Raw genomic sequence first — 458125 nt, forward strand, 5'->3', positions numbered from 1 at the left:
GAGTGCCGGCGACGGCGGGGACGCCGGCGGCGGCGGAACCGGCAGCGGGGACCGCAATGAGGCCCTCCGTCTCAAGGGCCCCGCCCAGGAGACCTGGAAGTTCACCGCCGAGATCGACGCGACCGACCAGCTGGAGGTCGCCGCGCCCGACGGGATCCACCCGCAGCTCGCCACTCTGGAGATGCTGGTGCAGCCCACGACGGCGCAGTTGCGGGCCGCGAGCAAGCTGACGCAGAAGGGGAGCATCGAGATCAGCCCGATCGAGATGCCACTGACGCTGTTCACCTGGGGGAGCAAGCGGGTCATGCCCGTCCGGCTCACCGAACTCTCCGTCAACGAGTCCGCCTTCGACGTCAACCTCAATCCGATCCGGGCCTCGCTGAGCATCGGGATGAAGATCCTGACCGTGAGCGACCTGCCCGCCGGGCATCGCGGTGCCGACCTGTACATGGCGCACCTGGCGCAGAAGGAGCGGCTCGCGGCCGCGGCGCGCGGCGGCAGCCTGGGCGCCCTCGGGCTCGGCGGCACCGACCTCGTGATCGGAAGGGGCTGAGGAGGACACCATGGCCGAGACCGAGCCTTACGAGAGCGCCCTGGACTCCCTACCGGGGGCGCATCCGTACCCGCGCACCAGCCGGTACCACGACGCCGAGATCGGCGTGCACCGGATGGCCGACGGCACCGAAGTCCGTTACACCAAGCGGCGGTTGCTGCCTCCGCTCGACGAGGAGACCGAGCCGCACACGGTCGGTGCCGGCGAGCGTCCCGATCTGCTCGGGCAGCGTTTCCTCGGCGACCCGGGGCAGTGGTGGCGGATAGCCGACGCCAATCCCGTGCTCGATCCCCGGGAGCTGACGGACGAGGCGGGGCGCGTCATCGGCATTCCGCCGGCCGGCGGTTTCCCGCGCGGAGAGCGGCGTGTCTGAACAGCCCGTGGGGCAGGGCCCCGTCCACATCCAGCTCCTCATGGGGCCCACCCTGGCCCGCCCGGTCCCGGCCGAGGTCGCCGAGGCGCTGCTGTCCGCCCAGATCACCGCGACCGCGGGGGAGCGCAGCGGCTTCCAGTTCGCCTTCGACCTCACCAAGCACGGGCTGATCAACCAGCGCCTGCTGCCCGAGGGGTTCTTCGATCCCAAGACGCGCGTCATCCTCACCGTCAGCGTCCGTGGCACGCCCGAGGTGCTGTTCGACGGGCTGATCGTCCGGCAGGAGGTCGGTGCCAGCAACATCCCCGGCCACTCCACCCTCACCGTCACCGGCGAGGACCTGACGCTGCTCATGGACCTGGAGGAGCGCACCGCCCGCTATCCCAACCTGCCCCCGTCCGAGCGCGTCCTCACCATCCTCCGCCGCTACTCGGACTACGGCATCCGGCCGGACGTCTACACGGAGAAGGTGTCCCAGCCCCCGCACCAGGACCTCCGCGTGCACTACCAGACGGGCACCGACCTGCAGTACGTCACCGAGCTGGCGCGTGCCAACGGCTACACCTTCTACCTGGAGCCCGGCCCCAACCCCGGCCAGTCGTCCGCCCGTTGGGGCCCCGAGGTCCGGCTCGGCCTGCGGCAGCACGCCCTCAACGTCAACATGGACGCCAACACCACCGTGGACCAGCTGACGTTCGCGTACGACGGCACGGCACGCGAGGAACCGCAGGCGCGCTGGCAGGACCCCGGGACCCGCCAGGCCACCCTGCTGCCCCAGCCGCCGATCAGCCCCCTGCGTCCGCCGCTCGGCCGGCGCCCCACCCCCGCCCTCAAACGCAGGACGCTCTCCGGTACCGCCAAGCAGCAGCGCGAGCAGGCCGAGGCCGAACTCCTCGCCCGGGCCGCGGTCTCCGCAGACGTCGTCTCGGGCTCCGGATCGCTCGACGTCAACCGGCACGGCTACCTCCTCCAGCCGCGCCGGCTCGTCGGAGTCCGCGGCGCCGGACGGGCCTACGACGGCGACTACTTCGTCAAGTCCGTCACCCACAACCTGCGCCCGGGCTCGTTCCAGCAGAACTTCACCCTCTCCCGGGAGGGGCTCGAAGCGCGCAGCGACCGCGTCCGGCCCTGACCCGAACCACAGAAGAACCAGGAGCAGTTCAGCATGGCGGCACCCAGCAATCGCTACCTCGGCAAGTTCCGCGGCCGGGTCGTGGACAACAACGATCCGCTGCACATCGGCCGGATCACGGCCGAGGTCCCGGACGTCCTCGGCGACGAGCCGTCCACCTGGGCACTGCCCTGCCTGCCGTTCACCGGACCACAGGCGGGCCAGTTCGTGGTGCCGCCGCCCGGCGCGGGTGTGTGGGTGGAGTTCGAGCAGGGGGATCCCAGCTTCCCCGTGTGGACCGGGTGCTGGTACGGCGACGCCGGCGAACTGCCGCCGGACGCGCGCCGCGAACTGCAGGCGAACGCGGCGAACAAGCCGGTCGTCGTGCAGACCCCGCAGGCCCACAAGATCGTCATGAACGACACCGCCGGCGCCGAGCAGGGGATCCTCCTCCAGGCCCAGGGCGGCGCCTACATCCGCATCACCAAGGAAGCCGTGGTCATCGCCACCGGCGCGGGCGCCGAGGTCGTCCTGCGCGGCCGCGAAGTGACCATCAACGAGGGCCAGTTGACCGTCCTCTCCAAGCGATAGACAACGGGGGAAAGAAGTTGTCCGGAAGTCTGCTGGACGCGGGTGCCGTGATCGGCTGCCCGCACGGCGGCCGTGCCGCGCCCGCCACCACACCCTCCGGCGGCGCACGGATCGCGGGCGCCGCCGTCGCCACGGCCGCCCACGCGTACGTCGTCACCGGCTGCCCGCACACGCCCGACGGGGTGCCCTCGCCGTGCGTCTCGGTCCGCTGGACCGCCGACACCTCCGGCGTCACCGTCGACGGCGCGCCCGTGCTGCTCGACACCTCCGCCGCCCAGTGCTTCAGCGCGGCCCTCGTCCCGCAGGGACCGCCCGTCGTCCAGGCCGCGCAGCGAAAGGTCACCGTCCGATGAGGCCGACGAGCCCACGCACCCGTACCGACATGGCGTTCCCCTTCCACGCCGACCGCCGGGGACGCACCGCGCACGCCCGCCCCGCCGAGCACGTCCACGACCTGATCGAGCAGCTGCTGTTCACCAGCCCCGGCGAGCGTGTGATGCGGCCCGACTTCGGCTGCGGACTGCTCGACCTGGTCTTCGCCCCGAGCAGCCCCGAACTGGTCAGCACCCTCGAACTCTCCGTCCAGGCCGCGCTGCAGCGCTGGCTCGGCGACCTGGTCGAGGTCGTGGCCCTCGACATCGAGAGCGGCGACGACGTCGTACGCGTGCATCTGTCGTACCTCGTGCGCGCCACCGGGGCGGTCCGCGAGGACGTCTTCGAGGGGAGGGCGGCATGAGTTCGGGAACCGCCCGGCGGGCCAAGGTGCGGGCCGCCCAGCTCAACGGGGTCGACGCCGTCGAGGTCGGCGACGACGGGCTGCTGCTCACCGTCACCTTCCTCGGCAAGGCCCCGCACGGCCTCGGCCCCGAGAACGTCCGCATCGACGGCGGCCGGCGCATCACCGGCGTCACCGCCGTCGACGTCAGCGTCGAGCGCGAGGAGGACCCGGAGCTGGACGACCGGCTCTACGTCACCCTCGACCGGACCGGCGACACCTCCCGCTACCGGCTGTCGCTGGTGGAGGCCGACCCCTACGGGCGGCCCGGCACCGAGCCGTACCGCGGCTTCGACCAGCGCTACCACAGCGCGACCTTCGCCTTCCGGCCCGACTGCCCCACCCCCTTCGACTGCACGGACGGGACCGAGGAGCCCCCGGCCTTCCCGACCGCCCCGGTCATCGACTACACGGCCCGCGACTACGACACCATCCGCAAGCTGCTGCTCGACCGGCTCGCGCTGACCACCCCCGACTGGGTGGAGCGCAACCCCGCCGACCTGGGCACGACCCTCGTGGAACTGCTCGCGTACACCGGCGACCAGATCAGCTACCAGCAGGACGCGGTCGCCACCGAGGCCTACCTGGACACCGCGCGCCGCCGGGTCTCGGTGCGCCGGCACGTCCGGCTCATCGACTACGCGATGCACGACGGCTGCAACGCCCGCGCGTACGTGACCGTCGAGGCCGCCGCCGACCACACCCTGGCCCCGGGCACGTTCCGTTTCGCCTCCGTCGACGTGCGCACGCTCGACCCGCACGACCGCCCCGAGCCCGGCACCGTCATCGACGAGAACGACCTCGGCGACCTGGACGAGCGCGGCTCGGTGGAGGTCTTCGAACCGGTCGTCGCCGCCGACCCGCTGCGGCTGCGGGTCGCGCACAACGCGATCCGGCTGTGGACCTGGGGCGGCGAGGTGTGCGCCCTGCCCAAGGGGGCCACCGCGGCCACCCTGCGCGACGAGTGGGCGGACCCCGAGACCTGCCGGGAACGCCGGCTGGACCTGAAACCGGGCGACGTCCTGGTCCTGGAGGAGGTCAAGGGCCCGCGCACCGGCACCCCCGGCGACGCCGACCCCGCCCACCGTCAGGCCGTACGCCTGACCTCCGTCACTCCGGGCCTGGACCGCATCGAGGACCAGCCCGTCCTGGAGGTCACCTGGGCCGCCGAGGACGCCCTGCGCTTCCCGCTGTGCCTCGCCACCCGCGGCGGGCGCGACTGCCTGCCCGTCGAGGACGTCACCCTCGCCCGCGGCAACGCCGTCCTCGTCGACCACGGCCGCTCCGGCTTGACCGAAACGGTCACCGTGCCGCCGGTACCAGCCGTCGTGGCGCCCTGCGACCCTCCCCCAGCCTCCGGCCGGGGGTACCCCCATCTCGCTTCGCTCGCGTTCGGCTGCTGCGACCGTACGGAGGGCAACGCGCCCGCCCGGCTCATCGGCTCCCTCACGGACAAGGCGGAAAGCGGCCGGGAACTCACCCCGGACGACGTCCGCGAGCTGTTCGAGGTCGTGGGGGAGCGGGCCACCGTACGCGCCGGACTCGGGCTGGAGCGCGCCGGGCAGCGGCACGTGGGGGTACGCCCGGCCGGAGGCTGGGAGAGCGTCGTGCCCGGCACGGCGTACGCGCAGGCCGCCGCGCTGCGGACGCTGCTCGCGCAGTCCGTCTACCCGGGCATCCGCCCGCGCTTTCGCCCCGTCCTCGGCCGGGTGCCGGTCACCCAGGCCGTGCCGTTCCCCGACCCGGGCACCGTCGCCGCCGGGCAGGCCGAGCGGATCGCCGCCATCCCCGGCCGGGTCCGGCAGCGGCTCGTCGAACTGTGGCGCAGTGCGCGCGACCGCGACGGACTCGGCGAGGAGGAGATCACCGAACTCGTTCTGATCTACGGCCTGAGGGTGCTGGAGCGGCTGGAACTGCGCCGCCACCCGGTCCGCGCACTGCGCGAACTCCTGCACCGCAGTGACGAGTTGCTCGACGCCAAGCTGCGCCGCGTCGAGATCCTGGCCGCGCGGGCCCGCGCCGGCACGGTCCTCGACGGACACATCGCCTGGGAGATCGCACACGGTTGGGGCCCGGCGTACGCGGCCGGACTCCACCCCGAGGAGCCGGTCCTGCGCGGCTCGGCCACCGCCGCGCTCGCCCAGGACCCGCGCCGCGCGCTGCCTGCCGTACGACTCCACGACGGCACCGACCCGGTCTGGGAACCGCGCCGCGACCTGCTCGACAGCGCCGCCCGCGACCGGCACTTCGTCGGCGAGCCGGAGGACGACGGGCGCCTCGCCCTGCGCTTCGGCGACGGACGGCACGGTGCCGAGCCGACGCCCGGAGCACGCCTGGCCGTGCGCTACCGGCTGGGCGGCGGCCTCGCGGGCAACGTCGGCGCGGAGGCCATCAACCACCTCGTCGTCGAGGCGGACGGCGCGACACCGGCCGCCGGCGTCCGCAACCCGCTGCCCGCCACCGGCGGTACCGAGCCCGAACCACTCGAGCAGGTACGCCAGTTGGCGCCGCTCGACCTGCGCCGCACCCGGCTGCGCGCGGTCACCGCCGAGGACTACGCGGCCCTCGCCGCCGCCCTGCCGGGAGTGCAGCGGGCCGCCGCCGAGATCCGCTGGACCGGCAGCGTCCAGGAGGCGCACGTCGCGATCGACGCGTACGGCAGCGGCACCCCGTCCGACGGGCTGCTCACCTCGACGGCGCAGGCTCTGGAGACGTACCGGCGGATCGGGCACGACCTGGTGGTCGGCCCCGCCCGGCCGGTGCCGCTGGACATCGCGCTCACCGTGTGCGCCCTGCCCGGCCACCAGCACGGGCAGATCCTGGCCGAGCTGTACCGCGTGCTGGGCAACGGCCGGCTGCCCGGCGGACGGCTCGGCTTCTTCCACCCCGACGCGCTGACCTTCGGTGAGCCGGTCCGGCTCAGCCGTCTGGTCGCCGCCGCTGCGGCCGTCCCCGGGGTGGAGAGCGTCGAGGTCACCCGGCTGCGGCGGCTGTTCGAACCTGACCGAGGAGAGAGGGAGGACGGCGTGCTGCGGCTCGGCCCGCTGGAGATCGCCACCTGCGACAACGACCCGGACCGGCCCGAACAGGGCCGGCTGGCGATATCCCTGGGAGGCTCCCGATGAGCCAGGCCTGCTCCTGCGGCGGCGCGTGCGGCGGCCACGACGAGCGCCTCGCCCCCGCCCCGCCGCACAACCCGCCCGGCCGCACCGCGCTCGACTACCGGGTCGGCGAGTACGGCTCCTTCCTCGCCGCCCTTCTCGACCGGCTGGCCTCCCCTGCCTACCCGGCCCTGGCCGGGCTGACCGTCCGTACCCCGGACGATCCGGCCGTCGGCCTGCTCGACGCCACTGCCGTCCTCGGCGACCTGCTCACCTTCCACTCCGAGCGGATCGCCGACGAGGCCTACATCCGCACCGCCAACGAGCACCGCTCCCTGGTGCTGCTCGGGCGGCTCGTCGGGCACCGGCCGCGCCCCGGAGTGGCGGCCTCCGCGCACCTGGCGTACACCCTCGAACGCGACCCGCGTGCCGAGGCTCTTCCCGTGCTCGTCCCGCGCGGGGCGCGCAGCCACAGCGTGCCCGCCTCCGCCGACGAGCAGTCGCTGACCTTCGAGACCGCGCGGGACCTGACCGCCCGCTGGGACTGGAACGAGCTGAAAGTACGGCGCCGCCGCCCCTCCCTCGTCACACCCGAGGACCTCGACCGCCGCTCCGAACTGTTCGTGGAGGGCACCGCGAACTCCCTCCAGACCGGCGACCAGCTGCTCTTCGTCTTCGGTGAACAGGCCGGCGGGGAGCGGAAGTTGCTGCCCGTCGCAGGCGTCCGGATCGACCGCGACGACGAGATCACCGCGATCTCGCTGCCCGAATCGGCCCCGCCCACGCTCAAGGAGCTGGTGGACGAGGTCCGGCGCTGGACCGCCGAGCCGGCCGCCCCGGGCGAACCGGGCGACGAGCCGCCGACGCCCGAGGTCCCCAACCCGCGCCCGGTCAGCCGCCTGATCGAGGACTTCGACGAGCAGATCCTCGCCCCGCTGCGCACGGACCTGGACGGCGTCAAGACCCCGGAGCGCCTCGCCGCCCGCCTCGGCGAGCCCATCGCCCGACTGCGCGAGGCCGAGGTGCTGGCCGAGCCGTACGAGGACGTGGCGGCGTGGTTCGAGCAGCTGGAGGCGGTGCTGGCGGAACTGGCCGAGCGTGCCCTGGAGTTGGCGCCCGCGCAGCCGGCCCGGCTCGTGCAGCCGGCCCAGCTCGCGCAGCCGACGGAGACCGCCGCCGAGAAGGCCACGCTCCCGGACCCCCGCGAGGCCGCACTCCAGGCCCTGAGTGCGGTCCTGCCCGCCCTGCGCACGGCCGCCCCCGTCCCCGGGCACAGGGCCCGCGGCCGCCGCCCCGGCTCCGACACCGCCCGTCTCCTCTCCGCACTCAACCCCGGCCTCGGCAGCCTCTACCCGGCCTGGCGCACGGCTGCCGCCCCCGGCGCCGTGCAGCTCCTGCGCGACCTGCTCGCGATGCGCGTCACGGCGGCTCCCTTCGGTGCCACCGCCCCGCTCAAGCCCGTCCAGGACGAGCGCGGCCGGGTCATCCGCACCGCCGACTGGCCGCTGACCGGCGCGGTGCTGGCGAGCATGCGCGTGGTGTACGACCCCGCGGGCAAGGTCCCGGTCAGGGCGGAGTTCCAGTACGTAGAGGGCAGCAGCAGCGACCAGCGCGCGGAGAACCTGCCCGCCGCCCAGCCGGTCACGTTCGTCCTCGGCCCGGGCCAGGTCGACCTGTCGACCCGCGCCCCCCAGGACCGCGAGCTGAGCTGGCTCAGCCGCCGACCGGCCACCGCCGAGGAACCCGGCGTCACCGCCAGCCTCCACTCCGGCCTGCCCGAACGCAGCCTGTTCGTGTCCCGTCCGGACGACGACGGCCAGGTGCACGTCGGCATCCACAACGGCACGGCCCAGGAGATCTCCCTGCGGCCGGGCGAGACCAAGCAGATCACCCACGGCGAGTACGAGGTGAGCCTCAGGTACACGGTGGGCAGCACCGAGCCCAACGTCGAGATCGTCATCGCGGGCAAGCCGGAACCCCTCAACCGCAGGGTCCTGCAGCTGGACAGCGTGTACGACGGCATCACCGTCGGCAGCTGGGTGGCGATCCAGCGGCCCACGAAGGGCACGGCGGTACCCGGCGACGCCAGGTTCGCCTTCGTCACCACCCAGGTCGTGGCGGCGCGTACGGCGGCGTACTCCAACTACGGCATCACCGGCCGCGGTACCGAACTCACCCTCGCGGAACCCTGGTTGGACGAGTCCGACGTCCTGCTCTCCCACATCCGCGACACCACCGTGCACGCGGCGGGCGAGCCGCTGCGCCCGGCCGACGAGCCGCTCGGCGAGGACGTGCACGGCAACGAGATCGAACTCGACGAGCTGTACGACGGGTTGCGTCCCGGCCGTACGCTCATCGTGAGCGGCGAGCGCACCGACGTCCCGGGCACGACCGGCGTCACCGCCACCGAGGTGGTCACGATCGCCGCCGCCGACCCGGCCGTCGACCCGCAGCTCCCCGGCGACCACGTCCACACCCGGCTCACGCTCACCACCGACCTGGTCCACCGCTACCACCGGGCGAGCGTCCGCGTCCTCGGCAACGTCGTCGAGGCCACCCACGGCGAGAGCCGCGAGGAGGCCATCGGCAGCGGGGACTCCGACCGCGTCAACCAGACCTTTGCCCTCTGGCAGTCCCCGCTGACCTGGCTCGCCGCCGACAACCCCCTCGGCGCCACGCCCGTCCTGGACATCCGCGTGGACGGCGTGCTCTGGCACGAGGTCGACAGCCTCGCCGGGCGCGGCCCGACCGAGCGGGTGTACATCACCGGCATCGCCTCCGACGGCCGTACGACCGTGACCTTCGGCGACGGCGTCCACGGCGCCCGCCTGCCCGGCGGTCACGAGAACGTCCGCGCCCGCTACCGCTTCGGCACCGGCAAGGCCGCCAACGTGCCGGCCGACCGGATCACCCAGCCGCTCACCCGCCCCCTCGGCGTCACCGCGGTCACCAACCCGCGCCCGGCGACCGGCGGCGCGGACGCGGACGGGCCCGGACTCACCCGCCGTACGATCCCGCTCGCGGTCTCCGCCCTGGACCGGCTGGTCTCCGAGGCCGACTACGAGGACTTCGCCCGCTCCCGCGCCGGAATCGGCCGGGCGGCGGCCCGTGAACTCTTCGACGGACGGCGGCGCGTGCTGCACGTGACGGTCGCCGGAACCGACGACGTCCCGCTCACCGAGGACAACCTGCGGCCCCTGCGCGGGGCGCTGACCGAGTACGGCGACCCCAACCTGCCGGTCCGGGTGGACGTGCGCGAGCTCGTCCTGCTGCTGATCGCCGCCAAGGTGAAGCTCGCCCCGGACCACGCCTGGGAGTACGTCGAGCCCCGGCTGCGCCAGGCGCTACTGCTCCGACTCGGCTACGAGGGGCGGGAGTTGGGCCGCCCGGCCCGCCTCTCCGAGGTCCTCGCCACCGCGCACGCCGTGCCCGGCGTCGACTACGTGGACGTGGACGTCTTCACCGGCGTACCCGCCTCCGCCACCCCGGACCGGCTCACCGCGCTGCTCGCGAGCCCCGGCACACCGAGGGCGTCCGTCCCCGCGCACCCGGCGTCGTACGAGGAACGGACCCACACGGTCCGCGACCCGCACGGCGAGACCCTGTCGTCCGTCTGCGCCCGCCACGGCATCTCGCTCGCCGAACTCCTGCGCCTCAACCCCGACATCACCGACACCCGGCGCCTGGACGTGGGCCGGACGGTGTTCGTCTTCCGTGGCATCCGGCCGGCCCAGCTCACCATGCTGTCGGCGCGGGCCACGGACACCCTGATTCTGACGGAGGTCAAGTGATGTCCGCGAAGCCGACGGATGTCGAGTCGGAGGCGCCGGCCCCGGTGCTGCCCCGGGAACCCGACGGGCTCGCCGAGCTGCTGCCCCGCTGGCACCGGCTGCGCGACGCCGAGGAGGGCGAGCCGCTGCGGGCCCTGCTCGCGGTGATCGCCGAGCAGCTCGACCGGGTCCGCGACGGTGTCCAACAGGGCTACGAGGACCTGTTCGTGGAGACCGCGGCGCCCTGGGTGCTGCCGTACCTCGGCGACCTGGTCGGCTACCGCACCCTGCCGGGCTACGAGCGGGTCCTCACCACCGGCCTGCACGCCGGCGGCCGGGACGCGCTCGCCGAGGCCGTCGCCCCGCGCCGCGACGTGGCCGCCACGGTCGCCAACCGGCGCCGCAAGGGCACCCTCCACCTCCTGGAGGAGCTGTCCGAGCAGGTCGCCGACTGGCCCGCCCGTGCCGTCGAGCTGTCCCGGCTGGTGGCCCACACCCAGCCGGTCAAGCTGTACGGCACCGGCCGCCGCGGGGACCGTGGACGCCTGCTCGACCTGCGGGACGGCAGCGCGCTCGCCCTGGCCGGCGGTCCCTTCGAGCAGACGGCCCGGACGGCCGACGTACGGCGCGCCGGCTCTCCCAAGAGGCAGGGTGGTCGGACTCCCGCTGGAGTCGGGCTCTTCGTCTGGCGGCTGAAGCCGTACTCCCTGACCTCGTCCCCGGCGTACTGCATCGACCGCGCCCGCAACCTCTACACGTTCTCCATCCTGGGCAACGACACCCCCCTGGTCACCAAGCCGGTCCCGGAGCCCTCGCCCGCGCACATCGCCGCCGTCGACAACGTCCCGGCGTTCATCACCCGCCGCCTGCTGCACGACCGGCTCGCCGACTACTACGGCCCCGGCAGGAGCCTCGTCATCCGGCGCGACGGCGAGGACCGGCCCGTACCACCCGCCGACATCGTCGTAGCCGACCTGTCCGACTGGCGCTACCGGCCGGGGCGCGGACAGGTCGCCGTCGACCCGGAGCTGGGCCGCATCGCCTTCGGCTCGCGCTCAGCGCCCCGGCAGGGCGTGTGGGTCGACTACCACTACGCGTTCGGCGCCGACATGGGCGGCGGCGAGTACGAGCGCCCCGACCGCGAGCCCCTCCCCCGAGCTCTCGACTCCGCTCGGGCAGGGGGAACGCCCATCGACGCCGACTTCTACCAGGTCGGCCCCGGCCAGCCGTACCAGCGGATCATGGACGCCTACCGGGCCTGGCAGGACGAGGGCAGCCCGGAGCGCACCGGCATCATCGAGATCACCCACAGCGGCGCCTACCAGGAGCAGCTGGACTTCGACCTCGACCCCGGCGACCGCCTCGAACTGCGGGCCGCCGAGGGCACCCGGCCGGTGATCCGGCTGCTGGACTGGTACAGCAACCGCCCCGACGCCCTCAACATCCGTGCGCTGCAGGACGACTGCGCGCCGCACGAGCGGCCGCGGGTCGTCCTCGACGGACTCCTCGTCGCCGGCCGCGGCATCAACGTCACCGGCCCGATGGGCGCCGTCGTCGTCCGGCACTCGACCCTCGTACCCGGCTGGTCGCTGGAGCCCGAGTGCGAGCCGCACTCGCCCGACGAGCCCAGCATCGTCCTGGAAGGCACCACCACCTGCCTCCAGATCGAGCACAGCATCCTCGGCACCATCGAGGTCATCGGCGACGAGGTCTCGGCGGACCCCCTCGACATCCATCTGCGCGACAGCATCCTGGACGCCACCGGCCCCGACCGCGAGGCCCTCTCCGCCCCGGACTGCCGTCACGCCCACGCCGTCCTGCACCTGCACCGCACGACCGTCATCGGCGAGGTGCACACGCACGCGGTGGAGATCGCCGAGAACTCGGTCTTCATGGGCAGGCTCCACGTGGCCCGGCGCGGCATCGGCTGCCTGCGGTACTGCTATGTCCCGCCCGGCTCGCGCACCCCGCGCCGCCACCGCTGCCAGCCCGACCTCGTCGGCCCCGAACAGGCGGGGCGCGTACGGCCGCTGTTCGCCTCCGAGCGCTACGGGACGCCCTGGTACGGCCAGTTGGCGGACCGGTGCGCCGAGGAGATCCGGCGCGGCGCCGACGACGGTGCCGAACTCGGCGCCTTCCACGACCTGTACCGACCCCAGCGGGAGGACGGCCTCAGGGCGCGGCTCGCGGAGTACACGCCCGCGGGCGCGGACGCCGGGATCTTCTTCGTGACGTGAGCAGTGCCGCCGTACGACCCACCCGCAGATTTCCGAACCAGGGGGACCCCCTTCATGCACGCTGATCTCTCCCGCTCCACCTTCCGCCCGGAGCGGCACTACTCGGCGGTCGTCGCCCAGCAGGGCCGCGTCCAGCTGGACGCGGACCTCAACGAGCAGGCCGCCATCCAGCTCCACCAGGCCCGCACGCTCGCCGCCGACCTGATCGGACGGCACGGGGGACCCGGCGGCACCGGCCGTGTCACCGGCTTCCGCATCGAGTACGTGGGCGGCAAGCTCGACATCGACACCCTGTACATCCACGGCGGCCGCTACTACGTCGACGGCATCCTGTGCGACGCCGACCGCCCGGCGCCCGGCATCCCCGTACCGGACGAGGACGACAAGGAGCAGCCGGCTCCGGCGACCGACGCCTACTGGGACTACTGGAACCAGCCCGACGGCTTCCGCGACCCGGAGAACCACGCCGACCGGCTGCCCTCGCCCGCCCAGTCGCCCTTCGTCGTCTACCTGAAGGTGTGGGAGCGGGCGGTCTCCGCGGCCGAGGACCCGGCGCTGCGCGAGGTCGCCCTCGGCGCCGCGCTGCCCGACACGGCGGTCCGCGCGAAGGTGGTCTGGCAGGTGCTGCCGCTGTCGATGTCCGCACTGGACATTGAGGGGAGCGAACCGTCCGCGCAGGCCGTGCGTGAGGCGTTCGAGAAGTGGGCGAAGGCCCAGGCGGAGCCCTCCGCCCATCTCGCCGCCCGCAGCGAGCGGCCCGAGCACGCCGACGAGGACCCCTGCCTGGTCCGGCCCGACGCCCGCTACCGCGGCCCGGAGAACCAGCTGTACCGGGTGGAGATCCACGCGGGCGGCGAGGCGAAGGACGCCACCTTCAAGTGGTCTCGGGAGAACGGCTCCGTGGTCTTCCCGGTCGACGAACTGGACGGCACCTGGGTGCAGTTGGCGACCCTCGGCCTCGACGGCAAACTCGACCTGGACGTCGGTGACCACGTCGAGTTCACCGACACGGCCTACGCCTCCCGCCTCGAACCCCTGCCCCTGCTGCGGGTCGAGGAACTGGACCTGCCCGGCCGTCGCGTCCGGCTCTCCGCCGAACCGGACCCGCGCGTCGGACGCCTGCCGCACCTGCACCCGTTCCTGCGCCGCTGGGACCACCAGGAGGGTCCGAAGCAGAAGGGCCGTACGACGGCGCTGAAGGGCGGTGCCGTCCCTGTCGCCGAGGGGGAGTGGCTGCCCCTGGAGGACGGCGTCGAGGTGTACTTCGCCAAGGGCGGCGGCTACCGCACCGGCGACCACTGGCTGATCCCCGCCCGCACCGCCACCGGCAGCGTCGAGTGGCCGGCCGACACGGCGCGCCGCCCCCTGCTCCAGGCCCCGGCCGGGATCGCCCGGCACTTCGCGCCGCTGGCCCTGGTGCAGGGCGAGGGCAGCACCGTCGATCTGCGGTTCGCCTTCGGCCCGCTCGGCACGGACATCCCCGCGGCCGACCGGGCGGCCCTGGACGCCGAGGCCCTGGCCGCGCGCGAGGAGCAGGCCGCCGAGGCCGACCCCTCCGGCGGCCGCTCGCAGACCACAGCGGCGGCCGAGGCCGCCGTGGAAGGAGACAACTGATGGCTGAGCCGATGACCGGGTCGAAGCTGCTGGAGGTGCTGCGCGCCGAGGGCCTGACCGTCCACGAGGTGCGCGACTGGCGCCACCACAACCGCAACACCAAGGGCCCCTGGGGCCCGGTGAACGGCGTGATGATCCACCACACCGTCACCTCGGGCACCGAGAACTCCGTGAACATCTGTTACAACGGCTACTCCGGCCTGCCCGGCCCGCTGTGCCACGGCGTGATCGACAAGCAGGGCCATGTCCACCTCGTCGGCAACGGCCGCGCCAACCACGCGGGCCTCGGCGACAGCGACGTGCTGCGCGCGGTGATCAACGAGACCAGGCTGCCGCACGACAACCAGGCCGACGTCGACGGCAACCGGCACTTCTACGGCTTCGAGTGCATCAACCTCGGTGACGGCAAGGACCCCTGGCCGCAGGCGCAGAAGGAGGCCATCGAGAAGGTCGCCGCCGCGATCTGCCGGCACCACGGCTGGTCCGAGCGCTCCGTCATCGGGCACAAGGAGTGGCAGCCGGGCAAGCAGGACCCGCGCGGCTTCACCATGGACGGGATGCGCAAGCGGATAGCCGACCGGCTGGCCGGAAAGGGCGGCGGCACGGACCCGGACCCCAAGCCCGCGCCCAAGCCGAAGTACGCACCGTTCCCGGGCAGCGGCTTCTTCCACATCGGGCAGAAGTCGCCCGTCGTCACGGCCATGGGCCGTCGGCTGGTCGCCGAGGGCTGCGGGCACTACGAGGAGGGGCCGAGCCCCGAGTGGACCGAGGCCGACCGCAGGTCCTACGCCGCCTGGCAGCACAAGCTCGGCTTCAAGGGCAGGGACGCGGACGGCATCCCCGGCAAGGCCAGCTGGGACCGGCTGAAGGTGCCGTCGGACGGCTGAGTCGGCGGAAGGGCGTCAGCGCCGCTCGGCGCCCTTCTCCTGCTTCTCCTTGTGCAGCTTCTTGATCCGCACCGTTTCCTTGCGGACCTCGGCCTGGGTGGCGCGCTCCTTCTCCAGCCACTCGGGCCGCTCTTCCTTGAGCGCCTCGATCTGCTCGGTGGTCAGCGCCTCGGTGATCCCGCCGCGGGCGAGCCCCGCGATGGACACGCCGAGCTTCGCGGCCACCACCGGGCGCGGGTGCGGACCGTTCTCCCGCAGCACGCGCAGCCACTCCGGCGGACTGGCCTGCAGCTCGTTCAGTTCGGCGCGCGTGACCACACCCTCCTGGAACTCGGCGGGGGTGGCGGGGAGGTACACACCCAGCTTCTTCGCCGCGGTCGCGGGCTTCATCGTCTGGGTGCTCTGCTGCGAACTCATGAGGTCAAGGGTATCGGCCGTGTGCCGGACGGCCGACCACGGCCGGTAACCTGGCCTGGTGACAGGCTCGGAGGAAACACCGTCGTTCCGGCTCGCGTACGTCCCCGGGGCGACGCCCGCCAAGTGGGTGCGGATCTGGAACGAGCGCCTGCCCGACATTCCGCTCGCCCTCGTCCCGGTGCCCAGCACCGAGGCGGGGGACGTGCTGCGGGCGGGCGACGCGGACGCGGGCCTCGTACGGCTGCCGGTCGACCGTACGTTCTTCAGCGCGATCCCCCTCTACACCGAGACCACGGTGGTCGTCGTCCCCAAGGACCACCTGATCACGGCGGCGGAAGAGGTGACCCTGGCCGATCTCGCCGACGAGGTGCTCTTCCACCCCCTGGACGACGTCTTCGACTGGGACAGCCCGCCCGGCGAACCCGCCTTCGAGCGCCCCGCGACGACGGAGGACGCCATCGAGCTGGTGGCGGCCGGGGTGGGCCTCCTGATCGTCCCCCAGTCCCTCGCCCGCCTCCACCACCGCAGGGACCTCACCTACCGCCCGGTCGTCGACGCACCCCAGTCGAGCGTCGCCCTGTCCTGGCCGGAGGAGGCCACCACCGACCTGGTGGAGGACTTCATCGGCATCGTCCGCGGCCGCACGGTCAACAGCACGCGCGGCCGTACGACGGCGAAGGCCGAGGCCGAGGCGGAGCAGAAGCGGAAGCGCCCGGAGCAGGGTGGCGCCCGGCAGAAGCCGGCGGCCGCGAAGTCGACGGGTGGCAAGCCCGCGAGCCGTTCCGCACGGGGCCGCACGGGCTCCGGGGGCGCCAAGCCGGCCAAGCGGGGCAAGCCGCGCCGGAGGTCGTGACCCTCAGGACTCGCGGCGGAGGTCGTGACCCTCAGGACTCGCGGCGGAGGTCGTGACCCTCAGGACTCGCGGCGGAGGTCGTGACCCTCAGGATCCGCGCCGGAGGTCGTGAACCTCAGGATCCGCGCCGGAGGTCGTGAACCTCAGGACCCGACCCGGAGGTCGTGAACCTCAGGACCCGACCCGGAGGTCGTGACCCTTCAGGATCCGCTCCGGACCGGCTCCTCCGCCCCGCCCTCCTCGGAGCCCCGCCGGACCGTCCCGCCGACGGTGTCCGACTCGGGATGCACATGCCGCTCCCGCAGGTCCGCCACCGCCAGTAGCAGCGAGATCATGATGATCCCCACGGCGGTGAGCAGCCCCAGCTGAATCGCCGTGACGGAGCGCCCGTGGTTGGCCAGGTGTGCGAAGTACACCGCGCCGACCACGGCGATCCCGGCGGCCGAGCCGACGCGCTGGCCCGTCTGCAGCACCCCGCCGGCCGCACCGGCACGGTGTACCGGGACGCGGGTCAGGGTGAGGGTGGTGTTCGGGGAGACCGCCAGGCCGGAGCCGATCCCGCCGATGAGCAGCGGCAGCGCCGAGGCCCATCCCACGGCCTGCCCGGGCACCAGCTGCACCGCCACGACCACCCCGAGCAGCCCCGCGGCCACCCCGCTCAGACCGATGACCACGAGCTTGCGGCCGTGGCGCACCACCAGACGGCCGCCGATGGCGGCGCCGACCGCGGAGGCGGCCGCGAAGGGCAGGACCGTGAGCCCCGCCGTCAGCGCGCTGTATCCGACCGTGTTCTGCAGGAACAGCGTGTAGACGAAGAAGACCGTGGTGAAGCCCGCGAAGTAGGTCAGGCTGATCAGCGCGCCGAGCGTGAAGGAGCGCAGTGAGAACAGGTTCAGGTCGACCAGGGGAGCCCGCCCGCGCCGTCCCTCGCGCCGCTCCCACGCCCAGAACGCTGCCAGCAGCAGCGCGGCCACCGGCATCAGCGCCCACTTCAGCCGCCCGGTCCACTGCTGCTCCTGCACCAGGGGCAGCATGAGCGCAAGCACGGCCGAGCCGAGGAGCAGCACCCCGAACAGGTCGAACTCCTCCCGCTTGTCCGACATGGAGGGGAACCGGGGCAGCAGCCGCAGTCCCGCGACGAACGCGGCGACCCCGATGGGCAGGTTGACGAAGAACACCCAGCGCCAGCCGTCGTCGGTGCCGACGGCGTTGATCAGCAGACCGCCCGCGAGCGGGCCCACCGCCGTCGAGACCCCGATGACACTGCCGAGCAGACCGAAGGCCTTGGCCCGCTCGGCGCCCTGGAACATCTGCTGGATCAGCCCCGAGGTCTGCGGTGCGACCATGCCCGCCGCCGTGCCCTGGATCAGCCGGAAAAGCACCAGCCAGGAGGCACTGGGCGCGAGCCCGCACGCCGCCGAGGCCAGCGTGAACACGGCGAGCCCGAACAGGAAGGCCTGGCGCCGCCCGCGCATGTCGCCCAGCCGGCCCGTCGGGACCAGTGCGAGCCCGAAGGTCAGGGCGTACCCGGACACCACCCAGGACTGGGCGGCCTCGGATGCGCCGAGCCCGTGCTCCATCGAGGGCAGCGCCACGTTCACGATCGAGGTGTCGAGCAGCGAGATGAAGCCCGCTGTCAGACAGACCCCGAGCGCCTTCCACCGCCGGTCGTCGGGGGCGGGCCGGGCCTGGACTGTGGTCATGGGGTCACGCTAAGCAGCCACCCCGCCCAACGCACGGAAGGAGCACTTCCGCGCGCGTCGGAGACGTCACACCGGCACGCCGGCACGGGTGTCGGAGTCGTCAGGGCCTGTACGACGCCTTCCGCGCCGTACGCACGACAGCCTCCCCCTCCTCCTGCCCGAGCGACCCAGCCGCCACCCATTCCGCCACGACGTCCTGGACACGCGCGACCAGCGCGCCCTTGTTCCGGAACGGCGCCCCCGCCCAGATCTCGTCCAGCAAGGTGGTCCCGTCGGACCGGGCGGGGTTCGCCACGCCGGCGTCGAGGCCGCCGAAGATTGCCCGGGGTTCGGACCGCCGGAAGTACGCGTGGGTCGGGTCCTCGGTCCCCTCGAGGAACGGGGCGAACTCGATACCGTCCTGGGTGTAGTGCAGCGGGGAACCGGAGACGGGGGTCAGGGAGGGCAGCAGGTCGCCGGAGAGCGCCGCGTTCCGGTACAGGCCCAGCTTCAGGTACTCCGTGGCGGGGTTGCGGGCCACCAGGTTGACCGGGCCGTAGAACAGGGCCTGCAGGGACGGGTCGTCGAGGGCCTTCTCCACCCGGAGCCGGAACGGCATGCGCACCCGCACCGTGTCGCCGGGTCGCCAGGTCCGCGCGACGGTGAAGTAGCTGCCCGGCGTCGGAGTGCCCTCCACCGGACGCCCGTTGACCGTCACCCGGAACCTGGCGGTCGCCCAGCCGGGCACCCGCAGCCGCAGCGCGAACGAGGCACGGCCGCTGCCGCCGACGGTGAGGGTGCTGCCCTGCTCCCGCGGGTAGGCGGTGGTCTGGGTGACCGTGACACCCTTCTCGGTCCAGGTCAGGGTGGACGGGCTGTACAGGTTGACGTACAGGGCGCTGCCGTCGGCCGCCGCGAAGTACACCGAGTCCTGGTACTTGGTGGCGCTCTCCATGCCGGTGCCCTCGCAGCAGGTCGTGCCCTGCTTCGGTGTGTAGTCCCGGACATGCCCCGGCGTCAGCCCGATGAAGTACGTGACGAGCGGCTTCTCCGCGTCGGCCCTGTCCTGCTTGCTGCCGAGCACCTGGTTGTACAACGCCCGCTCGTAGTAGTCCATGTAGGCCGGATCCTGCTCGTGGAAGAACAGCGACCGGCTCAGCTTCAGCAGGTTGTACGCGCAGCACGTCTCCGCCGTCGTCGCACCGATCGTCCCCGCGACGACGTCCCGCGCCTTCCAGAACTCCCCGGTGCTGGTGCCGCCGATGCCGTACATGCGATGGGGTACGACCATGCGCCAGAAGTTCTTCGCGGCGGTGAGGTACCGCTGCTCGCCCGTCGCGTCGTACAGCCGGACCAGACCCGTGAAGATCGGTATGTGCTGGTTGGCGTGGAGCCCGTCGAGCACGTCGGTGTCCGCCGCGCACGCGTCGATCAGCCGGTCCAGGTCGAACAGGCGGGCCAGCACGAGGTGTTCGGCCTTGCCGGTGCGCTCGTGCAGGTCACAGATCGCCTCGACGATCCCGCCGTACTCGCCGCTGGAGAAGATCCCCCACATGCGCTGCAGGGTGGCCGCGGGCAGCCGGGACAGCCGGGAGTGCATCCAGTCGCCCATGCCCGAGGCGAGGTCCAGCGCCCGCTCGTCGCCGGTGGCCAGGTGGGCGTCCAGCAGACCGCGGAGGATCTTGTGCGCGGTGTAGTACGGCGCCCACACCTTCGTGTAGTCGCTGCCGGTCATCGACTCCAGCAGGACGAACTGCGTCTCCGGGTAGGCCGCGAGGAAGCCGGGATGGCTGGGGCCGCCCCAGGTGCGGCGCAGGGTGGCGTCCAGGCCGCGTCCGGAGGAGTCCGCGAAGCGCGCACCGGAGGTCTCGTCGAAGCGGTACGACACCAGGTCGCCGGGCCCGGCGGAGGTCTCGGCCGCGCGGGCGCCCTGGAGTTCGCCGATCTCGGTGGCGCTGAGCGCGCGCGACCAGATCGCGAACTCCTCGACGGCACCCGCGAACACGGGGTCGGCGGAGTAGTGCGAGCGGCCCAGCCAGTGGTCGGCGAGGTCGCCCAGGGCCGCGGGGGTGAGTGTCATGGCGGTGTTCCGGGCGACGGCCGTCCCGTTGACGTAGAGCGTGCCGGTGCCGGAGCCGAGGGTCACGGCCAGGTGGCTCCACTCGTTCAGCGGCAGCGGAGCGGTCCCGTCCAGGCCCTGCTCGCCGCCCGGGCCCGAGGTGGTGACGGCGAACCGGGGCACACCGGAGGCGTTGCGGACGGCGAGATACAGGTACCGGGTGGTGTTGTCGCCGAAGTCGAGGACGCGGGCCCAGTTCGCGTCGTGGGTGGGCTTCACCCAGGCGGACAGGGTGACCGCGGTGCCGTTCCCGAGCACCCCGGAGGGCAGGTCGACGTACCGGTAGGAGCCGCGCACCTGCTCGACGGCCGAGCCGAAGCGGCCCTGACCGGTCAGTACGGCGGGATCGTGGCGCAGTGCGTCCCGCACCTCGGTGAGTGCGCCGATCATGGTGCGGATCTTCTGTGCGAAAACCTCCTCGCCCGTGCTCGCGTACGCCTGCGCCAGCATGGTGAGGAAGTGCCCGGTGTAGTGCCCGCGCAGATTGCCGTTGGCCTCGCCGTCCAGCCCCTCCCAGCCGCCGGGCGCGGTCGCGCCGCCCGTGGGCAGGCCCGCGTTGGCACGGAAGACCTGGAGCAGCCGGTTCACGTCGTACCCGCGGGCGTGGCTGAGCATCAGGGCGCGTTTGTCGGCGAACAGACCGCGGCCGAGCGTCACGTCACCCAGCCCGAACGGCCTTACCGTCCAGGCGGGTTGGACACTGGCAGCCGCCGAACCGGCGGGGGCCACGGTCAGACCGGCCGCCGCGGCGGTGAGTGCGGTCGCCCGGAGGAGAGTGCGTCGCGAGAGGGGCGGGGTCATGTGCTCCTCGTTTCCCGTTGTCCGTGATATCGAACGACGTTCGATAAGTCGCCCAGAAGATAGGGAAGGGGTGGAGGAGCGTCAACGGTACTGACGAGTAAGGGAGTTGCTCAGTCGGAGCCGGCCGAGTCCGACAGCCAGGTGTATGCCGACTGTGCCGTGAACTCCGTCTGGCCGCCCCGCAGCAGCAGCGCGGCCGTGGCGAACTCGGGTGCGTCGGCCTGGGCGGCCACGTACGGGACGGCGATGCAGCGCATCCCGGCCGCGTGCGCGGCGGCCGCACCCGGTGCGGCGTCCTCCAGGACCACGCAGTCGGCCGGGTCCGCCCCGAGCCGCCGGGCCGCCTCCAGGAAGACGTCGGGGGCGGGCTTGCCGTGGGCCACCTCGTCGGCCGAGACGGCGATGCGCAGGAAGGTGTCCAGGCCGGTCCCCGCGAGGATCGCCTCGATGGCCTCGGGCGAGGAACCGGAGGCCACCGCCATCGGAACGGCCTCGGCCGCCAGCAGCTCCACGAACTTCCGCATCTCGGGGTAGGCGAGCGTGCCGACCCGGGCCAGCTCCAGATAGCGCCGGTTCGTCGCCCGGAACAGCTCGTCCACCGTGGCGCGCAGGCCGTAGCGCTCCCGCAGGGTCGAGACCGTCTCCAGGGTGCTGATCCCGACATAGCTCTCGTGCTCCGCCCAGGTGAAGCCCGGGAAGCCGTGCTCGGCCAGGGTCTGCCGGCTCGCCTCGTAGTAGTTCGGCTCGCTGTCCACCAGCGTTCCGTCGAGATCGAAGATGACCGAAAGCGTGCCGAGCTTGCTCATACGGTCCAGCATGCCAAGCGTCAGGCGCGGGCCGCTCGCCCGACCGACTCCACCAGGGGCAGCAGGCGGTACGGCACCCGCTCGCGCAGGGCCACTTCGGTGCGGGTGCGCACCACGCCCGGCAGGCTGATCAGCTTCTGGATCACGTCCTCCAGATGGGCGTTGTCCCGCCCCACCACCCGGGCCAGCAGATCCCCGCCGCCCGTGATCGAGAACGCCTCGACGATCTCCGGTACGGCGGCCAGCGCGTCCCCGACGTCGTCCAGATGCCCCTGGGTGACCTCGATGTGCACGAACGCAAGCACCGGGTGGCCGAGGGCGGCGGGGGAGAGCGAGGGGCCCGTACCGGTGATCACGCCGTCCCGTTCCATACGGTCCAGGCGGGCCTGGAGCGTGCCACGGGCGACGCCGAGGACGCGGGCGTACTCGCGCACGCTGGTACGCGGCTGCTCCAGCAGCAGCCGCAGGATGCGGGTGTCGAGTGCGTCCACGGTCATGATCTACGACTGTACCAATGGCTCAGCGGGCTGCAGCCCCGGTGTGCCGCCCGACCTGGTCCGTTGGTATTCAGCCGGACGATTATGCGCGGATGGCGCTGGGCCAATGGCTCAGTGATTCAGTCGACACTTGAGCCATCGACCTCTGTGATGCTCTCATGGAGACGTCGATGGCGCTGCGGATCCCCGCGGCGCCTTTTGTATGCCGGTGCTCCCGGCGTTCCCGTTGTTCCAGGTGTTCCCCAGGGGAGGGCGTCAGTGCTGAAGAGGGTGTTCGTGGCTCCGGACCCGGGGCGGACGCGGTTGCGTTTCGCCGCGCGGGCCGTCCTCGGCATCGGGCTGGCCGTCGTCGTGTGCGGGCTGGCCGGGCACTCGCTCGTCGGCGCGGTCACCGGCGGTCTCGCCGCGCTGCTCGCCCTGTTCACCGTCACCGACGCCACCGTGCGCGGGCAGGCCGTCACCACCGCGCTGCTGCCCGTCGTCGGCGTGCCCGTGCTGGCCGCGGCGGCGGAGTTGCACGACCACCCGGTGGCGCGGGACCTGGCCTTCCTCGCCGTCGTCGGCGTCGGCGTGTACGCCCGCCGCTGGGGCCCGCGTGGGCACAGCCTCGGCGTCTTCGCCTTCATGACCTTCTTCGTGGCCCAGTTCCTGCACGCCACGTCAGGACAGCTGCCCGAGCTGTACGCGGCCGTCCTGCTGTCCGTGCTCAGCGCTGCCGCGGTGCGCTTCGGTCTGTGGTGCTACGAGCGCCGGCTGCCCCCGGCGGTCGTGCCCGCGCCGCCCGCCGGGTCCGGGCTGGCCCGGGTCACCACCCGGCAGGCGGTCCAGGCGGTCGCCGGAGCCGGGTTCGCGCTGGTCGTGGGGCAGCTGGTGTCCGGGCAGCGCTGGTACTGGGCCGTGGGTGCCACCTGGTGGGTCTTCGTCAACACCGCCTCGCGCGGCGAGACCCTGGTACGCGGGTTCCGGCGGGTCCTCGGCACGGTGATCGGCATCGGCCTGGGCTTCCTCGTCGCCGTACCCGTGGACGGCGCGCCGGTCCCGACGGCCGTCCTCGTCGCGGTCGCCGTCTTCGGCATCTTCTACACCGCCGCCGTCTCGTACACCTGGATGATGCTCTGGGTGACCCTGCTCGCCGAACTGCTCTACGGCCTGCTCGGCGTCCTCGGCCCCGGCCTGCTCGCGCTGCGTCTCGCCGAGACCGGCGTCGGCGCCCTCGGTGCGGTGCTGGCCGTGCTGTTCGTGCTGCCCGTCACCACCCACGCCACCACCGACGCATGGATCCAGCGAGCCCTGCGCTGCGTCCACGCCTGCACCGCGGAGGCCGCCGCGCGCCTCGCGGGCTCGGACACGGCCGACCCGGCGCCGCGCGTGGCCGAGCTGGAGCAGCTGCTCGGCCGGGTCCGGCTCTCGGTCGCGCCGCTGGTGCACCCGCTGAACCCGATGCTCGGCCGCAAGCGGCGCGCCCGCCGGGTCCTCGCCCTCCTCGACGACTGCGCCCGGGAGATCCGCGGCCTGGTCGCCGTCGCCGCCGACCCCGAGGCCTCCCACGACGCCCGCCTGGCCACCGCCTGCTGGCGCGTGGAGTCCGCGGTCGAGGCACTCACCACCGGCGGCTCCGACCGCGTCCACCGCCCCGCCGACGCCCCGGCCGAGCCGGCCCTGGCCCACCTGCACGGCCTGGAGCGCGCCCTGGCCGACCTGGCCGAGCCCCTGCGGGCTCCGTCCGGATCACCGCTGGTGGGGGCCTGAGGGGCGGAGTGGCCGTAGTGCCTCTGGGGCGGCCTTGCGGCTGGTCCGAGGTCGCGGTCGGGGTATTCACGCCCAGTGTCTCCGAGGGCTTCCACGGGCTCCCGAGGTACCGGTCGAGCCTGCTCCGGCACACACCGGCCCGCCGAGGTCCCTGTCGTGCAGGCACTGGCCCGCCTGAAGGGCCTGGAGCGGTCCCTGTGGGTTCCGTCGGGATTGCCGCTGGTGGGGAGCCTGAGGGATGAGGTCGGCGGCGCGTCTCCGGGGCGGCCTTGCGGCTGGTCCGAGGTCGCGGACGGGGTATTCACCGTCGGTGGCTCCGTAGGGCGTCCATCGGGTCGCTGAGGCTCCGGTCGAGCCCGCTCTGGCATGCACCCGTCCGTCGGGGCTCCTGTCGAGTCGGCCCTGGCCCACCTGTAGGGCCTGGAGCGGTCCCTGCGGGCTCCGTCGGGATTGCCGCTGGTGGGAGCCCGAGCGGCGTCGGCGAACACTCCCTCGTCACCCGTTTGGTCTAGACCTGAAGTGATCGACTGCTACCGTCGGCACTGGCTCGGACCGAGAGGGGACAGCGGTGGCAGAGGGCGGCAGGCGGTACAGGGCGTTCATCGGGTCGTTCACGGCGGCGGGCGGGCCCGGGCTGGTCACCGCGGACGTGCGCCCGGGCAGCGGGGCGCTGACCGTCACCGGCCGTCTCGGTGCCCTGCCCGACCCCTCCTACCTGGCCCTGTCGCCGGACGGGACCATGCTCTACGCGGTCAGTGAGACCGCCGACGGCGCCGTCGCCGCGTTCCGCGTCGGCCGTGACAAACCGGAGCCCGCGGGGCCGCCCGTGCCGGTGGACGGCAGCGGACCCACGCACCTCAGCCTGTACGCCGGGCACGTCCTGACCGCCAACTACGGCTCCGGCAGCGTCACGGCCGTACCGGTGCGCTCGGACGGCAGCCTGGTCCCCGCGCCCTCGGGGGTGCTCCAGCACACCGGCTCCGGTCCGCACGACCGGCGCCAGCGCGGCCCGCACGCCCACCAGGTGCAGCCGGACCCGAGCGGCCGGTGGGCGGTCAGCGTCGACCTCGGCACGGACTCGGTCCGGGTGTGCACCCTGGACGACGGCATCCCGACCCTGCACCGCGAGATCGCGCTGCGCCCCGGATCGGGCCCCCGCCACCTGGCCTTCCATCCGGACGGCGAGCACGCCTACGTGGTCAACGAACTCACCCCCACCGTCACGGTCTGCCTCTGGGACGCCGACGCGGGCTCCCTGAAGCCGCTGACCGAGGTCCCGGTCCTGCCGGGCGCTCCGGCCGGCGACGCCTACGCCTCGGGCGTCGTGGTCTCGCCCGACGGCCGTTTCGTGTGGACCGCGACCCGCGGCGAGGACGTCCTGTCCGTGCTCGCCGTCCAGGGGGACGCACTCCGCCTGATCGGCACGGTGCCCTGCGGCGGACACTGGCCTCGCGCGCTGGCCGAGCACGACGGCTTCCTCTACGCGGCCAACGAACGATCCGGAGACGTGACCTGGTTCGCTGTCGACGAGCGGACCGGGCTGCCCCGCTACGACGGCTCCGTCGAGGTCGCCGCGGCCTCCTGCATCGTCTTCGGCTGAGCGGCCGGGCGGGAGCTGAGCGGCCGAGCGACAACACACAGGGCCCGCTCCAGTGGTCTGGAGCGGGCCCTGCGTCGTTCGGGTGCCGTGTCCGGCGTCAGCGGGCCGGCGTGCCCTGCGGCTGCGGCGGGGCGATGCCCAGCGCGGTCGTGTATTTGGCGAGGGCGAGCTTGCCGATCGCGGGGTAGGCGCCGAGCGCCTCCGCCGTGGCGCAGCCCGCCTCCTCGGCGGCAGCCGCCAGCAGCGCCGGGTCGATCTCCGGGCCGATCAGGTACGGCGCCAGGGCCAGCTGCTGCGAGCCCGAGGAACGCAGCTGCTCGGCGACGGAGGTGATCGAACCCTCCTGGTCCAGGGCCGCGGCCATCACCGGCACGGCCAGGCGCGCGGCGAGCAGCATGCCGGTGATCCCGGCCGCCTGCACGGCCTCGTCGCCGCCCACGGAGGCCAGGATGATGCCGTCGGCGGCGGTGGCCACGGTGAACAGGCGGGCACGGTCGGCCCGGGCCAGACCGGCCTCGGACAGGCGCACGTGCAGCGCCTCGGCGAGCAGCGGGTGCGGGCCGAGGACATCGGTCAGGTCGGCGGCGACCCGGCTGTCCATCACGGACTGGCGGACCTGGCGCAGCAGCGCGCTGTCCGGACCGGCCAGCAGCGGGACGACGACCGCGACCGGGCCGTCGGGCTCCTTGACCTCGAGGCCGGCGGCGACGGCCTGCTCGTAGCGGGCGGCGCGCTCCTCGGCGGCGTGCGCGAGCACGGCCCGCAGGCTCGGGAATTCGGTGTCGTCCCCGTCCAGGTATCCGATCCGGGCGTCCAGGCCGGGCAGCTCGGAGCGGGCGATGCTCACGACCTCCTCGGCGAGGCTGCGCGCGGCGGCGCTGGGCGCGCCGGGTACCGCGAGGACGAGCGCGGGCGCGCCCTCGGGAGCCACCAGCGGTTCCGGTCGGCGGTGCCGTCCGGGCTGGCGGGGTCGCGGCATTCGTACTGGCAGGCCGGACGCGGGCCCAGTGGGGGAGCTCATGGCGCCGCATGTTACTGGCTTCTTGGGCTCCCTTGTTCGGGGAGGGTGCAGGTGAGCGGTATCCGTCCGGTTTTGTCTGATGAGTTACGTACCCTTGGCACGTGTTCCGGGCACTTGCCGGACAGATGTACCGTGAAGGGGTTCAATCCCCTTTTGTGGGGACCACGTAGAGCATGGGCGGTTCACCCGGCAGTGTGAGCCGCCCGGCCGCCAGCTCGTTCGCGATCCGTACACAGCCGTGCAGCGGGTCGCCCTCGGCCGGCACCTGCCGGGCGTGCGGCAGCCTCGCGGCCAACTCCTCCCGCAGGGGTACGAGGAGCGGGTCGCCCATCTTGAGCAGGCCGCCGGTGAACGCCACTTCGGGTGCGCCGGAGGCCGGGCACACCGCGGCGGCGGACTCGGCGATGTTCCGGGCCGCCGCACGCAGGATGCCGACGGCCACCGGGTCGCGCGGGGCGCAGGCGGCCACCTGGGGCGCGAAGGAGGCCAGCAGCGCGGGCCGGTCGGTACGGGGGTAGAGCAGGCCGGGCAGTCCCCGCACCGGGCCGAACTGTTCCTCGGCGCACGCCAGCAGCGGCGCGGAGCCGCCGTCCCGGCCGTCGTGGGCGCGCAGCGCCGCCTCCAGCCCGGCCCGCCCGATCCACGCCCCGCCGCCGCAGTCGCCCAGCAGGTGGCCCCAGCCGTCCGCCCGCCGCCAGCCGGTCAGATCGGTGCCGACCGCGATCAGACCGGTGCCCGCGGCTACCACGGCACCCGGCCGCGGTCCGAGGGCGCCCGCGTAGGCCGTCACGGCATCGGCGGCCAGGGCCACGTTCCGAACGCCCAGTTCCCGGGCGAGCGCGCCCGGCAGTTCGGCGCGCAGGGCGTCGCCCAGGGACGAGAACCCGGCGGCGCCGACGACGGCCGTGTCCAGTTCGCCCACCCCGGCCTCCGCCGCCAACGCGCGGGCGAGGGGGGCGAGTTGCGCCATCAGGTGGGCGGGGTCGATCCCCCGCGCACCGGTACGGACCGGCTCTCCCGAGGCTCGCTGGGCCGAGGGTGCCTGCCCCGGAACGCCGACGGCGACCCGGAGACCGGAGCCCCCGGAGTCCACCGCCAGGTAACCGGGGGCGGTCACGGCAGACGCCAGTCCACCGGCTGTCCGCCCTGCTGGATCAGCAGGTCGTTGGCCCGGCTGAACGGACGCGACCCGAAGAAGCCGCGGTCGGCCGACATGGGCGAGGGATGCGCGGACTCCACGGCCGGCAGACTGCCCAGCAGCGGGCGCAGGTTCCGGGCGTCACGTCCCCACAGCACGGAAACCAGCGGCTTGCCGCGCGCGGCCAGGGCTCGGATCGCCTGCTCGGTGACCTCCTCCCAGCCCTTGCCGCGGTGGGCGGCCGGGCTGCGCGGTGCCGTGGTGAGTGCCCTGTTGAGCAGCAGCACGCCCTGCTGAGTCCACGGGGTGAGGTCGCCGTTGGACGGTTGGGGCAGCCCCAGGTCGGCGTTCAGCTCGCGGAAGATGTTGATCAGGCTCGGCGGCAGCGGACGTACCTCGGGCGCGACCGAGAACGACAGGCCGACCGCGTGCCCCGGGGTCGGGTACGGGTCCTGACCGACGATCAGGACGCGTACGTCGTCGAAGGGCTGCTGGAAGGCGCGCAGGACGTTCGGTCCGGCCGGGAGGTAGGTGCGTCCCGCGGCGATCTCCGCGCGCAGGAAGTCGCCCATCGCGGCGATCCGTCCGGCGGCGGGTTCCAGGGCCTTCGCCCAGCCCGGTTCGACGATTTCATGCAAGGGTCGTGGTGCCACGGGCGTCACCCTACTGCCGTACACCGGTCGGCGATCAAGCTGCGACCGGAGGCCGACCGAGGATGATCGGACCGTCGGCTCGAATGACCGTGTCCGCCCTCACCTCCCTTCCTGTGGGCCCCGGGGGCGGGCCTGCCGCGTCAGCCGATCACCGCGGCCCGCACGCACAGCACGTCCGGCAGATGGGAGGCGAGCTGCTGCCAGCTGTCGCCGTCGTCGGCCGAGGCGTACACCTCGCCGTTGCGGTTGCCGAAGTAGACCCCGGCCGGATCCGCGTCGTCCGTCCGCAGCGCGTCACGCAGCACGGTGCCGTAGTGGTCCTCCGCCGGCAGCCCGTGCGACAGCGGCTCCCAGCTCTTGCCCGCGTCGGCCGTGCGGAAGACCCGGCAGCGGTGGTCGGCGGGCACCCGGTCGGCGTCGGCGTTGATCGGGAAGACGTAGGCGGTGTCGCCGCGGTGCGGGTGGGTGGCCACCGCGAACCCGAACGTCGACGGCAGGCCCGCGCCGATGTCGGTCCACTGCGCGCCCGCGTCGTCGCTGCGGTACACGCCCCAGTGGTTCTGCAGGTACAGCCGGTCCGGGTCGCGCGCGTCCTTGGCGACCTTGTGCACGCACTGGCCGAACTCCGGGTTCGGATCCGGCAGGAACACCGCGGAGACACCGGAGTTGGCGGGCGCCCAGCTCGCCCCGCCGTCCGTGGTGCGGAAGACCCCGGCGGTGGAGACGGCGACGGTCACCGCCCGCGGGTCGCGCGCATCGGTGAGCACGGTGTGCAGGCCCTCACCGCCGCCGCCCGGCACCCACCGGGAGCGGGTCGGGTGCTCCCACAGGGGACGCACCAGTTCGAAGCTCTCCCCGCGGTCCTCGGAGCGGTACAGCGCGGCCGGTTCCGTGCCCGCGTACACCACGTCCGGCTCGGCGGCGGCCGGGTGCAGCTGCCACACCCGCTCCAGCGAAGCACCGGTGTCCTTGGGAAACTTGACGGCCGGCCGGGCCGGTTCGGTCCAGGTGCGGCCCAGGTCGTCGGAGTGGAACACCGATGGTCCCCAGTGCGCGCTGTCGCCGCCCGCGAGCAGCCGCGGGGTGCCGCCGCGGGTGTCGATGGCGACCGAGTAGACGGCCTGGGCGTTGAAGTAGGGGCTGTCGTCGAACTCCCAGGCGCCGCCGCGCCGCCGCCCGATGAAGAGGCCTTTGCGGGTGCCCACGGCGAGCAGGACCTCGGTCATGCCGATCACCTCCGGGACGTCCTTGTCCAGGTAGTCGTCAGATATCGGCCAGTCTGCACCCCGCCACCGACAGTCGACCCCGGGAGCGGCGTACGCGCAGGTCATGGCGGTGCTGTCGGCCTGTCGCAGAGATCGGCAAGGTGCGTTGGCGCATGCGCCTGCGCGAAGGGGGCGTCTCGTGCGACCGTCGGGGTGACGGCTCGTCGTGAGCAACGGGGCGGCCCTGCCCGTATGGGAGGTCGGTCCGGCCTGTCGGTGCGCTCGTGAGGAGGATGCCTTTGAAGGCGTTGCGTGGTCCCAAGGTGTGGCTGTGGCGCTGGCGGCGCAATCCGCTCCGGCGCCGGGCCGACGTGGTGGAGGCCTGGGTGGTGCTCGCCGCCTGGCTGCTGACCGTCCTGGCCGGGGTGCTGGCCGGACTCGTGGCGGCCCGTTCGGTGGAGCACGGACTGGCCAGGGAGCGCGCCGCCTGGCATCCCACCGTGGCCCACGTCGTCGCCCAGGCACCCGGCAGGGCCACCGCCGCAGGCACCGGCGGAGAGCGGGTCTGGGCCGAGGTCCGCTGGACCGTCCCCGACGGCTCGGCCCACACCGGCCAGGCCCGGGTCGCGCCGGGCAGCAAGGCCGGGGCCCCGGTCACCGTGTGGACCGACCCGCAGGGTCACCTGGTCACCCGCCCCACCACCGCCTCCGAGGCCGCCTTCCGGGCCACCTTGATAGGCGGCCTGGTCGGCGTGAGCACCGCCGCCGTCCCCTTCGTCGGCGGCCGCGTCCTGCGCGGTCGCCTGGCGCGCCGCCGCATGGACCGCTGGGACGCGGAGTGGGCTCGACTGGGGCCGCAGTGGGGTCGGATGAAATGGTGACGGTCCCCCTGCGTCGGTGACGGGCTCCGCGTCCATGCCGGGCCGTGCGCTCCGGCGCCCGGCTACAGCCCCGCCAGCACCTCCCCGCAGGTCCTGAGCAACGCCTCGTCCTTGGCGATGTCCTGGCTGCCGTACCCGCCCTCGCCGGCCGTGTGGCGCCGGGGGTCGGTCAGTTCGGCGGTCACCAGGTCGCGCAGCGGTGCGGCCGCCGGGCCCATGGCGGCGAGACACTGGGCGATCGGGCCGCGCGTGTAGGGGTTCTGCGACCATGCGGCCCGGAACACCGGCAGCACGGGTTCCGGGTCCCGGCCGATGTGCCACAGCGCGCACGCGGCCGCCGTCCGCTGCCACACCTGCCCCGAACGGGCCGTCCGGCGCAGTTCCGGCAGGGCCGCTCGGGCGGCCGGACCCAGCCTGCCCAGCCGCCGGGCGGCCAGCCGACGGCTCCCCGGCTCGCCCTGCGTCAACTCCCGCAGAAGGACGGGCAGTACGGCGGAGAGCGGTTCCCCCGCCGACCACAGGGCGCCCGCAGCGACGGCCGCGTGCCGGGTGTGCAGCAGGTCCCGGAGGACGGGTGCCGCCGCTGCGGCGGCCCCGAGGGCGTCCAGCGTCTCGATGGCCGGTCCGACGAGTCTCTCCCGTGCCCCGAGGTCGTCCGGTGCCCCGGACAGGAGCCGCAGCACCTCGGGCACCGCATGCCGGTCGCCCACGGCTCTGAGCGCGGCCAGGAGAGGAGTGGCCATCGTGTCGGCGGCGGGGGACTCCAGGGGGACACGAGCCAGATGGTGCCGCAGCGCGGGGGCGAGGAGAGCCGCGGCCGGACCCAGGTGCGCGATCTCGTGCCCCAGGCCGCCGGGCACGACCGGGCCGGCCAGCACCTGGGCCAGAACCGGGACCGCCCGTGGATCGCCGGTCCGGGCCAGGGCCTTGAGCGGGCCACCGAGGGCGGGCGAGCCGCGCTCCCAGCGGTGCGTCCACAGGTCGGGCCGGGCGGCCACCAGGGCGTGCAGGTCGTCCGCGGCGGGCGCGGCCAGGCCGTACAGCTCCACCAGGACCGAGACCGCCGCGTCCCGCAACCGGTCCTGCTCCGTGTCCAGTTGGGCACCGATCAGCGCCACGGGCCCGGCACAGTCGGCCCGCCAGCCGCGGAACAGCGCCGCCGACATGCACACGGCATTGCACCGGTCCATCGGGTCCGGGCTGGTCAACTGCCCGGTGAGCAGGGCGATCCGGTCAGCGGTCCGGTCGCCGAGCGCGGTGTGCAGGGTGCGCAGAAGTTGGGCGCCCTCCTCGTCCGAGGGCCGCAGCCGCCGTATCCGGCCCACGAGGGTGTCGTTCCCGGACGGCTCCGGTACCCGGGCGCGGCGCGCGGACCTGTCCCGCAGCAGCTCGACGGCCGTCGGCACCAGGTCGGCCGGGAGCAGCTTCGGGGCCCCCAGGGCGAGCTGGCCGAGCGCGGCCAGCCGCAGCCCGGGCTCGTAGGGCGGGGCGCTCTGCGTGGCCAACAGGTCCACCGCGGCGGTGGAGTGCGCCGGATGCCGCCGTACGAACAGGCCCAGCGCCTCGGTGAGCGCGAGCAGGACCCTGCCGTCCCGCTCGACCGGGATCCGCTGCCGCAACAGGTCCAGGACGCGCTCCGGGCCGTCCAGGAACCGTACGACGGCTCCGGCCGCCGCCCGGCGCACTCCCGGGTCCGGGTCCCCGAGGAGGGACACGAACACCTCGGAGCCCGCGCGCACGGCCGCACACGCGTGTGCGTCCCCGCTCTCCGCCCCTATGCTGACCAGCAGTTCGACGATGCAGCCCCGGTCCGGCACCGCCTCACGGGCCGCGAGCGAGCACAGGAAGGGAACGCAGGCCAGCGTCGAGTCGTACACGTTCCCCTGGTGATGCACCGTGCCGTACATGCCGTCGAGAGCGGTCTGTCGCTCGGCGGCGTCCGCGGAGGCCAGTCCCCGTAACCATCCGGGCACGTCCTCCGCGCTGCCGTACGCGTGGTGCAGCGAGGCCCAGCCGACCTCGTCGATCCCCGTGAACACGTTGTCCTCCCCAGGCCGGTACCACCTGATCGCGAGTCTGCACCACGGCACTGACAACGAAGCGAAGTCATGCGCTGACTGTGTGCGATCCGTCGGCTGTCACCGGCCACGGGGCGGGGTCCGCCCCGGTCGCCCGGGGCCCGGATCAGTCGCGGCCGGGAAGGGCCCGCTCCAGGATCGTGTCCAGGTCGGTCGCGGCGGGCAGCGTGCCGAACGCGTGCCCCCAGTCGCCGCCCAGCCGGCTCGCGCAGAAGGCGTCCGCGACCGCGTGCGGGGCATGCCGGACCAGCAGCGATGCCTGAAGGGCCAGGGCCATCCGCTCGACCAGCCGACGCGCGCCCACCTGGTCGGTTTCGGCCAACTGCTCCTTGAGCCCGACCACGGCCGCGTCCAGCCGGGCGTCCGCCCCGCGCGCGAGGGCGAGCTCGGCGAACAGGGCCTCGGCCGTGTCCTGTTCCCGACCCAGGGCGCGCAGCACGTCGAGCGCGTTGACGTTCCCCGAGCCCTCCCAGATCGACAGCAGGGGAGCCTCCCGGTAGTGGCGGGGCATGCCCGACTCCTCGACGTACCCGTTGCCGCCCAGGCACTCCAGAGCCTCAGCGGTGAACGCCGGGCCCCGCTTGGTGACCCAGTACTTGCCGACGGCGGTGGCGATCCGGCGGAACGCGCGCTCGCCGGCGTCCCCGCGCACCGCCCGGTCCGCCGCACCGGCGAGCCGCAGGGTGAGCGTCGTCGCCGCCTCCGACTCCAGCGCCAGGTCGGCCAGGACGTTGCGCATCAGCGGCTGGTCGAACAGCCGGGCGCCGAACGCGCTGCGGTGGCGCGCGTGGTGGCCCGCCTCGACGAGCGTCTTGCGCATCAGGGTCGCCGAGGACATCACGCAGTCCAGGCGGGTGCAGTTGACCATCTCGATGATGGTCTTCACACCACGGCCCTCGGGTCCGACCAGCCAGGCCACCGTGCGGTCGAACTCCGGCTCGGAGGAGGCGTTGGACCGGTTGCCGAGCTTGTCCTTCAGCCGCTGGATGCGGAAGGTGTTGCGGCTGCCGTCCGGCAGGATCCGGGGCACCAGGAAGCAGGACAGGCCGCCCGGCGCCTGCGCCAGCACCAGGAACACGTCGCACATCGGCGCCGATGTGAACCACTTGTGGCCCCGCAGCGTGTAGACACCCGGCTCACCGGTGGGCGTGGCCGTGGTGGTGTTCGTGCGGACGTCCGAGCCGCCCTGCTTCTCGGTCATGCCCATCCCGGCGAGCAGCCCGGGCTTCTCGGTGGGGACGCGCAGCTCCGGGTCGTACGCGCGGCTGGTCAGCAGCGGTTCGTAGACCTTGGCCAGCTCCGGCTGGGCGCGCAGCGCGGGGACGGCGGCGTACGTCATCGACGTCGGACAGCCGTGCCCGGCCTCCGTGTGCCCCCACACCAGTCCGCCCGCCGTGCGGGCCACATGGGCACCGGGTCGGTCGTCCGCCCACGGCGCGCCGGCCAGGCCCTCGGCGACCGCGGTCCGCATCAGGTGATGCCAGCTGGGGTGGAACTCGACCTCGTCGATCCGGTGGCCGTAGCGGTCGTGGGTGCGCAGTTCCGGCTCGTGCCGGTTCGCCTGCTCGCCCCACTCCTGGGCCTCCGCGCCGCCGGCCTGCTGGCCCAGCCGCCGGACGCCGTCCTCGGCCCACTCGGCACCCTCCCGGCGCAGACCCTCCAGCAGGGCCCGGTCGTCGGAGGCGTCGTAGGGGGCCAGGGGCGGGGCCTGGTTGGTGACGTCGTGGGTGGCGTACTGCTGCGGCGGCGACTGCGCGGGTGTCGAGTCCATACCGCCATGTTGCACTCTTCGTGCGACTGTAGCAATGATGCAACAAGGAGGCGCACGTACAGTACGTGCCCATGCGCATGAACGTGTCGGCGGAGGCGGGGGAGGCCGCCGGTCTGCGGCCGCTGTCCGCCAGGTCGGTGGTGCTGAGCCTGCTGCTGGGCGCGCATCCGCCCGAGCTGCCGGTGAAGGACCTGGTCCGGCTGGTGGAGCCCTTCGGTGTCGGCGGCTCGACGCTGCGGGCCGCGCTGAGCCGGATGGTGGCCGCCGGGGACCTGCGCCGCACGGACGCGGTGTACGGGCTGAGCGACCGGCTGCTGGCCCGCCAGCGCCGCCAGGACGAGGCGCTGCATCCCCGCACGCGCGCGTGGGACGGCGACTGGGAGATGGTGGTGATCACGGCCACCGGCCGCGGCCCCGCCGAACGGGCCGACCTGCGCACCCGGCTGGCCGCCCTGCGCCTGGCCGAACTCCGCGAGGGCGTGTGGCTGCGTCCGGCCAACCTCGCCCGGCCCCTGCCCGACGACCTCGCGAGGGTGTCCGACTCCTACACCGCCCACCCCGACGGCTCCCCGCACGACCTGGTCGCCCGTCTGTGGCCGCTCGACGCCTGGGCCGCCACGGCGCGCACCCTGCTCGCCCACGCAGCCGGCGCCCACCACCCGGCCGATCGCCTCACCGCCTTCGCCGCGGCCGTACGCCACCTGCTCACCGACCCCGTCCTCCCGTCCGCACTCCTGCCGCCGGACTGGCCGGGGGAGGCCCTGCGCACGTCCTACGCGGGTTACGAGGGGGAACTGGCCGCGTCGGTGGGGCTGCGCGGGGACAGCTGAGGACCTTCCCCGTCCCTCGGGGACGTGCTTGTCCTGCAAGCGCTGTCCCGGCGGGCGACACCTCCCTCGCGCGATCAACTCCAGCCCGACGTAATCGGACCGGCATGCCCCAGCTGACCGAGCCCGCGAACCTGCCGCCCGCGCCCTTCACCGGCGACAGGGCGGTGCTGGCCGACACCACCCTGCGGCAGGCCGTCCGCGTCACCACCGGCGGCCACCGCATCCGGCTGCGGTTCTCCCACGTCCACGGCGACACTCCGCTGCCGCTGACCGCAGTGACCGTGGCGCTGCCGAGCGACGGGCAGGCCGGGGTCTGCGCGATCGAGCCGGGCAGCCTGCGGCGGGTGGCCTTCGCCGGGCGGGACGCGGCGACCGTACCGGTAGGTGCCCAACTGGTCTCGGACCCGCTCGACTTCGACGTGCGCGCCGGATCCGACCTGACCGTGACGGCATGCGCGGCTCTGGACCCCCCGGGCGCCCTCGACCCGCTGCCCGATCGAAGAACTGGTCCTGATCGACTTCGACCGGGCGGTACGTGACCCGGCACAGCCGAGCCGGCTGCTGCCCGACCTCCAGGTCGGGGACTGGCTGCACCTGAACCCCGGGGGGGAAGGGGGTGCGGCGTGCTGGCCGGGCCGGTCAGGACGGGGTGCGCCGGCTCTCGGGGTCCGCCGCGGCCGCACCGGTCCCGTCCGGTCCGACCGCATCGCCGCGCCGAATGGTCCTGGCCTCGCGCACGACCCGGCGCCAGGAGCGGATGAGATCCGGGATCTGGTCGAGGAGTCCCTTCAGGACGTAGACCAACACCGACGCGACGCTCGCCGTACCCAGGATCGCCAGGACGATCTGTGACTCCATGCTCGGGCCCTCCGGAGAATGGCGGATGGCCGAACCGAGCGCGAGCCGCTTGCAGGATGGCAGGTGTCTCAGGTCGACCACCCCGAATGACGGTGATCAACTGAGGCCCTGCCGACGTGCAGGCCGCGTGTGAAGTTGTCGCGATTGACGGACCGCCGAACACCTCGGCGGCCACGCCCGAAAGGGACGCCGGACCCATTCCCGTCGCGGCCGGCGAAGCCGACCGTGCAGGGCGAGTGTAGCCCTACGCCTTCTGAAGAGATGCCAAGTCGGCGATTTTCAGGCAGCGTTCTCGTCGCCGACTCCGGCACCCGCCGCCACCGCTCCGACCGAACCAGCCTTCACAGGAAGGTGGTTGAACAGCAGGTTCAAGACGATCGCCGTCAGGCAGCCCGCGCTGATACCGCTGTTCATCACCGTCTGGAACCAGTCGGGGAACTTCGCGTACACCGTGGGCACGCCCACCGGCAGCATGCCGACCGCCACCGAAACGGCGACCACCGTCAGGTTGTTGTTGCCCTTGAAGTCGACCCGGGCCAGCGTCCTGAGCCCGCTCGCCGCGACCGTCCCGAACATCACCAGACCGGCCCCGCCGAGCACCGGCGCGGGGATCGCCGCGACCACCGCGCCCAGCTTGGGCAGCAGACCGAGCAGGACGAGGATGCCGCCGGCCGCCGCGACCACCCAGCGGCTGCGCACCCGGGTCATCCCGACCAGGCCCACGTTCTGGGCGTACGCCGTGTACGGGAAGGTGTTGAACACCCCGCCGAGGACGGTCGACAGGCCGTCCGCGCGCAGACCGTCCGCCAGCGAGCGCGAGTCGACCCGGCGGCCGGTCATCTCGCCGACCGCGATCAGGTCACCGGTCGTCTCGGTCATCGTCACCAGGGCCACCACCAGCATGGACACGATCGCGGACGCCTTGAACGTCGGCGTCCCGAAGTGGAACGGCGTGCTGATCCCCACCCAGTCCGCGTCCCCGACCCCGCCGAAGTCGGTGAACCCGAACGGCACGGCGACCGCCAGGCCCACCGCGATGCCGATCAGCACGGCGATCCGGCTGAGGGAGGCCGGTGCGAACCGCTGCACACCGAGTACGACCGCCAGCACGAAGGCCGCCAGTGCCAGGTTCTTCGGCTCCCCGAAGTCCTTCGCGCCGACACCGCCGGCGGCCCAGTTGCCCGCGACCGGCAGCAGAGAGACCCCGATGATCAGGATCACCGTGCCGGTGACCAGCGGCGGGAAGAAGCGCAGCAGCCGGCCGAAGACCGGCGCGAGCAGCACGATCGCGAGCCCCGCGACGATCACCGAGCCGTAGATCGCGGGCAGTCCGCCGCCCGTCGTACCGATGAGCACCATCGGCGACACGGCCGCGAACGTGCAGCCCTGCATGATCGGCAGCCGGACCCCGAACCGCCAGAACCCGACGCACTGGATCAGCGTGGCGACGCCGCACACCAGCAGATCGGCGGTGATCAGATACGCCAGGTCGGCGGGCGACAGCTTCATCGCGCCGCCCACGATCAGCGGCACCGCTACGGCGCCCGCGTACATCGCGAGCACATGCTGCAGTCCGAAGGCCGCGAGCCGGCGTACCGGTGGTATCTCGTCGACGGGGTGCACATCTGCGGTCGTGGCCATGGGGACTCCAGAGCGGCGGGTGGGGAGTGACATCCGAACAGCACGAGACCGTAAGGTCCTTGAACAGTTTGTTGATTTCGATCGCGTTGCCGGTGTGTGTCATGCCCACCCGGGAGCCGCCGACTCCGGCCGGGCCTAGGCCGACCGGGCGGCCCCCAGCAGCGCGTCCCAGTCGGCCAGCTTGACCACACCCCGACCGAGCCGCGCGCCGAGCGCGGCCTCGGCGCGCTCGATCGCCTGCCACCCCGCCCACGACACCGGTTCGACACCCGCCGTCCGCAGCGCTTCGAGCGGGTCCTCCGGCACTTCCCGGCGTACGAGCACGGGCGCGTCCGCGAGCAGGGAGGTCGCGGTCTCCTTGGCGCACGGCCGGTTGGTGCCGATGACACCGGTGGGGCCGCGCTTGATCCAGCCGGCGACGTACTCGCCGGGGGAGACGGCGCCGTCGCGCAGGACGCGGCCCTCCGCGTGCGGCACGGTGCCGCTCGCCGCATCGAACGGCAGTCCCTCCAGCGGCACTCCGCGATAGCCGACCGAGCGCAGCACCAACTGGGCCGCCACGTCCTCGTACTGTCCCGTGCCCGTGATGCCGCCGCGTCCGTCCGGCGCCGTCCGTTCGAAGCGCACGGCGCCCACCCGGCCGCCGTCCGCGAGCAGTTCCACGGGCCGCAGGAAGAACCGCATCCTTATCCGGCGAGCCGCCTGCCGGGCCGGCGCCGCCGCCCAGCCGCGCATCGCCTCCACGTTGCGACGCTGCACCGCGGGCAGTGCGGCGGAGTCGACGTATCCGGCGTCCATCTCCAACTCGGCAGGATCCAGGCTCACTTCGGTGTCCGGCAGCGCGCCCAGCTCGCGCAGCTCCTTGGTGGTGAAGCGGGCCTGTGAGGGGCCGCGCCGGCCGACCATGTGGACCTCGGTGACCCCGCTCGCCGTCAGCGTGTCCAGCGCCGCCTGCGGCATGTCCGTCGGACGCAGTTCACCGGCGCCCCGCACCAGCATCCGCGTCACGTCCACGGCCACGTTGCCCACGCCGATGACCACCGCGGACCGGACCCCGCGCACGAACCCCGCGTCGGTCGCATCCGGGTGCGCGCTGTACCAGGACACGAACTCGGTCGCCGACCAGCTGCCCGGCAACTCCTCGCCGGGGATCCCGAGGTGGCGGTCGGCGGCGGCGCCCACGCAGTACACGACCGCGTGGTACAGCGTCCGCAGCCGTGCCGCGGACAGCCCGCCGGGTCCGGCCACCCGGACCCCGCCGAGGAAGCGCACCCGGTCGTGCTCCAGCACCGTGCGCAGGTTGCCCTGCAGGGACTTGATCTTCTCGTGGTCCGGGGCGACGCCGTAGCGCACCAGCCCGTAGGGGCACGGCAGCCGGTCCAGTACGTCCACGCGCACCTCGGGATCCAGCTGGACCAGGGTCTGGGCGGTGTAGCACCCGCTCGGCCCGGATCCGACGACGGCGACACGCAGCACGGCGGTACTCCCTGCCCGAAGGAGAAAGGTGTGCGGACGGCTCCAGCATGGCACCGCCGGACGCGCAACGGCAGAGGCCGGCAGGGTGACCCGACGCGTGAACCTTCTTATGGATGCGTGATGATGTGATTACTTTCCGTATGTGTCAGCGGCATCCCTTCTTGATCTTTCCGATCGTCCCGCGGAGGACGGCGCGGCGTCCGTGTGGCCCGCGTGGGGGTGCGGGGGCGTGACGCAAGGCGCTGAAAAGGGCAGTTCGCCGACGGCCGGGCCGGGGATCCGCTACTCGGCCCGCTCCTCGGTCGCGAAGAAACGCGACAGGTCCTGCGTCCGACCCGCCCCGGTGTCCGGCTCGCTCCCCGGCGGCACGCCCAGCTCCCAGTCGAGCCCGTACCGCTGGAACAGCTCGGCCCGCAGCGCCGGCACGGGCATCGGCACCCCCGGCACCAGTGCCGCGTACACCGCCCCCATCAGCAGGGCCCGCAGCAGGGGGTAGTCGGCCGTCACGTCCTGGGAGCCGTACCGGGCGACCGTGTCGCCCAGCAGCTCCGACAGGCGTCGCTGCTCCGGGCACTGCACGAAGCCCTCGGCCTGGAGCAGCCCCGCCATGTGCTGCCGCATGAGCACCGGCCGGTCGCGGGCGAGGCCCAGGATCGCGTCGATGGCCCGGGCCAGCCGCTCCCGGCCGTCGTCGGTGCGCGGCTCCCGCTCCAGCGCCTCCTCCAGCGTGCGATGCATCAGCCGGTGCACGGCGGACTGCACCAACTGGCGTTTGCCGGGGAAGTAGTACGACACCAGTCCGCGCGCCGAACCCGCCCGGTCCGCGATGTCGGCCAGCGTGGTGGCCTCGAACCCGTGCTCGTCGACCAGTTCGACGGCGGCCTGGAGCAGCCGCTCCCTGGAACGGCGGCGCAACTCTTCATTGACCGAGGCGCTGCGCGGGGACATCCTGTAACTCCTGCGTTGACTGGCTGCCAGCCAACTATACTCAACGCAGAGGCACCGCCGTGCGCGGCGCCTGCTCAAAGCTGCCGTCCGTCTGGGGCGACGCGGGGGATCGTCTCAGACGGACGGTGCGCGTCCGACCGAGACGCCGAGCGGGTCCGGGTCAGCCCACCAGGTCCAGCACCGCGAGCAGCGCGTCGGGCCGCCGCGTCACCGGCAGATGGTCCACGAAGTGCACACGGCAGCCCAGCGCGGCGGCGCCGCCGTCCGCCACCCTGCTGTCGCCGACCATCAGCACCTGCCGCGGATCGACGTCCAGTGCCGCGCAGGCGGCCGAGAAGAGCCGCGGGTCCGGCTTCTGCACACCGTGCTCGTACGACAGCACGTACGCGTCCACGTACGCGTCCAGACCGTGCTCACGGAAGACCGGGCGCAGGTCCCAGCCGATGTTGCTCACCACGCCGACGCCGATCCCGCGCTCGCGCAGCCCGCGCAGCACCTCGGCGGTGTCCGGGTACGGCGACCAGGCGGCGGGGGACATGTGCCGCTCGTACAGCGCGTCGTGCAGGTCCGGAGCGGGCAGCGGCACGCGCCGTGACAGTCCGGTGTAGGCGGCCCGGTGCAGCTCGGCGCTCTCGTCCCGCACCGCCCACAGACCGGCGAGGTCCGCCGGCACCTCGACGGGGTCCGCTCCGCCCGGCAGCGCACCGGCCGCCTCCAAGGCCTTGGCGGTGTCGGCGAGTTCGGGCTCGGACAGAGTCGGGCCGGTCTCCTCCAGCACGGCCCGCAGCCAGGACTCGGTGGACTCGACGCGGAACAGGGTTCCCGAGAAATCGAAGAGCACGGCAGCCATGCGCCGGACTCTACCCGTGCGATGGCCGCGCGACCCGTGACCGCTCGTACACCACCACGGCCACCGCCACCACCAGCCCCCCGAACAACCAGCCGCCCACGACGTCCGAAGGCCAGTGAACGCCCAGCCACACCCGGGTCAGACCCACGCCGACCACCGAGACGACGGCCACGGACACGGCCGTACGCCACTGGACGCGCCCCGCGCCGTGGCGGTGCAGCAGCCAGAGCAGGAGCCCGCAGACCACGGCGGCCGTCATGGCGTGCCCGGAGGGAAACGCCGCGTAGTGCGCGCTGTCGACGGGATCCGGCCAGATCGGGCGGGGTCGGTCGACGGCGGCCTTCACCGACTGCTGCACGACCGTGGCCAGGGCGACGGTGACCGTCAGCCACAGCGCCGTCCACCAGGCCGCACGGCGCCACACCAGCTGGACGACGGCGGCCGCGCACACCAGGCGCATGGTCAGCGGGCCCCAGACCCAGTCCGTCAGGATGCGGAAGGCACGCGTGAGACCGTGCTCGCGGACCGCCCAGCGGTGCGTGGTGCGGGAGACGTCGCCGTCCAGGCCGAGCAGCGGATGCCACCGGGTCGCGACGAGCGTCAGCAGCAGCGCGCAACAGCCGGCGAGCACGGCGGCCACCACGGCCGCGGTGCGGTGCGCCGGGGGACGGGATGAAGAGCCTGCGGTCTGGTGACGCATGCGGCGATCTTCGTCGACGGGACGGGCCGAGGCCAGCCCCACCGTACAGGCGTCGCATGCTCGACCGAGGGCGACCGACCCGGGCGGTGGGCAGGCCGCCACGGTGCTCGCAGGCGCGGATCGCCCGGCGTCCTGCCCGCTCGGTCCCCGCAGGGCCGGCCCGTGTTCGCAGTCGGGGCAGTGGCCGGAGTCGGCCTGCGCGAGTGGTCGGTCCGCTGCGCGGCACAGCGGGACGCGCCACTGCTCGGGGACGGGTCAGGTCCCGGACCGCGAAGAGGGTCGCACCCCGTTGCTCCGCGCCCGCCCGTCTACCCCAAGGCCCGAAGACCCGGAACCAGCGCCACCAGGACCGGGATCGCCGGCACCAGCGCGGCCACCGCCGTCAGGCGCAGGCGGTGCAGGGCCGGGAGGCGGTCCGGGGGAGTCAGGAGGCGGTGCACGCGCTGCGGGACGTGTGCGTGCGGGGTGGGGGAGGGCCCGAACACGCCTCGGTCCTCGTTGAGTTCGACCAGCGCCAGCGCGGTCGTCAGCCGGCCGAAGCGCCGTGAGGCCGTGTCGTCGGCGGCCAGCTCGATCAGCCGGTGCATCTCGTCGCGGAAGGCGGCGAACACCGGCACCTGCGGGAAGCCGCCCGCCAGCGCGGCCGAGCAGTGCAGCAGCCAGTCGTGCCGGGCCCGGTCGTGGCCCTGCTCATGGGCGAGCAGGGCGTCGAGTTGACGCCCTTTCAGTCTGCGCAGGGCGGCCGTCGTGACCACGAGTCGGGGTGCCGTACCCGGCAGCCACCATGCGTCGGGGCGCTCGCCCTCCAGCACCACCAGGCGGTCACTCGTCGGCTCCTCCCCCGGCAACAGCGGTGCCCGCACGAGGAGTTCGGACCGCCGCAGGTGCCGTCGCGCCCGCGCCCGTGCGACCTCGCGCACCAGCATCGCGAGGCTCCGGAGTCCGCCGCAGGCGAGCGTCACCGCGATGGCCGCCGCCCACGGCCCGGCGGTACCGAGTGCGTACGCGTCCGCCACCGCGCGCGGGGCCGTACCGAAGACATGCCCACGCACCGCCGCCCAGGCCGCCGCCGCACTGAGCGTCATCGACAGCGCACAGCACAGCAGTACGGCTGCCACCACGCACTGCCACACCCAGAGGGCGACCACCGGCTCACGGTCCCGCCAGTCGGCCCGGGCGAGCAGGCGCGGGGCGACGACGGCGGTCACGGCGCCGAGCAGCAGCAGTGCCACGGGGACCATCATGGGCAGCACCCTATGAGCGCGGACCCGCTCACGGGTACGGTCCCTTGTGCCGAAGTGACGCAGGCAACGTTTGCGTTTCCTCCCCGGGGGACCGGCGGTTCACATCGTCAGCAGCATGGTGACCATCCCGATCCCCATCGACAGCCGGCACGCCCGCGCCAGCTCCGGACGGTCGCCCCAGCGCAAGGCCCTCGTCCCGCCCGCCGTCGCGGCGGCGGGCACCAGGCGGGCGCCGGACAGCAGCACATAGCCGGTGAAGTAGACCAGGAGCGCACCCGTCACCAGGGGCACCCCGGCGCCGATGTGCGGGTGGTGGTGGGAGGCGGGTGCGGCGGGGGAGGCCGCCATGACGAGGGACATGTAGACCATCGCCGCCGTCCCCACCAGATGGTGCAGATGGTGCGGGCCGCTGCGCGCGGCCCACAGGGCGCGCAGCGCCGACGCCCCGAACACGGCCGCGTACAGCGGCCACGCCCAGCCCGGCGGGGTGAACACCGCGGCGGGCACGGCCATCGCGGCCATGCCGAACCCCATGAGCGCCTCGCCGCCCGCCGAGCGGCGCTGCTCCTCGACAGCGCTGCGCATCCGCAGCAGGCAGTACGCCCCGGTCGCCGCGCACAGCGCGACCAGCAGCCAGGCGGCCGATACCGGTCCGTGCACGCGCCCACCTCCACGCTCGACGGTCGGTCGAGGAATGCGATGCCCACGGCACGCGGGGCGTATACGAGCGCAAGGGTGTACACGGGGAGCATTCGCCGGAGCACAGCAGGTGAGGACGGTCACCGATGCCGTCAGGCGATATCTTTTACCAGTAAAACACATGCTAAATTGATGGTATGAGCAGTACGACCCGCCACCGTCTTCCCCTCGCCGGCGTGCTCCGCCTGGGGCGTCCTTCCGACATCTGGTTCAAGCCCGCGCTGAGCGCGGTCGCCGCGGTCGCTCCGCCCAATCTGACCCTGCTGGCGCTCGGCCGCCTCGACCTCGCCATGTACACCATGGCGGGCTCCCTGTGCGCGCTCTACGGCCACAACCGACCCTACGCCGCCCGGGCCCGAGCCCTGGCCTGGGTGGTGCTCGGCATGGTCGGCGGCCTCGCCGTCGCCCTGCTCGCCGCGTCTGTCACCACCGATGCCGTCGTGCTCGTCACCGTCGGCGCCCTCATGGCGGCCGCGCAGAAGGCGGTGTGCGACGCCACCCGTATCGGTCCGCCCGGCAACGTGGTCCTCACCTTCATCAGCTCCGCCTCCCTGTTCGCGCCGCAGAGCCTCGGCCAGGTCCCCGGCCATGTCGGGCTGGCGCTCGCCGCCGGTGCCTGGGCCTGGCTGGTCGGCATGGCACCCGGGCTGCTGCGCCCGCACGGCCCCGAGCGCCGCGCCACCGCCCAGGCCCTGGATGCGGCCGCCGCGTACGCCGCCACGCGCGGTACGGCCGAGGGCCACGCCCGGGCCCGCGCCGCGAGCGCCGCCGCCATCCACGCGGCCTGGCAGTCCCTGCTCGCCGCAGGCGCCCGCCCCGACCCCGCCCGGCGCGCCCTCGAACGGCTCCTGATCCGCGCCGAGGTCGCCCTGGCCGCCCCCGCCGACACCGACCCCGAACGGCTGCGCGCCTGGGCCCGAGACCTGCGCGGAACGGGCCCGGTCTCCGGGATCGGGTCCCCCCACGACCCGACCGGTGCACTGCTCGGCGTGGACACCGAGCTCGCCCACCCGCGCAGCCCGTTGCGGCACCGGCTCGCCCCGCTCGTGCCCATCGCCGCCCGCACCGCGCTCGGTTGCGCCCTCGCCGGATACGCCTCCCTCGCCCTCGGCGTCGGGCGCCCCTACTGGGCTCTGGTCACCGCGGCCTCCCTCTACCAGGCCAACGTCACCCTCACCTGGAGCCGGGGCATCCAGCGCGTCGTCGGCAACCTCGTCGGCGTCCTCGTCTTCGCCGCGGTCACTCCGCTCGCCCATCTGCACCCTGCGGCCCTGGTGCTGCTCTGCCTCGCCTTCAACTTCGGCGCCGAGGCGCTGATCAGCCACAACTACTGGCTCGGCAGCGTGTGCGTCACACCGATGGCCCTGCTCATCACCGAGTTCGCCCGCAGCCAGGACCCCGGACGGCTCATGACCGAGCGGATCGCGGACACCCTCGTCGGCGCGCTGGTGGGCTTCGTCGCGGCCGTGGCCGTCACCAACCGGCGCGCCGGCGACCGCATCGAGCACGCGCTGACCACGGTCGAACGTGCCCGTGAGCACGCCACCCGCCTGCTCGCCGAGCCGCACCCGGCACCCCGCGCCGTGAAGACCGCGGGCCGCACCCTCGCCGCCGCGCTGGTCGACCTGCGCGCCACGGCCGACGCCGCCTCCGGCGAGTGGTGGCAGCGCGCCCTGCCCACGGAGCGGGTCGTGCTCGCCGAACAGTCCGGACACCGTACGCTCGCCGCGACGGCACGACACCGGGGGAGCGCACCCCTGGACCACGACACGGGCAGGACAACGGAGGACGTACGGCCATGACGCCGACGAACGGACGACCGCCGGCCGGGGACGCAGCGGGCGGGGGACAGGCGGGGGCCGGGGGCGGCACGGTCGAGGAGAGGCCGACGATCGTGGATTCCCCGGCCGACGGGCAGCCGGGGAACGAGAGCGAGGCCGGACCCGGCCCGGCGCAGCGGGACACCGTCGCCGCGGTCGTCCGGCAGTGGCGGGCCGTGCACCCCGGCCTGGACACCGGGCCCATGGAGGTCATCGGCCGCATCAACCGCTGTGCCGCCCTCCTCCAGCAGGCAGAGGACGCCCCATTGCGCCGGGCCGGACTCAGCCGCCCGGAGTTCGACCTGCTCGGCGCGCTGCGCCGCACCGGTCACGAGCTGACCCCGGGGGAGCTTGCCCGGGAGACCTTCTCCTCCGGTGCCGCCGTTACCAAGCGGCTCAAGCACCTGACCGAACGCGGCCTGGTCGAGCGGCGCGGCGACACCCGCGACCGCCGAGTCGCCCACCTCCGCCTCACCGACACCGGCCGCGACCTGGTCGACGGCATTCTCCCCGAACAACTCTCGTACGAGACCGCCGTACTGTCCGTCCTCACCCCGGAGGGCCAGGGCGAACTGGCCGCACTCCTCGCCGACCTGCTCAGCGGCCTGGAGGGGCGGATGGGGCCGTTGCGGGCGTGAGCGGATGTTCTACGCAGTGCCGGCCTTCGACCCGTACGGCCCCTGGCCGGCACGTCGGCCTCGAGGCCGAGCCGCCGCTCAGCCCTCCTCGCCTGCCTTGTACACGCCGAACGCCGCTCCCTGTGGGTCCCGCAGCACCGCGATGCGGGGGCCGTCGGGGACCGATGTGGGTGGCATGACGACGGCGCCGTTCGCCTGCTCGGCGACCTGGGCCGTCGCGTCCACGTCGTCCACCGCGAAGTACGGCAGCCAGTGCGGCGGTACCTCGGGCGGGAACCGGTCGCCCATGTCGGCCATCCCGCCGAAGTCCTCCCCGTCGATGCCCCACTGCGTGTACCACTCCGAGGCGTTGACGCTCCAGCCGAACACCGTGGTGTAGAAGTCCCGGGCCCGGTCGGTGTCCCGGGTCGCCAGTTCCACCCAGCCGAGCGTGCCTGGCGAGTTGAACAGACCGGCGCCCGGGAAGGCCCGCGCCTGCCAGAGTTGGAACGCCGCGCCCGTCGGGTCGAGGGCCACCGCGAACCGGCCCACGTCGAAGACGTCCATCGGGCCGACGATCACCGTTCCACCGGCCTCCTCCACACGCCGTGCCGCGTCGTCGGCGTCCGTCACCGCGAACGACACGTTCCAGGCGACCGGTTGGGACTCCTGGTACAGCGGGGTGAGCGCGGCGACCGCCGCGTCTCCCAGGTGCGCCACCGTGTACCCGCCCGCCTCCGGCCGCGGATCCGTCTCCGGCCGCCAGCCGAACAGCTCCGTGTAGAACCCCTTGGCCCTCTCCAGGTCACTGGTCCCCAACTCGGTCCAGCAGGGGCCGCCGATCACCGGCTTGTCGAACTTCATGACAGCTCCTTCCGGTCGCCCCGGCCCGCTGTGTGAGAACAGACCGAGGAGGGCTCCCCTTCGCACGCTAGCCGCGGCCTCGGGCACCGGCCATCCGGAGCCGGCTTCCCCTTCCCCGGCGCCGGCAGACGCGGAAATCGGTTGTCCGGTCCCGGCACGAGACGGGAGGCTGCGGGGATGGAGACGGATCACGCAGCGGGAGCCGGTGCTCCCGCACTCGCCGAGGAGATCGCGGAGTACTACGAGCGGGACGGGGAGGACGGCCGGCTGCGCTCGGGCGCCGGACGCCTGGAGTTCTGGCGCACCCAGGACGTCCTGCGCCGCCTCCTGCCGCCCGCTCCGGCCAGGGTCCTGGACGTGGGAGGCGGCAGTGGTGTCCACGCGCAGTGGCTCGCCGCCGACGGCTACGCGGTGGAACTCGTGGACCCGGTGCCCCTGCACGTCGGGCACGCGGCCCGCCTGCCCGGCGTGACCGCGCGCGTCGGCGACGCGCGTGCCCTGGCGGTGCCGGACGCGTCCGTGGACGTGGTGCTGCTCCTCGGCCCCCTCTACCACCTGCCCGAGCGGGAGGACCGGGTCCGGGCGCTCGCCGAGGCCCACCGGGTGGTGCGGCCCGGAGGCCTCGTGGTGGCCGCCACGATCAACCGGTACGCGGCCCTGCACGACAACCTGAGCACGGGGCTGTACTTCGACGCCGAGCACCGGCCGCAGATCGACGCGGCGGTCGGCGACGGCCGGATGCGACCGACCGGCGGGCCGAAGTCCCTGTTCACGACCGCCTACTTCCACGAGCCCACCGCCGTCCCGGCCGAGTTCTCGGACGCCGGCCTGACACCACACGGGTACGGCCTGGAGGGCGCCGCCTGGCTGATGGGCGACGTCTCCGACTGGCTCGACGACCCCGCCCGCCGCGACCTGGTCCTGCGCGCACTGCGGCGGACCGAGGCGGAGCCGTCGCTGCTCGGCATCAGCGGCCACCTGCTCACGGCGGGCAGCAGGGCCCAGGAGAGGCGTCCGGATCAGCTCGCCCGCTGATCCGGACGCCTCCCTGATCCCCGGCCGGTACCGCAAATTGCCGTGGGCGACAGTTGAATTAGGGTGGGTCAGCAGTTCGATCTTTTGATCGGCGGTGCGGTTGGGCGTGTTCTCCGTCCCGACCGGTCAGCGTCTCCACAGGAACGCAGCAGCGCCGGTCACTGCGCTGGACAGGAGCGCTACGACCCGCACGGGAACCCGATCAGAAGTGACGCGGAAGCCGCCGATGCGAAGTTCGAAGTAGGGCCTGATACGCGTCGTCTGTGGCATCTGTGTACCTCCCCGCCTGAGGGGCTGGTGATGCAGAAGCCCTGCATTCTCCGATTCTGCGCCCTGATGGGTCCGTTACCCGGTGTGCGACACAGCCCCGCCGCGGAGGAGATTTCCTGTGACGGAGCTGCACGACGTTGCGTCCTGCTTCGGCAGCTTCACCATGAACGGGGCCTCCCCTGTCCCGGTTGCCGGTGGCCGCTGTCTGACGAGACGCGGATTTCAGTGGAGCTTCTGACGGCAGCGATCACCGTGAAATCGAGCTGTGCGCCTGCGTCTTCGAGGAAATGGCGTCGCTTGCGCTCTTTGTGTGCGGGGCCCTGCAGCGCCGGATCGAGCGGGCACAAGTGTGGAGAGCCAGGACGTCGACCAAGTCGACGCGGCGGAGGCGTGGCCGGGGCCGAGGACCCGCCCGACGGCACCCGCAACTCCTGCAGCGGGAAGAGGGCGTCCACGAAGCCCCGCTCGCCTCTGCGTCCCCCACGCCCCCGGTGAGCGGGGCTTCGTCATGTCCGCAGATCGTCAGATGCCTGGGCGGTAGCGCATGGGGTGATCTTCGGGTACCTCGACGATGACAATTTCGAGTCCGTCCGGGTCGGCGATCCACATCTCGACCAGGCCCCACGGCTCCTTCACCGGCGGCCGTACGATCTCGACACCCTTGCCCACCAGCTCCTCGTGCGCGCCGGTCGCGTCCTCGACCTGCAGCCACAGCCGGACCGCCGGCGGCGGGGCCGGCGAGCGGCCGGAGACCTCCAGGAAGCCGCCGCCGAGGAAGTAGACGGTCCCGCGCTCCGGACCCGTGCCGAACTCCCGGTAGACGGCCAGGCCCAACTGCTCGCCGTAGAAGGCGCGGGAGCGCTCGGGGTCGCTGGGGCGCAGCAGGGTCCGGCTGCTCAGTACGTGCACCATGCATCCGGACTCTAGTGGCAGAGTTACCCTCATCCCTGGCTCAGCCGCGCCCGAGATCGGAGACAGCCCCCATGGACACCATCGCCACCGGACCGACGTTCCGAGACGCCACCGACGCCGATGTCGACGCGCTTGTCGCGCTGATCGAGTCGGCGTACCGGGGCGACTCCAGCCGGGCCGGGTGGACCACCGAGGCGGACATCCTGGAGGGGCAGCGGACCGACCCGGAGGGCGTGCTCGACGTCATCAAGTCGCCGGACAGCCGGCTCATGACCGTCGAGCAGGACGGCCGGATCGTCGCCTGCTGCCAGCTCGAACACCGTGGCCGGCACGCCTACTTCGGCATGTTCGCGGTCAGCCCCACACTCCAGGGCGCGGGACTCGGCAAGGTCGTCATCGCAGAGGCGGAGCGGCTGGCCCGGCGGACCTGGGGCGTGACCGAGATGCACATGACCGTGATCTCGGTCCGTGACGACCTGATCGCCTGGTACGAGCGCCGCGGCTACCGCCGTACGGGAGAGATGACGCCCTTCCCGTACGGCGACGAGCGCTTCGGCATCCCGCAGCGCGACGACCTGCAGTTCGAGTTGCTGGTCAAGCCGCTGGCCTGACGTTCGTCCGGGAGATCGCGCGCCGGGTCAGGCGGTGAAGCGGCCCGTGCGCTTGATCTCCGGGTAGTCGGTCGTCACCCCGTCCAGCTGGAGCGCGCGGGCGAGCCGCAGGTGATCCTGCGTGTTGACCACCCAGCCGATGATCCTCAGGTCGGCCGCGCGCGCGTGTTCGACGACCTCCAGGGTCAGCCGGCGGACGTTGAGACAGACCGTCCCGGCACCCACCTCGGTGGCGCGCTCCACCACGTCGGTGCCGTAGCGACTCGCGATCAGCGCGGTGCGCACGCCCGGCACCAGCCGGGCGATCTCGGCGACCGCCTCGTCGTGGAACGAGGACACCTCCACCCGGGAGACCAGGTCTCGCCGGTGCATGACCTCGGCGAGTGCCCTGGCCGCCGCCACATCCTTGATCTCCGCCTGCAAGGGCGTCTTCACCGCGTCCAGGACCTCCTCGAAGACCGGCACCTGCTCCCCGCGGCCCGCGTCCAGGGCGCGCAGCTCCGCGAGGGTCTTCTCGGCGATCGGGCCGGTGCCGTCGGTCGTGCGGTCCACCTCCGCGTCGTGCATGACGACCAGGGCGCCGTCCTTGCTCAGATGGAGATCGAGTTCGATCAGGTCGAGGCCGGCCTGCTGCGCGGCGACGAAGGAACGGAGGGTGTTCTCGGGCTCGACACCCATGACCCCGCGGTGACCGATGGTAAGGAAGTTCAAGGTTCAACTCGCTTCCGTCGACGGCGGCTCGGCGCCCGCGGACCCGACGGGACGTCGGTGTCCACGCGGCAAGTCCGCAGCCTAATGGCCTGCTCCCGCGATGAACCCGCACCTGCGCGGCGGATCGGGTCGCGGCGCCTGTGACGCCTGGCTCGGATGCGCCTGCATGGTCACCCGGGGGTGGGCGAGTCCCCGACCGCATTGACCGGCTGGATCTGATTGGTCTGCCCCGCAGCCGTCCACCCCCCGTATTCGTGGCGAAAGTGACCGTTGTCACGGTCACAGACAGGAAAAATGTCGGTGACCATGCGGCTTGGCAGAATAATTTCCCGAGCTGCCTCTTGCTGGGAGAAACGGGGTATGCATACGGTGTCCTTACGCGAGGTTCTCCCGTGGAGGATGGGACATGACGGAAATTCTTGTGCAGGCGGGTACCGAGGGACAGGTTCCTTCGCTGACCAGGGTTGTTGAGCACCCGGCCTGGCCCGAGCTCAAGGATGCCGTGGAGCAGATCCGGCCATGGCAGTCGCAGGACGGATCGATCGACTTCGAGGCCGAGGGCGCCCCGCAGCGAGCCGAGGCCGAGGCGGCCGTGGAGCGTGTCGTCGCGGGGATCCAGCAGCTCTCCTCGCTGGTTCCGCACGACGTCGCCTACCACGAGGCCCTCGTCAAGGACCTGCGTCGCTGGGCCGAGGGCGGCTTCCAGGTGCCGGACTTCCTCGACTCCCTGCTGGAGTTCCAGCCCGCGGCAGGCCGCGCGGACGGTCTGCAGCACCTGGTCGTCTTCCCGATGTACACGCAGAACGGCAACCCGGACCGCAACCTCGAGGCGGTCGTGCTGCGCATGGTGTGGCCGGACTGGCTGGCCGAGCTGGAGCGCACCCGGTACGACAACCCGCTCTTCTGCGGCATCAAGTTCGAGGACTTCACGGCCGGCTACGACACCAACTCGGCCGTCCTCTTCCCGGAGACCATCGCCGTGCGCGAGGCGCCGGAACGATTCTCCTGGGGTGGCATCTTCTGCGACCGCGAGGCCGCCCGCTTCCGCCGGGTCACCGACGCGGCCGTCGACATCCTCGGCCTGGAGCTGCCCGAGGACATCGCCGCGATGGTCCACGACCAGAAGCGCTGCGAGGAGGCCTTCGTGCTGTGGGACATGGTCCACGACCGCACCCACAGCCACGGCGACCTGCCGTTCGACCCGTTCATGATCAAGCAGCGCCAGCCGTTCTGGATGTACGGCCTGGAGGAGCTGCGCTGTGACCTCACCGCCTTCAAGGAGGCCGTGAAGCTCCAGGCGGACGGCGTCCCGCAGGCCCGTGACGTGCAGTACGCGGTGCTCTTCGACCGCATGTTCCGCTTCCCGCTCACCGGTGACCGCGTGCGCAACTACGACGGTGTCGGCGGCCAGCTGCTCTTCGCCTACCTGCACAAGCACGACGTCATCCGCTGGACCGACAACAAGCTCACCATCGACTGGGAGCGCGCCCCGCAGGTCACCAACCAGCTGTGCGCCGAGATCGAGAAGCTGTACCGGGACGGCATCGACCGCCCCAAGCTCGTGCACTGGTTCGCGGGCTACGAGCTGGTCTCCACCTACCTCGCCCCGCACCCCGGCTCCAAGTGGGCCAAGGGCCCTGACGCCCTGGACCTGACCCAGCCGCCGCGCAAGCTCGTGGACGACGTGCTTCCGGACGAGTTTCCGCTGAGCATGTTCTTTGAGGCCCTGTCCAAGAAGCTGAAGAATGTGATCGCCTCCACCAAGGGCATCACGGCGGACGGCGCCGAGCGGCTCGCCGCGTGAGCGGCAGCGTCCAGAACACTGTTCAAGAGGGGAAGAACGTGGGGAACAACGGGTCTCTCAGCGGTGCGGTGATCGCGGTGGCCGGAGCGGGCGGACCCGCCGGTCACGCGGCGCTGGTCCGGCTCGCCGAGGCCGGCGCGGTGGTCGTCGGTGCCGACAACAACCCCGAGCGCCTGGCGGAGTCCGTGGACGCGGCCCGCTACGCGCGCGGCGGTGCCACGGTCACCGGCGAGACGGTCGACCTGCTCAACCTGCAGTCGACCCGTGAGTGGGCGGCGCGCATCGAGAAGGACCACGGCCGCATCGACGGCCTGGTCCACCTGGTCGGCGGCTGGCGCGGCAGCGCGACTTTCGCCGAGTCCGACCTGGCCGACTGGGATCTGCTGGAGAAGCTGCTCGTCCGCACCGTCCAGCACACCTCCCTGGCCTTCTTCGACGGCCTGCAGCGCAGCGACCGCGGCCGGTACGTGCTGATCAGTGCCGCCGGCGCGTCGAAGCCCACCGCGGGCAACGCCGCGTACTCCGCGGCCAAGGCCGCCGCCGAGGCCTGGACGCTCGCCATGGCCGACGGCTTCCGCAAGGCCGGGGGTGAGGAGGGTCCGCGCTCGGCGGCTGCCATCCTGGTGGTGAAGGCGCTGGTGCACGACGCGATGCGCGCCGAACGCCCCAACGCGAAGTTCGCGGGCTTCACGGACGTCACGGACCTGGCCGAGGCCATCGAGGGCGTCTGGAGCAAGTCCGCCGCCGAAGTGAACGGAAACCGTCTGTGGCTGACCGAGAAGCCGTGAACCCTCCCAAGACCGACGCGCGTCGCCACCACGACCCGCAGGTCCGCGGTTTCGCCAGTGACAACTACGCCGGGGCGCATCCGGAGGTGATGGCCGCCCTGGCCCTGGCCAACGGCGGCCACCAGGTGGCGTACGGCGAGGACGACTACACCGAGAACCTCCAGCGGATCATCCGCAGCCACTTCGGGGCCGGCGCGGAGGCCTTCCCGGTCTTCAACGGCACCGGCGCGAACGTCGTCGCGCTCCAGGCGGTCACCGACCGCTGGGGCGCGGTGATCTGCGCCGAGAGCGCACACATCAACGTCGACGAGGGCGGCGCCCCCGAGCGCATGGGCGGCCTGAAGCTGCTCACCGTGCCCACGCCCGACGGGAAGCTCACGCCCGAGCTGATCGACCGGCAGGCCTGGGGCTGGGAGGACGAGCACCGCGCGATGCCGCAGGTCGTCTCGATCACCCAGAGCACGGAGCTGGGCACGCTCTACACGCCCGAGGAGATCCGGGCGATCTGCGAGCACGCCCACGCGCACGGCATGAAGGTGCACCTGGACGGCTCGCGGATAGCCAACGCGGCCGCGTCCCTGAACGTGCCCATGCGGACGTTCACCAACGCGGTCGGCGTCGACATCCTCTCGCTCGGCGGGACGAAGAACGGCGCCCTGTTCGGCGAGGCGGTCGTGGTCCTCAATCAGGACGCCGTCGGTCGCATGAAGCACCTGCGCAAGATGTCCATGCAGCTCGCCTCCAAGATGCGCTTCGTGTCGGTGCAGCTGGAGGCGCTGCTCGCCAAGGACCTGTGGCTGCGCAACGCCCGGCACGCCAACGAGATGGCCCAGCGACTGGCCGAGGGCGTGCGCGCGGTGCACGGGGTGGAGATCCTCTACCCGGTGCAGGCGAACGGCGTCTTCGCCAAGCTCCCGCACGACGTGAGCGAGCGGCTGCAGAAGCGGTTCCGGTTCTACTTCTGGGACGAGGCCGCGGGTGTCGTGCGTTGGATGTGCTCCTTCGACACCACGGAGGAGGACGTCGACACGTTCGTGGCGGCGCTCAAGGAGGAGATGGCGCGCTAGCCCCCGAATATGCATAGGTATGCGGTCACTTGAAAAGTCATTGACTGTCGGGTGATCGCATTCCTATGCTCTGCGGCCATGGAGCTGATCCAGAACACCGCCGATTTGTCCTCTTACCTGGCCGCCGACGAGGTCATCGACCATCACCATCCCGTGGTGCGGGAGACGGCCGCCCGGTTGGCCGAGGGGGTCGCGGACTCGTATGCCTATGCGCGCGCCGCCTACGAGTTCGTCCGCGACACCATCCCGCACTCCGCCGACGCCGACGACTCGCGCGTCACCTGGCGTGCCTCGGACGTACTGGAGCAGCGCACGGGCATCTGCTATGCCAAGGCGCACGCCCTGGCGGCCCTGCTGCGGGCCGAGGACATCCCCACCGCCCTGTGCTACCAGCGGCTCATGCACGACGACGGCAGCGGTCACGCCGTGCACGGCCTGGTCGCCGTACGTTTCCGCGGGGCCTGGCACCGGCAGGACCCGCGAGGCAACAAGCCGGGCGTGGACGCCCAGTTCTCCCTGGGCGGCGAGCGGCTGGCCTGGATCCCCGATCCGGCGTCCAATGAGGTGGACTACCCAGCCTTGTATGCTGAACCGCACCCGGCCGTCCTCAGTGCGTTGAAAGCAGCCCCGGACCGGTCGGCCCTGTGGAAGACGCTCCCCAGCACTCTCTGAGGCGAGGCAGATGACGCTCACTCTCACCGTGTCCGACGAGGTCCGCGCGCTCGCGCCCGGCTTCACCCATGTCGTGATCGAGGCGTACGACCTGGTCAACGGGCCCAGCACCGAAGCGAGTTCGGCGCTGCTGGACGAGGCGGCCCGCCGGCTGGCCGCCCGCCTGGACGGACGAGCACCGCACGAGGACCCGCACATGGTCGCCTGGCGGGAGATGTACACCGCCTTCGGCTCCAAGCCGTCGCGCACCCGCAACTCGGCCGAGGCGCTGGCGAAGCGGGCTCTCGCCGAGGGCGGCCTGCCCCGGATCAACCTGCTCGTGGACCTCTACAACGCCATCAGCGTGGCCCACCTGGTCCCCGTCGGCGGGGAGGACATCGACCGCATCCAGGGCGAGATGCGGCTCGTGCGCGCCACCGGCGAGGAGGACTTCGTGACGGTCGCGGGCGGCGAGGAGGTCGTCGAGCACCCCGAGGCGGGCGAGGTCGTGTGGCGTGACGAGGCCGGTGTGACCTGCCGTCGCTGGAACTGGCGCCAGGGCCCGCGCACCCGCCTCACCGAGGAAACGGTCTCCGGCCTCTTCCTGCTGGAGACCCTCGCCCCGATGCCGGTCCCGCAGGCGGAGGCGGCGGGCGCCGAACTCGCCGAGCTACTGGAGAAGTTCAGCCCGGACGCCCGTATCGAGATGCACGCTCCGACGTCGGCCGGCGCTCCGGCCTGACCGGCGCCTCGTCGCACTCGCTGATTCCCCGGGCCGTGAGTGACGGGGGATCAGCCGTCAGTGCGCCTCGGCCGCCCGCAACTGCTCGGCCGTGGGCGCCGTACCACCGAGGTGGGCCGGGAGCCACCAGGAGTCGTCAGCGCCCTTCGGGCGTGCGGGGTAGGCGCGCTGGGCGGCGTCCAGCAGATCCTGGACGCCCTCGCGCAGGCGGCGGGTGATGGCGCCCGCGTACTGGTCGCGCGGGGCCTCGACCGGCTCGCCGACCCGGATGGTGATCGGGGTGTGGCTGCGCTTGAAATTGCGCGGGTGTCCCTTGGTCCACAGCCGCTGCGTGCCCCACACCGCCATCGGGACGAGCGGGACGCCCGCCTCCTGGGCGAGGCGGGCCGCGCCGGACTTGAAGCTCTTCAGGGTGAAGGACTGCGAGATCGTGGCCTCCGGGAACACCCCGATGACCTCGCCGGAGCGCAGCGAGTCCAGCGCGTGCGCGAAGGCCGCCTCGCCCTGCTTGCGGTCCACCGGGATGTGCTTCATCCCCCGCATCAGCGGCCCGGACACCTTGTGCCGGAAGACGGACTCCTTCGCCATGAAGCGCACCAGACGCTTCTGCGGCAGGGCCGCCAGGCCGTTGAAGATGAAGTCCAGGTAGCTGATGTGATTGCTCACCAGGACGGCACCGCCCGAGCGCGGGATGTTCTCCGACCCCTGGCAGTCGATCTTCAGGTCCCAGGCCTTGAACAGCGTCTTGGCGAGACCGACGACGGGACGGTAGACCAGCTCTGCCATGGGCGGGGTGGGCCCTTTCTGCTCTGCTCGGGAAAGGGGGGGCTCCCGGCGGGAAAGTTACGCAGCCGTAGGTTTACGGCGTCTCGCAGATCGTGCCCGAAGAACGGACAGGTAGCCAGTCCTGGTGCCTCGCGGCGGCGAGATCCTCGTCACGTCGGCCTAGTTGTCCCACTTTGGTCCTTAGATCCGCTCTACTCCGCGCGTACCGTGACTCTCTTCAGGAGCAGGAACAACTCGCACCCCAGGCAGTACCCGAACGTGGCGTTGAGGAAGGCGGCGGCGAGCGCGGCCCCGGTCGCCGCGAGACCCAGCCAGGCCGGACCCAGCGTGAATCCGACGAGTCCGAACCCGGCGAACATCAGCCCGATCGCCTGCGCGAATCGCGGCGGTTCCGGCGCCTCGAACTCCGTCGGCGGCCCGAGCCGCGGCCGCACCACTGTCCGGAACAGCCGGCCGTACGGCGATCCACCCACCCCGCCCGCCGTGCCGAGCGCGAACGCCAGGGTCTGCCAGCCCAGCAACCAGGCGCTCTGCGTGATGAGCGCCGCCGCCAGCACGACGGTCGTCACGGCCGCCGCGAAGCGGGGCCCCCTCGCATCGATCTCCATGAATCAAGCATTCCGCAACGGAAACTCCAGCGGGAGGCGGGAATCTTTGCAGTCTCATGAATGCTGGTGCGGATGATGACCGGACTGGTGGTGTGCGTGGCGGTGCTCGCCGTGGCGAGCGCCTACGGAGTGCTGCACAAACGGCGGAGTGGGAGAGTGCGGGTGCGCGGGCGGGACGGCGGCAGGCGACTCGGAGCGGCCGAGCTGGGCGGTGAACTGGGGGAGCGGGCCACGCTCGTGCAGTTCTCCAGCTCCTTCTGTGCACCTTGCCGGGCCACCCGGCGCGTCCTCGGTGAGGTCGCCGCCATGGTCCCCGGCGTCACCCACGTCGAGATCGACGCCGAGGCCCACCTGGACCTCGTACGGGAGCTGGAGATCCTCAAGACGCCCACCGTGCTGGTCCTCGACGCGGACGGCCGGGTGGTGCGACGCGCCACCGGACAGCCCCGCAAGGCCGACGTGATCGCGGCCCTGGGGGAAGCGGTGTGAGGCCCCTCGGGCGCACGGTGAGGCATCTCCCAGATCCCGGAACGAACTTGACTGCGCACGCCACCTATCGTCAGCCTGACCCTATGCCGACCGAACTCCTTCTCTTCGGGCGGGGACACCTTCATGAAGGCGCCCTGGTCCGCACGTCGAGCGCGCGCTGTCCGCGCTGTTGAACAGCACCGGACCCTCCCTCACTCTCGGCTCCGCTCAAGCGGGGGGACCCCCATGTCCCCCCTCGCAGAAGGACAACTCCATGACGGCCTCGCCCGACCTCGGCACCTTCCAGCTCGCCTCGCCCGACCTGCTGCGCTCCACCTTCCGCCGGCACGCCGCCGGTGTCGCGGTGATCACCGCGCGCGGTGCCTCGGGCCCGGTCGGCTTCACCGCCACCTCCCTCACGTCCGTGTCCGCCGACCCCCCGCTCGTCTCCTTCGGTATCGGCACGGGCGCCTCCAGCTGGCCCGCCGTCGCCGAGACCGAGCACGTCGGCATCCACATACTCGGCGAGCACCAGAGCGACCTGGCCGCCACCTTCGCCCGCAGCGGCGCCGACCGCTTCGGCGCGCCCACGGCCTGGCGGGAGGGCCCGAACGGCGTACCCGTCCTGGACGACGTGCTGGCGTGGCTCGTCTGCCGGATCGTCGGCCGCGTACCGGCCGGTGATCACCGCATCGTGCTCGCCGAGGTGGTCCTCGGCGACTCCACGGGGGCGGGGCGTCCCCTCCTCTACCACCAGGGCCGCTTCAACGGCCTGCGGGATTGATCACGCCTCTCCCGCCCTGCGAAGCCGTCGAGTTCCGGTTACGCTGCGTTGCGAAGGTCACAGTTCAAAGCGCTTGCTTAGCGGGCATGAACTGGGTGTACTGGCGAGTAATATTTCGGTCGGAGCGCGCGGACGCCCCGATCGGGATCGGCCGCTTGAGGCGCCTATGCTGCCTGCAAGAGGCAGCCCGGAAATGACGATGCAGTAGGAGAGCCGGCGTGAGCTTGAGGATCGTTGTCACTGTGAAGTACGTGCCCGACGCCACTGGCGACCGGCACTTCGCCGATGACCTGACCGTCGACCGCGACGACGTGGACGGTCTGCTCTCCGAGCTCGACGAGTACGCGGTCGAGCAGGCGCTGCAGATCTCCGAGAACTCGGACGACGACGTCGAGGTCACTGTCCTGACCGTCGGTCCGGAGGACGCCAAGGACGCGCTGCGCAAGGCGCTGTCCATGGGTGCCGACAAGGCCATCCACGTCGAGGACGACGACCTGCACGGCACCGACGCCATCGGCACCTCGCTGGTGCTGGCCAAGGCGATCGAGAAGGCCGGCTACGACCTGGTGATCTCCGGCATGGCCTCCACCGACGGCACCGCCGGCATCGTCCCGGCCCTGGTGGCCGAGCGTCTGGGCGTCCCGCAGGTCACCCTGCTCTCCGAGGTCTCCGTCGAGGACGGCACGGTCAAGGGCCGCCGCGACGGCGACGCCGCGAGCGAGCAGCTGGAGGCCTCCCTGCCGGCCGTCGTCTCCGTCACGGACCAGTCGGGCGAGGCGCGTTACCCGTCCTTCAAGGGCATCATGGCCGCCAAGAAGAAGCCGGTGGAGTCCTGGGACCTGTCCGACCTGGACATCGACGCCGAGGAGGTCGGCCTCGACGGCGCCTGGACCAAGGTCGAGACCGCGGCCGAGCGTCCGGCCCGCACGGCCGGCACGATCGTCAAGGACGAGGGCGAGGGCGGCAAGCAGCTCGCTGAGTTCCTCGCGAGCCAGAAGTTCATCTAAGGCTCGACAGCCTGACCGCCCCTCAGACTTCGTAATCCGCAAGGAGATCCGTTCCCATGGCTGAAGTTCTCGTCTACGTCGACCACGTGGACGGTGCCGTCCGCAAGCCCACCCTGGAGCTGCTGACCCTGGCCCGCCGCATCGGCGAGCCCGTCGCCGTCGCGCTGGGCAACGGCGCCGCCGACACCGCCGCCGCGCTCGCCGAGCACGGCGCGACCCGCGTCCTGACGCACGAGGCGTCCGAGTACGCGGACTACCTGGTCGTCCCGAAGGTGGAGGCCCTGCAGGCCGCCTACGAGGCCGTCTCCCCGGCCGCCGTACTGGTCCCGTCCTCCGCGGAGGGCAAGGAGATCGCCGCCCGTCTGGCGCTGCGCATCGGCTCCGGCATCATCACCGACGCCGTCGACCTGGAGGCCGGCGACGAGGGCCCCGTGGCCACCCAGTCGGTGTTCGCCGCGTCCTTCACCACCAAGTCCCGCGTCATCAAGGGCACCCCGGTCATCACGGTCAAGCCGAACTCGGCCGCCGTCGAGGCCGCCCCGGCCGCCGGTGCCGTCGAGGCCCTGGCCGTGTCCTTCTCCGACAAGGCGACCGGCACCAAGGTCACCGGCCGCACCGCCCGTGAGTCGACGGGTCGTCCGGAGCTGACCGAGGCCGCGATCGTGGTCTCCGGTGGCCGTGGCGTCAACGGTGCCGAGAACTTCTCGATCATCGAGGCGCTCGCCGACCAGCTCGGTGCGGCCGTCGGCGCCTCGCGCGCCGCGGTGGACGCGGGCTGGTACCCGCACACCAACCAGGTCGGCCAGACCGGTAAGTCGGTCTCACCGCAGCTGTACATCGCCAACGGCATCTCCGGCGCGATCCAGCACCGTGCCGGTATGCAGACCTCGAAGACGATCGTGGCGGTCAACAAGGACTCCGAGGCCCCGATCTTCGACCTGGTCGACTACGGCGTCGTCGGCGACCTCTTCGACGTCGTCCCGCAGCTCACCGAGGAGATCAAGACCCGCAAGGGCTGATCGCCGCCGGGCTGTACGAGGCCCCCGTGACCGCGCGCCGGTCACGGGGGCCTCTGTTCATCCCAGGGCGATCCAGGCCTGCACGGGCAGGTGGTCGCTCGGGAACCGGCCGTTCCTGGAGTAGGTGTTGATCGACGCCCGCCGGGTCGTGACTCCCGGCGTGGACAGGATCCAGTCGATGCGCTCGCCGTTCGGGACGAGCGGCTTGTAGCCGTGGAACGTGCCGAACAGTGCGCTCCGCTCGGCGGCGGTCTCCCAGGTGTCGACGAGACCGGCGCCGAGCATCGTCTCGTAGACCGGGTTCCGGCGCGCGGCGACGTTGAAGTCGCCGGTCACCACGACCGGCAGGGCGCGTTGGAGGCCGGCGATCCGCTGGGCCATGAGGGCGGCGCTGTGTTCGCGCGCGGTCTGCCTCGCGTGGTCGAAGTGGGTGTTCATGACGTAGAACTCCCGTCCGCCGTCGTGCAGGTCGTGGAAGCGGACCCACGTGACGATGCGCGGGAACGCGGCTCTCCAGGTGTTGGAGCCGATCACTTCCGGGGTGGCGGAGAGCCAGAAGGTGTAGTGCTCGACCGGGGACAGGCGCCGGGTGTCGTAGAAGATCGCCGCGGACTCGTCGCGGCTGCCGCCCTCGCGGCCGGTGCCGATCCAGTCGTAGTGCGGTCCGAGGTCGGCATCGATGTCGCGCAGCTGCTGGTAGAGGCCTTCCTGGGTGCCGATGACATGGGGCTGCTCGCGGCGCAGCAGTGTGCTCATCACCGGTCTGCGGACGGTCCAGCTGTTGGGCTCGGCGGTGCTCGCGAAACGCAGGTTGAAGGACATGATCCCCAGGGGGCGGGCCCAGGGCTCCTGTGCCGAGGCCGACGGGGCGGGCAGTGCTGTACTGGACAGGGGAGTGGTGACGGCTGCAAGGAGTGTGGCCTTGAGACCCAGACGGCGCGTGACTCGGCTGCGGTTCGGCACGGAGGCTCCTTCGGTGGAACGGCCGGGCGAGTCGTGCGAGGGAAAGTGTGGCACCGCGCCGTGAGAGGCACGTGAACCGGGCGAGGTGTCGGAGTGGCGTCCCATGGACATGGTGTTGACCATCTCGAAGGTCCACGGATAACTTCATTCTACGGATTGTTGATTCCGTAGAGCGGAAACATGGAGGGTGTGGGATGGGTCAGCAGGAGAAGGTGGCGACAAGCCTCGCGGGCGCCGTCAGCGAGGAGATCAGTGCCTCCCTCGCGCCGGTCGACGCGGAACTGGAGCGCCGCTATCCCGGAGACCCCGGCACCCGGCAGCCCGTCCACACCGTGTACGTCCCCGGTGACGCCTTCGCCGCCGACACCATCCGCTCCTGGGGCGACCGGGCCCTCGCCGCCCTCGACGAGCACGCCCCGGACGCGGCCTCGTTCGCGGCCGTCCTCGGCCTGTCCGACGACCTCGCCGAGCCCGTCTACTCCCGCGTCCGCGCCAAGCTGGAGCGCGAGCCGATCGAGGACCTGCGCGTCGACTTCGAGGACGGCTACGGCCCCCGCCCGGACGCCGAGGAGGACGAGACGGCCGCCCGCGCCGCCCGTCTGATCGCCGAGGCCTGCGAGAACGGCACGGCGGCCCCGTACATGGGCATCCGCATGAAGTGCATGGAGGCCGCCGTACGCGACCGCGGCATCCGCACCCTCGACGTCTTCCTCACCGCTCTGATCGAGGCCGGCGGTCTGCCCGAGGGGCTGGTGCTGACCCTGCCGAAGGTGACGTACGCCGAGCAGGTCAGCGCGTTCGTACGCCTCCTGGAGGCCTTCGAGAAGGTGCACGGCCTGGAGTCCGGACGGCTCGGCTTCGAGATCCAGATCGAGACCAGCCAGTCCATCCTGGCCACCGACGGCACCGCGACCGTCGCCCGCATGATCCAGGCCGCCGAGGGCCGCGCCACCGGCCTGCACTACGGCACCTTCGACTACAGCGCCTGCCTCGGCGTCTCCGCCGCCTACCAGGCCAGCGACCACCCGGCCGCCGACCACGCCAAGGCGATCATGCAGGTCGCCGCCGCGGGCACCGGCGTACGCGTCTCGGACGGCTCCACCAACGTCCTGCCGGTCGGCCCGACCGCGAAGGTCCACGACGCCTGGCGCCTGCACTACGGCCTGACGCGGCGGGCGCTGGCCCGCGCCTACTACCAGGGCTGGGACATGCACCCCGGCCACATCCCGACGCGCTACGCCGCCGTCTTCGCCTTCTACCGCGAGGGCTTCGAGCAGGCCGCCGCCCGCCTCGCCCGCTACGCCAACCGCGCCGGCGGCGACGTCATGGACGAGCCCGCCACCGCCAAGGCCCTCGGTGGCTACCTGCTGCGCGGCCTGGACTGCGGCGCCCTCGACATCGCCGAGGTCGCCCGGCTCACCGGTCTGACCCGGGCCGACCTGGAGGGCTTCGCGGCGCCCCGGCGCGGCGACCTGACCGCCTCGGCGAAGTAGCGGCGTCCCAGGCCAGGACGAGCCGCCCCCGACGCCCGCCGAGAAGGGCGCCGGGGGCGGCTGCGCGTCCGGGCGGCAGCCCCCGGCGGCGTGACACCGGTCGGGTCCGCAGGAGGCTGACTGGATGAACCTGCGGGCGACATCGACCCCGCGACCCCGCGCTCGAGAGCACGACGCGAACAGACGCTGATCATGGGGCACATTCCCCCCCACAGAAAGGCTGACGTCCCCCATGCGTCGTTCCCTGCTGGTCGCCTGTACCACGGCCACCGCACTTCTCGCCCCCCTTCCCCTGGCCATGGCCACGCCGCCCGCGGGCGGCGGGTCCGACCATGACGAGCCCTGGGTGGTGCGCACCGCCGTACTGCGCGCCGACGCCAAGGAGTTCGCGCCCCTGTGCCGTACGCAGAAGGAAGGCGTGCCGGAGCACCGTACGTTCCGGCTCTTCCCCGACACCCGAGGCATCACCGCGATGCGCGACTACTACCACAAGGACGCGAACGGCACCGTCTACTGGGACGGGCACGACCCGAAGAAGCCCGAGGACACGGTGTCCCTGTCCATCATCGGAGCCTGCACGCGCGGCGGCGGCCACGTCACCCTCGACGGCGTCATCGAGGTCGGCACCAAGGACTACGTGTTCACCCCCCTGCCCAAGCATCCGGGCAAGTACCGCCTGCAGGAGATCGACACGCTGAAGCTGCCCCCCAGCGGAAAGCCCGGCGACACCGTGACCCTGCCCAAGCGAGCCGGCCGTCCCGGGCACGCGGAGAAGGCGCCCAGGGCCGACAACAACAACCCGGTCGCGATCGACGTCCTCGTCCCCTACACCCCCGCGGCCGTCACCGAGCTCGGCGGGGTGCCGGAGGTCGAGGCCCGGATCCGCTACGGAGTGAGCCAGCTCAACAAGGCTTTCGCCACCAGCCATGTGCCGGCCAGCGTGCACGTCGTCCACTCGTACCAGACGTCGCCGTCCGGCGTTCCCAACGAGGACGCCAGCACCATGCTCGACAAGCTCAACAAAAGAGCCGACCTGACGCTCGGTGCCACGGCCCACGCGTTCCGGGACGACTACGGCGCCGACCTGGTGGCCCTGCTCGCGTCCATCCCCGCCGAGAACAGCTCCGGCTCGGCCGATCTGCCGATTCCCGTCACCTCGGGGACCAGCGAGAGCGCCTACTCCGTCACGAGCGTCCTGTCGGTGAAGGACTGGGACAACCTGGGCCACGAGATCGGCCACAACCTGGGCATGCGGCACGACCGGAAGACCGTGGCCAACAACGGGGAGACGCCGCCAGGACCGAACGACACCAACTTCGGCTGGATCACGTCCGACAACAAGTACCACACGCTCATGGCCTACAACACGCCCTGCCTGCCCAGCTGCAAGGTCATCAACCAGTACTCCAACACCGTCAACCGCACCGCCGAAGGCAAGATCCTCGGCGACGCGAAGAACAACAACGCAGGCATCGCCCAGCTCGCCACTCCGCTCGTGTCCGCCTACCGCGCCTCGAAGGTGACCAACCGGCACACCCTCACGATGTCCGTCTCCCCGGTGGGCGGCGGCAGCATCACGGTCAGCGAGTTCGGCCCCTACGACCCCGGCACACAGGTGACCCTCACCGCCCACCCGGCGGCCGGCAACGTGTTCGCGGGCTGGGAGGTCGACGGCGTGAAGCAGAGCGACACCACGGCCAACTACCAGATCACCATGGACAAGAACCGCAGCGTCGTCGCGATCTTCAACCGGGCCCCGTGAGCCCACGCCCGCCCCGTCACTCCTGACTGGCGGGCATCACCCCGAGCAGCCGCCGGCCGTACCGAACACGGCCGGCGGCCGACGGGCGGGCGCGGGCTACGGCCGGCCGTGCGCGTACGGCTCCAGCCCCGACTCCGTCACCCACGCGTGTTCCGCGAACAGCCGGGTGCCCCGCGCGCACAGCGCGGCGTCGGCGCGGGCCCGCGTGCAGAACTCCTCCGGTGTGAACCCGAACAACTCCCGCAGCAGGGCTGACGCCACGAGGAGTTCGGTGAGCAGCGGGCGCTGCCCGGGATGCCGGCGGGGCACGCCTGTGCCGTCGTGCAGCACGCCGTGCCGGTTGACATAGGCGTACGCGCCGGTCAGCGCCGAGCCGTCCGGCAGCTCGATCCGCACGTCCGGTGCGGGCAGCCAGGCCCGCCAGAAGTTCGGCTCGCTGGCGTCGATCACCGCCAGTTGCCGCGGATCCAGCCAGATGACGAACAACTCCCGTAAGCAGCGGGGCGACCTGACGGGAGAGGCGGAGACATAGCCCAGCAGGCTCACATGGGCGGAAACGCCCACGTCGACGCCGGTCACCCACGCCCGCACCATCGGGATGGCCGCGTCGATCCCGGACTCGTCCATCTTGTGGCGCAGCTGGCCCGGGCAGGCGTTGGAGCCGACGGCGAGGACCGGCGTCCGGTCCTCGTGCACCAACCGGTCCAACGGGAGCATCCGGTCGCCGTGCAGCAGCCCGGAGTCGGCGGGCCAGGCGCCCGGATAGGTCAGCGGATGGTCGCGGGGTGCCTCGGCGAGGCCGAGTTCCGCCAGAGTGCGGCCGACGTCACCGGTCACGGGCGGGTCAGTCCGCGGGCGGCAGCTCGCCCGAGCCGCGGGTGACGAGCCGGGTCGGCAGCTCGATGCGCTCGGGCGCGACGAGGGTGCCGTCCAGCTGGCGGAAGAGGCGCTCGGCGGCGGTCCGGCCGAGGGCGGCCGCGTCCTGGGCGACGACCGTGACGCCCGGCTGGAGCAGATCGGCCAGCTCGATGTCGTCGAAGCCGACGAGGGCGACCGGGCGGGACTGCTCGGCGAGGACCCGGATCACGGTGACCGTCACCCGGTTGTTGCCCGCGAAGATCGCGGTGACGGGGGAGGGGTCCGAGAGCATCTCCTCGGCCGCCCGGCGCACCCGCACCGGGTCCGTCGCCCCGAGCGACATCCACCGCTCCTCGACCGGTATCCCGGCGTCCTCCATGGCGGCCCGGTAGCCGCGCAGGCGCTCGGCCGCGGTGTGGATGCGGGGCATGTCGCCGATGAACCCGATCCGGCGGTGACCGTGCGCGATCAGGTGGGCGACGCCGTCGTGGGCGCCGCCGTAGTTGTCGGACAGCACGACGTCGGCGTCGATCTTCCCGGCGGGGCGGTCCACGAACACGGTGGCCACACCCGCTCTGATCTCCGGCTCCAGGTAGCGGTGGTCGTCCCCGGCCGGGATCACCACCAGACCGTCCACCCGCCGGGCGCACAGCGCCAGCGCCAGCTCCTGCTCCCGGTCCGGGTCCTCGGCGCTGGAGCCGTTGATCAGCAGGGCGCCGTGGGACCGGGCCACCTCCTCGACCGCGCGGCTCAGCGGGCCGTAGAACGGGTCCGCGAGGTCCTCCAGGACCAGGCCGATGCTGGCCGTACGGCCCTTGCGCAGGACGCGTGCGCTGTCGTTGCGGCGGAATCCGAGCGTGTCGATCGCCTCCTGGACGCGGCGCTCGGTGTCCGGGGTGACGCCGGGCTCGCCGTTGACCACGCGGGACACCGTCTTCAGGCCGACCCCGGCGCGCGCGGCCACGTCCTTCATCGTGGGACGGTTGCCGTAACGCGCCCCGGAGTGACGGTCTGCGGGGCGGTCTGCGCGGCGGCTGCTCTCGGGCACGATGCGGCGTCCTGTCCTGTCGTCCGGGTCGTCCACGGGGGGGGGTGCGTAGATCCGTGGCTTGTATGAGGATGTGGCGTCGAGCATAGAGCCTGGACAACGTTGTCAGATGCGCGAGAGACTGTCCACCGCTGTCTCCGGCCTGCGCCCCCACCGCTGGACCGGCCTGCCTCTTTCTGGTTATTCAAGGTTCAACGGGGAGAACTGACACTGATGTACACCGACCTCGTGGCGGCCCTGGACATCGGCGGCACCAAGATTGCCGGCGCTCTGGTGGACGGTCACGGACGGATCCAGGCGCGCGCACAGCGTGCGACGCCCGCGCAGCAGGACGGCGAAACGGTCATGCGGGCCGTCGAGGAGGTGCTCGGCGACCTCGCCGAGTCGCCTTTGTGGGGACGCGCAGGCTCGATAGGCATCGGCAGCGCGGGCCCGGTGGACGCCTCCGCGGGCACCGTCAGCCCCGTGAACGTGCCGGGCTGGCGTGACTTTCCCCTGGTCGAGCGGGTGCGCTCAGTCACCGGTGGGCTGCCGGTCGAGCTCATCGGCGACGGGGTGGCCATCACCGCGGCCGAGCACTGGCAGGGCGCCGCCCGCGGCCACGACAACGCGCTGTGCATGGTCGTCTCCACCGGCGTCGGCGGCGGCCTGGTCCTCGGTGGGCAGCTGCATCCCGGCCCGACCGGCAACGCCGGGCACATCGGGCACATCAGCGTCGACCTCGACGGCGACCCGTGCCCGTGCGGCTCGCGCGGCTGCGTCGAGCGCATCGCCAGCGGCCCCAACATCGCCCGCCGTGCCCTGGAACAGGGCTGGCAGCCCGGCCCGGACGGCGACACCTCCGCGGCGGCGGTCGCCGCCGCCGCCCGGGAGGGCGACCCGGTCGCCGTGGCCTCCTTCGAGCGCGCCGCCCAGGCCCTGGCCGCCGGCATCGCGGCCACCGCGACCCTGGTGGAGATCGACATCGCGGTGATCGGCGGGGGTGTCGGCAAGGCCGGCGACATCCTCTTCACACCCCTGCGCAAGGCCCTCGCCGACTACGCGACCCTCTCCTTCGTCCAGCGGCTGACGGTGACGCCTGCGCAGATGGGTACGGATGCGGGTCTGGTCGGTGCTGCCGCGGCTGCGTTGGCTCTCGGGCCGGATGCGGCTGCGGCGGGAGTGTGAGGGTGGTTCGGCGGCTGGGGGGCGCGGCGGCGTGGGTGGGTACGGGTGCGGGTTTTGTCGGTGCTGCCGCGGCTGCGTTGGCTCTCGGGCCGGATGCGGCTGCGGCGGGAGTGTGAGGGTGGTTCGGCGGCTGGGGGGGCGCGGCGGCGTGGGTGGGTACGGGTGCGGGTTTTGTCGGTGCTGCCGCGGCTGCGTCGGCTCTCGGGCCGGATGCGGCTGCGGCGGGAGTGCGAGGGTGGCTCGGAGGTTGAGGGGCACGGCCGCGTGCATCGGCGCGGGTCGGTGCCGCAGCGGCCGCGTCGGCCCGTAGGCCGGACGCGACCGCGGCAGGCGTCTGCGGGCGGTTCGGCGGCTGAGCTCGGCACGCGGCGCGGAGCCGTGGTCAGCGGCTGGGCCCGGCGTCCGTGTTCGGAGCCACCGTCAGCAGCTGGGCCCGGCGTCCGTGTTCGGAGCCGCGGTCGGCAGCGCAGCCCGGCGCCCGCGATCCGAGCCGAGGTCAGCAGCTCAGCCGGGCGTTCGCCCAGTCCGCGTGGTCCGAGTCGATGCCGTCTCCGCCGTCGGTGACCACGAGGCGGACCACCTGGGCGCCGGTGACGTCGGCGGTGAGCGGCTGGGCGGGCTGTGCGTTGGTCAGTACGCCGGTCGAGGCGGCCTTGGTGCCGTCCGCCCAGATCTCGAAGGCGACGGTGCCCTTCGTGCCCTTCTCGTCGTCCACGCCGACGTCAGCGGTGACCTTCTCGCAGGCCTTGCCGGTGTAGAAGGAGACCTCGCTCTCCGCGTGGACGCCGAGCCCCTTGGCGTACACGACGCCGCCCAAAGTGATGGGGTTCCCGTCGCCCGCGGCGCTCTCCCCGTTGCTGGTGTCACGCTCGACCGGCCCCCAGCCGCTGGTCGCCGACAGCCAGGGCAGATCGCTGAGGTACGACGTCCCGGTGGGCGGCGGCAGTGCGATGGTCACCGTCAGCGGGAGGGTGCTGGTGACGTTCTCTCCGGTGGGCGAGCGGTAATTCGCCTTGAGGGTGAGGCCGTAGGAACCGGCCGGCGTCCCCGCGGGGGCGGCGACCCGCCAGCCCGTGCGCAGCGACTTGCCCGTGGCGAGGGCGGCGGCCGTGGTCGCCGAGGTGGCGCGTACGGTCCAGCCGTCCGGGCCGGTGAGTGACACGGACACCCGGCGCGCTGATGTCCGGCCGAGATCGGTGACGCTGGTGGTCAGAGCGGCCGGGGTGCCCGCCTCCACGAACGGGCTTCCGTCCAGGCCGAGTTCCGCGGCGGGCGGGTTGGCGGCCCAGTCCGGGTCGGCCGCGACCCGCAGCAGGACCGTGCCGTGGGCCGGGACGGTGGCCGCGAGGGTGCCCGCGGTGTTGTAGCCGCGGTGCTGCCACAGGTCGCGCAGGGTGTAGGCGGGGGCGTCGGGCAGACCGACGGCGCTTGCGGTCGTGGCGATCCGCTGGGCGGAGCCGGACTCGTTGAACAGAGCGACCGCCCGGCTGCCGTCCTTCATCTGCTTGGCGATCACCCAGCGTCCGCCCGCGGAGGAGACGACCGTGCCCTGCTTGCCCAGCGGGTCCTGGTCGACGGCGATGACCTCCTTGTTGTCCAGGATGTCGAAGGTCGCCTGGGAGGCCTTGCGCAGGTCGGTGCCGATGAGCAGGGGCGAGGCCATGACGGACCACAGGGAGAAGTGCGAGCGGTACTCGGTGTCCGTCATCCCGCCGTTGCCGACCTCCAGCATGTCGGGGTCGTTCCAGTGGCCGGGCCCGGCGTACGGCGCGAGCGGCAGGTTCTGCTTGAGGATCGACAGCATCGAACCCCAGCTGTCGCTGATGTCACCGGTGGTCCGCCACAGGTGACCGACGTCCGACGCCCACTCCCAGGGCTTGTTCTCGCCCCATTCGCAGATGCTGTAGACGATGGGCCGGCCGGTCGCCTCGAGCGCGTCACGCATGGTCCGGTAGCGCAGCTTGGCGTCGACGCCCAGGTTGTTGCAGTTGTCGTACTTGAGGTAGTCGACGCCCCAGTCGGCGAACTGCTGTGCGTCGCTGTACTCGTGGCCGAGCGCGCCCGGGAAGCCCGCGCTGTTGCAGGTCTTGACGCCGGCGCTGGTGTAGATGCCGAGCTTGAGGCCCTTGCTGTGGACGTAGTCGGCGACGGCCTTGATCCCGTTCGGGAAGCGGGCCGGGTCCGGCACCAGCTTGCCGTCGGCGTCCCGGTTCGGCAGGGCCCAGCAGTCGTCGAGGTTCACGTACTGGTAGCCGGCGTCCTTCAGGCCCTTGGCCACGAAGAGGTCCGCGATCCCCTTGACCATGGCCTCGTTGAAGTCGGCACGGCAGTGCGTGGAGTTCCAGTTGTTGAAGCCCATGGGCGGGGTGAGGGCGAGGCCGTCGGCCGGCGAGGCTGCGGCGACGGGGTGCCGGGCGGGTGCCGCGGCGGCGGGGGCGGCCAGGCCCGCCGTGCACAGCAGCCCTGCGGTGAGGGCTCCGGCCACTCTTCGGCGGGTGGTGCGGGTGGTGCGGGTGTGAGGGCGACGCATCGTTGACGTTCCTCCGGCTCGCGCAAGGTGGGATGACGGCATGTACGTGTCACCGGTGCGCGCTTACGGTAGGACGTGTCGGACTGTGTTGGAAGAGGTGCGTCGGAGTTGTTCGATATTCCGTCAGCCCCCTTGACGGCGGGGCGTTTTGGGAGATGGTGGAGAGGTCGGGCGTTTGGTTCTGTTGGTTCGCCCGGCCTCTCGCGGCCTCATCGGAACTCGTGAACGACCTCGATCCGGCCCACGATGTGGGCGTTGAACTCGTCCAGCTCCTCGGCGGGCACCCACAGCTCCAGGATCGTCTCGCCGCCGGCCTGTCGGACGGGATGGCGACCGAGGTACTCCGCGTCGACCTCGAAGCGTGTGACGAACCCGGCGCCGTCGTGCTTGACGTTCCAGTCCCGGGCGATCCGGATCGCGTAGTCCTCGTTGAGAACCGGGTAGAAGATCGGCTGCTCGGGCAGCCGCGGCGGCCAGGCCCTCCAGTCCAGCTCCCGGACCAGGTCCAGCTCCGCGGGGCCGGTGGGGCGCCAGAGAGTGGTCGTCGGGCGGGTGCTGGTCATGGCCGTCGTTCTCCTTGTCGTGGTCCGCCTGTGTCCGGCGGGCCGGGACCAGGACGATACCGACGCCGTGATCGCCAGGGCCACGGGGTTTCCGTGGCGACCTCCGCTCCCGGACGCTCGGCCCATGGGGTTCGCCGCCATGACCTTGCCGGGAATCGCCGTGATCCGCGTGACTCGCGGACGGTTCCGCAGTTGATCCAGGGTATGAAGAAGCGGAGCATGCTCGCCATCGCCACCCTCGCCACCGGATTCGTCGTGGCTGCCGTCACCCCCTCGCACGCCGCGGACAAGGGGCCGCTCGGTGACCTCAACGTCTCCGGCACCCTCGACCACGTGGACCACGTCGTCAGCCAGGACAGCTTCGCCGTGGACGACCACGCGCAGGGGCAGGAGTAGCCCGGCCCGGTGCCCGGACCCCGTGCCGGTGTCCCCGACGCGAGGGGCACCGGCACGCGCGTGTGCGCACCCTCAACTGGATGTGGTTTCCGTGGCAGGGTGGAGCGGGCAAGCCACAGGGGGCCAACAGAAGAGGGGGAGTCCGTGACCGTCGTCTGGATCAACGGCGCGTTCGGTGCGGGGAAGACCACCACTGCACGGGAACTGATCGAACTGATCCCGAACAGCGCGCTCTTCGACCCCGAGGTCATCGGTGGAGCGCTCGCGCACCTGCTGCCGCCCAAGCGCCTCGCCGAGGTCGGCGACTTCCAGGACCTGCCGATCTGGCGCCGGCTCGTGATCGACACGGCGGCCGCGATGCTCGCCGAGCTGGGCGGGACCCTGGTGGTCCCCATGACCCTGCTGCGCCAGGAGTACCGCGACGAGATCTTCGGTGGCCTCGCCGCCCGCCGGATCCCCGTACGCCATCTGCTCCTCGCCCCGGCGGAAACGATCCTGCGCGAGCGGATAGCCGGGCGGGAGATCCCGCCGGACCTGGCCGACGGCGAGATACGCCAGCGGCAGTGGGCGTACGACCACATCGAGCCCTATCGGACCGCCCTCGCCGCCTGGCTCACCGCCGACGCCCACCTCGTGGACACCAGCACCCTCACTCCGTACGAGACCGCCGTCCGCATCGCCGACGCCGTCGGCAGCGGCACGGTACCCCCCTGTGACATCGTGCAGACGCCCGAACCCACCGCCGAGACCCTCGCCGCCGGAGTGCTCCTCTTCGACGAGCAGGACCGGGTGCTGCTCGTGGACCCCACCTACAAGCCCGGCTGGGAGTTCCCCGGCGGGGTCGTCGAGCGCGGCGAGGCTCCCGCCCGCGCCGGTATGCGCGAGGTCGCCGAGGAGACCGGGATAAGGCTGCGGGAGGTGCCCCGGCTGCTCGTCGTGGACTGGGAGCGGCCCGTGCCCCCCGGCTTCGGCGGGCTGCGCCTGCTCTTCGACGGCGGCCGGCTGGACACCGCCGAGGCGGCCCGGGTGCTGCTGCCGGGGCCGGAGCTGCGCGCCTGGCGCTTCGCGACCGAACAGGAGGCCGCCGACATGCTGCCGCCGGTCCGCTACGAGCGGCTGCGCTGGGCGCTGAGGGCCCGCGAACGCGGCGCCGCGCTCTATCTGGAGGCCGGCGTGCCGGTCGCCGGACAGGCCGCCTGAAGCACTCTGACGGATCCTCGGATCCCCGCCGCGTCCGTGCTGTCGGCGGGGATCTCGTCCTGGCTCTTCTGCGGACGTCCTCGACCGAGTCGGTCGCCGCGATCCGCCCGGCGGGAACCCGGTGGCCTGCCCCTACGCCGAGAGCATCGAGCTGTTGTAGGCGCGGTTCAGCTCGGCGTCCGGGTACGGGGTCAGCCGGCTCTCCCGCACGAGTGGCCGGCTGAAGTCGCCCATGGCGGCGGCGGCGGGCGCGTAGCGGGTCAGCAGCTCGGCGGCGGCCCGGGGAACGCCCTCGGGCCGGGCACCGGCGGCCAGCGCCCGGATGTACTCCTCGCGCTCTTCCCGGCCGTACCCGTACAGCGCGGTGACGAGCCAGATCACCAGGTGATAGGCGATGTAGACACGGTCGTAGTTCCGGTGCCGGGCGAAAAACTCCCGCTCCTCGTCGTCCAGCCGGAAGGTGGAGCCGAGTGAGAGGCCGAAGTCGGTGAGGTACAGCCTGCGGCCGTCGGTCAGGATGTTGCGGAAGTGGGCGTCGAAGTGCAGGAGTCGGTACGACTCCAGCCCATCGGTCAGCTCCGTCAGGCCCTGTGCCACCCGGGTGCACGCCGCGTCGGCGCGGTCCGTGCGCAGTTCGGCGTCCAGCCAGTCGTGCAGGCTGTGCGGGACGTGCTCCAGGAACAGGGTCAGGCTCGCGGAGGCCGACCGCAGAGCTTCGAGGCGTTCGCGCACGCCCGCGCCCCAGTAGGCCACGGCCCGCTCCACGTCGGCGAGTTCGTCGGGGAGGGGCTGGGGCTCGTCGGGCAGCACCCGCCAGTGGTGCAGCAGCGGAAAGCCGGGGAACCCTCCGGCCAGCACGCGCTCTGTGGTCAGCGCGTGCGCGGCCAACTCCCGCCAGGCGGTGTAGCCCGGGCTGCCGATGCCGTAGTGGCAGTACGACGGCAGACCGAACAGGTTCGCCGTCGACCGCTCGTTCCCGGGCAGCCGCTCCAGGTCCGTCAGCGGCACCCGCTTGACGAACACCGGCCGGCCGTCGACAAGGAGGCGTACGGCTCTGCCGCCGATGCCCGTGCCGAGCGTCTCGCCCGCCGCGACCAGCTCGGCCAGCTGCCGGTCGCCCAGCGGGGCGAGGGAACGGACGATGCGGGTGTGGGCGGCGAGGCGTTCGGGGAAGGTCATGCCTCCATGATCAGCCGGTGGCCGGGTGGCTGTCCGCCGCTCTCCGAAGTGCGGCCGAGGCCCTGCCCACGACCGGGTCACCGTGCCCGAAGCAGGCCACTTCCGCGTCGAGGGCCGCCAACCGGTGCAATGAATCGAGGAGTTGGGGGCGGTCGAGGTTGAACACTCCCGGTATCACCGCTCCGTCGACCGGCGAGGCCGCCACCGTGTCACCGGTGAACAGCACGCCCTCGTCGGGCAGGAACAGCGCGATGCTGCCGTCGGTGTGCCCCGGTACGTGGACGACCCGCGCACCGCCGCCGAAGTCGAGCACGTCACCGTCGGACAGAGGAGTGACGCTCCGCGGGCGCACCCGCTCGCCCTGGGGAAGGTGCCTCGACACCTCCGCGTGGATCGGCAGCTCCCAGTCCTCGAACCGCGGAGGCGGCCCGGGGAGTTCGCCCCGTACGAACGGTGCGTCCAGGCCGTGGGCCAGTACCTCGGCGCCGCTGAGCTCGGCGAACTCGCCCGCCCCGCCCGCGTGGTCCTCGTGGAAATGGGTCAGCACGATCCGTCGTACGTCCCCGGGGGCGCGGCCCAGCGCGGTGAGCGCGTCGGCGATCGTGCGGCCCGCGCCGACCGCCCCCGCGTCGATCAGCGTGGACTCCGCTCCGTCGTACCAGAAGTAGGCCTGGCCGACCGGGAAGCGCAGGAGGTGGAGGCGGGGGAGCAGTTCGATGACGTCCATGCGCCGACGCTAGGCAGCGCCCCCGCCGTCGGGCGAGGGCGCTCTGCCGTCGGCAGAGGACTTCAGCCCGCCGCGTAGTTGCGCAGGAACAGCGCCTCGGCGACCGACAGCCGCTCCAGCTCCTCGGGGGACACGCTCTCGTTGACCGCGTGGATCTGTGCCTCCGGCTCGCTCAGGCCGATCAGCAGGATCTCCGACTCCGGGTAGAGGCCGGCGAGGGTGTTGCACAGCGGGATGGTGCCGCCCTGGCCGGCGTACTGCATGGTCTCGCCCGGGTAGGCGATCGCCATCGCGTCGGCCATCGCCCGGTAGGCCGGGCTGGAGGGGTCGGCGCGGAACGGCTGGCCCTGGCCGATCTGCTCGGTGCTCACCCGTGCGCCCCACGGCGTGTGGGCCTCGATGTGGGCCTGGAGCAGCTTGGTGGCCTCGGCCGAGTCGACGCCCGGCGGCACCCGCAGGCTGATCAGGGCGCGGGCACTCGACTGGACCGACGGGGTGGCGCCCACCACGGGCGGACAGTCGATGCCGAGGACGGTGACGGCCGGCCGGGCCCAGATGCGGTCGGCCACCGAGCCGTCACCGATCAGACCGACTCCGTCCAGCACCTTGGCGTCCTTGCGGAACTGCTCCTCGGTGTACTCGAGACCGTCCCACTGCGCCGTGGCGTCCAGGCCCTCGATGGTGGTCGAGCCGTCCTCCGCGCGCAGGGAGTCCAGGACGCGGATCAGCGAGCCCAGCGCGTCCGGGGCGGCGCCGCCGAACTGGCCCGAGTGCAGGTTGCCGGCGAGGGTGTCGATCTGTACCCGGACCAGCGTCATGCCGCGCAGGGTGGTGGTCACCGTCGGCAGGCCCACGCGGAAGTTGCCCGCGTCACCGATGACGATCGTGTCCGCCTCCAGCAGCTCGGGGTGCTGCTCGGCGTACCGCTCCAGGCCGCCCGTGCCCTGCTCCTCGGAGCCCTCGACGATCACCTTCACGTGGACGGGGATGCCGCCGTTCGCCTTCAGGGCGCGCAGCGCGAGCAGGTGCATGATCGCACCGCCCTTGCAGTCGGCGGTCCCGCGGCCGTACCAGCGGCCGTCCCGCTCGGTCAGCTCGAACGGCGGGGTGTCCCAGCCCGCCTCGTCCAGCGGCGGCTGCACGTCGTAGTGCGCATAGAGCAGAACCGTTTTGGCACCCTCGGGGCCCGGCAGGTAGCCGTACACGGACTGCGTGCCGTCGGGGGTGTCGAGGACGGCCACGTCCACGAAGTCCTCGGCGCGCAGCGCGTCGGCGATCCAGTTCGCGGCACCCTCGCTCTCGCTCTTCGGGAACTGCGCGAAGTCCGCCACCGACTTGAAGGCGACCAGTTCGGTCAGCTCCGCCTTCGCCCGGGGCAGCAGCGAAGCGACGGTCTCGGCGACCGGATTCGACGACATGGGCACGCTCCTCGTGGGTGCGACGTTGTACGGCTGGATAGACCGATCCTCCCACAGTGGCCTGCGACGACGGTCGCCGTAGGATGCGGGGGACAGGTGCGGCAGCGGCTTGATCGGAGTAGTAGACCATCGTGAGCGGCGAGAACTCTTCGGCGGACGACGTGCAGCGGGTGTGGGACGTCGTCGTGGTGGGCGCGGGACCCGCGGGGGCCTCGGCCGCCTACGCGGCAGCGGTCGCGGGGCGACGCGTGCTGTTGCTGGAGAAAGCCGAGCTGCCGCGTTACAAGACGTGCGGCGGCGGCATCATCGGCCCCTCGCGCGACGCGCTGCCGCCCGGCTTCGAGCTGCCCTTCCAGGACCGTGTGCACGCGGTGACGTTCTCGAACAATGGGCGCTTCACCCGCACCCGCCGCTCCAAGCAGATGCTGTTCGGGCTGATCAATCGGCCCGAGTTCGACCAGCAGCTGGTCGAGCACGCCCAGAAGGCGGGCGCCGAACTGCGGACGGGTGTCGCGGTGCAGCGCGTCGAGCAGCACGGCTCCGCGGTGCCGGACCGGCGCACGGTCGCCGTGGTGCTCCAGGGCGGGGAGACGGTCCTGGCCCGCGCGGTCGTCGGTGCCGACGGCAGCGCCAGCCGTATAGGGGCGCACGTCGGGGTGAAGCTGGATCAGGTCGACCTCGGCCTGGAGGCGGAGATCCCGGTCCCGGACACCGTCGCCGAGGACTGGAAGGGACGGGTGCTCATCGACTGGGGCCCCATGCCGGGCAGCTACGGCTGGGTCTTCCCGAAGGGCGACACCCTGACGGTCGGTGTGATCTCGGCGCGCGGCGAAGGCGCCGCCACCAAGCGGTACTTGGAGGACTTCATCGCCCGGCTCGGGCTGGCCGGCTTCGAGCCGAGCATCTCCTCCGGGCATCTGACGCGCTGCCGTGCCGACGACTCGCCGCTCTCCCGCGGCCGGGTGCTGGTCTGCGGTGACGCGGCGGGCCTGCTGGAGCCGTGGACCCGTGAGGGCATCTCCTTCGCGCTGCGCTCGGGCCGGCTGGCGGGGGAGTGGGCGGTCCGGATCGCCGAGGCGCACGACGCCGTCGACACCCGTCGCCAGGCCCTGAACTACGCGTTCGCGATCAAGGCGGGGCTCGGTGTGGAGATGAGCGTCGGCAAGCGCATGCTGGCCGCGTTCGAGCGCCGTCCCGGTATCTTCCACGCGGTCCTCACCGGCTTCCGCCCCGCCTGGCGGGCCTTCAAGGACATCACGCAGGGCTCGACGTCCCTGGGTCAGCTGGTCCGGGCGCACCCGCTCGCCCAGCGCGCCCTGACCGCGCTGGACCGGGGGCCGGCGACGGCGGCGGAGGACCCCGTCACTTCGTGACGGTGATCCGGAAGACCGGGTGGTCGGGGGCGATCCCGAGGATCTCGGCGTCGGACGACTTGGCCGTGACGCCCGCGAAGTAGTCCTTGACCTCCCAGCCCCACTTCTCCAGGTAGGTGCGCAGGATCGGGAGCTTCTCCTCGTCGGGAAGCTCCGCCACGGTGAACGCGCGCACCTTCCGGCCCACCCGCAGCTCTCCGCCGTTCGCGGCCCGCACGTTGCGCACCCACTGGGAGTGGCCGCGCGCCGATACCAGGTACTGCTCGCCCTCGTGGGTGTGCGGGTTGACCGGGACGCGCTGCATCGCGCCGCTCTTGCGGCCGCGCACGGACAGCTCGGCGGAGCCCGCGATGCTGAGCCCGTGCCGGGCGAGCCAGGCGACGATCCCGTTCATGCGCACGGCCATCGGGCTGCTCTTCACGTAGAACGGCGAAGACGACGACATGGTGACTGACCCCCACTGTTGGGAGAGCGGTGCTCTCGCTTGACTCCAGTGTGGGGGAGATGGGCGTGCCAGTGCAAGAGCGGTGCTCTCGTTTTTGTCCGGCGCTCTTGTTTGTGTGCACTGCTCTGTCGTCGTGGCACACTGCTGGCATGAGCACCGCACAGGGCGCCCGAGCGCGGGCCAGGATGGAAGTCACCGCCGCCATCAAGGACGAGGCGCGCAGACAGCTCGCGGCGGAGGGTGCGGCCAAGCTCTCGCTGCGGGCCGTGGCTCGTGCACTGGGCATGGTCTCCTCGGCGCTCTACCGCTACTTCCCGAGCCGTGACGAGTTGCTGACCGCGTTGATCATCGACGCCTACGACTCCCTCGGCGAGGCCGCGGAGGCCGCCCACGGAGCGGTCGCCGGCGCGGACCGCGTGCGTCGCTGGACGGCTGTGTGCGAGGCGGTGCGCGCCTGGGCCCTCGCCCATCCGCACGAGTACGCCCTGATCTACGGATCGCCCGTCCCCGGCTACGCCGCCCCCGAGACCACCGTCCCGGCCGCCTCCCGTGTCGGCCTGCTCCTCATCGGTATCGTCCGCGACGCCCACCAGGGTCCCGGCCTCGCCGACCTGCCCCTGTCGGCCGAGGTGCGTCCCGAGGCCGAGCGCATGGCGGCGGACCTGGTACCCGACCTGCCTCCCGAGGCGGCCGTGGCGCTGGTGGCGGCCTGGGCCCAGCTGTTCGGGCTGGTCGGGTTCGAGCTGTTCGGGCAGTTCCACCGGGTGGTCGAGGACCGGGAGACCTTCTTCCGGCACGCGGCCGCCCGGCTTGCTCACGGCGTGGGACTCCGCCCCTGACGGTCGGAGTCCGGGCCCGGCTCCCGGCCTCACCTATGCCCCCGGGATCAGGACGACCTTCCCGGTCACCGTGCCGGACTCCGCCAGCCGCATCGCCTGCGCGGCCTCGGTGAGCGGCAGCCGGGCGGCGATCCGTGCGGAGACCTCGCCGCGCTCCAGGGCGTGGAACACCTGGGTGAGGTCGGCGCGCAGCCGGGTCCGGAAGCGGTCCTTGCTCAGGGCGCGACCCGCCCAGACGTTGAAGAAGTACGCGTGGCGGCCGTTCGGCAGCGCGTTCCACCACGACACCCGGCCGAGGATCTTCAGGACGGGCCACTGCTTGGATCCCGTGTCGTCCCGGGTGGTGGCGCTGCCGTAGGCGACGAGGGTCCCGCCGGGGGCGAGCAGTCGCCAGGAGTCGGTGACGCTGCGCCCGCCGAGGTGGTCGAAGACGGCGTCGACCCCGCCGGGGGCGAGTTCCCGGACCCGGGCCGGGACGTTCTCGGTGCGGTAGTCGACGGGGGTGACGCCCAGCTCGCGCAGGGCCTCGTGATGGCGAGCGGACGCCGTGCCGATCACCTTCAGGCCCGCCGCCCGTGCGAGTTGGACCAGGACCGTGCCGACACCGCCGTTGGCGCCGTGGACCAGGATCGTCCCGCCGCTGCGCACCCGGGCCTTGCGGTGCAGCATCTGCCACGCGGTGATCCCGTTGACCACCAGTGTCTCGGCCTCCGCGGCGCCGATCCCGGCGGGCACCTCCACCGCGTCGCCCGCGTCGAGCACCACGTGGCTGGCCCAGCCGCCCACCTTGACCAGCGCCGCCACCCGCTTGCCGACGAGGCCCGGTGCGACGCCGGTGCCGGCCGTGAGAACCGTGCCGACCAGGTCGTAGCCGGGCACGAACGGGAACGGCGGCTGGTCGTAGTAGCGGCCCCGACGCATCTGCTGCTCCGCGAAGGACACCCCGGTGGCCTCCACCCGCACCACGATCTGCCCGGCGCCCGGCAGCGGGATGTCCCCTCGCCGGAGCTGCAGCTCCTCGGGCTCGACCGTGCCCGGCAGGACGACCTCGACGAGTTCCTTGCTCTCCAAGTTGACGCTTTCCATGACGACCTCCGGGTCGGAGAAGGAGTGCTAGAGCACTTCGCTTGAGTTAGAAGCTATAACTAAAATGACCCTCCATCTCTTAGGTGTCAAGCTCTCGCCGACAATTTCGTTACGACCTCTCTCGACAGTGATAGGTTGAAACTCCGAAGACGAGGAGCGTGAGAGCGATGGCGGCAGGCGCGGCAAGTCCCCGGGAGCGGTACCGCAGCCAGGTGCGGGCGGAGATCAAGGCGCGGGCCTGGGAGCAGATCGCCACGGCGGGGGCGTCGGGGTTGTCCCTCAACGCCATCGCCAAGGAGCTGGGCATGAGCGGGCCGGCGCTCTACCGGTACTTCGGCGGCCGGGACGACCTGATCACCGAGCTGGTCAGGGACGCCTACCGCAGCCTGGCCGACACCTTCCGCGCCGCGGCCGACGCGGGTTCGGGGCTGCCCGGGCTGGCCGGGGCGCTGCGCCGCTGGGCGCTGGAGGACCCCCAGCGTTACTTCCTCGTCTACGGCACGCCGGTCCCCGGCTACCAGGCGCCGGCGGACACCACCGCGATCGCCCAGGAGATCATGGCGGCCCTGCTCGACGCGTGCGCGGCCGAGGAGCCCCAGGCCGCGTCACCCGACGCGCTCGAGACCCATCTCGCCGACCACCGCCAGTGGGCCGGCGACCACACCGCCCCGCCGCACGTCCTGCGCCGCGCCCTGGCCTTCTGGACCCGTATGCACGGGATGCTCTCCCTCGAACTCGCCGGCCACTTCACGGGCATGGGCTTCGATCCCGAGCTGCTGTTCACCGCCGAGGTGGAGGGGCTGACCGGCGGGCGCTGAGCGCACGGGCGGTCGTACTCCCCGGGGAGTACCCGTGAGCACCTCGCCCGGCTGACGTCCGCGCGGCCCGTCGGCGTCTAGCGTGGCGGGCATGGAAGAGCAGCGCGGAGGCGGTCCCTCGCACTGGTGGCGGTACGGGCCACCGTGGGGGAACCGGCCCGGCGAACCGGAGTCGCACGTCGCCCGCCTGCCCTGGCGCTCCACGGTGCTGATCACCGCGTTCGTCCTCGTCGGCTCGACCTTCGCCGCGCACTCGCAGCCCCACCGGGAGCAACTCGACGGGTACGCGCGCGTGCTGCTGCTCCTGGCCTCGCTCCTGCTGCTGTGGCGGCACCGCCACCCGGTGGCCGTCGTCTTCGGTACGGCGACCGCGGCGCTGGTGTATCTGAGCGCGGGCTATCCCTACGGCCCGGTCTTCCTGACCGTCGCGGTCGGTTGCTTCAGTGCCGTCGTCGCCGGGCACCGGCGGGCCGCCTGGGCCGTCGTCGGCCTGCTGTGGGCCGGGCACGCCCTGGTCGCGCTCTGGCTCTACCGGTGGCTTCCGCCCAAGGGCGACACGGCGGCGAGCGTGGGGCAGGAGATCGTCGTCGCCACCTGGGTCCTGGCCGTCGTCGCGCTCTGCGAACTCGCCCGGGTGCGCCGCGAGCAGTGGGCGCGCGAGCGCGCGGACCGCGCCCAGGCCGCCAAGCGGCGCGCCGACGAGGAGCGGCTGCGGATGGCCCGCGAGCTGCACGACGTACTCGCGCACAGCATCTCCGTCATCAACGTCCAGGCGGGCATGGGCCTCGCGCTGCTGGACAGCGACCCCGAACAGGCGCGCGCCGCGCTCACCACCATCAAGGCGGCCAGCAAGGAGGCCCTCGGTGAGGTGCGCCAGGTGCTCGACACGCTGCGCGCACCGGGCGCCGCGCCGCGCACCCCCGCGCCGGGTCTGGACCGGCTGCCGGAACTGGTCGAACAGGCGGCGGCCGCCGGACTGACGGTCGATGTCCGGGGCGAGGCTCCGCACCTGCCGCCCGGCACCGACCTCGCGGCCTTCCGTATCGTGCAGGAGGCCTTGACGAACGTCGTACGGCACTCCGGATCGAGGCATGCGCGCGTGCGGTTCGAGCACGGCGGCGGCGAACTCCGGCTGCGCATCGACGACGACGGGCCCGCGACCGGAGCCGACGCCGGCGGCAGCGGGAACGGGCTGGCCGGCATGCGGGAGCGGGCGGCCGGGCTGGGTGGCACCATCGAGGCGGGCCCGCGCCCCGACGGCGGCTTCCGGGTGCTCGCCGTACTGCCCTTGCACACCAGGGAGGATCAGTGATCCGGGTACTGCTCGCCGACGACCAGTCGCTCGTGCGGGCCGGTTTCAAGGCGTTGCTCGACGCGCAGCCGGACATCGAGGTGGCCGGGGAGGCGGCCGACGGCGAGGAGGCCCTGCGCCGGGTGCGCGAACTGCGGCCCGACGTCGTCCTGATGGACATCCGCATGCCCCGGCTGGACGGCCTGGCCGCGACCCGTCGCATCACCGGGGACGCGGAGCTGAAGGACGTGAAGGTGGTCATGCTCACCACCTTCGAACTCGACGAGTACGTCTTCGAGGCGATCCGTTCGGGCGCCTCCGGGTTCCTGGTGAAGGACACCGAGCCGGACGAACTCGTGCGCGCGGTCAGGGCGGTGGTGGAGGGTGACGCGCTGCTGTCCCCGGGTGTCACGCGCCGGCTCATCGCCGAGTTCGCGGCCCGCTCCAAGGAGCCCGCGGCGGCGGACACGCTCGCCCAGCTCACCGAGCGGGAGCGGGAGGTGATGGCGCTGGTCGGCATCGGCCTGTCCAACGAGGAGATCGCCCGCCGCCTGGTGGTCAGCCCGCTCACGGCCAAGACCCATGTGAGCCGCACGATGGTCAAGCTGGGCGCCCGGGACCGTGCCCAACTCGTCGTCCTCGCCTACGAGTCGGGGCTGGTGCGACCCGGCTGGCTCGGCTGACGCTCCCGCTGGAAGCGGACCAGCACACTCACCACCCGGGCCAAGAAGACCACCGGAGCGACCGCCAGGCCGAGCCGCAGCAAGGCGGCACCGAGCAGACGCGGAAGATCGAAGAGGAGTGCCGGCCCGGCGACGGCCCCGAACACCACGGCCGCCGCGAAGGTGGCACTGACCAGCGCGTATCCGATCTCCACCGTGGCCGCGTCCTGCTCGGCCTTGGTACGCCGTCCCCCGTATGTGTCCATCCGGCCAGTCTCACAGACGTGCGCCCGGCGGGACAAGCAACTCCCGCCGGGCGCACGCTTGGAGGCGTTCCCCCTAGTCACGGACCGCCACGCGCTCCGCTTCCGCCTCCTTCACGGTGGATCCGGCGACCACGATCGACGGCTGGGCGCGATGGCTGCGCAGCCCGGTAAGCGTGATCAGCAGGCCGGCCACGGCGATGCCCGTGACGACCATGAAGCCCGGCCGGTAGCTGTCGAGGACGGCCCGCGGGGTGGCGTCGGCCGGCGCGGCCGCGGTCACCACGGCCGTCACGACGGCCAGGAAGATCGCCCCGCCCACCTGCACCGAGGTGTTGAGCAGCCCGGAGACCATGCCCTGCTCGTGGTCCTCCACTCCGTTGGTGGCCTGGATGTTGAGCGAGGGGAAGACCAGCGCGCAGGCCGCGCCGATCAGCAGCATCGACGGCAGGATGACGGCCGCGTACACCGGGTCCAGGTCGACGCGCAGGAACAGCGCGTACCCGACGACCATCAGCGCGAAGCCGGTCGCGATCAGCCGCGGGGTGCCGAACCGGTCGACGATCGCGCCGACCTTCGTCGAGGACACCGCCACCAGCGCGCCCGCCGGCAGGAAGGCGAGCGCCGTGTGCAGCGCGGACCAGCCGAGCAGGGACTGCATGTACAGGGTCGTCAAGAACTGGAACCCGACGTACGAACCGAAGAAGGCCACCGCGCCGAGCTGGGCGCGGACCTGGCTGCCCGAGCGCAGCACCCCGAGCCGGACGAGCGGGCTCGGCGAGCGCCGCTCGACCAGGACGAACGCGGTCAGCAGGGCGGCGACGGCCAGGAAGGACAGCAGCGTACGGGCGGAGGCCCAGCCCGCCTCGGGCGCCTGGACGACCGTGAAGACCAGCAGCAGCATCGACGCGGTGCCGATGACGGCGCCCGGGATGTCGTAGCCGGCGTGGGTCTTCTCGCGTGCGCTGCGCGGCAGCAGCTTGAGGCCGGCGACGAGCGCGATCAGCGCGATCGGTGCGGGCAGCAGCATGGTGAAGCGCCAGCTGGCCTCGGTGAGCAGGCCGGAGAGGACCAGGCCCATCGAGAAGCCGGTGGCGGCGCAGGTGGTGTAGATGGAGAGCGCGCGGTTGCGCAGCGGGCCCTCGGGGAACGTCGTGGTGATGATCGACAGGCCCGCCGGCGCCGTGAAGGCGGCGCTCAGGCCCTTGATGAAGCGGCTGGCGATCAGCAGCGGGCCCGAGTCCACGAGCCCGCCGAGCAGCGAGGCGAGCGCGAAGATGCCGAGGGCCACCAGGAACACCTGGCGCCGGCCGAGCAGGTCGGCGGTGCGGCCGCCGAGGAGGAGCAGGCCGCCGTATCCCAGGATGTAGCCGCTGACGATCCATTGCAGCGTCGACGTGGACAGATGGAGATCGGAGCCGATGGACGGCAGCGCGACGCCGACCATCGACACGTCGAGCGCGTCCAGGAACATCGCGGCGCACAGCACCAGCAGGGTGCCCCACAGCCGGGGAGTCCAGCTGACCGTCGAGGACGGGGTCGCAGGGGTGGTGAGCGGAGAGGTCATGCCGACGACACTACATGCGCATGCATCGAATGCAAATGCATTTAATTCCGATGCAACAATCTCGTTTCTCTGCTACGGTGCGCCCATGGCGGCGAACAGGGCTGAGCGGACGCTCGTTGAGCAGTGGCGGGACATCCTCGCGCTGCATGCCCGCACCCAGTGCGAGCTGGACCGGACCCTGCACGGGCACGGCCTGTGCGCCAGCGACTTCGAGGTTCTCGACCTGCTCGCCGAGTGTGCGGCGGCGGACGGCAGCTGCGCCTACCGCGTCCAGGAGATCTCGGAGCGGGTTCATCTGAGTCAGAGCGCGCTGTCCCGGCTGATCGGCCGCCTGGAGAAGGACGGCCTCGTCGAGCGGGCCATGTGTCCGGAAGACCGGCGTGGGGTGCGCGTGGTGCTCACGGCCAAGGGGCGCGCGCTGCACGGCGAGGTGCGGCCGATGCAGCGCGCGGTCCTGGCCCGGATGCTGGCCGACGCCGACTGACGGGACCTCAGATCCCGGACTTCTCCCGCCACAGCGCCGCGAGAGCGGGATCACCGGTCACACTCGGTACGGGCATCCGGTTCCACAGGGCCAGGTACAACTGGGCGGCAGGGCCCGTCAGTTCGGCCTCCGCCTCCCCGGATCCGTCGCGCGAGGTCACGGGCGGCTCCGCCGACAGCCGTACGGTCCACACCGCGTCCGCACCCGCGTCCACCGCCCGCACCCGCAGCACGCGCGGCTGCTCCGTGCGGACCCGGCTCCGGGGCCGGGCGTGGAATCCGCGCAGCAGCTCGTCGATGCCGTCGGCCGCGAACTCCGTCGCGATCGGCGACGCCGTGCCGCCCCGCGCGGCCTCGGCGTCGTAACGGTGGACGGCCGTCTCGTGCGCCTGCCGCCGGGTCCAGAACGCCAGCGGCGAGGGGGAGGGGGCCGGGAGGAAGGTCCAGCACTCCAGGTCGGCCGGCGCGGCGGCCAGGGTCTCCACCAGCCGGCGGTGGCTGTCCCGGTACCAGGCCACCAGCTCGGCGCCGTCCAGGTCCGGGCCGTCGGTGAGGGGGCGCGGCGCGGTGTGCGCGGCGGCGACGAACGCCGTGGCCCAGCGGTGCACTGCGCCCGTGTGCCGCAGCAGGTCCTTGACCTGCCACTCCGGGCAGGTCGGCACCTTGGCGTCCGTACCCGCAAGCTCGGCCGCGGCGGCCAGCAGCCGGCCCTCCCGGTCCAGGGTCTCGAGGAATTCGGCAGTCTCCATGGGGCTGAGTGTGCCGGATGGAGCCCGCTCGAAGGTCCTGTGTTTTCGCTCAACGGGTTCCGTCGGCGGCGAACCGGCGCGTGCGCCTCGCTGTGCGTCGTCGTCATCAGCGTTCCACGGGGATCTTCGTCCGGGCCGCAGAACCCTTTAAAACGCTTTAAGTCCTGGTACTGTCGGGCCCGTCTCGCCGACATGTCAAGGATGTCGCAGCAGGAGAATCCGGCAGGAGGGTCAGTGGCCGACGCAGGTTCCCGCCCCCGGCTGGAGGACGTGGCGGCGCGGGTGGGTCTGTCCACCGCCTCGGTGTCCCTGGTGCTGCGCGGTGTGCCCGGTCCGAGCGAGCGCACCCGGCAGCGGGTCCTGAAGGCCGCCGCCGACCTCGGCTACCAGGTCGACCGCACGGCCAGCCTGCTGGCCAGCAGGCGCAGCCGACTGCTCGGCGTCATGGTCGACGTCCACAGCCCCTTCCACGCCGAACTCGTCGAGCACCTGCACACCACGGCGGAGCAGTTCGGCTACGACCTGGTGCTGAGCACCCAGACCCGCACCCGCGACGAGCAGACCGCCGTCGAGACCCTGCTCGCCTTCCGCAGCGAGGCGCTCATCCTGCTCGGCCCGGTCGCCCCCGCCGACACCCTCGCCGCGCTGCACCGCAAGGTGCCCGTGGTCGCCGTGGGCCGCCGTATCCCCGGCGCACAGCTCGACGTGGTACGGACCGCGGACGACGACGGAGTCGGCCAGGTCGTCGACCACATGGTCGCGCTCGGGCACCGCTTTGTCGCTCACGTCGACGGCGGCAAGGGCGTCATCGCCACCGACCGCCGCCGCGGCTACCGGGACGCCATGCGCCGGCACGGCCTCGCCGAGCACATCCGGATCCTGTCCGGCGACAACACCGAGCGGTCCGGGGAGCGCGTGGCCCGGCACCTGCTCGACGAGGGCGAACTCCCCACCGCCGTAGTGGCCTACAACGACCAGTGCGCCATCGGCGTCCTCGCCGCCCTGTCCCGCGCGGGCGTGGCCGTCCCCGGCCGGGTCTCGGTCGCCGGCTACGACGACGACGCGCTCTCCCGCCTGAGCCTCGTCGACCTCACGACGGTCAGCCAGAGCGCGGAGGACCAGGCACGACACGCGGTCCGGGCGGCGGTGGAGCGACTCGACGAGGGGCGCAAGGAGCCGCGCGAGGTGGTGCTGGCGCCGCGGCTTGTGGTCAGAGGGAGTACGGGAGAGGCGGCTTGACGGGGTCGGCTGCCCGGCAAGGGTGTCTGTGCCGGTCGGCCGACCGACGGCGGCACGCGGTCCGGCCGCGAGGTGTCAGCCGCTGAACCAGATCTCCCAGACGTACTGGTCTCCGCGAAGCGTGACAGCCACGGAGGCGATGTCGGCTGCGACAAGGACGACGAGGGCCGTGACCAGTGCCCAGGCTTGGGTCCGGGCAGGCATCCGGGATCCGCCCCCTGCGCGCGCATCGCGCCGGGCAGGGGTCCGGCTCCGTGCCAGTGCTCTTGCGCCGGCTCCCAGCAGGGTTGCGGGAATCGCGGCCAGCAGCCCGCGCAGGGCGATGGCCCGCAGGTCCCCCGCGAGGACCTCGGGGACGAACGGGACGGCACACCGGCGGGCAGCCGAGCCGAAGACGCCGGCGCAGCCGACCACCGCGAAGGCCGGCGCGCGGCCGAGAGCTGCCACCAGCGCGGTCACTGCTGTGCCGGCCAGGACGAGTGCGGGCCGGCGCCTTGGGACAACGGCCGAGATCACCAGGGCCACGACACCCTGGGCGATGCACGCGAGCGCGATGTAGGTGTGCCAGTAGACGGCCGGGAACCCCGTGTCGTACTGCGTTCCGGAATAGTGCAGGACAGCGGGCGGCAGTGCGGTCCGCGCGAGGAACGGCATGGCCGCGCCCGCGCCGATCACCGAGATCCCTCCGGACAGGCCTACGAGCAGAGCCGTTCCGATCTGTGGCCGGACGTCCGCGTCGGTGCCGCTCGCGTTGCCCGGGACCAGGGTCGGGACGAGCGGCACGAGCCAGAGCAGCATCAGGCCCACCAGGGCGGACGGGAGGTGCCCCTGCGCAGTGAGCGGCTGCCATACGAATCCCGTCCAGCGGCTGAGTGCCGTGTACCAGCCGATCGAGGAGCCGATGTCCGGGGCGTCCCCCAGGAGGGGCTGGAATCCGTTGCTTTCGCTGATGCGCCGGACGGAGTACCAGACGGCGAACCATGGGGCGAAGGAGACGACGGACGTGGCCACCACCGCGTGCAAGGCTCTCCGGCCGTGGGCCCGAGGAAGCACGCCGCGCGTCGCGGAGACGAGCCAGACCGTGACGCACACGGCCCCGGCCAGCAGAACCGGTCCCGTCCACAGCAGCCATGCAAAGCCCTGAACCTCGAGCGTGGTGGCAGGTTGAGGGGTTCCATCCGTGATCAGAGGCAGGCTGGCTCCGGCGAGGTACCCTCCGACGAGTGCGGCGGGAAGCGCCGGCCATGCGGCCCCGGGGGACCGAGGTGCCGGGTCGGACGCCGCGACGGTGCGCCACACGGCTGCGGCGAGCACTCCCGTGAGTGCGGCGCCGATGGCGCAGCCGACCGTCAGGTCGCCCGCAAGGGTGTTGAGCTTTCCCCAGAGCAGCTGGAACAGGGTGTCCACCAGGGCATCGGTACTGGCTGTGAAGACGCCTGCCACGACACCGGCACCCAGCATCTCCCACACTGTCGGGCGGGTGAGCAGGGCCGGTTCGCGCAGGACGCGATCCCGCATCTCGGGCGTCGGCCAGTACCCCAGCCGGCGTGCGAGCCGTGCAAGGGCGGCGCGTGCGGAGCTTCGGCCCGCGGTGGGACGGTTCAGCAGCGCCCGGGGGATCGCCGCTGCTGCCTCGTACCCGATCTGCGCCGCAGCCGTGGCGTCGGCGTGCAACTCGCGTGCCCGCAGGACCGAGTTCCGCACGAGCTGGACCAGCACGGTGAGGGCGGCCGCCAGCCCCAGGGCATGAGGCACGTCCACGAGGTACCGCAGGGCGACCGGCGGGATCACGGACGGCTCGCCGGGCAACGCGCTGCGCAGGGTCAGCGCTCCGAAGGGCAGCACCGCGACGGTCAGGAAGGCCCACCCCATTCCGAAAGCCAGATAGGTCTTGTCCACGTCGCGATTGCGCAGGTGCGCCAGCTCGTGCACGGTCACGGCGCGGAACATGTCGCGATCCGTGCGGAACCGGCGCACCAGACCTGCGTCGATGATGACGCGCCGCCGCCAGGGCAGGCCGAAGGCGAGCCCGTTCGACGAACCGGCCCGAGTGTCCAGCAGCCAGACGGGCGCGGGTCGCACGCCGACCGTGCGGCACAGATGGTCGAGGTACTCCGCGATCTCCCGCTGGTCGGGGTCGCCCTTCGACGGAAACCGCGACAGCGTGCGCGAGCGCAGGCTCGGCAGCGCCGGAAATCTCTCGCACCTGCTGCGGGTCACCCACCAGGGGTGCGAGAGGTAACAGGCCAACGCCACGCCGCACAGCAGCAGGAACCCGATGCCGACCCACTGCGCCTGGTCGACGAAGGCGGGCTGCTGACAGATCGACAACAGGCGCCGCGACTCCTGGTAGCCCTGGTCGGTCTGGTCCGGGAGTGCGATCCGGCGATCCTGGAAGCACCGGCTGAACGTGCCGAAGAAGAAGTCCGCGTTCTGCGGGACGAGGAAGTAAGCCTGGAGGAAGACGTACAGTCCGCCTGCAGCCACGGCCGCGATCAGGAGGACGAACCGGCTGGTCGTGCCGCCGGGAACGCCTGACACCCGCCGTCCGTCACGCCGCCCGGTGAATGCTTTCCCGGCTGTGGTCATGGCGCTGCCGCGGTGCTAGCCGGTCGGCCGTGGAGCCCGGCACCGGCCGATGATCGCGTCGGCTATCAGCCGGGAGGTCTCCGGAGCGACCCCACAGTCGTGGAGGGTGCTTTCCACCACGTGCCTGAGCCGTTCGATGTCCTCCTGCCGCAATTCGACGGCCAAGGCGACGGCCCCGGCCCCGGCTTCGGCCCCGGCTTCGGACGGAGTGCCCTCGGCAGCATCATCCGGTGCAGGCTCGCCCCGGGAGCGCTGTCCGACACGGAAGATCCGCCGCAGGGCCGCGGTGGTGCCTTCCCCCGTGGTGTGCTTGAAGAAGATGTCGGCCAGGCACTCGACGGCCTTGGCCGTGGCGGCCAGGACGACGGGCGTCAAGATGAGTTCGACCGCGTCGGATCCGAACCCGAGCGGCGACTTCCGTGACCCCTTCCCGGACACCGCCCGTTGAGGATCGGCGAAGTACGCCTGGCTGAGCGCCGAGAACATCGGCACTTCTTCCCGGGCTATCTCCTCGATCACGTCCCTGGCGATTTCCGTGATCACTACTCGATGGGGAACGTCTGAGAGTGCCTTTTTGCGCGCCACAGTTCCTCCCCCGTCCGTGACCCACGCATGGCGTCACGTCATTATCGAGGCCGGCGCCGCTGACCGAAACAGATCGCTCTACCGCGCAGGGCGCGCACGGTGGTGTTCGGGGGCGCATGGCGCGCACTACTCGACAGCCGGGTCCTCCTGCGCATGCCGCACCGCGCACTTCACCGCCTGTTCCACGTCGTACCGGCTCTCCTCGGTCGCCTCGGCGTGCGCGGTGATCGCCGCCTGTACGGCCTCCGATGCCGTGCGCCAGCGGCGCCACTGCTCGTCGTACTCGTCGCCGGTCAGGCCGGCCAGTTTGGCCCGCTCCTCTTCGGCGGAACGTTCCAGCTTGATCAATTCATCCGGGATGTCTGCCATGACCGGATCCTAAGCGTGCTCTGCTGTGTGTTCTCGCTGGGCGTCCGGGTTTTGTTTGTTCGCGACATAAACGCAGGTTGGGTGGGGTGCCGGTCCGTGGTCGGGAGGAGAGTCCGGCACCCCCCTTCGCGGCACAGCGGTCAGCAGGGGTCAGATCGCCTCGAGTCCCTTGCCCGTCACGGCCGGCCGTGTCCTGTGGCGGAGTTCCTCGTCGGCCTCACCGATCGGGGCGCCGACCAGCACCTGGCGCGGGACCAGGGCGACGAACCGGATCCCGAGGTCGCGGGCGTCGGCGGCGTACTGAAGGTAGTCGGCGAGGAACATCTGCATCCGCTTGGCGCCCGCGCAGCCGCCCGACAGCGGTGAGCCGCCGAGCGCGGCGCCGCTGGACACGATCACCACGGTCGAGCGCGGACACAGCGGCCGGGCCAGGGCGGCGCGGCCGACCTCGCTGCGCGACACGGGCCGCCGACCGCAGCCGCGGGAGCCGGCCCGTCCCCCGCGCGACGTGCCCGAGCCCACGCGCCGCACCCGAGCCGGCCTGGTTCGAGCCCTACCCGGACGCCCTGCCGGAGGGCCTGCCGGACACCGCCCCGGGACCGGAGGCCCGCTACAAGACGAGGGAGGCGCTCGCGCTGTCTTTTGTGGCCGGGCTCCAGCGCCTCCCGCCGCGGCAGCGCGCGGTACTCGTGCTGCGCGACGTGCTCGGCTTCCGTACGGCCGAGGTGGCGGACCTGCTCGAGAGCAACGGAGTCTCGGCGAACAGCGCCCTGCAGCGAGCGCGTACGACCCTGGACGACCAGAGGTCTGTACGTGACCGCGACCGGGCGCCGCTGCCGCGCTCACCGCGGGAGCGACGGCTCGTGGGGCGGTTCGTGGACGCGCTGGAGAACTCCGACATCGACGGGCTCGTCGCACTGATGACCGAGGACGCCTGGCTGACGATGCCGCCCGAGCCCCTCGAGTACCAGGGACACGCGGCGATCGCCGGGTTCTACCCGACGCTCCCGTGGTGGGGCGGCCAGGCGCTCCGCCTCGTATCCCCGCGCGCGAACGGCCGGCCCGCGTTCGGCTCCTACCTCCGCGACCCCCACAGCCCGATCGCGCACGCCTACGGGCTGCTGGTGCCCACCCTGGAGGGCGACCGGATCTCCGCCATTACCGTTTCGGCGTCAACAGCCTCCTCCCGCTGTTCGGACTGCCCCGGACCCTCCACGACCAGGGCATGCCGTTCAGGTCGCTGAACCGCGTGTATGCCTCGGCGGCCGACGTCAGGAGCCGGTGAGGACGACGAGTCGCTGGGTCGCCCGGGTCATCGCCACGTAGCGGTCGACCACTCCTTCGATGCCCTCGCCGAACTTCTCCGGGTCGACGAGGACGACCAGGTCGAACTCGAGCCCCTTCGACAGCTCCGGGGTGAGCGACCGGACGCGGGACGTCTCCCGGAACGCGGGATCGCCAATGACGCAGGCGACCCCGTCGGCGTGCTCGGCGAGCCAGGTGTCGAGGACCGGGTCCAGGTCCGCGACGGATCCATGGAAGACGGGGACGCCGGTGCTGCGCACGGAGGTCGGCACGTTGGCGTCCGGGAGTGCGGCCCGGACGACCGGCTCGGCCTCCGTCATGACCTCCTCCGGCGTGCGGTAGTTGATGCTCAGGGAGGCCACGTCGATCCGGTCGAGCCCGATGCGTGCGAGCCGTTCCCGCCACGACTCCGTGAACCCGTGCCTGGCCTGCGCGCGGTCCCCGACGATGGTGAAGCTCCGGGACGGGCAGCGCAGCAGCAGCATCTGCCACTCGGCGTCGGTCAGTTCCTGGGCCTCGTCCACCACGATGTGCGCGAACGGTCCTGCGAGCAGGTCCGGGTCGAGGGTGGGCAGTTCGGACTCGTCGACCAGATTGCGCTGGAAGTCCTCTCCGCGCAGCTGGGTCATGAGGCCTTCGCCGTCGTCGTCGGCCGCGATCAGGTTGTCGACGACCTGAGCCATGCGCTCGCGCTGAGCGGCGAGAGCGGCCTCCTGCCGACGCTTGCGCCGCGCCGCCTCCGGATCCCCGAGCCGCTGCCGTGCGGCGTCCAGGAGCGGCAGGTCGGACACCGTCCAGGCCTGGGGGGTGTCCTTGCGCTGCAGCTTGCGTACGTCGTCGGGCCCGAGCCAGGGCGCGCACAGGCGCAGGTAGGCGGGGACCGACCACAGGTCGCCGACCAGGTCGGCCGCTTCGAGCAGCGGCCAGGCCCCGTGGAGGGCGGCGACCAGCTCCTTGTCGCGCCGCAGCACCGTGCGGAGCCGGTCGGGCGTGACGTCCTCGCGGTCGAGCTTGTCCAGCAGGATCGAGACGAGCTCGTCGAAGATCTGGTCACGCGCCTCGTTGTGCGCGGTACCCGCTCCACCTGCTTCGAACGCCTCGGCCCAGTCGTCCGCGCTCAGCCGGACGTCGGCCCAGTCGGTCGTGATCGTCATCCCCTCGCTGGGCGGTTCCTCGTAGAACCTGACGGCCGTCTCGACGGCCTTCACCATGTCCGCGGACGACTTCAGCCGCGCCACGTCCGGGTCGGTCTCGACCGCCGCTCCGGCTCCCTCGGTGACCAGGTCCCGCAGGGTGCAGGTCTGCACGCCCTCCTCTCCGAGGCTGGGGAGGACGTCGGCGACGTAGTTCAGGTACGGCTGGTGCGGACCGACGAACAGCACGCCGCCGCGACGGTGACCGAGGCGAGGGTCGGAGTAGAGGAGGTGTGCGGTGCGGTGCAGAGCGACCACGGTCTTCCCCGTACCCGGACCGCCGTCGACGACGAGAGCGCCACGGGAGCCCGCCCGGATGATCGCGTCCTGGTCGGCCTGGATGGTGGCGAGCACGTCCCGCATCCGGGCCGACCGGGTGCTGCCCAGGCTGGCGACGAAGGCGGACTGGTCGTCGAGTGCGGCGTGTCCTTCGAGCCCGTCGGCGGCGAACACCTCGTCCCAGTAGTCGCTGACCCGGCCGCCGGTCCAGCGGTACCTGCGGCGGCTCGCCAGACCCATCGGGTCGGCGTGGGTCGCCGCGAAGAACGGCTCGGCCGCGAGGGAGCGCCAGTCGAGCAGCAGCCGGCGGCCCGCGCTGTCGGTGAGTCCGAGTCGCCCGATGTACACGGGCTCGGGGTCGTCCGCGCTGACGATGTGTCCGAGGCACAGGTCCAGACCGAAGCGGCGCAGGGTGCGCAGGCGCGCGGTCAGCCGGTGGATCTCCAGGTCCCGGTCCAGCGCCTGCCGGCCGCTGCCGCCGGGCGCCTTGCGCAAGTCGGCGAGCTGGTCGGACAGTTCGGCGATCGCCTGCGCGAGACTCTCCGCGATGGCCGCGAAGTGCTGCTCGTCACCGGCGATCAGCTTCGGGTCGGCCTTGGCGGCGAGCCGGTCGGGAAGGGCGAAAGCACCGGTCGTCAAGGGGTTCATGGCACCAGCTCCGACTTCGGCACCAGCTCCGACCTCGGCAAAAGCTCGCATACTTGGTGAGTCTCCCGTTTCCGCAGGTTGTGGCCTCGGTCGGCGATTCTGCGCCACGACGGGGGCCTTGCCGCAAGCCCCCCAGTGCGCTATACGTTGAGAGTGGCAAGGAGTGGGTGTTCCTCCTTGCCTTCCTCGCCTGCTGTGGATGGACAGGCCCGGCCGCGAGACGAAAAGCCCTCACCTTGCCGAAGATGCGAACGCGTCGCCGGCGTTCGACTCTGGAGGGACGGGGCCTGCAGGGGCGCCCGGGTCACCCCCTGGGAGGTGAACGCCACCATGAAGACACCTCCGATCGTCTCGCCGGAAGAGTGGGAGGCTGCGCGACGGCAGCTGCTGGTGGAGGAGAAGCAGCTGACCCGTGCCCGTGACGCACTGGCCGCCAAGCGCCGGCGGATGCCGTGGGTGGCCGTGGAGAAGAAGTACGAGTTCGACGGACCCGACGGCACGGCGGGGCTGCTCGACCTGTTCGCCGGCCGTCGTCAGCTGATCGTCTACCGCGCCTTCTTCGAGCCCGGCGTGTTCGGCTGGCCGGACCATGCCTGCCGCGGCTGCTCCATGGTGGCCGACCACGTGGGCAACCTGGCGCATCTGAACGCCCGCGACACCACGCTCGTCTTCGCCTCGCGCGCGCCGCAGCCGGACATCGAGCGGGTGAAGGCGCGGATGGGCTGGACGATTCCCTGGTACTCGCTGACCGACGACTTCGACGCCGACTTCGGTGTGGACGAGTGGCACGGCACGAACGCGTTCATCCATGCCGGCGACAACGTGTTCCGCACCTATTTCATCAACTCCCGCGGTGACGAGGCGATGGGGAGCACCTGGAGCTATCTCGACATGACCGCGCTCGGACGGCAGGAGACCTGGGAGGACTCGCCCGAGGGCTATCCCCAGACCCCGCCGTACGAATGGTGGAACTGGCACGACAACTACAGCGCCCCCGAGCAGGCGCCCGAGTGGCTGGCCATCACCCGCCGGGGCTCCGAAGAATGAGAACAGGTGCACGGGTTTGTCACACGTGAGGCTGTTTGTCATACCGAATTCGATAGGCGGAGTGTGTCCCTGAAGCACCTCTGGCCAGGGATGATTTCCGGCTGCCGTTCGGTCCGGCGGCGTCAACCAGGCGTCGGGCAGGACCTGTTCGCGACGCGGGCACGTCCGTGGGTGTCCGAAACGGTCATGGAAACAGGTCGGTTAATGCTTGCTCACGAGCTGGTTGCGGGCGGGTGAGCGGGCCATGATGGGCCCATGACGTTGGCCTCGCGCGCGCTCGCGCAACTGGCGACCTGGCCGGACCTGAGACCGGCCGTCCCGAGCTGCGGCCTGGGACAGGCCGTGTGTTCGGCCCAGGGCGAGATCGCCCACTTCCACTCCGACCGTGATGTCGACCTACGGCTGACCGACCGGGCCATCCGGCGGTTCGCCCGGGACCTGAAACACACGGGCGCCATCCGGATCGTGCCGGGCTCGCAGTGGGTGACCCTCAGGCTCGACGCCGCGAGCGACGTCGACCTGCTGCTGACCCTCGTGAGCATGGCGCTCCAGGCTCAGCAGGCCTGGCCCGACCCGGTCGACCGGGCGGTGGTCGGCTGTAACGACCAGCGCGGCGCGGGGTTCGTGAGCGCCGACCGCAGCGGCTTCTGACTCACACCGCGAGGACGCGGATGCCCGCCTCCTCGAAGCGGCGCACCGTGTCCTGCCCCACCGCCGTGTCGGTGACGAGCGTGTCCACCAGCTCCGCCGCGCAGATACGGGCGAACGCCCGCTGGCCGAGCTTGCTGGAGTCCGCGGCCACGATCACCCGCTCGGCGCGCTCGCACAGCAGCCGGTTGATCGCCGCCTCCGCCTCGTCGTGTGCCGCCGCGCCGTGTGTGACGTCGAACGCGACCACGCCGAGGACGGCGACGTCGAGCGTGATCTGGCCGAGCACGCCGTCCGCGAGCGGACCGATGAGCTCGTACGACTGTGGGCGTGCGACCCCACCGGTCACGACGATCTTGAACTGCGGGCGTACCGCGAGCTCGTTGGCGATGTTGAGGGCGTTCGTGACGATGGTCAGCGCCGGTGAGCCGGTGCCGAGGTCGCCGCGCACGGCCAGCGCGCGAGCCACCTCCGTGGTGGTCGTGCCACCGGTCAGCCCGACCGCCTCGCCCGGTGACACGAGATCCGCCACCGCCTTGGCGATCCGCTGCTTCTCGGAGGCGCGACGGGCCGTCTTGTAGCGCAGGGGCAGTTCGTACGACACCCCGTGGACCACCGCCCCGCCCCGGGTGCGCACCAGCATCTGCTGCTCGGCGAGCTGGTCGAAGTCCCGGCGGATCGTCGCCGCCGACACCTCCAGTTCGGCAGCCGCCTCCTCGACCTCCAGCCGGCCGCGCTCGACGAGCAGTTCCAGCAGCGCCTTCCAGCGGGCGTCCCGGGACATCCGCAGCCTCCGTTCTCCGTCTCTCCGGCGACCCTAGCGCACCCCCGCGTGTGCTCGAATGCTTGATTGTGCTCGAAAGCTCGCTATATCTTGCAGGAACAATCAGCAAGGGGAGGGTGTGGCATGAGCCATGTCGAGGACGAGCTGAACAGCCAGCCCGAGTGCTGGATACGGGCGGCCGAGGAGGCGGGGCGGCACGCCGGAGCGCTGCCGGGTGCGGGGGAGCGGGTCGCGATCGTCGGGTGCGGGACGTCGTACTTCATGGCGCAGGCGGTGGCCGCCCTGCGTGAGGCCGCGGGGCAGGGGGAGACGGACGCGTTCGCCGCCTCCGAGTTCCCGCGCGGGCGGTCGTACGACCGGGTCGTCGCCCTGACCCGCTCCGGCACCACCACCGAAGTGCTGGACCTGCTCGGGCAGTTGAGGGGGCGCACGCGGACGACGGCCCTGACCGCCGACCCGGCCACCCCAGTGATGACAGCCGCCGACGACCTCGTCGTGCTGGACTTCGCCGACGAACGCTCTGTCGTCCAGACCCGGTTCGCCACCACCGCCCTCACCCTCCTGCGCGCCCACCTCGGCCTGCACACCGACGCCGTCGTCACCGACGCCCGCGCTGCCCTTGTCTCCCCCTTGCCCGAAAGGCTCGTGGACTGCACCCAGTTCACCTTCCTGGGCCGCGGCTGGACCGTCGGGCTCGCGAACGAGGCCGGCCTGAAGATGCGCGAGGCCTCGCTGTCCTGGACCGAGGCCTACCCGGCGATGGAGTACCGGCACGGCCCGATCAGCGTGACCACCGAGGGCACCGCGACCTGGATGCTCGACGAAGCGCCCGCCGGACTCGCCGAACAGGTGCGCGACACGGGAGCCCTCTGGGTCGAGGGGACGCTCGATCCGCTCGCCGAACTCGTCCGCGTCCAGCGCCTCGCGGTCGCCGTCGCCGCCCACCGTGGCCTCGACCCCGACCAGCCGCGCCACCTGACCCGCTCGGTGATCCTCGCCGACTGACCCGCACCCGGGAAGGGAGCCAAGCCGTGCCCCTCGCGACCACCGGCGAACTGATCAACCGTGCCGCCGAAGCCCGCTCCGCCGTCGCCGCCTTCAACATCATCACCCTGGAACACGTCGAGGCCGTCATCGCGGGCGCCGAGTCCGCCGGCGCACCCGTGGTCCTCCAAGTCAGCGAGAACGCCGTCAAGTTCCGCTACGGACGGCTCCTGCCGCTCGCCCGCGCCGCCGTCGCCGCCGCCGAACGCGCCGACATACCCGTCGCACTGCACCTCGACCATGTGCAGAGCCACGACCTGCTGCGCCAGGCGCCCGACGCCGGGTTCAGTTCGGTGATGTACGACGCCGCCCGCCTGTCCTACGCCGAGAACCTCGCCGCGACCCGGGCCGCCGCCGACTGGGCGCACACCCAAGGGCTGTGGATCGAGGCCGAGTTGGGGCAGATCGGCGGCAAGGACGGCCGGCCCCCGCTGGACGCCCACGCGCCCGGCGCCCGTACCGATCCCGACCAGGCGCGCGACTTCGTCGCCGGCACCGAGGTCGACGCCCTCGCCGTGGCCGTCGGCAGTGTGCACGCCATGACCACCCGCACCGCCGCCCTCGACCACGGTCTCCTCAAACGGCTGTCCGCCGCGCTGACCGTCCCGCTGGTCCTGCACGGGTCCTCCGGCGTGCCGGACGAGGGCCTGGTCGCCGCCGTCGCGGGCGGCATCGCCAAGGTCAACGTCGGCACCGCCCTCAACGCGGCCATGACCGGCGCCATCCGGGCCTTCCTCGCCGCCCACCCGGAAGCCGTCGACTCACGCAAGTACCTCAGCGTGGGCAGGGAGGCGATGGCCCGGGAGGTCGCCCGCATCATCGGCGTCCTCGGCCGAGAATCCGGCGCTAGCCCCGCTTGACGGCCTTCAGCACCACGAACTTCCGGTCGCTCGCCACCAGTTGGCTGTTCCCGAACAGCCGCTTCAGCTTGACGTGGTACCCCAGGTGCCGGTTGCCGATCACCCACAGCTCGCCGCCGGGGCGCAGCGCGCGCTTCGCCCCGGTGAACATCCGCCACGCCGTCGCGTCCGTCGTCGCCTGGTGGGAGTGGAACGGCGGGTTGTTCAGGACGAGGTCCACACTGCCGGGCGCCACTCCGGCCAGCCCGTCCCCGACCCGGAACTCGGCGTGGCCGGGCACCCCGTTGGCCTTGTACGTCGCCTCCGCCGAGGCCACGGCCTGGAACGACTCGTCCACGAACAGCACTTCGGCCTGCGGATCGGCCACCGCCACCGCCGTACCGACCACGCCGTTGCCGCAGCCGAGGTCCACCACGCGCGCGCCGCCCGTCCCGGCCGGCAGGTGCTCCAGGAAGAACCGGGTGCCGATGTCGAGCCGGTCGGCACAGAAGACGCCGGCATGGTTGACGACCGTCCGCCCGGAGACCGCGCCGACACCGTCCGGGAGCGCGTAGCTGTACGGCCACGGGTTCGCGGGCCGCTCCAGGGCCGGGTCCGGGGTGCAGAAGATCAGGCGGGCCTTCTGCTGCGCGAGAGAGGTCCGGGTCGGCCCGAGGATCCGCTCGAACAGCTGCAGCGTGGAGGTGTGGATCTCCTTCACCATCCCGGTGCCGACGACCACCGTCTGCGCGTGCACCGCGGGAGCGAGCCGCAGCAGCTGGTCCTCCAGCAGCGCCAGGCTCTTCGGCACACGCACCAGCAGCACGTCCACCCGCTCCGGCGGCGGGTCCTGGGTGGTGATCAGGCCCACGGCACCGGGCTCGACCCCGGCCCGGGCCAGGTTCGCCCGGGTCGCCTCCTGGCTCAGGAAGGAGTCGGTGATCTGCGTCGGCCGGTGCCGCGCGAGCGCCGTCGCGAGTGCGCCCCAGCGGTCGCCGACCACCACGACCGTGCCCGTGAGCGGCACCCCCTCCTCGGCCAGGTGCCGCAGCAGGTACGCGTCGGAGGCGTCCCAGGCACGCAGCCGGTCGCGGGGATCCTCGGGGAAGCGGGACAGCTCGAACTCGCCCCACGGAGTCGTCATACGGTCGTTCATCGCTCCCCAGGCTAGCCGAGCCGCAGCTCAGGGCTGGTCGGACGGGGCTCGGGCAGGATGGAGCGCATGGACGTGGAACTGTTTCCGCGGGAGCGGGCCGAGGTCGCACCGGGCGCCGTGCACGTCCCGCACTGGCTCGACGCCGAGCGGCAACGCGCGCTCCTGACCGCCTGCCGCGACTGGGCGCGCCCCCCTGCCGGGCTGCGCACGGTCCGTACGCCCGGCGGCGGCACGATGACCGCCCGGCAGGTCTGTCTGGGCTGGCACTGGTACCCGTACGCCTACGCCCGCACGGTCGTCGACGGCGACGGCGCCCCCGTGAAGCCCTTCCCGGCCTGGCTGGACGAGCTGGGCCGCGGCGCGGTGGCCGACGCGCTCGGCCCGCAGGCGGTCCCGGCCGAGCCGTACGACATCGCCCTGATCAACTTCTACGACGGCACCGCCCGCATGGGCATGCACCGCGACGCCGACGAGAGGTCGGACGCGCCGGTGGTGTCGCTGAGCCTCGGCGACACCTGTGTCTTCCGCTTCGGCAACACGCAGACCCGTACGAAGCCGTACACCGATGTGGACCTGCGCAGCGGCGACCTGTTCGTCTTCGGCGGGCCCTCCCGGCTCGCCCACCACGGCGTGCCCCGCGTGCACCCCGGTACTGCGCCGCCGGAACTGGGTCTCGCCGGGCGGCTGAACATCACCCTGCGGGTGAGCGGGCTGTAGATCACGGCGCAGGCCACGACAGCTGCGGATCATGGGAGACTCACCCTCATGAGCGGCAAGGCGGACCCCCGGAAAGCGGGGGAAGGGACCACCTCGAGGGTGCGGCTGGACCGGGGGCGCGGAGCGCTCGGACCCGCGCTGGAGCTCGTGCACACCGGGCGGGCGCCGACCCGGGCCGTGCTCACCGCCGAACTCGGGGTCACCCGGGCGACGGCCGGAGCGGTGGCCGCGGAGCTGGAGGCGCTCGGGCTGATCCGGGTCGACGCCCGGCCGGGCGCGGCAGCCGGTGGCCAGGGGCGTCCCTCGCACCGGCTGGAGGTCGCCGAGGACGGCCCGGTCGCGCTGGCCGCGCAGGTCCACGCCGACGGGTTCCGGGCCGCGCTGGTCGGCATCGGCGGACGGATCGTGGCGACCGCGCCCGGCTGCGAGACCGTCGACGCCGACCCGGCGAAGGTACTGGGCTCCGTGGTGGAGGCCGGTGCGGAACTCCTCCGTACGACGGGCCGCCGCTGCGTCGGCGCCGGACTCGCCGTCCCCTCCGCCGTCGCCGATCCCGACGGCCTGGCCCTCAACCCCCTCCACCTGGCCTGGCCGGTGGGCGCTCCGGTACGCCGGATCTTCGCCGAGTGCGTGCGCGCCGCGGGCATCACCGGCCCCGCCTTCGCGGGCAACGACGTCAACCTCGCCGCGCTCGCCGAACACCGGCACGGCGCGGGCCGGGGCGCGCGGGACCTGCTGTGCGTGGCCACCGGGCACCGGGGCGTCGGCGGGGCCCTGGTCCTCGACGGCCGCCTCCACACGGGCAGTTCGGGCCTGGCCCTGGAGGTCGGTCACCTCACCGTCAACCCGGAGGGCCGCCCCTGCCACTGCGGCGGCCGGGGCTGCCTGGACGTCGAGGCGGATCCGCTGGCCCTCCTCCTCGAGGCGGGCCGCGAGCCGGGCCCCGAGGTCTCGCTGCTCAAGCAGGCCAACGACCTGCTCCGCACCCAGTACGCCGACCCGACCGTCCGCACCGCGGCCGAGGCCCTGATCGACCGCCTCGGCCTGGGCCTCGCCGGTCTGGTCAACATCCTCAACCCCGACCGCATCATCCTCGGCGGCCTGCACCGCACCCTCCTCGACGCCGACCCCGAACGCCTGCGCGCGGTCGTCGCCGACCGCAGCCTGTGGGGCCAGAGCGGCGGCGTCCCCATCCTGCCCTGCACCCTGGACCACAACAGCCTGGTCGGCGCCGCGGAGTTGGCCTGGCAGCCGGTACTGGACGATCCGCTGGGGGCGCTGGTCGGCGGCGGCTAAAGTCTGCCCCCCTTTTGACACCCCTTACCGTCGGAGAGACGCTGGAGGGCGGGGGCTGAAGGGGGACGAGCCACGTAGGAGCCTTCCCATGAACGGTCGACGCGTACGCCTGGCGGTGCTGGTCCCCCTGGTGGTGTCGTCGTTGACAGCGGGGGTGGTGGAGCTTGCCGCCTCGCCGGCCGTGGCGGTGTCGCCCACCTGTGGTGTCTCGCGGGCCGACGGTCGGGCGAACCTGAAGGTCATCGGCGAGGACTTCGAGCCGAACAAGGCCGTCTTCATCGAGTCCGCGCACGGGGCCCAGGGCACCGTGCGGACGGACGCCGGCGGGAACTTCTCCGCGACGGTCACTCATGCCCGTGGCACCATCACTGCCCGGCAGGTCGGCGGCCCCGAGGTCAGGTGCGGCACGGCCGAGCAAGGGGGACGCCAGAGCGCCCAGGAGCAGTACGCGGCCGGCTACAAGGCGGGTTACGCGGCCATGAAGAGCGACTGCGACGTGCAGCAGCTGCAGGGCGTCACGGTCAACGAGAACTTCCGGGCAGGGTTCAGGGACGGCGCGGCCGCGGCGGAGAAGAAGTTCTGCGGGGACTAGGGCCCCTCTCCTCGACCATCGGCCGACCATCCGAGCGGCCCGGCTCCAGGCGAGCGCCGGCCCCTGGCTTCAACCGCGACACTCACAAGCAGCGCAACACGTCGAGCGCTGCCTCGACCGACTCAAACGGTGGGCGGTGGACCCGGGTTGGGGCCGTAGGGCGGTGCGCCCCACTGCGGCGGAGGTGCCCACATGGTGGTGAGTCGTCGACGGTGGCGACTGCGGCGGACGGCGGTGACGATGACGATGGTCACGGATGTGGCGAACGCGGCGAGGAAGCAGACGACTCCCGCGGCGATGCCGCCGATCGTCGAGCCCACCCGGGGCTTGTCTCCCAGCGCGAACTCGGCCGGCAGTTCCGAGGTGCACGTGACCTCGTACTTGCCGCTGCTCGCGGGATTCACCTCGAAGACGCGCTCCCAGGTGCGGGACCCGATGGTGATGTGGAAGGTGCTGTCCGGCTGGGTCATCGACCCGGACTCCATGCCCGGGATCCGGCAGTCGACCTGACCCTTCCCGGACTGGGAGACGTAGATCGCCTCGGTCTTCCCCTGGACGAAGTCGAAGGTCTGGGAGTCGCCGCTGGAGAAGCTCCGGGCGGTGTTGATCGAGTCCACCGTGTTCTTCACCGTCACCACGATGAAGGCGATGCCGACGCCGGCCAGTACCAGCCCGAGCAGTGCAGCCACCAGGTACCAGATGCGCCGCGGGCGCAAGTCCTTTGCCGGGATGTTCGGCGGCGGCTGCGGGCTGCCGTACGGTGCTCCCCAGGGATTCTGTATTGCCACGACAGCGCATCGTACGGGATCTGCTGTGACCCGGGACCGGCGAAACTCACCCGCGCCGATAACATGTTCGAACTTACGGTGATCACCCTTGTCGCCTGCTTAATCAAAACCTAACAAATCGGCCAAGTAAGTGATATCTAGACAAAATTGCGGAATTGAGTCCGCCGCGTGGCGTCGACCACGGGCGCTGCTGTGGGCCGCGGCGGGTGTGGCAGTCCTCGGATTCCTCATCACGCTGGAGATCGCCGCACGTCACTACGGCCTGCCGGGGCCGATCACCAGCCAGGTGCAAGAGGTGGTGTTCCGCCCCAAGTCGGGGCCGCTGTTGTACGCCAGCATGGCGTTGATGATGGTGGTGCTCACCCGGCGGGAGAGGTTCATCGCGGCTGGTGCCGCGATCGGCATCGACGTCGGCTTCTTTCTGGTGCGATGGGCGGTCGGCGACAAGGCGGCCGAAGGCCACCCCTTCGGCAACGGCGCGTTGTGGGTGATTCTGGGCTGCGCGGTCATCGCCGTCACACGCCGCACCGGACGGGAACGTGTCCTGCTGCTGAAGGGCGTCGGGCTGGCCCTGCTGCTGGTGTCCGGCCGCAAGACCGGCGACACCTGGCTGCTCATCACGTCGAAGACCCGTCCGACGGTGCTCGACCAGTACGTGGCAACGGCCGACCACGCGCTGGGCGACCCGTCGTGGCTGGCGGGCCGGATCGTCAGGGCCATCGGCCCGATCGGCGCCCATGTTCTCGACTTCGTCTACATTCAGCTCGCGGTGGCAGCGGTCGTCGTCACGCTGTACCAGCTGCGTCATGTGGCGGTCGAGCGACGCTTCCCGCGCCACCATCTGGTGCGCACCTTTCTGGCGATCGGCCTGGTCGGACCGGCCATCTACATGATCTTCCCGGTGGTCGGACCGGTCTTCGCCTACGGCCCCGGCGCCTTCGGCACGGGCGGCGGGCACTGGGCGGTGGCCGACCTGTGGCCGGACACGCCACCGGTCAACGTGCCGCACCCGATGCCGTACGACCAGCTCACCCCCCGCAACTGCATGCCCAGCCTGCATACGGCGTGGGCCACCGCGATCTTCGTTCATTCCCGCAGGGGCCCGCGCATTCTGCGATTCGCGGGCGCGTTCTGGCTGGTTGCCACGCTCGGCGCGACGCTGGGCTTCGGCTACCACTACGGCGCGGACCTCATCGCAGGGGTGGTGTTCACGCTGACGATCGAGGCAGCTCTGCGCGCGCACGACCGTGGCTGGGACCGGTCGGGAATCCAGCTGGTCGCTCACGGCGCGACCGTCTTCGTCGCGCTCCTGGTGTCCTATCGCTGTCTGCCGATGGAGATGGCCGACCACCCGTGGGTGTTCGGACCGCTTCTCGTTCTGGCGATGATCTCAGTGATCTACGGCTATGTGCGAACCACCAGAGTGTGGGAGCCGAAGGCCGCACCGGCGTCGCGACCGGAACCGCAACCCGAACTGGTCTGAGCCGCACGGCTCAGCGCCGCCGGGCGACGGCCACCCGCCGGGGCCTCGCCACCAGTTCCCCGCCGCAGTTGGGACAGACGTGCCCCATCGCCTCGCCGCACGTCACGCAGAACGTGCACTCGTAGGAGCAGATGCGGGCAGGGCCGTCCGCGGGCAGCTCGGTGGTCTCGCAGCGCTCGCAGCGCTCGCGCATCTCCAGGGTCATGGCGGTCTCATCTCTTCGGGCAGAGGTGGGGCGGTGTGCCGACTCCCATCCTCCGGACTGCCACCGGCACCGGAACCGCCCCGAGGGACAGGGATCGACATGATCGGGCCACGCCCGGTCACTTCCAGTCGACCGCGAACGCCCGCCCCGGGTGCTCCCTGAGGATGCGGTCCACCAGCTCCGCACCCACCGCCGCCGCCAACCGCGGCCGCACCCGGCGCAGCAGGTACGGCATCCCGGGTCCGCCGTCCACCGATCGTGCCCCGGCGACCACCGTGTCACCGCCGAGCAGCAGCCGGTCCCCGTACCCGGCCTCCGCCAGGGCACGGACCGCCTCGGGTGTCCGCCAGTCGGTGGCGTGGTGGGCGCGGGAGGGCCCGTCGAAGGCCAGCCAGCAGCCCGACTCGGCGGCCTGCAGCTGCACCACCGGGTCGGGGAAGCGGTTGAGGTGTCCGAGGATCACCCGGTGACCTGGCACGCCCGACTCGCCGCACAGCAGGTCGAGCACGTCCAGCGCGCCGGTGCCCAGCTCCAGGTGGACGGCTATCGGCGCACCGGTGGCGTGATGGGCCTCGGCCGCCGCGGTCATCGTCCGGCGGGCGTGCGCGTCGAGGCCGTGGAAGCCGCCCGCCACCTTGATGAGCCCGGCCCGGACCCCCGAGCTGCCGATGCCCTCCGTCAGCTCGGCGACGAACAGCCCGGCCAGTCCGTCACGCAGCCCGTCGAGCGACTGCGGGGCGTAGTGCGCCGCCTGGTGCAGTCCCGTCGCGCAGACCAGGTGCACACCCGTGGCCCGGGACAGCCCCGGCAGGTCCGCCGTCCGTCGGCCCATGCCGTACGGCGTCCACTGCACGACCGCGTCTCCGCCCGCCGCGCGGAACGCCGTCAGCTCGGCCCGCGCGGCGGAGCGGTCGTCCAGCTCCTGACCCGGCAACTGCGGGCTGCGCAGGAAGAGATGGTCGTGCGCGTCGCACACGCCCAGTTCCTCGGGGCGGATGTCACCGAGGACCGTACGGACCGCGCTCACCACTGCCGCCCGCGCGGCAGGTCGCCCCGCCCGGGCGCCGACAGGTGCAGCACCTCGAACACGTCGCCCTCGGCCTTGGGCGCCCCATGTTCCCAGAGCGAGAAGTGGACCACCTCCCACGCGCGCGTGTCCACGGCGGCCGCCACCAGCACCGCCCCGTCCGCCGCGGCCAGCCGCCCGGTCTCGCTCGCCGCATCCGCCATGAACGCGGCCAACTCCACACCGTCCGGCACCGGCTGGCGCCGCCGCACGGCGAACCCGGCGGGAGAGCCGGCGGCCGATCCCTCCTCGAAGGCCAGGCCTGTCCACTGCCGTACGTCCGGCCGTCCGAAGTCGTCGACCGGTCCCTGGAACGCGCCGCCCCAGAGGAAGCGGTTCATGCCCTCCATCGTGTTCCAGAGGTAGAACGGCCCGTACTGGTTCACCGGCGAGCCGTGCACTCCGCGCTCGCGCAGCACGTACGTCTTGATGCCGAGGCCGTCCCAGTCGTCCAGACGATGCGCGACACGGGCGACGCGGGAGCGGATGATGCCCATGTCGTAGTCCGCGGGCAGGGTGAACTCGTACTGCATGGCGTGCATGTCGCGGTTCCCTTCTCGGGCGGCGGAGTCGGTCGCCCGTCTCAGGCGGGGTAGTCGTTCACGTGCTCGTGCCACTCGGTCGTCGTGCCGTCCACCGCGGCCTCCACGACCGCGAGGTGGCTCATGAAGGTGCGCGGCGCGGCACCGTGCCAGTGCCACTCGCCCGGCTCGATCCACACCGTGTCGCCCGCCCGGATCGCCTCCACCGCACCGCCCCTGCGCTGCACCAGCCCCTCGCCCTCCAGGACGTGCAGCACCTGGCCGTGGGGATGCCGGTGCCAGGCGGTGTGCGCGCCCGGCGCGAAGTGGACGTTGAACATGCGCAGCCGGGACGGGGCGGCGGGGGCGGCTATCTCGTCCAGCCAGACCGAGCCGGTGAAGTTCTCCGCCGGGCCCTGCAGGCTCTCGGGACGCCGTCTGGTGATGTGCACGGAAATCGGTTCTCCAGTCAGGGAGTTCGGGGTGCGAGCAGGGAGAGCAGGCCACGGACGCCGGCGTCGAACGCGGCGGGGGAGCCGGAGGCACGGGCGAGTACGTAGCCGCCCTGCACGGTCGCGAGGACGGCAGCGCCGATCTCCTCACCGTCCAGGCCGGGCGCGAACTGCCCCTGCCGCTTGCCCTCTTCGACGATCCCGGCGATCCGCCCGCGGATCCACGCGATCGTCTCGTCCACGGGCGCACGCAGCTCGTCGCTCGCGATCACGTCCGGATCCATGGTCAGCCGGCCGATCGGACAGCCGCGCAGCACGTCACGCTCGCGCAGCAGATACGCCTCGATGCGCTCGTACGGTGTACCCGGCCCGTCGAGCACGCCCTCGGCGGTCGCCCGCAGCTCCTCGGCGGTGCGTCGGATCGCCGTCAGCGCCAGGTCCGGCTTGCCCTTGAAGTGGTGGTACATGCTGCCCTGGCCGGCTCCGGCGCGCTCAAGGATCGCCTTGGGGCTCGTGCCCACGTAGCCGCGCTCCCACAGCAGCTCGCGGGTGGACTCGATCAGTCGTTCCGAGGTGCTCATGAGAGCACTGTACATACTAGTAGTTACAATTCGCGAGTCCTCAAGGAGCAGCCGCGTCCCACCGGCGTACTCCCGCGGAGGTACGCGCACTGCCGCCGGCCGCACGACGACCCGGACCCCCTGCCGGAGGGAGTCTCGTGGCATCACCCCGAGACCCTGCCGACAAGGGAGTCGAACCGACATGCAGACCCTGGCGAACTGGGACGGCGGACCCGGCCCGTGGATCCTGTTCTTCCCGCTGATCTGGGCGGTCGTCGTGACCGGCGCCGTCACCTTCCTGCGCCGCACCGTCCGGCGCGGCCGCGGCGGCCCCTGGCGGCCCATGGACGGCGCACGCCCGGCGGGCGACTCGCCGCTCGCGGTCCTCGGCCGCCGCTTCGCCTCCGGCGAGATCGACGAGGACGAGTACTGGCGCCGGCTCTCCGTCCTGGAGGAGCAGTTCGGCCGCATCGACAAGGGCGGTGCGGTATGACCACGACCGCCCTGCGCGCGGCGGCCCGCGTGGCGGGCGCGGTGAAGGTGTACGGCGATGGAGACACCGCCGTACGAGCCCTGGACGGCGTGGACGTCGACTTCCCCGCCGGCCGCTTCACCGCGATCATGGGCCCTTCGGGCTCCGGCAAGTCCACGCTGATGCACTGCGCGGCCGGCCTCGACACGCTCACCTCGGGCACCGCCCACATCGGCGACTCCGAGCTGGGCGCGCTGGACGACCGCCGCCTGACCCTGCTGCGCCGCGACCGGGTCGGCTTCGTCTTCCAGGCGTTCAACCTGGTGCCGACGCTGACCGTCGCGGAGAACATCACCCTGCCCCTTGACCTCGCCGGGAAGCGGGGCGACCGGGAGTGGATCGACGCGCTCGTGGACGTCGTCGGGCTGCGCGAGCGGCTGCACCACCGGCCCTCCGAGCTGTCCGGCGGACAGCAGCAACGCGTCGCCGTGGCACGGGCGTTCGCGGGCCGCCCGGACGTCGTCTTCGCCGACGAGCCGACCGGCAACCTCGACTCCCGCTCCGGCGGCGAGGTCCTCGCCCTCCTGGGCCGCGCCGTACGGCAGATGGACCGCACGGTCGTCATGGTCACCCACGACCCGGTCGCCGCCGCCCACGCCGACGAGGTCCTCTTCCTCGCCGACGGGCGGCTGGTCGACCGGATGGCGTCCCCGACCGCCGACAAGGTCCTGGACCGCATGAAGGCCTTCGAGGTGCGCTCATGAACCCCTCGCTCCGGCTCGGTCTCACCGCGCTGCGCGGGCACCGGCGGCGCTTCGCCGGCACGTTCCTCGCGGTGTTCCTCGGTGTCGCCTTCCTGGCCGGCACCCTGGTCATGGGCGACACGCTGCGCGCCGGCTTCGGCTCCATGTTCGGCGAGGCCACCAGCGGCACGGACGCCGTCGTACGCGGCGCCGATGCCATCACCACACCCGGCGAGGCCCAGGGCGTACGACGGCCGGTCGACATCTCGCTGGTCAGGACCATCGAACGGGTCCCCGGCGTGGCGGCCGCCGCACCGAACATCCAGGGCGCCGGTCAACTCGTCGGCGCCGACGGCGAACCCGTCGGCGGCCAGGGCCCGCCGACCCTCGCCGGCAACTGGATCACCGACCCGGAACTCAACCCGTACCAGCTCGCCGAGGGCCGTCTCCCCGCGCGCTCCGGCGAAGTCGTGATCAACCGGGGAGCCGCGAAGAAGGGCGGCCTGAAGATCGGTGACACCACCACCCTGCGCACCCCGGACCCGGTCAGGGTGACCGTCGTCGGTCTCGCGACCTTCGGCGGCCAGGACGGCATGGCCCAGGTGACCTTCGCCGGCATGACCCGGGCCGATGCCGAGAAGTACCTCACCGCGCGGCCCGGCCGGGCGGCGAGCATCCAGGTGCGGGCCGGCCCCGGAGTGAGCCAGCGGGAACTGGTGCGGCGGCTGACTCCCGTACTGCCCGAGGGAGTCGAGGCCATCACCGGCCAGGACTCGGCGCAGGAGAACAACGACATGATCTCCAGCCAGTTCCTGACGGTCTTCACGACGTTCCTGCTCGTCTTCTCCGGCGTCGCCCTGCTCGTCGCCACCTTCTCCATCCACAACACCTTCGCGATCGTGGTCGCCCAGCGCACCCGTGAGAACGCCCTGTTGCGCGCCCTCGGCGCCTCCCGCCGCCAGGTGTCCGCCGCGGCGCTCGCTGAGGCCTGCGTCGTCGCCGTCACGGCCTCCGCCGCCGGGCTCGCGGGCGGGATCGGCATCGCCGCCGGGCTCCAGGCGCTGTTCCCGGCGATCGGATTCCCCTTCCCCGAGGGCGACCTGGTGATCAAGACGCTGTCGATGGTCCTGCCGCTCGCCGTCGGCATCGTGGTCTGCCTGGGCTCCGCGCTGCTGCCCGCCCTGCGCGCCGGCCGCACCGCCCCGCTGGCCGCGCTGCGCGAGACCGCCGTCGACTCCTCCGGCGCGTCCCGCCTCCGCGCGGTCGCCGGAGCGGTCCTCGGTGCCGCGGCTGTCGCGGCGGCCCTCACCGGTGTCCTCGGCCCACCGTCCGTGTGGCCGGCCGGACTCGGCGCGCTGCTGGCCCTGGTCTCCTTCGTGGTGCTGGGTCCCGTCGCCGCCACCACGGCCGTACGACTCCTCGGCGCACCCCTGGACCGGGTCCGCGGTGTCACCGGAGCCCTCGCCCGGCGCAACGCCCTGCGCGCCCCGAAGCGGACCGCCGCCACCGCGAGCGCCCTGATGATCGGGGTGGCCGTCGTGTCCCTGTTCACCGTGTTCGGCGCCTCGCTGAAGGCCACCATGGACCAGACGGTGTCCCGGTCCTTCGCGGGTGACGTCGCCGTCAGCACGCCCTCGTTCGGTGCGGGCGGCAGCGGGCTCAGCCCCCGGCTCGCCCCGTCCCTGCAGCGGCTGCCCGAGGTGGACACCGCCGTGGGACTGGGCCGCGGGGTCGCCGAAGTGGACGGCAAGGGACGGGCGTTGACCGTGACCGACCCGGTCGCGCTCGCCCGGACCTTCGACCTCGGCACGGTCACCGGATCCCTGCGCGACCTCGGCACCGACGGCATCGCGCTGACCCGTGCGGAGGCCGACCGCCGAGGCCTGCACACCGGTGACACGGCCCGGCTCACCTTCACCGACGCACGGACGCAGAACTTCACCGTCCGTGCCGTCTACGGCCGGTCCGAACTCGCCGGCGACTACGTCATCACCCGCGCCGCCTGGGCACCGCACCGCACCCAGGACGCCGACACGCTGATCGCCGTCACCTTCCGGCACGGTGTGAGCGCCGACGCGGGCAAGGCGGCCGTGCGGAAGGTGGCCGTCCGGTACGGCAACCCCGAGGTGCAGACCCGGGAGGAGTACGCGCAGTCCTCCGCCCGCGGTATCGACATGATGCTCACGCTCGTCTACGCACTGCTCGCCCTCGCGGTGGTCATCGCACTGCTGGGCATCGCCAACACATTGACCCTCGCCCTGCACGAACGCACCCGGGAACTGGGCCTGCTGCGGGCCGTCGGGCAGACCCGGGCCCAGCTGCGGGCCATGGTCCGCTGGGAGTCGGTCCTGGTCGCCGCCTTCGGTACGGCAGGCGGACTCGCCCTCGGCAGCTTCCTGGGCTGGGTCCTGGTCAAGGCCTCGGACGGCGCGAGCGACACCGCGTTCGCCTTCGCCCTCCCACCCGTCCGGCTCGCCGTGGTCGTCCTGGTCGGCCTGGCGGCAGGCGTCCTTGCGGGCCTGCGCCCGGCCCGTCGAGCCGCCCGCCTGGACGTACTGCGCGCGATCGCCACCGAGTGAGACGCCGTGCGACGCCTGCCTGCGGAAGTGCGGCGGAGGCCACCGCGGCGGGTGACCGACTCGCCGCCCGGTCAGCCGGGGACGGCCGCCCGGGCGGGAGCGGGTGCCGCGGCCGAGGCGTGGGCCACCACGGGGGTCGGAGCAGCGGCGACCGGTGCCGGTGCCGGCTGCACCTCGGTGAGCCGCGGTACCGGCTGTGGCTCGGCCACGGGGCGGGGCGAGCGGGCCGGCTGCCGCTGGGCCGTGGACGGCGCGGGCAGCGTGAACCACACGACCTTGCCGTTGTCGCCGTCCGGGCGTGCCCCCCAGCTCTCGCTCACCGCGGCCACCATCGCCAGGCCCCGCCCACAGGTGGCCAGGGGCGTGACGTCCGTCGCGTCGGCCACCACCGGGAGGCGCGGATCGTGATCGCGCACCGAGACCGTGAGCCGGTCGACCAGAAGTTCCAGTTCGACGGTGCACGACTTGTCGGGCCGGGCATGCCGGTGGACGTTGCTGAGCAACTCGGTCACACCGAGCGCGGCCCGGTCTATCAACGGGTCCAAATGCCAGTAGCGCAACTGTGCAGATACGATTCTGCGGACCTGGCCGATCCGCGACGGCAGGGCTTGGAGCTCCACCGTGCAGTGCCTGCTTGGATGACTGATCACGGCTGCGACTCCCCGATGTGAGGTCCGGAGGAACCGGAGGAACACGGAGAACAACGGATCCAGCAGGGTGCTTGCGTCCAAACGTCCGCCTGCTGTCGTGGCCGGCGGGCTGGTTCGCAGCGTTATCGCCGGTAAACCCAGAGTGACGTGAGACCAGCGTGACGCAGCGCGTGCGCTCCCGCAACTCGCAGCGACCGGACGCAGGTCAGGCGCAGGTCGGACCGGGCTCAGGTGCCGCGTCCGGCCGCCCGGCGCACCGCCTCGATGAACCGCCGCGCCGCGGGTGGCCCCGGTTCGCCCGGTGCTGGGTCCTGTTCGCCCAGCGTCAGCAGGTACCGGTTGCCGTTGAGGTCCGCCAGCGCCCGGTCCTCGGGTGCGAACCACGGCTTGGAGGCGCGCACCGCCTGCACGGGTGCGCTGTCGATCTCGCTGCCGTAGCTGTTGAGCAACTCCACCCTGCCGTCGCTGATCCGGACCTTTCCGGCCCGGGTGAGCGAACGCATCCGCTTGCCTATCCGCACGCCCGTGGCCGTGAACTCCGGCTCCGCCATCCTTCGCCGCCCCCTTGTGCGTCGCTCGCCGGAACCCGGCCCGCGTGGGTCCGGATCCGGCCCGTGTCCGGTCGTACCGCCCCGGGGCCGTACCGGCCCTGTCGATCCGGTGTGCGCCCCTGTTCGGGACGATCGTCCCGTCCGGTGCAGTCTGCCCCGATGCGGCCCGGAGCACCAGTACGCAGGTGGCGCGTGCGACAGGCGTCGGAGCACTCGCGCCAATGCGCCCCCCGAGTGCCGCGCACGGGTGTGCCCCAGCCTGTCTTTGGGTGGCTCAAAGATGCGTTTATGCAGGTGAGGAGTGGTGTGGAAGGTGCTTATGATCGAGGTGTCGGCCGCGCGAAGCGCTGTCGGTGCCCAGCCTAAGGAGCCCCGCCGTGAGCACCACCCCACAGACCCGGACCGGCGCCACCCTCGACGTCGACCGCAGCGACGCCGCCTACCGCGACTGGCTCAAAGAAGCCGTCCGCAAGGTCCAGGCCGACAACCAGCGCTCGGCCGACACGCACCTCCTCAAGTTCCCGCTCCCCGAGCGGTGGGGCATCGACCTGTACCTCAAGGACGAGTCGACCCACCCCACCGGCAGTCTCAAGCACCGGCTGGCCCGCTCCCTGTTCCTCTACGGTCTGTGCAATGGCTGGATCCGCCCGGGCCGCCCGGTGATCGAGGCGTCCAGCGGCTCGACGGCCGTCTCCGAGGCCTACTTCGCCAAGCTGATCGGCGTGCCCTTCATCGCGGTCATGCCGCGCACGACGAGCGCCGAGAAGTGCCGTCTGATCGAGTTCCACGGCGGACAGTGCCACTTCGTGGACGACTCCCGGAAGATGTACGAGGAGTCCGCCCGCCTCGCGGTGGAGACCGGCGGCCACTACATGGACCAGTTCACCTACGCCGAGCGGGCCACCGACTGGCGCGGCAACAACAACATCGCCGAATCCATCTTCCGTCAGCTGGAGTTGGAGCGGTTCCCGGAGCCGGCCTGGATCGTGGCCACGGCCGGCACCGGCGGCACCTCGGCGACCCTCGCGCGCTACGTCCACTACATGCAGTTCGACACCCGTATCTGCGTGGCCGACCCGGACAACTCCTGTTTCTTCGAGGGCTGGACCACCGGTGATCCGGATGTCACGTGCGACTGCGGCTCCCGGATCGAGGGCATCGGCCGGCCGCGCATGGAGCCGAGCTTCGTGCCCGGTGCCATCGACCGGATGATGAAGGTCCCGGACGCGGCCAGCGTGGCGGCCGTGCGCGCCCTGGAGCGGGCCATCGGCCGCAAGGCGGGCGGTTCGACGGGCACGGGCCTGTGGAGCGCGCTGAAGATCGTCTCCGAGATGGTGGCCGAGGGCCGCACGGGCAGTGTGGTCACCCTCCTGTGCGACCCGGGGGACCGCTACCTCGACAAGTACTACTCGGACACCTGGCTCGAGGAGCAGGGCCTGGACATCGCCCCGTACACGGAGGCGATCGAGTCCCTGCTGGCGACGGGCGTGTGGCCGGACTGAGCCGGTCCTTCGCGTCCTACCACTCCGCAGTCCCGAGGGCCTTGCGCAGCACCGCGACGGCCTGGGCCACGGCCGCACGGGCGGCCTGCGTGCCGCTGAGCGGGTTCAGCATCATGAAGTCGTGCGTGATCCCGGCGTAGCGGACCGTCGTGACCGGCACGCCCGCGGCCCGGAGCCGGGCCGCGTAGGCCTCGCCCTCGTCGCGCAGTACGTCGGCCTCGTCGACGACCACGTACGCGGGCGGCAGCCCGGCCAGTTGCTCCGGGCTCGCCCGCAGCGGTGAGACCGTGATCGCCGAGCGCTGGGAGGCCTCCGGCACATAGGCGTCCCAGAACCACTCCATCGCCTTGGCGGTGAGGAAGTAGCCCTGGGCGAACTGCCGGTAGGAGGGCGTGTCCATCCCGGCGTCCGTGACGGGGTAGTAGAGCGACTGGTGGACGAAGCGGAAATCGCCGCGCTCCTTGGCCAGCAGAGTCAGGGCCGCGGTCATGTTCCCGCCCACCGAGTCGCCCGCCACCGCCAGCCGGGAGGCGTCGAGCCCGCGTGGGGCGCCGTGATGGACGATCCACTGGGCGGTCGCGTAACCCTGCTCCAGGGCCACCGGGTACTGCGCCTCGGGCGAGCGCGTGTACTCGACGAAGACGACGGCGGCCCGGGCTCCGACCGCGAGTTCGCGCACCAGCCGGTCGTGGGTGCCCGCGTTGCCGAGGATCCAGCCGCCCCCGTGCATGTACAGCACCACAGGCAGCGGCTCTGCCACGCCCGGCGGCCGTACGACGCGGGCCCGCACGCCGTCGACGTCGAAGGGCACGGTGACCCACTCCTCGTCGACGGGGAGCTTCTCGATCGGTTGCGCCTGGATGTCGTCGAGCACCTTGCGGGCCTTCTCCACGCCGATCTCGTACAGGAACGGCGGCTGAGAGGTGGCGTCGGCCAGTTCCTGGGAGGCGGGCTCCAGAACGACGTCGCCGATGGCGGGCTGGGCAGTCATGACGGAATCCCTCACGCTTGTCCGGATTGCACGGCCCTCTCCAGCATGGGTGCCGCGCGCACTGGTCGCATCCGTGGACTGCCGGGCCGGGGCGCGGCGAACCGCTCGCTCTCCGTGCCGATCGCGGGAAGTGGGGGAGGTCAGGGGGTGCGGGTCACCCGCCCAGTCGCCGGTCCAGTGCCGTGACGGCGTCCCGGAACGCGCGGCCCACCCCCGGGCGGGCGAGGCGGCACCCCAGGCGGAACGCGGCCGTACCGTCCAGGGCGAAGGTCATCCGGACCCGGGTCCCGGTGCCGGCCGGGGTGAGCCGCCACTCCTCGATCCAGGCGCGGGCTCCCGGGGTGTTGGTCACGTCGACGCGGTAGGCGTACACCTCGGGCGCCTTCGCCACCAGCACCGACTCCCCGAAACGGATGCCGCCCCGGAGCCGCACCTCGCGCCCGCCCTCGGTCGGCCGGGCCGAGGACACCGCCGAGAACCACTCCGGCCAGCCGGGCACGTCCTCGGCGAGCGCGCGGAAGACCGCGTCGGGAGCGGCCACGACGTCCCGGGTGAACACGAGCCGCACGGGGGCGGTCTCGACGAAGTCGAACTCCACCGGGCGCAGACGGTGAGCCATGGTGACGTACCCCCTCGTGAAGTCCCTCGGGAAAGCGGGGCGTTGCACCGGGCAGCCTAGCTGACGCCCTGTCAGATGTCCTCGTCCTCTTCCGGTTCGCCCGCCACCACCAGCCGCCTCAGGTGCTCGGAGATCTCCGCCCGCGCGTCGGTGGGCAGGCCCGCGTCCGTGACCAGCGTGTCCACCTGCTCCAGCGCGGCGAACGAACTGAGGCCCACCGTGCCCCACTTGGTGTGGTCGGCCACCACGACGACCCGGCGTGCCGACTGCACCAGCCGTCGGTTGGTCTCGGCCTCCGCGAGGTTCGGCGTCGACAGACCCGCCTCGACCGATATCCCGTGCACCCCGAGGAAGAGCAGGTCGAAGTGGAGGGCGGCGATCGCCTGGTCGGCCACCGGGCCCACCAGCGAGTCGGACGGAGTGCGCACCCCGCCGGTCAGCACCACCGTCGCCGCGCCCTGCCGCTGTCCCGAGGTGCGCTGCGCCGCGTGGAAGACGTCCGCGACCCGCACCGAGTTCGTCACCACGGTCAGATCGGGCACCTCCAGCAGGTGCTGGGCGAGCGCGTAGGTCGTCGTGCCGCCGGACAGGGCGATCGCCGTACCCGGGGTGACCAGCCGGGCGGCGGCCCGCGCGATGTCCTCCTTGGCCGACAGCTCCAGACCCGACTTGGCCTCGAAGCCCGGCTCATGGGTGCTCGCCTCGACCACCGGGACCGCGCCGCCGTGCACCTTCTCCAGCACGCCCTGGCGGGCCAGCGCGTCGAGATCGCGGCGCACGGTCATGTCCGACACACCGAGCTTGCGGGTCAGTTCATTGACCCGCACACCGCCCCGGCGCCGGACCTCGTCCACGATCAGGGCGCGGCGCTGCTCCGCGAGGAGGTTCTGATTCTCACTCACGTACGCTCCGGTCCTTTCGCCGCAATCCGTCCGACACGCCCGCCGCACCTGCTCCGAGCTGGACGTTCCATCCGTCTTCGGTGCGCGGCGATCCCATCTTTTCACGGGAGGGTACCGGTTGCGCCACTACCCGTTACGGCGCGCTCATGTCATTCGGGCACAACCGGGCCTCACGACTCCCACCTGTAGTCACACGGATCGGGGAGATTCCGTGACGAGAGGTGTACGACGCCCCCGAAACGGAGATCCTGATGCGCGCACGGACACATGCCATGAGGCGCGTCACGGGGGAAGTGCGAGAACAGTGGAACGTGCGGGAGAACGCGTTGCTGCGCGGGAGACGGACCAGCCCACCGCGCAGGTCACGGAGGCGGAGCCCGAGCTGGAACTCCTGGTGCACGGAGTCGGCGGCACCACCCCGGAGAAGATGCTCGGCGACCCGCGCACCGTCCGGATCACCGGCGACGACACCGCCGCGGTCTTCCGGCGCGCCGATCACACCGCGGACGCCCCGGCCGGGCAAGGGCCGGAGAGCGAGCCGGTGCAGGAGGCGTACGTCTGGTGCAACCTCACCTCCGGCGACGGCAGCCGCGCCTTATGGCTCCTGTTACTGCCGTTCATGGTGGTCAACCTCGCCCACTGGATGCGCCCCGCCGCCACCGGCCGCGGACGCACCGTGCGGCTCCACGGCCTCCTCGTGCGACTGGCCGCCCTCACCCTCACGATGCTGCTGGTGGCCGCGGCCTGCGAGGTCGCCCTCGACCTGGTGGCCTGGCAATGCGCGGGCGTCGCCGCCTGCGCCCAGCGCCACTCCTGGCTCGGCTTCCTCTCACCCGCTGCCTCCGGTGACGGCTGGTGGAGCCTGCCCGGCCGCCGGCTGGCCCTGGCCGCGTCGGTCCCGGCCGCGCTCACCGCCCTGCTCTGGTACCTCTCGCACCGCACCTGGAGCGCCTACGAGTCCCACCGGCCGATGTCCCGCGACCTCGAGCCGGAGACCGACGACAGCGCCCTGGCCCGGCCCGGCTTCTGGTACGGCCGACGGCTGGTCGCCCGGCTGCGCGCGGCCCACACCGCGGCGGGCCTGCTCACCGTCGCCGCAGCCGTACTCACACCCGCGGCCCGCTTCGACCACCGCTCCGGCGGCCCCGTGGCCCTGGACGGCCTCGGCTGGATCCTCGCCGCGGCCCTGCTCGGCTGGGCGGCCGCCGTGGTGGGTGTGGTCTGCCGCCGGGGCCGCAGTGAGAACCGCCTCGACCAGCAGCTCGACCGCCACCTCGTACGCCGCCTGCCGCTCGGCGCCCTCGGCCTGCTGTTGCTCACCGTGCTGTACGCCGGCTGGTCCCGCCCCGGCTGGCGGTCCGCCGGGCGGCTGCCCGGGGACCCGGCCTTCGGCGCCCTGATGCTGGCCCAGGGCCTGCTCGTCGTCGTCCTCGCCGTCGTCGCCCACGACCTGTACCGCCGGCACCCGGACCCACGCGCCGGGATGCGCGGCCTCGGCGGCCCCGCGGTCGCGCTGCTCGCCTGCGCGCTGGGCGGCGTGATGTCCGGCGGCGTCGCGCAGCGGGTCGCCGACTGGCTGGACGGCACCCGGGCCCTGCTCGACGGGCCACCGGTGCTGCTGACCTGGCAGGCGTCCGCGATCCCGCCGATCCTCGCGGTGCTGCTCGCCGTCGGTGCCCACCTGGCCCTGCGCACCGCACGGCTCGCCCGCATCGAACGCGACCGTGTACGCGACGAGCACCCCGGCGAGCCCGAGGACCCGTCACGCACCCGCGCCATCGCCCAGGCCCGCGCCATGGCCGCCCTGACCGACCGGGCACCGCTGGTCGTCGCCGTACTCGCCGCCACCACCTTGCTGATCGGCGCCGTCGCGCTGGCCGGCGCCCTGGCCACCGGAGAGCCACCCGAGGGCGCCGCCCGGCGGTCCTGGGACGTCGTCCAGGCCGTGGCCGAGACCTCGCAGACGCTCGGCTCCTGGCTGGTCGGGGTGGGCTTCGTCCTGTTCGTCACCTGGGCCCGGCGCGCCTACCGGGACGCCTCCGCCCGCCGCACCATCGGCATCCTGTGGGACGTCGGCACCTTCTGGCCGCGCGCCGCCCATCCCTTCGCCCCGCCCTGCTACGCCGAGCGCGCGGTGCCGGACCTGACCTGGCGGATGGCGACCTGGACCCGGCACACCGGCGGCCGCCTGGTCCTCTCCGGCCACTCCCAGGGCAGCGTCCTGGCCGCAGCCGCGGCCTGGCAGCTGACCCCGTCCGAACGCAAGCGGGTCGCCCTGCTCACCTACGGCTCCCCGCTGGAGCGCCTGTACGGCCGCTGGTTCCCGGCTCACTTCGGCCCGCGGGCCCTGGCCGCCCTGCACGGCGATGTCGCCTGCTGGCGCAACCTCCACCGCCGCACCGACCCCATCGGCGGCCCGGTCCGGCTCCCCGGCGACTGCGGCCCGGAGGTCGACCACCAGCCTCTGAAGGACCCGCTCGTCTACGGCCGCACTCCCCGGCAACCGCTGCCGGCCCCGATCCTCGGCCACTCCGACTACCAGGCGGACCCGGCCTTCGCGCGGGAGAGGGCCCGGCTGCTGGCCCGCCTGCACCCCGACCTCCCGGGTCAGCGCCTGGTACCGGGGGCGCCGGAGTGAGCCTTCAGGGCAGCTCCGGCAGGTCCTCCGCGTAGAGCAGGGTCAGATCGTCGGTGCTGGGGTCCTCCAGCTGCGCGACACGGCTCGCGTGCCGTTCCACCATCGCCTCGAAGGTCTGGCGCGCGGTACGGCCGTTGCCGAACGCGGGGCCCTTCGGGATCGCCGTGAAGTACTTCAGGAGGGCCTCCGAAGCGCCCGGCGCCAGCCGGTACTCGTGCTCGTCGGCCTGCTGCTCGACGATCCTGAGCAGTTCGTCGGGGCCGTAGTCGCTGAAGGTGATGGTCCGGGAGAAGCGGGAGGCGACACCGGGGTTGACGGAAAGGAAGCGCTCCATCTCGGCCGTGTAGCCGGCGACGATCACCACCACCGCGTCCCGGTGGTCCTCCATCAGCTTCACCAGCGTGTCGATGGCCTCCTTGCCGAAGTCCCGCCCGGCGTCCTCCGGGGACAGCGCGTAGGCCTCGTCGATGAACAGCACACCGCCGCGCGCCCGCTCGAAGGCCTCCTGGGTGCGGATCGCGGTGGAGCCGATGTGCTCGCCGACCAGGTCGACCCGGGACACCTCGACCAGGTGGCCCTTCTCCAGCACCCCGAGGGAGGCGAGGATCTCGCCGTACAGCCGGGCGACCGTCGTCTTGCCGGTGCCGGGGGAGCCGGTGAAGACGAGGTGCCGCTTGACCGAGGCCGCCTTCAGACCCGCCTGCTGCCGCCGCCGGCCCACCTCGATCATGTCGGTCAGCGCCCGCACCTCGCGCTTGACGCTCTCCAGGCCCACCAGCGCGTCCAGTTCACCGAGCACGGCCTTCGACGTCCGGGCCGGCTGCTCCGGCTCGGACGCGGCGACGAGCGGCTCCTGCTCCGTGGTGCGCTGCCCGGGGATCGCGCCGAGCAGCCCGGGCGAGGGCGAGGAGGTCTGTACGGCCGTCTCGCGGGCCGCCGACGGCCTGAGGCTGCCGCTCTCGTCGCTGGTGCAGTCCTCCACGACGGGGCCCGTCCCGGCCGCGTCCGGCCCCGCGTCGGCGAACTCGTAACCGCCGCGCGCACACCGCTCCGTGCGGCACTTGCGCAGCGTCGTACGGCAGCCGTCGATCACATGGAAGCCGTAGCCGCCGCTGCCGCTGACCCGGCAGTTCAGGAAGCTGCCCCGGCCGCCGGCGGACACGTAGAAACCCGCCTCGGCGGGCGAGTCGACCGTGCACCGCTCGATGGTCGGGTCGGCGCCCTTGGTCACGATCACGCCGGTCTGCGTGCCGTCCAGGGTGCAGTTGTTGAGCGTTCCGCCGCTGCCGTGGTCGCGGAACCAGGCGCCGGTGGCCGCCTCCCGGATCCGGCAGTCGTCGAGCTGCGCGGTCGCGCCGTCGCTCACCGACACGGCCGTGTTGCGCACCTGGGACAGGTCGCTGTCCACGACGTCCGCGCGCGAGCCGCGGTCCAGCACGAACAGCGCGTCCGGCACGTCGTGCACCCGGCAGGACTCGAGCACCGCGGTGGCGCCGTCGCTCACCCACACCGCCGGGTAGTCGCCGGTGCTGTCGAAGATCTCGCACTGGTTGGCGTCCACCCGGGTGCCCGGGTCCCACACCGACAGGCCGTTGCGCCCGAACTGACGCACTGTTGTCCGGGTCAGCGTGAGCACCGAACGGGAGCGCAGATCGACCGCGTTCTCCGGGATGTCGTGGATCCGGCAGTCCGCGAGCGTGAGCACCGCGTCCGTGTCGAGCGTGACACCGTCGGCCGTGGTGCGGTGCACGTCGCAGTCGGTCAGGTGCGCCGTGGCCCGCTGGGTGACCTGCACCCCGGAGCCCCGGACCTCGTACACCTCGCAACCGACGGCCTCCAGAGCGGAGTTCTCCCCGGTCGCGGTCAGGCCGGTGCCGGAGGCGTGGTGCACCCGGCACCGCTCCAGGCGGGGATGGGCACCGCCGCGGACCGCCACGCCCGCCTGCCCGGCCGAGACGACCTCGCACTCCTCGAACACCCCGCCACCGCCGTCGAGGACGGCGATGCCGATGCCGGCCGGGTTGTCGACGGTGCAGCGCCGCACGGTCGGCCGTGCCCCGCCCCGCACCTCGATGCCCGTGGCGGACCGCGTGACGATCCGCAGGTCCATCAGCTCGGGCGTGCCTTCCTCCACCAACAGGGCGGGCGCTGCCGCGTCCTGACCCTCCACGTGCAGGTCCTGCACCACCGCGGAGGCCCGCACGGTCAGCGGCACCCCGTCCACGGGCGCGATCCGCACCGAGCCCGGCGAGCCCTCCGGCCCGCGCAGGGTCACCGACCGCTGGACGACGAGGTTCTCCCGGTAGGTGCCGGGCGCGATGGTGAGGACGTCACCGTCGGCGGCGGCCTCCAGGGCGGCGGCGAGCGAAGCGTACTCACCCGTGCGGCGCCGCCACCGCGATGTACCGGTGTGCGTCACCTGGACCGTGCCCTGTGCCATGGCGTTGCTGTGCCCCCACCTCGTAGTACGCGGGTTTGATGCCGAAAGCGAGTCGGCCGGTCCACCGTAGCGTGCGCGCGGGTGGTGGGTTGACCAGAGCCGGAAAGGCCGTCAGCTGCCGGTGCCCGCCTTGCCCCAGTCCGGACCCGCCCGGTCCCAGGCCTGGTCCCAACGCGCGTAACGGCGGCGGACCATGCGCCAGACGATCAGCCGCCGGCCGCTCTCGACCAGGCCCACGGTCAGCAGGGCCGCGCCGAATCCGGCGAGCACCGCGTGCGTCGTCGCCGTGGGGGAGTCCAGCGGGCGGGTCGTTATTCGGCCGTGCGGATCCGTCCAGAGCCTGAAGTGGTCGCCCCCGTGCGGGGACTTGAGGTTCGCCAGCGCAGCTCCGTGCTGCCGGGTGCCGTCCGGTGCCGTCCAGTCGGCGAGGACCCGGCTGCGGGCGTCGTGTGCCGTGCCGGTGTCGGGGTCGGTCTCCATCGGGGCGCTGCCCAGCCCGCGGACCACGGTGGCCGTGACGAGGTGGCGGGAGTGCTGCTGCTCCCGCACGGACCGCTGCAGGGATTCCTGCGCGGCCATGCCGACCAGGAAGCCGATCACGGGTGCGGCCACGGAGACCAGCACCAGCGCCACGAGGGCCACCCAGGCCTCGGCCACGTCGGTCGCACGGCGCAGCGGATTGCGCCGCCAGCGCCACAGGCCGCGGATTGCTCGCACGTCCCCCCACCCCCTCCGCTCCGTGACAACCCCCGACGGATCCGCTCACCCCCGGCCCGGGCCGAGAGAGAGCGAGATCACTCCAGGCCCGGAGCCTGTCACGCAATTCTCACGTCGTCTCAACGACCGGGCCCCGCCCTTGGGTTCCCCGCCCGCCGAGCCGTTTCGCTACGTGAGTACCCGCACCGGGTCCCCGATCCGGATGATGCCGGGCGTGAGAGCCACCAGGTTCTGGCCGAAGAGCAGCCGCGTGCCGAACCTGCGGTGCCGCGCGAGCGTGCGCAGGGGCTCACGGCCGCGTACGGCGGTGTCCTGGTCGGTCGTGGTCACGACGCAGCGCCCGGAGGCCTTGGCGACCCGGAAGGCCACCTCACCGATGGCGATCCGCGCCCAGTCGTCCTCGGCCCAGGGCTCGGTGCCCGCGACGACCACGTTGGGCCGGAACCGGTTCATGGGCAGCGGACCCTCGGCGGCGCCATCGCCCTGGGCTATGAGGGAGTTCAGGGCGTCGAGGGAGGCGACGGTGGTCACCAGCAGGGGGTAGCCGTCGGCGAAGCTCACCGTCTCGCCCGGCAGTGCGTACTCCGGGTCGACCGGACGCCGGGTGGCGGGATCGTCCATGTGGGCCAGACGGACATCGGTACCGAGATAGGCGGAACACCAGTCGTGAGCCGCGTCGGAGGCGAGGACCGCCTCCACCTTCGTGCCGAAGACGTGCGTCGGCACCGTCGCCCCCGGCTCCGGGACGAGGACCGTGAGCGGCTCCTGACCGGGCGCGGACAGGCGAACGCCGCCGCCGGGCATCGGCTCGGCGGCGGCCAGTGCGAGGCGCGGCTCCTCGCGCTGTGTGACGACCTTTCCCCCGTCGTCGATCAGAGCCCAGCGCCGGTCTCCGGCCAGCCCCCAGGGCTCCACCACGGCTTCCCGGGGCGCGACACCCCGGAACGCCTTGACCGGATGGACGTGGATCGACTGCAGTTCGGCGTTCCCCATGACGCCATCGTGCCAGGTGGCACCGACAGCCGGGGTGTGCCGGTCAGTAGCCGCGGTACTGCTGGTTGTTGTACGGGTCCTGGTAGGGAGTCGGCGCGGGCCGCGGCGCGGCGGGGCGCATGGCCTCGTAACCCGTGCCGCCCGCCATCGGACGCGGCGGCTGCGGGGCCTGCGGGCCGGGGTAGCCGCGGGGCGCGCTCGCCTGCTGCGGGATGTACGCCGTGGGCGCGTGCTGCAGCGGGGCGGGCTGGACCTGCGGATAGCCGTAGGCGGGGACCTGTGGGGACGGGGCCGCCGGGAGGGCAGGCAGCGCCGACGGGAGCGCGGGCAGGTTGCTGCCCGTGTCGTACGCGGCGGGGACCCGGATCGGGGCGATCTGCGGGGTGCCCCGCTCGGCCACGAGCGAGTCGTAGATCGGGGTGTCCGGGAAGGAGGCGGAGTAGTAGCCGCCGCCATAGGTGGAGCGGGGGGAGGTCATGGCACATAAGTTAAGCCCACGATGTGCTGGTTGGGGAGACCGATAAGAGGGTTGTTTTCCGTGTCGGCAGTGACTCGGGATCCCCAATCCGAGCGAACTTGGCAAAAATGGACGCCGTTCAACGTTTGGATCGTGTAAATGCCGAGCTCCTGTCGGGTTACCGGCGGTTGACCGGCGATCTTCCTGTGCTGGTCGTGGGATTTCCCTGTCCCCGGGAATAGGTTGGGTGGGTAGGGGTGATCGCGGGAGCCCGGGCACGTCCGGGACGCAGACACGTGATGGGGGCGGACATGTCAATGCCGAAAGGATCGAATGCGCCGGTGCCGACCGCGGTCCTGCGCGTCGAATTGGGCTGGCGCTCCGGACCCGGCGTGCCCGACGCGGACGCCTCGGCGCTGTTGCTCGCGGCCGGAAAGGTCCGCTCCGACGGGGACTTCGTCTTCTACAACCAGCCCGCGCACCCCTCCGGTGCGGTCCGTCACGAGGGCAAGCGGACGGCGGGCGGGCGCGTCACCGACACCCTCTTCGTGGACCTCGCGCGCGTGGAGAGCGGGATCGAGCGGGTCGTCCTCGCGGCCTCCGCGGACGGCGGGACGTTCGGGCAGGTCCCGGACCTCTACATCGAAGTGACCGACACCGCCGGCGGTGCGGTCGCCCGCTTCGACAGCCCCGGCGCGACCGTGGAGACGGCCTTCGTGCTCGGCGAGTTCTATCGCCGTCAGGGCGGCTGGAAGTTCCGTGCCGTCGGCCAGGGGTACAGCAGCGGACTCGAAGGCCTGGCAACCGACTTCGGCATCACCGTCGACGAGCCGCAGCACACCGCGCCGCCGCACACGGCAGCCGCACCGCCTCCCGCACGCCCCGCCGCGCAGCCGGTCCCGCCTGCGGTGCCCCTGCCACCGCCGACCGGCGCTCCCGTGCCCCTGCCACCGCCGACCGGCGCTCCCGTGCCCCTGCCACCGCCGACCGGCGCTCCCGTGCCCCTGCCACCGCCGACCAGTGCTCCCGTGCCCCTGCCACCGCCGACCAGTGCTCCCGTGCCCCTGCCACCGCTCCCGGCGACCCCTGCGGCCGCGCCGGTCCGCCTCTCCAAGGTCACCCTCACCAAGGCGGCCCCCTCCGTCTCCCTGGCCAAGCAGGGCGGCACCTCCGGTGCCATGCGGGTCAACCTCAACTGGCAGGTGCGCAAGCAGTTCCCTGGCTGGGGCGGCCGATGGGGCGGTGGCCAGGGGGACCTCGACCTCGACCTGTGCGCCCTGTACGAACTCGCCGACGGCCGCAAGGGCGTCGTGCAGGCTCTCGGCAACGCCTTCGGGTCCCTGAACCGGCCGCCGTACATCCATCTCGACGGCGACGACCGTACGGGCGCCGTGGCGAGCGGTGAGAACCTCACCGTCAACCTCGACCACAAACAGGACTTCCGGCGCATCCTGGTCTTCGTCACCATCTACGAAGGTGCGACCTCCTTCGCCGACCTGCACGCCACGGTCACCCTCCAGCCCCAGCACGGCGCCCCGATCGACTTCTCGCTGGACGAGTGCACGGTCCCCTCGACGGTGTGCGCACTCGCCCTGATCACCAACACCGGCGGCGACCTCGTCGTCCAGCGCGAGGCGCGCTACCTGGTGCCGGAGCGCGGAGTGAGCCCGCAGCGGACCATGGACCGTGCCTACGGGTGGGGTATGAACTGGACACCGGGGCGCAAGTAGCCCTATTTCAGCCCTCGTCGGGCACTGCGTCCGGACGCGCGTATGTGCGGCCCTTCCAGGCCGCCCCGCGCCCCCGGTAGTGCTGTACGGCGGAGTCGACCGTCATGAGGAGGTAGAGGAACGCGGTGAAGGGCAGCAGCGGTGCCGGCCACAGCGGCTGCCGGTAGTAACGGAGCATCGGCACGTACGTCCCCGTCATCACCGCCCACGCGGCCGCGCCCACGGCCGCCGTCGCCGCACTGCCCGTGACCGCGCCGGCCACCACGGCCGCGGGCGGCACCAGGTACACCAGGGCGAGCCCGGCGACCGTGCCGAGCAGCAGCAGCGGGTTGTGCCGCAGCTGGGCGTACGCGCTGCGCGAGACCATCCGCCACAGGCCGTGCAGCCGCGGATAGGGACGGACGCTGTCCACCCGGTCGGCCAGCCCGAGCCAGATGTGGCCGCCGGTGCCCTTCACCGCGCGCGCGAGGGCGACGTCATCGATGACGGCGTGCCGGATGGCGTCCGGGATCCGTGCCTTCTCGGCCGTGTCCGCGCGCAGCAGGACACAGCCGCCGGCGGCCGCCGCCGTCCGCGCCCCCTGCAGGCCGATCCACCGGAAGGGATACAGCTGCGCGAAGAAGTAGACGAAGGCCGGGACCACGAGGCGTTCCCACAGGCTCTCCACCCGCAGCCGCGCCATCTGCGACACCACGTCGAACCCCCCGGTGCGGGCCGCCGCCACCAGCTCCCGCAGGCTGTCCGGCGCGTGTGCGATGTCCGCGTCCGTCAGGAGCAGATATTCGGGGTCACGCGCGCGTGCGAGGCCGATGCCGTGCCGCACCGCCCACAGCTTGCCCGTCCAGCCCGCGGGCGGCTCACCGGGGGAGTCCACCGTGAGCGGCAGCCCGCCGTGCCGCCGCGACAGCTCGCGGGCCAGCTCCCCGGTGCCGTCCGTGCTCCCGTCGTCCACGAGGAAGACCTCCGCCCGCCCCGGATAGTCCTGCGCGAGCAGGGAAGGCAGGCTCGCGGGCAGCACGTCGGCCTCGTCACGGGCCGGTACGACCACACAGACCGACGGCCACACGTCAGGTTCCCGGCGCGGGGGCAGCCGGACGTCCGTGCGCCAGAAGAAGCCCTGGCAGAGCAGCAGCCAGCACCAGGCGGCGAGGGATACGACGGTGGTCCACACGATCGTGCTCACGGGCGCAGTCTGCCCCACCGGGCCGGCTCGCAAGGTCGCATCGTCTATCGTGGCCGGGTGAAGATCGCGCTCATGGACTCCGGAATCGGCCTGCTGGCGGCCACCGCTGCGGTACGGCGCCTGCGCCCCGACGCGGATCTCGTCCTCTCCCTCGACCCCGACGGCATGCCCTGGGGGCCGCGCACGACCGAGGACCTCACCCAGCGTGCCCTGGCCGTCGCCGAGGCCGCCGCGGCCCGCCGGCCCGACGTCCTGATCATCGGCTGCAACACCGCCACCGTGCACGCCCTGCCCGCCCTGCGCGCGCGCCTGGAGCCCGGCGTCCCGGTGATCGGCACGGTCCCGGCGATCAAGCCGGCCGCCGCCGGCGGCGGCCCCGTCGCCATCTGGGCCACGCCCGCCACCACCGGCAGCCCCTACCAGCGCGGTCTCATCGAGGACTTCGCCGACGGCGTCCGGGTCACCGAGGTGCCCTGTTGGGGCCTCGCGGAGGCCGTGGAGCACGCGGACGAGGCGGCCATCGAGGTGGCGATCGCCACCGCGGCCGCGCTGACCCCGCAGGACGTGACGACCGTCGTCCTGGGCTGCACCCACTACGAGCTGGTGGCGGAACGTATCCGCGCCGCCGTCCAGCGCCCCGGTGCCGCTCCGCTCGTGCTGCACGGCTCCGCCGGTGCCGTGGCCGCCCAGGCCCTGCGGCGCCTCGGCGAACAGCCCGCCCCCGAGGCCCCGGCCGAGGGCACGTTGACGGTGCTGCTGAGCGGCCGCGAGGGCGGGCTGCCCGCGGCCGCGCTGCACTACGCCGAAGGACGGCTGCTGCCCGCCGCCGGACCGCTCGCCGACCGGCGGTGACCTGGGGCGGCCGCCCCCACCGGGCGCGCCGCCCGGAACAGTCACCCTCCGCACGCCGGTACCCGCGGAGCGAAACCTGAGTAACCTCGTAAACATGAGGGAGAACCGCGACGCCGAGGACACCTCGCACCCCGACGTGTGGACCGGGCGTGCCACCAACCGGGTGCAGTGGCTGCTGGCACTGGGCGGCGCGGCCTGCATGGCGCTCGGCATCGAGCTGGCCGTGGACTCGGCCTGGACCTCCGGCGTCGCCCCGCTGGTGATGTCCGTCGTGGGCTGCATCGCCGCGGGTCTGCTGGTCCTCTTTGGCACGCTCGCCTTCGTGCACGTCGACCTCAAGCTCGACAAGGAGTGCGTCGAGGTGCGCTGCGGTCACATCGGCGTGCCGCGCCGCCGCATCCCGCTCTCCCAGGTCGCCGGCGCCGACTTCACCGCCCATGTCACCCCGCGCCACTGGGGCGGCTGGGGCTACCGCTGGCGCCCCGAGAAGGGCACCGCGGTCGTCGTCCGCCGGGGCGAGGGCATCGTGCTGCGCCTGTGGGACGGCCACACCTTCACGATCACCGTGGACAACGCGGAGGCAGCGGTCCGGGCCATCAGGGACCGGCTGCGGACGATGACGCCTGGGGGCGCGAGCTGAGAGCGGCGGTCCGCCGGGTTCTTTCGGGCACGGGGGCCGCTTCGAGTCGGAGGCTGCCTGGCCGACGTCGGACGCTTGCTCGCGCGCGCCGGACGCCAGACTCCCGACCTGTGCCTGAGCGCGCGGAGGCGGCGGTCCGCCCGGCTCGTTCGGGAACAGAGATCGCTTCGAGTGCGCCGGACGCCGCGCTCCCGCTCTACGCCTGAGCGCGCGGAGGCGGCGGGCCGCCCGGCTCGTTCGGAAACCCAGCTCGCTTCGAGTCGGATGCTGCCTCGCAGACATCGGACGCTGCGCCCGTGTTCGCCGAACGCTGTGCTCCGGCTCGGCGCCTGAGCGCGCGGAGGCGGGGGTGTGGGCCGTCAAGGACCGGCTGGGCTGAGAGCGGTGGTCCGCCGGGTTCTTTCGGACACGGGGGCCGCTTCGAGTCGGAGGCTGCCCTCGCGCGCACCAGCCGCTGCCCTCGCCGGACGCCGCGCCCCCGCGCTGGGCCTAAGTGCCTCGCTACAGCTCCGTGCTGTCGCCCGCCCACGGCCGTGCCGTGGCCCACCCCGCCAGCAGGCCCGCGCCCGCGGTCACCGTGGTGAAGCTCAGCGCGTTGCCGACGGAGGCGATCGCGGCCAGGGCGGTGAGAGCCGCGCCCGCGGTGAGGGCGATCGGTGTGGAGCGGGGGGTGCGCCACAGGGCGTAGAGGGCCCAGCCGAATCCGGCGGCCAGCAGGAGCACCCCGACGAGGCCCTGTTCGGCCGCCTGCTGGAGCAGGGCCGAGTGCGGTCTGTCGTCGGGCAGGACGGACTGTGGCGCGGTGCCGCTCAGCTCGCCGAAGCGGCCGGGGCCGATGCCCAGCCCTGTGTCCCGGCGGGCCAGTCGCAGCGCGTCCTGCCACAGCTGGACCCGGTGCGGGGCGAACCGGCTCTCCAGCGCCTCGGGCAGGGCACCGGCGGCGACCGCCCAGATCGTCCCCGCCACCAGGGCCGCCGCGAGCGCAAGCCCCGCGATTCCGACGCCCCGGCGGGGCATCGAGCCCGCGGCGATCGAGCACAGCAGAACCGCGGCACTGGCCGCGCAGCCGATGGCCGAGCCCATGGCGGCCCCGGTCAACGCGATCCCGGCGGCGAGCAGCCGCAGCCCGAGCCGCAACCCTGGCCCGCGCGCGGCCCAGGCGGCACAGCACGCCGCACCCGTGGCCAGCGCCAGCACGGCGGCCGCGGCCCCGGCGTGCCCGAGCGGGGCGGCGTACCGGGGGCCGGGGGAGAGGTCGGGCAGGACCACGGCCAGCGCGAGTCCCGCCGCCGCACCTGCGCAGGGCGCGGCCACCGGAAGCAGCGCCCCGGAGATCCGGCCCGCGGCATAACCGGCGATCACGGCGAGCACCGCGAGCAGCACCCCTTCGGGCCGCCCGTCGTGGGCCGCCGCCGTGATCAGCGACCAGGCGGCGCACGCTCCCAGCAGGATCATGCCCGCCCCGTCAGAAACGTTTCGTCTGTCTCTGTAAGCGTCCGCACCGGTCGCGGACCTCGTCCCCGTCGACCCCACCCGTAGCCCCTCGCACCCCGGTCCCCCGACCTGTGGCAGGCCCCGGCCGCACGCACCGGGACCGGCCGCACCGCTGAGGCTCGGGCACACCGTAACGGCTGATGACCGATTTGGGCACGAGCAGCGCAGGAACGTCGTGATTCCGGCGCGGTGCAGGTGGGGGCACCGCTCGCACCAGCCCGTGCTGTCGGCGGCAACGTCAACCGCCGTACACTCCCCGGGTGACCGTCACCGCAACTTCCGTGGACCAGTCCGGCCTCCAGCCGTCCCCCGCGCCGAGCGCGCGCGGCCGCCGACTGCTGCGCCTGGTCCCGGCCGTCGCCTCCGCGCTCTGCGGAGTGCTGCTCTACGTCAGCTTCCCGCCGCGCCCGCTGTGGTGGCTGGCCCTGCCCGCCTTCGCCGGCTTCGCCTGGGTACTGCGCGGCCGCACCTGGAAGGCGGCGCTCGGCCTCGGCTACCTCTTCGGACTCGGCTTCCTCCTGCCGCTGCTCGTGTGGACCGGCGTGGAGGTCGGCCCCGGCCCCTGGCTCGCGCTGGTCGCCATCGAGGCGGTCTTCGTCGCCCTCGTCGGCGTCGGTGTCGCCGCGGTGGCCAAGCTGCCTGCCTGGCCGGTGTGGGCGGCCGCCGTGTGGATCGCGGGCGAGGCGGTACGCGCGCGCGTGCCCTTCCGCGGTTTCCCCTGGGGCAAGATCGCCTTCGGCCAGGCCGACGGCGTCTTCCTGCCGCTCGCCGCGGTGGGCGGCACCCCGGTGCTCGGGTTCGCGGTGGTCCTGTGCGGCTTCGGTCTGTACGAGGCGGGGCGCCTGATCGCCGAGCGGCGCCGCACCCGGACCCTCCGGCGCGGGGCCGCGGCCGTCGCGCTGCTGAGCGTCGCCGTACCGGTGGCGGGAGCGGTCGCCGCGCGGCCGCTGGTGAGCGACAAGGCCGAGGACGGCACCGCGACCGTCGCGGTCATCCAGGGCAATGTGCCCCGCGCCGGGCTGGAGTTCAGCGCCCAGCGGCGGGCCGTCCTCGACTACCACGCGCGCGAGACCCTCAGGCTCGCCGCCGACATCAAGGCGGGCAAGGTCGCCAAGCCCGACTACGTGCTGTGGCCGGAGAACTCCTCCGACATCGACCCCTTCACCAACTCCGACGCGGCCGCCGTCATCGACAGTGCCGCCAGGGCCGTCGGGGTGCCCATCTCGGTCGGCGGAGTCGTCGAGAAGGACGGCAGGCTGCTCAACGAGCAGATTCTGTGGGACCCGGCCAAGGGGCCGACCCAGACCTACGACAAGCGACAGGTGCAGCCGTTCGGCGAGTACCTTCCGCTGCGCGGGCTCGTCGGCGCGATCAACAAGAACTGGACCAGCATGGTCCGCCAGGACTTCAGCCGGGGCAGCAAGCCGGGCGTGTTCGACATCGACGGCGCCAAGGTCGGCCTCGCCACCTGCTACGAGGCCGCCTTCGACTGGGCCGTGCGGGACACCGTCACGCACGGCGCGGAGATGATCTCCGTGCCCAGCAACAACGCCACCTTCGACCGCAGCGAGATGACCTACCAGCAGCTCGCCATGTCCCGCATCCGCGCCGTCGAGCACAGCAGGACCGTGACCGTGCCGGTGACCAGCGGCGTCAGCGCGATCATCATGCCGGACGGGAAGATCACCCAGAAGACCGGCATGTTCGTGCCCGCCTACCTCGTCCAGAAGGTCCCGCTGCGCACCTCCGAGACGCCCGCGACCAGGCTGGGCATCCTGCCGGAGATCGCCCTGGTACTGGTCGCCGCGGGCGGTCTCGGCTGGGCGATCGGGTCCGGGATACGTGCCCGGCGCTCGGGTGACGCCTAGCCGTACGCCCGCCGTACGCCCGGGGAACCCTCCGGGTCGAGGGAACCGGCCCGTTAGGGTCGGTTCCATGGCTATTCCCGACTTCATCCGCACGATCAGGGCCTCCGCCGGCCACCAACTGCTGTGGCTCCCCGGAGTCAGCGCCGTCGTCTTCGACGACCAGGGCAGGATCCTGCTGGGGCAGCGCGCGGACAACCACAAGTGGGCGTTGCTCTCCGGCATCCCGGAGCCCGGTGAGCAGCCGGCCGCCGCCGCCGTGCGCGAGGTGTACGAGGAGTCGGCCGTACGGTGCGTAGCGGAACGGATCGTCATGGTGAAGTCCGGCGAGCGGATCACCTACAACAACGGCGACATCTGCCAGTTCATGGACATCACCTTCCGCTGCCGGGCCGTCGGCGGCGAGGCGAGGGTCAACGACGACGAGTCGGTGGACGTCGGTTGGTTCGAGGTGGATGCGCTGCCGCCGATGGACGAACACCAGCTGGTCCGGATCAAGCAGGCGCTGTCGGATGAACCCACATGGTTCGACCCTACGAGTTTCGAATGAAGTATGGGGTGTGACCACATGTGGCCGGGCTGGGGTGCTGCTTAGGGTCGGCACATGACCCAGCCCAGCGCCCTGCCCGGCCCCCACGCCCCCTCGCTCGACCTCGGCGGCCGTACCGCCCTCGTCACCGGCGCCGCCGGCGGCATCGGCGGCGCCTGCGCACTGCGGCTGGCGGCCGCCGGGGCCAAGGTGAGAGCCGTCGACCGGGACGCCGCCGGCCTGGAGGCACTCGCCGACCGGGCCCGGGACCTGACGGGCACCGTCGAACCACACGTCCTGGACCTCACCGACCTGGACGCCGCCGAAAACGCCGCCGCCGGCACCGACGTCCTGGTCAACAACGCCGGGCTGCAGCTGGTGCGCCCCATCGAACAGTTCCCGCCCGACGTCTTCCACACGGTGCTGACCGTGATGCTGGAGGCGCCGTTCCGGCTCATCCGCGGCGCCCTCCCGCACATGTACGCGCAGGGCTGGGGCCGGATCGTCAACGTGTCCTCCGTCCACGGACTGCGCGCCTCGGCCTTCAAGGCCGCCTATGTGGCCGCCAAACACGGACTCGAAGGCCTCTCCAAGACGGCCGCTCTGGAGGGCGCCCCCCACGGTGTGACCTCGAACTGTGTGAACCCGGCCTATGTGCGCACCCCACTGGTCGAGAAGCAGATCGCCGACCAGGCCCAGGCGCACGGCATCCCCGAAGAACGCGTCCTGTCCGACATCCTGCTCAAGGACAGCGCCGTCCAGCGGCTCATCGAACCGGAGGAGGTCGCCGAGGCCGTGACCTACCTGTGCAGCCCGCACGCGTCCTTCGTCACCGGCACGTCGCTGGTGCTGGACGGCGGATGGACGGCCCACTGAGCGGGTCGACGGCGCCCGGCCGGAGAGTTTTCCACAGGCCCGACGGGCCGGGCGCCCGATACGGAATCCTGTGACCATGTCTCGCGATCACGTCCAGCCGGCCGAGCGCCCCACCACCGAGGGCGCCACCGGGGTGTCCGACGGCAGCGCGGAGGCCCCGTACCTCGAGCTGCTGGCCCGCGACGCCCCGGTGGAGGCGTACGAGCAGCCGGTGCTGCTCGCCCGCGCCGAGGGACAGCCGGCGGACCGAATCGCCGCCCTGGAGCGTGCCAAGTTCTCCGCCCTGCGCGTGCGCTCGGAACTGGAAGGGCGACGGCGGCGCGAGGCGGAACTGTCGGCGCTCTTCGAGACCGCCCACGACCTGGCAGGCCTCAGGGACCTGGACGCCGTCCTCCAGGCGATCGTGCAGCGTGCCCGCTCCCTGCTCGGCACGGACATCGCCTACCTCAGCCTGAACGACCCGGCACGCGGCGACACCTACATGCGCGTGACGGAGGGCTCGGTCTCCGCCCGCTTCCAGCAGCTGCGCCTCGGCATGGGCGAGGGGCTCGGCGGACTCGTGGCCCAGACCGCGCGGCCGTACGTCACCGACGACTACTTCCAGGACGCCCGCTTCCAGCACACCCTCACCATTGACGCCGGCGTCCGCGACGAGGGCCTGGTCGCCATCCTCGGCGTGCCGCTGATGCTCGGCCCGCACGTCATCGGTGTCCTCTTCGCCGCGGACCGGCGGGCCCGCGTCTTCGAACGCGAGCAGATCGCCCTGCTCGGCTCCTTCGCCGCGCTCGCCGCGGCGGCCATCGACACCGCCAACCTGCTCACCGAGACCCGCGCGGCCCTGGCCGGACTGGAGCAGGCCAACGAGATCATCCGGGACCGCAGCGCCGTCATCGAGCGCGCCTCCGACGTGCACGACCGGCTCGCCGAGCTCGTGCTGCGCGGCGGCGGAGTCCATGACGTGGCCGCGGCCGTCTCCCAAGTCCTCGACGGAACCGTCGAGTTCACCGAGGCCGGTACGGCACCGGCCGAACCCCTGGAGGCGTCCCGCGCCGAGGGACACGCCGTACGGCACGGCGGCGACTGGATCGCCGCGGTGACCGCGGGCGGCGAACTCCTCGGCGCGCTGGTGCTGCGCGGCCACCCCGGCCTGGACCCGGTCGACCAGCGCACCCTGGAACGCGCGGCGATGGTCACCTCGCTGCTCCTGCTGGCCCGCCGCTCCGCCGCCGAGGCCGAACAGCGCGTGCGGGGCGAACTGCTGGACGACCTCCTGGACGCCCGCGACCGGGATCCACGCCTGCTGCGCGAGCGCGCCGCCCGGCTGCACGCCGACCTCGACGCCACCCACGTGGTCCTCGCGACCCGTCTCGAAGGCCCGGCGGCCGACGCCGACGAGGAAGCCGCCGCCCGCCGCCGCCTGTGGTCCGCCGCCTCCCACCTCGCCGCCACCCGGCAGGGCCTGGCCGCGGCCCGCGACGGCGGCACGGTCCTGTTGCTCCCGCTCGCCGCCGGCGACACCGCCACGGACGTGGCCCGCCGTACCGCCCGCCACCTCGGCACGGCCGTCCACCAGCCCGTCACGGTCGGCGCCTCCGCCCCCGTCACCGACCTCGTAGCCCACCCCGACACCGTGGCCGCCGCCTACGCCGAGGGCCGCCGCTGCCTGGACGCGCTGCACCTCCTCGGCCGTGACGGAGACGGCGCGGCGGCCGAGGACTTCGGCTTCCTCGGCCTGCTCCTCGCGGGCGAACGGGACATCGGCGGCTTTGTCGACCGCACCATCGGCCCGGTCGTGGCCTACGACGCGCGCCGTGGTACGGAGCTGCTGCGCACCCTGGACGCGTACTTCGCCTGCGGACTGAGCCCGGCCCGCACCAAGGACGCACTCCACGTGCACGTGAACACGGTCGCCCAGCGGCTGGAGCGGGTGGGCCGCCTGCTGGGCGAGGACTGGCAGAGCCCGGCCCGCGCCCTGGAGATCCAACTGGCCCTGCGCCTGCACCGGTTGGCGGCACCGGTACGGCACTGACCGGCCCCCGCACGGGGGACCGGCCAGCGGTTCGTGCCGTCGCGCCGGTCAGACCGTCCGAGCGTCGGCCGCCGCACTCACGGCGGCCTGATCGGCGTCTCCGGCCTCCAGTCGGGCGAGATCCCGGTGCCGGGTCTCCCCGGCCACGCCCACCGCGATCAGCGTCAGCACGGCGGCCGCGATCACGTACAGCGCGATCGGGGTGGAGCTGCCGTAGTCGGAGAGCAGCGCGGTGGCGATGAGCGGCGCGGGCGCACCGGCCGCCACCGAGGCGAACTGGGCGCCGATGGAGGCACCGGAGTACCGCATCCGCGTGGCGAACATCTCGGCGAAGAACGCGGCTTGCGGTGCGTACATGGCTCCGTGCAGCACCAGTCCGACGGTCACGGCGAGCACCAGGTACCCGAAGGAGCCGGTGTCGACGAGCGAGAAGAACGGGAACATCCACAGACCCACGCCGGCCGCGCCCAGCAGGTACACGGGCCGCCGCCCGACCCGGTCGGACAGCGCGCCCCAGGCCGGGATCACGGCGAAGTGCACGGCGGAGCCGATGAGGACGGCGTTGAGCGCGGTCTGCTTCGAGACGCCGGCGGACGTGGTGGCGTACACGAGGATGAAGGCGGTGATGACGTAGTAGCTGATGTTCTCCGCCATGCGGGCGCCCATGGCGACCAGCACGTCCCGCCAGTGGTGCCTCAGCACGGAGACGATCGGCAGCGTCTCGGCCTCGCCGGTCCGGCGCGACTCGGCCCGCTCCAACGCCTCCTTGAAGACGGGCGATTCATCGACGGAGAGACGAATCCACAAACCGACGATCACCAGCACACCGGAGAGCAGGAACGGGATCCGCCAGCCCCAGGTGCCGAAGGCGTCGTCCGAGAGCACGGCGGTGAGCAGCGACAGCACACCGGTCGCCAGCAACTGTCCTGCGGGCGCCCCCGTCTGCGGCCACGCGGCCCAGAACCCGCGCCGTCGTGCGTCCCCGTGCTCGGACACCAGCAGCACGGCGCCACCCCACTCACCACCGAGCGCGAACCCCTGTACGAGGCGCAGCGCGGTCAGCAGCACGGGCGCGGCGGAACCGACGGTCGCGTGCGTCGGCAGCAGCCCGATGGCGAAGGTCGCCCCGCCCATCAGCAGCAGGCTCAGCACGAGTAGCTTCTTGCGCCCCAGCCGGTCACCGTAGTGCCCGAACACGAGCGCCCCCAACGGGCGGGCCGCGAACCCGACGGCATACGTCAGAAACGACAGCAGCGTCCCGACGAGCGGATCGGAGCCCGGAAAGAACAGCTTGTTGAACACCAGCGCGGCGGCGGAGCCGTACAGGAAGAAGTCGTACCACTCGATGGTGGTGCCGATGAGGCTGGCGGCGACGATACGGGGGAGGCTGGCGGGGGGTGGGGGAGCGGATGCTGCTGCGGAGGCCATGTGCGCCACTTCCTCGTGTGCGGTGGGGACGGGTACGTGTCGGCACACCGTAGGAAGAGGCAGGTCAGGGGCACATGTGGTGGGGCAACATAGTTCAGGAGTTGGTTATGCGTGTGGCCACCATGCCGGCTGGTGGAAGGGCGGTTCAGGGGCACGAGGGGCACGAGGGGCACGGCCGTGGTCGGCGGTGGTGACGACCAGGGCGGCGGGATGCTTGGCGGCATGGGCGCGGGCGACCTTCACTGCGCGGTCGAAGAGAATGCCCCGGCGTCTGATGACATGGCACACCGTGAAGGTCGGGACGTGGGGGACGGCGGCAGCCAAGGGGAAGAAGCGGGTGTGAGGACGGTCCGGGTCTGTCTCTGTGCGCTGCCGGTGAAGGCGGGGTGGGGGAGTTGTCGTATCTGGTCCACGCGCGTAGCGGATCCTGTCGAGGCTGAGGTTGCCTCGTGTGTGTATCTCCAACCCCCCACGCCCTATGGAGACTTCATGCACCCCGCCGATTTCGGCCTGACTGTCACTGCCCCGACCCTGAGCGGAACAGGTGCCGCTGCAGGCCCTGACTGAGCCTCCCGCGCCGCCCTCTGGCGTCCGGTGCCGATGGTTTGTCGGAGTCCTCGAACAGCGCGAAGTCGGAGAACACGTCGGCCGATCGGAAGCCCGGCGCCCCCGTCTTCTGGTGCGCGTACGCCATGCGTGACGCGCTCGTCAAGCGTGTCCGGAGGCTGACGGCCGCGGACCAGGAAGAGCCGGCCCGCGCGGATGCAGCGTCCGCGAGGGCCGCAGTCGGCATGCCCGTGAGCCCCCTCGGACCTCGTTCGGGGATTGGCGCTTTGTCATCGGCGTCATCTTGATGGTGATGGCATGTTCATGTCATTCATGGCACCCTCTCTCCAACCGCCGCACGAGCACGTCAACATCCACAACCGTCCCGGTCGGCCCCACACCGGCCGGACGTTCCCCCCACAAAAGGAGCTTGTGTGACCTCCCGCGACACACACCACCGGCGCACCGCTTTGGCCGCGGCCACAGCCGTCGCCGCCACCACGGCACTTCTGAGCACCGCGCTCGCCACCACTGCCACCGCCCAGCCCACCGCCGGTCCCGCCCGTCTTGCCGCAGCTCCGGTCACGCTGTCGGCGGCCGCCCGTACGGGTCTGATCCAGCAGGCGCAGGCCGACGCGGCCCGGACCGCGCAGCACATAGGTCTCGGTGCCAAGGAGAAGCTGGTCGTCAAGGACGTCGTGAAGGATGTGGACGGCACCGTCCACACCCGCTACGAGCGCACGTATGCGGGCCTGCCGGTGCTCGGCGGCGACCTGGTCGTCCACACCACCAAGTCCGGCAGCACCGAGGGCATCTCCACTGCCACCAAGGCGAAGCTGAAGCTTGCCTCGCTCACGCCGCAGATCGCCGCCGCCAAGGCCGAGAAGCAGGCCCTGGGCCTGGCCAAGGCAGCGGGGTCGGCGAAGACTGCCGCGGACCAGGCTCCGCGCAAGGTCATATGGGCGGTGAGCGGCAAGCCCGTCCTCGCCTACGAGACGGTCGTCGGCGGCCTGCAGGACGACGGCACCCCGAACCAGTTGCACGTCATCACCGACGCCGTCACCGGCAAGAAGCTCTTCCAGTACCAGGGCATCGAGACCGGCGTCGGCAACACCCACTACAGCGGCAAGGTGGACCTGTCGACGACGCAGTCAGGCTCGTCCTACACCCTCGCCGACGCCTCGCGCGGTGGTCACAAGACCTACAACCTCGACCACGGAAGTTCTGGCACCGGCACGCTGTTTTCCCAGTCCAGCGACACCTGGGGCGACGGAACGGTGTCGAACGCGGCGACCGCCGCCGCGGACGCCGCCTATGGGGCGCAGGAGACGTGGGACTTCTACAAGAAGGCCTTCGGTCGCAGCGGCATCAAGAACGACGGTGTGGGCGCGTACTCCCGCGTGCACTACGGCAACTCGTACGTGAACGCGTTCTGGGACGACAGCTGCTTCTGCATGACCTACGGCGACGGTGAGGGCAACAACGACCCGCTGACCGCGCTCGACGTGGCCGGGCACGAGATGAGCCACGGTGTCACGTCCAACACCGCCGGGCTGGAGTACACCGGTGAGTCCGGCGGCCTGAACGAGGCGACCAGCGACATCATGGGGACCGGCGTGGAGTTCTACGCCGACAACTCGTCCGACCCGGGTGACTACCTCATCGGCGAGAAGATCAACATCAATGGCGACGGCAAGCCGCTGCGCTACATGGACAAGCCCAGCAAGGACGGCGGATCCGCCGACTACTGGTCCTCCAGCGTGGGCGGCCTGGACGTGCACTACTCGTCCGGCGTCGCCAACCACTTCTTCTACCTGCTGTCCGAAGGCAGCGGCGCGAAGACGATCAACGGCGTGAGCTACGACTCGCCCACCCAGAACGGCTCCACGGTCACCGGCATCGGCCGGGACAAGGCGCTGCAGATCTGGTACAAGGCGCTGACCGCGTACTTCACCTCGACGACCGACTACAAGGGCGCCCGCGCCGGCACCCTCAAGGCGGCATCCGACCTCTACGGTGCCTCGAGCACCGAGTACAAGACGGTCGAGGCAGCCTGGTCCGCAGTCAACGTGAGCTGATCCCCACAGGCCAGGGGCGGCAGCCGGGACCCCCGGGTGCCGCCCCTGGCCCTCGACGTCACTGCCGGTACCGCACCCAGTGGCCTGCTGGGGGTGTGTGCTCTCAGGCGTGGTCAGCCGCCTCGGGCTGGATCAGGGGTGCGGGGCCACGCCCTCGTCGACGGGCAGCGCGACGGGCTCCTCCACCGGCTGTGCGACTGCCTTGGCGGAGGCCGCGTCGGCACCGTGTGCTCCACGCGTCCCACGCGCGGCCGACGCCGGACTCACGCGGCGCAGAGCCAGATTTAGCACCGGTATCAGCACACAGGTGACCGCGGCGGACTGCCACAGAAGCGCGTCGAGCCGGCCCGCCGCCAGGTACGCGCCCGCGGCCACTGCCGCCACCGCACACACGCCGCGGTCCACGATGCTCTCCACCGACAGCAGCGTGGCACGCGGGGCCCCCTCCGGGATGGCGTCGTTGATGAGCTTGCGCTGCACCGGATAGCCGAACCCGGTGATCGCAGCGAACGCACACAGCAGCCCGACCACGGCCCAGGGGCCGCCGAGAGTGGTGCCGGCGAGTGCGGCGGCGAGCGCGACGCTCAGCAGGGACACCCAGGCCGCGGGCGACAGCCGCCGGCTCAGCCACTGGGGCCGGGCGGAGGTCACCGCCTCGGCGACCGTCATCGCCGCGAGGACACTGCCGTGGCTGCTCTCTGCGATGCCGTGCTCGAGCAACACCGGCTGGAACAGATTGACCTGGCAGATCCGCGACAGCGTGAAGACCGCCACGCCCTGCACCATGAGCAGGGCCAGCCACGGTGACGACCGAAGGGTGCGCAGGGCGGCGCCCGTGTCCCGCAGCAGAGCTCCCCTCCGCCGCCCACGAGTGCTCGCCCCCGCCCCCGTGTCGCCGGCGGCGATCCGGGGCAGGGCGAGGGCGCAGCCGAGAGATCCCGCCGCGCTCGCCGCGCTGAGCACGTACGGCGACTGGTGGGCCACAGACATCAGCGGTCCGACGAGCGGCCAGCAGACGACCTTGGCGGCGAGCCCGAGGGCACGCGCGGCTCCCTCCGCCCTGAGGTAGTGGGCGTCCGCTCCCTCGGCGCGCAAACCGTCGTACAGGCAGGCGCTCGCCGCGCCCGAGGTCAGGGAGCGCCCGGCGGCGATCGCGAGGAAGTGCACGAGGAAGCCCGTGTACGAGGGCGCCAGCACCGGCACCATGTTCGCCGCCGTCATGACCACTGCGCCCGCGCGCAGGCAGTTGCGGGCACCGACGCGGTCGGCGACGACCCCCGTGGGTATCTCGAACAGGCAGAAGGCGACGTAGTAGATGCTCTGGATGCCGAAGATCTGGCCGTCCGACAGGCCCGCGGCACGCTGGTAGGCGTAGAACACGGGCATCCACCACAACAGGTTGAACAGCAGCTGGAACCCGTTGTTGAGGCGGACGATGCGGCGGGCGGCCGGGGTCATGGCCGGATCCGCCGAGCGGCGCCACACAGAAGTCATGGAGCGCCTCACCGGGCGTACGGGCGGACCTGGACCAGATGGAACGCCCCCTCGGTAGTCATGAGCCACTCGATGTCCAGAGCGTCGTCGGGGTCGCCCGCGCTGAAGTGGGACTGCAGCAGACGCCCCACCAAGGCCAGTTCGCCCAGTGACGTGCGGGTGTCCGACGGGAGGTCCTCGCCCGACGAGCCGACGTCCACGGTGCGCCCGCCGCCCTCGACCGTGTTGTACAAGTACTGGTGGGGCAGGACCTTGCCGTCGACCACCCGCTCCGGCGAACCGGCCGTGCAGTTGACGTACACGTTGCGGAAGTCCTCACGCCGGGTCGGATTGCAGGTCACCAGCACACCCCCGAGATCGGCGGGCACGTACCGCTGGATGATCACTCCCATGTAGGTGTCGTCCAGCACGATGCCGGCCTCGTGCCGCAGACGTACGCTCCGTGGCGACAGCAACGACGTCCACACCTGCCGCACCGCGTCCAGCAACTGCTCCTCACCGCGCACGGTGGTCACCGAGTCGTAGATCCCGGCCGCCGAGAAACCGGGCAGGTCCTCGGCGTTGGAGGACGAGCGCACCACGAGACGACGTCCGTCGGCCAGCAGACCCGGCACCGCGCCGGTGACGGCCCGTGCCACCCCGTCGGGGATCGGCGTGCTGTGCATCAGGCGCTGCAGGTCCAGACAGAGGGAGTCGATCACGTCGAGCGCTTCGAGTTCGAGCGCCATCTTCAGCTTGCCGATGCCCTGCTGCAGAGCGGCCGACGAGGTGAGGAAGAGATGGTGCAGGCGGAACGGGAGCGCCACCCCCTCGGGTGCCCGGATGGTGGCCGCCACGCGTTCGGCCGCCGCGGCCTGCAGCCGTTCCACGGGCGCTTCCGGCTCGCCGAGCCGTAGGGCCAGGTGGGGGAGCAGATCGGGCCGCGGCGGGCGCGGGCGTGCGTAGAACGCGGTCAGGTCCGCCGTGCGGCTGTCCAGGACATGGTGCAGTTCGCCGAGGTTGGCGGCCTTGGTGCCGTAGCTGTCGCGGTCGGCGCGCCGCAGCCGGTGCAGAGCCATGATCGGCGCCTCGTCCAGCAGGGGTGCGTCGATGCGGATGCGCTGCTGGTGCCAGACCGGCCTCTCGAGGACCGGGGCGTCGGACAGTCGCTCCAGGGTGATGGCGTCCTCGGACACCCGGTAGCGGACCCATGCGCCGTCCAGTCCGTCTCGCCGCACCAGAGCGTCCAGGTCGCGGACGATGGCGTTCGGGATGCCCCAGCCCGACGCCAGGACGTTGGTGTGCGAAAGCGGCGTCGTGGGCTCCGTGTTGACGAACCCCGCCACCCGGGGCACGTCATCGGGCAGGCAGGCCATCGCGACGATGTCCGCCCAGCCGAGCTGTGGGGCGGCGCTGCGGTACTCCGCCAGATGGCGGAACCAGCGCAGTCGGCCTTCGGCCACGCCCGGGTTGAGGCAGGTCCGGGTCCGGTTGCCGAACAGCTCCTGGCTGAGGATGCGCGGTACGCGTGCCTCACTGACCGAGGCGAGTTCGTGCTCCTGCCCGTGGTTCGCCGGTTTCAGCAGCAGGGGAAGCCGTCCGTCCACCCTTGCGCGAACGTAGTGGTAGAACTCCTCCAGCAGTGCGGCGTGCATGGTGTCCGCCTCGGTCGTCTCCAGGACCAGGAAGGGCCGCTCGGAGCCCTCGGCGTCCTCGTCGCTGTGCAGGGACAGCACCCCGAGCAGGAAGCGGCGGTCAGGCGCCATGTACACGGATGCGTTGAACGCGTCCAGAGCTGTGTCGAGTTCGTCCATCCTCATGCCGAGGATCCGCGTGGCGATGTAGTCGACGTGGAAGGGATGCACCCGGGTGTCGAGCAGGTGCCAGGTGTCCTCGGACCTGTCCACCACGACCTTCAGGTACGGGTGTCCGGCGAGCACGCCGGACAGCGCGCGGAACAACGGCAGCGAGAGGTTGGCGCCGACGACGGTACGATCGCCCGCCGTGTCGGGGATGTTGGCCTTGTGCGGTGCGCGGGTCATGGCCGGGCCCCCTCGGTGGCGTCCGTGGGCAGGATGTGCGGCAGCGCGTCGACCAGGGCGGTGAAGTCACTGACGACGGACTGCGGCCGGTCCGCCGACAACAGGCACAGGCCCGCCATGGTGTTGGCCCCGGCGGCAGGCTCGTAGACCGGCACGGGGGCCCCGTCCGGCAGAGAGCTCTCGCGGACGACGGACAGCGTGCTGCCGGCGCTGACCGGCGCCGAACGGACGACCGCCGAGGCGTCCCATCGATGGCGGCGGGGCCAAGGGGTGCCGTCGCCTTGCACGGCGAGGACCACCAGCGATCCGGCCGCGCCCGTGGCATCCTCGGGTGTCAACGCCCGTGCGGGCCAGGCGGGTGAGCCGCCGAGCAGCTGGTCGGTGAACCTACCGACCAGATCCAGGCCGAAGACCTCCTCGATCTGCGGCACCGTCATCGCCCCGCCGAACCGCGCGGCCGTCTCGATGACCCACATACGGCCTTCCCTGCCCAGCTTGATCTCCGTGTGGGTGCCGCAGTTCTCCAGCCCCAGGGCATCCACGGCGTGCCGGGCGAGGTCCACGATGGTGTGCTGGGCCTCGCTTCCGACGGCGGCCGGGGTGATACCGGCGCGCTCGGTGAAGGGCGCCACCGTCGGCATCCGCCCGCTCAGGCAGACGGGACGGAATTCTCCTTCGACGACCACGCCCTCGACGCTGACGTAGTCACCCCAGCCGGGGCCGTCGAACCACTCCTCCGCACATCCCCTGACGATCTCCTCGACGATGAAGTCCTCCGAGGCGCCGGGAACGTGCAGTTCGGCGAATCCGAGCAGTGCGGACTCGGCCATCACCGCGCGCGACCGCTGCCAGGCGGCCAGCGCGTCCGCGGGCCGCTCGATGATCTGGTGCGCGGTCGAGCCGGCGCTCCAGGCCGCCTTTAAAAGAAGTGGACATGACAATTCGATGGTCGCGCGCTCCAGTTCGGCCGCGCTGGTGACGGCGCGGAACCGCGGCTGCGGTATGTCGCCGCGCTCCCACGCGGCGCGCATCAGGCGTTTGTCGCGCGCGAGGGCGGCGGCGGGACCGGCACCCCTCAGCCCGAGCCGCCGGGACGCCTCGGCGACCGCGACCACCGCGTACTCCGAGAAGGTGAGAACGGCGTCCGCCCCCACCTCGCGGGCTCGGGCGGTGATGAACTCGACCAGGTCGCCACCGCGGGCGTCGAGGGGTGTGACGACCGACGCGCACAGCCTCGCAGCGTCGGAGGCCACGGGGGCGGGCAGTTCGCTGAGTGCCAGTAGGTGCACCGCGGACCTCGCGGCCACCCGCGTCAGGGCATGGCCCACCGGAGGGCCGCCTTTGGCATGCACGTACAGCACCTTGTTCACGGAACTCCAACTCCTTCGATGTCGTCGGGCGGCCACCGTGCCGCCCACGCCGTCTCCTTCAAGCGAACCAGCACCTGCCCGCGTCCGAGGTGCCGAGATTCCCTGAGCACTCAGGCAAATGCCTTACTGCTGCCGCCGATCCGCGCCAGGTGAAGGTGTGGTCATGCGCTAGCGGCGCCGACGCACAGCACGGAGCGTCTGCCCCGCTCGCATGCCCCATCCCCTACGGGATACGCATGAGGTGTCACCCAAAGTGATGTGGTGCAGGGTTGAAGGAGTTGGACGTGGACGAAGCTGATTTCAAGGCGTTGCTCGCGCCTCTTGCGGTGTCCTGGTGGGAAGCCGACAGCGGCCTGGGCGTGGTCGACAGCGGGGGCGCCGCGTTCGACGACCGGCGCGCCACCCGCCGGTTCCTCGAGGCCCTCCACGCGGACGGCGGCGGCCCGTCCGGCGCGTCCGGCTGCGGCCCGTACCGTGCGTGTTTCGAGGGCAGAACCTTCCACGTCCACTGGCCGGAACTCGGCGGCGGGCCGGGACGGCACGGCAGCAGGGGAGTGGCGATCGAGGTGGTCGACAGGCCGGACGACGACCCGTACGCCACGTTCGCCGACCTCGCCCCGGCCGCGGCATTCGTGCGCGACGCCACGGGCCGTTACCTGTGGGCCAACCACGCCTATGCCCACCTGTACGGCACCACGCGCGACGCCGTGATCGGCCGTCACCTCGCCGACGTCGACGAAGCCGGTGACATCACCCGGTTCCTCGCCCTCGACCAGGAGGTCCTGACGCGCGGCCGGCCGGTACGGCACACCCTCACCTACCGGCGCGTCGACGGTTGCTCGGGCCGTGCGGCGGGCTACCGCTTCCCCGTCCGCTGGGGCGCGGTCCGCTGTGTCGCGGGCATCTACGTCGACGTCACCGACTACGCCCAGGTGCTGGACCAACGACACCAGGCCGAGGCCGACTTACAGGCCCTGCGCGACCACAGCGGACTGCTCTGCGTCCGCCTGACCCCGGACGGCCGGGTCAGCGAGGCCGGCACCGTTGTCGCCGATGTCCTGCGCATCCGGCTCTCCGACCTGATAGGCCTGCCGGCCGACACCCTGCTCGCCAGGACACCCGAACGGAGCGCCCTGCACCGGATCTGGGACGACCTGATCAGTGGCCGGCGCCGAAGCGCCCGCACCTGTGCCGTACTCGTCGACCGGGACGGCCGGCGGCGCCGGGCCCGAATCCATCTGAGCACCGTGTGCGGTACGACCCCCGGTGTGTCCGGCGTATGGGCCGTCGGCACTCACCTCGGCCTGCCCCATGAGGCCCGACCGGACCTGACGGCCGCCCAGGTCCGCATACTCGCCCTGCTGGCGGCCGGGCACAGCAACGCGGACATCGCAAGGACGCTGCGCCTGTCCCGGCAGACGCTGGACTACCACCTGAGCCGCCTGCGCGCGCTGCTCGACGCCGACACCCGCCCGGCGCTGGTCGCCCGAGCCTACGTGCTCGGTATCCTCTCATCACAGACCTGGCCGCCCCGGTCCTCGACGGCGGCGCACCCCGCAAGCCCGGTCTGAACGCTCCGCTCCCGTCCAGGCACTGCCCGAAGAAGGGGCTCGCACCGCTGACGCCAGTCGCTTCCCCTGATGATCACGTGCCGTGACCATCCTTGCTGCCTGTCCGCGGGGCCCTGATCGGTCGGACCGGGCTCGTCCACGTTAGCTCTGATCGAATGAGTTGTCGTTCGGCGTAGGAGTATGCGTTCGGCCCCCATGCCAAGGTTCCGAGCCCTCGTGCTGATTTGCCGCTGACTACGCTGCGTTCAACTCCGGCATCCCGGGCGGGCTCGTCCAGCACGGCAACCGCAGACTTCGCCACCGCGGCACCATCAACAGCGCCTAGGGCTCCTCAGGTCACGTCGTCCTACCCGTCGACGCGGTCGTGGTCAGCGTCCGGCTGCGTGGGCAGGGCCGGGCCGGCGGGCACCGATTCCACTTCGCCGATGTCCTGCGGCGTGAGGTCGAGATCGGAGGTCTCGTCGTCGCCGGGTCCTTCTGCCTCTCTTCGGGCCTTGCGCCCGTCATGGAGATGCGAAAAGACGACGGCGGCGAGATAGAGAGCCCAGATCGGCGCGGCCAGCGCCAGCATGGTCAGCGGGTCCGTGCTCGGCGTCGCCACAGCCGAAAAGACCGTGATCCCCACGATCATGCGGCGCCACCAGCCGAGCATCCGTCGGCCGGACAGCACTCCGGTGAGGTTCAGCATCACCAGCAGCAGCGGCATCTCGAAGGAGAGGCCGAAGACGACCACCATGCGCGTGACGAGGCCGAGCAGATCGTCCAGCGGCAGCAGGTTGTCCACCCCGTGCGGGGTGAAGTCGATCAACACCTTCGCGGTCGTGGGCAGCACCTTGTAGGCGAAGAAGGCGCCGCCGAAGAACAGCGGGACGCCCGCGCCGACGAACGCGTAGGCGTATTTCCGTTCGTGCTTGTGCAGGCCGGGGGCAACGAACGCCCACAGCTGGTACAGCCATACCGGCGAGGCCAGCACGACGCCGGCCATCAGGGACACCTTCAGCGCCAGGGTGAAGGGCGCGAGCAGACCGTTGATCGTGATTCGCGCGCAGGTGGTGTCCGAGGTCTTCCTGGCCAGATCGGCGAAGGACGTCGGGCAGCCGACCGAGTCCAGCACCGGCCTGGTGAAGAAGTTGATGACGCCCTTGTAGTGGAAAGCTGCGGCGATCGTGACGACCAGGATGGCAAGGACGGCCTTGGCGAGCCGGTTGCGGAGCTCACGAAGGTGCTCCGCTAGCGGCATCCGCCCCTCGGGATCCTTCTCCTTGTTGCGGGCCGACTGGGACACGCCATGTCCTCATCTCGTGCGGCAGACCGGGGGCTACCGGCCTTGCGTCGGTACTTGAGCGTCTCCGTCACCCGGTGGGGCGCGAGCTCGTCACGGCGCCGGTCGCGACCGGTGGCGCGTCCAGGAGGCAGTTGTACGCCGGCCGATACCGCAGACGACGACGCGGGCGGCCCGACAGGGCAAGAGGTGAGCCGGCCCGGGGGAGGGGGAGGTTTCGGACAGCGTCTCCTGCCGGGATGAGCCAGGGGCGCGCAGGACCGGGCTCAGTCTCCATGGCCGGTGGTGCTGTCCGTGGGCGCGGTGCGGGCGGTGGCGGTGTCTCCGGGAGCACCCGAGATCGTCCGCGGTGCCGGTGCAGACTCGGGCTCGGGGCGTGGCTCGTTCGAGGAGCCGTCGTCCTTCATGGCCTCGGTCTCGCTCTTGAGGATCCGCATGGACTTGCCCAGCGCCCGGGCCGTGTCGGGCAGTTTCTTCGAGCCGAAGATCAAAACCACCACCGCGACCAGGATCAGCAGGTGCCAGGGCTCCAGCGCATTGCGGAACATCGTCACACCACCCCTTCGAACGCGTCGGCCCTCATACCTGCCTCGGCGACCCGTGCGGCTTGTTCCTGCGCGGCAGCGGTGAGAGTGGGAGCGCCCGCGGCGCATCGTGTCTGGCCGCCCCGAGCATGCCCCCATCGCTCTCCGGGCGCGCGCAGAACCTCGGCCGCTGCCCGGAGAAGCGCCCCGCCCGCGAGTGGGCCTTGCGAAAGGTTGACGCGGCGGGAGGCGCACACCTTCGGCCGTGGACGACGGCCCGCTGCCCTCGGCGGGCGCGTCCAGCACGGTTGCCCGGCCGCCGTTACGGCGAAGAGTTCCCCTTTCGCGTCCCCGCCGCACTCGGCCGGGACACCACGTTGCTGGACGCGGTCGATGTCCACGACCCGGCAAGGGTCTGCATCGACGGATGGCCGGCACTCGTCGTCACAGAACGGGATCCGCGGGAGGTGGCCGAGCAGGCCGGCGTCCGTACCCGCGCCCGCGCCCGCTGTCTCGTGCGCGTGCGCGGGCGCCGGGGAGGAGGTGTCCCGGTGCGCTTGGCACGGCGGTTCCACCGGTGTCCGCCGCCGGCGCCATCGGGAGATTCCCACGGCGTCGTCCAGCCAGGCCGCGCAAGTGAATTCGTCGCCCGTCGCCGCCGTAACGGCGGGGAGCCCGACCGGCAACAGTCCTACGGCGAGGCGCAGTTCGCCGCCTGTGACCTGCACGGCCACCTGCGCCGGCTGCCCGGCCCGGGGAATGCGCGGGGGAGTTTGAGCCGGATGGACGCCCAGCCGCTGCCTCTGGGAGCAATCACGTTCGGGCATCTGGAAAAGCCCATGGGTCTTCGCGTTCGGCCACGGTGCATTCATCGGATTCATCGGATTCATCGGCCTTCCCTGGCGTGACCGTTCCTGTCGCCGGCCGGCGCGATGTTCACGCACGGCTGTCGGGCGTGGGAGGCGAGGCGAGTGGAGTCGGCCGGCTGCTGCGGGGGCGTGCCGGGTGTCGATGTCCTTGCGGGTCATGTGTCCTTCTCCTGTCGGGTCGGGGTCGATTCAGATTCCGGGGCGCCCGGCGGCCGTCCAGGCGGCGTACTCCTGGCGGACGTACAGGCGGCGGCTGGGGGCGAGCATGATCGCTTCGGGGTGGTGCGGGCCGGCCACCAGGTCGGGATGGCGGCGGTCGTGCAGGACGAGTTGTTCGGCGGTTTCTGCGGCGGCTGCGATCGGGCCGGGGCCGGGGTCGTTCAGGGCCATCCGGTCCATCAGTGCGGCCCTGCGTAGCAGCCAGGCGCGTTCGGCGGCCGTCCCGTCGACCGGAGGGCCGTTGACGGGCCTGGCCCGGCGGCCGTCGCGTTCGGCCCCCATAGCGAGCACATGGTGCATCTCGCGGCGCAGGTCTGGCGCATTCGCATACGCCTCATGCGGGGGCGGGGTGCCGATGCCCTGGCCACTGTTCGTGGTGACGTTCACGCTCCCACCTCCGCCCGTACGCAGGGGGCCTGCGCCGCAGCGTTGACACAGCACCGTGTCGTCGCCGTGGTCGCCGTGGTCGCCGTGATCAAGGGCCGAGGAGGGTGCCGGGGACCGCAGGGGCACCCGGGCCGGGCCCGGGCAGCCGTCGACGGGGCACGGCTTGTGGATCGCGGAGGCCCCCTCGGCGGGGGTCGTCGGGTGACCCGGCGCCCTGGCCGCCCCAGCAGCCCGTCGCTGTGCTGCAGTGCCGGATCGGACAGGGGATCGCAGCTCGTGCGGAACGTCCGACCCGGTCATGGCGAGCACCTCAGGCAGGCGCGGACTTCGCGGCCGCCGCGTGTCTGGTGGACCTCGGTCGACTGGGCGAGGTACTGGACGATGCCGGTGCCGCGGCCGTGTTCGTCGGGGGCGATGTCGGGGCGATGGCGTTCCACGGTCGTGCCGGAGTCAGCGACCACGATGTGCAGAGTGCCGTCGTCGAGGACGAGCAGCAGGGTCATGCGCTCGCGGCCGTACTGGGCGGCGTTGGCGACGAGTTCGTCGACGATGAGAACGGCGGAGTCCCGCTCGCTGACAGGCACACTCCAGGTCTCCAGCAGATCGGCCGCGAAGTGACGAGCGGCGGAGACGTGTGCCTCCTGCGCGGGCAGGGTGAGCAGTGCCTGCTGGCGGCTGGGCCGGCCGAGCAGTGAACTCGGGCTGGGGGAATCGGTCACGAACATGGTCTTCTGGCTCTTCCGTGGATGTGCGGAGACCGGAACGGGGGAGACCGTCGACAACTTCGGGGCGGTCGGTAGGCGGGACCCTGCGTGGGCGCGCTCATTTGGTTCCACGTGCGACACATGCCGAACGGTTCGAGTAATTCACCCTTTTTGTTCGACTTCTTGGGAATCATGCAGATGTCTGCGGCCTGGCCGGGCTCACTCTCCCCTACGAGAGCTCGATGCCGTACTCGGCCGGACTCGGCACCGGCAGCTCGGTCCCCTCTCGTGGTCTTCCGGACGGCCCTGCGGGGACGTCACGTCGTAGAGCCGGACGAACGTCCCTGCCCGCATCGCGGCTCGGTCGGGGCCCTCGGCGTGCAGACATCCTGGATCCTCTTCTCCGGGCTGCACGGACATCGGAGGAAGAGGACAGTTGAGGTCGCCGGTCCTTGGTGAACCGCACACCACGGCTCGCGCCTGGGACGGGGAACACCTCGGCCGGGCCGTTGTAAAGACCAGGGCGGCGCCACCGGTCACCCGGACAGGGAGTGCGCGCCCCGTCGGCGCACTCACGCCCCAAGTCGGCCGAGGGCTGAGCCGGTTCGCCGGATCCTGGGGTGTGGGCGACCAGGGCCCAGAAACCGTCGACGCGCCGCGAGAAGAACCAGGGCGCCGGGGCTTCTGCCTCCTCCCGGCCGAGGTCGAGGTGCACGCAGCCGGTCCTCGCGCAGCCGTCCTCACCCATGTACGCGGCCGGCACCCGAGAGGGCCCGTCGCGGGGTGGCCGTCCTGATACTGCCGGAAGCCGCGTGACGGGAGCGGGGCAGAGCCCTATTGACCGAGCCGCAGAACTGCCGCGATGCCGACACGGTCCCCCGGTGACAGGTTGTGCGGGCGAGGCAGTCGCAGCGCCTGACGGGCCCCGGGGATGTGTGACGCCACAGCAACCAGAGCGACCGGATGCCCGCTTGTGCCCGCCCCTCGACCCGCCGATCGTGCACCCGGACGGCCTTCACCCTGACCAGCCCGGCCGCCGAGGTGACCCTTCCCGGCCGGTGGGCAGCCGCTTCGCCCCCCAGCCGCCTCCGCGCGCGTGGCGCCGATCGGCCCCTCGGCCATAGAGGTGGCGGTGTCGGCCTACGAGGTCGCCGCCGCACTCATCCGCCGGGTGCCCTTGTCGGGCGATCTCACCCATCCCGGAGCCGTGCGGCGCGGTGACATCGGTCGACGACGGTGATCACGAGCGCGCCTGTGCAACCGATGTCACGAGCCCAAGCCTTCTTGTGCCGCGGTGGGCTCACACCCGGCATCTGTGGTCGCGTCACGCCCGGATCGTGACCAGCTTCTGACCGTCGCCTGAGAGGATCTCAAAGTGCTCGATGGCTCCCGGGAACATGGCAACCGCCCCTGGGATCGTGGTGCCGGAAGGGTACGGACCTGCCCGCCAGGTAGCGCCGTCCGCCCTGGCTCCGCCGGGCCCGACCGCCTGGAGCCGACAGGTGATTCCGGCGGGTGCCCCCTTGGCGGAGACCTGCAGGACACTGCCCCAGGCGGAGGGCCATACCTTCACCGAGGCGGTGACGCCGGTGGTGGGATCGCTCCCGGAGAAGCTGCGCGAGGCAGTCGGAGCGGTCGGCCCGGGCGGCGTCGCCTCAGTGCCCACGGATCCAACAGCCGCCAACCATGTGCCGCCGACCGCTGCCGCGATGAACATCAGCGAGGCGGCAGCGCCGGCCAGTTGCAGACGCCAGGTCCTGCGGCGCCGGGTCGCGGCCTGCTGGAGCAGCCTCTCCAGCACACCCCCCTCCGGCGCCCGCGACACCGCGGGTGCGGCGGGCCGTTCGGGCAGGGACCCTTGCGCGCTTTCGGCCGCCCGTGCCACCAGCCGGTCGGCCAGGTCCCCGTCGGCCGTCGGCACCGTCTGGCCCGAGGCTTCGGCTTCGGCTTCGGTCACCGTCGCCAGCAGCGCGGGCAATCCCGCCAGCTGGGTGCGTTCGGCCCGGCATTCGGCGCATTCCGCGAGGTGGACGCGTACCCGTTCCATTTCCGCCGAGGGCAGCGTGCCCAGGACGTATCCTCCCAACGCCAGCCGGAGGGTGTCGTGCTCCGCACTCATGGCCGCCACCTCCTGCCCGCCACGGTCATGGCTCGATCCCTCGTTCCTGCAGCGCCAGCCGCAGGGCGTGCAGGGCGTAGTACGTCCGTGACTTCACGGTGCCCAGCGGGATGCCCAGCACCTGCGCCGCCTCCACCATGGTCCGGCCCCGGTAGTAGGTCTCCAGTAGAACGGCGCGGTGGTCCGGGGACAGCGACCGGACGGCGTCGGCGACCGCCCAGCTCTGCAGTGCCTGCTCGATCTCGTCCTCGCCCGGTACCTGTGCGGCGACTCGCTCCAGCGCCTCGCCGCCGGTCTCGGCCGGCCTGGCCTGCCGGGCCCGGTGGGCGTCGATGACCAGGTGCCGGGCGACCGTACACAGCCATGCCCGGGCCGGGCCGCGTGCGGGGTCGAACGCGGCGGGATGCTGCCACGCTCGCAGCAGCGTCTCCTGCACCACATCCTCCGCCCATTGCCAATCTCCTGAGGTGAGTCGCAGCACGTAGTGGAACAGAGCTCCTGCGTGCTCGGCGTACAGAGTGCGCAGCAGTTCCTCGTCTGCGGTCGAAAGGGACCCTTTACCAGAGACACGGGGCGCGGAGCGATCCGGATCGGTCCTTGGACCACGTTTTCGGGAACTCCAGGACATGAGCCGATCATCGCATATGTACCGTTTTGTCCTGTGACGCATGACGCAATGCAGGTGACACTCCGTGGCCGCCGCGGGTGATGCGTCCCTGCCGCGCCTTGCGGCACCTCCAGGGGTGAGCGCGCACGGCTCCCGGGGGAGGTCGGCCCATCTGTAGCGATACCAAGATTTCTCACAAAAGGCGCATATCTGCCGAACCGTGGGACCCCCGCCGCCCGTGAAGCCGGACAAGAGCCGACTCACGCGCAACCCTCATTGATTCCCCATGCGACAAAGGATGGATCAGAGGTGACCGAAGAACACCACGCGACGTACGTGCTCCTGGCGCCGGCCACGCTCACACCCCGCCCCGTGCCTCGAAGTCGGTGCCACCGCGCAGTCCATGCCAGTGCCCAGCGCACACCACGGCGACGGCTCTGCGCGCACAGCGATCGAGGGTTGCGCTACCACCGGGGCGGAACTCCACTCGACCCGGCGTGCACCGTCCGCATGGACACCGCCGGCCTTCCCCGAGCCGCTCGCGGCACCCCGCACAGGGATCTGCTGCACGCCGCCTGCACCTTGCCGGCGCGCAAGGGCGGATGCGCAGCGCGCGGCACGTCGAGGCGAGCGACCGGCACGGGGCAGCCCCCTGCTCGATCGCCGGGTCCGTGAGGGTCACGCGCCCATGAACACACCATCCACACACACTCCTGCGGTTGCGTGCGCCCAGCCGGCGCAGTCCCCGTCTCCGCCTGATCAGTGAGGAACGGACAGCATGAACCTGAACTTTCGTACACCAGGCCGTCGATCACGCACGGCGGCCGGGCTGGCCGTCGCCACTGCCGGCGCGCTGGGGCTCCTCAGTGCATGCGGCCAGTCGTTGCATTCCTCGTCCACCGGAGCCGGCGCCATCACACCCGGTCCGGGTCAGCACCAGACGGCAGGCATGCCCGGAGCCACGGGGCCGGGGAACACGGCGGGCTCCGCTCCCGGCTCCTCGCCGATGCCCGGCATGAGCATGCCCATGAGTCCCTCGAGTACGGGCGCACCGTCCGCACCGGTGACCGGGAACGCCGTGGCGATCACGAACTTCGCGTTCTCCCCGGCCACGCTGAAGGTCAAAGCGGGCACGACGGTGACCTGGACCAATCAGGACACCGACGCCCACACCGTCACCAGCGCCGGGTCGGGCGGCCGGTTGCATTCGGCCGCCCTGGCCACCCACGCCACCTACAGCTACACGTTCACCAAGCCCGGCACCTACGCCTACCTCTGCACCATCCATCCGTTCATGACCGCCACCGTGGAGGTGACCTGATGACCGATTACTACGACAGTCGCGACGGAGCATCGACCGGAGACGCGGTTCAGCCCAATACCCAATTCGGCATGAGTCGGCGTCAACTCATACGGCACGCTGGGTGGTTCGGTGGCGCGGTGGTGCTGACCGTGGCCAGTGGAGAAGTGATCAGCCACATCGCGGGTTCCCGGGACACCAACGCCGGAGCCACCGGGGCCGCCGGGGCCGTTGCGGCTGGAAGCGGCGCGCTGCGGTTCGTGCAGGTCTCCGACAGCCATATCGGATTCCAGGGCCCGGCGAACACGGACGTGGCCGGCTCATTCACCAAAGCGGTCAACCAGGTCAACTCGCTCGGATTCAGACCAGACTTCGTCATGCACAGCGGCGACCTGACCCACCTGTCCACGGCCGGGCAGTTCGACCAGGTCAAGCAGATGATGGCTGGAATGGAGACAGACCGCATCTTCACCGTGCCGGGCGAGCACGACTCCATCGGCGATGCAGGCCGCGCCTACCGGCAGACCTTCGGCATGGGCACGCTCGGCGATGGCTGGTACAGCTTCGACACCCACGGCGTGCACTTCATCGCCCTGGTCAACACCCTGAGCCTGGAGAAGCTCGGCCACCTCGGCAACGAACAGATCGACTTCGTTCGCAAGGACATCGCCGGACTGTCGTCGGACACGCCCGTCGTGGTCTTCAGCCACATCCCGCTGTTCGCCATGTATCCGCAGTGGGGCTGGAGCACCGACGACGCCCTCAAGGTCATCGCCCTCCTGCGCCGCTTCTCCTCCGTCACCTGTCTCAACGGGCACGTCCACCAGCTGTTCACCAAGACAGAGGGCAACATCACCTTCCACTCCGCCACCACCACCGCCTACCCCCTGCCCAAACCGGGCCGCGCTCCCGCCCCCGCCCCGCTGGTCGTCCCTGCCCGGCAGCTCAGAGACGCACTCGGCATCCGCAGCGTCGGCTACCGCCAAGGCGACCGCGAACTGGCCATCAAGGACCAGAGGCTGGCATGAACAGCCAAAGATTCCTCGTCCCCGCCCTGCGGGCGGCGACCGCCGCAACCCTCGCCGCCAGCGGATACATCCATGCCCAGCTCTACACCGACGGGTACCGCTTCATCCACATCATCGGCCCCCTGTTCCTGCTCCAGGCCAGCGCATCCTTCGCCCTCGCCGCCCTGCTGCTGATCGGGACACCACCCCTGCTGCTGAGGATCGCCGAGGCAGGCGTCGCGCTCGGCGCCCTCGGTGGCTTCACCGCTTCGCGCACCGTAGGCGTGTTCGGATTCACCGAGCACGGTCTGCAGCCGGCACCACAAGCCGTCCTCAGCCTCCTCGCCGAAACCGGCACGCTGCTGCTCCTCGCCATCTGGCAGGTGACGGTGACCAGACAGGCCCGCGCTGCCCGACTGCCCGTGAGGACCCCCGACTGGGCCACCACCCGTACACCACTCAACTGAACCACCACCACGAAGCCAGGCGACACCTGCGTCCTGGCTCAGGGTGCGGCGGCTGCATCCCGCCGACCGACACCGCCATCCGCGGCCGTGCAGCGGCTGCAGCACAGCGCGCGCGGACACCGACATCGTCGCGAGGCGGGCCAGTCGCAACGCTCGCGACATCGGCTTTGCCACCGAACGCGCCATCGACCTCGCGGAAGCCGTCTGTGCCGCTGCCTGCCCTTCATTCCGCAACCAAGGAGTATTTCCCATGTACTTGGAACCGCGCCCAGGAATCGCCTGGCCCAGCCCGCACCTCCGGGAACTGAAGGATGCCGTACGTGCCCTCCTCGGCCTGGACGAGGACACCGCCGTCAAAATCCGCCAACTCACCTGCGGCAAAGTCGGATACCCAACGCTGGAAACCGTCGTCGAGGTGCTGCCCATGGACGGCGAGGCTCACCGCTGGATACTCCAGCGCCCCGCCGACCAGATCACCGAGAACGACCTACGGGCCACCCTGCTGCACCACCGACCGAGCTGGCCGGAACCTGACCCGACCGCCCCTGAATCCCGAGAACCTCTGTCTCGCCGCGCGCCGTGCGTGCAGACCTACGCGTGCACTGACGGCGCATGGACATTCGTCGAGCCGCCGGCCGACTGGGCAGGGGCTGCGATCCACCAGGGCTCAGGAGCAGAGATTCACGTGTCGGACGGCCAGGACGTGCCCGGCCGCATCGATGAGGCGGCTGCGGGCGAGGTGTCCGCCGGCCACGGCATTGGTGATCGCCGAGGCGATCGAGGACGATTGGGAGCCGACGTTGCCCCCCAGGTCGAACATGACCATGTCGGCACCGGAGCGCAGGGCCTGGACGGCGGCGGCGGGGACGCTGAAGCCGGCGGCGGAGATCGCCTTGGCGCTGAGGGAGTCGGTGATCACCAGCCCCTTGAAGCCCAGCCGGCCGCGCAGCACAGTGTTGATGTCGGTCGGTGACAGGCTCGCCGGATTGGTGCCCAGGCCCGGCACGATGTTGTTGGAGACCATGATGGCCGGGGCGCCGGCCTTGATGGCCGCTGTGAACGGCGGGATGGCCACCTTTTGCAGGGTGGACCAGGGCAGGGTGTGTGCGGGGCCGAAGTCGGAGTTGTAGCTGGAGCCGCCAATGCCCGGGAAGTGCTTGACGACGGGTATCACGTTTCCGGCGCGCAGCCCGTTCATGTACGCGACGCCGTCTTTGGAGACCACCGAGGTGTCACCGCTGAAGGAGCGCCATCCGTCGGGGTTGGTCTTGCTCGGTGCCACGTTCCTGCCGTCGACGTCGACCACCGGCGCGAGGTCCATGTTCACCTGGGCGGCCGCCATATTGGTGGCGACCTTCGTGACGTTCTGTTGGATCTGGGCCGGGGTCCAGTGCGCGCCCATGTACGCCGGCCAGGGCAGGGACCCGACGAGGTTTGCCATGCGCTGGATGCCGCCGCCCTCCTCGTCGGTCATCACCAGCAGGCCCAGGTGGCCGGGTACATGGGACTTCAGGGCGGTCAGCCGGGAGCCGAGGTCGGACGGAGCCTTGCTGCCGAACAGCAGCACGCCGCCCGCACCGGCGCTCACCTCGGACGTGACGTCGGACACCGAGGTCTCCGACACCGGGACAGCGATGGTCAGCATGGCCAGCCGGCGGTTCGACCACCCGGCCAGCTTCGTGCTGTTGGTGCACGCGGTGGCGGTGGCGGTGGCTGCGGCGGTGCGGTCCGGAGCGAGGGACGAACGGGAGGGGGAAGGCGCAGCGGGCGGGGCGAGGGACACGCCGAGGTCACTGGAGTGCGGGGACGCCTCACAGCCCGCCAGGAGCATCGCTGCCACGGCGGCAGCGCCGCTCAGTCTGCGTGCGCGTGTGGCCCGGCCGGGGAGACGCGGTGGTGCTGCCGTGCTTCTGCGGTCACGACACGACGGGACATTCATCGCCCGGTCTCCTTCCGGAAGACGCGACGGTACCCGTCGCGCTGCTGGCCGTATGAGCTTGACGTGGGCTTTTACAAAGGGTGAGACGCGCTCCAGCCCGCATTTGTTCGCGGGTCCGCGGTCGGCCGTACTGCCAGGATCTCGCGTCTCGGGGTCGGCCGAAAGTCCAGCCGTCCCGAGTGGCGGCCGCTCAAGACCTACCTGCTCCCAAGTCCCCTCACAGAGGTGCGGGGGGCTTCTGCTCGCCTGTGGGGCGGCCGACTTTGCAGCCCACGTGACGATCAGTCTCTGACCTGGCCTTTTTGTGAACCACTCTGGTGCCAGCCTCGGCTCTCGTGATTCGGGGCGGCCCGGGGGCATGCACGCTCAGGGGTCGCCACGGGTGGCATCGAGGGGCCGGGCGTCGCTCGAACAGTCCAGCCGAGGCGCCTGCCGCTTCCTCGGCGCTTCCCTGGCAGCTCCCCGCCCTGCCGCGGCGCGGCTCGACCGCTTGCCGCCGGGCGGCGAACCGGGGCGCCGTCGAGAGCTGACGACTGCCAGGGGTCGTCGAACGCCCGCCGGAACAAGGGCGGTTACTGGGCTTGCAGCGGTCAGCCACGGTCAACGAGCCTGTCGCACGATCTGGTTTGCAGTCGCCCTACCAGGCACCGAAGCCCCAGGTCACGGCACAGCGTTCCAGCCGCTGTCCTAAAGCGGTGACTGGCTGGCCGCTCGCCCTGCGCCAGTGCAGGCCACCAGTGCGCCACCGTCCTCGGTGAGGAAGAGCATGAAGTCCCATGCCCCATCGGCAGCAGTGACCTGCCCAGGCGCACCGGCTGGTCATGCCGGTGGAGGTGCTGCCTTACGAGTGAATCCAACCGTGCGTCGAATGGCGGCCAACGTGACAGCGGGAAGGTCATTCTGAACACCGGACAAGTCACGGGCAGGGAGCGCCCCTATGCCGAAGTTCCTCATCCAAGCCACCTACACGCCTGAGGGGACGAAGGGCTTGCTCAAGGAAGGCGCAAGTGGCCGCCGCGCCGCCGTCGACCACGTCGTCGCCGGGCTCGGCGGGAGAGTCGAGGCCATGTACTTCTCCTTCGGTGAGGACGACCTTGTGTGCATTATCGACTTCCCCGACCCAGTCTCCATGGCCGCCGTCAGCCTCAGCGTCAAGGCCAGCGGCGCGCTCCGCACCCGGGCCACGCCCCTCCTCACCCTCGACGAGATCGACGAGGCTGCCCGCCGACAGGTCAACTTCCGACCTCCCGGCGCGTAAGCCAAGATGGCTTGGCGGGGGGGGCGTGCCAGACGCGTGTTGCCGCCACGGCCGTCGGTGCCTCGGCGGCGAGGACATGACCGATCGCCAAAACCTGCTGGGCCAGATCATCGACCGCCTGGGGACGATCGGCTTGACGCTTGTATGCGCAGGTCCGGTCAACAGCTGATCACATTGGCCGTCAGGGGACCGATGGGCCGCGTTAGTCTCCGATCATGGCTTTGCGACCTGATGAGTTCTACGACCACGCACGTGCGGCCGCGGACGGTGAGCTTCGGCTTCCGTTGGCACGGATGACCAGCTGGGACATAAGCCCGTTCGAGCCTGGTGGACTTCGCGTCGCGCCGCTGCGCCCGCCCGTTCTGCCCGAGCCGGAACGGCACGGCGAGGACCCGGCGAACTGCGACGTGTGCCGCGCCCGAGACGAAGGCATCTGGTTCAACGAACACTGGCGACTGGCCCGGATCACGGGCGTCGGTGTGCCGTTGGTGCTGATGCTGTACCCCCGCAACCACTTCGACATGGCGGACCTGCCCGACGAGATGGCCGCCGAACTCGGAGTGCTGACCACTCACATCGTCCGCCATGTGCAGGCGCTACCGCATATCTCCCGAGCCCACGTCTACCGGATCGGGGACGGAGCCGCACACGTGCACATCTGGTTCTTCGCCCGACCCGAGGGGCAGGCCCAGCTGTATGGGTCGTGGTTGCCCGTCTGGGACGACCTGCTGCCGGAGTACCCGGCGGACGTAGCCGATGCGGACGCGGCGGCGGTCGCTGACGCACTGGTCACCTCGTACGGAGGCCGACGCTCGGCCACCGACGAACAGATGCACGTCTGAGCCTCCTGCACGATCTCGAAGGCCACGGCCTTGCCGCCGGCTCCGCACGGCACCACCGCCTGACCGCACTGCCATGTCGTGTCCGTCGGTGGTACCACCCTTTCCGCGGGCATGGTCAACGGGGACCTGCCGGCCTGCGGCCGAAGATCGGCACCGAGCGGGTGGGTCCCTCCTCGATCGGGCAGCGTCGTGGGACCTGCGGACGGCCCTCATCAGCCGGTCTACCGACTAGCCCTTTCGCTGACCATCGGGCCTGACGAAGCCCACGGCTCTGACCAGTTCAGATGCCGTGGGCTTCTGTCGTTGTCGGTCGGCGTCGGGCCTCGGAAACAGCGCGCTGAGCGTCCCGCAGACAATTGCTCCGAACAGCAACCATCCCCACGGCGCACCGGCCCGCCGATGCGAAACCACCGCGTACGCGAAGAAGCCAAGGCCACCGCTCACCAGGAAGATCGCAAAGCCGCGAAGCCCGAACCACCACCTGGGGCGATCTGTCTCTGGAGTCACAGCGGGCATGGTCCACGCTCGTCGGAAGGCCACGAGGCATATCAGGAGCGATAGCCGAGCGCGGACACGAGCGGACCGTCGCAGCAGGTGAGAGGCGTTCCGGTCCGAGGTCGGACGCCCACCCGGGTGAGAGGTCGGTCATCCGTGTCTTCTGGGCCGACGTCGCGGAAGACACTTCTGTAGTCACCGCTTCGAACAAGGTCGTCGACGACCTCGACCATCCCGGGAATGCCGCGGTCGCGGACGATGAGACCATCCCAGACGTAGAAGTATCTGCCGCCAAGGCATTCACCGGTCTGTCGCCAACGGCCCATGGTGCGATGGACATTGTCCAGGGTGTAGATCGTCCCCGACCAGCGTTCCCCGTTGTCGAAGACCACCCACATGTCGACGTCGTCGATCTCGTCGAGGGGTACTCCAGCATCGGGAACGAAACAGATCTCATAGCCGTCACGCTGAACGCGGTAGAACGCCCCGTCCCACACCAGGTTGGCTCCCAACGACTCAGCCGCCCAAAGCGGATGTCAGCCCTCCTGGCCCGGCTCGAACGGGCTGGCCCCCTCCACAACGGGCCGGCGCTGCGGGTCTACAGCTGCCGGCCGACGCAGGCGGGGAGATCGTAGAGCAGCGTCAAGTCCTACCGCATCGCGGTTTCCCGTTCAGCCAGCCGGAGCCCGGGCCGTCTCCGGGCCGTGCGAGGGCGCCCGACGCCAACCACCGGCGACAGAAGCCCACGGCCAGCCCCGTGCCGGAGACGTGCCAGATCGTGCGGGGAATCGCGGGAGACACCGGGACTGGCCGTGGGTGCGACCAGGGCTTCACCACGGCCTCGCCGCAGGTCGGCGAGTCAACTGCCGTCAGAGAACCCGAGCTTCCCAAGCTGAGTGCCCCGCGACGTCACCAGGTGGCGCGAGGTCGCGCGTAGCCGACCTCCCTGCACTCGCCCCCTTGCGAGGAATTGGCCCGGGTTCCACACTGAGGGCCGGCAGGACGCGGGGGAGGCGACCTTGCACCTGAGGAGTAGAACCAAGAACTGGATCATCATTGGGTCTACGACCCTCGCAACGCTTCTGCTAATCGCAGTGCCGATCATGATAAAAGAATCGGCACCAAAAGGGACGACATGGCAGGATTTGAGCGATGCAAGCCAGATATACACTTCCGCCTTCGCCGCCTTGGCTCTGGTTGGCGTTGCCACATCGCTAATCCATCAAGCAAGGCAAAGCAAGGTGGCGGCTCACGAGTTGGCCAGAGCCAATCAGCGTGAGCTATTCACGCTCACTCTCGAAGATCCGACTCTCGCGGCTTGTTACGGACCAGAGTCGGTGCAGCTAACCGAGCTGCGGTTTAAACAGATCGGTTTCACGAATCTCATTCTCGCAGGAATGTACTCGGCTTACGTGCTCGACGTCTACTCCGACTCGGATCTGGCCCTTGAGCTTGACCATCATTTCTTCGGCGAAATCGCACGACATCATTGGGAGCTTCGCGGGCCCCACTGGATAGCAGAAGCCGAGCATTCCCAGGACAGGGCACACCGGAAGTTCGTCCGGATAGTGCATAACGCTTATGAGAAAGCAGTGCAGTCAGGGCCGCCAGCCTCGCCTTCTCAGTACTTCCAGCAGTGACGAACACATATCGGCCGCCTCGTACCCTCCAGACGAGGGGCTTACCTCCATGGCTGGACGGACATCACGGACTCTTGGCGGACCGGATCACTGGCTACTCGAACAGCGGACGCCTTCGCTTGGATGGCAGGCCCCGAGCGGAGCTGGCTGTCAAGACCAGAGCGGGGAACCGTTGCCCCGCTGAGTGCGCAACTGCGTGACAACGCCGACGCACACCCGCGGACAAGCGCCGACGCCTTCGGACCATCCGCCCAGGTGAGAGGCGCCTCGTCCCAAGGCGGAGGCCGAGCCCAACTTGCTTCGGGACGGAGAGGTCGTGCCACCAACCCCTTGGTAGGCGACCTCAACCGGGACGGGCGATGTCAGAGCCCCCTGAGAGAGTCTCCGTCATGGAGACACCCAGTGTCCCGGACCGCGGGGATGAGGAGCACGCCGTCATTGCCCACTTCCGGCTTGCTGCTGACGGTTTCGGCGACCCCGAGCAGCGAGTGCAGGTCTACAACGCTGAGGAGGTGATGGCAGCAGCGATCGATGAGGCCGGCGTCGGGGAGTTCGACGGCAACGAGTTCGGTGCAGGCGAGGCCGTGCTCTACGCCTACGGACCGGATGCAGATGCTCTCTTCAAGATCATGGCGCCGACGCTGCGTGGTCTGCCGTTCCGGCCGGCGCACGTCGTCGTCAGGCGCGGCGACAGTGAATCCCGCATGGACCTGTAGATCTGCGAGCCAGCTGCGAAGACGGCCATGTCGCCTGAGCGGCCGCCCTATCTCCGCATCGCCGACGAACTACGGCGGCGCATCGCGGAGCATGTGCGCGAGCACCCGGAGCCGAGGCAGGCGACTGTTGAGGAGGCGTCACTCCTGGGTATCCAGAAGGCCGCGCTCATCACGCACATCCGGCGGACGTACTACAGCGACCAGGGGTGGCCCGTCGAGACGGCGGACAACGACGGGTGCATGGACCGGCCGGGGGCGGGGAAGCAGGAGTAACGCCTGATCTGACGCGGGCAGAAGCTGACGCCCACCCAGGGGATGACCCCATGCGAATTCGGCGCTTTGCTACATTCGCCATCTTGCTCGCGCTCATTGGGTGCAGTGGGGCGGATGACAACCCACACACTGCTTACCGCACCGGTTTCAAGGCTGGGCTGGACTACTCGGAGCAATGGCCCGACCCTGCGTCTGTCCCCTCGCGTCAAGACATGCAGGAGTACTGCGAGAGCGTCAAGCCAAATGCAGACGATCCTGACGCTCATGGCCACGTGGACCTATGGATGCGCGGTTGTCTCGACGGATGGTCGCGCAGCGGCGCTGACCCTGAGTACTGGGGCTGACTGCCGTGGGCTGAGGTTCGTGCCACAACCGTGCCAGATGCAGCGGTCAGCCAGGGGCAACGAGGGCGCCCTGCGGTCGACAAGGCAACACCTGCAAGGACGCTGCGGACGAGGGCATGACGCGCGCCGCCCGTCTGTCCGATGTGTACGTGCGGCGTTCCGGCATCACTTCTCGGCCCGCTGGGTGATGGCCGCCTCGGTACGGTCACCCAGGAACTCGTACCAACGGCGTTCGAGGCAGACGTAGCGCACGTCCGCTTCGACGAGGCTGAGGAAACCCGAAACGGTCTCGGTGAGACGTTGCTGCAACCCCGGGTCGGCCAGCGTTCCGTCCTCGGTGAAGGCCTGGTAGCTGTTGGCCACGCTGAACATGTCCGGGTAGACACGGGTGCCCAGGTGCTCCAGGGGAATCCTCAGAGCCCACAACCCGCGGTTGCCGCCGACCAGTGACGGCGAGGCTGAGACGAGCAGCGCGTGCTTGGTCTTGAACGGCTGCGGCCGGACACGCGAGACCCAGTCGATCGCGTTCTTGAGCACTCCCGGCACGGAGGCGTTGTACTCCGGCGAGGAGATGACGAAGGCGTCGCTCTGCTCAAGCCGGTCGCGTAGGGCGAGCGCGCCGCGCGGCAGCCCTTCGCCGGCCTCCGCGTCGCCGTCGTACAAGGGCATGTCGAAGTCGCGCATGCTGGCGAGGTCGACGGCGGCACCGGTGTCGGAGATGAGCCGGGCCACGAGGGAGGCGAGGCGGGCGTTGGCCGAATCGGCCCGCAGCGCCGCGCCGAAGACCAGGAATCGCAGCGGGCCGGGAAGCGTGTCCGTGGGCATGGGTCCGTCCTTCCGTCGCGGGCGAGCGCCTTGGGGAGGGCGCCCCACCGACCAGTGTGGTTCCCCCACGGACGCCACGCGACAGGGCCGAGCACCGACAGGCCCGAGCCGGTCAGGACGATGGGTGGGCCCCGTGCCACCACCGTCCTGACTGGACCATCCTCAGGGGCCGTCCTGGCGCTCACCCGCCCGTGAACGCAGGTGAACGGCCCTGTACGCCGTTAGCAGGTTCGGGGCGGCCCGAACGGCCGGCCGAGTCTTACGGAGGCGCGTCAGAATTTCCAGGCCATGGGAGCCTGTGACGAGCGGTGCGCCCAGTTCGTACGCGCCCCTCTGCCCGGCGAACACCCAGTGACCTGACATCACCAGCTGGCATCGAGGTCCCTGGACGACGATGGCTCGCGATCATGAGCAACATCACGGTCACCGTCGGAGCTGCTTCCACCCGCGCCTACATCGAGGAACTGCTGTTGAGCGGGAGCTCGCCGGTCTTGGACGCGAAGGAGGCGGCGGGCATCTCGCGGGGGATCACCACCCACCAGCTCCGGCACGATGCAGGCGGAGCTCACATTGCCTCTTGAGTCCGACGCACTCGTCGAGGCGGCCTGACGCGGCGTGCGCGGACGTGGGGTGGCCTCAGTCAAGCGAATGACCGAGGCCACCCAACCTGGCCAAGCCGTAGAGGCCGCGAGCCTGCCGACCGGTGTGCTCGACAGCGTCACCGCCGACCGCGAGCCGGCGATCGGCGGTCGGCTTGGGCTCGTGCGCGATCCGGCCGTTGCCGTGGGCGTAGTTCGCGATCCCGAGGATCATGCCGGGCCCCACGGCATCCGCGCGGGCACTCCGGAGGTGCCCGGGAATCCAACGTCTCAGGAGCCCGGCTCCGCAGCGACCAGGTGACCTGCTGACTGACGGTGAGTCAGGTAAGGCCTGCGGCAACGCTCTGAGGGTCCCTGCTTCGGCGGTGTGTGCCGTGTCACGCAATCCAAGGCCGCCTAAGTTGTCTGCATCACAGCGGAAATGTCCATTTAGCGTCCATGCTCAAAACAGATACGGGCCCCCGAAGTGGGGCCTATCGGCAACCTCTTGGGCGCGAAGTTCCAAAGTGACCCATGCCACAGAACTCGTGACATTCCCGCTTGTTCCCCCGGAAAGGTGCCCCACTATGGCCGCTTACCTCTGTCCTCCTGCCGTGATACACGGCGAGCACGCCGTGGAGACCAGTCAGATCGTTGCGGAGGTGCGCGACCGGCATCCGCACGCGGCGTGGGCGCCACGGATCGACGGCATCGCGGCCAGCACGGGCATCGAGACCCGCGGGTGGATGCTGCCGCTGGAGACCGCCGTCGCGCCCGGTAACGGTGGTGCCCTGCAAGCTGTCGGCACCGGGTCGGCCCAAGAGGCTTTGGCGCGCGACGGGTTCACCCAGCAGGACGTGGACCGCGTGATCGCCGCACTTGAGGCGATACCCGCGCCGCAGACCGTCCAGGAGCGCACCGCGCCGGCCTGGGAGGCCGTGCAGTCCTACGGGGAGCGTGCGGCCCGTGGGGCCCTGCAGATCGCCGGGCTGGACGCCGCGGACATCGACTGCCTGATCACCAGTCACTCCACCACCCCGGCGCTGCCGGGTCTGGACATCGCCCTGGCCAACAAGCTTTCGCTCCGCAACGACGTGATGCTGCTGCCGGCCACGCAATGGGCCTGTGTCGCGGGGACCCGCTCCCTGGCACTGGCGGCGGACCTCGTCGCCGCGGACCCCGACCGGGTGGTCCTGGTCGTGATCGCGGAGGCGCTGAGCACGACCTACCAGCCCGCGGACGACACCCTCGAGTCCCTGATCGTGCGGTTGCTGTTCGCGGACACCGCGGTCGCCGCGGTGGTCACGGGCCGCCAGAGGCGCGAGTCGGTGCTGCGGCTGGACGCCGCCTGGCACCACACCCTGCCCGGCACCCAGGACCTGCACCGCCTGGAGACGCGGTCGGACGGCACCCACTTCGTGATGGACCGGCGCGGGCCGCGCGCCGTACAGGAGACGGTCACCGCGATGTGGGAGTGGCTGCACCTCCGCTACCAGGACCACCCCGACTCCTGGCACCCCGACGTGCTGCTCGCGCACCCCGGTGGGACCCGGGTGCTGGAGTACATGGAGCAGACGATGCCCGACGCGTGGCCGTCGGGGCTGCTGGACTACAGCCGGGACAGCTACACCACCGGCAACCGCGGAGGCGCCGCCGTGTTCGACATCATGCGGCGGGCGCACGACGCCGGGCAGAAGTCAGGCAGTCGTGCCGTCCTGTACGCGGCGGCACCGGGCCTCTCCGCCACCGCCCTGGAAGGGGAGTGGCTGTAGCGCGTGCCCGCGCCACGCGGACCGGTGAACGGGCCGTCCGCATCACCGGTCGTGCCACCGCTACCGCTGCGGGCACCGTCCGTACCGTCGGTGGCGTCGGCTGACGGGTACGACCCCCCGTACTCTCGCCGCCCGTAGGCCGGCCGCGCCGCCGCCCCGCAGCCGCGTCACCTCGCGACTTCCGCCCAGACCACCTTGCCGGTGTCCGTCCACCGCACCCCCCACCGGGTGGTGAGCCTGTGCACGATGTGCAGGCCACGACCGCCGTCGTCGAGGAGGCCGCCCCGGCTCAGACGTGGCCTGCCGTTGCCGGTGTCGCCCACCTCGCACAGCAGGCCGTGACCGGCCCTGATCAGCCGTACCGTGATGGGTCCGGTGGCGAAGCGCACCGCGTTCGTGACCAGCTCGCTGACCAGCAGCAGGGCGTTGTCCCGGACCTCGTCCTTGGTGCGCCACTGCCGCAGCAGGGACGAGACCTGCGCGCGGGCACGGGCGGGGGCGTCGTCGCGGGCGGGCAGCCGCCAGGTCGCGGTGTCTCCCTTGCGGTAGCCGATCATCCGCGCGAGCAGCAGGGTCACGTCGTCGCGCTGGCGCACGGGTGCCAGCGCGGAGACAACGTGCCGTGCGGCCTGCTGCAGGGCGTCCCAGGGGTGCACCGTGGACACGGCGTCCGCCAGCCTGCCGATGCCTTCGTCGATCGACACGGCCGGATCCTCCACCAGGCCGTCGGTGTAGAGGGCGAGCAGGGAGCCCGGGGGAGCGCCGAACGTCTGCACGTCGAACGGCTCCCGCAGCGCGAACTCGGTGCCCAGGCCGGGGTGAGGGTGGACCGCCAGCGGACCTGCGTGCCCGTCCGGGGAGACCAGGACCGGGGGGAGGTGACCGGCGCTGGACAGCGCCACACGGTGGCTGACCGGGTCGTAGAGGGCGATGCAGCAGGTCGACCCGAGGGCGCTGTAGCCGGCCGCGAGCCCGGACTCCGCGTCGTCCAGCAGCGTCACGGTCTCGTCCAGGTGCTCCAGTACCTCGTCGGGCGCGAGCCCCGCGGACAGCAGCGCGCGGGCTTCCGTGCTCAGCTGACCCATGGTTGCCGCGGCCCCCAGGCCGTGGCCGACGACGTCACCGACCACCAGCGCGGTACGCCCGTCCGGCAGGGGGAAGCTGTTCACCCAGTCGCCGCCGACGCCCGCGCTGTCGGGCGTGGCGGGCTGGTAGACGCTGGCGATCTCGATGGTGTCGCCGCCGGTTCGGGGCAGCAGCCGACGCTGCAAGGCCAGCACCTGCGTGTGCTCGCGCTGGTGCTGACGGGCCAGGTCGACGTGATGGGCGGTCCTCGCGACCAGTTCTTGCAGGTCGAGCAGCTCGCTGTCGCGGAATGGGCAGTCCGCCCGCCGCCAGACCTCCACGAGGCCCAGCACGATGGGCGGGGCGCCGTCCAGGACCAGCGGTATGCATGCCACACCCGCAGACCGGTCGCCGGGCACCAGGGCACGCATCACTCGCGGACTGCCGAGTACCCGCTCGACCGCCTCCCGGTCGGGTATGACGATGGCCTGCGGGGCGTCGTCCCGCCGTACGGCCTGCGCCAGCAGGCGACTCGCGTCGCTGGGAAGATCGTCGCCGGGAGTCACGTAGCCATCGGGCCACGCCCGGTCCGGCACCAGGGCCGCCCGCCGTAGCCGGATGCGCCCCTGAGGCTGCCCGATGACTCCCTCGCCCGTCCACACGGCAAAGTCGAGGTCGACGGCGGCCACGTCTCCCCAAGCCAGCAGGGACTGCGCCAGCGACTGCGCCGTCTCGCCGATGTCCAGCGAGGTGCCGATCGCGGTCTCGGCGGCGTACAGGTGCAGCCTCCTGGCCATGGCGATCACGGAGACCGTCAGGCTCTCCTGAGACACCGCGGCGGGCAGGATGCTCATCGAGACCACCAGCTCCGACCCGTCGCCGCGCCGCAGGCGCTGGATCCGGGCGACGTGCGCCTCACCGGTCTCCAGGACCTGCCGCAACCGCCGTGTGACCGTCGGTACGTCCCCTGGGGGCAGGAGATCGGCGAAGGGGCTCCCGGTCGCGGCGTCCAGACCCGCGAATACGGGGGCGTCCAGGTTGCAGCGGGTGATTCTCAGATCCCTGTCCAGGTTGACCGCGCCGAGAATCTGATCCTGATGGCCGGTTGCCGGGGTGTCGGGTACGCGTCGGCGGGTGCGGTCGCCCTGCGTGTCGGCAGGACCGGCGGCCGCTGCCGCTCCGCCGCGCGGGATGTAGCGCCCCAGGGCGCTGCTGACCAGGTCGAACGGCGAAGAGGGCGAGGGGGAGGGGGAGGGTGTGGAGTCCATGCGGCTCTCTCAGCAATCCCCGGCGCAGTGCCGAGGCCGTACTCGGACCCGTGCGACGGGGCCCCGAGATCCCTGACCGCACACCTCATTGAATAACACCGGTGGTCGCTTCGCCCACACCAGCGGATCGCGCGGTGAACGCGGACAGTGAGGGAATGTCGCGGCCGGTGGGGCCGCGCTCACCCAGCGGGGGGCCGTCGCTCGCCACGATGCGACGACCGCCGGAGCGTCACTGCCGGGCGCCGGCGCCGTCGGTTCTGGTGAGTTCCGGGCACGTGCCGCTCGAGGGCCCTGGCTGTCACGAACGCACACAGGTCGCGCGACCTGCACCAAGAGAGGTCGACGGACGCACCTGATGGCCAGGAGATCGTTCACCGTGGTCGACATCATCAAGATCTACGTCCACTGGTACGCGGGCGGCTCCTGGAGCGAGCGGGTCACGTCGCTCAGGGTGGACCGCAAGAGCTGGTTGCCGCAGTTCGCCGCCCCGGCGGCTGCGGCAGATCACCTGGGACCGGTCCGACGAACACCGCGGCCGGTGGCCGGCGCCGGGCGCCTCAGTCCCGCGCAGGTGTTCGGACACAGAGCCGTCAGGTGTCCCACCGCCTCGTGTGCTCCCTGTGCGCCTCGGTCAGGCCGTCCCGGAAGAACCGTTCGTAGTAGCCGAGTTCGGGATGGTGTGTCTGGAGCCAGATGCCGGGCACCTGAATGGCGTCGACGTGTGCGGGGAACCGGCCGTGCGTGGAGTGGATGTACTCGCACACGTCGCGGGCACACTCGACGACCCGCTGGTCGTACTCGCGGGCCTCGGTGAGGTAGCGCTTCCCGTAGTCGTTGCGGTAGATGCCCGTGAAGAGGTCCTTGTCGTGGTAGATGCCTTTCGGACCGAACTTCGCCTGGACGACCGCGTCCACGGCCTCCGACATCGACGGGTAATACGGGGGACAGGCCGCTGTGATCAGTGGTTCGCCGTCGACGCCGAGCCCGACCGGATGGGACCGCGCGGTCGCGAACCGGGGCAGAGGCAGCTGCCAGCGCGGGAGGTCCAGCGGGCGCCAGCGAGGGGTGACGAAGTCGAAGCCGAGCATCCGTCCGTACCGGGCCGAGAACTTCGGGTCCCCCAGCATGATCTGGGGGTTGATCGAGGCATGGATCCACGCGCCGAGCCCCATGGCGTCCGCGGTCAGCATGAGGTTCTGCAGCAGCAGCTCGGCCTCGATCTGGGTCCGCAGCGGGCCCAGCACACCCAGCGGAAGCTTGAGGTCCTTGTTCAGGAAGCCGTTCCGCACCCACTTGCGCACCCCGGCGGGTCGGTAGAAGTTGCGGTCGTCGACGAGCGTGGGCCGGGCCCCGTCCGGCTGGGTGAGCAGGTACATCAGGCCGTTGATGTACTGGTGCGAGAGGTCGACGACCGGCAGGAAGACGGTGCTGCCCGGCAGGTTGGACAGCACGCGGTTGGAGTCGAGGTAGGCCGGGAAGTCGCGCATGCCCTCGGCGACGTCCAGGCGGTGGTCCAGGACCCGCACCTTGGACTGCCGAGCCCGCTCGACCAGCGCGCCGGGCTCGAAGGAGGCGTCCGGGGACGGCGGCAGCTTGCGCAGATAGTAGGTGCCACTGTCGTTGATCATGAAGAAGTGGGTGCCCTGCGCGTTGTCGGGGCTGCCTGCCGTCCGGCCGAGCATGTTGAGGTTCGGCTTGGCCATGATGGGCTTGCCGTCGCGCGGATCCTCGAACGGCCGGTCCGGCATGGTGAGCCCGGTGCAGCCGGTGAGGGCGATCAGCACCGCCTCCTCCAGCTCGCCGAGCGGTAGCGGGGCGTCGGACGAGCTATAGCTCATCGAGCCGGCGGGGACGGCCGCACCCCGGCCGACCCGGTGGGTGCGCCGCCGCCAGATGGTCTCCAGGAGCGGCCGCGCCAGCAGCGCTTCGAGCCCCCGATGCCGGGTGGACACCGTCATGGTCCTCTCCTTGCCTCAGGAACACCCGCTGACTCAAGACTCCGTGGTGCGGGGACCGTTCGGCGGTGCCAACACCGGCCGCCACGGTACGAACGCGCTCCCGTCGCGGGGCAGGAAGCTCGCCAGCTCCGGGCAGTGCCGCAGGATGACCTCGGTCATGCCACTGCGCTCGATCCAGTCCATGCCGAGCGGTGTGTAGAGCTCGGGGCGGTAGTCCACGGTGAGGAAGCGGTCGCTCTGCAGCCTCCGCGACGCCATCAGGATGAAGACGCGGAAGGCCGTGTCGCTGAATCCGAATCCGGTCGGCGGGTTCTCGGCGAACAGCCCGACCATGGTGTCGATCTCGTCGACCGACCGGTAGAGCTCCTTCAGCCGCGCCAGCGTCCCGGGTTCGGCCGTCAGGTCCTCGAAGCGGCGGATACGCTCCTTGTGCAGGCCGGCCCGGAAGTCGTTGTAACGGGGCACACCACGGCGGCGGGTACGTACCAGGTCGACCACGGACAGGTCGATGATCTCGCCGTCCCGCTCGAAGTGCTGCAGCGCGCGCGGGAAGTTGTGCAGGGTGATCGCGCCCGGATGGGCGATGCCGAACGAGTACAGCGAGTCGGGCAGCCCGGTCTTGCGGATAAGAGGCTCGGCCGCGGCGCCCTGCACGTCATCGAAGCCGAGGATGTCCAGCCGCCGTCCGAGGCGGTGGTCGCAGATCTCGAAGTCGTCCGGGATCAGCGGATGCATCCGGTAGACGGTGACGAAGTCCTCGGTGAGGGAGTAGGGCGCGCTGTGGTGGTCGGGCACGGTCTGGGGGATGCCGGTCAGCGAGTGCGCCTCGAACAGCCACAGCCCCAGCCGTTCCAGCCACTTCGCGGGCGGCCCCTGCCAGTTGGTCTTCAGCGCGATGTCGATCGCCTCGGTGGCGAGGATCGCCGGTGTCCACTCCACCGTGTGGATCTTGGCGATGAGCGCGGACACGACGAGCCGCGCCGTCTGGTAGACGCGCTCCTCCTCCATACGCGGGTACTCGCGCCGCAGCGCCGCGCACACCGCGTTGTGCTCCCTGGCGAAGAGGGTGTGCATCAGGCTGAGGCCCAGCCACCAGTTCTCGCGGACCCCGGTGAGCGGGACGCCGTTCGGGCCGAGCGGCAGATGACCGTCCTCCAGGCGCAGGCCGGCGCCGCCGTCGGCGTCGCGCAGGGAACGGGCGGCCTTCTCGTCGCCGCCGTACAGCTCCGAGCCGTCCCACCAGTGGGAGGCCGAGTCGGCGAAGTGGACCGGCGCGCCGTCGCCGGTCATCGCCACGTTCTCGGCGAAGCGCATCATGTGCTCCGTGGGACCGCCCGGGGTGTTGTGCCACTCGACGTCCGGCGGGAGCGGTACCTCCACGCTGGAGGTACCCGTCGGGTAGCGACTGTGGTTGACCCAGTCGTGCACCTGGAACTGGATCCACGCGGCGGCGAGCAGGTTCAGGGACCGGGCCGGCAGAAACGTGTCGCGGTGCAGCAGCAGCCTGCTGACCTCGTACGGGCTGGGCTCGTCGAACAGGTCCGGGCGCAGCACGGGCGGCATGTTGCGGCCGAAGGCCGCGCCCACGGCCCCCATCGCCGGTGCGGACAGGTCGTTGAACGTGCCGTCGTAACTGCGGGCGACCCGCAGCGACTCGTCGATCGGCGGCGGCACCGGGACGGGCCGCGGTGGCGCCTCGTGGTGATCTGTGTCGATGAGGTTCTTCGTGCGCAACGTCTTGCGCAGGAAGACGAGGTTGAGCAGGCCGGCCGGCAACGGCAGCCGGTACCAGGGCACCCACCGGTTGAGGACGCGGAAGGCGGCGTCCACCGGAGCGCTCAGCACCCTGTTGCGCCGGGGCTCGTCCGTGGTGAAGCGGTAGCCCAGCCGCTGCGCGCTGCTCGCCTGGTAGGCGGCCTTGCGGGCACGGTTGAGATTGCCCAGCGGACGGAACTCCTCGGTGGTGTGCCAGGGGTTGAAGGCCAGCTCCTCGATCCGGCGCGCCGCCGCACGCGCCTCGGCGGTGGCCACGTCCTGGCGGGGGATGGTCAGGGTGGCCACGGGCAGCGCGGGTGCGACGTCCTCCCGCCATTCCACCGAGCCGTCCTCGACGGGGGTGATCGCCTCGTTGACATACCGCTGCACGAGCAGCTCGAAGGCGACGTCGCCGCGGGCCAGGCGCTGCGCGAGCTCGCGGCTCAGGTGGTCCGGGTCGGCGCGGGGCGGTGCGGGCGCGTCGGGTGCGCCCCGTACGGGGCGCAACTGGTAGCGCACCGGCCCGGCCTCGCCCCACAGGACGGCGCCGCGGCTCCAGTACGTCTCCAGGGCCAGGCTGCGCACATCGTCGCGCGCACCGGCCCGCACGTTGCGGCGCATCCGGGCGGCGGTGGACCAGCCGACGGCGAAGGGCAACTTGACGAACAGCGCGAACCCCTTCTGGAGGCGGGTGCGGGCGCCTGCCATCGTCCTGGCGAACGCCACGAATTCCCGGGCGTTGCGCGCGTGGGACACCGGAAAGTTCGTCATGAGAAGGTCGTGCGTGCCGTCGGAGGCCTCGACGCGGAGCGCTGCGCCGCGCATGTCGGGCAGGGTGTCGGCCTGCGGGGCGCCGCTGGCGTTCGACAGCCGGACCGTGACCGGGTACTCGGCACCGGGTCGGACGAAGCCGGCCCGCAGCTCGGGCGGCACCTGGTCGTGGATTCTCAGACGGGCGTTCTCCACGCCGAGCACCGGCTTCGCATGGAAGGTCCTGGCGAAGGCCGCTGCCCCGCCGGACTTCCTGATCCTGGCCTGGACACGCATCAGTTCCTTGGCCAGTTGCTCGAAGACCAGCCGCTCGGCCTCCGCGCTGCCGCCCTCGTACCGCTCGTACTGCTCTGTCCTGCTCATGGTTGCGCCATGCCTTTCCTGCGCCGGTTCGGGCTACCGTCCGCGTGTCATGCCGCGGACGCTGTGACGTGTCGGAGACCGCCGTCGCGCGCGTTGCTGATGATGCGTCGGGTATCGCGTCGGCCGGGTTCGACGGCCGCGTCGATGAAGTCGGCCGCCCCGCAGGTGCGCCGGCGAGGCGAACAGCACGGCGTCCGTGGCGCCCGCGCCGGCGAAGACCGTGGGACGCTGCCTGCCGGTCTCCGACATACGGGATCCTCCATCCTCCGGCGGGGGTGGAGCGGCACGGAGCCTCCGATCGAGGAGGGGCAGCCGGCGGGTCTCCTCACCGCCGGACCACTCGACCATGTTCGCGCAACCCGTCGCCGCTCGCATGTCGCGACGGCCGCCGCACCCGCGGCCTGTGGCAGGAAGTGCCAGGCAGCCGGCGGCTGTGGCCACGAGACCGGCTGCCTTCGCGGCAACCCTGTTCTGCGCTGACGGAAGAGGGATGTCCGCCAGTAGGGCCGCGGGTGACGGCGCACAGCGGTGACTCGCCGACGAGCGGGTACGACCACAAGTGATCATCTGCGCAGCGGTACCGACTGTGTGCGGATTCCGCCGGCCCAGGACGGTGCCGGAATCCCACAGTGCCACGACCGGCCTCGTGAGGTGCTCGAGGCAGCGGTGAACGTCGCCTTCGAGGGGCGACCCGGGCCTGTGCACTCCACGTGCCGCAAAACCTGACCCATCGCCAGGTGACCGTGGACAACTACCGCGGCCTCAAGCTCGACGTGGCGCCGGTGCGGCCCGACCCGGAGCGGGTCGAGGAGAGCACCGCGGTGCTGGCGGCCGCACTGCGGGACGGACGACGGATCGTCCTGCTCGCCGGCTTCGGAGCGATCCGCAGTCATGCCGAGGCCGCGGTGCAGGATTTCGTCTGGCCCATGTCATCGACGCTTGAGGTCCATGTCATCGGCGGGTTGACCTGGGACAAGGCCGCCCGATGGGTCCGGGCGTGACTGTCCGGGGTTCGGTGGCCACTTTCAGCTGTTTTCGGCCGGGGCTTCATCTGCATACTGCGATAAAATGCGACAAGAGTGTCTATGTCAGCCGGTCCCTCGTGGCCCGTGGGTCCGTACTCCCGGAGGTCGGTTCTCATGGACCTCAACACCATCACCGAAGTGGTCCGGCGACCGTCCGAGCGGCCGGGCACGGACTGGCACGAGGGCGACGCCTGGCTCGCAGGCGGAACTTGGCTCTATTCCACGGAGCAACCGGACCTGCGACGGCTGATCGACCTGACGGCGCTGCGTTGGGAGCCTCTCGTTCCGACGGACGAGGGCCTGGAGATCAGCGCCACATGCACCATTCGCGACCTGTACGCCTTCGCGTGGCCGGTGGGCTGGACCGCCGGAATTCTCTTCCGGCAGAGCTGTGAGGCATTCCTCTCCTCGTTCAAGGTCTGGAACGCGGCGACCGTCGGTGGAAACATCTGCATGTCCTTGCCCGCCGGCCCGATGATCACGTTGACGGTCGCACTGGAGGCGCAGTACGAACTGTGGGCGCCCGACGGCTCCACGCGCTTCGTCGACGCCCTCGATTTCGTCACGGGCGACCATCGCAACGTCCTCGCCCCCGGAGAGATCCTTCGGCGCATCACCATTCCGGAGCACGCGCTGCGCAGACGCACCGCGCACCGTCGTTTCACGCTGACCCGGCTCGGCCGTTCGACGGTGTTCCTCGTCGGCACGCAACGGCTGGGAGCGAGTGATCTCTTGCTCACCGTCACCGCCGGCACCACGCGGCCGGTCCGCATCGCCTTCGACTCGCTGCCCGATGCCCGCACCCTGCGGCAGAGCATCGACGCCCTGCCGGCCGACGTCTGGCTCGCCGACCCCAACGGGACCCCTGGCCACCGTCGGCATCTGACACGGCACTTCGCCGAAGAGATCCGCCGCGAACTCACGGCTGGGGACCTGGCATGAGCTACCTCGTGAACGGCAAGGAATTCGACCGGGAACCGGCCCCCGGTCAGTGCCTGCGCACCTTCCTGCGCGAACTCGGCCACTTCGGCGTCAAGAAGGGGTGCGACGCGGGCGACTGCGGTGCCTGCACGGTGTGGCTGGACGGCGCACCGGTACACAGCTGCATCACCCCCGCGTTCCGCGCGGACGGCCGGGAGGTGACCACGATCGAGGGCCTTGGACGGCCCGGCGCCCCGCATCCCCTGCAACGGCAGTTCGAGGATGCCCCGGGGTTCCAGTGCGGTTTCTGCACCGCAGGGATGATCATGACGTCGGCGACCTTCACCGAGGACCAGATGGCGGATCTGCCACGGGCGTTGAAGGGCAACCTCTGCCGCTGCACCGGATACCGGGCGATCGAGGACGCCGTGAAGGGCGTCAGCGCGGTGGAGACGGCGGCGCCGGGCAAGGCCGTCGGGACGAGCGTCGGTGCGCCGGCGGGCCACGACGTGGTGACGGGCCACGCCGAGTTCACCATGGACACGCGGATCGACGGCATGCTGCACCTCAAGGTGCTGCACTCACCCCACGCGCACGCCCGGATCCGCTCGATCGACAAGAGCGGCGCCCTCGCGGTGCCCGGCGTGCACCGGGTCTACACCTGGGAGGACGTACCCCGAAGACGCTTCACCACGGCGATCCACACCGACCACCTGGTCGACCCGGACGACACCTACATCCTCGACGACACGGTCCGCTTCGCCGGCCAGCGCGTCGCCGCGGTCCTGGCGGACACGGTCGGGGCGGCCGAGGAGGGCTGCCGGCGTCTCACGGTCGAGTACGAGGTGCTGCCTGCGGTGTTCGACCCCGAGGCGGCGATGGCCGACGGCGCACCCCAGCTGCACGGCTCCCACGATCCGTTCGTCCGCGACCCGGTCCACAACATCCTGATCGAACTCCACTCGCACATGGGCGACGTCGACGCGGGATTCGCCGCGGCCGACGTGATCCACGAAGGCACCTACTTCTCACCGCGGGTGCAGCACGCGCATCTGGAGACCCACGGCTCGATCGCCTGGATGCAGGACGGCCGGCTGAACGTCCGTACCAGTTCGCAGTCACCGTCGATCGCCAAGGTCAAACTGGAGTACCTGTTCGCGCTGCGCCCGGACCAGCTGAGAGTGTTCTGCAAGCGCGTCGGCGGCGGATTCGGCGGCAAGCAGGAGGTGATCACGGAGGACCTGGTCGCGCTCGCCACCCTGGACACCGGGCGGCCCACCTGTCTCGAGTTCACCCGTGAGGAGGAGTTCACCACGGCCTCGCCACGGCATCCGATGACCCTGACGGTCAAGCTCGGCGCGAAGGCCGACGGAACGCTCACCGCCTTCCAGGTGCGCAACGTGTCGAACACCGGCGCCTACGGCAACCACGGCGGCGAAACGCTCTACGCGGGCGGAGCCGCCGTCATGATCTACCGCTGTCCCAACAAGAAGTACGACGCGTACTCCGTCTACACGAACACCGTGCCGAGCGGGGCGTTGCGAGGCTACGGGATGACACAGCCGGCGTTCGCCGTGGAGTCGGCGATGGACGAACTGGCCCGCGCCCTTCACATCGACCCGCTGGAACTGCGCCGGCGCAACATCGTGCGCCCGGGTGAGCCCCTGGTCGCCCTGCACGACGGCCCCGACGACGTGATCTTCGCTGAGGACGGACTGGCCAAGTGCATCGACCTGGTGGGCGACGCCCTGGCCCGTACGGCCGACCGGCCGCCTCCCGGCCCCGGGTGGCTCGTCGGAGCGGGCGTGGCGAGTTCCCTGCACGAGACCGCGCCCCCGACGGAACACCTCTCCGAGGCCTGGGTCACCCTGGGCGACGACCTCGTCTACGAACTGGCCGTCGGGACGGTCGAGTTCGGGGAGGGAACCTCCACGGCCCATGTCCAGATCGCAGCCAACCAGCTGGGCACGACGCCGTCGCGGATCCGTCTGGTGCAGTCCGACACCGACCGCACGGGATTCGATACCGGTGCCTTCGCGAGCGCGGGCCTCTTCGTGGCGGGCAACGCGGTCCTGCGGGCGGCCAATGCCGTACGCGACCGCATCCTGGAATTCGCCGCGGCGCACACGGCCGTCCATGTCGTGATGTGCACCATGGACGACGACGGAGTCGTCTGCGGGGACCGGCGGGTGTCGCTGGCCGAACTCGTCGCGCTGGCCCGGACGCGTGGAATCCGCTTCACCGCCGCGCGCAAGGCGTACGGCTCGCCCCGGAGCGTCACCTCCAACACGCAGGGGTTCCGGGTCGCCGTGCACCGCGTGACGGGTGAGATACGGATCCTGTACAGCGTGCAGGCGGCGGACGCCGGGGTGATCGTCAACCCGGCGCAGGTCCGGGGACAGGTGGAGGGCGGGGTCGCCCAGGGACTCGGCTTCGCGCTGACCGAGAACCATCACGTGGACGACAGCGGCGTCATGGTCAACCCGAACCTCCGGAACTACCGCATCCCCACCTACGCCGACATCCCCCGTACCGAGGTCCTCCTGGTCGGCTCGGCGGATTCGGTGGGGCCCATGCGGGCGAAGGGGATGGCGGAGTGTTGTATCAACCCGGTCGCCCCCGCGCTCGCGAACGCGGTGCATGACGCCACGGGCGTCCGCTACCGTGCGCTGCCGCTGACTCCGGAACGCATTTACGGCCGACTCCCTGTGGAGCAGTCGGTGTCGGCAGGTTGAGCCACCATGAACCCCGAAAGGAACGTAGCCGCCGCGGCGACGGCGATCATCGGCCAGAAGGTCCTGCCCGGGAGGGAAGGGGAGTACCAGTCGTGGCAGGAGGATCTCAACGTCGCGGCCGCCTACTACCCCGGTTTCCTCGGTGCCGAGATCTCCCCGCCGACATCGCTGCAGCCCGACTGGGTCGTCGTGTACCGGTTCGACTCGGTCGCGCATCTGCAGGCGTGGATCAACAGCGGGACCAGGCAGACGTTTCTCGACGTCGGCGCCAAGTACTTCGACGGTCCGGCGACCCAGCAGGTGGTCAGCAGCGGCACCCAGTCACTGGATCCGCTGGTCACCGTGGTGGTCACCCACCGCGTCCACCCGAACCAGGTCGACGACTTCCTCGACTGGCAGCACCACATGGTCGAGGAGGAGAGCAAGTTCGAGGGGTTTCGCGGGACCGAGCTCTTCCGCCCCATCGAGGGGCTCCAGGAGGAATGGACCACGCTGTACCGCTACGACAGCGCCGAGCACCTCGACGCCTGGCTGACATCGCCCCAACGGCAGCGGATCCTGGCCGAGGGCCGGAGGTTCAGCGACTTCGAACTGCGTACGATCGACAACTCGTTCGGCAGCTGGTTCGCCTTCCAGGGCAACGGCAGGGAGGCACCGCGGCCGCCCTCCGAGACCAGGACCTCCCTCGCCATCTGGGTCGGCCTGTACCCGACCGTCGTGCTGCTGACGCTCGCTCTGTCCCCGCTGCACATGCGGCTCTGGATCGGCCTGCTCGTGGGCAACCTGCTGTCGAGTTTCCTCATGAGCTTCCTGACCATGCCCTACTACGTGAACCCGCTGCTCGGGCGATGGCTGCGACCACCGCCGGACGAACCGAGGACAAGGAGCAACCTCCGAGGCCTCGGTGTCGTAGCGACGGTGATGGCCTTCTGGGCTGTCGTCTTCTACCTCGTCACGGTCCGGTTCTGGACACTGCCGTGACCGGCGACGGAGCGGCTTGCGTACACCATTCCCGGCAAGCCGGTAGGCCGGCGACTCACCGGGCTGCCACGCTTCGTGACCGTCCGGGGCGGACCCAGATCGTCGGCAAGATCCGGATGGCCCACGGTCCCTGTGGTCAACCACTGGTGGCAGCTGTTCTGGGGCCAACTACTCCAGGCAAGCCGGGTGTTCGGGGAGTTCCGAACCCATCGAGACGGGGGCCGGACGTGGCGGGACCCGGGAGTCGTATCCAGCTCCCGGGCCCCTGGGGATGCCACCCAATTGCGCACGCCGGCGGCGTTTAAGAGGACGGATCAGTCATCATGCCGTCGTGTTCTTCCTTTGAACTACCGCAGCACGAGAGAGCTGCAGGCGAGAGTCGAACTCGCATCCGGCGGCGTTCGTCCGGCCTCGGTCGATCCGGCGATCGGCGGCGATGCTGAGACTGGAGCGAGAGTCTGAGATTGACCGCGGCTGCCTCTGCCATGTTGGGCTACCCCGGCCCGTTGCGGGCGCTGTGCCGGGGGAAGGACTCGAACCTTCACTGTCACCGCTTCTTCAGGCTGAACTTCAGTGTCAGCTTGCGCTCATCGCGCGAACCGGTCCTCAATCCGGCCCGCGCCTGTTGCGCACCCCTGCGCTCGCACGCGGGGGCGATCATGGATGCTACCCGTGGTCGGCGTCAGCCGAGCAGGTAGCCGAACACCGCCTCGCCGATCCGCTGGTCGGTCACCTCGGCGCCGTTGGCCTCTTCACGAGCGAACTTCACCGCCTGCTGGAGCTTCTCGACCCGCTCCACCAGCTCGTTCACCCGCCGTGCCGGGAGCGCTCCGGAGAACTTCACGGTCGTCCAGTACCCGATGGGCACGTCCTCGTAGTACACCTCGACCTGCGCCGGGTGCTTGTCGGTCGCCTCCGCCTTGACGTGGTTGCGCGGGACCTTCTTGGTCCGGATCGTGCGAACCGGGTCCGTCTTCCACCAGTCCGTGGAAGGATCGGGCGACCAGGACTCGGCGGCGTCGAGGGTGGGAAGCTTCCTGACGAACGTGTGCAGGTCGGTGAGCTGCTTCTCCAGGAAGAGGAGGTAGCTGACCGGGACGTCGGTGACGATCGTCCGGCCGTCGACCGTGACGTCCGCGCGGGCCGTGCAGTTCGCCCAGTCCTTGGTGGCGGTGACGTCGAAGAGCCGGGTGAGCGACGCGGACATCTCCCGCAGCACGTCCTCGGCCTGCACCTGCACTCGCGTGGACTCGGGCGGCAGTTGCTCGCCCTCCTCGTCCTTCGGCTGGTACGTACGCGAGATACCTGCCAGCAGTGCCGGCTTTTGCACCTTGTGGTGCGCCGCGGTGATGTCCTGGAGCGACTTGCTCTTGACACCCTTCTCGACAGCGATGATCTGGTTCAGCTTCGCCACTTCGGGTCCCCCTTCGAACAGGCAGGAACGTACCTCACCGGCTCGAACCCCGCACTTCCTTTATCGCCACGCCAAGATGCCCACCCTGGCCGGTGAGGGCGACGTCCCACCGAACCGCCGCCTCGTCGGCGCATACCGACCGGTCGCGCCGCACGCTCCACTGAGTACATCTGCTTCGGCCGGCTTCGACGGCGCCTGGGCGCCCTCCTCAAGGACGTCACGTATCCGCGGGACGACGTCGTCGAGCTGCGCGCCCGCCTGAACCGCGCCGAAGCCGACACGCGTGTCCTGGAGGAGAAGGCGGAGGAACAGTACCGAGCCCTCGCCGAACCGCACCGCACCGTGGACGCGCTCCTGGGATGCCCAACTCTGGTTCGGTGACGGCTATTTTGTGCACCCGGACTTGTCGACGCCTTGACGATCCGTTCCATGGACGTTCAACCAGCTGTCTGTACCTGCGTTGTGAACTGTCCCTAAGGTCCCTGAAGGTTTCGAAAGAAGGGACTCATGGACACACTCCTCGCAGTCCGGGCCCGCGGGATCACCAAGAGTTTCGGCGACGTCGTCGCGCTCGACGGCGTCGATCTGGATGTGGCGCAGGGGCAGATCCACGGCTTGGTCGGACCGAACGGCGCCGGCAAGACGACATTGCTCGGTCTCCTGCTGGGCCTGGCCGTCGCCGACGGCGGCCGCCTCGAGATACTGGGTACGCCGGTCCAGCGGGCGCTCACCGCTCCCGACGGTGTCGCCGGCTTCGTGGACGGGCCCGGCCTCTACCCTTCGCTCACCGCCAGGCAGAACCTCACCGCGCTGGCCGCTCTCCGCGGCCGCGACGCGAGGACGGCGGGGGTCGACGACGTGCTCGACCAGGTCGGGCTCACCGATGTGGCAGATGACCAGACCCGCGGGTTCTCCCTCGGCATGCGTCAGCGACTGGGGCTGGCCGCAGCCCTGCTCACCAAGCCCCGGCTGCTCGTGCTGGACGAACCGTCCAACGGCCTCGACCCGGCAGGCAAGAAACACGTGCACGGTGTCCTCACCCGGCTCGCGGCCGACGGAACCGGTGTCGTGCTCTCCAGCCACCGCATGGACGACCTCCAGGCACTGTGCTCCGAAGTCACCATCATCGCCACCGGACGGGTCGTCTTCTCCGGCCCGCCCGGCAAGCTGGCCGCCGAGAACCGTGAACTCGACTACCGGCTGCTCACCTCCGACCCGCAGGCCGCCCGGCGGCTGGCCGGCGACGCGGCCGGGATCCGGATCGTCGACGACGCCGGGGCACGACACGACACAGCGGCGCTCGTCGTGCGCGCGCTGGTGCCCGCCCTGGACGAACTCGTGGTGCAACTCGTGCGCGCGGACATCGCGTTGCGCGAGCTCGCACCCGTGGTGTCGCCGCTCGAAACCGCGTTTCTCGCCCTCACCGAGCCAGAGGGGACCCGCCGATGACCGCGACCGTCGCCGCCGACAACGTTGCCCCTGCCCGCCCCGTCTCGGTTTCGCGCGGCTACCGCTTCGAGCTGGTCAAGCTGGTCTCACAATGGCGGATCCGCTTGCTGGTCCTCGCCTGCTGGATCGCGCCGGCGCTCTTCGTCGCCGCTGTGAGCCGGCAGAGCACGCTGCCTGCCGACACGCTCTTCGGCCGCTGGATGCACGCCACGGGATGGGCCGGACCGCTGGTGATGCTCGGTTTCGCGGGCAGTTGGGCACTCCCTTTGCTGACCTCGGTGGTCGCCGGCGACGTGTTCGCCTCCGAGGACCGGCTCGGTACCTGGCGCCACCTGCTCGTGGTGGTCCGGTCGCCCAGGCGGATCTTCGCGGCGAAGGCACTGGCCAGCCTCACCGTCCTGCTGCTGCTCGTGGCCGGGCTGGCCTGTTCCGGTGCGGCCGGTGGTCTCCTGGCAGTGGGCAACCAGCCGCTGGTCGGCCTCGACGGCCACCTGCTGACGCCTGCGGACGCGGCAGGCAAGGTCCTGCTCGCCTGGATCTGCGTACTCGCCCCGACGCTGGCGCTCGCCGGGATCGGACTGCTCGGGTCCGTCGCGCTGGGACGTTCCCCGATGGGGCTGCTGCTGCCCGCGGGCGTCGCGCTGGCGATGCAACTCGCGCAGATGATGCCGCTTCCCGCCGTCGTACGACTGGCCCTGCCCAGCTACGCCTTCATCGCCTGGAACGGTCTGTTCACCAGCCCGGGTCAGCTCGGCCCGCTCCTGATCGGCATCGTGGTCAGCCTGGTGTGGGCGGTGATCGCGACGGTGCTGGCCTATCTGCTGTTCGTGCGGCGCGACTTCACCAACGCCGCCTACGACGGCTCGGGGCGCCGCGCGGTCACCGCCGGAGTCCTGCCACTGGCCGGGGTGGTCGCGGTGACCGTCGCGGTCCTGGCCGCGACGACCGGGGCCACGGGCTCCGGCGTCGAACAGGACAAGGTGCAGCGCTCGCTGGCCACGGCGTTCGCCCACCTCTATCGCATGCAGACGAAGCAGCTCAACCGCCCCGACGTCACCGAGGCGCAGTTGAAGGCCACGGCGACGTGCAACAAGGGCAGCATCAGGGTCGCTGCCGAGGGACCGGGCAACGACTGGCGCTGCGTCGTCTCGTGGCATCTCCCCGGCGTCGAGGCCGCAGGCACGGCCATCTACCAACTCGACGTCACCCCAGACGGGCGGTTCATGGCCGATGGCGATGGACCGAAGGAAGTGAACGGCTACTTCCTGGTGCGGACCCCGACCGGCGACGCACCGAACCCACTTTGGCAGTTCGACGGCAACGTCGAACTTCTCCGCGTCCCGAAGGAATGACTCCATGCAGGTAACTCGCCACCGCCGGACTGCCGAGACGGGTCTTCTCGGCAGACGACTCGGTCGCCGGAGCACCCTCACGGCAGCCGCCACCGCGGTCGTCCTCGCCGCTACCGCCGGCATCGGTTACGCCCAGACGCACCAGTTCGGCACCGACCAGGTCGGCCAGGCCACCGACCGGGGCCAGGTCATCTCCAGCGACCAGTACATCGCCCCCTACGGTGACCGCCTCGTCATCAACAACGGCAAGATCATGTCGTCCTCCGTCAGCCCGGACGGCACCCACCTCGCGGCCTCGGTCACCGACGGCGGGAGTGCGCTGGCCATCGTCGACGTGCAGAACTGGAAGGTGCAGCAGGTCGTCGGCACCGCCGCGTCGTCGGTCCCGCGCCTCAGCAGCAACAGTGTGGGACAGGAAGGCCCCACGTACTCGCCCGACGGCAAGCAGTTGTGGCTGGGCCAGACCGACGGCTACACCCGGTTCACGGTGAACCCGGACGGCTCCGTCACCAACCCGACGTCGATCAAGATCCCGGTGGACGGGTCCAAGCACGCGCTGGTCGGCGAGGCGGTCTTCTCGTCCGACGGCTCCACCGTGTACTCGGCGGTCAACGGCCAGAACCGGGTGGTCGCCATCGACGCTGCGACCGGTGCGGTCAAGCAGAGCTGGGCCGTGGGCAACGCCCCGCGCGGCATGGTCCAGGTCGGCGAGAAACTCTACGTCAGCAACGAGGGCGGCCGTCCGGCCCAGCCGGGCGACACCACCATGAACTCGTACGGCACTCGGGTTCCGGCCAACCCGAGGACCGGTGCCACCACCACCGGCACGGTCAGTGTCATCGACCTGGCGAACCCGGAGGCCGCCCCGTCGAGCATCGACGTCGGTCTGCACCCGACGGCCCTGTACGCCAAGGGCAAGGCGCTGTTCGTCACCAACACCGCCACCAACAACGTGTCGGTCATCGACACCGGCAAGGACAGGGTCGTGCAGACCATCGACACCCGGCCGTGGCCGGAGGCGTCGGTGGGCTACGAGCCCAACGCGGTGACGCTCACCGACGACGGTCGTCTGCTGGTGACGCTCGGCCGGGCCAACGCGGTCGCCGTCTACCGGTACGAGGGCGCGCAGGAGCCGGTCGGCTACGTCGGCCTGCTTCCGACGGACTACTTCCCCGGGGAGATCACCACCGTCGGCAAGCAGGTGCTGGTCTCCAACACCCGTGGTATCGACGCCCGCCGGCCCACCAACAGCGCCGGGCACGGTACCCACGACACCACGTCGAGCGTGCAGCGCTTCACGCTGCCGGACGACAGCGTCATCAGGTCCCGGACGGCCAAGGTCTTCAAGCAGAACGGCTGGGCCCCCGGCTCGGTCAAGCTGGCCAAGGGCAAGAGCCACGGCACGCCGGTCCCGGTCCCGCAGCGGATCGGCGACCCCTCGACGATCAAGCACGTCTTCCTGATCGTCAAGGAGAACCGGACCTACGACCAGGTCTTCGGTGACGTCCCGAAGGGCGACGGCGATCCCTCGGTGACACAGTTCGGCGAGAACGTGACGCCGAACCAGCACGCGCTGGCCGAGCAGTTCGGCCTGTACGACAACACCTACGACATCGGCACGAACTCGGCCGAGGGTCACAACTGGCTGATGCAGGCCGACGACCCGGAGTACACCGAGTCCTCGGCCGGTGAGTACGCGCGCAGCTACGACACCGAGGACGACGCCCTCGGCCACCAGAAGTCCGGCTTCCTGTGGACCGGTGCGCAGGCGGCGGACAAGACCGTGCGGGACTTCGGCGAGTTCCAGTCGATCGAGGGCAAGCCGTCCGACGCCTCCTGGCAGAACCTGTACTGCGACGCCAAGAACATGGACGCGACCGGGCAGAACACCGCCTACCCGATACAGACGGGCTCGGCGATCCCGTCGCTCAACGACGTGTCGGTGCAGGGCTTCCCGATGTTCGACACGAGTGTCCCGGACATCTACAAGTACGAGATCTGGAAGCAGGACTTCGAGAAGAACGGTCCGGCGGACCTGAACATGTTCTGGCTCTCCAACGACCACACCGGTGGTCCGGCGAGCCCGGCGGCCCAGGTCGCGGACAACGACCTCGCGGTCGGCAGGATGGTCGACGAGATCTCGCACAGCAAGTACTGGAAGGACTCGGCGATCTTCGTCGTCGAGGACGACTCCCAGGCCGGACTCGACCACGTCGACGGCCACCGTGCCCCGATCCAGATCATCAGCCCCTGGGCCCAGCACGGCACCGTCGACAGCCGCTACTACTCGCAGATCACGATGATCCGCACCATCGAGCAGATCCTCGGGATCCACCCGATGAACCAGAAGGACAGCGCGGCCAGCCCGATGGCCGGGGCGTTCACCAGGAAGCCGGACTTCACGCCGTTCACGGCGCTGCCCAACCGCACCTCGCTGACCGACGGTCTGAAGACCCCGCCTTCCTGCGGTGTGGACACCCCCGCGCCGCAGGACCCCAAGGCGGCGGCCGTGCCGCCGTCGAAGGTACCGGCGGACAAGCGGCAGCTCGCGGCGAAGTGGGAGGACTGGAAGTCCAAGCAGCGGCTGACCGGGCCCCACGCCGTGCCCGACTACGCGAACCCCGCGCAGATGAACCACCTCACGTGGTACCAGACGCACAACTGGGCCAAGCCGTACCCCGGCGAGAGCAAGATCTACGCCCCGAACGACGTGCCGGGCGCCTACATCCCGTCGTCGGAGTCCGACGGCTGACGCGGTCTGCTCGCCTGAGGGCCCCTGGCGCGGCCTCACCGCCGCGCCAGGGGCCCCCTGTGCGCCATGGCCGCGTCCTTCGTCCCGCGCCCACCCCGGTTCGTCCCGTGCCCACCCCGGCACGCCGCTCGGCCCTCGACCGAGCGGGTGCCTTCCGGCGTGCCGGAAGGTGGTTTGACGCGAGCGGTAGCCGATGCCTCCTAGCCTCGGCGACATGCTGGGGCTTCCTGCTCGTGTCCGTGCCTGCCTGTTCGACCTCGACGGTGTCCTCACCCGGACCGCGAAGGTGCACGCGGCCGCCTGGAAGGAGATGTTCGACGACTATCTCCGCGAGCGCGCGACACGTGAGGGGACCGAGTTCGTGCCCTTCGACGCGGTGGACGACTACGACGAGTACGTGGACGGGCGGCCCCGTGCGGACGGCGTGCGCACGTTCCTCGCCGCACGCGGGGTGCACCTGCCAGAGGGAACGCCGCAGGACACGCCGCAGGCGGAGACGGTGAACGGACTGGGCAACCGCAAGAACGACCTGGTGCTGCGCCGGATCCGCGAGGACGGGGTGGAACCCTACGAGGGCTCGGTCCGCTTCGTTCACGCGGCGCGGGAGGCCGGCCTGCGCTGCGCGGTGGTGTCGTCCAGTGCGAACTGCCGGGACGTCCTGGCAGCGGCCGGGATCGAGGACCTGTTCGAGGAACGCATCGACGGAGTGGTGGCGCACGAGCGCCGTCTGCGGGGCAAGCCCGCCCCGGACACCTACCTGGAGGCGGCCCGCGTGCTCGGAACGGATGCGGACGCGGCCGCGGTGTTCGAAGACGCCCTGGCCGGGGTCGAGGCCGGGCGAGCGGGACGGTTCGGCGTGGTCGTGGGCGTCGACAGGGTGGGCCAGGCGGATCAGCTGCGGGCGCACGGGGCGGACATCGTCGTCCGCGACCTTGCCGAACTTCTGCAGTCGCGGTGATCACCCATCCCAGCTACACGGTCGAGCCGTGGTGCCTGCGCGAGACCGAGCTGAACCTGGACGTGCTCGCCCAGAGCGAGTCGGTGTTCGCGCTGTCCAACGGGCACATCGGTTGGCGCGGCAACCTCGACGAGGGAGAGCCCCACGGGCTGCCCGGCGCCTACCTCAACGGCGTTCACGAGCGGCATCCGCTGCCCTACGCGGAAGCGGGCTACGGATATCCCGAGTCCGGCCAGACGATGATCAATGTCACCGACGGCAAGGTCATCCGGCTGCTGGTCGACGACCACCCGTGCGATCTGCGCTACGGTCGGCTGGTGGCGCACGAGCGGGTTCTGGACTTCCGGTCCGGATTGCTCAGCCGCACGGCCCGGTGGACATCGCCCGGCGGCCGCACGGTCCGGATCACGTCACAGCGGCTCGTGTCCTTCACCCAACGCGCGGTGGCCGCCATCGTGTACGTGGTCGAGGCGATCGACGGCCCGACGACGGTGGCGGTGCAGTCCGAGCTGGTCGCCAACGAACAACTGCCCCGCCTGAAGGGCGACCCGCGCGTGGCCGCGGCGATCGAGTCCCCCCTGCAGGCCGAGGAGCACTTCGCGCAGGACACCCGCCTGCGGCTCGTGCACTGCACCAGCCGCAGCGCACTGCGGGTGGCAGCAGCGGCCGACCATCTCATCGAGGGGCCCGAGAGCACTCGTTGGACGGCGCAGAGCGAGCCCGATGTCAGCCGTCTGACGGTGACCGCGGACCTGGTGCCCGGGCAGCCGCTGCGGCTGGTCAAGTTCGTGGCCTACGGCTGGTCGGGGGAGCGTTCGCTGCCGGCCGTGCACGATCAGGTGGACGGAGCCGTGGCGGCCGCGGTCAGCACGGGGTGGGACGGGCTGGTCGCCGCGCAACGGGCGTACCTGGACCGCTTCTGGGCCGGCGCGGACGTCGAGGTCGAGGGCGACGCGCAGATCCAGCAGGCGGTGCGGTTCGCTCTCTTCCACGTGCTCCAGGCGGCGGCCCGCGGTGAGAACCGGGCCATTCCCGCGAAAGGCCTGACCGGAACCGGGTACGACGGGCACTCCTTCTGGGACACCGAGTCCTACGTGCTGCCGGTCCTGACGTTCACCGCGCCGGAGACCGTCGCGTCGGCACTGAGATGGCGGCACCAGATGCTGCCTGCGGCCCGGGAACGCGCGAGCCAGCTGGGCTTGTCGGGAGCGACGTTTCCCTGGCGGACGATCGACGGTGGCGAAAGCTCCGCCTACTGGCCGGCCGGTACGGCTGCCTTCCACATCAACGCCGACATCGCCATGGCCGCCGGCCGGTACGTCATGGTGACGGGGGACGAGGACTTCGAGCGCGGTGTGGGGCTCGACCTCCTCGTGGACACCGCTCGGCTGTGGCGTTCCCTCGGACACCACGACCCGGCAGGCGTGTTCCACATCGACGGGGTCACCGGACCCGACGAGTACAGTGCCATCGCCCGCGACAACCTGTACACCAACCTGCTGGCCCGGCAGAACCTGCTGGCCGCCGCAGAGGTGGCCACGCGTCATCCCGACCGGGCCGCGGAACTCGGTGTCGACGACGAGGAGACCGCCGTGTGGCGGGACGCCGCGGCGCGCATGGCGATGCCGTACAACGAGTCCCTCGGCGTGCACGAACAGTCCGCCGGGTTCACGAGTTTCCAGCGCTGGGACTTCGAGGCGACCCCGCCCGAGAACTACCCGCTGCTGCTGCACTACCCCTACTTCGACCTGTATCGCAAGCAGGTCGTGAAGCAGGCCGATGTGGTGCTGGCGATGCTGGAGTGCCCACACCTCTTCTCCGACGAGCAGAAGGCGCGCAACTTCGCCTACTACGACGCGCTCACCGTCCGCGACTCCTCCCTGTCGGCGTGCTGCCAGGCGGTGCTCGCCGCCGAGACCGGGCACCTGCGGCTGGCCTACGCCTACCTCGGCGAGGCCGCGCTGATGGACCTGGACGACCTGGAGCACAACACCCGTGACGGGCTGCACATCGCCTCCCTCGCCGGGACGTGGATCGCCCTGGTCGCGGGTTTCGGCGGCTTGCGCCGGTACATCGGCGAGGACGGAAAGCCGGACCTGCTGGCGTTCGCACCGCGCTTGCCGGAAGCGCTGTCCAGGGTGGCGTTCACGGTGCTGGTACGTGGACGCAGGCTGAAGGTGGACATCGGCCCGGCCCATGCACGTTACCGGTTGGTCGAAGGTGAACCGCTGGTTCTGCTGCATCACGGGGAACGGCTGACCGTGACCGCCGACGCCCCGGTGGACCGGCCGGTGCCCTCGGTGCCTGTGCGCCCCGAGCCGCAGCAGCCGCCGGGCCGCCGTCCGGTGGGCCTGCTCGCAGGGGAGGAGCACCAAGCGGACACACGGGACTAGGTTCTGTCTCCTTACGGTCCGGACGGCGAACACTCCTCCTTCCCGGCGGCCGGGAAACGGTGCCGGGCTCTCGGCTGAACCGGTTCGCTGTTACGGCTGCCCGGCCGCCGCAGAGCCGTGCTCTACGTCCGCCCCGCACCCTGGTGCATCCGCAGTCCCGCCAGCGCGGTCAGCACGGTGTCGTTGGCATTCCGGTCGCCGACGGTGAGCCGGAGTCCCTCGCCGGGGTAGTGGCGCGCCTGGACACCGGCGTCGGTGAGTGCTGCGGCGCCCTCATCGATCGGATCGGGCGCGGCGAGCCAGACGGAATTGGCATGGCCGGGGCGTACACGCCAGCCGAGGGTCACGAGTTCATGGCGGAGCCGTTCGCGTTCGGCGACGACGGTGTCCACGCGAAGGCGCAGCTCGCTCTCGGCCCGGAGTGAGGCCTTCACCGCCGCTGTCGCCACCGCGTTGATCCCGAAGGGCAGTTGTTGCCGACGGATCCGCTCCACCAGGTCGGGGGCGCCGAGTCCGTAGCCGACCCGCAGTGCGGCGAGGCCGTACGCCTTGGAAAAGGTGCGCAGGACCAGCAGGTTGGGGTGTGCGTCCAGGAGCGCGGACGTGTCCGGCAGGTCGGTGTCGCGGGCGAACTCCACGTACGCCTCGTCGAGGAGCACGGTGACGTGTCGGGGGACCTGGCTCAGGAACGCCGACAGCGCGTCGGCGGTGACCAGGCTTCCGGTGGGGTTGTGCGGATTGCACAGCACCACGACGCGGGTGCGGTGGTCGAGCGCCACGAGCAGGGCGTCCAGATCCTGGTGTCCGTCCGGCGACAGGGGGACGGGGACAGGCTGAGCGCCGACCATGGCGGCCAGGAGGGGGTAGGCGTCGAACGTGCGCCAGGCGTAGGCCACTGTGTCGCCGGGCCGGACCACTGCCCGGAGCAACTGCAGGGCCACGCCGACCGATCCGCTGCCGACCGCGACGCGGTCGGAGGCCACCCGGCACCACGCGGCGATCCGGTCGGTGAGGTCGTCGGGGTGGAACTGCGGGTAGCGGTGGGCCTGGGCGACGGCCCGTTGCATGGCCGCGCGTACCGAGGGCAGTGGGGGGTACGGGCTCTCGTTCAGGGCAAGTCGGTGCAGTACGGGGACGTCCATGGCTCAGTCCCGTCCGCCGTGCCAGCGAACCGCGACCGCACCGGCGAAGTCGCCGGCGTGGGCGAATCCCCCGAGCACCATCAGGTCGCCGTCCGCCACCTGCCGGGAGCCGAGCGCGCGGTCCAAGGTGACCGGGATCGCCGCCCCGAACAGATTGCCGCATTCGTCGAAGGTGTTCAGGTGCCGTTCGGCCGGCAGTTGCAGCGCCTCGCGCCAGTTCCGCAGGAAAGTGCGGTTGGGCTGGTTGGTGATGAGGACGTCGATGTCGGTGCTCGCCACGCCGAGCCGCCGGCACAGGTCCATGACCACCTCGGGGACGAGGCGGTTGCCGCGTGCGAGGACCTTGGCGACGCTTGCGTCGGTGAACCCGATCCGCAGCTGGGACTCTCCCGGCTCCCAGTACTTGCGTCCGTCCGCGACCGCCACGGTCATCTCGCCGGCGTACTCGCCGATGTGCCGGGTCTCCACGTCGAGGACCGGCGACTTCGCCGACTTCGTCACGAACGCGACACCGCACCCGTCGCCCGGGATCGCCGCCTGGGCGAGCCTGCGCACCTCGGACTGCGTGAACCATTGTCCGGCGGCGCTTTGCGCGTTGCAGATCAGCGCGGTCTTCGCGTCGGTGGTGGTGAGGATCTGCCGGGCCAGCTTCAGCATGTATACGAAGGAGGCGCAGCCCGCGTTGGCCACGTCGACGAGCCACTCCGGTTTCAGGCCCAACCGGCGTGCCACCTCGGTGCCGGCGCCGACGAACGGCAGGTCCGGCAGCTGGCTGTGCACCAACAGCACGTCGACGCCTCGGATCGCGGTCCTGCCGTGCCGTTCGACCAGGGGTTGAACGGCACGCTCGATCATGTCTGCGTTGGTCTCGTCCGAGGCCACGTGGTGCCGTAACGGCGGGACCTTGAACATGGGATGGTTGCGGAGTTTGTCCTCGGCCCCGGGGTAGTCGGTGTAGAACTCCGCGGGGACCGGCTCGCCGGGCAGGTAGCTCGCGACATCGGTGAGGCTGACGGCAGTCACCGCGCCACCGCCCTCGCCGGCGCCGAACTGACCGGCAGGCCGTTGCGGTGGCGGTGTTCCAGGATGGCCTTGAGGTTGTTCATCTCCACCGTGTGCCCCGCGTAGAACAGGTCCCAGTAGTCGCCCACCCAGGGCCGGTCCGGTCGGGGAGCCGAGTCGGGGTGCGGGTTGGCGTCGTAGTAGGGGTGCCGGCAGTTGGTCCAGGTGATCACCGATCCCGGCTTGTCGAGCACCAGGCGGGCCGGTACGACGCGCATCAGGTAGATCATCCACAGCTTCTCGCCCTGGTCCCAGGAGCAGTGGTAGTCCACGGTCATGGCCTCGGGGTTCGCGAGCACCTTGCAGTAGATCCTGGTGTCGTCCTCCAGCCGGTCGTGACCGACCCACAGTCCCGGTGTGCCGGTGGGCGCGAAGTCCCGCAGGCTGCAGGTCCACTCCTCCAGATGGTGCCCCCGGCTCAGATAGTCGTAGGCCTGCTCCGGGGGGCAGTCGACGTACTCGTGGATGGTGCAGTACTGCCCGTAGACCTGATGGTGGGGGTAGACCGCGTGGGTGAGCTCCATGCAGTGGGCGGTCAGTTCCTCCTTGCCGGCGTTCTCGATCCGGATCAGACCGGGGATGTCAGCCAACGTGGACGACTCCTCGCTCATCTGAACCCTCCTTGCTCTCGGTGGCTTCGGTGAAGGACTGGAAGGGAAGAAACGGGGGGATCTCCCGCGGATCACAGGCCACTGCCACGAACGCCGGGCCGCGGCCCGCATTGCTGCGCAGCAGTGCCGTGCGCAGTTGCGCCGCATCGACGGCTCCCGTGGCCTCCAGGGACGGAAAGGCGGCGGCCACTCCGGCGGCCAGGTCGGTCCGGGCGAACAGGTCGTCGCTGCGTATGCCGCCCTGGAGGAGCTCCTCGCGCAGCGCGCACATGGCGTGGGCGTTGTTGTTGAAGATCACGAACGTCACGGGTGCGTCGTACTCCACGGCGGTGTGCACTTCCATCCCGTGCATGAAGAAGGACCCGTCGCCGGCGAGGACGTAGGTGCGTCGGCCGGTGGCGAGCGCGGCGCCGATGCCGGCACCGAAGGTGTAGCCCATGCCGCCCATGCCGACCGCCACCACGAAGCGGCCGTGGCGCGGTGCGGGGAGGAGATGGACCGCGCTGGCCCCCGCGTTGCCGGCGTCCACGAAGACGTGCGCGTCCTGGGGGAGTGCCGCTTCCACGGCGGCGACCGCCTGGGGATGGGGGACGGTTCGCTCCCGGGCCCGAATGTGCGGGCCCGGCATGAGCGTGGGAAGGGGGCCGGCGTGCGGCGGGCAGGGACGTGGGTGCGACGGCAGTCGGGCGGTCACCGCGCGCAGCGCGTCCCGCAGGTTTCCACCCAGTGTGGTGCCCGCCACGAACGGCGGTTCGGGGCCGAGGCAGACGACGTCGGTGTCGGCCAGGGCCCGGTCGAGTCCGCCACGTGCCAGGAGCGGCAGTCGGGTACCGACCAGCAGGCACACGTCGGCCCGCCGCAGACAGTCCTCGACGTTGGCGTGGCCCATCACCCCGGCCACGCCGGCGAACCGGGGATCACGGTTGTCGAAGACGTCCTTGGCGTCCGGGGTGACCGCCACCCATGCCCCGAGGCGCTGGGCCAGTTCGGCCAGATCCCCACGCGCGTCGTCGGCGGCAACATCCTCACCGGCGATGACGAGGACGCGACCAGCCCCGCGAAGGGCGTCCGACACGGCGCTGACGGCTGCTGTGTCGAGCCGTGCCGCGGACGCCGTCGCACGGCCGGCCGGTGACACGGCCACGCCGCGGGCGGGCACCTGGATCCACGCCTGCTGCACGTCCTTGGGCAGTAGCAGCACGGCCGGCCCGCGCGGATCCGCCTGTGCCGCCGCGACTGCCCGGGGCAGCAACTCCGTGAGCGAGTCCGCATCGTCGACCCGCGCGCAGAACCGGGAGACGGGCGCGAAGACCTCCCGTGCGTCGAAGGAGCCCGCCTTGCCGCTGGAGTCCTGGAACGCCCCGTGCCCTTCCTGGCCGGTCGGCGGCTGGCCCACCAGGGCCAGCACGGGCACCCGGGAAGCGTACGCCTCTGCCAGACCCGGCACGAGATTCATCGCCCCGCCGCCCGAGGTGGCCGCGACAACGCCGAGGCGCCTGGTGGTACGTGCGTAGCCGTCGGCCATGGTGACGGCAGAGAACTCGTGTTTGGCGACGATGCCGCGGACAGCGCCGCCGCGGTGCACCGCGTCATACAGGTCCTCGATGTTCGCGCCGCCGACGCCGAACATGTGGGTGACGCCGGCCCTCGCCAGTTCCCGGGCCACGTAGTCGACCAGGCGTACCGTTTCTGCCTCGCCCGATTCCGAGGCCGTGGTCGTCATGCGGGGCTCCCCTCCCTCTCGTGGTGCCGGTCGATGAGGCCGGATGGCGAGATGACCTGAAAGCGGTGCCGGTATTCCTTGGGGGTGAGTCCCAGCGTTCGTCCGAAGGAGCGGAAGAACGTCTCGGTGGCGGCGAATCCGCAGCGGCCGGCTATCTGGCTGATCGTCAGGTCTGTGGTTTCCAGCAGTTCGCGTGCCCGGGCGATACGAGTCCGCTCGACGTACTGGCCGGGTGTCGTGCCCACCTCGCGCCGGAAGACCCGGGCGAAGTTGCGCTGACTCATGTTGGCCTGCCGCGCGATCTCGGCCACGGGCAGCGGGTTGTCCAGGTTGTCCAGGATCCACTCCTGCGCTGCCCGGATCGGCGGATGGTCGGCCAACTGGGCGTCGAGGACGGCGCTGTACTGGGACTGTCCTCCGTGCCGCTTGAGGAACAGCACGAGAAACCGGGCCGTCTCCAGCGCGAGCGCCGATCCGTGATCGGCCTCCACCAGAGCCAGCGCCATGTCGATGCCTGTCGACACGCCCGCGGAGGTCACGAAGGGGCCGTCCCAGACGAAGATCGGCTCGGCGTCCACCGTCACATCCGGATAGCGGCACGCCATCGCCTCGCTGTACGCCCAGTGCGTGGTGGCGCGTCTGCCGTCGAGGAGACCGGCCTCGGCGAGCAGGAAGGATCCGCCGCATACGGAAGCGACTCTGCGCGACCGGGCTGCTGCCCGGCCGATCCAGGACACGAGCACCTGGTCCCGGAGCGCGTTGTCGAGACTCCATCCGCCCGGCACGAGGAGCGTGTCGATCGGGCCCTGCCCCGCCTCCAGTGGCGATGCCTCGACCACCACTCCCGAACTCATGCGCACCAGTGGTGCGTCGGCGGAGACGAACTCGGTCCGGTAGGGGGTGCCCGAGGGGCCCAGGAGCCGGTTCGCGGTATCGAACACTTCAATCGGTCCGGTGATGTCCAGGGCCATCGCACCCGCGTACACCACCACAACAACACGTCGCTCCAACACGGTCACAGCCTGTATCGGATGTCGCACTGGCTGCAATGACAGATTACTGACGTATCCGGCCAACGAGCGGCGTCGGACGGGTGGGAGGGGCGCTGGTCAGGCAGTTCGTGCGCCGAGCAGGAAGCAATGGGTGAGGCAGCTCACAGGGGGCTCGTGCTGCTGCTTTTCGCTGGGAGGTTCACCGACCAGTGCCGTGAAGCGACTGGCGAAGGCGGCGCGGGACATGCCGGCCTGGGCGGCCAGGTCGGCGGCCGTCCAGCGACGGCCGCGATCCGCGTGCAACAGGCGCAGTGCGCGAGTTCGTAGGCTCCCCGGAGCATGATCGTGGCGCCGGGCGGACTTGTCGGCGGCTCTTCCGCGGGCCGCCGCCGGGTCGCTCAACGGTGGCCGACCCCGCGTCAGGGCCCTGCAGACCGGAGCGTCCGGTGGGAAACCGTCTCTGCGCCGCGAGGTCGAGTACCGCGGTGACGAACCGTGGGGCGCCACCCGCCGGATCGAGAACGGTGTGCTGATGCTCGGCGGCTGCGGTTACCTCCCGCAGGATCTTCGTCAGTGACGGACCAGGCAGAACGGATGACCTGCGGGGTCGGCGTATATCCGCCAACTCCGTCCATCCGCACCGTCATCCAGCACCGTCGCGCCGTGGGCCAGCACCTGTTCCTGAGCACTGTCCAGGTCGGCGACACCGAAATCCAGGTGGAACTGCTGTGGCCGGCTCGGGTCCGGCCACAGCGGCGGCTGGTACTCCGCCACCCTCTGGAAGGCCAGGACGAGGCCGGACGCCGTGTGCAACGTGGCCCAGTCCTCGCTGAGCGCCCATCGCCGGTCCGGTTCGTTGACGGTGCCACCAAGGAGCGACTGGTAGAACTCGGCGAGTTCGCCGGGGTCGGAGCAGTCCAGCACCACGCACTGCAGATCAGCGATCACGGGGCTAGATCCTAGGCGGCTGTACGCGCGCTCGGCCACTCATGACCGGGATCGCCGAGTCAGGCCCTGGTACCCGAAAAGAAGTTCATGCTCTTTGCCCGTCCGGGTCGGAGGCGCGCGGGAGCAGGCAGTCGAAAACCACCTCTGCCAGCCGACCGGGTCGGTGCTTCGCATCCCGCCGGCGCTCCGCTGTGAGTGCGGCCACGACGATGGCTTGCACGTCGGCTGCATCCACGTCGTTGCGCACTTCCCCCGCTTCCTGCGCGCGGGCGAGGAGTGCACCGAACAGCTCGCGCAACCGTGCCGCCTTTTCCTCGGTTTCGGCGCTCATGGGGCCGCCCGCCGCCATGACGGCTTCGGTCAGGTCCTGTTTCGCATCGGCTTTCGTGGCCATCCGGGAGAGGAAGGCGAACAACGCGGGCCCGGCCTCCGGGTCCTCCAGGGCGGTGCGCACATCGCGGGTCAGCTGCTCCAGGTGCTCCCGGACGACAGCGTCGAACAGCGCCTCCTTGGTGGGGAAGTGCCGGTGGACCGTGCCCGGCCCGACGCCGGCTCTGCGGGCGATCTCGTCCAGCGGGGCCGAGATGCCTTCAGCGGCGAATGCCTCACGGGCCGTCTGCAGGATGCGCTCCCTGTTGCGGCGTGCGTCGGCTCGCAGAGGGCGCTGTCGCTCGGTGGTCAAGTGGCCTCCCAGGAACGGGACTTGGGATATTGATAAGCGGGGCGAGGGCCCCGTATATTCCATCATGCAACCGGGGCGATGGCCCCGGTTATGTCGAGAGGAGTGTCCCATGAGCACTGCCGCACCGCGCGACGTCCTCCAGCATCTCCTTCGCCTGACCGCCGATGGCCCCAACGAGGCGATGGCCGACCTGTTCAGCACAGACGCCGTCTTCGAGATGCCCTACCTGCCTCCGGGCGCGCCCGCGCAGGCGCCCGGACGGGATGCCTTCCGGGCCCATCTGCGGGAAGGGGCACGGCTGCAGAGGTTCACCGCCGTGGACCACGTCCACGTGCATCAGACGACCGATCCCGAACTCCTCGTCGCCGACTACCGTCTCCACGGCCACGTTCTGGCCACCGGGAAGCACTTCACCTTCGACATGGTCATGTTCGCCCGCATCAGGGACGGACTGATCATCTGGTCACGCATCTACTCCAACCCGCTCGACGGGCTGATCGCCTTCGACGCGGCCGAGGGACTCCTCGCCGCGATCACGGCCGCTGAGAACTCCTGACAGAGTGGCATCGTCCCGGGCGACGTCGCGTGGCGTCGAGGTCCGCCCGAGGGCTGGGAATCGGGCGGGTTCTCGGTCACAGTGGACGTACTCGGCCGAGGGGAAGTCGTGGCGGGGAAGGAAGACCGATGACGGAACCCGGTCTGTTCGAGCTGGAAGCCGTCGTGGTGGGGCAGCCGAAGCGTTCACGATGGCGCAGTTACGTGGGTCCCGCCCTGGCCGTGTCCACCGTGAAGGGGACCCCGCTCGCCTGGGTCACGTACACCGACGACACGTACTGCGTCCTCACGACCACGTCCGGCGAGTTCATCGTCCGTATCGAGCAGTTCGGGCCGGTGGAGTTCCGCTTCACCGACGCTGCGGACCGGGAGGTCGGCACCGCCGGTGCCCGTGGGCTCGTCAAGACCCGGCAGATGAGCCTCCGGACGGAGCAGGGACGCCAATTCCTCCTCGCGCGGCCGGGTCTCCTGTACGCCGAATGGCATCTGACGGAGACCGATACGGAAGGGGGCCCGGCGCCGGAGATGCTCGGCCGGGTCACGGTGAGCACCATCGACTCGTGGAGCGGGTTGCAGCAGTACGTTGTCGAAATGGATCCTCGCCTGGACGCCTCCGAACGGCGGGCCGTCGTCGCCTCGGTCGTCTGTCTGCACCGGCTCCGCCGGCCTCCGGGTGGCAGCGCCGCGCCGGCGTGAGAGGGGCCGCACTGTGGTTCTTCAGCCGTCACCGGCAGATGATGCCTCAGGCCTGATCCTGGCCGCCCGGACTCGAGTCGGTTCGACGTTCCCCACCGACACCGGATGCACGACAGTTTCCTGGACAGGCGCCGCGGCAATGGCCGTTACGGCAGTGTGGCGAGGGGCACGGACTCATCGGCGACGTCATCGTCATCGTCCGTCCGCTCTCGCGCACACGGCCCTCTCGCCGCCTCTGATTGTCGGCTCCGGCAGATCATGGACGAGGCGGAGGGAGGGCGAGAGGCCCGGTCAGCCGAGCTTGAGCAGGCCCGCATCGACGACGGCGCGACCGTAGGGGCTCGCGAGTTCGGCCAGACGCTCACAGCCGGCCTCGCCCAGGGCGGCGTAGGCGGGAAGGGCCAGGTCGTCGGTGCGGTCCTCGATGTGCCGGCGCAGGAGTACGCCTTCCGAGCTCAGGGAGTCTCCGTCGAGAAGGCCTCGCTCGCGCAGGTGCTCCCGGGTACCGGCCCACTCCTCCTCGGGCCATGCGCGGCTCTTCTTGAGGAGGTCGACGGGAATCTCACCGGTGGCTGCGTGCAGGATCAGGGCCTCCAAGCCTCCGACTCCCTCTCCGAGCAGGCACGCGACATGGCCGTCTCCACGGAACTCCCGCAGCAGCGTCTGGGCGTGCCACAGCTGCAGTACCGGCTCCTCGGGCCAGGGCAGTGCGGCATGCGCGGCGAACAGCGGGCGGCCCTGCACGTGTTCGCAGGCCGCCTCGGCGGCCCGGCGGGTCAGCGCCAGGACCTCGTCCAGGTGGGGCAGTTCGTGGATTCCCGCCCGCCGCAGGGCTTCGTCCGCCGCGGCGTACCGCGCGTCCAACACCTGCTGCGGTGTCGTCGTGTCCCAGGCTCCGTCGATCGCCTGCCGCACGAAAGCGGGGTTGAAGTTGTAGAAGGTCGCGATGACCAGGTCGGCGGATGCTCGGCCGAAGGCGGCGCTGCGGGAGGCGAAGTACCCGGCGCGTCGGCTCAGTCCCAGGTCCGCGTACCGTCGCCCGGCCTCGGGGACGAAGTAGATCATGCCGTGTACGGGCTCGAGGCGGCGCCAGGCCGCACGTGCCGTCTTCATGCGGTCACCTCTCCGGGGAGTCGACGAGCGGGGTGTTCGCTGCAGTTCCGTACTCGCCGTGCGCTCGCAGGTGTTCGAGCAGCAGCCGGACGAGCGGTTCGGGTGCCTCCTCGGGGACCCAGTGGCTGACACCCCGGAGGATCTCGAACCGGTACGGCCCGTTGACCCACCGCCCGGTCTCCTGTGCGGCCGCCGGGCCGAACGCGCTGTCCTCCGTGCTCCAGACGTACAGGGTGGGTACGTCGACGGCGCCGATCCTGCCTTCGGGGCGGCCGGCCCGGTACCAGTTCAGCGCCGCGGTGAGAGCGCCCGGCCGGGAAAGGTGCCGTACGTAGGCCTCGGCGCTGTCCTGCGGGACCTTTCCGGTGTAGAGGTCGCGAAGCGCTTGGGCGTCGTGGGCGAGCATGCGCTCCTCGGTCGCGGGCGTCTCGCGCCAGTCGATCATGTAGCGCGAGCGTTCACGCTGATCCCGGTCGGTGCGCAGGGCGGTGGCGAGCGCGGTGGGGTGCGGGGTGGAGACCACGGTCAGGGTGCGTACGCGGCCGGGGTGGGAGTGAGCGGTCCACCAGGCCACCGCACCTCCCCAGTCATGGCCGACCAGGTCGAACGCCGGCCAGCCCAGTTCCTCGGTGATCGCGACCACGTCGTCGACGAGGAGGCCGATGCGATAGTCCTCGGGCCGCCGGGGGCGGACGCCGGGGGAGTACCCCCGCTGGTCGGGCGCCACCACCCGGTAGCCGTGCGCGGCCAGCGCCGCGATCTGCCGTTGCCACACCAGCCCCGTCTGCGGGAAGCCGTGCAGCAGCAACACCGGGCGGCCCTCGGGTGGACCCGCCACGATGGCGTCGAACACGCCCGCGTGGGTGGAGATGCTCAGCTCAGTCACGATCCGCCTCTTCGTACCGACTGGTCGGTAGCCTCCAGGTGGAGTGACGGTCTGTCAAGACCGCGAGCACGTGACGCGTCGGGCCTCTCAGCCGGACGGTGCCGACAGATGGATCAGGATGCCGCACACCTCGTCCACGATCTCCCGGGCCTCCGCCTCGTCCCCGCAGTCACCCAGCTCGCGCGCCGCCCCTCCGATGACGGTGGTCAGCACGCTCACCCGGACTCGGCCGGCGCGGCGCCGCTCGTCCACCTCCAGCAGCCGGGCGTTGCGGCGTACCCATGCTCGGTCCCACTGGCGGCGCAGCGCGTCGAAGCCCGCGGGGCCGTCGTCCTCCACGAGGAGTCTGCCGAGCCTCCGATTGTCCCAGGCACCCTCCAGGTACGCCCTGGCTCCCGCCACGAAGAGAGCGATGGGGTCGTCCACACCACGGCTTCGCTCGGAGGCCAGCGTGGCCGCGGTCCGGCGCTCCTGTTCCTCCCGGAACTCCTCCCAAAGGGTGAGGTAAATGCCTCGCTTTCCGCCGTAGTGCTGGAAGAGGGCGCCCACCGGGATGCCGGAGCGCGCCGCGATCTCGGTGAGGCCGGCGTCGGTGTAACCGCGCTCGGTGAACACCGCCAGCGCGGCGTCCAGCAGCGCACGCCGGACCGTTCGGCTCTGCCCGGCGAGCCCTTCCGGCAGGCACATCCCCCCTTGCCCGCCCGGCAGCTGACATGCCGCCTCGCTCCCGGCGGACTCCACGATGCCGCTCACCGGCAATCCTCACCTTCCCTGGCGCCGTCGCGGATGGCGAGGGCGACCAGCAGTTCCAGCAGGTCGGCGATCCGGCGCGGATTGCGGCCGGTGCGTTCCTCGATCCGGCGCAGCCGGTAGTGCGCCGTGTTGTGGTGCACCCGCAGCCGGTCGGCTGCCAGCCGCAGATTGAGGTCTGCCTCCGCGAAGGCCCGTATGGTGGCGGCCAGCGTGTCGCCACGCCTGCGGTCCTCCTCCAGCAGCACTCGCACCCGGGGATCGACCAGTTGGCGGGCGAGGTCGTCGGCGCGCAGCGCCAGGTAGTCGAACGGGGACAGCCGGGGCAGCGCCGCCACCCCGCCCTCGCTCGGCACCAGGTCGAGAGCGGCCCGCGCCTCCTCGTACGCGCGCGGCAGTTCGGACGCGCCCCGGGCGACCGTGCTGATGCCCATGCAGAGCATGGTGCCCTTCCGCGCGAGCCGCTCCTGCAAGGCCTCGAAGTGGGCGCATATGTCCTCTGCGTCCATGCCTGCCCGGAGCACGGGCACGGCCACCACCTCGCCGTGGCGCACGACGACCAGGGTCCTGCCGGCCCAGGGCCCGGCGACGCTGATCGACACGCTGGTGGCATACCCGTTCTCGGCCGAGGTGTGGTCCCCCGAGCGCGTGTCACCGACGCAGACGGCCACGACCGCCATCATCGGTGAGCGCGGTCCGATGCCGTACGCCTGTGCCGCGGCGAACAGCGGACCGCGCGTCGGTGCCATGCCTGCCAGGAGCTGGTCCAGGAGATCCCGGCGTTCCCGGTCCGCGTCCGCCACCACGTGCTGCTGGTACTCGACGTATGCCTGCGCGGCATGGGTGCTGGCGTAGTCGACGTACCTCATCAGCGGGGTGACGAGGGACAGCGCGGCCTGCTGGGCCTCGGGGGACGTGCCCGCGCACTCCAGCAGAGAGTCCCACAGCACCTGCCGGCCGACCCGGAAGGCACTGATCCAGTCCTCCAGGGCGAATCCCGCGCGCGCTCTGCGCATCGCTGCCGCACGGCTGAAGACCAGGTCCTCGGGGGCGATGTCCCGGTCGCCGGCCACCGCCGCCAACTGCATCCGGTAGTGCTCGAGCACCTGATCCCGTACGTCGTCGAAGAACCGTTCGTCCTGCAGCGCGTACGACGGGATCTCCGCGCGCATCACCTCGACGGCGGTCTCCGCCACCTCCTCGACCCGTTCGTGGACGGCGTGCAGGATCCGCCACCGCTCCCGGCGGAGGGGTTCGGAGAGTTGGGGAGTGCCCAGGGCGGGACCGCGAGGCATGGCGCCGATCGTCGCCGTCCGCCTAGTACTCCGTCAACAGGCTCGGCGTGAGACATCTTCCGGCACCTGTGCGCGGCGCACAGTTCGGTGACCTGCAAGTTGGGTGCTCGCACCCAATGTGCGCCTGGAACGCCCCCACCTACTGTGACGCTCGCCCACCCCCCCCAGCACGTCGGAAGGGGCGTCACTCATGCTCGCGGTCGACGGTATCACCGTGCACTTCGGCGGGATCACGGCACTGGACGGTGTCGCGTTCACCGTCGAGCCGGGCACCGCCGTGGGGCTCATCGGGCCGAACGGAGCCGGCAAGACCACCTTGTTCAACTGCCTCACCAGGCGCTGCACTCCCGACGGAGGAGACGTGCGGTTCGAGGACGAGGACCTGCTGGCCCTCCCTCCGCACGCCGTGGCACGGCGCGGCATCGCCCGGACCTTCCAGAACCTGGGTCTGTTCCCGCGGCTCACGGTCCGGGAGAACGTCATGGTCGGCGCCCACAGCCGGGGGCGCACCGGACACCTCGCCGCGGCGCTCCGGCTGCCCCGCGTCCGGCGGGAGGAGAGGGAACTACGTGACCGGGCGGACGACTTGCTACGGCGGCTCGGCCTGGCGGACGTCGCCGACCACCCCGCCTCCGGCCTGCCGTTCGGCACGCTCAAACGCGTCGAACTCGCCCGGGCCCTCGCGGTGCGGCCCAGGCTGCTGTTGCTCGACGAGCCCGTCAACGGGCTCAGCCACGGCGAGGTCGGTCAATTCGCGGATCTGGTCCGGTCGGTGCGCCAGGAGTTCGACCTCACACTCGTGGTGGTCGAACACCACATGGGGTTCGTGATGGGCTTGTGCGACAAGGTGGTCTGCCTCGACTTCGGCCGCAAGATCGCCGAGGGAACGCCGGAAGAGATCCAGCGCGACCCGGAGGTCGTCGAGGCGTACCTGGGGGTGGCCGTATGAGCGAGCCCACCACCGACCGCACCGAGGCCGCGGCGAGCGCGGAGCCGGACTTCCTGAAGGTCTCCGGCCTGCACGCCGGATACGGCCAGGCCCGCGTGCTCCAGGGCCTCGACTTCTCCGTCGCCCGCGGTGAGGTGTGCGCGATCCTCGGACCCAACGGCGCGGGCAAGACCACGACACTGCGGGCGCTGAGCGGCATGGTCCGCGGCCGCGGCTCGGTCACCCTGAACGGCGCCGAGCTGCTGGGCCGCTCGCCCGAGCAGGCCGCCAGGCTCGGCGTCGCGCATGTCCCCGAGGGCCGCGGCACCTTCAACGACCTGAGCGTCGAGGAGAACCTGCGCATCGGCGCCCACTTGCGCACCGGTCCCCGATGGCGCGGCCGCGCCGAGCGTGCGGCCGTGGCGGTCGACCTGGACCGGATCTACGGCCACTTCCCCAGACTGCGCCAGCGGTCGCGGCAGGCCGCCGGCAGCCTCAGCGGCGGGGAGCAGCAGATGCTCGCCATCGGCAGGGCGCTGATGCTGCGGCCCTCGCTGCTGCTCCTGGACGAGCCGTCCCTGGGTCTCGCGCCGCTGGTCACGCGCGAGCTGTTCGAGATCGTCCGTGCCGTCAACGAGGAGGAACGCACCACCGTGGTCGTCGTCGAGCAGAACGCCCAGCTGGCGCTGGACATCGCGCACCGGGCGCACGTACTGGAGGCCGGCCGCCTGGTGCTGTCCGGACCGGCCGCACAGATCCGTGAGGACGGGCAGGTCGCCGAGGTGTATCTCGGTGTCTCCGTCCGCTCCCGGAAGGCCGGGTGAGCGCCGTGACCGATCTTCTCCAGCAAGTGGTGGAAGGACTGGGCTCCGGTGCGGTGTACGCCAGCCTGGCGCTGGCCCTGGTGCTGATCCACCGTTTCACGGGGATCGTCAATTTCGCGCAGGGCGAGCTGGCCATGCTCTCCACGTACGTCGCCTGGCAGCTGGTGGCGTCCGGGATGCCGTTCTGGCTGGCGCTGCCGGTCACCCTCGCGGTGTCCTTCGCCGGCGGCATGCTGGTCGAGCGGATCGTCATCCGCCCCGTGCAGGGCGCGCCCGAGCTGACGGTGGTCATCGTCACGGTCGGCCTGTTCATCTTCGTCAACGCGCTGGCCGGCCTGATCTGGTCCTTCACCGTGAAGGACTTTGCGCAGCCGTTCCCCGACGGCGGGCTCGACCTGGCCGGGGTGCGTGTGGACTGGTCGACGCTCGGGATTCTCGGCGTGGTGGCCGTCGTGATGGGCCTGCTCTATCTGCTGTTCCAGCACACCTCCATCGGCCTGGTGATGCGGGCGGTCGCCTGCAACCCCTCCTCCGCCCGGCTGTCGGGCATCCGGGTGGGACGCGTGCTGATGCTCGGCTGGGGGCTGTCCGCGACGGTCGGCGCGGTGTCGGGCGTGCTCGTCGCCCCGGTGTTGTTCCTGGAGCCCAACATGATGGGCGGGGTGCTGATCTACGCGTTCGCCGCGGCCACCCTCGGTGGCTTCGACAGCCCGGTCGGTGCGGTCGTCGGCGGCCTGTTCGTGGGCGTCGCCGAGACACTGACCGGGGCGTACGTGGGAGTGATCGGTGCCGATCTGAAGGTGGGCGTCCCCCTCGTGATCATTCTGGCGGTACTGCTGGTGCGGCCCCAGGGCCTGTTCGGACGGGCGGCGGTGGAGCGCGCATGAACACGATCACAGCGGTACTCGGCACCGACCGGGCCCGGTGGCTGCGGGCCACGACCACCGTGCTGCTCGCGGCGGCAGTGGCCGTCGGCGCACCTTTCTACTTCGCGCCCTTCCAGGTCTTCCAGCTGACCATGGTGCTCCTGTACGCCGTGGCGCTGGCAGGGCTGAACCTGCTGGTCGGCTTCGGCGGGCAGATATCGCTCGGACACGGCGCGTTCTTCGCGGCGGGGGCCTACACGGCGGCGGTCATGCTCGACCGGTACGACACCGGCCACCTGGCCACGCTGCCGGTCGCGGCCGCCGGATGCTTCCTGCTGGGCCTCGGGTTCGGAGTGCCGGCCCTGCGGCTGCGCGGGCTGTACCTGGCCCTGGTCACCCTTTCGTTCGCGGTGTTCCTGCCGCCCTTGCTCAAGCGGCTCGAACCGGTGACGGGCGGCTCCATGGGCCTGACCGTGGACAAGCTGCAGCCGCCCGCGTGGAGCGGGTTGGCCGAGGACCAGTGGATGTACTTCGTCGTCCTCGCCGTCACCGCGGTGGCCCTGCTGCTCGCCCGCAACCTGCTGCGGTCCCGGGCCGGCCGGGCCCTGCTCGCCGTGCGGGACAACGAGAGTGCCGCCGAGGTCATGGGCGTGCGGCTGGCGCTGCACAAGACCCTTGCCTTCGCGTGGAGCGCGATGTTCGCGGGTGTCGCCGGGTGTCTGTACACCTGGGTGATCGGCTTCGTCTCGCCCGACTCCTTCAGCTTCGTTCTGTCCATCACCCTGCTGGCCGGCCTGGTGGTCGGGGGGCTCGCCTCGCTGTACGGCCCCCTGCTGGGTGCGGCGTTCGTGATGTACGTGCCGAGCGTGTCCCAGGACGTCAGCGAGGCGGCACCGGGAGTCGTGTTCGGCCTGCTGATCATCACGGTGATGTTCGTGGCCCCGACGGGGCTGGCCGGTCTGCCGGGCCGTGTCCTGGGCGCTGTCGCCCGTCGACTGCCCCGCACCGCTGCCGCCCTCGACCGGACGCCCGAGGCGGTCTCCGGGCCTGAGGCGGATTCCGCACCCGAAGCGAAACCGAAGTCCCCGGCAGGATCCCGACCCGCCACGACCCTCACCCCTGCGGACTCCGCAGTTGTCGACGCCGAACCAGTGGGCGGACCGCCCCGCACGGAAAAGGAATGAGTCACATGCGCAAGACGACCGCACTGCGGGCGGCCGCGGCCGCGACCGCCGCCCTGCTCACCGCAACCGCCTGCAGCAGTCAGCGAGGGCAGGACGACCAGGACACCGTCGCCGGTGGCGCGTGCAAGGGCCAGCAGACCACCGGCATCACCGACAGGACCATCAAGCTGGGCGGGATCTATCCGCTGTCGGGACCTGCCTCCGCGTACGGAACGATCAGCAAGGGCGTGGCCGCCTACTTCAAGTACGTCAACGACAAAGGCGGCATAGACGGCCGCAAGGTGCAGTTCATCGTCCGCGACGACGGCTACCAGCCGCCCAAGGCGGTCGAAGAGGCCCGCAGACTCGTCGAGCAGGAGAAGGTCTTCGCCGTGTTCCAGACCCTGGGCACTCCGTCCACGGCGGCCGTGTGGGACTACCTCAACAAGCAGAAGGTGCCGCAGCCGTTCGTCGCCACGGGTGCCTCCGTCTGGGGCACGGACGCCAAGCATCCCTGGACCATCGGGTGGCAGCCCAACTACGTGGCCGAGGCCCGGGTGTACGCCAAGTACCTCAAGGACAAGAAGCCGAAGGCCAAGGTGGCTGTCCTCTACCAGAACGACGACTTCGGCAAGGACCTGCTCGGCGGGTTCAGGAAGGCCGTCGCCGGCAGTGGCATCAAGGTGGTCGCCGAGGAGAGCTACGAGGTCACCGACCCGTCCGTGTCGGCACAGATGGCGAGCCTGTCCCGCTCCAAGGCGGACGTGCTGCTGGACGTCACCACCCCCAAGTTCGGCAGCCAGGCCCTCGCCGCCGACGCCAAGAACACCAAGTGGAACCCGCTGCACATCGTGAACAACGTGGCCTCGTCCGCCGCCGTGCTCCAGCCCGTCGGGTTCAAGAACGTGCAGGGCGTGGTCTCGGCGACGTACTTCAAGGACCCCGCCGACCCGCAGTGGGCGAACGATCCCGAGATGAAGACCTACATGAACGCCCTGCACAAGTACGCCCCCGACGCCGACCCGGCCAACCAGTTCAACGCCTACGGCTGGGCCGTCGCCTCCAGCCTGTACAAGGCCCTGGACGCGATGAAGTGCCCGACCAGGGAAGGGCTGCGGGACGCCGTGCGCAACCTGAAGGACGTGAAGGTGGGACTGCTGCTGCCCGGTGTCACCCTGTCCACGGGCCACGATGATGCCTTCCCGCTCGAGACGATGCAGCTGATGCGGTTCAAGGGCGAGCGGTGGCAGCTGTTCGGCGAGCCGGTGGACACCCGCAAGGAGTTCGGCCCGCTGACGAAGTGAGCCGGCGGGGGCGGTCCCGAGGGTCGATGCCCTGACCCTCGGGACCGCCCCCGCCCCACGGAGCGGACAGCGGCCTGCGTGCTCAGACGGCGCTCAACCCTCCGTCGACCACCAGGCTCTGCCCGGTGATGTAGGAGGCGCGGTCGGAGAGCAAGAAGGTCACGGCTTCGGCAACCTCCCAGGCGCTGCCCTGGCGTCCGAGCGGTATGCGGGTGAACGAAGCGGAACGCGACCCCCGCCCGGCCGAGGCCTCGCGGCCCATCGGGGTGTCGATCAGACCCGGAACGACCAGGTTGGCGCGGATCCCGCGTGGTGCACCCTCCTTGGCGACATGGCGGGTGAGACCGAACAGGCCCGCCTTGGAACTGTCGTAGGCAGGCGAGTTGGTGGCCGCGCGCAGCCCGGCCACGGAACCGACGAAGACGATCGAGCCACCGTCGGCGATCACGGGCAGTCCGTTCTTGGCGGCGAGGAAGGGGGCGCTCAGGTTGAGCGCTAGCACACGTTCCCACTGCTGCGGTGAGGTGTCCGTCAGGCCCGCGCCGAGGCCGATGCCGACGTTGACCACGAGTGCGTCGAGCGTGCCGAGTGCGCGGCGGGCTTCGGCGACCATGGACGAGGACTGGCCGGGATCCGTGGCGTCACCGACCACGGGCAGGCCGGGGGCGCCCTCCTCACCGACCAGGGCGGCGGTGGCCGCTGCGGCGGAGGGGGAGACGTCGGCGCAGGCCACGGCGGCTCCCTCACGGGCGGCCAGCACCGCGACCGCCCGCCCGTTGCCCACCGGGGCCTTCGGATCGTCGCTGGGGCGGGTGCCCGCGCCGATGACCAGTACGTTCCGGCCGCTCAGGAGGCCGACCGGACGGGTCGTGGGGTACCGGGACTCAGGCATCGCCGTGCGCCCCTTCCGCCGTGTCCGCGCCGGCCCCCGTGGGCGCGGGCAGGGCTTCCGTTTCCCAGCCTGGCTCGAGCCGGGTACCGGCGGAATTCAGGAAGAACGCGACCATGTGGTACTGACCGACGAGCATGGTGATTTCGATCAGCTGTGCCTCGTCGTGATCGGCTGCGAGTGCGGACCAGGTGGCCGCGGACAGGCATGCGTCCCGACGCAGTTCGTCGGCGGCACGCAGCAGACAGGCGTCGGCCGCCGACCAGCCCTGCGCGTCCGGGCCCGCGCCGACCCGCCGGATCTCTTCGTCGGAGATCCCGGCGGCCCTGGCCAGCGGTACATGCCGTCCCCATTCGTACCCGGCCCGGGTGTTGCACGCGGTGCGCAGGATCAGCAGTTCCCGGGTCCGGTCCGGAAGACGGCCGTCGCGCAGCAGATGGCTGCCGAACGGGAGGAAGTGCCGGAAGAGGCCGGGGTGGCGCACCAAGGTGGTGAAGACGTTGGCGAGGTGGCCGTCGACGTCCCTGGGTACGGGGGCGAGCAGCTCCCGGGTGGACGGGTCCCAATCGTCCTCGGGCAGCGGTGCGAGGCGCGGGCCGGTGTCCGGGGCGGCGTGGTGGGGGCGGTGGTGGTGCTCGTCGGTCATGGTGGTCTCCGCACTCTTCGTCAGGTGGGGCGGTAGCACGAGGGCGGCTCTGAGCACGGTCGATCGGCGCCTCGTCGCGTGTGCCTCGATGCGGGCGCCCTTTGCCGCTTGCCGCCTTGCCACTGTGCTTTCGGGGACGGCGGGTTGTCGACGGCTCGCCGGCCAAGGCCGGAGGGCGGCATATTGTTCAGTTGCACAACGGCCGGTGCCGAAGGGCGGAGGTGAGGCCCATGGGCGGACAGGCGGGCGCGGCGGCATCCCTCGAACAGGTCATCGCCGCGATGGCCGCGCAGCAGAGGCACCTGGGCGGGCGGTTGCACGAGGATCTGGCGGACCACATCCCGTCCTACCGCGCGGTCCCGCGGGAACTCCTGGACCTGGTCTGGAATCGGCACTTCCAGCGGGCCCTCGCGGTGGTGAGAGAGGGGACGGTGCCCGCGCCGGAGGATTTCGACGAAGCCGAGGTGGCCCGGGACCGGGCCGCCCGAGGCGTGCCGCTCAGTGACGGGCTCCGCGCCTTCCGCCGGGGGCTGAGCGCGATACGGGATCTGTTCCTCGCCGAGGCGACCGAACGCGGGCTGGAGCCCGGCCTCATCGTCGACCGCACCAAGTGCCTGTGGGAGCTCGCGGACGTCGCGAGCCTGCAGATCGCCGCCGTCCACCGGCAGGCGGAGGTCGCCTCCGCCCTGTCCGACGCCCGCCGCCGCGCCGACTTCCTGCGTGGGCTGCTCTACGGGACGCTGAGCGCGGCGGAGATCCACAGCGGTGCGGCGATCTACGGACTGGACCTGTCGCGGCCGCACCGGGCCATCAGAGCTGTACCGAACGGCAACGTCGGTCCGGACACGCTGGAGCGCTCCCTGGAGTCCCACGGCCGCAGCAACGGCCGAGGCGCGCTGCTCACCGTGCTGGACGAGGTTGTCGCCGGAGTCGCCGAGTCAAAGCCGGAGACCGGTGACCTGGAGGTGACGGCCGGGCTGGGCCCACCGACGGACCTGGCCGCTGTGCACCACTCCTTCCGCGCCGCCGGCAGGCTGCTGCAAGCCGCCCGAGCGTACGGTCTCCGCGGCGTGTACGACCTGAACGACCTGTCCTGGCGGGTGGCGGTCGTCGCCGAACCGGAACTCGCCGAGTTGCTGCTCGACCGTTATCTGCGCCCACTGGAGGCCGAGGGGGAGTTCGGTGCGCTCATCGAGGAGTCGGTGCGGGGGTACCTGGAGAGCGGACGGCACATCCGCGAAGTCGCTCGCAGCGCACACGTCCATGTCAACACCGTCCGCTACCGGTTGCGCCGTTTCGAGGAGCTCACCGGCACCAGCCTGGACGCTCCGGACACCGTGGTCGAACTCAGCTGGGCCTTGGCGGCACGCGAGTTGGGGACACCGCCGCGAGGCCCGGCGGGACCTGCTCATGGCACGGCGGGCGAGGCCGCGGCTCCCATCGGGCTTCCATAGGCTCGCACGGCATCAGCAGGTCAGCGTGCTCGGAGAAGCTCCGAGCGGTGTCCAGCGGTGCAGCAGCGGATGAGGTTCTCGTGGCAGGATCGCGCCACGGCGCGACGGGACCTGGGACCCTGGCGGGCTGCAGCGCCGGCACCGAGGCCGTTCGTGCAGCCCGCCCCCGCCGAGGTGGTCATTCGGCTGCGGCGAGCAGCCGGGCCTCGCTCTCCTCGTACAGCCGCTGGTTCTCGCCGCTGACGGCGGGGCGGCGCCGGTGGTCCCATCGGCTGCCCAGCCATCCCGCCAGGTAGCCGAACGGGATGGAGACCAGTCCCGTGGACTGCATGGGGAACAGGTCGAAGTCGGCGTTCGGGAAGACGGCTGACGGCGTGCCCGAAACGGCCTTGGAGAGTGCCATGAGCAGCAGCGCGCAGGCCGCGCCGCCGTAGAGGGTGGCGAGCAGGCCGGTGCGCGTGAACCCTCGCCAGAACAGGGAGTACGTGAGCGCGGGTGCCACCGCCGATGCACCTATGCAGATGGCCAGGGTGGTCAGCACGCCGACGTCCCAGTTCTGGACCAGGGTGGAGAGCCCGATGGCAACGGTCCCCACGGCCACGCTCGTCCAAGCCGCCACCGTCATCTCCGTACGCGGCTCGGCCTCTCCCCGGCGCGCCGCATGGGCGAACAGATCGTGGGCGAGCGACGAGGCCGCGGCCAGGGTCATCCCCGCGACCGACGACAGCAGGGTGATGAACACCATGCCCGCCACGGCCGAGTAGAGAATCGTCGAGCCTGCGGAGTCGGAGGCTCCGCCGAGCACCTGCGACAGCATGAGCACCGACGTCCTGCCGTGCGGGTCGGCCGCGGTGATGTACCGCGATCCCACCAGCGCTGCCGCGCCCGTACCCATGATGATCACGAGCAGGCAGAACGTGGTGACCGTGCCGACCGCCCACGACATGGAGCGCCGCACGGCCGGCACGTCCTGCGCGGAGTACAGGCGCATCGTGATGTGGGGCAGGCAGGCCACGCCGAGGACCACGGTGATCTGGAGACCGACGAAGTCCAGCCGGTCCAAGCCCGAGGTGCCCAACTGAAGGCCCTGCTGGAGGAAGGCCGGGCCCGCGCCGCTGCCGTGCTGGGCCGCCCTGAGGACGTCTCCGGGGCTCCAGTCGAAGCGGTGCAGCACCAGAACGGCGACGACGGCGCTGGTGCCGAGCAGGAGCACGATCTTGATCATCTGAATGAGCGCGGTGCCTCGCATACCGCCGAGCGCCGCGTAAAGGATCATCAGGCTGCCGACGATGACGATGCACACCGTCCTGGCGCCCGCCACGTGCGGGATGTTCAGGATGAAGGTGAGCAGCGACCCGGCGCCGGAGAGCTGGACGACCAGGAAGGGCAGGGTCGCCGAAAGCGTCACCACGCAGGCGGCGATACGCACGGCCCGCCCGGGCATGTTGCGGGCCAGGACGTCGCCCATGGTGAACCTGCCGGCGTTGCGCAGGGGTTCGGCCAGCAGGAACATCAGCAGCACCAGGGACAGGGCCGTGCTGACCGCGAGGACGTAACCGTCGTATCCGGCGAGCGCGATGATGCCCGTGGTGCTCAGCACCGTGGCCGCGGAGATGTAGTCGCCCGCGATCGCCAGGCCGTTCTTGAACGGGGTGAGCGAGCGGTAGCCGGTGTAGAAGTTCGTCAGGTCGTCGCGGTCCGGTCCCGCCATCACGCACATCAGCAGCGTGACGGTGACCAGCGTGGTGAACAGAATCAGGACCGTGGCCTGCGTCCCGGAGCTGAAGTCGGTCATCTCGCCATCCCCGTGTTCCGGCCGGCGGGGACCGCCCGCTCTCTGACGGCGCGGGCCAGCGGATCCACCGAGCGTCGTGCGCTGCGTCCGTACCAGGAGACCGCCGCGAAGGTGACGACGAGCTGGAGGACGCCCAGGGCCATTCCCAGGCTCAGCTCTCCGGCGATCTTGGCCCCCATCAGGCCGGGCGCATAACAGGACAGCACGACGTACACCACGAAGGAGCCGAGCGCCGTGAGCGTGGAGATCCGGCGGAGCAGGCGGTAGGCCGAGCGCAGAGCGGCGAGGTCGGCGCTGCGCCGATGAGTCTCGTGCGCGTGCGGTTCGCCCCAAGGGGCTTGTCCGTACGGTGCGTCCCAAGGGGTTTGCCCGTACGGGTCGTACGAGCCGTATGACCCGTACGACTCGTACCGAGGGGCGTTGGGTGCATACCCCTGGGGGTCGATGCGGGGCGGCCACCCCGTTTCTGATGGCGGGTACCGGTTCTCGTCGGCGAATGTCATCGCATGGCCTTCCGCTGCGGCTCGGATCCGTGGGGGTGAACGGGGGGATGGCTGTGGCGGCGCACGATACCGACTGGTTGGGATGCCCATAAGGTCACCGGGGGTCACGTTTCGGGGTCGGGTGGACGACAGTCCGTTCGGCTCGCCTTCCCGCCTCGCAACCCAGCACGTGGCGAACATCACACGCTCCGACATACCTACCGGTCGGTACCCTGCGGCGAAGCCGTGAACGACAGGAGGCGCGATGTCTGCGACCAACCGCCAGATCCGTCTGGCAGCCCGCCCCGTGGGCGAGGTCAAACCCGATGACTGGGAGCACTGTTCAGGACTCGTCGACGAGCCCGGGCCGGGCCGCTTCGCGGGGCGGACACGCGTCATCTCCCTGGACCCGGCGATGCGGGGCTGGCTGGACGACCGTCCCTCCTACCTGCCGCCGGTGGGCATCGGCGAGGTGATGCGCGCCGGATCGGTCATCGAGGTCACCGCGTCCAACCACCCCGACTTCCAGCCGGGCGACCACGTGGTCGGCACGTTCGGCGTCCAGGAGTACGTGGTCTCCGACGGCAGGGGCGCCATGAAGATCGACACCTCCCTCGCCCCGCCCTCGACGTATCTCGGCGCGCTGGGCATGCCCGGCATGACCGCCTACTTCGGTCTGCTGGACGTCGGGGCGCTGAAGGACGGCGAGACCGTCGTGGTGTCGGGCGCGGCCGGCGCGGTCGGCACCATCGCCGGTCAGATCGCGAAGGCCAAGGGCTGCCGGGTCGTGGGCATCGCCGGCGGGCCGGAGAAGTGCGCCATGCTCACCGACGAACTGGGATTCGACGCGGCGATCGACTACCGCGCCGAGGACGTCAGGAAGGCGCTGCGCCGGGAGGCCCCCGACGGCATCGACGTCTACTTCGACAATGTCGGAGGGGACATCCTCGACGCCGCCCTGACGCGACTGGCGATGCACGCACGTGTCGTGGTCTGCGGTGCGATCAGCCAGTACAACAACGCCACGCCGGTCAAGGGCCCCTCCAACTACCTCTCGCTGCTGGTGCGCCGCGCCCGCATGGAGGGCTTCGTCGTCTTCGACTACGCCAAGCGCTATGCGCAGGCCGCGCAGGACATCTCCGCCTGGATCGGAGCCGGCCGCATCAAGGTTAAGGAACACGTGGTGAGGGGGAGCGTGGACGACTTCCCCGAGACGTTGGGGATGCTCTTCCGCGGGGAGAACGTCGGCAAGCTCGTCCTGGAGCTGTCATGACCGCCGTCGAGAGCGACGCCGCCGCACGGCCGGGACCGACGGACGGCGCCGCGCTTCAGGGCAAGGTGGCCATCGTCACCGGCGGTGCCAGCGGACTGGGCCGGGCCACGGCGCTGACGCTGGCGAAGGCGGGCGCGCGCGTGGTCGTCGCGGACCTCGACGCACAGGGCGGTCGCGAGGTGGCCGAGATGGCCGGCGGTCATTTTCGCGCCTGTGACGTCTCCGACCCCGACGCCAACCGGGCGCTGGTGGAGTTCACCCAGGAGCAGTGCGGCGGTGTCGACATCGCGTTGCTCAACGCCGGGGTGGCGACCGGGTGCGGCGTCGGCGAGGACTTCGACCTGGCACGCTACCGTCGCGCGATGGGAGCCAATCTCGACGGCGTGGTCTTCGGCACCCATGCGGTGCTGCCGGCGCTGCGGGCTCGCGGTGGAGGGGCGATCGTGGCGACGGCGTCCCTGGCGGGCCTGGCGGCCGTACCGCTCGATCCCCTGTACGCGGCCAACAAGCATGCGGTCGTAGGACTCGCCCGCTCGCTGGGGCCGGCTCTTGCGCCGGAGAACGTGCGCTTCAACGCCGTCTGCCCCGGCTTCGCCGAGTCGCGGATCATCGATCCGCTGCGCGACATGCTCTCCGAGCAGGGACTGCCGGTGATCCCGGCTCAGGTCGTGGCGGACACCGTGCTGCGGATCGTCACGGGAGACGGCACCGGGGAATGCTGGTTCATCCAGCCCGGCCGCGACCCGGAGCCGTTCCGCTTCCGTAAGGTCCCCGGTCCGGGCAAGCCTGCCGGCGCCTGAGAAGGGGAGGGCACTCGGCGGCTCGCCACCTCCGGTGAGCCGCCGGGTCAGGCAGCGGCGTCCTGCGCGGTGAAGGCGCGCTCCAGCAGCGCGTACAGGGTGTCCTGCTCGTGCTCGCTGAGTCTGTTCAGGCCGGCCAGCGTGTTGTTCATCTTCCCGCGGATCACGTCGATGACCTGCTCGCCCTCAGCGGTGAGGAGGACGTTCTTGACGCGCCGATCGGAGGGGCTGGGCTCGCGGCGTACCAAGCCGCGCTTCTCGAGCCGGTCGATGATCCCGGTCATGTTGGAGGCGTCGCAGGTCAGCGTGGTGGCCAGCACGCTCATGGAGGCGGGCCCCCGGCGCAGCACATTGAGCGTCTTGCCCTGGCTGGCCGTGAGGTTCTCGCTCGCGGCGGCGACCGTGAAGTCGCCGTAGTAGGCAGCCAGCGACACGGAGAGCAGCTCCATGAGCTGGGCGGGGTTGACGCGGGGGAGTGCCGTCATGCGGGCACCTTACCCCCGGAAACTTGACGATCTCAAATATTGACGGCTACGGTCTCGCCCATTACTTGAAGTTCTCAAGCTTCGATGTTCTGAAGTAGTTCGTCGAAGTCTCAATCAGGGAAGAGATTCCGTGTCTCACGAACAGCACACGGCGGCCGGACGCCGCTCGGCGGACACCGCGGTCGTCCTGGTGCTCGGGCTTTCCGCGATGGTCGTCTCGATGATGCAGACCCTGGTCGTCCCGATCCTGGGCATCATTCAGAGCGACCTGCACGCCACCACGGCGAACGTCAGCTGGGTGACCACCGCCACGCTCCTGTCGGCCGCAGTCTTCACCCCGCTGCTCGGCCGCTTCGGCGACCAGCACGGCAAGAAGCCCACCCTCGTCGGCGTTCTGCTGGTGATGATCGCGGGCTCGGTGCTCGCCGCCACCACCACCTCGCTGACGTGGCTGATCGTCGGCCGGGTGATGCAGGGAGCGGCGACCGCGATCTTCCCGCTCGCGCTCTCCATCCTGCGCGAGGAGATCAAGCCGGAGAAGCTGCACGGTGCCATGGCCCTGGTCAGTGGCACGCTCGCGTTCGGCAGCGGGCTCGCGCTGGTCGGTGCGGGGCTCCTCACCCGCGGCTCCGACCCCGACTACCACCGGGTCTTCTGGCTCGCGGTGGTGCTCGCGACGGTGGCGCTGGCGGGAGTGCTGTTCACGGTGCCCGCTTCCCGGACGACGACGGGAGGCCGGACGGACTGGCTGGGCGCGCTCACCCTTGCGATGCTGCTGGTGCTGCTGCTTCTGCCCATCTCGCAGGGGCACGAGTGGGGATGGACGTCCGGCCGCACGCTCGGCTCCTTCGCCGGGGCGATCGTCATGGCGGTGGTGTGGGTCGTCACCGAGAGCCGGGTCGGGGAACCGATGGTGGACATGAAGATGTTCGTCCACCGGCCCGTTCTCTTCACCAACCTGGCCGGATTGTTGCTGGGGTTCGCGATGTTCGCCCAGTTCATCGGTGTCTCCTACCTCGTCCAGGTGCCGGAGAAGATCGCGGGCTACGGCTTCGGCGCTTCCGTGCTCGAAGCGTCCGTGGTGTATCTGCTTCCGACCACACTCATTTCGCTCGCGGGCGCCCAGTTCGGCGGCGTACTGGTGCGCCGGCTCGGTGCGCGCGTCACCCTGGCCGCCGGGGCCTGCTTCGGTGTGCTCGGCTTCACGTGGCTGAGCGTCGCGCACGATGCGACCGCCTCGGTGATCGGCGCGGGCATGGTCATCGGCCTGGCGATCAGCTTCGGGTACGCCGCCATGCCGGCGCTCATCGTTGCCAGCGTCCCCGCCCACCAGTCCGGCATCGCCAACGGCATCAACTCCATCTCCCGCTCGGTCGGCAGTGCCGTCGCCAGCGCGGTGATCACCTCACTACTGGCGTCGAAGACCATCCCGCTGCCGGAGGGAGCGCCCGCTCTGCCCCAGGAGAGCCAGTTCACGACGAGCTTCGTGATCGCCGGCGTGGCCTTCGGCCTGGTTGTCGCCGTGTCCCTCCTCGGAATCAAGTCGGCACATGCGCCCCGTACGCCCGTGTCGAAGAAGGTCGCGGACTCCGGAACGGCGGGGGTCGCAGAAGCGGAAGTCGGCGCCGAGCTCGTGTGACCGTGCTTCTCGCGCCGCCGCCGGCCCTGCGTACGGGCTGACGGCACAGCACCTGGGTCCGACGACGGGTTCAGCCACGACAAGGCCGTCATCGGTCACCCGTCCGGTCGAACCCGCGGTTTCTCCGAAAGGCAAGTCACGATGAAGACGTCTGACCACACCCGGCCCGCGTCCGGTTTCCCCTCGGTCGACCACCGCACGGCGGTCGCGGCGGAGACCGCCCGGTTCGTCGCCGCGGTCAAGGGAGCCGACCTGGCCACACCCGTGCCGAGCTGTCCCGGCTGGACGCTGGCCGACCTGGTCAAGCACACCGGCAGTGTCCAGCGCTGGTTCTCGGTCCTCTTGCGGGCGCGTGTCCAGGAACCACCGCGCACACGTGAAGTGGACCTTCGGCTCCCGGACCAGGAGGACGGGTACCCCGACTGGCTGACCGAGAGTGCGACCGTGGCCGCTGACGCCTTCGCGGCCACCGAACCGAACCTGCCGATGTGGGCCTGGGGCGCCGACCAGTACGCCCGGTTCTGGGCACGCCGGATGCTCTTCGAGACCCTGCTGCATCGGGCCGACGCCGAGCTCGCACTCGGACTGCGGCCCGTGATCGACCGCCCGGTCGCGGTCGACGGGATCGATGAGTTCCTCGTCAATCTGCCCTTCGCCGGCTTCTTCGCCCCCAAGGTGGCCAACCTGCGCGGCCCCGACAGGACCATCCGCTTCCGCGCGACCGACGGGGACGATGTCTGGGTCGTCCGGCTGCGGCCCGACGGCTTCGGTCTCGACACCTCCCACCCGGCCGCGGCCGCCGCTGACGCGACCGTCCAGGGGACCGCGGCCGACCTGCTCCTGCTCGTCTACGGCCGACTGCCCTACGAGGCGGAGGTCTTTGCCCACGAGGGCGACGAGCAGCTGCTGGCCCACTGGTTCGCCGACTCCGCCTTCTGAGAAAGCGCATCTGCCGATCTTCCGGTGCTGGTTCCTTCTCGCCGATCCGACACTTGGTTTACTCTTCAAGCATATGGGTGTCGTGAGGAGGTCCGGTCATGACGGAACTCGGTCTGGCGGACACGGTCGGCATGCTGCGGCAGGCCGGCGTGCGGACACGACACACCAGCTCAGGGCTCGGATGGGACCAGCTGTATCTCTCCGCGCAGGAGGAGCAGCCCTACCGCGCGGCGTTCGATCCGGCCCCCACCCACCTGCTGATCCTGCACCTCAATGGTCCCGTCACCGTACGACGGGGGCAGGGCGCGGACGGGCGGGCACGGACGATCCCGGCTGGTGGGTTCTTTCTGCAGCCGGCCGGCCGAGCTCTCGCCGTAGAGCTCGGCGGGCGGCTGGAGACGATCCACGCCTACCTCACGGACGACGCCCTGCGCGACGCGAACGGCGGGCGGCCCGTGGAGCTGTCCGAGGAGTTCGGGGCCAGTGATCCACTCGCCGAACAGCTCATGCTCGCGCTGGAGGGCGCGGTCCGCTCCTGGGAGCCGTCGGCCCGCACGTACACCGATCACCTGACCGGTATGCTCGCCGCCCAGCTCGCACGCCGCCACGGTGTCCGCGCGACCGCACCCCCGCCCGACCGGTCCGGGCTGTCCGACCGGCAGCTCGCCGCCGTCCGCGAACTCATGGAGCAGCGCCTCGCCGAACCGCTGCCGATCGCGGACCTCGCCGCCTCGGCCTCGCTGAGCCCGAGCCAGTTCACGCGGAGGTTCCGGGCGAGTACCGACCACTCGCCTCACCAGTTCCTGCTCAAGCTGCGGCTGGAGGCCGCGTGCCGGATGCTGCGCACCGGCTCAGCCCCGATCGCGGAGGTGGCTGCCGCCTGCGGCTTCTCCCACCAGGAGCATCTCACCCGGGTGATGCGTGCCCGGCTGGGCACCACCCCGGCCGCGCTGCGCCGCTCCGGCTGAAGAGGCCTCGGACAGCTTTTTGCATCCTCCTCTCAGCGCTCCAGCACCAGGGCCAGACCCTGGCCCACTCCGATGCACAGCGCCGCCAGTCCCGTGCCGGTGCCCGCGGCGGCCAGCTGGTGCGCGACCGCTCCGGTGATGCGGGCGCCCGACGCGCCCAGCGGGTGGCCGATGGCGATGGCGCCGCCGCGCGGGTTGACCACCTCGGGGTCGAGCTCCGGCAGCGCGGCCAGGCAGGCCAGCGCCTGTGCCGCGTAGGCCTCGTTCAGCTCGATCGTGTGCAGATCGCCGGGGGCGACCGCGGCCTTGGCCAGCACCTTGCGGATGGCGTCCACCGGGCCGAGTCCGAAGTACTGCGGCTCGATGCCCGTCACCGCCGCCGCCCGGACCCGGGCCAGGGGCTCGCGCCCGATCGCGGCGAGTCCGTCCTCGTCGGCGAGCAGCAGCGCGGCCGCCCCGTCGTTGAGCGGTGAGGCATTGCCGGCCGTGATCGTGCCGTCCGCGGTGAAGGCCGGCCTCAGCCGGGCGAGGGCCTCCAAGGAGGTGTCGTCCCGGATGCCTTCGTCACGGCTCAGGTCCACGCCCTCGACGGGGACGACCTCGCCCGCGTACCGGCCCTCGCGCCAGGCGCGAGCGGCGTTGCGGTGGCTGGCCAGGGCGAACGCGTCCTGGGCCGCCCGGGTGACGGCGTACTTGGCGCCGACGAGTTCCGCGCTCTCGCCGAGCGGGATCGACCACTCCGCGGGCATCCGCGGGTTCACCATCCGCCAGCCGAGCGTCGTCGAGTACAGCTGCTGATCCTTCGCCGGGAAGGCCCGCTCCGGCTTCGGCAGCACCCAGGGCGCGCGGCTCATGGACTCGACACCGCCCGTCACCGCGATGGAGGCGTCGCCGAGCGCGATGGCGCGGGCCGCCTGGATCACGGCCTCCATACCGGATCCGCACAGTCGGTTGACCGTGGCGCCGGGCACAGAGACCGGGAGTCCGGCAAGCAGGACGGCCATGCGGGCCACGTCGCGGTTCTCCTCGCCCGCGCCGTTGGCGTTGCCGAGCAGCACATCGTCGATGCGTCCGGGGTCCAGGCCGGGGCTGCGGTCGACCAGGGCGCGCAGCACACCGGCGGCCAGGTCGTCCGGGCGTACACCCGCCAAAGCACCGCCGTAACGGCCGACGGGGGTACGGACGGCGTCGACGACGTACACGTCACGCGGTTGCTCGATCATCGGTTGCTCCCAGCAGGTTTCTCACGAGGGATCGTCAGAGGCGTGTGGGCAGCGACCTGATCGGCCGTCACACCCGGTGCGGTCTCGACGAGTTGGAGCCCGTGAGGGGTCACGTCGAGGACGCACAGGTCGGTGATGACCCGGTCCACGCAGCCGCGGCCCGTCAGCGGCAGCGTGCACTCCCGGACGATCTTCGAGTCGCCGTCCTTCGTCAGGTGCTCCATGAGTACGACGACCCGGCCGGCGCCGTGGACGAGGTCCATGGCACCGCCCATCCCCTTGACCATCTTTCCGGGGACGGCCCAGTTGGCGAGGTCGCCGCGGACCGAGACCTGGAGCGCGCCCAGAACGGCGGTGTCGATGTGGCCGCCGCGGATCATGCCGAAGGACAGCGAGGAGTCGAAGAAGGACGCTCCAGGCCGTAGGGTCACGGTTTCCTTGCCCGCGTTGATGAGATCCGCGTCGACCTCGTCGGGCGACGGGTACGGCCCCACACCGAGCAGCCCGTTCTCCGAGTGCAGGACGACGTCGACGCCCGGTGGCAGGAAATCGGCCACGCGGGTGGGCAGCCCGATGCCCAGGTTGACGTAGTCGCCGTCCCTCAGTTCGCTCGCGGCGCGCGCCGCCATCTCGTCCCTGCTCCAGCTCATCGCTCGCGCACCGTCCTTTTCTCGATTCCCTTGTCGGCCGCCTGCTCGGGGGTCAGTGCCACGACTCGCTGCACGAACACGCCCGGCAGATGGATCTCGTCGGGGCCGAGGACGCCCGGCTCGACCAGCTCCTCCACCTCGGCGACGGTGATGCGCCCGGCCATGGCCGCCAGCGGATTGAAGTTGCGCGCCGCGCGGCGGAAGACGAGGTTGCCGTGGCGGTCCCCGCGCGCCGCCCTGACCAGCGCGTAGTCCGTGGTGATGGCGTGCTCCAGAATGTGGTCCACGCCGTCGAAGGTCCGCAGCTCCTTGGGCGGCGAGGCCACGGCGACCGAACCGTCGGCGGCATGGCGCCACGGCAGTCCGCCCTCGGCGACCTGTGTGCCGACGCCGGCGGGCGTGTAGAAGGCCGGGATCCCCGAGCCACCCGCCCGCAGCCGCTCGGCGAGCGTGCCCTGCGGCGTCAGCTCGACCTCCAGCTCGCCCGCGAGGTACTGGCGGGCGAACTCCTTGTTCTCGCCGATGTACGAGCCCGTCACCCGGGCGATGCGGCCCGCGGCCAGCAGGATGCCGAGGCCGCGGCCGTCGACGCCGCAATTGTTGGACACGACCCTCAGACCGCTCGCCCCGCTCTCGTACAGGGCACTGATGAGGACCTCGGGGACGCCGCTCAGCCCGAAGCCGCCGACGGCGAACGACCGTCCGTCCGCCACGTCCGCCAGGGCCGCCTCGGCCGTGGCCATCACCTTGTCCATCTCGTTCTCTCCTATCGGGCCAGCACCCGGCGCAGTGCGCCGAGCAGCTCGTCCTGGGCCGACTGTGCGCTTGCGGGGGCGGTGGCGCGGCGCCAGGCGACGTGGCCGTCCGGGCGCACCAGCAGCACGCCGTCCTCGGCGATCTCGCTGACCCGGCTCCACTCGCCGTACGCGTCACGGGAGCCGTCGTCCCCGATGCGCACCACCCGCAGCGGGATGCCGAGGTCCGCCCGGCACGCGGTCGCGGCCGTGTCCCAGACGCCGCCCGACAGGCCGGTCAGCACGGTGAAGGTGCCGTCGCCGACGACGTCCAGCGTGGAAAGACGCTCGCCCTGGGCGTCGACGAGCCATGCGTGCGGCAGTTTCGCGCCGGGCCGTGTGGTCGGCTCGGCCACCAACTCCCGGTCCTGCTCCCAGACTTCGGCAGGGGCGTCGTCGGGAAGCACCGCGCAGGAGACGTAGCGCTGATTCATCTCGACGCCGTGCGCGTTGAACTCGTAGTTCTTGAGTTGGATCGCCTCTTCGAGCAGGCGTCGCTTCTTGGCGCCCTCGGGCGTCGGCGCGCCGATCGCCGTGAGTCCCTCGGCGATGGCCTCACGGTCGCTGCCACCGCCGATGCCGAGCACCTCGAAGATCGGGCCGAACTGGTCGCGGCTGAGGTTGGCCCGTTCGACGATCTGCCGCCCGACGGGGGCCCGTTCGGCGGAGTAGCTGTCGAGCAGCTCGGGGCCGGCCTCGCCACGGATCACCATGGCGAGCTTCCAGGCCAGGTTGTAGGAGTCCTGTACGGAGGTGTTGGAGCCGAGTCCGTTGGACGGCGGATGACGGTGCACCGCGTCGCCCGCGCAGAAGACCCTCCCGGACGAATACGCCGAGGCATGGCTGTGGTTGACGGTCCACAGCGAGGTGGACGTGATCTCCACCGGCAGGCCGGGGTCCCCGACGAGGTCGCGCACGATCTGTCGCGCCGACTCCTCGTCCACCTCCGGCGGCGGCTGCTCGATGTCGTATCCCCACACCAGCAGCCATTCGTTCCACGGACGGACCATGCGGACCAGGCCCATGCCGATGCCGCCGGTCTCCGCCCCGGGCTGCAGCACCCAGTACAGGACGCTCGGCCGGTGGGCGCAGTACCGGGTGAGGTCGGCCTTGAAGACGATGTTCATGCTGCCGGCCTTGGCCATACGGCCGTCGAAGGGGAGGCCGAGCTGCTCGGCGACCGTGCTGCGCCCGCCGTCCGCGCCGATCAGGTAGCGGGCCCGTACGGTGAACTCGTCGCCGCGGACGCGGTCGCGCAGCAGCGCGGTGACGCCGTTCTCGTCCTGGGTGAAGCTGAGGAACTCGGTGTCGAAGCGCACCTTGGCGCCGCGGGCCGCCGCGTTGTTCACCAGGATCGGCTCCAGGTAGGTCTGCGGCAGGTCGATCATCTCGCAGGGGCTCTTCGCCGCGTACTCGCCGGCCGTCGCCGGCCCCGTGCCCCAGCTGCGGATGCGGCCGATCTCCTGCCCGGTCAGCGCGGTGCACAGCACCGTGTCGCCCATGAGGTGGGACGGGCTGCCGACGGCCAGCGCCTCGGATTCCACTCCGAGGTCGCGCAGGACCTCCATGGTGCGCTGGTTGGTGATGTGGGCCCGGGGCGTGTTGGCCAGCCAGCCGTACTTCGTCACCAGCAGGGTGCGGATGCCGTAGGTGGCCAGCAACAGCGCGGCAGAACCCCCGGCGGGGCCGCTGCCGACGACGAGGACGTCGGTGTCGTACGTGTCGTGCGCATCGGTGGTGGTCATGGGTGGGCGCTCCTCGGTCATCCGGCCAGGGGGGCGAGGCGGAAGGTGTATGAGAGCCGGCGCCACTCGCCGTCGACCCGGCGGCCGTCGGGGGTGGGGCCGGTCTGCGGCGCGAAGTCGACGACGAGCTCGTCCTTGACGCCGAAGACCGTGTCGCTGTCCAGGTAGGCCCCGCCCGACACGAACAGCTGGGTGACGAGCCGGCGGTGGCCCGGCGCGTCGAACATGAAGTGGAGGTGCGGCGCCCGGAAGGGATGGCGCCCGACCGCCGCGAGCATCTGCCCCACCGGCCCGTCCTCGGGGATCGGGTACTCCGAGGGCAGGATCGACCAGAACGTGATCCGTCCCTCGGCGTCGGTGCGCAGCCGGCCACGCAGGACCGGCCCCTCCAGGTCCGGCAGCTGGACGTCGTAGAAACCGTCCTCGTTGGACTGCCACACGTCCACGACCGCGTCCTTGACCGGTTCACCTTCGGTGTTCGTGACCCGCACGTCCACCCAGAGCGGGGTGCCGGGCAGCCCTCCGGAGATGTCGCCGCCGTGCGGGGTGTCGGGCGGGCCCGCCAGGTAGAAGGGACCGAGCACGGCGGACGGAGTGGTCAGGGGCGTACGGGAGTTGGTGAGCAGATCCACGGCACTGGAGACACCGAGCGTGTCCGACAGCAGCACGAACTCCTGCCGGGTCAGGCTGCAGCTCTCGCCGGTGCGGGTGAGGAAGTCGACGGCGTACTGCCATTCCGCATCGGTGACGTCGTTGGCCGCGACGAAGGTGTGCAGATGCCGGACCAGGTCGCTCAGCAAGGTGCGCACGCGCGGGTCGGGCGCCTGCGCGAAGCTGGCCACGACCTGTTCCGTGAGACGGGACAGCTCGGCCTCGGTGGTGGGGGGACCTTCGGGGCGGCGCCCGTGCCAGGCGCCGGCCAACAGCTCCGCGATGCCCTCGGTGGTCAGCTCGCGCGGGTTCGGGTACGGCGTCGACGTGGCCAGCTCGGCCGCGCGGGCCAGGCCGGGCTCCGGCATGCCGAGGTCGCGCAGGGAGGTGGGGCCGCCCAGGGAGGCGACCAGGTCGTACACACCGCCGGGGGCGTCGGGCACGCCCAGGGCGTCGGCGATGCGGCGCATCACGCCGGGCACCGCGGGCGCGTTGTAGGCCATGGCGTGTGGCAGTACGACGGTGTGCGTCGCGGCGTGCGGCAGATCGAAGCTGCCGCCCAGGGTGTGGCACAGCTTGTGGTGCAGGCCCATACCCACCGTGGCGAGGCAGGTCCCCGCGAGCCAGGCGGCGCGCAGCAGGTCGGCGCGCGCCTCCAGGTCGGCCGGGTCGGCGGCGAGCCGGGGCAGCGCCCGGGCGATGCGCGAGATCGCGTCGAGGGCCTGTTGGTCGGTGACCGGGTTCGCCTCGCCGGAGTACAGGGCCTCGACGGCGTGGGCGAGCGCGTTGACGCTGCTCGTGACCGTCAGGGACAGCGGCAGGGTGAGGGTGAAGTCGACGTCGTAGACGACGGTCTCGGGCAGGATCTCCGGAGAGGACCTGGTGACCTTGCGTCCGTCCCGGGTCTCGCCGAGGACGGGGGTCACCTCGGAGCCGGCGTACGTGGTCGGCAGGATCACCTGCGGCAGTCCCGTGCGCAGGGCCAGTGCCTTCGACAGACCCGTCGTCGAACCGCCCCCGACGGCGACGATGCCGTCCACGGACGACCTCTCGAGCAGGTCGAGAGCCTGCTCGGTCACCTCCACCGGGGTGTGCATGGCCGCGGCGTCGAACTCCGCCGCCAGGAGGGTGCCGAGCGCCTGGCGAACCCGCGCCGAGGCTGCCGCGAGGGGCCCGCTCGACAGCAGCAGCACCCGGGAGCAGCCGAGCCGCTCGACCTCCTCGGCGAGGCGGCCGACCGTGCCGGCACCGAAGACCACCCGTGAGGGGTGAGATGTGTAGACGAACGTCCGCATGGAACTCTGCCTCCGCGTGTCATCCGGTCGCATCGGTCTCTTGAGTCACCGAGTATGCGAAGGACATCCGCGTGAATTCCTGCACGATCCGCGCGCCCCACTGCACGAAACACGCGTCTGTGTGATGCGGCGGCGGCCGTCACATCGCTCGAGCAACAGGACGAAGACCGCTGCGCGGAGTCGGAATGAGGAGAAGCCGGACCCAGCGGAAATGCGCCGAAAGAGCGTCGATCCTCGGCTGAAGAACGGGCGTTGCGGATGCGCCTGCCACCGTTCACGCGGCCGTCGAGTGCGCCCGGGTGTCCGGCTGTCCGACGCGGGTGACTCAGGGAGGGGTTCTCACGGGAAGCGTGTTGCGCATCCGTGAGTCACCCGTCAGTATGGTTACGTGAACCATGCTTTCCCCTGCGGGACGCTTCCTCTGGACTTCGTCGGCACGCTGCGCGCGCGACGCACCGCCGAGCCGATGGAGAAGCTCGCCTCCCCCGAGCTGCTCGACGACTGGTTCCTGGAGTCGGGGATGCTCGATCTGGCGCCCGGGGCGAGCGAGGCCGACCTCGCCATCGCCCTGGAGTTGCGTGAGGCGATCTACGCGCTGGTCGCGGCCCGGATCGAGCGGCGGCCACTGCCGGCCGAGGCGGTCGCCGAGGTGAACCTGCAGGCGGCCGGTCTGCCCGTGACGGTACGGCTCGGTCCCGACGGTGCGACCCGTACCGGCACGGCTGTCCAGGGACTTGCCGCCCTCGCCCGTGAGGCCGTCGAGATCGTCGGGGGTGACGAGGCGGCGCTGTTGCGCGAGTGCGCCCGTCCCGAGTGCACCCAGGTCTACCTCGATCGCTCACGAGGCCACCGACGGGACTGGTGCGCCATGCGGACGTGCGGCAACAGGGTCAAGGCCGCCGCCTACCGGGCCCGCCAGCACGGAGGGAAGAGCTGACGTCGCGTAGGTGCGATGCGCAGCGTCATCTGGCACTCACTGGGGAGTGAACGGTTGTGACCAGCCGATCAGCCGCCTCGCTCCGAGCGCGGTACGTCGAACAAGCCGTGTCGGATCTGGCGGAGAACCGCCGCCGACAGCGTGAACTGGCACAGAAGATCAAGATGTTGGAGCAGGAGGAAGCCCTCCTGATGGACATCCTGACGCTCGCCGAACGGTATGAAGAGGCGAATCCTGCTCCCCTTCCCGAGCAGGTGCAGCAGCGACCCGTCACCACCCGGGCGAAGGCCGCCGAGAGGGGGAAGTCGCGGCAGCCTCTGCTCGGAGATGCCCTGATCGAACTGCTCGATACCCATGACGAGCCGCGGTCGGCAAAGGATCTGCGTGAAGAGCTGATGGAGCGGCACCCGGACCGCTCGCCCACCCCGCAGGTCGTGCGCAACACCCTCGAATCGCTCGTCGCGAAGGGGCGGATCCGGCGCCACAAGCGGGAGCGCTCGGTGTCGTACGCGCTCGTGGGGCGCGCGACGAGCTGACTTCTGTCGCGGCGGAGTCGAGTTCACTCCCTCACAGGCGGTCCGCGTCGACCACGGCCTGGGCGAACGCCGTGGGCGCCTCCTGCGGCAGGTTGTGGCCGATGCCGGTCAGCGTCCGGTGCTCGTACGTGCCGGTGAACTTGTCGCGGTACAGGGAACCGTCACCGGGCAGCGTGAAGGGGTCCTTCTCGGGGTCGAGGGTGATGGTCGGCACCGCGATGGACGGTGCCGTGGCCAGCTTCTCCTCGTAGCGGTCGTAACGGTGTTCGCCGTCGGCCACGCTGAGCCGCCAGCGGTAGTTGTGGATGACGATCGCCGCGTAGTCCGGGTTGTCGAAGGCGGCCGCGGTGCGCGCGAAGGTGGCGTCGTCGAAGTTCCAGGTCGGGGAGACGAGGTCCCAGACGAGCCGGGTCAGCCGGAGGCGGTGGTCGTGGTCCTCCATGGCCTTCCTGCCGCGCTCGGTGGCGAAGTAGAACTGGTACCACCAGGTGTGCTCAGCGGCCGCCGGGAGCGGTTCGAGCTGGGCCTTGCGGTCGGTGATGAGGTAACCGCTCACCGACACCAGGGCCTTGACGCGCTCGGGCCACAGTGCCGCGAGGATGTCACCGGTCCGCGAGCCCCAGTCGAAGCCGGCGATCACCGCCTTGTGGATCTTGAGAGCGTCCATCAGCGCGATGATGTCCAGGGCGATCGCCGACTGCTGCCCGTTGCGGAAGGTGCGGGAGGACAGGAACCGCGTCGTGCCGTGACCGCGGAGATAGGGGACGATCACGCGGTAGCCCTCGGCCGCCAGCAGGGGAGCGACATCGACGTAGCTGTGGATGTCGTAGGGCCAGCCGTGCAGGCAGATGACGACCGGGCCGTGGGCGGGGCCCAGCTCGGCGTAGCCGACGTTCAGCAGACCGGCCTTGACCTGCTTCAGTGAGGGGAATGCGGTGTGAGTGCCCGGGGTGTCCGGGGTGCCCGCATCGATGCCCGAGGAGGCCGGGGTGGCGCTCGAAACACCCTGCAGACCGGCCGGCGAGACGGCGGTCGCTCCCGTGCCCAGACCCATCGCCTTGGTGAAGGTGCGCCTGTCGATCATGTGAAGCCTCCCGTGTTGTTGGACCAAGTGCCGCACGGATGACGCGAGTTTGCGTGCAGGGTGACACTGACACAGAGTGCGTCACTAGTCAAAGAGGTTACGGATTGAATCAAGTAACCCATTGGAATGGTGACGCGTCTTGCGGTTGCGTTCGTCACCTGTCAAGGTGGTTACTCGATGCAGGGTGTGACCCTGGGCGGCATGAAGAAGTGGAGTTCGGCATGGGCAAGGCAACGGAACCGATGACGGACCCCGCCGCTGCGGCACGGCACGCGCGGTACGGAAGGCTTCCTGAGCGCATCCGCTTCGAGGACATGACCGAAGAGGCGGAAGCCGGCCGGAGCGGCGGGGTGACGGCCGCGTACGACCCCGAGGGCTCGTGGAACTACTACTCGTGTCTGGCCCTGGACCTGGGGCTGTAGGAGTCGAGTCGGATCTCACGGCCCTGTCGTCGCCTACAAAGGGCCAGGGCGACCCGGCCGACGCCGACAGCTTCCGCTGCGTCCCGCCACACCGGCACTGACCGGAATCCCGGAATCCCGGAATCAAGCGTCTCGACCACATCCGGCACATCCCGATACCTCACGACCCTGGATGGAGGACCTGTCATGGCAGTCAGCTACACGGCCGTCGTCAACGTCACCGGAGAGGGCCGCAACGGCGGCACCGTCCGCTCTCAGGACGGCCTCCTGGACCACACCTTGTCCATACCCAAGGAGCTCGGCGGCGCGGGCGACGCCACCAACCCGGAACAGCTCTTCGCCGCCGGCTGGGCAGCCTGCTTCCTCGGTGCCCTGCGCCGCGCCGCCGCCACCCGCGGGATCAAGCTCACCAGCACCGACATCACCTCCGAGATCACGCTCACGCACGACGACGACGGCGAGTTCACCCTCTCCGCCACGCTCAACCCCACCCTCGGTGGCGTCGACGAGCACACCGCCCGGGAACTGGCCGAGGCCGCCCACCAGATCTGCCCCTACTCCAAGGCCACCCGCGGCAACATCCCCGTCACCGTCAACGTGGCCACGACATCGTCCAAGGACGACTCGCGGTGAACGTGGAGAAGCGTTTTCACACAGCACAGTCCGAACGGTCCGAAGCTTCCGGAGGGCGATTTCTCGTGGTCGGTACGAAGGGTGTGCGCGGGTGGCGGTTCGCGAGGGCTGCCGCAGCGACGGTCATGGCGGGTGCCGCGGTCGGTGCGTTCGCCGTCTCCGCGAACGGAGCGTCCCGGCCGGCCGCGGCGGATCGGCAGGCCAGGCCGACCATAGTCCTGGAACACGGCGCCTTCGCCGACGGCTCCAGCTGGAACGGCGTGATCGAAAGGCTGCACGCCGACGGCTATCCGGTCGTCGCTGCGGCCGACCCGCTGCGCGGTCCGCACAGCGACGCCGCGTCCCTGCGCAGCGTCCTCGACCACGTCAAGGGCCCCGAGATCCTCGTCGGCCACTCCTACGGCGGCTCTGTCATCAGCCAGGCCGCCGCCGACGACCCGCAGGTCAAGGCACTGGTCGTCGTCGCGGGCTTCCTCCCGGCTCCCGGCGAGAGCGCCCTCGCTCTGACGAACAAGTACCCCGGCTCCACTCTCCCCGACGCCCTCGATCCGGTGCCCCGCACCGACGCCGACGGCACCACCGTGACCGACCTCTACATCCGTCAGGACAAGTTCCGTCACCAGTTCGCCGCCGACGTCCCCGCGGACCGGGCCGCCCTCATGGCCGCCGCCCAGCGGCCCATCGCCCAGGCCGCGCTGGAGGAGACGGCCACCGCCGCCGCCTGGAAGAACAAGCCCACCTGGGACGTCGTCACCACCCAGGACCTCAACATCCCCGCCGCCGTACAACGCTTCATGGCCCGGCGCGCCCACGCCCACACCATCGAGGTCGCCGCCTCGCACTCCGTGGCCGTCTCGCGTCCCCGCCTTGTCGCGGATGTCATCGAGAAGGCGGCACGAGCCACCCGCTGAGGCCGTCTCCGCCGACCGACCCGGTTGCGCCGCCCGCCCCCCTCGGCGGGCGGCGCAACCGGCTGGGCCGTAAGCCCGTTGCCCAGGCCCTTGAGCCGGCCGCTCGGCGCACTCACGCGCCCGGACCGTCGAGGCGCCAGGCAGTCAGGTCCAAGTGCCGGCTCCTCGCCGCCTGCCTTCACCACGCGGCGGTTCGAGGCGACGCCGGACAGAAAGCGCCGGGCGCCGCCCTCTTGTCGCAGGTCTGCGTGTACCGCCTGACAGATCCTTGACCGCTGCTTCGGCCTCCGCGATGCTGTGTTGCGAAACACGAGATGTGTACCGCATTAGGCAACGTCTCGTCCCTCTGTCAGCCGAGGAGTGGCCATGTCTCAGCAGGTCCGAGCGGTCGTCGCGCGGAGCAAGGGCGCCCCTGTCAGTCTGGAAACGATCGTCGTGCCCGACCCCGGCCCGGGTGAGGCAGTGGTCAAGATCGAGGCCTGCGGCGTCTGCCACACCGATCTGCACTATCGCGAGGGCGGCATCAGCGACGAGTTCCCGTTCCTGCTGGGGCACGAGGCGGCGGGGGTGGTCGAGGCCGTCGGTGAGGGGGTCACCGACGTGGCACCCGGTGACTTCGTGATCCTGAACTGGCGTGCCGTGTGCGGGCAGTGCCGGGCCTGTCTGCGCGGGCGGCCCTGGTACTGCTTCAACACGCACAACGCGAAGCAGAAGATGACCCTGACCGACGGCACGGAGCTGTCGCCCGCGCTGGGGATCGGCGCCTTCGCCGAGAAGACGCTCGTGGCGGCCGGGCAGTGCACCAAGGTGGACCGGGCCGCGTCGGCGGCCGCCGCCGGACTGCTGGGCTGCGGGGTGATGGCGGGCATCGGCGCGGCCATCAACACCGGCAGCGTCGGGCGCGGTGACACCGTGGCGGTCATCGGCTGCGGCGGCGTGGGGGACGCGGCGATCGTCGGGGCCAAGCTCGCGGGCGCGGCGAAGGTCATCGCCGTCGACATCGACGATCGCAAGCTGGCCACGGCCGCGAAGCTGGGCGCGACCCACACGGTCAACTCCAAGGAGACCGACGCGGTCGACGCGGTGCGGGAGCTGACCGGGGGCTTCGGTGCCGACGTGGTCATCGAGGCGGTGGGCCGTCCGGAGACCTACCGGCAGGCCTTCTACGCTCGCGATCTCGCCGGGACCGTGGTGCTGGTCGGTGTGCCGACCCCGGAGATGAAGCTGGAGCTGCCGCTGCTGGACGTCTTCGGCCGGGGCGGGGCGCTGAAGTCCTCGTGGTACGGGGACTGCCTGCCCTCCCGTGACTTCCCGATGCTCATCGACCTCTATCTGCAGGGCCGTCTCGACCTGGACGCCTTCGTCACCGAGACCATCGCCCTGGACGAGGTCGAGAAGGCCTTCGAGCGCATGCACCACGGTGACGTCCTGCGCTCGGTGGTGGTCCTGTGACGAGCGGCGCCCGCATCGAACACCTCGTCACCTCGGGGACGTTCTCGCTGGACGGGGGCACCTGGGACGTCGACAACAACGTGTGGATCGTGGGGGACGACGACGAGGCGCTCGTCATCGACGCCGCCCATGACGCCGACGCGATCGTCCGGGCCCTCGGCGGACGCACCCTGCGGGCGATCGTGTGCACCCATGCCCACAACGACCACATCGACGCCGCGCCCGAACTCGCCGACCGGACCGGCGCCCCGATCCTGCTGCACACCGACGATCTGCCGCTGTGGAAACAGACCCATCCCGACCGGCTGCCCGACGGCGAACTGACCGACGGGCAGCGCATCCCGGTCGCCGGTACCGAGCTCACGGTGCTGCACACCCCGGGCCATGCCCCCGGAGCCGTCTGTCTGCACGCCCCGGACCTCTCCGCGCTCTTCAGCGGCGACACGCTGTTCGCCGGCGGGCCGGGGGCGACGGGACGGTCGTACAGCGACTTCCCCACCATCGTCACCTCGATCAGGGACCGGCTCCTCGGTCTGCCGGAGGGCACCGTCGTGCACACCGGCCACGGGGAGACCACCACCGTCGGCGCCGAGGCGCCGCATCTCCAGGAGTGGATCGACCGCGGTTTCTGACCGCGTCGGCGGAGAAGCGGCCCTGACCCGGTAACGGACCTCGTGGACGGCACCGGGTCAGGGCCGTCGTCGTACCGGACGAGGTCTTGTCCCCCTTGTTCACCTGCGCTTTCGAGGTCGCTTCGGCGTGCCTCGAAGACCGTCGCCGCACCGTGCGCAACCCGGCCCGTGGACGCCTTGACAACGCTTCAGAACGGCCCGCAGACTGGCGTTGCGTCAATCGCAATCCGTTTCGTTATACGCACCGAGGTGTCATGATGATTCCCGCGTGCCGTCTCGCGGATCTGCCGCGAGGCGAGGCCCAACGGCTCGACATCGACCCGCCCGTGTCGGTGTTCCACACCGACGACGGCGAGCTCTTCGCCATCGACGACACCTGCACCCACCAGGACGCCTCGCTCGCCGACGGCTGGCTGGAGGGCTGCGAGGTCGAATGCCCCTTGCACGCCTCGAAGTTCGACCTGAGGACCGGAGCCGTGGACGCACCCCCGGCCAAGCTCCCGGTCCGCACCCACGAGGTCGTCGTCGAGGACGGGACGGTCTACGTCCGGCTGTCCACGGACGCACCCAATCTGCCGCCGTGCGTCGCCTCCCGCCTCGCCGGAGGCCCCGCGTGAGGACCGTCGCCGTGGTGGGCGCGTCGCTGGCCGGTCTGTCGGCCGCGCGCTCACTGCGGCAGCGCGGGTACGACGGCCGGCTCGTCGTCATCGGTGACGAGCCCCACCGCCCCTACGACAGGCCACCGCTGTCCAAGGAGTTCCTCGCCGGTGCCGTCGGCGAGGCGGACCTGGCACTGGAGCGGGACGACGAGGAACTCCGGGCGGAATGGGTGCTCGGGGTCCGCGCCACCGGGCTCGACCGCACCGAGCGGGCGATCCGGCTCGCCGACGGCCGGGAGATCCGCGCCGACGGCGTGGTCATCGCGACCGGAGCCGCCGCCCGCACCCTGCCCGGCACCGAGGGACTTGCCGGGGTCCACGTGCTGCGCACCGTCGACGACGCCCGCGCCCTGCGGGACGACCTCGCCCGCGGCGGACGGCTGGTGGTGATCGGCGGCGGGTTCATCGGTGCCGAGGTGGCCTCCACGGCGTACGCCCTCGGCCTCGACGTGACCGTGATCGAGGCGGCGCCGACGCCGCTGGCCGGACCGCTCGGCGAGGCGATGGGCCGGGTCGTCTCGGCCCTCCATGCCGACCACGGCGTACGGCTGCTGTGCGGGGTCGGGGTGAAGGGGCTGAGCGGGGAGCGCAGGGTCGATGCCGTACTGCTGGAGGACGGTCGCTCCGTTCCCGCCGACACGGTCGTCGTCGGTGTCGGCGCGCGTCCCTGCGTCGAGTGGCTCCAGGGGTCCGGTGTCGCGCTCGACAACGGCGTGAAGTGCGGCGCCGACGGGCGCACCAGTGTTGCCGGGGTGGTCGCCGTGGGCGACTGCGCCAACTGGTACGACCCGCACACCGGAATGCACCGCAGGGTCGAGCACTGGACCGGCGCGCTGGAACGGCCCGACGCGGCCGTGGCCACGCTGCTCGCGCACGGTGCCACGGAACCGGGTGTGCCACGGCCGCCGTACTTCTGGTCCGACCAGTACGGCGTGAAGATCCAGTTCGTCGGCCACGCCGCCGGGGCCGACAGCGTGACGGTCGAGGAGGGCTCGGCCGACGACCGCAGCTTCCTGGCCGTCTACCGGCGGGCGGGCCGGCCGGTCGCCGCGCTCGGGATGAACCAGCCGCGGCTGTTCACCCGCTGGCGCAAGCAGTTCACCGCCACGGCATCTTGACACCGCGCCGGCGGCCTCTCATGCTGCGTTGCACATAACGCGCCGCATTGCATTATGTGCAACTTTGTATGAAGTCGCTCTTCCCGGCACGTGACTGAACCTTCCACGACGTTTCCCGAGGAGTGCAGCGTTGACCTCGACAAACCTGCCGGACAGCCTCATCGCCACCCTTCCCGGCTCCGCCTACACGGACCCCGAAATCTTCGCCCAGGAGCAGGAGCGCATCTTCGAGACGATGTGGTTCTGTGTCGCCCGCGCCGCGGACCTGCCGAAGCCCGGCGCCTTCCGTACCGTCGACGTGGGCCGCGAGAGCATCCTCGTCACCCGGGCCCGGGACCACTCGATCCGTGCCTATTTCAACGTCTGCCGGCACCGCGGAGCCAAGCTCTGCACCGAGGATTCCGGCGAGGTCAAGCGGGCCTTCCAATGTCCGTACCACGCCTGGACCTACGGCCTGGACGGCAAGCTGGTCGCGGCTCCCAACCTCACCAAGATGCCCGACATCGGCCGCACCGAGTACGGCCTGGTGAGTGTGGCCGTGCGCGAATGGCTCGGCTACGTCTGGGTGTGCCTCGCGGAGGATCCGCCCTCCTTCGAGGAGGACGTGGTCGGGGCCGTGGTCGAGCGGCTGGGCGACGTCGAGTCGATCGAGCGCTACGACATCGACAACCTCGCGGTGGGCAGGCGGATCGTCTACGACGTCAAGGCGAACTGGAAGCTCATCATCGAGAACTTCATGGAGTGCTACCACTGCGCCACGATCCATCCCGAACTCACCGAGGTGCTGCCCGAGTTCGCCGACGGCTACGCCGCCCAGTACTACGTCGGTCACGGCGCCGAGTTCGGCGAGGACGTCCAGGGATTCACCGTCGACGGCACCGAGGGGCTGGACCGCATCCCGGGAGTCTCCGAGGACCAGGACCGCCGGTACTACGCGATCACCGTCAAGCCGCAGGTGTTCATCAACCTGGTGCCCGACCACGTGATCTTCCATCGGATGTATCCGGTCGCCGTCGACCGCACCGTCGTCGAGTGCGACTGGCTCTATCTCCCGCACGTGGTGGAGAGCGGCAAGGACGTCGGCCGGTCCGTGGAACTCTTCGACCGGGTCAACCGCCAGGACTTCGACGCCTGCGAGCGCACCCAGCCGGGCATGAGCTCGCGGCTGTACGCCAAGGGCGGTGTGCTGGTGCCCAGTGAGCACCACATCGGCGCCTTCCACGACTGGGTGCACGAGCGGCTCGGTACTCGGCAGCCGGAGTGACGCGGAGGGGGAGTGCCCGTGGCCCGCGCGGGGGCGAACGCGGGCCGTACGGCGGTCGTACTGTGTGCGCTCAGCCCAGGTACCCCATGCGATGGCTGATCTCCTCCGCGCCCTTCACCAGCAGCGGAGCCAGCTCGTGCATGCGCTCCTCGGTGAACCGGTACGACGGCCCGGAGGCGCTGATGGACGCGATGACCTGGCCTTCCCGGTCCCGGATCGGCGCGGCCATGGCGTGCAGCCCGATCTCCAGTTCCTCCAGAGTCCAGGCGTAACCGCGCTCCCGGGCCTCGGCGAGGTTCTTCTCCAGCTTCGCCTTCGAGGAGATCGTGTGCGGGGTCAGCTTCTTCAGGCCGGACTCCGTGATCAGCGCGGCGCGGTCCTGGGCCGGCAGATGCGCCAGCATGATCTTGCCGCTGGAGGTGGCGTGCAGGGGGGTCAGCTGGCCGACCCAGTTGTGCGCGGTGACGGCGGACTGGCCGCGCACCTGGTAGAGGTTGATCGCGTAGTGCTCCTGCATCACCGCGATGTTGACCGTCTCGCCGATCTCCTCGGCCAGGCGCTCGCACACCGGACGGCTCTGCTGGGTGATGTCGATGCGTCCCGTCACGGCGCCGGCCAGGCGTACGATGCCGAAGCCGAGCCGGTACTTGCCGCGCTCGCCCGACTGCTCGACGAGACCGCGCGCCTCCAGGGCGCCGAGCAGGCGGAACGCGGTCGACTTGTGAACATCGATCTCGGCGGCCACCTCGCTCACGCCCGCCTCGCCGCGCTGGGCGAGGATCTCCAGGACGCTGATGGCCCGGTCGACGGACTGCACGCCGCCGGACGGTGAACCGTTCGTTTCGGTATCCGGACTGTAGTTGCTCATAGCGGAACTATACGCGTAGTAAACAACACACTTGCAAGTAACGCGGTGTGAACAAAGTTCTTACAAGTTGCGTTGTTCGCAACCTAGTGCGCATAGCGATACTCGTACTAGCATCCCGGCATAGCGACGACGCGAGCGAGACGAGGCACCATGGCTCTCCTGCACTACGACTTCGTCATCGTCGGCGGTGGATCAGCCGGCAGCGCACTTGCGAACCGGCTCTCGGCCGACCCCGGGAACCGGGTGCTCGTGCTGGAGGCGGGTCGCCCCGACTATCCCTGGGACGTGTTCATCCACATGCCCGCGGCGCTGACCTATCCCATCGGCAGCCGCTTCTACGACTGGAAGTACGAGTCCGAGCCCGAGCCCCACATGGGCGGCCGGCGCATCTACCACGCGCGCGGCAAGGTGCTCGGCGGCTCCAGCAGTATCAACGGCATGATCTTCCAGCGCGGCAATCCGATGGACTACGAGCGCTGGGCCGCCGACCCCGGCATGGAGACCTGGGACTACGCCCACTGTCTGCCGTACTTCCGCCGGATGGAGAACTGTCTGGCCGCCGACCCGGACGACGAGTTCCGCGGCCATGACGGCCCCCTCGTCCTGGAGCGCGGCCCGGCCACCAACCCGCTCTTCTCCGCCTTCCTCGAGGCCACTCAGGAGGCGGGCTACGCGCCCACGGACGACGTCAACGGCTACCGGCAGGAAGGTTTCGCCAGGTTCGACCGCAATGTCCACCGCGGCCGGCGCCTCTCGGCGTCGAAGGCGTACCTCAAGCCCGCCAGGAAGCGGTCCAACCTCACCGTGAAGACCCGCGCCCTCGTCACCCGCGTCCTCTTCGAGGGCAAGAAGGCCGTGGGTGTCGAGTTCCAGCGCGGCAAGGGCGCCCTCCAGCAGGTCCGGGCCAAGGAGGTCATCCTCTGCGGCGGCGCGATCAACTCCCCGCAGCTGCTGCAGCTCTCAGGCGTGGGCAACGCCGAGGAACTGCGCGCCCTCGGCATCGACGTCGTCCACGACCTGCCGGGCGTCGGCGAGAACATGCAGGACCACCTGGAGGTGTACATCCAGTACGCCTGCAAGCAGCCCGTCTCCATGCAGCCGTACCTGGCGAAGTGGCGAGCCCCCTTCATCGGCCTGCAGTGGCTCTTCCGCAAGGGACCGGCCGCCACCAACCACTTCGAGGCCGGCGGCTTCTGCCGCAGCAACGAGGACGTGGACTACCCCAACCTGATGTTCCACTTCCTGCCCATCGCGGTCCGCTACGACGGCTCCGTGCCCGCCGGCGGCCACGGTTACCAGGTCCACGTGGGACCCATGTACTCCGACGCCATCGGCTCGGTGAAGATCAAGAGCAAGGACCCGCGCGAACACCCGGCGCTGCGCTTCAACTACCTCTCCACGGAGCAGGACCGCCGCGAGTGGGTCGAGGCGATCCGGGTGGCCCGCAAGCTCCTCAACCAGCCCGCGCTCGCCCCCTACAGCGACGGGGAGATCTCGCCCGGCCCGTCCGTGGAGACGGACGAGGAGATCCTCGCCTGGGTCGCCAAGGACGGCGAGACCGCCCTGCACCCCTCCTGCACCTGCAAGATGGGTACCGACGAGATGTCCGTCGTCGACCCGCAGACCATGCGGGTGCACGGTGTGGACGGGCTGCGCGTGGTGGACGCCTCGGTGATGCCGTACGTCACCAACGGCAACATCTACGCGCCGGTGATGATGATCGCCGAGAAGGCGGCCGACCTCATCCTCGGCAAGGAGCCGTTGGCGCCCTCCAAGGCCGCGTACTACCGGCACCGCGACGCCCAGAAGCAGGCCGGGTAGCCGGTGGGCGCCGAGGCCCTGCGGGCGCTGCTCGCCCGCGTCCGCTACGAGGTGCTGCCGGCGAGGGCGACGGAGGAGAAGGTCCTCGCCCATGTGCCCCGCGATGTCGTGGTCACGGTCACGGCGTCGCCGGTCAAGGGGCTGGAGCCGACGCTCGGCCTCACCGAGCGGCTCGCGGCGCACGGCTACCGCGTCGTCCCCCACGTGCCCGCGCGGCTGCTGCGGGACGACGCGCACCTCAAGGACGTGGCCGAGCGGCTGCGGGCGGCGGGAGTCGACGACCTCTTCGTCCCGGCGGGTGACGCCGACCCGCCGGCCGGGCCGTACGGCGGAGCCCTGCCGGTGCTGCGCAGACTGAGCGAGCTGGGCAGCCCCTTCGCGGATCTGGGGATCACCGGCTATCCGGAGAGCCATCCGCTCATCCACGACGACATCACCATCCAGTCGATGTGGGACAAGCGGACGCACGCCACGTACATCGTCAGCAACCTGTGCTTCGACCCGCGCGCGCTCGGCGACTGGATCGCCCGGATCCGGCGCCGCGACGTGACACTGCCCGTGCACGTGGGTGTCGCCGGGCCCGTGCAGCGGGCGAAGCTGCTGTCCATGGCGACGAAGATCGGGGTGGGGGAGTCGACCCGCTTCCTCACCCGGCACGCCTCCTGGTTCCTGCGGTTCGCGGCACCCGGTGGGTACGACCCTGAGCGGCTGCTGGCCCGCGGCGCGGGGGTGCTCACCCGGCCGTCGGCGGGGGTGGCCGGTCTGCACCTCTTCACCTTCAATCAGATCGCCGAGACGGAGCGCTGGCGCCGTAAGGTGCTGGACCGGCTGGGCGGCTGACATCCCCGGTGGAACGCCGCTCCGGTGGCCGAATCGGGACATGCAGACCCCTTGACGGGTGTCCGTACATTCGGCCAGGGTGTTCCACCACAAGCAATACAGTGCACAATGCGCAACGAAATTTCGAAGGGCGCGGCAGTGGCAGATCTGTATGTGGACGGAGAATGGCGTGCCGCGGTGGCCGGTGGCCACCGGGAGATCCGCTGTCCGGCGGACGGCACGCTGGTCGCGACGGTCTCGGAGGCGACCCGCCCCGACACCGAGGCGGCGATCGCCGCGGCCCGGCGCGCCTTCGACGGCGGCCCCTGGCCGCGTACCCCCGAGCGTGAGCGCGGCGCACTGCTGCTGCGCACGGCCGACCTGATCGAGCGCGACGCCAAGGAGTTCGCCCGGGCCGAGTCGCTGGACACCGGCAAGCGGCTGGTGGAGAGCGAGTACGACATCGCCGACGTCGTTTCCTGCTTCCGCTACTACGGCGGGCTCGCCGGCACCGACGCCGGCCGGGTGATCGACACCGGCCGCGACGACGCCGTCAGCCGCGTGGTCTACGAGCCCGTCGGTGTGTGCGGGCTGATCACCCCGTGGAACTACCCGCTGCTGCAAGCCAGTTGGAAGGTCGCCCCGGCGCTCCTCGCGGGCAACACGATCGTCCTCAAGCCGAGTGAGCTGACCCCCTCCAGCTCCGTCCTGCTGATGAAGGCGCTGGAGGAGGCCGGGCTCCCGCCCGGCGCCGCCAACCTCGTCCTGGGCACCGGGCCCGAGGTGGGCGCCCCGCTCTCCGAGGACCCCGCCGTCGACATTGTCTCCTTCACCGGCGGCCTGGAGACCGGCAAGCGGATCATGGCCACCGCCGCCGCCACCGTGAAGAAGGTGGCGCTGGAACTCGGCGGCAAGAACCCCAACGTGATCTTCGCCGACGCCGACTTCGAGACGGCCGTGGACTTCGCCCTCACGGCCGTCTTCCTGCACTCCGGACAGGTCTGCTCGGCCGGTGCCCGTCTGATCGTCGAGGACTCCCTGCACGACCGACTCGTCGACGAGGTCGTCCGCCGTGCCCGGCGGATCCGCCTGGGCGGACCCTTCGACCCCGAGGCCGAGACCGGTGCGCTGATCTCCGCCCAGCACCGGGACAAGGTCGAGGCGTACGTCGCGGCCGGGCTCGCCGAGGGCGCCGTACTGCGCTGCGGCGGGCAGCGGCCCGCCGACCCCGCCCTCGCGAACGGCCACTACTACCCGCCGACCGTCCTCGACGAGTGCCGGCAGGACATGCGCGTGGTGCACGAGGAGTCCTTCGGCCCCGTCCTCACCGTCGAGCGCTTCACCGACGAGGACGACGCCGTACGCATCGCCAACGACACCGAGTACGGACTCGCCGGAGCCGTGTGGACCCAGGACGCCGGAAAGGCCCAGCGGGTCGCCCGGCGGCTGCGCCACGGCACGGTGTGGATCAACGACTACCACCCCTACGTGCCGCAAGCGGAATGGGGTGGCTTCGGGCACTCGGGCGTGGGCCGGGAGCTGGGGCCGACCGGCCTGAACGAGTACCGAGAGCCCAAACACATCTGGCAGAACATCCACCCCCGGCCGCAGCACTGGTTCCGCGGCTGAACGCCGAAAAGAGGTCGATCGTGACCCCAACACAGACCGAGGTGCCGCAGCGGCGCGGCACACCCCAGGACTCGGACGCCACTCCGGTCGTATCCGTGCGCAATCTGTGGAAGGTGTTCGGGCCGAAGGCCGACCGGGTGCCGGGCTCAGAGGAGCTGTGCGGTCTCTCCCGCCGCGAGCTCATGGAGCGCACCGGATGCACCGCCGCCGTACGCGACGTGAACTTCGAGGTGGCGCCGGGCGAGGTGTTCGTCGTCATGGGTCTGTCCGGCTCCGGCAAGTCCACGCTGGTGCGATGTCTGACCCGGCTGATCGAACCCACCGCCGGTGAGGTCGTCTTCGAGGGCCAGGACATCCGCCAGGCGGACGACAAGCGCCTGCGCGAGCTGCGCCGCCGCAAGTTCTCCATGGTCTTCCAGCACTTCGGGCTGCTGCCCCACCGCCGAGTGGTCGACAACGTGGCCTTCGGTCTGGAGATCCGCGGCATGAGCAGGGCCGAACGAACCAGGCGGGCCCTGGAGGTCGTCGAACTGGTGGGCCTCGCCGGCTACGAGAACTCCTACCCCGACCAGCTCTCCGGCGGTATGCAGCAGCGCGTCGGCCTCGCCCGGGCCCTGGCCGGCGACCCGGACGTGCTCTTCTTCGACGAGCCGTTCTCCGCGCTCGACCCGCTGATCCGCCGCGACATGCAGAACGAGGTCATCCGGCTGCACCACGAGGTCGGCAAGACCATGGTGTTCATCACCCACGACCTCTCCGAGGCGCTCAAGCTGGGCGACCGCATCCTGATCATGCGAGACGGCAAGATGGTCCAGTGCGGCACCGGCGACGAGCTGGTGGGCGCACCCGCCGACGACTATGTACGCGAGTTCGTCAAGGACGTGCCGCGCGGCGACGTGCTCACCCTGCGGTGGATCATGCGCCCCGCCGAGCCCGACGACGCCCTCGACGGGCCCGAGTTGGGGCCGGACGTCGTGGTGCGCGAGGCCACCCGTGCCGTCCTCGCGGCCGACAGGCCGGTCAAGGTCGTCGAGAACGGCAAGCTGCTCGGCATCGTCGGCGACGAGGAGATCCTCTCCGTGGTCGCCGGGCGGGAAGGCGGCGCGTGATGACCGTCGCCATGGAGAAGCCCGAGAGAACAGAGGTCGCGGAACCGGCCGTACCCGCCAAGGGCGCGCGCAAGGTCAGCCGGCCCGTGGTGATCGGCGGGATCCTCGTCGTCTGGCTGGTGCTGTTCGCCGTACTGCGCGGCAAGCAGACCCTGTCCCTGGCGGTGGCCGATCTGACCGACCTGCACCGGTGGATCAACGACCTCAACGACTCCATCGGCGCCAACCGCAACTCGAACCCGCTGTTCCTGTACTTCTTCAACGAGATCCGGCTGGTCATCGACAACCTGGTGACCTTCGTCCAGCATCTGATCTCCCAGCCGTCCGGGACCCGCCCGGTCCCGGAGATCGGCTGGCTCGGCGTCGTCGGCCTGGCCGGCTACGTCTCCTGGGCCGTGGGCAACTGGAAGGTCGCCCTGCTGGCCGTCGCGGGCTTCACCTTCTTCGGGTTGCAGGGGCTGTGGCAGGAGAGCATGGACACCCTGGCGCTCATCCTGTGCGCGGTGTTCGTGGCCCTGCTGTTCGCGATCCCGCTCGGGGTGTGGGCCGGTCTCTCGGACCGGTTCAACCGGCTCATGACGCCCTTCCTGGACTTCATGCAGACGATGCCGACCTTCGTCTACCTGGCGCCGCTGACCCTGTTCTTCCTCATCGGCGGCGCGTCCGCCACCATCGCCACCGTGATCTACGCGGCCCCGCCGACGATCCGCATCACGGCGCACGCCATCCGCAACGTGTCGAAGACGACGGTCGAGGCGGCCGACTCACTGGGTGCCACGCGCCGCCAGTCGCTGCTGAAGGTCCTGCTGCCGATGTCCAAGCGGACCGTGGTGATGGGCGTCAACCAGACCATCATGGCCGCCCTGGCCATGGTGACCATCGCGGCCCTGATCAACGCGCCGGGTCTCGGTGTGAACGTCCTCCAGGCACTGCAGTCGCTCGACGTCGGCACGGCCTTCAACGCGGGACTCGCCATCGTGGTCATGGCGATCGTCCTGGACCGGGTCACGACCGCGGCCAGCGCGCGCGAGGAGAACGCGCGGCGTTCCAAGAACCGCTTCGTGAAGTGGCGGCGGCCGCTGCTGGGCGCCGGTGCTGCGGTCACGGCGGTTCTCGTCTACCTGTCGCACACCTACCTGTGGGCGGCCGAATTCCCCGGTGACGGCACCGTCGGCAGTCACATCGCGAGCGCGGCGGACACCGCGACCAACTGGGCGCAGGACAACCTGTCGGGCCTGACCAACGCCTTCCGCGACGCCATCACCAACGGTCTGCTCAACCCGTTCCAGACGCTGCTCACCGACTCCCCGTGGTGGCTCGTCGGCGCGGTGCTGGTCGCACTGGCAGTGGTGCTCGGCGGCTGGAAGGCCGGGGTCACCACGGCCGTGTGCGTGGGCCTGCTGGTCGCCACCGGCGTGTGGTCGGACGCCATGACGACGCTGGCCTCGACCCTCGTAGCGACGGTGCTGGTGATGATCCTCGGCATCGTCTTCGGCGTGTGGATGGGGCGCAGCGCGCTCGTGGACCGGCTGATCAGGCCCAGCCTGGACGCGGCCCAGGTCATGCCGCCGTTCGTCTACCTCGTGCCGTTCCTCGCGCTGTTCGGCGCCACCCGCTTCACGGCCATCGTCGCCGCCATCGTCTACGGTGCACCGGTCGCCATGAAGATCATCGCCGACGGGATCCGGGCCGTGCCCGAGACCACCGTGGAGGCGGCCACCTCAGCCGGGTGCAACACCTGGCAGATCATCACCAAGGTTCAACTGCCGATGTCACGCAGTGCCCTGACGCTCGCGACCAACCAGGGCCTGATCTACGTGCTGTCGATGGTTGTTGTGGGCGGCCTGGTAGGAGCAGGGGCCCTCGGCTACGACGTCGTGGCCGGATTCTCGCAGGGAGAGCTGTACGGCAAGGGGCTGGCGGCGGGACTCGCCATCGTACTGCTCGGAGTCATGTTCGACCGGATCACTCAGGCAGCGGCGCGACGCGCGAGCGCTTAAAGGAGCAGGACACCATGGCAAGACACTGGCGAGCCGGCGCGGCCGGCCTGGCCGTCCTCGGCCTCACGCTCACCGCGTGCGGCGGAGCGAAGGTCGGCGACACCTCCTCGGGTTCGGACAACGCGGGCAGCTCCGGCAAGTGCGGCGCGTTCAACCTCGCGGTCAACCCCTGGGTCGGGTACGAGGCCGACGCGGCGGTCGTCGCGTACGTCGCGCAGCACAACCTCGGCTGCACGGTCAACAAGAAGAACCTGAAGGAAGAGATCGCCTGGCAGGGCTTCGGCACCGGCGAGGTCGACGCCGTCCTGGAGAACTGGGGCCACGACGATCTGAAGAAGAAGTACATCACCCAGCAGAAGACCGCCGTCGACGCCGGCCAGACCGGCAACAAGGGCGTCATCGGCTGGTACGTGCCGCCGTGGCTGGCCAAGGCACACCCCGACATCCTCGACTGGAAGAACCTCGACAAGTACGCGTCCAACTTCAAGACCTCCGAGTCGGGCGGCAAGGGCCAGCTCCTGGACGGCGACCCGTCGTACGTCACCAACGACGCGGCGCTGGTGAAGAACCTGAAGCTGAACTTCAAGGTGGTGTACGCGGGCAGCGAGACCGCGCTCATCCAGGCCTTCCGCACCGCCGAGAAGAACAAGCAGTGGGTGATCGGCTACTTCTACGAGCCGCAGTGGTTCCTGTCCGAGGTCCCGCTGAAGAAGGTCTCCCTGCCGAAGTACACGACGGGCTGTGACGCCGTCGCCGAGAAGGTCGCCTGCGACTATCCCGTGTACGACCTGAACAAGATCGTCAGCGCGAAGTTCGCCAAGTCCGGCAGCCCCGCCTACAACCTGGTGAAGAACTTCAACTGGACGAACGACGACCAGAACGAGGTCGCCAAGTACATCGCCCAGGACAAGATGTCCGACGAGGCGGCGGCGAAGAAGTGGGTCGACGCCAACAAGGACAAGGTGGACGCCTGGCTCAAGTAGGCCGAGTCGGGAAGACGGGTCGGACATGCCCGGCGGGCGGTGCGTGCAGGTGCGCGCCGCCCGCCGGGCATTGCCGTGCCCAGGGGCGTGTTTCGGGCTGTTTTCCGACGTCACGGACCCCTTGACACCCCCTCCCGGGACAGGCACATTGAGTTGCGCAACCTGAATCAAGTTGCGGAGAAAGCAACTGCACCGGTCTCAATGTTCGGAGGTTGGGCGATGGCGGGACCCCGAGTGGTCATCATCGGAGCGGGCGTCGTGGGAGCGGCCCTGGCGGACGAGATCTCCGCACGCGGCTGGACCGAGGTGACCGTTGTCGACCAGGGCCCCCTCCCGGCCACGGGGGGATCCTCCTCGCACGCGCCGGGCCTGGTCTTCCAGACGAACCCCTCGAAGACCATGACCGAGCTGGCGCGCTACACCGTCGAGAAGTTCTGCTCCCTCGACGTCGACGGCAAGCCCTGTTTCCTCCAGGTCGGCGGCCTCGAAGTGGCCACCAGCCCCGAGCGCCTCGCCGAACTCCGGCGCCGCCACGGCTGGATCGCCGCCTGGGGCATCGAGTCGCGCCTGCTGACCCCCGACGAGTGCGTGGAGAAGCACCCGCTGGTCGACCGTGACAAGATCCTCGGCGGCCTCCTGGTTCCCACCGACGGCCTCGCCAAGGCCGTCCTCGCCGTCGAGGCCCAGATCCGCCGGGCCACCGAGCGCGGTGTGCGCTTCCTCGCCCGCCACGAGGTCCTCGACGTGCGGCAGAGCGAGGGCCGCGTCACCGGCGTGGTGACCGACCAGGGCGAGATCCCCGCCGACATCGTCGTGTGCTGCGCCGGCATCTGGGGACCGAAGATCGCGCGCATGGTCGGAATGAACCTGCCGCTCACCCCGCTCGCCCACCAGCTCGCCTGGACCGGCCCGATCCCCGCCCTCGCCGGCCAGACCGAGGAGGCGGTGCGCCCGATCCTGCGCCACCAGGACGCCGACCTCTACTACCGCGACCGCTTCGACGGCCTCGGCATCGGCTACTACGGCCACCGCCCCATGCCCGTCTCCGCCGACGACATCCTCTCGGTGGACGAGGCCGAACGGATGCCCTCGGTCCTGGAGTTCACCGAGGCGGACTTCGAGGACGCCTGGACCGAGACCCAGTCGCTGCTTCCCGCGACCCGCGAGGCCAAGGTCGAGGAGGGCATCAACGGCCTGTTCTCCTTCACCACCGACGGCTACCCGCTGCTCGGCGAATCCCAGGAGGTCCAGGGCTTCTGGGTGGCCGAGGCCGTGTGGGTCACCCACTCCGCGGGCGTCGGCCGGGCCGTCGCCGAATGGCTGGTCGACGGCTACTGCTCCTCCTTCGACCTGCACGAGTGCGACGTCAACCGCTTCGAGCCGCACCAGCTCTCCCCGGAGTACGTCCTGGCCCGCGACTGCCAGAACTTCGTCGAGGTCTACGACATCCTCCACCCCCTCCAGCCGAGCGGGAAGCCGCGCCCGATCCGCACCAGCCCCTTCTACGCCCGCCAGCAGGAACACGGCGCGTTCTTCCTGGAGGCGGGCGGCTGGGAGCGGCCCCAGTGGTACGAGGCCAACGCCGGGCTGGTCGAAGGCCGCGCCATCCCCACCCCCAACGACTGGGCCGCCCGCTACTGGTCGCCCATCGTCGGCGCCGAGGCCCAGGTCACCCGCGAGACCGTCGCCCTGTACGACATGACGGCCCTCAAGCGCCTGGAGGTGAGCGGCCCAGGTGCCGCCGACTTCCTGGAGGGCCTGGTCACCGGCAAGGTCGCCAAGTCCGTCGGCTCGGTGACGTACACCCTGCTCCTGGACCACGACGGCGGCATCCGCAGCGACATCACCGTCGCCCGTCTGGCCCGCGACCTCTTCCAGGTCGGCGCCAACGGCAACCTGGACCTCGACTGGTTCACCCGCCACCTGCCCGCCGACGGCACGGTCCAGGTCCGCGACATCACCCCCGGCACCTGCTGCATCGGCCTGTGGGGCCCGCTGGCCCGCGAGGTCCTGCAGCCGCTGACCGACGAGGACTTCTCCAACGACGGCCTCAAGTACTTCCGCGCCAAGCGCGCCTACATCGGCTCGGTGCCGGTCACCGCGATGCGGCTGTCGTACGTCGGCGAACTCGGCTGGGAGCTCTACACGACCGCCGACCAGGGCGCCCAGCTCTGGGACACCCTGTGGCGGGCGGCCCAGCCGCTCGGCGGCGTCATCGCCGGCCGCGGCGCCTTCAACAGCCTCCGCCTGGAGAAGGGCTACCGCTCCTTCGGCACCGACATGACCTACGAGCACGACCCCTACGAGGCCGGCGTCGGCTTCGCCGTCAAGCTCGACAAGGGCGACTTCGTCGGCAAGGCCGCACTGGAGCGCCGCAAGGCCGACGTGCGGCGCAGGCTGAGCTGCCTCACCATCGACGACCCGCGGGCCGTCGTCATGGGCAAGGAGCCGGTGTACGACGGCGATCGCGCCGTCGGTTACGTGACCAGCGCCGCCCATGGCTACACCATCGGCAAGGGCATCGCCTACGCCTGGCTCCCGGCGGAGCTGGCCACCCCGGGTACCACGGTGCACATCGGCTACTTCGACCAGCGCGTCGAGGCGACCGTCGCCGAGGAGCCCCTGTTCGACCCGACCATGTCCCGCCTGCGTGGCTGACCGTGGAGAAGGAGAACCGTCGGTGACCGCACAACTCCTCGACGGCCGGGCGACCGCCGCCGCCATCCGTCGTGAACTCGCCGAGCGCGTGGCCAAGGTGATCGCCGCCACCGGACGGCAGCCCGGCCTCGGCACCGTCCTGGTCGGCGACGACCCGGGCAGCCACGCCTACGTCGCCGGAAAGCACCGCGACTGTGCGCAGGTCGGTATCGCCTCGCTCCGCCGCGAACTGCCCGCCGACGCCACCCAGCAGCAGGTCGAGGACGTCATCGACGCACTCAACGCCGACCCGGCCTGCACCGGCTACATCGTCCAACTGCCGCTCCCGCGCCACCTGGAGGCCAACGCCGTACTGGAGCGCATGGACCCCGCCAAGGACGCCGACGGCCTGCACCCGGTCAACCTCGGCCGGCTCGTCCTCGGCGTCGACGCCCCACTGCCCTGCACCCCGCGCGGCATCGTCGAACTGCTGCGCCGCCACCAGGTCCCGCTGGCCGGAGCGCGCGTGTGCGTGGTCGGCCGGGGCATCACCGTCGGGCGGCCGATCGGACTGTTGCTCACCCGCCGCTCCGAGAACGCCACCGTCACCCTGTGCCACACCGGAACCAAGGGCCTGGCCTGGCACGTACGCGAGGCGGACATCGTCGTCGCGGCGGCCGGCTCGCCCGCACTGATCACCCCGGACATGCTGCGCCCCGGCGCGGCCGTCCTGGACGTCGGCATCACCCGCACCGAGCACGGGCTCGTCGGCGACGTCCACCCGGAGGCCGCCCAGGTCGCCGGATGGGTCGCGCCCATGCCCGGGGGAGTGGGACCCATGACCCGGGCGATGCTGCTCGCCAACGTCGTCGAGGCCGCCGAGAGGAACGCGAACCCCGCATGAACGCGCTGAACACCCCGCTGGCCGAACTGGACCCCGAGGTCCACACCGCACTCCGCGCCGAGCTGCACCGCCAGCAGTCCACCCTGGAAATGATCGCCTCCGAGAACTTCGCACCCGCCGCCGTGATGGAGGCGCAGGGCTCGGTCGCGACCAACAAGTACGCCGAGGGCTACCCCGGCCGTCGCTACTACGGCGGCTGCGAACACGTCGACGTCACCGAGCGGTTGGCGATCGAGCGCGTCAAGTCCCTCTTCGGCGCGGGCTTCGCCAACGTCCAGCCGCACTCGGGCGCCCAGGCGAACACCGCCGTCTTCTTCGCCCTGCTGCAGCCCGGCGACACCGTCCTCGGCCTCGACCTGGCGCACGGCGGCCATCTCACCCACGGCATGCGCATCAACTACAGCGGCAAGATGCTCAACGTCGTGCCCTACCACGTCTCCCGGGCGGACAACCTCGTGGACATGGACGAGGTGGAACGGCTCGCCAAGGAACACCGGCCCAAGATGATCATCGCCGGCTGGTCGGCGTACCCGAGGCAGCTGGACTTCGCCGCCTTCCGCCGTATCGCCGACGAGGTCGGTGCCCTCCTCATGGTCGACATGGCGCACTTCGCGGGCCTGGTCGCCGCCGGACTGCACCCCAGCCCCGTCCCGCACGCCCACGTCGTCACCACCACCACGCACAAGACCCTCGGTGGGCCCCGCGGCGGAGTCATCCTCACCAACGACGCCGACCTCGCCAAGAAGCTCAACTCGGCGGTGTTCCCCGGGATGCAGGGCGGCCCGCTGGAGCACGTCATCGCGGCGAAGGCCGTCTCCTTCAAGGTCGCGGCATCGCCCGAGTTCGCCGACCGGCAGGCCCGTACGCTCGTGGGCGCCCGCATCCTTGCCGAGCGCCTCACCCGGCCCGACGCGGCCGCGGCCGGAGTGAAGGTGCTGACCGGCGGCACCGACGTCCACCTCGTCCTGGTCGACCTGCGGGACTCGGAGCTGGACGGCCGACAGGCGGAGGACCTCCTCCACGAGATCGGCATCACGGTCAACCGCAACGCCGTCCCCTTCGACCCGCGCCCGCCCATGGTCACCTCCGGCCTGCGCATCGGCACCCCGGCCCTGGCCACCCGCGGTTTCACCGAGGAGGACTTCGCCGAGGTCGCCGACGTGATCGCGCTGGCCCTCCAGCCCGAGCCGGACGTGACCGCCCTGCGCGCCCGCACCGAGGCGCTGGCCGCCGGGCACCCGCTCTACCCGCACCTTTCCGGTCCCTCAGGAGACGTCCGATGAGCCTGCGCACCCCCGGCGCCGACCTGCCCGATCACCCCGACTGGCTCTGGCGCGATCCCGAGCCCAAGCGGTCGTACGACGTGGTGATCGTGGGCGGCGGCGGACACGGCCTGGCCACCGCGCACTACCTGGCGAAGAACCACGGCATCACCAACGTCGCGGTCCTGGAGAAGGGCTGGCTCGCGGGCGGCAACATGGCTCGCAACACCACGATCATCCGCTCCAACTACCTGTGGGACGAGAGCGCCGGCATCTACGAGCACGCCCTCAAGCTGTGGGAGGGACTGGAGGAGGAGCTGGACTACCCGATCCTCTTCTCCCAGCGCGGTGTGCTGAACCTCGCCCACAGCCTGCAGGACGTCCGCGACAGCGTGCGCCGGGTCGAGGCCAACCGGCTCAACGGCGTCGACGCCGAATGGCTCGACGCCGAGCAGGTCAAAGAGGTCTGCCCGATCGTCAACATCTCACCCGACGTCCGCTACCCGGTCCTCGGCGGCACCTACCAGCCGCGCGCCGGCATCGCCAAGCACGACTACGTGGCCTGGGGCTTCGCCCGCTCCGCGGACGCCGCCGGCATCGACATCATCCAGAACTGCGAGGTCACCGGCCTGGACGTGGCCGGCGGCCGGGTGGTCGGCGTGCAGACCACGCGCGGCCCGATCGCGGCGGGCAAGGTGGCGCTGTGCTCGGCCGGCCACACCTCGGTCCTCGCCGCCATGGCGGGCATCGAACTCCCGCTCCAGAGCCACCCGTTGCAGGCGCTCGTGTCGGAGCTGCTGGAGCCGGTCCACCCGACGGTGGTCATGTCCAACGCGGTCCATGTGTACGTCAGCCAGGCACACAAGGGCGAGCTGGTGATGGGCGCGGGCATCGACGCGTACAACTCCTACACCCAGCGCGGCGCGTTCCACATCATCGAGGAGCAGATGTCCGCCGCCCTGGAGCTCTTCCCGGTCTTCGCCCGCGCTCATGTGCTGCGCACCTGGGGCGGCATCGTCGACGTCAGCCCGGACGCCTCACCCATCGTCGGCCTCACCCCGGTCGACAACCTCTACCTCAACTGCGGCTGGGGCACCGGCGGCTTCAAGGCCACCCCGGGCGTCGGCTGGGTCTACGCCCACACCATCGCCCACGACACCCCGCACACCCTGAACGCCCCCTTCTCGCTCGACCGTTTCACCACCGGCGCGCTCGTCGACGAGCACGGCGCGGCCGCGGTGGCCCACTAGGGAGCCGAACCATGCTGCTCATCCCCTGCCCGTGGTGCGGGCCCCGCGACGAGGCCGAGTTCCACTACGGCGGCCAGGCCCACGTCCCCTACCCCGAGGACCCCGCGGCCCTCACCGACGAGGAGTGGGCACGCTACCTCTTCTTCCGCGACAACCCCAAGGGCCCGTTCGCCGAGCGCTGGAGCCACGCGGCGGGCTGCCGCAGATGGTTCAACGCGGTACGGGACACGGCGACGAACGAGATCCTGGCGGTGTACCGGGCGGGGGAGGAGCGTCCGGCAACGGCGGAGCCGCGGGCGGCAATCCCGGCCCGTCCGGGGGTACCCCCTCCGGGGAAGTTCGAGGACGAGCCCGAAGGGCGATACACGACCACCGGCCCGCAGCCGACGACAAGGCATGAGCCCGCAACGCTCGGCATCCCCGGTCAGTCGTTCCGTCTCTCGGCAGGAGGCCGAGTCGACCGCAGTGAACGGCTGAGCTTCACCTTCGACGGCATCCGGTACGAAGGGTTCCGCGGCGACACCCTCGCCTCGGCCCTGCTCGCCAACGGCGTTGTCGCGGCAGCCACCAGCATCAAGCTCGGCCGCCGCCGAGGAATCTTCTCCGCCGGCGTCGAAGAACCGAACGCCGTGGTCCAGATCGAGGCCCCCTTCCCGGAGCCGATGCTGCCCGCGACGACCGTCGAACTCTACGACGGCCTGGTGGCCGGCAGCCTCCCCGGCCAGGGGCGCCTCGCCACCGAACCCGACCCTGCCCGCTACGACGCCGTACACGCCCACTGCGACCTTCTGGTCGTCGGCGCCGGCCCGGCCGGCCTCGCTGCTGCCGTCGCGGCAGCGACATGCGGCGCACGCGTCATCCTCGCCGACGACCAGCCGGAGCCCGGCGGCAGCCTGCTCGGCACCGGCGAGCACGCCGACTGGGTGGCGGCGACGCGCGCCCGGCTCGAATCCGCCCCCGAGGTGCGCGTCCTGCGCCGCACCACCGTCTTCGGCCACTACGACGACAACCACCTACTCGCGGTGGAGCGCCGTACCAACCACCTCGGTGCCGACGCCCCGGAGCACGTCTCCCGCGAGCGCGTCTGGCGGATCCGCGCCCGGCGCGTCGTCCTCGCCACCGGCGCCCACGAGCGCTCGCTGGCGTTCGGCGACAACGACCGCCCCGGCGTGATGCTGGCCGCCTCGGCCCGGACGTACCTCCACCGGTACGCCGTTCTGCCCGGCCGGCACGCGGTCGTGTTCACCACCAACGACAGCGCCTACGCCGCCGCACTCGACCTGGCGGCGGCCGGAGTCGACATCGCGGCGATCGTCGACACCCGCCCCGAGCCGGGGGAGTGGGCCGGGCGTGCCCGGGCCGCCGGGATCGAGGTCCTGGCCGGACACGCGGTCACCGGCACGGAGGGCGTGGACCGTCTCACCGCCGTGACCGTCGCCCCGTACGGGGACACCGCCGGACAGCGGGAGTTCGCCGTCGACCTGCTCCTGGTCTCCGGTGGCTGGAACCCGGTCGCGCACCTCTTCAGCCAGGCGGGCGGCAAACTCCGCCACGACGACGTGCTCGGCACGTTCGTGCCCGACAGCTGCCGTCAGGCGGTGGAGGTCGCGGGCAGTGCGAACGGGGCCTTCGACCTCGCCACGACCCTCGCGCAGGGCGCGGCGGCCGGCGCCCGCGCGGTCGAGGCGGAGGGGTACACCGCAGAGGCGGCCGTCCTTCCGGCCGTGCCCGCTCAGCCGCACACCCCGCCCATGCAGGTCTTCACCGTCCCGACCGCCACCGGTGCTCCCCGGTTCGTCGACCTCCAGCGCGACGTCACGGTCGACGACCTCGCGCGGGCGACCGGTGCGGGCCTGCGCTCGGTGGAGCACACCAAGCGGTACACCACGGCGGGCACCGCCAACGACCAGGGCAGGACAGGGGGCTTCCTGGCGAGCGGGGTCGTCGCCGAACTCCTCGGCGTGGACGTCTCGGCGCTCGGCCTGCCCACCTTCCGGCCGCCGTACACGCCCGTCTCCTTCGCCACCCTCGCGGGCCGCGACCGCGGCGCGCTGCACGACCCGATCCGCACGACCACCCTGCACGGCTGGCATGTCGAGCACGGTGCCCTCTTCGAGAACGTCGGGCAGTGGAAGCGGCCCTGGTACTACCCGCAGGACGGCGAGAACATGGAGACCGCCGTGCTGCGCGAGTGCCGGGCCGCACGCGAGGGCGTGGCCTTCATGGACGCCTCCACGCTCGGCAAGATCGATGTGCAGGGCCCGGACGCCGCGCTCTTCCTCGACCGGCTCTACACGAACCTGATGAGCACCTTGAAGGTCGGCATGATCCGCTACGGCGTCATGTGCCGCCCGGACGGGATGGTGTTCGACGACGGCACCGTCATCCGGCTCGCCCAGGACCGGTTCCTGGTCACCACCACGACCGGCAACGCGGCGGCCGTCCTGGACTGGATGGAGGAGTGGCTGCAGACCGAGTGGCCCGAACTGCGGGTGCACTGCACCTCGGTCACCGAGCAGTGGGCCACCGTGGCGCTGGTCGGGCCCCGCTCCCGTGAGGTCCTGGCCTCTCTCGCGCCTCGACTCGCCGTCGGCAACGAGGACTTCCCCTTCATGGCATGGCGGGAGACGCCCGTCGCCGGCATCGACGCGCGGGTGTGCCGGATCAGCTTCTCCGGGGAACTCGCCTACGAGCTCAACGTGTCGCCCTGGGACGCCCTCGCCCTGTGGGAGGCGCTCCACCAGGCAGGCGCCCCGTACGACATCACCCCGTACGGCACCGAGACCATGCACGTCCTGCGCGCGGAGAAGGGCTACCCGATCATCGGGCAGGACACGGACGGCACGGTCACCCCGCAGGACCTCGGCATGAGCTGGGCGGTGTCGAAGAAGAAGCCCGACTTCATCGGCAAGCGCTCCTACGCCCGAGCCGACACCGTCCGCCCCGACCGCAAGCACCTGGTCGCCCTGCTCCCGGACGATCCCGGCGCCTTCCTCCCCGAGGGCACGCAGCTGGTCGCCGAGAGCGAACTGCCCGCCCCACCCGTCCCGATGCTCGGCCACGTCACCTCCAGCTACCGCAGCGCGGCGCTCGGCCGGACCTTCGCGCTCGCCCTCGTCAAGGGGGGCCGGGACCGCATCGGCGAACGCCTGTACGCGCCCGTCGCCGACCGGCTGCTGCCGGTGACCGTCGCAAGCCCTGTCCTCTACGACCCCGAGGGAGCCCGCCGCGATGGCTGACACCGTCCTGACCGCATGGCAGCGCAGCCCCATGGCGGATGCCGCGCACCGCCTGGCCGCCGTGACGCGCTCCTCCCAGGGCGCGATCCGCCTGGCCGAACTCCCCTTCCTGGCCCAGGTGAACGTCCGCCTCGATACCAAGAGCCCGGCAGCGGACACCGTCGGGCTGGCCCTGGGACTCCAGCTTCCCCTGGAACCCAACACGGTCGTGCACGCGGCTGACGTGACCGCGGTGTGGCTCGGCCCGGACGAATGGCTGGTGGTGGGCCGGCCCGGCACCGAGCGGGACCTGGAGGAGCGGATCCGTGCGGCGGCCGGGGACGAACCCGTCTCCGTCACCGACGTCTCCGCCCAGCGCACCACACTCCTCGTCGGGGGCCCGCGCGCCCGCGACCTGCTCTCCCACGGCTGCCCGCTGGACCTCCACCCGCGCGCCTTCGGACCCGGCCGCTGCGCACAGACGACGCTGGCCCGCGCCCAGGTCGTCCTCGTCGCCCGCGACGAGACCAGGGCCGGCTTCTGGGTACTGGTGCGCTCCTCCTTCGCCGGCTACCTGGCCGACTGGCTGCTGGACGCGGCCGCAGAATACGTCGGTGCAGCGAGGGGGGCGACATGATTCCCGTGTGCCGTCTCGCCGATCTGCCGAGAGGCGAGGCCCTCCGGGTCGAGTCCGGCCCTCCCCCAGACTCCGTCCGGGGGGACCCCCATCTCGCTGCGCTCGTCGCCGTGTTCCACACCGAGGGCGGCGAGGTCTACGCCATCGACGACACCTGCACCCACCAGGACGCCTCGCTCGCCGACGGCTGGCTGGAGGACTGCGAGGTCGAATGCCTGCTGCACGCCCCGAAGTTCGATCTGCGCACCGGCAGCGTGGACGCGCCACCGGCCAGGCTGCCCGTGCGCACCCACGAGGTCCTGATCCACGTCAGGCTGTCCGAGGCACCGCCGAACCTCCCGCCCTCCTGCGTCGCGGCACGCCTCGCGGGAGGCGCGGCCGCCGGGGGCGCCGCGTGACGCGTGGGCCGGCGCGCAGGGCGGAAGCCCGGTGACCGCCACCGTCTCGACGCGCCCCGGACTCCCGGACCTGCACCCGCACGGGCTGCCCCGGCCGGGCCGGACGCTGGTCATGGGCGTGGTGAACGTGACCCCGGACTCGTTCTCGGACGGCGGCCGGTCGTTCGCCCCGGAAACGGCCGTCGCCCACGGACTCGCGTTGTTCGAGAAGGGCGCCGACATCGTGGACGTCGGCGGTGAGTCGACCCGCCCGGGCGCCGTACGCCCGCCTGCCGAGGAGGAGTTGCGGCGCGTACTGCCCGTCGTCAGGGAACTCGCCGCGGCGGGCGGGGTGGTCAGCGTGGACACCATGCGGGCCGAGGTGGCCGCCCGCGCCCTCGACGCGGGCGCCCGGCTGGTCAACGACGTCTCGGGCGGCCTCGCCGACCCCGCGATGCTGCCGTTGATGGCGCGGGCGGACACGCCGTACGCGCTGATGCACTGGCGCGGACACGCCGCCGGTATGCAGGCCAACGCCGTATACGGAGATGTCGTCACGGACGTGGTCGACGAACTGCGCCTGCGGATCGAGGCCGCGCTGCGGGCGGGGATCCCGCGCCACTGCCTGATCGTCGATCCCGGGCTGGGCTTCGCCAAGGAGCCCGGGCACAACTGGGAACTGCTGGGCCGGCTCCGGGAGGTGGCCGCACTGGGTCGTCCCGTCCTCCTGGGCGCGTCACGCAAGTCGTTCCTGGGCCGACTGCTGGCGGATCCGGAGACCGGAGACCCCCGCCCGGCGCCGCTGCGGGACGCCGCGACCACCGCCGTGTCCGTTCTGGCCGCAGCGCAGGGCGTCTGGTGCCTGCGTGTGCACGATGTCGCCTCGACGTGCGACGCGGTACGGGTGACCGCTCGCTGGGGCGCCGAGGCCGATATGTCGGCGCGGGCCCAGCTGCGCTGACAGCACTGTCCGCCCTGTTCGCCCTGTCCGTGAGGAGAGACAGCCATGGCACGCAAGGCCCCGCGCGAGGAACCCGGCGAGGGCGCCCTCGAGGTGACCGCGCCCAAGCAGTGGGCCGCCGGGCTCCCCGCGGTGACACACGCACTGCGCATGGGGTACGACCAGATGGGCGCCCGGCGCACCGCGCTGACCCTGCTCAAGGTCAACCAGAGGAACGGCTTCGACTGCCCCGGCTGCGCGTGGCCCGAGCCGGACCACCGGCACACGGCCGAGTTCTGCGAGAACGGCGCCAAGGCCGTCGCCGAGGAGGCCACCGTCCGCCGGGTGACCCCGGACTTCTTCGCCGCGCACCCGGTGAGTGAGCTCGCGGGCCGCAGCGACTACTGGCTGGGCCAACAGGGCCGGCTCACCCGGCCGATGTACAAGCCGGCCGACTCGCAGACGTATGTGCCGGTCACCTGGGAGACGGCGTTCGACATCGTCTCCCGGGAGCTCGGGGCGCTGCGCAGCGCCGACGAGGCCGCCTTCTACACCTCGGGCCGCACCTCCAACGAGGCCGCGTACCTCTACCAGCTGTTCGTGCGGCAGTTCGGCACCAACAACCTGCCGGACTGCTCGAACATGTGCCACGAGTCGAGCGGTTCGGCGCTCACCGAGACGATCGGCATCGGCAAGGGCAGTGTCCACCTCGACGACCTGTACGACGCCGAGCTGATCTTCGTCGTCGGGCAGAACCCCGGCACCAACCACCCCCGGATGCTGTCCGCCCTGGAGCAGGCCAAGCGCCGCGGAGCGCGCGTCGTCGCCGTGAACCCACTGCCGGAGGCCGGGCTCCTGCGCTTCAGGAACCCGCAGAACGCCCGCGGCCTCGCAGGCGGCGGCACGCCCCTCGCGGACCGCTTCCTGCAGATCAGGCTCGGCGGCGACCTGGCGCTCTTCCAGGCGCTGTCGCGGCTGCTGCTGGACGCCGAGGACGCCGCGCCCGGCACGGTCCTCGACCACGACTTCATCGCCGAGCACACCGACGGCTTCGAGGCCTACGCCGACCAGTTGCGCAAACTCGACTGGGGCGACGTCGCGGAGGCGACCGGACTTCCGCTCGACGCCGTCGAGGCCACCGCCCGCGACGTCCTGTCCGCCCGGTCGGTCGTGGTGTGCTGGGCGATGGGCCTGACCCAGCACAAGCACTCCGTGCCCACCATCCGTGAGGTGGTGAACTTCCTTCTGCTGCGCGGCAACATCGGGCGTCCAGGCGCCGGAGTGTGTCCCGTGCGCGGCCATTCCAACGTGCAGGGCGACCGCACGATGGGCATCTACGAGAAGCCGGCGCCGGATTTCCTCGACGCGCTGCAAGGCGAGTTCGGCTTCGAGCCGCCCCGCAGGCACGGATTGGACGCGGTGGAGACGATCCGGGCGATGGGCACCGGCGAGGTGAAGGTGTTCTTCGCCATGGGAGGCAACTTCGTCTCCGCCGCCCCGGACACGACCGCCACCGAGCGCGCCCTGCGCGGCTGCCGGCTCACCGTCCAGGTCTCCACCAAGCTGAACCGTTCCCACGCCGTCTGCGGCCGCGAAGCCCTCATCCTGCCCACGCTCGGCCGTACCGAGCGCGACCGGGGGCCGGACGGGGCGAACCGGTTCGTCACCGTCGAGGACTCGATGGGGATGGTGCACGCCTCCCGGGGCGGACTGCCGCCCGCATCGCCGCACCTGCTCTCCGAGCCGGCCATCGTCTGCCGGCTGGCCCGGAGCCTCTTCGGCCCGGGCGGCGACGTGCCGTGGGCGGTCTTCGAGGCCGACTACGACGCCGTCCGCGACAGCATCGCCCGGGTCGTGCCCGGCTTCACCGACTTCAACACCCGGGTGCGGCGCCCCGGCGGCTTCACCCTGCCGCACCCCCCTCGCGACGAGCGGCGCTTCCCGACGCGCACGGGCAAGGCCAACTTCACGGTCAACCCCGTGGAGGTGCTGCGGGTACCGCCTGGCCGCCTGCTGCTGCAGACCCTGCGCAGCCACGACCAGTACAACACCACGATCTACGGCCTCGACGACCGTTATCGCGGCATCCGCCAGGGACGACGGGTGGTCTTCGTCCACCCAGACGACCTCGCGGAGCGCGGGATCGAGGACGGCGATCCGGTGGACCTCGTGAGCGAATGGCCGGACAGTCCGGACCGGCGGGCGGAGGCGTTCCGTGCCGTCGCGTACGACACGCCCCGTGGCTGCTGTGCGGCCTACTTCCCCGAGGCCAACGTGCTCGTCCCGCTCGACGCGGTGGCCGACACCTCCAACACGCCGACGTCCAAGAGCGTCGTCGTACGCCTGGAACGCCGTGTCGCGCCCGCCGCGGGCCCGGAGGGGGCTCAGCCCAGGTAGCCCATCCGGTGGCTGATCTCCTGCGCGCCCTTGAGCAGCGCGGGTGCGAGTTCGTGGATGCGTTCCTCGGTGAAGCGGTACGCCGGCCCCGATGCGCTGATGGCGGCGATGACCTCGCCGTCCCGGGAGCGGATCGGGGCCGCCATCGCGTGCAGACCGACCTCCAACTCCTCCAGCGTCACGGCGTATCCGCGCTCGCGCGCCTCGGTGAGGTCTTGTTCGAGCTTCGTCTGTGCGGTCAGGGTGTGCGGCGTCAGCTTCTTCAGCCCGGCGGCCGCGAGCACACGGGCACGCTCCTGCGCCGGCAGATGGGCCAGCAGGATCTTGCCGCTGGACGTGGCGTGCACGGGAGTGAGCTGCCCGACCCAGTTGTGCGAGCCGACGGCGCCCGGGCCGCGCACCTGGTAGAGGTTGACCGCGTAGTGCTCCTGCAGGACGGCGATGTTGACCGTCTCGCCGACCTCGTCTGTCAGCCGCTCGCACACCGGCCGGCCCTGCTGGGTGAGGTCGAGGCGGCCGGTGACGGCACCTGCGAGACGCACGATCCCGAAGCCCAGCCGGTACTTGCCCCGCTCGGCCGCCTGCTCGACCAGACCGCGTGCCTCCAGCGCCCCGAGCAGCCGGAACGCGGTCGACTTGTGGACGTCGAGCTCGGCGGCGACCTCGCTGACCCCCGCTTCGCCGCGCTGGGCGAGGATCTCCATGACGCTGACGGCACGGTCGACGGACTGCACCCCGTTCACTCCGGGAGCTGCTGTTTCTCCATCTGCCGTGTAGTTGCTCATAGCGCAACTATACGGACCGGAGTCCCTGTGTCCCGTGGATTCGGCGAGGCAATGGTGAAGGCGTCCGGCGCGTCAGCGGAAGACGACCGTGCAGTGGCCGTTGACCAGTACCCGGGACTCGCTGTGCCACTGCACGGCGCGGGCGAGCACCTGGGCCTCGACGTCGCGGCCCAGGGTGACCAGCTCGTCCGGGGCGTGCGAGTGGGTCACGCGGACGACGTCCTGTTCGATGATCGGGCCTTCGTCGAGGTCGGGCGTGACGTAGTGCGCCGTGGCCCCGACGAGCTTGACGCCGCGCTGGTGGGCCTGGACGTACGGCCTGGCCCCCTTGAAGCTCGGCAGGAAGGAGTGGTGGATGTTGATGGCCCGGCCTTCGAGCTGCTTGCACAGGTCGTCGGAGAGGATCTGCATGTACCGGGCGAGTACCACCAGGTCGATGTCGAGCTCGTCGACGAGTCGGAGCAGCCGCGCCTCGGCCTCCGCCTTGGTGTCGGGTGTCACCGGGATGTGGTGGAAGGGGATGCCGTAGTTCTGCGCCAGCGGCTCGAAGTCGCGGTGGTTGGAGACGATCGCCGGGATCTCTATGTTGAGCGCGCCCGTCGACTTGCGGAAGAGCAGGTCGTTCAGGCAGTGGCCGAACTTCGACACCATGATCAGCGTGCGGGTCGGGGTCGACGCGTCGTGCAGCCGCCAGGTGATCCGGTACGCCTCGGCGACCGGACCGAAGCCGGTGCGCAGGTCCTCCAGCGAGGCGGGACCCGAGACGTCGAAGTGCACCCGCATGAAGAAGCGGTCCTGGAGCCGGTCGTCGAACTGCTGACTCTCCAGGATGTTGCCCGAGTGGCTCACCAGGAAGCTGGTCACGGCGTGGACGAGGCCGGCCCGGTCGGGGCACGAGAGGGTGAGGACGAACTCGCGGCCGGGCTGCGGTCGAGGAGACATGACATCCTCCCTTGGTGCGCAATGCGCAACGATTTGGATGATACGCAACATGGTCCAGCCAGGGTGGCTGACTGGTCAAGGGGTGGTGTTCTTCTTGGCGCATCGCGCTGTGTGATGCGCAACGGCCGGATGTCGGGGTGGGCTCAGCGGCGAACGAGATGGCCCAGCCGGTTCGAGATCTGCTCGGCGGCGGCCCGCACCAGGGCGGAAACCTCCGGCAGTCGCTGCTCGGACAGCCGGAAGGACGGTCCTGAGGCGCTGAGTGCCGCCACCGCCTGGCCGTTGAAGGTGAAGACCGGCGCGGCCACCGCGTTCAGCCCCGTCTCCAGCTCCTCGACGCTGTAGGCGCACCCGTCGGCGCGTGCGCTCCTCAGCTGTGTCCGCAGCGCGCCGGGATCGGTGACGGTGCGGGGTGTGCAGCGCTCCAGGGGTGCCGCGAGCCTGCTCTCCAGTTCCGGTTCGGGCAGGTGTGCCAGCAGGATCTTGCCGCTGGAGGTGGCGTGCAGCGGTGTGCGCCGGCCGAGCCAGTTGTGCGTGGTGATGGCCGAGGGGCCGAGCACCTGGTCGATGTTGATGGCGGCGTCCCCGTCGAGGATGGCCACGTTGATGGTCTCGGCGATCTGTACCGCCAGTCGCTCGCGCACCGGGCGGCTCTGCCGGGAGAGGTCCAGTCGCACGGTGGCGGCGCCGGCCAGGCGGATCAGGCCGAGGCCGAGGCGGAACTTGCCCCGTTCCTCCGCCTGTTCGATCAGTCCGCGCAGTTCCGGGGCGGTGGCCGGCCGGGATGCCGTCGACTTGTGCACCCCGAGTTCGGCGGCGATCTCGGTGACGCCCGCCTCTTCCTGGCGCCCCAGTAACTCGAGGATGCTCGCGGCCCGGTCGACGGACTGCACCGGGGACTCGGGTCGACCGTCCGTGCTGTTGCTCATGGCGCAACCTTACGTAGAGCGGCACGTGTCTCGTCATGTGATGCATCAATCGCAATGCGCAACATCATGGAGGCGGCTCGAGAAAGTCGCAAGAGCTTCGGTGGCGCGCCTTGACAGTTGCCGCCGCAGGAGCAGACAGTTTGACCGTTGCTTATAGCGACGCTTAATGCGTAATACGCAACGACGCTCCAGTCTTCTCTCCCTCCGTCGATCACTCCGGAGGAACGATCGACGTCCCGCCGTCCCGAACATCCCCTCAACGAGGAGAGCCAAGTGGCACACGAGGTACGCGCCGTAGTCGCCCGGAAGAAGGGTGCCCCGGTGACGGTGGAGAGCATCCGGGTGCCCGACCCCGGCCCGGGCGAGGCGCTGGTGCAGGTGCAGGCGTGCGGCGTCTGTCACACCGACCTGCACTATCGGGAGGGCGGGATCGGCGACGAGTTCCCGTTCCTGCTCGGCCATGAGGCGGCGGGCGTGGTCGAGGCGGTCGGCGAGGACGTCACGGACGTCGCACCCGGCGACTTCGTCGTACTCAACTGGCGTGCCGTCTGCGGCAAGTGCCGGTCCTGTCGCAGGGGCAGGCCGTGGTACTGCTTCGCCACGCACAACGCCACGCAGTCGATGACGCTGTCCGACGGCACCGAGCTGACCCCGGCCCTCGGTATCGGTGCCTTCGCGGAGAAGACACTGGTCGCCGCCGGGCAGTGCACCAAGGTGGACGCAACCGCCTCGGCCGCCGCGGCAGGGCTCCTCGGCTGCGGCGTGATGGCTGGGTTCGGCGCGGCCGTCCACACCGGCGGTGTCGGCCGCGGAGACTCGATCGCGGTGATCGGATGCGGCGGCGTGGGCATGGCCGCCATCGCGGGTGCCAAGGTGGCGGGCGCGAGCCGGATCATCGCCGTCGACGTCGACGAGCGCAAGCTCAAGTGGGCCGAGGAGTTCGGCGCCACCGACACCGTCGACTCCACCAAGACCGACGCCGTCGAGGCCGTTCGCGCCCTCACCGGCGGCTTCGGCGCCGACGTCGTGGTGGACGCGGTGGGCCGCCCCGAGACCTACCGACAGGCCTTCTACGCCCGCGACCTGGCGGGCACCGCCGTCCTGGTCGGCGTCCCCACCCCGGAGCTGACCCTCGAGCTGCCCCTCCTGGACGTCTTCGGCCGCGGCGGGGCGCTGAAGTCCTCCTGGTACGGCGACTGTCTGCCCTCCCGCGACTTTGCCGCCCTGATCGACCTGTACCTGCAAGGCCGCTTCGACCTGAAGGGCTTCGTCACCGAGACGATCGCCCTGGACGAGGTGGAGGCGGCGTTCGACAGGATGCATCGGGGCGAGGTGCTGCGCTCGGTGGTGGTCCTGTGACGGCGCGGACCGATCGTGCACACCGGGCACGGTGACACCGGCACGACACGCATCCCGGAGACGTCGCGCATCCGGCGCCGAACCGCCCCGGGGCGGATCCCACGCATCGTCAGCACGATTCCCAGGGAGATGGACACATGGCCCTTTCGTACGACGTCATCGTCGTCGGCCTGGGCGGGATGGGCAGCGCAGCCGCCTACCACCTCGCCGTCCGCGGTCAGCGGGTGCTCGGCCTGGAACGCTTCGGGCCGGCCCACAACCTCGGCTCCAGCCACGGCGGTTCCCGTATCTACCGCCAGGCCTACTTCGAGGACCCGGCCTACGTACCGCTGCTGCTCCGCGCCCACGAACTGTGGGAGAAGCTGGCCGTCGACTCCGGGTACGAGGTCTTCACCGAGACCGGTGGTCTCATGATCGGCCGCGAGGACAGCACGGCCTTCGCCGGCACCCTGCACAGTGCCCGGCAGTGGGACCTGGACCACGAGGTCCTCGACGCCGCCGACATCCGGCGCCGTTTCCCCACCTTCAACCCGGCCGCCGAAGACGTCGCCTTCCACGAGCGCAGGGCCGGGATCGCCCGGCCCGAGGCGACCGTCACCGCGCACCTCGACCTGGCCCGGGCCCACGGCGCCGACCTGCACTTCGCGGAAGTGGTCCTCGGCTGGGAGGCCGACGGTCCGGGCGGCAAGGCCTGGGTGGTCACCGACCGCGGCGCCTACACGGCCGACCGGCTCGTCTTCGCCCCCGGAGCCTGGGCGTCGAAGCTCCTGCCCGACCTCGGTGTGCAGGTGACGGTCGAGCGCCAGGTCATGTACTGGTTCCAACCCGAGGGCGGAACGGGCCCGTTCACCGCCGACCGGCATCCCGTCTACATCTGGGAGGACCCGGACGGCACCCAGATCTACGGCTTCCCGTCCCTCGACGGCCCCGAGGGCGGCGCCAAGGTCGCCTTCTTCCGCAAGGGCGTCCCCAGCGACCCGGACACCCTGGACCGGCAGATCCACCCGGACGAGATCGAGGCCATGGCCGCGCATCTGCGCCCGCGCATCCCGGCCCTGCCCGGCCGCTTCCTCAAGGCCGCGGCCTGCATGTACAGCAACACCCCGGACGAGCACTTCGTCCTCGCGCAACACCCCGAGCACCCGCGGGTGACCGTGGCCTGCGGATTCTCCGGCCACGGCTTCAAGTTCGTACCGGTGATCGGCGAGATCATCGCCGACCTGGCCACCGACGGCACCACCGATCACCCCATCGCCCTCTTCGACCCGCGCCGCGTCCGCGTCTGACATCTTTCGAGGTGACACCGATGACCACGACCGATCTGCCCCCGAGCCTGATCTCCACGCTCTCCGGGGAGTACTACACCGACCCCGCCGTCTTCGCTCTGGAGCAGGAGCGCGTCTTCGAGGCCATGTGGTTCTGCGTGGCCCGTGCCGCGGAACTGGCCGCGCCCGGTCAGTTCCGCACCTGTCAGGTCGGGCGGGAGAGCGTGCTGGTCTCACGCTCCCGGGACGGCGCGATCAAGGCGTTCCTGAACATCTGCCGGCACCGCGGCGCCAAGCTCTGCACCGAGGAGTCCGGCGAGGTCAAGCGGGCGTTCCAGTGCCCCTATCACGCCTGGACCTACGGCCTTGACGGCAAGCTGGTCGCCGCGCCGAACCTGACCTCGATGCCGGACATCGACCGGACCGCGTACGGCCTCGTCAACGTGCACGTCCGGGAGTGGCTCGGCTATGTGTGGGTGTGCCTGGCCGACAATCCGCCGTCCTTCGAGGAGGACGTGATCGGGGCCGCGGTCGAGCGGCTGGGCGACACCGAATCGATCGAGAACTACGGGATCGACGACCTCAAGGTGGGCCGGCGCATCACCTACGACGTCGAGGCCAACTGGAAGCTCATCGTCGAGAACTTCATGGAGTGCTACCACTGCGCCACCATCCATCCCGAACTCACCGAGGTCCTGCCGGAGTTCGCCGACGGGTACGCGGCGCAGTACTACGTGGGCCACGGCGCGGAGTTCGGGGAGGAGGTCAAGGGCTTCACCGTCGACGGCTCCGAGGGCCTGGATCGCATTCCCGGGGTCGCGCAGGGTCAGGACCGCCGGTACTACGCCATCACCGTCAAGCCGCAGGTCTTCATCAACCTCGTGCCCGACCACGTGATCTTCCACCGGATGTACCCGCTGGCGCACGACCGCACGGTGGTGGAGTGCGACTGGCTCTACCTGCCGCACGTGGTGGAGAGCGGCAAGGACGTGGACCGTTCGGTGGAGCTCTTCCACCGCGTCAACCAGCAGGACTTCGACGCCTGTGAGCGCACCCAGCCCGGGATGAGCTCGCGGGTCTACACCAAGGGCGGTGTCCTGGTGCCCAGCGAGCACCACATCGGCGCCTTCCACACCTGGCTGCAGGACAAGCTCGACGTAGGACCCGTCCGCTGATCCAGGCCGCCCCCGGTACCGCCCGTCCACCTGCCGCTCGGCCCCTCCGGCAGGTGGACGGGCCCAGCTCTGCCCTACTGCCTCCCCGCTGCGTTGCGGATAGCGATGTCCGGTTCGCCATGGAAAACAAATGTCCGCCCATCTCTTGACAGTCGATCGGCGCAGCGGAAAGCATGTTGCGTATAGCGATCGATGTTGTGTTATTCGAGACAGTGTTCTGTACCCGGAGGACCGGCATGAGGAGCATCACCGTCGTCGGAGCGTCGCTGGCCGGCCTCAGCACGGTGCGCGCGCTGCGCACGGAGGGCTACGACGGCGAGATCGTCGTGGTCGGGGAGGAGCGGCACACCCCCTACGACCGGCCTCCGTTGTCCAAGGAGTTCCTCAAGGGCGACCTCGACGCCGACGCGCTCGCGCTGGGCGACGCGGCCGAGTACGAGGAGCTGCGGGTGCGGTGGCTGCTCGGCGAGCGCGCGGTCCGACTGGACCCGGCGGACCGCTCGGTGACCCTGGCCGGAGGACGGCAACTGCGCACCGACGGAGTGGTCATCGCGACGGGAGCCACACCCCGCAGGCTCCCCGGCATGGAGGGGCTGGCCGGCGTCCACACCCTGCGGACCCTGGACGACGCCCGGTCCCTGCGCACGGAGTTGCTGAACGGCCTGCCCCGGGTCGTCGTCATCGGCGCAGGTTTCATCGGCGCCGAGGTGGCGTCCACCGCCCACCGGCTGGGGCTCCATGTCACCGTCGTCGAGGCGCTCGACGTACCACTGGAGCGCCAACTGGGGCGTGAGATGGGGCTGGTGTGCGCCTCGCTCCACAGCGATCACGGGGTCGGACTGCTGTGCGGCACCGGCGTGGCGGGCTTCACCGGCAGCGGCCGGGTCACCGGAGTGAGACTGACCGACGGGCGGGTGCTGCCCGCCGACATCGTCGTGGTCGGGGTGGGGGTGCGACCCGCCACCGACTGGCTGGCCGGCTCCGGCGTACAGGTCGACGACGGCGTGGTGTGCGACGCCGGCTGTGCGACCGCCGTCCCGGCCGTGGTCGCCGTCGGTGACGTCGCCCGCTGCCCGCATCCGTTCACCGGACGGCATGCCCGTGTCGAGCACTGGAGCAACGCCACCGAACAGGCGACAACCGCTGCCCGCACGCTGCTCTCCGGGGTGTCGGCCCCCGCCCCGCGCACCGCGCCGTACTTCTGGTCCGACCAGTACCAGGTGCGCATCCAACTCGCCGGACACGTCGCTCCCGGTGCCGTGCCCGAGGTCGTCGAGGGCGACCTCGACAGCCGCTCCTTCACGGCCGTCTACCACCGTGAGGGCTCCGCCGTCGCCGTGCTCTCCCTCAACCGGCCGAAGCTGTTCAACCGGCTTCGCCGCACCCTCGTCCCGGCCACCGCGGCACCCGTCGCATGAGCCGCCCGTCCCCACCGCCCGCGCCGTCCGCGCTCGGGGTCCGCGTCACCGCCCTGGCGGAGAAGCAGCCGCTCCACCCGGGCCGGTGACCGACAACCCTCCCGCAGGGGCGTGCCCGGGACATGCCCGGCACGCCCCGCCCATCCCACGGAGTATGGCGTGGCAATCAGCGTCTTCGACCTGTTCTCCATCGGCATCGGCCCGTCCAGCTCGCACACCGTCGGCCCGATGCGGGCCGCCGGGATGTTCGCCGCCCGGCTGAAGAAGGACGGCCTGCTCGCCCAGACCGCCGCGGTGCGGGCGGAGCTCTTCGGCTCCCTCGGCGCCACCGGGCACGGCCACGGGACCCCCAAGGCCGTACTGCTCGGGCTGGAGGGCAACGAGCCGCACACCGTCGACATCGCCCAGGCCGAGCTGGACGTCGAGCGGATCCGCGCCACGCGACGCATCCGCCTCCTCGGGGCGGAGATCGGTGCGGCCCACGAGCTCGACTTCGACGTCTCCACCGACCTGGTCCTGCACCGCCGGCGGTCACTGCCGTACCACGCCAACGGCATGACCCTCTTCGCATACGACGCCGACGGCCTGCCACTGCTGGAGAAGACGTACTACTCGGTCGGCGGCGGCTTCGTGGTCGACGAGGACGCCGTCGGCGCGGACCGGATCAAGCTCGACGACACGGCGCTGCCCCACCCCTTCCGCACCGGCGACGAGTTGCTCCGCCTCACGAAGGAGACGGGCCTGTCCATCTCGTCGCTGATGCTGGAGAACGAGAAGGCCTGGCGCACCGAGGAGGAGATCCGCGCGGGACTGCTGGAGATCTGGCGGGTCATGCGGGCCTGCGTCTCCCGCGGCCTGTCCCGCGAGGGCATCCTCCCCGGCGGCCTGAAGGTGCGCCGCCGGGCCGCGGCTGCGGCCCGGGCGCTGCGCAGCGAGGGCGACCCGGGGAGCCGGGCGATGGAGTGGGTGACCCTCTACGCGATGGCGGTGAACGAGGAGAACGCCGCGGGCGGCCGGGTCGTGACCGCGCCGACGAACGGCGCGGCGGGCATCATCCCCGCCGTCCTGCACTACTACCTCGACTTCGTTCCCGGCGCCGACGAGGAGAGCATCGTCCGGTTCCTGCTCGCGGCGGGCGCCATCGGCATGCTCTTCAAGGAGAACGCCTCCATCTCCGGGGCCGAGGTCGGCTGTCAGGGCGAGGTCGGCTCGGCCTGCTCGATGGCCGCGGGCGGTCTGGCCGAGGTGCTGGGGGGCAGCCCGGAGCAGGTGGAGAACGCCGCCGAGATCGGGATGGAGCACAACCTCGGCCTGACCTGCGACCCGGTCGGCGGCCTGGTCCAGATCCCCTGCATCGAGCGCAACGGCATGGCCGCGGTCAAGGCCGTGACCGCCGCTCGGATGGCCCTGCGCGGCGACGGCCGTCACCACGTCTCCCTCGACAAGGTCATCAAGACCATGAAGGAGACCGGGGCCGACATGAAGGTCAAGTACAAGGAGACCGCGCGTGGCGGCCTCGCCGTCAACGTCATCGAGTGCTGAGGCGGGAGTCGGGCCATGGGACGGGTCACCGAGCGACGGCGCGTGCTGCGCATCCGGGACGGAGCGGTGAGCGCGCGGCCGGACACACTGGTGGCCGAGGAGCCGCTGGAGATCAGGCTGGGCGGCAGGCCACTGGCGATCACCATGCGCACACCCGGTGACGACTTCGCGCTGGCCACCGGGTTCCTGGTGAGCGAGGGCGTCGTCCGCCGGGCCGAGGACGTGGCGAACATCGTCTACTGCGCGGGCGCGACGGAGGACGGTGCGAACACGTACAACGTCGTCGACGTACGGCTCGCTCCCGGCGTGCCCCTGCCCGACATCACGCTCGAGCGGAACGTCTACACCACCTCGTCCTGCGGGCTGTGCGGGAAGGCGAGTCTGGAGGCCGTGCGGACCACCGCCGCGTGGCCGATCCGAGACCGGCCCCCGCTCCGAGTCACCCCGAAGGCGCTGGCCGCCCTGCCCGACCGACTACGGGCCGCGCAACGGGTGTTCGACCGGACCGGCGGCCTGCACGCGGCCGGGCTCTTCTCGCCCGAGGGCGAACTGCTGGATCTCCGGGAGGACATCGGTCGGCACAACGCCGTCGACAAGCTCATCGGCCGCGCACTCCGGTCCGGCGAACTGCCGCTGTCCCGGAGGATTCTGCTGGTGTCCGGGCGGGCGTCCTTCGAGCTGGCACAGAAGGCGGTCATGGCGGGCGTCCCGATGCTGGCGGCGGTCTCGGCACCGTCCTCCCTGGCGGTGGACCTCGCGGCGGAGACCGGGCTCACTCTCGTCGGCTTCCTGCGCGGCGGCTCCATGAACGTCTACTCCGGCGAGCACCGCCTCGACCCGCCACCGCAGCCGGAGGGAGGGTTCGAGAAATGAGCCGGCACCTGCCCCGCCGCGTGGCCATGCTCAGCGTGCACACATCACCGCTGCACCAGCCGGGCACCGGCGACGCCGGCGGGATGAACGTCTACATCGTCGAGCTCGCGGTACGCCTCGCCGCCCTCGGCATCGAGGTGGAGATCTTCACGCGGGCCACCTCCGCCGAGCTCCCGCCGAGCGTCGAACTCGCGCCCGGAGTCCTGGTACGGCATGTGCACGCGGGCCCCTATGCCGGCCTGGCCAAGGAGGAACTCCGGGGCCGGCTGTGCGCCTTCACCCGGGGTGTGACGCAGACCTGGGCCGGCCACCGCCCCGGTCACTACGACCTGCTCCACTCGCACTACTGGCTCTCCGGCCACGTCGGCCGTCAACTCGCCGAGCGCCGGGGCGTCCCGCTGGTGCACGCCATGCACACCATGGCCAGGGTGAAGAACGCCTCCCTCGCCGAGGGCGACACCCCCGAGCCCGCGAGCCGCGTGATCGGGGAGACACAAGTCGTGCGGGCCGCACACCGGTTGATAGCGAACACCGAGAGGGAGGCGGAGGACCTCCTGCGCCACTACGACGCCGACGCCGACCGGGTCGCCGTCGTCCACCCCGGAGTCAACCTGGACCGGTTCAGGCCCGACACCTCCGGCGTCTCGGCCGGCCGGGCCGCCGCCCGCACCCGCCTCGGTCTGCCGCACAACGCACTCGTCGCGCTCTTCGCCGGCCGCATACAGCCGTTGAAGGGGCCGGACGTCCTGTTGCGCTCGGTGGCCCGGCTCCTGGAGGAGCGGCCGTGGCTGCGTGAACGGATCCTGGTGCCGGTCGTGGGCGGGCCGAGCGGCAGCGGTCTGTCCGAGCCGGACGAGCTGCAGAAGCTGGCGGCCCGGCTCGGCGTCCTGGACGTCGTGCTGTTCCGGCCGCCGGTCGGCCAGGACCGACTGGCCGACTGGTATCGCGCGGCGTCGGTTGTCGTCATGCCGTCCTACAGCGAGTCCTTCGGGCTGGTCGCCGTCGAGGCACAGGCCTGCGGCACACCGGTGATCGCCGCCGAGGTCGGCGGTCTGCCGGTGGCGGTGCGAAACGGTGTGAGCGGAGTTCTCGTACCAGGGCACGATCCGGCTGACTACGCACGGGAGTTGTGCCGCTTCGCCGACGACCCGGCACGCTCCGCCCGCATGGGTACGTCCGCGGCCCGGCACGCCCGGTCCTTCGGCTGGGACGCGGCTGCCGCGGCGACGGCGGAGGTGTATGCGGCGGTGTTGCGCGAGCGTCGCCTGCGCAGGTGAACACCCGCGTCGACGGGTGGCCGCTTCATTGATCGCGTCGAGGTGGGAGGCGGGCTCGTCCAGCAGGAGCAGCGAGGGGCGGGCCGGCAACGCGTGGGCGAGGGCGATGCGTTGGCGTTCGCCGCCGGAGAGGTCGCTGCCGCGCTCGCCGACGTCGGCGGCCGGGCCGCCGGTCGACGACCTCGCCCAGCCGGGCCAGCTCGACGAGGCGCCGGATCTCCGCTTCCGGGTGTGAGTAGTCGAGGTACAGAAAGTGCCGCTGAGATTGATCTCGCTCGGGTCCGCCTACTGCGCGGGCTCTTCGAGCTGACGGGGCACGGCGCCCGTGCGTAGTTCGCGCAGGTCGGGCAGCAGGTCGCGGGCAGCCTTGATGACTTCCTCGGTGGCGACGGTGGGGCGTCCGCCGGCCCGGCCGCGGGCGCGAGCTGCGGCCAGGCCCTCGCGGGCTGGACAGCCGATTCCGGAAGCCGAGCAAAACTCCCTTGCCTAATGGTCAAGAAGTGTTGACTATTGGAGGCATGCCTACCGATGATCTTCCCGAGACGTTCCACGTCACCACTGACGAGCAGCTGCGCGCCGTTTCCAATCTCACGCGTCACCGGATCATGGCCGTGCTCCGCTTCGAGCCCGCGACGATTACGCAGATCGCCGAGCGAGTGGGCCTTGCGAAGGGGAGTTCCAGCTACCACGTACGGCTGCTGGAGCGGGCGGGCCTGGTGAAGGTGGTGCGAACGCGGAAGGTCCGGGGGGTCACCGAGCGGTACTACGCAATGGCCGCGCGGGCGATCGTGCTGCCGGATCCGGGCGAGGGAGGGCCGGATGTGCTGATGCGGCATGCGGTGGCGGATCTGGAGGCAGCGCCGGTGGATGGCGAGCGGCACGTGCGGATGGCGCATCTGCGGCTCACCGAGGAGCAGTTCGCGGAGCTGGGGGCACGGCTGCAGGCACTGGCGGACGAGTACCGGGAGCTGTCCGATCCGTCGCTGCCGGACGCGTCACTCGTCTTCGCACTGTTCCACCCGGCATCGCGCGGGCAGGTCGAAGGGGACGCCAAGTGACCTCAGACGTTCGGAAGCTGCCGACCGGGTTCGGGCGGCTGTGGACTGCACAGACGGTGTCCTCGCTCGGTGACGGGGTGTCGCATGCCGCGCTGCCGCTGCTCGCGTTGACGTTGACGCGGGATCCGATGGCGCTCGCTGTCGTCACGGCCGCCGGAACGCTGCCGTGGCTGCTCTTCGGGGTGCTCGGCGGTGCGCTGGTGGACCGCTGGGACCGGCGGCGCACGATGTGGGTCACGGACGCGGCACGTGCGGTGCTGCTCGCGATACCGGCGGCAGCGGCCGCGCTCGACGTGCTGAGCATTCCACTGTTCGCGGCCGTCGCCTTCCTCCTCGGCCTCGGCGGACTCTTCTTCGACACGGCCGCCACGGCCTATCTACCGGATCTGCTCGGCCGTGACCCCGCGCTCCTGGAGCGCGCCAACTCCCGCCTGCGCGGCACCCAGACCGCCGCGTCGGGCTTCGCCGGGCCACCCGCGGGCAGTGCCCTGCTCGCGCTCGGGCGGGCGGTTCCGCTGCTCGCCGACGCGGTCTCGTTCGCGCTCTCCGCACTGCTCGTACGGTCGCTGCCTGCCGCACCCCGGCCCGTACCGCAGGCCCGCGAGTCGCTGCTGCGGCAGGCGCGGGCCGGCGCCTCGTACGTATTGCGGGATCAGTTGCTGCTCGGGCTCGCGCTGCGTCCGGCGGTCGGGAACATCGCCTTCCTCGCCGTGGAGACCGTACTCGCCCTCTTCGCGCACGACCGTCTCGGCATCGACACCTTCGGCTTCGGCCTGCTCCTCACGGCGGAGGCCACCGGCGGTCTGCTCGGCGCGGGCATCGCCTCCTTCCTCGGCCGACGACTCGGCACCGGCGCCGCGCTCACCTGCACGGCCGCAGTCGAGGGACTCGCCATCCTGGGCCTCGCCGTCGCCTCGAACCCGTACGTCGCCGGCCTCGCGCTCGCCGTCTGCGGCGCGGGCATGGGCGCCACGATGGTGCTCGGCCCCTCCCTCCGACAGGCGATCGTCCCCGCCCATCTGATGGGCCGGGTCGCCTCCACCTCCCGCATGCTCGCCATGTGTGCCGCCCCGTTCGGCGCCTTCCTCGGCGGCTGGCTGGCCGCCACCTACGACGTACGCACCCCGCTCTGCACCGCCGCCGGCCTCCTCCTCGCCATGACCACCGTCACCGCGACGATGACCAGCAACCGCCGGGTTGATGCGGCGCTGCGTGCCGCCGCCCCGGCCGGTGAGCCAGATCACCCGGATTCCTCGGATCCCGTTCAGGAGCGTGCCGTTTAGGGCTCCGCGAGGTCGTCGGGCCAGTGCTGAGGCCGGCTCGGCGTTCCTCGCCTCGGCCCCGGAGCGTCGGGCGCCTGGCCTCAACGGGACGCAACGAGTGGCCCGGCGGAGCCGGACGAGCTCGGCGCCTCGTAGGCCTTCTTCATGACCACTCCTCACATACCGGTTCCGGCCACTTCCCCCGAGCGACGGCCGCGGCTCGTCGGGAGACGCACCCGTGGGTGTGCTCCCTCTTCGCTCGCCGTCCGAGACCAACCGGGTTCGAACACAAAGGCGACAGCCGCTATGATCTCCGCGGCAAGGCTGTAGCGCAGAGGTCGTCGCGCCCAAGCATCAAGCTGGAGGACGTCGGTTCGAATCCGGCCAGCCTTGCCGCCCTTGTCGTGGAGGAAAGTCGATTGGCGTCGGTTCGTCCTGGGCGGGCGGAGGGCGATGCCGCCCTCGGCGAGCCGGGCACCGGCGATGGACCGGTGGAGTGGTGATGACGCAGCCGACACCCGTACGCTGCCCCGCGATCGAGCACCCCGACATCCCGATCAGTGATCCCGCCGCTCTGGAGCCCTTGCTCGCCCGACTGCGGTCCGCTCGGCCGGTCGAGGCCGACGAGACCTTCCCGCTCGGCACGTTGCGTGCGGACGGGCGTGTCGACCTGTGCAAGCAGGGCCTCGGAGCGGTCGGCGCCGCCCGGCTGGTGCCCGTCGCCGCCGCCTCCGCGCACGCCACGCACGTCCTGCTCGGCACCAACGCCATCGGGAACCAGGGAGCGCGCACGGTCGCCGACGCACTGGTCGACGGCCACGGCCTGCACACGCTCTACCTCGGCTGCAACCGCATCGGCCCCGAGGGCGTCACCGCGCTCGCCGACGCGCTGACGACGGACGGCACCGTCCGCGCCCTGTGGCTCAAGCGCAACCCCGTGGGTGACGAGGGCGCCCGCGCGCTCGCTGCGATGCTGCGCCGCAACACCACGCTGCGCACCCTCGACCTGGTCAACACCGGCCTGACCACCGACGGTCTGCGAGCCCTGTTCGACGCCCTCACCCACCGGCCCAGCCCGGTGGAACGCCTCTTCCTCGGCGGCAACGGCCTGACCGCCGACGCGGCCCCGCTGCTGGCGGCGCTGATCCGCGAGGCGGGTGTGCGCGAGCTGTACCTCCCCGCCAACCACCTCGGAGACGAGGGCGCCGCGATCCTCGCCGCCGCGGCCGACCCCGCACGGCCGGTGCGCCTCGGCCTGGGCGGCAACGGGATCGGCCCCGTCGGTGCCCGGGCCCTCGCCGACTCCCTCGGCGGGATCGAGGCACTCGACCTGGGCCGCCCGCCGTCGGAACGCAGCCTCGGTGCCCCCGCCAACACCACCGGCGACGCAGGCGCCCACGCGCTGGCCGCCGCGCTGCCGGGCAGCCCACTGCGCCGGCTGGAGCTGTGCCACACCGGCCTGACCGGCCGGGGCGCGAAGACACTGCTGGCGGCCGTGCCCGACAACTCGCCCCTGGAGTACGTCGGTCTGGGGCCCGGCCTGCCCCGCAAGGTGAAGCGGTCCTTCACCCAGCGTCTGCGGCCCGTCGGCAGGGCCCATCCCGACCTGCACGCGATAGGGAGTGTCTACCGTTGAGCTCTCGTGGCGAACTCCGTTGTTTCCCTGCGGACGAGGTGGCCAGCCGGCGCCGGATCCGCCGGTACGCGGTGCCCGGCCGGATGATCGAGCGCGCGACCGAACGCCGTCTGGCCGGTGACTGGTCGGGCGCCTGCGCGGCGGCGAACGTCGACGTCACCTTCGACCTGGCCGAAGTCGCCGACCACTGTGGCGACGAGGTCGCCGCGGCTCTTGCGGACGACCTCCGCCACTTCGCCCCCGACCTGCTGCGCTGGCACCTGCCGCGCGTGCTCGGCGGACGGACCACGCTCGCCACCGACACGACGGTCGTCCTCGCGCGCTACCGCCCGAAGACAACGGACGAGGGCCGCCGGGCCACGCCCTACCTGCACATCACCACGCCTGCGATGATCGACGGACCGCAGCGGATCGCCCTGCGGTTCAGTACGGTCACGGACGAGCAGGCCGCAGGCGTCTTCGGGCGGACCACGCAGGACTGGCGGTACGCGCGGCACCTGTGGGACGCACGGCACGCCGCCGAGCTGCGTGAACGGTGCGGCGGCGGCACGGACAGGCCGCCGTTCTTCCACGCCGACGCCACCCCGCGCGGCACGGAGGAACTGCCTGCGGCCGATGCAGGCGACGGCGACCCGGCGGCGCGGGCCGAGTGGGCCACGCTGCTGCACCAGAAGGGCGAGATCCAGGCCGCCTTCGCCGCCGCCGGTATCGAGCTGGACCTGACACCCCCGCAGAAATCGGGCTGGTACCAGGCGGATCCGGAGCAGCTCCTGGGCGGGCTCGCGCTCGACCACACCCGCCTGGAGCCGGAGATCCGTCGGCAGATGGCCGAGGGCGTCGGCGTCCGTTTCCTCATCGCCGCGCACTGGCGGACCTACGTCCTGCTGGAGCCCACGGACGCCGGCGGGCTGCTGGCGCGGGCCGTCGACCGGGACGACGTGAAAGGCGAGCCCATTCTCGCCGAGGCCCTGTGGCGCAGGCTCCCCGACCTGGACTTGATGCGTGTCGGAGGCGTCGCGGCGGAGCATCTGCATCCGCTCGTCCGCGAGGCGCTGTTCCCCGCCCTCCAGGTCCCGGACGGCCCGGTCGGCCCGCCAGGGGCGCCGGCTCCCGCACCCGTGCGGGTCAGGTGCCGCGGGGAATGGCACGAGGTGGCCTTCCGGCCCGGCGGCCTGCTGCGCATGCCGCACAGCGACGAGGAACAGCAGCGCGAACGCGCCCTGCGTGCCTTCGGCGGAGCCGTCGCCGGATGCTTCGCCGTGGAGCAGACGTGGACCTCTGGAGAAGGCCGTCTGCCGAAGGCGCTGCGGGCGCAACGCCACGAACTGTTCCTGCGCGCCCAGCACGGTGACACCCCTGGCGTGCTGGAGCTCCTGGACGCGGGCTTCGATCCCCGCGTGCGGGACGCCAGTGGTCGCACCCTGCTGCACGTACTGAACCTCCTCGACCACGAGACGCTGCTGCCGCGGCTGCTGGCGCAGGGGCTGGACCTCGAGGCCCGCGACCGGCGGGAGCGCACGCCGCTGTTCGTGGCGGTCAACGACCTCGGTTCGAAGGCGCTGGTGGAGGCGCTCGTCGCCGCCGGGGCGCGGCTCGACGTGATCGACCAGTCCGAGTTGTCGCTCGCCCAGCTCGTCCGCCGGTACAAGCGGCCCGACCTGGCCTTCCTCCGGGCACGCGTGCAGGAGGAGCATCCGGGCGTCGGCGCCGAGTGGTGGGACGAATGGATGGACGAGCAGGACGAGTACTACGCCGACGAAGCCGAAGAAGCAGACGAAGCCGATGAAGCCGACGACGAGGAAGAACCGGTCCTTTGAGTACCGACCGTACCGCCCCCACCGCGCCGTCCGGTCCGCTGGCGGCCGCGGACGACCTCAACCGCAGGCTGCGCGCACGACGGACCGAACCCGCCGCGAACCCGCAGCTGGAGGCGCTCGCCCTCGCCGTGACGGCCAATCAGCCCGTGCTGCTGTGGGGGGAGCCGGGAATCGGCAAGTCGGCCGCCCTGGAGCAGCTCGCCGCCGGGCTCGGCCTGCCGCTGGAGACGGTCATCGCCAGCGTGCACGAGCCCTCCGACTTCGCCGGCCTGCCCATCGTCGGTGACGACCCGGCCGTGACCGGCGTGCCGATGGCCCCGCCGGACTGGGCGGTCCGCCTCGCCCGGGCCGGACAGGGCCTGCTCTTCTTCGACGAACTCTCCTCCGCGCCGCCGGCCGTGCAGGCGGCGCTGCTGCGTGTGGTGCTCGAACGACGGGTCGGCAGCCTCGTCCTGCCGGAGGCGGTGCGCATCGTCGCCGCCGCCAACCCGCCGTCCAGCGCGGCGGACGGGTGGCATCTCAGCCCGCCGCTCGCCAACCGCTTCGTCCACCTCGAATGGACCCATGACCCCCGGACCGTCGCCCGCGGCATGGCCGGTACCTGGCCGGAGCTGACCGTGCCCGTCGTCGACGCCGGCAAGGTGCCCGGCGCGGTTGCACGGGCCCGCGGCGCGATCTCCGGTTTCCTCACGGCCCGGCCCGGCCTGGTCCACCACATCCCCGGCGACGCCGAGAGCCGCGGCCGGTCCTGGCCGTCCCCTCGCACCTGGGAGATGGCACTCAAGCTGCTCGCCGCCGGGTACGCCGCCGGCGTCGGCCGCGAGGCGCTGGCCGCCGCGCTCACCGGCGCCGTCGGGGACGGCGCGGGCATCGAGCTGCTGTCCTACCTCGAAAACCTCGATCTGCCCGACCCCGACCGGGTCCTCGCCGACCCGGACGCCTTCACCCTGCCCGGCCGCGGCGACCGGCAACTGGCGTTCCTCATCGCGGTGGTCGCCGCCATCCAGAGTGACCTCACCCGGCCGCGGTGGGAGGCCGGCTGGGCGGTGCTGGCGAAGGCCGTGGACGCGGGCGTACCGGACGTGGCCGCCCGGGCCGCCACCGACCTCGCTGCGATGCGGCACCTCGACTGGCCCGTACCGCCCGGCATCGACGGGTTCCTGGACCTGCTGCAGATGTCCGGGGCGCTGCCCGGCGCCGGCCGGTGAGGAGCGCGGGGATGACGGAGGATTCCCGCCGCTCCCTGGACATGACCAGACTGCTCGCCGCCCGCTACCGGGCGGCGAGCGACCGGCCGTATCTGGCTTCGGCGTTGTACGCCCTGACCGTCGTTGCGAGCACAGAGGTCCGGACGATGGGGGTGGACCGGCACTGGCGCTGCTATGTGTCGCCCGCCTTCGTCGACGCGACGCCGGTGCCCGAGCTCGCCGGCGTCTGGGTGCACGAGGTGGCGCACCTGCTGCGGGACCACCACGGTCGGGCGGACCGGCTCCCGGCCGCCGCCCAGCGCGACTGGCACCGCGTCAACGTCGCGCAGGACTGCGAGATCAACGACGACCTGCTCGCCGACGGCCTGCGTCTGCCCGAGGGGCGCATGGAACCCCGCCTCTTCGGCCTCCCCGAAGGCCAGTTGTTCGAGGTATACCTGGAACAACTGCCGCCGCAGGTGCGGGCGCCGGACTGCGGATCGGGCGCCCACGGCCGGCCCGCGCCCTGGGAACTCCCCGACTCCGCCGGCCCCGCACGGCTCGGCGAGGTCGAGGCGCAGGCCCTGCGGCGGCAGACCGCCGAGGCGATGCGCGCCCATCAGCGCACCCGTGGCACCCTGCCCGCGGGCTGGCAGCGCTGGGCCGAGGAGATCCTGGAGCCCACGGTGGACTGGCGACGGGCGCTGTCCGGCGCGGTCCGGGAGGCCGCCGCATGGGCCGGCGGAGCCGTCGACTACACCTACCGCCGCCCCTCGCGCCGTACCCCGGCGCTGAGGGGCGTCGTCCTGCCGAGCCTGCGCCGCCCGTTGCCGCGGGTGGCCGTCGTCATCGACACCTCCGGTTCGATGGGCGACGCCGAACTGGCCGCCGCCCTCGCGGAGGTGACGGGCGTCCTGCGCGAGGTGGGCCTACGAGGCAACCGTGTGACCGTACTCGCGTGCGACGCCGACGTGCAGGCCGTGTCCCGGGTGGCGGCCACCGAGCAGATCACCCTGGGCGGCGGTGGCGGCACGGACATGCGCGTCGGCATCGACGCAGCGCTCGCGACACCGGACCGCCCGAGCATCGTCGTCGTCCTCACCGACGGGTTCACCCCCTGGCCCGACGAGAACCCACCCTGCCGCGTCATCGCGGCCCTGATCGGCTCCGCCGCACCACAGCCCCCGAGCTGGGTGGAGACGGTACGCATTCCCACCTGACCCAGGGAGCCCGGTGCACTCCGGGTTCACAGCAGCAGGGGAAGACTCACCAGCGCCGCGCCGCTCGCTCCGAGCGCCGCCAGGATCGAGGCCGGCCAGTTGCGGGACTGGGCGTACGTCAGCAGGCCTGCCAGCAGTCCCGCCACCACCGCGGCTAACAGGATGAGCGCCCAGCGCAGTGACAACCGCTCAGGCGGAGGCGTGGGCGAGGTCGGTTCGGGCATACGGCTCTCCTGCGGCTGCGTCGGAACGGGGACGAGGCAGCCCTGCGTCAGCTGCCGCGCGTCGAAACCGGCCCTGCGACGGCGCACATCCACTCGCTCCGTCCGGTCCTGGGCGATACCGAAACCTTTCGAATGGGTGACCACGGTACTCATCTGATCTAGGTCAGAGAAGGCTTCTGATGCCTCATCAATCGGCCTCGGAGTCGCACGGGGAAGGTACTGGCCTGCGGAGCGCTCCGGCGTGCGCCCCCAGGCCATTCAGTGCTCCCTCAGGCTGCGTTCGGACGGCTGACCAGTACGCCGCTGTGACCTAGCATCTCCGCCATGACTGGTCCCGAAGCCGACCTGCCCGAAGGATCCGAGGACGTGTCACGGGGCTCCACCGCGAGGGTGGTGGAGCGACTGGGCTGCCAGATCGTGGAAGGCGGCAAGCCCCGCGACCACCACCTCACCGTGGACGCCGTCACGCAGGAGTTCGAGGTCACCCGGCCCATGGCCCGCGAGGCCCTGCAGACGCTGCACCAGAAGGGCCTGGTGAATCTGCAGGCCCGGATCGGGGCCACCGTCCAGGCGCTGGAACGGTGGGACCTGCTGGACCCGGACGTGATCGCGTGGCGGCTGGAGGTGGCCCCCGACAGCCAGATGCGTTCACTGACCGAGTTGCGCGAGGTGATCGAACCCCGCGCGGCCAGACTGGCCGCCCTGAGCCGGTCCGCGGAGATCTGCCACGACCTCACCAGCCACGCCCGCACCCTGCTCGCCCTGAGCGAGGACCCGGACTTCGCGCAGCCACAGGAGGGCACGGCGGTCCGGCAGCGCTTCAGGGACGTGGACGCGGCCTTCCACCGGACGCTCCTCGCCGGCTCGCGCAACGAACTGTTCGTCCGCCTCTCCTATCCGGTCGTCATGGCGCTGAACCACCGCATCGACAGGGACTGGGCCGGCGCCCACCAGGAGTCGGTGGTCACGCCGACGCGGGCCGTCGTCGGTGCCGACACCGTCCAGAGGTATCCCACCCGGCCGGAGCCGATCGCCATGTGGCTGCACATGGGACTGGCGTACGCCATCGACCAGGGGCTGGCCACGGCCGCGGAGGCCTTCGCGGAGGCTCTCCTCGCCGAGATCCGCAGCGGACGGCTGCACGATCCCGGCGTACGCGACCGACTGCGGGCGGGCCTCGACCAGTTCAACGCCAACGGCCTGCCGCCCGCTCATCGAGCCGGCTTCCAGGAGGCCATGGCCGGCTTGTTCCACGCCCGGCGCCCACCCGTCGTCGTCATGGGAGTCAGCGGATGCGGCAAGAGCACCGTGGGCCGCTACCTGGCGGATTCGCTCAGGGTGCCGTTCGAGGAGGGTGACGACTTCCATCCCCTGTCCAATGTCCGATCCATGAAGAACCGAATCCCTCTCGACGACCGCAGCCGCAGTCCGTGGCTGGCCGCCATCGCGAGCCGTATGCGGGCGGCGGGTCCGGAGGAGGGGCTGGTGATCACCTGCTCCGCGCTGAGACGCATCTACCGGGAGTTGCTGCGCGTGGCCCGGCCCGACGTGTTCTTTGTGTACCTGGAGATCGACCAGGACGAGGCGACTTCCCGCGTGGAGAGCAGAGAGCCGCACTTCATGCCGGCCGACCTCGTCTCCTCACAGTTCGAGGACCTGGAGCCACTCGACAAGGACGAGGAGGACGGAACCGAAGTCGACGCGACCCGGCCGATCGCACAGATCGTCGCCGAGGTCCAGACAAAGCTGGCCGAGCGCACCTGGGGTCTGTGACCACCCCGGTCTCATCCCGTCCGAACCGACCGAACCGCCGGAAAGAGGGGGGATCCACCATGCAGATCGTGTCCGCCGAGGTGATCGTCACCAGCCCGGGACGGAACTTCGTCACCCTGCGCATCACCACCGAGGACGGCGTCGTCGGCCTCGGCGACGCCACGCTCAACGGCCGTGAGCTGGCCGTCCATTCCTACCTGGACAGCCATGTCGTGCCCCTGCTCGTCGGGAGCGACGCCTCCCGCATCGAGGACACCTGGCAGCACCTCTACCGAGGGGCGTACTGGCGCCGAGGCCCCGTGACCATGGCGGCCGTCGCGGCCGTGGACACGGCGCTGTGGGACATCAAGGCCAAGTGCGCGGGGATGCCCCTCTACCAGCTCCTCGGCGGTGCGTCCCGCACCGGCGCCCTCGCCTACGGACACGCCTCCGGCCGCGATGTGCCCGAACTGCTCGACTCCATAAGGGCGCACCGGGAGCAGGGCTACCGTGCGATCCGCATCCAGACCGGGATCCCCGGCTTCGACTCCGTGTACGGAGTTGCCGCGTCGAGCGCCGGCGGCGGAGATCGCTACGACTACGAGCCCGCGCGCCCCTCCACCGGCGGCCGGGCCCGGCCCACCGTGGAGACCTGGGACACGCGCGCGTACCTACGGCACCTGCCCGGCGTCTTCGAGGCCGTTCGGGCGGAGTTCGGGCCTGAACTCCCGTTGCTGCACGACGGACACCACCGGATGACCCCGATCCAGGCCGCCAAGCTGGGCAAGGCACTGGAACCGTACGACCTGTTCTGGCTGGAGGACGCCACGCCCGCGGAGGACCAGGCGGCCCTGCGCCTGATCCGTCAGCACACGACGACACCGCTGGCCATCGGCGAGGTCTTCAACTCCGTGTACGACTACACGACGTTGCTGAGTGAGAGGCTGATCGACTACGTGCGCTCCGCGGTGACCCACACCGGCGGCGTCACCGCGATGAAGAAGCTGCTCGACCTCGCGGCCGTCTACGGTGTCAGGTCCGGGATGCACGGTCCCACCGACATCTCCCCGGTGGGCATGGCCGCCGCCCTCCATCTGGACCTGGCCGTTCACAACTTCGGCATCCAGGAGTACATGCGGCACTCCGAGCGCACCCTGGAGGTGTTCCGCACCTCCTACCGCTTCGAGCAGGGACTGCTGCATCCGTCCGACACGCCGGGGCTGGGCGTCGACCTCGACATCGAAGCGGCACGTCACTTCCCCTATCAACAGGCGTACTTGCCGATCAGCAGGCTGCAGGACGGGACCGTGCACGACTGGTGAGGAGGGGCAGGACGCCGCGGGGTGCGTCCTGGGACGTCACGGCCGTCTTCCGGTGCGTCCACCGCAGCAGGGGCTCCTAGGGTATGGCCAGCTCGGCCCAGATGGTCTTCCCGGACGAGGTGTACCGCGTGCCCCAGCGCTGAGACATCTGGGCGACGAGGAACAGGCCGCGGCCTCCCTCGTCGTCCCGGCGCGCTCGCCGCAGGTGGGGTGCGGTGTGCGCGTTGTCCGAGACCTCGCACAGCAGGGAGCGGTCCCTGATCAGCCGCAGCATGACGGGCCCGGTGGCGTACCGGATGCTGTTGGTGACCAGCTCGCTCACCACGAGTTCGGCGGTGAACGACAGATCGGACAGGCCCCAGGCCTCCAATTGGCGCTCGGCGACCGTGCGGGCGTGCGCCACCATGGCCGGGTCGGGCGGCAGTTCCAGGTCGGCCACCCGGTCGGCGTCGAGACGGCGGGTGCGGACGAGCAGCAGCGTGGCATCGTCCGCCTGCGGTCCGGGCGGCCGGGCCGACAGCGCCCGGTCACAGAGTTCCTCCAGCGGGCAGCGTTGCCAGGTGAGCACATGGGCAAGGCGGTCGATGCCGCTGTCGATGTCGGTGCGCCGGTCCTCCACGACGCCGTCGGTGAAGAAGGCCACCACACTGCCGCTGGACAAGTTCAGATCGACGTTCTCGTAGGGGAGGCCGCCCAGTCCCAGGGGCGGTCCCGGCGCCAGCGCGGACAAGGCCACCGAGCCGCTCGCATCGGCCACGATCGGCGGGGGATGGCCCGCACTCGCCCAGGAGCACCGGCCGTTGACCGGGTTGTAGATCGCGTACAGGCAGGTCACCCCGAGCGCCTCGTCGCTCAGCCCGTCGTTCGGGTGGGGTTCCGAGTCCTGCGCGACCAGGCCGTCCAGCCGGGTCAGCAGTTCGGCCGGGTCCAGGTCCAGCAGGGCCAGGGTCCGTACGGTGGCGCGCAGCCGGCCCATGGTCGCGGCGGCGTGCATGCCGTGGCCCACCACGTCGCCGACGGTCAGGCCCACTCTGGCACCGGACAGTGGGATCAGGTCGAACCAGTCGCCGCCCACGCCCACGCGGCTGTCGGCAGGCAGGTATCGGTACGCCACGTCGACCGCGCTCTGCTCGGGCAGGTGCTGGGGCAGCAGGCTGCGCTGCAGTACCAGGGCTGCCGCGTGCTGGCTGGTGTAACGGCGCGCATTGTCGATGCCGACGGCGGCTCGCTCGGCCAGTTCCACGGCGAGCGTCTGCTCCTCGGGTCCGAAGGGGTCGGGGTTGCTGCTGCGCCGGAAGGTGGCAAGGCCCAGGACCGTATTGCGCGTCAGCAGCGGTACGAAGAGGCAGGAGTGCGAGGCGCCCGATCCCTCCCCGCCCGGTGCCTCGGGCGGGGAGGCGTCGACGACGAGGCGGCCGGTGCCCAGACTCTGAGCCTGCGGTGACGACGATGGATAGGAGACGGGACTGGTCCGGAACTCTTCCGGGGTCCTGCCGTGCATCCGCAGCAGACCGTGCCCCGGCGCCGAGCCCGTCGGCGGCTGCCGTCCCTCGATGACCGCCGGCGGCAGGTCCACCAGCACTTCGTCGGCCAGCTGCGGTACCGCCACGTCGGCCAGTTCCGCGGCCGTACGCCGCACGTCCAGCGAGGCACCGATGCGCTTTCCCGCCCGCACCAGCAGCGACAGCCGTTCCTGGGCGCGATAGCGGTCGGTGATGTCCAGGGACTCCTCGAACAGCCCCAGCAGCTCGCCCCGGGCGTCCACCAGCCGGTGGTAGGAGCAGGACCAGACATGTTCGCGCACCGGGTCGGCGGGGGCGCGGCCGCGATAGTGCATGCCCATGATCGGTTCGCCCGTCGTCATGACGTGCTCCATGATCTGGTCCTCGTCCGGGGGGTGGTGCCGGGAGATGAATTCGCCCTCGGGAAAGAGATCCGAGGCCGGCCGGCCGATGTACTGGGCGATCCCCGCGAGCTCCAGATCGGTGGAGACGTTGCCCCAGACGACGCGCATGTCGGTGTCGAAGATCGTCAGGCCCACGGTCGACTCGGTCGCCAGTCCCTGCAGCAGCGCCAGCTGCGCCTCCCAGCCGCGCAGCGCCTCCAGATCGGCCGCGACGACGACGGTCGCGGCGACGCCCAGGTGTTCGAGCGGGCTGAACGTCACGGCCGCGCGCAGGGTACGTCCGTCCCGGCAGGAGAGGTCCAGGACGGTGCTGCGGGGCTTGTGCGTCCGGCAGAGGGCGGACAGCCGTTGCCCGGGGGCCGCTGCCAGCAGCCGGCCGGCCGGCTTTCCGAGCACGTCCTCGGGCGAATGTCCGAGGAGACGCTGGGCCGAGGCTCCCCACCCGGAGATGTTGCCTTCGGCGTCCAGTACCGCGGCGGCGGCTTTGGAGAGGTCCAGAGGACTGTGGAAATCGACGTTGGCGGCATTCGGAAAACGATCCATGACACCGCTTCCCTTCGTGCTCCCTAGCATCCCGTGCCGCACGACGGACGACAACCGCACGCGCGATCGCCACCGCCGAGGTCCACCGACATCTCCACCAGGTGCGTGGCCAGCACGCGGGCGGCCCGAGGCCGAACGCGCCGGAGACCATCGGGTGACGCGTGTCCGGTACGTGAAGCCGGCCGACGAAAAGCGCGGTGCCGATCATCACGGCGGTGACGATCCGGGGTATCCGCACCCACAGCAGCAGGCGTGAGGCGCCGGTGTCGCGCGGTCCGGCCCCGGTGCCGGGTTCGAGCTCCTACGCCGATCCGAAGACCGCCCAATGTGTGCAGTCGATGACAGGCCGTGACGCGGAGCGGCGACACCGCCCCGCCGCACCAAGTGGCGGCACGCCGGCGGCAGCCACGAGGTGTGCGCTGCGTCGGTCCGGGTCGACCATGGATGAAGCAGAACGCCCACCGGAACGGCACGAGCCAAGGCGCCGAGCCGGAAGGAACATGAGGCACGCATGGGCACGACGGAGTCTTCCCGAGCAGGCGGCGGCTGGTCAGCGGCCGACCGTGCCGCGCCGCCCAGTGGCCTGCTCGATCTGCTCAGCGTCGCTGCCGTGGTGCTGAACGCGAAGGGCCAGGTGGTCTTCTGGAGCCCGAAGGCCGAGGAGCTGTTCGGCTACACCGCGGCTGAGGCGCTGGGTCGGAACGCGGCTCGGCTGACGGTCCACGAGGAGCACCAGGACGAGGTGATGAACCTGTTCGCCGAGGTCATGGGGTCCGGCGCCGACTGGGCCGGGGCCTTTCCGATCCGGCACAAGGACGGCAGCACGCGCCTGGTGGAGTTCCGCAACATGCGGCTGCTGGACGACCTCGGTGACGTCTACGCGCTGGGCCTTGCGGCGGACCAGGCGACCGTCGAGCGGGTCGAGCGCGATGCCGCACTGGCCGTGCGCCTGGTGTCCCAGTCCCCGGTCGGGCTGGCCATTCTGGACCCGGACCTGCGGTACCTGGCCGTGAATCCCGCTCTCGAACGCATCACCGGACAGCCCGCCTCCGAGCGTCTCGGCCGCCGGGCCGACGAGGTCCTGACCTACCTGGACACGAACCCCGAGGCACGGCTGCGACGGGTCCTGGAGACGGGCGAGTCGGTCGTGGACCGGGACATCGTCTGTCGTCCCCCTGGCGACCCCGACCACGAGCATGCCTGGTCCGTCTCGTACTACCGGCTGGAGGACTCCGGCGGGCGGGTGCTGGGCCTCGCCTACTCCGTCATCGACGTCACTGAGCGTTATCGAGCTGCCGCGGAGGCGGCACAGGCGCGGCAGCGGCTGGCCCATATCGCCAGGGCTTCCGCCTCCGTGGGTACCACCCTCGATCTGGAGACGACGGCGCGCGAGCTTGCCGACGTCGTCGTACCGGTCCTGGCCGATGTGGCAGCCGTGGACATGCTCGACAGCGCCCTCGACGGCCGGACCGCGCCGCACGAGGGTCCGGCCCGCTTCCGCGCCCTGGCCGTCAGGGCCGCCCACGCCACCGAGGCGGTTCCGGCTGCCGACCTCCCGGGGGAACTCTCCTCCTACGACAGCGACCGTCTGATCACCCAGTGCGTGCGCACCCGCCAACCGGTTCTGGTGCCCCGCACCACCCGTCGGGATCTGGCGCGCATCGCCCGGGACGGCGAGGCCGCCTCCCTCCTCGCGGAGGCCGGCGTGCACTCCTACCTGGCGGTGCCGCTCATGGCCCGGGGAGAAGTCCTGGGCGCTCTCGATCTCAAGCGCACCCGGAACCCCGCACCCTTCGACGAGGACGACGCGTTCCTCGCCCGGGAGCTGGCCGCCCGAGCCGCGGTCTGCATCGACAACGCGCGTGGATACCAGGCCCAGCGCCATGCGGCCCTGACCCTCCAGCGCAGCCTGCTTCCCGACCCCCCGACGCACCTGCCCGGCCTGGAGGTTGCCTGCCGCTACCAGCCCGCCGGCGCCATGAGCGAGGTCGGCGGCGACTGGTACGACGCCATACCCTGTCAGGGCGACAGAACCGCGCTGGTCGTCGGGGACGTCATGGGCAGCGGCATCAACGCCGCCGCCACCATGGGTCAACTCCGCAGCGCTGCCCGCGCCTTCGCCGAGGTCGCCCTCGCCCCCGCCGAGGCCCTCCGTCACCTCGATCACCTGACCGAAGGTGTCGAGCAGACCATCACCACCTGCATCTACTGCGTCTACGACCCTCACCGGGGCCAGTGCGAGATCTGCCTCGCCGGCCACCTGCCCCCGGCCCTGATGCGTCTCGGCCATGCGGCACAGCTGCTGGACCTTCCCACCGGCGCACCGCTGGGCGTCGGCGGGGTGCCCTTCGAGGCCACCACCATCGCCTTCCGCCCCGGCGACGAACTGGCCCTCTACACCGACGGCCTGGTCGAAACCCGGAGCGAACCCATCGACGCCCGCCTGAACACCCTCCTCGACGCACTCACCGCGACACGTGGCCAGGATCTGGAGGACACCTGCGACCGCATCCTGGAGATTCTGCGCTTGCCCGGTGGCGAGGACGACGTCGCGCTGCTCGTCGCCCGAGCCCAGCCCTGGACAGGTTGACGGCGCGTCCGGCCGTCGACGGCACAGGCTTCGGTGAGCGGCACAGGACCGACCCGCCGCGGCTGTCGGCAGCACCCGGCCCCCGCCTCGGCAGGTGGGCGGTTCGGCGGGGATCCGGTCGCCGCCCACGAGGCATCGAGGAAGTGCACGGCCTTGCGCTCGTAACGGTGACCGGCCCCGGCGAGCCTCCACGAGAACCACCAGCACCGGCGGCGAAGGCAACTGCCTGGCCCACACCGACGCCTCCGGCGGCGTCTCGACCTACGAGTACACCCACTTCGACCTCCCGCTCGCCGGCACCCGGCCCGACGGCGGCCGCCACGAGTTCGAGCACGACAACGACCTGCGCCCGCTCGGGTTCGACCGGGCGAGCCGGGAGCTGGTCGGCGCGGAGTTCCGGCTGCCCCACGAGTCCGCCTCCGCCGAGGAGTGCGCCCGCCTCCCCTCCGGGCCCCCCGTCCTCCCGGGCGGGCTGCGCGCGGACGAGGAGCGGAACTGCCGCCTGGAGGTGACCTCGGTGCTGTGCCGTGCGCCCGGGGGCGCCGTACTGACCGCACTGCGCGACCTCGACGTCCTCGACGAGCCCCTGGAGGCCCGCATCGGCATCGCACCGGACGCGGCGCTCCTGGTCCAGCACGGCACCGTAGCCGGCTGGAGCCTCTCCGATTCCGCGCGCTATCTGACGACCGCCTACGCCGCCCCCGACCCGGCCCCGCCGTCCCCGGCCACCCGCCGGCTGCTCAGTGCCTGCCTGGACCTGATCACCGACCCGCTGCTCGACGAAGTACAGGACCGCGAACCGGCCGCCCTGGCCCGGCTCCGGGAGATCCACCAGGCCCTGCGCGCCCAGCGCGAGGACCGGCACCGCGCCGACGCCCTGCTCTCGCTCATCGGCAACCTGGTGGAGGACTACGGGGACCGGTGACGATCCCCGGCGTCACGGACGTTCGGGAGAGCCGATCTCCCGTAGCATCCCGAAGGCCCGCAGGAGGGGCGCCGGTCCCGTGTCCGTGATGCCGGACGCGCGGCGCGCCCGGCGGGTCCGCAGTACGGCGCGCACCGCGGAGAGAGCGGCGCAGGCGATCACGGCCGCCTTGAGGTCGGCGTCCGGAGTGTCCGCAGGGAGCCTGCGACGGACCAGGACGGTGAGCCGCTCCTCGAAGTCGGAGAAGGCCTGCACGAGGCGGGCCGTGACGACGACTTCGATGTCCTCGAGCGGGTGACTGAGGGCGGTCAGGGTGGAGGCCGCGAACGGCTTGGCCGCCTCCAGCAGGGCGTTGCACACCGCGTCGAGAGGCTCCTCGTCCGCCGGACGCTCCGACAGGGCGTTCTCGACGTAGGCGAAGATCTCGACGCCGTCGGGCAGCAGCAGCGCTTCCTTGCTGTCGAAGTAGCGGAAGAACGTGCGCGCGGAGACGTTCGCGTATGCGGCGATGTCCGCAACCGTCGTGGCCTCGAAGCCGCGTTCCCCGAACAGGCGCGCGGCCCCTTCGAGCAGCAGGCGCCGCGTCTCCTCCTTCTTGCGTTCACGCAGTCCAGTAGGGGTGATCTCACTCGGCATGGGGCGAAGCCTCCGCCATGGTGTCGCGGCTGTCAATTGGCACGCGTGTCACGCGAAGAGCTGTCGCGGGCGCAAAGTGTCATGGATGCCAATTGTCATTCGTGCCACTTCTTCTCTAGAGTTCGTGTCACTCGTGACACTTTCCTTGGAGACCACGGTGCCCCGACCCTCACAACACCCCCCGGCGCCGGCCGACGCCCGCACCGATACGCGTCCGCCGGTGAACCCCGCCCCGGTACCCGGCGGACTCGGCCGCCTCGGCGGCTTCTGCGCCCGGCATCCGGCCACGGTCGTCGCCGCCTGGCTGCTGGTCCTCGTTGCCACTCTGGTCGGACGCCACCTCGCCGCGCCCACCTTCAGCGACCAGGTCAGCCTGCCCGGCACCGCCTCCCACACCGGCACCGACCTCCTCGCCGCCTCCATGCCCCAAGCGGGCCGGCCCAGCGGCAAGGTCGTCTTCCACGCCGACTCCGGCACCGTGGCCGACCAGCGGTCCGCCCTCGACCGAACCCTGGCCGACCTGCGCGACCTGCCTCACGTCACCGCCGCTTCCACCCCCGTGACCAGCGACGACGGACGCACCGCGTACACCACCGTCTCCTTCGACGAGCAGCTGAAGAACCTCGGCCACGACTACACCGAGCGACTCGACACGGCGACGGAGCCCGCCCGGGCGGCAGGGCTGGGCGTCGCCTACGGCGGCGACCTCGAACAGGTGGTCCGGGAACCGGCCGACGACAAGCTGAGCGAGGGCGTGGGCGTCGTCACCGCCCTGGTCATCCTGCTGCTGGCCTTCGGCAGTGTCCTCGCCGCGTTGCTGCCGCTGGCCACCGCCCTGATCAGCGTCGGAGTCGGCCTCGGCATCGTGGGCATCGTCGCCGCGACGCTGTCGTTCGCGACCTCCGCCACGACCCTCGCCGGCATGATCGGCCTGGGCGTCGGCATCGACTACGCCTTGTTCCTGACGACGCGCTTCCGCCAGGACCTCATGGACGGACGCGATCCGGTCGAGGCCGCGGCCCGCACTGCGCACACCAGCGGACGCGCCGTTCTCATCGCCGCCCTGACCGTGGCCGTCGCCATGCTGAGCCTGTACGCGTGCGGACTGAGCTTCATCGGCAAGATAGGGCTGGCGGCCACCCTCGCCGTGATCGTGACCGCCGCTGCCGCCCTCACCCTGGTCCCGGCGGCCCTGGGCCTGGTCGGCAGACACATCGACCGGCTCCGCCTGCGCCGCCCCGTGGCCGAGAGCGGGGGAGCCCGCGACGGCTGGCACCGCTACGCCGAACTCGTCTCCCGGCGCCCGTGGACCTTCCTGGCCGTCGGCCTCGCCGTCCTCGGAGTGTGCTCCGTACCCCTGCTGTCCATGCGCCTCGGCCACGTCGACGCCGGTGCGGACCGACCCGGCAGCAGCACCCGCACCGCGTACGACTGGATCGCGCACGCCGACGGCCAGGGCTTCGGAGCGGGGGCGAACGGCCCGGTCGTCACCGTGGTCGACGTGAGCCACGCGAGCACGCCCGTCGACCGGATCTCGAACGACGTGACCGCGGCGTTGAAGGACACCCACGGCGTGGCGTCCTTCACCCCCGTCAAGGCGAGTGCCGACGGAAAGATCCTCGTCACCACGGTCACCCCGACCACGGGCCCACAGGACGCCGCGACCGCCGCCCTGCTCGACACCCTCTCCGGGCGAACCCTGCCGAAGGCCCTCGACGACACGGGCGCCGCGGCCTATCTCACCGGCAGCGTGGCCGGCCAGGCCGACTTCCGTGACACGGTCGGCGAGCGGCTCCCGATCGTCATCGGCATCGTTCTGGTCCTCGCCTTCCTGCTGCTCATGACCGTCTTCCGCAGCGTGGTGATCCCCCTCAAGGCCGTCGTCCTCAATCTCTTCACCACGGCGGCGTCCTACGGCGTGCTCGTCGCCGTCTTCCAATGGGGCTGGGGCGACTCACTGCTGGGACTGTCCGAGCCCGTGCCCATCGAGTCGTACGTCCCGATGATGATGTTCGCGATCGTCTTCGGGCTGTCCATGGACTACGAGATCTTCCTGCTGTCCCGGATCGCCGAAGCCTGGCATCGCACCGGTGACAACCGGCTCGCCGTGGGGGAGGGCCTGTCCGCGACGGCCCGCGTGATCTCCGCGGCGGCCTTCATCATGACCGCGGTTTTCCTGTCCTTCACCTCCTCGCCGACCGTGGTCGTGAAGATGCTCGCCCTGGGGCTGGCGATCAGCGTGATCGTCGACGCCACGGTGGTCCGCCTGGTCCTCGTGCCGTCCGCCATGTTCCTCATGGGCAGGGCGAACTGGTGGCTTCCCCGCCGACTCGACCGGGTCCTCCCGCGCCTGCACGCCTGATCACCCCACCGTCCGCCCACCGACCGATTCGGAGCAAGTGAGCACGTGGCCCCCAACCTTCGGAACAAGCCCCGCATCCTCGTCGCGATCAGTGCGGCACTGGCCGCCCTGGTCTGCGCGACCGATCTCCTGGTCGAGCACAGGACCGAGGAGCGGATCGACATCCAGGCGTCGCGCCGGCTGAAGCCGGAAGGCCCGGTGCACGCCGATCTCACCACGCCGCTCGCGGGACTGCGCACCCTCGGCGGGGAGATCGGCGACGTCGAGCTGAGCGCCAAGGGCGTACGCCGTCAGCATGCGGTGATGGACGTGACCGTCCGCTTGAAGGACGTCACGACGGACGGCAACAGCGCCGGTGGCACCGGGACCGCCACCGTCGGATACGACCAGGTGACCCGCCGCATGGGCGCGCTGGGTGACGGCCTGACAGCCGGTGGCCAGGGCAGCGATCTGATCCTCGGCGGGAGCGTCGGCCGCCTCGGGTTGCCGCTCACCGTACGGGCCAAGGTGTCCACGACCTCGGACGCCTTCACCGTCACGCCCACGACGGTGACCGTTCTCGGCCGCAGTATGGCGGTCGACGACCTCGATGCCCTGCCGGCCGCCTCCGGGCTGCGGGACAAGCTCGAGCCCCGGACCGTGGCCGTCACCGGACTGCCCCATGGCGTCGCGCTGACCTCGGCGCACGCCACCGACGACGGCCTCGTGCTCGCCTTCTCGATCGCGGCGGGCCCGACACCGGGCACCCGCGGGGGAGCCGCCTGACGGTCCGAGCGGTCGCATGCCCGCACGGGCGGAGCCCGGCCGCCGTCGCCTTCCGTGCCGTGTCGGCCGCGGTCACACTCTCCTCGCCCGCGGTGTGAGGGTGGCGCAACCGAACTTCCCATGTGGCCTTACGGGTCGGAAACCGCCCGGGGCGGCGCTCGGGCTAGCTTCGTGACGTATGAGGGTGTGGAAGCCGTTACGGCCGCTGCTCGGCAGGCTTGGTGCAATCCGCAAGGGCAGTTCGGGCAAGAGGAGTTCAGGGAGCCGCCACCACGGCCGAACCGCTCCGGGCCGCCGGCCGATGCCGGGCTGGCGCAGCATCAGGGGCCGGGTGGCGGTGGTCATCACGGTCCCGATCTGCCTGCTGCTGGCGGTGGCGGGTCTCGCGGTGCACGACCGCGTCGAGGACCTCGGCAACGCCCGCACGACCCGCACCGAGGTCGGTCTCAGCCTGCGGATCCAGGCACTGGTGCACCAGCTGCAACGCGAACGCGGCCTGACCAACGGCCTGTTGGGGGGTGAGAAGGCGTTCCGCCCCACGCTGGACGCCACGCGCACGCGTGTCGACACGGCGCTGCGCGCAATGCGGGGTGACAGCGCCGTCGGGGTTGTCGTCCGACGGAACCTGGGGCGACTCGCCGACATCCGTGCCGCCGCCGACCGGGGCACCGCCGACAGGGCGGCGACCCTCACCTTCTACACCGACGCCGTCGACGCCCTCGACGCTGTCGACCCGGTCGCGCAGACCCCGACGCGCGCCGACCGCCGACTGAGCGACGGGCTCGCGGCACTGCGGGAGCTGGCCGCGGCCAAGGAGTCCGTCGCTCTCGAACGCGGGCTCCTCAACGGCGTGTTCGCCGAAGGCGCCTTCCACGGCCGCGAGTACCTCGCCTTCACCGAGGTGCGCGCCACGCGTGTCGCCGCCCTGGCCCGCTTCCGGCACGTCGCCACCGCACCCCAGCGCACGGCCCTGGAACGGGCCTTCGCAACCGCGGAGGCCCGACGCGCCATCGCCTACGAGAATCGGGCGGACGAAGCTCCCGACGGCTCCGCACTGCGCGCCGACGCCGGAACCTGGTGGAACGCGATGACCGTGCTCGTCGACGATCTGTACGCCGTCCAGCTGTCGGTCGGTCACGACGTACGGGACCGGGCCGACCGGCTCAGTCACGACGCCGAGACGGGCCTCGCCGCCTACCTCGTCGCGGGGACGCTCGTGGCCGCCCTGCTGGCGGGCCTCGCCGCCTTCGCCTCCCGCTCCCTCACACGCCCGCTCGGCGCGCTCACCGAGACCGCCCACGACGTGGCACGGCACCGACTGCCCGCGACCGTCGCCCGTATCCAACAGGCCCCGCAGGATCACATGGAGCTCCTGCTGGCGGCGGACGCCCCGGACCACCGCGATGCGCGGCTGCTGGGCGGCGCGACGGAGATCACCGAAGTCGCAGCCTCCCTGCACCAGGTGGAGCGCACCGCTCTCCACCTCGCGGCCCAGCAAGCCGGTCTGCGCCGCAACACCACCGAGTCGCTCGCCAATCTCGGACGCCGCAACCAGAACCTCGTGCGTCGCCAGCTCGCTCTCATCACCCGTCTGGAACGCCAGGAACTCGACCCGGACGCCCTCGCCGAGCTCTTCGAGCTCGACCACCTCGCCACCCGTATGCGGCGCAACGCCGAGAACCTGCTGGTCCTCGCCGGGCAGAATCCGCCGCGGCCCACGGCGGCACCGGCCGGCGGCCTGGAAGTCGTCCAGTCCGCCGTCGCCGAGGTGGAGCAGTACCGCAGGGTGCTGATCGCGCCCGTGGAGCCGGTGCGGGTGCGCGGACACGCCGTCGCCGATGTCGTCCATCTCCTCGCCGAACTCATCGAGAACGGGCTGACCTTCTCGCCGCCGACCGAACCCGTCGAGGTGCACGGCTGGTATGACACCGACGACGACACGTACAGCTTCGCCGTCGTCGACCACGGCGTCGGCATGTCCGAAGCCGACAAGGAGCGCGCCCACGCCCGCTTCTCCGGCTCCGGGGAGGAGGCCCTCCTCGCCGCGCCCACCCGGTTCCTCGGCCACCTCGTCGTCGGCCGACTCGCCGACCGCCTCGGTGAAGGCACCCAGGTCCACCTCTTCGACACCACCGGCGGCGGCCTGTCCGCTCTCCTCGCCCTCCCCGGGCGCCTGCTCGCCCCCGCGGGGGATCCCGCCGTGTCACCCCCGCCCGCCCGGCCCGCCGTCTCCTCCCTGCTCAACGGCTTCAGAGCAGGTGTCGCCCGTGGCGAGGCCCGCACCACTCAAGGAGCGTCATCATGACCACCGCCGTCCAGAGCTTCGGCTGGCTCATCTCGGAGTTCGTCCGCACCGCCGACGGTGTCATCGACGCCGTCGCCGTCTCCTCCGACGGCCTGCTCATGGCCGCCTCGGACAGCCTCGGCCGAGACCGCGCCGACCACCTCGCCGCCGTCGTCTCCGGCATCACCAGCCTCGCCCAGAACGCGGCGACGGCGCACGGCTTCCACGGCATGAAACTCGTCATGATCGAGATGCTCGGCGGCTTCCTCATGGTCGGTCGCATCCGCGACGGAAGCTGCCTCGGCGTCCTGGCGGCAGAGGGGTGCGACGTCGGTCTGGTCGGCTACGAAATGGCCGTCCTCGCCGACCGCGCCGGCGAACTGCTCACGCCGCAACTGGTACGCGAACTCCACTCCGCGCCCGTGGCCGCGGGACAGGCGTAACGCGACGGGAACGCCCGCCGCGCACTCCTCGGAGAAGCTCTCGCCACGGGTATCGGAGAGGTCGAAATTCGACGCTCGCGATGCATCCAGGGGGGAACGGCTGCGCGCGGACGGCTGCACAGTCTTCCCTCAGCCGGAGGAGTGCCGGCAAGATCCTGAAGAGGGAGATCGTCCCGCCGGCCGGGTTCAGTTCCGCAGCGACGACAGCGCGGCAGCGACCCGACCGGCCGCCTCCGGCGGGGTCGAGGCGTGCGGGGAGAGCCTGAGCGAGTCGGTGCGCACCGTCGGGGTGACACCCTCGGCATGCAAGGACTTCGCGACGAGGGACGGATCGTGGTCCGGCATCGTGAAGGAGAGGATGCCCGCGCGTCGCGCCGGGTCGGTGGGGGAGAGGACCTGGCCGCCGTACTCCTGGACGACGTCGGTGAGTTCGGCGATGCGCGTCGCGATCGCGGCCTCGATCGCCGCGACGGTGTGCCGCTCGACGAGGTCCAGTGCGGCCGCGAACGAGGCGGCCGTCACCGGGCTGAGATTGGTGATCGACCACCGGCGCGCGTCCGGGGCGGGCGGGTGCTCCGCTCCGTCGAAGAGGCCGACGTCCTCGACGCCCGTCCAGCCGGTGAGGACCGGCTCCAGGGACTCCAGTGCGCGATCGGACAGCGTCGCGAAGCCGGTGGCCCATCCCGCGCGCAGCCATTTCTGACCGCCCGCGACCAGCACGTCGGCCGCGTCCCAGGGCATCCCGGCCACGCCGAACGCCTGGATGGCGTCCACGACGAGCAGCCGGTCCGGTCCGATCGCCTCGCGCAGGGCCGCCAGGTCGGCGCGGAAGCCGGTGCGGAAGTCCACGGCGCTGACGGACACGGCGACGACGTCGTCGGTCAGCGCGGCGCGGACCAGGTCGGGGGTGACCCCGCCGCCGGGCGCCGGGTCGAGCCAGCGGGGCGTGGCCCGGCCCAGGTCCGCCGTCCGGCGCCACGGATAGTGGTTGGCCGGGAAGTCGGTGCGCGGCGCGAGGACCACACCTTCCCGGATGCCGAGAGCGGCGTGGAACAGGCCGGTGGACGCGTTGGGGAGCAGTACGGTGTGCCGCGCGTCCGTGCCCGCGAGCCGGGCGGCCGTGTCCCGCGCGACCCCTTCCGCGCCCATCAGACCGTCCACGGTGGTGTGGTCGGCGCCGGCGGACTCCTCCATGGCTCGCACGGTGGCGGCTACGGCGTCCCGTGACGGCGGACCGAACCGTGCGAAGTCGAGATACCCGGCGGGCGTGTCGAAGTGGGCTGCGTACGACGTGAGCACGGGGCTCGTCCTTTCGGGACGGTGCGGGTCCTGCCGGGAGGGCATCGGCGAAGTCGTAGCGTACGCGTCCGCGTTCGCCGGGTGAACGCGGGCCGACCTGATCCTGAATGGTCCAGGCCTCCGGGAAACATCAGGCGCGTGGAGCCTCCAGCGTCGCCGGGGTGGGGCCGTCGGGGCGGACGGTGATGCCGTACGCCGCCTTCGTGGGGTTGGAGGAGAAGACCGGGATGTGGGCCGGGAGCAGGTGTTCGAGCAGGATGGTCGTCTCACGGAGCGCGAACTGCAGACCGAGGCAGGCGCGGGCGCCGATGCCGAAGGGGAAGTAGGCGCCCGGGTGGGCGGGGCGGCCGTCCGGGGTGAGGAAGCGCCGGGGGTCGAAGCGCTCGGGATCCGGCCACAGTCCGGGATCGCGGTGCGTGAGGTACGGGCAGGTCAGGATGTCGGTGCCCGCCTCGACGGCGTAGCCGGCGAGGGTGTCGTCCTCGGTGGCGTGGCGGGGCAGGATCCAGGCGGAGGGGTAGAGCCGGAGCGTCTCGTGAACCAGGGCCTGGACGGCCTGGCGGCGTGGTGCAGAGCCTTCGGCCCCGGCGGCGAGAGCCTGTTCGCGGGTGGCGGGGTGCCGGTCGAGGAGCAGGTAGAGCCACGTCAGGGTGCTGGCGGTGGTCTCGTGCCCGGCCACGAGCAGCGTGACCAGCTCGTCGCGGATCAGCCGGTCGGTGTACTCGGGGCGCTCGGTGGAGGCCTCCACCAGCACGCGCAGCAGGCCCGGCCCGTCGGGGCCGGCCGCCCCGCTGCGGGCGGTCTCGATGGCGTGCCGGGCGACCGCGTCGATCCTGGCGAGATCGGCGGCGACGGCGCCCTGGGCGTCGGTGGCATCGGCGGGCAGCGTCGGAAGGGCGGTCGCCACGGCTGCCACGGCGGCCAGTTCGTGCTCGGTTCCGTCGTCGAGAGGGTGCCCGGTGAGCGAGCGCCAGATGGCGTCGAGGGCGAAGCGGCGCATCTCCCCTGCGACATCGAGGGTCTGCCCGGTACGGGCGTACCCGCTCCAGCGCCCGGCGGTGGTCCGGGCGGCCTCGACGATCCGCTGTTCGTAGCGGCGCATCCCGATGCCGGTGAACTGGGACTGCAACAGGCGGCGTTGCTGCTTCCACGCCGTACCGGTGGCGGCGAGGACACCGTCGCCGATCAGCAGCCGGGCGCGGTGGGAGCGCTTGACGTACCGGTCCGGGTGCCGGGCGAGGACGTGCTGGACCGCCTCCGGGTCGGTGACGAGAACGGTGGGCGCCGGCCCGAGGCGGAACGCGGCGACCCCGCCGAACCGCTCGCGCACCTGGGACAGCAGGTCGACCAGTTCACCTCCCCCCGAACGCCACCGCTCCACGAGCCCGGGCTCGGCTTCGGGAACCGGCCGCCCCGTTCCGGGAAGGCGGGCAAGGGAGTCGGGACTGGCTTCGGTGTCCATGGTTCCTCTCCGGGTCAACCGATGGGCGTGGTCGCGATGGAGCGTCGGCACCACGGACTGTACGGGAGCGGGCGCATCCGGTGACAGGCCGTCCCCGTGCGGTCGCCCCGGAAACGGGACGGCCGCCGGGCACCCCTGAGGAGGGGGTCGGCGGCCGTACTTCGCGATGCCGAGGTGGCCGGGACTCAGTGCCCGGCGGAGCCCTCGGGGCGCGCGTGGCGCGGCAGGAGGAACGCGAGCAGGAAGGTCAGGGCGAGCATGCCGTCCACGATCCACAGCAGCGTCTTCATGACGGAGCCGAAACCGCTCTGGAAGGCCGACGACGCGGTGGACTTGAGCGCTGCGGGTATCCGGGCCCCGGCCTGAGGGGAGCTCACGGCGGACCGGGTGTCCTTCTCCAGGCGCGTGCAGGACGCCGGGGTCGCGGCAGGGTCCTTGGCGACGGCGCGGTCGGAGGCGCACGCACGCAGGTCCGTCACGATGCGGTCCCGAGCGGCGGGCGCGACGTGCGCGGCGGCCAACTGGCCCCGCAGGCCGTCCGAGTCGTGGTCCACGGCGGTGGCGATCCCGCCGCCCAGCAGGCCGAAGAACACGGTGCCGAGGATCGCCACGCCGAAGGCGCCGCCGAGCTGCTGCATCGCCGTCATCGTGCCGGACGCCGAACCCGTCTCGTGCTGCTCGACACTGGCGAGCACGATGTCGAAGAACGGCGCCATGAGCAGGCCCATGCCGATACCGGTGACGAGCAGTGAGGGCAGGAGCTGCCAGGGGCCGACACCGCTGCCGACCATGTCCAGGGTCAGCCACACGCCGAACACTCCGAGCGCCATGACCAGCGTGCCCGCCTGCAGTACCGCCCGCCCGAACCGGGCGACACCCTGGGCGATCCCGAAGCCGACGATCATGCCGCCCGACCAGGGCACCATCACCAGGCCGGCCTTGAGCGGCGAATAGCCCAGGCCGATCTGGGTGTAGAGGTTGAAGACCAGCATGAAGCCCTGCATGGTCGAGAAGAAGACCAGCCCGAGGGTCATGCCGCCGCTGAACCCGCGCTTGCGGAACAGACTGGGGACGACCAGCGGGTCCCGCCCGTCCCTGCTGCGGCGCGACTCGTACTTGGCGAAGAAGACGAACACGACCACCGAGGCGGCCGTCATCACGAACGTCCACGCGGGCCAGTCGTACTCGCGACCCTGGACCAGCGGGAAGATGATGAGCAGCGCGGCCAGCGAGACCAGGAGCATGCCGGGGATGTCGAGGCGCGGCTTCGTCTCGGAGCGGCCCCGCGGCAGGTAGCGCAGGGCGCCGAGGAAGGCCGCGGCACCCAGTGGGAGGTTGATCAGGAAGATCATCCGCCAGCCGGTGCCGAAGTAGTCGGCGTCCACCAGCCAGCCCGCAAGGATCGGCCCGCACACCGCGGACAGCCCCATGACCGGGCCGAACATGCCGAAGGCCTTCTGCGACTCCTTCGGCGGGAACATCTCCTTGATCATGCCGAGGCCCTGCGGCAGCATCACCGCGCCGAACAGGCCCTGGACGACACGTGCGCCGATCAGCATCTCGGGCGACACGGATATCGCGCACAGCAGCGAGCCCAGGGTGAAGCCGGCGGCCCCGATCAGGAACATCCGGCGGCGCCCGTGAATGTCGCCGAGCCGCCCTCCGGTGACGAGGCCGACGGCCATCGAGAGCGTGTACGCGGCGGCGAGCCACTGCAGGGTGGAAGCGCCGCCGCCGAGGTCGGCCCGCATGGAGGGGCCGGCGATGTTCGTGACGACTGCGTCGAGGAGATCCATCACCTCGGCCGCGAGGATCACGAAGAGCGCAGCCCAGCGCCACCGGTAAGGCGCTGGTGAGTCGGTGGGCGTCTCGACGGACGCGACACCGGTGGTGGACATCGGAACTCCTCGCACATGGGCCGCGCCGCGGTGAGGACCCGCGGGCGCGGTGGGACGGATGAAGGTGACTGCCCGGTCGCTGGTGCTGGGTTCGGCCCGGGAAGACGGACGACCGGACTGCGCGGCAGAACACTGTTCACCTTAACAGAACAGTGCTCACCAAGAGAACGGCGTTCATTAAGATATAGCGCAAGCCCGACGCCGGGACAAGATATATCGCGTTTGTTGTCATGCATGCCGCTCAGTGAAGGTGAACAGTGTTCTCCCAGCGCCTAAACTGTCGGCATGACCGACGCGGCCTCGAGCACCCCCGCAACCCCTCCGCCGTCCCCCTGGGAGCGCGAGCGTCCCGCCCGGGCCCGTGTCACCCCCGCGCGCGCACCATTGTCGCGCGAGCGGGTCGTCGAGGCCGCCTTCACCGTGCTGGACCGCCAGGGACTGGACGGGCTGTCGATGCGTCAGGTCGCGGCCGAACTGGGGGTCACGGTCTCCGCCCTCTACGCCCACGTCAGCTCCAAGGACGACCTCCTGGAGCTGATGTACACCCGGCTCTTCGACGGCTTCGAACTGCCCGAAGCCGACCCGGAGCGCTGGCAGGAGCAGGTGCGGGACTACGCCCGCTCCGGACGGCGGCGCCTGCGCTCCCACCGGGACATGGCCAGGATCTCCATGGCCCACGTCCCCTTCACAGCTGAACTGCTGCCGCACGTCGAGGCGTTGCTCGCCATCTTCCGCACCGCCGGGCTGCCCGACCGCATCGCGGCGGAGGCCGGTGACCTCATCTCCACCTACATCGACGGGTTCGTCCTGGAGGAGGGCATGTGGCAGGACCGGGCCGGGCAGCACGGTGGTGACGGTTCCTCCCTGGCCCGCCCCGACTGGCGCGAGATGGCCGAGGAGATGCAGAACTACTTCGCGTCCCTGCCCGAAGGCGACTTTCCCCATCTGCGCGCCCTGTCCGGGCTGATGGTGGCGGACTCCGCCGACGAGCGGTTCGACATCGGTGTCGAGATCATCCTGCGCGGCCTGGCCAGCTACCTGCCGGACAGGGGCGAGGGCCGGTCGGGCGGTTGACGCCGGCCGGCTGGGCACCGACACCGCGGCCCGGGACGAGGCCGCGCTTCCAGCGCCCCTCAGCCCACCGCCCGCACCGTCGCCAGGGCGAACACCGCGGTCACCCACGTCCACAGCACGGAGAGCGCGAGGTGGCCCGCCGTCCGCAGCCGGTGCCCCCGCCACAGCCGCGGTGAGAAGTAGGCGAACTCCATGACCCAGCGCAGGCCCCAGAACAGGGTCTGTCCGCACAGCAGGGCCGTCGGCAGCGGCGCGCCGCTCACCAGTTCACGGGAGAACGCCAGCGGCAGCGCGCCGAGCAACACGCAGGTCAGGCCGATGAAGAACACGTGCGCGTAGGAGACCTGACGGGTGAGCAGGCTGCTGTCGCCGAGGTCGCCCGGCCAGCCCAGGATGCGCGGCAGGACCACGTGCAGCAGCCCCATGCCCACGAGGGCCAGGCCGACCAGGCGCAACTGCGAGGTGAGCGTGAGCAGTTGGGTCACGCGCATCCTCTGGTGAAGGCGAAGGCCGTGACCAGACCTGCGATGCGGCGCTCGGCCGCCGGACGCAGCCCGGCGTGTGCGGCCAGCCGCAGCCACTCTTCGCGCGGGAAGAAGTGCCAGGCTCCCGGTCCGAAGACGGCCGTGTTCGCACCGTCCCGCAGGTGTTCCACCAGGACCAGGCGCCCGCCGGGGCGCAGCGCCCTGGCGCACTGCGCGAACAGCCGCTCCCTGTCCCGCGCCCGCCGCAGCTCGTGGGCGGCGAACACCAGGAAGACGGCATCCGCCATGGCCGGGGGCACCGGCAGCGCCTCCGCCCGGCCGGGCACCGCGTCCGGTGGCGGGGGCACCCTGCGCCGGGCGCGGCGCACCGACCCCTCGGTCATCACGGCCGGGTCGTAGAGGTCGACGGTGGTCTGCCGGGAAGCCGGCCAGCGGGCGGCCAGCGGGACACTCGCCTCGTCGAGGCCGGTGCCCACCACCACGTGCGCGGACGGTGCCTGCGGCAGCAGCGCGTCCAGCCAGTCGTAGCCGTACAGCTCCGAGCGGTCGTAGACGAGCCAGCTCGCGAACGTGGCGGAGGCGAGCAGACCGAACGCGGCGGCGGAGCCGGCCCGGGCCATGGTGCGCAGGGGCGGGGGAAGCCGGTGGGCGAGTGCGGCCGAGGCCGCCGCGGCGGCCAGACCGGCCGTGTACCGCGGCCAGTTGTAGGCGATCACGTCCCGGACACCGGAGCGGCTGATCATCGCTCACCGCCGGTCTCGGTCCGGCGCAGGCCTCGTTCCCAGCCGTACTCCAGGTCGGCGACGTGGAAGGCGTTGGCGAGGACCGGCCGCGTACCGGCGAACGGGGAGTGGTCGAAGAACGTCAGGCGGTGTACGTCCACGGAGACCGGTTGCGGGTCCCAGTGCGTGCGGAACGCCTTGATCACGATCATCGAGCGGGTCTGCGGTTCGTACTCGAAGGTGTAGGGGAGCGGGCCCGCGAAGCGCCGGGCGGCGCGCGCGTCCGCGAACGGGCTGCCGGCGGGCAGCGGTGCCGGCGCGCTGCCGAGATCGGCCTGCACATGCAGATCCGCCCGACCGTCGGCGCTGTCCACCCGGAACTCCAGCAGGCCGGCCTCGACACGGGTACTGATGCGGGCCAAGCGGTAGTTGTAGCGGGTCATCAGATTGCCGCCGAGCACCATCATCCTGCTGTCGGTGTCGCTGCGCAGGATGCGCAGTCCGCGCATGACCCGGCCGCCCGGGGTGCGGAAGCGGGTGAAGACGCGGTAGCCGGTGAGCAGGTAGTCCGCCCCGAGGCGGGCGGGCAGGCCCGCCGGTCGCAGGGCGCGGGTGTCGACCAGCGCGGCGGCCACGAACCCGTGCTCCCCGTATGTGTCCAGTTCCAGGCCCGGCGGCACCAGCGGGCGCAACGCCTCGGCGGGCAGCGCGTACGTCAGCACCAGCGAGTGCGCGAAGTGCGTGCGTATGGCTACGGGATGACGCTGCAGCAGATATCTCACGGCTCGATCCTCCGATCCGCGGCGTCGCCCCCGAGGCGCACCACGCGTACCACTCCCCACAACACCGAGCTGTCCTGCGCCGCCCAGCCCGGCCCGTCCGGGCCCGGCTCCCGGGCGCTGCGCAGCACCACCACGCCGCCGGGCCGCACCGCGTGGCGCACGGCCGCCCGCAGCCGCCGGGCGAACTCGGGGCCGGGTCCGTCCAGCACGTTGGAGAGCGTCACCGCGTCATAGGCGCCACGCGGCGCCTGCTCCAACGCGTGCACCACGTCGTCGCGGACCAGCCGGACACCCGGTGCCCGGGGTGACGGGGTGCCCGGCGGTTCAGCCCCTGCCAGCAGCCGCCACAGCCACGGGTTGCTCGCGTTGGGATGCCGGCACACGGTCCGTTCGAGGCGCCGCCGCAGCACCTCGTCGAATCGCTGCGGGACGACACCGGCGAACGACGGGCGCAGGGCCACCGCGAGGGCTCCGCCGGGCCGCAGTGCGACCCGCATCAGCCGGCGCAGACCCGGTGTGTCCAACTCCTTGCGCCAGCGGCGGGCTTGCTCCTGCGGATCGTCGAGGGCCAGAAAGCCGTGCAGCTCCGTCCGGCGCCAGGCGGGCAGCAGCCGGGCCGCGGCGCCCCGGCCCAGGCGCATGACCGCCTCGGCCGTACCCTCCCTGGTCGCACCGCCGGCCAGCCGCTGGTGCGCGTAAGCGAGCTGCACCGGATTGACGTCCACGGCCGTCACGTCGTACCCCGCCGCATCCAGGGCTGCCGCCGTGTCACCTGCCGAGGCGATGCACAGCACCCGTGCGCCCGCCGGCGGGAAGACCGCCAGCTCGACACCCCAGTCCTCGTACATCCGGCCGAAGAGCAGGCGCGGGCCGCCGAACCCGCCGAGCAGCCGACCGTGCGCCCAAGGTGTCCCGCTCACTCGGCCTCCGTCCATGCCACCAGCCAGATCAGCGCCAGCAGGGCCAGGTCCTGTGTCACGAGCCGCCCGGGCTCGTCGATCTGGTCGGCGCCGAAGAGCAGACCGCCCGTGTTGAACGCCACCAGAAGCACGGTCTGTACGAACGCGGCCGCCCGCGCCCGCCGCCCGCTCAGCACCCACACGCCGATCGCGACCTCGGCCAGGCCGATCGCGAGGAGTGCCCCCGTCACCGCCCATCCGGGCAGGAACGGTACGTCGCCCACGATCGCCCGCTGATCCGCCCGCCCCGGCCAGATCTTGCACCAGAACCCCTCGTAGAACCACACCAGGGCGATCGCCCACCGCGCCGCCCAGCCCCGCCATGTCTTGTTCACGCGGTGATCATGCCTGCCGCCCTCGCGCGCGCCGCCTCCGCCCCCCTCACCAGGAACCCTGGTGGGACGGGGTGCAGGAATCACTCGCCCGTGCGTGCCGCCGGGAGTTTGCGCCCGTACGCGAGCAGAAGAAACTCCTGAGCGGGGCGCAGCACCTGAGTGCCCCTGCCGTACGACCACTACAAGGTGTCCCGCAGCGTGGCGGCGGGTTCGTGCGGGGTGAGGGCGGCGGCGTCGCGGCAGCATAGCCCTCAGGAGTGAGCGAAACGACGCTGCACGTCGGGCCGTGTCCTGAGCCGCTCCGGATAGCCGGGGCCCATCCGCACGGACGTGTCCTCGGACCGCATCCGCTCCCCGCACGAGGAGCAGACCACCTCGGCGTGGGCGTCGTGGTCACACGCGTCGTGATGGAGGGTGACGGGTACGCCCTCCTCACCCGCGAGCCACCGGTCGCCCCAGCGGGTGACGGCGGCGAGGACCGGGAAGAAGTCGTGTCCCTTCTCCGTCAGGTGGTACTCGTGGCGCGGTGGCTCGCTCTCGTAGAGCCGCTTCTCCATGAGTCCTTCGTCGACGAGGCGGCGCAGCCGGTCGGTCAGGGTGTTGCGGGCGATGCCCAACTGCTGCTGGAACTCCTCGAACCGGTGGCTGCCGTAGAACGCCTCCCGCAGGATCAGGGACGTCCAGGCGTCACCGATGATGTCCACGGTGCGGGCCACGGAGCACGGCCAGTTGGCGAAGGACGGGCGCGCGGGACTCACGAGGCGTCGCCGACTTCGCGGACCAGTTCGATCGCCCGGCCCAGCGTGGCGAGCCGGGCGTCCAGGGTGTCACCGGCCGGGTAGAGACGGACGGTGTTCACACCGGCGTCGCGCCACACGCACAGCCTCCGCCGCACCATGTCCTCGGTGCCGATCAGCGTGGTGGCGAGCACCATCTCGTCGGTGACCAGATGCGCCGCTCCGTCCCGGTCCCCCGCCTGCCACCGCTCGCGTACCTCCGCGGCCACCTCGGCCCAGCCCTGGCGGCTGTACGCCTGGTTGTAGAAGTTGGTCGACGCCGAGCCCATCCCGCCGAGGCTGAAGGCCAGTTCCTTCTTGCGACCGGCGACCATGGGGCCCAGTGCCTCCTCGTCCGGCGCGAACGACACTTCGGCGCCCTGACAGACGTCCAGGTCGGCGCGGCCGCGCCCGCTGCGGGCCAGGCCTTCGTCGAGCGGCGCGAAGTAGGCCTGCGCCGCGCCTTCCGGTACGAAGCTCGTGCCGAGCCAGCCGTCCGCGACCTGCCCCGTCAGCCGGAGCATGGCGGGGGACAGGGCGGCCAGATAGACCGGGATCCGGTGCTCGGCGCGCATGGAGAGCCGCATGGGCCGGGCGTCTCCTCCCGGCAGCGGGATCCGGAACTCGCTGCCGTCGTAGGAGATCTTGTCGCCCCCCACCGCCCGGCGCACGATCTCCACGGTCTCGCGGACGCGGGCCAGCGGCCGGGCGAAGGGGACCCCGTGCAGCCCCTCCATCACCTGCGGGCCGGAGGGGCCCAGGCCCAGCAGGAACCGCCCTGCGGAGAGGTTGGACAGCGTGATGGCCGTCTGGGCCAGTGCCACCGGGGTGCGCGTGCCGACCTGCATGACCGCCGAGCCGAGCAGCATGCGGTCCGTGCGGGCCGCGTAGAAGCCCAGGGCGGAGGGCGCGTCGGAGCCCCACGCCTCGGCGACCCAGCAGATGTCGAGCCCCAGCTTCTCGGCCTCGACCACGAAGTCCGCCTGGTCCGACCAGGCCTCCCCGCCCGCCGCCTCGATCGTCGTCGCGGTCCGCATCACGCCTCCGCCCGCTTCTTGAGGTGCTCCAGGGTGATGGTGATGTTGCGCTCGAACTCCCGCAGACGCACGAACACGATCTTCTGTTCCTTCTCCGGCATCGCGTCGATCGCGAAGGACAGGCCGGAACGCCCGGGACCCATCTGCATCCACTGGGAGAGTTCCGTCCCGCCGTCCTTGGGCGTGAGCCGGAAGCGCCAGACGGCGCTGGGGTCGGCGGGGTCCTGCACCGCCCAGGCGAACACCCGTGGTGGTTCGCACTCGACGACGTGGGAGGTGGTCTCCCACTCCCCGTACGCCTCGTGCCTGCTGCGCCCCACGAACCGGGCTCCGACGGCCGGCTCGGTGACCCCGTCGAGCCACTCCACCGACTGCAGCTCCTCACTCATGGCCGGCATCAGGCTCACGTCCGAGACCAGCTTCCACACCCGCTCCGGCGCCGCGTCGATCCACGTCGCCACCTCGACCGTCGGTCTGTCCGCGTACCGCGCGCCCGTCCACTCCATCGCGAGACCGGCCTCCTCGTCGTCGTCATCGACTCCTGAGGAGAGCGTTGCGTAACAAGACTTAGCTAGTCAAGGTGTCCGTGACGAGATCTTCGTGGGGACATGCCGGGCGCGTCCCTCAACCGCCGGGCGGTGGCTCGGGCTTGGTCCAGTCGGGGTCGGCCCAGCGGCCCGGTTCCTGCGGGCCGGGCAGGTCCGGGCGGTACCCGGGATCCCGCTCCCGCCGCAGCCTGACGCTGGCATGCAGCAGGGCGTCGTCGGGCACGGGACGGGAGCGCCGGCCCGCGAGGATCCACAGCGGGCCGTTGTCGTGCACCGGAGCGCCGGCGAAGTCCTCGGTGACGGCGCACGTCGTGCCGTATGCCTGGGGCCGGAACACCAGGTCCTGGGTGACACCGTCGGTGATCCACTTGAGCGGGACCGTGGAGAGCAGGGGGTCGTCCTCGGCATGCGCGAAGGTGCCGCCGACATCGGAGTGCACCCCCGTGAACCACACCTCTTCGACGGTGTCCTGACGGGGCGCCGGGCGGGGTGCCACCAGGAACTCGTGGTAGGGGCGGCGGGTCTCGTCGAGCGACACGGCATGCCGGATGCGGGCCGCGTTCGGCAGCTGGTGCGTGTACGGCCACTGCAGATTGCCCAGCCGCAGAAGGCCGGCCGCCTTCACGGTGTCCCAGACGCCGAGGTAGGTCACGGGCAGGGCGTGGTGGGAGACCTGCCGCGGATTGTTCTGCTTCACCTCCGCCCACAGCGGCTCGTTCTCCGTGCGCCGGCAGAACGCGTGCGAGAACCGCGCGACCTCCTTCTCGCTCCGGTCGATGTCCTGGTTGAAGGAGTACTTCGCCACCGCGTACGGCACCAGGTTCTCCGAGCCCGGACGCATGAGGCCGGGCTTGTTGAGCATGCCGACGAGCGCCCGGGCGGTGTATGCGCCGCGGCTGAAGCCGAACACGTAGACCTGGTCGCCCGGTTGCCAGTTCCGCATGAGGTACGTGTACGCCTCGGCGAGATTGGTCCGCAGTCCGCTGCCGAAGGCGAGGCCCCACAGGCGGGAGAGCCGTTGGCCGACCGGTCCGTGGGCGGTGGCCGACGACATGGTCCCGACGCCGGGGTCGTAGTAGACGAGCTGCCGTGCCGGATCGTCCGCATCCAGCATTTCCACCAGCCTGACCACGTTGGTGGGGTGGCTCGCGCCCACCTGGTTGCCCGTCCCGTCGAGGCAGATGACGATCGTGCGAGGCATGCCGTCCTCCCTGCTAGCCGGAAGTGGGTCCGCCGTGCCGTGCTGCGGCGGCGGACAGGGGACCGGAGGCGGTGTGCCGGCCCGGGGCGATCTGCCGGGCGAAGGCCTCCATGGCCACCGGGCTGTTCGCCGGCAGGACGGCCATGAGCCCGCGGTTCTGCGCCTCCGCGATCGTCGCGGCGGCTTCGCTGCCCTCGGGGACGAAGGCCAGGCGGACGTGTCCGTCGCCGGAGCCGCGGCGGTCCACCGGGGTGACGGCACCGTGGGTGCCGTCCGGCAGGGTCACCCAGAGCTGGAAGTCGTCGAACCGGACGAAGTCCGCGCCCTTCACGGGCCAGGGATAGTGGTGTTCACCCGGCACCCTGGGCAGGATCCCCTGGTGGTTCGCACGGCTCAGCGGCACACAGGAGTTGAACAGGGAGTCGGTCCAGGCCTCGACCCCGTCGGCGTCCTCGATCGGCGTGCGCAGCAGCTCCTCGGCGCGCTCGTAGCCCAGTTCCGCCAGGGCGGGCAGGGTGAGCGGGAAGGCGTCGACCAACTCGGCGGCCTCCTGCCGGAGCCGGTCGACCTTCTCGGGATCGGCGCAGAACTGCATGCTCCACTCGATGCCGACCCGGGCGCGGTACATCAGCCAGCGGTCGCGTCCTCTGACCCACAGGCTGCCCCCGTGGTGCATCTCCCAGTGCTCGGAACCGTTCGGTCCCGCCCCCGGATCGACGGGTCTGGGCCCGTAGGGCAGGTCCTTGTCGTCCATGGCGCGCAGGATCGCGTGGGCCGCCTTCTTGGCGGCGACGAAGTGCGACGATTCAAACCGCTTCGGGTGTTTGACGAGGCGGATCTTCCAAGGATGGTTCTCCGATTCGAAGCCGCCCGGCTGAAGCTCGGTGTGGGTCATGGCTGTTCCTCGGCCGGCCCCACGGCCTGTCACCGGCTCGCGGGGCGGAGTTCCCCTGAGTCCATCGTGCGCCTGTGACGGGGCGCCCGCGAGTCGAGCGGAGGCGGCGGGCCGCACGAACCGGCTTGCCGAGGTGCACTTCTGACGTCGACGCACACCCGCCGGACACCCCTTGCGGGCGTCAGGGTCCCGTGCCCGGGATCCCGCCGGGCGAGCGTGAGCCTCCGGGACCATCCTTCTGGTCGGGCAGGGCGCCGGCCACGGCATTCGCTGACGGACGGTCTCAGGCAGTCACTGAGAGTGATCAGCGCGGCACGCCATGACTCACGCCCGTTATGACCGTATCCTCGTCAATGCCGGGTTTGAGTAAATTGCGATTAATGCGAGTATGAGCGAGGCGAGGCGTGGTGCGGTCCGGCGGGGAACCGACGCCCAGGGTGCGTGCGACCGGCGGGGCAGGGCCCGTCCGTACCCGTGAGCGGTTCCTGCAGGGGGAGACGGTCGAGGGAGGCGTACGGTCGCCGATCCTGGATTCCTGGCAGCGCTCCCGGTCGCTGGGTCTTTCGCCGGACCAGGCCGATCTTCCCTACCGAACGGATTTCGATCCGGACGGCAGGCTCGTCCGTGCGGCCCTTCCGGTGCTCGACCGCCTGCAGTCCAGATTCGCGGGCAGCCAGATGAACATCTCCGTCGCCGACGCGAGCGGGATCGTCCTCGTGCGCCGCTTCGGCGATGCGTCCATGGTCAGGACCCTCCCCGCGTTCCAGCGCGTCCCGGGATTCGTGTTCGCCGAGCGGTACGCCGGAACCAACGGCATCGGTCTCGCGCTGGCGGAGCGTCAACTCATCAGGGTCTACGGCGCCGAGCACTTCGCCGAGCGCGCCCAGGGCAACGCCTGCCGCGCGCTGCCAGTCCGGCACCCGCTCAGCGGGCACATCGAAGGCGTCCTCTGCTTCGGCTATCCGCGCGGCGCCGAGAACCCGGTGCTCGCCACCGTGCTCCGCAAGGCGGCCCAGGCCGTCGAACGGCGGCTGCTCGGGCAGAGCTCCGTGCGCGAGCGTGCGCTGCTCCGGTCGTACCTGGCCGCCCGGGCCGATGCGGCCGCGGGGCCGCACACCCGCATCGGCGTCGACGAGCTGGCCCCCGAGCTGCACCCCGGTGACCGGGCCGTTCTCCTGGACAAGGCCACCGAGCTGATCTCCTGCGCACAGCGGGGCGCCGTGGACCTGCGCCTGTCCGACGGCCGGCGGGTCACGCTCGTGAGCCGGCCGACGACGACCGCCACCGGGGTGGAGGGCATCGCCATCGAAGCCGTCCTGGCCGGCCCCGCATCCCGGCCGCCCGGCGCCGTCCCGAGCCGAGCCGACGACGCTGTCGACAGCGCCCGGCTCGCCGCCCTGTCCTTCCTCCGGCCGCCCGGAGACGGCCCTGCCCTCCTCGTGCCGGACCGTCTCCACGTCGGCCCGTTGCCCGGTCTGCGTGCCGGAGCCGCGCCGGTCCAGGGCGGAGCGAGCCGTGAGCGGATCTACCTCGCAGCCCCTGCCGGGGCGCCGGACCTTTCCGTGGACTCCCGGCCGCTGGCGAGGGGGCTCGTGCTGGTGGGGGAGCCTACGGTGGGGGAGTACGCCCTGGCCGCGCGCCGCCGCCTGGAGCTGCTGTCCGAGGCCAGCGCCCGCATCGGCACGACCCTGGACGTGCGCCGCACGGCCGAGGAGCTCGCCGAGACGGCCGTTCCGCGACTGGCCGACTTCGTCACGATCGACCTGCCCGAGTCCGTCCTGCGGGGCGAGGAGTCCGCCGACCCCCTCGGTGAACTGCGGCGTACGGTGGTGCGAGGCATCCGCGACGACCTGCCCTTCAGCCCGGTCGACAAGCGGATCGACTTCGGCCCGACCACGCCACAGCTGCGCTGCCTGGTCAGCGGGCAGGCGGTGCTGGAACCGGACCTGAAGGTCGCCGCGGGCTGGCTCGCCCAGGATCCCGAGCTCACCGGACAGCTGCTGGCCGCCGTCCACTCCCTCATCACCGTCCCCCTGGTCGCCCGCGGCGTCGTCCTGGGCGTCGCCAGCTTCTACCGCTCGCAGGATCCCGCCCCCTTCGGCGACGACGACCGCTCGCTGGCCCAGGAACTCGCCTCGCGCGCCGCCCTGTCCATGGACAACGCCCGCCAGTACACCCACGAACGCGCCATGGTCCTGGCCCTGCAGCGCAGCCTGCTCCCGCGCGCTCTGCCCGATCTGGACGCCGTCGAGGTCGCCCACCGCTACCTGCCCGCCGAGTCCGACGTGGGCGGTGACTGGTACGACGTCATCCCCCTCTCCGGCACACGCGTCGGTCTCTTCGTGGGCGACGTCGTGGGCCACGGCATGCTGTCCGCCGCCACCATGGGGCGCCTGCGCACCGCCGCGCGCAGCTTCGCCGAACTCGACTTCCCGCCGGACGAGGTCCTCGCCCACCTCGACAACGTCGTGGGCCGCCTCGACCGGGAGGATCCCGAGTCCGCGGACTTCGGCATCATCGGAGCGACCTGTCTGTACGCCGTCTACGACCCGACCACGCAGCACTGCGCCATGGCCCGCGCCGGCCACCCCCCGCCCGCGCTCGTCGGCCCCGACGGCACCGTCTCGTTCCCCGACCTGCCCGCCGGGCCCCCGCTCGGCCTCGGCGGCCTGCCCTTCGAGGCGGTCGAGGTCCACCTGCCGGAGGACAGCCGGCTGGTCCTGTACACCGACGGACTCATCGAGGACCGGGACCGCGACGTCGACGACGTGCTCGACCACCTCCGCGGCGCCCTGGCGCACCCCGAGCACACACCCGACGAGGTCTGCCAGACCGTGCTGGATCTCGTGGCGCCCGACCACCCCTACGACGACATCGCCCTGTTGGTCGCCCGTACCCACGCCGTGGACCGGAACCGGATCGCCACCTGGGACCTGGCCGCCGACCCGGCCCTCGTCGGCGAGGTCCGCGCGGACGCCGTGCGACAGCTGGCCGACTGGGGACTCGACGAGACCGCGTTCGCCGCGGAACTGATCCTCAGCGAGCTGGTCACGAACGCCGTCCGCCACGGCGCCGGGCCCATCCGGGTACGGCTGCTGCACGCCCACAACCTGATCTGCGAGGTCTCCGACACCAGCAACACCGCCCCGCACCTGCGCCGGGCGGCCAGTACCGACGAGGGTGGCCGCGGCCTGTTCCTCGTGGCGCAGCTGTCGCAGAGCTGGGGCACGCGCTACACCACCCAGGGCAAGGTCATCTGGGCCGAATGCGCGCTGGACGCGGCCTGACGACCGACTGACCCGAAAATCTGTGATATGCCCCGTTAGTATCCTTTGTGCGTATGGGATGAACCAGCCAGGTCGAATCTCCGGAGATGTCCGTGCACGACGCTCCACCCCTGGTCCGTGTCCGCGGGCTCGGCAAGCGCTTCGGCGGAACCCTCGCGCTGGCCGGGGTCGACCTCGACGTCCAGGCCGGCAGCGTCCTCGCCCTCCTCGGCCCCAACGGTGCCGGAAAGTCCACCCTCATCAAGGTGCTCGCGGGCGTCCACCACGCCGAGACGGGGCAGATCACCGTGGCCGGGCACCCGCTCGGCACCCGGGAGGCCTCCCGCAGCATGTCCTTCATCCACCAGGATCTCGGTCTGGTGGAGTGGATGACGGTCGCCGAGAACATCGCGCTGAGCACCGGATACCCGCGCCGTGCCGGACTGATCTCCTGGCGGCGCACCAGGGAGCAGTGCACCGAAGCCCTGCGGATCGTCGCCGCACATCTCGACCCTGAGACGACCGTCGCCCAACTCGCCCCCGCCGAACGTTCGTTGGTCGCCATCGCCCGATCCCTCGCCGCCCGGGCGAAGCTCATCGTCCTCGACGAGCCAACCGCCCGTCTCCCCGCGGTGGACTGCGCCCGGCTCTTCGGGGTCCTGCACGCCCTGCGCGACCGAGGGCACGGCATCCTCTACGTCACCCACCGCCTCGACGAGGTGTACGAGGTGGCTGACACCTTCGCCGTCCTGCGCGACGGACGCCTGGTCAGCCACGGCCCGGTGGCCGGCCACAGCCCCGCCCGCCTGGTGCGCGACATCGTCGGTGCGGAACCGACCGACTTCCACCCCGCCGGAGTCCCGGCCGGCGGTCCGTCCGTCCTGACGCTCGACCGCGTCCGCGCCCCTGGCGTGGGACCGGTCAGCCTGGAACTCGCGGCCGGCGAAGTCCTGGGCCTGGTCGGCCTGACGGGCGCCGGACACACGGACCTGGGCCGTGCCCTCGCCGGCGCCAGGCCGATCCTCGCAGGACGGGTGCTCCTCGGCGGCCGGCCCTATCACCCCCGCACCGTCGCGGACGCCGTGGGCCTCGGCGTCGGCCTCGTCTCCGCCGACCGGCAACGGGAGGGCTGCGCCGCCGAACTGACGGTACGGGAGAACCTCCTGGCCAACCCCCGCGCGGGCGGCCGGCCGGCGCTGCGCTGGATCGGCCCCGGCCGGGAACGTGCCTGCGCCACCGCCCTGATCGACCGCTTCTCGGTGCGTCCACGCGACAGTGAGGCTCCCATCGCCGTCCTGTCCGGCGGCAACCAGCAGAAGGTCATGCTCGGCCGGTGGCTGCGTGCGGGTCTGCGTCTGCTGATCCTCGAGGAGCCGACGGCGAGCGTGGACATCGGCGCCCGCACCACGGTCTACCGCCTCCTCGACGAGGCCCTCGCCGCCGGCCTCGGGGCCCTGCTCGTCTCCACCGACTTCGAGGAGGTCACCCGTGTGTGCGGACGCGCCCTGGTCTTCGTCCGCGGGTCCCTGACGGCCGAGCTGAGCGGTGCGGACCTGACGGTCTCCGGGCTCACCCGAGCCGCCTCCGCCCTGCCCGAGTCCGGATCCGCGACCACCTCGTGACCGCCTCGCCCTCCCCGCCCCGGCCGCCCCGGCACCGACGCGGCGGCCACCTCGTCGCCGCCTACGGCCTCCTGGCCCTGACGGCCCTGCTCTTCCTGGTCTTCTCCCTCGCCCTGCCCCGCACCTTCCCCACCCGGGAGACCATCGACTCGATCCTGTCCGCCCAGTCGATCCCGGCCATCCTCGCGCTCGCCGCCATGGTCCCCATCGTCACCCGGGCGTTCGACCTCTCCATCGGCTACGTCCTCGGTCTCGCGCACGTCATGGTGCTGCAGCTCATCGTCGACGAACACTGGCCGTGGCCGCTCGCCTGCCTCGCGGTACTCGTGGGAGCGGCCGTCGTGGGCGTCCTCAACGGCGTCGTCGTCGAGTTCGGGCAGATCGACTCCTTCATCGCCACGCTCGGAACCGGCAGCATGCTGTACGCCGTGACCGGATGGGTCACCGGCGGTGCCCGCATCGTCCCCGGACCCCGCGGACTCCCCACGGGCTTCACCGACCTCTACGACTCCACGTTCCTCGGTCTGCCCGTACCCGCCCTCTACGTGCTGGCCCTCGCAGCCGCCCTCTGGCTGGTCCTGGAGCGGCTGCCGCTCGGCCGCGGTCTCTACGTCGTCGGATCCAACCCGCGCGCCGCCGACCTGCTCGGCATCCCGACCCGCAGGTACACCGTCTACGCCTTCACCGCGTCGGGGCTGATCACCGGCTTCGCCGGGGTGCTGCTCGCGGCCCAGCTGCAGGTCGGCAACCCGAGCGTCGGCCTGGACTACCTGCTGCCCGCCTTCGCCGGCGCCCTCCTCGGCTCCACGGCCGTCAAACCCGGGCGCCCCAACGCCCTGGGCACGCTCGTCGCCGTCGCCGTCCTGGCCGTCGGCCTCACCGGAATCGCCCAGCTGGGCGGCGACTTCTGGACGACCCCGCTGTTCTACGGCGGCACCCTGCTCCTCGCCGTCGGCCTGGCGGGCTACTCCGCTCGCCGCCGCCTGCGCACCGGCACCGCGGCCGCCGGCGACCTGCCCTCCGCGCCGCCTCCACCCCCGTGATCGCGCCGATTCTCCTAGGAGTTCCCGTGCACGGCACCCGCAAGGCCGCCCGCGGCCTGGCCCGGTACACCGCCGCAGCCCTGCTGGCAGCGGCGGCAGCCACCCTTGCCGGCTGCGCACACGGCTCCTCGGACGTCCGGGGAGGCCCCACCACCGGCCCGGTCGGCTGCCCCGCGGCCCATGCCAAGGCGCAGACCGCGGTGGAACGGGCGGAGAAGACGGACATGCCCTGGGACGGGCCCACGAACGGCCCCGGAGCGGTGCCCGGCAAGAACATCGTCTTCGTCGCCCAGACCATGACCAATCCCGGAGTCGCGGGCGCCGCGAAGGGCGTACGGGAAGCCGCGCGCGTCATCGGCTGGAAGATCCGGGTGATCGACGGCGGAGGCACTCCCGCAGGGATCCAGGCTGCCATGAGCCAGGCCGTGACCCTCAAGCCCTCGGGCATCGTCATCGGGGGCTTCGACCCCGACTCGACCTCCCAGCAGGTCGCCCGGGCCGACGCGCAACGCATCCCGCTCGTCGGCTGGCACGCGCTCGCCGCCCCCGGCCCCAGCCGCCGCCCCCCGCTGTTCACCAACGTCACGACCCGGGTCGAGGACGTGGCGGCGATCAGCGCGCAGTGGATCATCGCGGACTCCGACGGCCACGCCGGGGTCGTGCTCATCACCGACGCCTCGATCCCGTTCGCCAAGGACAAGTCCGAGCTGATCCGCAAGCAGCTCGCCACCTGCCCGAGCGTGCGGCTGCTCGCCTACGAGAACATCCCCATCGCGGACGCGAGCAGCCGTACCCCGCGGGAGGTCTCGTCGCTCCTCTCCCGCTTCCGGAGCAGGTGGACCCACTCCGTCGCCATCAACGACCTGTACTTCGCCGACGCCGCCCCGGCTTTCCGAGCCGCCGGCCGGAAGGGATCCGGGCCGCCCTTCAACATCGGTGCCGGCGACGGCGACCCGTCGGCCTTCCAGCGCATCGAGACCCGGCAGTATCAGGCGGCCACGGTGCCCGAGCCGCTGGCCCTGCAGGGCTGGCAGATCGTCGACGAGTTCAACCGCGCCTACGCGGGGCGGCCCGCCAGCGGCTACGTCGCCCCCGTCCACCTGGCCACGGCGGCCAACAGCGACGCCACCACGAGCTGGGACCCACCGGGTTACCGGGAGGGCTACCGAAGGATCTGGGGCCGGTGACCGGTGCAGCCTCGTGAGGGGACCGTCACTCCGACTCCGTCACCGTCCGGTACGCCTCGTGGCGTACATCGGGATGCGCGTGCCCGCGGAGCAGGCGCAGCAGGGAGCGCCACTCCTCCGGCCAGTCGAGGCTGCCGCCCGCTCCGGTGACCAGCGCGGTCGCCAGGAGACCGGAGGCGGCACCGCCGTCCCGGGCCAACCGGTCGGCCGCCGCCAGCAGGGCCCCGGCGTGCTGCGGCAGCGTGTGGCGCGCCCAGGCACCCTGCAACCGGCCGGCGGTCTGTACCGCGACGGTCACCCCGGCGTCCTCCAAGGCGTTCGCCAGGTCCTGCAGACGTCCCAGGAGCGCGTCCGGCTCCGAGGCGGGGTGGAACGTCCGACGCAGCAGGTCCGCGCGTTCGGCCGGCAGCAGCGGTTCCGGCGTCGGCTGCCCGACGAGCACCGCGAGCAACTCCGCACGCTGCCCGGCATCCGCCAGACGTTCGCCTTCCTGGGCTTGATGACCATCATCTGGGCGTTCCTGCGCACCTCGCCCGGGTGCGTGGGACGATTACGGAAGACGAGGGGCACCTCCTGGAGGCCTCAGTGCGCGTTGTGATCGTCGGTGACCGTTTCATTCCTGCCGAGTTCTACATCGACGCCCTGGCGAAGGTCTGCGGTCCGGATTTCGGACCGGTTCGCGGCGTGGACTGGCACGGAACCAAGGCGGAGCAGCACGCGGCGCAGCAGACCATGGAGTGGCGAGGTCCCGAGGCCGTGGCGGTGCCCGCTGAGATCGTGGAGGCGGTGGGAGAGGCCGAGGTGCTGGCAGTGCACTTCGCTCCGGTGTCCCGTGCGGTGCTCCTGGCCGCCCCGGCACTGCGGGCCGTGTGTGTGGCGCGTACGGGGCTGGAGAACGTCGATGTCGCTACCGCGACGGTCCGCGGGGTGGGGGTCGTGCCGGTGTTCGGCCGCAATGCCTCGGCCGTGGCCGAGCTCGCCGTCGGTCTGATGCTCGCGGAGGCCCGGGGCATCGCCCGGGTGGACGCCTCGGTCAAGGCCGGCGGCTGGCGGAAGACCCTCAGTCGTCCTGGCCTCGAGATCGGCGACAGCATGGTCGGCATGGTCGGCTTCGGTCATGTGGGGCGCGCGTTCGCCACGGTGCTGTGCGGATTCGGCTCGCGTCTGATCGCCTACGACCCGTATGTGACCGACGCCGTTCTGGCAGAGCACTCGGTCGCCCGGGCCGACAGTTTGGACATGGTCTTCCGCGAGTCCGACTTCGTCCAGGTCTTCGCCCGGTTGACGGCCGAGACCGAGCGTTTCATCAGCGCGAGCCACTTCGCGCTGATGAAGCCGACCGCCTACTTCGTGAACACCGCGCGCAGCCGGCTCGTCGACACCGGCGCCCTGTACGACGTCCTGGCGGCCCACCGCATCGCCGGGGCCGGGCTCGACGTGCACGACCAGGAACCCCTCCCGGCGGACAGCCCGTGGCGCCGGCTGGAAAATGTCACGCTCACCACTCACTTCGCTGGTGACACGACGACCACGAGCGTGCGTTCGGCCCGGCTGGTCGCCGAAGCCATAGCGGAACTGACCGCCACGGGCCGTTGTGTTTCCGCGGTCAACGCTCGTGAGCTGGGGTGGGTGTGAGCGGTGGCGGGCGATCTGGTGCTCGGTGTCGATGCGGGGCACACCGTGACCAAGGCCGTGCTGTTCGACTCGGCAGGCCGGGAGGTGGCGCAGGGCGTCGGCACGATCCCGCTCGACACCTCGCGTCCCCGCTGGGTGGAGCGGGACATGGACGACGTGTGGCGAATCACCCACCAGGCCATCAGGGCCTCTCTCGCCGCAGCGGGCGCTGAGGGACGGGCCGTCGTCGCGGTGGGGGTGGCCGGACACGGTGACGGCCTCTACGCCATCGACGAGCGGGGAAGGCCGGTGCGGGCCGCGATCGTCGCGATGGACACGCGTGCTGAGCCCGTGCTGGCCGAGTGGCGGGACACCCAGGTCTGGGAACGTGCCCTCACTCTGTCGGGCACGGTCCCCTTCGCTGGTTCCCCGGCCGCCCTGCTGGCGTGGCTCGGACGTCATGAGCCGGGCGTGCTGGAGCGGGCCCGCTGGTTGCTGTCCTGCAAGGACTGGCTGCGCTGGCATCTGACGGGTGTGGTGGCCACTGATCCGACGGATGCCAGCGCCTCGTTCACCGACATGAGCCGGGGCGGATACTCGCAGGAGCTGCTCGACCTGTTCGGGCTCGGGCCGCTCGCCGCCAAGCTGCCGCCCGTGCGGGCCTGTGAGGCGGTGTGCGGAACGGTCACCCGGCAGGCCGCGGCCCTCACGGGGCTCGCTGCCGGCACGCCCGTCGTCACCGGCGCGCACGACGTCGACGCGGCGGCGCTGGGGATCGGCGCCACAGGGGTGGGCGAACTGTGCCTGATCGCGGGGACGTTCAGCATCAACCAGGTGGTCTGCGATCACGTTGTCACCGACCTCCGTTGGCAGTGCCGCAGATTCCTTCACCCCGGACAGTGGATGATCATGTCCACCTCGCCCGCCTCGATGGCGAATCTGGAGTGGTTCCTGCGGGTCACGGACGCACCGCCCGGACACCGCGACGACGTCCACACTGCCATTGGCCAAGAGGTCGGGGCCCATCTGAAGGGCCCTTCGGAGGTGCTGTTCCTTCCGTACGTCTACGGATCCCCCCACCCGCAGCCGGCCTCCGGAGCCTTCCTCGGCATGCGCGGCTGGCACCGTCGCGGGCACCTGCTGCGGGCCCTGATGGAAGGTGTCGTCCTCAACCACCGATGGCACGTCGACGCGCTCCACTCCAAATTGCGCATCACCGGGCCTGCCATGCTGACCGGCGGCGCCGCGCGCAGCGCCGTCTGGAGCCAGATGTTCGCCGACGCGCTGCGGTGCCCGGTAGTGGTGACAGGCGTCAAGGAGAGCGCTGCCCGAGGGGCCGCGTTGCTCGCCGCCGGTGCCGTCGGACTGCTCGGTAACGGGGCGGATCCGCGCGTTGGCGCTGCCGTCCTCAGGCGCCATGAACCGGCCGCCGACCGGGCTGAGGTCCTGGAGGAGGCCTACCAGGTCTACCGGGAGGCCCAGGAGGCCCTCTGGCCCGTCTGGGCCCGCCTCGACTCGGCCCGGGCGGCGGAGTGACCAGCGTCTGGGGCCCGGCCCGGTAGCTGACGACTGTCTGGTCACGTATGAGATATCGCGGGGAATTTAACACATTCTTCGAGATTTTCTATAAAAATCTATTGCAATTTGACTTGGTCAGGCGTACACAGAAATCAAGACGACCCGCGCCCGGCCCTCAACGGCGCGGCCCCCGCCACTCGACGTGGCACCCCCATCGTCAGTCCGAAAGCTACGGCCATGCCCTCCGACACCGCCCCGCCGGTCACCCCCGACATCTCGCCCGTCGCGCCGTGGGACAGCGTCCATTTCCTCGGCTCCGGGACAGTGATCCCGCACCACCCGGCAAAGGCCCAGTTCACACTGCCGGCACAGACGGCACTGGTCGGCTGTCTGCGAAGCGCCGCCCGCGCGGTGCTCACACGTTGGCACCTGTCCGAGGACGAGCGGGACTCGGCTCTCCTGATCGTGGGAGAACTGGCCGCGAACGCGGCCGTCCACGGGCGGAGCGAGATGTCGCTGCGCATGGTCCTCACCGAGGGGACCCTGGGCATCATCATGGGTGATCACGGATACCCCACATCGTCCCACCGTCCCTGCGCGTATGACGATCAGGACGAACACGGCCGAGGCCTCGACATCGTCCACACCCTGTCCACTCGGGTCGACCTGCATCACGACGATCATGGAACCTGGATTCTCGCCTGCCTCGCCGTCATGGCCACCCGCCCGGGAACCGACTGACCGAGCGGTGTCCGATGAGCGGGACACCTGGGGGAGCCGCAGCCCCCCGGCCTACGGGCTGCGAAGGGGTCGGCAGGCCGTAGCGCCGGAACGGCGGCCGGGCACCCGCGCGCGTACACGTGTCGGCCGCGACTCCGACTGCGTACGCGAGCAGCCCGGCAAGTTCGTCAGGACACAGTTCCGCGACGCCTTCCCTGCCGAGTCGGCCGGTCCGGTGCAGATGGGCGAGCACGCCCGCGGTGAAGGCGTCGCCCGCCCCGACCGTGTCGACGACCTCCGTCACCGGGGCGGGCATGTGCGCGCGGGCCGTGCGTCCCGCAGCCCAGGTGCCCCGAGCGCCCAACGTGACGAGGGCGAGCTGCGCCCCGGACGCCGGTCGGCGCTCGGCCACCAGCTCGTACGCCTCACCTGGGTGGAACCAGGCCAGGTCCTCCTCGCTCGCCTTGACGGCGTCGGTGAGCGCCACCCACTCGGTGAACCGTCGGAGATGACAAGAGCGGTCGGTGACCAGTCCCGGCCGCATGTTCGGATCGAGGCTCACCAGCCGGTGTCCCGTCCCCCGGCGCGGCAGCCCGTCGAGCTTCGAGGCGAGGGGTTCCAGGACCAGGCCGAGCGAGCCGATGTGAAGTGCCGCCGCCTCGGGCAGGTGTCCGGCGTCCGGCAGGGTGCCGAGGTGCTCGGGCCGCAGGCCGCGGTCGGCGGCACCGTTCGCGTGGAAGGAGTACGCGGCCGACCCGTCGTCGCACAGCCGGACGGCGGCGGGGGTGGTGGGGTCGGAGGTCGCCGGCACATGGGTGAGGCGTGTGCCGGATTCTGCAAGGCGCGCGCGCAGCAGGTCGCCGAAGTGGTCGCCGGAGGTGCGCGCGAGCAGGCTTGCCGGCGCACCGAGGCGGCCGAGGCCGGCAGCGACGTTGAGGCAGGAGCCGCCCGGCCGCGGCAGGTAGGCCGTGTCACCGGTGGCCGTCCGGGTGGGGGTCTGGTCGACCAGTGCGTTTCCGGCGACGACGACGGCGCAGGGGCCTGCGGGGCTCGGGATCGCTCTCATACGGGATTCCTCGGGGATGCCGGCACGGTGGGCTGCGGGGGACTGCGCGCGGAACCCCGCCGGGCGAGCTGCCCTCGGCCGCATCGGCGGCGACCGGGAGCGAGGCGGGAGTGTCTCGCGCTGACGAGACGATGTGACGATAGATCCAGCAAAGTTTTCTCGCAATATGTGTTAACAACGGAACGGTGTGCTGCTAATAATTCGGCCAAGCGATGCCACACCCCACACCCTGGGGAGGCGTCTCCCTCCTCAGCCGAGCGTCGGTCGACGTCTCGACGAGATCCACCCGCTGAGCGGTTGCACCCACGAGCCGTGCCGCCACGGGTGCTCCACAGGCCGTTTTCCGACCCACCCGCACGAGAGGTCCCCGTCATGCGTCCGACGAGATTCACCCGATCGACCAGATACGCGGTGGTGGCCTGCGCCGCCACCACCGCCCTGCTTGCCACCGCCTGTTCGGGTGCCGGAGCCGGCGGCTCCTCGGTGGGCGGGAAGAGCATCAACGTGCTGATGGTCGGCAACCCGCAGATGGAGGACATCGCGAAGCTCACGAAGAGCACCTTCACGAAGGACACCGGTATCAAGGTGAACTTCACGGTGCTGCCCGAGAACGAGCTGCGCGACAAGGTCACGCAGGACATCGCCACCAAGGCCGGGCAGTACGACGTCGCCACCATCGGCGCCTACGAGGTACCCATCTGGCAGAAGAACGGCTGGCTGCACGAACTCGGCTCTTACGCCGACAAGGACGCGAGCTTCGACAAGGGCGACCTGCTCAAGCCGATGGTGCAGTCGCTGTCCGGCTCGGACGGCAAGCTCTACGCCATGCCGTTCTACGGTGAGTCGTCCTTCCTCATGTACCGCAAGGACGTCTTCGCCCAGAAGGGCCTGAAGATGCCGGAGCATCCGACCTGGCAGCAGGTGGCCGACCTGTCGGCGAAGGTCGACGGCGCGAAGCCGGGGATGCGGGGTATCTGCCTGCGCGGCCTGGCCGGCTGGGGCGAACTCGGGGCACCGCTGACCAGCGTGGTCAACACCTTCGGCGGGACGTGGTTCACCAAGGACTGGAAGGCTCAGGTCAACAGCGGCGGCTTCAGGAAGGCCACCGACTTCTACGTCGACCTGGTCCGCAAGCACGGTGAGGCAGGCGCGGCGCAGGCCGGGTTCACCGAGTGCCTGAACGCGATGAGCCAGGGCAAGGTCGCCATGTGGTACGACGCCACCAGCGCGGCTGGTCTGCTGGAGGACCCGAACACCAGCAAGGCCGCCGGCAAGATCGGTTACGCGTATGCGCCCGTGGAGAAGACCAGGAGCAGCGGCTGGCTGTGGGCCTGGGCCTGGGCCATGCCGAAGACCACCAAGAACGCTGACGCCGCCTCGAAGTTCATGCTGTGGGCCTCCAGCAAGAAGTACGAGAAGCTCGTCGGCGAGAAGCTGGGCTGGGCGCGGGTGCCCGCGGGGAAGCGGGCCAGCACCTATCAGATCCCCGAGTACCAGAAGGCCGCCGGCTCGTTCGGTGACATCACCCTGAAGTCCATCCAGCAGGCCGATCCCGCGAACCCGGGCGTGCAGCCACGGCCCACGGTCGGCATCCAGTTCGTCGCCATCCCCGAGTTCCAGGACCTCGGCACCAAGGTGACGCAGGAGATCTCCGCCGCCATCGCCGGCAAGACCAGCGCGGACACGGCACTCGATGACGGTCAGAAGCAGGCCGAGGACGTCGCCAAGAACTACAAGTGAGTCACCTGCCCCGGCCGGCGCCCGCACCCGGCCGGGGCGCCCGTCCCCAAGCCCTGGCCGCTCTGCGGCGGAAGAAAGTCAGTCCATGATCACGCTACCCCATCCCCCCACGAAGCACGGGCGACCAACCGCCAGCCGGCTCAAGCCCCCGGGCGAGCGCAGGTGGCGGCGTCGCTTTCCGCTGCTGCCGGCACTGATCTTCACGATCGTCGTCACTCAGCTGCCATTCGTGGCCACGCTTGTCATCTCCACGTTCCAGTGGAACATCCTGCGGCCCGGCGACCGCCACTTCACAGGCCTGTCCAACTACAAGTTCGTCTTCACCGACGAACGGTTGCGCAACGCGGTCCTCAACACCGTCGTCCTCACCGCCTCCGTCGTCGTCCTCAGCGTGGTCCTCGGGCTGGGCCTGGCCCTGCTGCTCGACCGCCGCTTTCTCGGCCGGGGCCTCGCCCGCACCCTGCTCATCGCGCCGTTCCTGGTCATGCCGGTCGCCGCCGCCCTGCTGTGGAAGCACGCCGTCTACAACCCCGACTACGGGCTCCTCAACGGCACTCTGAACGCCGTCTACCGGCTGTTCGGGGCCGCGAACGGCCCGACCGTCGACTGGGTCTCGTCCTTCCCCATGCCCGCTCTGGTGGTCGCGCTCGTGTGGCAGTGGACGCCGTTCATGATGCTCATCCTGCTGGCCGGTCTGCAGGCCCAGCCCGGTGACGTCCTGGAGGCCGCCAAGGTCGACGGGGCCTCGGCGCTGCAGACCTTCCGCCTCATCACGCTGCCTCATCTGCGGCAGTACATCGAGCTGGGCATCGTGCTCGGCAGCATCTTCGTGGTGCAGACCTTCGACGCCGTCTACACCATCACCCAGGGCGGCCCCGGCTCCCAGACCACGAACCTGCCCTACGAGATCTATCTGACCATGTTCCGCAAGTTCGAGTACGGCCAGGCCGCGGCCGCCGGCGTCGTCGTGGTGATCGGCTCGATCGTCATCGCGACGTTCGCCCTGCGGGTCGTCGCCTCCCTGTTCCGTGAAGAGGTGTCCCGATGACCGGCACGACCACAGCCGCCCACGCATCGTCCGGCACCGTCATGCGCCGACTCCGACGTCGACGTCACGAGGACCCCGGCCAGGAGCCGCGTCTTTCACCCCTGTGGACCTTCGTCGCCTGGCTGGTCACCCTCGCCTTCTTCGCGCCGGTGGCCTGGATGGTCCTCACGTCCTTCCACCAGGAGTCCGACGCGGCGACCAACCCGCCCAGCCCCTTCGCGCCGCTGACCCTGGACCAGTACAAGCTGCTGCTGGGCCGGGACATCACCCCCTACCTGCTCAACTCGGCCATGGCCGGCATCTTCTCCACCCTGCTGGTGCTCGCCCTGGCGCTGCCCGCGGCGTACGCGCTGTCCATCAAGCCGGTCAAGAAGTGGACCGACGTGATGTTCTTCTTCCTGTCCACGAAGTTCCTGCCGCTCATCGCGGCCCTGCTGCCGATCTACCTGATTGTCAAGCACGTAGGCATGCTGGACAACATCTGGACCCTCATCGTCCTCTACACCGCGATGAACCTGCCGATCGCGGTGTGGATGATGCGGTCGTTCCTTGCCGAGGTGCCCAGGGAGATCCTGGAGGCGGCCGAGGTCGACGGCGCCGGGCTGCCTACGGTGCTGCTGCGGATCGTCGCGCCGGTCGCCATGCCGGGGATCGCCGCCACCTCGCTGATCTGTTTCATCTTCAGCTGGAACGAGTTCATGTTCGCTGTGAACCTCACCGCGACCAAGGCGTCCACCGCGCCGGTGTTCCTGGTCGGCTTCATCACCAACGAGGGCCTGTTCCTGGCCAGGCTGTGCGCGGCGGCCACGCTGGTGTCCCTGCCCGTTCTGGTCGCCGGTTTCGCCGCCCAGGACAAGCTGGTGCGCGGTCTGTCCCTGGGAGCCGTCAAATGAGAGGCTGCGCGCTTCGGCCCGTCCGGACCCGTGGCGCGGCGCGCGGCGCAGCCGACGCCCAATGGGCGGCGACTGCCCTGCGGTCGGGACACTCCGCGGCCGCTGACGGACCTGGCCGGCCGAGCTGCCGCGAGGGCCCGGCCTCGCCCGCTCTCGCACGCTGCCCCGCACCTGCCGCGGACTTCGCCGCCGACAGCGGCATCGAGCCTGATGTCCGCCGCGGCGCCCGCCGTCCGCCGACGATCGGCCGCCGTAAGGCGCGTATCGGCCGCCAACTCCACGTCCAGTCCGGCCTCGTCGCCGCGTGACCACCCGAACCGAACGGAACCCCGCCACCATGACCCAGCAGATCCGCCGCGTACTCGTCCGTTCCCTCGACGACATCGTCGTCGAGCAGGCGCCCGCCCCCGTCCCCGGAAGCGACGAACTCCTCGTACGTCCCACGGTCGTCGGCGTGTGCGGATCCGACACCCATGCCGCGGCGGGGCACCATCCGTTCATCGACCTCCCCTACCGTCCCGGCCACGAAGCGGTGGGCGTCGTGGTGGCCTCGGGCCGAGGGGCCGAGGACTTCGCTCCCGGCGACCGGGTGATCGTCGAACCGAACCTGTACTGCGGCCGGTGCGCGCAGTGCCGGTCCGGCCGCTACAACATCTGCCAGGAGCTGAAGGTCTTCGGCTGCCAGACGCCCGGTGCCCTGGCCGACCTGTTCACCATCCCGGCCGACCGCGTCCACCGCGTTCCCGACGGCATGACCGACCTCCAGGCCGTCCTCGTCGAGCCCCTGGCCACCCCCGTGCATGCCGTGGCCAAGGTCGGCGACCTCACCGGCCGCACCGTCGCCGTCCTCGGCGCCGGCCCCATCGGACTGTTCACGCTCATCGCCGCCCGCCACGCGGGCGCCGCCCGGATCGCCGCCACCGACCTGCTGCCGGGCAAACGGGCCCGGGCGATGCGTCTCGGCGCCGACACGGCCCTGCCCGCCGGTGCCCCTGACCTGGTCACCCAGGTCCACGCGGCACTCGGCGGCCCGGTCGACGTCGTCTTCGACTGCGTGGCCCGGGGACAGTCCATGGCCCAGGCGACCGATCTGGTGGCCAAGGGCGGCCATGTGGTCGTGGTGGGCGTGGGGGCCGCCGGCGCCACCCCGGTCCGACTCGACCTGGTCCAGGACCGGGAGATCCGCATCGAGGGCACGCTCATGTACACCGCCGACGACTATCGCGTCGCCATGTCCCTCATCGCCTCGGGCTCCTTCGACACCGCCGAGATCGTCACCGCCACCTACTCCCTGGAAGAAGCCGCTGCGGCCTTCTCCGCCTCTCTTGATCTGGAGCACGTCAAGGTTCTGATCACCGTGGACGGTTCGTGATGCGTATCCGAACGAGGGCGCTCAGCCGGCCCCCGGCCCGGTCGGCCCCGGGCCGGGGGAAGGTCGGAGTGCCCCAGGCCCGTATGCGAAACTGCGAGCCTGGTGTCACCCGACCGTCCTTGGACCTCCTCCCGGCCCGAACCCTGGTTCCGGCCCTCGTCCACCGAGCGGAGCCCACCGGTCGAGGCACCGGGCACGCCCCGGGAGAAGGCGAACACGCGTCAACGGCGCCGCAAGGCAGTGTTGTCTGTGAGGGACGCCCTCCGTCCCGTGTCGCCGGACCGAGTATGACCGAAGGGAAGGAGAGTCGCCGTGGCCGCCCGCACGCGAGCGTCGCATGCCGTCGTCGAGGAGCGGCGGAAGGCCGTCCTGCGTTACGTCGCCGAACATGGTGAGACCCGCATCAACGACCTCGCCGATCTCTTCGACGTGAGCCTGATGACGATGCACCGGGACCTGGACGACCTGGCAGGGCGACATCTGCTGCGTAAGGAGCGCGGACGCGCCGTCGCCTTCCCCGCCCTCACCATGGAGATGGCCACCCGCTTCCGGGAGAGCAGCGCGCTCCCGGCCAAGAACGCACTGTGCGCAGCCGTCGCCGACCGGATCAAGCCGGGCACCACGGTACTCATGGACGACTCGACCACCCTGTTTCCGCTCGTCCCCGTACTGGCCAGGCTGGACCAGCTTCATGTCGTCACCAACTCGGTCGGCCTGGCGCAGCGTCTCGGGGCCGAGTCAAGGGTGAACATCACCCTTCTGGGCGGGCGTTACCGCGGCGACTTCAACTCCTGCACCGGCCCCGCGGTCACCCGCGCGCTGTCCCAGATCCACGCCGATCTCGCGCTGATGTCCGCCACCGCGATCCTGGAGGGACGGCTCTTCCACCCCATGAACGACTACGTCGAGGTCAAGCTGGCCATGCTCGCCTCCGCCAACCACGCACTGCTCCTGGCGGACCACTCGAAGTTCGGCAAGACCGCCACGTACGCCTACGGCACCGTGGCCGACTACCAGGCGGTCATCACCGACGCCGACACCCCCGAGGCCGAGCTCGCCGCCATCCGCGACCTGGGCGTGCCCGTGGAGACGGTCACCCTCGAAGAACAGCCCGCCTCGTGATGCAGACGCTCTTCGAAACACCGAGTGCCTACCGCCCCAGCGACGCCGAGACGGCCGCGCCAGTGCCCCAGGTGCAGGCCGTGCTCTTCGACTTCAGCAACACGCTCTTCCAGATGATCCCCCTGGGGGCATGGCTTCGCCGAGTGGGCCGCGCCTCCGGCCGCCTCGCTCTGCTCGACGAACCCGGCGCCGAGGCCGAGATCTCCCGCCAACTGCGCACCGCCTTCCGACTGCCTTCGGTCGTCGCACTGCAGCAGGGTCGCGACCTTTCTCCCGAGCGGCACCGGCAGGCCATGCACGGGTGGTGGCAACACGTGGACTTCCTGCGCGGCGCGCAGGAGACGGCCTACCGGGAACTCACCGCCCCGGATGCGTGGACCCCGTACCCCGACACCGAGCCCACCCTGCGCGCACTCCGCTCCCGCGGCCTGCGCGTCGCCATCGTCAGTGACTTCGCCTGGGACCTGCGCACCCACCTCGTCCACTACGGGCTGGACACCTTGATCGACAGCTGCGTCATCTCCTACGAACAGGGCCGCGAGAAGCCCGATCCGCACCTGTTCTTCAAGGCGTGCGCCGACCTTGGAACCGAGCCCCGCGCCACGCTCATGGTGGGCGACAATCCGGTGCGTGACGGCGGTGCAACCGCCTGCGGCCTGCGGACCTACATCCTGCCGGCCGAGAACCGAACCGGCGAGCGCGGTCTCGCGGACATGCTTCGGCTGGTACCCGGACCGCAGCCGCGCTGAGTCTCCTGGCCGGTGAACGGCCGGGCTCTCGCCGCGGCTCTCGACAGCGCCATCGTGGCGATGAGAACGGACGGCACCCTGCCACGCTGTCCACCGGTTGCCTCGCCGACGGACGGCCATCCCGGGTGCGGAGCGCCAAGTGACCACCACCGTTGAACTGCCGACGGGCGAGCACGCCGAACTGCCTGTCACCCCGCCCGGACGGACACTGCCCCTCGCGGCTGCCGCGGTGGCGGAAGTCGCCGGCACCGCGGCGCCGACCGTGGCGACCGCCGACTACGTCATCGGCTCGCTGCCCGCCTCCAGTCGCCGATGGCCGTGATGGCCGGGACCGGGCGCCTCGGGCTCCGGTCTCCTGGGCGCCTCCGGCCTCTCACCGCAGGCCGTCCTCGCCGAAGTGACGGACGAGGAGCCCCGTTTGCGTGCAAGGCGGGGGCTCGTCGGCAGATGGGACGCCGCCGTGGTCGACCGCCGCTCCATCAGCGACGACCGCCGCACGGAAGCACATGGCCCAGCGATACCAGGACGGCGGGCCGCCTCGGCCGATGCGACATGGCCGACGCCGAGAACAGCGCTCTCAGGGCCGAGCCGAACGTACGCTGCCCGACGCGGCACATCCCAAGCCCAGGACTCGGACCAGCCACGGACCGGTCATGCTCCAAGGGGGCCGTCTTCCTCGAAGCCGCAGCGGGGCCACCCTGACGTTCAGGAGCAAGGGGCCAGGGCCCGTCCGGTCAGCGGGGGAGAACACCGGACAGGCCCTGGTGGACAGGTGAATGCCTACAGGGCGAGCCAGACCGCCTCGTCGGGTGCGAGCAGGCCGTCCTCAACGGTGCCGCTGGCCAACAGGATCGAGGTGTGGTCGGGGAGCCGGTAGGGCGTGGATGCGAGGTTGACCACGCAGACGAAGCCCGGTTCACGCCGGAAGGCGAGGACTCCGGTCGGGGCGTCCAACCAGGTCAAGCTGCCGTCGCCGAGAGCGGGGTGGTCGCGGCGCAGGCGCAGGGCCGTGCGGTACAGCTCCAGCATGGACGTCTCGTCCCCGGTCTGTGCCTCCACGCTCCGCTCGCCCCAGCCCGTCGGCTGCGGCAGCCAGGGAGCGGCGGAGGCGTCCGCGGGGCTGAAGCCGAACGGTGCGGTCTGCCCCGCCCAGGGGATCGGTACCCGGCAGCCGTCGCGCCCGCGGTCGGAGTGTCCGGACCGCTCCCAGATCGGGTCCTGCAGCACCGCCTCGGGCAGGTCCTCGACCTCGGGCAGGCCGAGTTCGTCGCCCTGGTAGATGTAGGCGCCGCCGGGCAGGGCGAGCATCAGCAGGGCGGCGGCGCGGGCGCGCCGGGTGCCCAGTTCCAGGTCCAGGGAGCCTTCGGGGCGGTAGGGCTCGTTGGCCACCCACCGCTTGACCGTCTTGCGGCCGTATCGGCTGGGGTGGCGCATGACGTCGTGGTTGGACAGCACCCAGGTGGCCGGCGCGCCCACCGCGCCGAGCATGGCGAGGGAGTCGTCGATGACCGCGCGCAGGTCCTTCGCGTTCCAACTCGACATCAGGAAATCGAAGTTGAACGCGGTGTGCAGGCCGTCCCCGCGGACGTAGGCGGCGAGCCGCTCGGGGGTGTCCGCCCAGGCCTCGGCGACGAAGGACCGATCGCCGGGGAACTCGTCGGCCACCTTGCGCCAGGCGCGGTAGATGTCGTGCACTTCGTCGCGGTCCCAGTGAGGGTGATCGACGTGCTGCCGGGGCCGCTCGGGCCCGGGGCCGGCGGAGACGAGTGGACCCAGCCGGGCCGGCTCCTGGCGGGGTGGCAGGTCGGGCAGTTCGGGGTCCTTGACGAGTCCGTGGGCGACGTCGATACGGAACCCGTCGACGCCCCGGCTGAACCAGAACCGCAGTATCGACTCGAACTCGGCCCTCACCTCGTGGTGTTCCCAGTTGAGGTCCGGCTGCTCGGGGGCGAACAGGTGCAGGTACCAGTCACCGTCGGGCAGCCGGGTCCAGGCCGGTCCGCCGAAGCACGAAACCCAGTCGTTGGGTGGTTCGACGCCGTCGGGTCCCCGGCCGGGGCGGAAGACATAGCGCTCCCGCTCGGGACTGCCCGGTCCGGCGGTCAGAGCCGCCTGGAACCATGCGTGCCGGTCGGAGGTGTGGTTGGGCACGATGTCGGGGATGACGCGGATTCCGTGCCGGTGCGCCTCCTCGATAAGTTGCTCGGCCTGGGACAGGGTGCCGAACAGCGGGTCGATCTCGCGGAAATCGGCCACGTCGTAACCGTGGTCCGCCATCGGGGACTTGTACCAGGGATTGATCCAGATGGCGTCGACGCCCAGCGACTTGAGATAGGGCAGACGGGAGCGGATGCCGGCGATGTCACCGACACCGTCACCGTTCCCGTCGGCGAAACTGCGGATGTAGACCTGATAGATGACGGCGCTGCGCCACCACGGTGCGGTACCGGACATACTGCTGCGTTACTCCTTTGAGGATGAGGGCAGGACGGCGGGCCGCCCGGTTCTACTTCGCCGCGCCGGCGGTGAGTCCGGCGACGATGCGGCGCTGGAAGAGCAGCACCATGATCACCAGAGGAACGGTGACCAGGACTCCTGCTGCCATCTGGCTGCCGAACGGGGTCTCGAACTGGGTGGCGCCGGAGAACTTGGAGATGGAGACCGGTGCCGTCTGCATGACAGGCTTGTTCGTCATCGACAGGGCGATGAGGAACTCGTTCCAGGCGGCGATGAAGGTGATGATCGCCGTTGTGAAGATGCCCGGTGCGGCCAGAGGAACGATGATCTTGCGGAAGGCCTGGCCCCGGGTACAGCCGTCGATCATGGCGGCGTGCTCCAACTCGTCCGGCATCTGCCGGAAGAACGTGGTCAGGTTCCACACCGCCAGGGGCAGCGCGAACGACATGCTCGGCACGATCATGGCCTGATAGGTGTTGATCCAGCCGATGTCCGTGAACAGCTTCAGCAGCGGCACCACGATCGACACCACCGGGAACATCGAGGTGGCGATGATCAACGTGAGGATCAGCCGCTTGAACCGGAACTCCAGCCGAGCCATCGCATAGGCGGTGAACGTAGCCAGCAGCAGCGCACATGCGGTGGTGATGCCGGCGACGATCAGGCTGTTGAGCAGCGCATGTGTGAACCCCTGGGACGGGGCGAACACCGCGCGGTAGTTCTCGAACGACACCGGGGAGGGAAGCAGCGAGGTGTCGAAGATGTCCGAGGTGCGCCGCAAGCTGGAGACCAGCATCCAGTAGAACGGGGCCAGGCAGTAGGCCACCACCATGGCGACACCCACGTACAGCAGCCGACTCCGCCATTTCGCCGTGATGGTCATGCCGTCACCTCCGCACGGCGCAGCACCGTGAGACGCCGACGTCTGTTCCTGCCTTCGCTGCCGCGTGCGCCGCCGCCGACGAGGTCGGCGCCGAGCAGCCGGACAAAGGCGAGCGCGATGAGAAAGACGTAGAGGAAGAGGAGCACCGCGTAGGCGGAGGCCGGTCCGAAGCGGACGTTGGAGGCCTCGTTCTGCGCGAGCATGGACAGGGTTTCCACCGAGTTCTTCTGCGCGCCGATGAGGATGTACGGCAGGTCGAACATCCGCAGCGCGTCCAGGCACCGGAACAGCACCGCCACCAGCAGCGCGGGCTTCACCAGGGGCAGGGTGATGTGCCAGAACTGGCGCAGGGCGCTTGCCCCGTCGATCCGGGCCGCCTCGTAGACCTCCTTCGGAATCACCTGGAGGCCGGCCAGGACCAGCAGTCCGATGAAGGGCGCGGTCTTCCACACCTCGGCGATGATCACCGCGACCTTGGCGTGGAAGCCTTCGGTGGTCCACAGGATCTGATGGCCGATGACGGCGTTGGCGATGCCGTCGCTGTTGAAGATCCATCGCCACAGCAGCGCGGAGATGGCCGTGGGAACCGCCCAGGGCACGAGGATGCCGGCCCGTACCAGGGCCCGGCCCCGGAACGCCTTGTGCATGATCAGGGCCATGGCCACACCGATCACCGTCTCCAGTCCCACCGTGACGACGGTGAAGAAGGTGGTGTTCCAGAAGGCGTTCCAGAACCGGTCCCCGGCTGCGCCGAAGACTTCGGTGTAGTTCCTCAGCCCGACGAACGGCTCGCTGGTGCGGATGAAGCCGGTTTTCGGGTCCAGCCCCTTGGCCCCGTACAGCGACTCCTTGAGCGCCATGACCGTCGGATAGAGCACGACGATCGACAGCACCAGGAGCGTCGGGGACACCAGCAGTGCCGCCATCCGCCCCGAGCCCGCGGTCGCCCTGGTCCGCGAGCGCCGACGGCTCGTCGGCCTGCGGGACTGTCCTGAGGGACTGCCGGCCGTGCTGCCGGACTCGTCCGCGGCGGTGTCGGGCGGGGTCTTTGTGTCGGTCATGGCCCCGCTCCTCACTGGGCCGCGGACTTCTGCAGGCTGCTCTGCAGGTCCTTCAGCGCCTGCGCGCTGCTCTTGCTGCCGGTCAGAGCGGCGTAGGCCTCCTGCTGGATCGCCGATGTCACGTCGCCGTACTGCACGACGCGTGGACGCGGCACGGCCCGCAGGATGGACTGCTTCAGGACGGGCAGGTAGGGGTACTGCCTGACCAGCGACGGGTCGCCGTACAGGTCCGCGTACGGCGGGGCGAGGGAGGCGTCCTTGAGGAACGTGTTCGAGCTGTCCTCACTGCTGAAGAACTTCATGAAGTCCAGGGCCGTGGCCTTGTTCTTGGCGAAGGACGACAGGGCCAGGTTGTGGCCGCCGAGGCTGGATGAGCCGGGTCCGTTCAGGCCGGGCAGCGGCGCGACCGCGAACTTGCCCGCCACCTTTGCCTTCTGGGCCAGGGAGTACACGTACGGCCAGTTGCGCAGGAATATCAGCTTCCCGGACTGGAACGCCTGACGGCCGTCCTCCTCCTGGTAGGTGATCGCCTCCTTGGGGATCGTCCCGTCCTTGACGGATCGGGCGAGGAAGTCCAGGCCCTTCTTCGCTTCGGGGGTGTCGACGTCGGGCTTGCCGTTCGCGTCGGTGACGACACCGCCCGCGGAGTTCACGGCCTCGGCGAAGTTCACGGTCAGCCCCTCGTACTTCTGGAACTGGCCGGCGTAACAGGACATGCCCTTGGCCGCGGGCAGCTTCTCCACCTTGGCGCAGTCGGCCGTCATCTCCGACCAGGTGGTCGGAGGCTTGGTGACTCCGGCCTTCTTCAGCAGGTCGGTGCGGTAGTACAGCACTCCGCCGTCCGAACTGGCCGGGGCCGCGTACAGGTTGCCGCGGTACTTCGCCGTCTCCACCACCGGCTTCAGCATCTTCTGCAGCGGGAACTGCTTCTCGGGCAGCGGGTCGATCCACTGGTGGGCGGCGAACTCCGACGTCCACACGACGTCGAGGGAGAGCACCGTGTAGGCGTCGGACTTCGTCTCCGCGTTCTGGATCATCTGCTGGCGCTGCGAGTCCGCATCCGTCGGCAGCTGGATGAAGGTGACCTTCTCCTTCGGGTGCAGTGTGTTCCACCGGTCGATGACCTTCGGGACGACGCCGGAGGTGTCCTTGCCGGCCACGTACGTGATGGGGCCACGGCCCTGGAACGACGTACTCCCGGCCGCCTTCCCGGAGTCATTGCCCCCGGACGAGCCGCAGGCGGTGAGAAGGAGTCCGGCGGCGGCGAGCGTTGCCGAACACTGAAGGGCTCTGGTGGTTCTGGTCTTCACTGTCTCTCTCCTGGTCGTGCGGAACCGAAGCGCGGCTGACAGTGCTGTCACGACGTTGCGGGAAGGAAAAGTGCTGGTCAATAAACCAAGAGATGGCTACCCAGAAACAGGTTCGACCCCGCCGAGACAACGCTTGCAAGCTAGGAGTGCACCTGTGGGAAGTCAATGCGTAACTTGCCAGTAGCATCGACGAATTTAGATGAACCGCACACATTATTTACGGGGCGAATCGGCATAAAAATTCCCATACCGCTCTCGATGACAGCGCTGTCACGAGACTCTGAAACAGGGGAGCGGATCTGTGCTAACTTCCGCTCATGTCATCCGCTCAACGGCTCCCCACGATGGCCGACGTCGCCGAACGGGCAGGGGTTTCCTCATCCACCGTCTCGCGCACCCTGCGCGGCCTGCCGACCGTCTCGCCGGAGGTCCGTGCCCGGGTCGAAAAGGCCGCTCGCGAGCTGAACTTCGCGGTCTCGCGACAGGCCGCGAGTCTGGTCACGGGCAAGACCGGGGTCGTGGCGGCGCTCGTGCCCACGCTCAACTCGTGGTTCATGGGGTCGGCGCTGTCCAGCCTGGGCCCGCTGCTGCGCGCGGCCGACATGGAGCTGACCGTCTACGTGATACCCGACATGACCGAACGCACCGCGTTCTTCGAGCGCCTCCCGGCCCGGCGGAACGCCGACGCGCTGGCGGTGTTCGGGTTCGACCTCACCGAAGAGGAGACCGTGCGGCTGGACGACCTCGGAATGCCGGTCATCTATGTCAGCCAGCACGCCGAAGGCCGCCCGAGCGTGTACGTCGACGACGTGGCCGGAGCCTGCAAGGCCACCCGACACCTGCTCAACCTCGGGCACCGCAGGATCGCCTTCGCGCCGACCATGGGCGCCAGCGGCTTCTGCTTCAGCTCGCGCGAACGGCTGCTCGGCTACCAGCAGGCGCTCACCGAGGCGGGCATCCCGCTGGACGACGACCTGGTGGTCACCATGTCGTTCGACGACAAGCGGGACATCACGGAGGGGGTCGGGAAGCTGCTGAGCCTGAGGGAGCCGCCCACTGCGATCTTCGCCGAGATGGACGAGTTGGCCATCGCCATCATCTACTTCCTGCGCAAGGCTCAGATCCGGGTGCCCGAGCGGATCTCCGTCATCGGTTTCGACGACCACCAGGTAGCCGAGTGGACAGACCTGTCCACTGTCGCCCAGTCACCCTCGGACATGGGCCGCCTGGCCGGCGAACTGGCCCTGAAGCTCATCCATGCATCCGACGCGGACCACAACCAACACGTCGTCCTCCCCACGCACTTGATTCCCCGGGCCACCACGGCCCCGCCCCCCACCCCTGAGGGCGAGCGCGAGGACGCTTCCGAGGGCTGGCACGTCTGAAAGTTGGTCGCAGGCAAGGAGGACGCATGATTGTAGACCTCCGTCAAACGCGCGACCTGGGAAGAACCGTCGATCGCTGTGGAACCTCATCGGTCGCAGCCACGAGGACATCGCCCGGGCCCGGGAGGACTGGGAAGCCCCGTCCGACCGCTTCGGCACCGCCGAGGGGTACCCGGGGGAGCCGCCTGCCCGCACCCTCCCTGCCGAACGCCGTCACCACGCCGCGCGGGAACCCGCCGCACAGCTGAACTCCGTCCTTCCGCCGAGCTCGCCCGGAGAGGGCCGGACCAGCCGTACGTGACCGCCGGTCCGGCCCTTTGGACGCGTGGGGCTATCCGCCGCCGGTCACTGTGCCGGGAGCTGCCACCACGCGGCCGACGCGTCGCGCAGGGTGTTGGTGCCGCAGTGCACCTCGCCCATGCCGAGGTGGTACGTGTAGTAGTCGTCGATGTACGACACCTTCAGACCGGCCTGCCGGTACGTGGCGTTGACCGCCTCCGTGAAGATGTCCTTGCCGTCGATGACGGGTCCCCACTGGCGCGGGGCCAGGTAGCGGTCGCGGCCGAGGAGCACGCCGTTGACCGCTCCGGGGACGTACGCGCTGGTCGTCACCGTCGCGCGAGCCGCCGCACGAGCGTCGACCCCCTTCCGGGTGAGCCACTTCTGCCGGCCGTATTCCCCGAGTGTGCCCGCGAGGGGGGAGCCGGCGCCCATGCGCGTCAGGCGGGGCACGGGGACGGCCCGGCCGCGGCCGGCCGATGCCTCCGAGTCGCGCGTGTACAGGGCGGGCACCCGGACGATCTCGCCGTCGGTGATGCCGGTCTCCCGCTTCAGGATCTCCAGGTCGGCCGCGATGCGCTTCGCCGCCATCTCGTTGTCGGCCACCAGGTGCCGGGAGGCGAGCGCCTGGTCGATGGTCTCCTTCGGTGCCGGTTGGCCGCTCAGGCCCGGGACGGAGAACATCTTCGTCCTGCCGTGGCCGTCGCGCCGGGCGTCACGCAGCAGCCGCAGCCCGGCCTTGGGGTCGGCGACACCGATCCGCCAGCCGCGCGGGGTGTCGGCCGGCAGGAACTGCACGAACTCGTCGACGTGGCCGACGCTCAGCCAGGAGGTGTCCAGCAGCAGCGGATCCTGCAGTCCCTGCGATGTGAGCAGCGTGCGCATCGCCTTCGACGGGCGTGCCCCGCTGTCCCCCCGCTCGCCCATGATGATGCGTCCGGCCGGGAACGAACGCCCGCCGTGCGCGTAGGGCGGGATGGTCTCCAGGTTGCCCATGGAGTTGAGCGACCAGTCGTCCGGGCGGGCCCGGTCGGTGACCTGGACGACGCCGATGTTCCGGCCGCGCACCTTCTCGAACAGCTCCCGGCCCGCCTCCCGGTCCAGCTGGGCGGAGCGCAGCATCACCCGCATCACCTGCCGCCGGCCGTCCGGACCGGTCATGCTGACGTAGGCCGGCTCCACGAAGTCCTGGGCCCACGGGTCTGCGTACTTGTCGAACGTGACCAGCGGCTTGGTGATGCCGGCCTTCGTGACCTCCTTCGCCAGGTCCTTGACGAACTTCCGCTGCAGGCGCCCGTACTCGCCCCCGCCCCGGACCTTGGTGACCATCACCTGCTGGGCGTCCTGAAGGTGATGCTGTGTCAGCAGCGGTGCGACCCGCAGGGTGACCGAGTCGGAGGTGGACCCGCCGGCCGACGTCACCGTCAGGCGGATCACCGCACGGCCGTCCCACTTCGCGCTGTCCCGGATCACGTCGGTGGCCTCGACGCCCAACTCCACGCCGGAGCGCAGCTCGGCCGCGGTCAGCCGGGTCCGGGGCGTGACCAGCACCCAGTTGCCGGAACGCTTCAGGAAGACGTGGGTGTGCTTGGCTCCCGTGGTGACCTTCAGGCTGCCCTCGGCGTCCGCCGGAAGGTCCGGCACGGGCACGGAGCGGACCCGGGCGAGGTCGGCGGCGTCCGCCGTGCCGTCGACCTTCTTGTCGGCGGCGTCGTTGCACGCGGCCAGCTCGGCGTCGGACAGATGTCTGCCGCCGGGACCGGTGACCGGGCACCGCTCGGTGTCGTCGTCGAGGTTGGGCAGATAGACCGCTCCGCGTCCGACGGACCAGGAGTCCTCACCCGTCTCGTCGGTGCTGCCGGTGATGTCGACCTGCCCGTCACGGTTCACGTCCGCGCGCAGATCGGCGCGGGACGACGGCTGGGGCGCGGAGGCGGTGGCGCTCGGTGCGGCCAGTACGGTTCCGGCCGCGGCGAGGGCGAGGATGACGGGTCCGGCAGGGTGCAGGCGTATGCGTGCACGTGAACGCACAGCGTGTTCCTCTCCATTGGGGGGTTTCGCTGTGCAAGAGGAGGAATACGAGCTGTGCGTTCACTGTGAGACGCGTACCTGGCCGAACGGCGGCGGCCCGCCGCGCACTCGATGCGTGACGGGCCGCCGGTCTGTCCGGTATGCGCCGCTACGGTCCTGATCGGCGGTCCGGCGTCTCGGAGGTGGACTTGTCCTTGCGGGGCAGGGCGATCGCCTCTTCGTCGTCGAGGATGTGGTCGCCGTAGAGGTCCTGCAGCCAGTTGGTCTGGTAGATGGTGTCGAGGTAGCGCTCACCGAGGTCCGGTGCGATGGCCACCGCGGTGAGGCCGCGTGCGTCCTGCCGGGACAGCCAGTCCGTCGCGCCGCTGACCACCGTCCCCGTGGAGCCGCCGAAGAGGAAGCCACGCCTGGCCATGCGGTGACAGGTGCGGATGGTGTCCGCCTCCTCCACCCGGATGACCTCGTCCACGAAGGACTCGTCGAGCAGCGGGGGAACCATGCTCATGCCCAGGCCGGGGATCATCCGGCGGCCCGGTTTGCCGCCGAAGGCGACCGAGCCCACGCTGTCGACGGCGACGATCCGCACCGGCCGGTGCCACTGCCGGAAGTAGCGGGCGCAGCCCATCAGCGTTCCGGCGGTGCCCGCCCCGACGAACAGCACGTCCAGGCGCGGGAAGTGCGTGGCGATCTCCGGTGCGGTCGTGCGGTAGTGCGCCCGCCAGTTGCCCGCGTTGGTGTACTGGCTGAGCCACACGTACCGGTTGTCGGACGCGCACAGCGCGCGGACGTACTCGATCCGGGTGCCCAGGAAGCCGCCGTTCGCGTCCAGGTCGGCGACGACATGCACCTGGCTGCCGAGCGCCTCCATCAGCAGTCGCGTCGACAGGTTGCATCGGGAGTCCGTGACACACAGGAACCGGTAGCCCTTGCTCGCGGCGATCATGCTGAGCGCCACGCCCAGGTTTCCGGAGGACGACTCGACGATGATGGAATCCGGCGTCAGGATTCCGTCCCGCTCGGCGCTCTCCACCATCTCGTTCGCGGCCTTCAACTTGATGGAGCCGGCGAAGTTGAAGCCCTCGCACTTCAGGTAGAGGGAGCATCCGAAGATCGACTCGAGGTCGACGAAGAGACAGCCTTCGTTGAAGTCATGGGGAGCGGAAATTACGGGCACGGTGAGCCTCCTGGAGCCAGGGCTGAGGACAACGCCTCAGCCGAACCGGCGCAGGTCGTGGAAGAAGTCGTCGATGAGGCGGAGGTCGCCGGCCCCGGCTGCTTCGTCGTAGACGTACTTGCCGACGGCGAGATCGAGCACGCCGAGTCCGAAGGGCGAGAAGATCACTGGGCGGTCGTGCGGCGGGGCGGCCCGACCGAGCATCACGTCGTTGAGCGTGCCGTTCAGGAAGTCGCGGTTGCCGGTGCGCTGCTCGACCAGGTGGGGGGACGTGTCGGCCTTCAGGCAGTGGTCCACGTCGTCCACGAAGTTCGCGGAGGCGAGCAGGACCTCGGGGGAGAGGTCACGCAGGGAGATGTGCAGCACCAGCGGGTTGTGGTCGAACCAGGCCGGGGAGGTGACATGGGGTTCGCCGGCGATGGTCGCGAAGACCACGAGGTCGCTGGAGCGGATGAGGTCCTCGGCGCTGTCATGGACGACGATCTCCGCGGTGGTCCCGGCCTGCCGCAGGTAGCCGCAGAACCCGGCGGTGCTCTCGGCGGACAGGTCGTGCACGCCGATCGTGTCGAACTTCCAGTCGGTTCCGGCCAGGAACGTGTGGATGTAGCGGGCGATCAGCCCGGTGCCGAAGAAGCCGATCCGGGTGGGGCGGGACCGGTCGCGGCTGAGCCAGTCGGCGGCCAGTGCGGCGGACGCGGCGGTCCGGGTCGCGCTGATGACGGAGCTCTCCAGGCAGGCGAACGGGTATCCCGTCTCGGGGTCGTTGAGGATGAGGACCGCGGAGGCCCGGGGCAGCCCGGCGCGCACGTTGTCCGGAAAGCTGGAGATCCACTTCACCCCGTCCACGTGCACCGACCCGCCGACGGAGGCGGGCAGCGCGATGATCCGCGCGCTGGGCCGGTCCGGGAAGCGCAGGAAGTAGGAGGGTGGGTTGACCGAGTCCCCGGCGCCGTGCAGCCGGTAGGTGGCCTCGACCAGCTCCACGATCTGCTTCTCGCGCCCGTCGAGCGCCTGCTGCACCTGCGTGCCGGAGATCACCGCGAACGTCGGCACCGGGACCCCGTCGAGGAGGGCCCGCCGAGTGGCGGTGGACGACAGTTGGGTCATCGCTCGCTCGCCTCCGAGGTCGGCCAGCAGTCGGCCAGGCGGCGCGGCTCGGCCATGCCGACCAGCACCTGCCGCTCTCCGGTGAAGGGCTCTCTGCTGTGTGCGGTGCGCAGGTTGTCGACGAGCATCAGGTCGCCGGCCTGCCAGGGCTCGCGCCGAGTGTGCTGCTCGTAGGTGGTGTTGAGCAGCTGGACGACGTCCTCGCCGATCGGGGTGCCGTCGCCGTAGCGGGTGTTGAACGGCAGTCCGTCGGCGCCGTACTCGTCCACCAGGTACTCGCGCACCTCCGGGGCCAGCGTCCACTCGTTGAGGAAGGCGATCTGGTTGAACCAGCATCGCCGGCCGGTCAGCGGGTGCCGCACGACCGCGCTGCGGCGCTGCTCGGTGCGCAGGGAGCCGTCGGGCTGCCAGGCGAAGTCGATGGCGTGGGCGCGGCAGTAGTGCTCGATCTCGGAGTGGTCGTCGGTGCCGAACGACTCCGCCAGAGAGGCGCCGATCTCGTCGTTGTAGGCGCGGGTCAGCAGCCAGCCCTCACGCTCGAACCGTTCCGTCAGCGCGGTGGGCAGCGCCTGGAGCACCTGTTCCGCGTCGGCCACCGCGGTCGCCCCGCCCTCGCCGGGCGCGGTCAGACAGGCGAACAGCATCAGGCCGGGAACCTCCAGCCGGTAACTCAGCTCGTGGTGCATGCACATCGGCTGGTTGGCCGGCCAGGCCGTGGAGGAGTACAGACCCGAGCCGTACGCCTCACGGGGGGCGAACGCCTCCTGCTCCGGCATCAGACCGCCGGTCAGCCCGGCGAAGACGGCACCGACCTGGGCCACGTCCCGCAGTCCCAGTCCACGGACGACGAGCGCCCCGTGCTCGGTGACCTGCGCATGCAGCGACTCGCGGTACTGGGCCGCCCAACTCGCCGCGTCACCGGGCGACTCGACATGCAGGAGCGCGGGTCTGTCCGGCCGCAGCTCCACGTCGAGGGGTGCTGCCAGAGGTGAGGACGACATCTCGGTTTCCCTTCGGTTGCCCGTTTGGAGGCTCTGCGCGGCTCAGGAGGAGGCCAGCGGAGCCACGACACCCAGGACGGCCTGTGCTGCCTCGGCCGGACGGGTGCGCGTGAAGTAGTGGCCGCCGTCGGTCAGCTCGTGCAGATCGACGTGCTCGGCCAGGAGCAGCCAGTCCCGGTAGTGGTGGGCGTGGCCTGCCGTGTGCGGATCGTCGGCGGCGACGACCACCGAGACCGGCACGGACAGCTTCACCGGCGGCGGCCCGTCCAGCGCGGCGCAGAAGTAGCGGTGCGCGGACGCGCAGTCGTGCAGGTAGGCGGCACCGATGTGCTCGGCGTGCTGCGCGTTCAGTTCCGCGAGTTCGGTGTAGCCGCTGTCGGCGGTCAGCCGTGCGGCGATCTCGGCGTTGCTCCGGCTCGTCAGTTCGCCGACGGCGGCGTACCGGTCGGCGGCTGTGCCGAGCAACTGCGCGCCGAGGAACACGCGCAGCACCTCCACACCGTGCTCCTGGAGTCTCCTGGCCGTCTCCAACGCCGGTGCGGCGCCCGACGAGTGGCCCCACAGCAGGACCCGGGTCAGGCCACGCGCGGTGATCTCGGCGGCGACCCGCTCCGCCACCTGCTCGATCGACGCGAACGGCTCGGGGTGCGCGGCCAGGTCGTGACCGGGCAGGTCCACCGCGAGGACCGCCAGGCCGCGTCCCGCCAACACGCTCGCCATCGGCTGGTAGTTGACCGCGTTGCCGCCCGCGTAGGGGAAGCACACCAGTGCGCACTCCTTGGCACCGCCCGCCGCCGTCAGCGGCTGCAGCAGTTCCGGGTGGCGTCGGGGCGTGCCGTCGAGGAGGTCCGCCAGGTCGGCGAGCACCGGGTGCCGGGTGATGTCCTTCAGGGACACCGCGCGGTCCAGCGCGAGGGTGAGTTTGACCGCCGTCAGGGAGGTGCCCCCGGAGTCGAAGAAGTGGTCCTCGCGGCCGATCCGGTCCTCGGGGACGCCCAGCAGATCGGCCCAGACCGCCGCCAGCTTCCGCTCGGTCGGGGTGAGCGGGGCGCTCTCGTGCTCGCCGGGCACGGAAGGTTCCGGCTGCGCGGCCAGGGCGGTGAGCGCCTTCCTGTCGATCTTGCCGTTGGCGGTCAGCGGCAGGCCGGCCTGCCAGTGGAAGGCCGAGGGGACCATGTAGGCGGGCAGGGCCGCACCCAGCGCCTCGCGCAGCACGTCGGTCTCCAGACGCCGGCCCGCGTAGAAGGCGATCAGATGCTTGCTCCGGCCGGCCCGCTCGGCGACGACCACCGCACCGTCCCGCACCCCGGGTACCCGCAGCAGCGTGTTCTCGATCTCGCCGATCTCGATGCGGAAGCCGCGGATCTTGACCTGGTTGTCCCGGCGGCCGAGGAACTCCAGCTTGCCGCCCGGGTGCCAGCGCCCCCAGTCACCCCCGAGGTAGAGCCGCTCGCCCGGCCGGAACGGGTCCTCGCGATAGGCCTCACGGGTCCGCTCGGGATCGTTGACGTACCCCCGGCCCACACATACACCGGAGAAGGCGATCAGACCTGGGGCGCCCAGCGGCACCAACGAAAGATGCTCGTCCACGACATGGACGTGCACGTTGTTGACCGCACGCCCCAGCAGAACCCGCTCGGGCACGGTGTCCATGATCTCGTGGTTGGTGTCGTCCGAAGTCTCGGTCAATCCATAGGCGTTGACCAGCCTGATCCCCGGCTGGATCGCGAACCAGCGCTGGACCAGTTCCCGTTTCAGCGCCTCACCGGTCACCGACACACACCGCAGGTCCGGCAGCGCGCGGGGATGCTGCTCCAGGTACGAGACCACGACCTCCAGATAGGAGGGCACGACCTGCGCCACACCGGCCCGGCCGCCGACCAGCGTGTCGACGAACCGCTCCACGTCCACGATCACGTCCTGGCCGACCAGCAGCGTCCGCCCGCCCACCAGCAGCGAGGACACCAGCTGCCACAGCGAGATGTCGAAGCACTGCGGGGCGGTCTGCGCCACCACGCAGCCCTCGCCGATCCCCAAGTCGTCGATCTTGGCGTGGAGATGGTTGAGCATGCCCGCGTGCTCGCACATCGCCCCCTTCGGCTCGCCGGTGGAGCCGGACGTGAAGTAGATGTAGGCCAGCTGGTCGGCGTCGACCCGCACGCCGACGTCACCGTCGGCGTGCCCTTCCGCGTACGCCCCCTCGATCAGCACCTTCTCGACCCCGGGCAGGGTGGCCAGGGCCTGGTCGAGGGTGTGGGTGCTGCCGGATTCGGTCAGGACCAGCCGGCACCCCGCGCGCGACAACGTTGCCACGATGCGGTCGGCCGGGAAGTGCGGCTCGATCGGCAGGTAAGCGCCGCCCGCCTTGAACACCGCCAGGGTCGCGGCCATCCAGTCGAGGTTGCGCTCGGTGACCACGGCCACCACGTCCTCGCGGCCCAGCCCCCGCTTCAGCAGGGCCCGCGCCAGCCGGTTCGCGCGCGCGTTGAGTTCTGCGTACGTCCACTCCTGCTCGCCGTACACGGCCGCCACCGCTTCCGGATGCGCCCGTGCCCGCTGTTCGAACAGTTCGTGTGCGCGCGCGTCCGGAAGCTCCCGGCGGGGCCCGGCCAGCTCTTCGAGCTGCTCCTGCACCTCGTCGTCCGACAGCAGACTCTGCCGCGTGTGCTCGGCGTCCACGTCGGCCGTCATCAGCCGCAGCGCCGTCAGGTGATAGCCGCCGATCCGGGCCGCACTCGTGGCGTCCAGGACGTCGGTGCGGTACCGGAGCCGCAGCCTCAGCCGCCCGTCCCGGTCGGACCAGCGCACCTGCAGCACGCCGTCGTCGACCAGCGTGTTCTCGGCACCTCCCCGGGGACCGAACACGACCTCGTACGACGGCTCAGCCGTTCCCAGCTCCCGGCACAGCTCGTCCACCGGGAACTCCCGGTGCGCCAGCAGCTCCGCCTCGGCGTGCTGAGCGGTCGACACCAGTGCGCGCCAGGACCCGGAGGGCACCGACAGGCGGCACGGCAGCGGCTCGCCCCGCACCCCGGCGGCGTAGCCCGTCACCACGTCCTGCTCGCCGGACAGCGCGGCCAGCACCTTGGCGTGCGCGGCCAGCAGCAGTGCGCTGACCGGTACCGCCAACTGCCGCACCAGCCCGCGGGCCGCGTCCGCCACGTCGTCCGGCACCGACACCTCGTGCTCCGCCGTTCCGGGAACCGGCTCCCGAACCCACCGTGGCACCGCGGTCGTACCGCCGGCGGTCAGCACACGGCTCCAGAACTCCCGGTCCGCTTCCACGCGCGCTCCCATCGAATGACCTCCCTCAACTCACGGTCGCCGCGGAGGCGTCGGCCGAAGAGGGTGATGTTGTCCGGTCCCTGCCGCAGAGCTGTTCGGCGGCATCCGGCATGTCCACGGCGGGGTTGCCGCCCCACCGAGCGTGTGCGGGGACCTCCTCGCCCTTCATGAGGAAGGAGTCGGGCGCCAGCACCGCACCGTCGCCCATCGTCACGCCGTAGTGCACATGGGCGGCGACGCCCAGCGTGCAGCCGGTGCCGAGCGTGGTGCCGTCGGACTTGAAGGTGCCGTCCTCCTGCGAGTGGCACTGGATCTTGCTCCCGGCGTTGAGGGTGCAGTCGTCGCCGATGGTGGTGAGCGTCCGCTCCGTCAGGTAGCAGCCGTCGTCGAACACCCTGTTGCCGATGCGTACGCCCAGCAGCCGCCAGACCAGGCTCTTGAACGGGGTTCCGTTGAAGATGTTGAGGTACTGGTCCGGCACCTTCCACAGGCGCTCGTGCCACCAGAAGTACGGGTCGTAGATGGAGCACAACCGAGGGCGCAGCGCACGGAACGAGGCGATGCAGCGCTCCAGCAGGACGTAGTAGAGGGTGGAGAACGCGAGCGTGAGCGCCAGATACGTGGCGATCACCACATGTCCGAGCACACCGTAGACGTCGACGGAAGCAAGCCCGAATGCCGTGAGCAAAAAGGTGTGCAGCCATCTCACGAACAGATGGAAGAGCATCGAGCGGAGGTTGTAGCGGTTCTTCGCGGCGAGACGGCCATGGAACGTGTCTCCGGTCCTGAGGTCGTCGAACCGCGAGTCGCGCTCCACCGATCGCGGAATCTCGAAGCAGGGCGAACCGAGGAGCCCTACGCCTTCGCGTACCTCACCGTCGAGGGGAATCATCACCTTCGTCGCGAGCAGGCAGTTGTCACCCGTCCTGCCGCCCGCGGGATAGGCGATGTTGTTCCCGAGGAAGTTGTGCGGTCCGATCGAAGCCCGGGACACCCGGAAAGACGTGCTGGAGAAGTCCGCGTTCACGATGGAGAGTCCGTCGGCCACCATCGTTCCGCTGCCGACGGAGACCAGATACGGGGTCTCGTGCTGCACCTCGGTACCGAAGTTCGACCCGGTCTGCTCGACGTGGGACAGGTCGTATCCGAGAGCGCGAAGGTAGTACACGATGTAGGAGCTGTCGCCGAAGAGCCACTTGAAGAACTTGATGTTCGTCATGCGTGCCGTCGCCAACTGCAGCGCGTAGTGGAATCCGTAGAGCGGATACACCCGGTCGGGCTTGATGGCCGCACTCAGCAGGCGCGGAACGGAGAACAAGGTGACGGCGCCCAGGACGAGGAAGCCCAGGAACAGGACGAGGGACAGGCCCAGCGAGTCGGCGATCAGTTCCGACCACGAGAGTCTGTGAGGGCCGAGTCGCTTGCCGATCGCCGGAATCTCGGTGAACAGCATGTACACCCCGCCGACGGCCAGCGGTATGTAGAGGAGGAACAACTGGAGCAGGCTGACGAGGCCGAACCAGGTCCGGCGCGGAGTACCGCACTTGGCCGGCGCGACCCTGACGTAGTCGATCTCCGTGGGCTGTGCCGGGGTCCCGTGCCAGTGCTCGCCGTCCGGGACCGCCTGGCCGCGGTACAGGGCGGACGAGTGACCCAGCTGGGCTCCGTCGCCCATCGTCGTGTCGATGTCGAGGACGGTCTTCTCCCCGATGAACACGTCGCGGCCCAGTGTGATCCGGCCGGTCTGGATACGACCCGCGTGCGCCCGATAGCCGAGGAAGAACGCATCCTTGCGGATCACCGTACCGTCGCCGATGGTCAGCAGGTCGGTGCAGACCGGGACGGAGTGGGAGAGGATCGTGACTCCCTTGCCGATGTGCGCGCCGAGTGCCCGAAGGTAGAGCACGTACAGCGGATTGCCGATGAAGAGAATCATCGGATTGCCGTGGAGCAGCACCTTCACGAACCAGAAGCGCAGATAGGACAGACTCCAGACAGGTATCTCCACCGGTTTCCAACGGCCGATGAGGATCCATTTGGCGAGCACCGGGAACAGGCACAGGGCCACGAAACCGATGCCGCCGAAGAGCAGCGATCGCAGATAGATGTGGACCAGGCCCTGGCCGGCGGCGATCCAGTCGTAGCCCCGGGCTGCGGCGAATCCGGCGACAAGGGAGTACACCAGGAAAATCAGCAGTTGGAGTGCTCCGCAGAGGACATGGTTCGCCCTGTGTGTCGGCGTCGGCTGCGGCGGCGGTGAGGCCGGGACCGGTGCATCGGCGGGAGCGGGAGCGGGAGTGGCCTCCGCGAGAGCCGCTGCCAGGCTCCGGATCGTGGGGTGCCGGTATATGTCCTTCATGGACGCCGACGGCAGATCCGGTATTTTCCTGACCCGCGCACAGAACTGGGCCATCACCAAGGAGTTGGCACCGAGGTCGGTGAAGAAGTGGCTGTCGACCGGAACGTGTTCGACGCTCGATACGTCGGCCAGTACTTCCGCGAGTCTCTTCTCGGTGTCTGTCCTCGACGGGCCGGAACTGTTCTGCCTGGCGGCTACTGCTTCGTCCGGCCCAGTTATATGAACCTCGGAGGACTGCTCCACCATGCGATCTCCTGGAAGACGTCTGGATCGGGCGCGTGCTCCTTGATCGGGCGCGTGCTCCTTGCTGATCACGAACCGCCGGGTTCAGTTTCGGTCGGCCACCGCGAGGTTGCCACTTCGAAATCGACCACCGTTCGACGCGAAATGCCCGACGGCCCTGTGATCCCTGGCTCCCCGCGGTACGGGGGCGCGTTTCGGATCACTCGAATGGCGCCGTCACCGATCGGCCCGGTCAAGGCGTCGGCGCCGACTTCCGCACGCAAAAAGGGGACGGTGCCGGGCGTCCCTTCCCGGCACCGTCCCCGGGCCGTGCGTCGCTCAAGGCACGGCCCGTCCAGGGGGTGAAGCGTCAGGCGACTTCCGCGCGCTCCTTCCCGGCCTCTTCAGGGTTCTCCTGACGGTGCTTCTCGTCGGCCCTGCGACCGGGCAGGACGGCCAGGACGATCAAGGTGCCGGCGGCCATGATGATCCCGCCGACGAGGCTGGTCCGGGCGACGCCGTGGGCGAAGGACTCGTGGACCGCGTCCACCAGGGCCTGGGCCTGCTGGGGGCCGCCGGACGGGGTCTTCGCGACCTGCTCCGCGACCGCGAGTCCGGCCCCCACGGACTCCTTCGCGCTGTCCAGCGCGGCGGCCGGGAGGTGCCCGCCGACCAGGTCGCCCAGCTTGTCCTTGTAGGCCGTGGCCAGCAGCGAGCCCAGGATGGCGATGCCGAGGGAGCCGCCGAGCTCCAGGGACGTGTCGTTGGCGCCACCGCCGACGCCCAGTTCGGACTCGGGGAAGGATCCCATGATCGTGTCGGTGGCGGGGGAGACGCTCAGGCCGATCGCGAAGCCGAGCATCAGCAGCGTGGGCAGGAAGTCGGTGTACGCCGAGCCCCGGTCGACGCGGGTGAGCAGGAACACGGCCACGGTACCGATGAGCATGCCGGGCACGACCATCGCCTTCACGCCGAGCTTCGGGGTCAGCCGGCCGGTCACCGCGGCGCCGACGAATACGGCAGCGGCCAGCGGCAGCAGGCGAACGCCGGTCTGCAGCGGGTCGTAGCCGAGGACGAACTGCAGGAACTGCGTGGAGTAGTAGAGCGAGCCGAAGGCGCCGAAGAAGAAGAACAGAACCGCGATCATCGAGCCGCTGAAGGGCCGCAGCCCGAACTTGCGGACGTCCAGCATCGGGCTCGGGTGCTTCAGCTCCCAGAGCACGAAGGCCACGAGGCCCACGCCGGAGACCACGGCCGCGGTGACGGGACCGGTGCCCCAGCCGAAGTGCGGGCCCTCGATGATGGCGTACACCAGGGAACCGACGGAGATCATCGAGAGCAGGCCGCCGACGTAGTCGATCCGGCCCATGCCCGCCGCCTTCGACGGCGGCACCAGCACGAACGCGCCGATGACGGCGGCGACGGCGATCGGCACGTTGATCAGGAAGGTCGAGCCCCAAGTGTGGTCCCGCAGCAGCCATCCGGCGAGCAGCGGGCCGACGGCGATGGCGAGACCCGAGGTGGCGGTCCAGGCGGTGATGGCTCGGGCCCGCTCACGCTTCGGGAAGATCGCCACCAGCAGGGAGAGCGTGGCCGGCATGACCACCGCCGCGCCGACACCCATGACGGCGCGGGCGGTGATCACCAGGTCCGTCCTGTCGACCTGGCTGCCCATCACAGCGCCGCCCGCGAAGATCAGCAGACCCGTGACGAGGGCGCCCCGGCGGCTGTACTTGTCGCCGATCGAGCCGAGTACGAGCATCAGCGCGGCGTAGGGGACGGTGTAGCCGTCGATGACCCACTGCAGGTCACTGCTGCTGAGCTGCAGGTCCTGGGTCATGTCGGGGGCCGCCACGATCAGGGACGTGTTGGCCATGACCACGATCAGCAGGCTCAGGCACAGCACCACCAGCGCGAACCAGCGCCGGGGATGAGGCCCGTCCGTCTTCTCGACCGGCGTGTTGGCGACGAGCGGCATCACAAGCTCCTAGAGGGTGAAGCGGCAGCCTCGGGGCGGGGTGGCGGAAGCAGTGCGGGGTGTGGCCCGGGCGCCGCGGGCAGTTAATTGCCCAGCGATGTGCAGACTAGTTTGTTGCTCGTCAGTGTGCAAGTATTACTTGCTCGTCGATGTGCAGTGAATCGATCCCCCCGCCGACCGGAGGTCCCGACGTGATCGACCGACCCGACCTGTCCGGCCGCCGACGCCGGCCGCAGACGACGCGAGCCCGCATCCTCGAAGCGGCCCGACAGGAGCTGGGGCGCGACCCCGAGAGCAGCCTGGGTGACATCGCCGCGGCCGCCGGGGTGGCCCGTCGTACCGTCTACGGGCACTTCTCCGGCCGGTCCGCGCTCGTCGAGGGGCTCGTCGAGGACGCTGCGCAGGCGCTGCGGGACGCGCTCACCGAGATCGCGCTCCCGATACCGGACGTGACCACCGCCCTGACACGATTCGTGCTGACCCTGTGGCCGGTCGGTGACCGCTACCGCATGCTGCTGCGCCTCGCCCCCCAGGACCTGGCCGCAAAACACGTGGACTGCGTCCTAGGCCCGGCCCGTGCCACCGTGACCGCGATCATCTCCGCAGGTCAGCGGCAAGACGTGTTTCACGCCAACGTTCCGGCGACCGCGCTCGGCCGCGCCCTGGAGGCCTACGTCCTGGCGCTGCTCGACTGGGTCAACAACGGCACGTGGTCCGACGACGGCACGCGCACCGCGGCCGCAGCCCTCATCGCTGTGGGGGTCGACGGTGACCTCGCCGCAGCGCACGTCGACCGGCTCCGCCCGCCCGAGCGCATCGGCGCCTGAACGCTCACATCCCCTGGAGGAAGCCCGTGCACCGGTCCTCGTACGACACCGAACCCGCCTACGGCGACGGCTCCGCGTACGCCGGCCCACCGCTCCCCGGGCGACGCCGAAGGCTCGTGATCGCCGTCGCCGCGTCCCTGGCCGCGCTGGTGGTGACCGCCGTGGGGGTCGACCGGTTCGCCGCGGGCCACGCGGAGAGTCGCACGGCCAGGGCGTTCCAGGACGGCATGGACACCCCGAACCGGCCCTCGGTCCACGTCAGCGGCTTCCCGGTGCTCACCCAGCTGGCCTCCGGCACCCTGCGGCACGTGGACATCACCGCCCACGACATCCCCGCGCACGGCTCGGCCCGGCCGCTGCCCATCACGCGACTCACCATCGGCGTCGACGATCTGAAGGCCTCCGGCGACGCCGGCGAGGCCCGCGCACGCGCCGTCGACGCGACCGCGTTCCTCTCCTACGGGGACCTGTCAGACGCGCTCGGTCTGCGCCTCTCCCAGGACAGCGAGCCGGGCCGGGTCCGGGCAGCCGTCGATCTCCCCCTGGGCGGCGAGGTCACCGTGAGCGCGGCCGTCTCGGCCGTCTCCGGCAACCGCATCTCGTTCACCGACTTCCATGCCGCCGACGGAGCCCTGTCCGGTCCGGCGCAGGCCCTGCTCGGCAGCATCTTCGCCGACCCGATCCCGCTCCGGAACATTCCCGACGGACTCCGCCTGCGATCGCTCACGCCGACGGCGAGCGGTGTCGACGCCCACTTCACCGGCCGTACGGTCACCTTCCGGCCGGACTCCCCGAATGCCTGACCTGGCCCTGGTCGGCCGCCTCTTCGCGGGCCTGCGCGGCGACCGCCTCGACCACGTCGGCCGCCTGTCGCTCCGGTACGCCCGCCGCGACCAGCGTGGCGACGGCCGTGCGGGTGCCGTCGTCCTCCCACGCCCCCGCGTTGACGCTCTCCAGCAGGGACAGGGTCAGCGCCTCCAGGCCGGCGTTCAGCACGGCCGGCGGCAGGTGGTCGTGGAAGACGCCCTGCCGCTGTCCGCGCTCCACGATGACCGCGGCCTTCTCACGGGCCGGGGACAGCACCTCGGACACCCGCTCCATGCCCAGGTCCTGGCGGGCCAGCGCCAGCAGCAGGCGGTAGCGGTCGCCCACCGGCCAGATGGTGAGGACGAAACGGGCCAGCGCCCGCTCGGGCGGCTCGGCCGCGTCGGGCTGCCGTGCCACGGCGGCCTGCAGGGCCTCGGCGGCCTCCTCGGCGATCGCCTCGACCAGGGCCGCGCGCCCGGGGAAGTGGCCGAACAGGGTACGGCGCACCACACCCGCGGCCCGGGCGATCTCCTCCAGCGTGACATCGGGGTTCCGGCCCAGTTCCTGCCGGGCGGTGGCCAGGATCCGCGCCCGGTTGGACCGGGCGTTGCTCCGGATCGGCTCGCGGACCACGGGCTTCGATGCCACGACACAACCTCACGGACTGACTGCGGTGCACTTACGGCGACTCATCCTGCCACGGCACCGCTACCGGACCCTCAGGTGTCGTGACTCGCTCTCCGGTCAGGACGCACTCTCCGCGCGGGCCACCAGGTCCAGCGCGACGTCCGTGATCATGTCCTCCTGGCCGCCGACCATGCCCCGCCGGCCGACCTCGACCAGGATGCTGCGGGTGTCGAGGCCGTATCGGGCGGCGGCGCTCTCGGCGTGGCGCAGGAAACTGGAGTACACGCCCGCGTAGCCGAGGCTCAGCGTCTCCCGGTCCACCCGCACCTCACGGTCCTGCAGCGGTCGTACCAGGTCGTCGGCGGCGTCCATCAGCGGGAACAGGTCGCAGCCGTGCTCCCAGCCCATCAGATCGGCGACCGCGACGAACGCCTCCAGCGGACAGTTGCCCGCCCCCGCACCCTGCCCGGCGAGGGAGGCGTCGACACGGATGGCGCCCTCCTCGACGGCGACGACGGTGTTGGCGACGCCGAGGGCGAGGTTGTGGTGGGCGTGGATGCCGAGTTCGGTGGCCGGGTCGAGGACGTCGCGGTAGGCGCGGAAGCGGTCGCGGACGCCGTCCATGGTGAGGCGGCCGCCGGAGTCGGTGACGTAGACGCAGTGGGCGCCGTACGACTCCATGAGCCTTGCCTGGCGGGCCAGTTCGGCCGGTTCGGCCAGGTGCGACATCATCAGGAACCCGGCGACGTCCATGCCCAGCTCCCGTGCGGCGGCGATGTGCTGGGCGGAGATGTCGGCCTCGGTGCAGTGGGTGGCGACGCGCACCGAACGGATGCCGAGGGAGTGCGCCTGCCTGAGGTCGTGGACCGTGCCGATGCCGGGCAGCAGCAGGGTCGTGGGCACGGCGTGCCGGGTCGCGTCGGAGACGGCCTCGATCCACTCCCAGTCGGTGTGGGCGCCGACGCCGTAGTTGATGCTGGAGCCGGCCAGCCCGTCGCCGTGGGCGATCTCGATCGCGGCCACGCCGGCCGTGTCGAGGGCGACGGCGATCGCGCGGGCCTGGTCGACGGTGTAGCGGTGCCGGACGGCGTGCATGCCGTCCCGCAGGGTCACGTCCTGGACGTGGAGAGTGGTCACTCGGCCACCTCCTTGCTGTGCCGGGCGGCCATGCGTTCCGCGGTGCGCAGGGCGGCCGAGGTCATGATGTCGAGATTTCCGGCGTAGGCCGGGAGGTAGTGGGCGGCGCCCTCGACCTCCAGGAAGACGGACACCCTCAGGGCCTCACCCGTACCCGGGGCGAGGGCGCGCAGCGGGTCGTCGGCGGCCACGCGCTCGAACTGCACCTTCTGCTTGAGCCGGTAGCCGGGCACGTACGCCTGCACCCGGCCCACCATCTCCTCGACCGAGGCGGTGACGTCCTCGGTGGCGCAGTCGGAGACCAGACAGTGCACGGTGTCCCGCATGATCAGCGGGGGTTCGGCCGGGTTGAGGACGATGATCGCCTTGCCGCGGGCTGCGCCGCCCACCTGTTCGACGGCGGAGGAGGTGGTCTCGGTGAACTCGTCGATGTTCGCCCGGGTGCCGGGGCCGGCGGAGCGGGACGCGATGGAGGCGACGATCTCGCCGTAGTGGACCCGGGTGACCGCGTTCACGGCGGCGACGATCGGGATGGTGGCCTGGCCGCCGCAGGTGACCATGTTGACGTTCGGGGCGTCGAGATGGGCGTCGCCGTTGACCGGCGGGACCACGTAGGGGCCGAGGGCGGCGGGGGTGAGGTCGACGAGCGTGCGGCCCAACGGGCGCAGCATCTCGTCGTGGTGGCGGTGGGCGCCGGCGGACGTGGCGTCGAAGACGATCTCCACGTCGGCGAACTCGTCCAGGGCGACCAGCCCCTCGACGCCTTCGTGGGTGGTGGCGACCTTCAGCCGGCGGGCGCGGGCGAGGCCGTCGGACTCCGGGTCGATCCCGGCCATCGCGACGATGTCCAGGCTCTCGGACAGGCGCAGGACCTTGATCATCAGGTCGGTGCCGATGTTGCCGGAGCCTATGACGGCGACCTTGGTGCTCACCGGCGTTCTCCTTCCTGGGCGAAGCCGACCCGCACAGAGCCCAGACCGGAGATCCGGGCCTCGAACACGTCTCCCGGCGCGGCGGGCGCCATCGGACCGAGCGCACCGGTCAGCACCAGGTCGCCCGCCCGCAGCGGATCCCCCCGCTCCGCGAGCGCCGAGGCCAGCCAGACCGCCGCGTTGAGGGGGCCGCCGAGGCAGTCGGTGCCGGTGCCCTCGGAGACGGTCGCACCGCCCCGGGTCATGGTCATCGTCACGGCACGCAGGTCGATCCCGGTCAGCGGTACGGGGGTGCCGCCCAGGACGTACAGACCACAGGAGGCGTTGTCGGCGACGGTGTCGACGAGGGAGATGTCCCACCCCTGCACCCGGCTGTCGACGATCTCCAGGGCGGGCAGCGCGAAGTCGACCGCGCGCAGCACGTCGACGACCGTGCACGCGGGGTGCGGCAGATCGCGGCCGAGCACGAGCGCGACCTCGGCCTCCACCTTGGGCTGCAGCAGTCGCCCCGCGGACACCTCGCCGCCGTCCGGTACGGCCATGTCCGCGAACAGTGCGCCGAAGTCGGGTTGGTCCACGCCGAGTTGACGCTGCACGGCCGGCGAGGTCAGGCCGATCTTCCGGCCGACGAGACGGCGGCCGGCGGCCAGGCCGCGGCGGACGTTGAGCTGCTGCACGGCGTACGCGGCATCGAGGTCGCCGGCGTCCAGCAGCGTCCGTACCGGAGGACAGGCGGCCCGGGTCCGGGCGGCCGTCTCCAGCAGATCGGCGGCCTCGACCACGGCCGGTGGATGCGCGTCCGGGCGGACGGGGTCGGGCACGGTCGACACGGTTGCCTCCAGCGGAGCGGTGGGGGAGCGGGCGGACGTACGAACTACGTCCCCCGGTGTGCACACCGTTTTAGACAGCACCCCTCGGATGGGCCAAACTTTGTTCCATGTCACGGAACAGCGCAGCGGGCAACATGCTGGAAAAGGCCGCGCTCATCCTCGAATGTTTCACCCCGAGCGGCGGCCCGTACCGTCTCTCGGAACTTTCGGAGCGGACCGGTCTGCCGAAGCCGACGGTGCACCGGCTGGCGGCCGACCTCGTCGGGCTGGGCTGGCTGGAGCGGTCGGGGCCGCAGTACCGGCTCGGCGCGAAGCTGTTCGAACTGGGCTCCCTCGTGCCGCGCCGACGCGATCTGCGCGAGAGCGCCCTGCCCTTCCTGCAGGACCTGTTCGAGGCCACCCGCGAGACCGTCCACCTCGGCGTCCGCGAGGGCATGGAGGTGGTCTACCTGGAACGCATGCACGGCCACGAGGCCCTGCAGCTGCCCTCCCGCATCGGCGGCAGCCTCCCGCTGAGCTGCACCGGCGTCGGCAAGGCCCTGCTGGCCTTCTCCGGCGCCGCACTGACCGAGGAGGTCCTCGCCGGCCCGCTGCCGAGCCTCACCCCCCACTCGATCACCGACCCGGCACGCCTGCGCACGGCCCTGGAGAAGATCCAGGTGTCGGGCCTGGCGTACGAGGAGCAGGAGGCCGTGCTCGGCGTGAGCTGCATCGCGGCCCCCGTCTTCGCCGGCGACACGACGGTGGCCGCCCTCTCGGTGGCCGTACCCTGCTCACGCTTCAGACCGGCCCAACTGGCTCCGGCGGTGCGCACGGCCGCGCTCGGGCTGTCCCGTGTGCTGCGCGGGGCCGGCTGAAGGAGAGCCGAGAAAGAAGGCCGAAAAAAGAAAGGGCGGCCCCGGATGGGGGCCGCCCGGGGGCTCGGTCAGCGGGTGGCGAGCAGTTCGAGGGTGTCGATCACCCGGTTCGAGAAGCCCCACTCGTTGTCGTACCAGGCGACCACCTTGATGTGGCGGCCGTCGACGCGGGTGAGGGCCGAGTCGAAGATCGACGAGGCCGGGTTGCCCACGATGTCGGCCGACACCAGCGGGTCGTCCGAGTACTCGAGGACGCCGGCGAGCGGGCCCTGTGCCGCGGTGCGGTACGCCGCCAGCACCTCGTCGCGGGTCACGTCACGGGAGACCGTCGTGTTGAGCTCGACGATCGAGCCGACCGGCACCGGCACGCGGATCGAGTCGCCCGACAGCTTGCCGTCGAGGTTCGGCAGCACGAGACCGATCGCCTTCGCGGCACCCGTCGTGGTCGGCACGATGTTGACCGCGGCGGCACGGGCACGGCGCGCGTCACGGTGCGGACCGTCCTGCAGGTTCTGCTCCTGCGTGTAGGCGTGCACCGTGGTCATGAACCCGTGCTCGATACCGGCGAGTTCGTCGAGCACCGCGGCCAGCGGGGCGAGCGCGTTGGTGGTGCACGAGGCGTTCGAGACGACCGTGTGCAGGGCCGGGTCGTACGCGTCGGTGTTCACGCCGAACGCGAGTGTGACGTCGGCGCCGTCCGACGGCGCGCTGACGAGCACCTTCTTCGCGCCCGCGTCGAGGTGGGCACGGGCGGCCTTCGCCGAGGTGAAGCGGCCGGTCGACTCCAGGGCGATGTCGACACCGAGCTCGGCCCACGGCAGCCGGGCCGGGTCGCGCTCGGCGAGCACCTTGATGCGACGGCCGTCGACGACAAGGGTGTCCCCGTCGACGGTCACGGGGCGGCCGAGCCGGCCGGCCGTCGTGTCGTAGGCGAGGAGCCGTGCGAGGGTGGCGGGCTCCGTGAGGTCGTTCACGGCGACGACCTCGAGATCGCTGTCGCGCTCCAGCAGCGCGCGCAGCACATTGCGTCCGATGCGGCCGAATCCGTTGATGGCGATGCGAGTCATCAGTCATGTCCCTTCGGTTCGCCACCAGGGTCTCGGCAAGCGGCCGACCGGGACAGCGGCGCGATCGCCATGGTTCGAAAGGATCGCGCCAGGTGGTGATCGACTACTCGCCCTTGGTGAAGGTGCGCCGGTACTCGCTCGGCGTGGTGCCGAGGATGCGCTGGAAGTGCAGCCGCAGATTCGCGCCGGTGCCGAGACCGACATCGGCGGCGATCTTCTCCACGCTCAGTTCCGAACGTTCCAGCAGCTCACGGGCCAGGTCGATCCGGGCGCGCATGACCCACTGCATGGGCGTGTACCCGGTGTCCTCGGCGAAGCGCCGGGAGAAGGTGCGCGGCGAGACGGCCGCGTGCCGGGCGAGCGCCTCCAGGGTGAGCGGCTCGGCGAGCCGGTGCAGCGCCCACTCGCGGGTCGCGGCGAACCGCTCGCCGAGTGGCTCGGGCACGCTGCGCGGCACGTACTGCGCCTGACCGCCGCTGCGGTAGGGGGCCGCGACCAGGCGCCGGGCCGCATGGTTCGAGGCGGCCACACCGAGGTCGCCGCGCAGCATGTGCAGGCACAGATCCAGCCCGGAGGCGGCCCCGGCCGACGTCAGCACGCTGCCCTCGTCGACGAACAGCACGTTCTCGTCGACCCGGACGAGTGGATGCTTCGCCGCGAGCGCGCGTGCGTAGTGCCAGTGCGTCGTGGCGCGCTTGCCGTCGAGCAGGCCCGTGGCGGCGAGCGCGAAGGCCCCCGTCGAGATGGCGGCGAGCCGCGCACCGCGCTCGTGGGCGGCGATCAGCCCCTCGACGACGGTCCGCGGCGGGTCTTCGCGGTCCGGGAACCGGTAGCCCGGGATGAACACGGTGTCGGCCCACCCGAGCGCGTCGAGACCGTGGGCGGCGTGGTACGACAGGCCGTCGCCGCCGGCCACGAGACCGGGTGCCGCGCCGCACACCCGCACCTCGTACGGCATGCTTGCGCGGGTCGTGAACACCTGCGCCGGAATGCCGACGTCGAGCGGCTTCGCGCCCTCGAGCACGAGAACGGCGACGCGACGCAGGCGGGAGACAGGCACGATGACCAGGGTAATCGCTTGCGCGCTACCGGTTCCCGGAGCGAAGGAGTCGTCAGGCGTCGGGGTCGAAGGGGATCCCGGACGGCATGGAGTGCGCCAGGGCGTACGGGAAGTCGCCGTCCTTGATCTTGATGGTGGCGGCGTCGAAGTCGGCGCCCAGGAGGTTGTCGCGGTAGCCCGCCGGGTAGCCGTTCCAGCCCACCGGACGGGGGAAGAACCACCCGCCGGTCACGTTCTCCGGAGGCTCGTCGTCGGTGTTGGCGAGCATCGGCGGTCTGGCCGGCCCGCTCATCGGCCGTCTCGCCGACGCGACCTTCCTGCGGACCGCGCTGGCACCCCTGATCCTCATGCCGGTGCTGAGCTGGCTCCTGTTCCGCACCCTGCCCGACCCCGACTCCCCGCCGCCCGGCCCGACTTCCGCCGACCGGGGGCGAAATCCTCTCGGGCTCCGGGGCGGCCCCATGCGATGATCACGAAGCCGCACCGGCTCAGGATCCCCGCGGACGGAAGGACCACACCATGGCGACCGAGGCGGTTCGGGTCACGGCCGACCCGGATCACGCACGCATCCCCGTCACCCCTGCCGGGGGCACGGTCATCCTGCTCAACGGCACGTCCAGCTCCGGCAAGTCCAGCATCGCCCGGGCGCTCCTCGACCTGCTCGACGGCACCTGGTTCCACATGCCCGTCGACGCGTTCCACTCCATGCGCTGCGACAAGCCCATAGCGGACGAGGACCTCCAGGCAGAGATCGACCGCACCGCCAAGGGCTTCCACCGTGCCGTCGCCGGGATGGCCGCGGGCGGCAACAACGTGGTCGTGGACCATCCGCTCTCCCGCCGCTGGCGGCTGCTCGACCTGCTCGGCCTGCTCGTGCCCGAGGACACCGTCCTGATCGGGGTGCGCTGCCCGCTGCCCGAACTGGAACGCCGTGAGCGCGAGCGGGGCGACCGGCAACCGGGGCTGGCCGCCATGCAGTACGACCAGGTGCACTCGCACGGCGTCCACGACCTCGACGTGGACACCAGCCTGCTCTCCCCGGAGGAATGCGCCCTGCGCATCCGCGACTTCCTGCCGGACCGACCGCGGCCCACGGCCTTCGAGCGGCTCCGAACGACCCTGCGGAATGCGGCCTGACGCATCGGTTCAAGGACTGACGTCCCGCCGCCTTCGCCTGCCGCGGCGCCTTGCCGGGTTTTAAAGGCCTCGAAACTGGCGGGAAACACCTCGGGGTCAACCTTCCCTCGAACTGCCCCTGCGGAAGAGGGAAGAGCCGTGACGGAGATCGTCGACAAGCAGGCACCACCAGCCCCGCCCGGCAGCCGTACCTACAACGGCTGGACGCAGAACGACACGCTCGAGGACTACTCGCTGCGCTACGCGCCCAAGTCCTTCCGCCGCTGGACGCCGTACGTGGTGGCCACGACGGCGCTGGGCGGCATCGCCTATCTCGCGGACTTCGCCATCGGCGGCTCCATCGCCCTCTCCCACGGCTTCTCCAGCGCCATGGTGGCGATCCTGGCGGCGGCCGTGGTCATCTTCCTCACCGGCATACCGATCTCGTACTACTCGGCCAAGTACTCCATCGACATGGACCTGTTGACCCGCGGTGCGGGCTTCGGCTACCTGGGCTCGACCCTCACCTCGGTGATCTACGCCAGCTTCACCTTCATCTTCTTCGCCCTCGAAGGGTCGATCATGGCGCAGGCCCTGGAGCTGGGCCTGCACATCCCGCTGGCCCTCGGGTACGTCATCTGCTCGCTGATCATCCTGCCGCTGGTCGTCTACGGCATGACCGCGCTGTCCAGGATGCAGGTGTGGACCCAGCCGGTCTGGCTGGTGCTGATGGTCGCTCCGTTCGTGTCGATCGCGATCCAGGAGCCCGGAAAGTTCTCGGAGTTCACCCACTTCGCGGGCGACTCGCCCACCGGATCGAGCATCAGCATGCTCGGTGTCGGGGCGGGCGCGGGTGTCGCACTGTCGCTGATCGCGCAGATCGGTGAGCAGGTCGACTACCTGCGCTTCATGCCCGACAAGACGCCGGAGAACGGCAAGCGGTGGTGGGCCGCGGTGCTCGGCGCCGGTCCCGGGTGGGTGGTCCTGGGTGCGCTGAAGCAGATCGGCGGTGCCTTCCTGGCCTTCTACATCGCCGGCAACGTCGGGCTGTCCAAGGCCAACGAGCCGATCCAGCAGTACGTCCACGGGTTCGGGACCTTCGCCGCTCCCGTCGCGCTGGGCCTCGCCACGTTCTTCGTCATCCTCTCCCAGATAAAGATCAACTCCACCAACGCGTACTCCGGTTCGCTGTCCTGGTCCAACTTCTTCTCCCGGCTGACGCACCGTCACCCGGGGCGCGTGGTCTACATCTTCCTCAACGTCGGCATCGCGCTGGCCCTCATGGAGGGCGGGGTTTTCGGCTTCCTCAACACGGTCCTCGGGTTCTACTCCAACGTGGCCATCGCCTGGATCGGCGCGGTCGTCGCCGACCTGGTGATCAACAAGCCGCTGAAGCTGAGCCCTTCGTACATCGAGTTCAAGCGGGCCCACCTCTACCACTTCAACCCGGTCGGCTTCGGCTCGATGCTCATCGCCTCCGCGGTGTCCATCGCCGCCTACTTCGAGGCGTTCGGCGCGTACGGCAAGGCGTTCTCGCCGTTCATCGCGCTGTTCCTGGCGATGGTGCTCTCGCCGTTGTTCGCGGTGCTCACCAAGGGGCGCTACTACATCGCCCGCGTCGACGACCTGGACGAACCGCTGCTGGACACCGACGGGCTGCCCTCGGCGGCCACGCTGACCTGCTCGGTGTGCACGACCGAGTTCGAGCGGCCGGACATGGCGGGCTGCCCCTTCCACCAGGGCGCGATCTGCTCGCTGTGCTGCAGTCTGGAGAAGGACTGCCACGACTCCTGCAAGAGCGCGGGCACGCCGGGACCGGTCGACCTCGCCATGCCCGCCGTGCGCTCGGGCACCGGCCCGTCTCCTGCATGAGGCCGACGCAGCCCCGGGCGCGTGGCCGCGCGTCGTGCGGCCGGTTCGACCGAGCGGTTGAACCGGCCGTCCCGTCCCGCTGCGGCTTTCCTTGCGCCCCGCCACGCACCGACCTAGCCTCGACCGGGCACGTCTGGACAGGCAGGGACAGGCAGGGACAGGTTGGTCGGCGATGGCGCATCCGCAGGACTCCCCCGACAGCAGATCCACCGGCCGGCGGATCCAGTGGGAGACCCACGGACTCGACGTGATCGGGGACGCGGAGCGCAAGGGCACCCCGCGCACGCTGTTCTGGCCCTGGTTCGGTGCGAACGTCTCGGTTCTCGGCCTCGGTTACGGCGCCTTCGCCCTCGGCTTCGGCATCTCCTTCTGGCAGGCTCTCACCGCCGGCGTGCTCGGCATCGTCGTCTCCTTCCTGCTCTGCGGCTTCATCGCGGTCGCCGGCAAGCGCGGTTCGGCGCCCACGATGGTGCTCAGCCGGGCCGCCTACGGAGTGCGCGGCAACCGGCTGCCGTCCGTGATCTCCTGGATGCTCACCGTCGGCTGGGAGACCGTCCTCACCGCCCTCGCCACCATGGCGACCGCCACCGTCTTCAGCCGGCTCGGCTGGGGCGGCGGCACCGAGACCAAGGTGGTCGCCCTCGCCGTGGTGGCCGCGCTGACCGTGGTCGGCGGAGTCATGGGCTTCGACCTGATCATGCGTCTGCAGACCTGGATCACCGTGATCACGGGCGTGCTCACCGTCGTCTACGTCGGCCTGGTCGCCGACCACATCCACTGGAGCACGGTCAGCGCGATCCCGGCGGGCTCCGCCCAGCAGTTCATCGGCGCGCTGGTGTTCATGATGACCGGCTTCGGGCTCGGCTGGGCCAACGCCGCCGCCGACTACTCCCGCTACCTGCCCCGCAGTTCGTCCAGCCGGGGCGTGATCGGCTGGACCACCTTCGGTGCCTCCGCCGCCCCGCTGCTCCTGCTGGTCTTCGGCCTCCTGCTGGCCGGCTCCTCCGAGACGCTGAGCAAGGCGATCGCGGCCGACCCGATCGGCGCGCTGACCACGATCCTGCCGACCTGGTTCCTGGTGCCGTTCGCGGTGGTCGCCGTCCTCGGCCTGGTGGGCGGCGCCGTCCTCGACATCTACTCCTCCGGCCTGGCCCTGCTCTCCGCGGGCCTGCGCGTGCCCCGCCATCTGGCCGCTCTCCTCGACGGCATCCTGATGGTCGCGGGCTCCGTCTACGTCGTCTTCTTCGCCGACAGCTTCCTCACCCAGTTCATGGGCTTCCTGACCACGCTCGGCGTACCCATCGCCGCCTGGTGCGGCGTCATGCTCGCCGACCTCGCGCTGCGCCGCCGCGACCACGACGAGGTCGACCTGTACCGCCCGCACGGCCGCTACGGCGACGTACCCCTGCTGCCGCTGCTGCTCACCCTCGGCGCCACCGCCGTCGGCTGGGGCCTGGTCACCAACACCTCCGCGAGCTGGCTGACCTGGCAGGGCTACCTCCTGGAGCCGCTCGGACTCGGCGGCAGGACCGGCGCCTGGGCGTACGCCAACCTCGGCGTCCTGGTCGCCCTCGCGCTCGCCTTCCTCGGCACCCTGCTGCCGGGCCGGGGCCGGGTGCGCGAGCAGGAGGCCGAGGCGCCGAGCCCGTCGCCGAACGAGGGGGTGTACAGCACATGACCTGCGCCCCCGGTCTGCTCGCCGTCATCGACATGCAGCGCGTCTTCGCCGGCCCTGCCGGCCCCTGGGCCACCCCCCGTTTCGCCGACGCGGCCGCGGGCGTACGACGACTGCTGCCGGCCTTCGGCGACCGAGTCGCCTTCACCCGCTTCCTGGCCCCCGAGCGGCCGACCGGCGCCTGGCGCGCCTACTACGCCCGCTGGCCGTTCGCCCTTCGGCCGCCGGACGCCGAACTGTGGGAACTGGCGGACGAGTTCGCCGATCACGCCGGCCGCGTCGTCGACGCCACCACCTTCGGCAAGTGGACCCCGGAGCTCGCCGAGCGGGTCGGCCCGGACGGCCGCCTGGTCCTGGCCGGCGTCAGCACCGACTGCTGCGTGCTGTCCACCGCCCTGGCCGCCGCCGACGCCGGCACGGAGGTCCTGGTGGTCGCGGACGCCTGCGCGGGCATGGACGACGACTCCCACGTCAAGGCCCTGCAGGTGCTGGACCTCTACCGGCCGCTGGTCCGGGTCACCACCATCGACGACCTGCTCGCCGAGCCCCGGCCGTGACCGGCGTCCCGCTCGAGCACCAGCGGATCAGCCGGATCCTGGCCCTGGACATCCGCAGCGGCCGCCGCCGGGGGAGCGGCTGCCGGGCGAACACGCCCTCGCCCAGCGGTTCGGCGGCAGCCGTACGACCGTCCGGGCGGCCCTCGCCGAACCGGCCGAGGAGGGGCTGATCACCACCCGCACCGGCAAGGGCTCCTACGTCCTGTGCGCCGGCCGTCCGCCGGCCGTCCGCCGGACGACCGGCTCGGCCGGACCTGCGCACCGACCGGCGAGGGCGTCGAGAGCCGGCTGCGCACCCTCGCCGTGCACGAGCCGCACGACAGCGGCCTCGCCACCGAACTCCGCCGGGAGAAGAACACGTTCGTGTGCGTGGAGCGGACCCGGGAGCCGGTCGCGGACGCCACCGTCGTGTCGTACGAACGCAGCTGCCTGACACCCGTGTCCGTGATCCGGGAGCTGCCCGCCCAGGGGCTCGGCCCAGACTCGCTCGCCGAGGTGCTGCTGCGCGCCGGGCTACGGCCCGACCACGGAGAGCAGCGGGTCTCCGGGCGCACCCACCCTCCCCGGAATCCTCACGCATGCCCCGGGCCGCACGGGGTACGCGAGCGGAGCACGCCCGGGCGCCGGCCCGCGCGTGGCCGTACGACCGCCGCTACCTGGGGATCTGCCATGGAAACACCCGCACACGACGACCTTCCGACGCCGGCCCAGCAGGCGCTGGACGCGTTGGCCGTGAACGCCGAGGACCAAGCCGCCCTGGACACCCTCGCCCACAGTGACGTGCTCGTCCCCGTGCCGGACGACGCGGTGGACGGCGACGGCGACGGCTCGACCATCGCCCTGCCCGTCATGGAACAGGCCGGAGGCGATCCGGTCGTCCCGGTGTTCACCTCGGAGGGAACGATGGCCGCCCTGCTGCCCTTCGTCTCCCGCTACCACCTGGTACCGCTCGGCACACTGGCCGCCCACTGGCCCGACGGCGACCTGTCCCTGGCCATAGACGGCAACTCGACCCACGGGCTGACCCTCACATCGCACGGAGTCCGCACACTGCTGGCAAGGTGAACCACAGCCAACCCCAGGAGCGCGGGGCTGTGCCGATGTGCGGCTCCGCCGCGCGGGCGTGACCAGGCACGACGCACCCGCACTCGCGCATGCAGCGAGAGCTTCACCCCTCAGGCGACAAAATGACCGCATGCAATGGATCTCCGGAGCTGCAGGCGGGCTGGTTCTGGTGCTGGTCCTGACCAGCATCCTCCGCACCCTCGTCGTCCCCCGAGGCCTCTACTCCGTGCTGGTGTTCCGCCTGTGGTGGCTGCTGCGCAGGCTCCTCAGGCTCGCGGCACCGCGCGGCGGCTACTACGCCATCGACCGTGTCCAGACCTGGCTCGCCCCGCTGATGCTGATCGGCATGCTCGTCACGTGGCTCGGCGGGGCCCTGCTCGGCTTCGGTCTCCTGCTGTACGCGGCGTCCCCGCTGTCCTGGACGACCGCCTTCCGCGAGGCGGGATCCAGCCTGTTCACGCTCGGCTTCGCGAGCGGCGCCCGGCTGAAACTCTCCGTGCTCGATTTCATGGCTGCGGCCACCGGACCCGTCCTGATCGCCCTCCAGATCGCCTACCTGCCCACCCTCTACGCCGCCTACAACCGCCGCGAACTGGAGGTCACCCTGCTCCAGGCGCGGGCCGGCGAGCCCGCCTGGGGACCGGAGATCCTCGCCCGGCAGTGGCTGGTCGACACCGAGACCGCGCTGCCGGAGCTGTACCGCGCCTGGGAGCGCCTGGCCTCGGACATGGGCGAGAGCCACTCCACGTACCCGATCCTGCTGAGCTTCCGCTCCCCGCGCCCGCAACGCAGCTGGCTGGTCGGGCTCGTCGCCGTCATGGACGCGGCCGCCCTGCAGCTCGCGCTCGACCCGCGCCTCGCGCCGCCGGAGGCTCGTCTGGTACTGCGCGCCGGGTTCACCGCCCTGCGCGACATCGCCCGCGTGGTGCGCATCCCCTTCGATCCCGATCCCTCGCCGGGCACTCCGATCCTGCTGACCTTCGAGGAGTTCGACGAGGCGGTGGCCATGCTGGGGGCGGCCGGCTTCCGTGCGGAACGCAGCCCGAAGGAGGCCTGGCCGCACTTCCAGGGCTGGCGGGTCAACTACGAGGCGATCGCGTACGCGCTGTGCCGCCGCTGCGACGCGGTGCCGGGTCTGTGGACCGGCCCCCGCGACTTCTTCGGCGGGCCCATCTCTCCGCGGCGCCCGGTGGACCGCCGGCCCGGCGCAGGACGGCCGGATCTGCCCCCCGTCTCCGAGTAGTCACCCCGCCCTCCGGCGGGAAGATCCCATCGGAAGGTCCGCCGCATGCGAAGGAGCCGATGGTCGTGAGGGTCGTCCTGCTGGGTACCGCCGCCGGAGGCGGCTTCCCGCAGTGGAACTGCGCCTGCGCGCTGTGCGCGGCCGCCCGGGACGGGAAACTGCCCACCCGGACCCAGGAGTGCGCCGCCGTCACCGGCAACGGCCGCGACTGGTGGCTGCTCAACGCGTCGCCCGATCTGCGCACCCAGCTCACCGCCACCCCAGCCCTCCGGCCCGGCCCCGGGCCCCGGGACACCCCGCTGCGCGGGGTACTGCTCACCGACGCGGAGGCGGACCACGTCACCGGTCTGACCGAGCTGCGCGGAGCGGCGGGCCTGAAGGTCTACGCGGCCCCGCCGGTCCGTGCCGTCCTCACGCCCGCCCGCGCCGCCCTGGACCGCTACGCCTCCTGGGAGTGGGCCGACAGCCTGGCCGACGGAGGCTTCGTGCTGTCCGGCGGACTGGTCGTCACGGCCCATCCGATCGGCACCAAGATCCCCAAGTACGTACCGGCACAGGCGCCCGAGATGGGCGGCCCGTGGGTGACGGCGTACCGCGTCGAGGACCTGGCCAGCGGGGGAGTGCTGGTGTACGCGCCCTGCGTCGGCGCCTGGAGCCCGGTGCTGGACGGGCTGTGCGCGTCGGCCGACTGCGTGCTGCTGGACGGCACGTTCTTCGCGGCCGACGAGATGGGCGGCACGGTGCGGACCGGTGCCGGGCAGGCGGCCATGGGACACCTGCCGGTCACAGGCCCGGACGGCTCACTGGAGGCCCTGGCCCGCCATCCGGGCGCGCGCCGGATCTACACCCACCTCAACAACACCAACCCGCTGCTCGACGCCGCCTCGCGGGCACGCGCGCGCGTGGCCGAGCACGGGGTGGAGGTCCTGCCGGACGGGGCGGAGCTGACGCTCTAGCCGGCCCGTTCGGCCAGCATCCGCTCCAGCACGGCCCGCTGCAGGGGCAGTACCTCGGCGTACAGGGCGCGGCCCTTGTCCGTGAGCGCGACCCACACCCCGCGCCGGTCCTCCGCGCACACCGAGCGCTCGACCAGGCCCTCCTTCTCCAGGCGGCCGATCAGCCGGGACAGCGCGCTCTGGCTGAGATGGACCCGTCCGACCAGGTTCTGCACCCGGCACTGGTCGCCCACCTCGGGCGCCGCGGTGGCGAGGATGTCCAGCACCTCGAAGTCGCTCGCGCCCAGCCCGTGCGGGTGCAGGGCACGGTCGATCTCGCACATCGTGTGTGCGTGGAGCGTGAGGATGTCCCGCCACCGCTCCTCGAGCCGGGTGTCGGCCGTCTTGACTGCCATACCCGCACCGTAGCACCGATTCGGCCAATTGTTGAGTGTGCAACTAGTGCGGGTGCAAGCACTCGTACGGGCCTCAGGCGGACGGGTCCTGGAGCAGCCCCACCAGGTTGCCGTCGGGGTCCTTCACCGAGGCGATCAGCCTGCCGTTGCCGACGTCCCGCACGTCCTGGAGCAGTTCCGCGCCCGCCTCCAGCAGTGCGGCGAGCCGCTCCCGGAGATCGGTGACATGCCAGAACGGCACCGGCCCGGTCAACCCCTGCGCGTGCCCGTTCGGGTCGAGGCCGACATCCTGTCCGGCGGCCTTGAAACCGACGTAGTAGGGCTCGTCGACGTACGGCTCGACGCCCAGCAGGGCGGTGAACAGGGCCTTGGACCGGTCCTTGTCCTTGACGGGGTAGATGATCGTCTGCAGGCCGGCGGTCATGGAACTCACTCCTTCGAGGTGCGTGGGCCGACGGGTTTCCGTCGGTGCTCTCACGCTAGGGCGGGGGAGCCCGGCGCCGCTTCTCCGATCCTGACCGGTTGCGGCGGCGGGCTCCCCGGCCGGCTGGTCACTCGCTGCGCAGCACCTCCGCGACGGTCAGGCGGGCGGCCCGCCGGGCCGGGACGAACGCGCCCAGGACCGCGATCACGAGCCCCGCCAGGGCCAGACCGGCCAACGTCGGGGCGTGCCAGACGTCCGTCATGTACGACGGGAGGGTGATGTCGATCGCCGCCGTCATCCGTGGGATCACCAGCTCGTAGCTGACCATCCCCAGCGGGATCCCGAGCAGGGAGCCCACCGCGCCGAGCACCGTCATGGAGGTCACCGTCATCACCGTGACCTGGCGCGGGGTCATGCCGATCGACTTGAGCATGCCGAGGTCGCGGCGCCGGTCGTGGGTGTTGAGGACGGCCGTGTTGAACACGCCGAGCGAGGAGACCACGGCCAGCATCAGGGTGAGCGCGGCCGCGGAGCCGACGATGGTGCGGGTGACGTTGTTCGGCCCGCTCAGCTGGAGGGACAGACCCGGGTCGGCCGCCCGCACCGCGCGCGCGTACGCCTGCTGATCGGCGCCCTCGCGGAGTCTGACGTGGTAGGCGATGGGCTTCGCGTCCGGCATCAGGGCCGTGACCGTCGGCCAGGAACCGACGACCAGCCGGTCGTTGTCCAGCATGGTCTCGCCGACGATGGTCAGCCGCTCCTCACGGCCGTCCTTGCGCAGCCGCAGACGATCGCCGACGTGCGTGCCGGTCCGGTGCAGAAACGCCGTGCCGGCCAGGACCTCCCCGGTGCGGTGCGGCCAGCGGCCCCGGATGAGGATGCTGTCCAGGGGCACGTCCCCGCGTCGGCCCTCGAACATGACCACCTGGGTGGAGCCGTCGAGGAGCGTTTCATCGTCCGACCGCGCCGTGACCCGGGTCGCTCCCGGCAACGACTCCAGCATCGCCTGGAGCTGCCGGTCGCTGTGCACCGGCCGCATCTCCTTGCCGTGCCGGAGGTTGCCGACGTACACGGTGACGTCGAACGCGCGCTGTCCCCCATTCCCGAAGTCGGTCAGCGTCGCCGCCAGGCCGGTCGCGAACGTCACCGTCGTCACACCGAGGGCCACGGCGGCCAGTGTGAGCGCGCTGCGCGCCGGACGGGCGAACGGCAGCCCCACGCCGAGGCTCACCGACCGGGGCAACCGGGCACCCGCCAGGCGCCGCTGGATGCCCAGCGCCCGTCCGGCACGCGGTGCACTTCCCGCACTGATCGCCCGCGCCGCCGACATCCGGCGCGCCCGCATCGAGGGCCCCAGCGCGGCCAGCACGCACACGAGCGGCATGCCGAGCAGGGCGAGCGCGTTCACCCAGGGCGCGATACCGACGCTGTCGTGCAGCACCCCCGCGTTCGGCCCGGTGAACACGAACTGGAAGAAGGGGTGCGCCAGCAGGTTGCCGGCGAGTGTGCCCAGCGCACAGCCCAGGACCGATGGTACGGAGACCATCACCAGGTAGACGCCCAGCACCTGCCCCGGCGTGAACCCCAGCGCCTTGAGGATGCCGATGTGCCGGAACCCGGAGACCACCGCCCCGCCGACCACGTTGGCGACGATCAGCACCGCCACCAGGATGCCCAGGACGCCGAAGGCCATCAGGTACGGCGCGTACGCGTGCGCGGTGCTGCCGACCCGGTGCTTCAGGGCCAGATACGTCTCCGATCCGGCGAGCGCGCCCTTCGGCAGGTCATCGGTCACCTGGGCCATGCCCGCGCGCAGCGCGCGCTCCGACGACGCGTCCCGGAACCGGAACAGCATCTGGGTGCCGGTCGGGTGCAGGGCCGCGATCTGGTCCGGGACGACCCAGGCGTTCGCCGTGTGGCTCAGGTCGAAGGCGAACCCGACGATGGTGAGCGTGGGTCCCGACGGCACGTGGAACTTCTTGCCCAGGTCGTCGGCGGTCCAGTCGGACTGCCGGTTCAGGACGATCTCCCCGGACCGGGTGGGCCACCGGCCCGCCCACAGGTTCACCCGGTCCACCGGGCCGCCGGGACCGGAACGCCCCACCAGCGTGACCTCGCCGCCGAGACCGAAGTTGCCCGCATCGCGGGGAAGGTCCACCGAAGCCTGCCGGAACGGTCCGGCCGCCGCCTCGACCCCGGACTGCCGCGCCGCGTGCGCCAGTTGGGCGTCCGACACCTCGGCCGGGTCGAACGTGGCGATGACATGCGGTCCGTGCTGCTTCCCGAAGACATGGTCGAAGGGCGCGGACGCCGCGTCGAGCAGGCCCAGTGCGACCACGAGCGACCCCGTCGACACGAGCGTGACCAGCCAGATGACCAGCGTCTGAAGTCTCCGCCGGCGTACGGCCGCCCGCGCGGCCTTCCACACCGCCCTCATGCGGACGGCTCCAGGGTGTGCTCGCCGGTCACCCGGCCGTCGGCGACCTCCACCAGCCGGCTCGCGCAGCGCCGCGCGAGATGCTGGTCGTGCGTCACGATGATCAGGGTCTGGCCGATCTGGTTCAGGTCCAGCAGCAGGTCCATCACCTGCTCCCCGGCCCTGCTGTCCAGCGCGCCGGTCGGCTCGTCGGCCAGCAGCAGCGCGGGACGGTTCATCAACGCCCGTGCCACGGCGACCCGTTGCCGCTCACCGCCGCTGAGGACCGCGGGGTAGGCGTTGCGCCGGTCGGCGATGCCGAGCTCCCCGAACAGCTCCAGTGCCCGCCGCCGGGCCTGCCGGGCCGGTGTGCCGGTCAACTGGCCGGCCAGGGCCACGTTGTCGAGGGCCGACAGGTCGTCGATGAGGTTGAAGAACTGGAAGATCATGCCGATCCGGCGCCGCCGGTACAGCGCGAGTCCCTTCTCGCTCAACTCCCCGACGTTCTCGCCGTGTACCACGACGGTGCCGGCCGACGGCCGGTCGAGACCGGCGATCATGTTGAGCAGCGTGGACTTGCCGCATCCCGAGGGCCCCATCACCGCGACCGCCTCCCCGGCCCGGATGTCCAGCGTGACCCCGTCGAGGGCGACCGTCTCGCCGTACTCCTTGCGCACCCCGTCGAGCCGTACGACGGTGTCTCCCGTTCTCACCTCAGTGACCATGGACAGGACGCTAGAGGGGCGACGGGGACCTGGTCATCCCTCCGCGGATGGCACCCGGCGGCGGGTCTCATCCCAGGGATGCAGGGCGCTGAATCCACAGGTCGATGCGGATGTCGGTGCCGTCTGCGAGAGTTGGGCCATGGGGGAGTACGACGTGTCGGCGGCGGCGCCGGCGGTGGCGTGCGCGGTCGTCGTGGTGCTGACGGCCGCGCTGGTGCGCACCCGGCGCCGGTGGCAGGCCGCGGTCGGGGAGCGGGGGTGGCTGCTGGAGCGGGAGCGGGAGAGCGCCGCAGAGGCAGCGATCGCGGCCGAACGCGACCGGATCGCCCGCGAGTTGCACGACATCGTCAGCCACAACGTCAGCCTCATGGTCGTCCAGGCGAGCGCCGCCCGTGAGGTGCTCGGCACCATGCCCGACGAGGCCGCGACCGCCCTGCGCGCCGTCGAGGACGCTGGGCGGGGCGCGATGACCGACCTCAGACACCTGTTGGGGCTGCTGGCGCCCGCGCAGAACGGTGAGGACACCGACCCGGGCCCGGCGCGCGCCGACGGCCCCGGCACGCCCCTCGCTCCGCAGCCCGGCCTCGGCCGGCTCGGGCACCTGGTGGACCGGATATCGTTCGCCGGCCTGCCGGTCGAGGTCCGCATCTCGGGCGAGCCGTGCCCGCTGCCCCAGGGAGTCGACGTGACCGCCTACCGCATCATCCAGGAGGCCCTGACCAATGCGCTCCGGTACGGCGACGGCGGCAAGGCGGAGGTGACCGTGCGCTATGCCGACCACGCCCTGCGCGTCGAGGTGCTCAACACCGGCCCCAGTGTGCTGACCGGTACCGCACCGCCCGCACCGAAACCGCGCGGTGCGGGTACCGGGCGGGGCCTGCTCGGACTGCGCGAGCGGGTCGCCGTCTACGGCGGGGACCTGGACGCCCGGCGCAGACTCGGCGGGGGCTACCGCGTCCGCGCCCGCATACCCCTGGACCGCCCGTGACCGGGCAGGCGCCCGAGCGGGCGCCCCGCGTCCTGATCGCCGACGACCAGACGCTCATCCGGACCGGCTTCCGGCTGATCCTCACCGCCCGGGGCATCGAGGTGGTCGGCGAGGCAGCCGACGGCATCGAGGCGGTCGCCGCCGCCCGTGAACTCTCGCCGGACGTCGTGCTCATGGACATCCGGATGCCGACCATGGACGGCCTGGAAGCCACCCGGCGCATCCTGGAGCAGACCCCGGACTGCCGGGTGCTGATGCTGACCACCTTCGACCTGGACCGGTACGTGTACGCGGCCCTGTCGCTCGGAGCCAGCGGCTTCCTGCTGAAGGACGTCACGCCGGAGCACCTGGCAGCGGCCGTACGGCTCGTCGGCACCGGCGACGCCCTGCTGGCGCCGCAGATTACCCGGCGCCTGGTGGAGCGGTACGCGGCCGACGCCGAGCGGACGGCCCAGGCCGTTCCCGCCGACCTGGCCGCCCTCACACCCCGCGAGCGGGAGGTGCTGACCCTGATGGGACGCGGCCTGTCCAACACTGAACTGGCCGCCGAGCTGATCCTCAGCGAGGCCACGGTCAAGTCCCACGTGGCCCGGATCTTCGCCAAGCTGGGGCTGCGCGACCGCGCCCAGGCGGTCGTCCTCGCCTATGAGACGGGGCTGGTCAGACCCGGGGAGCGGTAGCGTTCCGCCGGAAGTGCCGGGATGCGCCGTCGGTCGGCCGCGGCGCCGTCCCGGCTGGTCGCACACTTACCCGCGCCCCTTCGGGGCGCGGCGGCTCACGTCGACTCGCGGCGCACCAGTTCCGTCGGGAGGATCACCGCGGCCGGGTCCTCGCCGCCTATCTGGGCGAGCAGCACCCGCACCATCTCGGAGCTGATCCGGTCCCACGGCTGACGGATGGTGGTGAGTGCCGGGGTGACGGCGGTCGCCGCGGGGGAGTCGTCGAAACCGCCGACAGCGATGTCCTGCGGCACCCGCTTGCCCGCCCGCTGCAGCGCCGCCAGCACGCCCTGGGCCATCAGGTCGGAGGCGACGAACACGGCGTCCAGGTCCGGGGCCTGTGCCAGCAGCCGCTCCGCACCCGCCTCACCGCTGGCCCGGCTGTAGTCGCCGGGGACGATCAGCCGCTCGTCCACCTCGACGCCCGCCTCGGCGAGCACCTCCTTGTACCCGGCGAGCCGCTCCACCCCGCCCGGGGTGTCCAGCGGACCGGTGACCACACCGATCCGGCTCCGGCCCAGCGACAGCAGGTGCCGCACCATGTCCCGGGCGCCGTCGCGGTCGTCGGCGGCCACATAACTCACCTTCGAGCCGAGGCCGATCGGCTTGCCGCAGGCGACCAGCGGCACACCGGCCTCCCGCAGCTCCTCCGCGACCGGATCGCCGGAGTGGCTGGAGACCAGCAGCACCCCGTCGACGTGCCCGGCCGTGATGTAGCGCGTGATGCGCCGCCGTTCGTCCTTGGTTCCCGCCAGCATCAGCAGCAGCGGTATGTCGTGCGCGGCCAGCGCCTGCGTGCAACCGCTCAGCAGCACGTTGAAGTTGGGATCTTCGAAGAAGCGCTCCTGCGGCTCGGTCAGCAGGAAGCCGACCGAGTCGGAGCGTCCGGTGATCAATGAGCGGGCGTGCCGGTTCACGACGTACCCGGTTCTGCGGATGGCGGCGTTGACCGCCTCCTGCGCGGCCGGGCTGACGTAGTGCCCGCCGTTGAGCACGCGCGAGACGGTGCCCCGTGAGACCCCTGCCTCGCGCGCCACGTCGTGGATCGTCGGCGGTTTGCGCCGGCCCCCCGAATTGCTCATGGTCATGACTTTACGGCCCCGGAGAGGAGATCCAGGCTCCAGAAGCGCTGGATGACCAGGAACAGCACGATCAGCGGGAGGACCGCGAGGAACGCGCCCGTGATCACCAGTGTGTACAGCGCCGGGGTGTTGGAGCCCTGCTCCAGCAGCGTGTACAGACCCAGCGTGAGCGGGAACCGCTCGTCGTCGCTGAGCATGATGTACGGCAGCAGGAAGTTGTTCCACACGGCCACGAACTGGAACAGGAACACCGTGACCATGCCGGGGATCATCATCGGCAGCGCGATCCGGGTGAAGATCCGCCACTCGCTCGCCCCGTCCATCCGCCCGGCCTCCACCACGTCCGCGGGGACGGCGGCGGCCGCGTAGATCCGAGACAGGTAGACGCCGTACGGGGAGAGGATCTGCGGCAGCAGCACGGACAGGTAGGAGTCCGTGAGGTTGGCCTTCGCCAGCAGCAGGTACTGAGGGATGGCGAGGATCACCGGCGGCATCAGGACGCCCGCGAGCAGCACGTTGAACAACGTCTCGCGGCCCCGGAACCGGTAGGTCGCGAGCGCGTAGCCGCTGAACGCCGAGACGGCGGTCGACAGCAGGGCGCCGAGGCCCGAGTACAGGGCGGAGTTGGCCATCCACTGCCAGTAGATGCCGTCGCGGTAGGCGTTGAGGTCCTTGATGTTGGCGGTGAAACCGGTGCCGGGCAGGAAGGTGAAGGTGGAGAACAGCTCGTGCCCGGACTTGGTGGACGCGATCACCACCCAGGCCACCGGCAGCAGCGTGTAGATCGCGCCGATCAGCAGCGTGACGGTCGGTATCAGCGCGATCCTGCGGCGCAGCGGCGGGCCCGAGGCCGTACCCGGAGCGGTGCCCGCGGCCGGCTCCGCCTTGCTGAGGGCAAGAGAACTCATCGTGCTTCCTCCTGCTTGTCACGACGGTTCGCCGCCCGCAAGAACCCGAACGACAGCACCAGGGTGGCCAGCGCGATCAGGGTCGCCTCGGCGGCCGCCGAGTAGATGTCGCCGCGGTGGAAGGCGTCCTGGTACACCTTCATCAGCGGGCTCCAGCTCGTGTTGACGGAGTTGGTCAGCGGCTTGAGGGTGGTCGGCTCGTTGAACACCTGGAGCGTCGCGATGATCGAGAAGAAGAAGGTCAGCACCAGCGAGGGCGCCACCATCGGGATCTTGATCCGCAGCGCGATCTGGAGCGGGGTGGCTCCGTCCAGCTTCGCCGCCTCGTACACCTCGGCCGGGACGGACCGGAGTGAGGTGTAGATGACGATCATGTTGAAGCCCGTGCCGCCCCAGACCGCGATGTTCGACAGGGCGAGGTACAGCGGGCCGCCGTCGAGCAGGTCCGGCTGGGGCAGGCCCAGTCTGTCGAGCACGTAGTAGAACGGGCTGACGTCCGGCAGGTACAGGAAGCCCCACATCAGCGCGGCCACCACGCCGGGGACGGCGTACGGCAGGAAGATCGCGAGCCGGGTGAACGGGGCGAGCCGCACCCGGTCGGTGTCCAGCATCAGCGCGAACAGCATCGCGAGGCCGAGCATCACCGGGACGACGATGCAGCCGTAGCCGAGGACGCGCAGCGCCCCGTGCAGCAGCTCGCTGTCCTGGATGGCCCCGGTGTAGTTCTCGAAGCCGGCCCAGACCTCCTTGCGGGCGCCCGAGCCCAGGCCGAGGCCCGAGACGTGCACCTTGCGGAAGCTGAGCCAGACCGCGTAGCCGATGGGCAGCGCGAAGAACAGGAGGAACAGGACGGTCGCGGGGAGAAGGAAGGCGTACGGGGCCCCCTTGACCCCGTACGACTTCCGGCTTGCGGTGCCGGTCACTGAGAAACCCCGAAGCCCTGCTTCTTCATGTCGGTGACCGTGGCGTCCTGCATCTGGTCCAGGGCGGCGCCGAAGTCCGACTTGTTCTTGGTGGCGGCACCGAACGCGTCGTTGAAGGTCGCGTAGGCGACGTTCACGTTCGGGCCCCACGCCGACGGTGCCGTGGTCTTCGCGATGTCGGCGGCCTTGGTGTAGAAGTCCGGCTGGTTGGAGAAGAACGCCGGCGGGTTGGAGAAGGCGCCGCTGAGCTGGGCGGAGGTGGAGGCAGGGTAGATGCCGCCCTCCTTCGCCAGCGCGCTCAGGGCGTCACCGTCGGTGTTCAGCCAGGCGGCGAACTTCGCGGCGGCGGCCTGGTGCTGGGAGTCGGTGGTGACGGCGGTGGAGGAGCCGCCCCAGCTGCCGGTGACATCCTGGTCGAGCGACCACTGGGGGAGCGGGGCCATCGCCCACTTGCCCTTGGTGTCCGGCGCGGCGGTTGTCAGCGTGCCCGGCGCCCACACCGCGCTGACCCAGGCGATCTCCTTGCCGGTGTTGAGCGCCTTGTTCCAGGCGGGCTGGTACATCGGCTGGTTGTCGATGACACCTTCCTTGACCAGCCCGCCCCAGAACTTGGCGACCTTCTGGGTGGCCGCGTCGTTGATGGCGACCTTCCACTTGTCGCCGGAGGTGGTCCACCACTTGGCGCCGGCCTGCTGGGCGAGACCGGCGAAGAGGCCGGAGTCGTTGGCGGAGAAGGTGGTCAGGGACTTGTCCGGCGCCTTCTTCTTCAGCGCGCGGGCTGTTTCGGCGAACTGCTCCCAGGTGGTGGGGACCTTGAGGCCGTACTTCTTGAACAGGTCCTCGCGGTAGTAGAACATCATCGGGCCGATGTCCTGCGGCACCGCGTACACCGCGTCCGTGCCCAGCGTGGTCTGCTGCCAGACGCCGTCGGCGAACTTGCTCCTGGCGTCGCCGACCTCCTTGGATATGTCGGCCAGCGCGTCGTTGCTGACCAGCGTCGGCAGCGCCTGGTACTCGGCCTGCACCAGGTCGGGCGCCTTCTTCGCCTTGTGCGCGGTGAGGATCTTGGTGACCAGCGTGTCGCCGGACGCCTGCTTCTTCACCGTGACGGTGATCCTGTCCTTCTTGCCCGGCCCCTTGTTCCACAGGTCGACGACCTTGTCCATGCCGGGTGTCCAGGTCCAGTACGTCAGCGAAACCGGGCCGGACTCGGCCTTGCTGCCGTCCCCGGAGCCGCAGGCTGTGAGGGCGGTGGCGCCGAGCGCGACGGCGACGGCGGATGTCACGAGGCGGCGGCGCTTCGTGTGCGGCATGGATCTCTCCCCTGACCTGGGTCCCCGCCCGCTGCGGGGACCTGCCATGCAGATGTGCACGTTCACATGACCCGGGTGCTCGACCGACGAAAACCCCTGCCATGCTTCTGTGAGCGTTCACAGTAGAGAAACATCCCGGACACTTGTCAATGGTTGTTGCTGTGCGGTTATGTTGGGCTCGCACCGCCACCGCTGTGTGTGCACGTTCCCAAATGATCGATTTCACGGGAGAGATCCATGCCGGAGACCACCCCCAGGGGCCTCACCAGGCTCGCCTTCGGTGGGGATTACAACCCCGAGCAGTGGCCGGAAAACGTCTGGCAGGAGGACGTCCGGCTGATGCGCGAGGCCGGCGTCACGATGGTCAGCGTCGGGATCTTCTCCTGGGCCCTGCTGGAGCCCTCGCCCGGTGAGTACGACTTCGGCTGGCTGGACCGGATCATCGGCCTGCTGCACGAGAACGCCATCCGCGTCGACCTCGGCACGCCCACCGTGGTGCCGCCCGCCTGGTTCTACCGGGAGCACCCCGAGGCGTTGCCGGTGACCGCGGAGGGCGTGCGCTACGAGTTCGGTTCGCGCGGTGCGATCTGCCACAGCAACGCCGACTACCGCGCGGCCGCGGCGAGCATCACCACGAAGCTCGCCGAGCGCTACGGCGACCACCCCGCGCTCGCCCTGTGGCACGTGCACAACGAGTACGGCGTCCCCGTCTCGGCCTGCTACTGCGACTCCTGCGCCGCCCACTTCCGCCGCTGGCTGGCGGACACCTACGGCACGGTCGAGGGCGTCAACGAGGCCTGGGGCACCGCCTTCTGGGGTCAGCGTTATACGAGCTTCGAGCAAATCAACCCGCCGCGCGCCACGCCGACCGTCGGCAACCCGGGCCAGGCGCTGGACTACCGGCGGTTCGCCGACGCCACCATCCGCGAGAACTTCCGCGCCGAACGGGACATCCTGCACCGCCTCGCGCCGGGCGTCCCGGTGACGACCAACTTCATGACCGCGCTCAGCCAGTGCGACTCCATGGACTACTGGGCCTGGGGCCGCGAGGTCGACCTCGTCACCAACGACCACTACCTGATCACCGACGGCCGCCGCACCCACGTCAACCTCGCCATGGCGGCGGACATCACCCGCTCCGTGGCCGGCGGCACCCCCTGGCTGCTGCTCGAACACTCCACCTCGGGCGTCAACTGGCAGCCCCGCAACCCCGCCAAGGCTCCCGGCCAGATGGCCCGCAACTCCCTCGCCCACGTGGCCCGCGGCTCCGACGGAGCGATGTTCTTCCAGTGGCGCCAGTCCCGGCGCGGCGCCGAGAAGTTCCACTCGGCGATGCTCCCGCACGGCGGCACCGACACGCGTGTGTGGCGCGAGGTGGTCCAACTCGGTGCCTCCGTCGACTCGTTGAGCGCCGTACGCGGCACCCGCACCGAGGCCGACGTGGCCATGCTGTGGGACTGGCAGTCGTGGTGGGCGCAGAATCTCGCCTGGCGGCCCAGCGAGGACCACGACCCGCGCGAACGCGCCGAATCCTTCTACGAGGCCCTCTACGACCGCCACCTCACGGTCGACTTCGCCCACCCGGAAGCCGATTTGTCGAGGTATTCCCTTGTCGTCGTACCGGCCCTGTACCTGATGACGGAGGCGGCCGGGAACAACGTCCGGGAGTACGTCGAGAACGGCGGCACGCTCGTGGTGTCGTACTTCTCCGGCATCGTCGACGAGCACGACGCCGTGCACGAGGGCGCCTACCCGGGCGTGCTGCGCGACGTCCTCGGCCTGACCGTGGAGGAGTTCTCGCCGCTGCTGCGGGACGAGCGGGTGCGCCTGACCGGTCCCGACGGCTCCGAGCCGACCGGGGACGTGTGGACGGAGTTCGTGGTGCCGCGCGGTGCCGAGACCGTGTGGACGTACGCCGACGGACTCACCGCCGGCCGCCCGGCCGTCACCCGGCACCGGCTCGGTGAGGGCACCGCCTGGTACGTCTCCACCCGCCTCGACGCCCACGGCCTGGATGCGCTCGTCGGCCGGGCCGCCGACGACGCCGGGCTCGCTCCGCGCGCCGACCTGCCCCGCGACGTCGAGGTCGTGCGCCGCAGCGGCGAGTCGGGGACCTATCTCTTCGCGATCAACCACACCACCGGCGACGCCAAGGTGCCGCTGGACGCGCCCGGCACCGAGCTGCTGACGGGCGAACGCGCCGCGGGCCGCCTGGCGGTCCCGGCCGGGGCCGTGCGGGTCGTACGACTCGACGGCTGAGCAGGCTCCTCTCCGTCCGCGTGTGCCACGAGAGCCGCGGGCGGAGGGGTTCTCCTCGGGCCCCCACCGGAGGACACCCCCAACCCAGTTACGTCGAAGGGACGACGGACGATGATGTTCCATCCCAGACGCACCATCAGGGCCCTGCTGCTGCCGCTCGCGGGCGGGCTCGCTCTCACCGCCCTGCCCGCCCAGAGTGCCCGGGCCGCGAGCACCCTGACCAACGGCGGCTTCGAGTCCGACGGCTCCGGCGTGGCCGTGCCCACCGGCTGGTCCGAGTACGGCGACACGGGCGCCTCGTACACCGAGTCCGGCGGCCACGGCGGGAGTTACCGCCTGACCCACTACTCGTCCTCCGCGTACAAGGTGGAGACGTACCAGTACCTTTCCGGGCTGACCAACGGCAACTACACGCTGACCGCGTGGGTCCGCTCCAGCGGCGGGCAGAACTCGGCCTACATAGCGCTCAAGAACTGCGGAAGCACCGAGCAGCGCACGGATCTGCCGGTCTCGTCCAGTGGGTGGATCCGTATCGTCACGCCGATCAATGTGACCAACAACCAGTGCACCATCAGCATCAACAGTGACGCGAACGCGGGCAACTGGATCAATGTCGACGACCTGACCCTCACCTCCGGCGCCACGGGTACCTCCATCCATGGCGCCGACATCTCCTCCCTGGCCAAGAGCGAGGCCAAGGGCGGGGTGTACAAGACCGGTTCCGGCACCACGGGCGACGCCGTCACCGTCCTGAAGAACGCCGGCATGAACTATGCGCGGCTGAAGGTCTGGGTGAACCCGGCCGACGGCTTCAACGACAAGGCCCATGTCCTGGCCATGGCCAAGCGCGTCAAGGCGGCCGGTATGAAGCTGCTGGTCGACTTCCACTACTCGGACACCTGGGCCGACCCGGGCGCCCAGACCAAGCCGGCCGCCTGGGCGGGCCACCCGTACAGTCAGCTCAAGACGGACGTGTACAACCACACGTACGACGTGCTGAACGCGTTGAAGGCCCAGGGCACCACCGCCGACATGGTCCAGGTGGGCAACGAGATCAACGGCGGCATGCTGTGGTCCGAGGGATCGACGGACAACTGGAGCCAGCTCGCCGGGTTGATCAACTCGGGCTACGACGCGGTCAAGGCGGTCAACTCGTCAACGGCCGTGGCGCTGCACCTGGCCAAGGGCGGTGACAAGGCCGGAACGGAGTGGTGGTTCGACAACGCGGTCGCGGCAGGCGTGAAGTTCGACGCGATCGGCCTGTCGTACTACGGCTACTGGCACGGCCCGCTCTCCGACTTCCAGACCACTCTGGACGACGCGGCCTCGCGTTACGGCAAGCCGGTGTTCGTCGCCGAGACCGCCTACCCCTTCCGGCTGGACAGCGACGACTCGCTGGTCAACCAGATCGACACCACCGGCGAGCTGGTCTCCGGCTACCCCGCGACCGTGGCCGGCCAGACCAAGTGGATGAACGACGTGGCGAGCATCGTGGAGGCCGTCCCGAACGGCCGCGGCCTCGGCGTCTTCTACTGGGAGGCGACCTGGACCGCGGTCACCGGCAACGGCTGGGACCCGACCGACGCCACCTCCGGCAACGGCTGGGAGAACCAGGCCCTGTTCGGCTACGACGACAAGGCGCTGTCCTCCATGTCGTGGTTCAGCCACCGCTGAACCACCCCTGACGGGGGCCCGGTCGTAAGGGGACGGCCGGGCCCCTCCCCGTTTCCCTGAACGGGACCGGCGGGAACGGCCGTTCGATACCGGACAAGGGCTGCGGAGTCCCGTACGGGACGGCTTCGGTTGCGCGACAGTGGGAACACGGCGCACGAGGAGGCCGGGAACGGAGGCGGGACGGATGATGAGGAACCCCACGGGCGACATGCGGCAGGACATCCTGGACTGGCTCAAGGACCCCGCCGCCCACTTCCCGTCAGGACGCCACCACGGCGACCTCGCCGAGATCGGAGTCACCGCGCGGGCGGTGGCCGCCAAGCTCGGCGTCTCCCGCCGGACCGCCGCAGCTCACCTCGACCTCCTGAGCCGCATCGGCCTGCTCCGCACCCGCCGGATCCGCTGCCGCACCCACTACCGGCGCGACGAGATCCGCATCGCCGAGGTGGCCAGGATGTTCGAGAAGGGCTGGTGAACCGGGGGCGACGTCGTAGGCGGTGATTTCGCCGACAGCCCCCCGGCATGCGGCAGACGCTGGGACGATGGAGCACCGTCGACCTCGAAGGGCAGGCGCCCATGACCTCTCCCACTCCTCTGGTCGTCCACCGGTACGTCGCCGTCGGCGGCGAGGGCCCCGAGGACGTCGTCGCCGACTCCCGCGGCCGGGTGCTCACCGGCGTGGCGGACGGCCGGATCCTGCGCATCGACGGCATAGCGGACCCCACGGCCACCCGTGTCGAGGTGCTCGCCGAGACCGGCGGGCGGCCGCTGGGCCTCGAACTCCTGCCGGACGGCCCCCTCTTGGTGTGCGACGCCGACCGCGGACTGCTGCGTGTGGGCCTGGACGACGGTCGCGTCCAGGTGCTCGCCGAGGCGGTCGCGGGGGAGCGGTTGCGGTTCTGCAGCAACGCCGTCGCCCTGTCCGACGGCAGCGTGTACTTCACCGTCTCCAGCCGCCGCTACCCGCTGGAACAGTGGATCGGGGACGTGGTCGAACACACCGGCACCGGCCGCCTGTTGCGCCTCGCGCCGGGCAGCGACCGACCCGAAGTACTGCTGGACGGGCTTCAGTTCGCCAACGGCCTCGTACCCGCCGCCGACGAGTCCTTCCTGGTCGTCGCCGAGACCAGCGCGTACCGGCTGACCCGCTACTGGCTGACCGGGCCGAAGTCCGGGCGGTGCGAACCCTTCGCCGACGACCTGCCCGGCATGCCCGACAACCTCTGGCGCGCCGGCCGGGCCGGCCCGATCCGGGTGGCCCTGGCCGGCCCGCGCGTACCCCCGCTCGACCTGCTGCACCGCGGCCCCGCGGCGCTGCGCCGCGCCGCCGCCCGGGCAGCCGTCCGCGCGCCCTACCGGCCCGCCGGTACCGTCGGCGTCCTCGCCGTCGACGACGACGGCCGCGTCCTGGAGCACCTCACCCGTCGCCGCTCCGGCTACCGCATGGCCACCAGCGTCTGCGAGGCCTCCGGTCACCTGATCCTGGGCAGCGTGTGGGAGCGGGGCATCGCGGTCTGTGCCCTGCCCGAGCCCGTACGCTGAGCCGCTCCGAGGCGCTCGGCCCCCGCGCGCCACGGCCGCGTGTGCGGTCGGGGCGCCGCCGGCGTTACCCTGGTCCGCGGCCGCGATCATCCTGCGCGGCGCGGCGGTGGGGCCCGCCGTACCCGAACCGCGGTGAAGGCGCCGCCAACGGTCCCTACTTGCGACGGCACGGCGCCCGTATGCCCCGGGCCCCGGCGAGTAGGAGAAGTACGAGCATGACAGCCCCGGAAGCCGAGAGCCTGCAGGCCCGCCCCGCACCCGCGCGGCGGTCGGAGTGGCGTACCCAGGCCCCCGTCGTCGCCGTGGTCGCCGTGGGTGGTGCCCTCGGCGCGACGGCCCGCTACGCGCTGACCCTGGCCTGGCCCACGCCCCCCGGTGGATTCCCCTGGGTGACCTTCTGGACCAACGTCGTCGGCTGCGCCGTGATCGGCGTGTTCATGGTGCTGATCACCGACGTGTGGGCCACCCACCGCCTCGTACGCCCCTTCTTCGGCACCGGCGTGCTCGGCGGCTTCACGACCTTCTCCACCTACGCCGTCGACATCCGCAAGCTGGTCGACACCGGCCACCCCCGCACGGGGCTGGCCTATCTCGCCGCGACCCTGTTCGCGGCCCTCGCGGCGGTGTGGCTGGCCTCGGTCGCCGCCCGCCTGGTGCTCACCCGGAGACAGCGATGACCTCACTCACCGGCCGGGCCGTGCGGCTGACCGTCTACATCGGCGAGGACGACACCTGGCACCACAAGCCCCTCTACTCCGAGATCGTGCACCGCGCCCACGCCGCCGGGCTGGCCGGGGCCAGCGTCTTCCGGGGGATCGAGGGGTTCGGCGCCTCCTCCCGCATCCACACCACCCGGCTGCTGTCCCTGAGCGAGGACCTGCCCGTGGCGATCGTCGTGGTGGACACCGAGGAGCGGGTCCGGGCCTTCCTGCCGCAGCTGGACGAGCTGGTCGGCGAAGGCCTCGTGACGCTGGAGGAGTGCGAGGTCATCCGGTACGTGGGTCGTGCGCCCGGCCCGGACGGTACGGAACCGAAGGGTAAGAAGTCGTTGTGAACTGGCTGCTGGTCGTCCTGGGGGCCGTGGTCGGTGCACCCCTGCGCTATCTCACCGACCGGGCCGTCCAGGCCAGGCACGACTCGCTCTTCCCGTGGGGCACCTTCGTGGTGAACGTCACCGGCTGTCTGATCCTGGGCCTGCTCACCGGCGCCGTGTCCGCCGGAGCCGCAGGTCCGCATCTGCAGCTGCTGATCGGCACCGGGCTGTGCGGGGCGCTGACGACGTATTCGACCTTCTCCTACGAGACCCTGCGGCTGACCGAGGCCGGTGCGGGGCTCTACGCTGCAGCCAACGCCGTCGCCAGCGTGGCGGCGGGGCTCGCGGCGGCCTTCGCCGGGGTGTCCGTCGCAGGAGCCCTGTGGGCCTAGGCGCTTGGCGTACGGCCGGGCATAGTGAGTACTGTCTACAGCACTGTCGACCAACTATCCTCAGAACTGGATCCCATGAGCGCCATCTCCGTCGGTCAGGCCGTCGTCCTCGGAGTCGTCGAGGGGGTGACCGAGTTCCTCCCGGTGTCCTCCACCGGCCACCTCAAGATCGCCGAGGGGCTCATGGACATTCCGGTCGACGACAAGTCCGTCGTCGGGTTCTCCGCCGTCATCCAGGTCGGCGCCATCGCCGCCGTGCTCGTGTACTTCTTCAAGGACATCAAGCGGATCGTCTCCGCCTGGTTCCGTGGCCTGACCAAGCCCGAGGAGCGCTACCACCACGACTACAAGTTCGCCTGGTGGGTGATCGCCGCGACCGTCCCGATCGTCGTGGTGGGCCTGGCCGCCAAGCCGTTGATCGACGGCCCGCTCGCCTCGCTCTGGGTGGTCGCCGGCTCCCTGATCGTCGGCTCCGGCGTGATGTGGGCGGCGGACCAGATGGGCCGCCACAAGCGCGGTGAGGACGACACCTCCTTCAAGGACGCGATGCTGGTCGGCTGCTCCCAGATCCTTGCCCTGCTCTTCCCCGGCTTCTCCCGCTCCGGCGCCACCATGTCCACCGCGCTCATCCTCGACCTGGACCGTGTCGCCGCCACCCGCCTCTCCTTCTTCCTCGGCATCCCGGCCCTGACCGGCGCCGGCATCTACGAGCTCAAGGACGCCCTCGGCGCGGGCGTCGGCGCCGCCCCGCTGGCCGTCGGCACGATCGTGTCCTTCGTGGTCGCCTACGCCTCCATCGCCTGGCTGCTGAAGTTCGTCGCCAAGCACTCCTTCAACGCGTTCGTGATCTACCGGCTCGTGATCGGCGTCGCCCTCCTCGGCCTGCTCGCCACCGGCACGCTCAGCAGCTGAGCGACCCTCGCACCGCCCACGGGGCGCGGATGCCTGCATTCAGGCAACGCGCCCCGTGAATGTTTTCTTACGCGACGCCTTGACAGTTCCCTCCGGCAACCCGCAGGATCGCTCCCGTGAACCTGTCAGACAGCCAGACAGGTGGCCCGGCCCCGCGGCGCGTGAGCGCCATGGAAGCCGTTCTCGGCCACCTCCGCGGCGCCATCGAACGCGGCGAGTACGGCATCGGCGACAAGCTCCCCTCCGAGGCCGAGCTGTGCCGCACCCTCGAGGTGTCCCGGCCCGTGCTCCGTGAGGCGCTGCGCGCCCTGCAGACGATGGGCCTGACGGTCTCCCGGACCGGCAAGGGCACCTTCGTCGTCGCGAACGCCGTCGAGGACCCGACCTTCGGCGACTACGCGGCCAGCGACCTGCTCGAGGTGCGCCGCCACATCGAGATCCCGGTCGCCGGGTACGCGGCCCTGCGCCGCACCCCGGAGAACCTGGACCACATGGCCCACCTCCTGGACCGCATGGAGCGGGAGACGGACACCACCGCGTGGGTCGCGATGGACAGCCTCTTCCACCTCGCCGTGGCCGAGGCCGCCCAGAACCCGGTCTTCCGCCGGGTCATCGAGGAGATCCGTGACGCACTGGCGCGTCAGTCGGCCTTCCTCAACGAGCTGGGCGGGCGCCGCGAGCAGTCCAACCGCGAGCACCGGGCGATCGTCGAGGCGCTGATCGACGGTTCCGAGCACGACGCCGTCGAGGCCATGAGTCATCACCTCGACCGCGTCGAGACGACCCTCACCCACATCGTGCGCCCCGGGCGCACGGACCTCCCCACGGAAGGCGGACCCGAGGCGTGAGCGAGCAGCACCTCAAAGACGAGACGCGCCCCTCGTCAGGCCATGTCGACGCCGGAGACGCGGGCTACAGCAAGAGCCTGAAGCACCGGCACGTCAACATGATCGCGATCGGTGGTGCCATCGGCACCGGCCTCTTCCTCGGCGCGGGCGGCCGGCTCGCCGACGCCGGACCCTCCCTGTTCGTCGCGTACGCCGTCTGCGGCGTCTTCGCCTTCCTCGTCGTGCGCGCGCTCGGCGAACTCGTGCTCTACCGCCCGTCCTCCGGCGCCTTCGTGTCGTACGCCCGGGAGTTCATGGGCGAGAAGGGTGCCTACACCGCGGGCTGGATGTACTTCCTCAACTGGGCGACCACCGGCATCGCCGACATCACGGCGGTGGCCACCTACACCCACTACTGGGGCATGTTCTCCGACATCCCGCAGTGGGTGATCGCGCTGATAGCCCTGGCCGTGGTCCTCACGGTGAACCTGATCTCGGTGAAGATCTTCGGCGAACTGGAGTTCTGGTTCGCGATCGTGAAGGTCAGCGCGCTGGTGGTCTTCATGTGCATCGGCATCTTCCTGCTGGTCACCCAGCACCCCGTGGACGGCGGCACCCCCGGCCCGTCCCTGATCACCGACAACGGCGGCATCTTCCCGAACGGTCTGCTGCCCATGCTGCTGATCATCCAGGGTGTCGTCTTCGCCTACGCCTCGGTCGAGCTGGTCGGCGTCGCCGCCGGTGAGACCGAGAACCCCGAGAAGATCATGCCCAAGGCGATCAACTCGATCATGTGGCGCGTGGGTCTGTTCTACGTCGGCTCCGTCGTCCTGCTCTCGATGCTGCTGCCCTGGAACAAGTACAGCGCCGGCGAGAGCCCCTTCGTGACGGTCCTGTCCAACATCGGTGTCCCGGCGGCGGGCGGCGTGATGAACCTGGTCGTGCTCACCGCGGCCATGTCCTCGCTCAACTCCGGCCTGTACTCCACCGGCCGCATCCTGCGCTCCATGGCGGTCAGCGGCTCGGCCCCGAAGTTCACCGCGAAGATGAGCCGCACCCAGGTCCCGTTCGGCGGGATCCTGCTGACCAGCGGTATCTGTGTCCTCGGTGTCGGCCTGAACTTCGTCGTCCCGGCGGACGCCTTCGAGATCGTCCTGAACTTCGCCGCGATCGGCATCCTCGCCACCTGGGGCATGATCATGCTCTGTCACCTGCTCTTCTGGCAGAAGACCCAGAAGGGCGAACTGGCCCGGCCCTCCTACCGGCTGCCGGGTTCCCCCTGGACCGAACTGGTGACGCTGGCGTTCCTCGCCTCCGTCCTGGTCCTCATGTACGCCGACGGCGGCGCAGGACGCACCACCGTGCTGTGCCTGCCGCTGATCGTCGCAGCGCTGGTCGCGGGCTGGTACGCCATCCGCGGGCGCATATCGCGCAAGTCCACCTCCGGAGCCGATGCGTGACCCACGCGACGCTCCCTGACAAGCAGGCAGTGATGTACAGCAGTTCCCCTGCGGACCCACCCCTCGTCCGCGAGCCCCTCCACGCCCCCGTCGCCCACCTCATCCGCGGCGGGGTCGTCGAGGGCATCCACTACGGTTCCGTCGTCGTCCTCGGAGCCGACGGCCAGGTCCAGTTCCAACTCGGTGACATCGAGGCCGCGTTCTACCCGCGCTCGGCCCTCAAGCCCGTCCAGGCCGTGGCCATGCTTCGGGCCGGGCTGCCGCTCGACGGCGACCTGCTCTCGCTGGCCGCCGCGAGCCACTCCGGCGAGGAGCGCCACCTCACCGGCACCCGGCGGATCCTCGAACTCGCCGGTCTCGCCGAGGACGACCTGCGCAACGTGCCCGACATGCCGTACGACCCGGCCGTGCGGGACGCCTGGGTCCGCGAGGGCCGGCTGCCCTCCCGTCTCGCCCAGAACTGCTCCGGCAAGCACGCGGCGATGCTGTGGACCGCCAAGCTCAACGGCTGGTCCCTGGACGACTATCTGGACCCGGCCCACCCTCTGCAGCAGGCCATCGCCGAGATCGTCGAGGACCTGACCGGGCAGCAGGTGGCCCAGGTGACGGTGGACGGCTGCGGCGCACCGCTGTTCTCCATCTCCCTGCACGGCCTGGCCCGCGCCGTCGCCCGCATCACCACCGCCGCTCCGGGCACGCCCGAGGCCCGCGTCGCCGACGCGATGCGCGAACACGCGGAGATGGCCTCCGGCTCCGGCCGGGACGTCTCCGCGCTGATGCGGGCCGTGCCGGGGCTGCTCGCCAAGGACGGCTTCGAGGGCGTCCAGGTGGCCGCGCTGCCCGACGGCCGTGCGATCGCCGTCAAGATCGCCGACGGGGCGAACCGGGCGCGTGTTCCGGTCGCCGCGGCGGCGCTCGCCCGCGCGGGTGTGGACCCCGAGCTGCTGACCGAGTTCGCCGGAGAGGCGCTGCTGGGTGGCGGGGAGCCGGTGGGCTGCGTGCGGCCGGTGCGTGCCCTGGATCCGGTGCCGCTGACCGCCTGCGCGTAGCTCCGTCGGTTCGGCCGTATCCGATCTGCGGGCCCGTTGCGGCTGGTCGCGCAGTTCCCCGCGCCCCTTCGGGGCGCGCTCACCCTCACCCCCTCAGAAAGAGGACCCGTACCTCATGACCGCGCCCACCCGAAGCGAACACGATCTGCTCGGAGACCGCGACGTACCCGCCGACGCGTACTGGGGTGTGCACACCCTGCGCGCGACGGAGAACTTCCCCATCACCGGCACCCCGATCTCCGCCTACCCGCACCTGATCGACGCCCTCGCCGCCGTCAAGGAGGCCGCCGCTCTCGCCAACGAGGAGCTGGGGCTGCTGGCGCCCGAGAAGGCCGCCGCGATCGTCGCCGCCTGCCGGGAGATCCGTGACGGCAAGCTGCACGACCAGTTCGTCGTGGACGTCATCCAGGGCGGCGCGGGCACGTCCACCAACATGAACGCCAACGAGGTCGTGGCGAACCGCGCGCTGGAGCTGCTCGGGCACGCGAAGGGGCAGTACCACTACCTGCACCCCAACGAGGACGTCAACCTCGGGCAGTCCACCAACGACGTCTACCCGACCGCCGTCAAGATCGCGACGGTGTTCGCGGTCCGCGGCCTGCTCAAGGCGATGTCCGTGCTCCAGGACTCCTTCGCCCGCAAGGCGGTCGAGTTCCGTGACGTGCTCAAGATGGGCCGTACACAGCTGCAGGACGCGGTGCCGATGACGCTCGGCCAGGAGTTCTCCGCATTCGCCGTCATGATCGAGGAGGACCGGAGCCGTCTTGCCGAGGCCGTCGAGCTGATCCATGAGATCAACCTGGGCGCCACGGCCATCGGTACCGGCCTCAACGCTCCCGCCGGCTACGCCGAGGCCGCGCGCCGGCACCTCGCCGCCATCACCGGGCTGCCCCTGGTCACCGCGGCCAACCTGGTCGAGGCCACCCAGGACTGCGGCGCCTTCGTCCAGATGTCCGGCGTGCTCAAGCGGATCGCGGTCAAGCTCTCCAAGAGCTGCAACGACCTGCGCCTGCTCTCCTCCGGTCCGCGCGCGGGCCTCGGCGAGATCAACCTGCCGCCCGTGCAGGCCGGTTCGTCGATCATGCCGGGCAAGGTCAACCCGGTGATCCCCGAGGTCGTCAACCAGGTCGCCTTCGAGGTGATCGGCAACGACGTCGCCATCACCATGGCGGCGGAGGCCGGACAGCTCCAGCTCAACGCCTTCGAGCCGATCATCCTGCACTCCCTGTCGGAGAGCATCACGCACCTGCGGCGCGCCTGCCTCACCCTGGCCGAGCGCTGCGTGGACGGCATCACCGCCAACACCGAGGTGCTGCGCGCGACCGTCGAGAACTCCATCGGCCTGGTCACCGCGCTCAACCCGCACATCGGGTACACGGCCGCCACCGACATCGCCAAGGAGGCCCTCGCCACCGGCCGGGGCGTGGCCGAACTCGTGCTGGAGAAGGGCCTGTTGCCGGCCGAGCGGCTGGCCGACCTGCTGCGCCCCGAGATCGTCGCGGGCAGCGGGGCACCTGCCGCCTGACCTGCGGCTACGTCTCTGTGACTACGCACCTGGACCGGCCGGGAGGCACAATGGTGATCATGACAACGACGTCGTCCCTCACCTTCCTGCCGGTCCTGGAGCGCATCGCCGAGGAGATAGGGCGCACGCCCGGCCGCGGGCGTCCCGCCGACTACATCCCGGCCCTCGCGGCCCGCGATCCGCGCAGCTTCGGCATGGCGGTCGCCGAGCTGGACGGCACGGTGTACGGGGTGGGGGAGTGGCGGCAGCCGTTCTCCACGCAGTCCATCACCAAGGTCTTCACGCTCGCCCTGGAGCTGGCCCGCGAGGGCGACGAACTCTGGGAGCACGTGGGCCGCGAGCCCTCCGGCAACCCGTTCAACTCCCTGGTGCAGCTGGAGTACGAGAACGGCATCCCGCGGAATCCTTTCATCAACGCGGGCGCGCTCGTCGTCACCGACCGCCTCCAGACCCGTACCGGAGACGCGGCCGACACCCTGCTCGCCTTCCTGCGCGCCGAGAGCGGCAACCCGGACCTGGACTTCGACCGCCAGATCGCCGCTTCCGAGACCGCGCACGGCGACCGCAACGCGGCGCTGGCGCACTTCATGAAGTCGTACGGCAACATCGAGAACCCCGTGCCGACCCTGCTCTTCGAGTACTTCCGCCAGTGCTCGATCGCCGCCTCCTGCGCCGACCTGGCCCTCGCCACCACCTTCCTGGCCCGCCACGGCATCTGCGCCGACGGCACCCGGCTGCTCACCCGCAGCCAGGCCAAGCAGATCAACGCGATCATGCTGACCTGTGGGACGTACGACGCGGCCGGTGACTTCGCCTACCGCGTCGGCCTGCCCGGCAAGAGCGGTGTCGGCGGCGGCATCATCGCGGTCGTCCCGGGCCGCTGCACCCTGTGTGTGTGGAGCCCCGGGCTGGACGAGCGCGGCAACTCGGTGGCGGGGGTGGCGGCCCTGGACAGGTTCACGACGCTGACCGGACTGTCCGTGTTCTGAGTGTTCGCCCGGCCCCTGCGCACCGTGCTGAGCAGCACTTCTCACGCGCCGGTCATGTGCAGGCCGTCCGTTGGTGAGTGGAGTGTCTCCTTCCGGCCACCCCGCGTTGACACGCTGAACCAGTGTTGGCCATGGCTTTCCCCGTCGATCTCCGCCGCTGCCAGGTGCTGGGCCTGGCCGGTACCGCCTCTCTCGCGTTGGGCGGTGAGACAGCCGGTGCCCTGCCCGTTCAGGACCTCCTCGCCCCGGCGTCCGCGCGGGCCGCGCTGGGGCTGGTCGGGGTCTACTTCGGTGTCGTCCTGCTGATAGCGGCCTGGGTGCTCCTCGGCCGCCTGGTGCGCGGTCAGCAACCGCCCACCCAGCGGGCCCTGCTGGTGGTCCTGGCCGTCTGGGCGGCCCCGCTGCTGCTCGCGCCCCCGCTGTTCAGCCGGGACGTCTACAGCTACCTCGCGCAGGGCGCCATGGTCGACGCCCACATGGACGTGTACGCCCAGGGCCCCGCCCAGCTCGGCGGCCCGCTGGCGGACGAGGTGGCCCCGGTATGGCAGCACACGGCTGCCCCGTACGGCCCCGCCTTCCTGTGGCCGGCCTCCGCGCTGTCCGGCCTGACGCGCGGCGAACTGCCCGCGGGCCTGATCGGCATGCGCCTGCTCGCCGTCCTCGGGGTGGCCCTCATGGCGGCGGCGCTGCCCCGCCTGGCCCGGCACAGCGGCGCCGACCCGGCCGCCGCGCTGTGGCTCGGCGCCCTCAACCCGCTGGTCCTGCTGCACCTGGTCGCGGGCGCCCACAACGACGCCCTCATGCTCGGGCTGCTGGGGCTCGGCCTGGTCGCCGCCCGCGGCCGGTGGCCCGTCCTCGGGGCGGTGCTCGTCACGCTGGCCGCCCTGGTGAAGGCACCTGCCGCGCTGGGCCTGCTCGCGGTGGTGGTCCTGCAGATCCGCACCCGCCGCACCCCGCTGTGGGCCACCCTGACGACCGCGGCCGCCGCGGCGGCGACCACGGTCGCCGCGACCGTGGTGGCCGGCACCGGGTACGGCTGGATCCGCGCCCTGGACACACCGGTCTCCCCGCACAACTGGGCGCTCACCAGCCTGCTGGGCCGTGCCACCGGAGCGCTGCTCGACCGCCTCGGCAGCGACCTGGCCCCGCTCGCGGTACCGGTCTGGCATCTGCTGGGTCTCGCCGCCACCGCCGCGGCCGTCGTGCTGATATGGCTCCGGCTGCGCCTGCGACCGGTGTACGCCCTCGGCCTGAGCCTGCTCGCGGTGGCCGTCTTCGGCCCGGCGATCCGCCCCTGGTACGTGCTGTGGGGCCTGTTCCTCATCGCGGCCGCCGCACCCAGCACCTCGGTACGGCACCGGGTGGCCGCCCTCGCCGGTGTCCTGGCCCTCGCCGTGCTGCCCAGCGGCGGCCCGGCGGACGTCGGCCAGCTGGTCCTCGCCGTCTCGGGCGGGCTGCTCGGCGTGGTCGTCCTGTGGCAGGCCCACCAGGCGGCCCAGGCTCCGGCGACGGGACGCACGGCATGACGGCGCCGACGCTACGCACGGACCGGGGCCGCGCGCTGCTCGTGCTGGCCCTGGCCACCGCGGTGACCGTGTTCACGGCGACCGTGCCGCTGCTGCGGGACTTCTTCGACCTGCGCGTCTACTACGGCGCTGTGCACACCTGGGTGCACCACGGCGGCCGGATCTACGACTACCGGGTGCCCGGGACGTCGTACGGCTTCACGTATCCGCCGTTCGCCGCGCTCGTCATGCTGCCGCTGGCCCCGATGGGCCGGCACACCGCGATCGTGGCCTCCCTGCTGGTGAACCTGGCCGCGCTGGCGGTGGTCCTGCGCATCCTGGCCGGGCCCGGCTGGCGACGGCACGGCTGGTTCCGCTGGTCGCTGGCCCTGTGCGTGCTCGCGCTGTTCGAGCCGCTGCGGGACACCTTCAGCTTCGGCCAGGTGAACCTGGTGCTGCTGGCGCTGGTGCTGGGCGACGCCTGGCTGTTGACGACCGGCCGGGACCGCTGGGCGGGCGTCGGGATCGGGCTCGCCGCCGCCGTGAAGCTCACGCCCGCCCTGTTCATCGGCCTGCTTCTGCTCGCCCGGCGGTGGCGGGCGGCCGGGGTCGCCACGGCGGTGGCCCTCGCGGCGACCGGGCTGGCCGCCTGGGCGGACCCCCGTGCGTCCCGCTTCTACTGGACCGAGGCGCTCTGGGACACCAACCGGGTCGGCCGCCTCGACTACGTCTCCAACCAGTCGCTGCAGGGCGTCCTGGCCCGGCTCGGCGACCCGGACCGCTCGCTGTGGGCCGCGGTGGTTCTGCTGGTGCTGTGTGCGTGGGCGTGGCGGGCGAGCCGGGCGGTGGCGGCCGGCAACTGGACGGCGGCCTTCGCCCTGACCGGTGCCGCGGCCTGCCTGGTCAGCCCGATCACCTGGGTGCACCACCTGGTGTGGCTGCTGCCTTCCTTCGCGGTGCTGGCACGCGCCGGGCACCCGCGGCCGGCGGGCGTCCTGTACGCGGTGCTGTGCACCAGCGTGGTGTGGCTCTGGTTCGAGGACTCGTCCGGCATCGACGGGTTCCTCGGCAGCAACATCTACACCTGGATCACGCTGGGCCTGCTGCTGGGCCTGCCGACCGGCCCCGAGGGCGTGGGAGGTGCCCCCACTCGCCGCACCGGGCGAAAGCCCAAGTACGTCCGGTACGAGGGCCTCCGCCCGGCACGCCGAGAGCACGCACCTGACGCCGCTGGGCCGCCCTTCGGCCGACACCGGGAGTTCGACGACAGGACCTAGGCCCGGCCGCCCTTGGACCGCAACCCCAGCCACACCGCACCCGCGCCGAGCCCGGCGAGACCCGCGACGGCGGCGGGCGACCAGTCCTCCTCGTCGTCCGACCCGGGGGACGTGGCGGCCGCGACCGTGGTCGACGCAGGTCCCGGTCCGGCGCGCAGCCCGTCCAGCGAGCCCACCGGATCGACCTGACCGGCCGCCGCGAAACCCCAGTCGAGCAGGGCGCGGGCCTCCTCGTACACGGCGAGGCCGCCGCCCTCCTGAGGGTTCATCACCGTCACCACGAGGGTGCGCCCGTCCCGGCGGGCAGCGGCGACCAGGGTGTTGCCCGCGTTGCTGGTGTAGCCGTTCTTGACGCCGATCAGGCCCGGGTAACGTGCCACGCCGTCCTCGCCGGTCAGCAGGCGGTTGGTGTTCTCGATCGCGTAGGGAGTCCCGTCGCCGGGGAACTGGGCCTCGGCGGTGGAGCAGTAGCGGGCGAAGTCGGGGTTGCGCAGCCCTTCCCGGCCGAAGACCGCGAGGTCGAACGCCGAGGACACCTGGCCGGGGGTGTCGTAGCCGTCGGGGGAGACGACATGGGTGTCCAGGGCACCGAGGGTGCGGGCCCTGGCCTGCATCCGGGTGGCCGTGGCGTGCCAGCCGCCGCCCAGGGCGGCGAGTACGTGCACGGCGTCGTTGCCCGAGCTGAGGAAGACCCCGCGCCACAGGTCGGACACCCGGTAGCTGTGCCCCTCCTCGACGCCCACGAGGCTGCTGCCCTCGCCGACGTCCTCCAGCTCCTCGTACCGGACCGTGTGCTGCATGGTGGCGGGCAGCCGCGGCAGCACGGTGAGCGCGAACAGGGTCTTCAGGGTGCTGGCGGGCGGCAGCCTGCGGTGGGCGTCGCCCGCGGCCAGCACCTCGCCGGTGCCGGCGTCGGCGACCAGCCAGGACAGCGCGGAGACGTCCGGCAGCTCGGGCGCACCGCGGTGCGGTCTGACCTGGGTGCCGGAGTGGTAGAGCAGGGACGGCTTCGGCACCGCCGCCCGCGGCCCGGGCGGTGCGGGATCCCCCGCGCGGTGTGCGGTGGCGGCGGCGGCCGGCGCGAGGGCCAGCACGCCCGCGACGCACAGGGCGCAGGCCGACGACACCGCCCGACAAGAGAATCCGGTGATCATATGATCAACGTAGGAAGTGGAGGGTCGCCGGGCGCGCTGCCGGGGCCGGACGGGCCACCGGAGCACCCGGATGCCGCATTCCGGGACGTCCTCAGGCCGTGGGCAGGGTCGGCTGGACGCGGCGCAGGAAGGTGGCGTTGTCGGGGGTGTCCCGCAGCCGCTCCAGCAGGGTCTCCAGATTGGCCGGCCCGCCGTCCCGCGAGCGCAGCGCCCGGCGCAGGCCCCGAGTGGCCGTCAACTCGGCCGGGGTGAGCAGGAGTTCCTCGCGGCGGGTGCCCGTGGGGTCGATGTCCACGGCGGGAAAGAGGCGGCGGGCGGCGAGTTCCCGGTCGAGCCGCAGCTCCATGTTGCCCGTGCTCTTCAGCTCCTCGAAGAAGTAGCCGTCGGCGCGGGAGCCGGTGTCCACCAGGACGGTGGCGAGGATGGTGAGCGAGCCGCCCTCCTCGGCCTGGCGGGCGGCGCCGAAGAACCGCTTGGGGCCGAGCAGGGCGCCCGCGTCGACACCGCCGCTCAGGGTGCGTCCGCCAGCGGCGGAGGCGTTGTTGTGGGCCCGGCACAGCCGGGTCAGGGAGTCCAGCAGGATGACGACGTCCTCGCCGTCCTCGACGAGCCGCTTGGCCCGCTCGACGACCAGTTCCGCGAGGGCGATGTGCTCCTTGGCCGGCCGGTCGAACGTCGAGGCGTAGACCTCGCCGCGCACCGAGCGGCGCATCTCGGTGACCTCCTCGGGACGCTCGTCCAGCAGGACGACCATCAGGCGGCACTCGGGGTGGTTGCCGGCGACGGCGGCGGCGAGCTGCTGGAGCAGCACGGTTTTGCCGGTCTTCGGCGGAGCCACGATCAGCCCGCGCTGGCCCTTGCCGACCGGTGCGAACAGGTCGGTGACCCGTCCGGCGAGACCGGCCGCCGGGTGTTCCAGGCGGATGCGCTCGTGCGGGTGGAGCGGGGTGAGGTCCCGGAAGTGGCGGCGACCGCGGAGTTCGCCCGGATCGCGGCCGTTGACGTGCGTGATCTCGGTGAGCGTGCGCTGTGCCCCGCGGACGCCCTCGACGAGGTCGCCCTTGCGCAGGCCGTGCCTGCGCACCAGCGCGGCGGGGACCTGCGGATCGGCGGGGGAGGACAGGCAGTTCACGGCCCGCAGATGTCCCTTCCCGTGCGCGTCGATGTCGAGGACACCGGTGACGGTCCGGGTGGCCGGCGCCTGCTGGTCCACGTGAGGGGGTTCGAGTGTGGTGGTCATGGGTGGTCCTTTCACGGACGGGAAAACATGAGGAAGGGGGGGGAGGAAGCCGCGGGACGGGAGGGCGTACGTGCCTCCGGGCGGCGGAAACGACACCTCGGACCGAGGTGGTGCTGAGAAGCTGACGCGCCTGGGCCGGGAAACGGCGGACGGATCAGCGCGGAGAGGAGAACTGGCACCGGCGCCCACAAAGGGGCGTACACAAGTGCTGACTGCACGGTACCACTCGATGGCGCGGTACGGCTGCGATCTGTGCAACACGTCGGCGGCGCGAGCTATTCCCGCCGGTACGGACCCTGGGGTGAGATCGGGTTCGTTCCCGTCCTACGGCGACCGTCGTCGTCTGCGGTCGCTGGTGAGCCGGGCGTTCACACCGCGTGGGATGGAGGAACTCCGGTTCCAGTCGAGGAGTTGACGGCCCTGTCGCGGCTGAGTCGTATACCGGCGGAACCCGCACCAGATGTCCCCACACCGTAACGATCCCGGACGTCAGAGGACTTGACCGCCAACCCTGCATTATCGTCACGACATGTCCACGCCACCGCAGCCCCCGCAGCCGGCCGACCAGCCCGCGCCGCAGCCCGGACAGCCCGCCCCGCAGCCGGCGGTCCCGCCGCAGCCGACGGCCTATCCGTACCCGAATCCGCAGTCTCCCCCGCCGGGGAACTTCTACGCGCAGCCCACGCTGGTCGGACAGCCGGCCCCGCCCCAGGCAGGAGTGCCGGGCAACCCCTACGCGCAGCCACCCCAGTTCGGCTCGGTGTCCGCCCCGCCGTCCGGTGGCGGCGGTGCTGCCGGGCGTGCCGTGCTGTGGCTCGCCGTCGGCGCGGTCGTCGCCTCCGCCGCGTGGGCGGCCGGCGTGTTCCTGCTCGGCGGTATGGGGGGCGGCGCGGACCTGCGCGGCTACTCGGCGCCCTCCAACATGTGCTCGGACGCGGACTACTCGTCCTTCAAGGACGAGTACCCCGAGAGCGACTCCTCCTCGACGCACAGCTCTCTCAAGGACAAGGCGCTTGGGGAGAGTTACTGCAGCCTGAGCCTGAAGAAGACCGGCTCCAGCTACGCGGACGCCTACCTCTCCATGCAGGTGGACCTGCACCGGAAGACCGACCCCGGGCCGGAGTTCACCGCCACCTGGAAGAACTACGGCGACAGCCACACGGGTTACGACGTCAGTCCCGTCAAGGGCATCGGCGACGAGGCCTACCTGGTCAGCCAGGACACCACGAGCGGCACCACCAGCGGCTCCCGTTACGCCACCCTCGCCGTACGCGACGGCTGGGTGACGTACACGATGAGCTACAGCGCCTACCTCAGCTCGTACAACCAGGACAAGAACCCACCCGCGCTCACCGACGTGTCCGACTGGCTGAAGACGGACACCAAGGCGACGCTGGAGCAGTTGAAGGGCTGACCCTCGGGTCGCCTGAACCGCCGGGGGCGGAGCCGCACCGCTCAGGCGGACCGCGCCTCCGCCTCCTTCACGATCTGGTCGAACCGCGCACCCATGGCCTCGGCGAGAGCCTGGGCGCCCGACAGCGGACGGACCATGACCATGAAGTCGTCGATCAGCCCGTCCTCGTTCACATGCAGGAAGTCGCAGCCGGTCAGCTCCCGGTCGCCCACCCGGGCCGTGAAGACCAGCGCGTGGTCGCAGGCGTCCGGGGCGCCGATCTCACGGACGTACCGGAAGTCCTCGAACACCTGGAAGACCCCGCGCAGGATCGCCGCGGTGATGGCCTTGCCCGGGTACGGCTTGAAGACGACCGGGCTGGTGAAGACGACGTCGTCGGCCAGCAGCGCCTCGACGGCCTCCAGGTCCCCCGCCTCGACCGCCTCACGGAACGCGCGCATCGGATCACCTCGCATAGTCAATTAGATGAATAGATGCGGATGAGAGTAGTCAGCTGCGGGATGCGTGTCCACAGTCGCGTGAACGCCTAGGCTGACGGGATGTTCAGCCCCGAAGGCCCCACGCTCCGCGAGCTAGCCGTACAGGCGCTGTCGTCCGTCGAGCACGGCTACGACCTGCTGGCCCCGAAGTTCGACCACACCCCCTTCCGGACACCCGACGCGGTGCTGGACTCGGTGGCGAAGGCGCTCGGTCCGCTCGGTCCGTTCGAGGACGGCCTCGACCTGTGCTGCGGCACCGGCGCCGGAACGGACGTCCTGGCCGGGCTGTGCCGGCGCAGCGTCACCGGCGTCGACTTCAGTGCCGGCATGCTCGACGTCGCCCGGCGCCGGGCCGCGAGCGCGGGGCTCCCGGTAGGGGCCGAGGGGCCGGGCGTCGCCTGGGTGCGCGCCGACGCCCGGGCCCTGCCGTTCACCGCCGCTTTCGACCTCGTGGTCAGCTTCGGTGCGTTCGGGCACTTCCTGCCCCGGGAGCTGCCCGGCCTGTTCACCCAGGTCCACTCGGCGCTGCGGCCGGGAGGTCGGTTCGCCTTCCCGGTCCTCGCCCCGCCCCGCCCGGCCGGCCCGGCGTTCTGGATGCTGTTCGGCTTCGACGCGGTGATGCGGGTGCGCAACGCCCTGTGGCGACCGCCCTTCGTCATGTACTACCGGGCCTTCCGACTCGGCAACGTCCTTCGGGAGTTGACGCGCGCGGGCTTCACGGTCGACCTGTACGCGCTGCCCGAGTTCGGACGACGCGGTGACGGCAGCCCCCGCGTCCGGCTGGTGTCGGCGCGCAGGGCCGACGGCGCTACCCCGCCGCCGGCAGTGTGAACTCGTAGACCAGCGCGTCCTGTTCGGCGTTCACCACCAGGTCGGTGATCTCCAGCGGGCGCGCGTACTGGTCGTGCACCCGTCGGGTCACCCGGACCGAGGCGGCGTCGCCGAGCTGGGTGATGGAGTCCCGGTGGTGCAGGGTCAGACCGGCCTTGCGCATCCAGTCGTAGGCCCGGCGCAGCTGCGCGGGAGTGGCCCCGTCGGCCCGGTCGCGGTAGCGGCCCAGCTCCGCCACCTCGGCCAGCGCCACGGCCGAGAACGACGTCACCGCCGTGCGCAGCGAGCGGCCGTCGGGCGTGGCCGACCGGTAGCGGTGCACCAGCGTCGGCCGGTGCGGGGCCAGGCCCAGTGCCTCGGCGTGCTTCGGTGGCGGCGCCTCCCACGTCACCGTCGCCCGGTCCACCGCGCCCAGGTCCGCCGGGCGGGCGCCGACCGGGAAGGTGAGCGAGACCGGGTCCTCGACAGGGCGGCCGGGCAGCGTGGCATGGCTGCCCCGCCGGTCGGTGGCGACCAGACCGCTGCGGCGCAGCACCTCGAGCGCCTGCCGGACGGTCTCCCGGCTGACCCCGTAGCGCCGGGCCAGATGCCGCTCGCCGGGCAGTCGCTCGCCGGGCGGAACGGTGCCGTCGTGCAGTTCGTCGAGGAGCAGCGACGCGATCTGCCAGTAGAGGGGTCTGGCGTCGGTCTGCGGGGGGTCGTGCGGGGTGGTGCGGGCCATGCCGCGCCTCCTGTTGGTGACAAGACGTAGCCGTGCGGGCTCATTGCGCGACCAGATCTAGCATTGGTCTAAACCACGAGGGAAGAGTGTCCTGCCGGTTAGGCCGAAACCCGCCCGCTTGATCCCGGTGCCACGGGGATCGCGGCGAGCGGCAACTGGCTGAAAAGGGCGAGGAGCCGAGATCAGAGGAGGAACAGCCGGCCCGCCGGACCCTGGTGCCCCTCGGCGGTGTGCCAGTAGTCGCGGGTCTCCACGGCCCGCCCCTCCTCGTCGAACCGCACGAACACGCAGCCCGCCAGGGCGACGGGGGCACCGCCCTCCTCGCCCAGCACCCGGAACTCCGCCACCGCGATCCCGCCCGGACCCACGAGGGGCGCGGAGAACCGTACGTCGGTCGCCCGCTCCTCGGCGAACGACCAGCGCAGATACGCGGCCAGCTCGTCCCGCCCCCGGTGCGGCTCGCGGAACGGCATCGACCGGTGCACACAGTCCTCGGCGTACAACTCGACCAGCGCGTCCACGTCGTGCGCGGCCCAGGCCCGCTCCCAGACCTGCACGAACCGCTCGGCGGCCTCCTGTGCCTCCATGACCCCGCCCTTTCCGTCCGTCTCCTCAGGTTCCGTCCGTCTCCTCAGGCGTACGACCGCAGCCAGCGCAGCTTCCGCTCCTCCTGGAACGGCCCACCGCCCTCGTGGTCGTTGAAGTCGTACACCTCGATCGCCTTGTCCTCGTGCGCCCAGGCGTTGAACGCGGCGAACACGGTCGACGGCGGGCAGGTCTGGTCCTCCAGGGCCGCCGAGAAGAGGGCCGGGGCCCGGCCGCGGGTCGCGAAGTGCACGCCGTCGAAGTAGGAGAGGGTGCGCAGCACGTCGGCCGCGCGGCCCCGGTGCGTCTTCAGGAACAGGCCTATCTCCCGGTACGGGTGGCGCTCCGTCAGCGTCGTCGCGCGCGGGAAGTCGCACAGGAACGGCACGTCCGGGGCGACCGCGGCCAGGTCGGGCAGCAGCCCGCCGACGGCCAGCGCGATGCCACCGCCCTGGCTCTCACCGATCACCACGGTCCGCGCCGCGTCGGTCAGCGGATGCGAACGGGCGGCCTCCACCGCGCGCACGGCGTCCGTGAACACGCGCCGGTAGTAGTAGTTCTCGGGGGCGTCGATGCCCCGCGTCATGAACCCGGGATAGGCGGGCGCGGCGCCCACCGGGTCCGCGGTGCCGCCCCCGCCGCCCCATGCGCTGCCCTGCCCGCGGGTGTCCATCACGAAGTGCGCCCGGCCCGTCGACGCCCACAGCAGCTTCTCGTGCGCGAGGCCGCGTCCGCCGCCGTATCCGATGAACTCGACCACCAGCGGCAGCGGTTCGGTGACGCCGGACGGCAGCCGCAGCCAGCCCTTGACCGGGTGACCGCCGAACCCGGCGAACGTCACGTCGTACACCCGCACCGTGGACAGCCCGGTGTCCACCGGCTCGAAGCGGGCGTCCAGGGCGTGCTCGCGGGCCTCCCGGAGTGACTTGTCCCAGAAGACGTCGAAGTCCTCGGGTGCCCCGGACTCGCTGCGGTACGCACGGAGTTCGTCGATCGGGAGGTCGAACAGGGCCATCGGCAACCGCCTTTGCGGAAGGAGCGGGAAGGGTCACTGCGCGCTCTCACCGTACGTGGGTGATCGGATGACTCACCAGGCTCGTGTCGGGTTCGGACGCGGTGGGCGACCCCTCGCTCGCGACCACCGTGCTGGCCAAAGCGGCGAAATCGCTTGCTGCGGATGCCCGGCGGGGTGGTCGCCAGGGGTTCCGGTGGTCGGGTCACCTGCCGGTCACGTCCTCGGCTGGGTCCACTTCGGTCCGGTGCGCGCCCATTCCCGTTCCCACTCGGCCAGCCGGTGGCGCAGCGCGATACGGCGCTCCAGTGCGTGCCCGAGGAGGACCACGGCCGCCGCACCGCCCGTCGCGCACACGCCGACCGTGATCGTGTGCTGCCAGACCGCGAACTCGTCCGGCGGCGGGGCGACGCTGCGGCCCTGGGTGTCGAACCACACGGTCACCGGGGCACCGGCCCGGGTCCCCGCCGGGACACGGGCCATCGCTGTACGCGTCCCCTTGCCCGGCTCGGTCCAGCGGACCCGGGCACGGTAGGGATGATCACGGTCGCCCTGCTCCGTGGGCAGCCGCTCGGGAGTGTTGCCGACCACCACGGCCTGCACCTGACGCCGCTCGGCCCGCTGCGACGCCGCGAGCGAGCGTGCCTGCTCATGGGCGCGCAGGCCCGCCGCCACCCCGGCCAGGGGTGTGACCACGAACAGCAGGACGGTGGCGACGAGTACGGTCCATGCCTCGATGACGTCCGAGCGGCGCCGCAGCGGATTGCGCCGCCAGCGCCAGCCACGCACCTGGGTACGCATGTCCACCTCCCTGCCGGAGCCGGAGGGCCGGGCGAGCCGGGTCACCGGCCGTCCGCTCCCGCCGCCGCACACGAGCGTCCACACCGGTCTCGTACCCCCGTACGGCGCACCTCGCTCACGTCGCCTACCGCGACTTCAAGCCCTCATGGAGCACGGCATGCTGCACGCGCCCCAAGGCAGCGCGAGCGGCCGCGCACGGGGCCCGCGCGTCCAGGGTGTGCCCTGGCCGGAGCGAGCGATACCCGGCCGAAGCGGAAGCGTTCGGTCCCTAGCCGAAGCGCTCGATGCGGATGCGCTCGACCGGCTGGCCCGCCTGGACCAGCAGGCGGGAGGCATGCTCGGCGAACCCGTTGGAACCGCACACATAGGCCTCCCACCCACCCGGAGGCTGCTCGGCCAGGAGTGGTGCCACATGTGCGGCCGCCATACGACCCACCGGCAGTCCCGCGGAGGCGCTGCGCGTGAACACGGCCGTCGTCTCCCCGCCCAACTCCCCGGCGTAGATCAGCTCCTCGGGGCTGCGCGCCGACACCAGCATCCGCAGCGGCACGGCAAGGTCCCGCGCCCGGTGGTGCCGCACCATCGACATCAGCGGTACGACCCCGGAACCGGCCCCCAGCAGCAGCGCGGGCCGGTCGCCCGGCCAGGCGAAGAAGCCGCTCAGCGGGCCGCGCACCTCGATCGTGTCACCGGGCTGGGCCACCGTGTGGAACCAGCCCGAGACCTCACCGCCCGGCACATGGTCCAGGGTCAGCTCGATATGGCCGGAGTCGTCGGGTGCGGACGCGATCGAGTAGTGGCGCTGGGCCGCATAGCCGTCCTCCGCGGTCAGCCGCAGCATCAGATGCTGTCCGGGCAGGTGCCCCGCCCAGTCCGGCACCGCGAGCCGGAACGTGGCCGCGTGCGGGGTCTCGCGCCGGATTTCCGTCAGGGTGGCCGTCTGCCACACCGACGCCGCCTGGTCGCTCACGGCGATGCGGCCGGGCACCGCGAAGCGGGTCGCGGGAGTGAAGTGCGTCGTCATCGTCGTCTCAGTCACCGGAGTACCGCTGCTCCTCCCACGGGTTGCCCCGCTCGTGGTAGCCGTTGCGCTCCCAGAAACCCGGCTCGTCGTGGTCGAGGAGCGTGATGCCGGCGATCCACTTGGCGCTCTTCCAGAAGTACAGGTGCGGCACCAGCAGCCGCGCCGGGCCGCCGTGCTCGGGTGCGAGCGGCTTGCCGTCGTACTCCCAGGCGATCCAGGCGCGCCCGCCGGTGAGGTCGGCGAGCGGCAGGTTCGCGGTGTAGCCGGTGTGTGAATAGGCGATCGCATGGGTGGCGGACCCATGGGGCCGGACCACATCGAAGAACGTGTCCAGCGAGACACCGCCGAATCGCACCCCGAACTTCGACCAGCTGGTCACACAGTGGATGTCACCCGCGTACGAGGAGGCGGGCAAGGTGTGCGCCTGCTCCCAGTCCCAGGTGTGCGGCCGCTCCACCAGCCCGTCGATGCGGAAGGACCAGTCGGCGGGCGTGAGGTCGGGGGTGACCTCGGCGGACAGGACGGGCCAGTCGTCCCCGGCGTCGTACTGCCCTGGTGGCAGCCCTGGATCGGTGACGCGCGGGCGACCCGTGAAGCCTCGGGTGACGTTCATGGTTCAACCGTACGCTGTGGTCACGGGTGCTCCGTCCCAGGTCAGTGCCCCGACCATTGCGGCCGTATGAACTCTGCGCAGGGTCGGGAATAGCCGCCCCGCGCTCCTCCTTGGCGCTGAGTGCCGGCCGGTGCGCCGGTGACAGTACGAGGGAAGCGAGGAAAGACGATGCCCAAGGCGTACGTCTTCACGCGGTACGGCGGCCCGGAGACCGAGGCGCTGACCGACGTGGAACGGCCGACCCCCGGCCCCGGCCGGCTGCTGGTCGCCGTCCGGGCGGCGGGAGTGAACCCCGTCGACTGGAAACTGCGGGGAGGTTTCCGCCGCCCCGGCGAGAGCGCCGAGCGTGTCTTTCCCGCAGTCTTCGGCAGCGAGGCGGCCGGTGTCGTCGAGGAGGTCGGCGCCGGTGTGACCGGGTTCGCCGTCGGCGACGCGGTGTTCGGCAACACTGTCGACGGCGGATACGCCGAGTACGCCCTGCTGCGCGCCGACCAGGCCGCGCACAAGCCGGCCGGGCTGTCCTTCACCGACGCCGCCACCCTGCCGGTCGCCGCGGCCACCGCCTACGACGGGGTCCGCCAGCTCGATCTGCCCGAGGGGGCGACCCTGCTGGTGACGGGCGCGGGCGGCGGGGTCGGTAGTGCGGCCGTCCAGATCGCCCGCGTCTTCGGAGCGAAGGTCGTGGGCGTGGCGAGCGAGGGCAAGAAGGAGTTCGTGGAGTCGCTCGGCGCCGTGCACGTGCCCGGCGGCCCGGGCCTCGCCGAGCGTGTGCGGGCCGCCGCACCCGAAGGCATCGACGCGGTGTACGACCTGGTGGGCGGCGAGACGCTCGCCGAGGCGGCCACCCTGCTCGCCGACCGGACCAGGCTGGTCACCGCGGGGGCCGCGCCCGAGACCGTCGCCGAGCTGGGCGGCTCCCGGGTCGCCCGCGCCCGCACCGCCGCCGTTCTGGACGCCGTGGCCGGCCTTGTGCTGCGCGGAGCCCTGAACCCGCACGTCACCCGCACCTTCCCGCTCGACCGGGCCGAGGAGGCCCTGCGCATCGTCGAGGACGGGCACGCCCGGGGCAAGATCGTGATCGAGGTGACCGCATGAGCGACCTGACCGGAACCGACACCGGAACCGACACCGGAACCGACACCGGAACCGGTACGGGCACCGGCTCCGGCGACGTGACGACGGCCCCGCACGTCCTCGACAACCCCGCCCTCGCCTCCCTGACCGGCCCGCACGCCCACTTCGCGGAGCGGCGCGGCCGCGTGCTGCGCTACCCGCTGGACGTCTCCCCGTGGCTGGCTCTGCCCAGTGAGCCGGACGCGGACGACTGGGCGGACCTCGCCGCGCTGGCGGGCCCCGGCGCCGAGGTGCCGTTGGCCGGGTACTGCGGAGAGGTGCCGGACGGCTGGGAGGTGACCTTCCGGGCCGAGGGCGTGCAGCTCGTGGACGAGGGGCTGGCCGCCGCACCGGACGCGGAGGCGGTCCGCCTCGGCCCGGCGGACGTACCCGAGATGCTCGAACTCGTGGCGCGCACCCAGCCCGGCCCCTTCCTGCCACGCACCGTCGAGATGGGCACCTACCTGGGCATCCGCCGCGAGGGCGCCCTGATCGCGATGGCGGGGGAGCGGCTGCACCCGCCGGGCTGGACCGAGATCAGCGCGGTCTGCACCGCCCCGGCCTTCCGCGGCGAGGGCCTGGCCACCCGCCTGCTCCTCGCGGTCGCGCACGGTGTCCGGGAGCGTGGCGAGACCCCGTTCCTGCACGCCAGCGCCCGGAACACCAATGCCATCCGGCTGTACGAGTCCCTCGGCTTCCGGCTTCGCCGCAGCACCGCGTTCCTCGCGGCCCGGGCCCCCGAGCACCTGTCGGACGGCCGGGCCGCCGTACCGGTGCCGTGACCGGCCCTCAGTCCGAGTCGGCCCCGGACGGCCCCGCGTTGTACCGCTCCAGGTAGGCCGCGAAGCGGATCAGGTCATCCCCGGCCCAGTCGGCGAGCCGCTCCCGGAAGGCGGTCCGGCGGCTCCGGGTGACCTGCGCGAGGATCTCCTGACCGGCCTCGGTCAGGTGCAGTACCTGGACCCGGTGGTCCTCCGGGTCCAGGCGCCGCTCGATGAGCCCGGCCCGCTCCAGGGCGGCCACCTGCCGGCTGACCGTGGACTTGTCCAGGGCGTAGTGGGCGGCCAGGTCGGTGGCCCGGCAGCCGCCGCTCTCCTCCAGGTGGCCGAGGAGGGTGTACGACACGAGCGACAGCTCGGGATGCATACGTCCCGCCGAGGCCCGGGCCCGGCGGGCGAAGATCGTCATCTCGCGCTGGATGGTCTCGATCGCCGTCTCCGCTGCTGTCACCGGAATACCTCCTCCACCGTTCTAGTTGTATAGTACAACTTGAAGTGAAAGTTGCATAAGCCAACTATTTGGAGGTCGCGTCCGATGAGGTCACCAGCGCTCCGCCATGTGCTCACGCACCTGATCACCCCGCTGCTGATGTGCCTGGGCATGGGGCTCGCGTACATGGGCGCCTTCGTGACCCCGGAGCCGAACCACCTGCCCGTCGCCGTCGTCGGCGCCGGACCCCGGGCCAAGGTGTTCGCCCAGACCGTCAAGGACACCGCGGGGGACAAGCTCGACGTCCGCACCGTCGCCACCCGTGCCGCCGCCGTCGACCTGCTGAAGTCCCGGGACGTCACCGGCGCCTATGTGCCGAGCACCGGGGCGCCCGAACTGCTGGTGGCCACCGCCGCCTCCGACATGGGCGCCACCGCCGTCGAGAAGGTCTTCACACCGGTCGCCGCGAAGGAGGGCGGCGCGCTGAAGGTCACCGACGTGGCCGCGCCGGTCGCCGACGACCCCACCGGCCAGGGCCTGTTCTTCCTGCTGATCGCGCTCAGCATCGGCTCCTACGCCTCGGTCGCCGCCCTCGGCGCCGCGGGCGCCACGCTCCCGATGCGGATACGGGCGTTGCTCGCGCTCGGTGTCTCCGCCGTGGTCAGCGGCATCGGCGCCCTGCTCGCCGGGCCGGTGTTCCACCTCGCCCACCACGGGCTCGGCAGCCTGTGGGGCATGGCGTGGCTCTACTCGGCGGGCATCCTCTTCATCGGCGTCGGCCTGCACACCTTCCTCAAGCGGTGGACCACGCTGACCATGATGGTGCTGTTCGTGATGCTCAACTTCACCAGCTCCGGCGGCCTGTTCCGGCCCGAGCTGCAGAACGGGTTCTTCGGCACCCTGCACGCCTTCTGGAACGGCGCCGGCTTTGTCGAGGGCGTCCGCAGCCTGCTCTACTTCGGCGACGACGGCCTCGCACGCAATGTGTGGACGCTCGTGGCCTGGCTGCTCGTCGGCCTCGCGGTGACCGCGATCGCGGCCACGTACGAGCGGGCCCGGGTGTCCAGGCGGACGGCCGCTCTTCCCGTGCCCGCACCGAGCGCGGAGCCGGCCCGGCGGAAGGCCGAATCGGCGGTCGACGAAGAGGTCGAGGCCGAGGTCGAGGTGGAGGTCGAGGAGACGGTCGGCGTCTGACCGGCCGACGTACGGGGAGAAGGGGCGCACCGTCCGGCGACGGACGGCGCCCCCTCGCCGTGTCAGGCTCACCGGCCCCCCGGCCCGATCGTCACCACCCGCGCCCACTCGGGCGGTGCGTCCGGCCGGTACTCGGGGTTGTCCTCGTCCCGGGACCCGCGGCCCGGCCGTTGGGGCCGGGGGAACAGGCCCACCACCGTCCGGCACGGTGGCCGCGACTCCGGCCAGGGTGTCTGTCCGTCCGTCAGGACCACGACGACGTCGGGGCCCGGCCGTGCCCGCAGCGCCCGGACGAAGCCCGTCCGCAGGTCCGTCCCGCCGCCGCCCACCAGCGGGATCCCCTCGGCCCGGCACAGCGGGTGCACGGTCTGGGCCGCCGCGTCGCACGACACCACGGTGACCAGGTCGCGACGGCCGCCCACGGCCCGGGAGATCGCGGCGACTTCCAGGAGTGCGCTGCCCAGTTCGGCGTCGCTGACCGACCCGGAGGTGTCGACGACCACGCACACCCGAGGCGGCCTGCGCCGCAGACTCGGCAGGACCGCGCCGGGCACCCCGGCCGAGCGCCGCGCCGGACGGCCGTAGCTGTAGTCGTCGCCCGAACCCCCGCCGGAGACCGCCGAGCGCACCGCCGCACCCAGCAACTCCCGCCAGGGCTGCGGTGGATGGAACGCCTCTTCGGCCCACCGCTGCCACCCCTTGGGCGCGTTGCCCGGTGCGCCGGCGATGCCCTGCGCCACCCGGAAGCGCACCGCGTCCCGTTCCTGTTCGCTGAGCCCGTGGGCACCGTCCGGCCCCAGGTCCCATTCCCGCTCCAGGCCGTCGGCGCCGCTGCCGCAGTCCAGCCAGGCCAGCGCCTGGTGCCGCGGCCCGAGCCGGAACAGCCGCAGGTAGTCCTCCATCAGCTCGCCCTCGGGCAGCTGCAGTTGTCCGGGTGTGACGGCTCCTTTCGGCCGTACCAGCCCGTCGCCGTACACGTCGTCGTTGATCTCGAGGTCCGCGGCGATGTTCATCCGCAGCCGCTCCCCGCGGCCGTGCAGTCCGCGCTCCCGGGCGACCCGGTCGCCGCGTCCGTGGTGGTCGCGCAGCAGGTGCGCCACCTCGTGCACCCACACCCCGGCGAGATCCTCCACGGGGGTCCGGTCCACGAAGGCCGGTGAGACGTAGCACCGCCAGTGCCGGTCGACGGCCATCGTCGGCACCTGCCGCGACTCGACGGGGTGCAGCGCGAACAGGGCCGTCGCCAGGTAGGGCCGCGCCCGGGCCGCGTGCAGCCGGGCGGCGAAGAGCTTGCCGAGGTCCAGCGCCCCGGGCGCACCGGCCGTCATCGGCGGGCCCCGGCCGCGACCGCGGACCGGCGGGCGGCCTCGTCGGCGCGCCGGGACAGCGAGACCACGCCGGCGAGCCGCTCGATCGCCTCCGGTACGTCCCAGTCCTCCCGGCGCAGGGAGGCCAGCGTGGTGGCGGGGACGACCACCACGTCCGGGGCCCCGGTCTCCATCGCGCGCACCAGCAGCGTCCACGCCGCGTCCCAGCGGGCCCGCTCAGGGCGCTTGCGGACCGCGTCCACCACGCCGTCCAGCACGGCCTGCCGAAGATCCCCGCGTTCGGGCAGCACGGCACCGGCAGCGTCGGCCAGCAGGGCCTCGGGATCCGGCAGGTCCATCCGGTCCAGGCTCGCCAGCAGTTCAAGGCCCGGGCCGTCCCCGACCGTCCCCCTGACCAGCAGGGACAGCACCTCGCGGGAGGAGCCGGCGGCGGTCGCGAAAGCGATCAGACGCAGGGTCATCTCCCAGCTGCGGGGCGACGGCCAGGCACCGCCCCGGCGCGTCTCGCCGCTGGGCAGCCGGTGCACGAGCGCCGGGCGCGCGGTGAGGAAACCGCACACCGCGCGTCGTGCGAAGTCCACGGCCTCCGGCAGCTTCTCCGCGTCGAGCCGGGGCAGGGTGGCCCGGGGCCAGGTCCCGCCCAGGCCGCGCACGACGACGTCGTGGTCGTGCGTCCACTGGAGGTGCACGAACCGGTTGGCCAGGGGCGGGCTCAGTTCCCAGCCGTCGGCGGCCGAGGACCGCGGATTGGCGGCGGCCACGATCCGCACACCGGGCGGCAGCCGCAGCGCGCCGATCCGCCGCTCCAGCACCAGCCGGAGCAGGGCCGCCTGGACGGCGGGCGGCGCGGTGGACAGCTCATCCAGGAACAGCAGCCCGCGCCCGGCCCGGACCAGCCGCACCGCCCAGTCCGGCGGCGCCATCGGGACCCCTTGTTCCGCTGGGTCGTCGCCCACGACGGGCAGCCCCGAGAAGTCGGACGGCTCGTGGACGCTGGCGATCACGGTGGTCAGCGGCAGGTCCAGCGCGCTCGCGAGCTGCGTCAGGGCGGCCGTCTTGCCGATGCCCGGCTCGCCCCACAGCAGCACGGGGAGGTCGGCGGCCACGGCCAGGGTCAGCGCCTCCAGCTGGGTGTCGGCGCGGGGTTCGGTGGTCGCGTCCCGCAACAGGGTCAACAGGTCGGCGGCGACATCGAGTTGAGAGGTGTGGGAGGGGATGTCGGGCATGCCGAAAGGAGTGCAAGAGGGCATATGTGGTCACCTGGGGTGTGAAGTCGGTGGACTGGAACGTGAATTCAGCGGAGGAAGGTCGCCTGACGAGGGCGTCGGCGGTGGTGCCGGGCGGCGCGGGGCTTCGGATCGACAGGGGCGTGGCCGGGACCGACGAGACCCGCGCGGTAGAGCCCGTAGGTGATCCTCCGGGCCGCGGCCGCCTCCAGCTCGTCCCGCAGGGAACCGTCGCGCAGCAGCGCGTCGGGACCCAGCAGGCCCTCGACCACGGCCAGCGCACCCGCGGTGTCGCCGTGGTCCAGGCGTTCGCGGACACCCGTGAGGCAGTCCGGACGCCGGTGCGCCTCGTCGATGGCCTGCAGACAGGGGAGCGGCGGTCCGCCGAGCGCGACCAGCAGGTCCTCCCGCCGGATCTCCTCCGGAGCGTGGTCCAGCGGGGCCAGCACGCCGTCGAGAAGGCCGATCCGGTGCCGGGCGCCCCGGCATTCCACGAGCCGCGGTTCCCCCGCCCGGTCGGGAAGGAGGGGCGGACCGGACGGAGCGTGATCCGGCACGAGCGCGGAGGCGACCAGCGGGTGCAGGCGGTCGGGTTCGAGCAGACCGGCCCGCAGCAGCTCCAGATCCGGCAGGACCCAGGTCGCCGCGTCGGGCAGGACGGGCAGCGCGGAAACGCCGCCCCGGGGCAGTGGCGCCTGGACAGGCAGGACAGCCGGTGCCCCGCGGTCGCCGCTCGCGACCAGCTCCAGCACCAGTCGGCGCCGGCCGCCGAGTCGCACGACGAAGGTGCCGGCGGACCGCCCCCCGGCGCCGAGCAGGACGGCCGCCTCGGCCGCCCACCGGCCCGTGGCACGGCCGACTCCCGGCGGCACCGGGTCCGGCGGCTCCGAGCCCGTCACCGGTGCGTCGGCCCCGGACCGTTCCCGCAGCTCACCGGCCCGGCGCGCATCCCACAGGTGCCGGTGCAGATCGAGCCGGTAGCGTCGGCTGGGGCGCGGATGCGGATGCGGATGCCGGGCGGTGCCCGAGCGGGACCCGTCCCACAGTGCGAGGCCGATCCGCTGACCGGCGTCGGCCCAGGCGGGAGGCGTCCGGGCGACCAGATGCACCGGGCCGCCCCGGTCCCGCCCCTGGCCGTACCGGGCCAGGGTGAGGGTCAGCCCCGGGCGCAGCAGTCCGTCGGGCGCGACCCTCGGCATGTGCCAGCGCAGCAGGTCGGGAGCGAGGTGGCGGAGGTCGGCGCGGACCCGGGCCGCGAGGTCCCGGCCGTGGTCGCGGGCGACGGAGCGCAGATCGAGGTCGAGGTCGACACCGGCGGCGGCGCACGCCCCCGCCCAGTCCCCGGCGCTGCGGCGGACGGTCGCGGTCTCGATCATGGAAGGCGGCACGGCGAACTCGCGCACGCGCAGCCACAAGGAGGTTCGGGAATCCTCGTACGCGGTCTGAGTGAGCATCAGCACTCACCTTGCGCGGACGGGGCCCCCAATCTGTCAACAGAGTGAGTGGTCATCGCGGCGATCGTAACCGGCCCCACCGTGCCGCGCCAGGCAGTTTCGAACTCGGTGCGGACGACGGCCGATGCGGCCGCTGGGGTAAGGTGGCCGTCCGGCCGCGCACGGTACGCGGCCACCGGCTGTCGAGGAGGTGAGACCCATTACCGCTGTGTCAGCTCGGGTGCTCTCTCCTTGTGACAGCCTTCTGTGACAGCGCGGACCACCGGCACCGGTGACCGCGAGAGCGCCCTTCGGCTCCAGGTTTCCGAAAGGCTCTCGGCTTTCATGCCTTCCCTGCCCCCGCACTCTCCTTCCGCCGTCGTCTCCGCGCTGCGCGCCGCCGGGTGCGTCTTCGCCGAGGACGAGGCGGAGTTGCTCCTCGCCGCCGCCCGTACCCCCGAGGAGCTGTCCGCGATGGTGGACCGGCGCGCCGCCGGACTTCCGCTCGAACTCGTCCTCGGCTGGGCCGAGTTCCACGGTCTGCGGATCGCCGTGGACGAGGGCGTCTTCGTCCCCCGCCGCCGGACCGAGTTCCTGGTCGACCAGGCCCTGGCCCAGTCCCCGGACGCACGGATCGTGGTCGACCTGTGCTGCGGCTCCGGTGCGCTGGGCGCGGCCCTGGCCGCCGCGCTGGGTGCCGTCGAGGTGCACGCCGCCGACATCGACCCGGCGGCCGTACGCTGCGCCCGCCGCAATCTCGCCCCCTACGGCGGCCGGGCCCATGTGGGCGACCTGTTCGACGCCCTGCCGACCGGACTGCGGGGCCGCGTCGGCATCCTCACGGCCAACGTCCCCTACGTCCCCAGCGCCGAGGTGGCGTTCCTTCCGGCGGAGGCCCGCGACCACGAGCCGCAGACCGCCCTCGACGGCGGCCCGGACGGCCTCGACGTGCTGCGCCGGGTGGCCGCCGGGGCCCCGGAGTGGCTGGCGCCCGGTGGCCGCCTCCTGACCGAGACCAGCGAACGCCAGGCGCAGGCGGCCGTGGAGGTGTTCACGCGCGCCGGTCTGACGACCCGTCTGGCGGTGGCGGACGAGGCGTACGCGCACGTGGTGATCGGCGTACTGGGCTAGGGCCCGTCCGGCGGATCATGCCGGAATCGCGGGGGCTCGCCAGTGCCGAGACACCGTCGGCTGGAGCCGGCCTGATCCGCCGGACGGGCCCAGCGGCTCATTCCAGTTCCTGGGCCCGGGCGATGAGCAGGGCCACGTCGTCGTGGTTGTCGGGGTGGTGCAGCGTCCGCAGGAGCAGGTCGCAGGCCTCCTCCAGGGGGCGGGCGGGGTCGTCGAGCAGGGACAGCAGGAAGTCCAGGCGTTCGTCCAGGGAGTGGCAGCGGGTCTCGACCAGCCCGTCGGTGTAGAACACCAGCTCGTCGCCCGGCTCGAAGTCGACCGTCACGGTGGAGAACTCGACCCCGCCCACGCCCAGCGGGACCCCGGTGGGCAGGTCGAGCAGCTCCGGCGGGTGGCCGGGACGCACCCGGGCCGGGGGCAGGTGGCCGGCGTTGGCGATCCGGCACTGCCGCAGATGCGGGTCGTGGACGGCGTACACGCAGGTCGCGATCGAGTGGTCCAGGGCCGAGGTCGTCTTGTCCAGTTGTTCCAGCAGGAGTGCCGGGTCGAGGCCGAGCGAGGCCAGTGTGGTGGTCGCGGTGCGCAGCCGGCCCATCGTGGCGGCGGCGCTGATGCCGCTGCCCATCACGTCGCCCACCACGAGCGCCGTGCGGCCGCCCTCCAACGGGATGACGTCGAACCAGTCGCCGCCGACCTCGCTGGTGGCGCCCGCGGGCTGGTAGCGGGAGGCCACCTCCAGGCCCGTCGTGACCGGCGGGTGGCTGGGCAGCAGGCTGCGCTGCAGGGTGAGCGCGGTGTTACGGGCGTTCTGGTACCAGCGGGCGTTGTCGATCTGCACGGCCGCGCGGGCCGCCAGCTCCCGGGCCAGCAGGACGTCGTCCTCGTCGAAGGCCACCGGATTGCGGGTCCGCTTGAGGTCGAGGGCGCCCAGCACCTCGCCGCGGGCGATCAGCGGCACGGCCAGATACGAGTGCAGGCCCGCCCGGCCCAGCAGCACGGCCGCCTCGGGGGAGCGGGCGATGCGCGGCAGGTCCTCGTCCTGCACATGGGGCACCAGCACCGCCTCACCCGTACGGACGCACTCGGTGACCAGCCGGTCGGGCCCGTAGGTGGCGATCCTGCCGGGCGCGTCGGCGGCCCGGACGGCGTCGGACTCCTGCTCGGCGCGCAGCGCCAGGGCCCGGATCACCGCGGACTCCGACGGGCCGAGCGTGCTGGGCCGGCCTTCCACGACGGCGTCCAGCAGGTCGACGGCGGCCACGTCGGCCAGCGCGGGCACGGCGACCTCGGCCAGCTCGAACGCGGTGCGCTCCAGCTCCAGCGTCGTACCGATCCGGGCGGAGGCGTCGGCGATGACGGCGAGCCGACGCCGCGCGTTCTCGGTCTCGATGCGCCCGCGGTAGGCCTCGGTGATGTCCACCACCGAGGCCGCGACGCCGAGCACGGTGCCCACCGAGTCCTCCAGCCGGTAGAGCGACACCGACCAGGCGTGGTCCTCGTCCGGATCGGCCGGGGTCCGGCCGATGGTGGACTGGGCGACGAGGGGCACCCCGGTCTCCATGACCCGGCGGGCCGCGCCTTCCAGGGCATCGACGTCCAGCAGCGGCAGCATCTCGCCGACGGTCCGCCCGACGTGCTCCGCGGCGGGGATGCCGTTGATCTTCGCCAGGGCCGGGTTGATCGAGACGTACCGCAGGTCCGTGTCGAACACGGCGAATCCGATCGGCGACTGTTTCACCATCCGCTCGGACAGCGCCACGTCCTGTTCGAGGCGGCGCACCGTGGACCGGTCGGCGGCGAGCCCCAGCGCGTACACGTCGCCCTGGTCGTCCAGCAGGCGCATGTTGCGGAACTCCACCAGCCGCGTGCCGCCGCCCTTGACCCGGATGGGGAACGCCCCGGCCCAGCTCTGACCGGTCCGCATCACGTCGGCGAACAGCTTGCCGACCAGCTCGATGTGCTCGTCGTGCACCATCAGCCGCGCGGCGAACTCCCCCAGCGCCTCCTGCGCCGAGTAGCCGAACAGCTCCTCCGCCTGGGGGCTCCACAGCACGATGCGGCCCTCGGCGTCCAGCACCACCGACGCCACGCTCAGTACGTCGAGCAGCCCGCTCGGACGCACCGGCCCGCCGCTCTCGGCCACCGGAGCCCCGGCTGCACTCATGCCATGCACCGCCTTCGCCCGTCCGCACGGCACGCCGTCCCCCGTGCCGACTCCCCTTGTTCTATCGCGCTCACACCCGACTCTCCGACGCCGTCGCCGACTTTCTCCACCATCTCTCAACACGCGGCGGACGTCCGCCGAAGTAACCACCCCCGTGACCGGCAGGCAAGTCCCCGGGCCCATGAGAGTTCACGCTGATGTTGTTCATTGGTCTGTACATGACCACCGGGCACGGCCAGACTGTCCGCCGACCGAGTGCCCCCACCCCCCCGTTCGAGGAGTCGGCCATGCCCGCGTCCCCGTCCCTCCGGCAACGTTGTCACACCGTCCTCGCCGGACTCGTCACCCTGGCCACCGCCGCCGTCGTGTCCCTCGCCGCGCCCGCCCCGGCCTCCGCCGCCGACAACTGGACCGAGACCGGCTCCGACCGCGCCGACCCGCTGACCGAGAGCCAGGGTCTGACCTCGGTGGAGGTCCCGGCGAACAGCCCCAACCGGTACACCGGAATCGGCACCATCCCCATCGGCGTCTCCAGCCGCGGCTGGAACCACGTCGGCGATCCCGACGCCTCGTACAACGGCTACTACATCGAGCCCTACCAGCAGGACTCCGGCAACTCGAAGATGTTCCGCGTACAGGCACCGGGCGGCGCCTGGTCGGAATACGTGCACACGCTCAGCCCCGGCGAGGCTCTGAACAACTCCTGGGACGCGATCTCCCCGGACGGCCAGTGGATGCTGGCGGGCGAGTGGGGCACCATGAACCGCCTGCTGGTCTTCCCGACCCCGGGCATCAACCCGAGCACCTCGCCCTCGGCGAACCTCCCGCAGGCCTCCAGGATCAATCTCGACCACGCCGTGCGCGACGTCCAGGGCTGCGACTTCTCCGGCCCGACGACTGTGCTGTGCTCCTCGGACGACCCGGACGGCTCCCTGTTCGGCATGACCAAGCCGCTGCTCCAGATCGACCTGTCCGCGACCCCGGGCTCCACGGACGTCTCCGGCCATGTCACCGCCCTGCGCCAGCTGCCGCTGCGCAGCTCCTGCTCGGGCACCTTCGAGGCGGAGGGCATCGACTACGACCGCCGCACCGGCATCCTGCGCGTGATCGTCGTCTCGCCCGGGTTCTGCGTCCTCACGGACAGCAAGACGTACAAGTTCGCGCGCGGCTGAGCCCCCGCCGCCTCCGGTGCCGCGACAGGTGGTGCGATTCCGGAAAGTGGTGGTTTTCTGGGGAGGTGGCGCGGTGCGCGGGGAGCCCGCGGTATCGCGCCACCGCCATGAGAGGAGCGATCACGATGGCCCGTGAGCGATCGCACGAGGAGTCCGTCTCCCTCGAGATCAGCGGATGCAGCAAGGAAGACGCCCGGATCGTGTTCGACGTGCTGTGCGAGTGCTTCGAGTCCGACCGGTGCGCCGAGGACGTGCCGCAGCAGCTCCATGAAACGCGCCCGATGGTGTGGCTCGGCACCTTCGAGGTCACCGACGCCCACGCCTGCAGGCCGCCCGCCCGGCTCGCGGCCTCCGTCGAGGCGGACGCACAGGGCAGCTACTGGGCGATCAACCGGCTCCACAGGACGCTGGACTCGCTCTTCACGGTGCGCAACCTCTCCTCGGCCTCGGGGGACCAGGAAAGGGAGCTGCACGTCCTGCTCGAAAGCCGGTGACACCGGACCGGCTACACCGGCCCCGGCCGTACCGCCCCGGTCGCCTGCGCCTCGCTGCCGGCCGGGGCGTACTGCGCCGCGCCGTTGCCGAGCGACCAGTCCACCGACTCGTTCTCGGTGACGGTGACGAACACATTGCGCGGCTCGGTACCCGCATACGCGTGCGCGAGCTCGGCGATCCGCCGGTACAGCGCCCGCTTCTGGCCGGGCGTGCGCCCTGATCGCATGGTGATCGCCACGAAGACGATCCCGTCGTCCCGGCGCACCCCCAGGTAGTTGCCGTGACGCACGGTGCTGCCGGCGCCGTCGTGGCCCACCAGGACCTGGAAGCGGTCGTCGGGTGGGACGCCGATCGTCTCCACCAGTGCGTCCTGGACGGCACGGCCGAGAGCGTCGAGGCGGTCGCTGTCGGCGCCCAGCGCGTCGATGCGGACGAAAGGCATGGCGGAGTCCCCCTTCGGAGCGGCCGTGTGGACACCGGCAGTGTACATACTAGTAGTTACAGAGTGATCGGGTTCACCTCCGCCTCTTTATGCAACTAGTTGCACAATGCCGCCGAGGTCCTCTACAACAGAGACCATCACACCGCGCACGGAGGGCCCGATGAGCCGTTACCCGCACCTGATGTCCCCGCTCGACCTGGGATTCACCACCCTGCCCAACCGCGTGCTCATGGGCTCCATGCACGTCGGTCTGGAGGAGGCCGAGCGAGGCTTCGAGCGGATGGCGGCGTTCTACGCGGCCCGCGCGCGCGGCGGAGTCGGGCTCATCGTCACCGGCGGCATCGCGCCCAACGACGAGGGGCGGCCGTACGAGGGCGGCGCCCGGCTCACCACCGAGGCGGAGGCCGAACAGCACAAGGCCGTCACCGAGGCCGTGCACCGCGAGGGCGGCCGGATCGCGATGCAGATCCTGCACTTCGGCCGGTACGCCTACCACCAGGACCTGGTCGCCCCGAGCCCGCTGCAGGCCCCGATCAGCCCCTTCGTGCCGCGCGAACTGACCGACGCCGACGTCGAGCGCACCATCGACGACTACGCCCGGGCCGCCCGCCTCGCCCGGCAGGCCGGCTACGACGGCGTCGAGATCATGGGCTCCGAGGGCTACCTGATCAACGAGTTCATCGCCGCCCGGACCAATCACCGCACGGACCGCTGGGGCGGCTCGTACGAGAACCGGATGCGCTTCCCGGTCGAGATCGTCCGGCGGGTGCGCGAGGCCGTCGGCGAGGACTTCATCATCGTCTACCGGCTCTCCATGCTGGACCTGGTCCCGGGCGGCTCCTCCCTGGAGGAGGTCGTCACCCTCGCCAAGGCCGTCGAGGCCGCCGGGGCGACGATCATCAACACCGGCATCGGCTGGCACGAGGCGCGCATCCCCACCATCGCCACCTCGGTCCCGCGCGGCGCCTACACCTGGGTCACCAAGAAGCTCATGGGCGCGGTGTCCGTCCCGCTGGTGACGACCAACCGCATCAACACCCCCGAGCTGGCCGAGGAGTTGCTCGCCGACGGCTGCGCGGACATGATCTCCATGGCCCGCCCGATGCTCGCCGACCCCGACTTCGTCAACAAGGCGGCGGCCGGTACGCCGGAGGCCATCAACACCTGCATCGGCTGCAACCAGGCCTGCCTGGACCACACGTTCAGCGGCAAGATCACCTCCTGCCTGGTCAACCCGCGCGCCTGCCACGAAACGGAACTGGTGCTCTCCCCGACGCGGCTGAAGAAGCGCGTCGCCGTCGTCGGTGCCGGTCCGGCGGGCCTCGCCTGCGCGGTGAGCGCCGCCGAACGCGGCCATGACGTGGTGCTCTTCGACGCCGCGAGCGAGATCGGCGGCCAGCTGAACGTGGCCCGCAAGGTCCCCGGCAAGCAGGAGTTCGACGAGACGCTGCGCTACTTCCGTCACCAGCTCGACGAGCACGGTGTGGACGTACGCCTCGACACCTGGGTCACCACCGAGGACCTGGCCGGCTACGACGAGGTCGTCGTCGCCACCGGCGTCACCCCGCGCACCCCCGAGATCCCCGGCGTCGACCATCCCCGTGTCGTCGGCTACCTCGACGTCCTGCGCGACGGCGCCCCCGTCGGCGACCGGGTAGCCGTCCTCGGCGCCGGCGGCATCGGTTTCGACGTCGCCGAGTACCTCACCGACGGCGGCGACAAGGCGAGCGAGGATCCCGAGACGTACTTCCGCAACTGGGGCGTCGACATGGACTACGCGGCACCGGGCGGCCTCGCGGCGCCGCAGCGGCCGGCCCCGCCGCGCACGGTCCACCTGCTCCAGCGCAAGACCACCAAGGTCGGCGCCGGACTCGGCAAGACCACCGGCTGGATCCACCGCACGGAGCTGAAGCACCGCGGCGTGACCATGGTCCCGGGCGTGCGCTACGACCGGATCGACGACGCGGGCCTGCACATCACCGTCGGCGACGAGAGCACGGTCCTGGAGGTCGACACCGTCGTACTGTGCACCGGCCAGGAGCCGCGCCGCGACCTGTACGAGGAGCTGGTCGCCGCCGGGCGCAGTGCCCACCTGATCGGCGGTGCCGACGTCGCGGCCGAGCTGGACGCCAAGCGGGCCATCAAGCAGGGCACCGAGGTGGCGGCGGCCCTGTAGGGGCCGTACGCCCGTCCCTAGGATGAGCCCATGTCACTCCCGCACGCCATCCTCACCGCCCTGCTGGAGAAGCCGTCGTCGGGTCTCGAGCTGACCCGCCGGTTCGACAAGTCGATCGGCTACTTCTGGTCCGCGACGCACCAGCAGATCTATCGCGAGCTGGGGAAGCTGGAGGGCGAGGGCTACATCCGCACCCTGCCGGCCGAGCAGCCGGCCCGTGGGCAGAAGAAGAGCTACGAGGTTCTGCCCGCGGGCCGCGCCGAACTGGCCCGCTGGACCGCCGCCTCGCAGGACCCCAAGCCGCAGCGGGACATCCTGCTGCTGCGGCTGCGCGCCGCTGCGGTGGTCGGCACGGCGGGCCTCGGGGCCGACCTGCGCCGCCATCTGGAGCTGCACCGGCGGCAGCTGGCCGAGTACGAGGAGATCGAGCGGCGCGACTTCCCGCCGGACCGGGCCGCCCCGGAGGACCGTCTGCGGCATCTGGTCCTGCGGGCGGGCATCGACCTGGAGACCTTCTGGACCCAGTGGCTGACCCACGCCCTGAAGGAGTTCGCCGAACTGCCCGCCGACGCACCGGAACCGACGGGCGACCCGTCCGGCTGACGGGGAGGTCTCAGAGACGGTACGGCTTCGAGCGGCGGCGCAGGAACCAGGCCGTGCCGACCACGCCCGAGGTCACCAGGGCCACGCCGATGCCCAGGGTCAGCGGGCCGTAGTCGCGCGCCGCGCCGCCGAGGCCGCCCATCACGCCGCGCGAGGGGGGCGCGGCGTGCGTCGACGAGGTCGTGGGGGTGGTGGCGGCCGACACGATCACGGACTGGCTGCCGGCGGTCGCGCCGTTGGAGCACACCACCACGACCGTGTACGTGCCCGGGCTCACCCCCGACCAGGCCGCGGACTGGCTGATGGTCGTGCCCGACAGGGCCACCTGGCGGCCCTGGGCGAAGTTCGCCTGGCCGCTGCTCAGCAGCGAGGCGGTGCCCCAGCTGCCGTTGTTCTGGACACAGGCGCTGGTGACGACCGAGACCGTGGACCCGGTGGTGCTCACCGAGATTCCCGAGACCGCGGCCGAGGGCCCGGCGAACGCGGTCGGGAGCGCGGCGGCGGCCGCCAGGGTCAGGCCGGAGCGGAGCAGGAGTCTGGGGTTTCGCATGGGCTGGCCTCCGGCGGCACGGTTGGCGGTACATCCCATGCACCGCCGAGGGTCGGGAAACGTCCGTGCTGCTCTCAAGGGCAGCCAACGCGGCCCCGGACCCCACCGCACGCGGACCGCACCCGGTCAGGTGACGGCCGACGGGATTCGTCCGTCCGGTCCGGGCCGACTCCGGCCCGCCGGCCGTCAGCCGCCCGCGCCCTCGCCTGTGGTCACGCTCCGCTCCGCCGAGAACCCGCCCCAGGTGCCGTCCGGCAGTCGCGCCCGCAGCCGCACCCGGTGCTCCGCCCCCGCGTCCCGCCCGACGTAGAAGCTGTAGCGGGCCCGGCCGCGCGGCGGGTCGCCGCCCCACACCAGGGAGGTGGCCGTGGTGGCGTCCAGCCGGATCTGGTACTCGGTGATCACCCCGTCCATGCGTGGCGGATCCCAGGCGAGGTCGATGTAGTAGGCCCCGGCGGACCGGTGGGTCGTGGCGGTGAACCCGGTCGGCGCGGTGTCCCGTCCGTCGTCGTGGCCCGGCGTACCGATCCGGACCGGCGCGCTCGCGGCCGAGAGGTTGTCGGCCGCGTCCCGCGCGCGCACGGTGAAGACGTACCGGGTGCCTGGACGCAGCCCGGTGACCACGGTCGCGGTCTGGTTGCCGCCGACGCTGTGGATCTTCACGCCACCCTGGTAGACGTCGTACGACACCACGCCCCTGTCGTCCCGGGAAGCGGCCCAGGACAGCTGGACCGCCCGGCTGCCGACAGCCCGCCCGGCCGGCCGCAGCGGGCGGGTCGGGGCCGAGCGGTCCGCCGCCACCACGGCGGGTGTCCGCGCCCGCACCTCGCGGCTCGGCGGCCCGAGCCTGCCGTCCCCGTCCCGGGCCCGCACGGTGAAGGCGTACAGGGTGGACGGCCTGAGCCTGGTGACGTCCACCATGTGCTGCGAGCCCGGTACTTCGGTGACCTTCGTGGAGCCGCGATACACCTCGTAGGTGCGGATCCCGGGCCCGTCCGGCACCGCGTTCCACATGACGTGCACGCTGGTGGCGCTCCCGGCCGTGGCGGTGACGCCCGTCGGAGCGCCGGGCGTCCGCCCGCCGTCCCCGTCGGCCGCACCGCTCCAGCCGCAGGACGCGATCAGCACCAGGGCGCCGCAGGCCAGCGCGGGCCGGAGGGGAAGGCGTCGCACGGCGCTGCCTCCCTGGGGACGGTGTCACGGGCAAAGGTCCGGACCAATATGGCCCGGCCTGTCCGGCCGAAGCAAGGGGCCGTGTTGGTGACCACGCGCGGATGTTACGTATGCTGAAGGCTCCCTAGGGCTGAACTCCCCGAGAGAGTAGGGAAGTTCATGCCTGTGGCGCGGAAACGCTGTCGTCGCCGAACCCGCGCCGACGCGGGCGGCCGGGGGGCCTGGGTCGACATCGGCTCAGGTCCCCGGCCCCTGTTGCTTTCTCACAGGGCGTCAGGAGAGTGCTCCATCCGGCCCTATAGGGGTGGCTGTGCTCGCCCCCCGACACCACTTTGGGCAAGGTGTCCGGAATGTTCCAGAGGAGAGAGTCCCTCAGAGTGCGTGTCCAGTCGCTGACGCTGGCCACGGCCGGCGCCGCCCTGCTCGCCCCGACGCCGCTGCCCGCCGCCGCCGTCCCGCCCCGGCCGGGACCCGCGGCCCACAGCGAGGGCTCCGTGGCCGCCGCCGACCTGCTCGACCGGGTGCGTTCCTGCACCCAGGTCTCCAAGGGCCGCTACCGAACCGACGGCGGCACCCGCGCGGCCGTTCCCGTCTGCGGCACCCGCAAGGCGGTGTTCTGGAAGGCCGACCTGGACGTCGACTGCGACGGACGGCCCACCACCCGCTGCAACCGCCGTACCGATCCGCTGTTCTCCGCCGCCACCGCCTACCAGCAGTCCGACGGCCGCCATCTGAACGCCGCGTCCCTGCCCTACATCGTGATCCCGGCCCCGAGCGGCATCTGGAACCCCCGGGAGCAGGGCGTCCGAGGCGGCTCGGTGGCGGCCGTGATCTACCAGGGCCGGGTGCAGTACGCGGTCGTCGGCGACACCGGACCGGGCGACATCATCGGCGAGGCCTCCTACGCCGCCGCCCGGGGCCTCGGCATCAGCCCCGACCCGCGCACCGGCGGAGTCCCCTCCGGCGTCACGTACATCGTCTTCAAGGACTCCGAGGTCACCCCCATCCAGGACCACCGGGCGGCGGTGGAGACGGGGGAGCGGCTGGCCCGGCAGTTCGTGCAGGCCAGGCACTGAGACCGGCGGGACGCGGGCGACGGGCATGGAAGGCGCCCCAGCCGTCGTCCACGGGCAGTACCGCTCCGTTGATGCTGCTCGCCGCGTCCGAGTCCAGGAACACGATCGCGGCGGGCTGCTCCTCCGGCTCGGAGGTGCGGCCGACGTTTCCGAAGCAGGGCCCGAGGGCCGTCGGCCCTTGGGCGCCGTCCTCCAGGTCCAGGGCGATGGCGGTCCGGGTGCCGCCGTGGGCGATGGCGTTCGCTCGGATGCCCTGATTCCGGTACACCGTGGCCAGGGACTTCGTCAGGCCGGCCGAGCCGTGCTCGGACGCAGTGCAGGTGGCGCCGGCCGCACTGCCCCGCGGGCCGGCCTCGGAGGCGGTGCCGACGACCGGCCGGGCGGTACGGCCGTGTTCTGGACAGCCCGCACCGTCTCAGCCGCCCCGTCCGCCCCGTCCGCCCCGTCCGCGTCGACCGCCGAGGGTGCCCGGGGCCGACCGCGTCCGCGTGGGCGGGGCGCCTTGTGTGCCCACCGAGCCGGGTGGCGGGGCGCCTTCGCGGCGGGCGCCTTTGCCGCCGACCGAGCAGGGCAGGCCCTGCCCACCTGGTCGGCGATCGCGTACGGCGACGGCGTCTGCACGACGTTCATCCGGTGGGGGGCGCAAGGCGGGGGTCCAAGAGGCGAAGCCCCCTGGACCCGTGCGGTCACACCTTGCGGTAGCTGTACGCCTCCGCTGCCGCCGCCTCCACCGCGTCGAGGTCCGCGCCCGTGGCCGCCGTAACGACCGCCGCCACCGCACCCTCGACGAACGGCGCGTCCACCAGCCGCGCACCGTCGGGGAGTTCGTCACCCTCGGCGAGCAGCGCCTTCACGGTGAGCACCGCACTGCCGAGGTCGGTGAGGACGGCGACCCCGACCCCCCGGTCCACGGACGCGGCCGCCGCGGAGATCAGCTCGGCGCTGGTGCCGAGCTCACCCCCCTCGGTGCCGCCGGCCGCGGCGACGGGCACCGTGGTGGCTCCGCCCGCCAGGCCCTTCGCCAGCTCGGCGACGGACATGGCGACCTCCGCGCTGTGCGACACCAGCACGATCCCGACCAGTTTCTCGTCACTCACCGGACGCTCCCGAAGCCGCTTCTTCCAGTCCGGCGATCAACAGGGCCGACGACGTGGCCCCCGGATCCTGGTGACCGATACTGCGCTCGCCGAGATAGCTGGCCCGGCCCTTGCGGGCGAGCAGCGGAATGGTGGCCTCCGCACCCTCCTCCGCGGCCGACCGCGCCGCGCCGAAGCCGTCGCCGAGCGCGTCCACGGCGGGGACGAGGGAGTCGATCATGGTCTTGTCGCCGGGCGCCGCACCGCCCAGCGCCATCACCCCGTCCACGCCCGCCCTGAGCGCCTCGGCCAGCTGCTTCTCGCTGACCTCGGCGGCATCCCCGAGCGCCTTGCCGGCCTTGCGCAGCAGGGTGCCGTACAGCGGCCCGGCCGCCCCGCCGACCGTCGAGATCAGCCGGCGCCCGGCCAGGATCAGCACGGCACCCGGGGTGGCCGGCGACTCCTCCTCCAGGCTGGCCAGGACGGCGGTGAACCCGCGCTGCATGTTGCTGCCGTGGTCGGCGTCCCCGATGGCCGAATCGAGGGCCGTGAGCCGTTCCGCCTCCCGGTCGACGGACGCGGCGGTCGCCGTCATCCAACGGCGGAAGAAATCGGCGTCGAGCACTGGATCTCCTTGCGTCGTAGGGGTGTTGACCGCTTCGTGCGCCGTGTCACATCCCCCAGCGCAGTGCCGGGGTCTTCACCGGTGCGTCCCACAGGCGCAGCAGTTCCTCGTCGACCTGGCACAGCGTGACCGAGGCGCCCGCCATGTCGAGGGAGGTGACGTAGTTGCCGACAAGGGTGCGGGCCACGGTCACACCCCGCTCGCCGAGCACCCGCTGCACCTCGGCGTTGAAGCCGTACAGCTCCAGCAGCGGGGTGGCGCCCATGCCGTTGACCAGGACCAGCACGGGGTTGCGCGGGGGCATGTCCTCCAGGATGGCGTGCACCGCGAAGTCGGCGATCTCCCCGGAGGTCATCATCGCCCGCCGCTCACGGCCCGGCTCGCCGTGGATGCCGATGCCCAACTCCAGCTCGCCGGAGGGCAGATCGAAGGTCGGAGAGCCCTTGGCCGGAGTGGTGACGGCGCTCAGCGCGACACCGAAGCTGCGGGCGTTCTCGTTCACCTGGCGCCCGACGGCCTCGACCCGCTCCAGCGGCTGTCCCTCGGCCGCTGCGGCTCCCGCGATCTTCTCCACGAACAGGGTCGCGCCGGTGCCGCGCCGGCCGGCCGTGTACAGGCTGTCGGTGACTGCCACGTCATCGTTGACCAGAACCTTCCCGACCTGGATGCCCTCGTCCTCGGCGAGTTCGGCCGCCATGTCGAAGTTGAGCACGTCACCGGTGTAGTTCTTCACGATGAACAGCACGCCGGCCCCGCTGTCGACGGCGGCCGCGGCGCGCGCCATCTGGTCCGGCACCGGCGAGGTGAACACCTCGCCGGGACAGGCCGCCGAGAGCATGCCCGGACCGACGAATCCGCCGTGCAGCGGCTCGTGCCCCGACCCGCCACCCGAGACCAGTGCGACCTGCCCGGCCACGGGAGCGTCCCGGCGGACGATCACCCGGTTCTCCACGTCCACGGTCAGCTCGGGATGCGCGGCCGCCATACCCCGCAGCCCGTCTGCCACCACGGTCTCCGGGACGTTGATCAGCATCTTCATGCTTATCTCCTAGGAAGGTTAGTAGGTGACTCTCTGACCTGCGTTTTCCCTGTTCAGAACGAGTGTGATCGGTTGTTGATCTTCGTGGTCCGCGGTGGCTGGTGGCGGGTTCCGGCGGGGCTGATACTGACTGAATGCTGACTTAGTTGACGGGGCATCGGATCCCCCTGGAGGTGCCCCGGGGCGGGTGGTGGTGCCTTGCACATCAGTATCGACCTTGCGGCAGCGAAGGTCATGTGCGCCGCGACGTCCGGCTTGGCTGCCGGGGCCCGGACTCGACTCTTGGGTTCCAGGTCTCGGGCGCGTGGTGAGATCATGGCGACCGGAAGAGTGACGCACGTCCGGGACCCGGTGGAAACCGTGCCGGCAGATTCTTCGTCTGCTGGTGGTACAGCGGCGGTGCAGGCTCGGATGTGCTCCCGGGCGCCGCGGCGTGCGGGCTGGGGTGTACCCCTGGCCGGTGCGGTCCGGTGGGCCCGTAGGCTCTGGCGTATGGCGGGTGCACAGATGCGTGGGGCGGAGCGGGGACCGGGGCGGCCACGGGAGGAGCGGGTTACCGGGGCGGTCCTCAACGCGGTCGTGGAGCTGGTCACGGAGCAGGGCATGGGGGCGGTCACCATGGATGCGGTCGCGGCCCGGGCCGGTGTGAGCAAGCCTGCCATCTACCGGCGCTGGCCCACCAAGCAGGATCTCGTCATCGCCGCCGCCGAGAGCCGTATCGGTGTTCTCTCGGTGCCCGATCTGGGCGACTTCCGGGCGGAGTTGCGGGTCGTGCTGACGGCCCGGCTGGAGGCGTACCGGATGCCCGGGTCGGACCGGCTGCTGGCGGGCCTGATCGGCACGGCGGCCGAGGTGGGAGTCGACCACGCTCAGTACGCCCGGTACACCGAGCGGATCACGAGCGAGACCCGGCGAATCCTCGAGCGCGGTATCGCCCGAGGCGACGTGCGTGCGGACATCGACGTACGGGCCGCGGCCACCCTGGTGGCCGCGCCGATGCTCTTCCGGCTGATCGGTGAGCGGGAATTGCCCGACTCCCAGCTCGTGGACACTCTGGTGGACCTCGTCGCCCGCGCCGTCGCCTCGACTGCCTGACCTCGGCTGCCGCCCGCGGATCCGTCCGGGCGCCGCTCGACGCGGAGGGGGACGGCTGCCGCGCCGTGGGGCGGCCGGGGCGTCGTTTCGGCTTCCCCTTACCGCGGTGTCCGCCCTGCGGACCTGTTCGCGTGTCGGCCGTCGCTGACGGGACCGGCTGCTGCCGCGCGACCCTGCTCGGACGCAGGCCCGGCTTCCCGGCCGATCCGACGGCCCACGACCCTGCTTGAACATCGATTGCCGCAGACCCTTGTCACGCCCTCGTCTAATAACGATACTGCCGGGAACGAAATTAGCTCCGTCGTCCTCGGAGGGTTCATGGACAGCGTCGCCACCACCACTTCTCCCGTTCTCGGCAAGCCCTTGGTGCACTTCGGCAAGCGCGTGCTCGAGCGCACCGCGCCGGGTCTGCCGCCGTCGGACTACCGCCGTCTTGGCATCCACCCGCTCACCCCGCACATCGGCGCGGAGATCGACGGCGTCGACCTCTCCGCCCCGGTCGACGAGGAACTCGCCGAGGAGCTGAAGCGCGCCCTGTTGGAGTGGAAGGTGATCTTCTTCCGGGACCAGCTCACGTTCGACGCGGCCTCCCAGCTCGCCCTCGCCCGCGTGTGGGGCGAGCCGGAGCCGAACCCGTTCTTCCCGAAAACCAAGACCACCGGTGTCTCGCGGCTGGCCAAAGACGCCAACGCCGCGGGCAACAAGAACATCTGGCACAGCGACCACTCCTTCATGGCCGCGCCCGCTCTCGGCTCGGTGCTGCGCGCCGTCGACATCCCGCCCGCCGGTGGCGACACCATGTGGGCCGACATGGCAGCCGCCTACGACAATCTGACCGCCGAGATGCGGGAGCGCATCGACGGGCTGACCGCCGAGCACGACTGGGTGCACAGCTGGGGGGCGAAGATGACGGCCGACCAGATCGCCACTCACCGCCAGACGCTGCCGCCCGTCGAGCACCCGGTCGTCGTCCGCCACCCGCGCACCGGCCGCAAGCTGCTCTACGTCAACGAGCCCTTCACCATCCGGATCATCGGGCTGTCGGACGACGAGAGCCGGGAGCTGCTCCACGAACTCGTCCTGCAGGCGCGCATCCCCGAGTACCAGGTCCGTTTCCGCTGGCAGCCGGGCTCCGTCGCGATCTGGGACAACATCGCCACCCAGCACTACGCGATCAACGACTACTACCCGCAGCGCCGGGTCATGGAGCGCATCGCGATCACCGGCGTACCGCTCTCCTGATCCGTTCCCGCCCGTCCGTGAGGGCCGGGCGCAAGTCCGGCCTGTCGTTGCACCCCTTTGCCCGACTGTCTTCCGCGGAGTCCCTGTGACCGACACCGACGTCGTACCCGCTGTGCCAGCCCGCCCCACGAGAACCATGAGCGGTCCACGACGCCGCGCCTGGACCGTCACCGCACTCCTCGTCGTCTTCATGATGATCAACTTCGCGGACAAGTCCGTGCTGGGTCTGGCGGCCGAGTCGATCCGCACGGACCTCGGCCTGTCCGCGTCCGCCTTCGGGCTCGCCAACAGCGCCTTCTTCATGCTGTTCTCGGCCTGCGGCGCCGCGGTCGGGCTGCTCGCCGACCGCATACGGCCGAAGTGGCTGCTCCTGATGATGGCCCTGCTGTGGTCGGTCGCCCAGACCCCCCTGGCCCTGGGAGGAGGACTCGCCCTGCTCGTCGCCTCGCGTGTGCTGCTCGGCGCCGCCGAGGGCCCCGCCTTCCCTGTCGCGCAGCAGACCGCGATGTCCTGGTTCCCCGACCGCAGCCGCAACCTGCCGGGTGCGCTGGTCGTCCTGGGCACCACTCTCGGCATGCTCCTCGCCGCACCCGGCCTGACCTGGGTGATGGCACACCACGGCTGGCACGCGGCCTTCGCCGTCGTGGCGCTCGCCGGCCTGGCCTGGGCGCTCTTGTGGGTCCCTCTCGGCGCGGAAGGACGCTACGCGAGCGCCACACCGGACGACGCCTGCTCCGCCCGGGCGGAAGCCCCCACCGCCCAGGGGATCGGGGTGGCGGCGCGCCGGACGCCGTACCGACGGATTCTCACGACCAGGACCTGGATGGGGGCCACGACCGCCTACTTCGGCGCGTACTGGATCACCGCGTTCGGACTGGTCTGGCTTCCCTCCTATCTGCATGAAGGGCTGGGCTACTCGACAGCCACCTCCGCCCGGGTGCTGATGTGTGTCTACGGCCTGAACGCCGTGGTCGTGCTCGGTCAGGCCGGCCTGACCGGGTGGCTGCTGCGCCGCGGCACGGCGAGCCGGTGGGCCCGCGGCGGAGTCGGCGGCACCCTCCTGCTCGTCAGCGCCGCAGCCTGCCTGGCACTGCCGTCCGTGCCTGCCGGTGCCGCGACCGTCGTGCTTCTGGTCGTCGGGTTCGGAGCGGCCGGCGCGATGACCAGCATCGCCGTCACCACCATCACCCGGCTGGCCCCCGCCGATCGCCGTGGCGGAGCCCTGGGCATCATGAACGCCGTCGTGACCACCGCCGGCCTGATCGCACCGACGTTGATCGGGCACCTCGTGGACGCCCACGGAGCAGAAGGCTACGAGTACGCCGTCCTGATCACCGGTGTCCTGCTCCTCCTGGGCGGGACCGCCGCGGCCACGCTGATCGACCCGGACCGCGACGCCCGCCTGCTGGTCGAGTGAGACCCGACCGTCCAACCCCTTCTGCGGGATACGCCCGTCGCACGACCCACGGGTCCCCGCAGCCCCGCCCTCGGACGAAGCGCGCCGCCCCGCATCAGGCGCGGGCAGTCCCCATGCCGTCCATCAACTTCCACAAGGAGTGACGTGACCTCCAGCGTTCTCGACACATCCGCCCTGGACCGAGCCGTCGCTGCACTGTGCCGCGGCGCCGAGTCCTGGTCCGCCACCCCGCTTCCCGAACGCATCGCTCTGCTGGAGCGGCTACTGCCGCGTGTGGTCGCAGGCTCCGCCGGCATGGTCGCAGCCGGGGCGAGCGCCAAGGGATACGCTCCCGACTCCCCATGGGCCGCCGAGGACTGGATGGGCGGGCCATGGGCCCTGGTACAGAACGCCGCGGCCCATCTGCACGTCCTGCGGCGCATCGCCGCCGGTCGCGATCCCCTGGCCGCGGGGGCCGTGCGCGAGCGCGACGGACGGGCGCTGGTCGACGTCTTTCCCGCCACCGGATGGGACAGGCTGCTGCTCAACGGCTTCAGCGCCCAGGTGTGGACGCGCCCCGGCACCACCACCGAGCAGGTACGCGAGCGGGCGGCGGGGGAGTACCGGGGGCGGCCCGGGCGCCCGGGTGTGGCTCTGGTGCTCGGCGCGGGCAACGTCGCCGCCATCACGGCGCTCGACATCCTGCACAAGCTCTACGTCGAGGGCGAGGTCGTCGTCGCCAAGATGAACCCCGTCAACGCCTATCTACGCCCGCACTTCGAGCAGGTCTTCGCCGAGTTCGTCGCACGCGACTGGGTCCGCTTCGTCGACGGCGGAGCGGCCGAAGGCAGTCACCTCACCCGCCACGAGGGCGTCGACAGCATCCACGTCACCGGCAGCGACCGCACGCACGACGCCATCGTCTGGGGCACCGGCGACGAAGCCGTTGAACGGCGCCGCGAGGACCGGCCCCTGGTCGGCAAACCCTTCAGCAGCGAACTGGGCGGTGTCAGCCCGTGCATCGTGACGCCCGGCCCGTGGAGCGACACCGACTTCCGGTTCCAGGCCGAGCACATCGTCAGCAGCAAGATGAACAACTCCGGACACAACTGCATCGCCAGCCAGGTCCTGGTCGTCCCCCGTGACTGGGACGGCACGGAGCGGCTGCTGAACGAGATCCGGCGAGTGCTGCAGGCACTGCCGCCACGCACCGACTACTACCCCGGGGCCGGTGAGCGCCTTGCCGCCGTCCGTGCGGCACACCCGACGGCGGAGACCTACGGCGATGGCGGTCGGCTTCTCGTACCCGACATCGTCGACCATGACGACGTCCTGATCACCAGTGAGGTCTTCGGCAGCGCCCTGGGTGTCGTACGGCTCGCAGGGACGACCACGGACGAATTCCTGCACCACGCCATCGACTTCGCCAACAACGTCCTCCCCGGAAGCCTTGGCGCCACGCTGATCGTCCACCCCAGGACCGCGCGCTCCGAACAGGCGACACTCAGGACGGCGATCGCTGCCCTGCGGTACGGCACGCTGGGCGTCAACTGCTGGTCAGGGGTGGGCTTCCTGCTCGGCTACACACCTTGGGGAGCCTTCCCGGGCAACACGCGTCAGGCCATCGGCAGCGGCATCGGTTTCGTCCACAACGCGTTCATGCTCGAGGGCGTCGAGAAGACCGTGCTGCGGGCTCCCTTCGCCCCGGCGCCGCGCGGCCTGGCCACGCGAGAACCGTCACTCTCCCCCCGGCCACCGTACTTCGTCACCAACCGCACGGCGCTGACCACCGTGGAACGCCTCACCCGCTTCACCGCCGCGCCGAGCGCGCTGAAGCTGCCTGCCCTTTTCGCGTCCGCGCTGCGTGGCTGACCCGCCGGAACCGGACGGCGCAGATCCCGCCTCGACCGTCCCCACCCCCTCACGGAGACCCCCTTGCTGAACCTCGCCGTCTTGCTGGAAAGCAGTGTCCGCGACGTACCCGACCGCACCGCTGTGGTCTTCGGCGACCAGCGGCTGACCTATGCCGAACTGGACACGGCCGCACGCCGCGTGGCCGGACTGCTGCATGCGCGGGGCATCCGGCCCGGCGACAAGGTCGCAATGTCCTGCCCCAACATGCCCTGGTTCCCCATCGTCTACTACGGCATCCTCAAGGCCGGAGCCGTTGTCGTTCCGCTCAACGTCCTGCTCAAGAGCCGCGAGATCGCTTACCACCTGACCGACTCGGGAGCCAAGGCCTACTTCTGCTTCGAGGGAACACCCGAACTGCAGATGGGCCAGGAGGGGTGGAACGGGTTCGAGACCAGCGACGGCTGCGAGCACTTCTTCCTACTGACCGCCGCCCCCACCACCGACTCTCCGCTCGCCGGCGCCCAGACCCTGACCGCGGCACTGGAAGGGCGCAGCGCGGACTTCGAGACGGTCGTCACCGAGGCCGGTGACACCGCGGTCGTCCTCTACACCTCCGGTACCACCGGCCTGCCCAAGGGCGCCGAACTCACGCACGCCAACATGACGCTCAACGCCCTGACCTGCCGGCAGATGTTCGGTGAGGCCGAGCAGGACGTTCATCTGATCACGTTGCCGCTGTTCCACTCCTTCGGCCAGAGCGTCCAGATGAACGCCGGCCTCGCTGCGCGGGCGACGCTGGTGCTGCTTCCGCGCTTCGAGGCGCGCTCGGCCCTCACCCTGATGCAGCGCCATTCGGTCACGATGTTCGCCGGTGTCCCCACCATGTACTGGTCCCTGCTCAACGAGGAGGCGCCCGGTGTGGACCTTGCCCGGATCGCACAGAGTCTGCGCTTCGCCGTCTCGGCGGGCGCGGCACTGCCGGTCGAGATCCACCGCCGCTTCGACGAGCGGTTCGGCATCACCCTCCTGGAGGGCTACGGCCTGTCGGAGACCAGCCCCGTGGCCACCTTCTCCCCGCCCGGCGAGAAGGCACGCCCGGGCTCCATCGGGCGTCCGGTCTGGGGCGTGGAGGTGGCTCTGATCGACGAGAACGGGTCCCCGGTCGAGGGCCCCGACGCGGTCGGCGAAATCGCCATCCGCGGGCACAACGTGATGAAGGGCTACCTCAACCGGCCGGAGGCGACGGCAGAGGTCCTGCGGGACGGCTGGTTCCGCACCGGCGACCTGGCCCGCCGGGACAGCGACGGCTGGTACTACATCGTCGACCGCGTCAAGGACCTGATCATCCGCGGCGGCTTCAACGTGTACCCGCGGGAGATCGAGGAGGTGCTGCTGACCCATCCCGCCGTGAGCATGGCGGCCGTGATCGGCGTGCCCCACGACAGCCACGGAGAGGAGATCAAGGCGTGTGTGGTGCGTGCACCCGGCATGGAGATCTCCGAGGAGGAACTCGTCGCCTGGTGCCGGGAGTCGATGGCGAGCTACAAGTACCCGCGTCTGGTGGAGTTCTGCGACCTTCTGCCCACCAATGCCACCGGAAAGATCCTCAAACGTGAACTGCGCAACGCAAAAGGAACCGTTGCCGGCCGATGAGCCGGCGAAGGAGAGGACTTCGCTGCTTCGTCGTATGTGGCTGAGGCGGTGTACGGCTTCTTCGCGAACGGCGGGGGCTCGTGCTACGTCGTCGGCACCAGGCCACCGCCATGCGCTGTCACCGCAAACGCCGCACCGCCAGTCACGAACTCCGTCCACATGGCAACGCGTCAGCTATTGGGTGAAACCCTCGGGCTTCGACATAGCGCCGTAAGAGTGATGTTGCGAATATAAGGGATATATGTGAGTGTTAAGGGCTACATGGCGAAGCTCTTGCGGGGCCTGACGTCCAAAATTCAAACAACACATTTTGGGCCAGCCCCTGAGGGGAGCGGGCAGTGGCGCAGGCAAATCTGGACAAGACGGCCCACGTGCTGGGGGTCGACATCGGCGGAACCGGTATCAAGGGAGCGCCGGTCGACCTCGAACTCGGCAGCCTCATCGGTGAACGGGTCCGGATCCCGACCCCGCATCCGGCGACCCCGGGGGCAGTCGCGGACGTGGTCGTGCAGGTGCTCTCCCAGATCGGCGTCCCAGGACCGGTCGGGCTGACGCTCCCGGCAGTCATCCGGGGCGGCAAAGTCCAGACGACGTCCAATATCGACCCGGCCTGGATGGAGACGGACGCGGCCCAGCTCTTCGCACGAGCGACCGGCCGCGACGTGAGGGTGGTGAACGACGCCGACGCGGCCGGGATCGCCGAGATGCGCTTCGGCGCCGGCAAGGGACGCAAGGGCGTCGTCGTGATGGTGACGCTCGGCACCGGTATCGGCAGCGCCGTCTTCTCCGACGGGTTCCTGGTGCCCAACAGCGAGCTGGGGCACCTGCCGTTGCACCACGGGGATGCCGAGGACTGGGCCGCGGAGTCGGTGCGCGAGCACGACGACCTGTCCTGGAAGAAGTGGGCACACCGTCTGGAGACGTATCTCGAGCTCGTCCAGCGGCTGCTGTGGCCCGACCTGATTGTCATCGGCGGCGGCGTCAGCAAGAAGGCCGACAAGTTCCTGCCGCACATCGAGCTCAGGACCGAGGTCGTGCCGGCGCAGCTGTTGAACGATGCGGGCATTGTCGGCGCGGCGCTCTTCGCCCCGGCCGGGAAAGCTCAACCCTAGTCTGCCGCGCTCGATATGAGCGGAGGGGTAGCACCTTCAGGGAGGCTCGCATTGAGCAACAACGACCTGGAAACACTTTCCGTCAACACGATCCGCACTCTGTGCATGGACGCCATCCAGGCGGCCAACTCCGGCCATCCGGGGACACCGATGGGAATCGCCCCGGTCGCGTACACGCTCTGGCAACGCTTCCTGCGCTTCGACCCGACCGACCCGATCTGGCCCAACCGCGACCGCTTCGTGCTGTCGGAGGGACATGCCTCCGCGTTGCTCTGGTCGCTGCTCCACCTCACCGGCGTGCAGGCTGTCGACCCCGACTACGAGGTCCTCGGCCGACCCGCCGTGGCCCTCGACGACCTCAGGACGTTCCGCCAGCTCGGTTCGCGCTGCCCCGGGCACCCGGAGTACCGGTGGACCAGCGGCGTGGAAGCCACGACCGGCCCGCTCGGCCAGGGCGTTGCGACCTCAGTCGGGATGGCGATCGGCGGGAAGTGGCTCGCCGCCCGGTACAACCGCGACGACTTCACCGTCTTCGACTTCGACGTGTACGCGATGGCCGGTGACGGCTGCATGATGGAGGGGATCTCCTCGGAGGCTGCCTCGCTCGCGGCCCACCAGCGGCTGTCGAACCTTTGCTGGATCTACGACTCCAACCGGGTGACGATCGAGGGCCACACCGACATCGCGTTCACCGAGGATGTGGCGGCGCGGTTCATCGGCTACGGCTGGAACGTCACCACAGTGGCCGACGCCAACGACCTCGACGCCGTGGCCCGCGCGCTGCACACCTTCAAGTCCGAGAACGAGCGCCCGACGCTCATCGTGGTGCACAGCCACATCGGCTACGGGTCACCGGTCGAGGACACCCCGAAGGCACACGGCGCGCCGTTCGGCGTGGAGGGAGTCAAGTCGACCAAGCGATTCCTCGGGATGCCGGAAGACAAGGACTTCTTCGTTCCCGACGGCGTCTACGAGCACTTCGCCGCGGGCGTCGGCGCGCGCGGTCGAGAAGCCCGGACGAGCTGGGAGGCTCGAATCGAGGCCTACCGAACCACCCATCCCGAGCTCGCCGACGAGCTGGGGCGCATCCAGCGGCGTGACCTGCCGGAGGGATGGGAGTCGGCGCTGCCGACCTTCCCGGCCGATCCCAAAGGCATCGCCGGCCGTGACTCCAGCGGCCAGGTGCTCAACGCGCTTGCCCAAGCCGTGCCGTGGGTGCTTGGCGGGTCGGCGGACCTCTCACCGTCGACCAAGACCGACCTCACGTTCTCCGGCGCCGGCGACTTCCAGGCCGATGACCGCTCGGGGCGCAACCTCCACTTCGGGATCCGCGAGCACGCCGCCACCGCGATCACGAACGGGATGGCGCTGACCAAGCTGCGCTCGTACTGGTCGGGCTTCCTGATCTTTTCGGACTACGCACGCGGCGCGATCCGGCTTTCAGCGCTGATGGAGATCCCGGTCGTGCACATCTTCACCCACGATTCGATCGGGGTCGGCGAGGACGGCCCCACCCACCAGCCAGTCGAGCAGCTCGCGTCGCTGCGCGCGATGCCGGGGCTGCTGGTGTTCCGCCCGGCCGACGCGAACGAGGTCGTGGAGACCTGGCGGGTCGTCGCCGCGCTCAGGCACGAGCCGGCGGTGCTGGTCCTTTCCCGTCAGGCACTGCCGACCCTTGACCGCTCCGAGACGGGGGCCGCATCCGGGGTGGCCAGGGGTGCCTATGTTCTGGTCGACGCGGTGGACGGCAAGCCCGACGTCATCCTGCTCGCCACGGGGTCGGAGGTGCAACTCGCGCTCGCGGCCCGTGACGAGCTCGCCGCCGAGGGCCTCGCGGCTCGCGTGGTCAGCATGCCCTGCTGGGAATTGTTCGACCGCCAGCCCAAGGAATACCGCGACTCGGTCATCCCGCCCGGGGTCAGGGCCCGGGTCGCCATCGAGCAGGCGGCGACCCTCGGCTGGGACCGATACGTCGGCGACGGCGGCGCGGTCGTCGGGATGCACACGTTCGGGGCATCGGCGCCGCTCAAGATGCTGCTGACCAAATTCGGCTTCACTCCCGAGAAGGTCACCCAGGTTGCCCGCGAGTGCGTGGCCGCCGGTAGGGAGCAGGCGTGAACGCAAGGCCGTGGCCTGACCTCGGCGTCGAGCGGCCGGACCGAACCCATCAGAGGAGCGAGCCATGCCATCGAGCGCGCTGCGCGAGTGTTCTGCGTGGAAGGCGCTCGCGGGCCATCACTCCGAGATCGCCGGACGCCACCTGCGCGAGCTGTTCGCCGCCGATCCGGGACGCGGCGAGCGGATGACGGCCGAGGCCACAGGGCTGTACCTGGACTACTCGAAGAACCGGATCACCGACGAGACCTTGCGGCTGCTGCTCCGGCTCGCCGAGGAATCGGGACTGCGCGAGCACATCGACCAGATGTTCGCCGGCGATCGGATCAACGTCTCGGAGCACCGGCCGGTGCTGCACGTGGCGTTGCGGATGCCGAAGGAGTCCTCGCTCGTCGTCGGCGCAGTGGACGTCGTCGCGCAGGTGCACGAGGTGCTCGACCGGATGGAGGCATTCGCGGACCAGGTCCGCTCGGGCTCCTGGAGAGGCGCCACCGGCAAGCCGATCCGCAACATCGTGAACGTCGGCATCGGCGGCTCCGACCTCGGGCCGGTCATGGCCTACGAGGCGCTGCGCCATTACAGCCGGCGCGATCTCACGTTCAGGTTCGTGTCCAACGTCGACTCGACGGACATCGTCGAGGCGACCCGTGATCTGGCCGCCGAAGAGACGTTGTTCATCATCGCCTCGAAGACGTTCGGGACGCTGGAGACGATGACCAATGCCCGCTCTGCGCGTGAATGGGTCCTGGCGCAGCTCGGTGACGAGGCGGCGGTCGCCCGGCATTTCGTGGCGGTGTCCACGAACGCGCAGCGGGTCACCGAGTTCGGCATCGACACCGCGAACATGTTCGGGTTCTGGGACTGGGTCGGCGGGCGCTACTCGATGGACTCCGCGATCGGTCTCTCGACCATGCTCGCGGTCGGTCCCGACAAATACCGCGATCTCCTCGCCGGATTCCACGCGATGGACACGCACTTCCGCACCGCGCCGTTCGAACAGAACCTGCCGGTCCTGATGGGACTGCTCGCCGTCTGGTACGGCGACTTCTTCGGTGCCCAGACCATCGGCGTGATGCCCTACGACCAGTACCTGAAGCGCTTCCCGGCCTACCTCCAGCAGCTCACCATGGAGTCCAACGGCAAGCACGTGACGCTTGAGGGCGTGCCGGTGGACTACCAGACCGGCGCGGTGTATTGGGGGGAGCCGGGGACCAATGGGCAGCACAGCTTCTACCAGCTGATCCACCAGGGAACCAAGCTGATCCCGGTGGACCTGATCGGCTTCGGCAAGTCGCTCAACCCACTCGGCAGGCACCACGACATCCTCTCGTCGAACGTCTTCGCCCAGGCCCAGGCGCTCGGCTTCGGCAAGACCGAGGACGAGGTGCGCGCCGAGGGGACCGAGGAGGACGTGGCGCCGCACCGAGTGATGGAGGGCAACTGCCCGACGAACGTGCTGCTGGCCGAGGCGCTCACCCCGTACCGGCTCGGCACGCTGGTCGCGCTCTACGAGCACAGCGTGTTCACCCAGGGGACGATCTGGGGGATCGACTCCTTCGACCAGTGGGGCGTCGAACTCGGCAAGGTGCTTGCTGTCGCGATCATCCCGGAGCTCGAGAGCGCGACCGAGCCTGAGCTCGGCCACGACTCGTCCACGAACGCGCTGATCCGCACTACCGCACGCTCAAGGACTAGGAGGCACCACATGGCGACAGACAAGCCCATGCAGCTCGGGATGATCGGGCTCGGCCGGATGGGGGCGAACCTGGTGCGTCGGCTGATGCGAGACGGCCACCATTGCGTCGTGTCCGACGTCAACGCGGACGCAGTCGCCGAACTGACCGGCGAGGGTGCGACGGGCGCAGACTCACTCCAGGATCTGGTTGCGAAACTGGACAAGCCACGGGCTCTGTGGCTCATGCTTCCGGCTGCGATCGTCGACTCCATCCTCGACCAGCTCGCTCCGTTGCTGGAGCCCGGCGACATCCTCATCGACGGCGGCAATTCCTACTACCGCGACGACATCACGCGCGCCAGGCGTCTTGCCGACAAATCGCTGCATTACGTCGACTGTGGGACCAGCGGTGGGGTCTGGGGGCTGGAGCGCGGCTACTGCCTGATGATCGGCGGCGAGGACGAGGTCGTGGCCCATCTCGACCCGATCTTCAGGACGATCGCGCCCGGCGAGGGCAGCGCCGAGCCGACGCCGAGCCGGTCCCGGACCGACGGCACCGCCCCGCTCGGGTACCTGCACTGCGGGCCGAACGGTGCCGGGCACTTCGTGAAGATGGTCCACAACGGGGTCGAGTACGGGATGATGGCCGCGATCGCCGAGGGCCTCGGCATCATCAAGCGCGCGAACGCCGGCAAGAGCCGGCAAGAGGTCGACGCGGAGACGACGCCGCTGCGCGATCCGTGGGCCTACCAGTACGACATCGACGTCGGTGAGGTGGCCGAGGTCTGGCGGCGCGGCTCGGTCGTCGGCTCGTGGCTGGTCGACCTGATCGCCGACGCCTTCGCCAGGTCGCCCTCCCTCGACGACTTCGCCGGGCGGGTCTCCGACTCCGGGGAAGGCCGCTGGACCGTCCTCGCCGCGGTGGACGAAGGCGTCCCGGTGCCGGTCATCACCACCTCGCTCTACGAGCGCTTCGAGTCCAGGCAGGCCGGGGAGTTCACCGACAAGATCCTCTCGGCGATGCGCTCGGAGTTCGGCGGGCACGCCGAGAAGAAGGGCTGACCGCTGTGCATCACGAACTCGAGGTCGTCGCCGACCCCGATACGGTCGCCGGCACCGCGGCGGCGTTCGTGGCGCGGCCGGCCCGGGCCTGCGTGCGAGCCCACGGCCGATTCACGTTCGCCGTCAGCCGGGGGCACACGCCCTGGGCGATGTTCGCACGGCTCGCGCATGAGCACGTCCCCTGGGAGCACGTGGCGGTGTTCCAGGTCGACGAGCGGGTCGCGCCCGACGGCGACACGGACCGCAACCTCACCCACCTGCGGGAGAGCCTCGGTGCGGCCCCGGCCGAGGTCATCGCGATGCCCGTGAACGACGCCGACCTTGACGCGGCGGCCGCCGCCTACGGGCGATCGCTGCCCGAGCGTTTCGACCTCGTTCACCTGGGCCTCGGCCCGGACGGGCACACCGCCTCGCTGGTGCCACGGGACCCGGCGCTCGAAGTCTCGGACCGGCTGGTGGCCCTGACGGCGCCCTACATGGGCCACCAGCGCATGACACTCACCTACCCTGCGCTCGCCCGCGCCCGGCAAGTGCTCTGGCTCATCACCGGAGCTGACAAGCGCGAACCGCTCTCGAGGCTTGTTGCGGGAGACCGGTCGATTCCCGCCGGCCGGGTCGAGGCGGCGTCGCTCGTCCTCGCGGACGCGGCGGCCGGCCAGGGCCCGGCTCGCGCCGACGCCCAGTCGCCAGCATGACCAAGATGCCCGGCCCTGTTGCCGTGCCGGCTCCGTAAGGGGGCTCAGATGGCTCTGAACTCGTCGAACGTTCCCGCAGACGTGCTGGTCATTTTCGGGATCACTGGCGACCTCGCGCGAAAGATGACGTTTCGCTCGCTCTATCGGCTTGAGCGGCGCGGGCTGCTGACCTGCCCGATCGTCGGAGTGGCGCGCGACGGCTGGTCCGACGACGCGCTGCGTGACCACGCCCGCGCGGCGATCAAGGCAGCGGGTGAGCCGCTCGACGACGACATCTTTGCTCGGTTTGCTGCCCGACTCACCTATGTGCAGGGCGATTACGCCGACGAGGAGACGTTCCAACGCCTCGCCCTGGCGGTGGACGGCAGGCAGCACCCCGTCTTCTACCTGGAGATCCCGCCGTCGCTGTTTGCCCGGGTGGTCGGGGGCCTGGCAGGCGCCGGGCTGACCAAGGGCGCCCGGGTTGTCGTGGAGAAACCGTTCGGGCATGACCTCGCGTCGGCGCGCGCCCTCAACGCCGAGCTGCGTCAGCTCCTCGACGAGGATCAGCTGCTGAGGATCGACCACTTCCTCGGCAAAGAGCCGGCGATGGACATCCTGTTCCTGCGGTTCGCCAACTCCGTGTTCGAGCCGGTGTGGAACCGCGACCACGTCTCCTGCGTGCAGATCACCATGGCCGAGGACTTCGGGGTCGAGGACCGCGGCCACTTCTACGACCCGGTCGGCGCACTCCGCGACGTCGTGCAGAACCATCTGCTGCAGCTGCTCGCCCTGGTGGCGTCCGAGCCGCCATCAGCCGCCGATGCGGACGCGCTCCGAGACCGCCGGGTTGATGTGTTCCGGGCGATCCCCGACGCCGACCCGGCCCATTACGTCAGTGGGCAGTACGAGGGGTACCTGCAGGTCCCCGGCGTGCGGCCGCGCTCGCGCACCGAGACCTTCGTCGGGTTGCGGCTGGAGGTCGAGAATTGGCGCTGGTCCGGGGTGCCGTTCTTCATCCGCGCCGGCAAGTCGCTTCCCGAGCGAGTGACCGAGATCCGGATCATGTTCAAGCGCCCGCCGCGGCTTGCGTTCGCGGAGCGGTTCGCGCCCGAGCCCGACCAGTGGATCCTGCGGATCGATCCGAGCCCTGGCATCAACTTCCGTATCCAGGCCAAGCAGCCGGGCAAGCAGGACACCCAGCTGGTGGACCTCGACCTGCTCTTCGAGGCCGAGCTGGGTGAGGCACCCGAACCGTACGAGCGCCTGCTCAGTGATGCAATGCAAGGCAACGCGAGCCTGTTCACCCGGGAGGACTCGGTGGAGGAGACGTGGCGGATCGTCCAGCCACTGCTGGAGGCGCCCGGCGACCCCGAGCGCTACCGGCAGGGGACCTGGGGACCGGCGGGCGCGAGCAAGCTCGTCGCCGGATATCCGCCATGGCAAGAACCCTGGCTGCCGGCGAGGCCTCCCGACTGACACGCCCACGGCGTGGGCCGCGCGGACCAGGTCCTCGGCGGTCCTTTCATGGGTCATCGGACGGCGGGGCCGTGGCGGTGGAGTCGACGGCCCCGGTCGTGGTGTGTTCCAGAAGCCGCGCGGCGTGATCGTGCTCGCCGCCCGACGTCGCCTCGTCGCTCACGTGCTTGGCGCCGTTCTCGCAGTACTCGTTGTTGAGCCGCGTCAGCGCCGTACGGCGGACCGTCGTCCGCTCCCGGGTGCACCGCAGCGGGTCGGCCACCGCCGGCACGCCTCCATGTGCCCCATCCGCCGCTCCAGCCCAGTGTCGGCATGTTCCGCGCGCGGCGCGATCCGGGGCGGTCGGGCGCAAGGGGCGACCCGTGATCCGCGAGGCGCAGCGCGGCGGCGTCAGGACGGGGTCCCCGGGTCGGTGTACCGCAGCAGGGCGCCCACGCCCTCGTACAGCCTCAGCTCGCTGTCCGGTACGACGACCAGCTCGGCACCGGTGCCGACGAGGGCCCGGACGAGAACCTCGTCGGCACGTTCCTCGCGCGGGGCCCGCACGCCGAAGGACATCAGCTCCGGCTCGGTCAAGGCGAGCTGAGTGGGCTGGGAGCCCGCCCAGAGCCGAAGCGAAGACCCTGGCGGCCCGTTCAGCAGCAGTGCCGCGACCTGGCTGCGCTGGAGGGCGGCGACGGTGGCGGCCAGCCCCTCCGTTATGGGTCCCTCCAGGGCGCGCCGGCCGATGAAGATGTCCACGAGTTCCCGGTCGTGCGAGGCCATGCGGCCGCGGAAGACGCCGTCGAGCTGGGGCTCCAACAGCGCGCGTCCGGTGTCGGTGGGAGTCCGGCCGCCCACGCGTACGACCTTGTCCCGCAAGGTGTGCGGCAGGCGGCGGATCAGCACGTTGCACGCCCACTCGTCCCCGCCCACGACGACGGCGTCGGCATGGGCGCACCGCGCCCGTTCGTCCAGCCGGTGACCGAGCCGGAGGGAGGTGCGGTGCCAGGTCGCCACCGGGACCCTGTGGTGCAGCCGCTCACCCGGGGTGACGGTGGACGCGGGCCAGATGCCGGTCTCCGCCTCCAGAGTCACCCAGCCGTGGGTCTCGGCGGTCGGAAGGCCGCCGTAGTGGACGACTACGGCCATGTAGGGGATCTCCGGAAGGTGCTGGGTGACCAGGGGCATCGCGTACGGCAGGGTGCTGTAGCGCGCGGAGTCGTGCTCGGGCGGTTTGGGCAGCTCCCCGTCCAGGACGAGCGTGCCGTGGGCGGCGAAGACGGCCTGACCGTGCACCCCCGGCACCTCTGTGTCGGCGCCGATCACCTCCTCCAGTACGTTCAGCAGCGTCCGGTCCGAGCCCTGACGGGACAGACTCTCGCGCAGCCGCCGCCAGCGCAGCGCGATCGCCCGCTCGGGATGCGCGACGTTTCGGGAGGTGTCCAGGTACACGGAGGCGAACGGGCCCGACTCCTCGTAGAGGGGTTCAAGGAACGACAACCTCATCGCCACTCCTCGTCGATGGTCTCCCCTCCTTTGATGATGCGCGCCCCAGGAGCGATGGAGCTCGACGAGCGGAAGGGAGTTGTCCGGATAGCGACGCATGAGCCGTTCGTGGACGCCGCGGTGGAGTGGTCCGGCCCCATGGACAGGCGCCGGACCGGGATCCGGCCGCCTCGCCGCCGAATACCGGGCATGACGGAAAATGAACCCGGAATTCCCTCTCCGGAGTGACCGGGCTGCGGTGTCGCTTCGAAAAAAAGACAGGGTGCGGAACCGGTTGGCTGAAACGAAACGGTTTGCGTGAGCGGCCCCGACTCGTTCGGGTGAAACTGAACGACATCACCGGCGTGGCGGCGTCAAGAAAATTGGAACCTTCTGCACATGGCACTACCGGTGGGGGCGGCGGCCGCAGAAACGGCCGGGCGAGGAAACGTAAGAATGCGCTTCAACGTACCGGGACGGCAGCGGTGGAGCGTTCCGGAAATGTTCGGCAAACCACGGGCGGCGGACGTACTCACGGGCGCGCTGCGCAAAATCAGGGGAATCAAGTCGGTCCGCGTCAACTCCGTCACCGGAAGTGTCCTCGTGCACCACGGGGCGAGCCTCGCCGCTGCGGACGTCGCGCCCTTCTGCGCAGCGCTCTGGCACTGATCTCCGGGAGCGTCACCCGTCCCCACGCGACCGCCCGTTCCCACACGACCGGGAATCCCCTCGGTCCACGGGAGGACCCCGCGCCCGTCGAGCACCCCACCCCACCGCGGCAGGCCACAACCGAACCCCGCCATGAAGTCCCTGCGACGGACCCTCGCGATCACCGGCGGTGTGGTCGGGGCCGCCGCCCTCGCGCTCGGGCGCGGCAAGGCACTGCGCAGGCCCCTGCTGGCGCTCGGCGCGGTCGTCACCGCCACGGCCGTCGTCGTACGCCGTGCCGTGTCCGGGGCCAAGGACACCTCACCCGACACAGAGCACGCGCCCCGCTCCTCATTGCGTTCCCTGCTGGAGATCGTCGGCCCCCACAAACCCCGTCTGGTCCTCGCCTCCGGTCTCTCCGCCGTGTGCCAGCTCGCCGAGGTGGCCTGCGGGCTCTTCCTCGGCTGGATCGCGCTGGTGCTGATCAAGGGCTCGTGCCCGCCGCTGCTCGCGCTCGGCCTCACCGGCGCCTCCGCGCAACTGTGGTTCCTCGCGGCCGCAGCGGCCGTGGCGTGCGCCGCCGTCGCCGGACTGTCGTACGCCGCGAACGTCGAGTGGCGCAGGCTCGGCCAGGCCGTGCAGCACGACTGGCGGCCTGGCTGTCCTTCCACTACCAGGACCGGGTGGCCGCCGACTAGTCCGTCTCCAGCGACCACCGTGCCGAACTGCACAGCCAGTTGGTCAACAGCCTGGGAGGCCGGCGCCACCGTCAAGAGCTTCTGCACCGAGGACTACGAGGCCGAACGCGTCGACCGCCTCGGCGAGGAGTACCGGCAGAGCAACCTGCGCACCGACCGGAGCACCGTGCGGCACGCGGAGACCATCCGCGTCTGCACCACCGCCTCGATGGTCGGCATGCTCCTGCTCGGCGGCCGCGCCGTCCTCGACGGCGCCCTCCCCTTCGAGGTGTTCAGCCCGCTGATCGGCCTGCCCCAGCAGGTCCTGCTCCGGCTCACCCGGCTCGGTACCGTCGCCGACCAGTACCAGCGCACCCTGACCGCCTACGACCGGGTCCAACACCTGCACGCCCTGCCCACCGAACCCGTCGGCGCGGAGACGCGCCTCGACACCGCCGCCGTCCAGGGCGCCATCACCCTGGACGCGGTCACCTTCGCCGACCCCGACCGGCCCCCCGTGCTCGACGACTTCACCCTGGAGATCGCCCCCGGCAGAGTCACCGGCGTCGTCGGCGCCACCGGCTCCGGCAAGACCGTCGCCAGACTCCTCATGCGGGTCCAGGACGCCCAGTCGGGCCGCGTACCGCTCGACGGGCAGGACGTACGCGACCTCGCCCGCCGCGACCTGCGCGCAGCGCCTCGGTTTCGTCGCCCAGGACCCCTTCCAGTTCGACGGCACCATCGCCGACAACTTCCGCTACGGCAGACGCCACCGACGAGGAGTTGGAGTTCGCGGCCCGCATGGCCGAGGCGCACCCCTTCGTCGCGAGCCTGCCGGAGGGGTACGACACGAGGATCGGCGAGCGGGGCGCCGCCCTCACCCGCCGCCCGCAGGACGGCACCGAGGGCCACATCGGTTTCGGCCACGGCATCCACTACTGCGTCGGTGCCGCGCTGTCCCGGCTGCAGTGCGAGATCGCGCTCACGACCCTGCTGGCACAGCACCCAGGCCTGCGCCTGGCCGACGGTCCCGAGAGCCTGCGGCGCACCGCCATTCCGTGGGCGGCCCCGCGGCTGCCGCGCCTGCGGGTACGCGGATGACGGGGAGGTGGTCGGTTGCGCGACCCGTTGACTAGGCTCCGGGGTATGCGGATCTCCGTCTCCTCCGACATGGCCGAACCCGTCGCCCGCCTTCTCGTGGAGGAGCTGCGCCGGCGGGGCCACGAGGTGCGTGAGCACGGCGCGCTGCGGTCCGGTGACGATCCGCAGTGGGCGGTCTGTTCCGAGGCGGCCGCTCGTGACGTCGCCGAGGGCACGTCCGATCAGGCGGTCGTGTGCTGCTGGACCGGCACCGGAGCCTCCATCGCCGCGAACAAGGTGCCGGGCGTCCGCGCGGCCCTGTGCACGGACGCCGGCACGGCCGAGGGAGCCCGCCGCTGGAACGACGCCAACGTCCTGGCGCTCAGCCTGCGGCTCACCTCCGCACCGGTGCTGACGGAGATCCTCGACGCCTGGTTCGCGGCCGAGCCGAGCCAGGACCCGGAGGACGTGCAGAACGTGGCCCGCGTCGGCCGCCTGGACGTCGCCAGGAAGGTCTCCTAGCGGCGTACGGCGGCCTGGCGCGGGCCAGGGGCGGTCGTTAGCTCGGTGTCGTGTGTCCGGTGTTCGGTGTTCGGTGTTCGGCGTGCTGTTCGGCGTTCGGCGTGGTGTTCGGCGTTCGGCGTCGGTCGGATTCAGTGGGCGCCCAGTCCGCCGCCGCCGAACGAGCCGCTCGACCCCTTGCTCCAGCGCGGGCGCTCCTTCGAGGCGCTGGGCCTGGTGTCCATGTTGGTCAGCTCGTACGGGGTGAGCGGGCGACCGCCCTTGGGGACCTGGGGAACCTCCTGGGACTCCCTGTTCTCCCTGACCTCATGCACCGCGCCCTCGGGTGGCAGGTGCGGCTGCTCCTCGGGGCGTGGTCGCGGGGGCTCCCGGTACTTGATGCGGGAGGTCATCCAGTAGCCGCCGGCGAGGAACGCCAGGAGGGCCACGGCCACCAGGAAGAGCACGAGGCTCATCAGACCGCTTGCCGCAGCCAGCTGCATCTGTGCGGTACTCATAGGACAGGAATACCCCACCCGGAACGGGGCGAACCGGACACTTTGGGTTACCGTGCCTCCACGGGCGGCGACACGGTCCCGGCCGGTGCGTCACCTCGTTCCGGCGGAGCGGCATCACATGGTCCCGGCGGAGCGGCGTCACCTGGTCCCGGTGAACGGGTTTGCGACGCTCCCGCCCGGCTACCCGCCCGGTGTGACATCGCCGACTTCTCCACAGCAGCTCTACAGGTTCCTGGAGGACCGTTTCGAGTGCGCCCAGGCCTGCACGGAGTGCGCCAGAGCGTGTGCGGTGCGTGCGGGCCTGCTGGATCCGGTCGGTTCGCCGCGCCAGGACCGCGTGCGCCGGCTGGGCATCATGTGCGCCGAGGTGTGCGACGCCACCTGCCGGATGCTGTCCGAGCAGGACCGTCAGGACGAGGAAGGGGTGAGGATCCAGCTGGAGTGGTGCCGCTCGGTCTGCCTCGACTGTGCGGACGCCTTCGCCGGGCAGCCCGGCGCCGAATCGACCGCGGGGGTGTGCCGGGCCTGCGCCGAGGCGTGCACGGGCTTCATCGCGGCCCTGAACTGAGCCCCGGCGCGCCATTCCCTATTTCTGAAACACGTTCTACGGTGTGCGCCGTCAGGACCGCCCTTGGGGACCCTGGAGGCGCCGTGCACCTCGACCACACGCCCGAGCAGCAGCGACTGCGCAGCGAACTGCGCGCCTACTTCGCCGAGCTGGTGCCCGACCATGTCTACGCCCGGTACGCGGATCCGGCCGCGCAGAAGCGGTTCTACCGCGAGACGATCCGCCGGCTCGGCACGGACGGCTGGCTGGGCGTGGGCTGGCCCGAGGAGTACGGCGGGCGCGGGATGTCCGCGATGGAGCAGTTCATCTTCTTCGACGAGGCCGCGCAGGCCGGCGTACCGCTGCCGCTGATGGCGCTGAACACGGTCGGCCCGACCATCATGCAGTTCGGCACCGAGGAGCAGAAGGCGTACTTCCTGCCCCGCATCCTCTCCGGAGAGATCGACTTCGCCATCGGCTACAGCGAACCCGAGGCCGGCACCGACCTCGCGTCCCTGAAGACACGAGCCGTACGCGACGAAGCCGAGAGTGGGGGAGAGTACGTCGTCAACGGGCAGAAGATCTGGACCACCAACGGCGACACCGCGGACTGGGTGTGGCTGGCCGTGCGCACCGATCCCGGGGCGCCGCCGCACAAGGGCATCACCATGCTCCTGGTACCGACCTCCGACCCGGGCTACTCCTGCACCGTCATCAACACCCTCGCCTCGCACGACACCACGGCCAGCTACTACGAGAACATCCGCGTCCCGGTCTCGCGCCGGGTCGGCGAGGAGAACCAGGGCTGGCGGCTGATCACCAACCAGCTCAACCACGAACGCGTCACCCTCGCCGCCCACGGCACGATGGCGATCCGGGCCCTGCACGACGTGCAGCGCTGGGCGATGGAGACCAAGCTGGCCGACGGCCGCCGGGTCGTCGACCTGCCCTGGGTGCGCCGCCTGCTCGCCCGGACCCACACCCGGCTCGACGCCATGAAGCTCCTCAACTGGCAGATGGTGACCGCCGTTCAGGAGGGCACCCTCACCCCACATGACGCGTCCGCCGTCAAGGTCTACGGTTCCGAAGCCCGCCGGGACGCCTACGCCTGGCTCATGGAGGTCGTCGGGGCCGCCGCCCCGCTGAAGGAGGGCTCGGCGGGCGCCGTCCTGCACGGCGAACTGGAGCGCGGTTACCGCTCCGCCGTGATCTTCACCTTCGGCGGCGGCAACAACGAGATCCAGCGCGAGATCATCTCGTGGATCGGGCTGGGGATGCCTCGGGTTCGGCGGTGACTCGGCGGCGACCAGGGATCATGTCCACGCTGCCTGCAGATCCTGGCAGCGGACCGTGATACTCGCATCGGTCAGCGCGATCTCGTGCACGCAACCGCCGTCCTCGGCCGGGAGGATCTCGCTTCCTGCGAAGAGGCGACCGCCTGTCGTCGTGTGGCCGAGTCTGTCAGTCGGGGCGATTGCCGTCGCGCGGCGTTGTCAGTCCCCCCTGCCATCATCCCGCCATGCTCTACGACGCCTTGGTGGCCGAATCCCGTAGGAACGACTCGTTCGACGACGTGCGGTCCGCCGCGCTCGGCCGCGTGCGCTGGCTCGTCGATCTCCTGGAACGTCAGCGGACGGAGCCCCGGTGGGACGCCCCCGCGGCGTTGCGGGGACCGGAGGAATTCGATCGGATCCAGGCGATACGCGCAGCGACCCGGGCCGAGATCGACGGGCGGCTCGCGGCCTGTTCGGATGAGGAGGGCAGGGCGGCGGCCCTGTGCCTCGTGCTGGCCTCCCGCTTCGACGACACGGGATCGTGGCGGTACGACTCCGAGATCGCAGCCGTGATACCGCGGGTGCACGGCTGGACGCCGGCCGAGGTGACGGTGCTATTGGTCCGTGTCACCGAGTTCGACATGGGCTTCTGGTCCGCCGGTTCCCTGGGGACGGCGCTGGACGCCGCCGAGCGGCTCGGCGCCGACGGGTGCCGTGCCGTCGCGCCGTGGCTGCGGCACGCACACGGGAAGCTCATGAGCGGCGATGCCCCCGCGCACCTGCGCGGGCCGCTCGTCAGACGTCTCCGTGCGCTGCTCGCGAGCGTGGACGAGGCGCACATCCCCGAGGGGTTGATTCCGTCGTACGCCCCTTGGGCCGCCCCGCTGCGCGACCGCGCGACCACGTCGCCGACGCCGGAACTGGCCGACTTCGTACGGCACCTGGCGGGCCTGTCCGGGCCGCGTCCCGCGCAGAAGTGGCGGCGGACGTGCCTGGAACTCGCGGACGCGGCGTCGGCGCGGGACCTCGTGGCCGACGTCCTGCGCGCGCTGGCCGAGGACGACCCGCTGTGCAGCAGGCGAAGCGGTGCGCACACCGGCTGGTTCCACGACGGCTACCACTACCACTACCTCGTCCAGCAGAGCGACGGGGACCTGGCCCGCGGCGTCGTCTGGGCGGCCGTGCTGACCGACGCGCCGGCCGCGGTGCAGTGTCTCGGCGCGCTCGCTCTGCGGGCCGGCGGCCCCGGAGCCGACGTGATCGAGGATCTCAAGCTCGCGGGCGCGGCGATCAACGCGCTGGCCGAGACCGCCGATCCGGCCGCGCTGGAGACCCTGTGGCGGCTGCGGTCCCGGATCAGGCACCGGGCCCTGGGCAAGCAGCTCGACACCGCGCTGGTGACGGCCGCCGGGAAGCAGGGCATCACGGCGGAGCAGCTCATCGAGCGCAGCGTGCCGGACCACGGCCTGGCTCCGGACGGTTCGCTGGAACGGGAGTTGGGGGGACACCGGGTGCGGCTGGCCATCGAGGAAGCGGCGACCGTGCGGCTCACCTTCACCCGCCCCGACGGCGGGACGTCCCGTACGGCTCCGGCGGCCGTGAAGGACGAATTCCCGGACGAGCTCCAGGAGTTGAAGGCCCTGGCCAAGGAGGTGCGGGGGACGCTGTCCGGCGAGCGGGCCCGCGTCGAGGCGTTGATGTCGACCGGGCGCGAGTGGCCGTACGACGAGTGGTGCCGCTACTACCGCGATCATCCGGTCACCGGGACTCTCGTGCGTGGTCTGATCTGGGAGGTCCAGGACGCGGACGGCGAGTGGCGTGCGGTGGCGCCGACGGCCGAGTCGCCCGGTCGCCCCGAGCGCGTCCGGCTGTGGCATCCGATCCGGGCGGCGACGGACGACATCAGGGCGTGGCGGGAGCGGCTCGTCGCCGAGCGGCTGCGGCAGCCGTTCAAGCAGGCCTTCCGGGAGATCTACCTCCTCACCCCGGCGGAGGAGGAGACCGGCGGCTACTCCAACCGGTTCGCCGCACACATCGTCCACTACCGGCAGCTCTACGCGCTGTTCAAGGAGCGCGGCTGGCAGGCCAACTTCCTCGGACGGTACGACGGCGGCCACGACGGGCTGGCGCGGGCCGAGTTCGGCGACGGCGCGTGGCGGGCCTGCTTCCACCACGAGCCCGCCGCGGACGACGACGGCGGCCACGCGCCCGAGCACGCCGCGACGGACCAGGTCCGCTTCGAGCGGCGCAACGGCCGCCAGTGGCGGGAGGTTGCGCTCGCCGAGGTTCCGCCGATGGTGTTCAGCGAGGCGATGCGGGACGTCGACCTGTTCGTGGGCGTGACCTCGATCGCCGCCGATCCCGACTGGACCGACCGGGGAGAGGACCGCTACGCCGGGTACTGGCGCACGGCCACGTTCGGGGCGCTGACGGCGAGCGCCGAGGTCCGCCGCGCGGCGCTGGAACGGATCCTGCCACGCCTGAAGATCGCCGACCGGTGCACGCTCGACGGCCGCTTCCTGGTCGTCCGCGGAGACCTGGGCACCTACAGGATCCATCTCGGCTCGGCCAACATCCTGATGGAACCGGACGACGCCTACCTGTGCATCGTCCCGTCACGCGGCAGGGGCGACGGCAAGGTCTTCCTGCCGTTCGAGGACGAACGGCTCTCCCTGATCCTCAGCAAGGCCTTCCTGCTCGCCGCCGACACCAAGATCACCGACGACACGATCCTCCGCCAGATCAAGAGGGGCGCCTGATGGACCTCGCAGCCCGGCTGACACACGCGCTGACCGACCCGGACTTCACACTGGAGGACCAGGACAGGAACCCGGATCTGTCGCAGGTCTCCGACGAGCAGCTCGGCAGCCTGTTCGTGGCGGCCTACCAGGTGAGGGCCTCGGCCACGCACACGATGACGACGGTCCGCTTCGCGGTCGAGGACGCGGCCCGGGAACGGCAGCCGCGCTTCACCCCCGACGCCTGCCGCCGGATGTTCGAGGTGCTCGTCGAGCGATACGAGGAGACCGGCTGGGCGGATCTCACCCTCGGCCTGAGAACGCTGGAGTCCTGCGCAGGGCCGCTGCCCGACGTGTCCGAACCGGCCCGTCGCCTGGTCGAGTTCCGGCTGGAGAATGACACCGTGCGTCAGCCGTACGCGCTGCTCGCGGTCGCCGGGCTCGCCGGCGACGGGACCCTGCGCGCGGTCGTGGAGCGCCTCTCCCGGGATGTGGGCCCCATCGTCGCGGACGAGATCGCCGTCATGGCCGCCCTCGACCCGGCCGAACGGGCGCTGCTGTCCGACATCGACCGGGACCACAGGTTCGTCTCGCCGCTCGCGCACACGTGGCGCCGGTCGGCCGACAACCCCGCCTACGTGGCGTTCGCCCGGCGCGCGCTCGTAGCCGCGGCCGACCGCACGGATGCGATCCGGGCGGGCGAGATCCCCTACCGGGCGGACAAGGCGTTCACGGACCGGGAGATCACCTCGCTCGGACAGGCCCTGCGGGTGGCGCTGCTGCGCGACGAGCCCTGGCTGCCGGAACTGTTCGAGCGGCTGCTGCCCGGCGTCGCCCTCGCCCCGACGACGGCGAAGACGCTTCCCTCGCAGGCCCTGCTGTACGAAGTGGTCCGCGCCGCGCAGGACTTCCCGACGCCCGAACTGGTGACCGCGATCCGCACCGTGCGCCGGACCGTCCGGCACGCCGGGGTGCCCAAGCAGCTCGACAAGATGCTCAAGAAGGTCGACGCGGCCCTGGCCGAACGCACCGACGTGGCACTGCGACTGCCGAGACTGGAGTTCGACACCGTATCCATCAACGGCTCCGCCGCGGGCGGCGTCCTGCGCCGTACGGCCGGCGACTACCAGGCCGTCGTCACAGTCACCGAGACCGCCACGCTGACCTGGGAGAAGGACGGCCGACCGCTGCGCAGCCTCCCGGCGCCGGTCCGCCGCGAGCACGCCGCCCTGGTCAAGGAGCTGCGCGAGCTGGTGAAGCGCGTCAATGCCCAACTCGTCACCCTTGTACGTGCGTTGGAGGGTGGCCTCACCGTCGAGGCCGTCCACCCGTACCGCTGGTGGCGCACCGAGCTGGCCGGGCACCCCCTCGCCGGTACCCTCGTACGCCGGCTGATCTGGGAGATCGAGGTCGCACCCGGCGAGTGGCGCGCCCTACTGCCCGAGTCGGACGAGCACCTTCCCGACGCCCCGGACGACGCCTCCGTACGGCTCTGGCACCCGCTTCGCTCCGAACCCCACGCCGTGCGGAACTGGCGGGATCTGCTCACCGAGCGGTGCACACGGCAGCCCTTCAAACAGGCGTTCCGCGAGATCTACCGGCTCACCCCGGCCGAGGAGCAGACCCGCGTCTACTCCAACCGCTTCGCCGCCCACCTCGTCCACTACCGCAGGATGTTCGCCCTGTTCCGGGCCCGGGGATGGAAGAGCGACCTGCTCGGTCCCTGGGACGGCGGGGACGGCGACGAGGCCGAGCGCACGCTGGCGGCGGGGGAGTGGCGGGTCCGCTTCTTCCACCGCTGGGCCGACTGGGCGGGCGAAGACGAACTGGCGTCGACCGACCAAGTGCGGTTCGACCGCCGGGTGGAGGGAGTCTGGCGCGAGGCGCCGCTCGCCGACGTGCCCCCGCTGGTCTTCAGCGAGGCGATGCGCGACGTGGACCTCTTCGTCGGTGTCACCTCGATCGCCGCCGATCCCGACTGGACCGACCGCGGCCCCGTGCGCACCTACTGGGAGCGGGCCGGGTTCGCCGAGCTGACGGCGAGCGCCGAGGCCCGCCGCGATGTCCTGGAACGGATCCTGCCGCGCCTGAAGATCGCCGACCGGTGCACGCTCGACGGCCGCTTCCTGGTCGTCCGCGGCGATCTGCGCACGTACAGGATCCATCTGGGCTCGGCCAACATCCTGATGACACCGGACGACAGCTACCTGTGCATCGTCCCGGCCGGACGCTCGGGGGACGGCAAGGTGTTCCTGCCGTTCGAGGACGACCGGCTCTCCCTCATCCTCAGCAAGGCGTTCCTGCTCGCCGCCGACACCGAGATCACCGACGAGACCATCCTCATGCAGATCAAGCGAGGTGCCTGATGGCCACCGTGACGTTCCGGGACGAGACCGCGACGGGCAAGCCGGTCACCGAGTGGCAGGTCGCCGGGCTGCCGGAGCGGATGACCGTACGGGAGCTGATCAGGCTCCGGGTCCGCGAGGAGGTCGCCCGGCACAACGCCCGACCGAGCGACCGCTTCAACGGCCTCGTCCGCCCCGACGACGCCGAGACGGAACTGAACGGCTACCGGCTCCGCGAGCCCCGCCGCATCGACTGGGAGCGCCAGGCCGGGATCGCCGAGCGTGCCTTCCTGAGCAACGGGTTCTTCGTGCTGGCCGGCGATCGCCAGGTCGAGGAACTCGACGAGGTCGTGGATCTCACCGTCGACCCCGACCTGGTCTTCATCAGGCTCGTCGCCCTGGTCGGCGGCTGAGCCGTGCTCGTGCGTCAGGCCGGCGAGGAGGTGTCCACCACGAACCGGTGGCGGACGTCGGAGGCGAGGACCCGGTCGAACGCCTCGTTGAGCTGGTCTGCCGGGATCAGCTCGATCTCCGAGCCGATGCCGTTGGCCACGCCGTGAGCCCGGCCTCCGGGGGAGTCGGCCGGGCACCGAGCGGGCGCGCAGAGATCGCCGCCCGCTCGGTGCCCCGCTCGTGGCGGCGTGCGCACGTCTCATGGCGTCCGGTGCGATCGCGTCCCGACCTCGATCCTCCCGCTCTGCATCTGCGCGTTGTGCGGCGCGTTGAGGCCGCCGTCGATGACGTACAGCCTGCCGTCACGGACCGCGGTGACGCTGGGGGAGGCCAGGCCGTCCGCACGGGTCAGGACCGTCCGGACCTTGCTGTCCGGACCGGATCGGCCGCGCGGCCCGTCCCGTCTTCCCGGCTTGGGTGAGACGCCCGCGAGTGCCGCGCCCGGGCGCCGATGCGGCTGCTACTCGGCGGCGGTCTTCGGCTCGCTGATCCGACGGGCGGCCTCGACGACTGCCGCGCGGTGCTCGGCCAGCCGCTGCGCCGGCCACGATGAGCCGCTCTGCGCCGCGTCGGCCCCTTCAGCGGCCCAGAACCATGCCTGGGCCGCGGCGAGCACCATGGTCAGGAGATCGGCCGGCTCCATTTCCCGGGCGAGGTCGCCGCGCTGTTGCGCGTCGGCCACTTCGGCGGTCTTGCGCCCGAAGGCTTCCGCTTCGAGTGCGGTGACGGAGGGGCGTTCCATGAGCTTCCACAGGCGTAGGCGCATGAGGTCCGGCCGGGCGACGAGGTGGTCGAAGATCGCGCCTGCGTATCCGGGCAGGTCGTGGACGTCGAACGGCACCGCCTCGGCACCCGCCGCCATTGCCCGTTGCAGAACCTCGTCGAACAACTGCTCCTTGTTGCCGAAGTAGGCGTAGATCAGCCGCTTGTTCGCCCCCGCGGCCTCGGCGATCCGATCCACCCGGGCCCCGGCGATGCCGTATGCGGCGAATTCGTTGAAGGCGGCGTCGAGCAGCCGGGCTTTGGTGGCACTGGAGTCCCGTGGCATGTCCACCACCCTAGCAAGTAACTATCTAGTTATTGACATGGGTGGCCCATGGGCTTACGGTCATGTATCTATCCAGTTAGTTACGAAATGAAGGAGTCACCGTGGAACAGCGTGCACTGGGCAGTCAGGGTCTGACCGCCGGAGCCCAAGGGCTCGGCTGCATGGGCATGAGCGCCTTCTACGGCGCCACCGACGAGGCCGAGTCGCTGGCCACCATCGACCGCGCGCTCGAGTTGGGCGTCACTCTGCTGGACACCGCCGAGAGCTACGGTCCGTTCGTCAACGAGCAGCTCGTCGGCAAGGCGCTGGCCGGGCGCCGGGACGCCGCCGTCCTCGCCACCAAGACAGGCGTCGAGATCACCGACGACGGCCGCGCCCTCGGCCTGAACGGCCGGCCCGAGTACGTCCGCAGGGCCCTCGAACGCTCGCTGCGGCACCTGGGCACCGACCATGTCGACCTGTACTACCTGCACCGCATCGACCCGGACGTGCCGATCGAGGAGACCGTCGGCGCACTGGCCGAGCTGGTCGCCGAGGGCAAGATCCGCCACATCGGCGTGAGCGAGGCGTCCGCGCGGACGATCCGGCGCGCCCACGCCGTGCACCCGCTCACCGCTGTCCAGACCGAGTACTCGCTCTTCGAGCGCGGAATCGAACACAACGAGGTGCTCGACACCCTGCGGGAACTCGGGATCGGCCTGGTCGCGTACTCCCCGCTGGGGCGTGGCTTCCTGTCCGGCGCCATCACCAGCCCCGAAGACTTCGCCGAGGACGACTGGCGCCGTACCGACCCCCGCTTCCAGGGTGAGAACTTCGACCGCAACCTCGACGTGGTGCGCGAGGTCCGCCGCATCGCCGCCGCCAAGGACGTCACGCCTTCCCAGCTGGCGCTCGCCTGGGTCCAGCACCAGGGCGCGATCGCCATCCCGGGCACCAAGCGCCGCCGCTACCTGGAGGAGAACGCCGCCGCGACCGAGGTGACCCTCACCGCCGAGGACATCGCCGCGATCGAGGCGGTCGCCCCGCACGGCGCGGTCACCGGCGACCGCTACGCACCCGAGTTCATGGGGACGCTCGACGGCTGAGCCGCCGACACCCTCGACCCATCCCGTCACGGTGCAGGAGCGCCCCGCACACAGCCCCCCACGCCCGGCGGCGCTCAGCTCAAAGGCGGTTCGCTGCTGCGGAACCTCGCCGCGCACGGGCTGGGTGCGTTCATCCCCGAGGCGGGCGGTGTACGCGGAGTCGCGTTCGCGGTGAACGCGAGGGTGTTGTTCGTGGTGCCGGCGCTGCTGTGGCTGCTTGCCGCGCGCGGCGACAGCCCTGAATTCCGCCGCCCCAGCAGGTTGTTCGTGACCGGTACGGCCGTCTGCGGGGTTGTCCTGGTGGCGAGTGCCGCCCGCCTGCCGGCCCCCGCGTGCCGACCTGAGGTCCTCTGGCCGTCGCTCACCGGGTGGGGTTCGCGGTCGTGATCGGTACGGCCACCCCGGTACAGGCGGTCGCGCTCAGCGTGACCGACGCGCTCACCGGCCGGACCCCCGCCGCGACGGCCTGGTTGCTGTGCGGGGGTGCGGCCGTCGTGCTCTGCGCGACGATGATGCCGGCGACCTCCCTGCAGTTCTGGCTCCTGGATCGGGCCCTCCACCGGCCGCTGGCCCGCACCTGCGTGGCCGTGGCCGCCGTGTGCGTGGGCGTCGGCGCCGCACGCCCGGCACCACTCGTCCTCGGCATCGCCCTCGTCCTCCTCCCAGGTGTCCCCGGGGGGCTTGCCGTGGCATACCGCCTCTCCCACGGAGAGGAATCCGCCGCCGAAAACCGACGCTGAGCGCCGGCGCGTACGTCGTTCCGACCGGTGCAGACGTGGCGCTGCGCAGCGCATGTCGTGACGGACCGGGCGACACGTCGGGTCCCACACTTATCGGGGGCATCGGATTCGCCTATGGCCGATTCGGAATCCGATGAAGTGCCGGGCGCTTTGGAATTCCGTCACCTCACGGACGAGGGGACGGGACGACGGACGCGGTGCCCCCGTACGCCGTTGGCCCACACTTTCCGATATGAAGGACGGCCCTCATGGGTTCTGCAGATCTGACCGGGCGTGTGGCCCTGCTGACCGGAGCGACCAGCGGAATCGGTGCCGCGACGGCGACGCTGCTCGCCGAGCGGGGCGCCCACGTGCTGGTCGCGGGCCGCGACGCGGCCCGTGGCGGGTCGGTGGTCGCCGCCATTCGCTCGCGCGGCGGCAAGGCGGACTTTCTGGCGGCCGACCTGAGGGATGCGCAGTCGGCCCGGCGACTGGCCCACGCGGCCGATGAGCTGGGCGGCGGCCGGGTGGACATCCTCGTCAACAGCGCCGGCCTCTTCCCGTTCGGCCCGACGGCGCAGACAGCACCGAGCGACGTCGACGCCGTGTACGACCTGAACGTGAAAGTGCCGTTCTACCTGGTGGCCGAGCTCGCCCCGGCGATGGCCGAGCGTGGGCAGGGCGCGATCGTCAACGTCAGCACCATGGTCGCCGAGTACGGCGTCGCGGGCATGGCGCTGTACGGGTCGAGCAAGGCGGCGCTGAACCTGCTGACCAAGGCGTGGGCCGCCGAGTTCGGCCCGCGCGGGGTGCGCGTCAACGCCGTGGAGCCCGGTCCGACCCGTACGGAGGGAACGGCCGGCATGGGCGAGGACCTCGACGCCCTGGCCGCGCAGGCCCCCGCCGGACGGCCCGCCACCGCGCAGGAGATCGCCGAGGCGATCGCCTATCTGGCCAGTGACGCGGCCAGCTTCGTGCAGGGCGCGATCCTGCCCGTGGACGGCGGCCGCACGGCCGTCTGACGCGCACCGCCCGCAAGAGGGGGCGCCGGGCCGTCTCCCGCCCGGCGCCCGCTCGGTGCGGGGTCGGACTCAACCGCTGACCGACCGGTCGAGCGCGGCGATGAACCGGCCCAGGTCACGGCGGCGCGAGTCGGCCGGCCACACGGCCCAGGTACGCCTCACCAGCGGATGCCCGATCAGCGGCGACCAGGTCACGTGGTCCGGCAACGGCTGCCGCCAGCCCGGCGGAGCCAGCGCGAACGCCCGCCCGGACGCCACCGCAGCCAGCTTCACGTCCGCGATCAGGGCCTGCCCCTGCGGAGGCTGCGGACCGAGGTCGAGGCCGTGGCCGCGCAGGATCGCGGTCAACTCGTCGTACCAGGCGGGGCTGCCGGCGCGCGGGAACCCGACCCACTGCAGGGCACCGAGCGCGTCGAGCGCGATACCGTCGGGACCGGCCAACTCGGCCGCCTGCTGCGCGGCCACCAGCACACCCAGCTTCTCCCGTGCGACGAGCAGCGCGTCGAACTCGGGCCCCGACGGTCGCTCGCGCAGAAGACCGACGTCGAGCTCACCGGATCGCAGCGCTTCCAGCTGTTCCGCCGAGGACAGGTGCCGGGCCTGTACCCGGGTGTCCGGATGTGCCACGGCCAGCTCCGCCAACGCCGGATCGAGCAGCCCGGCGGGCAACTCCAGCGGAATGCCGATCCGCAGCGCCCCGCCGCCGGGGCCCGAGTACCCGGCCATCACCCGCAGGGCCTGATCGTGCCGGGCAAGCACCGCGCGCGCCTCGCCCAGCAGCGCAGTCCCCGCCTCTGTGGCACGCACCCCGGTGCTGCCGCGCGTCAGCAGCTTCACGCCCAGCTGCCGCTCCAGGCCGCTGACCGTCTGGGACAGGGCCGGCTGACTCAGGTGCAGCCGCCGCGCGGCCGCGGACAGCCCGCCCTCCTCCACCACCGCCACGAACGCCCGCAGTTCCCGCAACTCCATGCCCTCATGCCACCACGCCGTCCGGAGCGTGTCACGCCGTGACCAGCGACGACGACGCGGCGAACGAGACCGGGGCGGCGGATGGCGACCACCTCCCGGCCGAGGAGAGAGAGCCTGCCACCCACCTCCCCGGTGCGGGCGCGCGCCGCTCTGTACCGGGCCCTCGGCCGTTGTACGCGGCGTACACGGCGCCGAAGGCGTCACCCGGGACGCCTGTGCGGGCATGGCCTACTTGAGCCCACTGAGCATGACGCCACGGATGTAGTACTTCTGCAGCAGCAGGAAGAGGATCAGGACCGGCAGGATGCTCAGGACGAGTCCGGCCATGACGATGGGCATCGTGCGGGTCGGGTCGACGTAGTCCTGCAGGAGCTGGATGCCGACGGGCAGGGTCATCACGTCCGGGTCGGCGGTCGAGACGAGCAGCGCCCAGATGTACTCGTTCCAGGCGTCGACGAAGGTCAGCAGCCCGAGCGTGACCAGAACCGGCTTGGTCTGCGGCACGACGATCCGCCACCACACGGCGAATTCGCCGGCCCCGTCGATGCGCGCGGCCTCCAGGACCTCGTCCGGGATCGAGACCATGAACTGGCGCATCAGGAAGATCCCGAAGCCGTTGACCAGGAACGGCATGGCGAGCGCCACGATGCTGACGGTCAGGCCCGCGCCCCCCTGTCCGAACAGGTCGTTGCCGCCCGCGAGCGGCCAGTGCACCAGGATCAGGAAGTGCGGGATGAAGAAGAGGAACGGCGGGAACATCATCGTCGACAACACCAGCCGGAAGATGAAGTTCCGTCCCGGGAAGCGGAGTTTGGCGAGCGCGTAGCCGGCGAGCGACGACGTGAGCAGCACCGATCCGGTGATCACGGCGGTGGCGACGACGCTGTTGCGGAAGAGCACCGGCAGATCGAGCTGGTCGATCGCCGCCCGGTAGTTGGACAGGCCGAACGCCTCGGGCAGGAACCGGTACGGCAGCGTGCCGGACTCGCCGGGCCCCTTGAACGACGTCATCACCATGTCGAGGAACGGCACCACCGTGAGCAGGGCCCCGGTCACGACCACCAGATACGAGAACCACGGGAAACGGCGGCGGTTCATGCGTCCTCCCCCTTGCGCCGGAAGATCCACAACTGCGCCAGGGTGACCACGAGGACCACCACGAACAGCACGAAGGCGGCGGCGCTCGCGGTGCCCCAGTCGCCGTACGAGAAGGCCTGCCGGTACATCTCCAGCGCGGCCACGTTCGTCGCGTCACCCGGCCCGCCCTTGGTCATCACGATGATCAGCGCGAACGACTGCAGGCCGGTGAGGAACTGGGTGATGCAGACGAACAGCAGGGACGGCCGCAGCAGCGGCAGCGTGATCTTCCGGAAGACGGTGACGGGCCCGGCGCCGTCGAGCGCGGCGGCCTCGTAGTACGACTCGGGAATGGACTTCAGCCCGGCGGTCAGAATGAGGATCGCCGAGCCGACCGACGCCCAGGCCTGTACGACCACGACTGAGGGCAGCGCGGTGTCCGGATCCTGGAGGAACGCCACCGAGTCGAGCCCGAGGGCGTTGAGGACGCCGTTGACGAGCCCGCCCGGCTCGTACATGTACTTCCACACGTTGCCGACGGCGACGACGGTCGTGACGATCGGCAGGAAGTACAGCGTGCGCCACAGCCCCTGGAACCGCAGGTTGTCGATACAGGTGGCGACGACGACGGAGCCGGCGAGCGCGAGGGCCACCGTGCCCAGGGCGAACAGCAGCGTGTTGGTGAGGATCGGCGCCAGGAACGTCGAGCCGTCCGCGAAGAGGCCGGTGAAGTTGTCCAGTCCGACCGGATCGATGTCGCCGAGGTCGAACCCGGCCCAGCGGGACGTCGACAGCAGCAGCGCGAAGCCGAGCGGCAGGATCAGGAAGACCGCGAAGAAGAGCAGCGTCGGCGCCAGGAAGAGGTAGGCGACGACGGCCTGGTGGCGCCGGCGTCGGGTGGGACTGCGGCCGTCGACCGCGGGCCCGGCGGAGCGCGGTCCGGGCACTCGCTCGGTCGTCTCCGGCGCCAGGGCGTTCACCATGAGCGGGACACCTCCTGATCGACCTGACGGCGGGTGGTGCGCAGCGCCTCGTCGACCGACTGCTGACCGGTCCACAACGCCTCGATGTTCTTGCGCAGCAGTGACTTGGCCTGCTGCGCGCCCGGCACGTTCGGCTCCGGCACCGCGTACGCCAGCGCGTCCAGGAACGGGCGCAGGTTCGGATCGCCGCCCTCGCCGAGAAGCGTCCGCATGTCGTCGGCACGGCCGGTCAGGGAGCCGACCGACACCTGCAGCGCGCTCATCCGGGTCGCTGTCGCGCCCTTCCCGGCGCTCTTCACACCCACCTTCTCGGTGTTGAGCCAGCGCAGGAACTCCCAGGCCTCGCGAGGGTGTTCACTGGCCGCGTTGACGCCCAGCATGAAGCCGGTGGAGAGCGTGGCGCGCCTGTCGCCCGCCTCGGGGACGGGTACGGGCGCGACGCCGACATCGCGGTAGTCCTTGCCCATCAGGCCCTTCAGGTCCGCGGTCCACCAGCCTGCGCTGACCACCATGGCCACCTGACCGGACGCGAACGCCTTGTAGACGTTGACGCCGGGCGCGCTCGCACCCTTGGCGACGAGGCGGTGCTCCAGGTCGAACACGGCCCGGCCGGCCGGCGAGTCGATGGCGGTGCTCCTGCCGTCCACGGAGACGAATCTTCCGCCGGCGGCGTTGAGCAGGGCGAGCGTCTGGCCGACGGTGGTGGAGTCGTCGTAGGTGGACAGCCCGAACCCCTGGACCAGTGTGTTGCCGTACCGGTCCCGCTCGGCAGTGCGGTAGGCCGTCTCCTCCAGCTCCGGCCAGGTGCGCGGAGGTCCGGCGACACCGGCCTCACGCAGCAGCCGCTTGTTGTAGTAAAGGGCGTACGTCTGCACCTCGGTGGGGTAGCCGTACACCGTGCCGCCCACCGACGCGGCGCCGACCGCGGCCCCGCCGTAGCCGCGCCTGATCTCCTCGGCGTGCTCGGAGGGAGCCGGCCGCAGGACACCGGCCCGGACCAGCTGGCCGTTCCACAGGCAGTACGGGTGGAGGATGTCGGCGCCCTGGCCCGCGGCCTGCCGGACCATGACCGTGGTCAGCAGGTCCGTGAACTCGACGGCCTTCGTCCGCACCTTGACCCGGTCGTGCGTGGCGTTCCACTCGTCGACCGGGCCCTGCAGAGCCTCCTTCAGCTCCCCGCTCGCGTAGTGGGAGAGCAGGGTGAGCACGATCGGATCCCCGGGCCGCCCGGTGCCCTGGTACGGCGCGGCGCATCCGGCGACGAGCAGCGCCGAGGGGAGCGCCAGCGCGAAGTGACGGCGGCTCAGGCCACCTTGGGCCCTGGTGCGGTGTGACGGCGTCGTCATCGTCCGGCCTCCCGGCGCAGCACGCGGAACACCCGGGTCGTGGTGAAGCCGGCCGTGCGGTAAAGGTGGCCCGCCGGGGACCGTTCGCCGGTCCACAGGAACCACGCGGAGTGCGCGCCCCGCGCTCGCATCCGCTCCAGGACCAGGTGGAGCAGGACCTTGCCGAGTCCGGTGCCGCGCATCTCCTCCAGCACACCGAACGGGCCGAACCGCTCGTCCACCGACTCGTACGCGCCGTGCATCGCCCAGCCGGTCAGGCGGCCCGCAGGGTCCCGGGCGACGACGATCCGGTCGAGCGGTGTGCCCGCGGCCAGACACTCCCGGATCGCGCGCGCCCAGTCCGGGTTGAAGTGGTTCCCGGCGAGCGCGACCAGTTCCACCAGGTCGTCGTCGGACGGGGTGGCGAACCGGTGGCCCCGCGCCGTCAGTTCGTCCGCGCGGCACGTGACATCCTCCGGGAAGCGATAGCCGACCAGGCTGCGATCCATGGCCGCCGCCTCGTACAGCGGGTGAAAGCCCAGGGACTCGAGGAGCTCGGCCGCTTCCGGGTACGCCTCGGCGTCCAGGCCCGGGAGGATGTAGTTCGGGGTGTACGAGGAGAAGTCCACCCGGGTACGGCCGTGGCCGTGCAGCCAGTCGAGGGCGTCGGTCAGCAGCCGTCGGCCGTGGCCGCGCCCGCGGGCGGCCGGGTCGACGAAGAAGAACGGGATCCAGCCCTGCTCCGGCTCCAGGTCGGTGCCGCTCATCGGCGTCAGACGGCGCACCGCGTAGGCCGCGCCGACGACACGGTCGCCGTCGACGGCGACCCTGAGCCCCTCCGGATCGAAGTTGGCGTCGAGCAGCACCAGGGAGCGGAAGCGGTCCGGGGTGATCGGGTCGGCCGGCGCGCTCCGGCGCCACGCCTCCACCAGCTGCGGGCCGTCGCCCGCGCGAAAGCCACGAATCCCGGCCCGGGATCTGGTCGTCGTCGTGCGATCGGTCATCGACGGGGTGGTCCTTCCGGGACGGGGTTGTCCTTCCGGGCGGAGCAGCGAGTAGCGGTGGTGGGGTGGGCGGTCTCAGGGGTAGAGCAGCGCGTCGTCGCCGGCCCACCCGGCGGGCGGCGCCGGGGGATCGCACAGCGGCAGCGGGTCGTCGCCCGCGTCGACGGCGTGCCGCAAACGGTCGGACCCCCAGAGCAGGTCGATGAAGTGACGACGGCCGGCTCCCTCCGCGCCGCCGTCCTCGGTGTGCCAGGCGAAATCGTCCGGGTACAGCCGCCGCAACGTGGCGAGCATCGCGACGGCGGTGCGTACGGGAGCGAACAGCTCGCGGTCGGTGATGTGGAGCTGGACCCCGCGCAGCGGCCGTCCGGCGTGTTTGTGGAAGGTCGGTACGTACCGCAGATCACGGAAGTGCACTCCGGGCAGGGCGAGTTCGGCGAGTGAGGGCGCGAACCGCGCGTCGATGTACGGGGCCCCGACGATCTCGAAGGGCTGCGTGGTACCCCGGCCCTCCGAGAGGTTCGTGCCCTCGAACAGGCAGGTGCCGGGGTAGACGGCGGCGGTGGCCGGCGTCGGCATGTTCGGCGAGGGCGCGACCCAGGGCAGGCCGGTGGACTCCGCGTCCATGGCGCGCTGCCAGCCGACCGCCTCGATCACGGTCAGGTCGGCGGTCCTGCCCGCCACTTGGGGCACAGTCAACGCATTGAGATGCCGGGCGAGTTCGCCGCAGGTGAGGCCGTGCCGGACGGGGATCGGGGCGCGCCCCACGAAGCTGGCCCACACCGGGTCGAGCGGCGGGCCCTCGCTGACCAGCCCACCGAGGGGATTCGGCCGGTCCGCGACCACGAACCGTACGCCCGTACGGGCCGCCGAGACCATCAGGTCGAACATGGTCCACACGTAGGTGTAGAACCGGGCCCCGATGTCCTGCAGGTCGTACACCAGGGCGTCGACGCCACTGTCGATCAGGAGTTTGTCGAGACGCTCGCCGCTGCAGCGGTAGGTGTCGTAGACCGGCAGACCGGTGGCGAGGTCCGCCTCGGCATCCTCGCTCTCGCCCGCCTGGCCGGTGCCGTGCAGCCCGTGCTCGGGGCCGAACAGGGCGACCAGGCGCGCGCCGGCCTCGAGCAGCGCGGGCGCGGCCGGGCGCAGGTCGGGAAGGACGCCGGTGTGGTTGGTCACCAGCCCGAACCGGCCGGGCCCGGCGAGTCGGGGCGACGTGTGCAGCCGTGCGATCCCGGTCGTCACCGGGACGCGGTCGTCCGTGCCCATCCTTTGCCCCCGTCTGCCGGTGACATCTCCAAGCGATGGTCGGAAATGTACGTGCATGCCAGGGAATTTTGCTGGATTTACCCACAGTTCGCGCCGACGGCGGCCCTGGCATCCCTTGCGGCGGCCGGAGCGGCGCGGCGGCGTGAGGAGGGCCCGAACGCAGAGCGCCGGCCGGCGATCCTGGTCACGCCGTCACGCCGTCACGCCGTGCCCGGTGCCTCCGCCGCGTCGAACAGCAGCGACAGCCGGGCGCACCGGTCCATCATCACCTCGGCGAAGGCCGTGGCACGCTTCGCCGTCCACCGGTCGGCCGGGCCGGACACCGCCACCGAGGCCGCGACCCGTCCGTCCGTCGTCCGTACGGGTACGGCGACACCTCTGAGCCCGGGGTGGTTGGCCCCCACGGATACTGCGAAACCGTCCACCCGGACAGCCGCGATCGAAGCTTCCACCTCCGCGGGGCGGACCGCGTCGCCCGCGCGGGCCAGGATCGCCGCCACCTCCTGCGCGGGCAGGTGCGCCAGGATCGCGTGCCCGCTGCACCCCCGGTGCAGGGGAGTGGCCGAGCCGAGCCGGGCCGCCCGCCGCAGCTCATAGTCGCTCTCCGCGCCCAGCACCAGCACCGCCTCGTCCCCGGCCCGCAGATGGAGCGTCGCCGTCTCCCCGGACATGTCGGCGAGCGCCCGCAGCACGGGACGGACGCCCGCGAACACGTCCGCGCGCGGCATGACCTCGGCGGCGAGCCCCATCAGCCGCGTACCGACCCGGTAACCCCCGGAGTCCGCCCGGCTGACGTACGCCTCCTCCTGGAGCACTCGCAGCAGCCGGTACGCGGTCGACTTGCTCAGCCCCACGGCGTCCGCCAGTTCCTGCAGCCCGGCGGGGGATCCCGACGCGACCACGGCCTCGACGAGCCGTAGCGCCCGGCGTGCCGTGTCACCGCCCTCGGTCCGTGATGCGGTCATGCTCACATCCTTCAGTATGTGAATTTTCGGATTCATTATTCAGAACCTAAGTCGTGCAGGCCAGTGCTTGACACCGCTGCAGTCGACTGCCACTCTCGTCCACCCTTCGTGGAACTGAGGTTGCACATAATGAAACCGACTGAGGCGATGGTCACCCACCCCGAAGGCCCCACCGACCCGGACGGCCCCACCGGACGCCTGGCCACCTGGCTCGCCCACGTCACCCTCGACGACATCCCCGACCGTGTCCGCACCCGCGCCCGCCACCTCCTGCTCGACGGCATCGCCTGCGCGCTCATCGGCGCCCAGCTGCCCTGGTCGCGCAGGGCCGTGGCAGCCGTCCTGGCCATGGAGGGCACCGGCGACGTCCCCCTCATCGGCTGGGGCCGTACGACCAGCGGACCCGCCGCCGCCCTCCTCAACGGCACCTTCATCCAGGGCTTCGAGCTGGACGACTACTTCGCGCGGGCCCCGCTCCACAGCGCCTCCCTAGTCGTGCCGTCGCTCCTGTCGACCGCCCGGCAGAGCGGCCCGGTCACCGGTGGCCGATTCCTGCTCGGTGCGATCGCCGGCTTCGAGACCGGAACGCGTGTGGGCCTCGCCCTGAACGGACCCGAGATGCTCTCCCGGGGCTGGCACTCCGGTCCGGTGTTCGGCACGCACACGGCGGCGGCCGCGTCCGGCGTGCTGCGCGGCCTGGACGCCGCCGGCTTCGAGGACGCGCTGGGCCTGGCCGCGACCCAGTCCGGCGGGCTGATGGCGGCGCAGTTCGAGGCCATGTCCAAGCGCATGCAGCACGGATTCGCCGCCCGCAACGGCTTCTACGCCGCCGGGCTCGCGGCCGCCGGGTACACCGGCATCGACCGGGTCTTCGAGCGCGAGTACGGCGGCTTCCTCTCGACCTTCGGCGAGGGCCACGATCCCGACGCCTCCCGGATCTTCGCGGGCCTCGGCGAGGTCTGGCACACCGAGGGCATCAGCATCAAGGCGCACGCGGCCAACGGAGCCCTGCACCCGGCTGTCGACGCCGTGCTCGCTCTGGTCCGCGATCACGGGTTCACCGCGTCCGATGTGGTCCGCGTTCATGTGGCCG

Annotated in this window: 402 protein-coding genes and 7 pseudogenes (2 of these 409 cut by a window edge); 224 read left to right on the forward strand and 185 right to left on the reverse strand. The window is 71.3% G+C overall.

Annotation, left to right across the window (positions count from 1 at the left end; translation table 11 throughout):
- The 11 genes in view from ACIF83_RS03945 to ACIF83_RS03995 are tightly spaced (at most 54 nt apart) and all read left to right on the forward strand, a layout consistent with a single transcriptional unit that may run on beyond the window.
- Positions 1–553, forward strand: the 3' portion of a protein-coding gene (locus tag ACIF83_RS03945; protein ID WP_393478476.1) for a hypothetical protein. It extends 134 nt beyond the left edge of the window; the window shows 553 of its 687 coding nt (coding positions 135–687); its start codon lies off the left edge, out of view; it ends in the stop codon at positions 551–553.
- Between the two features lie 10 nt (positions 554–563).
- Entirely contained in the window at positions 564–926 is a 363-nt protein-coding gene (locus tag ACIF83_RS03950; protein ID WP_393478479.1) for a hypothetical protein, read from the forward strand.
- On the forward strand, positions 919–2058 hold the full coding sequence (locus tag ACIF83_RS03955) for a hypothetical protein (RefSeq protein WP_393478481.1): 1140 nt from the start codon (positions 919–921) through the stop codon (positions 2056–2058). Before ACIF83_RS03950 ends, ACIF83_RS03955 begins: the two co-directional genes overlap by 8 nt.
- A gap of 33 nt (positions 2059–2091) precedes the next feature.
- Positions 2092–2628: a phage baseplate assembly protein V gene (locus ACIF83_RS03960; protein WP_393478484.1), complete on the forward strand. Its 537-nt coding sequence runs from the start codon at positions 2092–2094 to the stop codon at positions 2626–2628.
- 17 nt (positions 2629–2645) lie between these two features.
- Positions 2646–2981: a hypothetical protein gene (locus ACIF83_RS03965; RefSeq protein ID WP_393478486.1), complete on the forward strand. Its 336-nt coding sequence runs from the start codon at positions 2646–2648 to the stop codon at positions 2979–2981.
- Complete coding sequence (locus ACIF83_RS03970; protein ID WP_393478489.1) at positions 2978–3364, forward strand: GPW/gp25 family protein; 387 nt, start codon at positions 2978–2980, stop codon at positions 3362–3364. Before ACIF83_RS03965 ends, ACIF83_RS03970 begins: the two co-directional genes overlap by 4 nt.
- Positions 3361–6528, forward strand: a complete 3168-nt coding sequence (locus ACIF83_RS03975; RefSeq protein WP_399723269.1) for a putative baseplate assembly protein — start codon at positions 3361–3363, stop codon at positions 6526–6528. The genes ACIF83_RS03970 and ACIF83_RS03975 overlap by 4 nt, the downstream gene beginning before the upstream one ends.
- On the forward strand, positions 6525–10295 hold the full coding sequence (locus ACIF83_RS03980; protein ID WP_399723271.1) for a putative baseplate assembly protein: 3771 nt from the start codon (positions 6525–6527) through the stop codon (positions 10293–10295). Before ACIF83_RS03975 ends, ACIF83_RS03980 begins: the two co-directional genes overlap by 4 nt.
- A complete protein-coding gene (locus tag ACIF83_RS03985) occupies positions 10295–12511 on the forward strand; it encodes a hypothetical protein (RefSeq protein WP_399723273.1) in 2217 nt (738 codons plus the stop codon). The genes ACIF83_RS03980 and ACIF83_RS03985 overlap by 1 nt, the downstream gene beginning before the upstream one ends.
- A gap of 54 nt (positions 12512–12565) precedes the next feature.
- Positions 12566–14125 carry a DUF6519 domain-containing protein gene (locus ACIF83_RS03990; protein WP_399723275.1) on the forward strand — a complete coding sequence of 520 codons (1560 nt, stop codon included), beginning with the start codon at positions 12566–12568 and terminating at the stop codon, positions 14123–14125.
- Positions 14125–15012: a peptidoglycan-binding protein gene (locus ACIF83_RS03995; protein ID WP_393478500.1), complete on the forward strand. Its 888-nt coding sequence runs from the start codon at positions 14125–14127 to the stop codon at positions 15010–15012. The genes ACIF83_RS03990 and ACIF83_RS03995 overlap by 1 nt, the downstream gene beginning before the upstream one ends.
- Before the next feature lie 15 nt (positions 15013–15027).
- Here ACIF83_RS03995 and ACIF83_RS04000 read toward each other — a convergent pair whose 3' ends face one another.
- Entirely contained in the window at positions 15028–15429 is a 402-nt protein-coding gene (locus tag ACIF83_RS04000; protein ID WP_393478503.1) for a DUF5997 family protein, read from the reverse strand.
- Positions 15430–15487: 58 nt separating this feature from the next.
- On the opposite strand from ACIF83_RS04000, the gene ACIF83_RS04005 reads away from it, so the two are divergent.
- Entirely contained in the window at positions 15488–16282 is a 795-nt protein-coding gene (locus tag ACIF83_RS04005; RefSeq protein ID WP_393478505.1) for a LysR family substrate-binding domain-containing protein, read from the forward strand.
- A gap of 200 nt (positions 16283–16482) precedes the next feature.
- Here the strand turns inward: ACIF83_RS04005 and ACIF83_RS04010 are convergent, their stop codons facing one another.
- The 4 genes from ACIF83_RS04010 to ACIF83_RS04025 form a co-directional block, all read right to left on the reverse strand.
- Positions 16483–17985, reverse strand: coding sequence for an MFS transporter (locus tag ACIF83_RS04010; RefSeq protein ID WP_399723278.1), 1503 nt, complete (start codon positions 17983–17985; stop codon positions 16483–16485).
- A 100-nt stretch (positions 17986–18085) separates the two neighbouring features.
- Positions 18086–20884 carry a beta-L-arabinofuranosidase domain-containing protein gene (locus ACIF83_RS04015; protein WP_399723280.1) on the reverse strand — a complete coding sequence of 933 codons (2799 nt, stop codon included), beginning with the start codon at positions 20882–20884 and terminating at the stop codon, positions 18086–18088.
- 110 nt (positions 20885–20994) lie between these two features.
- Positions 20995–21690 (reverse strand): HAD family hydrolase, encoded by a 696-nt coding sequence (locus ACIF83_RS04020; RefSeq protein ID WP_399723282.1) that lies wholly within the window; start codon positions 21688–21690, stop codon positions 20995–20997.
- Between the two features lie 20 nt (positions 21691–21710).
- Positions 21711–22187 carry an Lrp/AsnC family transcriptional regulator gene (locus tag ACIF83_RS04025; RefSeq protein WP_186581529.1) on the reverse strand — a complete coding sequence of 159 codons (477 nt, stop codon included), beginning with the start codon at positions 22185–22187 and terminating at the stop codon, positions 21711–21713.
- A 258-nt stretch (positions 22188–22445) separates the two neighbouring features.
- Here ACIF83_RS04025 and ACIF83_RS04030 point away from each other — a divergent pair, with 258 nt between their 5' ends.
- Positions 22446–23936: an FUSC family protein gene (locus tag ACIF83_RS04030; RefSeq protein ID WP_399723284.1), complete on the forward strand. Its 1491-nt coding sequence runs from the start codon at positions 22446–22448 to the stop codon at positions 23934–23936.
- Positions 23937–24504: 568 nt separating this feature from the next.
- A complete protein-coding gene (locus tag ACIF83_RS04035) occupies positions 24505–25536 on the forward strand; it encodes a lactonase family protein (protein WP_399723286.1) in 1032 nt (343 codons plus the stop codon).
- 97 nt (positions 25537–25633) lie between these two features.
- Here the strand turns inward: ACIF83_RS04035 and ACIF83_RS04040 are convergent, their stop codons facing one another.
- The 4 genes from ACIF83_RS04040 to ACIF83_RS04055 all read right to left on the reverse strand — a co-directional run bounded on the left by ACIF83_RS04040 (position 25634) and on the right by ACIF83_RS04055 (position 29574).
- Entirely contained in the window at positions 25634–26557 is a 924-nt protein-coding gene (locus tag ACIF83_RS04040; RefSeq protein ID WP_393478519.1) for a sirohydrochlorin chelatase, read from the reverse strand.
- A 142-nt stretch (positions 26558–26699) separates the two neighbouring features.
- Complete coding sequence (locus ACIF83_RS04045) at positions 26700–27674, reverse strand: N-acetylglucosamine kinase (RefSeq protein ID WP_399723289.1); 975 nt, start codon at positions 27672–27674, stop codon at positions 26700–26702.
- The gene (locus ACIF83_RS04050; protein ID WP_386575079.1) at positions 27671–28348 is read right to left on the reverse strand and encodes a uracil-DNA glycosylase; all 678 of its coding nucleotides are present in this window, start codon (positions 28346–28348) and stop codon (positions 27671–27673) included. The genes ACIF83_RS04045 and ACIF83_RS04050 overlap by 4 nt, the downstream gene beginning before the upstream one ends.
- A gap of 140 nt (positions 28349–28488) precedes the next feature.
- Positions 28489–29574 (reverse strand): WD40/YVTN/BNR-like repeat-containing protein, encoded by a 1086-nt coding sequence (locus ACIF83_RS04055; protein ID WP_399724039.1) that lies wholly within the window; start codon positions 29572–29574, stop codon positions 28489–28491.
- 272 nt (positions 29575–29846) lie between these two features.
- Between ACIF83_RS04055 and ACIF83_RS04060 the strand changes: the two genes are divergently transcribed.
- Positions 29847–30434 carry a hypothetical protein gene (locus ACIF83_RS04060; protein WP_399723291.1) on the forward strand — a complete coding sequence of 196 codons (588 nt, stop codon included), beginning with the start codon at positions 29847–29849 and terminating at the stop codon, positions 30432–30434.
- 62 nt (positions 30435–30496) lie between these two features.
- Here ACIF83_RS04060 and ACIF83_RS04065 read toward each other — a convergent pair whose 3' ends face one another.
- Positions 30497–32473 (reverse strand): HEAT repeat domain-containing protein, encoded by a 1977-nt coding sequence (locus ACIF83_RS04065; protein ID WP_399723293.1) that lies wholly within the window; start codon positions 32471–32473, stop codon positions 30497–30499.
- Positions 32474–32618: 145 nt separating this feature from the next.
- Positions 32619–34283 carry an acyl-CoA dehydrogenase family protein gene (locus ACIF83_RS04070; protein WP_398140050.1) on the reverse strand — a complete coding sequence of 555 codons (1665 nt, stop codon included), beginning with the start codon at positions 34281–34283 and terminating at the stop codon, positions 32619–32621.
- Between the two features lie 71 nt (positions 34284–34354).
- On the opposite strand from ACIF83_RS04070, the gene ACIF83_RS04075 reads away from it, so the two are divergent.
- Complete coding sequence (locus tag ACIF83_RS04075; RefSeq protein WP_399723295.1) at positions 34355–35113, forward strand: PaaX family transcriptional regulator C-terminal domain-containing protein; 759 nt, start codon at positions 34355–34357, stop codon at positions 35111–35113.
- A gap of 104 nt (positions 35114–35217) precedes the next feature.
- The gene (locus ACIF83_RS04080; RefSeq protein WP_399723297.1) at positions 35218–35652 is read left to right on the forward strand and encodes a hypothetical protein; all 435 of its coding nucleotides are present in this window, start codon (positions 35218–35220) and stop codon (positions 35650–35652) included.
- 100 nt (positions 35653–35752) lie between these two features.
- Here the strand turns inward: ACIF83_RS04080 and ACIF83_RS04085 are convergent, their stop codons facing one another.
- The 8 genes from ACIF83_RS04085 to ACIF83_RS04120 form a co-directional block, all read right to left on the reverse strand.
- On the reverse strand, positions 35753–35971 hold the full coding sequence (locus tag ACIF83_RS04085; RefSeq protein ID WP_393478535.1) for a hypothetical protein: 219 nt from the start codon (positions 35969–35971) through the stop codon (positions 35753–35755).
- Positions 35972–36250: 279 nt separating this feature from the next.
- A complete protein-coding gene (locus tag ACIF83_RS04090; protein ID WP_399723299.1) occupies positions 36251–37612 on the reverse strand; it encodes a nucleobase:cation symporter-2 family protein in 1362 nt (453 codons plus the stop codon).
- 135 nt (positions 37613–37747) lie between these two features.
- The gene (locus tag ACIF83_RS04095; protein ID WP_399723301.1) at positions 37748–39088 is read right to left on the reverse strand and encodes an FAD-dependent oxidoreductase; all 1341 of its coding nucleotides are present in this window, start codon (positions 39086–39088) and stop codon (positions 37748–37750) included.
- Between the two features lie 282 nt (positions 39089–39370).
- The gene (locus ACIF83_RS04100) at positions 39371–40036 is read right to left on the reverse strand and encodes a TetR/AcrR family transcriptional regulator (RefSeq protein ID WP_393478541.1); all 666 of its coding nucleotides are present in this window, start codon (positions 40034–40036) and stop codon (positions 39371–39373) included.
- 160 nt (positions 40037–40196) lie between these two features.
- Complete coding sequence (locus ACIF83_RS04105; protein ID WP_393478544.1) at positions 40197–40886, reverse strand: HAD family hydrolase; 690 nt, start codon at positions 40884–40886, stop codon at positions 40197–40199.
- Positions 40887–40896: 10 nt separating this feature from the next.
- On the reverse strand, positions 40897–41586 hold the full coding sequence (locus ACIF83_RS04110; RefSeq protein ID WP_398140057.1) for a phosphatase PAP2 family protein: 690 nt from the start codon (positions 41584–41586) through the stop codon (positions 40897–40899).
- Between the two features lie 308 nt (positions 41587–41894).
- A complete protein-coding gene (locus ACIF83_RS04115) occupies positions 41895–42830 on the reverse strand; it encodes a M56 family metallopeptidase (protein ID WP_399723304.1) in 936 nt (311 codons plus the stop codon).
- 99 nt (positions 42831–42929) lie between these two features.
- Positions 42930–43490 (reverse strand): DUF5134 domain-containing protein, encoded by a 561-nt coding sequence (locus ACIF83_RS04120; RefSeq protein WP_393478551.1) that lies wholly within the window; start codon positions 43488–43490, stop codon positions 42930–42932.
- Between the two features lie 176 nt (positions 43491–43666).
- Here ACIF83_RS04120 and ACIF83_RS04125 point away from each other — a divergent pair, with 176 nt between their 5' ends.
- A complete protein-coding gene (locus ACIF83_RS04125) occupies positions 43667–45331 on the forward strand; it encodes an FUSC family protein (protein WP_399723306.1) in 1665 nt (554 codons plus the stop codon).
- On the forward strand, positions 45328–45987 hold the full coding sequence (locus tag ACIF83_RS04130) for a MarR family winged helix-turn-helix transcriptional regulator (RefSeq protein WP_398140060.1): 660 nt from the start codon (positions 45328–45330) through the stop codon (positions 45985–45987). The genes ACIF83_RS04125 and ACIF83_RS04130 overlap by 4 nt, the downstream gene beginning before the upstream one ends.
- A gap of 78 nt (positions 45988–46065) precedes the next feature.
- Here the strand turns inward: ACIF83_RS04130 and ACIF83_RS04135 are convergent, their stop codons facing one another.
- Positions 46066–46830, reverse strand: a complete 765-nt coding sequence (locus ACIF83_RS04135) for a VOC family protein (RefSeq protein ID WP_399723308.1) — start codon at positions 46828–46830, stop codon at positions 46066–46068.
- 177 nt (positions 46831–47007) lie between these two features.
- Here ACIF83_RS04135 and ACIF83_RS04140 point away from each other — a divergent pair, with 177 nt between their 5' ends.
- Entirely contained in the window at positions 47008–47865 is an 858-nt protein-coding gene (locus tag ACIF83_RS04140) for a class I SAM-dependent methyltransferase (protein WP_399723310.1), read from the forward strand.
- A gap of 792 nt (positions 47866–48657) precedes the next feature.
- On the opposite strand, the gene ACIF83_RS04145 is transcribed toward ACIF83_RS04140, so the two are convergent.
- The gene (locus ACIF83_RS04145) at positions 48658–49047 is read right to left on the reverse strand and encodes a VOC family protein (RefSeq protein WP_393478560.1); all 390 of its coding nucleotides are present in this window, start codon (positions 49045–49047) and stop codon (positions 48658–48660) included.
- A gap of 71 nt (positions 49048–49118) precedes the next feature.
- On the opposite strand from ACIF83_RS04145, the gene ACIF83_RS04150 reads away from it, so the two are divergent.
- Complete coding sequence (locus ACIF83_RS04150; protein WP_393478562.1) at positions 49119–49658, forward strand: GNAT family N-acetyltransferase; 540 nt, start codon at positions 49119–49121, stop codon at positions 49656–49658.
- Positions 49659–49685: 27 nt separating this feature from the next.
- On the opposite strand, the gene ACIF83_RS04155 is transcribed toward ACIF83_RS04150, so the two are convergent.
- Positions 49686–50369 (reverse strand): glycerophosphodiester phosphodiesterase, encoded by a 684-nt coding sequence (locus tag ACIF83_RS04155; protein ID WP_398140063.1) that lies wholly within the window; start codon positions 50367–50369, stop codon positions 49686–49688.
- Positions 50370–50775: 406 nt separating this feature from the next.
- Between ACIF83_RS04155 and ACIF83_RS04160 the strand changes: the two genes are divergently transcribed.
- The 5 genes from ACIF83_RS04160 to ACIF83_RS04180 all read left to right on the forward strand — a co-directional run bounded on the left by ACIF83_RS04160 (position 50776) and on the right by ACIF83_RS04180 (position 55421).
- Positions 50776–52173, forward strand: a complete 1398-nt coding sequence (locus ACIF83_RS04160) for a DUF6421 family protein (protein WP_398140064.1) — start codon at positions 50776–50778, stop codon at positions 52171–52173.
- Between the two features lie 38 nt (positions 52174–52211).
- A complete protein-coding gene (locus tag ACIF83_RS04165; protein ID WP_393478569.1) occupies positions 52212–52961 on the forward strand; it encodes an SDR family NAD(P)-dependent oxidoreductase in 750 nt (249 codons plus the stop codon).
- Positions 52958–54028, forward strand: a complete 1071-nt coding sequence (locus ACIF83_RS04170) for a threonine aldolase family protein (RefSeq protein ID WP_399723314.1) — start codon at positions 52958–52960, stop codon at positions 54026–54028. Before ACIF83_RS04165 ends, ACIF83_RS04170 begins: the two co-directional genes overlap by 4 nt.
- 78 nt (positions 54029–54106) lie before the next feature.
- Positions 54107–54700, forward strand: coding sequence for a transglutaminase domain-containing protein (locus ACIF83_RS04175; protein WP_393478575.1), 594 nt, complete (start codon positions 54107–54109; stop codon positions 54698–54700).
- 10 nt (positions 54701–54710) lie between these two features.
- Positions 54711–55421: a B3/4 domain-containing protein gene (locus ACIF83_RS04180; RefSeq protein WP_399723316.1), complete on the forward strand. Its 711-nt coding sequence runs from the start codon at positions 54711–54713 to the stop codon at positions 55419–55421.
- Positions 55422–55478: 57 nt separating this feature from the next.
- Here the strand turns inward: ACIF83_RS04180 and ACIF83_RS04185 are convergent, their stop codons facing one another.
- The gene (locus tag ACIF83_RS04185; RefSeq protein WP_399723318.1) at positions 55479–56207 is read right to left on the reverse strand and encodes a lysophospholipid acyltransferase family protein; all 729 of its coding nucleotides are present in this window, start codon (positions 56205–56207) and stop codon (positions 55479–55481) included.
- A 191-nt stretch (positions 56208–56398) separates the two neighbouring features.
- Positions 56399–56815 carry a DUF4395 domain-containing protein gene (locus tag ACIF83_RS04190; protein ID WP_393478583.1) on the reverse strand — a complete coding sequence of 139 codons (417 nt, stop codon included), beginning with the start codon at positions 56813–56815 and terminating at the stop codon, positions 56399–56401.
- Positions 56816–56890: 75 nt separating this feature from the next.
- Between ACIF83_RS04190 and ACIF83_RS04195 the strand changes: the two genes are divergently transcribed.
- From ACIF83_RS04195 to ACIF83_RS04210, 4 genes are all read left to right on the forward strand, one after another.
- The gene (locus tag ACIF83_RS04195; RefSeq protein ID WP_393478902.1) at positions 56891–57304 is read left to right on the forward strand and encodes a thioredoxin family protein; all 414 of its coding nucleotides are present in this window, start codon (positions 56891–56893) and stop codon (positions 57302–57304) included.
- Between the two features lie 253 nt (positions 57305–57557).
- Entirely contained in the window at positions 57558–58067 is a 510-nt protein-coding gene (locus ACIF83_RS04200) for a flavin reductase family protein (protein ID WP_393478586.1), read from the forward strand.
- Positions 58068–58285: 218 nt separating this feature from the next.
- Positions 58286–59074: an electron transfer flavoprotein subunit beta/FixA family protein gene (locus ACIF83_RS04205; protein WP_393478589.1), complete on the forward strand. Its 789-nt coding sequence runs from the start codon at positions 58286–58288 to the stop codon at positions 59072–59074.
- A gap of 56 nt (positions 59075–59130) precedes the next feature.
- Positions 59131–60093: an electron transfer flavoprotein subunit alpha/FixB family protein gene (locus ACIF83_RS04210; RefSeq protein ID WP_393478592.1), complete on the forward strand. Its 963-nt coding sequence runs from the start codon at positions 59131–59133 to the stop codon at positions 60091–60093.
- Between the two features lie 57 nt (positions 60094–60150).
- Here the strand turns inward: ACIF83_RS04210 and ACIF83_RS04215 are convergent, their stop codons facing one another.
- Positions 60151–61056, reverse strand: a complete 906-nt coding sequence (locus ACIF83_RS04215) for an endonuclease/exonuclease/phosphatase family protein (protein ID WP_393478595.1) — start codon at positions 61054–61056, stop codon at positions 60151–60153.
- A gap of 194 nt (positions 61057–61250) precedes the next feature.
- Here ACIF83_RS04215 and ACIF83_RS04220 point away from each other — a divergent pair, with 194 nt between their 5' ends.
- Positions 61251–62549 (forward strand): DUF6986 family protein, encoded by a 1299-nt coding sequence (locus ACIF83_RS04220; RefSeq protein WP_393478598.1) that lies wholly within the window; start codon positions 61251–61253, stop codon positions 62547–62549.
- Positions 62550–62781: 232 nt separating this feature from the next.
- Positions 62782–64311 (forward strand): reprolysin-like metallopeptidase, encoded by a 1530-nt coding sequence (locus ACIF83_RS04225; protein WP_399723322.1) that lies wholly within the window; start codon positions 62782–62784, stop codon positions 64309–64311.
- 96 nt (positions 64312–64407) lie between these two features.
- Here the strand turns inward: ACIF83_RS04225 and ACIF83_RS04230 are convergent, their stop codons facing one another.
- Complete coding sequence (locus tag ACIF83_RS04230) at positions 64408–65148, reverse strand: hypothetical protein (RefSeq protein WP_393478604.1); 741 nt, start codon at positions 65146–65148, stop codon at positions 64408–64410.
- Between the two features lie 7 nt (positions 65149–65155).
- Positions 65156–66142, reverse strand: coding sequence for a LacI family DNA-binding transcriptional regulator (locus tag ACIF83_RS04235; protein ID WP_399723324.1), 987 nt, complete (start codon positions 66140–66142; stop codon positions 65156–65158).
- A gap of 288 nt (positions 66143–66430) precedes the next feature.
- Here ACIF83_RS04235 and ACIF83_RS04240 point away from each other — a divergent pair, with 288 nt between their 5' ends.
- The gene (locus ACIF83_RS04240; protein WP_393478609.1) at positions 66431–67384 is read left to right on the forward strand and encodes an ROK family protein; all 954 of its coding nucleotides are present in this window, start codon (positions 66431–66433) and stop codon (positions 67382–67384) included.
- A gap of 496 nt (positions 67385–67880) precedes the next feature.
- On the opposite strand, the gene ACIF83_RS04245 is transcribed toward ACIF83_RS04240, so the two are convergent.
- Positions 67881–69914 carry an NPCBM/NEW2 domain-containing protein gene (locus ACIF83_RS04245; RefSeq protein ID WP_399723326.1) on the reverse strand — a complete coding sequence of 678 codons (2034 nt, stop codon included), beginning with the start codon at positions 69912–69914 and terminating at the stop codon, positions 67881–67883.
- Between the two features lie 209 nt (positions 69915–70123).
- Positions 70124–70477, reverse strand: coding sequence for a hypothetical protein (locus ACIF83_RS04250; RefSeq protein WP_393478615.1), 354 nt, complete (start codon positions 70475–70477; stop codon positions 70124–70126).
- 204 nt (positions 70478–70681) lie between these two features.
- Here ACIF83_RS04250 and ACIF83_RS04255 point away from each other — a divergent pair, with 204 nt between their 5' ends.
- Both ACIF83_RS04255 and ACIF83_RS04260 read left to right on the forward strand, forming a co-directional pair.
- On the forward strand, positions 70682–70873 hold the full coding sequence (locus ACIF83_RS04255; protein WP_393478616.1) for a hypothetical protein: 192 nt from the start codon (positions 70682–70684) through the stop codon (positions 70871–70873).
- Between the two features lie 144 nt (positions 70874–71017).
- Positions 71018–72073, forward strand: a complete 1056-nt coding sequence (locus ACIF83_RS04260) for an NUDIX domain-containing protein (RefSeq protein ID WP_398140072.1) — start codon at positions 71018–71020, stop codon at positions 72071–72073.
- A 132-nt stretch (positions 72074–72205) separates the two neighbouring features.
- Here ACIF83_RS04260 and ACIF83_RS04265 read toward each other — a convergent pair whose 3' ends face one another.
- From ACIF83_RS04265 to ACIF83_RS04275, 3 genes are all read right to left on the reverse strand, one after another.
- Positions 72206–73252, reverse strand: coding sequence for a protein kinase family protein (locus ACIF83_RS04265; RefSeq protein WP_399723329.1), 1047 nt, complete (start codon positions 73250–73252; stop codon positions 72206–72208).
- Positions 73253–73262: 10 nt separating this feature from the next.
- Entirely contained in the window at positions 73263–73979 is a 717-nt protein-coding gene (locus ACIF83_RS04270) for an MBL fold metallo-hydrolase (RefSeq protein ID WP_399723331.1), read from the reverse strand.
- Between the two features lie 62 nt (positions 73980–74041).
- A complete protein-coding gene (locus ACIF83_RS04275; RefSeq protein WP_393478626.1) occupies positions 74042–75397 on the reverse strand; it encodes a dipeptidase in 1356 nt (451 codons plus the stop codon).
- Positions 75398–75528: 131 nt separating this feature from the next.
- On the opposite strand from ACIF83_RS04275, the gene ACIF83_RS04280 reads away from it, so the two are divergent.
- Entirely contained in the window at positions 75529–76770 is a 1242-nt protein-coding gene (locus ACIF83_RS04280) for a geranylgeranyl reductase family protein (protein ID WP_393478629.1), read from the forward strand.
- Here ACIF83_RS04280 and ACIF83_RS04285 read toward each other — a convergent pair.
- Positions 76760–77215 (reverse strand): nitroreductase family deazaflavin-dependent oxidoreductase, encoded by a 456-nt coding sequence (locus ACIF83_RS04285; RefSeq protein ID WP_393478631.1) that lies wholly within the window; start codon positions 77213–77215, stop codon positions 76760–76762. The genes ACIF83_RS04280 and ACIF83_RS04285 overlap by 11 nt on opposite strands.
- Positions 77216–77364: 149 nt before the next feature.
- Here ACIF83_RS04285 and ACIF83_RS04290 point away from each other — a divergent pair, with 149 nt between their 5' ends.
- Positions 77365–78054 (forward strand): TetR/AcrR family transcriptional regulator, encoded by a 690-nt coding sequence (locus tag ACIF83_RS04290; protein ID WP_393478634.1) that lies wholly within the window; start codon positions 77365–77367, stop codon positions 78052–78054.
- A gap of 33 nt (positions 78055–78087) precedes the next feature.
- Here ACIF83_RS04290 and ACIF83_RS04295 read toward each other — a convergent pair whose 3' ends face one another.
- Positions 78088–79140: a medium chain dehydrogenase/reductase family protein gene (locus ACIF83_RS04295; RefSeq protein WP_399723335.1), complete on the reverse strand. Its 1053-nt coding sequence runs from the start codon at positions 79138–79140 to the stop codon at positions 78088–78090.
- Positions 79141–79307: 167 nt separating this feature from the next.
- Here ACIF83_RS04295 and ACIF83_RS04300 point away from each other — a divergent pair, with 167 nt between their 5' ends.
- From ACIF83_RS04300 to ACIF83_RS04310, 3 genes are all read left to right on the forward strand, one after another.
- Positions 79308–79958, forward strand: a complete 651-nt coding sequence (locus ACIF83_RS04300; RefSeq protein WP_399723337.1) for a TetR/AcrR family transcriptional regulator — start codon at positions 79308–79310, stop codon at positions 79956–79958.
- A 91-nt stretch (positions 79959–80049) separates the two neighbouring features.
- Positions 80050–81270, forward strand: coding sequence for a sensor histidine kinase (locus tag ACIF83_RS04305; RefSeq protein ID WP_399723339.1), 1221 nt, complete (start codon positions 80050–80052; stop codon positions 81268–81270).
- The gene (locus ACIF83_RS04310) at positions 81267–81932 is read left to right on the forward strand and encodes a response regulator (RefSeq protein ID WP_386575136.1); all 666 of its coding nucleotides are present in this window, start codon (positions 81267–81269) and stop codon (positions 81930–81932) included. The genes ACIF83_RS04305 and ACIF83_RS04310 overlap by 4 nt, the downstream gene beginning before the upstream one ends.
- On the opposite strand, the gene ACIF83_RS04315 is transcribed toward ACIF83_RS04310, so the two are convergent.
- Positions 81893–82177, reverse strand: coding sequence for a DUF6332 family protein (locus ACIF83_RS04315; RefSeq protein ID WP_393478642.1), 285 nt, complete (start codon positions 82175–82177; stop codon positions 81893–81895). The two genes, ACIF83_RS04310 and ACIF83_RS04315, sit on opposite strands and share 40 nt — an antisense overlap.
- Positions 82178–82250: 73 nt before the next feature.
- Positions 82251–83741 (reverse strand): MFS transporter, encoded by a 1491-nt coding sequence (locus tag ACIF83_RS04320; protein WP_399723341.1) that lies wholly within the window; start codon positions 83739–83741, stop codon positions 82251–82253.
- Between the two features lie 85 nt (positions 83742–83826).
- On the opposite strand from ACIF83_RS04320, the gene ACIF83_RS04325 reads away from it, so the two are divergent.
- A complete protein-coding gene (locus ACIF83_RS04325) occupies positions 83827–84225 on the forward strand; it encodes a MarR family winged helix-turn-helix transcriptional regulator (protein WP_393478646.1) in 399 nt (132 codons plus the stop codon).
- A gap of 7 nt (positions 84226–84232) precedes the next feature.
- Here ACIF83_RS04325 and ACIF83_RS04330 read toward each other — a convergent pair whose 3' ends face one another.
- A complete protein-coding gene (locus ACIF83_RS04330) occupies positions 84233–84973 on the reverse strand; it encodes a maleylpyruvate isomerase family mycothiol-dependent enzyme (protein ID WP_399723344.1) in 741 nt (246 codons plus the stop codon).
- Between the two features lie 201 nt (positions 84974–85174).
- Here ACIF83_RS04330 and ACIF83_RS04335 point away from each other — a divergent pair, with 201 nt between their 5' ends.
- Entirely contained in the window at positions 85175–86212 is a 1038-nt protein-coding gene (locus ACIF83_RS04335; RefSeq protein WP_399723346.1) for a LacI family DNA-binding transcriptional regulator, read from the forward strand.
- A 75-nt stretch (positions 86213–86287) separates the two neighbouring features.
- Here the strand turns inward: ACIF83_RS04335 and ACIF83_RS04340 are convergent, their stop codons facing one another.
- From ACIF83_RS04340 to ACIF83_RS04355, 4 genes are all read right to left on the reverse strand, one after another.
- The gene (locus ACIF83_RS04340; RefSeq protein ID WP_399723348.1) at positions 86288–88753 is read right to left on the reverse strand and encodes a M48 family metalloprotease; all 2466 of its coding nucleotides are present in this window, start codon (positions 88751–88753) and stop codon (positions 86288–86290) included.
- 63 nt (positions 88754–88816) lie between these two features.
- Positions 88817–89344, reverse strand: a complete 528-nt coding sequence (locus ACIF83_RS04345; RefSeq protein WP_399723350.1) for a hypothetical protein — start codon at positions 89342–89344, stop codon at positions 88817–88819.
- Positions 89345–89512: 168 nt separating this feature from the next.
- Entirely contained in the window at positions 89513–89755 is a 243-nt protein-coding gene (locus ACIF83_RS04350; protein ID WP_393478657.1) for a hypothetical protein, read from the reverse strand.
- A 150-nt stretch (positions 89756–89905) separates the two neighbouring features.
- Positions 89906–90217 (reverse strand): hypothetical protein, encoded by a 312-nt coding sequence (locus ACIF83_RS04355; protein WP_399723352.1) that lies wholly within the window; start codon positions 90215–90217, stop codon positions 89906–89908.
- A gap of 182 nt (positions 90218–90399) precedes the next feature.
- Here ACIF83_RS04355 and ACIF83_RS04360 point away from each other — a divergent pair, with 182 nt between their 5' ends.
- Positions 90400–90999: a sigma factor-like helix-turn-helix DNA-binding protein gene (locus tag ACIF83_RS04360; protein ID WP_399723354.1), complete on the forward strand. Its 600-nt coding sequence runs from the start codon at positions 90400–90402 to the stop codon at positions 90997–90999.
- Positions 91000–91026: 27 nt separating this feature from the next.
- Here the strand turns inward: ACIF83_RS04360 and helR are convergent, their stop codons facing one another.
- Positions 91027–93180 carry an RNA polymerase recycling motor ATPase HelR gene (helR, locus tag ACIF83_RS04365; RefSeq protein ID WP_399723356.1) on the reverse strand — a complete coding sequence of 718 codons (2154 nt, stop codon included), beginning with the start codon at positions 93178–93180 and terminating at the stop codon, positions 91027–91029.
- A gap of 330 nt (positions 93181–93510) precedes the next feature.
- Between helR and ACIF83_RS04370 the strand changes: the two genes are divergently transcribed.
- Both ACIF83_RS04370 and ACIF83_RS04375 read left to right on the forward strand, forming a co-directional pair.
- On the forward strand, positions 93511–94227 hold the full coding sequence (locus ACIF83_RS04370; RefSeq protein ID WP_393478666.1) for a DUF899 domain-containing protein: 717 nt from the start codon (positions 93511–93513) through the stop codon (positions 94225–94227).
- A gap of 255 nt (positions 94228–94482) precedes the next feature.
- On the forward strand, positions 94483–94878 hold the full coding sequence (locus tag ACIF83_RS04375) for a luciferase family protein (protein WP_393478667.1): 396 nt from the start codon (positions 94483–94485) through the stop codon (positions 94876–94878).
- 1 nt (position 94879) lies between these two features.
- Here the strand turns inward: ACIF83_RS04375 and ACIF83_RS04380 are convergent, their stop codons facing one another.
- Entirely contained in the window at positions 94880–95659 is a 780-nt protein-coding gene (locus ACIF83_RS04380; protein WP_393478670.1) for a DeoR/GlpR family DNA-binding transcription regulator, read from the reverse strand.
- Positions 95660–95782: 123 nt separating this feature from the next.
- On the opposite strand from ACIF83_RS04380, the gene ACIF83_RS04385 reads away from it, so the two are divergent.
- Both ACIF83_RS04385 and ACIF83_RS04390 read left to right on the forward strand, forming a co-directional pair.
- Complete coding sequence (locus tag ACIF83_RS04385; protein WP_393478673.1) at positions 95783–96664, forward strand: SIS domain-containing protein; 882 nt, start codon at positions 95783–95785, stop codon at positions 96662–96664.
- Between the two features lie 26 nt (positions 96665–96690).
- The gene (locus ACIF83_RS04390; protein WP_393478675.1) at positions 96691–97563 is read left to right on the forward strand and encodes a ketose-bisphosphate aldolase; all 873 of its coding nucleotides are present in this window, start codon (positions 96691–96693) and stop codon (positions 97561–97563) included.
- On the opposite strand, the gene ACIF83_RS04395 is transcribed toward ACIF83_RS04390, so the two are convergent.
- The gene (locus tag ACIF83_RS04395) at positions 97550–98686 is read right to left on the reverse strand and encodes a methyltransferase (protein ID WP_398140116.1); all 1137 of its coding nucleotides are present in this window, start codon (positions 98684–98686) and stop codon (positions 97550–97552) included. The genes ACIF83_RS04390 and ACIF83_RS04395 overlap by 14 nt on opposite strands.
- A gap of 78 nt (positions 98687–98764) precedes the next feature.
- Between ACIF83_RS04395 and ACIF83_RS04400 the strand changes: the two genes are divergently transcribed.
- The 3 genes from ACIF83_RS04400 to ACIF83_RS04410 all read left to right on the forward strand — a co-directional run bounded on the left by ACIF83_RS04400 (position 98765) and on the right by ACIF83_RS04410 (position 101303).
- Complete coding sequence (locus ACIF83_RS04400) at positions 98765–99415, forward strand: alpha-ketoglutarate-dependent dioxygenase AlkB family protein (protein WP_393478677.1); 651 nt, start codon at positions 98765–98767, stop codon at positions 99413–99415.
- Between the two features lie 48 nt (positions 99416–99463).
- A complete protein-coding gene (locus ACIF83_RS04405; RefSeq protein WP_393478679.1) occupies positions 99464–100711 on the forward strand; it encodes an ROK family protein in 1248 nt (415 codons plus the stop codon).
- An 88-nt stretch (positions 100712–100799) separates the two neighbouring features.
- Positions 100800–101303, forward strand: coding sequence for a hypothetical protein (locus ACIF83_RS04410; protein ID WP_399723361.1), 504 nt, complete (start codon positions 100800–100802; stop codon positions 101301–101303).
- 122 nt (positions 101304–101425) lie between these two features.
- Here ACIF83_RS04410 and ACIF83_RS04415 read toward each other — a convergent pair whose 3' ends face one another.
- Positions 101426–102091 (reverse strand): serine/arginine repetitive matrix protein 2, encoded by a 666-nt coding sequence (locus ACIF83_RS04415; protein WP_393478684.1) that lies wholly within the window; start codon positions 102089–102091, stop codon positions 101426–101428.
- Between the two features lie 187 nt (positions 102092–102278).
- Between ACIF83_RS04415 and ACIF83_RS04420 the strand changes: the two genes are divergently transcribed.
- Positions 102279–103574, forward strand: a complete 1296-nt coding sequence (locus ACIF83_RS04420) for a phosphatase PAP2 family protein (protein ID WP_399724043.1) — start codon at positions 102279–102281, stop codon at positions 103572–103574.
- Between the two features lie 10 nt (positions 103575–103584).
- Here ACIF83_RS04420 and ACIF83_RS04425 read toward each other — a convergent pair whose 3' ends face one another.
- From ACIF83_RS04425 to ACIF83_RS04445, 5 genes are all read right to left on the reverse strand, one after another.
- Positions 103585–103779, reverse strand: coding sequence for a DUF1272 domain-containing protein (locus tag ACIF83_RS04425; protein ID WP_393478687.1), 195 nt, complete (start codon positions 103777–103779; stop codon positions 103585–103587).
- A 118-nt stretch (positions 103780–103897) separates the two neighbouring features.
- On the reverse strand, positions 103898–104806 hold the full coding sequence (locus ACIF83_RS04430; protein ID WP_399723363.1) for a phosphotriesterase: 909 nt from the start codon (positions 104804–104806) through the stop codon (positions 103898–103900).
- Positions 104803–105387 carry a DUF4865 family protein gene (locus ACIF83_RS04435; RefSeq protein ID WP_399723365.1) on the reverse strand — a complete coding sequence of 195 codons (585 nt, stop codon included), beginning with the start codon at positions 105385–105387 and terminating at the stop codon, positions 104803–104805. Before ACIF83_RS04435 ends, ACIF83_RS04430 begins: the two co-directional genes overlap by 4 nt.
- Positions 105388–105428: 41 nt before the next feature.
- The gene (locus tag ACIF83_RS04440) at positions 105429–105818 is read right to left on the reverse strand and encodes a cupin domain-containing protein (protein WP_393478694.1); all 390 of its coding nucleotides are present in this window, start codon (positions 105816–105818) and stop codon (positions 105429–105431) included.
- Between the two features lie 17 nt (positions 105819–105835).
- Positions 105836–106399: a TetR/AcrR family transcriptional regulator gene (locus ACIF83_RS04445; protein ID WP_399723368.1), complete on the reverse strand. Its 564-nt coding sequence runs from the start codon at positions 106397–106399 to the stop codon at positions 105836–105838.
- A gap of 181 nt (positions 106400–106580) precedes the next feature.
- Between ACIF83_RS04445 and ACIF83_RS04450 the strand changes: the two genes are divergently transcribed.
- From ACIF83_RS04450 to ACIF83_RS04460, 3 genes are read left to right on the forward strand one after another with little or no spacing between them, the layout of a single operon-like run.
- The gene (locus ACIF83_RS04450; RefSeq protein WP_393478699.1) at positions 106581–106871 is read left to right on the forward strand and encodes an SHOCT domain-containing protein; all 291 of its coding nucleotides are present in this window, start codon (positions 106581–106583) and stop codon (positions 106869–106871) included.
- Positions 106868–107614, forward strand: coding sequence for an ABC transporter ATP-binding protein (locus ACIF83_RS04455; protein ID WP_399723370.1), 747 nt, complete (start codon positions 106868–106870; stop codon positions 107612–107614). The genes ACIF83_RS04450 and ACIF83_RS04455 overlap by 4 nt, the downstream gene beginning before the upstream one ends.
- Positions 107611–110172, forward strand: a complete 2562-nt coding sequence (locus ACIF83_RS04460; RefSeq protein WP_399723372.1) for an ABC transporter permease — start codon at positions 107611–107613, stop codon at positions 110170–110172. The genes ACIF83_RS04455 and ACIF83_RS04460 overlap by 4 nt, the downstream gene beginning before the upstream one ends.
- Before the next feature lie 71 nt (positions 110173–110243).
- Here ACIF83_RS04460 and ACIF83_RS04465 read toward each other — a convergent pair whose 3' ends face one another.
- Together ACIF83_RS04465 and ACIF83_RS04470 are read right to left on the reverse strand one after the other, a co-directional pair.
- On the reverse strand, positions 110244–110822 hold the full coding sequence (locus ACIF83_RS04465; protein ID WP_399723374.1) for an ATP-binding protein: 579 nt from the start codon (positions 110820–110822) through the stop codon (positions 110244–110246).
- A gap of 227 nt (positions 110823–111049) precedes the next feature.
- The gene (locus tag ACIF83_RS04470; protein WP_145880253.1) at positions 111050–111373 is read right to left on the reverse strand and encodes a hypothetical protein; all 324 of its coding nucleotides are present in this window, start codon (positions 111371–111373) and stop codon (positions 111050–111052) included.
- 377 nt (positions 111374–111750) lie between these two features.
- Here ACIF83_RS04470 and ACIF83_RS04475 point away from each other — a divergent pair, with 377 nt between their 5' ends.
- Positions 111751–112875 (forward strand): PLP-dependent cysteine synthase family protein, encoded by a 1125-nt coding sequence (locus tag ACIF83_RS04475; protein ID WP_393478706.1) that lies wholly within the window; start codon positions 111751–111753, stop codon positions 112873–112875.
- Between the two features lie 16 nt (positions 112876–112891).
- Here the strand turns inward: ACIF83_RS04475 and ACIF83_RS04480 are convergent, their stop codons facing one another.
- The 3 genes from ACIF83_RS04480 to ACIF83_RS04490 all read right to left on the reverse strand — a co-directional run bounded on the left by ACIF83_RS04480 (position 112892) and on the right by ACIF83_RS04490 (position 115387).
- Positions 112892–113848, reverse strand: a complete 957-nt coding sequence (locus ACIF83_RS04480) for an alpha/beta hydrolase (RefSeq protein ID WP_393478910.1) — start codon at positions 113846–113848, stop codon at positions 112892–112894.
- Between the two features lie 172 nt (positions 113849–114020).
- The gene (locus ACIF83_RS04485; protein ID WP_393478708.1) at positions 114021–114485 is read right to left on the reverse strand and encodes an SRPBCC family protein; all 465 of its coding nucleotides are present in this window, start codon (positions 114483–114485) and stop codon (positions 114021–114023) included.
- 71 nt (positions 114486–114556) lie between these two features.
- Positions 114557–115387 (reverse strand): DeoR/GlpR family DNA-binding transcription regulator, encoded by an 831-nt coding sequence (locus ACIF83_RS04490; protein WP_393478710.1) that lies wholly within the window; start codon positions 115385–115387, stop codon positions 114557–114559.
- A gap of 304 nt (positions 115388–115691) precedes the next feature.
- On the opposite strand from ACIF83_RS04490, the gene ACIF83_RS04495 reads away from it, so the two are divergent.
- Complete coding sequence (locus ACIF83_RS04495) at positions 115692–118025, forward strand: hypothetical protein (protein ID WP_399723377.1); 2334 nt, start codon at positions 115692–115694, stop codon at positions 118023–118025.
- A 4-nt stretch (positions 118026–118029) separates the two neighbouring features.
- Here the strand turns inward: ACIF83_RS04495 and ACIF83_RS04500 are convergent, their stop codons facing one another.
- The 4 genes from ACIF83_RS04500 to ACIF83_RS04515 all read right to left on the reverse strand — a co-directional run bounded on the left by ACIF83_RS04500 (position 118030) and on the right by ACIF83_RS04515 (position 122653).
- Positions 118030–120465, reverse strand: a complete 2436-nt coding sequence (locus ACIF83_RS04500) for a right-handed parallel beta-helix repeat-containing protein (protein ID WP_393478714.1) — start codon at positions 120463–120465, stop codon at positions 118030–118032.
- A gap of 111 nt (positions 120466–120576) precedes the next feature.
- Entirely contained in the window at positions 120577–121182 is a 606-nt protein-coding gene (locus ACIF83_RS04505; RefSeq protein WP_393478716.1) for a hypothetical protein, read from the reverse strand.
- Between the two features lie 168 nt (positions 121183–121350).
- Positions 121351–122175 (reverse strand): MOSC domain-containing protein, encoded by an 825-nt coding sequence (locus tag ACIF83_RS04510; RefSeq protein WP_399723380.1) that lies wholly within the window; start codon positions 122173–122175, stop codon positions 121351–121353.
- Between the two features lie 43 nt (positions 122176–122218).
- The gene (locus tag ACIF83_RS04515) at positions 122219–122653 is read right to left on the reverse strand and encodes a DUF6643 family protein (protein WP_393478721.1); all 435 of its coding nucleotides are present in this window, start codon (positions 122651–122653) and stop codon (positions 122219–122221) included.
- 296 nt (positions 122654–122949) lie between these two features.
- Here ACIF83_RS04515 and ACIF83_RS04520 point away from each other — a divergent pair, with 296 nt between their 5' ends.
- Positions 122950–124362: a TerD family protein gene (locus tag ACIF83_RS04520; RefSeq protein ID WP_399723382.1), complete on the forward strand. Its 1413-nt coding sequence runs from the start codon at positions 122950–122952 to the stop codon at positions 124360–124362.
- A 7-nt stretch (positions 124363–124369) separates the two neighbouring features.
- On the opposite strand, the gene ACIF83_RS04525 is transcribed toward ACIF83_RS04520, so the two are convergent.
- Positions 124370–125545 carry a glycosyltransferase gene (locus tag ACIF83_RS04525; RefSeq protein ID WP_399723384.1) on the reverse strand — a complete coding sequence of 392 codons (1176 nt, stop codon included), beginning with the start codon at positions 125543–125545 and terminating at the stop codon, positions 124370–124372.
- Positions 125546–125602: 57 nt separating this feature from the next.
- On the opposite strand from ACIF83_RS04525, the gene ACIF83_RS04530 reads away from it, so the two are divergent.
- Together ACIF83_RS04530 and ACIF83_RS04535 are read left to right on the forward strand one after the other, a co-directional pair.
- Positions 125603–126397, forward strand: a complete 795-nt coding sequence (locus ACIF83_RS04530; RefSeq protein WP_399723386.1) for a glutamate racemase — start codon at positions 125603–125605, stop codon at positions 126395–126397.
- A gap of 94 nt (positions 126398–126491) precedes the next feature.
- Positions 126492–127037, forward strand: a complete 546-nt coding sequence (locus ACIF83_RS04535) for a hypothetical protein (RefSeq protein WP_393478730.1) — start codon at positions 126492–126494, stop codon at positions 127035–127037.
- Between the two features lie 501 nt (positions 127038–127538).
- On the opposite strand, the gene ACIF83_RS04540 is transcribed toward ACIF83_RS04535, so the two are convergent.
- On the reverse strand, positions 127539–128492 hold the full coding sequence (locus tag ACIF83_RS04540) for an O-antigen ligase family protein (RefSeq protein ID WP_393478733.1): 954 nt from the start codon (positions 128490–128492) through the stop codon (positions 127539–127541).
- A gap of 299 nt (positions 128493–128791) precedes the next feature.
- On the opposite strand from ACIF83_RS04540, the gene lnt reads away from it, so the two are divergent.
- The 4 genes from lnt to ACIF83_RS04560 all read left to right on the forward strand — a co-directional run bounded on the left by lnt (position 128792) and on the right by ACIF83_RS04560 (position 133830).
- Positions 128792–130399 carry an apolipoprotein N-acyltransferase gene (lnt, locus tag ACIF83_RS04545; RefSeq protein WP_399723389.1) on the forward strand — a complete coding sequence of 536 codons (1608 nt, stop codon included), beginning with the start codon at positions 128792–128794 and terminating at the stop codon, positions 130397–130399.
- Positions 130400–130466: 67 nt separating this feature from the next.
- A complete protein-coding gene (locus ACIF83_RS04550) occupies positions 130467–130946 on the forward strand; it encodes an NUDIX domain-containing protein (RefSeq protein WP_393478739.1) in 480 nt (159 codons plus the stop codon).
- Between the two features lie 54 nt (positions 130947–131000).
- Complete coding sequence (locus tag ACIF83_RS04555) at positions 131001–131801, forward strand: 3-hydroxybutyrate dehydrogenase (protein WP_399723391.1); 801 nt, start codon at positions 131001–131003, stop codon at positions 131799–131801.
- A 76-nt stretch (positions 131802–131877) separates the two neighbouring features.
- A complete protein-coding gene (locus ACIF83_RS04560; protein ID WP_399723393.1) occupies positions 131878–133830 on the forward strand; it encodes a helix-turn-helix domain-containing protein in 1953 nt (650 codons plus the stop codon).
- 48 nt (positions 133831–133878) lie between these two features.
- Here the strand turns inward: ACIF83_RS04560 and ACIF83_RS04565 are convergent, their stop codons facing one another.
- Complete coding sequence (locus ACIF83_RS04565) at positions 133879–135258, reverse strand: MFS transporter (RefSeq protein WP_399723395.1); 1380 nt, start codon at positions 135256–135258, stop codon at positions 133879–133881.
- Between the two features lie 980 nt (positions 135259–136238).
- Between ACIF83_RS04565 and ACIF83_RS04570 the strand changes: the two genes are divergently transcribed.
- Positions 136239–137882 carry a M4 family metallopeptidase gene (locus ACIF83_RS04570; protein WP_393478749.1) on the forward strand — a complete coding sequence of 548 codons (1644 nt, stop codon included), beginning with the start codon at positions 136239–136241 and terminating at the stop codon, positions 137880–137882.
- Between the two features lie 132 nt (positions 137883–138014).
- Here ACIF83_RS04570 and ACIF83_RS04575 read toward each other — a convergent pair whose 3' ends face one another.
- The 3 genes from ACIF83_RS04575 to ACIF83_RS04585 are packed head-to-tail and all read right to left on the reverse strand — an operon-like array spanning position 138015 to position 142767.
- Positions 138015–139376 carry an MFS transporter gene (locus ACIF83_RS04575; protein ID WP_399723397.1) on the reverse strand — a complete coding sequence of 454 codons (1362 nt, stop codon included), beginning with the start codon at positions 139374–139376 and terminating at the stop codon, positions 138015–138017.
- Positions 139377–139384: 8 nt separating this feature from the next.
- On the reverse strand, positions 139385–141397 hold the full coding sequence (locus ACIF83_RS04580) for a PEP/pyruvate-binding domain-containing protein (RefSeq protein WP_399723399.1): 2013 nt from the start codon (positions 141395–141397) through the stop codon (positions 139385–139387).
- Positions 141394–142767: an acetyl-CoA carboxylase biotin carboxylase subunit family protein gene (locus tag ACIF83_RS04585; protein ID WP_393478756.1), complete on the reverse strand. Its 1374-nt coding sequence runs from the start codon at positions 142765–142767 to the stop codon at positions 141394–141396. The genes ACIF83_RS04580 and ACIF83_RS04585 overlap by 4 nt, the downstream gene beginning before the upstream one ends.
- Before the next feature lie 284 nt (positions 142768–143051).
- Between ACIF83_RS04585 and ACIF83_RS04590 the strand changes: the two genes are divergently transcribed.
- Positions 143052–144338 carry a helix-turn-helix transcriptional regulator gene (locus tag ACIF83_RS04590; protein WP_393478759.1) on the forward strand — a complete coding sequence of 429 codons (1287 nt, stop codon included), beginning with the start codon at positions 143052–143054 and terminating at the stop codon, positions 144336–144338.
- Positions 144339–144684: 346 nt separating this feature from the next.
- On the opposite strand, the gene tatC is transcribed toward ACIF83_RS04590, so the two are convergent.
- The 7 genes from tatC to ACIF83_RS04625 form a co-directional block, all read right to left on the reverse strand.
- Entirely contained in the window at positions 144685–145623 is a 939-nt protein-coding gene (tatC, locus tag ACIF83_RS04595; protein WP_399723402.1) for a twin-arginine translocase subunit TatC, read from the reverse strand.
- Positions 145624–145886: 263 nt separating this feature from the next.
- Positions 145887–146168 (reverse strand): Sec-independent protein translocase subunit TatA, encoded by a 282-nt coding sequence (gene tatA, locus ACIF83_RS04600; RefSeq protein WP_399723404.1) that lies wholly within the window; start codon positions 146166–146168, stop codon positions 145887–145889.
- A 1034-nt stretch (positions 146169–147202) separates the two neighbouring features.
- Positions 147203–147619, reverse strand: a complete 417-nt coding sequence (locus ACIF83_RS04605; protein ID WP_399723406.1) for a hypothetical protein — start codon at positions 147617–147619, stop codon at positions 147203–147205.
- 296 nt (positions 147620–147915) lie between these two features.
- Complete coding sequence (locus tag ACIF83_RS04610; protein WP_393478767.1) at positions 147916–148338, reverse strand: ATP-binding protein; 423 nt, start codon at positions 148336–148338, stop codon at positions 147916–147918.
- 1309 nt (positions 148339–149647) lie between these two features.
- Positions 149648–150442, reverse strand: coding sequence for a zf-HC2 domain-containing protein (locus tag ACIF83_RS04615; RefSeq protein ID WP_393478770.1), 795 nt, complete (start codon positions 150440–150442; stop codon positions 149648–149650).
- Between the two features lie 25 nt (positions 150443–150467).
- The gene (locus ACIF83_RS04620; protein ID WP_393478772.1) at positions 150468–151070 is read right to left on the reverse strand and encodes a sigma-70 family RNA polymerase sigma factor; all 603 of its coding nucleotides are present in this window, start codon (positions 151068–151070) and stop codon (positions 150468–150470) included.
- A 909-nt stretch (positions 151071–151979) separates the two neighbouring features.
- Positions 151980–152183, reverse strand: coding sequence for a hypothetical protein (locus tag ACIF83_RS04625; protein ID WP_399724078.1), 204 nt, complete (start codon positions 152181–152183; stop codon positions 151980–151982).
- On the opposite strand from ACIF83_RS04625, the gene ACIF83_RS04630 reads away from it, so the two are divergent.
- From ACIF83_RS04630 to ACIF83_RS04640, 3 genes are all read left to right on the forward strand, one after another.
- Positions 152128–152370: a plastocyanin/azurin family copper-binding protein gene (locus tag ACIF83_RS04630; protein WP_393478912.1), complete on the forward strand. Its 243-nt coding sequence runs from the start codon at positions 152128–152130 to the stop codon at positions 152368–152370. The two genes, ACIF83_RS04625 and ACIF83_RS04630, sit on opposite strands and share 56 nt — an antisense overlap.
- 71 nt (positions 152371–152441) lie before the next feature.
- Positions 152442–153377: a metallophosphoesterase family protein gene (locus ACIF83_RS04635; protein ID WP_399723409.1), complete on the forward strand. Its 936-nt coding sequence runs from the start codon at positions 152442–152444 to the stop codon at positions 153375–153377.
- Positions 153374–153823 carry a hypothetical protein gene (locus ACIF83_RS04640; protein WP_398141756.1) on the forward strand — a complete coding sequence of 150 codons (450 nt, stop codon included), beginning with the start codon at positions 153374–153376 and terminating at the stop codon, positions 153821–153823. The genes ACIF83_RS04635 and ACIF83_RS04640 overlap by 4 nt, the downstream gene beginning before the upstream one ends.
- Positions 153824–154046: 223 nt before the next feature.
- On the opposite strand, the gene ACIF83_RS04645 is transcribed toward ACIF83_RS04640, so the two are convergent.
- Both ACIF83_RS04645 and ACIF83_RS04650 read right to left on the reverse strand, forming a co-directional pair.
- Entirely contained in the window at positions 154047–154265 is a 219-nt protein-coding gene (locus ACIF83_RS04645; RefSeq protein ID WP_393478779.1) for a hypothetical protein, read from the reverse strand.
- Positions 154266–154490: 225 nt separating this feature from the next.
- A complete protein-coding gene (locus ACIF83_RS04650) occupies positions 154491–155654 on the reverse strand; it encodes a glycoside hydrolase family 3 N-terminal domain-containing protein (RefSeq protein ID WP_399724046.1) in 1164 nt (387 codons plus the stop codon).
- A 1045-nt stretch (positions 155655–156699) separates the two neighbouring features.
- On the opposite strand from ACIF83_RS04650, the gene ACIF83_RS04655 reads away from it, so the two are divergent.
- Both ACIF83_RS04655 and ACIF83_RS04660 read left to right on the forward strand, forming a co-directional pair.
- Entirely contained in the window at positions 156700–157020 is a 321-nt protein-coding gene (locus ACIF83_RS04655; RefSeq protein ID WP_399723411.1) for a GYD domain-containing protein, read from the forward strand.
- Positions 157021–157235: 215 nt separating this feature from the next.
- On the forward strand, positions 157236–157862 hold the full coding sequence (locus ACIF83_RS04660) for a hypothetical protein (protein ID WP_399723413.1): 627 nt from the start codon (positions 157236–157238) through the stop codon (positions 157860–157862).
- Positions 157863–158410: 548 nt separating this feature from the next.
- On the opposite strand, the gene ACIF83_RS04665 is transcribed toward ACIF83_RS04660, so the two are convergent.
- Positions 158411–158869 carry a hypothetical protein gene (locus ACIF83_RS04665; RefSeq protein WP_399723415.1) on the reverse strand — a complete coding sequence of 153 codons (459 nt, stop codon included), beginning with the start codon at positions 158867–158869 and terminating at the stop codon, positions 158411–158413.
- Positions 158870–159460: 591 nt separating this feature from the next.
- On the opposite strand from ACIF83_RS04665, the gene ACIF83_RS04670 reads away from it, so the two are divergent.
- The 3 genes from ACIF83_RS04670 to ACIF83_RS04680 all read left to right on the forward strand — a co-directional run bounded on the left by ACIF83_RS04670 (position 159461) and on the right by ACIF83_RS04680 (position 160986).
- Positions 159461–159997 carry a DUF6082 family protein gene (locus ACIF83_RS04670; protein ID WP_399724049.1) on the forward strand — a complete coding sequence of 179 codons (537 nt, stop codon included), beginning with the start codon at positions 159461–159463 and terminating at the stop codon, positions 159995–159997.
- Between the two features lie 389 nt (positions 159998–160386).
- Positions 160387–160713, forward strand: coding sequence for a hypothetical protein (locus tag ACIF83_RS04675; RefSeq protein ID WP_399723417.1), 327 nt, complete (start codon positions 160387–160389; stop codon positions 160711–160713).
- Between the two features lie 27 nt (positions 160714–160740).
- Complete coding sequence (locus ACIF83_RS04680; RefSeq protein ID WP_399723419.1) at positions 160741–160986, forward strand: UTRA domain-containing protein; 246 nt, start codon at positions 160741–160743, stop codon at positions 160984–160986.
- Positions 160987–161495: 509 nt separating this feature from the next.
- Here ACIF83_RS04680 and ACIF83_RS04685 read toward each other — a convergent pair.
- A complete protein-coding gene (locus tag ACIF83_RS04685) occupies positions 161496–162155 on the reverse strand; it encodes an NADPH-dependent FMN reductase (RefSeq protein ID WP_393478804.1) in 660 nt (219 codons plus the stop codon).
- Positions 162156–162395: 240 nt separating this feature from the next.
- On the opposite strand from ACIF83_RS04685, the pseudogene ACIF83_RS04690 reads away from it, so the two are divergent.
- Together ACIF83_RS04690 and ACIF83_RS04695 are read left to right on the forward strand one after the other, a co-directional pair.
- Positions 162396–162515: pseudogene (locus ACIF83_RS04690) on the forward strand (CPCC family cysteine-rich protein); the annotation flags it as partial.
- A gap of 47 nt (positions 162516–162562) precedes the next feature.
- Positions 162563–162736, forward strand: a complete 174-nt coding sequence (locus ACIF83_RS04695; RefSeq protein ID WP_399723421.1) for a hypothetical protein — start codon at positions 162563–162565, stop codon at positions 162734–162736.
- 55 nt (positions 162737–162791) lie between these two features.
- Here ACIF83_RS04695 and ACIF83_RS04700 read toward each other — a convergent pair whose 3' ends face one another.
- Entirely contained in the window at positions 162792–162968 is a 177-nt protein-coding gene (locus ACIF83_RS04700) for a hypothetical protein (RefSeq protein ID WP_399723423.1), read from the reverse strand.
- Positions 162969–163320: 352 nt separating this feature from the next.
- Between ACIF83_RS04700 and ACIF83_RS04705 the strand changes: the two genes are divergently transcribed.
- Positions 163321–164505 (forward strand): type III polyketide synthase, encoded by a 1185-nt coding sequence (locus ACIF83_RS04705; RefSeq protein ID WP_398138009.1) that lies wholly within the window; start codon positions 163321–163323, stop codon positions 164503–164505.
- A gap of 167 nt (positions 164506–164672) precedes the next feature.
- Here ACIF83_RS04705 and ACIF83_RS04710 read toward each other — a convergent pair whose 3' ends face one another.
- The 3 genes from ACIF83_RS04710 to ACIF83_RS04720 form a co-directional block, all read right to left on the reverse strand.
- Positions 164673–166838, reverse strand: a complete 2166-nt coding sequence (locus ACIF83_RS04710) for a SpoIIE family protein phosphatase (RefSeq protein ID WP_393478813.1) — start codon at positions 166836–166838, stop codon at positions 164673–164675.
- Between the two features lie 590 nt (positions 166839–167428).
- Entirely contained in the window at positions 167429–168796 is a 1368-nt protein-coding gene (locus ACIF83_RS04715) for a hypothetical protein (protein WP_399723426.1), read from the reverse strand.
- A gap of 33 nt (positions 168797–168829) precedes the next feature.
- Positions 168830–171685 carry a peroxidase family protein gene (locus ACIF83_RS04720; RefSeq protein WP_399723428.1) on the reverse strand — a complete coding sequence of 952 codons (2856 nt, stop codon included), beginning with the start codon at positions 171683–171685 and terminating at the stop codon, positions 168830–168832.
- A gap of 737 nt (positions 171686–172422) precedes the next feature.
- On the opposite strand from ACIF83_RS04720, the gene ACIF83_RS04725 reads away from it, so the two are divergent.
- From ACIF83_RS04725 to ACIF83_RS04740, 4 genes are all read left to right on the forward strand, one after another.
- Positions 172423–172686 carry a hypothetical protein gene (locus ACIF83_RS04725; RefSeq protein WP_399723430.1) on the forward strand — a complete coding sequence of 88 codons (264 nt, stop codon included), beginning with the start codon at positions 172423–172425 and terminating at the stop codon, positions 172684–172686.
- 138 nt (positions 172687–172824) lie between these two features.
- Positions 172825–173652 (forward strand): FAD binding domain-containing protein, encoded by an 828-nt coding sequence (locus ACIF83_RS04730; RefSeq protein WP_399723432.1) that lies wholly within the window; start codon positions 172825–172827, stop codon positions 173650–173652.
- On the forward strand, positions 173649–176366 hold the full coding sequence (locus ACIF83_RS04735) for a molybdopterin-dependent oxidoreductase (RefSeq protein ID WP_399723434.1): 2718 nt from the start codon (positions 173649–173651) through the stop codon (positions 176364–176366). Before ACIF83_RS04730 ends, ACIF83_RS04735 begins: the two co-directional genes overlap by 4 nt.
- A 6-nt stretch (positions 176367–176372) precedes the next feature.
- Positions 176373–177347 carry an antibiotic biosynthesis monooxygenase gene (locus ACIF83_RS04740; protein ID WP_398138015.1) on the forward strand — a complete coding sequence of 325 codons (975 nt, stop codon included), beginning with the start codon at positions 176373–176375 and terminating at the stop codon, positions 177345–177347.
- 682 nt (positions 177348–178029) lie between these two features.
- On the opposite strand, the gene ACIF83_RS04745 is transcribed toward ACIF83_RS04740, so the two are convergent.
- The gene (locus ACIF83_RS04745) at positions 178030–178761 is read right to left on the reverse strand and encodes a hypothetical protein (protein ID WP_399723436.1); all 732 of its coding nucleotides are present in this window, start codon (positions 178759–178761) and stop codon (positions 178030–178032) included.
- A gap of 507 nt (positions 178762–179268) precedes the next feature.
- Here ACIF83_RS04745 and ACIF83_RS04750 point away from each other — a divergent pair.
- The 5 genes from ACIF83_RS04750 (at position 179269) to ACIF83_RS04770 (ending at position 187665) form a co-directional block, all read left to right on the forward strand.
- The gene (locus ACIF83_RS04750) at positions 179269–180210 is read left to right on the forward strand and encodes an ABC transporter ATP-binding protein (protein WP_393478833.1); all 942 of its coding nucleotides are present in this window, start codon (positions 179269–179271) and stop codon (positions 180208–180210) included.
- Positions 180207–181562 carry an ABC transporter permease gene (locus ACIF83_RS04755; protein ID WP_399723439.1) on the forward strand — a complete coding sequence of 452 codons (1356 nt, stop codon included), beginning with the start codon at positions 180207–180209 and terminating at the stop codon, positions 181560–181562. Before ACIF83_RS04750 ends, ACIF83_RS04755 begins: the two co-directional genes overlap by 4 nt.
- Before the next feature lie 4 nt (positions 181563–181566).
- Positions 181567–184314, forward strand: a complete 2748-nt coding sequence (locus ACIF83_RS04760; RefSeq protein ID WP_399723441.1) for a bifunctional YncE family protein/alkaline phosphatase family protein — start codon at positions 181567–181569, stop codon at positions 184312–184314.
- Between the two features lie 214 nt (positions 184315–184528).
- Positions 184529–185272, forward strand: a complete 744-nt coding sequence (locus ACIF83_RS04765) for an HAD family hydrolase (RefSeq protein WP_393478840.1) — start codon at positions 184529–184531, stop codon at positions 185270–185272.
- Complete coding sequence (locus ACIF83_RS04770; protein ID WP_399723443.1) at positions 185269–187665, forward strand: glycoside hydrolase family 65 protein; 2397 nt, start codon at positions 185269–185271, stop codon at positions 187663–187665. Before ACIF83_RS04765 ends, ACIF83_RS04770 begins: the two co-directional genes overlap by 4 nt.
- Before the next feature lie 122 nt (positions 187666–187787).
- Here ACIF83_RS04770 and ACIF83_RS04775 read toward each other — a convergent pair whose 3' ends face one another.
- The 7 genes from ACIF83_RS04775 to ACIF83_RS04805 all read right to left on the reverse strand — a co-directional run bounded on the left by ACIF83_RS04775 (position 187788) and on the right by ACIF83_RS04805 (position 194825).
- Positions 187788–188807, reverse strand: a complete 1020-nt coding sequence (locus tag ACIF83_RS04775; protein ID WP_399723445.1) for a histidinol-phosphate transaminase — start codon at positions 188805–188807, stop codon at positions 187788–187790.
- A gap of 3 nt (positions 188808–188810) precedes the next feature.
- Complete coding sequence (locus ACIF83_RS04780) at positions 188811–189830, reverse strand: 3-oxoacyl-ACP synthase III family protein (RefSeq protein ID WP_399723447.1); 1020 nt, start codon at positions 189828–189830, stop codon at positions 188811–188813.
- The gene (locus tag ACIF83_RS04785) at positions 189827–190480 is read right to left on the reverse strand and encodes an SRPBCC family protein (protein WP_393478851.1); all 654 of its coding nucleotides are present in this window, start codon (positions 190478–190480) and stop codon (positions 189827–189829) included. Before ACIF83_RS04785 ends, ACIF83_RS04780 begins: the two co-directional genes overlap by 4 nt.
- On the reverse strand, positions 190452–192203 hold the full coding sequence (locus ACIF83_RS04790) for a thiamine pyrophosphate-binding protein (RefSeq protein ID WP_393478853.1): 1752 nt from the start codon (positions 192201–192203) through the stop codon (positions 190452–190454). Before ACIF83_RS04790 ends, ACIF83_RS04785 begins: the two co-directional genes overlap by 29 nt.
- On the reverse strand, positions 192200–193279 hold the full coding sequence (locus tag ACIF83_RS04795) for a GlxA family transcriptional regulator (RefSeq protein ID WP_393478856.1): 1080 nt from the start codon (positions 193277–193279) through the stop codon (positions 192200–192202). The genes ACIF83_RS04790 and ACIF83_RS04795 overlap by 4 nt, the downstream gene beginning before the upstream one ends.
- 486 nt (positions 193280–193765) lie before the next feature.
- Positions 193766–194143, reverse strand: a complete 378-nt coding sequence (locus ACIF83_RS04800; protein WP_393478861.1) for a VOC family protein — start codon at positions 194141–194143, stop codon at positions 193766–193768.
- A gap of 85 nt (positions 194144–194228) precedes the next feature.
- On the reverse strand, positions 194229–194825 hold the full coding sequence (locus tag ACIF83_RS04805) for a TetR/AcrR family transcriptional regulator (RefSeq protein ID WP_393478864.1): 597 nt from the start codon (positions 194823–194825) through the stop codon (positions 194229–194231).
- Positions 194826–194934: 109 nt separating this feature from the next.
- On the opposite strand from ACIF83_RS04805, the gene ACIF83_RS04810 reads away from it, so the two are divergent.
- Complete coding sequence (locus ACIF83_RS04810) at positions 194935–195381, forward strand: nuclear transport factor 2 family protein (protein WP_393478866.1); 447 nt, start codon at positions 194935–194937, stop codon at positions 195379–195381.
- A 128-nt stretch (positions 195382–195509) separates the two neighbouring features.
- Complete coding sequence (locus tag ACIF83_RS04815; protein WP_399723451.1) at positions 195510–196076, forward strand: hypothetical protein; 567 nt, start codon at positions 195510–195512, stop codon at positions 196074–196076.
- Positions 196077–196367: 291 nt separating this feature from the next.
- On the opposite strand, the gene ACIF83_RS04820 is transcribed toward ACIF83_RS04815, so the two are convergent.
- The 4 genes from ACIF83_RS04820 to ACIF83_RS04835 all read right to left on the reverse strand — a co-directional run bounded on the left by ACIF83_RS04820 (position 196368) and on the right by ACIF83_RS04835 (position 200120).
- Entirely contained in the window at positions 196368–197189 is an 822-nt protein-coding gene (locus ACIF83_RS04820; protein WP_399723452.1) for a hypothetical protein, read from the reverse strand.
- 4 nt (positions 197190–197193) lie between these two features.
- On the reverse strand, positions 197194–198075 hold the full coding sequence (locus ACIF83_RS04825) for an alpha/beta fold hydrolase (protein WP_398138027.1): 882 nt from the start codon (positions 198073–198075) through the stop codon (positions 197194–197196).
- Positions 198076–198162: 87 nt separating this feature from the next.
- Positions 198163–198828, reverse strand: a complete 666-nt coding sequence (locus ACIF83_RS04830; protein WP_399723454.1) for a TetR/AcrR family transcriptional regulator — start codon at positions 198826–198828, stop codon at positions 198163–198165.
- Entirely contained in the window at positions 198825–200120 is a 1296-nt protein-coding gene (locus tag ACIF83_RS04835; protein ID WP_398138028.1) for a PucR family transcriptional regulator, read from the reverse strand. The genes ACIF83_RS04830 and ACIF83_RS04835 overlap by 4 nt, the downstream gene beginning before the upstream one ends.
- 190 nt (positions 200121–200310) lie before the next feature.
- On the opposite strand from ACIF83_RS04835, the gene ACIF83_RS04840 reads away from it, so the two are divergent.
- From ACIF83_RS04840 to ACIF83_RS04860, 5 genes are read left to right on the forward strand one after another with little or no spacing between them, the layout of a single operon-like run.
- On the forward strand, positions 200311–201069 hold the full coding sequence (locus tag ACIF83_RS04840; protein WP_399723456.1) for an ABC transporter ATP-binding protein: 759 nt from the start codon (positions 200311–200313) through the stop codon (positions 201067–201069).
- Positions 201066–201872 carry an ABC transporter ATP-binding protein gene (locus tag ACIF83_RS04845; protein ID WP_398138029.1) on the forward strand — a complete coding sequence of 269 codons (807 nt, stop codon included), beginning with the start codon at positions 201066–201068 and terminating at the stop codon, positions 201870–201872. The genes ACIF83_RS04840 and ACIF83_RS04845 overlap by 4 nt, the downstream gene beginning before the upstream one ends.
- A gap of 5 nt (positions 201873–201877) precedes the next feature.
- Entirely contained in the window at positions 201878–202759 is an 882-nt protein-coding gene (locus ACIF83_RS04850; protein ID WP_393478888.1) for a branched-chain amino acid ABC transporter permease, read from the forward strand.
- Positions 202756–203922 carry a branched-chain amino acid ABC transporter permease gene (locus ACIF83_RS04855; protein WP_398138031.1) on the forward strand — a complete coding sequence of 389 codons (1167 nt, stop codon included), beginning with the start codon at positions 202756–202758 and terminating at the stop codon, positions 203920–203922. Before ACIF83_RS04850 ends, ACIF83_RS04855 begins: the two co-directional genes overlap by 4 nt.
- A gap of 5 nt (positions 203923–203927) precedes the next feature.
- On the forward strand, positions 203928–205205 hold the full coding sequence (locus ACIF83_RS04860) for an ABC transporter substrate-binding protein (protein WP_393478893.1): 1278 nt from the start codon (positions 203928–203930) through the stop codon (positions 205203–205205).
- 82 nt (positions 205206–205287) lie between these two features.
- Here the strand turns inward: ACIF83_RS04860 and ACIF83_RS04865 are convergent, their stop codons facing one another.
- Together ACIF83_RS04865 and ACIF83_RS04870 are read right to left on the reverse strand one after the other, a co-directional pair.
- Positions 205288–206097, reverse strand: coding sequence for an SDR family NAD(P)-dependent oxidoreductase (locus tag ACIF83_RS04865; protein ID WP_393477520.1), 810 nt, complete (start codon positions 206095–206097; stop codon positions 205288–205290).
- The gene (locus ACIF83_RS04870; protein ID WP_393477517.1) at positions 206090–206740 is read right to left on the reverse strand and encodes a carboxymuconolactone decarboxylase family protein; all 651 of its coding nucleotides are present in this window, start codon (positions 206738–206740) and stop codon (positions 206090–206092) included. Before ACIF83_RS04870 ends, ACIF83_RS04865 begins: the two co-directional genes overlap by 8 nt.
- A gap of 230 nt (positions 206741–206970) precedes the next feature.
- Here ACIF83_RS04870 and ACIF83_RS04875 point away from each other — a divergent pair, with 230 nt between their 5' ends.
- Complete coding sequence (locus ACIF83_RS04875) at positions 206971–208194, forward strand: PucR family transcriptional regulator (RefSeq protein WP_399723460.1); 1224 nt, start codon at positions 206971–206973, stop codon at positions 208192–208194.
- A 178-nt stretch (positions 208195–208372) separates the two neighbouring features.
- Here the strand turns inward: ACIF83_RS04875 and ACIF83_RS04880 are convergent, their stop codons facing one another.
- Both ACIF83_RS04880 and ACIF83_RS04885 read right to left on the reverse strand, forming a co-directional pair.
- Positions 208373–209989, reverse strand: coding sequence for a cation acetate symporter (locus ACIF83_RS04880; RefSeq protein WP_399723462.1), 1617 nt, complete (start codon positions 209987–209989; stop codon positions 208373–208375).
- Positions 209986–210492 (reverse strand): DUF485 domain-containing protein, encoded by a 507-nt coding sequence (locus ACIF83_RS04885; RefSeq protein ID WP_398138035.1) that lies wholly within the window; start codon positions 210490–210492, stop codon positions 209986–209988. Before ACIF83_RS04885 ends, ACIF83_RS04880 begins: the two co-directional genes overlap by 4 nt.
- 244 nt (positions 210493–210736) lie before the next feature.
- Here ACIF83_RS04885 and ACIF83_RS04890 point away from each other — a divergent pair, with 244 nt between their 5' ends.
- Together ACIF83_RS04890 and ACIF83_RS04895 are read left to right on the forward strand one after the other, a co-directional pair.
- Positions 210737–211744 (forward strand): NADP-dependent oxidoreductase, encoded by a 1008-nt coding sequence (locus ACIF83_RS04890; RefSeq protein WP_399723464.1) that lies wholly within the window; start codon positions 210737–210739, stop codon positions 211742–211744.
- Complete coding sequence (locus tag ACIF83_RS04895; RefSeq protein WP_393477506.1) at positions 211741–212544, forward strand: SDR family NAD(P)-dependent oxidoreductase; 804 nt, start codon at positions 211741–211743, stop codon at positions 212542–212544. Before ACIF83_RS04890 ends, ACIF83_RS04895 begins: the two co-directional genes overlap by 4 nt.
- A gap of 47 nt (positions 212545–212591) precedes the next feature.
- Here ACIF83_RS04895 and ACIF83_RS04900 read toward each other — a convergent pair whose 3' ends face one another.
- Positions 212592–213029: a MarR family winged helix-turn-helix transcriptional regulator gene (locus ACIF83_RS04900; RefSeq protein ID WP_393477504.1), complete on the reverse strand. Its 438-nt coding sequence runs from the start codon at positions 213027–213029 to the stop codon at positions 212592–212594.
- Between the two features lie 130 nt (positions 213030–213159).
- On the opposite strand from ACIF83_RS04900, the gene ACIF83_RS04905 reads away from it, so the two are divergent.
- The 3 genes from ACIF83_RS04905 to ACIF83_RS04915 all read left to right on the forward strand — a co-directional run bounded on the left by ACIF83_RS04905 (position 213160) and on the right by ACIF83_RS04915 (position 216575).
- Positions 213160–214668, forward strand: a complete 1509-nt coding sequence (locus ACIF83_RS04905; protein ID WP_399723467.1) for an MFS transporter — start codon at positions 213160–213162, stop codon at positions 214666–214668.
- Positions 214669–214809: 141 nt separating this feature from the next.
- Positions 214810–215607: a maleylpyruvate isomerase family mycothiol-dependent enzyme gene (locus ACIF83_RS04910; RefSeq protein ID WP_393477498.1), complete on the forward strand. Its 798-nt coding sequence runs from the start codon at positions 214810–214812 to the stop codon at positions 215605–215607.
- A 98-nt stretch (positions 215608–215705) separates the two neighbouring features.
- A complete protein-coding gene (locus ACIF83_RS04915) occupies positions 215706–216575 on the forward strand; it encodes a helix-turn-helix domain-containing protein (RefSeq protein WP_399723469.1) in 870 nt (289 codons plus the stop codon).
- Positions 216576–216607: 32 nt separating this feature from the next.
- On the opposite strand, the gene ACIF83_RS04920 is transcribed toward ACIF83_RS04915, so the two are convergent.
- From ACIF83_RS04920 to ACIF83_RS04940, 5 genes are read right to left on the reverse strand one after another with little or no spacing between them, the layout of a single operon-like run.
- Positions 216608–217798, reverse strand: a complete 1191-nt coding sequence (locus ACIF83_RS04920) for a thiolase family protein (RefSeq protein ID WP_399723471.1) — start codon at positions 217796–217798, stop codon at positions 216608–216610.
- Positions 217795–218448, reverse strand: a complete 654-nt coding sequence (locus ACIF83_RS04925) for a CoA transferase subunit B (protein WP_399723473.1) — start codon at positions 218446–218448, stop codon at positions 217795–217797. The genes ACIF83_RS04920 and ACIF83_RS04925 overlap by 4 nt, the downstream gene beginning before the upstream one ends.
- Positions 218445–219203, reverse strand: a complete 759-nt coding sequence (locus ACIF83_RS04930; RefSeq protein WP_393477491.1) for a CoA transferase subunit A — start codon at positions 219201–219203, stop codon at positions 218445–218447. The genes ACIF83_RS04925 and ACIF83_RS04930 overlap by 4 nt, the downstream gene beginning before the upstream one ends.
- Positions 219204–219214: 11 nt before the next feature.
- On the reverse strand, positions 219215–220987 hold the full coding sequence (locus ACIF83_RS04935) for an FAD-dependent oxidoreductase (RefSeq protein WP_393477488.1): 1773 nt from the start codon (positions 220985–220987) through the stop codon (positions 219215–219217).
- A 17-nt stretch (positions 220988–221004) separates the two neighbouring features.
- The gene (locus ACIF83_RS04940; RefSeq protein WP_399723475.1) at positions 221005–222933 is read right to left on the reverse strand and encodes a maleylacetate reductase and hydroxyquinol 1,2-dioxygenase domain-containing protein; all 1929 of its coding nucleotides are present in this window, start codon (positions 222931–222933) and stop codon (positions 221005–221007) included.
- 388 nt (positions 222934–223321) lie between these two features.
- On the opposite strand from ACIF83_RS04940, the gene ACIF83_RS04945 reads away from it, so the two are divergent.
- Positions 223322–223870: a CGNR zinc finger domain-containing protein gene (locus ACIF83_RS04945; RefSeq protein WP_399723477.1), complete on the forward strand. Its 549-nt coding sequence runs from the start codon at positions 223322–223324 to the stop codon at positions 223868–223870.
- Between the two features lie 56 nt (positions 223871–223926).
- On the forward strand, positions 223927–224406 hold the full coding sequence (locus ACIF83_RS04950; protein WP_393477482.1) for a hypothetical protein: 480 nt from the start codon (positions 223927–223929) through the stop codon (positions 224404–224406).
- Between the two features lie 31 nt (positions 224407–224437).
- On the opposite strand, the gene ACIF83_RS04955 is transcribed toward ACIF83_RS04950, so the two are convergent.
- Positions 224438–225490: an alpha/beta fold hydrolase gene (locus tag ACIF83_RS04955; protein ID WP_399723479.1), complete on the reverse strand. Its 1053-nt coding sequence runs from the start codon at positions 225488–225490 to the stop codon at positions 224438–224440.
- Positions 225491–225711: 221 nt separating this feature from the next.
- On the opposite strand from ACIF83_RS04955, the gene ACIF83_RS04960 reads away from it, so the two are divergent.
- The 8 genes from ACIF83_RS04960 to ACIF83_RS04995 all read left to right on the forward strand — a co-directional run bounded on the left by ACIF83_RS04960 (position 225712) and on the right by ACIF83_RS04995 (position 232581).
- Positions 225712–225912, forward strand: a complete 201-nt coding sequence (locus ACIF83_RS04960) for a hypothetical protein (RefSeq protein WP_399723481.1) — start codon at positions 225712–225714, stop codon at positions 225910–225912.
- A 186-nt stretch (positions 225913–226098) separates the two neighbouring features.
- Positions 226099–226545 (forward strand): organic hydroperoxide resistance protein, encoded by a 447-nt coding sequence (locus ACIF83_RS04965; protein WP_399723483.1) that lies wholly within the window; start codon positions 226099–226101, stop codon positions 226543–226545.
- A gap of 65 nt (positions 226546–226610) precedes the next feature.
- Positions 226611–227456 (forward strand): alpha/beta fold hydrolase, encoded by an 846-nt coding sequence (locus tag ACIF83_RS04970; protein WP_399723485.1) that lies wholly within the window; start codon positions 226611–226613, stop codon positions 227454–227456.
- Between the two features lie 366 nt (positions 227457–227822).
- On the forward strand, positions 227823–228908 hold the full coding sequence (locus ACIF83_RS04975) for an S-(hydroxymethyl)mycothiol dehydrogenase (RefSeq protein ID WP_399723487.1): 1086 nt from the start codon (positions 227823–227825) through the stop codon (positions 228906–228908).
- A complete protein-coding gene (locus ACIF83_RS04980) occupies positions 228905–229540 on the forward strand; it encodes an MBL fold metallo-hydrolase (protein ID WP_399723489.1) in 636 nt (211 codons plus the stop codon). The genes ACIF83_RS04975 and ACIF83_RS04980 overlap by 4 nt, the downstream gene beginning before the upstream one ends.
- A gap of 254 nt (positions 229541–229794) precedes the next feature.
- Positions 229795–230157: a bifunctional 3-phenylpropionate/cinnamic acid dioxygenase ferredoxin subunit gene (locus ACIF83_RS04985; protein ID WP_393477470.1), complete on the forward strand. Its 363-nt coding sequence runs from the start codon at positions 229795–229797 to the stop codon at positions 230155–230157.
- Positions 230154–231317, forward strand: coding sequence for an NAD(P)/FAD-dependent oxidoreductase (locus tag ACIF83_RS04990; RefSeq protein ID WP_398138050.1), 1164 nt, complete (start codon positions 230154–230156; stop codon positions 231315–231317). Before ACIF83_RS04985 ends, ACIF83_RS04990 begins: the two co-directional genes overlap by 4 nt.
- A gap of 130 nt (positions 231318–231447) precedes the next feature.
- Positions 231448–232581, forward strand: coding sequence for an aromatic ring-hydroxylating dioxygenase subunit alpha (locus ACIF83_RS04995; RefSeq protein ID WP_398138051.1), 1134 nt, complete (start codon positions 231448–231450; stop codon positions 232579–232581).
- 70 nt (positions 232582–232651) lie between these two features.
- Here ACIF83_RS04995 and ACIF83_RS05000 read toward each other — a convergent pair whose 3' ends face one another.
- Entirely contained in the window at positions 232652–233449 is a 798-nt protein-coding gene (locus ACIF83_RS05000) for an IclR family transcriptional regulator (RefSeq protein WP_393477463.1), read from the reverse strand.
- Positions 233450–233599: 150 nt separating this feature from the next.
- Between ACIF83_RS05000 and betA the strand changes: the two genes are divergently transcribed.
- The 15 genes from betA (at position 233600) to ACIF83_RS05075 (ending at position 255432) form a co-directional block, all read left to right on the forward strand.
- Positions 233600–235270, forward strand: a complete 1671-nt coding sequence (gene betA, locus ACIF83_RS05005) for a choline dehydrogenase (protein WP_399723492.1) — start codon at positions 233600–233602, stop codon at positions 235268–235270.
- 3 nt (positions 235271–235273) lie between these two features.
- Positions 235274–236110, forward strand: a complete 837-nt coding sequence (locus ACIF83_RS05010; RefSeq protein ID WP_398138052.1) for a 5,10-methylenetetrahydrofolate reductase — start codon at positions 235274–235276, stop codon at positions 236108–236110.
- A 138-nt stretch (positions 236111–236248) separates the two neighbouring features.
- Positions 236249–237718, forward strand: coding sequence for an aldehyde dehydrogenase family protein (locus ACIF83_RS05015; protein WP_399723494.1), 1470 nt, complete (start codon positions 236249–236251; stop codon positions 237716–237718).
- A gap of 20 nt (positions 237719–237738) precedes the next feature.
- Positions 237739–238827 carry a glycine betaine/L-proline ABC transporter ATP-binding protein gene (locus ACIF83_RS05020; RefSeq protein WP_399723496.1) on the forward strand — a complete coding sequence of 363 codons (1089 nt, stop codon included), beginning with the start codon at positions 237739–237741 and terminating at the stop codon, positions 238825–238827.
- A complete protein-coding gene (locus tag ACIF83_RS05025; protein ID WP_399723498.1) occupies positions 238827–240827 on the forward strand; it encodes an ABC transporter permease in 2001 nt (666 codons plus the stop codon). Before ACIF83_RS05020 ends, ACIF83_RS05025 begins: the two co-directional genes overlap by 1 nt.
- A gap of 14 nt (positions 240828–240841) precedes the next feature.
- Positions 240842–241810 (forward strand): ABC transporter substrate-binding protein, encoded by a 969-nt coding sequence (locus tag ACIF83_RS05030; RefSeq protein ID WP_393477446.1) that lies wholly within the window; start codon positions 240842–240844, stop codon positions 241808–241810.
- Between the two features lie 219 nt (positions 241811–242029).
- The gene (locus ACIF83_RS05035; RefSeq protein WP_399723500.1) at positions 242030–244468 is read left to right on the forward strand and encodes an FAD-dependent oxidoreductase; all 2439 of its coding nucleotides are present in this window, start codon (positions 242030–242032) and stop codon (positions 244466–244468) included.
- A 22-nt stretch (positions 244469–244490) separates the two neighbouring features.
- Positions 244491–245351, forward strand: a complete 861-nt coding sequence (locus tag ACIF83_RS05040; protein WP_399723502.1) for a bifunctional methylenetetrahydrofolate dehydrogenase/methenyltetrahydrofolate cyclohydrolase — start codon at positions 244491–244493, stop codon at positions 245349–245351.
- Positions 245348–246634 (forward strand): serine hydroxymethyltransferase, encoded by a 1287-nt coding sequence (gene glyA, locus ACIF83_RS05045; RefSeq protein ID WP_393477438.1) that lies wholly within the window; start codon positions 245348–245350, stop codon positions 246632–246634. The genes ACIF83_RS05040 and glyA overlap by 4 nt, the downstream gene beginning before the upstream one ends.
- A complete protein-coding gene (locus ACIF83_RS05050; RefSeq protein WP_393477435.1) occupies positions 246631–247863 on the forward strand; it encodes a sarcosine oxidase subunit beta family protein in 1233 nt (410 codons plus the stop codon). The genes glyA and ACIF83_RS05050 overlap by 4 nt, the downstream gene beginning before the upstream one ends.
- A gap of 11 nt (positions 247864–247874) precedes the next feature.
- Complete coding sequence (locus tag ACIF83_RS05055; protein ID WP_399723504.1) at positions 247875–251102, forward strand: sarcosine oxidase subunit delta family protein; 3228 nt, start codon at positions 247875–247877, stop codon at positions 251100–251102.
- Entirely contained in the window at positions 251095–251718 is a 624-nt protein-coding gene (locus tag ACIF83_RS05060; RefSeq protein WP_399723506.1) for a sarcosine oxidase subunit gamma, read from the forward strand. Before ACIF83_RS05055 ends, ACIF83_RS05060 begins: the two co-directional genes overlap by 8 nt.
- Positions 251715–252116, forward strand: coding sequence for a bifunctional 3-phenylpropionate/cinnamic acid dioxygenase ferredoxin subunit (locus tag ACIF83_RS05065; RefSeq protein WP_399723508.1), 402 nt, complete (start codon positions 251715–251717; stop codon positions 252114–252116). Before ACIF83_RS05060 ends, ACIF83_RS05065 begins: the two co-directional genes overlap by 4 nt.
- 112 nt (positions 252117–252228) lie before the next feature.
- Positions 252229–253056: a dihydropteroate synthase gene (folP, locus tag ACIF83_RS05070; RefSeq protein ID WP_399724052.1), complete on the forward strand. Its 828-nt coding sequence runs from the start codon at positions 252229–252231 to the stop codon at positions 253054–253056.
- 45 nt (positions 253057–253101) lie between these two features.
- Complete coding sequence (locus tag ACIF83_RS05075; RefSeq protein ID WP_399723510.1) at positions 253102–255432, forward strand: FdhF/YdeP family oxidoreductase; 2331 nt, start codon at positions 253102–253104, stop codon at positions 255430–255432.
- On the opposite strand, the gene ACIF83_RS05080 is transcribed toward ACIF83_RS05075, so the two are convergent.
- The 3 genes from ACIF83_RS05080 to ACIF83_RS05090 all read right to left on the reverse strand — a co-directional run bounded on the left by ACIF83_RS05080 (position 255420) and on the right by ACIF83_RS05090 (position 258088).
- Complete coding sequence (locus ACIF83_RS05080; RefSeq protein ID WP_398138061.1) at positions 255420–256217, reverse strand: IclR family transcriptional regulator; 798 nt, start codon at positions 256215–256217, stop codon at positions 255420–255422. The two genes, ACIF83_RS05075 and ACIF83_RS05080, sit on opposite strands and share 13 nt — an antisense overlap.
- Positions 256218–256289: 72 nt before the next feature.
- Positions 256290–257159, reverse strand: coding sequence for a formyltetrahydrofolate deformylase (gene purU / locus ACIF83_RS05085; RefSeq protein ID WP_393477419.1), 870 nt, complete (start codon positions 257157–257159; stop codon positions 256290–256292).
- A 143-nt stretch (positions 257160–257302) separates the two neighbouring features.
- On the reverse strand, positions 257303–258088 hold the full coding sequence (locus ACIF83_RS05090) for an IclR family transcriptional regulator (protein ID WP_399723512.1): 786 nt from the start codon (positions 258086–258088) through the stop codon (positions 257303–257305).
- A 273-nt stretch (positions 258089–258361) separates the two neighbouring features.
- Here ACIF83_RS05090 and ACIF83_RS05095 point away from each other — a divergent pair, with 273 nt between their 5' ends.
- The 7 genes from ACIF83_RS05095 to mshA all read left to right on the forward strand — a co-directional run bounded on the left by ACIF83_RS05095 (position 258362) and on the right by mshA (position 266997).
- Positions 258362–259447: an S-(hydroxymethyl)mycothiol dehydrogenase gene (locus ACIF83_RS05095; RefSeq protein ID WP_393477413.1), complete on the forward strand. Its 1086-nt coding sequence runs from the start codon at positions 258362–258364 to the stop codon at positions 259445–259447.
- A gap of 137 nt (positions 259448–259584) precedes the next feature.
- On the forward strand, positions 259585–260733 hold the full coding sequence (gene solA / locus ACIF83_RS05100; protein ID WP_399723515.1) for an N-methyl-L-tryptophan oxidase: 1149 nt from the start codon (positions 259585–259587) through the stop codon (positions 260731–260733).
- 20 nt (positions 260734–260753) lie between these two features.
- Entirely contained in the window at positions 260754–261887 is a 1134-nt protein-coding gene (locus ACIF83_RS05105; RefSeq protein WP_399723517.1) for an aromatic ring-hydroxylating dioxygenase subunit alpha, read from the forward strand.
- Between the two features lie 236 nt (positions 261888–262123).
- Complete coding sequence (locus ACIF83_RS05110; protein WP_399723519.1) at positions 262124–263305, forward strand: NAD(P)/FAD-dependent oxidoreductase; 1182 nt, start codon at positions 262124–262126, stop codon at positions 263303–263305.
- 159 nt (positions 263306–263464) lie between these two features.
- Positions 263465–264847 carry an L-serine ammonia-lyase gene (locus ACIF83_RS05115; protein WP_393477402.1) on the forward strand — a complete coding sequence of 461 codons (1383 nt, stop codon included), beginning with the start codon at positions 263465–263467 and terminating at the stop codon, positions 264845–264847.
- A 15-nt stretch (positions 264848–264862) separates the two neighbouring features.
- Positions 264863–265720, forward strand: a complete 858-nt coding sequence (fdhD, locus tag ACIF83_RS05120; protein WP_399723521.1) for a formate dehydrogenase accessory sulfurtransferase FdhD — start codon at positions 264863–264865, stop codon at positions 265718–265720.
- Positions 265717–266997, forward strand: coding sequence for a D-inositol-3-phosphate glycosyltransferase (gene mshA, locus ACIF83_RS05125; protein ID WP_399723523.1), 1281 nt, complete (start codon positions 265717–265719; stop codon positions 266995–266997). Before fdhD ends, mshA begins: the two co-directional genes overlap by 4 nt.
- Before the next feature lie 9 nt (positions 266998–267006).
- Here mshA and ACIF83_RS05130 read toward each other — a convergent pair.
- Positions 267007–267223 (reverse strand): annotated as a pseudogene (locus tag ACIF83_RS05130) (ATP-binding cassette domain-containing protein); the annotation flags it as partial.
- Between the two features lie 292 nt (positions 267224–267515).
- Between ACIF83_RS05130 and ACIF83_RS05135 the strand changes: the two are divergent.
- The 6 genes from ACIF83_RS05135 (at position 267516) to ACIF83_RS05160 (ending at position 275177) form a co-directional block, all read left to right on the forward strand.
- The gene (locus tag ACIF83_RS05135; protein WP_393477396.1) at positions 267516–268055 is read left to right on the forward strand and encodes an ArsR/SmtB family transcription factor; all 540 of its coding nucleotides are present in this window, start codon (positions 267516–267518) and stop codon (positions 268053–268055) included.
- Positions 268052–269338: an MFS transporter gene (locus ACIF83_RS05140; protein ID WP_399723525.1), complete on the forward strand. Its 1287-nt coding sequence runs from the start codon at positions 268052–268054 to the stop codon at positions 269336–269338. The genes ACIF83_RS05135 and ACIF83_RS05140 overlap by 4 nt, the downstream gene beginning before the upstream one ends.
- Positions 269339–269819: 481 nt before the next feature.
- Positions 269820–270953: a gala protein gene (locus ACIF83_RS05145; RefSeq protein ID WP_393477391.1), complete on the forward strand. Its 1134-nt coding sequence runs from the start codon at positions 269820–269822 to the stop codon at positions 270951–270953.
- A complete protein-coding gene (locus tag ACIF83_RS05150; RefSeq protein WP_399723527.1) occupies positions 270950–272770 on the forward strand; it encodes an ankyrin repeat domain-containing protein in 1821 nt (606 codons plus the stop codon). The genes ACIF83_RS05145 and ACIF83_RS05150 overlap by 4 nt, the downstream gene beginning before the upstream one ends.
- Positions 272767–273978 carry an AAA family ATPase gene (locus ACIF83_RS05155; RefSeq protein ID WP_398138069.1) on the forward strand — a complete coding sequence of 404 codons (1212 nt, stop codon included), beginning with the start codon at positions 272767–272769 and terminating at the stop codon, positions 273976–273978. Before ACIF83_RS05150 ends, ACIF83_RS05155 begins: the two co-directional genes overlap by 4 nt.
- A gap of 11 nt (positions 273979–273989) precedes the next feature.
- Positions 273990–275177 (forward strand): VWA-like domain-containing protein, encoded by a 1188-nt coding sequence (locus ACIF83_RS05160; RefSeq protein WP_399723530.1) that lies wholly within the window; start codon positions 273990–273992, stop codon positions 275175–275177.
- Positions 275178–275203: 26 nt separating this feature from the next.
- Here ACIF83_RS05160 and ACIF83_RS05165 read toward each other — a convergent pair whose 3' ends face one another.
- Positions 275204–275401 (reverse strand): hypothetical protein, encoded by a 198-nt coding sequence (locus ACIF83_RS05165; protein WP_389177530.1) that lies wholly within the window; start codon positions 275399–275401, stop codon positions 275204–275206.
- Positions 275402–275725: 324 nt separating this feature from the next.
- Here ACIF83_RS05165 and ACIF83_RS05170 point away from each other — a divergent pair, with 324 nt between their 5' ends.
- Positions 275726–277174 (forward strand): gluconokinase, GntK/IdnK-type, encoded by a 1449-nt coding sequence (locus ACIF83_RS05170; RefSeq protein WP_399723532.1) that lies wholly within the window; start codon positions 275726–275728, stop codon positions 277172–277174.
- A 59-nt stretch (positions 277175–277233) separates the two neighbouring features.
- Positions 277234–278475 (forward strand): D-mannonate dehydratase ManD, encoded by a 1242-nt coding sequence (gene manD, locus ACIF83_RS05175; protein ID WP_398138072.1) that lies wholly within the window; start codon positions 277234–277236, stop codon positions 278473–278475.
- A 76-nt stretch (positions 278476–278551) separates the two neighbouring features.
- On the opposite strand, the gene ACIF83_RS05180 is transcribed toward manD, so the two are convergent.
- Positions 278552–280924 carry a SpoIIE family protein phosphatase gene (locus tag ACIF83_RS05180; protein ID WP_398138073.1) on the reverse strand — a complete coding sequence of 791 codons (2373 nt, stop codon included), beginning with the start codon at positions 280922–280924 and terminating at the stop codon, positions 278552–278554.
- 511 nt (positions 280925–281435) lie between these two features.
- On the opposite strand from ACIF83_RS05180, the gene ACIF83_RS05185 reads away from it, so the two are divergent.
- Both ACIF83_RS05185 and ACIF83_RS05190 read left to right on the forward strand, forming a co-directional pair.
- Positions 281436–283514, forward strand: a complete 2079-nt coding sequence (locus ACIF83_RS05185; protein ID WP_393477372.1) for a SpoIIE family protein phosphatase — start codon at positions 281436–281438, stop codon at positions 283512–283514.
- Positions 283515–283608: 94 nt separating this feature from the next.
- Positions 283609–284439: a hypothetical protein gene (locus ACIF83_RS05190; RefSeq protein ID WP_399723534.1), complete on the forward strand. Its 831-nt coding sequence runs from the start codon at positions 283609–283611 to the stop codon at positions 284437–284439.
- Between the two features lie 12 nt (positions 284440–284451).
- Here the strand turns inward: ACIF83_RS05190 and ACIF83_RS05195 are convergent, their stop codons facing one another.
- The gene (locus tag ACIF83_RS05195; protein ID WP_399723536.1) at positions 284452–285075 is read right to left on the reverse strand and encodes a TetR/AcrR family transcriptional regulator; all 624 of its coding nucleotides are present in this window, start codon (positions 285073–285075) and stop codon (positions 284452–284454) included.
- 220 nt (positions 285076–285295) lie between these two features.
- Here ACIF83_RS05195 and ACIF83_RS05200 point away from each other — a divergent pair, with 220 nt between their 5' ends.
- The 4 genes from ACIF83_RS05200 to ACIF83_RS05215 all read left to right on the forward strand — a co-directional run bounded on the left by ACIF83_RS05200 (position 285296) and on the right by ACIF83_RS05215 (position 290929).
- Positions 285296–287437 carry an MMPL family transporter gene (locus tag ACIF83_RS05200; RefSeq protein WP_399723538.1) on the forward strand — a complete coding sequence of 714 codons (2142 nt, stop codon included), beginning with the start codon at positions 285296–285298 and terminating at the stop codon, positions 287435–287437.
- A gap of 45 nt (positions 287438–287482) precedes the next feature.
- Entirely contained in the window at positions 287483–288202 is a 720-nt protein-coding gene (locus tag ACIF83_RS05205; protein WP_399723540.1) for an LmeA family phospholipid-binding protein, read from the forward strand.
- Between the two features lie 337 nt (positions 288203–288539).
- The gene (locus ACIF83_RS05210; RefSeq protein WP_399723542.1) at positions 288540–290507 is read left to right on the forward strand and encodes a nitrate- and nitrite sensing domain-containing protein; all 1968 of its coding nucleotides are present in this window, start codon (positions 288540–288542) and stop codon (positions 290505–290507) included.
- Positions 290504–290929 carry a roadblock/LC7 domain-containing protein gene (locus ACIF83_RS05215; protein WP_398138078.1) on the forward strand — a complete coding sequence of 142 codons (426 nt, stop codon included), beginning with the start codon at positions 290504–290506 and terminating at the stop codon, positions 290927–290929. The genes ACIF83_RS05210 and ACIF83_RS05215 overlap by 4 nt, the downstream gene beginning before the upstream one ends.
- A gap of 186 nt (positions 290930–291115) precedes the next feature.
- On the opposite strand, the gene ACIF83_RS05220 is transcribed toward ACIF83_RS05215, so the two are convergent.
- The 3 genes from ACIF83_RS05220 to ACIF83_RS05230 all read right to left on the reverse strand — a co-directional run bounded on the left by ACIF83_RS05220 (position 291116) and on the right by ACIF83_RS05230 (position 295588).
- Positions 291116–292228 carry an aminotransferase class V-fold PLP-dependent enzyme gene (locus ACIF83_RS05220; RefSeq protein WP_399723544.1) on the reverse strand — a complete coding sequence of 371 codons (1113 nt, stop codon included), beginning with the start codon at positions 292226–292228 and terminating at the stop codon, positions 291116–291118.
- A gap of 130 nt (positions 292229–292358) precedes the next feature.
- On the reverse strand, positions 292359–293690 hold the full coding sequence (locus ACIF83_RS05225) for a cytochrome P450 (RefSeq protein WP_399723546.1): 1332 nt from the start codon (positions 293688–293690) through the stop codon (positions 292359–292361).
- A 185-nt stretch (positions 293691–293875) separates the two neighbouring features.
- Positions 293876–295588 carry an MFS transporter gene (locus tag ACIF83_RS05230; protein ID WP_399723548.1) on the reverse strand — a complete coding sequence of 571 codons (1713 nt, stop codon included), beginning with the start codon at positions 295586–295588 and terminating at the stop codon, positions 293876–293878.
- 285 nt (positions 295589–295873) lie between these two features.
- Between ACIF83_RS05230 and ACIF83_RS05235 the strand changes: the two genes are divergently transcribed.
- On the forward strand, positions 295874–296662 hold the full coding sequence (locus tag ACIF83_RS05235; protein WP_393477348.1) for a TetR/AcrR family transcriptional regulator: 789 nt from the start codon (positions 295874–295876) through the stop codon (positions 296660–296662).
- A gap of 59 nt (positions 296663–296721) precedes the next feature.
- On the opposite strand, the gene ACIF83_RS05240 is transcribed toward ACIF83_RS05235, so the two are convergent.
- The 10 genes from ACIF83_RS05240 to ACIF83_RS05285 all read right to left on the reverse strand — a co-directional run bounded on the left by ACIF83_RS05240 (position 296722) and on the right by ACIF83_RS05285 (position 304402).
- Positions 296722–297147: a hypothetical protein gene (locus ACIF83_RS05240; RefSeq protein ID WP_393477345.1), complete on the reverse strand. Its 426-nt coding sequence runs from the start codon at positions 297145–297147 to the stop codon at positions 296722–296724.
- Entirely contained in the window at positions 297144–297890 is a 747-nt protein-coding gene (locus tag ACIF83_RS05245; protein WP_393477343.1) for a class I SAM-dependent methyltransferase, read from the reverse strand. Before ACIF83_RS05245 ends, ACIF83_RS05240 begins: the two co-directional genes overlap by 4 nt.
- Positions 297887–298651 (reverse strand): DUF2071 domain-containing protein, encoded by a 765-nt coding sequence (locus ACIF83_RS05250; protein ID WP_393477340.1) that lies wholly within the window; start codon positions 298649–298651, stop codon positions 297887–297889. Before ACIF83_RS05250 ends, ACIF83_RS05245 begins: the two co-directional genes overlap by 4 nt.
- Positions 298648–299571, reverse strand: coding sequence for a hypothetical protein (locus ACIF83_RS05255; RefSeq protein WP_393477337.1), 924 nt, complete (start codon positions 299569–299571; stop codon positions 298648–298650). Before ACIF83_RS05255 ends, ACIF83_RS05250 begins: the two co-directional genes overlap by 4 nt.
- A complete protein-coding gene (locus ACIF83_RS05260; RefSeq protein ID WP_393477335.1) occupies positions 299568–299945 on the reverse strand; it encodes a DoxX-like family protein in 378 nt (125 codons plus the stop codon). The genes ACIF83_RS05255 and ACIF83_RS05260 overlap by 4 nt, the downstream gene beginning before the upstream one ends.
- A gap of 251 nt (positions 299946–300196) precedes the next feature.
- On the reverse strand, positions 300197–300703 hold the full coding sequence (locus ACIF83_RS05265; RefSeq protein WP_393477333.1) for a winged helix-turn-helix transcriptional regulator: 507 nt from the start codon (positions 300701–300703) through the stop codon (positions 300197–300199).
- Positions 300700–301758 carry an LLM class flavin-dependent oxidoreductase gene (locus ACIF83_RS05270; RefSeq protein ID WP_399723552.1) on the reverse strand — a complete coding sequence of 353 codons (1059 nt, stop codon included), beginning with the start codon at positions 301756–301758 and terminating at the stop codon, positions 300700–300702. Before ACIF83_RS05270 ends, ACIF83_RS05265 begins: the two co-directional genes overlap by 4 nt.
- A complete protein-coding gene (locus tag ACIF83_RS05275) occupies positions 301758–302264 on the reverse strand; it encodes an SRPBCC family protein (RefSeq protein ID WP_399723554.1) in 507 nt (168 codons plus the stop codon). The genes ACIF83_RS05270 and ACIF83_RS05275 overlap by 1 nt, the downstream gene beginning before the upstream one ends.
- Positions 302265–302382: 118 nt before the next feature.
- A complete protein-coding gene (locus ACIF83_RS05280; RefSeq protein ID WP_393477324.1) occupies positions 302383–303507 on the reverse strand; it encodes a DUF2235 domain-containing protein in 1125 nt (374 codons plus the stop codon).
- A 13-nt stretch (positions 303508–303520) separates the two neighbouring features.
- On the reverse strand, positions 303521–304402 hold the full coding sequence (locus ACIF83_RS05285) for a DUF6424 family protein (RefSeq protein WP_399723556.1): 882 nt from the start codon (positions 304400–304402) through the stop codon (positions 303521–303523).
- Positions 304403–304806: 404 nt separating this feature from the next.
- Between ACIF83_RS05285 and ACIF83_RS05290 the strand changes: the two genes are divergently transcribed.
- The 4 genes from ACIF83_RS05290 to ACIF83_RS05305 all read left to right on the forward strand — a co-directional run bounded on the left by ACIF83_RS05290 (position 304807) and on the right by ACIF83_RS05305 (position 311520).
- Complete coding sequence (locus tag ACIF83_RS05290) at positions 304807–307689, forward strand: SpoIIE family protein phosphatase (RefSeq protein WP_399723558.1); 2883 nt, start codon at positions 304807–304809, stop codon at positions 307687–307689.
- An 86-nt stretch (positions 307690–307775) separates the two neighbouring features.
- Positions 307776–309290, forward strand: a complete 1515-nt coding sequence (locus ACIF83_RS05295) for a sugar ABC transporter ATP-binding protein (RefSeq protein WP_399723560.1) — start codon at positions 307776–307778, stop codon at positions 309288–309290.
- Positions 309287–310333: an ABC transporter permease gene (locus ACIF83_RS05300; protein WP_398138086.1), complete on the forward strand. Its 1047-nt coding sequence runs from the start codon at positions 309287–309289 to the stop codon at positions 310331–310333. The genes ACIF83_RS05295 and ACIF83_RS05300 overlap by 4 nt, the downstream gene beginning before the upstream one ends.
- A gap of 26 nt (positions 310334–310359) precedes the next feature.
- Positions 310360–311520, forward strand: coding sequence for a substrate-binding domain-containing protein (locus tag ACIF83_RS05305; protein WP_399723562.1), 1161 nt, complete (start codon positions 310360–310362; stop codon positions 311518–311520).
- A 25-nt stretch (positions 311521–311545) separates the two neighbouring features.
- On the opposite strand, the gene ACIF83_RS05310 is transcribed toward ACIF83_RS05305, so the two are convergent.
- Positions 311546–311971: a hypothetical protein gene (locus ACIF83_RS05310; protein WP_399723564.1), complete on the reverse strand. Its 426-nt coding sequence runs from the start codon at positions 311969–311971 to the stop codon at positions 311546–311548.
- A 134-nt stretch (positions 311972–312105) separates the two neighbouring features.
- Here ACIF83_RS05310 and ACIF83_RS05315 point away from each other — a divergent pair, with 134 nt between their 5' ends.
- The 3 genes from ACIF83_RS05315 to ACIF83_RS05325 all read left to right on the forward strand — a co-directional run bounded on the left by ACIF83_RS05315 (position 312106) and on the right by ACIF83_RS05325 (position 315393).
- Positions 312106–313155: an NAD(P)-dependent oxidoreductase gene (locus ACIF83_RS05315; protein WP_399723566.1), complete on the forward strand. Its 1050-nt coding sequence runs from the start codon at positions 312106–312108 to the stop codon at positions 313153–313155.
- Between the two features lie 3 nt (positions 313156–313158).
- Complete coding sequence (locus ACIF83_RS05320; protein WP_399723568.1) at positions 313159–314670, forward strand: FGGY-family carbohydrate kinase; 1512 nt, start codon at positions 313159–313161, stop codon at positions 314668–314670.
- A 219-nt stretch (positions 314671–314889) separates the two neighbouring features.
- Positions 314890–315393 carry an ATP-binding protein gene (locus ACIF83_RS05325; protein ID WP_399723570.1) on the forward strand — a complete coding sequence of 168 codons (504 nt, stop codon included), beginning with the start codon at positions 314890–314892 and terminating at the stop codon, positions 315391–315393.
- On the opposite strand, the gene ACIF83_RS05330 is transcribed toward ACIF83_RS05325, so the two are convergent.
- Positions 315365–316438, reverse strand: a complete 1074-nt coding sequence (locus ACIF83_RS05330) for a carbohydrate kinase (protein WP_399723572.1) — start codon at positions 316436–316438, stop codon at positions 315365–315367. The genes ACIF83_RS05325 and ACIF83_RS05330 overlap by 29 nt on opposite strands.
- A 372-nt stretch (positions 316439–316810) precedes the next feature.
- Between ACIF83_RS05330 and ACIF83_RS05335 the strand changes: the two genes are divergently transcribed.
- The 7 genes from ACIF83_RS05335 to ACIF83_RS05365 all read left to right on the forward strand — a co-directional run bounded on the left by ACIF83_RS05335 (position 316811) and on the right by ACIF83_RS05365 (position 323684).
- The gene (locus ACIF83_RS05335) at positions 316811–318178 is read left to right on the forward strand and encodes an ABC transporter substrate-binding protein (RefSeq protein WP_399723574.1); all 1368 of its coding nucleotides are present in this window, start codon (positions 316811–316813) and stop codon (positions 318176–318178) included.
- A gap of 85 nt (positions 318179–318263) precedes the next feature.
- A complete protein-coding gene (locus ACIF83_RS05340) occupies positions 318264–319226 on the forward strand; it encodes a carbohydrate ABC transporter permease (protein ID WP_399723576.1) in 963 nt (320 codons plus the stop codon).
- Positions 319223–320119 (forward strand): carbohydrate ABC transporter permease, encoded by an 897-nt coding sequence (locus ACIF83_RS05345; protein ID WP_399723578.1) that lies wholly within the window; start codon positions 319223–319225, stop codon positions 320117–320119. The genes ACIF83_RS05340 and ACIF83_RS05345 overlap by 4 nt, the downstream gene beginning before the upstream one ends.
- A 304-nt stretch (positions 320120–320423) precedes the next feature.
- A complete protein-coding gene (locus ACIF83_RS05350) occupies positions 320424–321491 on the forward strand; it encodes a zinc-binding dehydrogenase (protein ID WP_399723580.1) in 1068 nt (355 codons plus the stop codon).
- Positions 321492–321803: 312 nt separating this feature from the next.
- On the forward strand, positions 321804–322613 hold the full coding sequence (locus tag ACIF83_RS05355) for a DeoR/GlpR family DNA-binding transcription regulator (RefSeq protein ID WP_399723582.1): 810 nt from the start codon (positions 321804–321806) through the stop codon (positions 322611–322613).
- The gene (locus tag ACIF83_RS05360) at positions 322613–323362 is read left to right on the forward strand and encodes an HAD-IA family hydrolase (protein WP_399724055.1); all 750 of its coding nucleotides are present in this window, start codon (positions 322613–322615) and stop codon (positions 323360–323362) included. Before ACIF83_RS05355 ends, ACIF83_RS05360 begins: the two co-directional genes overlap by 1 nt.
- A 139-nt stretch (positions 323363–323501) precedes the next feature.
- On the forward strand, positions 323502–323684 hold the full coding sequence (locus tag ACIF83_RS05365) for a hypothetical protein (protein ID WP_399723584.1): 183 nt from the start codon (positions 323502–323504) through the stop codon (positions 323682–323684).
- A gap of 458 nt (positions 323685–324142) precedes the next feature.
- Here the strand turns inward: ACIF83_RS05365 and ACIF83_RS05370 are convergent, their stop codons facing one another.
- Genes ACIF83_RS05370 through ACIF83_RS05385 form a run of 4 tightly spaced genes read right to left on the reverse strand, consistent with a single transcriptional unit; the run spans position 324143 to position 329073 of the window.
- The gene (locus ACIF83_RS05370) at positions 324143–325816 is read right to left on the reverse strand and encodes a glycoside hydrolase family 13 protein (protein WP_399723586.1); all 1674 of its coding nucleotides are present in this window, start codon (positions 325814–325816) and stop codon (positions 324143–324145) included.
- Positions 325817–325868: 52 nt separating this feature from the next.
- On the reverse strand, positions 325869–326702 hold the full coding sequence (locus ACIF83_RS05375) for a carbohydrate ABC transporter permease (RefSeq protein ID WP_399723588.1): 834 nt from the start codon (positions 326700–326702) through the stop codon (positions 325869–325871).
- Entirely contained in the window at positions 326699–327763 is a 1065-nt protein-coding gene (locus ACIF83_RS05380; RefSeq protein ID WP_399723590.1) for a carbohydrate ABC transporter permease, read from the reverse strand. The genes ACIF83_RS05375 and ACIF83_RS05380 overlap by 4 nt, the downstream gene beginning before the upstream one ends.
- A gap of 11 nt (positions 327764–327774) precedes the next feature.
- On the reverse strand, positions 327775–329073 hold the full coding sequence (locus ACIF83_RS05385) for an ABC transporter substrate-binding protein (RefSeq protein ID WP_399723592.1): 1299 nt from the start codon (positions 329071–329073) through the stop codon (positions 327775–327777).
- Positions 329074–329390: 317 nt separating this feature from the next.
- Here ACIF83_RS05385 and ACIF83_RS05390 point away from each other — a divergent pair, with 317 nt between their 5' ends.
- Together ACIF83_RS05390 and ACIF83_RS05395 are read left to right on the forward strand one after the other, a co-directional pair.
- Positions 329391–330458, forward strand: a complete 1068-nt coding sequence (locus ACIF83_RS05390; protein ID WP_399723594.1) for a LacI family DNA-binding transcriptional regulator — start codon at positions 329391–329393, stop codon at positions 330456–330458.
- Between the two features lie 79 nt (positions 330459–330537).
- Positions 330538–330706 (forward strand): annotated as a pseudogene (locus tag ACIF83_RS05395) (pirin family protein); the annotation flags it as partial.
- 97 nt (positions 330707–330803) lie between these two features.
- Here the strand turns inward: ACIF83_RS05395 and ACIF83_RS05400 are convergent.
- The 7 genes from ACIF83_RS05400 to ACIF83_RS05430 form a co-directional block, all read right to left on the reverse strand.
- A complete protein-coding gene (locus ACIF83_RS05400) occupies positions 330804–332768 on the reverse strand; it encodes a protein-arginine deiminase domain-containing protein (RefSeq protein ID WP_399723596.1) in 1965 nt (654 codons plus the stop codon).
- Positions 332769–332916: 148 nt separating this feature from the next.
- Positions 332917–333942, reverse strand: a complete 1026-nt coding sequence (gene sbnA, locus ACIF83_RS05405; RefSeq protein WP_393477301.1) for a 2,3-diaminopropionate biosynthesis protein SbnA — start codon at positions 333940–333942, stop codon at positions 332917–332919.
- A 36-nt stretch (positions 333943–333978) separates the two neighbouring features.
- Positions 333979–335049, reverse strand: a complete 1071-nt coding sequence (gene sbnB / locus ACIF83_RS05410; protein WP_393477299.1) for a 2,3-diaminopropionate biosynthesis protein SbnB — start codon at positions 335047–335049, stop codon at positions 333979–333981.
- Entirely contained in the window at positions 335046–336050 is a 1005-nt protein-coding gene (locus ACIF83_RS05415; RefSeq protein ID WP_393477296.1) for a TauD/TfdA family dioxygenase, read from the reverse strand. Before ACIF83_RS05415 ends, sbnB begins: the two co-directional genes overlap by 4 nt.
- A 42-nt stretch (positions 336051–336092) precedes the next feature.
- Positions 336093–339347, reverse strand: a complete 3255-nt coding sequence (locus ACIF83_RS05420; RefSeq protein ID WP_399723599.1) for an amino acid adenylation domain-containing protein — start codon at positions 339345–339347, stop codon at positions 336093–336095.
- A gap of 13 nt (positions 339348–339360) precedes the next feature.
- On the reverse strand, positions 339361–341940 hold the full coding sequence (locus ACIF83_RS05425; RefSeq protein WP_399723601.1) for a Pls/PosA family non-ribosomal peptide synthetase: 2580 nt from the start codon (positions 341938–341940) through the stop codon (positions 339361–339363).
- Positions 341941–342286: 346 nt separating this feature from the next.
- Complete coding sequence (locus ACIF83_RS05430) at positions 342287–343894, reverse strand: MFS transporter (protein WP_399723603.1); 1608 nt, start codon at positions 343892–343894, stop codon at positions 342287–342289.
- 191 nt (positions 343895–344085) lie between these two features.
- Here ACIF83_RS05430 and ACIF83_RS05435 point away from each other — a divergent pair, with 191 nt between their 5' ends.
- Both ACIF83_RS05435 and ACIF83_RS05440 read left to right on the forward strand, forming a co-directional pair.
- Positions 344086–344721: a TetR/AcrR family transcriptional regulator gene (locus ACIF83_RS05435; RefSeq protein ID WP_399723605.1), complete on the forward strand. Its 636-nt coding sequence runs from the start codon at positions 344086–344088 to the stop codon at positions 344719–344721.
- Positions 344722–344747: 26 nt separating this feature from the next.
- Complete coding sequence (locus tag ACIF83_RS05440; RefSeq protein WP_399723607.1) at positions 344748–345524, forward strand: DUF2993 domain-containing protein; 777 nt, start codon at positions 344748–344750, stop codon at positions 345522–345524.
- On the opposite strand, the gene ACIF83_RS05445 is transcribed toward ACIF83_RS05440, so the two are convergent.
- The 4 genes from ACIF83_RS05445 to mhpD form a co-directional block, all read right to left on the reverse strand.
- The gene (locus ACIF83_RS05445; protein ID WP_398138095.1) at positions 345493–346176 is read right to left on the reverse strand and encodes a TetR/AcrR family transcriptional regulator; all 684 of its coding nucleotides are present in this window, start codon (positions 346174–346176) and stop codon (positions 345493–345495) included. The two genes, ACIF83_RS05440 and ACIF83_RS05445, sit on opposite strands and share 32 nt — an antisense overlap.
- A 96-nt stretch (positions 346177–346272) precedes the next feature.
- Positions 346273–347292 (reverse strand): 4-hydroxy-2-oxovalerate aldolase, encoded by a 1020-nt coding sequence (dmpG, locus tag ACIF83_RS05450; protein WP_393477280.1) that lies wholly within the window; start codon positions 347290–347292, stop codon positions 346273–346275.
- Positions 347289–348224 carry an acetaldehyde dehydrogenase (acetylating) gene (locus ACIF83_RS05455; RefSeq protein ID WP_398138097.1) on the reverse strand — a complete coding sequence of 312 codons (936 nt, stop codon included), beginning with the start codon at positions 348222–348224 and terminating at the stop codon, positions 347289–347291. Before ACIF83_RS05455 ends, dmpG begins: the two co-directional genes overlap by 4 nt.
- Positions 348221–349045 carry a 2-keto-4-pentenoate hydratase gene (gene mhpD / locus ACIF83_RS05460; RefSeq protein WP_393477275.1) on the reverse strand — a complete coding sequence of 275 codons (825 nt, stop codon included), beginning with the start codon at positions 349043–349045 and terminating at the stop codon, positions 348221–348223. Before mhpD ends, ACIF83_RS05455 begins: the two co-directional genes overlap by 4 nt.
- A 143-nt stretch (positions 349046–349188) precedes the next feature.
- Between mhpD and ACIF83_RS05465 the strand changes: the two genes are divergently transcribed.
- Positions 349189–349911: an IclR family transcriptional regulator gene (locus ACIF83_RS05465; protein WP_393477538.1), complete on the forward strand. Its 723-nt coding sequence runs from the start codon at positions 349189–349191 to the stop codon at positions 349909–349911.
- A gap of 68 nt (positions 349912–349979) precedes the next feature.
- On the opposite strand, the gene gap is transcribed toward ACIF83_RS05465, so the two are convergent.
- From gap to ACIF83_RS05480, 3 genes and pseudogenes are all read right to left on the reverse strand, one after another.
- Positions 349980–350978 carry a type I glyceraldehyde-3-phosphate dehydrogenase gene (gene gap, locus ACIF83_RS05470; RefSeq protein WP_399723609.1) on the reverse strand — a complete coding sequence of 333 codons (999 nt, stop codon included), beginning with the start codon at positions 350976–350978 and terminating at the stop codon, positions 349980–349982.
- A gap of 103 nt (positions 350979–351081) precedes the next feature.
- On the reverse strand, positions 351082–352038 hold the full coding sequence (locus ACIF83_RS05475; protein ID WP_399723611.1) for a GlxA family transcriptional regulator: 957 nt from the start codon (positions 352036–352038) through the stop codon (positions 351082–351084).
- Positions 352039–352090: 52 nt separating this feature from the next.
- A pseudogene (locus tag ACIF83_RS05480) lies at positions 352091–352300 on the reverse strand (hypothetical protein); the annotation flags it as partial.
- Here ACIF83_RS05480 and ACIF83_RS05485 point away from each other — a divergent pair.
- From ACIF83_RS05485 to pqqB, 9 genes are all read left to right on the forward strand, one after another.
- Positions 352293–352508 carry a hypothetical protein gene (locus ACIF83_RS05485; protein ID WP_393477267.1) on the forward strand — a complete coding sequence of 72 codons (216 nt, stop codon included), beginning with the start codon at positions 352293–352295 and terminating at the stop codon, positions 352506–352508. The pseudogene ACIF83_RS05480 and the gene ACIF83_RS05485 sit on opposite strands and share 8 nt — an antisense overlap.
- Before the next feature lie 49 nt (positions 352509–352557).
- Positions 352558–353175 carry an AAA family ATPase gene (locus ACIF83_RS05490; protein WP_393477266.1) on the forward strand — a complete coding sequence of 206 codons (618 nt, stop codon included), beginning with the start codon at positions 352558–352560 and terminating at the stop codon, positions 353173–353175.
- A gap of 138 nt (positions 353176–353313) precedes the next feature.
- Positions 353314–355026: a purine-cytosine permease family protein gene (locus tag ACIF83_RS05495; protein ID WP_399723616.1), complete on the forward strand. Its 1713-nt coding sequence runs from the start codon at positions 353314–353316 to the stop codon at positions 355024–355026.
- Positions 355027–355198: 172 nt separating this feature from the next.
- Positions 355199–356704 (forward strand): purine-cytosine permease family protein, encoded by a 1506-nt coding sequence (locus tag ACIF83_RS05500; protein WP_399723619.1) that lies wholly within the window; start codon positions 355199–355201, stop codon positions 356702–356704.
- The gene (locus tag ACIF83_RS05505) at positions 356701–357258 is read left to right on the forward strand and encodes a cysteine hydrolase family protein (protein WP_399723622.1); all 558 of its coding nucleotides are present in this window, start codon (positions 356701–356703) and stop codon (positions 357256–357258) included. Before ACIF83_RS05500 ends, ACIF83_RS05505 begins: the two co-directional genes overlap by 4 nt.
- Positions 357259–357337: 79 nt before the next feature.
- Positions 357338–357691, forward strand: coding sequence for a GntR family transcriptional regulator (locus tag ACIF83_RS05510; protein WP_399724058.1), 354 nt, complete (start codon positions 357338–357340; stop codon positions 357689–357691).
- A gap of 236 nt (positions 357692–357927) precedes the next feature.
- Positions 357928–358323 (forward strand): SseB family protein, encoded by a 396-nt coding sequence (locus tag ACIF83_RS05515; RefSeq protein ID WP_393477536.1) that lies wholly within the window; start codon positions 357928–357930, stop codon positions 358321–358323.
- Between the two features lie 130 nt (positions 358324–358453).
- A complete protein-coding gene (locus ACIF83_RS05520; RefSeq protein ID WP_393477257.1) occupies positions 358454–359566 on the forward strand; it encodes a hypothetical protein in 1113 nt (370 codons plus the stop codon).
- Positions 359567–359625: 59 nt separating this feature from the next.
- The gene (pqqB, locus tag ACIF83_RS05525; protein WP_399723625.1) at positions 359626–360522 is read left to right on the forward strand and encodes a pyrroloquinoline quinone biosynthesis protein PqqB; all 897 of its coding nucleotides are present in this window, start codon (positions 359626–359628) and stop codon (positions 360520–360522) included.
- Here pqqB and ACIF83_RS05530 read toward each other — a convergent pair.
- From ACIF83_RS05530 to ACIF83_RS05545, 4 genes are all read right to left on the reverse strand, one after another.
- Positions 360519–360917, reverse strand: coding sequence for a MarR family winged helix-turn-helix transcriptional regulator (locus ACIF83_RS05530; RefSeq protein WP_393477253.1), 399 nt, complete (start codon positions 360915–360917; stop codon positions 360519–360521). The two genes, pqqB and ACIF83_RS05530, sit on opposite strands and share 4 nt — an antisense overlap.
- A gap of 73 nt (positions 360918–360990) precedes the next feature.
- Positions 360991–361341, reverse strand: coding sequence for a VOC family protein (locus ACIF83_RS05535; RefSeq protein WP_393477251.1), 351 nt, complete (start codon positions 361339–361341; stop codon positions 360991–360993).
- 127 nt (positions 361342–361468) lie between these two features.
- The gene (locus ACIF83_RS05540; RefSeq protein WP_399723629.1) at positions 361469–363778 is read right to left on the reverse strand and encodes an FtsX-like permease family protein; all 2310 of its coding nucleotides are present in this window, start codon (positions 363776–363778) and stop codon (positions 361469–361471) included.
- Positions 363775–364482 (reverse strand): ABC transporter ATP-binding protein, encoded by a 708-nt coding sequence (locus ACIF83_RS05545; RefSeq protein WP_398138107.1) that lies wholly within the window; start codon positions 364480–364482, stop codon positions 363775–363777. The genes ACIF83_RS05540 and ACIF83_RS05545 overlap by 4 nt, the downstream gene beginning before the upstream one ends.
- Before the next feature lie 139 nt (positions 364483–364621).
- Between ACIF83_RS05545 and ACIF83_RS05550 the strand changes: the two genes are divergently transcribed.
- Together ACIF83_RS05550 and ACIF83_RS05555 are read left to right on the forward strand one after the other, a co-directional pair.
- Positions 364622–365470, forward strand: a complete 849-nt coding sequence (locus ACIF83_RS05550; protein ID WP_399723632.1) for a sensor histidine kinase — start codon at positions 364622–364624, stop codon at positions 365468–365470.
- Positions 365467–366150, forward strand: a complete 684-nt coding sequence (locus tag ACIF83_RS05555) for a response regulator (RefSeq protein WP_399723635.1) — start codon at positions 365467–365469, stop codon at positions 366148–366150. Before ACIF83_RS05550 ends, ACIF83_RS05555 begins: the two co-directional genes overlap by 4 nt.
- Positions 366151–366245: 95 nt before the next feature.
- On the opposite strand, the gene ACIF83_RS05560 is transcribed toward ACIF83_RS05555, so the two are convergent.
- From ACIF83_RS05560 to ACIF83_RS05575, 4 genes are read right to left on the reverse strand one after another with little or no spacing between them, the layout of a single operon-like run.
- Positions 366246–367277: a LacI family DNA-binding transcriptional regulator gene (locus tag ACIF83_RS05560; protein WP_399723638.1), complete on the reverse strand. Its 1032-nt coding sequence runs from the start codon at positions 367275–367277 to the stop codon at positions 366246–366248.
- Positions 367274–368179, reverse strand: coding sequence for a carbohydrate ABC transporter permease (locus tag ACIF83_RS05565; protein ID WP_398138110.1), 906 nt, complete (start codon positions 368177–368179; stop codon positions 367274–367276). Before ACIF83_RS05565 ends, ACIF83_RS05560 begins: the two co-directional genes overlap by 4 nt.
- Positions 368176–369102 (reverse strand): carbohydrate ABC transporter permease, encoded by a 927-nt coding sequence (locus ACIF83_RS05570; protein ID WP_399723641.1) that lies wholly within the window; start codon positions 369100–369102, stop codon positions 368176–368178. Before ACIF83_RS05570 ends, ACIF83_RS05565 begins: the two co-directional genes overlap by 4 nt.
- Entirely contained in the window at positions 369099–370415 is a 1317-nt protein-coding gene (locus ACIF83_RS05575) for an ABC transporter substrate-binding protein (RefSeq protein ID WP_399723645.1), read from the reverse strand. Before ACIF83_RS05575 ends, ACIF83_RS05570 begins: the two co-directional genes overlap by 4 nt.
- Before the next feature lie 237 nt (positions 370416–370652).
- Here ACIF83_RS05575 and ACIF83_RS05580 point away from each other — a divergent pair, with 237 nt between their 5' ends.
- The 15 genes from ACIF83_RS05580 to ACIF83_RS05650 all read left to right on the forward strand — a co-directional run bounded on the left by ACIF83_RS05580 (position 370653) and on the right by ACIF83_RS05650 (position 386859).
- Positions 370653–372674, forward strand: coding sequence for a beta-galactosidase (locus ACIF83_RS05580; RefSeq protein WP_399723648.1), 2022 nt, complete (start codon positions 370653–370655; stop codon positions 372672–372674).
- Positions 372675–372788: 114 nt separating this feature from the next.
- Positions 372789–374348, forward strand: coding sequence for a glycosyl hydrolase 53 family protein (locus ACIF83_RS05585; protein ID WP_399724062.1), 1560 nt, complete (start codon positions 372789–372791; stop codon positions 374346–374348).
- A 184-nt stretch (positions 374349–374532) separates the two neighbouring features.
- Positions 374533–374823: an ArsR family transcriptional regulator gene (locus ACIF83_RS05590; protein ID WP_393477228.1), complete on the forward strand. Its 291-nt coding sequence runs from the start codon at positions 374533–374535 to the stop codon at positions 374821–374823.
- Positions 374824–374924: 101 nt separating this feature from the next.
- Complete coding sequence (locus ACIF83_RS05595; RefSeq protein ID WP_393477225.1) at positions 374925–375890, forward strand: SMP-30/gluconolactonase/LRE family protein; 966 nt, start codon at positions 374925–374927, stop codon at positions 375888–375890.
- 215 nt (positions 375891–376105) lie between these two features.
- Positions 376106–376567, forward strand: coding sequence for a CrcB family protein (locus ACIF83_RS05600; RefSeq protein WP_399723651.1), 462 nt, complete (start codon positions 376106–376108; stop codon positions 376565–376567).
- Entirely contained in the window at positions 376564–376944 is a 381-nt protein-coding gene (locus tag ACIF83_RS05605; RefSeq protein ID WP_393477219.1) for a DUF190 domain-containing protein, read from the forward strand. Before ACIF83_RS05600 ends, ACIF83_RS05605 begins: the two co-directional genes overlap by 4 nt.
- Complete coding sequence (gene crcB, locus ACIF83_RS05610; protein WP_393477217.1) at positions 376941–377315, forward strand: fluoride efflux transporter CrcB; 375 nt, start codon at positions 376941–376943, stop codon at positions 377313–377315. Before ACIF83_RS05605 ends, crcB begins: the two co-directional genes overlap by 4 nt.
- A gap of 75 nt (positions 377316–377390) precedes the next feature.
- Positions 377391–378227: an undecaprenyl-diphosphate phosphatase gene (locus tag ACIF83_RS05615; protein ID WP_393477215.1), complete on the forward strand. Its 837-nt coding sequence runs from the start codon at positions 377391–377393 to the stop codon at positions 378225–378227.
- Between the two features lie 170 nt (positions 378228–378397).
- Positions 378398–379075 (forward strand): FadR/GntR family transcriptional regulator, encoded by a 678-nt coding sequence (locus tag ACIF83_RS05620; RefSeq protein ID WP_393477213.1) that lies wholly within the window; start codon positions 378398–378400, stop codon positions 379073–379075.
- On the forward strand, positions 379072–380514 hold the full coding sequence (locus ACIF83_RS05625; protein WP_393477210.1) for an amino acid permease: 1443 nt from the start codon (positions 379072–379074) through the stop codon (positions 380512–380514). The genes ACIF83_RS05620 and ACIF83_RS05625 overlap by 4 nt, the downstream gene beginning before the upstream one ends.
- Before the next feature lie 32 nt (positions 380515–380546).
- Positions 380547–381563 (forward strand): asparaginase, encoded by a 1017-nt coding sequence (locus ACIF83_RS05630; protein ID WP_398138117.1) that lies wholly within the window; start codon positions 380547–380549, stop codon positions 381561–381563.
- Between the two features lie 115 nt (positions 381564–381678).
- Positions 381679–383088, forward strand: coding sequence for an aspartate ammonia-lyase (aspA, locus tag ACIF83_RS05635; protein WP_393477205.1), 1410 nt, complete (start codon positions 381679–381681; stop codon positions 383086–383088).
- 50 nt (positions 383089–383138) lie between these two features.
- Positions 383139–384077 (forward strand): glutaminase, encoded by a 939-nt coding sequence (locus ACIF83_RS05640; protein WP_145886001.1) that lies wholly within the window; start codon positions 383139–383141, stop codon positions 384075–384077.
- A 131-nt stretch (positions 384078–384208) separates the two neighbouring features.
- Entirely contained in the window at positions 384209–385603 is a 1395-nt protein-coding gene (gene mptB / locus ACIF83_RS05645; protein ID WP_399723659.1) for a polyprenol phosphomannose-dependent alpha 1,6 mannosyltransferase MptB, read from the forward strand.
- Entirely contained in the window at positions 385600–386859 is a 1260-nt protein-coding gene (locus ACIF83_RS05650; protein ID WP_399723662.1) for a glycosyltransferase family 87 protein, read from the forward strand. Before mptB ends, ACIF83_RS05650 begins: the two co-directional genes overlap by 4 nt.
- Here ACIF83_RS05650 and ACIF83_RS05655 read toward each other — a convergent pair.
- On the reverse strand, positions 386856–388013 hold the full coding sequence (locus ACIF83_RS05655; RefSeq protein ID WP_399723665.1) for a D-alanyl-D-alanine carboxypeptidase family protein: 1158 nt from the start codon (positions 388011–388013) through the stop codon (positions 386856–386858). The two genes, ACIF83_RS05650 and ACIF83_RS05655, sit on opposite strands and share 4 nt — an antisense overlap.
- 91 nt (positions 388014–388104) lie before the next feature.
- Positions 388105–389253: a transcription termination factor Rho gene (rho, locus tag ACIF83_RS05660; protein WP_393477192.1), complete on the reverse strand. Its 1149-nt coding sequence runs from the start codon at positions 389251–389253 to the stop codon at positions 388105–388107.
- Between the two features lie 529 nt (positions 389254–389782).
- Here rho and ACIF83_RS05665 point away from each other — a divergent pair.
- Positions 389783–390667 carry a hypothetical protein gene (locus ACIF83_RS05665; RefSeq protein ID WP_399723668.1) on the forward strand — a complete coding sequence of 295 codons (885 nt, stop codon included), beginning with the start codon at positions 389783–389785 and terminating at the stop codon, positions 390665–390667.
- 41 nt (positions 390668–390708) lie between these two features.
- On the opposite strand, the gene ACIF83_RS05670 is transcribed toward ACIF83_RS05665, so the two are convergent.
- Positions 390709–391107, reverse strand: coding sequence for a nuclear transport factor 2 family protein (locus ACIF83_RS05670; protein WP_393477186.1), 399 nt, complete (start codon positions 391105–391107; stop codon positions 390709–390711).
- A gap of 99 nt (positions 391108–391206) precedes the next feature.
- Here ACIF83_RS05670 and ACIF83_RS05675 point away from each other — a divergent pair, with 99 nt between their 5' ends.
- Positions 391207–391977: a class I SAM-dependent methyltransferase gene (locus ACIF83_RS05675; RefSeq protein WP_399723671.1), complete on the forward strand. Its 771-nt coding sequence runs from the start codon at positions 391207–391209 to the stop codon at positions 391975–391977.
- Here the strand turns inward: ACIF83_RS05675 and ACIF83_RS05680 are convergent.
- The 6 genes from ACIF83_RS05680 to ACIF83_RS05705 form a co-directional block, all read right to left on the reverse strand.
- Positions 391955–392698, reverse strand: coding sequence for a GntR family transcriptional regulator (locus ACIF83_RS05680; protein WP_393477180.1), 744 nt, complete (start codon positions 392696–392698; stop codon positions 391955–391957). The two genes, ACIF83_RS05675 and ACIF83_RS05680, sit on opposite strands and share 23 nt — an antisense overlap.
- A 182-nt stretch (positions 392699–392880) precedes the next feature.
- Positions 392881–393285, reverse strand: a complete 405-nt coding sequence (locus ACIF83_RS05685) for a nuclear transport factor 2 family protein (protein WP_393477177.1) — start codon at positions 393283–393285, stop codon at positions 392881–392883.
- A gap of 44 nt (positions 393286–393329) precedes the next feature.
- Positions 393330–394298 (reverse strand): acetylxylan esterase, encoded by a 969-nt coding sequence (locus tag ACIF83_RS05690; RefSeq protein WP_399723675.1) that lies wholly within the window; start codon positions 394296–394298, stop codon positions 393330–393332.
- A 213-nt stretch (positions 394299–394511) separates the two neighbouring features.
- The gene (locus tag ACIF83_RS05695; protein ID WP_399723678.1) at positions 394512–395096 is read right to left on the reverse strand and encodes a hypothetical protein; all 585 of its coding nucleotides are present in this window, start codon (positions 395094–395096) and stop codon (positions 394512–394514) included.
- A 268-nt stretch (positions 395097–395364) separates the two neighbouring features.
- Positions 395365–396120, reverse strand: a complete 756-nt coding sequence (locus ACIF83_RS05700; protein WP_393477534.1) for a ferredoxin reductase — start codon at positions 396118–396120, stop codon at positions 395365–395367.
- Between the two features lie 7 nt (positions 396121–396127).
- On the reverse strand, positions 396128–396733 hold the full coding sequence (locus tag ACIF83_RS05705) for a sulfite oxidase-like oxidoreductase (protein WP_398138124.1): 606 nt from the start codon (positions 396731–396733) through the stop codon (positions 396128–396130).
- Positions 396734–396901: 168 nt separating this feature from the next.
- Here ACIF83_RS05705 and ACIF83_RS05710 point away from each other — a divergent pair, with 168 nt between their 5' ends.
- Together ACIF83_RS05710 and ACIF83_RS05715 are read left to right on the forward strand one after the other, a co-directional pair.
- A complete protein-coding gene (locus ACIF83_RS05710; RefSeq protein ID WP_393477166.1) occupies positions 396902–397828 on the forward strand; it encodes an NADP-dependent oxidoreductase in 927 nt (308 codons plus the stop codon).
- Positions 397825–398628, forward strand: a complete 804-nt coding sequence (locus ACIF83_RS05715) for a GNAT family N-acetyltransferase (RefSeq protein WP_399723682.1) — start codon at positions 397825–397827, stop codon at positions 398626–398628. Before ACIF83_RS05710 ends, ACIF83_RS05715 begins: the two co-directional genes overlap by 4 nt.
- A 7-nt stretch (positions 398629–398635) precedes the next feature.
- On the opposite strand, the gene ACIF83_RS05720 is transcribed toward ACIF83_RS05715, so the two are convergent.
- Positions 398636–399034, reverse strand: a complete 399-nt coding sequence (locus ACIF83_RS05720) for a MarR family winged helix-turn-helix transcriptional regulator (protein WP_393477531.1) — start codon at positions 399032–399034, stop codon at positions 398636–398638.
- Between the two features lie 126 nt (positions 399035–399160).
- Here ACIF83_RS05720 and ACIF83_RS05725 point away from each other — a divergent pair, with 126 nt between their 5' ends.
- Positions 399161–400249 (forward strand): hypothetical protein, encoded by a 1089-nt coding sequence (locus ACIF83_RS05725; RefSeq protein WP_393477160.1) that lies wholly within the window; start codon positions 399161–399163, stop codon positions 400247–400249.
- 68 nt (positions 400250–400317) lie between these two features.
- Here ACIF83_RS05725 and ACIF83_RS05730 read toward each other — a convergent pair whose 3' ends face one another.
- Genes ACIF83_RS05730 through ACIF83_RS05740 form a run of 3 tightly spaced genes read right to left on the reverse strand, consistent with a single transcriptional unit; the run spans position 400318 to position 404257 of the window.
- On the reverse strand, positions 400318–401577 hold the full coding sequence (locus ACIF83_RS05730) for a VWA-like domain-containing protein (protein ID WP_399723686.1): 1260 nt from the start codon (positions 401575–401577) through the stop codon (positions 400318–400320).
- Positions 401574–402827, reverse strand: a complete 1254-nt coding sequence (locus ACIF83_RS05735; protein WP_393477155.1) for an AAA family ATPase — start codon at positions 402825–402827, stop codon at positions 401574–401576. The genes ACIF83_RS05730 and ACIF83_RS05735 overlap by 4 nt, the downstream gene beginning before the upstream one ends.
- Positions 402828–402871: 44 nt before the next feature.
- The gene (locus tag ACIF83_RS05740; protein WP_393477153.1) at positions 402872–404257 is read right to left on the reverse strand and encodes a hypothetical protein; all 1386 of its coding nucleotides are present in this window, start codon (positions 404255–404257) and stop codon (positions 402872–402874) included.
- Positions 404258–404581: 324 nt separating this feature from the next.
- Here ACIF83_RS05740 and ACIF83_RS05745 point away from each other — a divergent pair, with 324 nt between their 5' ends.
- Positions 404582–405367 (forward strand): putative protein N(5)-glutamine methyltransferase, encoded by a 786-nt coding sequence (locus ACIF83_RS05745; RefSeq protein ID WP_393477150.1) that lies wholly within the window; start codon positions 404582–404584, stop codon positions 405365–405367.
- A 97-nt stretch (positions 405368–405464) separates the two neighbouring features.
- Here the strand turns inward: ACIF83_RS05745 and ACIF83_RS05750 are convergent, their stop codons facing one another.
- Positions 405465–407531, reverse strand: coding sequence for a SpoIIE family protein phosphatase (locus ACIF83_RS05750; protein WP_393477148.1), 2067 nt, complete (start codon positions 407529–407531; stop codon positions 405465–405467).
- Between the two features lie 287 nt (positions 407532–407818).
- Between ACIF83_RS05750 and ACIF83_RS05755 the strand changes: the two genes are divergently transcribed.
- The gene (locus ACIF83_RS05755; protein WP_399723690.1) at positions 407819–408703 is read left to right on the forward strand and encodes a hypothetical protein; all 885 of its coding nucleotides are present in this window, start codon (positions 407819–407821) and stop codon (positions 408701–408703) included.
- Positions 408704–408828: 125 nt separating this feature from the next.
- Entirely contained in the window at positions 408829–409197 is a 369-nt protein-coding gene (locus tag ACIF83_RS05760; RefSeq protein WP_145885968.1) for a hypothetical protein, read from the forward strand.
- 11 nt (positions 409198–409208) lie between these two features.
- Here ACIF83_RS05760 and ACIF83_RS05765 read toward each other — a convergent pair whose 3' ends face one another.
- Complete coding sequence (locus ACIF83_RS05765; RefSeq protein ID WP_393477142.1) at positions 409209–409640, reverse strand: tautomerase family protein; 432 nt, start codon at positions 409638–409640, stop codon at positions 409209–409211.
- 160 nt (positions 409641–409800) lie between these two features.
- Between ACIF83_RS05765 and ACIF83_RS05770 the strand changes: the two genes are divergently transcribed.
- Both ACIF83_RS05770 and ACIF83_RS05775 read left to right on the forward strand, forming a co-directional pair.
- Positions 409801–411816 (forward strand): FAD-dependent oxidoreductase, encoded by a 2016-nt coding sequence (locus ACIF83_RS05770; protein ID WP_393477139.1) that lies wholly within the window; start codon positions 409801–409803, stop codon positions 411814–411816.
- A 30-nt stretch (positions 411817–411846) separates the two neighbouring features.
- Positions 411847–412419, forward strand: a complete 573-nt coding sequence (locus ACIF83_RS05775; RefSeq protein WP_393477136.1) for a PadR family transcriptional regulator — start codon at positions 411847–411849, stop codon at positions 412417–412419.
- A gap of 10 nt (positions 412420–412429) precedes the next feature.
- Here the strand turns inward: ACIF83_RS05775 and ACIF83_RS05780 are convergent, their stop codons facing one another.
- Together ACIF83_RS05780 and ACIF83_RS05785 are read right to left on the reverse strand one after the other, a co-directional pair.
- Entirely contained in the window at positions 412430–412969 is a 540-nt protein-coding gene (locus ACIF83_RS05780; protein WP_393477133.1) for a hypothetical protein, read from the reverse strand.
- 186 nt (positions 412970–413155) lie between these two features.
- Positions 413156–414142 (reverse strand): fibronectin type III domain-containing protein, encoded by a 987-nt coding sequence (locus ACIF83_RS05785; protein WP_399723696.1) that lies wholly within the window; start codon positions 414140–414142, stop codon positions 413156–413158.
- 377 nt (positions 414143–414519) lie between these two features.
- Between ACIF83_RS05785 and ACIF83_RS05790 the strand changes: the two genes are divergently transcribed.
- Positions 414520–415218, forward strand: a complete 699-nt coding sequence (locus ACIF83_RS05790; protein ID WP_393477530.1) for a glycoside hydrolase family 75 protein — start codon at positions 414520–414522, stop codon at positions 415216–415218.
- A 31-nt stretch (positions 415219–415249) separates the two neighbouring features.
- Here the strand turns inward: ACIF83_RS05790 and ACIF83_RS05795 are convergent.
- From ACIF83_RS05795 to dhaK, 4 genes and pseudogenes are all read right to left on the reverse strand, one after another.
- Positions 415250–415591, reverse strand: a pseudogene (locus tag ACIF83_RS05795) (SDR family oxidoreductase); the annotation flags it as partial.
- Positions 415592–415904: 313 nt separating this feature from the next.
- Entirely contained in the window at positions 415905–416315 is a 411-nt protein-coding gene (locus ACIF83_RS05800) for a PTS-dependent dihydroxyacetone kinase phosphotransferase subunit DhaM (protein ID WP_399723698.1), read from the reverse strand.
- Positions 416308–416919, reverse strand: a complete 612-nt coding sequence (gene dhaL, locus ACIF83_RS05805) for a dihydroxyacetone kinase subunit DhaL (RefSeq protein WP_393477125.1) — start codon at positions 416917–416919, stop codon at positions 416308–416310. The genes ACIF83_RS05800 and dhaL overlap by 8 nt, the downstream gene beginning before the upstream one ends.
- A gap of 46 nt (positions 416920–416965) precedes the next feature.
- Positions 416966–417958: a dihydroxyacetone kinase subunit DhaK gene (dhaK, locus tag ACIF83_RS05810; protein ID WP_393477122.1), complete on the reverse strand. Its 993-nt coding sequence runs from the start codon at positions 417956–417958 to the stop codon at positions 416966–416968.
- A 492-nt stretch (positions 417959–418450) separates the two neighbouring features.
- On the opposite strand from dhaK, the gene ACIF83_RS05815 reads away from it, so the two are divergent.
- The 11 genes and pseudogenes from ACIF83_RS05815 (at position 418451) to zwf (ending at position 433315) form a co-directional block, all read left to right on the forward strand.
- Positions 418451–419053, forward strand: coding sequence for a TetR/AcrR family transcriptional regulator (locus ACIF83_RS05815; protein ID WP_393477119.1), 603 nt, complete (start codon positions 418451–418453; stop codon positions 419051–419053).
- A 318-nt stretch (positions 419054–419371) separates the two neighbouring features.
- Positions 419372–420295 (forward strand): TauD/TfdA dioxygenase family protein, encoded by a 924-nt coding sequence (locus tag ACIF83_RS05820; protein WP_399723703.1) that lies wholly within the window; start codon positions 419372–419374, stop codon positions 420293–420295.
- Positions 420296–420431: 136 nt separating this feature from the next.
- Positions 420432–421712, forward strand: a complete 1281-nt coding sequence (locus ACIF83_RS05825; protein WP_399723706.1) for an MFS transporter — start codon at positions 420432–420434, stop codon at positions 421710–421712.
- A 144-nt stretch (positions 421713–421856) separates the two neighbouring features.
- On the forward strand, positions 421857–423563 hold the full coding sequence (locus tag ACIF83_RS05830; RefSeq protein ID WP_399723708.1) for an aldehyde dehydrogenase family protein: 1707 nt from the start codon (positions 421857–421859) through the stop codon (positions 423561–423563).
- A gap of 81 nt (positions 423564–423644) precedes the next feature.
- A complete protein-coding gene (locus ACIF83_RS05835; RefSeq protein WP_393477108.1) occupies positions 423645–425198 on the forward strand; it encodes a long-chain fatty acid--CoA ligase in 1554 nt (517 codons plus the stop codon).
- A 338-nt stretch (positions 425199–425536) separates the two neighbouring features.
- The gene (gene ppgK, locus ACIF83_RS05840; protein ID WP_393477105.1) at positions 425537–426310 is read left to right on the forward strand and encodes a polyphosphate--glucose phosphotransferase; all 774 of its coding nucleotides are present in this window, start codon (positions 425537–425539) and stop codon (positions 426308–426310) included.
- 51 nt (positions 426311–426361) lie between these two features.
- Positions 426362–428428, forward strand: a complete 2067-nt coding sequence (gene tkt, locus ACIF83_RS05845; RefSeq protein WP_399723712.1) for a transketolase — start codon at positions 426362–426364, stop codon at positions 428426–428428.
- A gap of 64 nt (positions 428429–428492) precedes the next feature.
- Positions 428493–430124: pseudogene (gene pgi, locus ACIF83_RS05850) on the forward strand (glucose-6-phosphate isomerase); the annotation flags it as partial.
- A 36-nt stretch (positions 430125–430160) separates the two neighbouring features.
- On the forward strand, positions 430161–431162 hold the full coding sequence (gene gnd / locus ACIF83_RS05855) for a phosphogluconate dehydrogenase (NAD(+)-dependent, decarboxylating) (RefSeq protein WP_399724067.1): 1002 nt from the start codon (positions 430161–430163) through the stop codon (positions 431160–431162).
- 5 nt (positions 431163–431167) lie between these two features.
- Entirely contained in the window at positions 431168–431857 is a 690-nt protein-coding gene (pgl, locus tag ACIF83_RS05860) for a 6-phosphogluconolactonase (RefSeq protein WP_399723715.1), read from the forward strand.
- Between the two features lie 48 nt (positions 431858–431905).
- Complete coding sequence (gene zwf, locus ACIF83_RS05865; protein ID WP_398138144.1) at positions 431906–433315, forward strand: glucose-6-phosphate dehydrogenase; 1410 nt, start codon at positions 431906–431908, stop codon at positions 433313–433315.
- A 46-nt stretch (positions 433316–433361) separates the two neighbouring features.
- On the opposite strand, the gene ACIF83_RS05870 is transcribed toward zwf, so the two are convergent.
- Entirely contained in the window at positions 433362–433577 is a 216-nt protein-coding gene (locus ACIF83_RS05870; RefSeq protein WP_393477089.1) for a hypothetical protein, read from the reverse strand.
- Positions 433578–433705: 128 nt separating this feature from the next.
- The gene (locus ACIF83_RS05875; protein WP_399723718.1) at positions 433706–434803 is read right to left on the reverse strand and encodes a hypothetical protein; all 1098 of its coding nucleotides are present in this window, start codon (positions 434801–434803) and stop codon (positions 433706–433708) included.
- Positions 434804–435238: 435 nt separating this feature from the next.
- Here ACIF83_RS05875 and ACIF83_RS05880 point away from each other — a divergent pair, with 435 nt between their 5' ends.
- From ACIF83_RS05880 to ACIF83_RS05890, 3 genes are all read left to right on the forward strand, one after another.
- Positions 435239–435451, forward strand: a complete 213-nt coding sequence (locus ACIF83_RS05880; protein ID WP_399723720.1) for an HMA2 domain-containing protein — start codon at positions 435239–435241, stop codon at positions 435449–435451.
- 132 nt (positions 435452–435583) lie between these two features.
- Positions 435584–437239: an ATP-binding cassette domain-containing protein gene (locus ACIF83_RS05885; protein WP_399723724.1), complete on the forward strand. Its 1656-nt coding sequence runs from the start codon at positions 435584–435586 to the stop codon at positions 437237–437239.
- A gap of 14 nt (positions 437240–437253) precedes the next feature.
- Positions 437254–437709 carry an RpiB/LacA/LacB family sugar-phosphate isomerase gene (locus ACIF83_RS05890; protein ID WP_393477082.1) on the forward strand — a complete coding sequence of 152 codons (456 nt, stop codon included), beginning with the start codon at positions 437254–437256 and terminating at the stop codon, positions 437707–437709.
- Between the two features lie 131 nt (positions 437710–437840).
- Here ACIF83_RS05890 and ACIF83_RS05895 read toward each other — a convergent pair whose 3' ends face one another.
- A complete protein-coding gene (locus ACIF83_RS05895) occupies positions 437841–438206 on the reverse strand; it encodes a DUF6479 family protein (RefSeq protein WP_393477080.1) in 366 nt (121 codons plus the stop codon).
- Positions 438207–438399: 193 nt separating this feature from the next.
- Here ACIF83_RS05895 and ACIF83_RS05900 point away from each other — a divergent pair, with 193 nt between their 5' ends.
- The 5 genes from ACIF83_RS05900 (at position 438400) to ACIF83_RS05920 (ending at position 445523) form a co-directional block, all read left to right on the forward strand.
- Positions 438400–438774: a ferredoxin gene (locus tag ACIF83_RS05900; RefSeq protein WP_386578513.1), complete on the forward strand. Its 375-nt coding sequence runs from the start codon at positions 438400–438402 to the stop codon at positions 438772–438774.
- Between the two features lie 83 nt (positions 438775–438857).
- On the forward strand, positions 438858–440048 hold the full coding sequence (locus tag ACIF83_RS05905; RefSeq protein WP_399723727.1) for an acyl-CoA dehydrogenase family protein: 1191 nt from the start codon (positions 438858–438860) through the stop codon (positions 440046–440048).
- Between the two features lie 224 nt (positions 440049–440272).
- A complete protein-coding gene (locus tag ACIF83_RS05910; RefSeq protein WP_399723730.1) occupies positions 440273–442786 on the forward strand; it encodes a DUF4132 domain-containing protein in 2514 nt (837 codons plus the stop codon).
- Positions 442786–445131, forward strand: a complete 2346-nt coding sequence (locus ACIF83_RS05915; RefSeq protein WP_399723733.1) for a DUF4132 domain-containing protein — start codon at positions 442786–442788, stop codon at positions 445129–445131. Before ACIF83_RS05910 ends, ACIF83_RS05915 begins: the two co-directional genes overlap by 1 nt.
- A complete protein-coding gene (locus tag ACIF83_RS05920; protein WP_393477068.1) occupies positions 445131–445523 on the forward strand; it encodes a hypothetical protein in 393 nt (130 codons plus the stop codon). The genes ACIF83_RS05915 and ACIF83_RS05920 overlap by 1 nt, the downstream gene beginning before the upstream one ends.
- A 14-nt stretch (positions 445524–445537) precedes the next feature.
- On the opposite strand, the pseudogene ACIF83_RS05925 reads toward ACIF83_RS05920, so the two are convergent.
- Both ACIF83_RS05925 and ACIF83_RS05930 read right to left on the reverse strand, forming a co-directional pair.
- Positions 445538–445657 (reverse strand): annotated as a pseudogene (locus tag ACIF83_RS05925) (alcohol dehydrogenase); the annotation flags it as partial.
- Between the two features lie 366 nt (positions 445658–446023).
- Entirely contained in the window at positions 446024–446611 is a 588-nt protein-coding gene (locus ACIF83_RS05930) for a TetR family transcriptional regulator (RefSeq protein ID WP_393477066.1), read from the reverse strand.
- 101 nt (positions 446612–446712) lie between these two features.
- Between ACIF83_RS05930 and ACIF83_RS05935 the strand changes: the two genes are divergently transcribed.
- The 3 genes from ACIF83_RS05935 (at position 446713) to ACIF83_RS05945 (ending at position 449437) form a co-directional block, all read left to right on the forward strand.
- The gene (locus ACIF83_RS05935; RefSeq protein ID WP_399723737.1) at positions 446713–447696 is read left to right on the forward strand and encodes an aldo/keto reductase; all 984 of its coding nucleotides are present in this window, start codon (positions 446713–446715) and stop codon (positions 447694–447696) included.
- A gap of 368 nt (positions 447697–448064) precedes the next feature.
- Positions 448065–448436 carry a hypothetical protein gene (locus ACIF83_RS05940; RefSeq protein ID WP_399723740.1) on the forward strand — a complete coding sequence of 124 codons (372 nt, stop codon included), beginning with the start codon at positions 448065–448067 and terminating at the stop codon, positions 448434–448436.
- Between the two features lie 248 nt (positions 448437–448684).
- Complete coding sequence (locus ACIF83_RS05945) at positions 448685–449437, forward strand: SDR family NAD(P)-dependent oxidoreductase (protein ID WP_398138150.1); 753 nt, start codon at positions 448685–448687, stop codon at positions 449435–449437.
- A 69-nt stretch (positions 449438–449506) separates the two neighbouring features.
- On the opposite strand, the gene ACIF83_RS05950 is transcribed toward ACIF83_RS05945, so the two are convergent.
- From ACIF83_RS05950 to ACIF83_RS05980, 7 genes are all read right to left on the reverse strand, one after another.
- Positions 449507–450406, reverse strand: coding sequence for a LysR family transcriptional regulator (locus ACIF83_RS05950; RefSeq protein WP_399723743.1), 900 nt, complete (start codon positions 450404–450406; stop codon positions 449507–449509).
- A 228-nt stretch (positions 450407–450634) separates the two neighbouring features.
- A complete protein-coding gene (locus tag ACIF83_RS05955) occupies positions 450635–451504 on the reverse strand; it encodes a carbohydrate ABC transporter permease (RefSeq protein ID WP_393477052.1) in 870 nt (289 codons plus the stop codon).
- Entirely contained in the window at positions 451501–452466 is a 966-nt protein-coding gene (locus tag ACIF83_RS05960) for a carbohydrate ABC transporter permease (RefSeq protein ID WP_398138152.1), read from the reverse strand. Before ACIF83_RS05960 ends, ACIF83_RS05955 begins: the two co-directional genes overlap by 4 nt.
- On the reverse strand, positions 452460–453812 hold the full coding sequence (locus tag ACIF83_RS05965) for an ABC transporter substrate-binding protein (RefSeq protein ID WP_398138153.1): 1353 nt from the start codon (positions 453810–453812) through the stop codon (positions 452460–452462). Before ACIF83_RS05965 ends, ACIF83_RS05960 begins: the two co-directional genes overlap by 7 nt.
- On the reverse strand, positions 453809–454795 hold the full coding sequence (locus ACIF83_RS05970) for a GNAT family N-acetyltransferase (protein ID WP_399723748.1): 987 nt from the start codon (positions 454793–454795) through the stop codon (positions 453809–453811). Before ACIF83_RS05970 ends, ACIF83_RS05965 begins: the two co-directional genes overlap by 4 nt.
- Before the next feature lie 75 nt (positions 454796–454870).
- Positions 454871–456067: an exo-beta-N-acetylmuramidase NamZ domain-containing protein gene (locus ACIF83_RS05975; protein ID WP_399723750.1), complete on the reverse strand. Its 1197-nt coding sequence runs from the start codon at positions 456065–456067 to the stop codon at positions 454871–454873.
- A gap of 200 nt (positions 456068–456267) precedes the next feature.
- Positions 456268–457032 (reverse strand): IclR family transcriptional regulator, encoded by a 765-nt coding sequence (locus ACIF83_RS05980; RefSeq protein WP_393477039.1) that lies wholly within the window; start codon positions 457030–457032, stop codon positions 456268–456270.
- A gap of 129 nt (positions 457033–457161) precedes the next feature.
- Between ACIF83_RS05980 and ACIF83_RS05985 the strand changes: the two genes are divergently transcribed.
- Positions 457162–458125 carry the 5' portion of an MmgE/PrpD family protein gene (locus tag ACIF83_RS05985; RefSeq protein WP_399723755.1) on the forward strand. The gene runs 485 nt beyond the window's last position, so the window shows 964 of its 1449 coding nt (coding positions 1–964); it begins with the start codon at positions 457162–457164; its stop codon lies off the right edge, out of view.

The organism is Streptomyces sp. NPDC085866 (assembly GCF_044541035.1).
Taxonomy (GTDB): domain Bacteria; phylum Actinomycetota; class Actinomycetes; order Streptomycetales; family Streptomycetaceae; genus Streptomyces.

Excerpts from the sequence above, each read along its gene's own strand:
- ACIF83_RS04010 (WP_399723278.1), bottom strand. The coding sequence starts at position 17,985 with ATGACCACAGTCCAGGCCCGGCCCGCCCCCGACGACCGGCGGTGGAAG.
- ACIF83_RS05955 (WP_393477052.1), bottom strand. The coding sequence starts at position 451,504 with ATGAACCGCCGCCGTTTCCCGTGGTTCTCGTATCTGGTGGTCGTGACC.
- mptB (WP_399723659.1), top strand. The coding sequence starts at position 384,209 with ATGGCTTTCCCCGTCGATCTCCGCCGCTGCCAGGTGCTGGGCCTGGCC.
- ACIF83_RS04790 (WP_393478853.1), bottom strand. The coding sequence starts at position 192,203 with ATGACGACCACGGCCTCGGAATCGGGCGAGGCAGAAACGGTACGCCTG.
- ACIF83_RS04295 (WP_399723335.1), bottom strand. The coding sequence starts at position 79,140 with ATGGAAAGCGTCAACTTGGAGAGCAAGGAACTCGTCGAGGTCGTCCTG.
- ACIF83_RS05760 (WP_145885968.1), top strand. The coding sequence starts at position 408,829 with ATGGCCCGTGAGCGATCGCACGAGGAGTCCGTCTCCCTCGAGATCAGC.
- ACIF83_RS05970 (WP_399723748.1), bottom strand. The coding sequence starts at position 454,795 with ATGACCGATCGCACGACGACGACCAGATCCCGGGCCGGGATTCGTGGC.
- ACIF83_RS04860 (WP_393478893.1), top strand. The coding sequence starts at position 203,928 with ATGCGCAAGACGACCGCACTGCGGGCGGCCGCGGCCGCGACCGCCGCC.
- glyA (WP_393477438.1), top strand. The coding sequence starts at position 245,348 with ATGAACGCGCTGAACACCCCGCTGGCCGAACTGGACCCCGAGGTCCAC.
- ACIF83_RS04090 (WP_399723299.1), bottom strand. The coding sequence starts at position 37,612 with ATGGCCACGACCGCAGATGTGCACCCCGTCGACGAGATACCACCGGTA.
- betA (WP_399723492.1), top strand. The coding sequence starts at position 233,600 with ATGGCTCTCCTGCACTACGACTTCGTCATCGTCGGCGGTGGATCAGCC.
- ACIF83_RS04660 (WP_399723413.1), top strand. The coding sequence starts at position 157,236 with ATGGCTTTGCGACCTGATGAGTTCTACGACCACGCACGTGCGGCCGCG.
- ACIF83_RS04405 (WP_393478679.1), top strand. The coding sequence starts at position 99,464 with ATGAGCGGCAAGGCGGACCCCCGGAAAGCGGGGGAAGGGACCACCTCG.
- ACIF83_RS04320 (WP_399723341.1), bottom strand. The coding sequence starts at position 83,741 with ATGACCTCTCCGCTCACCACCCCTGCGACCCCGTCCTCGACGGTCAGC.
- ACIF83_RS05945 (WP_398138150.1), top strand. The coding sequence starts at position 448,685 with ATGGGTTCTGCAGATCTGACCGGGCGTGTGGCCCTGCTGACCGGAGCG.
- ACIF83_RS04145 (WP_393478560.1), bottom strand. The coding sequence starts at position 49,047 with ATGGTGCACGTACTGAGCAGCCGGACCCTGCTGCGCCCCAGCGACCCC.
- mshA (WP_399723523.1), top strand. The coding sequence starts at position 265,717 with ATGAGCCGGCACCTGCCCCGCCGCGTGGCCATGCTCAGCGTGCACACA.
- ACIF83_RS04515 (WP_393478721.1), bottom strand. The coding sequence starts at position 122,653 with ATGACCTCCCCCCGCTCCACCTATGGCGGCGGCTACTACTCCGCCTCC.
- ACIF83_RS04125 (WP_399723306.1), top strand. The coding sequence starts at position 43,667 with ATGAGCAGTACGACCCGCCACCGTCTTCCCCTCGCCGGCGTGCTCCGC.
- ACIF83_RS04275 (WP_393478626.1), bottom strand. The coding sequence starts at position 75,397 with ATGTCGTCGAATCCGGTCGCCGAGACCGTCGCTTCGCTGCTGCCCCGG.
- ACIF83_RS05695 (WP_399723678.1), bottom strand. The coding sequence starts at position 395,096 with ATGCGTACCCAGGTGCGTGGCTGGCGCTGGCGGCGCAATCCGCTGCGG.
- aspA (WP_393477205.1), top strand. The coding sequence starts at position 381,679 with ATGACCGCGCCCACCCGAAGCGAACACGATCTGCTCGGAGACCGCGAC.
- ACIF83_RS04315 (WP_393478642.1), bottom strand. The coding sequence starts at position 82,177 with ATGGACACATACGGGGGACGGCGTACCAAGGCCGAGCAGGACGCGGCC.
- ACIF83_RS04565 (WP_399723395.1), bottom strand. The coding sequence starts at position 135,258 with ATGGCCTCCGCAGCAGCATCCGCTCCCCCACCCCCCGCCAGCCTCCCC.
- ACIF83_RS05080 (WP_398138061.1), bottom strand. The coding sequence starts at position 256,217 with ATGAGCAACTACACGGCAGATGGAGAAACAGCAGCTCCCGGAGTGAAC.
- ACIF83_RS05390 (WP_399723594.1), top strand. The coding sequence starts at position 329,391 with ATGTCATCCGCTCAACGGCTCCCCACGATGGCCGACGTCGCCGAACGG.
- ACIF83_RS05730 (WP_399723686.1), bottom strand. The coding sequence starts at position 401,577 with ATGACGGCCGGTGCGCCCGGGGCGCTGGACCTCGGCAAGCTCTTCGCC.
- ACIF83_RS05520 (WP_393477257.1), top strand. The coding sequence starts at position 358,454 with ATGCAATGGATCTCCGGAGCTGCAGGCGGGCTGGTTCTGGTGCTGGTC.
- ACIF83_RS05340 (WP_399723576.1), top strand. The coding sequence starts at position 318,264 with ATGATCACGCTACCCCATCCCCCCACGAAGCACGGGCGACCAACCGCC.
- ACIF83_RS04765 (WP_393478840.1), top strand. The coding sequence starts at position 184,529 with ATGCTGGGGCTTCCTGCTCGTGTCCGTGCCTGCCTGTTCGACCTCGAC.
- ACIF83_RS05540 (WP_399723629.1), bottom strand. The coding sequence starts at position 363,778 with ATGAGGGCGGTGTGGAAGGCCGCGCGGGCGGCCGTACGCCGGCGGAGA.
- ACIF83_RS05745 (WP_393477150.1), top strand. The coding sequence starts at position 404,582 with ATGCCTTCCCTGCCCCCGCACTCTCCTTCCGCCGTCGTCTCCGCGCTG.
- ACIF83_RS04715 (WP_399723426.1), bottom strand. The coding sequence starts at position 168,796 with ATGACGGTGTCCACCCGGCATCGGGGGCTCGAAGCGCTGCTGGCGCGG.
- ACIF83_RS05245 (WP_393477343.1), bottom strand. The coding sequence starts at position 297,890 with ATGATCAGCCGCTCCGGTGTCCGGGACGTGATCGCCTACAACTGGCCG.
- ACIF83_RS05580 (WP_399723648.1), top strand. The coding sequence starts at position 370,653 with ATGCCGGAGACCACCCCCAGGGGCCTCACCAGGCTCGCCTTCGGTGGG.
- ACIF83_RS05225 (WP_399723546.1), bottom strand. The coding sequence starts at position 293,690 with ATGGACACCGAAGCCAGTCCCGACTCCCTTGCCCGCCTTCCCGGAACG.
- ACIF83_RS05180 (WP_398138073.1), bottom strand. The coding sequence starts at position 280,924 with ATGGATCGTTTTCCGAATGCCGCCAACGTCGATTTCCACAGTCCTCTG.
- ACIF83_RS05090 (WP_399723512.1), bottom strand. The coding sequence starts at position 258,088 with ATGAGCAACAGCACGGACGGTCGACCCGAGTCCCCGGTGCAGTCCGTC.
- ACIF83_RS04760 (WP_399723441.1), top strand. The coding sequence starts at position 181,567 with ATGCAGGTAACTCGCCACCGCCGGACTGCCGAGACGGGTCTTCTCGGC.
- ACIF83_RS05195 (WP_399723536.1), bottom strand. The coding sequence starts at position 285,075 with ATGCCGAGTGAGATCACCCCTACTGGACTGCGTGAACGCAAGAAGGAG.
- ACIF83_RS04540 (WP_393478733.1), bottom strand. The coding sequence starts at position 128,492 with ATGATCCTGCTGGGAGCGTGCGCCGCCTGGTCGCTGATCACGGCGGCG.
- ACIF83_RS04450 (WP_393478699.1), top strand. The coding sequence starts at position 106,581 with ATGCAGACCCTGGCGAACTGGGACGGCGGACCCGGCCCGTGGATCCTG.
- ACIF83_RS05715 (WP_399723682.1), top strand. The coding sequence starts at position 397,825 with ATGAGCGACCTGACCGGAACCGACACCGGAACCGACACCGGAACCGAC.
- ACIF83_RS04185 (WP_399723318.1), bottom strand. The coding sequence starts at position 56,207 with ATGGCAGAGCTGGTCTACCGTCCCGTCGTCGGTCTCGCCAAGACGCTG.
- ACIF83_RS05065 (WP_399723508.1), top strand. The coding sequence starts at position 251,715 with ATGATTCCCGTGTGCCGTCTCGCCGATCTGCCGAGAGGCGAGGCCCTC.
- ACIF83_RS04075 (WP_399723295.1), top strand. The coding sequence starts at position 34,355 with ATGCGCATGAACGTGTCGGCGGAGGCGGGGGAGGCCGCCGGTCTGCGG.
- ACIF83_RS05720 (WP_393477531.1), bottom strand. The coding sequence starts at position 399,034 with ATGACGATCTTCGCCCGCCGGGCCCGGGCCTCGGCGGGACGTATGCAT.
- ACIF83_RS05360 (WP_399724055.1), top strand. The coding sequence starts at position 322,613 with ATGCAGACGCTCTTCGAAACACCGAGTGCCTACCGCCCCAGCGACGCC.
- ACIF83_RS04210 (WP_393478592.1), top strand. The coding sequence starts at position 59,131 with ATGGCTGAAGTTCTCGTCTACGTCGACCACGTGGACGGTGCCGTCCGC.
- ACIF83_RS04550 (WP_393478739.1), top strand. The coding sequence starts at position 130,467 with ATGGCTATTCCCGACTTCATCCGCACGATCAGGGCCTCCGCCGGCCAC.
- ACIF83_RS05650 (WP_399723662.1), top strand. The coding sequence starts at position 385,600 with ATGACGGCGCCGACGCTACGCACGGACCGGGGCCGCGCGCTGCTCGTG.
- ACIF83_RS04700 (WP_399723423.1), bottom strand. The coding sequence starts at position 162,968 with ATGATCCTCGGGATCGCGAACTACGCCCACGGCAACGGCCGGATCGCG.
- ACIF83_RS05725 (WP_393477160.1), top strand. The coding sequence starts at position 399,161 with ATGAGGTCACCAGCGCTCCGCCATGTGCTCACGCACCTGATCACCCCG.
- rho (WP_393477192.1), bottom strand. The coding sequence starts at position 389,253 with ATGACCACCACACTCGAACCCCCTCACGTGGACCAGCAGGCGCCGGCC.
- ACIF83_RS05585 (WP_399724062.1), top strand. The coding sequence starts at position 372,789 with ATGTTCCATCCCAGACGCACCATCAGGGCCCTGCTGCTGCCGCTCGCG.
- ACIF83_RS04775 (WP_399723445.1), bottom strand. The coding sequence starts at position 188,807 with ATGGACGTCCCCGTACTGCACCGACTTGCCCTGAACGAGAGCCCGTAC.
- ACIF83_RS04330 (WP_399723344.1), bottom strand. The coding sequence starts at position 84,973 with ATGGAGACTGCCGAATTCCTCGAGACCCTGGACCGGGAGGGCCGGCTG.
- ACIF83_RS05035 (WP_399723500.1), top strand. The coding sequence starts at position 242,030 with ATGGCGGGACCCCGAGTGGTCATCATCGGAGCGGGCGTCGTGGGAGCG.
- ACIF83_RS04510 (WP_399723380.1), bottom strand. The coding sequence starts at position 122,175 with ATGGGGAACGCCGAACTGCAGTCGATCCACGTCCATCCGGTCAAGGCG.
- ACIF83_RS04115 (WP_399723304.1), bottom strand. The coding sequence starts at position 42,830 with ATGATGGTCCCCGTGGCACTGCTGCTGCTCGGCGCCGTGACCGCCGTC.
- ACIF83_RS04460 (WP_399723372.1), top strand. The coding sequence starts at position 107,611 with ATGAACCCCTCGCTCCGGCTCGGTCTCACCGCGCTGCGCGGGCACCGG.
- ACIF83_RS05275 (WP_399723554.1), bottom strand. The coding sequence starts at position 302,264 with ATGGAGTGGACGGGCGCGCGGTACGCGGACAGACCGACGGTCGAGGTG.
- ACIF83_RS04840 (WP_399723456.1), top strand. The coding sequence starts at position 200,311 with ATGCTCGCGGTCGACGGTATCACCGTGCACTTCGGCGGGATCACGGCA.
- ACIF83_RS04245 (WP_399723326.1), bottom strand. The coding sequence starts at position 69,914 with ATGCGTCGCCCTCACACCCGCACCACCCGCACCACCCGCCGAAGAGTG.
- ACIF83_RS04470 (WP_145880253.1), bottom strand. The coding sequence starts at position 111,373 with ATGGCGGAGCCGGAGTTCACGGCCACGGGCGTGCGGATAGGCAAGCGG.
- ACIF83_RS04815 (WP_399723451.1), top strand. The coding sequence starts at position 195,510 with ATGACGGAACCCGGTCTGTTCGAGCTGGAAGCCGTCGTGGTGGGGCAG.
- ACIF83_RS03975 (WP_399723269.1), top strand. The coding sequence starts at position 3,361 with ATGAGTTCGGGAACCGCCCGGCGGGCCAAGGTGCGGGCCGCCCAGCTC.
- ACIF83_RS05170 (WP_399723532.1), top strand. The coding sequence starts at position 275,726 with ATGACTGGTCCCGAAGCCGACCTGCCCGAAGGATCCGAGGACGTGTCA.
- ACIF83_RS04240 (WP_393478609.1), top strand. The coding sequence starts at position 66,431 with ATGTACACCGACCTCGTGGCGGCCCTGGACATCGGCGGCACCAAGATT.
- ACIF83_RS05545 (WP_398138107.1), bottom strand. The coding sequence starts at position 364,482 with ATGGTCACTGAGGTGAGAACGGGAGACACCGTCGTACGGCTCGACGGG.
- ACIF83_RS05780 (WP_393477133.1), bottom strand. The coding sequence starts at position 412,969 with ATGCGAAACCCCAGACTCCTGCTCCGCTCCGGCCTGACCCTGGCGGCC.
- ACIF83_RS04925 (WP_399723473.1), bottom strand. The coding sequence starts at position 218,448 with ATGAGCTGGAGCAGGGACGAGATGGCGGCGCGCGCCGCGAGCGAACTG.
- ACIF83_RS05920 (WP_393477068.1), top strand. The coding sequence starts at position 445,131 with ATGGCCACCGTGACGTTCCGGGACGAGACCGCGACGGGCAAGCCGGTC.
- ACIF83_RS05895 (WP_393477080.1), bottom strand. The coding sequence starts at position 438,206 with ATGAGTACCGCACAGATGCAGCTGGCTGCGGCAAGCGGTCTGATGAGC.
- ACIF83_RS04620 (WP_393478772.1), bottom strand. The coding sequence starts at position 151,070 with ATGTCCTGGAGTTCCCGAAAACGTGGTCCAAGGACCGATCCGGATCGC.
- ACIF83_RS05980 (WP_393477039.1), bottom strand. The coding sequence starts at position 457,032 with ATGACCGCATCACGGACCGAGGGCGGTGACACGGCACGCCGGGCGCTA.
- ACIF83_RS04720 (WP_399723428.1), bottom strand. The coding sequence starts at position 171,685 with ATGAGCAGGACAGAGCAGTACGAGCGGTACGAGGGCGGCAGCGCGGAG.
- ACIF83_RS03960 (WP_393478484.1), top strand. The coding sequence starts at position 2,092 with ATGGCGGCACCCAGCAATCGCTACCTCGGCAAGTTCCGCGGCCGGGTC.
- ACIF83_RS05345 (WP_399723578.1), top strand. The coding sequence starts at position 319,223 with ATGACCGGCACGACCACAGCCGCCCACGCATCGTCCGGCACCGTCATG.
- ACIF83_RS05875 (WP_399723718.1), bottom strand. The coding sequence starts at position 434,803 with ATGAGGTTGTCGTTCCTTGAACCCCTCTACGAGGAGTCGGGCCCGTTC.
- ACIF83_RS05815 (WP_393477119.1), top strand. The coding sequence starts at position 418,451 with ATGGCGGGTGCACAGATGCGTGGGGCGGAGCGGGGACCGGGGCGGCCA.
- ACIF83_RS04750 (WP_393478833.1), top strand. The coding sequence starts at position 179,269 with ATGGACACACTCCTCGCAGTCCGGGCCCGCGGGATCACCAAGAGTTTC.
- ACIF83_RS04265 (WP_399723329.1), bottom strand. The coding sequence starts at position 73,252 with ATGACCTTCCCCGAACGCCTCGCCGCCCACACCCGCATCGTCCGTTCC.
- ACIF83_RS05110 (WP_399723519.1), top strand. The coding sequence starts at position 262,124 with ATGAGGAGCATCACCGTCGTCGGAGCGTCGCTGGCCGGCCTCAGCACG.
- ACIF83_RS04400 (WP_393478677.1), top strand. The coding sequence starts at position 98,765 with ATGGACGTGGAACTGTTTCCGCGGGAGCGGGCCGAGGTCGCACCGGGC.
- gnd (WP_399724067.1), top strand. The coding sequence starts at position 430,161 with ATGATCGGGCTCGGCCGGATGGGGGCGAACCTGGTGCGTCGGCTGATG.
- ACIF83_RS04885 (WP_398138035.1), bottom strand. The coding sequence starts at position 210,492 with ATGACATTCGCCGACGAGAACCGGTACCCGCCATCAGAAACGGGGTGG.
- ACIF83_RS04670 (WP_399724049.1), top strand. The coding sequence starts at position 159,461 with ATGATAAAAGAATCGGCACCAAAAGGGACGACATGGCAGGATTTGAGC.
- ACIF83_RS04755 (WP_399723439.1), top strand. The coding sequence starts at position 180,207 with ATGACCGCGACCGTCGCCGCCGACAACGTTGCCCCTGCCCGCCCCGTC.
- ACIF83_RS05185 (WP_393477372.1), top strand. The coding sequence starts at position 281,436 with ATGGGCACGACGGAGTCTTCCCGAGCAGGCGGCGGCTGGTCAGCGGCC.
- ACIF83_RS04025 (WP_186581529.1), bottom strand. The coding sequence starts at position 22,187 with ATGACCGTGGACGCACTCGACACCCGCATCCTGCGGCTGCTGCTGGAG.
- ACIF83_RS05550 (WP_399723632.1), top strand. The coding sequence starts at position 364,622 with ATGGGGGAGTACGACGTGTCGGCGGCGGCGCCGGCGGTGGCGTGCGCG.
- ACIF83_RS04000 (WP_393478503.1), bottom strand. The coding sequence starts at position 15,429 with ATGAGTTCGCAGCAGAGCACCCAGACGATGAAGCCCGCGACCGCGGCG.
- ACIF83_RS04040 (WP_393478519.1), bottom strand. The coding sequence starts at position 26,557 with ATGAGCTCCCCCACTGGGCCCGCGTCCGGCCTGCCAGTACGAATGCCG.
- ACIF83_RS05690 (WP_399723675.1), bottom strand. The coding sequence starts at position 394,298 with ATGGCCCTGTTCGACCTCCCGATCGACGAACTCCGTGCGTACCGCAGC.
- zwf (WP_398138144.1), top strand. The coding sequence starts at position 431,906 with ATGGCTCTGAACTCGTCGAACGTTCCCGCAGACGTGCTGGTCATTTTC.
- ACIF83_RS04635 (WP_399723409.1), top strand. The coding sequence starts at position 152,442 with ATGAGTCGGCGTCAACTCATACGGCACGCTGGGTGGTTCGGTGGCGCG.
- ACIF83_RS05280 (WP_393477324.1), bottom strand. The coding sequence starts at position 303,507 with ATGCCTCGCACGATCGTCATCTGCCTCGACGGGACGGGCAACCAGGTG.
- ACIF83_RS05765 (WP_393477142.1), bottom strand. The coding sequence starts at position 409,640 with ATGCCTTTCGTCCGCATCGACGCGCTGGGCGCCGACAGCGACCGCCTC.
- ACIF83_RS04535 (WP_393478730.1), top strand. The coding sequence starts at position 126,492 with ATGAGGGAGAACCGCGACGCCGAGGACACCTCGCACCCCGACGTGTGG.
- ACIF83_RS04180 (WP_399723316.1), top strand. The coding sequence starts at position 54,711 with ATGACGCTCACTCTCACCGTGTCCGACGAGGTCCGCGCGCTCGCGCCC.
- ACIF83_RS04255 (WP_393478616.1), top strand. The coding sequence starts at position 70,682 with ATGAAGAAGCGGAGCATGCTCGCCATCGCCACCCTCGCCACCGGATTC.
- ACIF83_RS05600 (WP_399723651.1), top strand. The coding sequence starts at position 376,106 with ATGACAGCCCCGGAAGCCGAGAGCCTGCAGGCCCGCCCCGCACCCGCG.
- ACIF83_RS05270 (WP_399723552.1), bottom strand. The coding sequence starts at position 301,758 with ATGCGGACCGCGACGACGATCGAGGCGGCGGGCGGGGAGGCCTGGTCG.
- ACIF83_RS04395 (WP_398140116.1), bottom strand. The coding sequence starts at position 98,686 with ATGACGACTCCGTGGGGCGAGTTCGAGCTGTCCCGCTTCCCCGAGGAT.
- ACIF83_RS05910 (WP_399723730.1), top strand. The coding sequence starts at position 440,273 with ATGCTCTACGACGCCTTGGTGGCCGAATCCCGTAGGAACGACTCGTTC.
- ACIF83_RS05135 (WP_393477396.1), top strand. The coding sequence starts at position 267,516 with ATGCCTACCGATGATCTTCCCGAGACGTTCCACGTCACCACTGACGAG.
- ACIF83_RS03980 (WP_399723271.1), top strand. The coding sequence starts at position 6,525 with ATGAGCCAGGCCTGCTCCTGCGGCGGCGCGTGCGGCGGCCACGACGAG.
- ACIF83_RS04425 (WP_393478687.1), bottom strand. The coding sequence starts at position 103,779 with ATGACCCTGGAGATGCGCGAGCGCTGCGAGCGCTGCGAGACCACCGAG.
- ACIF83_RS04300 (WP_399723337.1), top strand. The coding sequence starts at position 79,308 with ATGGCGGCAGGCGCGGCAAGTCCCCGGGAGCGGTACCGCAGCCAGGTG.
- ACIF83_RS05230 (WP_399723548.1), bottom strand. The coding sequence starts at position 295,588 with ATGTCCACCACCGGTGTCGCGTCCGTCGAGACGCCCACCGACTCACCA.
- ACIF83_RS04705 (WP_398138009.1), top strand. The coding sequence starts at position 163,321 with ATGGCCGCTTACCTCTGTCCTCCTGCCGTGATACACGGCGAGCACGCC.
- ACIF83_RS05380 (WP_399723590.1), bottom strand. The coding sequence starts at position 327,763 with ATGACCGACACAAAGACCCCGCCCGACACCGCCGCGGACGAGTCCGGC.
- ACIF83_RS05030 (WP_393477446.1), top strand. The coding sequence starts at position 240,842 with ATGGCAAGACACTGGCGAGCCGGCGCGGCCGGCCTGGCCGTCCTCGGC.
- ACIF83_RS04730 (WP_399723432.1), top strand. The coding sequence starts at position 172,825 with ATGGACCTCAACACCATCACCGAAGTGGTCCGGCGACCGTCCGAGCGG.
- ACIF83_RS05025 (WP_399723498.1), top strand. The coding sequence starts at position 238,827 with ATGACCGTCGCCATGGAGAAGCCCGAGAGAACAGAGGTCGCGGAACCG.
- ACIF83_RS05325 (WP_399723570.1), top strand. The coding sequence starts at position 314,890 with ATGCCCTCCGACACCGCCCCGCCGGTCACCCCCGACATCTCGCCCGTC.
- solA (WP_399723515.1), top strand. The coding sequence starts at position 259,585 with ATGGCCCTTTCGTACGACGTCATCGTCGTCGGCCTGGGCGGGATGGGC.
- ACIF83_RS04130 (WP_398140060.1), top strand. The coding sequence starts at position 45,328 with ATGACGCCGACGAACGGACGACCGCCGGCCGGGGACGCAGCGGGCGGG.
- ACIF83_RS04900 (WP_393477504.1), bottom strand. The coding sequence starts at position 213,029 with ATGACGGCACTCCCCCGCGTCAACCCCGCCCAGCTCATGGAGCTGCTC.
- ACIF83_RS05700 (WP_393477534.1), bottom strand. The coding sequence starts at position 396,120 with ATGACGACGCACTTCACTCCCGCGACCCGCTTCGCGGTGCCCGGCCGC.
- ACIF83_RS05375 (WP_399723588.1), bottom strand. The coding sequence starts at position 326,702 with ATGACCATCACGGCGAAATGGCGGAGTCGGCTGCTGTACGTGGGTGTC.
- ACIF83_RS04920 (WP_399723471.1), bottom strand. The coding sequence starts at position 217,798 with ATGATCGAGCAACCGCGTGACGTGTACGTCGTCGACGCCGTCCGTACC.
- ACIF83_RS05105 (WP_399723517.1), top strand. The coding sequence starts at position 260,754 with ATGACCACGACCGATCTGCCCCCGAGCCTGATCTCCACGCTCTCCGGG.
- ACIF83_RS04960 (WP_399723481.1), top strand. The coding sequence starts at position 225,712 with ATGGGCAAGGCAACGGAACCGATGACGGACCCCGCCGCTGCGGCACGG.
- helR (WP_399723356.1), bottom strand. The coding sequence starts at position 93,180 with ATGAACCCCTTGACGACCGGTGCTTTCGCCCTTCCCGACCGGCTCGCC.
- ACIF83_RS05770 (WP_393477139.1), top strand. The coding sequence starts at position 409,801 with ATGAGCCGTTACCCGCACCTGATGTCCCCGCTCGACCTGGGATTCACC.
- ACIF83_RS05505 (WP_399723622.1), top strand. The coding sequence starts at position 356,701 with ATGACCTGCGCCCCCGGTCTGCTCGCCGTCATCGACATGCAGCGCGTC.
- ACIF83_RS04285 (WP_393478631.1), bottom strand. The coding sequence starts at position 77,215 with ATGTCGTCGTCTTCGCCGTTCTACGTGAAGAGCAGCCCGATGGCCGTG.
- ACIF83_RS04655 (WP_399723411.1), top strand. The coding sequence starts at position 156,700 with ATGCCGAAGTTCCTCATCCAAGCCACCTACACGCCTGAGGGGACGAAG.
- ACIF83_RS05055 (WP_399723504.1), top strand. The coding sequence starts at position 247,875 with ATGCTGCTCATCCCCTGCCCGTGGTGCGGGCCCCGCGACGAGGCCGAG.
- ACIF83_RS04810 (WP_393478866.1), top strand. The coding sequence starts at position 194,935 with ATGAGCACTGCCGCACCGCGCGACGTCCTCCAGCATCTCCTTCGCCTG.
- ACIF83_RS05915 (WP_399723733.1), top strand. The coding sequence starts at position 442,786 with ATGGACCTCGCAGCCCGGCTGACACACGCGCTGACCGACCCGGACTTC.
- ACIF83_RS05335 (WP_399723574.1), top strand. The coding sequence starts at position 316,811 with ATGCGTCCGACGAGATTCACCCGATCGACCAGATACGCGGTGGTGGCC.
- ACIF83_RS04485 (WP_393478708.1), bottom strand. The coding sequence starts at position 114,485 with ATGGCTCACCGTCTGCGCCCGGTGGAGTTCGACTTCGTCGAGACCGCC.
- ACIF83_RS04865 (WP_393477520.1), bottom strand. The coding sequence starts at position 206,097 with ATGCCTGAGTCCCGGTACCCCACGACCCGTCCGGTCGGCCTCCTGAGC.
- ACIF83_RS05735 (WP_393477155.1), bottom strand. The coding sequence starts at position 402,827 with ATGCCCTCTTGCACTCCTTTCGGCATGCCCGACATCCCCTCCCACACC.
- ACIF83_RS04560 (WP_399723393.1), top strand. The coding sequence starts at position 131,878 with ATGTCTCGCGATCACGTCCAGCCGGCCGAGCGCCCCACCACCGAGGGC.
- ACIF83_RS04895 (WP_393477506.1), top strand. The coding sequence starts at position 211,741 with ATGACCGCCGTCGAGAGCGACGCCGCCGCACGGCCGGGACCGACGGAC.
- ACIF83_RS03995 (WP_393478500.1), top strand. The coding sequence starts at position 14,125 with ATGGCTGAGCCGATGACCGGGTCGAAGCTGCTGGAGGTGCTGCGCGCC.
- ACIF83_RS05235 (WP_393477348.1), top strand. The coding sequence starts at position 295,874 with ATGACCGACGCGGCCTCGAGCACCCCCGCAACCCCTCCGCCGTCCCCC.
- ACIF83_RS04870 (WP_393477517.1), bottom strand. The coding sequence starts at position 206,740 with ATGACCGACGAGCACCACCACCGCCCCCACCACGCCGCCCCGGACACC.
- ACIF83_RS04695 (WP_399723421.1), top strand. The coding sequence starts at position 162,563 with ATGAGCAACATCACGGTCACCGTCGGAGCTGCTTCCACCCGCGCCTAC.
- ACIF83_RS05595 (WP_393477225.1), top strand. The coding sequence starts at position 374,925 with ATGACCTCTCCCACTCCTCTGGTCGTCCACCGGTACGTCGCCGTCGGC.
- ACIF83_RS05710 (WP_393477166.1), top strand. The coding sequence starts at position 396,902 with ATGCCCAAGGCGTACGTCTTCACGCGGTACGGCGGCCCGGAGACCGAG.
- sbnB (WP_393477299.1), bottom strand. The coding sequence starts at position 335,049 with ATGACCCAACTGTCGTCCACCGCCACTCGGCGGGCCCTCCTCGACGGG.
- ACIF83_RS04250 (WP_393478615.1), bottom strand. The coding sequence starts at position 70,477 with ATGACCAGCACCCGCCCGACGACCACTCTCTGGCGCCCCACCGGCCCC.
- ACIF83_RS05740 (WP_393477153.1), bottom strand. The coding sequence starts at position 404,257 with ATGCTCACTCAGACCGCGTACGAGGATTCCCGAACCTCCTTGTGGCTG.
- ACIF83_RS04500 (WP_393478714.1), bottom strand. The coding sequence starts at position 120,465 with ATGGCACAGGGCACGGTCCAGGTGACGCACACCGGTACATCGCGGTGG.
- ACIF83_RS05000 (WP_393477463.1), bottom strand. The coding sequence starts at position 233,449 with ATGAGCAACTACAGTCCGGATACCGAAACGAACGGTTCACCGTCCGGC.
- ACIF83_RS05930 (WP_393477066.1), bottom strand. The coding sequence starts at position 446,611 with ATGCCACGGGACTCCAGTGCCACCAAAGCCCGGCTGCTCGACGCCGCC.
- ACIF83_RS05640 (WP_145886001.1), top strand. The coding sequence starts at position 383,139 with ATGGTGATCATGACAACGACGTCGTCCCTCACCTTCCTGCCGGTCCTG.
- ACIF83_RS04855 (WP_398138031.1), top strand. The coding sequence starts at position 202,756 with ATGAACACGATCACAGCGGTACTCGGCACCGACCGGGCCCGGTGGCTG.
- ACIF83_RS04200 (WP_393478586.1), top strand. The coding sequence starts at position 57,558 with ATGACGGCCTCGCCCGACCTCGGCACCTTCCAGCTCGCCTCGCCCGAC.
- ACIF83_RS04435 (WP_399723365.1), bottom strand. The coding sequence starts at position 105,387 with ATGCACGCCATGCAGTACGAGTTCACCCTGCCCGCGGACTACGACATG.
- ACIF83_RS05050 (WP_393477435.1), top strand. The coding sequence starts at position 246,631 with ATGAGCCTGCGCACCCCCGGCGCCGACCTGCCCGATCACCCCGACTGG.
- ACIF83_RS04175 (WP_393478575.1), top strand. The coding sequence starts at position 54,107 with ATGGAGCTGATCCAGAACACCGCCGATTTGTCCTCTTACCTGGCCGCC.
- ACIF83_RS04160 (WP_398140064.1), top strand. The coding sequence starts at position 50,776 with ATGACGGAAATTCTTGTGCAGGCGGGTACCGAGGGACAGGTTCCTTCG.
- ACIF83_RS05975 (WP_399723750.1), bottom strand. The coding sequence starts at position 456,067 with ATGGGCACGGACGACCGCGTCCCGGTGACGACCGGGATCGCACGGCTG.
- ACIF83_RS04985 (WP_393477470.1), top strand. The coding sequence starts at position 229,795 with ATGATGATTCCCGCGTGCCGTCTCGCGGATCTGCCGCGAGGCGAGGCC.
- ACIF83_RS04710 (WP_393478813.1), bottom strand. The coding sequence starts at position 166,838 with ATGGACTCCACACCCTCCCCCTCCCCCTCGCCCTCTTCGCCGTTCGAC.
- ACIF83_RS04455 (WP_399723370.1), top strand. The coding sequence starts at position 106,868 with ATGACCACGACCGCCCTGCGCGCGGCGGCCCGCGTGGCGGGCGCGGTG.
- ACIF83_RS05160 (WP_399723530.1), top strand. The coding sequence starts at position 273,990 with ATGACGGAGGATTCCCGCCGCTCCCTGGACATGACCAGACTGCTCGCC.
- ACIF83_RS04965 (WP_399723483.1), top strand. The coding sequence starts at position 226,099 with ATGGCAGTCAGCTACACGGCCGTCGTCAACGTCACCGGAGAGGGCCGC.
- ACIF83_RS04845 (WP_398138029.1), top strand. The coding sequence starts at position 201,066 with ATGAGCGAGCCCACCACCGACCGCACCGAGGCCGCGGCGAGCGCGGAG.
- ACIF83_RS05530 (WP_393477253.1), bottom strand. The coding sequence starts at position 360,917 with ATGGCAGTCAAGACGGCCGACACCCGGCTCGAGGAGCGGTGGCGGGAC.
- ACIF83_RS05060 (WP_399723506.1), top strand. The coding sequence starts at position 251,095 with ATGGCTGACACCGTCCTGACCGCATGGCAGCGCAGCCCCATGGCGGAT.
- ACIF83_RS05890 (WP_393477082.1), top strand. The coding sequence starts at position 437,254 with ATGCGGATCTCCGTCTCCTCCGACATGGCCGAACCCGTCGCCCGCCTT.
- ACIF83_RS04385 (WP_393478673.1), top strand. The coding sequence starts at position 95,783 with ATGAGCCATGTCGAGGACGAGCTGAACAGCCAGCCCGAGTGCTGGATA.
- ACIF83_RS05500 (WP_399723619.1), top strand. The coding sequence starts at position 355,199 with ATGGCGCATCCGCAGGACTCCCCCGACAGCAGATCCACCGGCCGGCGG.
- ACIF83_RS03950 (WP_393478479.1), top strand. The coding sequence starts at position 564 with ATGGCCGAGACCGAGCCTTACGAGAGCGCCCTGGACTCCCTACCGGGG.
- ACIF83_RS05560 (WP_399723638.1), bottom strand. The coding sequence starts at position 367,277 with ATGACCATGAGCAATTCGGGGGGCCGGCGCAAACCGCCGACGATCCAC.
- ACIF83_RS05605 (WP_393477219.1), top strand. The coding sequence starts at position 376,564 with ATGACCTCACTCACCGGCCGGGCCGTGCGGCTGACCGTCTACATCGGC.
- ACIF83_RS04290 (WP_393478634.1), top strand. The coding sequence starts at position 77,365 with ATGAGCACCGCACAGGGCGCCCGAGCGCGGGCCAGGATGGAAGTCACC.
- ACIF83_RS04785 (WP_393478851.1), bottom strand. The coding sequence starts at position 190,480 with ATGAGCGAGGAGTCGTCCACGTTGGCTGACATCCCCGGTCTGATCCGG.
- ACIF83_RS04835 (WP_398138028.1), bottom strand. The coding sequence starts at position 200,120 with ATGCCTCGCGGTCCCGCCCTGGGCACTCCCCAACTCTCCGAACCCCTC.
- ACIF83_RS05515 (WP_393477536.1), top strand. The coding sequence starts at position 357,928 with ATGGAAACACCCGCACACGACGACCTTCCGACGCCGGCCCAGCAGGCG.
- ACIF83_RS04975 (WP_399723487.1), top strand. The coding sequence starts at position 227,823 with ATGTCTCAGCAGGTCCGAGCGGTCGTCGCGCGGAGCAAGGGCGCCCCT.
- ACIF83_RS04080 (WP_399723297.1), top strand. The coding sequence starts at position 35,218 with ATGCCCCAGCTGACCGAGCCCGCGAACCTGCCGCCCGCGCCCTTCACC.
- ACIF83_RS04930 (WP_393477491.1), bottom strand. The coding sequence starts at position 219,203 with ATGGACAAGGTGATGGCCACGGCCGAGGCGGCCCTGGCGGACGTGGCG.
- ACIF83_RS04135 (WP_399723308.1), bottom strand. The coding sequence starts at position 46,830 with ATGAAGTTCGACAAGCCGGTGATCGGCGGCCCCTGCTGGACCGAGTTG.
- ACIF83_RS03970 (WP_393478489.1), top strand. The coding sequence starts at position 2,978 with ATGAGGCCGACGAGCCCACGCACCCGTACCGACATGGCGTTCCCCTTC.
- ACIF83_RS05680 (WP_393477180.1), bottom strand. The coding sequence starts at position 392,698 with ATGGCCCGCACCACCCCGCACGACCCCCCGCAGACCGACGCCAGACCC.
- ACIF83_RS04015 (WP_399723280.1), bottom strand. The coding sequence starts at position 20,884 with ATGACCCCGCCCCTCTCGCGACGCACTCTCCTCCGGGCGACCGCACTC.
- ACIF83_RS04915 (WP_399723469.1), top strand. The coding sequence starts at position 215,706 with ATGACGGAACTCGGTCTGGCGGACACGGTCGGCATGCTGCGGCAGGCC.
- ACIF83_RS05415 (WP_393477296.1), bottom strand. The coding sequence starts at position 336,050 with ATGTCGTCCTCACCTCTGGCAGCACCCCTCGACGTGGAGCTGCGGCCG.
- ACIF83_RS05295 (WP_399723560.1), top strand. The coding sequence starts at position 307,776 with ATGTCCGTGCACGACGCTCCACCCCTGGTCCGTGTCCGCGGGCTCGGC.
- ACIF83_RS04740 (WP_398138015.1), top strand. The coding sequence starts at position 176,373 with ATGAACCCCGAAAGGAACGTAGCCGCCGCGGCGACGGCGATCATCGGC.
- ACIF83_RS04890 (WP_399723464.1), top strand. The coding sequence starts at position 210,737 with ATGTCTGCGACCAACCGCCAGATCCGTCTGGCAGCCCGCCCCGTGGGC.
- ACIF83_RS05960 (WP_398138152.1), bottom strand. The coding sequence starts at position 452,466 with ATGGTGAACGCCCTGGCGCCGGAGACGACCGAGCGAGTGCCCGGACCG.
- ACIF83_RS04270 (WP_399723331.1), bottom strand. The coding sequence starts at position 73,979 with ATGGACGTCATCGAACTGCTCCCCCGCCTCCACCTCCTGCGCTTCCCG.
- ACIF83_RS04070 (WP_398140050.1), bottom strand. The coding sequence starts at position 34,283 with ATGGACTCGACACCCGCGCAGTCGCCGCCGCAGCAGTACGCCACCCAC.
- ACIF83_RS04580 (WP_399723399.1), bottom strand. The coding sequence starts at position 141,397 with ATGACCCGCGCACCGCACAAGGCCAACATCCCCGACACGGCGGGCGAT.
- ACIF83_RS05705 (WP_398138124.1), bottom strand. The coding sequence starts at position 396,733 with ATGAACGTCACCCGAGGCTTCACGGGTCGCCCGCGCGTCACCGATCCA.
- ACIF83_RS05630 (WP_398138117.1), top strand. The coding sequence starts at position 380,547 with ATGTACAGCAGTTCCCCTGCGGACCCACCCCTCGTCCGCGAGCCCCTC.
- ACIF83_RS05330 (WP_399723572.1), bottom strand. The coding sequence starts at position 316,438 with ATGAGAGCGATCCCGAGCCCCGCAGGCCCCTGCGCCGTCGTCGTCGCC.
- ACIF83_RS05490 (WP_393477266.1), top strand. The coding sequence starts at position 352,558 with ATGGCGACCGAGGCGGTTCGGGTCACGGCCGACCCGGATCACGCACGC.
- ACIF83_RS04195 (WP_393478902.1), top strand. The coding sequence starts at position 56,891 with ATGACCGGACTGGTGGTGTGCGTGGCGGTGCTCGCCGTGGCGAGCGCC.
- ACIF83_RS04380 (WP_393478670.1), bottom strand. The coding sequence starts at position 95,659 with ATGTCCCGGGACGCCCGCTGGAAGGCGCTGCTGGAACTGCTCGTCGAG.
- ACIF83_RS05075 (WP_399723510.1), top strand. The coding sequence starts at position 253,102 with ATGGCACGCAAGGCCCCGCGCGAGGAACCCGGCGAGGGCGCCCTCGAG.
- ACIF83_RS04820 (WP_399723452.1), bottom strand. The coding sequence starts at position 197,189 with ATGAAGACGGCACGTGCGGCCTGGCGCCGCCTCGAGCCCGTACACGGC.
- ACIF83_RS05145 (WP_393477391.1), top strand. The coding sequence starts at position 269,820 with ATGACGCAGCCGACACCCGTACGCTGCCCCGCGATCGAGCACCCCGAC.
- ACIF83_RS04675 (WP_399723417.1), top strand. The coding sequence starts at position 160,387 with ATGGAGACACCCAGTGTCCCGGACCGCGGGGATGAGGAGCACGCCGTC.
- ACIF83_RS04875 (WP_399723460.1), top strand. The coding sequence starts at position 206,971 with ATGGGCGGACAGGCGGGCGCGGCGGCATCCCTCGAACAGGTCATCGCC.
- ACIF83_RS04650 (WP_399724046.1), bottom strand. The coding sequence starts at position 155,654 with ATGCTCCTGGCGGGCTGTGAGGCGTCCCCGCACTCCAGTGACCTCGGC.
- ACIF83_RS04140 (WP_399723310.1), top strand. The coding sequence starts at position 47,008 with ATGGAGACGGATCACGCAGCGGGAGCCGGTGCTCCCGCACTCGCCGAG.
- ACIF83_RS05775 (WP_393477136.1), top strand. The coding sequence starts at position 411,847 with ATGTCACTCCCGCACGCCATCCTCACCGCCCTGCTGGAGAAGCCGTCG.
- ACIF83_RS04335 (WP_399723346.1), top strand. The coding sequence starts at position 85,175 with ATGTCGCAGCAGGAGAATCCGGCAGGAGGGTCAGTGGCCGACGCAGGT.
- ACIF83_RS05665 (WP_399723668.1), top strand. The coding sequence starts at position 389,783 with ATGTCCACGCCACCGCAGCCCCCGCAGCCGGCCGACCAGCCCGCGCCG.
- ACIF83_RS04085 (WP_393478535.1), bottom strand. The coding sequence starts at position 35,971 with ATGGAGTCACAGATCGTCCTGGCGATCCTGGGTACGGCGAGCGTCGCG.
- ACIF83_RS04235 (WP_399723324.1), bottom strand. The coding sequence starts at position 66,142 with ATGAAGGACGTGGCCGCGCGCGCCGGGGTCGGCCTGAAGACGGTGTCC.
- ACIF83_RS04685 (WP_393478804.1), bottom strand. The coding sequence starts at position 162,155 with ATGCCCACGGACACGCTTCCCGGCCCGCTGCGATTCCTGGTCTTCGGC.
- ACIF83_RS04445 (WP_399723368.1), bottom strand. The coding sequence starts at position 106,399 with ATGAGCACCTCGGAACGACTGATCGAGTCCACCCGCGAGCTGCTGTGG.
- ACIF83_RS04935 (WP_393477488.1), bottom strand. The coding sequence starts at position 220,987 with ATGACCACCACCGATGCGCACGACACGTACGACACCGACGTCCTCGTC.
- ACIF83_RS05615 (WP_393477215.1), top strand. The coding sequence starts at position 377,391 with ATGAGCGCCATCTCCGTCGGTCAGGCCGTCGTCCTCGGAGTCGTCGAG.
- ACIF83_RS05880 (WP_399723720.1), top strand. The coding sequence starts at position 435,239 with ATGCGCTTCAACGTACCGGGACGGCAGCGGTGGAGCGTTCCGGAAATG.
- ACIF83_RS04020 (WP_399723282.1), bottom strand. The coding sequence starts at position 21,690 with ATGAGCAAGCTCGGCACGCTTTCGGTCATCTTCGATCTCGACGGAACG.
- ACIF83_RS04520 (WP_399723382.1), top strand. The coding sequence starts at position 122,950 with ATGCCGAAAGGATCGAATGCGCCGGTGCCGACCGCGGTCCTGCGCGTC.
- ACIF83_RS04055 (WP_399724039.1), bottom strand. The coding sequence starts at position 29,574 with ATGACCGAGGTCCTGCTCGCCGTGGGCACCCGCAAAGGCCTCTTCATC.
- ACIF83_RS05750 (WP_393477148.1), bottom strand. The coding sequence starts at position 407,531 with ATGAGTGCAGCCGGGGCTCCGGTGGCCGAGAGCGGCGGGCCGGTGCGT.
- ACIF83_RS05655 (WP_399723665.1), bottom strand. The coding sequence starts at position 388,013 with ATGATCACCGGATTCTCTTGTCGGGCGGTGTCGTCGGCCTGCGCCCTG.
- ACIF83_RS04105 (WP_393478544.1), bottom strand. The coding sequence starts at position 40,886 with ATGGCTGCCGTGCTCTTCGATTTCTCGGGAACCCTGTTCCGCGTCGAG.
- ACIF83_RS05620 (WP_393477213.1), top strand. The coding sequence starts at position 378,398 with ATGGAAGCCGTTCTCGGCCACCTCCGCGGCGCCATCGAACGCGGCGAG.
- ACIF83_RS05755 (WP_399723690.1), top strand. The coding sequence starts at position 407,819 with ATGCCCGCGTCCCCGTCCCTCCGGCAACGTTGTCACACCGTCCTCGCC.
- ACIF83_RS05885 (WP_399723724.1), top strand. The coding sequence starts at position 435,584 with ATGAAGTCCCTGCGACGGACCCTCGCGATCACCGGCGGTGTGGTCGGG.
- ACIF83_RS04150 (WP_393478562.1), top strand. The coding sequence starts at position 49,119 with ATGGACACCATCGCCACCGGACCGACGTTCCGAGACGCCACCGACGCC.
- ACIF83_RS04110 (WP_398140057.1), bottom strand. The coding sequence starts at position 41,586 with ATGCGTCACCAGACCGCAGGCTCTTCATCCCGTCCCCCGGCGCACCGC.
- ACIF83_RS05685 (WP_393477177.1), bottom strand. The coding sequence starts at position 393,285 with ATGGAGGCACAGGAGGCCGCCGAGCGGTTCGTGCAGGTCTGGGAGCGG.
- ACIF83_RS05670 (WP_393477186.1), bottom strand. The coding sequence starts at position 391,107 with ATGCGCGCGTTCCGTGAGGCGGTCGAGGCGGGGGACCTGGAGGCCGTC.
- ACIF83_RS05425 (WP_399723601.1), bottom strand. The coding sequence starts at position 341,940 with ATGGTGGAGCAGTCCTCCGAGGTTCATATAACTGGGCCGGACGAAGCA.
- dhaK (WP_393477122.1), bottom strand. The coding sequence starts at position 417,958 with ATGAAGATGCTGATCAACGTCCCGGAGACCGTGGTGGCAGACGGGCTG.
- ACIF83_RS05370 (WP_399723586.1), bottom strand. The coding sequence starts at position 325,816 with ATGTCCGGTACCGCACCGTGGTGGCGCAGCGCCGTCATCTATCAGGTC.
- ACIF83_RS05535 (WP_393477251.1), bottom strand. The coding sequence starts at position 361,341 with ATGACCGCCGGCCTGCAGACGATCATCTACCCCGTCAAGGACAAGGAC.
- folP (WP_399724052.1), top strand. The coding sequence starts at position 252,229 with ATGGGCGTGGTGAACGTGACCCCGGACTCGTTCTCGGACGGCGGCCGG.
- ACIF83_RS04190 (WP_393478583.1), bottom strand. The coding sequence starts at position 56,815 with ATGGAGATCGATGCGAGGGGGCCCCGCTTCGCGGCGGCCGTGACGACC.
- ACIF83_RS04350 (WP_393478657.1), bottom strand. The coding sequence starts at position 89,755 with ATGGCAGACATCCCGGATGAATTGATCAAGCTGGAACGTTCCGCCGAA.
- ACIF83_RS04910 (WP_393477498.1), top strand. The coding sequence starts at position 214,810 with ATGAAGACGTCTGACCACACCCGGCCCGCGTCCGGTTTCCCCTCGGTC.
- ACIF83_RS05215 (WP_398138078.1), top strand. The coding sequence starts at position 290,504 with ATGACCACCGCCGTCCAGAGCTTCGGCTGGCTCATCTCGGAGTTCGTC.
- ACIF83_RS04880 (WP_399723462.1), bottom strand. The coding sequence starts at position 209,989 with ATGACCGACTTCAGCTCCGGGACGCAGGCCACGGTCCTGATTCTGTTC.
- ACIF83_RS04640 (WP_398141756.1), top strand. The coding sequence starts at position 153,374 with ATGAACAGCCAAAGATTCCTCGTCCCCGCCCTGCGGGCGGCGACCGCC.
- ACIF83_RS04410 (WP_399723361.1), top strand. The coding sequence starts at position 100,800 with ATGAACGGTCGACGCGTACGCCTGGCGGTGCTGGTCCCCCTGGTGGTG.
- ACIF83_RS04940 (WP_399723475.1), bottom strand. The coding sequence starts at position 222,933 with ATGCGGACGTTCGTCTACACATCTCACCCCTCACGGGTGGTCTTCGGT.
- ACIF83_RS05820 (WP_399723703.1), top strand. The coding sequence starts at position 419,372 with ATGGACAGCGTCGCCACCACCACTTCTCCCGTTCTCGGCAAGCCCTTG.
- ACIF83_RS04375 (WP_393478667.1), top strand. The coding sequence starts at position 94,483 with ATGACGTTGGCCTCGCGCGCGCTCGCGCAACTGGCGACCTGGCCGGAC.
- ACIF83_RS05675 (WP_399723671.1), top strand. The coding sequence starts at position 391,207 with ATGTTCAGCCCCGAAGGCCCCACGCTCCGCGAGCTAGCCGTACAGGCG.
- ACIF83_RS05165 (WP_389177530.1), bottom strand. The coding sequence starts at position 275,401 with ATGCCCGAACCGACCTCGCCCACGCCTCCGCCTGAGCGGTTGTCACTG.
- ACIF83_RS04555 (WP_399723391.1), top strand. The coding sequence starts at position 131,001 with ATGACCCAGCCCAGCGCCCTGCCCGGCCCCCACGCCCCCTCGCTCGAC.
- manD (WP_398138072.1), top strand. The coding sequence starts at position 277,234 with ATGCAGATCGTGTCCGCCGAGGTGATCGTCACCAGCCCGGGACGGAAC.
- ACIF83_RS04225 (WP_399723322.1), top strand. The coding sequence starts at position 62,782 with ATGCGTCGTTCCCTGCTGGTCGCCTGTACCACGGCCACCGCACTTCTC.
- ACIF83_RS04680 (WP_399723419.1), top strand. The coding sequence starts at position 160,741 with ATGTCGCCTGAGCGGCCGCCCTATCTCCGCATCGCCGACGAACTACGG.
- fdhD (WP_399723521.1), top strand. The coding sequence starts at position 264,863 with ATGGGACGGGTCACCGAGCGACGGCGCGTGCTGCGCATCCGGGACGGA.
- ACIF83_RS04955 (WP_399723479.1), bottom strand. The coding sequence starts at position 225,490 with ATGATCGACAGGCGCACCTTCACCAAGGCGATGGGTCTGGGCACGGGA.
- gap (WP_399723609.1), bottom strand. The coding sequence starts at position 350,978 with ATGACTCGCATCGCCATCAACGGATTCGGCCGCATCGGACGCAATGTG.
- ACIF83_RS05575 (WP_399723645.1), bottom strand. The coding sequence starts at position 370,415 with ATGCCGCACACGAAGCGCCGCCGCCTCGTGACATCCGCCGTCGCCGTC.
- ACIF83_RS04615 (WP_393478770.1), bottom strand. The coding sequence starts at position 150,442 with ATGAGTGCGGAGCACGACACCCTCCGGCTGGCGTTGGGAGGATACGTC.
- ACIF83_RS04305 (WP_399723339.1), top strand. The coding sequence starts at position 80,050 with ATGGAAGAGCAGCGCGGAGGCGGTCCCTCGCACTGGTGGCGGTACGGG.
- ACIF83_RS05590 (WP_393477228.1), top strand. The coding sequence starts at position 374,533 with ATGATGAGGAACCCCACGGGCGACATGCGGCAGGACATCCTGGACTGG.
- ACIF83_RS05465 (WP_393477538.1), top strand. The coding sequence starts at position 349,189 with ATGCTGGAAAAGGCCGCGCTCATCCTCGAATGTTTCACCCCGAGCGGC.
- ACIF83_RS04100 (WP_393478541.1), bottom strand. The coding sequence starts at position 40,036 with ATGTCCCCGCGCAGCGCCTCGGTCAATGAAGAGTTGCGCCGCCGTTCC.
- ACIF83_RS05825 (WP_399723706.1), top strand. The coding sequence starts at position 420,432 with ATGAGCGGTCCACGACGCCGCGCCTGGACCGTCACCGCACTCCTCGTC.
- ACIF83_RS04575 (WP_399723397.1), bottom strand. The coding sequence starts at position 139,376 with ATGACTTCTGTGTGGCGCCGCTCGGCGGATCCGGCCATGACCCCGGCC.
- ACIF83_RS04370 (WP_393478666.1), top strand. The coding sequence starts at position 93,511 with ATGAAGACACCTCCGATCGTCTCGCCGGAAGAGTGGGAGGCTGCGCGA.
- ACIF83_RS04325 (WP_393478646.1), top strand. The coding sequence starts at position 83,827 with ATGGCGGCGAACAGGGCTGAGCGGACGCTCGTTGAGCAGTGGCGGGAC.
- ACIF83_RS03985 (WP_399723273.1), top strand. The coding sequence starts at position 10,295 with ATGTCCGCGAAGCCGACGGATGTCGAGTCGGAGGCGCCGGCCCCGGTG.
- ACIF83_RS05420 (WP_399723599.1), bottom strand. The coding sequence starts at position 339,347 with ATGGGAGCGCGCGTGGAAGCGGACCGGGAGTTCTGGAGCCGTGTGCTG.
- pqqB (WP_399723625.1), top strand. The coding sequence starts at position 359,626 with ATGGTCGTGAGGGTCGTCCTGCTGGGTACCGCCGCCGGAGGCGGCTTC.
- purU (WP_393477419.1), bottom strand. The coding sequence starts at position 257,159 with ATGTCTCCTCGACCGCAGCCCGGCCGCGAGTTCGTCCTCACCCTCTCG.
- ACIF83_RS04060 (WP_399723291.1), top strand. The coding sequence starts at position 29,847 with ATGCCTTTGAAGGCGTTGCGTGGTCCCAAGGTGTGGCTGTGGCGCTGG.
- ACIF83_RS05430 (WP_399723603.1), bottom strand. The coding sequence starts at position 343,894 with ATGCCGCTCGTCGCCAACACGCCGGTCGAGAAGACGGACGGGCCTCAT.
- ACIF83_RS03990 (WP_399723275.1), top strand. The coding sequence starts at position 12,566 with ATGCACGCTGATCTCTCCCGCTCCACCTTCCGCCCGGAGCGGCACTAC.
- ACIF83_RS04220 (WP_393478598.1), top strand. The coding sequence starts at position 61,251 with ATGGGTCAGCAGGAGAAGGTGGCGACAAGCCTCGCGGGCGCCGTCAGC.
- ACIF83_RS04735 (WP_399723434.1), top strand. The coding sequence starts at position 173,649 with ATGAGCTACCTCGTGAACGGCAAGGAATTCGACCGGGAACCGGCCCCC.
- tatA (WP_399723404.1), bottom strand. The coding sequence starts at position 146,168 with ATGTTCCGCAATGCGCTGGAGCCCTGGCACCTGCTGATCCTGGTCGCG.
- ACIF83_RS05285 (WP_399723556.1), bottom strand. The coding sequence starts at position 304,402 with ATGACCCACACCGAGCTTCAGCCGGGCGGCTTCGAATCGGAGAACCAT.
- ACIF83_RS05950 (WP_399723743.1), bottom strand. The coding sequence starts at position 450,406 with ATGGAGTTGCGGGAACTGCGGGCGTTCGTGGCGGTGGTGGAGGAGGGC.
- ACIF83_RS05565 (WP_398138110.1), bottom strand. The coding sequence starts at position 368,179 with ATGAGTTCTCTTGCCCTCAGCAAGGCGGAGCCGGCCGCGGGCACCGCT.
- ACIF83_RS05965 (WP_398138153.1), bottom strand. The coding sequence starts at position 453,812 with ATGACGACGCCGTCACACCGCACCAGGGCCCAAGGTGGCCTGAGCCGC.